This is a genomic window from Enterococcus ureasiticus, from assembly GCF_001730285.1.
In the GTDB taxonomy this organism is placed as follows: Bacteria; Bacillota; Bacilli; order Lactobacillales; family Enterococcaceae; genus Enterococcus_L; species Enterococcus_L ureasiticus.
Map to the genome: position 1 here is coordinate 230,687 of NZ_MIJZ01000001.1, position 461,373 is coordinate 692,059.

The window sequence follows — 461,373 nt, forward strand, 5'->3', positions numbered from 1 at the left end:
ACTCTAGCTACCGGACAACCCCTCGATCAAAGGATTCGAGGATTCCTCTCGGTGTTGCTTGTTTTAAGTTTTTTACTTGATTCTAAAGGTCTTTCAGATGATCGGCTCATTCTAGGTCCTTTTGATAAGAATGGAATTTTGTATCAAGATGTAGAAAAAATGGCTTTATTGATCAAAAAGAAAGAGATTCGTTTAAATTACTTTAAAAATGGTCGGCGTGGTCCAATGATGAAATTTTCCATTCCATTGGAAGAGTTACTAGCATTTCTTTCTGAGCGATTGAATGAGGAAGCAGAAATCAGTATTTTAGTAGATGAAGATAAATAAAGGATAAATTCGGAGAAAATAGAGGTTACTTTCTCCTTTTCTTGAAATCTAAGCGTTAGAAATTCTATTCAATAAGTTTTTTTCAAAAGAATAGTTAATTTTAATAGGTATTTCTTTAACAGTTTGCTATAATGTGCAGAGAAATTCTGAAAGGAAGTATTGTTGTGAATAAGGAAATAGAGCAACGAATTGCTGAATTACGTGAAAAATATAAGGAGCTACCACCAGAAAAAAAAGCTGAATGGGAACGCCATATAAAAAAGAAAAATTTTTTAAACTATAAAAAAATTGAATTAATCAAGTCTGAATTACTTCGTTTAGAAGCACGTCGTGCACAATTAGAATTATGTGACAGAGAAAAAGAACTTGGATTAATAGAGAAAAAAATTACCTGTAAAAAAGAAAAATTATTACGGTATTTAGGAAAACAACTCAATCAATAATTATTAAGGGGGATACGAGATGGAGTTTGTTTATTTAATTATTGTATTTACTTTTGCGATAACTTTCTCAAATGTCTTCAATCGAATCGTTCCGATCATTCCGTTACCCATCGTACAAATAATCGTAGGTGTTTTAATCGGATTGACGGATATTGGTCGTGAAATAGTATTTGAACCAGAAATATTTTTGGTGATGATCATTGCACCTTTGCTGTTTAGAGAAGGGGAACGAAATGATATTTCTGCAACGATGAAAAACTTTAGTGTCATTTTGTTTTTGGCATTTATTGGGGTGTTGATCACACTTGTAAGTGTTGGTTGGGCTTTACATATGGTTATTCCTGCTTTGCCGATCGCAGCGTGTTTTGCTTTAGGTGCAGCACTTGGACCTACAGATGCAGTAGCTGTAGGTTCTTTATCTGGGAAAATTCAAATACCGCCTAAAGCGATGCATATTTTAGAAGGTGAAGGTCTGATTAATGATGCTTCCGGCGTTACCGCTTTTCAATTTGCACTTGCAGCATTGTTGACAGGCAGTTTCTCAGCAATGGATGCAGGAATCACCTTGATCTTCTCGAGTATCGGAGGCGCTATTGTGGGTGCTGTTTTAGTGATGATCAAACGTCAGATTGTCATGATTTTGGAAAAAGCTTCTGCAAGAGACGTAACTGGTTATCTATTATTAGAATTATTATTGCCTTTTTTAGCGTATATGGTTGCTGAACTATTCCATGTTTCAGGGATTATTGCCGCTGTTGTAGCAGGTGTTATGCAAGCTGCTAGCTTCAAAAAGGTTTCACTGTTTGAAGCTGAGCTTTCAAGTGTATCAGAAAGTACGTGGGGAACGATTACGTTTATGCTGAACGCGTTAGTTTTCCTGTTCTTAGGTATTGAGTTGTCTCAAGTTTTTTCACCTATTTGGAATAGTGAGACGTATTCTAACAGTTTCTTGATGGTCGTTATATTGATTTTAAGTGTTACGTTATTTACTGCGCGCTTTTTCTCTATTGTATTGATTTACAGTGTGAAAAATGGTTTCAAAAATATTTGGCAGTCGATGAATGAAATGCTGATTCTAACATTTGGCGGAGTGAAAGGAACAGTCAGTTTAGCAACGATTTTTATTTTACCATTAACTCTAAATGGTCAAGACTTTCCAGAACGTTCATTGCTGTTGTTTATTACGGCTTGTGTGATTTTAGTCACATTGGTAGGTGGTATTCTTGTTCTACCGTTTTTAACTGAATCTGATGAGGTAGAAAGTACTAATATACAAGGGATCACCTTACTTCAAGATATTATTGAACGACTTAAAAAGATAAATCAGAACGATCCTCATGTAGAAATGAACGTTGTGATTGAAAACTATCAAGATCGCGTTAAAGAATTGTACACAGAACAATTACCTTCAGATCAACGGCAAGAGGTTCAGGAGCTAAGAGCACTGATTGTTTCGATCGAGCGTGACGGTCTAGAAGAGAGTTTCCGTCAAAAAGAAATTGGCATAGAAGGATATCGACTTTATGAACGTCTGATTTCAAGAATGGAACGATCTATTGCTAGACAACTATTATCGATTATAGGCTTTTGGTTGCTTTTTGTTCGGCAAATCATTGCATTCTTTGTTCACCCAAATTTGTTATTTGCCAAAAAAGGGGAAGAGAATCGACGAGAATTTCAAAAAGAAGAATTGGAAAATGTTCGGCAAGTCTTTTTGCAAAATACGGAAGTCATTTTGAAGAGTTTGGATAATTTAAAAGGGGTTTATGATGACGAAATTATTCAGTTCTTTATTGAAGGTCGTTTGCAATTAGCGCATAGATTAGAAGACGGCACATTTATTGACTCATTTATCGTTCGTTCTCAATCTAATTATGTCAAGGAACTTTTGATTGGCTATCAAGAAGAGCGCAGAGTGATTGATGAATATGAGCTTGCTGAAAAGATCTCTTCTTTTGAAGCGAATGAATATCGAAAAAATGTTAATCTATTAGAATCTTATTCAATCAATGATATATCAGGCGCTATGCCATTTAGAAAATTGACAAGAGAATTAAAAAAAGAAGCAGACGAAGAAAACTAGCTTCTTTTTTTTACTTTTTTTTGTTACAATAAGCAGGATGAAAAGGGCGTGAGTAGATGAATGAGTTAAAAGTAAATGAATTGACTAAGACATATGGAGAGAAAACATTATTTGACCACATTTCTTTCCATATTCACGATAAAGACCGAATTGGATTGATCGGCACAAACGGAACAGGGAAAACGAGCTTATTAAATATTCTTGCAGGTAAAGATAGTGGGGATGGAGATGTCGGAGCGATTCAACAACCAAATGATTACCAAATTGGTTATCTTTCTCAAGACCAAGAATTTGATCCTGAACTAACTGTTGTAGAAGCAGTCTTTCAAGGGGAAACACCCATTATCCAAGCGGTGAAAAATTATGAATTAGCCTTGCTTGCATTGGCCGATGACGGGCTTAGTGAAACGGCTCAAAAACAATATGCCCAAGCGGAAGAACGAATGAATAAAGAAGACGCCTGGACAGCTGACACTGATGCCAAAATCATTTTACAAAAATTAGGGATTGAAACCCTTCATAAAAAAATGGGCGAATTATCTGGTGGACAAAAGAAACGTGTTAGCCTTGCCCAAGTATTGATTGAATCACCTGATTTGTTGTTACTGGATGAACCTACAAACCACTTAGACTACGAAGCAATTAGCTGGCTGGAAAGCTTTTTAAATGGATATCGTGGTGCTATTCTAATGGTAACACATGATCGATATTTCCTAGATCGAGTAACAAATCGAATCTTTGAGTTATCTTTTGGAAAGCTATATGAGTATAAAGGTAATTATGAAGCATACATCATTGCTAAAGCGGAACGCGAACGTGTTGGTGTAGAGCAAGAAGAAAAAAGAAAGCAGCTATATAAGCAAGAGTTAGAGTGGATGCGTGCTGGTGTAAAAGCACGCGGAACAAAACAACAGGCTCGGCAAGATCGCTTCCATGATCTTAAAGAAAACCTCCATAAAGTTAACCAAAAAGGTCAATTGGAAATTGATGTCGCAACACAAAGGTTAGGGAAAAAAGTTTTGGAGATCAAGGATGGAAATTATCAAATCGAACATAAAACGATTCTAAAAGAATTTGATCTGCTTATTCAAGCAAAGGATCGTATTGGGATTACTGGTAAAAACGGTGCAGGAAAATCAACATTATTAAATATTCTGGCGGGTCGTTTAGATTTGGATAGCGGAATTTACTCAATAGGTGAAACAGTTAACTTAGCTTACTATACGCAACAAAATGAAGCGATGGATCCGAACCAACGAATGATTTCTTATTTGCAAGAAGCAGCAGAGCAAGTAAAACGGACGGATGGAACAAACATTGGTGTTGCTGAATTACTAGAACGTTTTTTATTTCCTCGCTTTATGCATGGGACAGTAATCGGCAAACTATCTGGTGGCGAAAAACGTCGTTTGTATTTATTAAAATTATTGATTGGTCAGCCAAATGTGTTATTATTGGACGAGCCCACAAATGATCTGGATATTGATACGTTAACGATTTTAGAAGATTACATCCAAACGTTTAAAGGCGCTGTGATTGCAGTTTCACATGACCGTTATTTTCTTGACAAAACAATGGATAAATTACTTGTTTTTCAAGGTGTAGGTCAAATCAAAACTTACTATGGTTCAATGAGTGAGTATTTAAATGTGAATAAAGAACAGGCAAAAAAAGTCATCAAGACTGAAATAAAATCTCCAAAGGAAACGGAGAAGAAAGAAAAAACAAAATTGACCTACATGGAACAAAAAGAGTGGGAAACAATCGAAACAGATATCGCACAACTTGAAGAGCGTACAGCACAACTGACTGAAGAGATGAATCATCAAGGAGATGATTTTACAAAACTACAGCAACTTCAAACAGAGCTATCGACAGTGGAACAAAAGCTTGAAACAAAAATGGAACGTTGGGAATATCTAAGTGAATTTGCAGAAAATTAGGAGGCATAAACTATGGAAGAAGCATATTTATCATTAGGCCGTAAAATTTTAGAGGAAGGTCACCTTAAAGAAGATCGCACAGGTACAGGGACCAGAAGTATTTTTGGTCATCAAATGCGTTTCGATTTGTCCGAGGGCTTCCCGTTATTAACAACAAAACGAGTACCGTTCGGCTTAATTAAAAGCGAACTTTTATGGTTTTTAAATGGTGACACGAACATTCGCTATCTCCTGCAACACAACAATCATATTTGGGACGAATGGGCTTTTGAGCGTTACATCAAAAGTGAAGATTACAAGGGGCCTGATATGACTGATTTTGGTCGAAGAGTTCTTACCGATGAAGCTTTTAAGAAAAGTTATGAAAAAGAGCACAAAGAATTCTGTGATACTATTTTATCAGATGCTGATTTTGCGGCTAAATATGGTGAATTAGGCAATATTTATGGTGCTCAGTGGCGTCATTGGGAAACCAAAGATGGTGGTTTTATCGATCAACTGAAAAACGTTATTGAAATGATTAAAAAAACGCCAGACTCCAGACGTTTAATTGTGTCAGCATGGAATCCAGAAGATGTTCCATCAATGGCTTTACCCCCTTGCCATACGATGTTTCAATTTTATGTGAATGATGGAAAATTAAGTTGTCAACTATATCAACGCAGTGGCGATGTTTTCCTTGGCGTTCCGTTTAATATTGCTAGTTATGCATTATTGACTCACTTGATTGCTCATGAAACAGGTTTAGAAGTGGGCGATTTTGTTCATACTTTGGGAGATGCTCATTTATACACTAATCACATTGATCAAATGAATGAACAGCTTGCAAGAGAAATTCGCTCTTTTCCCACATTAAAATTGAATCAAGATAAAAAATCAGTTTTTGATTTTGAAATGGATGATATTGTAATCGAAGGGTACGATCCGCATCCTGCAATCAAAGCACCAATAGCCGTTTAATTCGAAAGGAGTTCTCCAATGTTAGCAGCCATATGGGCACAAGATGAGCAAGGTACGATCGGTAAAGAAAATCGCTTACCTTGGCATTTGCCAAACGATTTGAAATTTTTTAAACAAATGACTGAAGACAACACCATCATTATGGGGCGAAAAACCTTTGAGGGGATGGGCGGTCGGCCGTTACCAAACCGTCAAACGATTGTTCTAACTAGAGACAAAGCGTATCATGCAAATGGGGTCATTGTATTTCATACTGTAGAAGAAGTTCTTGAGTATGCCAAAAATTTCTCCGGCATTACATTTATTGCAGGTGGTTCTGCAGTATACGAAGATTTTTTGCCTTATTGTGATGTATTGTATCGTACAGTTATCCATCATTCATTTGATGGAGATACGAAATTTCCTGCTGTTGTTTGGGATGATTGGACATTGATTAATTTAAGTGTAGGAGAACAAGACGAAAAAAATAGCTATGCATATCAGTTCGAGACGTATCAGCGAAAAGTAGCTGCGGATTAACAAATCTTGTCAAAGTTTAACCCAAAAAATAACAAAAAAACATACTTTTATTAGTATGTTTTTTTGTTATTTAAATATGATTGCGGTAAAGTCCAACAACTTTTCCTAAAATACTTACGTTGTTCAAAATAATTGGGTCTAATGCATCATTTTCCGGTTGTAAACGAATATGATCTGTCTCTTTAAAGAATCGTTTACATGTCGCTTCGTCTTCATCAGTCATCGCGATCACGATATCGCCATTTGATGCAGCACTTTGTTTGCGAACAATAACTTGATCACCGTCTAAAATACCTGCATTGATCATACTTTCACCTCTAATAGTCAGCATGAATAATGCACTTTCTTCTGCTACTAGATCAGGTGGTAGAGGGAAAAAGTCAGAGGCTTCTTCTACAGCTAAGATAGGTTCACCGGCAGTAACAACACCAAGCATCGGGATGACTGTCGGTTTTACACCGATTCTGTCAAGACCATCTGCGGTCAATTCAATTGCTCTTGGCTTTGTAGGATCACGTAAAATGAGTCCTTTTTTCTCTAAACGAGCCAAATGTCCATGAACCGTCGAGGTTGAGGAAAGATCAACCGCTTTTCCAATTTCTCTTACGGTTGGTGGATAGCCTTTAAGTTCAACTTGTTCATATATATATTTCAATACTTCGATTTGTCTTGTGTCTGTACGTTTCACCACAACCCGCACCTTCTTTCGATTTATAATTTTAGTGTACCATAGTTTTATATAGGAATCAAACAAGCGTTCGTGTTTTTTAAAAAAAGTATCTATGCCAAAATTTTTGATAAAAAAAGACAAAAGTAAGAAACTGTATTTTCTTTAAATAAACGTAATCGTTCCATATTTTTATATGAATATAGTTGTATTTTTGGTGCTCATCTTATAAGATAGACATGGAAAGTAAACTTGTTTAGTCGCATGGATTCGCCTTTCGGAAAAAGGGTGAATGGACCTGTTCAGCTTTTAAAATAAGGAGGCAAAAATATATGTTATCGTCAGAAAAAATGGACCGCATCAATGAACTTGCAAAAAAAGCGAAAGAAAATGAATTAACTGAGAAAGAAAAAGAAGAGCAAAAAGTACTTCGCCAAGAATATCTAGCTGCTTTTCGCGGTGGAATGCGTCATCATATCGAAGGGATGAAAGTAGTTGATCCTAAAGGAAATGATGTAACGCCAGAGAAGCTGAAAGAGATTCAAAAGGAAAAAGGATTGCACGATAGAAAATAATTTTAGTTTTTTTTACTAAAAGTAATTGCTTTCATAACCGAAATACGATAAAATGTAGTTAATAAAGGTAAAAAAAACCTAAATAGGAGATGATTTTTTTGTTCGACAACACTGATCAGTTAGGCGTCAATACAGTTCGTACATTGAGTATCGAAGCAGTTCAAAAAGCAAATTCAGGACACCCAGGATTACCAATGGGGGCAGCACCTATGGCCTATGCACTTTGGACAAAACACTTGAAAGTAAACCCAAAAACATCAAGAAATTGGGTAGATAGAGATCGTTTTATTCTTTCTGCTGGTCATGGATCTGCAATGCTTTATAGTTTACTACACTTAGCGGGCTATGATGTAACAATTGATGATCTGAAAAATTTCCGTCAATGGGATAGCAAGACTCCTGGGCATCCAGAAGTACATCATACAGATGGTGTTGAAGCGACAACTGGTCCTTTAGGCCAAGGAATTGCAATGGCTGTTGGTATGGCGATGGCTGAAGCACACACTGCTGCAACCTATAACCGTGATAGTTTCCCCGTTATTGATCATTATACGTATGCATTATGTGGTGATGGTGACTTGATGGAAGGTGTTTCTCAAGAAGCAAGTTCTATGGCTGGCCATATGAAATTAGGTAAGCTGATTGTGTTATACGATTCAAATGATATCTCTTTAGATGGTCCAACATCCAAAGCTTTCACAGAAAATGTTGGTGCTCGCTATGAAGCTTATGGTTGGCAACATATCTTAGTAAAAGATGGTAATGATTTAGAAGCGATTTCTAAAGCGATTGAAGCCGCAAAAACTGAATTAGATAAACCAACACTGATTGAAGTCAAAACGGTCATCGGTTACGGCGCTCCAAAAGAAGGTACATCTTCTGTTCACGGTGCACCGATCGGAGCAGAAGGAATTACGGCTGCTAAGGCTGTTTATGGTTGGGAATATCCTGATTTTACAGTTCCAGATGAAGTCGCTGCTCGCTTTAAAGAAACAATGATCGAAGAAGGCGCAAAAGCTGAAGATAAATGGAACAACATGTTTGCAAACTATACAAAAGAACATCCTGAATTGGCTAGACAATTTAAACAAGCGTTCGCCGATGAACTTCCTGAAAACTGGGATAGTGAATTACCCACATATGACGTTGGATCAAGTGCGGCTAGCCGTGTTACGAGTAAAGAGACAATTCAAGCAATTTCTAAATCTGTACCAGGTTTCTGGGGTGGTTCTGCAGACTTGTCTGCTTCAAATAATACAATGGTTGCATCAGAAAAAGATTTCGAGCCTGGTCAATACGAAGGCCGTAATATTTGGTTTGGTGTTCGTGAGTTTGCCATGGCAGCTGCAATGAATGGGATTCAATTACACGGAGGAAGCCGTATTTATGGTGGAACATTCTTCGTCTTTACTGATTATTTACGTCCTGCAGTACGTTTAGCAGCGATTCAAAATACTCCTGTAACGTATGTATTGACCCATGATTCTGTGGCAGTTGGCGAAGATGGCCCAACCCATGAGCCTGTCGAACAATTAGCAAGTATCCGTTGTATGCCAGGTGTACAAGTAATTCGTCCAGCAGATGGTAACGAAACGGTTGCTGCATGGAAAATCGCAATGACAACAAAAGATGCTCCTACAATCTTAGTTCTAAGTCGTCAAAACTTACCAGTTATTGAAGGCACAAAAGAAAACGCAGGTGAGCTTGTTCAAAAAGGTGCTTATGTAATTTCTAAACAAAAAGGTGAAAAACCAGAAGGAATCTTGATTGCGACAGGTTCAGAAGTGAACTTAGCAATCGAAGCACAAAAAGCATTAGCTGAACAAGGAAAAGATGTTTCGGTTGTTTCGATGCCAAGTTTTGATTTGTTTGAAAAACAAACAGCAGAATACAAAGAATCTGTTTTACCTAAAGATGTGACTAAGCGAATTGCAATCGAGGCTGCTTCACCATTTGGTTGGGAACGTTATGTCGGAACTGCTGGCACAACTGTTACGATAAATCACTTTGGGGCTTCAGCTCCTGGCGATCTAGTATTGAAAGAATTCGGTTTTACAGTTGAAAATGTAGTATCAAAATATAATAATTTATAAAAAAACAAAAAAAGTAGACGTTCACATTTCGTGAATTTCTACTTTTTTACTATAACAAGGCACTCCGACTAAACCAGATCAACAATTTTTCAATTCGACTCGAGCCATTTTGTGATTTTTTCTGTAATATGAAAGTAATAATCGTAATATTATTTTTAATTATTAAAAAAAGTTAATAAACGAAGAACAAAGGTACTTATAGAAAAAATGCACCTGAATAATAGACACTATGTAAAACGGATGGAACAAATATTGAGGCAATCAATAAAACAAAAATTTCAGCTGGATTACACTCACTTTAAATCTTCAAATTTTAGGAGTAAATAATTGTTTATAAAAAAATCCCCGAGTAGAATGATGATATGATGTTCTATTGAGGAGGAACAAGTGAATGAACGAGATCAAAACAAGAAGTAGTAGGCACCAACAAAAAGAGCATAAAATTAACCGCAAACGGGTTGCGTCTGTGGTAGGAACTTCGTTAGTATTTCTTCCAATCGCAGGAAGTTTATTGCCTTTAGGTGCCCAAGCAACAGAAGTTGAAGCACAAGGAGAAGTTTCACAACAAGCATTTATTGATTCTATTGGATATTCAGCAGCTTCTGTAGCTGACGCTAACGATTTGTACGCATCTGTTATGATTGCACAAGCATTATTAGAAAGTAGTTACGGTACTTCAGGTTTAGCCGCAGCTCCGAATTATAATTTATTTGGTGTAAAGGGAAGTTATGGCGGGCAAACAGTTTATATGCCTACTTCAGAATATTTGAATGGCCAATGGGTAACAGTGACTGAACCATTTAGAAGTTATCCATCGTATACTGAGTCGTTTCAAGATCACGCTAATGTTCTTAAAACAACGTTAGCATCTAGTGGAAACTATCATTATTCTGGTGTTTGGAAAAGTAATACGACTAGCTACATGGATGCTACAGCAGCTTTGGCTGGCCGTTATGCCACAGATCCCAATTATGCTGGGAAATTAAATTGGTTGATTTCTGCATATGGTTTAACTACCTATGATAGTGGAAATACAGCTGCAGCTGTAACGAGTGAAAGTTCAGTAACGGATCAATCTGCTATTGGACAAAGTAGTGCAACCACCACAGCTCAAACTTATACTGTAGCTTCTGGAGATACTCTTTGGGGAATTGCCGAAAGATTCGGTATCTCTGTTGACCAACTTATGGCATCAAATGGTATAACTGCTGAGTTGATCACCGTAGGACAAGTGTTACAAGTCGCATAAAGAAAAGCTTCCAACAATCTGTCATGAAAATGACAGATTGTTGGAAGCTTTATTTTTTTATCGTTTGCCTGATCGTAACTCTTGTAAACGTCGCTCGCGATTTTTAGTCAGGTCCTTTATTCTAGGTCTAGGTAAAATCGATTCAGCAGTTATGCACGAACGTTTAATATGTGTTGTAGAATCATTTGTATCAAACTGATTTAAATAGTCAATAACTTCTCTGACAATTTGGGTAGGGGTAGAAGCACCAGCTGTCACGGCTACTTGTTCGACATCAATTAACCACGTAGTATCGATTTGTGAAACGTCAGATATCCGTTGAGCAGGAACACCTGCCTGTTCGATAGAAACTTGAGCTAAGCGATTACTATTATTACTTTTTGGATCACCAACAACAATCGTCAAATCACACCCTTGAGCTTGCTCAACGACCGCTTCTTGACGAACTTGGGTAGCTTTGCAGATGTCTTTATGAATAAGCACGTGAGGATATTTCTCTTGAATCGAATCCATCAAATCACTAACATCCCATTGGCTCATAGTTGTTTGGTTAGTCACAAAAATTTTATCAGCAGCTAACTTTAAAGTAGCAATATCAGCTAGATTGGCAACTAAATGAACATGTTCCGGAGAAACGCCTAGCGCTCCTTCAGGTTCAGGATGATTTTTTTTTCCAATATATATAATCTCATAACCTTCTGACACTTTTTCAGCGATTAGTTCATGTGTAATCATCACGTCAGGACAAGTCGCATCAATAACAGTTAATCCTTTTTCCACCGCTAGTTCTTTTACTTTGGGTGAAGTTCCATGAGCTGTAAAAATAACGGTTCCCTGATCGACTTGAAATAGAATATCTTCTCGGTTATCGCCATCTAAGGTATGGATTCCAATACTTTCAAAAGCATCAGTTACATGTTTATTATGAACGATCATCCCTAAAATATAGATTGGTCGTGGTAAATTTTCATCCAAAGATGCATTTCTGGCAATAACCATTGCGTCAACAACACCATAACAATAGCCTCGTGGACTAATATTTTTAATTTTCATAAATGACGTAACTCCTATTTACTAAATTTAATGTCCTCTTTACTATACAACATTTTTATTAAAAATGTATAAAGAGTTTGTAGCAATTAGGATATAGTAGCAAAATGATAGCCAGATGAAGCGATATGAGCTATTATAAACACAAGAAAGTTTTTGCTTATACGAATACTAAAATGGAGGAATGGATCATGACTCAAATTTTTAATTCTGTTACTGAATTAATAGGTAAGACACCTATAGTAAAATTAGGACGTATTGTCCCGGATGGAGCAGCTGATATTTTTGTGAAACTTGAATTTTTCAATCCTGGGGGAAGCGTAAAAGACCGAATTGCATTAAGTATGATCGAAAAAGCTGAAAAAAACGGACAACTTAAAACAGGTGATACAATCGTAGAACCAACAAGCGGAAACACTGGTATCGGTTTAGCGATGGTCGGTGCTGCAAAGGGGTATAATGTCGTAATTGTTATGCCGGATACAATGAGTATCGAACGCAGAAAATTAATGCAAGCTTATGGGGCTGAGTTATTGTTAACACCTGGTGCTGAAGGGATGAAAGGGGCAATTGCTAAAGCCACAGAACTGTCAGAAAAAGATGGTTACTTTATGCCTATGCAGTTTGATAATCCTGCTAATCCAGAAGCACATGAAAAAACAACTGGAAAAGAAATCCAAGATGTATTTGGGCCAGCTGGTTTGGATGCTTTTGTTGCTGGAATTGGGACGGGTGGAACAATAACCGGAGTTGGGAAAGAATTAAAAAGAGTCTATCCAAAAATTTCAATTGTTGCCGTTGAGCCAACAGAATCACCTGTTCTGGAAGGTGGGGCTCCAGGTCCACATAAAATTCAAGGAATCGGTGCAGGGTTCATTCCTAAAGTTTTAGATACAGAGATATATGGGAAAGTAATTGCAGTACCTAGTGAAGATGCAATGGAAACAGCGCGACAATTAGCAGTTAAAGAAGGATTATTAGTCGGGATATCGGCAGGAGCAGCTGTACATGCTGCAATTCAAGTAGCTAAAGAATTAGGTGCTGGGAAAAAAGTACTGACTGTTATTCCTGATAACGGCGAACGGTATCTTTCAACTGCACTATATAATTTTTCTGAATAGTTTATTTAAAAAAGGAAGCGTAGAGTTACGACTTCCTTTTTTATCGCGCTAAACTAATCCAAAAAGTATGTAATATTTTTCAAATTCACTGAAAACAGCGATAAACATGATATTTCCTATACTATTTATACAATTATTCTTGTCAAGATAGATTAGAAATAGTATCATTTAAGAAAGAAGACTAGGAGGGGAACCAAATGGACAATATATTGGTAAAGAATGCACTTGAAGAATTAAAAGAAGCCAATATTCGTATTACTCCTCAAAGATATGCAATTTTAGAATATCTCATTGAGAATCATAGTCATCCGACAGCAGATGAAATTTATCGTTCACTAGAAGATCGTTTTCCAAATATGAGTGTTGCGACTGTTTATAACAATTTACGTTTGTTTACTGATATTGGTTTTGTTCAAGAAATGAATTATGGTGACGCGTCTAGCCGTTTTGATTTCAGTTCCAAAAAACATTATCATGCGATCTGTCAGAATTGTGGTAAAATCGTCGATTTCCATTATCCAGGCTTGGAAGATGTAGAGATGGCGGCAAGTAAATTGACTGGATTTGAAATTAATGAACATAGATTAGAATTATATGGTCTATGTCCGGACTGTCAAAAAGCAAAAAAAGAATGAAATGAGGGATAAAATGAAATCAATCCAAACAGATAAAGCACCAAAAGCGATCGGACCTTATGTACAAGGAAACATTGTAAATGGCTTATTATTTGCTTCAGGTCAAGTTCCTTTAAGTCCTGAAACCGGGGAAGTTGTTGGTACTACAATAGAAGAACAAGCAGAACAAGTTCTTAAAAATATTGCAGCAATTTTAGAAGAAGTTGGCAGTGATTTTGACCATGTTGTCAAAACAACGTGTTTTTTAAAGAATATGAACGATTTTACAGCTTTTAATGACGTTTACGCAGGAGCATTTACAAACCAATTACCTGCTCGTTCAGCCGTTGAAGTAGCCCGCTTACCAAAAGATGTTCTTATTGAAATAGAAATTATTGCTGCAGTAAATGAATAGCAATTTATTTTCACAAGCTGAGAAATGTTAATTTCTCAGCTTTTTTTATTGTAAAAACAGCATTTTAAATTAGTTTTTAGGTTGTGCAGATGAAAAATAGGTTAAGAAAGAAAGAGTTTGTGAAAAAATAAGTTAGCGTTTCACAAGCAAAGAACTCGAATATGGCTTTCTACTTTGTTATATTTTTAGTATACCAATAGATTCAAACTAGATTTGTTGGTGAAAAATTTAACTTGAAAGAAGGGATTTACAAAATGAAAGTCGTAGTCGTAGGATGTACGCATGCAGGAACAGCTGCAGTCAAAAGTATTTTAACAAATCACCCAAACGCGGAGGTAACCGTTTATGAGCGAAATGATAATGTATCGTTTCTATCATGTGGGATTGCTTTATACGTTGGAGGAGTAGTGAAGGAGGCTAGCAGCTTATTCTATTCAAGTCCTGAAGAACTAGCGTCTCTAGGTGCTACAGTTAAAATGGAACATGAAGTCGAAACAATCGATGTTGATCATAAAACAGTCACTGCAAAAGATTTACACACGGGTATTGAAGAAACTGTTTCGTATGATAAATTAGTTATGACAACAGGTTCATGGCCAATTATTCCGCCAATCAAAGGAATCGAAGCTGAGAATATTTTATTATGTAAAAACTTTAATCAAGCAAATGTGATTATCGAACGTGCAAAAAATGCCAAAAAAGTTGTCGTTGTAGGCGGCGGATATATCGGAATCGAATTGGTGGAAGCATTTGTAGAATCTGGTAAAGAAGTTACTTTGATCGATGGTTTGGATCGTATTTTAAATAAATATTTAGATAAGCCTTTTACAGATGTTTTAGAAAAAGAACTTGTCGATCGCGGTGTAACTTTAGCGCTGGGTGAGAATGTTCAAGAATTTAAAGCTGATGCAAGTGGCCATGTGAATAAAGTAATTACTCCTAGCCAAGAATTCGAAGCGGATATGGTTATTATGTGTGTTGGTTTCAGTCCAAATACAACCTTACTTAAAGATAAAGTCGATATGTTACCTAATGGAGCTATTGTGGTTGATAAGTTTATGAAATCAAGCAATCCTGATATTCTTGCTGCTGGTGATAGTGCAGTTGTACACTATAATCCAAGTAACACGACTAATTATATTCCACTAGCGACAAACGCTGTTCGTCAAGGTATGTTAGTAGGTTACAATTTAACCGAAGAAAAACTAGCTTATCGTGGGACACAAGGAACTTCTGGTCTATATTTATTTGGCTGGAAAATCGGCTCAACAGGAGTTACATTAGAAAGTGCAAAAATGAACAACTTAGATGTAGATGCAACACAATTTGAGGATAACTATCGTCCAGAATTCATGCCGACAACTGAAAATGTCATGATGGAACTAGTTTATGAAAAAGGAACAAATCGTATCGTAGGCGGACAATTAATGTCTAAGTATGACATTACCCAATCAGCTAATACATTATCATTAGCTGTTCAAAATGAAATGACTGTTGAAGATCTTGCGTTATCAGATTTCTTCTTCCAGCCACATTTTGATCGTCCTTGGAACTACTTGAACTTGTTAGCTCAAGCTGCACTAAAAGATATCGCTAAAAATTAATGAAGAAAAATAGAGTTGAGTGTAAATTCAGCTCTATTTTTTTATAAATAAAGCTGAATACTTGGTCTTTTCGCTACTTTTTTGAGATACTTAAAAGGTAAATAGAATTGAGGGGTTAGATGATGAAAGAAAATAGGACTATGAAAGAAATTATACTTCGTTCCATGTATGCTTTAATTGGAGTAGCAATTTTAGCTTTTGGTGCGGCAACTTTACGTGTAGGTCAAGTAGGATTAGATCCATATACTGCAGCAAATATTGGTATTGGTGCTGTTCTTGGGCTCTCATTAGGTGTTTATCAACTGATTGTGAATATCATTATTCTAGGACTTGTTTTTATTTTTGGAAGAAAATACATTGGTATAGGAACCGTGATAAATATGGTCCTTACAGGTTTTTTTATTGATTTTTATACGTGGATCTACACAACGTTTTTTCCAATTAAAATCACTCTACTTTCACAAGGGCTATTACTTGTTTTCGGCGTAGTGATCTTTACTTTTGGCGCATCGTTTTATATGTCGGCAAAACTAGGGAATGCCCCATATGACGCAATTGCTCCAATTATCGTTGATCGTACTAAAGCTCAGTATCGTATAGTGAGAGTTATACAAGATATCTTTTTTGTTATTTTAGCATTTATTTTTGGAGGTCCAGTTGGTATTGGAACAGTAATCAATGCGTTTTTCACAGGACCTTTAATTGATTTCTGGAATAAAAAAGTCAGTGAGCCGATAATCGAAAAAAGTGTAAAAGAAAAAGTGAATAACTAGTTAGCCGAAAATATGAATAGAAAACAAAGTAGTTAAAATACTTTGTTTAGACTGTAGACAAATTACTGAATTTTTAGTATTGTTTGCAGTTTTTTTATACTAATTATATAAACTATTATGAATTTAAAGAAACTAGCCACATGGCTATGGAAAACAGAAAAATCTGTATTTTTTTGTTTTAAATCTATATAAAAAATAATTAAAAGGAGCTGGCCTATCTGCCGACTCCTTTTTGTCTACAGTCTGCAAAGCAGTTAAACTTCTTTTTTACTTTCGAACTTATTTTTATAAGGTAAAAAGTTATCAATAATAACGGTATCGCTTAAAAAAAGGTTTCGATAAAAATATTATATTATATATTTAATATAATATTTATCTATTATATTATTTTAATAAGGAGGATATTAGTATGTACAATATTTCGAAACGCTGTATAAATAGCGTTTTGACGTTTTTTTCCGTTAAAATCATTTTATTATTATTAATTATTTTGTTAAAAATTAGGTATTTTCGATTCGTATCATTTCCAAAAATATTATAAAGGTTATAAAATCCATAGATAGAAGCTTAAATAAATTTTTTATGTTGCTCATGTTTTACGAAGGGAGAGTGTCTATTAATTTTAACAAGCTTCTAGTTGTTCACTATGTGGTATTAGATTAAAAGTAAGAGGAGGATAATTATGAAAGATGATAAGCAGAAAAAGAAGAGCGCTAGCAAGTTGAAAAAACAAAATAAATATCGCGCGTTATCATTAGTGTTAACAAGTAGCTTAGTTATTGCACCATTGACAGTCCCATTGTCATTTTATTTACCGGGAGGAATTACAGCTTCAGCTGCGATTTTAGATGCAGAAATTTTATCTAATATTAATAGTTCAAACAATAGTGGAACAAATACTGGAGCTCGTTGGGCTGCTGATGGCTCTACAAAAAATGTTGATTTTTCAATAACTGGAAGTGAGTTAGTTGGTGGTTCTGTTATTGCTAGTGGAACAAAACAAGCAGTTTTAACTATTCCAAGCGAATTGAATGGACGTGTTTCTACAAACGGAGCAGCACAAATCGATACAAATATTACTTTAACGGTCAGTGATTTAACATTCTTGACAGGAACACTAAATGCAGTTAATCAATTATCTACATTATTAACAGATATTGTTGATGGTACATTGGGAAGTTTAACTGGTGTTACATTAAATTTGACAACAGTTAATCAGAAAATTGACGCTTTAAATAACCTTGAAAATTTTGGTAGTGCACAATTTAATTCTACGGCGACTCTTTCTCCAGATGGCAAATATATTCATGCCAATATCGATGATGGATTAGGTTTAGTCTTAGCACAGAATGTCTCCACTCTTTTACAAGATTTGAAAGCAGCAGTTGATGCCTTACATGCAACTGGTAGTGGAATCGCTAGTAATTTAGTTGCAACAGCAATTAATGCTGCTTTACTTCCAGTAAAAGGAACAGTAGACTCAGCAATTAATTTAGCTCTTCCTTTTGTTGGGTTAGGTGGTGCTGGTGTAAATCAATTGGCAGATGCTTCTGTACTGGGTTCTACAACAATTAATATTCCAACAACAGTGTCTAGTCCAACAAGCTTAGCAAAAAATTTAGATGCTAGATTTGTTGGTACTGTTATAAAAGCAGATGCTATAGATGTTAGTTTGATTAATACTGCTAATGGAGTTTCCGACATCTATTATGCTGGAAATACAGCTGTTGTAGCACCACCGGTTGTGACAAGTACTACTGGAACTTCTGCGACTGGTTATACAGTAACGGGTACAGCTACAGCAGGCGATACAATCACTATTAAAAATGCAGGTGGTACAACAATTGCATCGGGACCGGCAACAGGTGGAAACTTCTCTATCAATATCCCACAAGGCGCCGCAACGGGAAATGAAGACTTAACAGCTACAGCTTCTAATGGTGGCACTGATAGTACACCGACAGCATTTACAACACCAGCAGATGCAGTAGTAGCACCACCAGTCGTAACGAATATAATAGGTACTTCTGCAACTGGCTATTCGGTAACGGGTACAGCTACAGCAGGGAATACAGTTACTATTAAAAATGCAGGTGGCACAACAATTGCTTCAGGACCAGCAACAGGCGGGAACTTCTCAATCACCATTCCACAAGGTTCAGCAACTGAAAATGAAGCTTTGACAGCAATTGCATCTGATGGAAGTAATAATAGTACGCCGACAGCGTTTACAACACCAGCAGATGCAGTAGTAGTAGCATCACCAGTAGTGACAAATACAACAGGGACTTCTGCAACTGGCTATACAGTCACAGGTACTGCAACTGCAGGGAATACAGTTGATATTCGCAATGTAGGTGGGAATGTCATTGGAACGGGCACAGTTGATGGAACTGGAAATTTTACTATCACTATTCCACAAGGTCAGGCAACAGCAAGCGAATCGCTAACTGCGATTGCAAAATCTGGAACAGATGAAAGTACACCAACATCATTTAATACACCTGCTGATCCAATTGTTGTTGCATCGCCAGTCGTGACGAGTACAACTGGGACCTCAGCAATCGGGCATACTATAATTGGAACTGCTACAGCGGGGAATACGGTGGATATCCGTAATGCTGGTGGGACTACAATTGGAAGCGGTATTGCCGATGGTAGTGGTAATTTTACCATTGCGATTTCTCAAGGATTGACAACTGCTAGTGAGTCATTGACTGCAGTAGCTAAAATTGGAATAAATGAAAGTATACCTACTCCATTCACAACGCCTGCCGATCCAGTAATCATTAGTGCGCCAGTGGTTGACAATGTATCCGGTACTTCTACAACTGGCTATACAGTAACAGGTACAGCGACAGCAGGAATTACTATCGACATTAAAAACACAGGTGGAACAGTAATCGGAACAGCTGTTGTGGATCCAAGCGGCAACTACACTGTTATAATTCCGGCGGGATCTGCAACACCAAATCAACAATTGTCTGCAGTAGCGAAAGATGTTGATGGGAATCAGAGTCCAGCAACATCATTCACAACGCCTGCCGATCCAGTGGTTGTCACAGCGCCAACAGTTGATAACGTAACTGGAACAGGAGCAACTGGGTATACAGTAATAGGTACAGCAACAGCTGGGAATACTGTCGAAGTGAAAAATACAGGTGGAACAGTAATTGGAACCGCAATTGCAGATTCAAGTGGGAACTATACAGTTACGATCCCAGTTGGTTTAGCAACGCCAAATCAACAATTATCTGCGATAGCTAAAGATGTAGACGGAAACCAAAGTTCGGCTACGCCATTTACAACGCCAGCAGATCCAATTACAGTTACAGCACCAACGGTTGATAACGTAACCGGTACAGGGGCAACAGGTTATTCGGTAACGGGTAAGGCTACAGCCGGGAATACTGTTGAAGTGAAAAATACAGGTGGTACAATTATTGGAACAACGATTGCGGATCCAAGTGGGAACTATACAGTTGTGATTCCAGCAGGATCTGCAACACCAAATCAACAATTGTCTGCAGTAGCCAAAGACGCGGATGGCAATCAAAGCCCCGCAACACCATTTACCACACCAGCAGATCCAGTAGTAGTTACAGCACCAACAGTAAACAATGTGACTGGTTCATCAGCAACAGGTTATACAGTAACAGGCACAGCAACAGCTGGGAATACTGTTGAAGTAAAAAATACAGGCGGAACAGTAATTGGAACCGCAATTGCAGATTCAAGCGGGAACTATAAAGTTACGATCCCAGTTGGTTTAGCAACGCCAAATCAACAATTATCTGCGATAGCTAAAGATGTAGACGGAAACCAAAGTTCAGCTACGCCATTTACAACGCCAACAGATCCAGTAGTCGTACAAGCACCGACTGTTGATAGTGTAACGGGGAATTCAACGACAGGTTATACAGTAACAGGTACCGCACCAGCAGGAAGTTCTGTTGAAGTCAAGAATACAGGTGGGACAGTGATTGGAACAGGCGTGGCAGATGGCAGTGGTAATTATACTGTTACGATTCCGGTAGGATCAGCTACACCAAATGAACAATTAACTGCAACAGCTAAAGATGCTGATGGCAATACAAGCCCTGGGACAGTCTTTACTACACCAGCTGACCCAGTAGTAGTTACAGCTCCAACGGTTGATAATGTAACAGGAACAGGAGCAACTGGTTATACGGTAACAGGTACCGCACCAGCAGGAAGTTCTATTGAAGTGAAAAATACAGGCGGTACAATTATCGGAACAGCAGTAGTAGATCCAAGCGGTAACTATTCAGTTACTATTCCAGCTGGAGCAGCGACTCCAAGTCAACAATTAACTGCAACAGCCAAAGACGCTGACGGAAATCAAAGTCCAGCTACACCATTTACCACACCAGCAGATCCAGTAGTAATTACAGCACCAATAGTAAACAATGTGACTGGTACATCAGCGACTGGCTACACGGTAACAGGTATGGCGACAGCAGGAAATACTGTTGATATTAAAAATACAGGCGGTACAATTATTGGAACAGCAGTAGTAGATCCAAGTGGTAACTATTCAGTTGTGATTCCAATCGGGTCTGCAACTCCTAGCCAACAATTATCTGCTGTAGCCAAAGACACTGATGGAAACCAAAGTCCATCTACACCGTTTACAACACCAGCAGATCCAGTAGTCGTACAAGCACCAACTGTTGATAATGTAACGGGGAATTCAACGACAGGTTATACAGTAACAGGTACCGCACCAGCAGGAAGTAGTGTTGAAGTCAAGAATACAGGTGGGACAGTGATTGGAACAGGCGTGGCGGATGGTAGTGGTAATTATACTGTTACGATTCCGGTAGGATCAGCTACACCGAATGAACAATTAACTGCAACAGCTAAAGATGCGGATGGAAACACGAGTCCTGGGACAGTCTTTACTACACCAGCTGACTCAGTAGTTGTTACAGCTCCAACAGTTGATAATGTAACAGGAACAGGAGCAACTGGTTATACGGTAACTGGTACAGCTACAGCTGGGAATACTGTTAACATCAAAAATACAGGCGGTACGATTATCGGAACAGCATTAGTAGATCCAAGCGGTAACTATACCATTGTGATTCCAAATGGAGCAGCAACTCCAAGTCAACAATTATCTGCCGTAGCGAAAGACGTGGATGGCAATCAAAGTTCAGCGACACCATTTACTACACCAGTAGATCCAGTAGTAATTACAGCTCCGACAGTCGATAGTGTAACAGGGACTGGAGCAGTTGGATATACAGTAACAGGTACAGCTACAGCTGGAAATATTGTTGACGTCAAAAATACAGGCGGAACAGTGATTGGAACCACAGTAGCAGACCCAAGTGGAAATTACGCAGTAGTAATTCCAGCTGGAGCAGCGACTCCAAATCAACAACTATCCGCAGTAGCCAAAGACACAGACGGCAACCAAAGTCCGGCAACTCCGTTTATAACACCGGCAGATCCAGTAGTAGTTACAGCTCCAACAGTTGATAATGTAACAGGAACAGGAGCAACTGGCTATACGGTAACGGGTACTGCAACAACTGGTGACAGGGTTGATGTGAAAAATACAGGTGGTACAATTATTGGGAGTGCTATTGTAGATGGTAGTGGAAATTACACAATTATAATTCCAGTAGGATCAGCACTGCCGCTTCAACAACTTTCTGCTACAGCTGTGGATGGGGATAATAATCAAAGCTCAGCAACACCATTTACTACTCCGGCAGATCCAGTAATGGTAACAGCTCCAACAGTTGATAGCGTAACGGGAAATTCAACGACAGGTTATACAGTAATAGGTAAAGCGTCAGTAGGAAGTACTGTGGAAATCAAAAATACAGGTGGAGCAGTAATTGGAACAGGCGTAGCAGATGGTAGTGGAAACTATACTATTACAATACCAGCAGGTTCAGCTACACCGAATGAACAATTAACTGCAATAGCTAAAGATACAGATGGAAATACAAGCACTGGAACAGTATTCACAACACCAGCAGATCCAGTCTCAATTCAAGCACCAGTTGTCACTAACGTAACAGGAACTTCTGCTACAGGTCACACTGTAATTGGTACTGCTGTCGCTGGCGATACAGTTTCTATCAAAAAATTAACTGGAACAGTGATTGGTTCAGCTCAAGTAGATGGTAGTGGAAATTACTCAGTAGTGCTTGCATCAGGCTCGGCTAGTCAACTTGAACAATTGAGAGCGATAGATTCTGACGGTGCTGGTAATCAAAGTCCAGCAACAGCTTTTACAACACCAGCAGATCCAGTATTTGTAGCAGCACCGATCATCACAAGCGTGGTAGGTGATTCTCAAACAGGTTACACAGTTCAAGGTACAGCCACTTTGGGTGATTCAGTATCTCTTCGAACACTAAGTGGAACTGAAGTAGGTGTTGGAAATGTGGATGGCAATGGTAAATTCTCAATTGAGTTAGATTCTCAAGATGTAGATCAATTGCAACAACTAAATGCAGTAGCAATTGATGCTGCGCTTAACTCAAGTTTACCAACCCTATTTTCAATCCCAGCAGATCCTTCATCAAGTATTGAAGCACCAATCATTGACAATGTGACCGGAACATCAAAAACGGGTTACATCGTAACTGGTAAAGCAACCGCAGGTAACAAAGTCAAAATACGCAATGCTGCTGGTAGAGTCATCGGTTCAGGCGTTGCTGATTTAAATGGAACGTTTCTAGTTGAAGCTCCATTTGCGTTAGATGGTGAATTCGCTATTGCTTTACCTAAAGGTTCGGCAACTGAAAATGAAGCATTGAACGCAACGGTTGAAAATAACGCTGGTGATGTTAGCAAAGCAACACCATTTATGACGCCGGCTGACCCAACCGTCTTTGTTGCAACGCCAATAGTCGACAATGTAACTGGAAACTCTATGACCGGTTATACGATTAAAGGAATTGCAACACCAGGAAATGATGTAGAACTTCAAAATGCAGTAGGAGAAGTTTTAGGTGCTGGGGCTGCGAGTGAAACTGGTGGATTCGTTATCCAAATCCCAATTGGTTTCGCAGTGCCAAAAGAACTAGTTTCAGCAATTGCAAAAGATGGTGATGGTAATCAAAGTGAACCAGCTAACTTCAAACTTCCAGCTGATCCAGGCGATGGTAACGGAAACGTTGGAAATGGCAATGGAACTGGGAATGGTAGCAACTTAAGTAATAACGGAAGTTCTGGCTTGAAAAACCTAAGCAGTACACAAAAAAATCTTCCTAATAACGGTGAAATTGTTAGTAATTGGGGAATGCTAGGTACGTTACTACTAGGAGCTTTTGCTTTCTTCACTATCAAACGTAATACTAAAAAAGAAGATGAATAAAGTAATGAATTAACAAATTAACTTTCTATAAGGGTAAAACATGAGGTGGGACATGTGTTCTATCTCATGTTTTTTAGGATTGATACTTTTATCAAGTGAATCTTTTGGAAACTTACCGTTTTCTTAGAAAGAATCTTCCTTTCTACACCTTTTTATCGTAAAATGAAATTATACAAAAAGAAAGGGAGGATATACGCATGCCGATTCGTGTTCCAAAAGAACTACCAGCTATTAAAGTACTAGAAAAAGAGAAAATTTTTGTAATGGACGAAGATCGCGCCATGCACCAAGACATTCGCCCTTTGGAAATTTTAATCTTAAATTTAATGCCAAAAAAAGATGAGACCGAAGTTCAACTTTTGAGACTTTTAAGTAACACGCCATTACAAATAAATGTAGAGTTCTTGCATATGAGCAGTCATGAGACAAAAAATACATCCAGTGATCACTTGACACGTTTTTATTATCAGTTTAAAGAAGTCAAAGAAAAATTCTATGATGGTTTGATCATTACAGGAGCACCGATTGAGCGTATTCCTTTTGAAGAAGTTGATTATTGGGAAGAGCTGCAGGAGATTTTTAAATGGAGTACGTCACATGTATTTTCTACGTTTCATATTTGTTGGGGAGCGCAAGCGGGACTTTACCACCATCATAAAATCGATAAGTATTTCTTAGATCAAAAGTTAACGGGTATTTATGCTCATGATGTATTAACGCCAACTTGGAGTATTTTAAAAGGGTTTGACGACGTATTTTTTGCTCCACATTCTAGATATACAGGAGTCAAACGAAGAGATATAGAAGAGTCTGAGGAATTAGAAATTTTGGTTGAATCACAGGAGGCGGGGCTTTTTTTAGTTGGAAATAAAAATAATCGAGCCTTTTATGCAATGGGACATTTAGAGTATGATCGCGAGACATTACAACAAGAATTTGAACGCGATCAACTAAAAGGAATTCATCCAAATCTCCCTACAAATTATTTCCCAAATGACAATACCAGTGAAGTGCCGCAATTACGATGGCATATGGCTGCATCTTTGTTATTTTCTAATTGGGTAAATTATGCTGTTTATCAAAATACACCTTATGATTTATCTACGTTACTTGGTGAAGAAAAATAGTAAATGGACCATAGCGAAAACAAACGTAAATTTTAATTTGTTTTCGCAATTTTTTTACAAACTCGCTGTCCACAAAAGTGCAAGCGTTACCTTTTTTTGATTTATTAGAATAATTTTTGATGCATTCTTGTTCCTTTTTTCGAAATTTAAACGTATTATAGGAAGAAGAAAGGAGATTAGTTACTGTTGAAATATTGAGATAGTCATTCATAGTTTGATATAATTCATAAACAGTACAGTTATTTATTTTGATTTCTATAGCCGATTAAACAACTTGATATCGCTATCGGAAATTCAAAGAAACAAATTCTTGTAGTACATAACCTTCACTCAGTATCATTTTTTCTGATGTTCTAAGGTTACAAAATTTCTAAGTCTATTATAAAAAGCAATTATTGCTTATCGTAAAGATGAGAATGCTTTAATTAGCTATAGTTGGAGGAATAATTATGAAAATACCTAAAAAGTTTTTGAGCGGGTTGCTACTTTCGCTGCTATTTATTTTTTCATTTGTGCCTGCTTTTGCACAAGAGATTGATGCGATTACTGCGCCTACGGGGATAAAAGCTGTGATTGTGATCATCCCATTGATTTTAGTGTTAGTTTTATTATTTATGAAAGTGGATATGATCATCGCTGGATTTGTCGGTGGCGTTTTAGCTATGATCATTGGGGGAATTGGGTTAGAACAAGCGAACACACAATTATTAGAAACAATTCCCATGATGTTAGGGATTACTGTGCCGATTATTAATTCAGCAGTCGCAATGGCTGTATTTAAATCCGGAGGTTATTCTGCGGCCTTGACTCTTGCAAAACGGGGGACAAAAGGTAAAGTAGAATATGTTTCAGCCTTTATCGTTATCCTGCTTGCAGCGGCTACTTATATGTCGGGTATCGGTGGTGGTAGCGCAATGGTGATCGCCCCATTGGCATTTGTTGCGGTTGGAGCTGTTCCCGAGTTGATTGCTGCAATGTCTCTTGCAGCAGCTGTTTCGTTCACGACATCACCAGCTTCATTAGAATCTAGTATTGTTTCAAAATTAGGAGATTTTAGTGTGTCTAAATATGTTTCCGATATGCGTCCGATTTGGTTAGTTTTTTGTGCGTTAGCCATTATTCTAGCTTTTTGGGGAACTAAACGTCGGAATATCGGTTTTAAAGAAAATAGTGATGATGAATATGCGTCAATGAGTAACAAAGCATTATTTAAATTGACTTTACCTGCGATCTTTTTACTGTTCGCTGTAATTTTTGGTCCTGTAGTAAATGACCTTGTCGGGTTCCCATTATTGACCCCATTAGTGTATATGATATTGACACTAGCATTGATTTTTATTTGTTCAGATTTCACATTAAATCAGTCGGTAGAAGCAATGGTAGATGGTTCAACATACATTTTGACTCGACTGTTCCAAGTAGGAATTTTTCTAGCGTTTATAAATATTATTGCTCAAACTGGAACTTTCGCTGTTATTGCAGGGATTGCTAGTTCTGCACCTGCTTTGATCATGGTTCCTGTGGCGATTTTAACTGGAATCTTGATTGGTGTACCGGCGGGTGCTTATGTCGGCTCCGTTTTGACTCTTGTTCTCCCTGTTGCCGTGTCTTTAGGCTTCTCTTCAATTGAACTTGGTTTAGTTGCAGTTGGTGTTGGATTAGGTAGTCAAATGAGTTTTGTTAATATTACGATGCAAGCTTTATCATCTGGATTCCAAATTCCAATTTTAGAGGTTGTAAAGGGAAATGTTAAATGGATCAGCATTGCTTCTGTTATATTGATTGGGATTGGATTCTTTATATAGATCGAATAGAAAGGGTGTTAATAAATGGATATTTTAATTAAGCAAGCAAGATTAAGTGATGAAGAAGCGTTACAAGATGTAGGTATAAAAGATGGTAAAATCGTAGCGATTTCGGAAAATTTAACGGATAACGCGGTAAATGTAATTGAAGCGCAAGGACGTGTTTTGATTCCTGGTTTGGTCGAAAGCCATATCCATCTGGATAAAGCTTTGATAGCTGACAGAAAACCAAACAAATCTGGGACTTTGCAAGAAGCAATCAGTGTTACAGCTGAATTGAAACCAACATTCACGGAAGAAGATATTTATCAACGAGCAAAAAGAGCGTTAGAAATGATTATTTCTCATGGTGTAACTGCTGTTAGAACTCATGCTGAATTTGATCCAGCGCAAGGGTTTTCCGGGTTTAAAACAATTATGAAATTAAAAGACGAATATCAGGATCTGATCGATATGCAAATCGTTGCGTTCCCACAAGAAGGGATTTTTAAAGCGCCTGGTACAGAAAAAATGATGTATGAAGCAATGGAGATGGGTGCAGATGTTGTTGGCGGTATTCCATACAATGATGCTCCAGCAGATAAACATATAGATTTAGTTTTCGAAATTGCTAAAAAATATGATAAAGACATCGATCTTCATCAAGATTTCAGCGATGAAGCAACAGATATTTCAATAGAATATTTATGTAAAAAAACGATTGCCGAAAATTATCACGGCAGAGTGTCTGTGGGGCATTTAACAGCGCTTCACGCATTAGAACCTGAGAGATTAAGTGAAATTATTAAACTAATGTCTGAAGCCCAAATCAGTGTGATGGCCTTACCAGCGACAGATTTACACTTAGGTGCTAGAAATGATGTATACAATGTTAGAAGAGCAGTAACGCCAATCAGAAAGCTTCGGGATGCGGGTGTTAATGTATGTTTAGCGACCAATAACATTCGCAATGCCTTTACTCCTTATGGTAATGGTGATTTAATGCAAATTGCAATGCTAGCGATTCCTGTAGGACATTTAGGGGGAGCGGATGATTTACCGACTGTTCTACCAATGATCACAGAAAATCCTGCAAAAGCATTGGGCTTAAAAAACTATGGCATTCAGGTTGGGAATAATGCTGATTTAGTCTTGCTGGATACGAAAGTAAAAGCAGATGCGATCATTGATATACCTGAGAGAAATTATGTTATTAAGAATGGGAAAATTACGGTCGAAGTAAAAAAAGAAGTAACTATTTTCAAATAAAAATACAAATAGCCAGCTATAGACAGTCTTTATTGTTTATAACTGGCTATTTAATTGGAAAAAACGAAAATAGTTGCTCATAAAAATATTATGTAAACAAAGACCTTCATTAAAGGACAGAATTAGAATAGTCTATGAGAAAACTTGAAGAATATTTCATCTATAGATACATTATGTAAAGATTACAAATGATAATAATGATACTCGGTTCTCAATTATTGTTTGTAATTGAGAATGATAAGCTGAAATACTTGTTATTTCATATGTTTATATGATACTCTTTATTATATAATAAATAATATTGGAGGTACATGAAATGAAAGTTATTGTTTTAGGTTCATCGCACGGAGGATACGAAGCAGTTGAAGAATTATTAAATTTACACCCAGAAGCAGAAATTCAATGGTACGAAAAAGGCGATTTTATTTCTTTTCTATCTTGTGGTATGCAGCTCTATCTAGAAGGAAAAGTAAAAGATGTCAATGCCGTTCGTTATATGACTGGCGAGAAAATGGAAAGCAGAGGAGTCAATGTCTTTTCAAATACAGAAATCACTTCAATCAAACCAGAAGATCATCAAGTAGTGGTCAAAGATTTATTATCGGGAGAGGAACGTGTTGAAGATTACGATAAACTAATCATCAGTCCAGGAGCCGTTCCATTTGAATTAAATGTTCCAGGTAAAGATTTAGAAAATATCTATTTGATGCGCGGCAGAAAATGGGCCATAAAATTAAAAGAAAAAACAATCGATCCAGAAGTAAACAACGTTGTTGTGATTGGTAGTGGCTATATCGGTATTGAAGCCGCAGAATCATTTGCTAAAGCTGGTAAAAAAGTAACGGTTATTGATATTTTAGATCGACCTTTAGGTGTCTATTTAGATAAAGAATTTACTGATGTTTTGACAGAAGAAATGGAAGCAAACAATATAAAAGTAGTGACAAATGAAACGGTTCAAAGCTATAAAGGGGAGGGCCATGTTCAAAAAGTTGTAACTGATAAAGCTGAATATGCTGCTGACCTTGTCGTTGTGGCAGTTGGTGTTCGTCCTAATACAGGTTGGCTGAAAGATACATTAGAATTACATCCTAATGGTTTGATCAAAACAGATGAGTACATGCAAACAAGTGCTGCGGATGTCTTTGCAGTTGGGGATGCTACATTGATCAAATACAATCCAGGTGAAACGGAAGTCAATATTGCTTTAGCAACTAATGCCAGAAAACAAGGTCGTTTTGCAGTGAAAAACTTAGTAAGCCCAGTAAAACCATTTCCTGGTATTCAAGGTTCATCTGGTCTAGCTGTTTTCGATTATAAATTTGCTTCTACAGGTATTAACGAAGAAATGGCAAAGAAATTGAATAAAAAAACAAAATCAGCACTTGTTGTTGAGGATTATTTGATGGACTTCAATCCTGATAAACAAAAAGCTTGGTTCAAACTTGTATACGATCCTGAAACAACACAAATTTTAGGTGCACAATTGATGTCAAAAGCTGATTTAACAGCCAATATCAATGCAATCTCATTAGCAATCAAAGCGAAAATGACAATTGAAGATTTAGCTTATGCCGACTTTTTCTTCCAACCATCATTTGACAAACCATGGAACATTATCAATACAGCTGCTTTAGCGGCAATGAAAAATGAACAATAACCTATTATAGGTTGAAAAGACTACAGAGAAGTAATTTTCTGCAGTCTTTTTTTAATGTAGTAAAAATGGTATGATTTAAGTAAATAACTTGAACTGGTGGGAAAACTGATGACAATTATATTAAAAGAAATGACTGTAACTGATTATAAAAAGTATCTTTCGTTTGCAATCAAAGACTATGCTCAAGATAAAGTTACAGCTGGTACATGGAATGAGGATGAGGCAATTGCTTTAGCAACTAAAAGCTTTAATGAACTTTTACCGGAGGGAAAGGACACTAAAAATGAATATCTTTATTCTATTGTAGATGATTCAACGGAAAAAAAGGTTGGTTTTTTATGGGTACACTTAAATAAAACTCTTTATGATTCAAAATTTTTCATTTATGATTTTATCGTGTTTGAAGACTTTAGGAATTTAGGTTATGGGAGACAAACAATTGCTTGCTTAGACAAAAAAGCTAAAGAAATGAATGTATCACAGATTGACCTACACGTTTTCGCTCACAATAAAGGTGCGATTCATTTATATGAACAAACAGGTTTTATCCCAACAGATATTAGCATGTCAAAGCAAATACATTAAAACGATTAAACAACACTTGAGAAAGAAGGCCCATAATGAGTCAGCATCCAAATAAAAAAATCATGACCGAATTAATCAAAAAGCAATGGTCAGATCATTCTATTTATGCAGCAATTGTAAATGAAAAAATGGAAATTGTTGCTACAGGTAAAACGACGGTTCAAGAAACACTTGATCCCACCGCTCATGCTGAAGTCAATGCTATCAGAACAGCCTGTAAACTTTTAAAGACTGAAATTTTACCGATAAACTATTGGTTGTATTCAACATTTGAACCTTGTCCACTGTGCTCGTCAGCTATCATTTGGAGCGGACTTGATGGAGTTGTTTACGCAAATGATCCAAGATTTAGTGGAGAATTACCAGACTGGTCTTTTATTAAGTGTAGAAATATTCTAGAACACGGTGCCGATATCCACCAAGTGAAATTGATTGAGAATTTTATGTTAGACGAAATAAAAGATTATTTTACTAGGAATTGTGTATGAAATTTTTTTTACGTACTATCATGAAAAGATGATGCGCCTTGAATGAGGAAAAATAAAAAAGAGATTTTAAAGCTATTAACAATAGTCTTTTCAAGCAAAACGAAATAGTAATCCATATTTTCTGAAAAAACTCATATAGTTTTATACAGAAAACAACATTTATCAAAAGACTTTTTTAGAAGATGGGTATTTGACTCATTTTCTGAGAAAGGCTTTTTGATAAATGTTTTTACAATGGTTAAACTGAATCATTTTTTAACCATGCTTATTTGAATTTTAGGGACACCCTTACTTAGTTTTTTAGGAGAATGTGACACTATTTTCGAGCTCCTGCTAAACACTAAAAGTTTACTAAAAAACTCCCCTTTATGCTCGCAAAAAAGGTTTCCACGCTGTATTATGTGTAAATCATATCTTTTTATGAGAATTGAAAGGGGTCGCTTATGAAATCTATTAACTGGCAGGGCTTGACGCTTGAGGAAATAGAAGAACGTCAAAGAAAATTTGGATTAAATCAACTAGAAAAGAAGGAAAAGGAACCATTTTACATGAAGGTTCTCACTATTATTTTAGAACCCATGTTTATGCTGCTGATTGTAGCGGCCCTCATTTATTTTTTTCTAGGTGAGCCATTTGATGGTGGGATTATGCTAACTTTTGTGGTTGCCATTATTGCGATTGAAATTTTCCAAGAATGGAAAACGGACCAGACGTTAAATGCTTTGAAAGACTTATCTGCTCCCAAAATTAATGTTATTAGAAACAATACCACTACAGAAATTTTAAGTGAGCAACTTGTTCCAGGCGACCTTATGCTAATAGAAGAAGGAGTCAAAATCCCAGCTGACGGTTTTGTTATTAAAGCAAATGACCTTAGAATCAATGAATCTTCTTTAACAGGTGAACCAGAAGCTGTTTGGAAAAAAGTTACTAAATCTGAAGTTTTTAAAGAAGAAGGATATTGGCGGGATGATTATGTATATGCTGGAACTCTAGTTACTACTGGTAGCGGGACTATCCTGATTAGTAATACAGGGACAAATACAGAATACGGAAAAATAGGGAAACATCTGGCTACTGCAAAAGAAATACCATCTCCTCTAGATAAACAAATTGGAAAACTAGTTAAGGTATGTACAATCGTTGCAATTATTCTTTTATTACTAGTCGCTGCAGTTACTTTTTTCAATGACAATAATTTAGCGCTGAAAGATCGAATCATCCAAAGTATTTTGTCGGGTATTACAATTGCTATGGCCTTGATTCCAGAAGAATTTCCAGTTGTTTTAACTGTGTTTCTCTCTATGGGAGCTTGGAGATTGGCTAAGAAAAAGTCTTTGATACGAAAACTTTCTGCTGTTGAAACGATGGGGGCTCTATCCGTCTTAGCAGTTGATAAAACAGGGACCATTACTGAAAATCAAATGACCGTCACTAAGATGTGGCCTTTTGATCCTAAAATAGAGGATCGTTTAAATGAAGTAATGGGTTTAGCTAGTGAAATCGATCCATATGATCCTATGGAAATAGCTATTTTAGAATATGATGAAAAGCATAGTTGGAGCAAAGAGAGATTATTCAATAGTCCATTGGTCACGGAGTATCCTTTTACAGATGAGTTGAAGATGATGGGGCATGTGTGGGACAGAAACAATCAGTTAGAAATCACGGCAAAAGGTTCTCCCGAAAGTATACTGGCAATCTCAAATTTAAGCCAAGAAACAAAAGAAGACATTCGTACTAAAATCAATATTTTTGCAAAAGAAGGTCTGAGGGTAATTGCTGTTGGAGAGCAAATTGTTTCTACTAAAAATGATATTCCTGAAACTCTTGAGCAATGTACATTAACATTTCTCGGACTGATTTGTTTGTCTGACCCGCCTAGAAAAGGAATTAAGGCTGATATTGAAGACTGCAGGAAAGCTGGCATCAAAGTAGTTATGATTACTGGCGATAATGGTATAACTGCTAGTTCAATTGCGAAGAAAGTAGGTATTCAAAATGCTGATGATTTTTTAACTGGTCATGAATTAGACCAATTAGATGATAAAGAATTAGCTGAAAAAGTACACGCGATCAATATTTTTTCAAGGGTTACACCTGAACATAAAATGAGAATTGTCAAAGCCTTCAAAGCGAATGGTGATGTTGTGGCCATGACAGGGGATGGTGTGAACGATGCCCCTGCACTTAAATATGCTGATATCGGTATTGCGATGGGAAAACGAGGTTCTGAAGTTTCTAGAGAAGCGGCAGATTTAATTTTACTGGATGATAATTTTTCTACAATTGTTAACACGGTGAGAGATGGCCGAAGAATCTACGATAACATAAAAAAAGCAATTGGTTATATTTTCGTTATTCATATTCCAATCGCATTGACAGCACTTTTAGGTCCTCTTTTAGGAATTCCTCAAGTTGCATTGTTTTTACTGCCTGTACACGTCGTTTTACTTGAGCTGGTGATAGATCCAACTTGTTCAATTGTCTTGGAAAGACAACCAAGTGAACAAGATATAATGACACGGCCGCCTCGAGATCCTAAAGAAAACATACTGACTCGTACACTTTTTATTAAGAGTGTTATTCAAGGGCTAGCTATTTTTATCACTTCTTTTGGCGCTTATTATTTTACACTTCAACAAAATCTCGCAAATGACGAACTAGCTCGGACAATGGGGATGACGGTCTTGATTACAGCAAATTTATTCTTGGTTCAAGTAAATAGTTCAACTAAATTACTTGGAATTCAAACATTTCTTAAGTTAAGACGAGATAAAGTAACTTGGCTTATATTAGGAGGGACATTCTTGAGTTTAGTCGCTCTGATTTATTCTCCCATAAACGGATTTTTGGATTTGGCTCCATTGTCAATTAAACAATTATTTACTTGTGTGTTGTTAGGTATGGTATCGGTATGTTGGTATGATATTGTGAAATTAGTTAAAAGATAGACAGATGGATAGATAAATATTGAAGAAAAGGAGCAGCTGAAGAGTACTGCTCTTTTTTTGTTTCATTTTTTTAATCTGAGACACTAACATTATAATCAAGAGACTACTTTGTATAATGTATATTATGTTAACTAGAATTTGAATATGAAAAATTCGAACTTAGCAATACTTACCTCGTTCGAATTTTAGACTTCTTTTCTATTTATCTTTTAAACTTATAATATCGGTGATAATAATCGAGAAAAGTTCTGTTTAAATCTTAACCAATGTGATTGATCTTGAATAATCTCATCCGTTAATAAAATACTTTTATCCATATCTGCTTCAAATATTTGAGTTAGTTTCCATGCAATTCGTGTATCATAGATAAATGTGCTTACTTCAAAATTCAATGCGTAACTTCTAATATCTTGATTCGTTGTACCGACCATGCAGATTTCATTATCAATGATCATCGTTTTAGCATGTAAAAAACCATTTTGATACATATAGATCTTAACGCCTCGCTTGTGCAAATAGTTCGCGTAATACTGCGTTGCACGATAGATAAATGGATGATCCGGCATGCATGGGATCATAATCCGTACATCGATCCCTGAACGTACAGCAATCAACAACGCATTGATCATACTATCATCGGGAATTAAATAAGGTGTTTGGATCCAGACGGATTTCTCAGCAGATAAAATCATTTTGATAAACCCACTTTTTAGAATTTCTTCTTCAGAATCCGGTCCGTCAGAAACAACTTGTAACGCTAAGTTTCCGAGTTCGCTGTCATCAGCAATTTGGAAATAGTTTTCTAAATAATCCATTTTATGTGAGTCGTGTTGTACAGAAGCGTTCCAGTCCATGATAAAAATCTCTTGTAGTGAGAAAACAGACGTTCCAACTAAACGGATATGCGTATCTCTCCAGTAACCGAATTTCTTACTTTCGCCTAAATACTGATCACCTACGTTAAATCCACCAGTCCACCCTATTTTCCCATCAATCACGACAATTTTACGATGTAAATGATAATTTAAGCGTGTTTTACTGATCATATTTTTAGATGTAATAAATGGCGCTACTTTCCCACCTATGGCGACAAATCGAGCGAAAAACTTTTTGTTTGCTCCTGGAGAACCCCAAGGATCATAAATTAAATGAACAGCTACGCCCTCTTTGACTTTTTCTCCTAATAAATCTAAAAATTGATTCCCTATACGATCGTTAAAAAAAGAATAATATTCGACATGGACTGTTTCTTTGGCCTGACGAATATCTTCGAATAAGGCGTCGAATTTTTCTTTTCCATCCGTATAAATCTTTAGACTATTTCGCTTGCTTAATGGTGAAGAATCCATATTTCTAAAGTATCTGTTTAACACACGTGCATCAGTTAGTAAATTAATATCTAATTTTCCATCTGATTTTAGATTATCTTCATCGACCATTTTTTTGATTTCAGTAATCATTTCTTTGTCATGAGTAGTTAGATTGAAAACTTTTTGACCATTGATTCCTCTACCACAAAAAAGATAAATAATAAAGCCAATTCCTGGTAAGAACAATAACGTCATAATCCAAGCCAAAACACTTGAAATGCTCCGTGGTTTTCTAAAAACGGTAATAAGCGCTGCAGTTGTATTTAATAACAATAACCCCAAAAGTATGATGATAAAAATTCTCATCTGATTTCATTTCTCCCTTAAAAATACGTAGTATAATGATTATAGCAAAAACTACTGATTCATCCAACAAATAACGCTGCACAGAATTGTTATTCGTCAGATTAGATATAAAATCAGAAATTTCATCTATATTTTGACTATCACTATTTTAATTCTCATAATGTTGTACTATAATATGCAGATATGTTTAATTGAAAAGAGGAATTATTAAAAATGGATATCAAAATGCTTGTTACGATCTTTGTGGTCAATTTTTCTTATATCACATTGAATACGATCCGTTTTATGCTAACAATGAAAGGCTATCGTCTGATTGCGCCTTTAGTCAGTATGGCCGAAATAACGATTTACGTATTAGGACTTAGTATGGTTCTAAATCGTTTGGATAACCCAATTAACTTAGTTGTTTATGCTCTTGGCTATGCAGTAGGAATCAGTGTAGGAATCAAAATTGAAGATTATTTGGCACTAGGCTACATTATGGTAACGGCTATTCTCCCCTCTTCGACAGAACAATTGAATCTACCGGAGATATTAAGAGAGCACGGTTACGGTGTGACTCAAAGCTTTGGTGCAGGCCGCGAAGGCGAACGGATGATTTTAGAGATTCTTTCTCCACGTAAAAATGAACGTAGTTTGTATAAACTAATCAATGAAAAAGAACCTAGAGCATTTATTATATCGTATGAACCCAAGTTTATCTCTGGAGGTTTTTGGACGAAAAAAGTCCGCAAAAGAAACAATTAATAAAAACACCGACCTCTTCATTTTTCATTAATTGAGAGGTCGGTGTTTTATTTTAGATATATCAGTTTACATAATATAATTATAGCAACTTAGACTTTGAAATAACTAATGTATTCTCGATCTTTAGGAAGATAATTTATAAATAAGAAACTATATAACTGTTGTTTATAGAATACACGTTGGTTTTTATCTTTGATCTTTTCCCATAATGGCTGTAATTCCGTTTTTAGTTTATCTAAGGTGATCTGAATCTCTTTAGAAAGCTCTTCACTTTCTAGAATTGGAACAGCAAGAAATAATTGATGTTCTTCATTCCTCTTCAGATCTCCTGTCACTAGCAATGCCTCTTGAAAAATATTTTTTTTACTCTCTCTAGACTTATTCCTTTTCACCGATCGTATTACTTTTTGAATTTGAGGAATAAAATAATTGATATCTACATCTCCAATTACATTCTGTAATGACTCAAAGTGTTGAGGCAACTCCTGTCTCTTCGAAAGTAAATTGAAATAATTTGCCAGATCTAAAGGAATCAGGTTATCTGGATAAACAGAAATAAAACGCAGTGTATCATTCCCCTCTTCTTTTCTACGAAAGACTGATAAGCTTTCTGGAGAGGCTTTGACACCGAAAAAATAGTTATCTTGCTCTTCTTCAAAAAACAAAGACCAAAGCCATTCACCAAAAACGAAATAATTAATTGGTATTGAATCTTCTTGCGTAATCGTTCGAAATGATTTTACTATTGAATCTGAGAGTTTTAGAGATTCTCCATGGGTATAAATAGGAAAAGTTAAGGAATATCTTCTGTTTTTACGTTCAAGAAGATTGTATTTGATCAGCTTATCTAAGTATAATTCTAAATTGCTATCTGTTGGAATATCTGCTTTTATTTGGCGTAAAATGACTTCTTGTTCTTTGCGCTCTGAAAGGTAATTCGTTATTTTTGTGAATAATGGATTAGAGACGATTTTATTTAGTTCTTCTTCATTTCTATTTGATGCAAAATAATAGGTTATATTTTCCATGGTTGGATCACTCTTTCTTGTTTAACCTTAATAATAATAAAAACTACAGCTGGCTCTATTGAAACACCACCTGTAGTTTATTAAGTTGCTAAATCAGATGTGTATAGCCTTTAACTGAATGCTTCAGTTAATTGAGGAACAACTTGTTTTTTACGAGAAACAACACCATTTAAGAATGCCCGGTTATTATCGAGTTTCACTTTAAAAGCGGCTTCTACTTTATCTATTGAATCTCCGATTACTACTAACTCAGAGTCGCTGTTTAAAATATTTGTAATGATCAATACGAATAAGTCATAACCGTTTGCAGTGTTTGCGTTATTCATTGCAGCTTCTAGTTCCGCCTGACGGTCTAGTACTTCGTTTAGATCAACTGTATTGACTTGCGCGATTCGAACATTTTTATCCCCCATTGGGAAACTTTTAGCATCTAAATCTAATAATGTTTCTGCAGATTTGTCGCTTAAATTTGTACCGGCTTTTAACATGTCTAAACCATAGCCATCTAAATTGATTTCTGCGATATCTGCAAGCTCGTTTGCTGCATCAATGTCTTCTTGAGTACATGTTGGTGATTTGAATAATAATGTATCTGATATAATTGCTGATACCATCATTCCAGCAATTTGTTTAGGAACTGTGACATTATTTTCTTTGAAGAGTTTTAAAACGATCGTACTTGTACAACCAACAGGCTCCGCACGGTAATACAACGGGTCTGCTGTCTCGAAGTTAGCGATACGATGGTGATCAACAACTGCAAGAATATTTAATTCGGCAATATCAGAGATACTTTGTTGAAATTCATTGTGATCAACTAACATTACTTGGTTTGTTTCTCCTGCTGCACTTTCAACTACTCGTGGTGCATCTACGTTAAAATAATCTAGTGCGTATTGTGTTTCTTCACTGGGTGTTCCTAAAGCAACTGGTTCTGTATCTTTACCTAGCTCTTTTTGTAAGTATGCGAAACTGATTGCTGCTCCAATTGCATCTGTATCGGGATTTTGGTGTCCAAAAACAAGAATTTTTGACATAAAAATAGTTCACTCCTTCTTTTTTCTTCATTATTAATAATAACAAAAAATAGAAAAGAAACAACAATAATTGTCGCTCTTTTCTATTTTTATAGACTATCTTGATGCATAACCTTGATAGTCATTGACGTGAAGTAGTTTTTTAGCATTTGCTACACGATCATCCTTCGGTGGTTCGATCCCTTCAAGCGGATAATCTAACCCTAATTCGTCCCATTTATATTTACCCATTACGTGATACGGTAAAACTTCGACTTTATCGACATTTTTTAATGTTTTAATAAATGTATCTAAGCGAATTAAGTATTCGTCATAATCACTGCGTTCAGGGACTAAAACGTGACGAATCCAAACAGGCTTACCAATTTCTGAAAGGTATTGGGCCATTTCCAGAATATTTTCGTTCCCTAGTGAAGTAAGTAACTTATGTTGTTCATTATCAATGTGTTTAATATCAAATAATAATAAGTCAGTATAGTTCATCAGTTCTTGAAATTGGCTAAAAAATGGTTCTTCTCTCGTAAAGGGTTTGCCACAAGTATCGATTGTTGTATGTATGCCCTTTTCTTTTGCCTTTTTAAATAAGTCTGTTAAAAATTCTAATTGAAGTAATGGCTCCCCGCCACTAACAGTGATTCCGCCTTTTTCACCCCAATAAGAACGATATTTGATTGCTTCATCTAAAACTTCATCTGTTGTAACAACGCGACCGCCTGAACCAATTTTCCAAGTGTCTGGGTTATGACAAAACTGGCAACGCATGCGGCAACCTTGTGTGAATACAATAAATCGAACGCCAGGGCCATCAACGGTCCCAAAATTTTCTGTAGAATGGATTCTACCAGTAACAGGAGTTGTCATTCCTTGTTCCTCATTTCTTAAAAAAAGGGATGACGCGAGGTCACCCCTTCAATTGTTTGTTTTTTACAGTCTATCGTGTGAAGTTCTTGAGATAACATCTGCTTGTTGCTCAGGAGTTAGGTCACGGAATTTCACGGCATATCCAGATACACGAATTGTTAAGTTAGGGTATTTTTCTGGATGAGCTTGGGCATCTAATAATAATTCATTTGTGAACACGTTAACGTTCAAGTGGTAACCACCTTTGTCAAAGTAGCCATCCATTACGTTACGTAAGTTGTCGATTCTTGTATCATCATCTTTACCTAGACCGTTAGGATTGATTGTTTGTGTATTAGAAATTCCATCTAATGCACTAGTATATTCTAATCTAGCAGTTGAGTTAAGTGATGCTAAAAGACCATTTTTCTCACCTAAGAATTTACCATCTTGATAACTTGGGTTAGCACCTGGTGCTAATGGTTTACCTGCACGACGTCCATCTGGTGTATTACCAGTTGCTTTACCATAAACAACATTCGAAGTTATTGTTAATAATGATGTTGTAGGTTTAGCATTACGGTACGTGTGTTGACGTCTGATTTGAGTCATGAAGTACTCAAGAATCCAGTTTGCCATTGCATCTGCTTCTTCATTATCATTACCATAAGTTGGGAACTCATTTTGAGGAACATAATCGATTGCTAAACCATCTTCGTCGCGGATAACTTGTACATTACCGTGTTTAATTGCCATTACTGAGTCAGCAGCATGTGAAATCCCTGCAATACCAGTTGCGAATGTACGTTGTAAGTTGCTTTCCATGAAGGCTAATTGAGCCGCTTCATAAGAATATTTATCATGCATGTAGTGGATAACATTTAGAGTATTTACATACAATTCAGCTAACCAATCCATGATGTCTTTATAACGATCGATAAATTCATTATAGTCTAAAGTATCTCCAGTCATTGGACGGAATTTAGGTGCTACTTGCATTTTAGTTTTTTCGTCTACTCCACCGTTGATAGCATAAAGAACAGCTTTTGCTAAGTTAGCACGAGCACCGAAGAATTGCATATCTTTACCCATAACAGTTGCAGATACACAACATGCAATTGCACAGTCATCTGATCCCCAGTTAGCGCGTAATAAGTCATCATTTTCAAATTGAATAGATGAACTTTGTTTTGCAATTTTAGATGCAAACGTTCTAAATCCAACTGGTAAATGTGAAGAATATAACACAGTTAAGTTTGGTTCAGGAGATGGACCCATGTTCGTTAGTGTGTGTAAGATACGGAAATCACTCTTAGTCACTAATGAACGGCCATCTAAGCCCATTCCAGCAATTGATAATGTTGCCCAGATTGGGTAACCAGAGAATAATTGGTTGTATTCAGGTGTACGAGCAAATTTAACCATACGTAATTTCATGATCAAGTGGTCAATCATTTCTTGTGCTTCAAATTCAGTGATCAAACCTGCTTCTAAATCACGTTGGATATAGATATCCAAGAATGCAGAAATACGTCCGATAGACATAGCCGCTCCATTTTGTGATTTGATAGCACCAAGGTAACCGAAGTATAACCATTGAATTGCTTCTTTTGCATTTTCAGCTGGTTTAGAGATGTCAAACCCGTAAGTTGAAGCCATTTCTTTTAAGTCAGCCATTGCTCTGATTTGTTCAGAAATTTCTTCTCTTAAACGAATAACATCGTCTGTCATTACTTTATTACCAGTGTTACTTAAATCTTTTTTCTTTTCAGCAATCAAGAAATCCATTCCGTATAAAGCAATACGACGGTAGTCACCGATGATACGGCCACGGCCATAAGCATCTGGAAGACCAGTGATAATTTTATTTTTACGTGCTGATCTCATTTCTGGAGTATACGCATCGAAAACACCTTGGTTATGTGTTTTTCTCCACTCTGAAAAGATTTTAGACATTTCAGCATCTACTTCGTAACCATTTGAAGTTAAAGAATTGTTTGCCATATTGATACCGCCAAATGGCATAAATGCTTGTTTCAATGGTACATCTGTCTGTAAACCAACGATAGTTTCTTCTTCTTTAATCAAGTATCCAGGTTCATGAGAAGTAACAGTTGCAGGAATATTTGTGTCCATATCATAAACACCATTTTTTTCATGCTGTACTTCAAATAATTCTTGTAATTTTGTCCATAATTTGTCTGTACTTGGTGCGATTGATTCTAAAAATGAATCATCACCTGTGTACTCAGTGTAGTTTCTTTGAATAAAGTCACGTGTATCTACTGATGTTCTCCATTTGTCGCCTTTAAAGCCTTTCCATTGCTCCATTTTGGGGCCTCCTTAGTATGCTGAAATCAACTGTAACAGCTTTATGTGATTAGTATAACACATGATCATTTTTATGCAAGCCTTTCCTTACTATAATTTGAGCGAATTACCTATATTTTATAAAAAAAAATGAACAAATGCTTTTATATAGGCATTTTCAGTTTGTGATTATATTAACTAACATATTTCGTATGAATTTAAAAAGTAAGAAATCTGTAATAAAAATACCGGAATCTGTACTAGTACAGATTCCGGTATCCTTTAATTCTATAGAACAGTTTAACGATATTACTTAGATTCCTCTTCAGCTTTTGGCACTAATTCTGCCGTATGCATTTCATGGACTTCTAAAATTTCACCATCTTGTTTTTCATCAAGCATAAATGAACCATTAGATGTTCTATCGTTGATTGGATATTTTTCTGAATCAATGGTGTATTGCTTACCATTTTGTGTTGTGACTAATAATTCTAACGAACTACTTTCAGACATAAACGATACGCGGTGAGGATTCTTTTTCAATTCTCTAAGAACCATCAGTCCACGTTTTGCCCGCCCGAGTTGTGGTAGCTCTTGTGCTAACATTCGTTTGATACTTCCTCGTTGTGTTAACATCACAATCGGTGTATCGCCATCTTCGTGAACTAGCAAGCCATTTACCACATAATCTTGCTCTTTTAAGTTCATCGCCTTAACTCCAGCAGCTTTAGCACCAACTACAGGTACTTCTTCTAACGGATAGCGTAATCCAAATCCACGGTGGCTGACTAAAAAGACGTCTAAGATCTTTTGTTCGTTTGTCAAATAAACATTTACGATTTCATCTGTTTCAGACTTCAACTTCATACAGTTTGTCGGACGCGTCTTATACGTTCTCCAAGGTTCAAAATCAGTCATTTTACTTTGTTTGATCATACCTTCTTTTGTCATGAAAACAAATGTCTTCGTTGGAGATAGTTCTTTGTAGGTATAAACAGCAATGATCGATTCATCAACTGAGAGATTTAAAATAGCTTGTGAAATATGTTCACCGATTTCCTTCCATCTCAAATCTGGAAGTTCATGAACAGGTCGATAAATCACATTGGCTTTGTTTGTAATCAGTAAGATATGATCTAGCGTATTGACTTCACCAGTATAAAGCAAAAAGTCTCCGTCTTTCATTCCGACCTCTTCTGGTTTTGAAGCGCTATATGAACGTATGCTACTTCGCTTGATATACCCTTCATGCGTGACTGTAACAACGACATCTTCTTGAGCAATCAAAACTTTTGTATCAATCTTGATTTCTTGAATTTCATCTTCTATTTGAGTTAGACGTGGGTTACCGTATTGTTTTTTGACTTCGCGCAATTCTTTTTTCATTACGTTGAACAATTCTTTTTCATCACTCAAAATTTTTGTCAACTCAGTAACAAGTAGATTTAACTCTTCCGCTTCTTTTTCAAGCTGCGTGATATCTGTATTAGTTAAACGATATAATTGCAACGTAACAATAGCTTCTGCTTGTTCTTCAGTAAAAGCGTAGGCTTTTACTAAATTCATTTTAGCATCTTTCTTATCTTTACTAGCACGAATCGTTTCGATTACTTTGTCTAGAATCGACAGAGCTTTAATTAAGCCAGCTACGATATGTTGGCGTTTTTTTGCCTTGTTCAATTCAAATTGGCTACGATTAGTGATTACTTGTTTACGGTGAGCAATGTAACTATCTAAAATTCGTTTTAAACCAACTTGCTGCGGTGTCATATTATCGATTGCTACCATATTGAAGTTGTAATTGATTTGCAACTCAGTATTTTTGAAAAGATAATTTAAAATACCTTCAGCATTTGTATCTTTTTTCAATTCAATCGCGATTTGTAATCCAGTTCGGTCACTTTCATCACGAACTTCAGCAATACCATCGATTTTTTTATTTAAGCGAACTTCATCCATCTTCTTAACTAATGTTGCTTTGTTGACTTCATAAGGAATTTCCGTGACAACGATTTGTTGTTTGCCGCCTTTTAAAGGTTCGATCCTTGTTTTTGAACGAAGAATCACTTTTCCACGACCTGTTTCATAGGCCTTTTTGATTTCTTCTTTTCCTTGTAAAATCCCACCTGTTGGAAAATCTGGACCTGGAATAAATTCCATTAGTTTATCTAATGTTGCATTCGGGTGGTCAATCAAGTGAATCGTACCGTCGATAATTTCCGCTAAATTGTGAGTAGGAATTTCTGTAGCGTAACCAGCTGAAATCCCAGTTGAGCCATTCACGAGTAAATTGGGATATTTAGCTGGTAAAACAGTTGGTTCTTTTTCCGTATCATCAAAGTTCCAAACAAAATCGACTGTTTCTTTCTCGATATCTTTTAAAAGTTCTCCACTTAATTCAGACAAACGTGCTTCTGTATAACGCATCGCAGCTGGTGGATCACCATCCATACTTCCGTTATTCCCGTGCATTTCGATCAAAACTTCACGAAGTTTCCAGTCTTGACTTAAACGAACCATTGCTTCGTAAATACTGCTGTCGCCGTGGGGATGATAATTCCCCATGATATTCCCAACAGATTTTGCTGATTTTCTAAAACTTTTTTCAAAGGTATTTCCATCTTTGTTCATGGAGTATAATATTCTGCGTTGTACAGGTTTTAACCCATCACGAATATCCGGTAGGGCACGTTCTTGAATGATATATTTGGAATATCTTCCAAAACGATCGCCCATTACTTCTTCAAGCGTTAATTCTTGAATATCCTGGCGTTTTTCCAAATTCGTCACTCCCTACTCTAAATCGAATAAACTGATTTCTTCTGCTGCTTCGGTCTCTGCATTTTTACGTTCAGTTTCTTCTTTTTTTTCTTCATCTAGTACTTCATTTGAAATGGATGGAGAAATCTCTGTCTCGCCATCTTTTCTATCTAAAATACTACCATCTTCTTCTAATGTGAATTGCACATGGCGTTCGATCCATTTTCTTCTTGGTTCAACTTTATCGCCCATGAGCGTCGTTACACGACGTTCTGCTTGTGCAGCATCATCTATTCTAACTCGGATCAATGTACGTGTCTCAGGGTCCATCGTGGTCTCCCACAGCTGATCTGCATTCATTTCCCCTAAACCTTTGTAGCGTTGAAGCATATAACCCTTGCCGACTTGTTCAGTCACGTTAGATAATTCCTCATCTGTCCAGGCATATTCTGTTACTGCTTTTTTACCGATTCCTTTTGATACTTTATAAAGTGGCGGTAACGCAATATAGATTTTCCCTGCTTCGATCAAGGGTTTCATATAACGGTAAAAGAATGTTAATAGCAAGACTTGGATGTGTGCACCATCGGTATCCGCATCGGTCATGATAATGACTTTATCGTAGTTACAGTCTTCAATTGAAAATTCCGGACCAACACCTGCCCCAATTGTATAGATCATCGTGTTGATTTCTTCATTTTTCAAAATATCCTGCATCTTCGCTTTTTCGGTATTTAAAACTTTCCCTCGCAAAGGTAAAATCGCTTGGAATTTCCTATCTCGTCCCTGTTTTGCTGAACCGCCGGCAGAATCTCCTTCGACTAAATATAATTCGTTTCTTTTAGGATTGCGCGATTGTGCCGGTGTTAGTTTACCAGATAAAAGAGATTCCCCTTTTTTCCGCTTTTTCCCATTTCGACTTTCTTCACGCGCTTTACGGGCTGCTTCACGGGCTTCGCGCGCTTTGATTGCCTTACGGATCAATTGTTGGCTCATTTCGCTATTTTCTTGTAGATAAAAGCCCATTTGCTCTCCAACAACGTTATCAACTGCATTGCGAGCCATTGGCGTGCCGAGTTTTTCTTTAGTTTGCCCTTCGAATTGTAATAAGTTTTCCGGAACACGGATCGATAATACTGCTGCTAATCCTTCACGGAAGTCACTACCTTCTAGATTTTTATCTTTTTCTTTTAGCAAACCAACTTTTCTTGCATATTCATTGTATGCTTTCGTCATTGAGGATTTCATTCCCACTTCATGAGTACCGCCATCTTTTGTTCGTACGTTGTTTACGAATGAAAGGACATTTTCTGAATAGCCATCGTTATATTGATAAGAAAGCTCAACTTCTATGCCATCTTTTTCACCTGAAAAATAGACAACAGGTGTTAACGTGTCTTTTTCTTCGTTTAGATAGGCCACAAATTCTTTGATTCCTTCATCATAATGGAAAATTTCTTCTTTTGGTTCTTCTCCTCTAAGATCTGTTAGAGAAATTTTTACACCTTTTAATAGAAACGCAGATTCTCTTAAACGTTCTGCTAAAGTATCGTATGAAAAATGTATGGTAGAAAAAATGGTCTCATCAGGAAGAAAAATCACAGAAGTTCCATTCTTTTTATTCGTTTTTCCAACTTTTTTTAAGGTTCCAACGGGTTTTCCACCGTTTTCAAAACGTTCCATGTATTCAACACCGTCACGAACGATGCGTACTTCTAACCAGCTAGATAATGCATTCACTACGCTGGCACCTACACCATGAAGACCGCCGGAAGTCTTATAACCACCCTGTCCAAATTTACCACCAGCGTGAAGAACAGTGAAGATTACTTCTACTGTGGGAATTCCAGATGCGTGCATTCCAACTGGCATTCCGCGGCCGGAGTCAGTGATTTTGATACTATTGTCTTTTTGGATCGTCACGCTGATCTCATTTCCATAACCGGATAATGCTTCATCAACTGCGTTATCAACGATCTCATAGACTAAATGATGTAATCCGCGGCTATCTGTGGAGCCGATATACATTCCTGGTCTTTTTCGTACAGCTTCCAATCCTTCTAAAACCTGGATGGAGGCGTCATTGTATTCATTGTTTACTTTTTTCGCCAAAGAAAAAACTCCTTATACTTGAATTATAGGGCGCAAGGCCACATCATTACAATAATACTCTAAAAGCTCCCAAAAAAAAAGAGCTTTCCTAAACGGCCACTCTTTCTTAAGATTATTTGCATCTATTTAGGCATTTCAGCTAATTCAATTTTAATGCAACGATTCATTATAATAGCATTTCTTCCTGCTTTTTTCAACATTTCAGCAGCTTCTTCACTTTCCAGACCTAATTGGGCCCAAAAGACTTTTGCATCGGTTTCTATGAAATCTTGCGCAACTTCAGGTAAAAATTCACTTCTGCGAAAAATATCGACGATATCGATTTGGCCGGGTACATCTTGTAATTTTTCATAGACTTTTTCACCAAGAATTTCTTGTCTAGCTAGGATTGGGTTTACAGGAATGATTTCATAGCCATAATTTTGTAGTAATTTGGCAATTTGATAACTCGTGCGGTCTTCTTTTGCGCTTAGCCCAACTACTGCGATTCGTTTGGCTTGTTTTAAGTAATCAAAAATTTGTTTTTGTGATGGGTTTTCTATTGGCATTTTGATCTTCCTTTCTAAATTTCTCTTCCTTTCATTATACAACGAATATTTAATTATTGTTAGCTGTTTCTATTCATGATAAAATAAATGCTAGTTTGAACAGAAAGAGGTTGCTTAATGAAATTCTTCGTGCTATTAATTATTGCTTATCTACTTGGTTCTATACCTTCAGGTGTTTGGGTTGGAAAACTCTTTTTTAAAAAGGATATTCGTCTATTTGGTAGTGGCAATACAGGGACGACAAATACGTTTAGAGTTCTGGGAAAAAAAGCTGGCATAGCTGTTTTGCTAATGGATATTTTAAAAGGAACGCTAGCAACTAGTTTACCTCTGCTATTTGGTTTGAATGTTAATCCTTTAGTTTTTGGTGTTGCAGCGGTTCTCGGTCACACATTTCCGATTTTCGCAAATTTCAAAGGAGGAAAGGCTGTCGCGACAAGTGCAGGAATGATTTTGGCTTACAATCCAGCATTTTTTGTTTATTCTGCTTTAATTTTTATTATTATATTATATATTACCAGCATGGTGAGTTTGACTAGTATGATCAGTGCTGTGCTAATCACGCTTTCAACAGTCATTTTACCATTTGCTATTCCGGCTATCCTGCCTCAATTTGACTGGTTGTTGACATCGATTGCTTTAGCTTTGACGATTTTTATTTTTATCCGTCATAAAGATAATATAAAGCGGATCAAAGACGGGACTGAAAGTCGAGTACCATTTGGTTTAGGTGCTCACAAAAACGATAAAACAAAAGATTAAAAACTAGGACATGAAGTTTGTGAGACTTCGTGTCCTAGTTTTTTGATATCATTCTACTTAGCTGTAAGTGTGTACTGTGTTTTAAAGACATCTGATGCAGTTAATTTGTTGATGCCTTTTTTGTCAACAAGATTTCCTGACGCATTTACCTCGTCTGCTATGCCGCACCACGGTTCGATACAGACGAATGGTGCTTCTTTTTGATAAGGAGACCAAACGCCAACATAAGGCATATCTGTGTAACTCAAACTAATGCTGTGAGACCCTTCATCTGTTTCAATCGTAAAGGTGTTTATTCCTTTGGTTTCAAAAATAATTGCATCATCTTTGAATAACTCTCTGCGGATATCAAGACTAGTATTCGTTTGTCCTAATGTTTTATGCTCAAAATCAGCGAAAGGTCCTACTAAGGGAATCTGAGTGCGAGATTTTTTAGGTGAAAAACTTAGATAATAATCGTCAAATGTCAAATTTTGTTCTAAGGGAACATTAAATGCAGGATGACCGCCAATTGAAAAGTACATATCGCCAGTACCAGTATTTTCAACTTGATAATCAACGACTAAGTTCTCTTCTTTTAGCGCATAAGAGATAATCAATTCAAAATCAAAAGGATACACTTTTTTTGATTCTTTACTACTTTTTAACGATAGTGAAACTAACTCAGATCCATGTTCGATCACTTCAAAAAGACTATCCCTAGCAAATCCATGCTGCCCCATCGGGTATGTTTGATTTTCGTATGTGTATTGATCATCTTTTAAACGCCCGACAACTGGAAATAATACTGGTGCATGGCGACCCCAAAATGTGGGATCTCCTTGCCAGATGTATTCGATATTATTTTTCTTTGATTTCAAGCTGACAAGTTCAGCACCGTCTTCTGCGATAGTTGCAATTAAAAATTCATTTTCAATTTGTACAGTCATGTTCTACGCCCCCTACTTATTATCTTTTTCCAATTCCTTGATAAATTGTTTGTTTAAGACTTTTAAATAAGTCCCCTTCATTCCTAAAGATCTTGATTCAATGATACCCGCAGATTCTAATTTTCTTAAAGCATTTACGATTACAGAGCGAGTAATCCCGATTTCGTCGGCAATGCTAGAAGCAGTCAATCTACCTTCTTCGCCATCTAAGGCTTTAAATATCGCTTGAACCGCTTTTAATTCACTGTAAGATAATGTATTGATTGCCATTTGTACAGCTGTTGCACTACGAACATTAGCTTCGATATTGCGGGATTGTTGATAAAGAATCTGCATACCAACAACTGTGGCGCTATATTCAGCCAAAACCAAATCCTCATCATTGAATGATTGTTCTACTCTAGCTAGTATAATCGTTCCTAAACGTTCACCTGCCCCAAACATTGGCACGATTGTTGTTAATCCAAAAGGATATTTTTCACGTAGTTCAACAGGAAATGCAGTCAAATCACTAGTAATAGAGATATTTGCTTCTGTTTTGGTTAAGTTGTCAGCCGCATCTGTATAGCTTTGCGGGAATCTTTTTTCTTCAAACATGTGCTTTACACGCGCATTATTAACATCTAGTTTTTCGTTATACCCTAACAAAACCCCTTCGTTACTAATAATATATGCATTGCTATCTAAAACATCCCCTAAAATCACGGCCATCTTGTCATACGGTAATTCGGCCTTTTGATCAAAGGTATTTTTCTGTTGTAAAAGTTTATTGATTTGACGGGTTTTTTCTAATAAAGTAGTCATTTTTACTCCTCCTAATTTAAAAGCTGAAAGAGCTCGTTCAGCCTTGAAAGGAAAATAAGAAAAAATGAATGAGATGCTTTTTGTCTCATTTATTTTTTATCTTTTTCCCGAGAGGCTAGCTCTTGAAGCTAGATAATACATGCAACAGTGTTCCGTTGTGTACGTTTATTCATTATGATTCAAAGTTAAAGATGAAAAACTCCTTCAGATATATATCTAAATAATCCTAAAGAATATAGCGGCTTAAATCTTCATTTTGAACAATACTATTTAATTTCTCGTTCACATATGCTTCTGTAATAGTAATCTCACCCATTTGCATATCTGGTGCTTCAAATAATAAATCCTCCAACAAACGTTCCAAAATCGTATGCAAGCGACGTGCGCCAATATTATCAGTATCACGATTAACGTTAAATGCAATATTTGCAATTCGCTCGATAGCTTCTTTCGTAAAAATAACTGTGACATTTTCAGTACCAATTAAAGCAATATATTGTTTGATCAACGCATTATTGGGTTCTGTCAAAATCCGCACAAAGTCTTCTGCTGTTAGATCATCTAACTCGACACGGATCGGGAAACGACCTTGCAATTCAGGAATCAAATCACTTGGTTTAGATAAATGGAATGCACCCGATGCAATAAATAAAATGTGCTCTGTTTGAATCGGACCGTATTTTGTATTGACTTGTGACCCTTCAACAATAGGTAAAATATCTCGCTGTACACCTTCACGGGAAACCTCACCTGAGTTTTGCTGACTTTTTGATGTGATTTTATCAAACTCATCAATGAAAATGATTCCACTACTTTCAGCTAAGCGAATAGCTTCGCTGTGGATGTCTGCATCTTTAACGATTTTGGCAGATTCTTCTTTGACTAATAGCTCTTGTGCTTCTTTGACAGTCACTGTACGTTCTACTTTTTTCTTAGGAGATAACGCACCTAGTGTTTCGTTTAAATCGATACCCATTTGTTCCATACCATTATTCATAGCAGGCATTGTTTTTTTAGGTTCTTCTATTTCAATCGTTACTTCACGATTGTTTAACAAGCCCTTTTCCAGTTGTTCAAGAATTGTTTTTCGATTAACTTTGATTTCCTCAGTTACTTCTTCTTGTGTCTCTTGAGGTTGTTGCCCACTATTGAACATTTGCATCATTTGTTCAAATTGATTATTGGATGTTTGTTTTTGTTCTTTTTTGATACCTGGTACAAGAACTTTCACTAAACGATTATTCGCTTTTTTTAAGGCTTGAGAGTAAACTCTGCTATATTGTTGTTTTTCTACTATTTGAATCGCATTTTCAACTAGATCACGAACCATCGATTCTACATCTCGACCCACGTAACCAACTTCTGTAAATTTGGTCGCTTCTACTTTGATAAAGGGTGCGTTGACGATTTTTGCCAAGCGTCTAGCAATTTCTGTCTTCCCGACACCGGTTGGTCCAATCATCAGCATATTTTTAGGCGTTACGTCTTGCTGCATTTTCTCTTCAAGTTGTAAACGGCGATATCTATTTCTTAAAGCGACTGCCACAGATTTTTTGGCAGTTTCTTGTCCAATAATATATTCATCTAATTCTTTGACGATTTCTCTTGGTGTTTTATTTAATTCATTCATGGTCGTTGTCCCCCATTTATAATTCTTCTACGATAATATTGTGATTTGTAAAGACGCAGATATCAGCTGCGATATTTAATGCATTTTTAGCTATTTCCTTAGCAGACATATCTTTATCTCCATAGTGTTTCATGGCACGAGCTGCAGATAATGCAAAGTTACCGCCTGATCCGATTGCTAAGATGCCGTCATCTGGAGTTATCACTTCACCTGTACCTGAGACAAGCAACATTTCTTTATCGTTCATAACGATCAACATTGCTTCTAATTTTTGCATAGATTGCTGCGTCCGCCATTCTTGTGCTAACTCGACAGCAGCACGAGTTAAATTACCATTGTATTCGTTTAACTTACCTTCAAATTTTTCTTCTAGTGTAAAAGCATCTGCTACACTTCCTGCAAAACCGACAACAACTTCGTCATTATAGATTCTACGAACTTTTTTAGCAGTTCCTTTCATAACAACAGATTCGCCCATTGTTACTTGACCGTCACCAGCCATTGCAAATTTTCCGTCTTTTTCAACAGCACAAATTGTTGTTGAATGAAATTGTGATTCAACCATTTTAGTTCCTCCTAATTTAAAAGCTGTACAGGCTCATTTTTTATCTTTTTCCTAAAAACCTTCATTCCTTAGAGCTTTAGCTCTTAGGAATTGTTGAGATTAGTGCTAACCCGCATATCTAGTCAAAATCCATCCTCTTTATGCACGAGGATGAAATGTTCGATAATTTTTTTGTAGACTTTCTTTTGTTACATGAGCGTAAATCTGAGTCGTGGATAAATCAGAATGTCCCAACAGTTCTTGGACCGTACGCATGTCAGCGCCATTATTCAGTAAGTGCGTCGCGAATGTATGACGCAACATATGAGGGTGAATATCACTATTTAACGTACTTTTTTTGATAAGCTGATTTAAAACATATTCAATACCAGTAGGAGTAATTTGTTCACCGTGATGATTAACAAATACAAACGCATGTTCACGGTGATGTTTTTCCATCAAAACAGCTCGCCCATTTTCCAAATATTCCTTTAATGCATCTTGAGCAAAAGAACCAAAAAGCACATAGCGATCTTTGTTTCCTTTTCCGTGAATCAGTAACACATTCGTAGAAAAGTCGATTGACTGTAAGGTTAGATTAGTGCATTCACTTACACGAATACCAGTACCATAAAGGATTTCTAATAATGCTTGATTTCTTAACTCTAAAGGTTTTGAGCCTTTGGCACTTTCGAATAAAGCATCCATCTCCTTTTCATAAAAAAAACGAGGAAGTCGCAATTGTTTTTTCTTCATGTGTACATACGAGAAAGGATTTTCTTTGATTACTTCATTTTTAAGTAAGAATTGATAGAAAGAGCGTAAACTAGCAATTTTTCGACTAATTGAATTCCGACTATATTCTTTATCATAGAGAAAACTTAGATAGGTACGGATATCCAAATGATCGACACTTAAATAATCAGCCTCGCCAGAATCCTTTAAAAATTCAAAAAAATTGAGCATATCTTCTTCATAAGCAATTTTGGTTTTTTCAGAATAGCCTCGTTCAACGATCAAATAGTTTAAAAATAATTCTGACCAATTTTTCTCTTGCATAGACCTTCCTCCATTAAATTACAAAGTAACTTTAGCATAACCCATTTGAAAAAACAAACGAATTGTCAGAATTTAATCAATATTTTCAAATTTGGTAACAATTTATTCATATTTGCCTTTAAATGCTCATAAATTATAAGCATAATTTAATCTATTGTTCGCTTGTCATGGACAAATCAAAAGACCAAAACAAAAATTTCGATTTGTTTTGGTCTTTTGATTATTTAGTTTGTTCTACAAGATTTAGATTTTCTGTTACTTGTGCCAATGTCGTCAAAGCTCTGTCTGCAATTGCTTCATAGCGTTCTTTTTTATCTCGAATTCTTTCTGGCAATTCAGGGAATAAGCCGAAGTTAGCGTTCATTGGTTGGAAATGTTTGCCTTCTGCATGTGTAATGTAATAGGCCATACTTCCTAAAGTTGTTTCTCTCGGGAAAACTACAGGTTCTTCTCCTTTAGCCAAACGTGCTGCATTCATACCTGCTAGTAAACCGCTAGCTGCACTTTCTACATATCCTTCGACCCCAGTTATTTGACCAGCAAAGAATAAGTTCTCTCTTTTTTGAGATTGATATGTTGGTTTTAATAGCTCTGGCGAGTTCATAAAGCTATTACGGTGCATAACGCCATAACGGACAAACTCAGCATTTTCTAAACCAGGAATCATTTGGAAAACACGCTTTTGTTCGCCCCATTTTAGATGCGTTTGAAAACCTACAAGGTTATATAATGAAGCAGCTGCGTTGTCTTGACGTAATTGAATAACGGCATATGGACGTTTCCCGGTCTTTGGATCCTCTAATCCAACTGGTTTTAAAGGACCAAATAACATCGTTTTGATACCACGTTTGGCCATTACTTCAATTGGCATACAGCCTTCAAAGAATTTCTCTTTTTCAAACGATTTTAAAGGCGCAACTTCTGCAGAAATTAACGCTTCATAAAATGCTTTAAACTCTTCTTCTGTCATTGGACAATTTAAGTAGGCTGCTTCGCCTTTATTGTAGCGAGATTTCAAGTAAACTTTGTCCATATCGATCGTTGCTTTGTCAACGATTGGTGCTGCTGCATCATAGAAGTAAAAACCATCTGATCCGTTAAACTCTTTGATCTGTTCTGCTAATGATTCTGACGTTAACGGCCCTGTTGCAATTATCACGATTCCATCTGGAATTGCTGTGATTTCTTCATTTTTCACTGTGATCAATGGATGATCTTTGATTTTGTCAGTAACTTCTTGTGAAAACGTGTCACGATCAACTGCTAATGCTCCACCTGCTGGCACAGCAGTTTTGTCTGCGCTAGTGATGATGATTGAATCCAAACGGCGCATTTCTTCTTTTAACACGCCAACAGCGTTGGTCAAGTTGTTTCCTCTTAGTGAATTGGAACATACTAATTCAGCAAAATTTTCAGTTTGGTGTGCTGGAGTATTTTTTACTGGACGCATTTCATAAAGTGTTACTGGGACACCTGCCTGAGCAACTTGCCAAGCGGCTTCACTGCCGGCTAAACCTGCGCCGATAACTGTTACAGAAGTAGTCATATATTTCCTCTTTTCTTCAAAAAACCAACGGGATCTTCCGCTGGTTTTTAAATTTCTTATTTTGTGGATATTATTTATTTTTGAATATTTTCTTCATAATCACCATTGATACAGACGACTTGTTTTCCACCTTTGACTTTTTTCTCAACAAGATATTGACCACATTTTGGACACGGACGTCCAATTGGTTTATCCCAAGAAGTAAAGTCACAGTCTGGATAGCGGCTACAACCATAGAATAATCGGTTTTTCTTAGATTTACGTTCAATAACTTGCCCTTCATTACACACTGGACAAGTAACACCGATTTCTTTGACGATTGCTTTAGTATTGCGACATTCCGGGAAGTTGCTACAAGCATAAAACTTACCATAGCGTCCTAGCTTAATCACCATTGGATGTCCACAAAGATCACAATCGAAGCCTGCAGGCTCATCTTTGATTTGGATTTTTTCGATTTTTTCTTCTGCATTTGTCAGCTCTTTTTCAAATGGTCGGTAGAAACGGTCAACGACCTCAACCCATTTTTCCTTACCAACGCCGATCTTATCTAGATCACCTTCCATTGAAGCTGTAAAATGAACATCAACAATTTGCGGGAAGAATTCAACAATCAATGAATTGACGATTTCACCCAATTCAGTTGGTTCAAAACGTTTATTTGTTAATTTAACATAATAACGTCTTTGGATCGTTTCTAAAGTTGGCGCGTAGGTTGATGGACGTCCTACACCATTTTCTTCTAAAGCTCGAATCAAGGTTGCTTCACTAAATCTTGCTGGTGGTTGTGTGAAATGCTGTTTTGGTTCGATATCCAAAGCATTCACTTTGTCACCTTCGGCTAAATCCGGCAAAATATTTTCTTTATCTTCTTTGCCATCATCGCGACCTTCAACATAAACTTGCATGAAACCTTTGAATTTGACTTTAGCTCCATTAGCAACGAAAATTACACCATTTTGTTCTAACGTTACTTTCATTGTATCCAAAACAGCAGGTGTCATTTGACTAGCAACCAAACGTGACCAAATCAATGTATACAGTTTTAATTGATCTTTATCTAAGTATTGTTTGATTTCATTTGGAGCACGCATTACGCTAGAGGGACGGATCGCCTCATGGGCATCTTGAGCTCCTTGAGCATTTTTGACTTTGCGTCCACCATGAGCAGAAAATTCACTACCATACGTTTTTTCAATGTATTCCGCTACTTCTGCTTTAGCTGAATCTGCTATTCTAGTAGAATCTGTACGCATATAGGTGATCAACCCCACTGTACCTTGTTTACCTAAAGCAATTCCCTCATACAATTGTTGCGCAACCATCATGGTTTTTCGTGTTCTGAAATTTAACTTTCTTGCAGCTTCTTGTTGTAAGCTACTGGTTGTAAAAGGTAATGCTGGATTACGTTTGCGTTCTTTTTTCTCAACTTTTGTTACATCGTATTCTTTACCTTTGATTCGGGTCGTAACTTCTTTTACTGCCTCAGCATTTGGTAATTTTTTCTTTTTACCATCTAGACCCCAGAAATTAGCCTTGAATTTTTTCTTTGCTTTCTGAAAATTACCATCAATACTCCAATATTCTTCGGGAATAAATTTACGGATATCATTCTCACGGTCAATGATAATTTTAAGTGCTACCGATTGTACTCGACCAGCACTCAAGCCTTTTTTGACTTTACGCCAAAGGATCGGGCTCAGTGAATAACCAACTAGACGGTCTAAAATACGACGTGCTTGTTGTGCATCAACCAAGTCTAAATTAATTGTTCGTGGTTCTTTAAATGCGGCTTTTACCGCTTCTTTCGTAATTTCATTAAATACAACGCGATTTTTATCATTCAAATCCAAGCCAAGAAGGAAAGACAAATGCCAAGCAATGGCCTCTCCTTCTCGGTCCGGATCGGCTGCGAGATAAACTTTTTCAGCTTTTTTAGCAGCCGATTTTAAGCTTTTAATGACATCACCTTTACCTCGGATAGAGATATAATGCGGTTCATAATTATTTTCAGTATCAACACCCATTTTACTTTTGGGTAAATCTCGAATATGCCCAACACTGGCAACAACCTTATAGTTTTTTCCTAAATATTTTTCAATCGTTTTGGCTTTAGCTGGTGATTCCACAATAACTAGATATTTATACGCCATTCAACGTGTGGCTCCTTTCGTTTTTGTGTTTCTTCTATTATATATATCAAAATGTAGAGAACTCACAAATCGTACTTCATCATATCTATTCATCGCAGGTTTGTCAAGGATTGATACAGTTAAATCGAAAAAAGTTGAATTTCTTCTAGAATATCTTGTGGACAAATTGTACATTTGGCTCCTTCTTGAATGAGACCGTGACAGCCATCAGATTGAGACTCAAATAAATTACCTGGTACTGCAAAAACTTCACGACCATACTCTAATGCAGCTTGAGCTGTAATCAAAGAACCACTTTTTTTTCTTGCCTCAATCACGCAAGTACCTAGACTCATTCCAGCAATAATTCTGTTTCTCATTGGAAAATGATATTTTCTAGGTCCCGTACCGTTAGTATATTCACTGATGACTAGCTGTTCATCCATCATCTTGCGCTGAATATGCGCGGTTTCTTTTGGATAACAAATATCAAGTCCTGTCCCAATGACACCAATCGTATTTCCACCATGTTGCATTGCGACTTGATGACTAACGCTATCGATTCCTTTAGCCAATCCGCTAACAATGATTAAATCATTGCTGATCATTTCAGGAATCAGTTGTCGCACAACATTAATACCATAAACAGAAGCACCCCTTGCGCCAATAAAAGACAGACAATTTTTTTCTAAAAGCTCGATATTTCCCTTATAAAACAGCAACACAGGACAATTATAAATTTGCTTTAAGTAATAAGGATAAATTGGATCTAATATCGTAATAAAGGTGTGTTGATCTTGGTATTCTTTTAATTTTTCTAGGTCGTTTGTCCAATGATCCCATGATTCAGAAAATAATTTTTGATACGTCGTAATTCCAGCGATTTGAATAATTTCTTCTTTCGAAAAGTCTGTACTATTATTATATTTCATTGAAAAGTCTAAAACTTTTAATATTCCTAAATTGCCAATACCGTTACAAACTGCTAATTTAAAAAGTAGATCTCGTTGCTTTTCTTCCATAAAAAAACCTTCCTTCACAAATACTTGTTATAATAAGTATTCGCAAAAAAAGGTATTTTCTATTTTTTTAACACATATCTTTGATTGGAGCAAACGTTTTTCTGTGAATTGTACAAATTCCTTGTTGATCCAAGCCTAGCAAATGTTCTTTTGTACCATACCCAGCATTATTTTCAAATCCATATCCCGGATACATTTTAGCATAGTCTTCCATCAAACGATCACGAATAACTTTAGCAACAATACTTGCTGCAGCAATCGATATCGAACGAGCATCGCCCTTAATAATACTTTCTTGAGGAATTCTAACATCTAGCTTCATTGCATCGATCAACAAATAATCTGGAATAAAGCAAAGATCTTCTAACGCTATCCCCATAGCTAGTTTTGAGGCTTGATAAATATTGATTTCATCGATTTTGTTGTGATCCACCATACCGATTCCGATTGAAATCGCTTGATTTTGAATTTCACCATACAGTTCATCTCTTTTTTTCGCAGATAGCTTTTTAGAATCATTTACCCCAAGAAGTTGAAAATTTTCTGGAAGAATGACAGCTGCCGCAACAACGGGTCCTGCTAACGGTCCACGCCCTACTTCATCGATTCCTACAATCAAACGATGTCCTTTAGCTCGTGCGTTATTTTCAAATTGCTGCATTTCTTCAAACAACGCTAATTCCTTTTCATGACGCTGAATCCTTCTATCCCATTGTGCTAGAGCTTGTTGAACACCGCTACGTTCGTCCGTTTGCCACAACTGGACTCTTTCATCATCTCTTTTATCAATAGTGGCTAAGGTTGCTTTAATTTGCTGAATTGATTCAGTTTTCATCTTTTGTAGCTCCTAATTCTTCCCAACGATCTAAAGTGTACGGTCCCAATTTACTGCTGCGGATTTCTTGAATGATCATTTCACTGGCTCGATCATAATCGTCACGAAATCCACGCTTTTGACTGATTAGCATCAAAAGTTCAGCTCCTGGTAAAAAACTTTCCTCTTGTGTTAGCTTGTAGCGTTCAACCAAACGCTCCGGATAAAAACGTGAAAAAAATGTTAATCCATATATCGCTAAATCATCTAGATGAAGTAATTGATCTTTAATTGCTCCAGTTAATGCTAACTTTTTACCGATTTCTTGATCTTCAAATTTAGGCCATAAGATTCCTGGTGTATCCAATAGCTCTAAATCAGTCCCAGAACGAAGCCATTGCTGACCTTTCGTTACGCCAGGTTTATTCCCTGTTTGTGCGATTTTTTTTCCGACTAAACGATTCATCAGAGTTGACTTACCGACATTTGGAATCCCAATGCACATCGCACGGATGGCCCGTGGTTTCAATCCTTTTGAACGTTCACGATCAAGTTTTTCTTTTAATGCTTTTTTTGCTTCAGGAACGATTTTGTTAACGCCTTTATTTTGTTGTGCATTAATAATCAACGTGTGATAGCCTTTTTCCTGAAAATAATGCTGCCACTTCTGGTTTTGCTCTTTATCAGCTAAATCACCTTTATTAAGCAAAATCAAACGAGGTTTTTGTTGAACTAGTTGATCCATCATTGGATTTCGGGATGAAAGAGGTAGTCTTGCATCGATCAATTCAAAAACAATATCAACATATTTAATTTTTTCTGATACTTCTCTTCTGGCCTTGGCCATGTGTCCTGGAAACCATTGTATTGTCATTTTATCACCTATCTTGGTATGAATTTCATATGTGTTATTGGGTAGTATACAAACTGAGCTTTTCCTAAAAAATATTTACTTTCAACAGCCCCAAAAGATCGACTATCTTTTGACATTCGTCGATTATCCCCCAATACAAAATAACTATCTTTGGGTAAAACATCTTCTGTCGTAAGATCACTCAAATTAAAATTAGTCGTGTAAGGTGCTGTCTCGTGATCTTTTTTTATATTTTTTTCTAAGAACGGTTCTTCAATGGGCTTTTCATTTATATAAAGCTGATCATTCTCATACCGAACAGCCTCTCCAGGTAGTCCAATCACACGTTTAATATAAATTGTTCCATTCGGTAATTTGAAAACTACTACATCAAAACGCTTGATCGAAGAAAACTTTTCCATCACAATCATATCACCTTGACTAAGAGTTTTCTCCATCGAATTTCCATCTACAGGTACTGGAATCAAAATAAAGCCTCTTAGTATAAATAACAGTACTAAGGAAGGAATCAGTAATTTCATGAAAAAAATAAAATAGCCAATATAAGTTTTTCGTTTTTCCACCAATTTTCTCTCCCTTTTTCTTACTGATTCTATTATAAAGGAAAAACACTAGAAAAAGCGACTATTTTAAAGGAAAAATTAAACCAAATCTTAGTAAAACGTGAAATTGGTGGGAAAAGGCCATTTTTTTTACCTATAGCCATTTTTCCACACCAGATTCATTTAGTCTTTTTTATTTTCGTTTTGAATTTCTTTTATACCAGCTTCATAGGCTTGATCATTATCTTTGATTTTTTTCCCAATCTCAACTTCGATCTGCGCAGCCGTTTCATTGTCTACTTCACCTGTAACGGGAAGGTTATTGTCCGATTGTATCGCACTAACAGCCGCTTTTGTTTGCTCTGTAAAATCACTAGTATCAGCATTAACGTCATAACCAAGTGCTTTTAATAAAGCATTGACATTTTTGACAACGGGTGAAGAATCTCCAGTTTTTAAAGTTTTATCTCTAGAAATCGGTGACAAATAAGCAAAGTCAGGATAGTCAGCTTTAATGTTTGGCTCTAACCCTTTTTTGTGAATCCATTCGCCTTTTGGTGTTAACCATTTTAGGACAGTTAATTTAATTTCACTCTTATCGTTCAAATTTTTAACGGTTTGAACTGTTCCTTTACCAAAGGTCTTGGTTCCGATGATTTTTTTATTGCCAGATTCTTTTAAAGCTGCCGCGAAAATTTCAGAAGCACTAGCACTGCCTTCATCAACTAAAACAACCGTTGGCTCGGTTACTTTAAAGCCGCCATCTAAATCACTAGAAGCAACATCTTCACTTGTATTACCGTTTTTGTCCTCAAACTTAACGATTGTTTTACCATCTTCAAGGAACATGCTTGCCATTTTTTCGACTTGATCAAGTAAGCCGCCAGGATTTTGGCGCACATCGATCACAAAAGATTTAGCGCCATCTTTTCTTAAAGATTTGATTGTATCTTGTAATTCCTTATAGGTATTTTCGCCAAAAGAAGTGATTTTGATAGAACCGATTGAAGGGTCTTTTTTATCTAATTCACCTTTAACTGTCTCAATCGGAATCGTATCTCGTATTAGTTTCAATTCAAAAGTTTCTTCGCCTCGTTTAATCGTTAAACGAACTTCGGTTCCTTTTTTTCCACGGATTTTACTGACAACTTGAGAAAGCGTTTTTCCTTTTGTTTCTTCGTCGTCAACTTTTAAAACCGTATCATTGGCTTTGATTCCAGCTTTTGCTGCAGGAGAACCTTCGATCGGCGCCTGCGCTACAGTTGGAAGCTCGTCAGTCATTGTCATTGTTGCACCAATTCCTTCAAAACTCCCTGCAAGACTTTGATCTAATTCGTCTGCTTCTGGCTCATTTAAATAACTTGAATACGGATCATCTAAGGCTTCTGTCATACCTTTTAGTGCTCCATCAATTAATTTTTTTTCATCAACTTTTCCTACATAATTATTGACGATTTCATTATATAGATTATCAACCTTTTTCAACTCACTATTTTGAGCTGGACTACTAGCTAATTGTTTTTTGTATTGGTAGTCAAAATAAATATAGCTGCCGCCACCTGCCAAAAAAGCAACACAAGCAATCGAAATAATGTATTGATGAAAAGGTATTTGTCTTTTATTTTTCATATAGTCATCTCTTTCTGTAAAATTATCATTGCATGTTTTCCAGTTTACCATGAAAAAAAAAGAAGGAAAAGCTTTCTTTGCCTTTCCTTCTTTTTTATTTATTGTTTTCTACATATTTTTCCCATAAGTCATCAAAAATGTGCATATTTGTTAAGTAATCAGCATTCATTTCTAAATAACTCGACAATTCATGATAATCTTCAGATTGTTTAGGAAACTGAATATCTTTGGCAGCATCATTTGCGAATTGGCTCTCTTCTGTTTTCCTAGGGGCTCTTAGTGTCATTAAATAGTGATAAAAGCTTCTTCTCATATAGTCACCAATTCTTTTCTATAAAATTTGCTCGATTTGTATGTGCATCTTCGTAGCGCTCAGGGTCTTTTTGATAAAAGTCTTGGTGATAGTCTTCTGCTGGATAAAAAACTGCAGCAGGTTCGATCGTTGTCACGATAGGCTCATTAAAGCGGCCACTTTCTTGCAACGCTTGACGACTTTTTTCGGCAATTTTTTTCTGTTCCTCACTTGTATAGAAGATCACTGGGCGATAATTATCACCCCGGTCTTCAAACTGACCTAACGCATCAGTTGGATCTGTCTGTTGCCAGTAAATTTCAACTAATTTCTCGTAAGGCATTATTGCTGGATCAAATTGAATCTCAACGGCTTCAGTGTGACCTGTCGTATGACTTAACACTTGTTCATACGTAGGGTCAGCAACATGTCCACCTGTGTAGCCAGAAGTGACTGAGTGGATACCAGGCTGCGTATCAAAGGGTTGGATCATACACCAAAAACAGCCGCCGGCAAAAATTGCTTTTTCGCTCAATTTGACTCCTCCTTTTTGTCTGTCGTTGTGTCATTACTATCTTTTGGCAAGTAAATATTCATACGAATATCATCGTCCACTAAATTGATTTTTTCTGCTCGTATAAACAACCCGTTTTGCATTCTAAACTGATCTAAACGTAGTAAAACAGTGCTATCATCTGGATTTACTTCTACCCAGTTCGGTAATTTGTAATCTCTTTGGACAAATTTTAGGATTTCTTTCATTGGTAAGCCCAAGGTTCCAATAGATAAGCTTTTTGCTTTTAATTGTACATTGCCATTATCCATTACATAAGGATCAAAATAAAGATAAAACTGAATCGGATGTCCAAGGACTTTAAAAGTACCATTTAACATCGCTTCGTTTTCTAGATAGAATTTATAGGTGATGTCTGATCCTTTTTGGAAATCGCTAAGATAAAAATCGATCAATGCATTAATTTGTTTTTTCTTTGATTGTACCGCTATGACAGGTGTTCCGTCTTTTTCCACTAATTCTGGAACAGGTTTATAGTTTGGTTCACGAACTTGAGTGACTCTTACAAATACAAATGCCACACTTCCGATAATTAGTGCAATCAAAACAATGAAAGCTACTTTCCAATGATTGATTGTTTTTTTTGCTTCAGGAGCTTTTTTTCTGCGTTTATTTGTTTTCTTCACTTCTTTTTTTTCTTCAGGTTCATTGATCATTTGTATCACTCACTTCCTTTTTTTAGCCATTTATCTTGCGTTTTTACCATTTCGTCCCGAACGGTGCTTGCCATGATTTGATACCCTAAATTATTGGGATGAAAGTGGTCTTCTTCATACAACGCATTGTTTTTGATATCTTGCTCACTACTTGATGCTGTGCCAGAAGCTATATCTTCACTGCTGACGATCCCTACTTCATCTCCTGCTCCCTTATAAAGCAAGTCATTGATCGGAATAAAATAGGCATTTTTTTCTGCTTTAACAATGTCTTCAGTTCCGTCATTCCAACTATCTACTATCTCCTGCATTTCTGTAATATCAGGAAAATAAAGATAAAATGGATTGTAAATTCCTAGAACATAGATGGGTGCATCTACATTATATTTGCGGATTTCTGCAAGTAGTTTTTCTACTTCTTTTTGATAATTTTTCAGTGGTTTCTCAAATGAATTTTTAGTTAAACGAAATACGTCTCCCTTAATCACCTTCATTAAGTCATTCCCGCCGACCGTCAACGTAATGATATCTGCTGAAGCTAAGCCCTCTTGAATCTCTTTATTTTTTTTGATTCGCTTAAGAATTTGATCACTACGATCACCATTTTTACCAAAGTTATCAGTTTGGACACCATTTAAATGGTACTCCTCCTGCAAATCCTTAGCTACTAAAGGAACGAATCCACCTGAATTCGTTAAATCACCAATTCCTTCTGTCAACGAATCTCCAATTGCGGTGTAGTGAATCACCTCTTTTGTTTCACTTTTCGCTATTTGCGTTGTCCCAGAGCCTAAAATCGGTTTAGCTTTAGGAACAGCCACCATCAATAGTAAAAAAACGCCAATGATTGTGACGAAAAAGAGGGCAAAGCTTGACCAATTTTTTTTGAAAAATAATTTCATTGTATCCCTTCCTTTGCTGTAAATCACGAAGAACTCAATAATTCATTGATCTACAGTATTTGGCTTTTTTATTTCTAATAAAGTAAATTATCTCTATTTTAAGTCCATTTGTACAGTAAAATTTATAAAATTTTTTATTAAAAAAAGCAGATCAGTTTGATCTGCTCAAAACTCAGTCTGTATAGTACATGATAGCAAAAGCACCTTTACCCGTATGCGTTGCGATTACAGGGTTTGTATGCAATACAGGAATTTCCATATCAGGGAATAGTGCTTGTAGACCTTCTTTAAATCCATTCGCTAACTCTAATCCATCTGCATAAGAAATACCGATTTGGCGAACATTTGACAAAGTGCTTAATTCATTTTTTAGTTCATCAAACCATTTATTGAATGTTTTCATTCCTCGACCTTTAGCAACTGGAATCAGTTCTGTATGGTCGAAATCCATGACTACTTTCATATTAAAAATACTGGATAAAAGTCCAGTTGCTCGGCTGATCCGGCCACCTTTAACTAGATTGTCTAGTGTAGATATTCCAATAAATAGCTTCGTATTCTCTTTGACATGATTGATTTCAGCTAAAATTTCAGGAACACTTGCACCATTTTTAGCAAGTTTGGCTGCTTGAATCACTTGAAAGGATAAGCCTTGGTCAGTAAAATCACTATCGATTACAGTAACATTAGCAGAACTTAGATTTCCAGCTTGTCTAGCTGCTTCTACCGTACCACTCAAGCCTTTTGTCATATGAATCGAAATTACTTCACTGCCATCAGCACCTAAGCGGTCATATAGTTCCACAAATTCACCGATTGGCGGTTGGCTCGTCTTAGGTAATGCTTTTGCTGTACTCATCAATTCCATAAATTGTTCGCCTTCTAAATGATCGTCATCAGCGTACACTACGCCGTCGATCATCACAGATAAAGGCATCATTTGAATATCCAAATCATCGCGTACACTTTTCAGCATTGTGCAAGAAGAATCAGTCACAATTTTAACATTTGTCATAATTTTATCACTCTTTCTTTAAAAACAACCTCAATTCGTGGTAAAATACTTTTGAGGCTTAAATGTCTGTTTTTATTATAACAGACAAAGAATTATTTTTCACCAAATTAAAATGAAGGAAGTTGATTTCTTGGAAAAAGTAAAATTCTCCAAAAAATATATGATTTTAAATGAGGTTCTTAATGCAGTGACTCACGGGATTGGGGCTGGATTAAGTATTGCAGGATTAGTGATTCTACTCGTTAAAGGTGCGCGACTTGGTTCAGCTGTTCATGTTGTTTCCTATGCTATTTACGGTTCAACTCTAGTTCTCTTATTTTTAGCTTCGACCTTATTTCACAGTTTGATTTTCACTAGAGCAAAAAAAGTTTTCCAAGTTTTTGATCATAGTTCAATTTTCTTATTGATTGCTGGAAGTTATACTCCATTTTGTTTACTAAGTATCAAAGGCTGGCTTGGCTGGTTATTGTTCGTGCTTATCTGGGTGATGGCAATCAGCGGTGTTGTATATAAATCTTTGACACTACATAAACAAGAAACAGTTAAAAACGTTTCTACTATCATATATATTATTATGGGTTGGCTTTGTATTACTGCTGCAAAACCATTATACGACTCTTTAGGTCCTATAGGTATTGCATTATTAGTTGCAGGAGGCGTTTCCTATACATTAGGTGCTGCGTTTTATAGCTTGAAAAGTGTTCGCTTTATGCATGTGGTTTGGCACTTGTTCGTCATGTTGGGAGCTGGCTTCATGTTCTTTTCAATTTTACTTTATACTTAAAATATTATAAAACCCTTATATATAAAGGTTTTAAGGTACTTTTTTTTTGATTGATCAAAAAGAAGTACCTTTTTTTATATTTATCTCTTTACAAACCGAACAAACATTCGTATAATAACTATACAAACGTTTGTTCGATAAAAATTATGAGGTGATTAAGAATGAAAGCAGTTCGTCGTGGCGGGTTATTATTTGTTGTATTGATTATTGGTATTTTCTTAGGAACATTAGGGTTACAGTCCGCATTACTTATTGTTAGCCCTCTATTTATTATATGGTTCATGCTGTGGGATGAGAAAAGATATTCCCATACAAAAAAGAAAAATGAACATCAACATTATGTATATCGCAAATATCCATAAATCAAAATAGAAATAATTTTTCCGCAAAACAAATAAAAAAAGATCTTTACCCTGGATAAAATCCTGAGTAAAGATCTTTTTTAATATTCCATCAATGTAACGATTTCATATCCAGTAATTTTGTCGCGTCCATGTAAGTCCATCAATTCAATCAGAAATGCACAGCCTACAACAATTCCACCAAGGGATTCAATCAATTCGATAGTAGCCTTGATTGTACCACCTGTTGCTAATAGATCATCACAAATCAATACTCGTTGCCCTGGAATGATCGCATCTTTATGAAGCGTTAATGTATCTGTACCGTATTCTAAATCATAGGTTACTTCGATTGTTTCACGAGGTAACTTCCCTTTTTTACGGACAGGAGCAAAACCAACACCTAACTCATATGCCACAGGACATCCTACGATAAAGCCGCGTGCTTCAGGACCTACGACCATATCGATTCTTTTTTCTTTTGCGTAATCAACGATTTGTTTTGTTGCTTCACGATACGCTTCACCATTTGCCATCAACGGTGAGATATCTCTAAAAATAACGCCTTTTTCTGGATAATCTGGAATACTAGCAATATAATCTTTTAAATCCATTTTTTATACTTCCTCCTCTTGCCACAGCCATTTTTGTAATGTCTCACGATCGCTGTATAGCAAAAACTCTTCTGTTTTGATTCTTTTTAAGCGAGTTTGATAGACCTTACTTTCCGTTAATGGATGATTTTCAGGACTCTCAACTTTTCTTAAAACACCGTTTTCTATTGTAACAAATCCTAGATCAAAAAACACCTGAATCATAAAAATTAATAGCTTTTCTTGTATTTTTAAATGTTGAGCTACAACATTTAGCTTATAACGAACATCTACTTGTTCTTGTTGTCTCACAAATTTGTATAGTTGCGCATATTGTTCTCTTGTTCCTGTTCCATTTAAATAGGCCTCTTCTTGAGATATTCCCATCATGTAAACACGCTCGATTTTTCCAGCTTGTGTGATTTGTTTTAATAAATCAATATCATCAGGACAGTCGACAAAAACAAGTTGCTGGCTATTCGTTGCTTCGATCGTTGCTACGGCTTCAGCAACTGTGGTAAACAAATGCTGATGACTGGTTTGATCATCAATCAATTTTTGGCTATCTGCACTAAAATAAATATATAGCGTATTTGCTGAAGGTATTTCCTTTTGACGAGCATTTTTTCCTCGCAAATCGAATAATTGAACACCATCTACTGAAAAATCACTGACCATCAGTTGCGGTTTTTTATTTCCATTCCATTCATTGATCGACAATTGTCCTGCGATATTCGTTGTTCCTTGCCCAAATTCATCTACTTGATTGCCCATTTGAAAGGCAATCGCATCTAATTTAGTGCCACCTTGACTTATTTGAAATTTCAGATGACTTTTATCTGCTCCGATTTGACGGCTTTGCTCAACTGAGACATCTTCAAATAAGAAATTAGGTACAGGATTATCTGTTCCTAACGGTGCAAGAATTTTTAATTGCTGAATAAATGGAATCGTTGCTTCTTCAACTTTTAATGACTCATCGATCAACAGCTCTTGTCCTTGAGACAAGTCGATTTGGTTTATTTCTAGATAATGGATTAGATGTTGTTTTACTTTAGCGATATTGGCCACGGGCAATGTCATACCGGCAGCCATGTGATGACCTCCAAAGTGAGTAAACTCCTCACGAATTTCACTTAATGCATCAAACAAATTTAACGCTGAGACGCTACGGCCGGATCCTTTAGCTGATTCGTTTTTTTCATCGATTGTAAGGACGATCGTCGGTTTCCCAGTATCTTGCATGATTCTTCCGGCAACAATCCCAAGAACGCCTTCGTGCCAGCCTTGTTTTGCAACGATATGAATTGGATCAGTTGGATCAATAAGTTCAAAAGCTTCTTTAGTGATGTTCGCAACGATTTCTTTGCGTTCATCGTTTTGACTGTTGATATATGTTGCGATTCGCTCTGCTTCTTCTTCATCAAATGTTGTCATTAATTCTACACCAGGAGTCGCATCTCCTAATCTACCTAATGCATTCAATCGAGGTGCTATCGTAAAGCCGATATTTTCTTCACTAATAGCCTCTTTTTTAAGTTCAGCTAGATGGATCATGATATCTAAGCCGATTCTTTCACCAGTTTGAATCATTTCCAGTCCCATTTTGACAAGCACTCTATTTTCATCTGTCAGTGAAACTAAATCGGCAATTGTACCAATTGCAACTAAATCAAGAAATTCAGCAGGTAGTTCTCCTAGTAAAGCTGTTGCAACTTTAAAAGCAACCCCTACCCCAGCTAATTCTCCAAAAGGATAGTGCCCTTGTGGATGCTTTGGATGAATGATTGAAAACGCGTTTGGTAATTCCGGTGGTAGTTCATGGTGATCTGTTACAATAACATCAATACCTTGTTCTGTTGCATAATTGATAGCTTCATGCCCTGCTACACCATTATCCACCGTGATGATCAATTGGACGCCATTTTCGATTTGTTCTTTAAACACAGCTAGATTTGGTCCATAACCTTGAATAAATCGGTTAGGCAAGAAGTACTCTACTTCTCCGCCAATCAGTTCGATTGCTTCTTTCATAACTGTGGTACTTGTAATACCGTCTGCATCATAATCTCCGTAAACCAAGATTTTTTCACCTTGGGATACAGCATTTTGAATCCTTGTGACAGTTTTTTCCATATCATGCATTAAAAAAGGATCATAAAGATTTTCAACGGTAGGACGTAAAAATGTTTCCAACGCCTCTTTGGACTGAATGCCACGATGCCATAAAATTTGGCCTAGTAAAGGATTGATCTGTTCATTTGTTAGTATAGTTGAAAATTCTTCTGGCAATTCTGTTTTTTCCCGTAATTGCCATGTATATTTTGCTTTTTTCACGACGTCACTCCTAACCAAGTAATTATATCAAATACGATGGGAAAACTAAAGAAAGTATCCTAAAAATCAACAAATTAAAAAGCAAAGATAAACTGTTTCTGCTTTATCTTTGCTTTTTCAGCTTTATATTTCTTCTTCACTACTTCTTGGTTTTGTAAAATGATCGACACGACTGCCGACAGGCTCTGTATCGGCAACTGGTGAGATAGGTGCTTGAGCTGCTGCTGCATCGTATTTTGCTTGTAATTCAGCTAACTGATTCTCATATGATCGTTTTACTTTTTCGATTTCTTCTTGCGCTAATTTATCTGCATCGTTTTTATAAACGTCGATATCCTTTTGTAATTCCTTCAATTGTTTTTTCTGTTTCCACATCGTTGTTGTTGACGTTAAAAGACCAATCAATGCACCAACGATTGCCGATCCCAGAATAATAAGGATCAATGGACCAGAGATTTTCGCAAAACCAAAGCTAACAGGGACTGTTTGATTGTTTAACACTGCAAAAATGACAACGATTAGTACTAAAACAAGACCGATAACGACACGCCACTGATTTTTCATGTTTTATTTCCTCCTGATTATAAAAATGTAGTAGGCTCGTTCAGTCTCAACAGAAAAATAGAAAATTATGACTGAGGTGCTTTTTTTCCGATAGACTAGCCCGCACAATTAAATAAATTATTTTTTGTTCAATATACCGCCAGCTAATAGATCTCCTAAATGTGGGAATAACGTATATAATCGATATGCACCTTCCATCATCCGTGGACGATTTATCTCTCGTTTACAAGTTCCCATGGCATTTACAATTTCTTTCGCTAACTTATTAGGCTCCAGAACAAACAAATCTACAGAGGCTAAGTAGTCACCTGACGGATCAGCTTTATCAAAAAACTCTGTTTGAATAGGTCCTGGATTGACCGTTGTAACAGAAATACCTAAGGGTTTTAATTCTAAACGCAACGCATTAGAAAAACCTAAAACTGCAAATTTTGTTGCAGAATAAACAGTTGATTTTGCTGTGGCCATTTTTCCAGCCATAGATGCGATATTAATGATATGTCCAGTCCCTCTTTCGGCCATCTGGATCGCAGCTTTTTGAGTGAAGACCATCATACCTAAAACGTTCACTTCAAACATATTTCTAGCAACAGCTAAATCAATATCTACGAAATTTTCAAAAATACCAAAACCAGCATTATTGACCAACACATCGATTGGCCCAACTTCTGCTTCGATTTTTTCAAAAACAGTCTCTACATTTTCTGGATCTGAAATATCTAATTGGAAAGAAAATGCTGTTTTTCCGCTTAGTTCTTCACACGTTTCCTTTACTTTGCCGATCAGATTGATTCTTCTAGCACAAACAACTACGATTGCCCCTTTTTTTGCGGCTTCATAACAAATTTGTTCGCCTAAACCTGCTGATCCACCAGTTACTACAACTACTTTATCCGTCAAATCTTGTCCTTTATACATCCTAACTCCTCCTTACTCAGCTTTAAATGGAATCTCCACAATTTCCATATCTTTCACGATTTTTGTGTTAGGAAAAATCTCTTTGGCTTCATTTTCTAATTGGATAATATCGCCAGTTAAATAACGAGCACTGATATGTGTCAATATTAGTTTTTCCACTTGGGCTTTCAACGCAACTTGTGCTGCCTGATGACTTGTGGAATGATAATAAGCTTTAGCCATTTTTTCTTCCTCTTTGTTGAATGTACTCTCGTGCACTAAGATATCCGCATTTTCTGCTAACGATACACTATTTGGTGTCTTTCTCGTATCACCAAGAATCGTAACAATTCTGCCTTCTTTTTTTTCACCTACAAAGTCTTTTCCGTTGATTATGCGTCCATCTGGTAATTCTACAGATTCTCCACGCTTGATTTTGCCGTAAATTGGACCTGAGGGAATATTTAAAGCAGCTAATTTATCGACTTGTAATTCGCCTTCATGATCGGCTTCTACAATGCGATAACCAAAGCTCACAATACCATGATCTAATAGCTTACACGTCACGGTGAATTGCTTATCGGAAAATACAACGCCTTCTTTGATTTCAATAAACGTTAAATCATATGAAAGACGCGTCTGCGAAACTTTTAGCGCTGTCCTTACGAAATCCGCAATACCAGCTGGTCCGTAAATTTCTAATTTCTCATTTCCACCTTGGAACGAGCGACTGCTTAATAAACCAGGCAAGCCAAAAATGTGATCGCCATGCAAATGGGTAATAAAAATTTTTTCGATTTTTCTGGGACGAATATTACTTTTTAAAATTTGTAGTTGTGTCCCTTCGCCGCAATCAAATAACCACACTGCATTTCTTTCGTCTAATAATTTTAGAGCAATACTACTTACGTTACGATGTTTTGCTGGAACTCCAGCTCCTGTACCTAAAAATTGTAATTCCATGGTCTACCTAACTTTCCTTAAACTTCTTCTTTATTTTAGAAGAAAGTTGCCGCTTTAGCAAATAATATTTATTTTACAGGAAAACGCAAAATAACAGTGGTTCCTTTTGGCGTGGTATCCGTTAGTTTGATTTCCCCTTGATGTTCATCCACGATCCATTTAGCAATAGCAAGACCAATGCCGTAACCGCCCGTTTTACGATTACGAGATTCTTCTCCACGATAGAAACGTTCAAAGACTGCTGCTTTTTTCTCCTCATCGATACCGATACCTGTATCACTGATTTTAATTAACCATTCATTATTTTTAACACTTGAAAAAACAGTTATTTTCTCGCCAGGTGCGGTATATTTCAGTGCATTATCCAATAAAATGATCATTAATTGGTGAATTCTTTTTTTATCGAAAAATAGTTGCTGATCTTCACCTAAATCGATGACAAATTCTTTTTCTTCAGCTAAAGCTAATTCTTGATAAGGTAAAAGAACTGTATTCAAAAAGGTATTGATTTTAACAGCTTCTTTTTCTAAGGTCAGAGAATTGGAATCTGAACGAGCCAGTAAGAGTAAATCGCTTGTCAATTGGCTTAAACGCTGAACTTCGTCTAGTGAAAGAGCGATCGTTTCGGATTCTTCTAAAATCGTATGGTTTGGTTTAGTAAATAACTTTTCTAGCTTGGCTTGAATGATTGTTAGTGGTGTTCTTAACTCATGAGAAGCATTTTCAACAAATTCTTGTTGTTTTTCCCAAGAAATCAAGATAGGTTTCATAAACCACTTAGAAAGAAAATAACTTAGAGCAATCGATAATAAACCAAAAATAATCATACAGATGATCAGTATTTGCTTAAACCGTTCCACGGTTCCTTTGATTGGATCGGTATTTACTAGCAGTTGGATGTAAGCGACTTGATCTTGATTTTCAATAGGTAGAGTGATCGAGCGGAATTGCAACGAACGATCATTGCTGTCTTTAGTTTGGATACTACTGATTTTACGTAAATTATCAGTTGATAATTTTAAATTTTGAAAATCATAAAAACGAGATCCTAACTCGGCTTCATTCAGTATTTCACCGTCTTTCGACCAAAGAATCACTTGCTGTTGAAAATTATTGGGTGGTGGCGTATCAAATTTACCTAATTGAGGGGAATTCCCCTGTGATCGTTCAGTCTGTATCAGTTGATGTTGTAAAAATTTTTGATCCTCCGCAAGTCGTTGTAAATCATGGTCCACTGTTTGGTAAATGGAGGTTTGTACTAGCTGAAAAACGATCAAACCCAAGATCAGAAAAATACTTGCAAATGAAATTAAGTTTATCAAGAAATAATTAAATCTTTGTTTTTTGCTTAGTTGTTTATTCATGCTCCATCCCCTTCAGGCACTTCAAAAAGATAGCCAACATTACGCAGGGTTTTGATCCAGCGATCAATTCCAAAGGGTTTTAAATTCTTTCTAAGGTTGCTCATATAAACCTCGACCACGGTTAACGTCGTGTCTGATTGAAATCCCCAAATTCGATCGAACAATTGATCTTTGGTGATGATTCGTCCCTGATTTTGCATTAGATAATGTAATAAGTCGAATTCTTTGCCTTGAAGTGTGAGTTCATTTCCTTTAAAACTAGCTTGTCGATTATCAAGATCCAAACACAACTCATTAACAACTAACTCATTTTTACCATTCATCCCTAATGAGCGACGTGCTAGAGCTTGGACACGTAGTAATAATTCTTCTCGATGGAATGGTTTCGTTAGATAATCATCGCCCCCATTTTTAAAGCCATTCACTTTATCTTGTAACGCATCTTTGGCGGTTAAAATCAAAACTGGCGTATAGATATTTTTCTTTCTTAAAGCTGTTAAGACTTGCTCACCAGACATTGAAGGCAACATCAAATCTAGCACGATCAGATCATAAATCCCTCGTTCGCCCTCATATAACGCCTCTGCTCCATCATAAACTTGAACGATTTCACCGATTTCAGATAAAATTTCTAAAATACTGTCTGATAGGATTTCGTCATCTTCTACTAATAGTATTTTCAGCATTTGTTTTCACATCCTTATAATCAAAAAAAGAAGACGAGGAGAAATAATTTCTTTGTCACGTCTTCTAGCTTATTTATTTATTCATTTTACCATTAATTATCGATTAATTTTCGTTTTTTTCATTTGAATCTTGTTTTTTATCTTGCCAAGATTTTTTTGCTGAATCTGTTGTTTCCTTTTCTACATCTTTGGCATCTGTTATTTCTTTTTCCACATCTTCAAAGTCTAAACGAGTGATTTCCCCACCTAATTCGTTCATGATCAATTGGTTTAATGGGCGATTGTCGTCTTCTTCAGCAATCAAGATCAAGCCCGTTTCCCCATCACCGATTTGCTTCGTTACATGTTCAAAGACTGTTTGGGCACCTTGGATTTCTTTGGCATCTTGAGAAGCTCCGAATATGCTTCCTGCAAACCAGCCCAGTAGAATGCCTAAAGGACCACCTAGTATACCGATCAGCATCCCGATCATACTATTCTTTGCTGTATGATTATTGCCTGTAAAATCAAGGAAATCATCAATTTTAAACTGATGAACCCCATCGTTTACATGGGTTACCACTGCCATTTGTTCGCCTTTTATTTTTTTCTCAGCATACAATTTTTTTATTTCTGAAAATGCTTGGTAAGCTTGGCTTTCTACTTCAAAATGCATAATAATAACTCGTTTGGACATACGACCACCTCGTTCTATTTGATATCCTTATTCTATCAATAAACTAGTCATTAAAGCAATGAAAATCAATTATCTAGGTGGTTGACCGCCTGGCCCTTCACCCATTTGATTGCCTGTGACTTCTGTGCCAGATTGATCAACTGATGTTAAGATGTTATTGATTGAAATTTTTGTCAGTTCTGTACCATCTGAATAGCTTCCTTTGCTGTACAAACCATTTTTCGTTGTCCCAGAATCTTTCCCACCTGTTGATAATGTCACTGTTTCACCAACTTTTAGATCTGGTGAACTGATTGCGATATGAGAAAAATCCTTCTCCGGTGCAAATGACATAATCGTATTTCCTGCAGCATTTTTAAGATTGACCAAAGTACCTGCTTTTTGAGTATCATCAAAGTAAAGACTCAGTGCTGCTTGAGAAGAAGCATCGCTAGTGCTCATTGCCATCCCAGAACTACCGCTTGCAGCAAATATTCCGCCATCCATTGTAAAGGTTCCATCGTAATCAAGCGCTCCATTGCCATCATCAGTTGGGCCATTTACGATTAGCGTACCTGCAGTCATCCGAACATCTCCGTTACTGTCGATCCCATCACCATCTGCATTTACATAGGTCGTCCCACCATTTATTTCTATAAATTTAGTACTATCTCCGCCACCACCTGGCTGTCCACCGCCAGGTTCACCAAATGAATCTGCACCGAATTGTCCTTCCTGCTCTTCTTCACCAGAGCTACCGCCAGCTGCATTGATGCCATCATCTGATGCATTTACAGAAATATCGCCGTCGTTGATCGTTACAGTCGCACCTTCCAATCCCTCATAAGAATGACTAACCGTTATCTTCCCTTTATTGATCAGTAAATCTGTATCTGCATGGATACCATCATCACCGCTTGCTAATGTGAAGGTCCCGTTATTAATCGTAACCACCGCATTTGAGTGAATTGCATCATCAGCCGTGTTTAAATCAAAGGTTCCATCATCTACAATGATATTTCCGGAAGCTTTTAATCCTTTGTAACTTGTTGTTGTATCAATTGATTGATCATCGTAACCCTCAGCAGTTTGTATCTTGATATCAGATTTCGCAATTGATAAATTCGTTTCCGCTTGAATTCCATCATTGCCTGATTGAATCGTAAATGTTCCGCCATCTATTGCGATCCAGCCCTTGTCTGCGTCTGTGCTATTATTTGCTTGAATACCGTCGCCTTCTGTGGTCTTTAAAGAGAAGGTTCCATTTGCAATCGATACGGAGTCTTTGCCTTTGATTGCATTATTTTTGGCGGTAACATTCAGGGTGCCATTAGTGATAACTAAATCGTCCTTACTGCGAATACCATTACTATAATTGCCAGTAACTTCTAAAGTTCCAGTACCATTTATCGTTAAGTCGTCTTTACTAAAAAAAGTAGCATCTGGTTCTGTTTCATCTGCTGAAGCAAACGTATAATTGCTGCCGTCTGAAAGACTATTTTTTGTACCTTCTGCTAAAGTTGTGATTACTTTTTTTGCTTGTTCAATATAGATTGCTGAAGATGAATTATTAGTTATTGAAACATTATCCAACACTAAATGAACCGTTTCTTCATTAGCATTGATTTTTATTTGCCCTTTGTAATTTCCTGATAAAATGTACGTCCCACCTGCAGTAATTGAAATGGTATTATCTTTTTCAGAAACACCTGATCCATCTATTTTACTTCCAGAGTCTTTTAATTCAATTTTTGTCGCTGTATTTTCATCGTAACTTTCATCAAAATCTTCTTCGTCATAATCGCCATATCTATTTTCAGATGATTTTTTTGCTTCCTGAACCGTAACAACTTGTTCTTTACTTTTCGAAGTTGCAGTTGTTGTACTCGTTGCTTGTTTTGCACATCCAGTAAATAGAATGAGTAAAATCGTTAAAGCGGCGACACCAAATTTCGTTTTTTTCATTATATCCACCTACAATTCTTCTCTATTTGTTGAAACTTTCCCTGAAACAATTGTTAAGTTGCCATTTCTCACACGCATAGCATCCATTAATTCTTTTTCCATCTGACTATCTTTTAGCGTGATTCGATAACGTAGTTCGTATAAACTGCCCATATTGGTTGTTTTCACTGAATCTAAATTAGCAGAGTATGTGTATTCCTGAAATAAGTCATCAAATAATCCTGGATAATCTAAATCTTCTGGAATCGTGATTTTCACTTCCCGTTCCGCTACTTTTTGCTTTTCACCAAAATGAATCGTATTTAAAAGTAGTAAAAACAGCGCAATAATCATAGAAAATAAAGCAATATAGCCGACATAGCCCATTCCTGTAGCAAGACCAATCCCCATCGACCAAAAGATACTAGTAATTTCTCTAGCACCGCCTGCCACTGAACGAAATCGGATTAAACTAAACGCTCCTAAAACGGCGACCCCTGTACCTAAATTACCATTGACCAACATAATAACCAATTGAACTAAGACAGGTAAAACAGCTAAAGTAATCACAAAGTTTTTACTATAAACATTTCTATACATATGAACACAGGCCACTAAAAGACCTAATAAAACCGACGTAACAATACAAACTAAAAGTTGTTTGAATGACAAATCAACTGAACTTTCTACTAATAAACTAGACAACATACTGAAAATCTCCTTTGCAATATAAGTAACGTTGATATGTTTGAGCATATTTTGAAAATGATGTTGGATAAATGTCAAGCTCTGCTAAAATTTCTGAAAACCAGATTGGATAAGCGCCTAAGGCCTTTACTTCCATTAAAACATCAATCTCTGGTGCTACTCTTTCACCTTGATCATCTAACGTATGGGTTAATTGTTCTTCTCGATAACGGATATTAAAATCAAAAGTAATCCGAAAATCTTCGTTTTCTGAGTCAAATAATGCTCGCCGATCATATGCAATCATCACTTTAGGTTCTAATCTTTTGCGTGCGACTAACCAATCAATTTCCTGTTTGATTTGTTGGTCTTTAGTCGTTTTCAACTTAACGGAATGTGGCTTTTGGATATAACTTTTCGCCGATTGATAAGACAAAGCAACCCTTCTTTTATATACGACACCACTAACTTTCTTTTTTATTTCAAGAAAAACAGTCGACTCTTCTTGGGGAATGCCGTAGCTTCTGATCCTGAATTTTTCTTTGTAGACTGGCTTTCCTATCGATTGTCGAATCATCTCATAATCTTGTGTATCAAAATAAATAGAAATGATTGTATGTAATCCATATTCGTCTTCTTGCATATAGGATTTTAATTTTTCTCTCAATTGATGATACATCGTATTAGTCAATGCATATTTTTTTTCTTTTCTTTGAAAACTATTTTTTAGTTTAACCATTTTATTTCCTCCTTTGACTGAATTTATTATATAAAAGGAAACATAAATGAACCTTAAAGCCAAAAAGAAAAAAACACCTAAATAGTTTTTTATTTTGTTTTTTACTCCAACATTAACTATCACACCATACTTTATACCTATCGATTCCTGTTGAAGTTGTTTCGTTTCCTTTTGATTGCTAAAAATCACTATAAACAAAAAAAGAGCCGATGAATTCATCAGCTCTCTTGTTGCATTTACTCTTTTATTCTACAAATTCAAATTCATATTCTCCGATGCGAACGATGTCTCCATCTTTCGCTCCACGAGCTCGTAATGCTTCATCGATTCCCATACCACGTAATTGACGTGCAAATCGCATAACACTTTCATCGTGTTCAAAGTTAGTCATTTGGAATAATTTTTCCAGCGAATCTCCAGATAGAACCCATGTAGCATCAGGATCACGGTCGATCGTAAATTCTGGTCCTTCAGGTTGGAAACCATAATGAACAGTATCTTCCACGATTTCTTCCTCATATAATGGGAATTCTGGCGTTACATCGATCAAATCAGCTGTTGCGTTAAGCAAAGGTTCGATTCCTTTACGTGAAACACCAGAGATTGGGAAAATCGGCAGATGATCTGCATACTCATCTGTCCGTTCTTTTTCGATTTTTTCTTTGAATTTCTTCAAATTTTCTTCTGCTTCTGGCATATCCATTTTATTTGCTACGATGATTTGTGGACGTTCCATCAAACGCATGTTATGAGACGCTAGCTCTTTATTAATTGCTAGATAATCTTCATAAGGATCGCGTCCTTCCATGCCACTCATATCGATTACATGTAGAATAACTCTAGTCCGCTCGATATGGCGCAAAAACTGTGTTCCAAGGCCAACACCTTGAGATGCCCCTTCAATCAATCCTGGTAAATCTGCTGCAGCAAAGCTTCGTCCATCACTTGTTGACACCATTCCAAGGTTAGGAACTAATGTAGTAAAATGATAAGCACCAATTTTAGGACGAGCGGATGAAATAACTGATAGCAAAGTAGATTTTCCAACAGATGGGAAACCAACTAAACCAACATCAGCTAAAACTTTCAATTCTAATTCGATTTTTCTTTCTTGACCTGGTTCGCCATTTTCAGCGATTTCAGGTGCTGGATTTTTAGCAGAAGCAAAACGAATATTGCCTCGGCCGCCTCGGCCGCCTTTAGCTACAGTCAGTGTTTGACCATTTTCAATCAAATCTCCGATCAACGTACCTGTCTCAGCATCACGAACCGTTGTACCTGGCGGAACTTTTACAAAGGTATTTTCTGAACCACGGCCATGCATCCCTTTACTCATCCCATTTTCACCAGGTTGTGCTTTAAAATGACGATTAAAACGGAAATCCATCAAAGTACGTAATCCTTCTTCTACAACAAGAATCACATCTCCGCCTTGACCTCCATCTCCTCCGGCAGGTCCGCCATCTGGTACATATTTCTCTCTACGAAAGGCAACCATTCCGTCTCCGCCCTTACCGGCTTTGACATCGATTGTTACCTGATCTAAAAACATGGACATATTTTGTCCTCCTATCTTAAAGAAATTGGGATAAAGTGTTTCATATCCGAAAATAAAAGAAACCTATCTCACCATTTCTTCAGGTTTTACATTTTTTACAGTTCTAGTAGTTTGTATGGTTTCGCTTTTCAATAACATTATCTGTTTGAAAGCCTTTCTTATTGTAAAGGTTAAACCTGAATTTGTCTAGCCAAATTCGTTTTTATGAACTAGAATTAGAAGCCGCTACAGAGACAGCGATAGCCGCAGCCGCTGCGCTGGCTTCTTGCGCCATTATCATTGTGATCGTTAATGCAGATATATTCAAATTATCGTTAGACAACAGACTCATTTCTTCATGGATCAATAAGCCTAAAGCCAAAGAATGACGAAAATCCTTATAGAAACGTAAATTTGTTTTTTCTTCAAGAAGTTCTAAGTACTCCCTTAAAACTTGAAAATCCACTTTTTTTAAAGTAGTCAAAAAACCCAGTGTAACGATACTATTGTAAAATTCAGGTCTAAATCGAAGCCCCGATTGTTTCAACTCATCTATGACCTGCTTGATATCTTCGATCAATTCAAGAGAGAACTCGCCAGTTAGCATAGCAGCATTTGCTGCAGCGAATTGAAGTTGATTTGACTTATGAAAACCCTGATCATTTAAAGCTTGATAATAATCTTCCACTAGATCGCCAACCTGTTTTGTCGTCAATGATTCTAATTTTTCTTGCTGAGCCAAAGCGATTGCAATTGTGCCATCCTCGGCACCAGTAAGAAAATAATGATGCGACTTGATTTCTTCAAAAATACTTTGTCCTCTACGTACAATAAATTCTTTCTCAGCTGTTTCAGTAAATTGAAGTAAATATGCCGAAAAATAAGAGTATGAAGATGCCTGAAAACCAACCTCACGTAATCGTTGATAATCTTTGATCAACGTATGAATATCCAACTCTCTTGATTTTCCATTCGCTAATAACATTCCTAATAAGATACCTCTAACTGGTTGAACTAATACATTAAACATCCCTAGTTCACCTTTAAGTATCTCTTCCATGTGACGATAATCAGCATCTGAGAAACGACGTTCTTTGTCTACAAATGATCGAGCAATCGTGTACGCTACTCGTTTATCAAACCATTTGCCTTTACCTTCTTTGATTGCTTGGTAATTCATTTGAAGCGACTCAACAACTTTACTTCTGTTCATTTTTCCCAACTCCTTTTCTTCATTGAAAGACAAGATTTTTGACAAAAATCCGAAATACGTTCATGCTACTAGTATAGCGTAAGTCATCGTTTTTTTAAATACGTGATTATACAACGCTGTTCATTTTAAACGTTGCCTAGCGCTACATTTTTGTCGCTTGAATATATTTTTAGTTGAAGCTCTACCAGCTCATTAAGCATTTGATTTTAAGGAGGAAATTTAATATGACAGTAAAAGTAGGAATTAATGGATTTGGACGGATCGGTCGTCTTGCGTTCCGCCGCATCAAAGAAGTTTCCGATGATATTGAAGTTGTTGCAATCAACGATTTAACTAGTCCGACAATGTTGGCTCAATTGCTACAATTTGATTCGACTCATGGCACTTACCCTGGAAAAGTTACTGCAACTGATGACTCGATCGTAGTGGATGGTGGAAAAACAAAAGTTTATGCGGAAGCTGATGCCAGCAAATTGAAATGGGTAGAAGAAAATGGTGTTGATATCGTTTTAGAATGTACTGGCTTTTATACTTCTAAAGAAAAAGCACAGGCTCATTTGGATGCTGGCGCAAAACGTGTTGTGATTTCAGCACCAGCTGGTGACATGAAGACAATTGTTTATAATGTTAATGATGACACGTTGACTCCAGAAGATAAAATAATCTCTGCTGGGTCTTGTACAACAAACTGCTTAGCCCCTATGGCTTATTTCTTGAATAACGAGTTTGGTATTGAAGTTGGTACGATGACGACTGTTCACGCGTATACCTCTACTCAAATGTTATTAGATGGACCCGTGAAAGGTGGCAACTTAAGAGCTGCTCGTTCTGCCGCTGACAATACGATTCCTCATTCAACAGGTGCCGCTAAAGCTATTGGTTTAGTTATTCCAGAATTAAACGGAAAACTTCAAGGCCATGCGCAACGTGTTCCTGTTGTCGATGGCTCTTTAACAGAATTAGTCTCTATTTTAAAAACAAAAGTAACCGCTGATCAAGTAAATGAAGCAATCAAGAAGCATACGATCGATAACCCATCATTTGGCTATGATGACCGTGAAATCGTTTCTGGGGATGTCATTGGAACAACGGAAGGTTCTATTTTTGATCCAACCCAAACTGAGGTAACAACTTCTGGTGATTTCCAATTGGTTAAAACTGTCGCATGGTATGATAACGAATATGGTTTTACCTGCCAAATGATTCGTTTATTAGAAAAATTTGCTAATCTATAAAAATAACTTTTCTAAATTAAATAAATAAACCTCTTAGAACTGATTCTATCAGTTCTAAGAGGTTTATTTTAATCTATCAATCATGCATGTTCTGCAATATAGTTCACTAATTCCTCTGTCTCATCCCAGCCTATGCATGGATCGGTAATCGACTGTCCAAAAACTTTTCCATCAGCTTCTTGGCGTCCGTTTTCTAGAAAACTTTCAATCATAAAACCGCGAACCCATTTCTTCATATCATCATTCCACGAGCGATTAAACAACGTTTCTTTGACGATTCTGATTTGTTCTTTATATTGTTTTCCAGAATTGTCATGATTCGTATCAATGACAATAAACGGATTTTTGTAGCTGCCAGCTTTATAAAGATTCACCACTTTTAGCAGATCCTCATAGTGATAGTTTGGGATATTCTCACCATATTCATTCAAACCACCTCTTAATACAACATGGGCCAATGGATTAGAGCTGGATTCAACTTCAAGTCCATTAAAAATAAATTCTTGTTTTTGTTGTGCGGCGTACAGTGAATTGAACAACACTTTTAAATTGCCGCTAGTTGGGTTTTTCATGCCTGTTGGCTGATCGATTCCACTTGCAACAAAACGATGCTGCTGATCTTCCACCGAACGCGCACCAACCGCAATATAACTGACTAAATCTTGAACAAATTCAAGATTTTCAGGATACAGCATTTCATCAGCTGTCGTCAAACCAGTTTCACTGATGACACGATTATGCAAACTACGAACAGCAGCAATTCCTTGGATTAAATTACTTTCTCCCTCTGGATTTTGCTGATGTAGTAACCCTTTATAGCCGTCGCCATTCGTCCTAGGTTTATTGGTATAAACGCGAGGTACCATAAAAATTTTATCTTGGACTTTTTCTTGCAGTTTAGCCAAACGATTGACATACTCCATCACAGCCTCTTCATTATGAGCAGAACAAGGACCGACCACTAAAAGAATCTTATCATTTTTCCCTTCAATAATTTCTTTTAATTCTTGATCACGAACTGCTTTTATTTTCTCTTGTGCGGGTGTCAATTTAGATAAAGATTTGACTTGTTCAAAATTAATTGGTTGGCTTAATGATTTAAAACTCATACAATAACTTCCCTTCATTTTTCTTTTAATCAAACAATAAAAAAAAGCCTCGTCCTCTTCATTTCTGAAAAGGACGAGACCGAATGATCCGTGTTACCACCTTTGTTTACAATCAGTTTGCACTCATTGACTTGACAGGTACAAAATTATACCCTGGCACAATAACGGGTGCGCTTGACCGTCACAGCCTACTCAATTCGGTGTGAAGTTCAAAGAGGAATTCAGATACATTAGGTTTGTGCGCCTCTCAACAACCGGCAACTTTCTGTACACCTATATTATCTTACTAATTCTTATCATGACTTTTATTGTTTATTGAAGATATTGTATGAGATTCCTTCAGAATTGTCAATCTTTTTTTTTAAAGAAAAATAATAGAGAGCATTTCTGCCCTCTAAATTCAACTATTCTAGCTAGTTTGAAATGGAAAATCCAGAACCAATCTCTTCTGTTGGTTGATTTTTCTTTTTTTGCTGGCACTCTTGGCAAATACCATGGAATGTTAAGCGATGATCTTTCACCATAAAATGATACCGTTGTTCGATCACTTGTTCTACTTCACCTAATAAATCCTCTTCGACTTCTTCGATATTGCCGCATTCTAAACATAAAAGATGATGATGAAAATGCTTTGCTCCTTCTTTACGTAAGTCATAACGTGCTAAGCCATCATTAAAACTTACCTTGTCAACGACTTTTAAGTCAGTTAAAATTTCTAATGTTCGATAAACAGTTGCTAAACCAATTTCAGGGCTTTTTTGTTTTACTAAAAAGTAAATTTCTTCTGCCGATAAATGGTCTTTTTCATTTTCAAGTAATACCAAAACTGTTGCTTCTCGTTGAGGCGTCAGTTTGAAACCAGATTCATGTAATTGTTGTTTTGTTTTCTTTAAAGCAGCAGTAGAATCCATAAACGCAGCCCCTTATTTATAATAATTTTAATCTAGAACTATAAATTCTAACCTTATATTATAATAAGTATAAAATAACTCTGAAACATTTGCAAGTGATTCTCAATTAGAATGAAAAAACAATTATTTTTCTGGTTGCTCTTCTTTTAAAATCGTAAAGCCTGCTTCTTGGGTGATTCTTCCTTGCTTCATTAAATTACCGATTGCACGCTTGAATTGAGCTTTGCTGATACCGAATGTTTGCTTGATTTCTTCCGGATTTGATTTATCAGTGAAGGGAATTTTATGATCTGCAGCTCTTTCTAAAAAGGTTAAAATCATTGCCGCATCATCACTGATTGCTTCATAACCACGGGGTTTTAAAGAAATATTCAAGGTACCATCTGGGCGCACACCAATCACACGACCATTTACTCTTTCACCCAAACGAGGTTCTTGGTAGCGTTCTGAAGGATGAATAAAGGCAATATAAAAATCATCGGTCAAAACAAATGAACCAATCATTTTCAAACGATAAACGATCCCGCTGATATTTTCATTTTTTAACTCTTCTGTTCCAGGTTTAGCCATGGCTTTAAAGATTTTCTCATCTGCTAATTCGCCCCAGATGCGTTCTTTGTTATCAACTTTTAACGCAACCATTAGCTGATCGCCCTTTTTAGGCCATAATTCACGCATTACAGGTAGTTCATCTAAAGATACGACAACATCCTTATCTTTCAAACCAATGTCCACAAAAGCGCCTAAATCACGTCTTGTGCCTGTTACAGTCCCAAATGCATATTGACCGATTCGAGCTGTTGGAATAATCGTTGTCATCTCAGGTTCTTGTTTTTGATTCATATAGCCAAAGCCTTCTACTGCTTCCCCGATTTCATGCGTACCTTCTTCTTTAGATAAACGCAAAGTAATCCCATTTTTCTGTAAAAAATAGTGACTTTCATTTTCATCGATCACTAACGCTGTAAAAATTTGTGCTAATAATTCGTTCATAATTTTCTCCTTCTGGCACTCAGCCTAAAAAAATACGTAATATTGCAATCGTAATGATTCCTACTACAACTGTTTTCATTAAATCTTTTGTCCGAATAGCAACAAGTAAAGTAGGAATACAGCTTAACGCTTCTAACGTTTTTACTTTAGGAAAGCCTGTTGCCTGAACTTCTAAAATACTCTGAAATAAGAGCGCCGTCAAGATACAAATTGGAATATAAGATAGAAATCGAAGAAACCATTCTGGAAAATCTACTCGCTTTGAAATCAAAAAGGGAAAAATCCGTGGAATCCAAGTGACGATCGAACATCCTAAAATCGTCAGTAAAACATAATTGCTACTCATGATGATTCACCATCCCAACTGTACAGCCTAAAAGTGTAGCGAATAAAACAGAAAGTTCTGGCGAAAAAAAGCCCATAAATAAATACAAAGCCAAGCAAACTGTGCCCAAAACGATCAAGGTCTCTTTTGTGTGTTTTTTTATCGGTCCATCTACTTGTAAAATAAATAATCCTGCAAACATTGCGACCAAAGCAAAATCTAGTCCTAATAGATACGGATCTGGAATCCAGGTACCCAATAAACCGCCTAAAACCGTTGAAAGGATCCAAGTTAAATAGGCTGTTATATTCAACCCGTGAGTCCACGCAGAACTGACTCGATGTTCATTCGTTAGGGCTGTCATAAGCACACCATATGATTCATCCGTTAATAGAGTTCCAATCCCGATACTTGTGATCAGTGGTTCTTTCTTAAAATACGAAGCCACTGACATACTCATCAAAAAATGGCGTAAATTGACTAAAAATGTAGTGAAAATAATTGCTGAAATCGGTGACTGGATCGCCAACATACCGCAAATAATGAATTGTGCACCACCAGCATAAACCAAAATCGACATCAACGCGATCTCAGCAAGTGATAGTCCAACATTTTTACCAACTACTCCTGCAGCAATACCAATTCCCAAGTAACCTAAAATCGTTGGTACACATGCGTTTACCCCTTCTCTAAACGTTAAATATTCTTTTTTTTCCATACCGTTCTCCTTGTACTGAAATCAATCGTCATTGATTTTTTATTTAACGCGAAAGAAAAACGAGGTTGGGACAAAAGAATTTATTCGGATTTAAAGGGTCTGAGATATAACTCGAAGAGTTATGTCTCAGACCCACCCTCATTTTCAGAAAGATTTTCTTTATCTTCCTGCATTTCTTGATGCATTTCCTTTGAACCAACCCGTTTTTGCATTGATTGTTACTAAATACTGGTTGTCTGATCCGTATAAATTATAATACCCCTCACCGTTTATGATTCTTGCTGGTTGTAAAGAATAACCGCCAGCTGTGATATAGCCGCGCTCAATACAGGTTGCAATCACTTTTTCTTGAATACCAGGTGCCCAACTCCATGCAGGATTACTCATATCACTAACATCAGTTGGATTGACTGAGTAAACTGGATCTGTGTAAACACCCTGAGCATTAGGTGCTGAAAAAGTATTTGAATCTGGCTGTACGCCATTCGTTGTTTGTGTATTATTTCCTTGGTAGTCAGTAGCAGGTGTTTGAGTTGTTTGGGTTGGCGTTTGATCTACAATAGCTTGCTGCTGCGAAGCAATTGCCGCTTCGGTATCCGTCAATGATTTATCTGCTTTAACTAATGCGTCATTCAGTGGTTTGCGTAACACATCACTTTTTACTTTATCCACTTCTGTTTTTGCTGCAGTGTAGTTTTCTCTTGTCAAAGCATCTGTCAATTCATTATCTTTATAAAAAACATCCACTGCCGCTTTGGCTTTTTGTAATTGGTCATACTGGTCCACAGCTTGATCTGTGGCTTGATTAAGTAATTTGTCAAAATCATCTTTTTCTTCACGTTTAGCAAGGTCGACTTTTTTGTCAGCTTTAATTGCTACGTCTTTTAATTTACTTCCATCAATGATTGGTTGTGCAAATAATTCGTTTACTTTTGTAATTGCAGCCTGTTTATCCGTGACTTTTTTATAAAGAGACTCTAGATTTTTATAGCTGGAATCTTCTTTTAGTGTGTCTAAATTTTCTTTGATAGTCTTCGAACTAACACTCACCATTTCTGGTTTAAGAAATAGTTGTTTATCATCTGTAAAATAACTATTCAATTCCTTTTCGGTCTGTGTAGCTAGTTTTTCCTGTTTTTGTGTTACCTGACCACTAGTTGCTGATTTCTTTTGTGTCTGACTATAGGCAAACCATGAGCCTCCTGCAAGTACAACGACTGCCGCTAAAATAATCGACATTTTTTTATAGTTTTTACTTGTTGGTGTGTTTGATGACTCTTTTTTTGTTTCTTTTGGTGCAGGTACTTCGTCTGTTGGCTTTTCAAATTGATCTTTAGCTGATTTAGCTTCTTCTGCATCTTTAAAGAAAATAGGAGCCGCATCCATTTCGATTTCTTCAGGTTTTTTACTTTTTGAAGGAATTTCTGATGTATTACTAGGCAAAGCTTTAGGACCAATGGCTTTCGTTTCTGCCACTTTATCTTCTGGTTTTGTAAATTTTGTGATTTCTTCTTTTGGTGTCTTCTTATTTACTTGATCTGCCTCTTTGTCTGTATTTTCTGTTGTTTTTTTATCGGATTCGTTTGATTTCACTTCATCTTGTCCTTTGTTATTTGATTCTGATTCTTCACCAGAATTTACAGATTGATCGTCTCTTTCTGGAGTTTTATCAGTTTCTACCACTACATCTTTTTCAGCAGATACTTCCTCAATTGGATTATCATTTTTATGTTCATTGATATACTGATCCAAAGCAGCTGTATCCGTAATTTCATCTGATTTTTTATCTAAGGAAATGGCCTTTTTTTCAGCTTCTTCCCCTTTTTCTTCTTTAGGATCAACAGATGTTTCAGTTCTTTTTTCTTCTGGTTGTTGCTCATTAAACATCGTCATTACGTGGCCAATACTCATATCTTTTAATTCGGACCACTCGATATTTTCATTTTGCTCTTTATTTAAAAAATTAGAAGTATCCTCTGTTTTATCATTAGAGCTATCATTCTCTGGTACTATTTTTTCTTTTGTCTGATTCTCTGTAAAGGAATAACCGCATTCGGGACAGACTTTTTCTTGGTTGTCTATTTCAGTTCCGCAATTCGGACATTGTTTCGTCATTCATTCCGCCTCACATTCTACACATTCGTAAATCTAATCTACCATAAAATCGCGTTTCTTCCAATATGTACTATCTAACTTTTTTGTTACGATTGTTAAAAACAGCCCTTTCCGAAAGAAATCGAAAAGAGCTGTTCAAATTTTTTAAAGAAAAACTTCTTATTCTAGGAAATCTTTTAGTTGTTTAGAACGAGAAGGATGGCGTAATTTGCGTAGTGCTTTGGCTTCGATTTGACGAATTCGTTCGCGGGTTACACCAAATACTTTCCCCACTTCTTCTAATGTTCTCGTACGTCCATCATCTAAACCAAAACGTAATCGTAAAACATTTTCTTCACGGTCAGTTAACGTATCAAGTACATCTTCTAACTGTTCTTTCAATAACTCATATGCTGCATGCTCAGCAGGGCTTGTTGCATCTTGGTCTTCGATGAAGTCCCCAAGATGAGAATCATCTTCTTCACCAATAGGTGTTTCCAATGAAACTGGCTCTTGCGCAATTTTCAAGATTTCGCGAACTTTTTCAGTTGGCAAGTCCATTTCTGCACCGATTTCCTCAGGCGTTGGTTCCCGACCTAAATCTTGCAGCAATTGACGTTGAATACGGATCAATTTATTGATTGTTTCAACCATATGCACAGGAATCCGAATTGTTCTAGCTTGGTCAGCGATCGCACGAGTGATTGCTTGACGAATCCACCAAGTGGCATAAGTTGAAAATTTAAATCCTTTACGATAATCGAATTTCTCAACAGCTTTCATTAGACCCATATTTCCTTCTTGAATCAAATCAAGGAATTGCATACCGCGTCCTACGTAGCGTTTTGCAATCGAAACAACTAAACGCAAGTTAGCTTCTGCTAAACGTTGTTTTGCTTCTTGATCGCCTTCTTCGATTTTTAGAGCTAATTCTACTTCTTCTGCTGCAGTTAATAACTGAACACGTCCGATTTCTTTTAAATACATACGAACAGGGTCATTGATTTTAACACCAGTCGGGGCAGATAAATCTTCCATTTGGGCTTTTTCAGCAACTTTTGCGTCTTTTTTAAGACTATGTTCACTTGGATCACCATTTTCATCAACGACACTGATTCCAGCATCTTCAACTTTTTGGATCAACTTTTCCATTTCATCGGCATTCAATGTAAACGGCGTTGCTAATTTGTTTGTTAGATCATCATAAAAAACATTGCCTTTAGGCTTGTTTTCTTTGATAAAGGCTGCCAATGCAGCTGCATATTTTTTTTCTGTTTCTTTTTCCATGAAAGAAGGCCCCCTTCATTTTTCCATTCGGTTAAATATATAAATAATAGTCAAATACATCATCTTAAAATATTCTTAGGACGCTGTACGACTTTTTTGCAGTTGTTTTACTAAGCTTATAACTTCAATTGAAAGTTCATCCACAAGCTGCTTGTTTCCAAGACGTTCTGCTTCTTTTTTCTGCAGTTGTTTTTCCTTGATCTGATCTTCCAAGCTGGAATTTCCGATCACTCTTATGACATCTGCAAATTCACGATCAGAACTTTCTTCTGAAATCGTCTGTAAAGAAATGTCGATTGCTAATTTCTTGATTGTTTCTTCTTTTAGATAATCAATAAAATCAGCAAGTAAGAACTCAGAATGAACACTCATATAACTATCTAATAACAAGTAAAGTTCTTGGAATTGGTCATGAGCAAAACTAAATTCTGGTAGCTGGATCAGTTGATTTCTGACGCTTTGTTCATTCATCAGACGATACAACAATGTGCGTTCTGCTTTTTCTACTTGTGTTAAAGGCAGTTTATTTTGCACTGACGGAGTAGCAACAGCCTCTTCAAACATTTCTGGTGGTTCAAGCATGTCATCAATCTCGTAAGATTGATGCGGCGGTGTTGCTTGTTGCTGTCGCTCCCTTCTCTTAGTAGAACGTTGTTGTGTTTCTAGCTGTTTTAACTGTTCTTCTAAAGAATGAAAGGATAGCTGAAATTCTTGCGCTAATTGATTTAAATAGCGATCTCGCTCTAATGGTGACTGCACCAATAGCAATTCTTGCAGCAAATCATTCACATAATCCAGTTGTTCTTTTTCGTTATTCATATTTCTAGTCAAACGATGGTACTGCATCTTAAAACTAAAGACGGTCTCTCGACCATGTAGCGCGAGCTCACGAAATGATTCGTTGCCATACTTCCTTAAATACTCATCTGGATCCAACTTTTCTGGGATACTGACGATACTTAATTGAAAACGACTGTGCTCACTCAATAAGGAAATAGCACGATTTGTCGCTTCTACTCCAGCTGTATCACCATCGTAACAAACTACAAGTTCTTTCGCTACTCGTTCAAGTTTACGAATTTGCTCATTAGTCAAACTCGTTCCCATAGAAGCAACACCACTAGTGATTCCTGCTTGCCAGGCTGCAATAACATCCATAAATCCTTCAAATAAAAACACAGTATTCTCTTTGCGGATCTCTTTACGCGCTTTATCGAAGTTAAACAATGTATCTCTTTTATTAAACAAGACTGTTTCCGGACTATTTAAGTACTTAGGCATATCATCACCCGGAAAATCTTCTGTTTTAAGTAATCTTCCTGAAAAAGCAATCACATTACCACGATCGTCATTAATCGGAAACATGACGCGTTGGTAAAAACGATCCAAAAACTCACCATTGTCTCGTTGAATAAACAATCCAGACTCTTTTGATAACTGTTCAGCTACTTCTTCATTTTGGAATACTTGACTTAAAAAATCACGTTTTTGAGGAGCAAATCCGATTTTAAATGTTTCGATGAGTTCTTTTGTTAAACCGCGTTCTAATAGATAATTCAACGCTGGTTCACCGATTTGCGTATTCATCAAAACATGATGGTATAAATCCGCTGCCTTCTTATGCAGTTCGATCAGTTTTCGATTCTGTAAGTTTTCCGATGAATCAGACTCCATTGTATTAGCCCATTCGATATTAACGGGTATTTGCTCTAATTCGGCAACTCTTCGTACTGACTCTGGAAAATTGATACCTTCTATTTCCTGCAGAAAATTAAAAACAGTTCCACCTTTTCCGCAGCCAAAACAATGAAAGATTTGTTTGTCTTCTGCTACTGAAAATGAAGGGGAACGTTCTTCGTGAAACGGACATAAACCCATATAATTCTTGCCTGATTTTTTCAATTGAACATATTGTCCAACGACATCAACGATATTCGTACGTTGTCTTACTTCCTCGATGACCTCTTGAGGAATTCTTTGTGCCACTGTTCTCACCTCCAAAAAATAGCCAAAAGCTAATTTATGTGATAGTCAGTAAAAAAGCACTGAAATCTTCAGCGCGACTTTCAAAAGACACAATTACACATGTTTCATTGTATCATACTAAACATAATTTTCAAGTAAATTGCACCTTTATTTTCATGAACATTAGGTTTTATTAAGATATGTTTACATAAAATAATTATGGTAACCTAAATAATCTTAAGAAAACAAAAAAACAGATAACGAGCATCTGTTTTTTTGTCAGTTGTTTGGATTACTCCCCAACCTATTTCTGATTAATCTTTTGTATCCTGTGCATTCCATAACTCTTTAACTACTGGAATATTACCTAATTCAGTCATGTTGCTTGGTAGGATAACTGTATTTGTATCGCTTCTAACAACTTGTTTAAATGCTTCTATTCCTAAATAAGCCAAGGCTTGTTCATTTAAATCACTTTCTTTGATTGCTTTATTCAAAGCTAAAATACGTTGTCTCTCTGCTTCTGTAGTTATACGGATTCTTTCCGCTTCAGCATCAGCATCGATTTTTGTTCGTTCTGCTCTGGCCTCTGCATCGATTTTCGTTTGTTTCGCTCTTGCTTCAGCATCTATTTGCATTTGTGATGCATTCGCTTCAGAATCTAAAATGATCGATTGTTTTCTACCCTCTGAAATTGTGATCGTCGATTCTTTATCTCGACTTGCAGTGATTAATTTATTCATTGAATTTACGATTTCATCTGATACAGAAATCTCACCGATATTGATACGGTCAATCGATAATCCGTACCCCGCTGTAATATCTTTTACACTTTCAAATAAGCTTACGTTAATTTCTTCTGTTCCATTAAGTACTTCATTCAAATCCATTTTCCCGATAATTCCACGTAAGTTTGACTGGCAATCTTGAATCATAGACGTGACAGAATCTTCATTATCATAAACAAATGCACGAACATCTGTCACATGATATTTGATCGCTTCATCAACCTCTACGATTACATTATCCCGCGTAATTACACTTTGCGATTCGATTTCCAAAGGAGTTTGTTTTAAAGACACTTTACCTCTGACCTTGTAGAGTACTGGAATTAGAAAATGAAGTCCAGGATCGATCGTTTTAACATATTTACCAAAACTTTCAACGATTTTCACTTCCCCTTGCTGGACGATGATCACCATTTTTGAAATAAGAACCAGAACTAAAACAAGAACAATAATAAAAATTAGAATATTAAGGATTATCAATATAATTCACATCACTTTCGAATAAATAGTTGTTTACAGTTACAAATAATTCGGTACTGGAAAAATCCACGACTTCCAACATCGCCCCCTTTTCAGGGATACCGTTTATTACACGATACATGTATGGGCTGCCGTAAATTCGAATAACACCATTAAAATTATCTGTTTGAGACCGAAAACACTTTCCGATAGTCTTGCGCATTTGATATTCTCCGCTCATAAATACCCCTCCCTATTTTTCATACTTTTTTACTCCATTTTAAAGATCTTTGATTGTTTTACCTGCTCGTTTCATTTGGAAAAGACCGATCATGATTCGAACAATGATATTAATAAGCATCATTACTGCAAAAATCGGTAATGTCTGCTGATTTAAAAATCCTACTTCTAAAATGCTATGGAATAGCATTGCCGCTACATAAATACCACCAACAGTTGTAACAGCTAGGAAAATTCTTAATGGATTAAATGGTAAACACGCACGAACGACCGCCATACAACTGATACCGATCAATAAATAATACATCAAGGTTGTTGTCTCCATTTGCGTAAAGCCTTGGTTTTGTCCCATTAAATAAACCCCAACGATATTTAATACCACTAGAACCGCATTAACAGATGCATTTCTCAATGCTGTCGGTAAGAATTTTCCTCGTATTTTTCGTTTATCGCTTTCGAATGACAAGAAGAATGCTGGATACCCTTCAATTGCTAAATCGATCAATGTGATTTGAATCGGGATGAAAGGAAAGGCAATTGTCGTAAATACGCAAATCATTGATAAAATAAATGAATAAATCGTTTTTATAAAGAAAACACTCGCAACTTTTGTTACATTATTAACAACTCGTCTACCTTCAAGTAATACATCAGGTAATGTTGTGAAATCTGAATCCAATAATACTAAATTAGAAATTTGTCTAGTTGCTCCGTCACCTTCTGCCATCGCAATACTGCAGTCAGCTTCTCTTAAAGCTAAAACATCATTAACACCATCACCTGTCATTGCGACAACATGATCATTATCTTTTAATTCACGAACAATCGTCCGTTTTTGTTGAGGTGTCACACGGCCAAAGACCGTATAGTTATGGACCGCTTTACGCACGTCTTCTTCTGTTTCCATCGTTGACATGTCAATATAGGACTCATAACCAAATAATCCAGCACGACGGGCAATATTAGAAACGGTGACTGGGTTATCTCCAGAAATAACTTTTAAATCGATCCCTTCTTCTCGTAAGTACGCTAACGTTTCGTTGGCATTTTGACGAATTGGATCATCAATTTCTAATACAGCTAATGGTTCTAGATAAGGCATATTCTCTTCATCCAATGGCGTGTTTTCTGCAATTCCAAGCATCAGCACACGGTAACCATTTTCTTGCGCTTCGATCACTTCTTTTGGTAAACGATCAGCTGAGACTAATTTTTCAGGCGCCCCAAGATAAACGGTTCCCAATTCTTTAAACTCAATCGCTCCCCATTTTCTCTCAGAAGAAAACGGTAACGTCTTAACAGCGCCAAAACGGTTGGAAAGTTCAAAGCGATCACGAATTGCTTGCATTGTAATATTATTATCGGTGCTTTCAGCTAGATAACTACCGATGATTTGCGGGAAATTCTCATGATAGCTTGCATGTAAAACTTCAACTTTTTGAACCTTCATTTTCCCTTCAGTGATTGTTCCAGTCTTGTCCAGACAAAGCGTATCAACATGTGCTAATGTTTCTATTGAATACATATCTTGAACAAGAATACGTTTTTTGGCTAATTTTACAACGCCTGTCGTTAGCGTGATACTGATCAAAAGAACCAAACCTTTTGGCAACATTCCAAGTAAAGCTGCTGCCGACGCAACCACTGACGCTTCTATGCCAGAGTCACGAATCATAAAACCTTCTATAAATAAAATGATCCCCAAAGGAATAATCACTAAACTTGTGAATTTAGAGACTTTTCGGATTGAATTGACCAACTCAGATTGGATTGGTTTGTGCACTTTGGCTTCTGCAGTGATCTTCACCGCATAATTATCTGCTCCAACATGAATCACTTTTGCGTATACTTGACCACTAGCTAGAAAACTACCAGATAATAGAATATCTCCTTCAATTTTCTCGATCAAATCCGATTCACCAGTCAACAGTGCTTCATTGGCTTCTGCTTTTCCATCCAATACTTCCATATCAGAAGGAACTTGTTCCCCAGCAGAAATCACAACGATATCATCTATCACTAACTCTTTTGTATCAATTTCTACCTCTTTACCGTCACGAATAACATGAACGCTTTCTTTGGCTACGATCGATAATTTCTGAACTAAGTTTCTCGCATGAATCTCTTGATAGATTCCCATCCCCATATTCACTAAGATAATCGCTAAAAATGCTAAATTGGAATACGCTCCAACAAAAAACAGACAAAGCGCGATTCCAAAGTTTAAAAAGTTAAACAATGTCATTACGTTATCATAAATAATATCCTTTGTTGATTTAGCGACATTTTCTTCATAGTCATTTTGTAATCCTTGCTGCTTTCGTTCTTCTACCTCTAATTGAGTCAATCCTTGTTTTAGGTCAAACTTATTTGTCATGGATTTGGTTCCCTACTTTCTCCTTGTTAAAAATACATCCTCTTTAGTTTACTTGTTAATAGAAAGAACTTCAAGAAAATCCTTAAGAATTCTCGCTATTTAGTAGACGATATTCTTAAGGATCAATATTTTTGGTATTAAAATTATTTTAACCACTTGATAAACTGCTCGTTCATCTTAACTAAATCGGCATAAAACATATTTCCACCATTACTGTATAGAAATCCACCATTATAAACAAGCGCTTGTGGCCGATAATAACGATACGTTTTTTGTTCCGTATTTCCTAGTAAAGGAGATAAAACTTCTTTTGAGTATTCTTCTGCTAGACGAATCGAATTTTTTCCGCCACGCTCTTTTACAAATTGAATATAATCTAAACCAAAATTATACGCTTGAACAGCGGTCCAAATATCACAGCCTGCTTCATTCGCTTGAGCAATCGATTGTGCTAAGAACGCCACTCCTATATCGATGCTTTCTTTAGTCGTCCCAATCATTTGTCGCTCGCCATATGCACTTTCACTACTTTGCATCAAATCTTCTGTACGGCCTTTTGATTCAGTATAAATAATTGCTAAAACTAAATTTTTGTATTCTGGAATATTGTTCTCTTTTGCTGCTTGTTCTACCTCAGCTTCGTACTTCATCACCTGCTGAACATTTTGGCGGATCTTAAACCCAAAATAGCCTAACCCAATAATCAGTAACAGCAACAACAATAGTAATATTCTTTTTATAAGTTTCATCAATTTGCCCATCTTATCATCCAAACTTTTTGTGAGTAGATTTCATCATACTTTATTATTTAAAAAAAATCTAAAAAAAGGCTGATTCTTTATTATTCTTTAATAAAAATTTGAAATTATCTTTGCCCGTTTCAGTTTGAAATCTAAGCAAAAACCGATATACTATGGTAGATAGGTGGTAACGATATGGAAAAACAAAAAAAAGTGCTTTTAACACCGGACAATAGTTTGATTTATTATGAAATATCTGGTAGTGGATTCCCTTTATTTCTTCTTCATGGAAATGGTGGAAGTGGAAAATATTTTGAAAAACAAGTACCTGAATTTAGCCACTACTTCACTGTTTTCACTGTCGACAGCCGCGGACATGCTCGTTCAACGAATGCTAGTGATACACTTACTTTTGATCAGATGGCCGCAGACCTTTACTTGATCATGGAACTAGAACATGTTGCAAAAGCAAATATTATCGGCTTTAGTGACGGCGCTAATTTGGCAATGGTTTTTGCTAAAAAATATCCTGAGAAACTTCATCGTTTAGTATTGAATGCCGGAAATACTGTGGTCAAAGGTGTCAGTTTACCTATAAGAATGGTTACCGCAATACAATATGTATTTCTGAAAATTCTTAGCTTATTTAATAAAAAAGCTAAGAAATACCTACTCACTGTTCGTTTAATGATGCGTGATATTGGTGTTTCTAAATCAGATTTACAAAAGCTATCCGCTAAAACATTAGTTATTGTTGGTAAATATGATATCATCAAACGAGTTCATTCAATCTATCTGGCAAAAGAAATCCCAAATGCATCATTTATTTTAGTTCCAAATCAAGGACATTCTTTTGCGAAAAAAGACCCTGAAACATTCAATCGAGAAATTTTAACATTCTTACAAGAAAAGTAGGTGCTATTAAATGAAAAAAATGCTTCAATGGATCAAAGATCATCTCAGTTACTTTAAAACCATCTTTATATTTTCAGTTGTAATCATTGTTTTTCGAGAATTACTGTCTATTAGTAAAACAATTTCTTTCGAACAGCTCGCAGATATTTTTCAAGATATTGCTATTTGGAAAATCGGTTTAATGTTTTTGATTGGACTAATTGCTGTCTTTCCAATGATTGGGTATGATGTGATTCTCAACAAAATTTTGAAACAAAAACCAAAAAAATCGTTTCTCATTGAAAGCAGCTGGATGATCAATACGATCAATAATATTGCTGGATTTGGCGGTTTAGTCAGTATTGGATTGCGCTCAGAGTTCTATGGAAAAGAAAAAGATGGCAAAATGGTTGTTCGAGCGCTTTCGAAAATTCTGATTTTTCTCATGTCTGGTTTGTCTATCTATAGTCTTATCGCCTTTTTCCTAGTTATGTTTGGCCATACAAATGATTACTTACAACAGTATTGGATTTGGTTGATAGGCGGCGGCTTGTACTTCCCTGTCGTTTTGATCACAAGTTGGATCAAAAAGGATGAATATATCGGAGATATTGATAATCAAACGCGTTTTGGTCTTATTTTAACTTCCTTTTTAGAATGGACAGGCGTTTTGGGCAGCTTTTTACTGATCGGTATGCTAATGGGTGTTGAGATGAATCCAGTGCAAGTCCTTCCTCTTTTCATCGCGGCTTCAGTAATTGGGATCGTTTCTATGATTCCTGGTGAATTGGGTAGTTTTGATATTATGATGATCATCGGTTTATCTGCTTTAGGAATCAATCGAGAAGTTGTCGTAGCATGGATCTTGCTTTATCGTCTATTTTATTACATTGTACCGTTCATTATTGGTGCTGTTTTCTTTGTGAAAAATCTAAGCCACAGTTTAAATTCTCGCTATTCCGGTATTCCAAGAGAATTAACAACAGACCTAGCGCATAAATTCGTTGTTTTCCTTATGTACTTTTCCGGGATTATGATCGTTCTCTCTGCTACGATTCCAGAAGCATTTAGCCAATTTGACTGGTTAAAAAAATTAAACCCGCTTTCGTTTCACATTATCACGCAACTACCTGCTATATTATTAGGCTTTTTATTACTGATAATGGGGCGTGGTGTTGCTGCTAGAGTCAAACGTGCCTATTTACCAACAATTGGTTTGATTCTGATAACTTTAATTTATACATTTATCAAAGATTTCAGCTGGGGTATCATTATTTTTCTTGGTTTTCTACTGATAATTATTGTTTTCTCAAAAAGAGAACTTTTCAGAGAACAATTAGTCTACTCTTGGGAAATGATTACCGTTGACGGGATTATTTTTCTAGCTTTAACTATCTTATATGTTGTGATCGGTGTTTATAATTTACCGACTTTTCCTCACAGAAACCACCACTTTATTTCATTCTTTTTCTTTCCATCAGAGAAAATTTGGTTATCTGGGTTTATGGGTATTTTATTAGTAACACTATTTAGTTATTTGTTCATCCGATATCTCGAAGGCAAACGCTACAAAATGGGGACTAAATTAGATGAAAGTCGTGCCCTTACCCTGTTAAACACTTATGGTGGAAATACAGATAGCCAGCTGATTTTTCTTGAAGATAAAGACATGTTTATCTATACGGATCAAAATGGTGAAGATACAGTATTATTGCAATTTAAAACGCTGAACAATAAGTGTATCGTCATGGGAGATCCTTCTGGAAAAAAAGAAGACTTTTCTGTCGCTATGGAGCAGTTCATTAATGAAGCTGACCGCTGGGGTTATCTTCCTGTTTTCTATGAAGCTTCTGAAGAAATTGTCATGTTTTTACATGAATTTGGGTATGATTTTATCAAAATGGGGGAAGAAGCGCATGTAGACTTGCCAAACTTCACTCTATCTGGAAAGAAAATGAAAAGCCAACGAGCTGTTATGAATCGATTTACAAAAGAAAATTACCGATTTGAAGTGCTTCAGCCCCCTTTTTCAAAAGATTTAATGCAAGAGCTGAGAAAAGTTTCTGATGAATGGTTAGGTAGCCGAAAAGAAAAAGGTTTTTCGTTGGGATTCTTTTCTGAAAGTTATTTGCAACGAGGAAAAATAGCTGTTGCAAAAAATCAAGAGGATCGAATTGTCGCTTTTGCAAATATTATTCCGACCTACACCAAAGAAGAAGGTACGATCGACTTAATGAGATACAGTAAAGAAGCCCCATCTGGTGTGATGGATTACTTGTTTATTTCATTATTCAACTATATGAACGATGAAGGTTTTACTTACTTTAATCTTGGTATGGCCCCATTATCGAATGTTGGGAAGTCTAAAAAAAGTTTCATTCAAGAACGAATTGCTTATCTAGTCTACGAATTCGGTTCACGTTTCTATTCTTTCCAAGGACTGCGTGATTACAAAGATAAATATGCTGCTGAATGGGTATCTAGGTACACCTTATACTCCAGAAATAGTTTTATTGCTTATGTAATGATTGCATTATTGATCATAGATAATGCCCCAGTTGAAAAACAAAAGAAAATGCACGGTGTTCGTCGTATTCTTAGAAATAGATATCAACGATAAGACAATAAAAGGAGAGCTTGATTCACTTCAGCTCTCCTTTTATTTTGTCATTATTTCAAATTCGCCATTAAAACATGCAGTTCCTGAAATACTGACTTGGTGTGATCCTTTGATATCTCTTGTGACATGGACGGAAACTGTTCCTTCACTTTGAACATGTTGACCTTGAGAAACACTGATTTCTTTATCCTCATCCAGCGTATAAATATGATTTAACGAATAAGCGCCCATTACTCCTGAAGCTGTCCCTGTGACTGAGTCTTCTGTCGTTCCAGAAAATGGAGAAGAAAAGTGCCGTGCTATGAAAGTCCCATCTTTTTCAGAGATAAGCGCAAAAGGATGTATGGATGATCTAGGTATCTCTTTTAAAATATCTGGAAAAACCTCTGGATTTGGCTTCATTTTATCTAGAACCGCTGGAGTGACCACTGGTATGAGCAATGTCCATGATCCTGTATTGCCATATTGGATTGGCAAATTTTGATGGAGGTCTTCCATTTGGATTCCCAGACTTTGACAAAGAGCTGCCTTGTCCCCTTTAAATTCGATAAACTTTGGTTCCGCTTGTTTCATGATGATTCTTTGTGTCTTATCTTCATATGTAATTGGCAGAATACCTGCATCCGTTTCAATTTCTAGTTGGCAGTCTCCTTTTCCATTAAACAAAGCAAATATGGCTCCAATGGTTGCATGTCCGCAAAGTGGCGTTTCATGACCAGGTGTAAAATACCTTAATTTAACAGCCGCTGTATCACTTTTACAAACAAAAACAGTCTCATTGAAGCCTACTTTCTTAGCAATTTCTTGCATTTTTTCTGAAGTATATCGATCGCCATCCAACACAACACCTGCTGGATTTCCTTGTCCAAAAATTTGTGTAAAAGCATCTACTCTTAAAACAGTACAGCTCATTTTTCCTACCTCCCACTCTTTTTTTAAAATTATAGCATAGATCAATTATCGGTAGAGTATATTTTCGAAATAAAAAAGAATCTCTGATCAAGATCATCAAAGATTCTTTTTTTGGCTATTTTTCTATTTCAGTAACGATTCCAGATCCAACGGTCCGTCCACCTTCACGAATAGAGAAGGTAGTACCTTGTTCCACTGCGATCGGATGGATCAATTCAACATCGATTGTCACATTGTCTCCCGGCATTACCATTTCAATGCCTTCTGGTAATTCTACTACTCCTGTTACATCCGTTGTTCGGAAATAAAATTGTGGGCGATAATTTGTGAAAAATGGTGTATGTCGTCCACCTTCTTCTTTTGTTAATACATAAACTTCAGCAATAAATTTTGTATGGGGTGTGATTGAACCCGGTTTTGCAATGACTTGTCCGCGTTCAATTTCATCACGAGTAATCCCTCTTAAAAGAACGCCGACATTATCTCCTGCTTCACCATAGTCTAACGTTTTACGGAACATTTCAATTCCTGTTACCACAGCTTTTTGTGTATCAGGTTTAATACCGACAATCTCGATTTCATCACCAACGCTTACTTTCCCACGATCGATACGACCAGATGCAACTGTACCACGACCAGTGATTGAAAAAACATCTTCGACTGGTAATAACAATGGTTTATCTGTATCCCTTTCCGGTGTTGGGATATACTCATCCACCGTATCCATTAATTCCATGATTGCAGCTTCAGCGGCAGGATCACCTTGTAATGCTTTTAAAGCAGAACCTTTAATGATTGGAGTAGTGTCTCCTGGGAAATTATATTCATTTAACAATTCACGAACTTCCATTTCAACAAGATCGATCAATTCTTCATCATCTACTAAATCTATTTTATTAAGAAAAACAATTAAATATTTAACGCCTACTTGACGAGACAATAAGATATGTTCTCTTGTTTGCGGCATAGGTCCGTCTGTTGCTGATACTACTAAGATCGCGCCATCCATTTGTGCTGCACCTGTGATCATGTTTTTAACATAATCTGCGTGTCCTGGTGCATCGATATGAGCATAGTGACGTGCTTCGGTTTCATATTCTACATGTGATGTATTGATTGTAATCCCACGTTCACGTTCTTCTGGTGCTGCATCAATACTAGCATAGTCTTGCGGGTTTGCTAGGCCTTTTTTCCCTAATACTGTTGTGATTGCAGCGGTCAATGTTGTTTTTCCGTGATCGACATGTCCGATTGTGCCGATATTTACATGTGGTTTACTTCTGTCATAATGTTGTTTTGCCATTTTACAAACCTCCTATTTTGTTTAAAGGTTCAGTAAAAAGTCTGGTTTTTATTGACCATCTCTGACCTTTATAGTGTTATTATATACCTTTTATTAATAACTACAACTTTTTTGCTTACTAATTATAAGTAAAAAGAAAACATGGAGAATAAAAAAAGGAAGGACAGATTTCTTCTAGTCCTCCCGAATGTTGCCATTACTATACTTACTCACTTTTTGTAAAACTGATCCATCTTCTGTTCAACAGCTTCCCCGCATTCATTTGCAAATTCCGCTGATAGTCGACGAAGTTCTATTGCATCGTCTAATGAAAGATCTTCTGTTTGAAACTGTTGGATAAGGCCCAACAATCTTTCTGTATTTTCGTTCATACTATTACCACCTTTATTCTCCATCAATCACTTGCTCATATACTTTTTCATCATAAACCGTTAGGATGAATTGTTCCTTATATGACTTTGTTGCTTCCTTTATTGACTCTATCAAATGAGATTCACAATCAATATAAAGAATGACTGCTTCAAATCGATCCTTTGTCTCTTTTAAAAAACGTGTTAAATCGTCAAGTGTTTTGTGTTTTGTCATTGTTTCATAGGTAGGCATTTGTTTTGCTCGAATAAAATTATGTGGAATTTCTCCATGATATCCAACGATTGCAACTTTCTTCCCTGTGTGATCTTTTTTTACTAATTCCCAAACTTTTTCGATTTTTCTTGGATTGTTCCCTTTAATAATAATCATTTAATTCTGCTCCTTCATCTTCATCATATTTACCCAATATGACACAAAGAAACCGTATGATCATCAACTGGCACTTCTTTGTGTCCAGCGTTATTCATGCAAGATAATCTCCTCCTAAATTTAAAAGCTGAAAGAGCTTGTTCGGCCTTTTTTCCGAATCAATAGCCCAAAAAGCTAGATAACATAAAACAATAACAATCTAACCATATCATAGAAAAAAAATATTGCAACCATAGAAAAAAACTATCCGAGAACTTTTCTCAGATAGTTTTTACTTATTTATTTTACAATTACTTTACCAATTGAATCATTAGCAGAAACTGTTTTGTTTGCTTTTGTTAAATCATAGTTTTCAACAATATCTTGATTTGTAAAGACCACAATCAAATCAGATTTTTTACCAGCAGTTTCTAACGCCGCTAAATCGATTGTTGCAACTTTATCACCTTGTTTCAAGACTTGACCTTCTTCAACGTGTAAAGTAAATGGAGCACCTTTTAGCTCAACTGTGTCTAATCCCATGTGCAACAATACTTCAATACCAGAATCTGTTTGGATCCCTAACGCATGTTTTGTTGGGAAAATACTTGTGATTTTACCTGCAACAGGAGTTGATACTTCACCATCTGTTGGGATAACAGCAAAACCATCACCCATCATTTTTGCTGAGAAGACATCATCTTGTACTTCTGAAATTGGAATAACTTTTCCGTTTGCAACAGCGTAGATTTCAGTGTCTTTTGCAGTTGCTTTTGGTGCTTCTGGTTTTACTTCAGGCTTTTTTACAGTTCCCCCTGAAACCGGTGCTGCACCATTACGGATTTTATTCATTTCGTCCGCTACGAATTGAACTTCTGTTCCAACAATAACTTGAATGTTCGTGTCATCGATCACTTTCACACCTGGTACACCGGTTGCTTTGATTTTTGCTTGATCGACTTTGCTTGTATCGTCAACTGTTAAACGTAAACGAGTTGTACAGTTATCGATTGAAGTAACGTTAGCATCTCCGCCAAGCCCTTGATAAATTTTGCTTGCTAAAACTGCAAATCTGTTATCACCAGTCGTATCGATATCTGGTGTTTCTTCGCCTTCGCCCTCTTCACGACCAGGAGTCATCAAATTGAATTTTTTGATTGCGAAATCAAATACGAAGAAGTAAAGAACTGCCATAACTAATCCTTGAACAATCAACATATACGGTTGGTTGGCAATTGGATTACGTAAGCTTAAAACAAAATCGACTAAACCAGCACTGAAAGCGAAACCTGCTGTCCAGTGGAAGAATGCAGAAATAAATAATGAAATTCCTGTCAAAATAGCATGTAAAACATATAAAGGCCATGCAACAAACATAAATGAGAATTCTAATGGCTCAGTAATACCAGTAAAGAATGAAGCAAACGCTGCTGCAATCATCAATGAAGCAGTTGCTTTTTTCTTTTCAGGACGAGCATTACGATAAATTGCATAAGCACCAGCTGGTAAACCAAACATCATCATTGGGAAGAAACCAGCTTGATACATACCAGTGATCCCTTTTTCACCAGTACCAGATAAGAAATTACCAATATCATTGATACCAGCTACGTCAAACCAGAATACTGAGTTTAACGCGTGGTGTAACCCTGTTGGAATCAACAGACGGTTGAAGAATCCGTAAAGCCCAGCACCAACAGCACCTAATTTTGAAATAGACTCACCAAAAGTAACTAATCCAGAGAATACCACTGGCCATACGAAGAATAATACACCAGAAGCCACTAACATTGCTAAAGCAGTCATAATCGGTACTAGACGCTTACCACTAAAGAAGGATAACGCCATTGGTAATTTCACCTGACTAAATCGATTGTACATTGAAGCCGCAATCAATCCAGATAAAATCCCGATAAATGCATTACCGATTTTAGCAAAAGAAGGATCCACTTGATCTACAGGAATACCCTTCATTGCACCTACTGTTGCAGTTGAAAGCAACGTTGTTACTACTAAGAAGGCAACTAAACCACTAAGAGCAGCTGCACCATCTTTATCTTTAGACATACCTAGTGCTAAACCTACTGCAAATAAAACTGGCAAGTTATCAATAATCGCGCCACCTGCTTTAACTAAAAAGACAGATAGAAAATTTGGATCCCCTAAACCAGTCATTACGTTAGGATCAATCCAATACCCAATACCCATTAAAATTGCTGCAGCTGGTAATACCGCTACAGGAAGCATCAATGAGCGTCCCATTCTTTGCATATATGCTTTCATTTTTGTATCTCCCTTGTCTTTTATTTGATCATCTTCAGCCGTTCGATATGAATAGCCAGATAACCTAATTCTTCATTTGGTACTTGGTAGTGAAAATTTCTCATTAACAAAACTTGAACTTTTTTTGATATTTCGTAACTTTCTGCGTATTTCTTACGTACAACATCTAAAATTTCATCATCCAAAACTGCATACTGACTTTGCTGAAAACGGTGAATAAACAAGCGTAGATGATTGACTAGTCGTGAGTAGCTTAAGCTCATCCTTTCATCATGGATATTGATTCCTAATTCTTGCTCGATCAAATGAATAATTTCTGAAACAATAGTGACTTCACGAATACTTTTACTATTATCCGTTCGTCCGCTGCGAGCACTGTGAATATGGATTGCGATGTAACCTGCTTCGTCATAACTAAATGGGATGCCTAACGTTTGCGTCAAATAATCCACTGCCCATTGCGCAATTGAAAACTCTTCAGTATAAAGAATTTCAATTTCATTCAAAAGCTTATTTCGCACAATGATATTATTTTGGATATTCTCTGCAGCAAATGCAATGTGATCACTCAAACCAATATTGATATGTTCATTCAATTTTTCACCCAAGATCGTTTCTGCATGGGTAATGATTTCTTCCGTGACAAAAAAATACTTTTCATCGATTTGTGATAATAAAACTTGGAGTTTTTTCAAGCCTTCAGGTTCCATAACAAACATTCGTTCCACTTGTTGCGGGAATAACAAATCATTTTTCTTTTTGTTAAAGCCCACGCCTTTACCAACTGCCACTTTTTCCTGCCCAGCATCAATGACAAGCACAGCATTTTGATTAAGCACCTTTTTAATTTTCATAAACATTCCTCTTCTGCAGAAGTAGATTGTCCGTTTTCCTGCTATAAGACAACAAAAAAAGCATAGAACAATCCCGTCAAAATATGAGTATATCATATTTTAATGAAATTCTTCCATGCCTAGTATTATCTAGTCACATGAAAACGCTATTCATTTTTGTTAACAGTGACAGTTTACAAAGATATAGACCATTTGTCAATCATTTTGATTGATTTTTTTCTTATTTAAACTAAAATGCTGATGGCTTTCGTTTTAGCAAATAAGAATAGGAGTGTTCTCGCATTGAGAACACTCCTATTCTTAAAGTTTATGCTTCCTCTTCAGGATTCGCATATTCATCTTCATCATCAAAGTCATCATCCACATCATCTTCATCGATGATCGTAAGATCTTCTTCAATTCCCGGTAATACTTCTTCTTCATCATCAGAATCTGCTCCGATTTCTTGAAGATCCGAGTTATACGCTTTGATCTCTTCATCTTCTTCATCGTCATCATCATCATAAAGAATATCGTCGTCATCTTCATCCGTTAATTCAGCATCTTCCGGATCGTCATCGTTGTAGTCGATCACATCTTCATCATTGGCATCAATAATGAAGGCATTGACTTTTTTACGTTTTCTACGGCGTGGTTTGTCTTCTTCATCTTCTTCTAAACCATGTGTTACTTCTTCATCGATAGAATCGATTGGATACCATGAGCGCAAGCCCCAACGGTTATCTCCAAGAGAGATAAAACTGCCATCAATATTTAAGTCAGTATAAAATTGTGCTAAAGAGTCACGAATTTCGCTGTCAGATTTTCCAAGATAATTTTGAATTTGGTTTACTAAATCAGAGAAGTCCATCACATCTTCACGTTGTTCTAAAATTGCGTGCGCAACTTCGATCATGGATAATTCATCTTTGTTCAACCCGTCAAATACATTAATTTCCAAACGGTACACGTCCTTTCACAGTCTACTCCTTATCATACAAAAACATGGAGAAAAAATCAATTGATTATTACATAATTAAGCAGTAAATTCTAGTTCTAAATGATATTCACCGATTTTTTCTGTTTGAGAGAACAAATCGTAATCAATCAAAATGCTTCCTGCAACCGGCTGATCCTTAAGACTGAAGCGTAAATTACGAGTAAATGTCGTAATTTGGAATAAGCCATAAGGCGTTTTATAACTCGTATCTAAACGCTCCTGATAAGCAAACTTCAGACGCATTCTAAGTCCGCCTGCACGAATCAATTGAATTTTCCCATCTGGTTCAACTTTGATTGTTACAGGAACAGGTTCCCCTTCTTCTTGCTCTTCTTTATAGCGAATATATAAAGTATCGCCAATTTTCACGATTTGTCCTTCCAAATCGAAATAAAAGTTTTTCTTTTCACCAGCTTGATCTACTACTGTTTTCAATTGAATAGATACAGGTGTTCCTTGTGATAAATCCATTAAAAGCACTCTCCTTAATTTAAAAGCGTAGCGGACTCATCCAGCCTCGACTGAAAAATAGGAAAAATTGACTGTGACTCTTTTTGTCACTTTCCTTTTTTATCTTTTTTCCGAAAGGCTAGCCTATAAAGTTATACATTACAGATTCTCCCGCTTTAAACCAAAGCTTCCGCAATCAGTTGATCAACAACTAAAATAGTACAACATTTACCAAGTAATAACGGTTTGATACTTTCGACTTTTTCCTCACCGCAGCCAATAACCATTACTTCGGATATGCTCCCTAAATCTTCCACTTTAATCCCTAACATTCGCTTACTTATTTCATTGTTCACTGTTTGACCATTTTTGTCAAATAAGGATGCTACTGCATCTCCTTTGACTCCTGTTTCTTTGATGATTCGCAGTTCATTTGTTTCGATATAACCTAGGCGTTTCCATGTAGAACTTTCATTCGGATTCCCTACGCCAATAATTGCAAAATCAACATTTTTTGCTTGCTCCATCGCTTTCCCGACTAATTGTGACTTGTTTAAGACATCGGCTAATTCGATACTCTCTGCTAGTGCAGGTGCGTAAAAATATTGGCAACGGCTATTTAGTTTCTCTGCTAATCGAAATACCAAATGATTGGTATCAAAATAAAGATGTTCACTGGAAACACCACCAACCAAAGGGCAAACATTGATCGTTGGAAAAGACTGGTAGGGCATCTCGTCGATCATATCAGCTAACGTGGTTCCCCATGACAACCCAACGTTCATTCCAGGCTTTAAACGCTCCTTAAAATAAAACGAGGCTGCTCGGCTCACTTCTTTTTTTACAGTTTCAAGTTGTTTCTGCTCGTTAGTTGGTATTACGATCACGTCATCAAGCTGATACTTTTTTTCTAAACGTAACCCCAATTCGACTGCATACGCCGATTCGTCTTTGATCGAGATTGAAATAATTCCTGACTCTTTGGCCTGTTGTAAAATTTTTGAAATGACCGGTCTTGAAACGCCCATTTTTTTTGAAATTACAGCTTGAGTCATCCCTTGCTCATAGTACATTGTAACGATTTTTAGCATTTTTCTGCGGTCTTCACTTATCTTCATAGTTAAACCTCGATTTCTGACATGATTTGTTTCACTGCTTTAACCAATGAAGTTACTTGAGGTGTCGCATGTGCCTCTAATATTTTTTGTGCGGGCATCGGAACAAACTCTCCACCTAAACGAACAATCGATGCGTGTAGCTTCATCGCAACTTTAGACTCCGCGATGATCGATGTGATTTCTGCACTGAATCCACTATTTTTTACTGCTTCTGTCGCAACAATCACTCGCTTTGTTTTTTCAACAGAAGTCAAAATAGTTCTTTGATCGAGTGGAACCAATGTTCTAGGATCAATAACCTCAACAGAAATATTCTTTTCTTTAAGAATGTCTGCCGCTTCCAAGGCTTTATTGACCATAATTCCTGTGGCGATAATCGTAACATCTGTCCCGTTTCGTTTGATATCAGCAACGCCTATAGGGAGTACATAAGGCTCATCAGGCACATTCCCCGTAGTCTTATATAGTAGTTTATGCTCATAAAACATCACTGGATTATTATCTTTGATTGCTGCGTGGAGTAACCCTTTGGCGTCATACGCATTGCTTGGCTGAATTACTTTTAATCCAGGGATATGAGCCATCCAATTTTCCAAACTCTGTGAATGCTGAGCGGCCGCTCCTGTACCTGAGCCAGACGCGGTTCTCATTACTAAAGGAACCGTAGCTTTGCCACTGTACATATAGTGGATTTTTGCCGCTTGATTGACTAACTGATCCATTGCGACAGTAATAAAATCGGAAAACTGTAATTCCATCACCGGACGCATCCCTGTCATGGCTGCCCCCACCGCAACACCGGCTATTGCACTTTCTGAAATAGGTGTATCACGAACACGCTGTTTCCCATACTTTTCCTGAAGTCCTTGAGTAGCACCAAAACCACCGCCATAAATGCCAATATCTTCTCCTAAAAGAAAAACACGTTCATCTTGAGCTAAAGCTTCATCCAAGGCTTCATTGATTGCTTGTAGATAAGTGATCGTTCTCATACTTCATCCTCCGCATAGACATGAGTCCATAAGTCTTCAATCATTGGCTCACAATCCAGTTTCACAGATGTAACTAAATCAGCCAGCTCTTTTCGAATTGCCATTTCCAACTGTCGAATTTCCTCATCTTTTATCCTCTTGTTTCGAATTAATTCTTTTTCTAGACGTAATATCGGATCATTATTTACTTGCCACTCACGACACTCTTCTTCTGAACGATACATTAGCTTATCCGATTTTGAATGACCTTTTTGACGATACGTTAACGCCTCAATCAACGTCGGACCTCCACCACTTCTAGCCTTGGAAACAGCTTTGGAAACAGTTTCTGCCACTACTGCTAGATCATTGCCATCAATCGTTATACCTTCAATACCATAACTTTTGCTCCGATCAGAAAGCTTTTTGATATTGACCATCTGTTCAATAGAACTGCTCATTCCGTACTGGTTATTTTCAATGAAATAAATAACTGGCAATTGCCAAATAGAAGCCAGATTCAGCGCTTCATGAAAACTCCCTTCGTTCGTAGCTCCGTCTCCAGCATAACATAACACAACTTGATCAGTTCCTTGCATTTGCGCGCTCAAAGCAGCACCAGCTGCAATTGGAAAACCAGCACCGACAATGCCGTTTGACCCTAAATTACCCACGTCTAAATCTGCAATATGCATGCTACCGCCTTTGCCACCATTAGTCCCCGTTTTCTTTCCTAACATCTCAGCAAACATACTTCTAATATCCGTTCCTTTTGCAATACAATGCCCATGATTTCTATGAGTGGAAACGATCCAATCCCTTTGGTCTAAAATACCTGCTCCGCCAACAGCCGTGGCTTCTTGCCCAATACAAAGATGCATCGTACCATACAATTCTCCAGCATCAAATAGCTCTTGAATCATTTCTTCAAAAATACGAATTTTCCACATTTTTTTAAGAGCTTCTAGCTCATCAATCGCTTTAAACGGCCGGTTTTTGATTGCCTTTTGGTTCATTTCCCCACTCCTTTACATTTGTTCTTAAACGAATCATATGTAAATATTCTATAGTTTTCTTTAAGCGATAGCAAGATTTTCTCTTCTTTTTTTTGATTTCCTTAAAATTTATCGATTTCCTTGTTATTTCTATACAGATAAGCATGATTTTTCACTAAAATCGTTTATAATAGAACATGGAGGTGGAAATAAATGTTATTTCACGATGAAGAAGCGATGTTATTTTGCATGCATTGCCAAAAAGAAACACTCCATGGCATTCAATATATGAACGAAATCATTTCCAGCATAGAATGTGCAGAGTGCCATAATCAAATGAGCATTGATATTGATGCAATGAATCAGTTTTATCATTATCTTTATGAACGTTTAGTTTCTAAGCCTGGTCGCCTAACTGAGGAAGCCAGACAAGATTTTAGTAAATTTTTAGCCACTATGCCAATGAGGATTATCAGTAAACCTATGCGTTTTACGAATGAATATAACCAAATGAATAAAGAAGTGAAAGACTACGTTTCCCGCGTAAAACAGGATGAAGACCAAGATGACTAATTTAAATCAATTATTTACAACCGAAACAATCTTTTTATACGATCAACATTGTTTAACCAAAAAAGACTACTTTCTTCCTTTTGCTTTAACGGATACTTTGACTACTTTCTCTGGAATCAATCAGCAGCCGATCATTCATTTCTGGCAGCTTGACCAAGCAATGATTCTTGGTATGAAAGATACACGAGTAACAGATTTAAAAAAAGGACTAGCTTCTTTACAACATGATGGCTACAATATTGTGATACGTAATGCTGGAGGACTTGGCGTGATTGCTGATGCCGGTATTTTAAATGTTTCCTTGATTCTGCCAAATCCGGGCAACAAAAAAATAAGTATTGATGAAGCCTATACTCATATGTGGAATTGGATCAAATGCGCATTTGAAGATACAATGCACGTTATCGAAGCCTTCGAGATTACTGAATCTTATTGTCCAGGTACATTCGATTTAAGTATCAATGGTAGAAAGTTTGCTGGAATTGCGCAACGCCGTGTCAAAGACGGTACAGCTATCATGATTTATTTGAGCGTCAATGGAAATCAACAAAATCGTGGTGAAAGTGTTCGACGTTTTTATGAAGCTAGTTTACAAGAAAATTTTGGCAAAAATGGTTACCCACCTGTTGATCCAGCTGTTATGGCAAATTTAGAAGATTTGCTTCAAATAAAACTAACGGTCGATGAGGTGAAAAAACGGTTAATTAGCGTATTATTAGATAACACCCCCATTACCATCGATCGTCAAATAGTACCTAAATTATTGACTTCAGAGTGGTTTACAACTGAAGTGTATAAGCAAATGAAAAAAATGCAGCAACGAAATCAATTGTTGGATTAATTTTGTTTTAATCTCATAATGCAGTGAAGCGTCTCGATGAGAGAACATCATAGAAGCAAGGAGAAAACATACAATTAATAAAAAGGAGTGAATCAATGTCAATCCCTTATAAATATCAAATTTTACCAATTGAAAAAGTCTTTAGAGATCCTGTCCACAATTATATCCATGTTCAGCATCAAGTGATTTTAGATTTAATCAATTCAGCCGAAGTACAAAGACTTCGCAGAATCAAACAACTAGGTACCTCTTCTTTTACCTTTCATGGCGCAGAACATAGCCGTTTTGCACATTCGTTAGGTGTATATGAAATAACACGGCGTATTTGTGACATTTTTCAACGTAATTATTCCGCTGAATGCTTAGGCGACGAAGGTTGGGATGATAATGAGCGTCTAGTTACACTTTGTGCTGCGTTACTTCACGATGTTGGTCATGGACCTTATTCTCACACATTTGAACATATTTTCAATACAGATCACGAAGCAATCACTGTAGAAATCATCACTTCTCCAGAAACCGAGGTCTTCCAAATATTGAATCGAGTCTCAGCAGATTTTCCAGATAAAGTTGCAAGTGTTATTACTAAAGAATACCCTAACCCACAAGTTGTTCAGATGATTTCCAGTCAAATTGACGCTGATCGGATGGATTATTTATTGCGAGATGCTTATTTTACTGGAACTGAATATGGTACTTTTGATTTAACCAGAATTTTACGTGTGATTCGCCCATATAAAGACGGCTTGGCCTTCGCCATGAACGGAATGCACGCGGTAGAGGATTACATCGTGAGCCGCTATCAAATGTATGTTCAAGTCTATTTCCATCCAGTTTCTCGTGGAATGGAAGTTATTTTAGATCATTTACTACACCGAGCAAAAGAACTATATGAACAACAACCAGAGGACTACCAATTACACTCTCAGCTTTTAGTCCCTTTTTTCAAAGGAAATTTTTCATTACAAGAATACTTAAAATTGGACGATGGCGTGTTAAATACGTATTTTACACAGTGGACCTCTTTACCAGATCCGATTCTAAACGATTTAGCCAATCGCTTTTTAATACGCAGACCCCTTAAATCTGCAACCTTTTCTGGCAATCGAGATTCTCTGACGATCCGCCATCTACAAGCGTTGATCGAAAAAGTTGGTTATAACCCAAAATATTATACTGCCATCAATTCAAGTTACGATTTGCCATATGATTTTTATCGTCCAGAAAAAAATAGTCACCGAACCCAGATTGAAATCATGCAAAAAGACGGAACATTGATCGAGTTATCTAAAATCAGTCATCTCGTTGCAGCACTTGCAGGTCAAACTCAGATCGATGAACGTTTTTATTTTCCAAAAGAAATGGTTGACCCGAAAAGACAGCAGCATTATGATTTATTTGATGACACTTATCGTGAATTTGCCGCCTACATTCATAATGGTGCATTAGTCGAAGAAAAAAATTAAAGAATATTTTTACAGGAGGATATTATGACAGTCAAATTAGTTGCAATCGATATCGACGGAACCTTGCTCGATTCTAATAGAAAGATTAGCTCAAAAGTGAAAGAAACACTGCAAAAAGCCAATGAGAGTGGAATGTATATTGTTTTATGTACAGGTCGGCCTCTACCAGGTGTCAAAGAACAATTGGCAGAATTAAATTTGTACGGTGATAATGATTATGTGATCACATACAATGGTTCCTTAGTACAAGCAACCAAATCGAACAAGGTCATCTCGCAATATACATTGAGCCATGATGACTTTTTAGAAATCGAATCAATGGCTCGTAAAGTTGGCACTCATCTACATACAATAGATGATCAAGCTATTTACACTGCTAACCGAGATATCGGCAAATATACGGTACACGAAGCATCGTTAGTCGATATGCCTCTAAAATACCGTACAGTTGAAGAAATGACTCCTGACATGTCGATTATCAAAATGATGATGATTGATGAGCCTGAAATTTTAGACAAAGCTATCAGCCAACTACCTGAAGAGTTTATCAATAAATTTACGACAGTTAAAAGTACCGAATTTTATTATGAGATTTTAAATAAAAAAGCAAGCAAAGGCAATGCGCTAGCAAAACTCGCAGAACACTTAGGTATTTCTCAGTCTGAGACAATGGCGATTGGAGATAATGAAAATGATTTATCGATGATTGAATATGCTGGTATTGGTGTTGCAATGGGAAATGCAACCGATAGTGTCAAACGTGCCGCCGATATCCAAACGACAAGTAACGATGAAGACGGTGTTGCTGAAGTTTTATTAAAATATATGTAACAAATTCATTTAAAAAAGCAGTTTGCATAGATTTTGCAAACTGCTTTTTCAAGGTTTAGTCTCTAGTGTATATCCATTTGAATAGAGTTTACTTTATTTAAAATTTGTTCTTATAGATTCGATTTCCATTTATGTACTGCCCATTTATGACTGCCACGTTTCAGTAAATCAATTCCCTTATCAACAGGCACCCAACAAATTGCATTTGTTTTTTCTAATGGTTCACATACCTGTATCCAACTATCTGCAACAAAAAAATAACCAGGATTATAATAATCAGTACTCCGATGTCTTGAATGAAAATACTCGTCTGCTTGTCCCAGATACTCACCGATGACCACTTCAATGCCAAGCTCTTCGATCATTTCCCGATGGATCGCAGTTTCTTTCGTCTCCCCTTGCTCAATTTCTCCGCCCGGTAAAAAATATGCTCCATTCGGCGCTTGAATTAATACTATTTCTGTACCATTATTTCTTGATACAATAATATAAGCACCTAGCCTTTTTTTATAAACCAATGTTTCCGATTTTTCACCGAATGACGGTGTTTTCATAAAAACAACTCCCTTTTCTTTTAACCTAATTTTACATGAGAATTTTCTCATGAACAAGTAATATCGTATCATTTCACTCACAATTTCGTTAAAGTCTATGCTACTATGAAATTGTCAGCAGTTTGTTTGATTCAATCTGCGATAATATTCACTTTTGAAAGGAAGATGACTCATATGAAAATGGCTCACACTTGTGTTCGTGTCAAAGATTTAGAAGCGTCGCTGGAATTTTATCAAAAGGCATTCAATTTTGAAGAAAGCCGCCGTCGTGATTTTCCAGAACATAAATTTACTTTAGTTTACCTAACCTTGCCTGGTGATGGTTATGAACTAGAGTTAACGTATAATTACGATCATGAAGCTTACAACCTTGGAGACGGTTATGGTCATATCGCTATTAGCACAGATGAAATCGAGAAATTACATGAGGAACAAAAAAATGCTGGTTTCACTGTTACCGATATGAAAGGCTTGCCTGGAACCCCTCCATCGTATTACTTTATTACTGATCCAGATGGATATAAAATCGAAGTTATCCGTACTCGTTAATATAAAAAACAGTTGCTCACTTTTTAGGTTGCGCCTAAATTCGTGACTAACTGTTTTTTTCACTACTTTTCCTTTTATTTTTCGATTTAAGTATACTTATAATCCATTTATAACCCTATTTCACAAAAAGAGTGATACACTGTTACCCTACATATTAATCAAGGACGTGATCAAATGACAACGATTATCGGCATAGCTGGAAATCAAATTATTCAATCCGTTGATGTTTTCAACGGCAACCATGTTAGTTATACACCACAAGGGTTCGTAACTGCGATTCAAAAAGCAGGTGGATTACCGATTGTTTTACCAATTGGTGAAGAAACATTTGCTGCGGATTATATTTCTCAAATCGACAAACTATTATTAGCTGGAGGCCAAGATATTTCCCCAGATTTTTTTGGAGAAGAACCTCATCCAAAACTTGAAGAAACAAATCGCAACCGTGACATTTTTGAACTGGCTTTAATCCAAGAAGCAATTAAACAAAATAAACCCATTTTTGCGGTTTGCCGTGGAATGCAATTGATAAACGTTGCTTTAGGAGGAACTTTATATCAAGATCTTTCTCTATACCCTGAGTGGAAAGTCAAACATGGACAACAACCTACTCAACCACAATTTGCAACACATGACATTCAAATAGAAACAGACAGTGCTTTGTATCACTTACTTGGAGAAAAATATCGTGTTAATTCTTATCACCATCAAGCAATCCATAAATTAGCGCCTTTATTAAAAGTAACTGCACGATCTTCTGATGGTATTGCAGAAGCTATTGAGTCAATTGACACAAAACAAAGATTGTTAGGTGTTCAATGGCATCCAGAACTTCGTTTTGACGTGGATACAAAAGAATTTCAGTTATTCGATTATTTTGTGAATCAACTATAAAAATAAGGCAGGAGATTGTTTTAACACAATCCCTTGCCTTATTCTTTATGATTTATTTTACTTTAAAAATCAAAATTATCTGGATCTGGACCTAAACGTTCATTAGTGTTTAGTTCGTCGATCCTTTTGATATCTTCATCTGTCAATTCAAAATCAAATACATCAAAGTTTTGCTCGATACGATCTTGATGAACTGATTTTGGAATAACTATGATATCACTTTGTAAATGCCAGCGAATAATCACTTGTGCTGCTGTTTTATCATATTTCTTGCCGATTTCAACTAAAATAGGATTTTCTAGGATCTTACCTTGTCCTAATGGAGACCATGCTTCAACAGCGATTTTGTTATCCGCTAAAAATTTACGTAATGGTTCTTGTGTCAACGTTGGATGGATTTCTATTTGATCAACCATTGGCACGACCTTTGCCTCTTTTAGTAAATCTTCAATATGGTGTTCATGGAAATTAGAAACTCCTATTGCTTTAACGCGTCCACTTTGATAGATTTCTTCCATTGCTCGCCAAGAATCCTTATATTTACCTTCAACTGGCCAATGAATTAAATATAAATCAATATAGTCTAGACCAAGCTTGTTCAAACTCTCATCAAATGCTTTTAGAGTTGAATCATACCCTTGATCAGCGTTCCATAATTTAGTCGTAACAAAAATTTCTTCCCGAGGAACCCCTGACGCACGAATTCCTTCCCCCACACTAACTTCATTTTTATAAGCTGCCGCAGTATCAATCAAGCGATACCCAGCTTCTAGCGCCCACTTCACCGAATCAACAGCCTCTGCTCCATCTTTCACTTGCCATACACCTAAACCTAGACGAGGGATGATCAAACCATTCGCTAACTCTTTTGTTTTTTTTAAAGACATATTTTTTTCATTCCTTTCTTTGAAAAAATCAATACATCCTCAGTATACTCCTTAAAATGCCAGATGGAAAATAACTGGATTATGTTTCTTTTTACTTCTAGTCTAGAAATCTCCCACTTGGTAGCTTATGATAAAGAATGATTCTATTTGGCGTAAAGAAAGGCTGACTGTAATGAAAATTGATTTTAAAGACTATATCGACAACTATCTTGAAGAACGAAAAACCTTCAGTAATATTTCAAAAAAAACTTTAAAAGCATACTATTCTGACTTAATAAATTTAAATCAGTTCTGTTCTGAAAATAATTATCCATATCCTGTTGGCATTACTAAATATATTAGCGAATTCCAGCAAACGTTAAAAGCAACGACATTAAAACGTAAAATCGTAGTTTTCAAAATGTTTTATCGCTATCTGACTAATGAAAATTTAATGGATCTATCCTTGATGCAAAAACCAAATTTCAATTATTATTACATTACTCCAAGAAAATTGCCTAAAATAGTAACACCTGAAGAAATAAATAGGATATTAAAACAAATGTATCTACTACAATCCACTAGCTTGTCTCCTTCAAAAAGACTAAATCTTATTCGGGATATTGCTTTAATTGAGCTATTAATCGCAACAGGTATTCGAATTGGCGAAGCACATGCTTTAAACATCATCGATTATCAACCTAAAAGTCGTTTGTTATTGATCAAAGGAAAAAACCATAAAGAACGACTTATTTACATCTCCCCTGTTGAAACCAATACTGCTTTAACAGAGTACCTTTCTGTAAGAGAAAATTATCAACCTAAATCTAAGGCTATATTTCTAAATAAATACGGCAAACGCCTTTCAATTTATGGGATTGAAAATATCTATTACAAGTATCGAGATTTAGCTAATATTGCCCCTGCCTCTACTCCACAGCATTTGCGGCATACATTTGCTACTGAACTTTTGTCAAATGGTGCGGATATTCGAGAGGTTCAGGAGCTACTCGGACATTCGAGTATTGTGACGACGCAGATTTACACTGCGGTTAGTACTAATCAAAAGATTAAAGTGTTGGATACTTATAATTTAAGGAATAAATTACATCCAAAAACCTCCGAATAACTATAAATTATTTATATATTATTATATCATAATAGTCATCAATACTTCTCTTTAATTAATAAATAGTTTTAATTAAAAAATCAAACTTCAATCTCAAAATAACTTTTTATCAACTTCGAAACCTCTAGAAAATAATAGCTCAATCCATCAACAGCTAACATAATTCGTGACCTTTGCTTCTGTATTTGTTTTTTCTTCATATTTCTATATATTAAGGTTTGCCATTTATTGATTTTTGTAACTTTCTCAGTTTGTTTCTTTGTCTTTCTTTCATTCAATTCGTTCTTTTTTTCCTTTCTATACTCATCATAACGAGTCAACTCATAAACACTAATCAACTGATTCAACTTCTCAGCATATCGACTATCCGTTGCGTACCTTCCAGTTAAAAAAGTTGTTACTTCCCGATAATTTCTTGCCTCACTTTTCCAAGTACCTTTGTAAAATTCAGGATTTTCTACTAATCCATTTTTTAGCAAACTAGCATAGTCTTCTAAAGCTTCCTTATAAGAAGGGTATTTCCGGAATCTTGAATCGATCGTAAATAAATTTCCGATCCCATCATCTTCTTGTGTTTTCATGACGACTGTCACTCCTTTATAATCTCCTTTGATTCCAAATAAATTATAATTTGGTGCAATTGATAAACTGCTACTACCCGAAGCAGATTCTAAAATTGCTTGTGCAATCATCACTGAAGCATATAAATCATATTCAAATGCAATTTTTTCGGCTAACTCTCTAATTACTTCAATAAATTCTTCTGTTATTTGATTTTTTCTAATTACAATTTCTGGCAAATCTGGAGTAGTCTTCTTCGGTTCTTCTTCTAAATTTTCGGATACATCGTTTACAGAATCGGAAGCCGTCTGAAAGTCTTCTTGAATTCTCGATGCATCTTGCTTCTGTTCAATTGCTGAGTCATGTGTCTCTAATCTATCCTCGTTATTAGCAGTATTAGCATCGTTTGATACATTGGTTTGTTCAAAATCTACCCTTTGTAGTTCCAGCTCTACAAGTGGTTCCGTCATTGCAAATACTGGCGAAAAAAATATGCTAAATATCAATCCGATTACTACAGTAAGCGACTTCTTTACTATCATATGAAACCCCTCTCTCTCTTAATTCTTCTTCCTAAAATAGTAATACGCATTTATTTTAGTTTTTTATTAAAAAAGAACGAAATCGCTGTTTTTCCCCAAGATTAAAAGCAAAAAAAGAAAACAACGAAAGTTTTTCGTCATTTCCTTTTCCGAATTCTATACTTTTATATTTCTAATCCAGCCATCTGGTGCGGGCAAATCACCAAATTGAATCCCTGTCAATTCATCATAAAGTTTTTGCGTCACCGGTCCAACTTCTGTTTCACTATAAAACACATGGAAATCATCATAAGTCTGAATACCCCCAATTGGAGAAATCACAGCCGCTGTTCCACAAGCCCCAACCTCTTTAAACTGATCCAGCGAATCAATATAAACATCTTCTTCTACCACTTCCATACCAAGGTTATGCTCAGCCAGATAAAGCAATGAATATTTTGTGATACTTGGCAAAATTGATGGTGATAATGGCGTGATAAAACGATCATCTTTCGTAATCCCAAAGAAATTAGCAGAACCAACCTCTTCAATTTTTGTATGTGTTTTTGGATCGAGATAAATACAATCTGAAAACCTTTTTTCTTTCGCTTCTTCTCCAGGTAAAAAACTAGCCGCATAGTTTCCGCCAACTTTAATAGCACCAGTTCCTTGAGGTGCAGCGCGATCATAATCAGAAAATATAAAGTTTGTCGGCGTCAGCCCGCCTTTAAAATAGGCACCTACTGGCATACAAAAAATCGTAAATAAATATTCAGGAGCTGGTTTTACACCAATTCCTTCACCAACTCCAATCAAAAGCGGGCGAAGATATAATGTAGCACCACTACCATAAGGTGGCACAAAGGCTTCATTGGCCTTTACAACTTCCTCTACTGCACGAATAAATTTATCTTCTGGAACTTCTGCCATCAACAAACGTCTGGCGCTTCGATTCATACGCTTGGAATTTTCGTCCACTCGAAATAAATTAATTGAGTCATCTTTACAGCGGTAGGCCTTCAACCCTTCGAAACATTGCTGACCATAATGCAGCGCTGCTGATCCTTCGTGGATATGCAGCTTATTATCCTCTGTTAATTTGCCATCATCCCATTGACCATCTCTCCAAGTAGAAATGTACCGAAATGGTGTCTTTATATAATCGAAGCCTAAGTTATCCCAATCTAATGTCATACGCTCACTCCTTATTTTCAGAATATTGTAACATATTTCCAATGAATTTGTTAAGCTTTTTACATAAATAATAACATCTTTTTTCAAATTCAAGTATAATAATAAAGTAATCATAGATAAAAAAGAAAGTTGGGCTATCCTTGTTTATTCTTGGACAAAAAATATCAAGCAAAACAGTTGAAAGTACAATGGATTCTACACTCGATATAAAAGCTGTTACTGAAAATAAAGTGAACGCTCTTCAGCGTTTTTGGAATGGAATCAATTGGGATGACATCATCGCTACTTTGATTGAAAAAACGATTTATCTCATATTTCTGATTCTTTTCTTCGTTTTTTTAAATCGGATCGGTAAAAAACTCATTGATAAAACTTATGGTAATTACAGTAAAAAGCAAGCGTTCAGTGAAAGTCGTTTGAAAACACTTCATACCCTAATCAACAACGCCTTTCAATATACACTATTTTTCTTTTTCATATACTCCTTACTAACAGTTGTCGGCGTCCCTGTTGGCTCTCTCCTTGCTGGAGCAGGTATTGCGGGTGTCGCGATTGGGTTAGGCGCTCAGGGTTTCATGAACGATATCATCACTGGATTTTTTATCATCTTAGAACAACAAATGGATGTTGGTGACTATATTCGATTGACTGCTCTTAATATTGAAGGAACCGTTACAGCAGTTGGTCTTAGAACGACACAAATGAAAGCCTTAGATGGAACTGTTCATTTTATTCCGAATAGAAATATAACTACGATAAGTAATCTTTCACGCTCTAATATGCAAGTTTCGATTGATGTTCGCATCATGCCAGATGAAGGATACGATAAAATCACTGCTATCATCGAGAAAGTCAATCTTGAATTGAAAGAAAAGTATTCAGAAAGCATCCAAACAGGACCTACGATTTTCGGGATGGTCGATCTTGGAAATGGAAATTTTGCAGTTCGTACAACGATGTATGTACTAAACGGAAAACAAGCACCGATTAGAGAAGAATTTTTGGCTCAATATGTGAAAAAATTATCTGAAGCTCACTTTACTATTCCGAATACGCCAATTACAATAAAATAAAAAAACGATGCTAACAAAAAAAGTTAGCGTCGTTTTTCTATTTATCTAATGACTTCAAAAAGTTACTAACATGTTCTACAGCAAAAGGAATCGCTTCTTCTCTAGGTTCAAATTTAGCAGAATGCAGACCGTACGCACTATCAACACCTAGCCAAAACATCGTTCCTGGTACTTTAGATAACAAATAGCCAAAGTCCTCACCTGTCATAGCCACTTCTGCCTCTTCAAATAAAACACCTGATTCATGTTCCATAAATGTCATAAATTTTTCTGTCTTTTCCTTATTATTAATGACTGGAACATACCCTTTTTGATCTAAGAATACCTCTACCTTACAATTGAATGACTTCGCAATCCCTTCACCAATTTCCCTGATTCTGATTTGTGTCAATTCATTCATTTCTTCTGTCAAGGTTCGAATCGTACCTGAAATCGTTGCTTCGCCTGCAATCACATTCGTCGCAGTCCCCGCATTGAATGTACCGAAAGTGACTACTGCACCTTCAACGGGGTTCACATTTCGACTTACGATTGTTTGTGCTTGCTGTACAAGACTCATCCCAGCTACGATCATATCATTTGAAGCATGAGGAAATGCTGCATGTCCTCCTTTACCAGTTAGAGTGATTTGAACTTCACATGTTGCGGCGAAAAGTGTACCGACTTTTGTTGTGATTTTGCCAACAGGTAGCTCAGGATTTACATGAAGCCCATAAAATTCATCTGGAAGCCATGAACCAAAAGCCCCCGCTTCATACATCAACATACCGCCAGATTCATTTTCTTCTGCTGGCTGAAAAAGAAACAAATAATTGTTTATCGGCTGTTCTAAAGTCATTTGCTCTAACAATCCTAAGCCAATCGTCATATGAAAATCATGACCACAAGCATGCATATAACCATTATGTGTAGAATGAAAATCAGAAATAACTTCTTCTTTTATCGGCAGACCATCAATATCAGCACGCCAACCAATCGTTTTTTGAGGAGCTTTTCCATGAACAAAAACTAAAATTCCAGTCCGCCAAGTTGTGTATTCTATAAATTCTTTATCAATCGATTTAATAATCTCAAGTAAATATTCCTGGGTTTTCTCTTCTTCTAATCCAATTTCTGGTATTTGGTGCAGCTGTCTACGAATCTCAATTAACTGTTCTTGAATCACTGTTCATCTGCCTCTTTTCTATTTCTCTATATCTTATTGTTGAATAAAAAGAGTCTTCTGTCAATCCTTCGTTTAGAGAAATTTTGCAATATTTAAACAGTTCGAGTATCGGATCGCTTTTATAGATGCTTTAAATAGTTTTCAGCAAATGTACTGATTTTATCCAAATCGATTCCTTTTAGCTTTTTTTCCTCACTTATCGGAACCCAAGAAGGTTTGTAGCCTCCAAAGGAAACAATTTCAAGCGCGTGCTCTCTGATTGCTTCTGGAATACTGGCGATAATCACCTCTTGCGTGGTTTTTGGTTTAGAATTACATAAGAAACACGCTATGGTTTTAGATAGTAGATCCGATTGATTTTTTTCAAAAAATCCCTGATTGGTTTATACATCTTATCATTTCGAACACCGGCACCTACAATAATATGCGTAAATTCATTTAGAGCTGGTTTTTCCTGATCAATATCAATAATGGTAGAATTACTTAATTTTTCTCCTAAAATTTCTGCGCATTCCTTTGATGCCCCAGATTTCGTTCCATACACGATCAATGTTTTCATTCTTTTCAGCCTCAATTCTTTCTTTGCTTTACAGATAACATTAAGCTTGCTATGATATATTTATTCAATTATATTTTGACGAAAAAGAATCTCGTAAAACGAGATATATTAAGCATAAAGTGAGGGAGAGCATTTGTCAAATAATCTAGGTTCAACAACAAACGTACCTATAGATCAACTTACCACCTTATTAAGAGGATTTGGCTCACGTTCTATCTTGCATCAACAAGCAATCGTTCAATCGCTTGGGATCCCAGCAAATGATTATATTTCAATTGACTTGTTGAACGAATTAGGACCACTTACAGCTGGAGAATTAGCAAATAAAACAGGATTGTCTACGGGAACAATCACCGCATTGATCGACCGCTTGGAAAAAATTGGCTATGCCCGTCGTGAAAAAGATCCTAATGATCGTAGGAGAGTAATCATTGTCCCTACCTACGATGATAGAGAGGAAATAAAACAAGCTTATCAGCCGCTTGACAAAGCTATGAAAGAATTAGCACAAGAATACTCAGAAAAAGAATTAGAATTGATCAATCAATTTTTAGCAAAAGCTGTTTCTGTATTGGATGATCAATTACAAACTAAATAGTTTTAAAAAAAAACCAACTAATTTTATCATTAGTCGGTTTTTTCGTATTATTTCATAATATCGATCAAGTCTTTTTTAGATGCTGTTGATGCTGGCATATAGCTAAATACAACGCCTATCAATACTGAAATCCCTACAGCTAAACTGATTGTAAATAAATCTGGTCGCACTGCAAAAGGTAAAAACATAGATGAAACTAATCCCAGTGTCATCCCTAAAAGATAACCAATCAAACCACCAAGCAATGTCAGCGTCAGTCCTTCAGTTAAAAATTGCTTTCTGATGTCTTTTTCTGTAGCTCCTAAAGCACGGCGGATTCCTATTTCTTTTGTCCGTTCTGAAACAGAAATATACATCATATTCATGACACCCACTCCAGCAATAAATAATGAAATACCTGCTACAGCTGAAATAAATAAGGTCAGATTATCCAAAAGGCTACCCATTTGATCGATATCTGATTTTGGATTGTATGTTTCATACTCACCAACATTTCTCAAACTACCATTAAAGTTGAGTTGTTTTAAGACCTCTTTGGTCACACTCTCTTTATTTTCTCCCGCATAAATTTCTAAATTCAAGATGGATTGATTGTCAATTTTTTTGAAATAATGATCATAACTTTTTATCGGAAAATAAGCAAGTGGAGCTTCATTTTCCATTGATAAGGTTCCGCTTCTACTTGCTATAACGCCCACTACTGTGAATAATTCGTTCTTCACTTCGAACCCTCTTCCAACTGCTTTTTCAGGATCACCATATAACTTTTGTGCTAAAACCTCATCTATTACAACTACTTTATTCAAAGTTTCGTTATCTTTAGGCACAATTTGTCTGCCTATTAATAATTTTTCAGACGTTTGTTCAACACGTTCTACTTTTTTATTCAGTTTTTTACCACGAATGTAAAGCTCTACTTGACGTTCACTCAATTTTTGTTTTGGCTTATAAAAATCAACTTTTCTGATGCCTTTTATATTCTTAATCAAATCAAGGTCACTTTGTTTAAATATTTCACTTTCATTAATGCCATTAGCTAAATCATAATAGTTGAACGTAATATTACTAACATTTTCATTCGTATTTGTCATCGACATTTTATCGATCATATCTCTTTTAAAGCCGTTACCGATAGAAACAATCGTAATCACTGATGCAATCCCAATAATGATACCGAACATCGTCAAAAAGCTACGTTTTTTATTTTTTAGAATCGATTTTAAAGCTGTCTTCCAAATGACCAGATTCTTCATTTACTCAACTCCTCTTCAACAATGACGCCATCTTTAACACGTATCAAGCGACCGCAATAAGAGACCATATCTGGATTATGCGTTACTAAAATGATCGTTACGCCTTCTTCTTTATTCAAATCTTGAAATAGTTGCATAATATCATCCGATGTTTTTGAATCCAAAGCTCCAGTCGGCTCATCGGCAATAATAAATCTAGGCGAGTTCACAATCGCTCTTGCAATCGCTATTCGTTGCTGTTGACCACCGGAAAGTTGTTTCGGATACTTATTCCCTTTATCTCCTAAACCAACTTTTTCTAATACTTCTTGCACTCTTGCTTTGGTATCGGTATAAGCCGAACCGTTGTATAATAAAGGGAGTTCGATATTTTCAAAAACAGTGTTATTTTCAATAAGGCTAAAATTTTGAAAAACAAACCCAACGGATTTATTTCTAATAGCAGAGAGTTCTTTGTCAGAAAAATCCGTAATCTCTTTTCCTTCAAACAAGTATTTCCCTTCAAATTTCTTATCAATAAAACCAATCAGATTGATCAACGTCGACTTTCCTGAACCAGATGGCCCCATAACTGCCACAAACTCTTTTTCTTTAATTTCAAAGTTAACGTCCTTCAAAACATGAAGTTTTTCTTCCTCTAATGAATAGAATTTGTTGATTTGTTCAAGTTTAATCATTTTCAGTCACCTGCACTTCTGTATTATCTTGTAATACATCATCAGGGTTTCCAATGATTTTCGTTCCTTTCGACACACCAGACTCTAAGTTTTTAGCACCATTAACATCCGTGACCTTAACATCTGTTTTCACTGCTCGCCCATTTTTATAAACAAAAACGAACGTCTTATTATCTTTGTTTAAAACAGATTTTTCAGGTAATATTAATTGCGGTTGTGGTAGTGAAACTTGTGCAGAAGAGCCATACGCCCATGGAAAATCTCCCTCTACGATAAATTCATATGTTGGAATTTCTGAATCGTTGCCGCTTTTTGATTTGGGCAATTGGTTGATGCTGCTGATTTTCCCTTGGGCTGTCTGATTAGAACCAATTGACGTCACGCTGACTTCTTGCCCTATCTTTAATTTATTGAGATCATACTCTGTGACAATTCCTTTAACCTGCTTCGTCTTACTTAACACTTGAATTAGAGGTTGATCCAAGGATTTCTTTCCAGCTTCATTGACCATTGCTACACCGTCCATCGAAGATTTAATCGATGACGTTACTTTTCCTTGCTCTGATTCCAATGCCGCAGATTCATCATTCACCTCTGTATAAGCTAATTCTGACGCCTGTTGCGCTTGAATAACTTCATTGTTGATGCTAGTCACTTCTGCTTTTTGTTGTTCAGCTTTTCCTTTTAGTTCCTCTTTTTTCTCAGGATCTGACTCTCGGTCATAGTCAGCATTAATCTGATTTAATTTTGCTTGTGCTTCATTATAACGACCTTGTGTGCGACTTAGATTTTGCGCTGCTTGCTGAGCTGATAGACTGCTTTTATTTACAGCTCGTTGTTGCTGATCAGCTCTGTTTTGAGCCTCACTATTTACATAATTGAGAACAATGTCCCCATTTTTCACTTCTTGTTCATTTTTTACTGGAATATCGGCAATTGTTCCCATTGTCTGATCGTAGAAAACATCTTCAGTTTGAGTGGCTTTTACTTCTCCTTTCAAGAGAAGTGGATCTTGCTGGTTTAGAGTAAATACATTGTAACTAAGTTTAACTTCTTTTGAAGGTGATAAAAACAGGAAATAACTTCCAACACAAACTCCGATTAAAATACCACCAATAATTAATTTCTTCTTTTTATTTTTCATAATACTTGTTCCTCCTACTTTATCTTATATAACTGATTATAATCAAAAATCAGCTTACAGAAAATTGAATAGGCGAACATTTATCTTACACATTTGAAAGCTTAATATAACACTAAACAAAAAAAGGACTAAACTAAAGAGCAGTTTTAATCCTTTTTCTAAAATTAATTATCTTGATTTCCCTGATTATAATTTACGCAACTCTTCCATCATGTTTGTTTTACTTTTGGTTTTTGCGTCGATATTTTTTATTTTTTTAGCAGGCACTCCGGCAACCACAGTATAAGGTGCAACATCGTCAACCACGATTGCTCCAGCCGCAACAACAGCACCTTCACCAACCCGAATCCCTTCTAAAACAACAGCATTTGCACCAATCAAAACATTGTCCTCAATCACGACAGGCTCTGCACTAGGTGGCTCGATTACACCAGCTAGAACGGTTCCCGCACCAATATGACAGTTTTTACCAACTGTTGCACGTCCGCCTAAAATTGCACCCATATCGATCATTGTGCCTTCACCGATCACGGCGCCGATATTAATAACGGCTCCCATCATGATCACAGCATTATCGCCAATTTCAACTTGATCTCTAATCGTTGCTCCTGGTTCGATCCGAGCATTGATTTCTTTAATATCCAGCATAGGAATTGCAGAATTACGTGAGTCATTTTCGATTACATAATCAATTATACTATCTTTATTTTGTTCCAAAAATTCTTTGATTACTTTCCATTCACCAAATAAAGTCCCTGTCTTACAATTAGTAAATGCTTGAATACTATCAGGAAAGGTTACTTCTTTTAATTTGCCTTTCAAGGTAACTTTTACTGGTGTCTTTTTCTCAGCATTCCCAATATAATTAATAATTTCATATGCGTCCATCAAAATAACTCCCTTCAAATTAAGAGGTTAACACAAAAATCATTACGTTCTGAAACACCTGGGCTTATTTGAGAAGCCTTCAACTTTTAAAAGTTGGTGAGATCAAAGTCGTTATTATTTTCGAGCTACTATTTATCCTCTTTTCATCGTTTAGCTTATCAAAAAATCAGAAAAAAGTGAACAGTTAAATTTAATTGATCAAATCACTTTCATTTCTATAGATTCACCATCGGATTTTGGCAAAATGACATGCTTCCGTTCTAATTCATGGGCCATGTGATTGATTGCTTTTAACAATTCTTTGCGTGTAATGATCCCTTTAAAACATTGGTTATCATCCACTACAGGAAGAAATGCTGCATCAACCAATAAATGAAGAACATCTTCCAGTTCCCATTGTTCGCCAATCACTGGAACATTGACTTCCATCACGTCTGCTACGGTAAAGTCTTGTAATTTATCAAAATCAACAGAGGTGATATCAAACATTTTATCCACAACATCAGATAAACTGATCAACCCGACAAAACGATCACCTTTATCTAAAACGGGGATTTTTGAATATTTCACTTGGGATAAAACCAATAAAGCATGACTTAGCGGATTCAAACACATTACGTTTGCGACGTTCTCCGCAGGTATTAAAAAGGTTTCTTGTTTTTCTAATAATAATTCTTTTACAGCAGTTCCAATCATTGGAGTGCCTCCATTTCATTTTCTTTGCCACAACTATCATTGTACAGAAAACGGATGCAAATGTCTTTAAATTCAAACTTTTTTCATAACTCTTAAAAAAAATTAAGGTTTGACCTTATTTTCTTCACTTTTATACTCCGATTATTCGAGAGAAAAATAGCTCTTACTATTTCTAGCAAAAGCTATCTAAATTATTTTTTATTAAAGACAAAATGTAATTCTTTATATGGATTGTGATCACGACCATAATACTGAACAACAAATTGATCTGCTGTACTTTCAATGATTGCATATGATTTAAGTTGGATCGGTCCTCTAGGCAGGCTGATACTTCCTGGATTCAAATAAAGTACATTTGCCCGAACCTCACAACCAATTTCATGCGTGTGTCCGAATAACACGATGTTGGCTTTTGCTTCATCCGCTTGAAAAGTAAGAGTTGTCAGACCAGAGCGGACATTTGCTAGATGACCATGAGTCATAAAGATAGTATCCGTTCCATTTTTTTCTACAATTGAGTTGGGAAATTCAGGATCATAGTCACAATTTCCTTTAACAACGATAAAATCATTCCACAATGTATCGTCAGGTTCTAATTCTGAATCCCCGCAATGAAACATTTTATCAACTTTTCCACGATACTCATCTGCTAAGTCAACTAATACATCACGATCACCATGATTATCACTTACTACTAGATATTTCATGTACAACCTCCTAGTTTTTTAACCAATTTTCCCATTGATCTCTTAGTTTTGCAACAGCTCTTCCTCTATGACTGATCTCATTTTTACGTTCGTCTGAAAGTTCAGCTGCCGTTTTTTGTTCTTCTGGTACAAAGAATAATGGATCATAGCCAAAACCGTGATCACCACGGGGAATTGTGCCGATTTCTCCTAGCCAATCTCCTTCAACGACTAAACTTTCTTTATCAGGCGCTGCAAAAACAAGGGTACAATGGAATGTAGCTGTCCGTTTTTCTTTTGGCACTCCTGTTAGTTCATGTAGTAATTTAGCATTATTAGCAGCATTATTGGTTGGTTCACCAGCAAAACGGGCGGAAAAAATTCCTGGTCTGCCATCTAGCACATCAACAATTAGTCCTGAATCGTCCGCTAAAACAGGTTGTTTTAAAATTTCAGCAATCGTTTCAGCTTTTAAACGAGCATTTTCTTCAAATGTTTTCCCCGTTTCCTCAACATCTGGTAGTTCGGGATAATCCAATAATGTTTTCACATGATAGCCTTTTTCAGCAAAAATTTTAGTGAACTCTTTTGCTTTCCCTGGATTTCTCGTAGCAATAACGATTGTTTTAGCTTCTGCTGGAAAAACCTTTTCAGATAATTGGTTCATTAATGCTTCTTTTTGATAAGCTATCAGATGTTCGATACCAGTCTTTCCATAGAATAATAATGAATTTAACTCGTCACCTGAAAAAGTAGCTTCTTCTCCTGTTCCTTGAAGCTCAACAAAATCGCCGGATTCTGTCATTACCAAATTCATATCAACAGCCGCAGCTGAATCTTCCACATAATCCAAATCAAGAACGCACTGACCATCGTTTAAAATTCCAGCACTAACTGCCGCCAGATATTCTTTGATTGGGTTTTCTTGTAAATCACCTTTTTTAAGCATTTTATCAACTGCGATTTTCATAGCAACAAATGCGCCAGTGATACTGGCTGTTCGAGTTCCTCCGTCTGCTTGAACCACATCACAGTCAACGATGATGCTTCTTTCGCCTAATTTTTTCAAATCAATAACTGCTCGTAACGAACGTCCAATCAAACGTTGAATCTCCATTGTTCTGCCACTTAGTTTTCCCTTAGCGCTTTCACGGATATTCCTTGTATTCGTGGCTCTTGGAAGCATACTATATTCTGCAGTCACCCAACCTGTTCCTTCACCCCTTAAAAAGGGTGGAACCTTTTCTTCCACAGTTGCAGAACAAATTACTTTAGTATCACCAAACGAAATCACGACTGACCCTTCGGGATGTTTATAAACATTCGTTTCAATTGTTATTTTTCTTAATTCTTTTGCTTGTCTTCCGTCATGTCTGATCATGTTTGTTCCCTCCAATGATATTCGATAATCGAGTCTGCTCAACTGTGACTGTTCCTAAATCTAACCAATCATTCGCAATTGCTTTAAACATTTTTGCAGAACCCGTGGTGTAAAATTCATTTGCTTCATTTTTATACTCTGGAGTATTAGCTATATCAAAATAATCCAACAGCATACTAACTTCACTCACTGTTTCAGCACCTGAATCAATTAGTTTCACATGATTTCCCATTACATTTTGAATCAAAGGACGCAATAATGGGTAATGAGTACAGCCTAAAATCAAGGTATCTAATTTCTTCAATTGCAGTGGATTTAAGGTTTCTGACACAACTTTTTTTGCTACAGAAGAGTGAAACTCATTACTTTCAACGATTGGAACAAATTTGGGACAAGCTAAACTAGAAACAAACGTATTAGGTGCTTTACTTTTTAACGCTTCTTCATATGCTTTACTTTTGATTGTACCAGCAGTACCGATAACACCGATGCGATTATTTTTGGTTGCCTTTAATGCAGCTCTTGTCCCTGGAAGAATCACGCCTACAACTGGGATATCTAATTTCGCCTTGATTTCTTCTAATGCAACAGCTGTAGCCGTGTTACAGGCGATTACTAACATTTTGATATTTTTTTCTAAAAGAAAATTTGTCATTTCCCAAGTAAATTGAATCACTTGCTCAGCTGGTCTGGGGCCGTATGGACATCGAGCTGTATCTCCAAGATAAATCAAACGTTCGTTAGGTAATTGTCTTAATGCTTCTTTAACTACCGTAAGTCCGCCGACTCCGGAATCTATAAATCCTATTGCTTCATGATTATTCAAGTCACTCAAACCTTTACAGTATTTTTTCAACACTCTTATTCTCTACTTTTTACTACTTTTTTTCAAGTTTTATTATCGTTAGCTTCTATTATATCATGCTTTATACCTCAAATTTTCATTTAGCATATGCTTTTTAACTGTTTTTCTTGTATAAAGCGTTTAAAAAAAACTAGCAATCTCATTTTTCATATGTTATAATTTCTAACATTAACGGATGAATAGATTTATGATGATTTGATTAAATGAAAAGGAAAACTATTTTTATAAAACGAAAATAGATTAACACCACATTTCAAACGATAACTTATAAAACAGTATAATAAGAGCTCATGTAACTCTTTCCATATTCTCAGTTTATTGTCCTGTCAGTTATTTCTTTATTTTTCATTTCTCAGTTCATTCACCCGCTAATCAACAACTATCTAAAATGATGTGATAATTTTATACATAAAGGAGAATGACCATGATTTCGTTGGAACATGTAAATAAGTATTTTGGGGATCACCATGTATTGAAAGATGTTTCGTTAAAAGTCAACGAAGGAGAAAAGATCGTAATTATTGGACCTTCTGGCTCAGGTAAGAGCACTTTGATCCGTTGTATCAATCGTTTAGAAAAAGTTACTGACGGCCACATTTTCGTTGATGGTATCGACATTACTGAACCGAAAGCACCAGTTCAAAAAGTTCGTCAAAAAGTAGCAATGGTGTTTCAAAGTTTTAATTTATATGCTCATAAAACAATCATTCAAAATCTTACTTTAGCCCCTATCAAGGTCAAAGGTGTTAGTAAAGAAGAAGCAACAAAGACTGGAATGGAATATTTAGAAAGAGTCGGCTTGGCTGATAAAGCAAATGCCTACCCTGCTCAACTTTCTGGAGGTCAACAGCAACGTGTTGCAATTGCGAGGGCATTAAATATGCATCCAGAGATCATTCTTTTTGACGAACCAACCTCAGCACTTGATCCAGAAATGATCCAAGAGGTATTGGATGTTATGGTCGATTTATCTAAGCAAAATATTACAATGATTTGTGTGACGCACGAAATGGGCTTTGCTCGTCAAGTTGCGGACAAGGTGATCTTTATGGATGACGGTCAGATCATTGAAACAGGATCGCCCGAACATTTCTTCACCAACACTCAAAATGAACGTGCGAAAGAGTTCTTAAGTAAAATTATTCATAATTAATAAATAAATCAGATACAAGGAGGAATTTCAAATGAAAAAAACGAAAAAATTAGTAGCTGCATTATCCCTAACTCTATTACTTGGTTTAATTGTAGGTTGTGGCGGAGATAATAAAAATTCTGCTGATTCTGGCAATAAAAGTACAACTAACCTTCAGAAAATCAAAGATGCTGGTGTCATTAAAGTCGGTGTCAAAGAAGATGTCCCAAATTTTGGCTATATGAATCCAGATACAAATAAAAATGAAGGAATGGAACCAGACATCGCCCGCCTGATTGCAAAAGAATTGACTGGTAGTGAAGATAACGTCGAGTTTGTAGGCGTATCGGCCAAAACTCGTGGTCCTTTATTGGACAATGGTGAATTGGATATGGTAATTGCAACGTTTACAATTACTGATGAGCGAAAAGAAACGTACAACTTCACAACCCCTTATTATAAAGACGAAGTTGGTTTCTTAGTAAGAAAAGCTGACAAGTTTACTGACACTGCCAGCTTAGATGGAAAAACGATTGGTGTTGTTCAATCAGCGACTACAAAAGAAGCTATCGAAAAGCAAGCTAAAGAACTAGGTGTGTCTTTTAAATACCAAGAACTTGGTTCTTATCCTGAATTAAAAACTGCCCTAACATCAAAAAGAATCGATGCTTTCTCGGTTGATAAATCGATTTTAACAGGTTATGTAGATGATAGCACAGAAATTCTCAAGGATGGTTTCTCACCGCAAGAATATGGAATCGCAACGAAGAAGGCAAACACTGAGCTGAATGATCAGTTGAATAAATCGATTGAAAAATGGGAAAAAGACGGCACTTTAGAAAAAATTTACAAAACGTGGAATCTGGACTAACACTTCCCGATTCTATATACTTTGTTAGAATTTGGGAGGAAATTAGATGTTCATTATAGCGAATGCAGGACCTTTTGCACTCTATCGATGGGAAGCATTATTCAAAGATTGGAGACTTTTTGGAGATGCTTTCCTCTATACTATTTTATTGGCAGTCGGCTCACTAATCGTTGCAATGCTACTAGGTATTTTTTTCGGTAGTCTATCCGCTATGCAAAATAAATTATTAAACTTAATCAGTCGGATTTATGTAGAGTTTTTCCAAAATACACCATTGCTGATCCAATTTATTGTAGTTTATTATGGATTCCCTTTGATTAGTCCCATGTTGACCTTTTCAACAACAACTATCGCCATTATTTGCGTTGGTCTTTATCATGGTGCTTATATTTCTGAAGTTGTCCGCTCTGGAATTGGAGCTGTTCCTAAAGGTCAATTTGAGGCGGCTTATTCGCAAGGTTTTTCTTATGGAAAAACAATGCGCTATGTCGTCTTACCTCAAGCATGGCGAATCATGCTGCCGCCATTAACAAATCAAATCGTCAATTTAATCAAAAATACATCAACGGTTGCGATTATCTCGGGTGCGGATGTGATGTTTACTGCCAACAGTTGGTCTTCAATCAATTTAAATTATATTCCAGCTTTCACTGTAGCAGGATTACTTTACTTTATCCTATGCTTCCCACTAGCTAATTTAGCTAGAAAACTTGAAGAAAATAATAAGAAAGCTTATACCAGATAGGAGGATGCAAACATGTCTTTTTCAGAACAAATGAATCAACTTCTGACCGGCAATAATTTGCGCTTTTTATTCGATGGTTTGAAGCTTACACTTTATATTTCTTTTGTATCAATCGTTTTAAGTACAATTTTTGGAACAATTTTAGCTGTGTTGAGAAACCAAAAAAGCGGTCCTTTAAAATTCTTAGCCAGTTTATATATAGAAATTGTTCGGAATATTCCTAATTTATTGTGGATTTATGTAATCTTCTTGATTTTTAAAATCAAGTCTACTCCGGCTGGTATTGTCAGTTTTACTGTTTTCACAACTGCGGCCCTAGCTGAAATTATCCGTGGTGGTTTAAATGGTGTAGATAAAGGTCAAAAGGAGGCTGCCCATTCACAGGGATTTAGCAATTTTCAGATTCTTTTGTATATCGTTTTACCCCAAGCGATTCGCAATGTATTGCCTGCTATCGTTTCACAGTTTGTGACAGTGATCAAAGATACTAGTTTCTTATATTCAGTTATTGCTTTACAAGAACTGTTTGGCAAATCATATATTTTAATGGGTCGCTATGCACAAACGGAACAAGTCTTTGCTATATACGGACTTGTAGCGTTGATGTATTTCGTGATCAACTTCTCTATTTCCCAATTTTCAAGATGGCTTTCTAGAAACTGGGCATAAAAAAATAAGAGAGTAGCGCAAACTATTTTTAGTTTTTGCTACTCTCTTATTTTTTATCGAATCGTTACCTTAAACTCTTCTATTAAAGCTTTTTCCACTTTTTCCATTGATTGATTGATCTCTTCATCTACCAATGTCGCTTCTGCGTTTACAAATGTTAGGCTATACGCCATTGATTTTTTACCTTCAGCGATATTATCTCCTTGGTAAACATCAAATAAATGAACTGATTGCAGGAATTTTCCAGCATGTTTAGAAATCGTTCTAACTAATTCTTGGCTGGTCACTGATTCATCAACTAGTAACGCAATATCTCTAGAAACAGCTGGGAATTTTGAAATTTGTTGATAAACTAAGGCGTCATTTTCTTCTTCAATAATTGCGTGAAGATTTAATTCAGCAGCATATGTTTCGGGAATTTCATATTCCTTTGCCACTGTCGGATGAACTTGACCAATGAACCCAATGACTGTATCATTCAATTTCACTAAAGCTGTTCTTCCTGGATGTAACTCTTGGTGAGCTTTTGTTGCTTCATACGATATTTTATCTGCAATACCTACAGAGTCAAATAAAACTTCAAGCATTCCTTTGATTGTGTAAAAATCAACTGGAGCTTCTTTTGTCTGCCAATCTTTTACCACTTTATTTCCTGATAAGACAATACCTAAATGATTTTCTTCATGCGGCAATTGTTTTTTAGGATCGTTATCTTGATAAAATACTCGTCCGATTTCATAAAGAGCAACATTGTTATTTTTACGAGCAACATTATATGCTACATCGTCAAGCAAGCCTGAAATCAAGTTCATTCTTAAAACTGAACGTTCTTCACTCATCGGCCATTGTAGACTTGTTGTTAAACTTTCTCTCATCAGAAATTGACGAGATTTTTCTTCTGTTGTCAAAGCGTAGCTGATTGCTTCGCTTGCGCCACAGCCTTCTAATAAACTTTTGATTTTACGAACTAATAATTGTCCACTTGTTAAACTTCCAGCCACAGTTTCGCCTTTTGGTAAGGTTGACGGCAGGTTATCATAGCCATAGATACGTGCGACTTCTTCGATCAAGTCTGCTTCAATCGTAATATCCCAACGTCTAGGTGGAACTGTTACAATGTATTTTTCTTGATCAAGTTCGTAAGCAAATCCTAACGTATCGAAAATTTCACTCACTGTCGCTTGATCCATCTCAGTACCTAAGTACTCATTGATTCGTGAAATCGTTACACTGACAACAACATCTTCAAGTGTTAATTCAGAACCAACTGCTTTTTCTGAAACAACTGTTCCACCAGCTAATTTAGCAATCATTGCTGCCGCTACATCACCGGCTTCGCCAATCGTTGCAGGGTTAATACCTTTTTCAAATCGGCTAGAAGATTCACTGCGTAAATTGAATTCTTTTGATGTTCTACGAACAGATAGAGAATCAAATAACGCAGATTCTAGAGCAACTGTAGTTGTTTCGTCAGTAATCTCTGAATCTGCACCACCCATAACGCCTGCTAAAGCTACTGGAACTTTTCCGTTTGTAATGACAATATTTTCATCCGATACTTTTCTTATTTCACCATCTAAAGTAACAATTTCTTCGCTAGATTTGCCACGTCTCACTAAAATAGTTTGGCTATCTAACTTATCATAATCAAACGCATGCAATGGTTGTCCAAATAATAAAAGAATATAGTTTGTCACATCCACCACGTTATTGATTGGACGAATCCCTTCATTCATTAAACGCGTTTGCAACCACAACGGACTTTCAGCAATTTTTACATCCTTGATGATTCTGATTTGATAAGCTGGTGTATCTTGTTTATCTTCCACTTCAACAGAAATGTAATCTGCAGCTGTTTCGCTTGTATCTTCTTCTAAAATCGCATCATTGAATTTAGGCGTTTGGCGGTAAATTGCCCCTACTTCATAAGCCACACCACGCATACTTAATGCATCAGCACGATTCGGTGTGATAGATAACTCGATAATGTGATCATCCATATCTAAATAAGAGAAGACATCGTCACCATTAACAGCCTCTTCTGGCATATAATAAATGCCGTCAGAATAAGCTTTAGGAATCACGTTATCAGAATAACCTAATTCTTGTAAAGAACAGATCATGCCATTTGAAACTTCGCCACGCATTTTACCTTTTTTAATTTTTTGATTGCCAGTAATGCGAGAACCTGGTAAAGCTACAATTACTTTGATACCGACTTTAACATTCGGCGCACCACAAACGATTTGTGATAATTCTTCTTCACCGATATCCACTTGGCAAATCGATAAATGATCTGAATTCGGATGAGGAATACATTCTTTGACCTCGCCAACCACTATTTTTTTCAAGCCTTCTTCTGGCACCTCAACACCTTCGACTTCGATCCCAGTCAAAGACATTTGGTCAGATAATTCTTTTGCAGAAATTTTCGAAAGATCTAAATACTCACTTAACCATTTATAAGAAACTAACATCGTCGACTACTCCTTTACCTTGAACTGATTTAAGAAACGTAAATCATTTTGATAGAAATTACGAATATCATTAACACCGTAACGCAACATTGCTACACGATCTGGTCCTAAACCAAAAGCAAAACCTGTGTATTCATTTGGATCGATTCCTGACATTGATAAAACATCAGGATGAACCATGCCTGCGCCTAAAATTTCGATCCAACCAGTTTGTTTGCAAACATTACAGCCAGCACCACCACACTTGAAGCAACTAACATCAACTTCAACAGAAGGTTCGGTAAAAGGAAAGTAACTTGGACGTAGACGAATTTTACGGTCTTCACCAAACATTTTTTTCATAACAACTTCCAGCGTTCCTTTAAGGTCGCCCATTGTAATATTTTTATCAATAACCAACCCTTCGATTTGATGGAACTGGTGGCTGTGCGTCGCATCATCAGTGTCTCTGCGGAATACTTTCCCTGGAGAGATCATACGTAATGCACCTTTTGAAAAATCATGTTTTTCCATTGTTCTAGCTTGTACAGGTGATGTGTGTGTACGGATCAAAATATCCTCTGAAATATAAAATGTATCCTGCATATCGCGAGCTGGATGATCTTTCGGTAAATTCATGCGCTCAAAATTGTAATGATCTGACTCGACTTCATACCCTTCAACGACCTGGTACCCCATACCAACAAATATATCTTCGATTTCTTCCATCACTTGAGATAATACATGACGAGTTCCATGAGTCATTTGTTTACCGGGTAAAGTTACATCGATTGTTTCTTGTTCTAAAGCAGCATTTAATGCTGCTGACTCTAGGATTTCTTTACGTGCTTCCACGGCTTCAGTCAGTAAATCTCGAATTTCATTAGCAAAACTTCCAACTACTGGACGTTCTTCGGCGGATAGATCTTTCATCCCTCTCAACACTTCTGTGATAGGACCTTTTTTACCTAATGTTTCTACTCTGATTTGGTTTAGTGCTTTAAGATCAGCAACATTTTGAATATTATTCAAAGTTTCATCTCTTAACGCTTCTAGTTGAGCTTTTAATGTCATTTTTTTATTCCTTTCTTTTGCTTGGTATTAAATAAAAGCCGAACAGGCTCATTCAGCTCTGACAGAAAAATAGGGAAATATGGTTGTGACGCTTTTAGTCACGGACATATTTTGTCTTTTTTCCGAAGGGCTAGCCTGATAAGCTAGAAAATATAAACGCTGAACAGCCTCTTTTAGTCTTGTCTGAAAAATAGGAAAAATTAACTGCGCCGTTTTTTGCCGCTTTTCATTTTTATCTTTTTTCTGGAAGACTAGCCAAAATAAAAAACGATAGCCCGCTCCTATTTAAAGGAACGAGCTATCGTGTTACCATCCTAATTCATGACAAAAAATCATGCACTCAATTCTTATAACGGCTTTCACCGGTCTGCTCTCTTTGGAACAAACAAACTCCGGAAGTGAACTTCATTTTTCGATTACGCAACCTGTTTTCAGTCTAAGACAGGTTTTCCCTTTTCGTATCAGCCAAATTACTCTTTTCCATCAACATTTTTTGTTATTCAATTGATTACAGTTTACAAGAAATTAAGTCTAAGGTCAACCGCATTCTTCAGCGGTAACCCATTTTTCTGCCCAATTCTGAATTTGTTCCATTGCTTGTTGTAAGTCTTTGCCTTTATTTGTGAGGAAATATTCTAGACGACTACTCTCATCACAGCGAACTGCTTTTGAGATGATCCCTTCGCCTTCTAATTCTTTCAAGCGTTCCACTAGCACTCGATCGCTTAGTTCAGGGATTTTTTGTCTTAACTCACCAAATCGTTGAGGACCATTTTCCAACAAGACGTCAATAATCAAACCATTCCATTTCTTCCCTAAAATCGCAAAAGCTTTTTCGAATTTAGGACATAGAGAAAATTCGGTTGTTTTTACTTGCTCCATTTTCCTCACCTCGTGAACTGAGTATAGCACACAACTTACAATTTGTAAGTATATTTGCTTTCATTTTAATTCATTTTTTCAATAATCTCTTCTTTGTCCATATCAATAATGATTCCAGCAGACAATAATACGAGCAATAACTGATTGACTTGTTTCTCTGTAGCCTGAGCTAGCGCTTTTCGGTATAAATTCAATTGACCTCTATAACGCTGAATGATTTTTTTGATTTCATGTGTATTTTCAATGTCTTGAACAAAATCAGTCTTGTAATCATAAAGAATACAGTTTTCATCTTGTTCAACGTATCCATCGATCATTCCGTGGATCAATAAATCGTCTTGTGTCTCTTTGGGATAATCTTTGATTAGTTGTTCCGCCTTCAACAACATCGAAAATGGTTGTTCCCGAACAACTTTTGCTGGATTTTCTAGCAAAAGTTGCCCTAAACTCGTACGATAGAAAGATAGAACTTGATCGATATTGATTTGTTTCGCTACATTTTCTTGTATGATTTTTGTTTGGACTAGTTCTTCAAGCAGTTGAAGAATACTGTCTTTGGTCGGTTCTTCATTCAAGTCTAAAAGCTGCAATAAATAATGTGTTGCTGTTCCGATTTCCACCGCGGATGGTTTCCGAATGGTTTCAATAAATCTGGGTTTCCCTAGCTCCCCTTCACTCATCCGGTGAATGATCATCGGTGTTGGTTGAATTGTATTTTTTTCATTTACTTCGATTTTAGCGATTTCCTTATTGTCTGGGTCTTCGAATACACGCTTGATTTCAGACACTGATTGGTAATTCGTCGTTTTAGTAGAAAGTTGATAGGGATACTCATAATTTAAACGACGCAGACCTTTTTCTATGGATTTTGGATCACTATTTCCAGTATGTTCTTCTTTTATGGAACTTGTATCAACAAATTGAAGTGCTGCAAACTGCTCTTGTATCGCTTTTTCTGTCATAAAAGAAACGGTAAAATCTGCTGAATGTTGCGTGATTCCTGCAATTTTCTCAGTTAAAAATTCAGTTTGAAATTCAGCCATTTTTTGATGACGAACCAAACTCATCCCTACCCAGTTCATCAAGCTACTTTTACCTTGCAGACGATTTTCACTAGGCAAGACTTTTGTCTGAACATCGCCAACCTTTAGCCATTCTTTAAAAGCCGCATCTTGATTGTTGTATGAACCCACTAAATAAAGTTTTTGCTCAGCTCTAGTCAATGCTACATATAATTTACGCATTTCTTCTGAAAGTAATTTTTTTAATTTTGCCTGTTTAATTGCCAAAAATGGTAAAGTTTCATAGAGCATTCGATCTGTTTGATCAAGATAACGAATCCCCACACCTAAGCGATCATCAAAGATATAGCGTTCGTTCAAGTCGCCAAGATTAAACTCTTTGGTCATGTCTAAAATGAAAACTACTGGGAATTCTAAGCCTTTACTAGCATGAATCGTCATAACACGAACTGCATTCTCTTCGCTCAAAATTACTGGTTCAGCTAAATCCTTATCTTTTTCCTGCATTTTTTCAATAAAACGAACAAATTGAAACAACCCTCGGAAGCTTGTTTGTTCATAACTGGCGGCTCGGTCGACCAAAGCATATAGGTTTGCCTGTCTTTGTTTCCCCGCAGGCATTCCTCCTACATAATCTAAATACGCAGTATCTTGATAGATCTGCCAAATGAGTGTCGCTAATTGATTTCTTCTAGCAATTTCTCGCCATTGTTCCAGCCAGTCAGCAAATTTTGTGGTTTTTTCTTTTAATGATTGCTGATCTGAATCGCTAGCTTCATTTTGGTTAAACATTAAAAATGCTTCATAATACGAACTTTTTTTAGCTGCCAAACGGATCGTCACTAATTCATTTTCTTTCAAGCCTACAATCGGTGAACGCAAGACAGCCGCTAGTGGAATATCTTGATAGGGATTGTCGATGATTTGTAAAAGAGCCACCATTGTTTGGACTTCTGTTGCTTGGAAATAATTTTGAGCATCATTCACTTGAATCGGAATTCCAGCTAATTTGAATATTTCTAAAATCGTCAAATTATTTTTCTTAGTTGGCGTCAATAGCACAATATCCTTATAGGTAAGTGGGCGATTTTCTTTCGTTGATTTGTCATAAATCAAAAATTTCTTATCAATCAGCTCTCTAATTTTGAGTGCTGTCATATGCAATTCGCCTTCAGTTTTATCTTCTAAGATCAATTGAGAATCATCTAGGTTAGGCGTTTCTTCCAACTGCTCTGATTTTTTTTCATAAATCAGCAATTCCGTGTCATAATTTTCAGCTTCAGCGAACTGGTCGAATCCATGAACAAGCTGCGCAGCCTCATCGTACGCAATTTGACCGACACGTTCATCCATTAATTGTTCAAAAACTAAATTAGTAAAATCTAAGACATTTTTTCTAGAACGGAAATTTTCAGCTAAAACGATTCGTTTTCCCTCTTTATTTTGACCATATTGATTATATTTTTCAATAAATAATGTTGGATCAGCTAAACGGAAAGAATAAATAGATTGTTTGACATCCCCCACCATAAACAAGTTACCTTCTTCGGCTGTAGGTCTTCTGAGCCAATATAAAATCGTTTCCTGCAATCGATTGATATCTTGATATTCATCGACCAACACTTCATCAAACTTCTCTCGATAATAGTTGGAAGCTTCAGTAGCAAACCAATCCCCAGATTCTTTTTTTGCTAAAATCGCTAAAGTGAAATGTTCTAAATCATTGAAATCAACTAAGCCTTTTCTTAGTTTCTGCTTGCTGTAAGTATCTATGAATGCTTTTCCCACTTTAGCCATCTCTTGAACAAGTGGCTGGGATTGTTCTAAGATTTCCTTCATTTGTTCAGGTGATAAAGTAAAAAGATTACTAAGAATATCGTTTATCGCTTTTTTATTTTGTTCTCGCAAGTTTTTGGCTTGGGCAGAAATCTCTTTCAACTCTTCCGTACGCACGGTAGGATAGCGCTCAAATGTGACTGTTTTAGAAATTTCAAATGCTGATTCTACGTCATCATCAGCTAGTTGACTGGTAAAAGTTTCAACGAATTCTTTTTCATTTCTAGCAAGAGTTGCGATTTTTTCTAACTTTTCTTCCCCTTCTGTCATACGAATCATTTCTTCATAACGATCCACACAGCGCAACAGATTTTCCATAAGCTGAGGTTTCAAATAATCTTGAAATAATGCTGAGTCTCCCAATGGTCCCTCTACACGGTAGCTATCAGCTAAGTGAGCGAGCCATTCTTCTGGATCTGGATTAGCGCGGGCAAATTCGTACAGCGAAAAGACCAATCTAGTCAGACCATCATCACTACGATCATTAGAAAAATTACCTGTCAGTTGGTAAAATGATTCTTCATTTTCAGCATAGAATTTTTCTCTAAGTTCATCCCAAACATCTTCTTTTAAAAGTAGCATCTCTGTTTCATCTGTCAACAAACGAAACACAGGATCCATTTCGATCAAATAATAAAAACGTCGAATTACTGTTAAACAAAAAGCATGCAAAGTACTGATATTCGCAGTAGGAAGCAACGTCAACTGCCTGATAAAATGCTGTTTTTTCTCTTGCTCACTTTCATTTGTGATTGCCTTTTGCAAAGCAATTTGAATTCTTTCCTTCATTTCTTTTGCAGCAGCTTCTGTATATGTCACGATCAACAATCGATCGATATCCACACCACTTTTAAGTTTTTCGATGACTCTACGAACAAGAACTGTGGTTTTCCCAGAACCAGCAGAAGCTGAAACTAAAATATTCTCGTCTCCGTCAAAAACTGCTTGCCACTGATTATCGGTAAATTGTTCATTTTCTGGACGTAAAGGAATTGTCTTACTCATCAATCGTTCCTCCTTCCTGCTCATTTTCGATCAAACGATCCATAACCTCTTTTTTCGATAATGTTTCAATACGATTGTAATTATTTTCTTTTAGCATAACATCAAAGTTACAGACACTTCTAAATGGGCAAAAACGACAAGCGATGCGTTCTTTTCCTTGATAAGCTGGGTTTAAATCGATTTCACCGCTAGTTACCTTATTACCAGCCTCGATAAATTTACTACGGTTATGGGTTAATAAAGCGTCTAACTCAGGTTCTGTCACAAATTTATCTTCTTGACGGCGACCTGGTTTGATAATTTCTTTGGCTGACTCTTCGATTGGGAAAATCAAAGAACTTTGTTTAGCCTGTAAACTTTTATCCAAATTCCCGAGTAAGACTGGATCGTTCAATAACAAACCATCAAATTGGAATTTCTTCAAAAGTTGCTGCTCTTTTTTATCCTCTGTTTCATAGGGAAGAATCGGGTTGTGAACATGCAGATATAATGAGCCAGCAGGTTTGGCTGGCTGCCCCACCAAATTCACAGCATCCATCAATGCGACATCTAAGTAGGTCAGCATCTGCATAGCTAGCCCATAATAAGCTTCTGTAATGTTGAATTTCTTGTGACTCGATTTATAATCAACGACGCCTAAGTATAAAGCATCTGGAGTTACTAGTTGATCCAAACGATCAATTTTCCCTCTAACACTGATGTTACCACCATTTTGAAGTGGCAATTCTAATCCCTTGATCCCTTTTTGACTAGCAATCTGACCAAATAAAACTTCTGTTTGAACAGTCGTCATTCCACTGCGTTCGCTCTGACGTTTCAATGCCCAGCTTACTTTTTTAATTGTCTGACCAAGCTGATAACGGATATAATTCATTCGGCTGGATGTGTCGAGAATCGAAAATTTTATCTCACCGAAGACAGTATTCAATATTTGCTCTGTAAATTCGCTGACTTCTCGATCGGTCAGTTCAGATAATTGTTTCTTTTGCATGATCAATAATTTAAAGAACTGATCTAATGCCTCATGGAAAAAGTCCCCTGTTGCAGCTGGCGATAAACCAAAAACATCTCTTTCTTTTAAGCCTAAGCCAAAGCGTGAGAAATATTGATACTGACAACGATAAAAACTTTCCATTCTTGAGACAGATGTGTAAATATTCTTAGTATATAATTCATCTGCTAGATGTTCTTGTAGGTTTTCTGGTAAGTTTTGATGTCCAAGGCTTTCAAAAACGTGACGAGCAAGTGCTGCTTGAGAATGTTTCATTAATTCACGTTCCAACACCAGCCAAAAAGACAAAATTCCTTCTTGTGTTTCCTTTTTCTGACGTTTTAGATTCGTTAAATCACTGATCAATGTTCTGTAAGTGCCGATATGTTCTAGGCTGACTTGTTCATCATCTAAAATTGTGAGTGCATTTCTTTGCTGCATTGGCAAGCCTAAATCATTTTGAATATTGGTTAAATAAGTAGATACTTTGACATCTTTAGCGGTATCTTTCACACTTGGATAAGAAAAATATAAGCGTTCAGTAGCCGAAGCAAATAGAATATACGCGTTAAATGGTTCCTTCGCGATACTTTTTCTCGTGTCATTCAACAAAAATTGTCCATCATCTAAATGACCATTAACGAATTGTCTTTCCTCATCTGAAAGTAACGTTTTATTATCGAATTTTTGTGGTAAAACTTGATCCGTCAAACCAATTGCAAACACAATTTTAGCTTGTCCAGGGCGAGCTAAATCGATTGAACGAACTTGTACTTGATCAATTGCCGTCGGTACTTTATTGTAACGTAACCCTTCTAAACCACTCGAAAAAATCTCTTCAAATGCAACTAGGTCAAAAGATTCATTCCCGTAAATCGTTACATACTCATCTAACAAAGTCATCAAAGCTTCCCAAGTTTGTTCATGATTACGAGCGTCTTCTAATTGACCGCTCTCAATTGCTTGATTGCGCCACATCATCAATTGCTTTTCGACGCCATTATTCACCAAGAAACGATAAAAATAGTCAGCCGCTTCAATTCCTGTTTGTGCTTTTTGAATTTGTTTAAAAAAGGCTGGTACTGTTTGTTGGATCACATTTCGTACCGCATTCGAATCTTTTTCGATCAACTCAGTGTCATCTTGCTGCTCCGCTTCAAAATCATAACGGATAAAATGCCAATCCTTATTTGTCTCCCAATGATAGCCTTCATATCCGTAAGCCAAAACAACATTTTCCGCTACGTCGATTTTACGACGCCATTCATTTCGTTGAATTTGCCATTCTTCAACTGAGACTTGGTCTTCGATTGGAAAGAATAATTCTGTTCTTAAAAAGCGCAATACATCTCGATAACGATAATGATAGGCATGAATTGCAAATAAAGACTGAATAAACTCAACTAAAGGATGCTGTTCCATCGCCATATCGCGATCCAAGTAGACGGGAATCTCATGCATCGAAAATAACGGTTCGATCATAGTTTCATAACTATCCAGTTCTCGTGTCAGCAATTGAATATCTTTATACCGATAATTTTCTTCTACAACTAGTCTTCTGATTTCTTTTGCAATATGGTTGATTTCTTCCTTAGGATTTTCTGCACACCAAAATTGCAGATGATCCTCCGTGATTCCTTGTTTGCCTTTTTTAGGATGACTTTCTTGCGCCTCAACCCAATATTTTTCAAGAGTTTGGAGACTGTTATTTGCAATCAAGACTTTATTTTTTTCCACGTAGTCAGGTAAAATCGCCACATTAGCATTTCTAGCTAATTGATATAACTTATGATAGGTCGTACCTGTTTCATAAAATAAATTCATCAACGACGGCAGTTCATTCGGATATTTTTTATCCAATACTAATGAAATTTTAATCTCACCACCGCGACGCATCAATGTCTCTATCAATTTCAATTCTCTTGCAGAAAAATTATGATACCCATTGATCACGAATAAAACATTGCTCAGGTCTTTTGTTTCTAAATATTCCGTTAAATAATTAAGGATTTCTGCCGATTTGATTCCATATTGTGTCATCGTTTCTTCAAATTTTGAAAAAACTAATTTGATATCTTGAATTTTTAATTGTAAATCCTGTTCTTTACTATCTGAATTCGGTTCCGATAAGTACCCAAATAACTCGTCTAAATCAACGTTTCCTTCTTTCATTTCCTGATACAGGTCAAATAGCTGCTGGATAAATCCAGATTTATTGACTTCTCCACGAAAGACTTTCAACGATTCTTCATTTTCTGACAAAATTTTTCTAAAAACCATCGCAGCTCCAGCCTCGGAAAGAACCTCTGAACCATAATATTGTGTATGTTGTAAAAAGTACCAAGCCAAACGATAAAAACTAAACACTTGAAAGCGCATTGTTGCAATCGAATCACTATGATTCTCTCGTATATTTTTTATTCGTTTGAGTGCGTTGATCTCTTGCTCAAATTTCATGTGGTTTGGTACTAAATAAAAAACTTCGTGTGAATCATCTTCTGATAACCACTGTACGGAAGCTTGTAAAAGAGCTTCTTCTAAATCCATCTCAGCAGTTCCGCGGATAAATTGTAGACTCATTCTGTCACATCCTTTATAAGTGTTTCATGTCCTTAGTTTATCATAAATGGAGCTTGAATACGGCTTTTACTATCTAACAAAAAAAGCCTCTTAATTAAAAGAGAGCTTTCTTGTATTGTCATTAATGAGACCTACTTTAAATCGTTCCAAAACGATCCAGCGGCCACAAGACAAATTTAACGTCACCTAATATTTTGTCTTTATTGATGAAACCGATCATTCGTCCATCTTTTGAATTCCGACGATTATCACCCATTACAAAATATTCGCCTTCCGGAACTTTCTTCTCACCAGTAACCTCGCTCAACGTGAAATCACTTGTCAAGGGTAAGCCATCCGTAACTTCTCCTTTGAATTCATCAAGATAGGGTTCTTTGACTTCTTTATCATTGATATATAAAACATCATTTTTATATTCAATCGTATCACCCGGCAAACCAATCACTCGCTTGATATAATTCTTCTTGGGTTCATCTGGTGCTGGAAATGTCACAATATCAAAACGCTTGATTTTCGTATTTTTTAATGCAATCACTCGCTCACCATCTGCTAAAGTCGGATCCATCGAATGCCCTTTGACAACAACTGGTGTGAAAACAAATTGTCTTAGCAAAAATAAAAATGCTGCTAAACCAACAAAAAATAATATTGTATGTAATAACTCTTTAGACTTCAAATTCATTCCTCCAAAAAACTTACTTTCTACATTCTACCACAGACAATCAAAATTCTACAGAATTCTTTTCTTTTTAAATAAACTTTTAAGTCATTACTTAATAATTTAAGTATTACCTACCTGTTAAATAACCAAAATTTAAACCTGAGGGAATTTATTTTGATCTTATCATTTTTTTAAAGCGACAAAGTGCTTAAGCCAATCCACTTTTTCTTTCAAATCATTTATCACGTTCAATCTACTTCCTAATTCTCCCTAAAATCCACTTAGGCTTGATAATAACAGAATTTAATTATGAATATACAAGAAAAATAGATGACTGCACACGAAACATTTGATAAACTGAAGAAGATATAGGAATAATAAGGAGGATACCATCATGTTTATCTCATTTGGCATGTTTATTGGTTTAATCATATTAACAATCATCATGATTGCATTGATTATTTATTTAACATTTACAGGCGGTAATCATAAATCGCATCATGATAATACCCAGCAAGTAGAAGCTGCTGCTAAAGAGAGGTTGGCTCAAAATAATTTGGCTATGTCAAATCAGTCAAATGACTTAAATCAAAGCGAATCAACTCATCATGACGATTTTATGCAACAATCTGAAACAGAGAATCATTATTATCAGGAACCAACATCTTCTGAGGAAATTATTGAAGACGATGACTCATTGCAAGTTCTTCCTTATCCCAAAGATGATGACTTCAAATGACCCCAATCAAAAATACCGCTAACAGAAGTCAAAAACTCCTGTTAGCGGTATTTGCATATAAAAATCACTGAAACAAAATTATGTTACAAACGTGCGTTCAATTCTTTCGCTAAGTCTTCAAAACCGGGTTTACCAAGTAATGCAAACATGTTTTTCTTATATGCTTCCACACCCTCTTGGTCAAATGGATTAACACCATTCAAGTAACCTGAAATTCCTACAGCAATTTCAAAAAAGTACATTACATATCCTAATGAATAAGCATCCATCGCTGGAATTTTAACGATCATATTAGGCACTCCACCATCTGTATGAGCTAGTAAAGTTCCTTCAAAGGCTTTTGTATTTACAAAATCAATTTCTTTTCCTTGTAAATAGCCTAATCCATCTAAATCTTCAGCAAGTTCAGGGATAGAAACAACATGACGTGGTGTATCAACTTTAACAACTGTTTCAAATAAGTTGCGCATGCCATCTTGAACATATTGACCCATTGAATGCAAATCAGTAGAGAAGTCTGCTGCTGCTGGGAAAATACCTTTTTGATCTTTACCTTCTGATTCACCGAAAAGTTGTTTCCACCACTCAGAGAAATAATGCATTCCTGGTTCATAATTGATCAACATTTCTGTTGTTTTACCTTTGCGGTATAAGATATTTCTTAACGCAGCATATTGATAAGCTTGATTTTTACTTAGATCAGTAGTTGTAGCATATTCTTTACGCGCATCATTGGCACCTGTCATCAAAGCATCGATATCGCCACCGCTAACTGCGATCGGTAATAAACCAACTGGCGTTAGCACAGTGAAACGTCCACCAACATCATCAGGAATCACAAATGTTTCCCAACCCTCTGCATCTGCTTCCACTTTAACAGCACCTTTAGCGCGGTCAGTTGTTGCATAGATACGTTTGTTTGCTTCATCTTTGCCATATTTTTTGATCAATAATTCTTTAAATACTCTAAATGCGATTGCAGGCTCTGTCGTTGTACCAGATTTAGAAATCACATTTACTGAGAAGTCACGATCACCAATAACATTGATCAAATCAGCTAAGTAAGTTGAGCTGATACTGTTTCCAGCAAAGAAAACCTGTGGTGCTTTTCTTTCGTCTGCTGGTAATAAATTATTAAATGAATGATGTAAAAATTCAATTGCCGCTCTTGCACCTAAGTAAGAACCACCGATACCGATCACAACTAAAACTTCAGAATCAGATTGAATTTTTTCAGCCGCTTTTTTGATGCGGGCAAATTCGTCTTTATCATAATTTTCTGGTAGATCGATCCAACCAGTAAAATCACTCCCAGCTCCAGTTCCTTCTCTTAATGCTTTGTCTACTGCAGTCACTTGTGTCTGCATGTATTCCAATTCATGATCAGCAACAAATGGTGTCAAATTGGAATAATCAAATTGAATGTGTGACATTCCTTCTCCTCCTTGAAATTAAACTTAATACACTAACTACTTTACGTTCTTTTTATGCTTTTTTCAAGCAAATTATGACTGTCTGTACCAATTTTATTTTAAATCAGTTAAAAAGACTTGTTTATTCCACAAATCAAAACATTATTTTAATGTATCTACTCCTCTATAAGATAAAGCATCAGAAAAAAATGAAGAATGAACAGGATAAAACTCATCACTATCATTCTCCATTCTCTCTATTTTTGGACTAGACCAAGCCTTGACTTAACATAGCTCGCGCCACTTTTTCAAAGCCTGCAACATTTGCCCCTAAGACAAAATTATTTGCAGCATCATATTTGTTTGCTGTATCACGACATGTTTCGTAAATATTTTTCATAATATCATCAAGCATACCATCAACTTTTTCAAATGACCAAGATAATCGCTCTGAATTTTGACTCATTTCTAACGCAGAAACCGCTACACCACCAGCATTTGCTGCTTTCCCTGGGCAATACAAAACACCCGCTTTGTCAAGCACTGATACTGCTTCTAAAGTACAAGGCATATTGGCACCTTCAGCTACGACTTTTCCGCCATTTTTTACTAAAAGTTCAGCTTGCGTTTCATTGATCTCATTTTGAGTAGCACATGGTAACGCAATATCATAAGCAACTTCAAAGTCCCAAACGGATTGCCCATCATAATACGTAGCATCTGAATGAGTTTCCACATATTTAGAAATACGCTCACGATTTTTTTCTTTTAATTCTTTAACTAATTCAACATCGATACCATTGGGATCGTAAATAAATCCATTTGAATCAGAACAAGTTAGAACCGTGGCACCTAATTCTTTCGCTTTTTCCATTGCGTAGATTGATACATTTCCGCTCCCAGAAACAACGACTTTTTTCCCTGCAAATGAGTCATTTGAGTCATTCAATAGATGTTTAACGAAGTAAACACAGCCATACCCTGTAGCTTCGGTTCTTGCTTCACTACCCCAGTAGCCTAAAGGTTTACCAGTTAGAACACCTGCATCATAATTTCTCAAACGTTTATACATACCGAATAAGTAACCAATTTCTCTTGCACCAACACCAATATCTCCTGCTGGTACATCTGTGCTTGGCCCAATATGTTTTTGTAATTCCGTCATGAAACTTTGACAAAAACGCATGACTTCAGCATCTGATTTTCCTTTAGGCTCAAAATCACTTCCGCCTTTACCGCCGCCAATAGGTAGACCAGTTAGGCTATTTTTAAAAATTTGTTCAAATGCTAAAAATTTCATCACACTTAAATTCACGCTAGGATGAAAACGTAAGCCGCCTTTATATGGACCAATCGCAGAATTATACTGCACGCGGTACCCACGGTTGACTTGCCAGTTCCCTTGATCATCTTGCCAAGGAACTCTAAATTGTAAAATTCTCTCTGGTTCAATCAAGACACCTAAAATATTGGCTTCAATGAAAGCCGGATTTTCTTTTAAAAAAACCTCAACCGTTGGTAAAAATTCGTCAACTGCTTGCAAGTATTCCACTTGCCCTCGATCGTTTTCATGAATCTTTTTTTGAATCTCTTCCACGTACTGTTTTGCTTCCATTTAATCACCCTCTCATCGTTATAATCCTATTTTAACCTAAATTCTGAAAATTTCCACAATTTTTTACCATGAATTGCAAAAAAAGTAGAAAAAGTTTTGAAAATTGTGTTAAACTACCATTGAATTGGAGGAGAATTTATGAAATCATTCGACGTCATTGTTGTTGGCGCAGGTACTAGCGGCATGATGGCCGCTATCGCAGCAGCTAAAGCCGGTAGTAATACTTTATTAATAGAAAAAAACAAACGTGTAGGTAAAAAACTCTTACTAACTGGTGGTGGTCGCTGTAATGTAACGAACAATCGTCCAGCAGATGAAATTATTGCACATATCCCAGGGAATGGAAAGTTTTTATATAGCGCTTTTTCGCAATTTAACAATTACGATATTATGGAGTTCTTCGAATCAAACGGAACCCATTTAAAAGAGGAAGATCACGGCCGAATGTTTCCTGTTACTGATCGTTCAAAAACAATTGTTGAAACATTATTTAACCAATTAGAGCAACTTGGTGTAACAATCTATACAGAGGCAAAAGTTGAAAAAATCTTGCATAAAGACGATCAAGTCATCGGTGTTGCACTAGAACATGATAAAATTTATGCTCCTTGTGTCATTTTGACAACCGGTGGTCGGACCTATCCTTCTACTGGCTCAACTGGAGATGGTTATAAATTAGCTAAAAGATTAGGTCATACCATCAGTCCTTTGTACGCAACTGAATCTCCAATAATTTCTAACGACGATTTTATTAAAGAAAAAACGTTACAAGGTCTTTCACTTCAGGATGTTTCTCTTTCAGTTTTAAATAGTCAAGGAAAAATAATCGTGGAACATCAGATGGATCTTCTTTTTACTCATTTTGGTTTATCTGGTCCAGCTGCTTTAAGATGTTCAAGCTTTATTAATCAAGAATTAGTTAAAAATGGGCAAAATCCTGTTACTTTACAATTGGATATTTTTCCTCAAAAAACCGCATTGGAACTAAAAAACGAGATACAAAGAAAACTTTTAGATCAACCTGAAAAAACGCTGAAAAACTCTTTGAAAAATCTTGTTCCGGAACGGTTACTTGAATTCATCTTAAACAAAACTACTCTTTCTGAGCACCAATCAAAACAAGTTTCGGACCAACAAATTGATCAGCTCATCGATCAATTAAAGTCTTTTAAATTAACTGCTGAAAAAACATTGCCAATCGAAAAGTCTTTTGTGACAGGCGGTGGTATTTCATTAAAAGAAGTCCAACCAAAAACAATGGAGAGCAAATTGGTCAACGGTCTATTCTTTGCCGGGGAATTGCTTGATGTCAACGGCTATACTGGAGGCTATAACGTTACAGCAGCCTTTGTAACGGGACATGTTGCTGGAACACACGCTGCTAGTGTGGCAGAATATACTTATCTTCCACCATTAGATCAAGATTAAGAGGACTGTTTTGCTATATTAAAGAAGACTCTGCAATAAAATCAAGCGGAGCCTTCTTTAATTTCACCATTTTTCATCGTCTTTCTAAAAAAACTACGACTTTAGAAGGATAAAAAATCTATAATAAATCAGTCTTTTGTTTGATTCTTTAATCTTCTAATTATGTGAAAATATTATTAGGAGGTGTTATGATGAAAATCAATTTAAAAAGACAAACAACATGGGGATGCGTTCGTCATTTCATCATATATAAAAATGGTGTAAAACAGGGAAAATTATTTAATAATATTACAACTGAAATAGACGTAACTGTCGGTGATACGCTTGAATTTAGAGAAGGTCTTTTTCGTTTTTCTCAAAAAATAAAAATAACTTCACAAACCAAAGAAATCGTGATCTCAAATACGCATCAAATCAAACACCTATTTTCATTGTTTATTATTTTGTTCTTAGCAATTTCTTTACTTAGTCTTTCTATTGCTTCTTTAAAAATATTTTTATTTACTGAGATTTCTGCCTTTATCCTTTTAAATCATCTATTTCGTTATCGTTCTTATAATTTTGACATTGAACCTATAGATCCATTATTACATACTATTTCTGGGTTTGAGGTTCACTAAGTATAAGAGCCGTATAAATTCGCAATGAATTTATACGGCTCTTTCTCTTTTACATTATTTTACATACTCATGAGTGTTAGATTCCTTTTTTAGAAAAAGAAGGATCCAGAATATAACCAATCGAACGGACATTCAGTTTTAGTTTTATGGGGCCGGTTCATTATTTGGTCATGTTCTCTTATCCATACCTTTTAATTGCTTTTCATTAACTCCGTAACATAAGCTACTGTATCAGGTTGTTCTGTCTCAATCTTAGTAATAGCTTCAGAAAAGTTTGGTAGATGGTCTTTATGGGCAATCAATAGCTCATCCAATAAGGTTTTAGCCATTACTCCTCCTGGAACTAATGGATTGATTGTGAACGCATGTAACGCCGCGCCATAATCCCCATCAATAGCAGCACGAATAACCGTCTCTTCCATTCCTTTCATCACTTGAATGATTCCACGAGCAGCTGGTGGGAATGCGCCCCAATTGTAAGGTTCATGTCCATGTGCAGTTACAGGACCTGAAACTTCAACAACACAATCATATGGTAAATCAGTGATGGTTCCGTTATTTTCCGTTGAGACAACCATGTCTGTACGTTTATCATTATGAATTGAGGCAATCAATTCACATGCTGCATCACTGTAGTGCGTGCCGCCACGTTGTTCTAGTTCTTTTGGTTTGTAGTCTAAGTTTGGATCCTTGTAAAGTTCAAATAGACGAGCTTCAGTTTCTTTTACCACTTGGGCTCTTGTTTCACCTTTTTCAAACTCTTCAATCGAATGTTTTAGCATTTCATCTTCGATATAATAATAGCGATGATAGCCACATGGCAACATGCCTAGATCTTTAATTTGCTCATAATGGAATGGTGCGTTATGGATATTTTTCAAATGACTTTCAGAATCTTCTTGTGGTCCATAAATCAAGTCAATCAATTCTTGTGTCCGCTCATTCCCTTGTTTATCCCAAACACGGTGCCAATGGAAGTGATTGATTCCAGCAAATTTGAAGAATAAATCATCTTCAGGAATTCCTAGTTTTTCAGCTGCTTGTTTTCTGTGACCGATCGGTACATTACATAAACCAGCTGTTTTCTTCCATCCACCATGCTTGATTGCAGCCTCTGTCACCATTCCAGCAGGATTAGTAAAGTTAACAAGCCACGCATCGGGACATAGTTCTTTCATGTCCTCAATGATTCCAAGAATCACCGGAATCGTACGGAATGCTTTAAACATCCCTCCGGCTCCATTTGTTTCTTGCCCTAAAACACCATGTGATAACGGAATGCGCTCATCTTTGATACGTGCATCAAGAAGCCCTACACGAAATTGTGTTGAGACAAAGTCAGCGTCTTTTAATGCCGCACGACGATCTAATGTTAAATGTACTTCCCAATCTAGTCCAGCTGCTTTGACCATGCGTTTTGCCATTGCCCCAACAGTTTCCAATTTTTCTTTGCCTGCTTCAATATCAACTAACCAAATTTCTTTGATTGGTAGTTCATCTTTTCTTTTAATATATCCCTCGATCAATTCTGGTGTATAACTTGAGCCTCCACCAATTGTTGCGATTTTCAATGCTTCTCTTGTCATGTGTTTCCCTCCTGATTTTTTGTTCAGAATATGTTCTGACATCGTTTACATTGTAATCATAATGTGTGGGAATGTTCCCATGTCAAGGTCTTTTTTTAATTATTTTATGTTATACTTAAAAAGTGAAGTTCTCTTTCTATCCATTCAATTAGTGAGGTGTTGTAATGACAACGATTATTGATGTAGCAAAAAAAGCACAAGTCTCAAAATCAACTGTTTCTAGAGTCATTTCCGGAAATGGTTATGTTAGTCAGGAAAGTCGAAAAAAAGTATTAGAAGCAATGGAAGCGTTATCGTACTCTCCTAATTTGATCGCTCGTAATCTCCAAAGTGGTGAAACCAAAACGATTGGATTTCTTGCACAAGGTTTTATCGATCCGTTAGGTATTTTTCTGGAAAGTTTTATTTCTATTGCGAAATCTTATAATTATTATGTAACTCTTTATTTTACTGATGGAGATAAAAAGAAAGAAATCGATGCCTTAAATCAAATGAAGTATAAGCAGCTAGATGGTGTTTTTATTTTGACCCGAGCCAATAAATGGGAAATAATCGAACCTTATAGTCTCTATGGTCCGATCGCGACCTGGCATCGTATTGATTCTGAACGAATCTACTCTTCTTATATTGATCATTATTCAGGTTATTTACGCTCATTAGATTATCTTTTTCAACGTGGCTATCGTTCGATTGGACATGTTTTGGGCCATTCTGAAAATCTGAATACGAAAGCACGTTTAAGAGCAATTGATGATTTCCATAACGAAAAAAACATCTCAAGCAAAGATGAATGGATTTTCCGTGATGAAAATAGAATTGACAATGGGCGTCGTATTGCACAATTATGGCATAAAATGACAAATAAAACGGATGCAATGGCGTTTTATACTGATTCAGTTGCCGCAGGTTTTATATCGGAGCTTCAAACTTTAGGTTACTCTATTCCAGAGGATGTAGCGGTTATTGGCTTTGATAATAGTGAAATCAGTCGATTGATGCACATTACGACTGTGGACTATTCGATCAAACTACAAGCAGAAAATTCCTTTATTTATATTCATAACCAGCTCAATAAAGAAACCATTCCAGAACAAGAAATGAGTGTTCGCTTGATTGAAAGAATGACTGTTCCTTTGAGAGAACAAAAAAAGAGTACTGAAGATTAAACCCTTCAGTACTTTTTTCTTGCTTATTTAGCTACTTTTTTACGTTCATTTTTTAATATTGAGATCGATTGTTTCAATGATTTAAATACGCCGCCCTCACTATAAACTAATACATTAGATTTGTAAAGTTTCGCTGAAAACATTGTTAATAATACGCCGAAAACAACAAGAATCAAAACAGAAATCATAGCACCTGCCGTAGTTACCGTTTCACTTGCTAAACGAATTGGCATGATGAAGGATGAAATCAATGGAATATAAGAAGATACTTTAATCACAATATTTTGTGGATCTGTTGTTCCTAATGAAATTCCGATAAAATAGCCAATCATTGCGATATAGATAATCGGTTGAACAGCTTTTGCCGTATCCTCTGGTTTTGATACCAACGATCCGCATAATGCTGCTAATACTGAATAGACCAACACACCTAGAACAAAGAATGCTAACGTGAAAAATAGGAAACTACCAAAAATATTAGTAGAAGAAAGTCCTTCTACGAAACCTTTCACAATGTCCATGTCTTTTAATTGTGTATAACCGATTCCAATTGCTGCAGCATAGATCACGATTTGAGTCAGTGCAACCATAATGACTCCAGTTAATTTTCCGTAAAAATGGGTTTGAGCTTTGGTACTGGATAAAATAACTTCCATGATCCGTGTTCCTTTTTCAGAAGCGATTTCTTGTGCAATAATCGATGCGTACGTGATGATAATTACCCAAAGAATGATGGTTATCACAAATGACATCGCTGACTGGATTGCTGTATTATCTTGACCCGTCGTCATTTTTCCATTGTCATCAAAGCTAACTTTAGTCTTTTCAAAATTTGCTGGTTGGCTTAAACTTGTTAATTGTTCTGTGGTTAAATTTAATTTACTTGCATTCAATGATGATTGAAGCCCGTTAAGCATTTGGCCCATCATTAATTCTGTCGTAGTGCCTAAAGAAGATTCTGCATATAACTTCCCTTGAATTTGTTCTGTTTTAGTTTCTAAAACGAGAAAAGCATCCAGGTCATTTACTTGCAATTGTTTTTCAGCATCTTTTTGTGACTTGATCACTTTAAACGTATAGTCATCTGTTTTTGCTTGAGCTAATTGTTCTGCCAATGCTTGATTATCTGAAACAAGCCCAACTTTTGTCTCCTCAGAAAAACCGCCTGCCAGCGAACCTGCGATGTAAATGATTCCCATAACAATAAATGGTACAAGGATCATAATAACAAAGGAAGCTGACTTAACATTCTTTTTATAGACATCACTTGCTATAATCCAAAATTTACTCATTTGGTTCACCTGCTTTCATCTTAAATATTTCTTCTAAGGTCGGCGGTTGCTGATTGAACATCGGAATATAGCCAAATTGTGTAGCGCGTGCAAAGATTTCTTGCCCTGCTTTTGGATCATTCAAAGTTACTTCAACGACACCGTCCCCACGTTTAATTGCTGATTTTACCCCATCGATTGCTAAGACGTCCTCAGGATTTAAGGGTGATTCTAAAAACACTTTTGTACGTCCGAAACTCTCACGGATTTCGTGAACTTTACCATTAAGGACCATCTTACCACTTCTTAACATTACAAGATGATCACAGATTTTTTCGACATTATCCATATTATGACTAGAGAAAATTACACAAGATCCTTTTTCTTTCAATGCGATGATTCCATCTTTTAAAAGCTCGGCATTAACAGGGTCTAATCCACTAAACGGTTCATCTAAAATCACCAATTTTGGTTCATGGATCAGTGTTGCAATCAGTTGAACTTTTTGTTGATTTCCTTTTGAAAGTGATTTTACTTTATCTGTTTTTTTCCCTTTGACTTTGAATTTTTCCATCCATTCGTCAATTTTAGGTTCGATATCTTTTTTAGTTTTTCCTCTTAATTCAGCAAAATAAATCAATTGCTCTTGAATGGACACTTTTGGATATAAGCCGCGTTCTTCTGGCAAATAACCAATATCGTTATAGTCCTTCCCGCTTAACTGATGCCCATTCCAAAGTACGACTCCGCTATCTTGAGTTAAAAAATCCAAAATCAAGCGGAAAGTCGTGGTCTTGCCAGCACCGTTTTGACCGATCAGGCCAAGTATTTTCCCGTCGGGGATTTCAAAAGACATGTTGTCTACGGCTGTATAATCCCCAAATGTTTTAACCAAATTCTTTACTTCTAACATTTTCCATCCTCCTATTTTTAAATTAAAATCAACTCTTTAATAAAAAAGTAAATTATTCATCTCGTTAATCAACTTACTCAGTATCAGTAATTTTAAAAATATTTCTTTTCAATTATCATTCAAAGTAAATTTCCCAAAAATCACTAAATATTCAGACAACTTCACTAACAAAATAAACTTTTTACGCTACACTAACAAGCGATTTCTATATAGCTTATATGATATCGTATCGTGAGTTAAAAGCTCTGTCAAACTATTTCTTGTCGCTTAAAGCTACTTCAAACTATCAAAAGCAGAAAAACTAGTCTCATTAAATAACATTTGTTTTTCTGCTTAACAATAAACTATTAAGGTTTTTGTTCTAAACCCGGTTCTTCTTGATGTAAATGATCATATACATTTTTTGCAACATTTTTCGGCAAGCCAGATGCATTCAGCTCTTCAACTGACGCTGCTGTTATATTTTTTAATGACTTAAATTGCTTCAATAACTCTTTTTTTCGTTTTGGCCCTAATCCCTCTATATCATCTAAACGGGAAGCAAAGCTATTCTTGCTTCTTAATTGCCTATGGAAAGTAATTGCAAAACGATGAACCTCATCTTGAATACGCTGTAATAAAAAGAACTCTTGGGAATTTCTTTCTAAAGGCACAATAGCCAAATTAGGACCAAAAAGAAGTTCACTTGTCTTATGCTTATCATTTTTAGCTAATCCTGCGATCGGAATATCTAAACCTAATTGATTGTCCAAGACTTCTTTAGCAGCATCAATCTGACCTTTCCCTCCATCGATCACGATCAAATCTGGAAATGGTAAGTTTTCCTTTAGAACACGTGAATAGCGACGATAGATTACTTCACGCATCGATGCATAATCATCTGGACCTTTAACTGTCTTTATTTTATATTTACGGTATTCCTTTTTATCAGGTCGTCCATCTATAAAAACGACCATCGCAGAAACTGGGTCTGTCCCCATGATATTCGAGTTATCAAATGCTTCGATTCTTATAGGTGTCGGTATATTCATGGCATTACCTAGCTTTTCAACAGCGCCAATTGTTCGCTCTTGTTTCCGCACGATTAGGTCGAATTTTTCCTGCAAAGCGACGGTAGCATTTTTGCCAGCTAACTTAACTAATTTCTTTTTTTCTCCTCGTTGAGGTTGTAGCACTTTCGTTGAAAGCATCGCTTCTACACTCGCAATATCGATATTATCTGGAATCAAGACTTCTCTTGGAATGAAGTGTTCGTTTTCTTGGTAGAATTGCCCGATAAAGGTTAAGAAATCCTCTTCTTCTTCATTGTAAAAAGGGAAAATTGAAACATCTCTTTCAATCAACTTACCTTGACGGATAAAGAATACCTGAACACACATCCAGCCCTTATCAACTGCATAACCGAAAACATCACGATCAACTAAATCTGCATTTGTCATTTTTTGGCGTGTCATAACAGTTTCGATGGCTTTGATTTGATCGCGGTATTCTGCTGCCTTTTCAAATTCCATATTTTCTGCGGCTTCATTCATTTTTCTTTGTATTTCTTCTTGAATAACCGGATGTCCGCCATTTAAAAAGCTTTTGATTTCTGCAACCATTTTTGTATAAGTTGTTTTTGGAATATCAAAAACGCACGGCGCTAAACATTGACCCATATGATAATACAGGCAAACTTCTTTAGGTAGCACTCGACATTTTCTTAAAGGAAACAGGCGATCTAGCAATCGTTTTGTTTCATTTGCCGCCCCAACATCTGGGTACGGTCCGAAATATAGCGCTTTGTCTTTTGAAACTTTTCTTGTGATCAACAATCGTGGGTAATCTTCATTTGTGATCTTGATAAAAGGATAACTTTTATCATCTTTCAACATGATATTATACTTAGGATCATTTTTATGAATCAAATTGATTTCGAGAAGTAATGCTTCGATGTTTGATTCAGTTACTATATATTCAAAATCTTCTATCTCACTGACAAGCCGTTCTGTTTTCGTATCATGGCTGCCGCTAAAATAAGAGCGTACACGGTTTTTTAACACTTTTGCTTTACCAACATAAATGATTGTTCCGTTTTTGTCTTTCATCAAGTAACAACCTGGTTGGTCAGGAAGCAATGCTAATTTATTTTTGATTCTATCGTTCATAATACTTCCTTTCTTATTTCTTGATACATTATATTATAGCATTTTCTACAAGCTTAGGCATAAAAAATAGGATGAAGAAACTCTCCATCCTAAGATTATGTCTACAGATATTTGTCGATCATTGCACGTAGCTGTTCTTTTGAATGAACACCCACTGCTTTTTCTACAACTTCTCCGTCTTTTTTCAATAATAATGTTGGAATACTCATGATTCCAAATGAAGCTGGCGTTTCTGGATTTTCGTCTACATCCATCTTCGTAATTTTTACTTCACTCTCATCATATTCTTCACTTAATTGTTCTAAAATCGGTGATTGCATGCGACAAGGGCCACACCATGTTGCCCAAAAATCGATCAAAACAAGACCGCTATCTGTTTCAGTTGAAAATTCTTTGTCTGTAATTACTTGTGTCATAGTATAGACCTCCTACTTATTAAAGCTAAACAGGCTCGCCAAACCTTGACAGAAAAATCGAAACAATTAATTAAGATCCCATTTTCCCGGAAGCTTAGCCTGTGAAGCTAGATAATGATTTATAAAGTCATTATATCACTCGTTTGTTCATTCGACTAGTTTTCTGCTTACTAAAGGTAAGCGTCCTATTTAAATTTTACAATCGTCGCTCCATTACCACCTTGGTTGCCTGGAGCAAACTCAAAACTACTCACACTACGATGATTTTTCAGATAATCCGTAATACCTGTACGTAAAGCGCCTGTTCCCTTGCCATGCACGATCGTCACTTGAGGATAGCCTGCTAAAATCGCTGCATCTAGATATTGATCTACTTCAGCTAACGCTTCTTCATATCGCTTCCCACGTAAATCTAGTTGGTTTGCTACATGACTACTCTCACTTGAGCGAATAGCCGTTACTCTTTGCTTTGGTTCCTTTTCAGGTGCAACAGGAGTCATGTCACTTTCATCAACAGTCATCTTTAAAATCCCCAATTGAACTTGCCATTCATTATCGCTGGATTTACGGATCAACGTTCCTCGTTGGCCAAAAGTATTGACGATCACTTCATCACCTGATTTTAGTTTCTTCTGTTCTTTGGCTTTTTTCAGAACTTTATTTTTTTCCAGTTTCGCTTCTTCATGGTGAAGTTTTGAAAGTTGTGATTTTGCATCGATCAATTGGTGTTCTTTGATGCCACCTTGATTCCCACTGCTTAACTGCATTTTACGAATATCTGAAATAATACCTGCAGCCTCTTCCTCAGCTTGTGATACGAGTTCGTTTGCTTTTTGGCGAGCTTTAGCCATTTCCTTCTCTCGCTCATCAAAAAAGTAGCCATAAGCTTCTTTTAATTCATGATGTAATCGCTCAGCTTCATCTACATAATGTCGAACTTCTAAATATTCAGTTTCTGCCATTTTACGTCGATTTTCCAAATCAGCAATCATTTCATTTAAATCTTGGCTTTCACCATCCATAATGTGTTTTGCTTCATCAATGATCGTTGTATCCAGACCAAGACGTTTTGAAATTTCAAACGCATTACTACGCCCTGGAACACCAATCAATAAACGATAAGTTGGACTCAACGTATCCACATCAAATTCCATACTAGCATTAATAGTGCCTGCGCGATTATAACCATATACTTTTAACTCAGGATAATGGGTTGTTGCCATCACATAAGCACTTTTGCTGCCTAATGCATCTAAGATCGAAATCGCTAGTGCGGCTCCTTCTTGAGGATCAGTCCCTGCACCTAACTCATCAAATAATACTAGACTATGACTATCCACTTTTTTTAGCACATCAACGATATTCGTCATATGAGAAGAAAACGTACTTAAACTTTGCTCGATGGATTGTTCATCACCAATATCAGCAAAAACTTCGTCAAAAATGCCCATCCGGCTTTCTTCGCCAGCTGGAATCGGTAAACCAGATTGTCCCATCAATTGAAGTAAGCCTAATGTTTTCAATGTAATCGTCTTACCACCAGTATTTGGTCCTGTGATCACAAGAGCCTGATAATCTTTTCCGATCGTGATGTCATTGGGAACAGCCTTATCTTGATCCAGTAACGGATGTCTCGCTTGTTTGAAGTAAATATGATTCTCTTCACTGATTTGTGGAACTACAGCTTTCAGTTCTTTACCGAAACGAGCTTTAGCATTTACAAAGTCCAATTTCCCAATAACATAGGCATTGTGCATAATATCATTTCGATGGGGAACTAATTCAGCTGATAACTCTGATAAAATCCGTTCGATTTCATTACGCTCAGCGATTTGATGTTGGCGTAAACGATTATTCAGATCAACGATTTGCTTTGGTTCCACAAATAACGTTTGACCTGAGGCACTTTGATCGTGGACGACGCCACCAAAAACACTTTTATATTCTTGTTTAACTGGAATTACATAGCGTTCATTTCTCATCGTTACAATTGCATCGCTTAAATATTTGGCGTTTTTTCCTCTGACGATGCCATCTAATTGTTCACGAATCGTTTGTTCACTTCTACGAATATTATTTCGAATGATTTTTAACTCTGGAGAAGCTTCATCAGTCACTCGGCCGTCTTCGTCGATCGACTCTTTCAATCTACGACTCAGTTCAGGTAAAACGATCAGTTGCTCGATCCAAGCGTAAAGTCTTAGTAATTCAATTTCACTGTCTTGTAAATCATTAAAAAAACGTATAACTTCAGAAGTTGTAGACAAGACCCGTCCAATATGTGCTAATTCGACACCATTTAAATCGGCTCCAATTTCGATTCGTTTCATGTGGGGCCGAATATTCTCTAACTTAGGAATCGGTACTCCACCACGTAAGCGCTGGATTTTCAAACCATCTTCAGTCTCTTTTAGCCAAGCTTGAATACTAGTTGCCTCATTTATAGGAACTAAGTGTTCGATTTCTTCCAAGCCTTGTGCTGTTACAACGTACTGAGAAATTAGTTGTTTGACCTTATCAAACCCTAATGTTTTTAAAATTCGTGTATTCATTTTTTCACCTTCTGTTCTTGTAATACTTGCATTGCTTTATCCTATTTAATCATCTGTTCGATCCACAAATTATAGATTTGCTTAGAAAAAATTGGTGTATCTTTTATAATATATCGTGCTAATCCACTGTTTTTAAATTGATTTTGGACTGAATCAACTGGCAACATCGACACTGTACTTAAAACTAAAAAAACTCCGATATAAACAACGATTAAACTTATTAGTCCGCCAGCTAGCCAATTCGCTTGTTTTAATACTGGTACAAAGACCAATCCATGAGCAAAGATAGCTAAAAATCGCACAACTAACCAACCTACTGCTAAAATAAGTAAAAACGCTACAGCGCCGTAAAAAGCTTGATCTAAATCAAGCGTAAGCTCTTGTTTGAAAAAGACCAATTTAGTATCAGCTGTCGGTGAAGGATATGGGATGAACAATTCCAGATGAGAGGCTAAACTCTTATAATACGTTCTAGCTATAAAATAAGAACAAAGATAGCCAAATGTATATAAAACTTGTAGAATCAGTCCGCGTCTAGCGCCTGTATAAAATCCAATGGCAAAAAGTAATAAAATAAGTAGTGTTAACATCCTGTCATCCTCTCAGATTATTGGTCTTGAGTGCTTTTACTTTGAATCTGTTGCTTTCGGTTTTCATTTAAGATTTGCTGAGCTTCCATATGATTATGTATTTCTACATCTTCCTGTCCGTTCTTTTTCAAAACACCTCTAGCTTCTTCTTCGATTGCTTCGATGCGCTTGATCCGGTTTTCCAGTTCTGCTAATCTAATTGTCCGTTTTTTTAATTCAGCTACTTCTTGTTCTAAGTTAAGCACTTTTTCTTGTTTTTTCAATTGATCAGAAATGGCATTGATAGCCAATAATACTGATGCTTGTTCATCGTTTGTTTGTGGTGAAATATGTTTGATTTCAGCTAATTGTTCATTTACTAGTTTCGTTACTAAATCCATATGTTGTTTGCTTTCTTGTCCGATGATTGTATACGTACGATCGGCAATCACAGCTTTATATCTTGTTTTTTCTTTGACCATGATAGTGTTCCCTCCTGTAGTGATCCATTACATGCTATTGTACCATGAAAGTTATCATTGTGTGTTCTCAAATAAACCCTTTCTTATTATATGCTACTAAATAGAAAAGTTAAAGGTTTAGTGATATTATTACAACTTTTATTAGACTTTTACCTTAAATTTTTTTCTTGTCTCAAACCGGAAACATTTGTATGTCTGTTCAAACAAAATTATAATAGCATTGACTAAACAAATAGAATACATAGACTTTACTCTATGCATTCCATTTGTTTTATAACATATCAAACAATGATAATTGATTTTCATCTGGCAAATCTTTCAACACGCCATTTTCAGTCATATATTCAATCAATGTTTTTGATACTTTCCCTCGACTCGCAAGATCTTCCTTAGATAAGAATGGTTCCTCTCTTGCTTCTACAATTGATTTCGCTACGTTAAGTCCCAAACTAGGCACCGCTCTAAATGGTGCAATCAACGTATCTCCGTCGATCACAAAATTCTCGGCATCTGATTTATATAAATCGATCATACCGAATTTAAAGCCGCGTTCAATCATTTCGTTGGCAAGTTCTAAAACCGTTAATAGATTTTTTTCTTTTGTAGAGGCTTCCAGCCCTTTATCTTGAATCTCTTTCATTCGGGCTTTCACAGCTTCTTTCCCTTGTGACATTGCAACTAAATCAAAATCGTCTGCCCGAACAGAAAAATAGGCACAATAGTATAAAATCGGGAAATATACTTTAAAGTAAGCAACACGCAACGCCATCAAAACGTAGGCTGCAGCATGGGCTTTCGGGAACATATATTTGATTTTCGAACAAGAATCGATATACCAATCTGGTACATTATTTTCCTTCATTGCCGTCAAATATTCTTCTCTTAATTCATCAGGAATTTTATTCCAAAGTCCTTTACGTACCGTCTCCATGATCTTAAAGGCCATACCACTATCTAAACCTGCATGAATCAGATAAACCATGATATCATCCCGACAACCAATAACTTCAGCTAGCGTCGCTTCTCCTCGGCGAATCAATTCTTCAGCATTGCCTAACCAAACATCGGTACCATGAGACAATCCAGATATTTGCAGTAACTCAGCAAAAGTTGAAGGATGTGTCTCTTCCAACATGCCTCGTACGAAACGAGTCCCAAACTCTGGGATTCCCAAAGTACCCGTTTTAGAATAAATTTGCTCAGGTGTCACGCCAAGGACTTCTGGCCCAGCGAAAATTCGCATCATTTCAGGATCATCTGTCGGAATTGTTTTAGGATCGATTCCTGACAAATCTTGCAGCATCCGAATAACAGTAGGATCATCATGTCCAAGAATATCGAGTTTCAAAATATTATCATGGATCGAGTGAAAATCAAAGTGAGTTGTTTTCCATTCAGAATTTTGGTCATCCGCCGGATATTGGATTGGCGTAAAATCATAAACATCCATATAATCCGGGATAACAATAATACCCCCTGGATGCTGTCCAGTCGTTCGTTTAACACCAGTAGAACCTTTCGCTAAGCGATCGACTTCTGCTCCTCTAAAATGAAGATTATGGTCTCGCTCGTAGCCTTTCACAAATCCATAAGCGGTCTTATCTGCAACTGTACCAATTGTTCCCGCACGATACACATATTCCTCACCAAACAAAACTTTTGTATAGTTGTGCGCCTCAGCTTGATAATCTCCTGAGAAGTTCAAATCGATATCGGGTACTTTATCCCCATGGAATCCTAAAAAGGTTTCAAACGGTATATCATGACCATCTTTAAACAATCGTTGACCACAGTTTGGACAATTTTTCTCTGGCATATCAAAACCAGAACCATACGATCCGTCTTCAAAAAACTCAGAGTGTTTACAGTTGACACAATGATAATGCGGCGCCAAAGGATTGACCTCTGTAATCCCTGTCATCGTCGCTACAAAACTTGACCCCACAGATCCACGGGATCCAACTAGATAGCCATCTTCCATACTTTTATGCACTAATTTTTGTGAAATCAAATAGATAACCGAAAACCCATTTCCGATAATACTATCCAATTCTTTTTTCAATCGTTTTTCAACAATATCAGGCAACGGATCACCATAAAGCTCTTTTGCCCGCGTATAACTTAAATTTCTGATTTCATCTTCCGAACCTGGAATTTTTGGTGTATATAAATCATCTTTAACGGGGGTGATTTCATCACACATATCAGCTACAGCATTAGGATTTTCTACAACAATTCGATGTGCAGTTTCTTCGCCTAAAAATTGAAATGCTGTGAGCATTTCATCTGTTGTTCTAAAATGAACAGCAGGTAAACTATGTCGATTCAATGGATTAGCCCCACCCATGGAACCTACTAATATTTTACGATAAATACTATCTTCTTCATTTAGATAATGAACATTTCCAGTTGCAACAACTGGCTTCTCTAATTCATCTCCAATTTTCACCAAATTCGTAATGATCTCTTCTAAATCGGCTTCACTTTTTACTAATTCTTGTTCTAGCAATGGCGCATAGACAGCTTTGGGCATGACTTCGATATAATCATAGAATTTTGCTCGATTTTTAGCTTCTTCTACCCCTTTTTGCATCATAGCTTCAAATATTTCACCATTGGAACAAGCAGAACCAATGATCAAACCTTCCCGTAATTTACTCAACTGAGAGCGAGGAATACGTGGAATTCTGAAAAAATAATTGATATTGGACATCGAAATCAGCTTAAAGAGATTTTTCAAGCCAGATTGAGTCGTTGCCAAAATCGTTGCATGAAACGGTCTGGCACGTTTATAAGAATCGCCTTCTCCAATATGCATATTTAATTCGTCATGATAATTCATATTATGATTTTCTTTGGCATCTTTCAAAAAGATCCAGCATAAATGTCCTGTTGATTCAGAATCGTAGATTGCTCGGTGATGTTGTTCTAAGTTAACGCCAAACTTCTTGGATAATGTGTTTAGACGGTGACTCTTGAATGTAGGATTTAAATAACGAGACAGCTCAAGCGTATCGATAACGGGATTTTCCGCTTCTGGGATATCATATTTTCCGTAACTCGTATTTAAGAAGCCCATATCAAAGGATGCATTGTGGGCAACAAGGATCGTATCTTTTGAAAATTCTCTAAATAAACGAAGCACTTCTTCCTCTGATTTAGAGCCTCGGACCATCTCATCCGTAATCCCAGTTAAATTAATAGTTGTTTGAGATAATGGATGACCTGGATCGATAAATTGTTCAAATGTATCGATAATATTTCCTTTATGCATTTTAACAGCAGCGAGCTCAATGATCGTATCATAAACAGCTGACAATCCAGTTGTTTCCACGTCAAATACAACATAAGTTGCTTCACTTAATTCTATGTGTGCTTCGTTATACGCAATCGGAACACCATCATCTACGACATTAGCTTCAACACCATATAAAATTTTAACGCCAGCTTTTTTTCCAGCACTATGAGCATCTGGAAATCCTTGCGCTCCACCATGATCGGTGATTGCAATCGCCTTGTGTCCCCATTTACCCGCTTGAGCGACATAATCAGCAACGTTGTTTGTTGCATCCATTGTACTCATATTGCTGTGTAAATGAAGCTCGACACGTTTATCTCCTTCTGGTGCATAGTCTTTGCGCGGCGCATGTTTGACTTCCATCAAATCTTGACAGTTCATAACTAGATCTCGCATAAAAGTATCTTCTTGAATGCTTCCACGAACCCGCACCCAACTATGTTTTTGAATCGCATCAAAGATTTGTTCATCTTTTTCACCATTTGAGAATTTTTTAACGATAAATGATGAGGTATAATCAGTAATCTTTAAAATCAAGATTTTCCGTTTAGAACGTAATTCCCGCACTTCTACATCAAAAACAAAGCCTTCGATCGTTACCCGACGTTCTTCTTCTAGAATATTGTCCATCGGCATGATCGGTTCATCATTTGGTATATTTCGACCAAGACGAATCGGTCCTTCAAGTGCTGGACCTTGTTGCTGCTGTTGTTTCTTCTTTTGTTCATGCTTAATAAGCGATTCGGCTGCTTGTTGTTGGAATGCAGCATCTTGCTCTTGCTTGCGCTCTTCAAATAATGCCAGCACACGTTTAGCTTGCTGCTCATCCATTTTAGGTTCGATATGAAACTTTTGAAAACCATAGTTGAAATAAAGCTCTTCAATGATTGGTAAATATTGTTGTTTTAAATAAGGAATAACAGCGTCATTATCAACGGGTAAAATAATTTTTTTATCTTCAATGACTGGAGTTTGTGTTTTGATCACTCGCTGAACTAGAGGCGTATCACATTGGCTATTCAATAATGCTAATTGCCAATAATCCGTCAATTGTTCTTCTGTAAATTCATTTTTATCCGCTGAAATTTTTACAGATACTCCTGCAATTTGCTGAAAAGCAAGTTCTAATTGCTGCATAAACGATTGATACAGCATTACCGGTAATATTTCAGTGAAGCCTAAATGGAATTCCCATAAGCGGCTTTGTTGATGAACGACAACTTTGTCAATTCTCCCTTGTTGAATGAGTGGATGCTGTCGCTCTTGTTCATTTAATTGAATTTGATCAACCAACTTTGCAAATAACTCTTGTGCCTTGTCTGCCACTGATGAACCTCCTTTTAATAAAAGCGGAATGCGCTCTTCCAGTTCTAACTGGACTGTAAATAAGATAAAGGTCTTTTTATTCCCAATTTTTACTCTTTTTCAAAATATAGCAAAAAAACTTACTCTATTTAAAACTCTCAGCTCTTAGCTGGATAACTTGATAAGAAAGAGGCCCTTAGACATTTCTGCCAAGTGCCTCGCCACAGTTAAGTATACTATTTTTTCTATTGAAATACAATGTAAACAAAATCTCGGTTATCTGATTTAAATATATTTTTCACCTAATAGTCCTAAAAAAAACATTTACGGAATCTAATTGAGAATTGATTCCGTAAACATTCTAGATTTATTCTTTATCTGCGTTCAATAAGATAGATAATGTACTTTCAAGTTCTTCTTTACGAACCTCAACCATTTCGCCAGTTCGTTTGATTTTCACTTCGACTACACCATCAACAGCCTTTTTACCAACTGTGATACGGATTGGACAACCAATCAAATCTGCATCTGCAAATTTTACGCCTGCGCGTTCATTACGATCATCAACTAATACTTCATATCCAGCTGCTGACATTACTTCTTCCACTTCTTGAGCAAGTTTTGTTTGATATTCGTCTTTAATATTCATTTGAACAACATGTAAATCAAATGGTGAAATTCCTGTTGGCCAATTAATACCATTTTCATCGATGTTTTGTTCAACGATTGCTGAAAGCAATCGACTGACACCAATTCCGTAACAACCCATAATCACATGTTTTTCTCTGCCATTTTCATCTAAAACCGTTGCGCCCATTGCTTCACTATAACGCGTTCCAAGTTTAAAGATATGACCGATTTCGATGCCTTTAGTAAACTCTAAAACACCATTTCCATCAGGAGAAGGATCGCCCTCTTGAACAAAACGTAAATCTTCATAACTGATTGGTGTAAAATCGCGTCCTGGATTAACATTAGTATAATGGAAATCAGTTTCGTTTGCTCCAGTGATTGCATTCGCTAAGTCTTGGACATGTAAGTCAGCAAACAATTTCACTTCTTCAGCCAATTCAACTGGGCCAACTGATCCAAAATCGGCGCCTAAATATTTACGTGCATCTTCCTCTGTTGCTTCTTCTAAGAAGTCAACAGCTAAGAAGTTTTTCAATTTAACATCATTCACTTCATGATCTCCGCGAACTAAAACTAAAACAGGTTCAGCATCAGCCATAAATAAGACAGACTTGATGATTCGTTGTGGTTCCACGTTGAAAAATGCCGCAACTTGTTCGATCGATCCAACATTCGGAGTTGCTACTTTTTCGAGATCTAATTGTGTTTCATGTGATTTTTTAGGTGTATATAGGCTCGTTGCCATTTCTAAGTTTGCAGCATAATCACCATCAGTAGAGAAACAAATTGTATCTTCACCGATATCTGAAATCGCCATAAACTCTTTAGAATCTTTTCCACCCATAGCACCACCATCACCGATGATTGCTCTAAAATTCAAACCGCAACGTTCAAAAATAGCCGAATACGCTTTTTCGTAATCACGGTATGATTGATCCAAACTTTCTTCATCAGCATGGAAAGAATAGCCATCTTTCATGATAAATTCTCGGCCTCGCAACAAACCAAAACGCGGACGTTTTTCATCACGGTATTTTGTTTGAATTTGATAGAGATTTAACGGTAACCGTTTATATGAATTTACCTCATCACGAATCAATTCTGTAAATGTTTCTTCATGTGTTGGACCAAGAATATAATCACGCTCATTACGATCTTTTAAGCGATAAAGATTTGGACCATACGTTTCATAACGTCCAGATTCTTTCCACAATTCTGCTGGTAATAATGCTGGCATCAACATTTCAATAGCATCGATCTTATCGAATTCTTCGCGCATGATTTTTTTTAATTTCTCAAGTACCCGATTTGCTAATGGTAAATAAGAATAAATCCCTGCTGAGACTTGACGAATATAACCCGCTCTCAATAACATTTGATGGCTTAATACTTCCGCATCATTTGGTACCTCACGTAAAGTTGGGATTAACATTTTTGACTGTTTCATTAGAACTCTCCTTTGTTTAAACGAATTGTTGAATCTCCTCAAGTGATTCGTTATAAAATCCAATTAATTAGTTAAAAGAAAAAACGTTGAATATCGTTCCAAGTTACTAACACCATCAATACCATTATGAAACCAAAACCGATCAGTGTTAGTATTCCTTCTTTTTCCTGGCTTAAAGGTTTTCCTCTAAGTCCTTCAAAAATATTTAAAACGATCTTCCCACCATCTAAAGCTGGTATTGGAAGTAAATTAATGATCCCAAGATTGACTGATAACATAGCCATCAACCAGATTACCGTGTTCAATCCTGCTTTCGATGCTTCTGAAGACATTTGGAACATCATTACCGGACCACCCAATTTATCTAAACTAAATCCAGTAAACAATGATTTCAGTGCTTTGAAAATTTGCATAGAATTATTTACGGTTTCTTTAACTCCGCCAAGCAGTTTATCTGCTAACCCAGTTTTCTTAGGCGGTAAGATGCCAATTACACCAATTTCTTGTTTGCCAGATTTTTGACTTTTAGGTGTTATATCCACCTCTCTTGTTTTCCCACCTGACTCAACCATTAGATTCAATTCTTTATCAGGACTATCTTGAATAATTTTTGTAAAACCATTCCAGTCACTAACAGACTTACCATCGATCGATACGATTCGATCATCCGCTTTTAAGTTAGCTTTTTCAGCTGGACTATCCGGTTGGATGCCACCGATTAGATTTGTATTTGTATACGTTACGCCACCTTGCATAAAGACATAAAGTGTAAATAATACAAAAGCTAAAATAAAATTGTTCATTGGTCCAGCAAAATTGGTCAGCATCCGCTGCCAAAGTTTTGCTGACTGGAACTGTACATCGATAGGTGCAATTCTAACTTCTGTTCCGTCTTGTTCAATAATCGTTGCATCGTGATTCACTTTATACGTGATCTCTTCAGATTCATCACCGTTGACATAGCCTTTGATAAATAGTTCTCTTTCCAAATCTGCTTCCAACATTTCCATCGGAATGCTATTCGTCAATTGAACTTTTTTACTAGTATTGATTTTTACGACTTCTTCCTGTTCATTCAGTTCAACAGAAAGAGTCATTCCGGGGGCTAACTCCGTTTCGTCCTCACCCATGCCAGCCATACGTACATATCCACCAATCGGCAAAATTCGGATCGTATACGCTGTTCCGTCTTTTCCTTGATGTGCAAATATCTTTGGTCCCATGCCAATCGCAAATTCACGTACTAATATACCTGAACGTTTTGCGAAGAAAAAATGCCCAAATTCATGCACTAAGACAAGAATCCCAAAGACAATAATAAATGTAATGATTGTTTTCATAACAGACCTTCTTCCTTTATCCATCTTTCTACGATAGTTCTTGTTTGTTTATCGATTGCGATCACTTCTTCCAAAGTGACGTCGTTCGTTTCTGTATAGTTCCAAACTGCTTTTTTGACAAACTCTTCGATTTGAAGATATGAGATTTTGCCGTCAATAAATGCATTTGCCGCAATTTCGTTGGCAGCATTATAAACTGTTGGATACGCTCCACCTTTTTTTCCGACTAGAAAAGCTAACGCTAGCATTGGAAAACGGTCAAAATCCATTGGCTCAAAATTCAATTGACCAATCTGGCTTAAATCGAATGGTTTTTCATTTTGAATCGGCAAACGAGTTGGATACGTCAATGCATATTGAATCGGCTCACGCATGTCGCTTGGTCCAAGTTGAGCCAAGTATGCACCGTCTTTTAAAACAATCATTGAATGAACAATACTTTCTTTATGTAAAACAACTTTTATTTTATCATAATCTGTACCAAATAACCAATGGGCTTCAATAACTTCTAACCCTTTATTCATCATTGTCGCTGAATCTATCGTAATTTTTTTGCCCATTGACCAGTTTGGATGGTTTAGCGCCTGCTCCAAAGTGACTGATTTAAGTTCTTCTCGCGTCAAATCTCTAAAGCTACCTCCAGAAGCTGTGATCACTAACTCTTTTAGATTGCCCTTTTGTTGACCTTCCAGGCATTGGAAAATAGCTGAGTGTTCACTATCAACTGGTAGAATGCTTACATTATTTTTTCTTGCCGCTTCCATGACCCAATAACCCGCCATAACCAAGGTTTCTTTGTTTGCTAAGGCAATATCTTTCCTTACTTCGATTGCAGCCATTGTAGGTTTCAATCCCACACTTCCTGAAACAGCCGTTAATACGACATCAACTTCTTCAAGCGTTGCAGCCCTTACCATACCTTCTTCTCCTACGCCGAATTCAATTTCTGGGAAACGGTTGTGAAGTTCTGTTTTTATTTTTTCTGAACCCACACCTACATAGCTTGGTTTCAGTAGTTCAATCAAGGCTGCTCCCTTTTCACTATTTGAATGAAACGTTAGTGAAACAATTTGAAACAAATCAGGATAGGCAGTAACAACATCAACTGTACTTGTACCGATAGAACCTGTAGCACCTAATAATGCAATTTTTTTCATAGTAAAAAGAAAAACCCTGAGCATTCAGAGTTTTTTACCTTCCCTTCTTGTTTAGAAATTAAAATAGCCCGAATAAATGCATGATTGGAAAAACAAAAAGTAAGCTGTCAAAACGATCTAATATGCCGCCGTGTCCTGGTAAAATAGTTCCAGAATCCTTTACATCATAGTGTCGTTTGATGGATGATTCAACTAAATCCCCAAATTGACCGACGATCGAAAAAATCACTGTGATGATCAGCATAATCGGTAAATTATAAACAAATAATTCTTTATTAGGTGTCAACATTAGGAATAAAAATGCTACAACAACTGCACATAGAATTCCGCCTAATGAACCTTCAATCGTTTTATTAGGTGAAACTTCCGGCCATAATTTTCTTTTCCCAAATCGTTTTCCAATGAAATAAGCGCCGATATCCGTTGACCATACAACAAATAATGCATAAAGCAAAACAACAAAACCAGTATGTCTAGCACTCACAAAGTTTTGGAACCCAACGCCCACATACAAACTTGTAATAACTGGAAAACCAGCTTGAGAGATGGTATACATATTTTTTGAAGCAACTAAACCGCCTAATAAAATCATGACCGTTAGATAAAATAGAATAAAATTATCTGCTTTCTCTGGCAAAAAGAAAAACCAACGATCTTTTGGTAGAACTAAAAATACTGCTCCTAAAGCCGAAAGCACGCCTTCAAAACTAGCAATTTCTAGTCCTTTCATTCTGAATAATTCATAAACCCCTACAACTGCTAATAACGCTGCTGCAAGTTCAATCACAAAGCCCCCATACCAAATGATCGGTATAAACACTACTAATGCTACGGCCGCTGTAATAACGCGCTGTCTCATTTATCTTCCTCCTCTGTTTCCTTCAAGCCGCCAAAACGGCGATTTCTATTTTGAAACGATGCTAGCGCACTTTCTAATAATTCATCATTAAAATCAGGCCACAAAGCATCTGTAAAAAACAATTCGCTATAAGCAATCTGCCAAAGTAAAAAGTTGCTGATTCTTTCTTCACCACTCGTACGAATCAATAGTTCTGGATCTCTTAAATCATCTGCTAAAAAGCCTGTCATCAAGTGATCCGCAATCGTTGCTTCAGTAATATCCTCTGGCGAAAGTTGACCATTTGCTGTTTTTCCAGCTATTTCTTTTACCGCTGTCAGAATCTCTGCTCTTGATCCATAGTTTAAGGCAAAATTTAAAATCATGCCAGTATTATTTTTAGTTTGTTCAATTGCACGTTCTACCGCATCTTGAGTATGTGCTGGTAAAAATTCTTTGTAGCCCATCACTTGAACCTTAACATTTTCTTTGATTAATTCTGGTACAAAGGTATCGAAAAAATCTACTGGTAACTGCATTAAGAAACTTACTTCATCTGTTGGTCGCTTCCAATTCTCAGTAGAAAATGCATATAAAGTCAGAACCTTGATCCCTAATTTACTTGCATGTTTTGTAACCTTTTTTACAGTATTCATTCCTTCTTTATGCCCAGCAATTCGTGGCAAGCGACGATTTTTAGCCCACCGTCCATTCCCGTCCATAATCACCGCTACGTGTCCTGGAATTGGACCCGCGCTATCAAAAGTAAATGTACTCTCTTTTTGTATGTATTTATTCTTTTGCGGAAAAAAACGTAACATATTTTTCCCTCCATTCCAAAAATCTATCTAGACTATTATAGCAATATCTTTATGAAATGCCTATGCAAATGAAAAAATTTCGACATTATTTAATAAATTTATGGTGGAATTGCCTTAATATAGGCGAAAAACAAGGTTAATAAACTGATTATGACTTACTATTTTCGAAATAGTTTGCTTCAGGTTCAAAAAAAGGAGGCTGGGACATTACTCTACGAGCCACATCCCAGCCTCACTTTCAAAACTAGTTTTTATTCAAATTATCCTTCTTTATCCGAAGATTTATTTTCCTCTGCTTTTAGATTTCCTTTACTAATTCCGATTTGAACAACCGAATTGATCGGGATAAATTCATTATATTGACTCATCTTAACAACAGTACCTTTTGTTACAGTTGAATCGACATAATAAACTTGATACGTGATATTAGCACCTTTAGATTGATATTCATCGTAGAAAATCTTTTGAAGATCTCCTTCTAATGTACTATCACGCAAATCTTTAATATATGGTTTTCCAAATGAATAAACCACTTGAATCACAGGTTTTTCATCTTTTTCCGTATATTTTTTCCCGATTTCTACAGACTGGCTAATAAATCGGCCATAAGGAACCTCATCGTTAAATAGTTGCTTCACTTGAACTTGTAATCCATTTGCTTTTGATTCTGCTTCTTCTGCTGTAAATTGTGAAAAATCTGGCACAATCAATGCTTTACCTGTCGAAACTGTAATCGACATCGATTCTTTTTTTGCAACTTTGGTGTCTTTGCCAATACTCTGTGAAATAACTTTTCCACTCTCAACCTTATCTGAATCAGCTTCATCGACCTTTAGTGTAATTTCATTTTTCTTAGCCCATTCAGTTGCCTCTTCTTTGGGTTTTCCAGTAAAATCAGGCATTGAGATATCTTTTTCAAAAACTTCTTTTCCTTTAGAAAAATAAACCTTCGCTTTGTCTTTACGTTTGTAGTTTTCAGCTTTAACATCTTTATTTGTTATTTCAAATTTTATATAGTCGCCAGCAGCTACTTTGTCACTGTATTCCTCAATGATTGCTAGGTTATCGGCTTTTTGTTCACTGATCCAGTTTTTCGCATCTTTCAATTTCATTGCTTTAAAGTCTGGGAGTGAAACGGCCTCTTCAGGATCCGCTCCAAGGCTAGCATCCACTACTAGCTCTTTGCCTTTTTTGATTTTCTTGTTTTTCACTGTTTGATGAATAATTACATTTGCTTCTTTATCAAAATTATATTTTTGCTCTACTTGAAGTTTCACACCATTTTCTGTTGTCCATTCACGAACTTCAGACAGTTCTTTCCCTTCAAAATCAGGTACTTTTACATGAGTCATTTGATAATAGCCAAAATATAATAATGAAACTGCTGCCAAACTGCCTAAACCGATATATATTTTTTTTCTGATCTGTTTCTTTTTATAGGTCGGATCAGTTTCAATCACTTCTTCAGGATTTTTTGACTCATTTACTGGCGCAACTACAGTTGACTCTTGTTCTTTCATTGGTTCATGTTTAGGTTCATATTTTTTCTTTTTTGATCGTTTTTTAGTATAAATCAGCTCTTCAGGATTCTCTGGTTCAGTTGCTTTGGAAATTGTTTCATTTTGTTTTATAGAATTGGCTGTATTATTTGGACTATTTTGTGGTCCATACGATACTTCAGAATGGTTTTTGTCTTGATCTAAAGTTGTTTTGTCTTTATTTATTGATCTTTTTTCTAATTTTATCTTCTTTGTCGATTCTTGTTTATTCAATTTATCCTTTTGTTCAATTTTTTGCTGGCGGGTTTTCTCATAATTATCTCCGCTAAAATTCGATAGAAAATCACTCATATTTTTTTAACACACCTTTTTTCAGGTAATAGGTTTCATCAGATTGCCCAGCAATATCATTAGAGTGCGTCACAACAATGATACACTTATTATGAACTTTTGCTAGATTTTGAAAAATATCGACAATCTCTTGTTCCATTCCTTCATCTAAATTTCCAGTCGGTTCGTCAGCTAAAATGATATCTACATTCGTAGCTAACGCCCGAGCAATCGCCACACGTTGTTGCTCACCTCCAGAAAGCTGATTCACAAGTCGATCCGCTTTTTCACTTGTGATTCCGATATAATCTAACAGATTATACGCAACTTCTTTTTGATTAGGCGGTAGTTCATTGTCTGTAATCGACATAGCAACTAAAACATTTTCCAACGCTGTCAAGTATGGTACTAAATTATAACTCTGAAAAATAATACTGATATCGTTACGACGATACTTTTCGTATCCAATTGTCTTGATATCTTTTCCGTTCAGTAACACCTGGCCTTCTTTAGGAGTATCCAAAGCACTGATCAGAGAAAGGAATGTTGTTTTTCCTGAACCAGATTGTCCTAAAATGGTATAAAATTTCCCTTGTTCAAAAGCAACATTAGTATTTTTTAAAATAAATCGACGCTGATCGCCATCTTGATAAAAATAACTAAGATTTTTTGTTTCTAAAATTGCCATTTTTCCTTACCTCCTACATCATGATTTTCTTTGGATTCAAACGAACGATGTACAATAATGGTAAAATTGCTGCCAATAGTACTGTACCCAATCCAACAACTATATAAGTAACGATATAACCTAAGGAGAATTTCACTTCATAAGCATTCATGATATCATCCGTTGTCAATTCCGTTGAACTTAATCCGTCTAATCCAATAAGCATATTCGCTGGATCATTTGCATTATTTAATAGATCGCTATTCAACAACGATTCTGAAACCATTCTTCCTAAAAAATTACCTGTAATCAATGACAAAATCAACGCAATTCCACTTATGATCAGCATCTCAATGATGATTTGCCCCATTACATGGCTACGTTTATCCCCTAATGATAGGTAAATCCCTAATTCATGTTTACGATCACGCATAAATAATAAAACGACAAGGGAAATAATCAATAACGTTGCAATAACTGCAATCATAACGACATAACCTGAAATTTGAGACATTTTTTTCATGCTCCCACCAATTTGTTCATATTGATCGGTTGAAGCCTTCACAGTATATAGCTTAGGTAAAAGTGGTTGCGTCTCTTGTTTGAAAGCTTCTACATCATCCGGGCTTTTTAAAACATAGACTGGTGTATAATATTCTTCTTGACTATCTTCTGATAGATATGGACTATTTGGATCAACTTTTTTTAGTTTTTCTGTATAATTTTTGTTGATTTCCAATACTGTTTTATTTGGTAAATAAATTGTGTTTAGCTGCTGCATTGACATAAATTGTTGATTTTGATTTTGTTCCTCATTTTTTTTGTTCTCTTTGTTTTTCATTTCTACTGTTGTAGGTTCAAAGATTCCTACGATTTGGATGGGTACATCTGTCTTAAATATTTCTTTCTCTTCGCCACTTTCAGTATAATCATAGCTTCTAATATCCATGACCATTTGATCGCCGACAGATAATCCATTTTCTTCTGCAACTTTTGAAGAAATCAAGCCAACATTTTTGCCGTTATCAATATCTTCTTGGGTGAATACTTTACCATCCACTAATTTTATATTTTTTTCTTCAACATCTAAAATTTTATGATAGTTTGAGCCTTTTAAAGTGAAGCCTTCCATCATTCCTCCAAATTGTTCCGAGTCTAATGAAACACTTTTCAGCTCTTTTGTCTGTGCCATTGTGACAGCGTTATAATCATAGTATTTTACATAAGGAGACTCGCCTATTTTTTTCATTAAATCTACTTTGAGTTGTTCGATTTTAAAGTCTTCTTTTGTAAACTCTTCCTGATTGTTTTCATAATCAAGTTGAATAGTAGCCATACCACCTAGCTGCTTTTTAACACTTTTTTCAACATTTTGTGTAGACTGCTGAATCGCGATTGATCCTGCAATAACATTACCCAATACAAATATCACTGCAAATAAAATGAGTGATTTTCCTTTTTTTCTAGTAACGCTACATAATGCACGTTTGATAAAATTCACTTTCTCATCCCCCTTAAAAAAATATAGCTACTGTCATTATTCCATAACGTTTAAGGTTTAACAAGATGTTTTTTAGTATACTCTCTTAAACCCAAGCATATATAGATTATAATTTTATAATCGAATCTTTTATGCTATTAAAATAACAAATATATTTAATAAAACAAAAAAACAACAAGAATTTACACTTTTAAATGTAGTTTCTTGTTGTTTTATATTGAAAGTTACTAAACTTCTAGTAGTTCTTTTTCTTTTTCTGAAGTGATAGTATCAATATTTTTCACACTATCATCTGTTAACTTTTGAGCTTCTTTTTCTAAACTACGTAGCTCATCTTCAGTGATATCATTGCTTTTTTGTTGTTTTTTCAATTCATCAATCGCATCACGGCGAATGTTACGAACAGCGATTTTCGCATTTTCAGCTGCTTTTTTTACATCTTTCGCTAATTCTTTACGGCGTTCTTCAGTTAATTGTGGAATTACTAAACGAATCACTGTACCGTCATTAGTTGGGCTGATTCCAATATCACTAGCTTGAATTGCTTTTTCGATATCCTCAAGTGAATTTTTGTCAAATGGTGTAATCATCAAGACACGAGCTTCCGGAATATTGATTCCAGCAAGTTGGTTAACTGGTGTTAGTGCGCCATAATAATCTACTTGGATTCGATCCAAAAGACTTGCGTTAGCACGTCCTGCACGGATTTGGCCAAGTTCACGTTGTAAACTTTGTTCTGCTTTACTCATTTTTTCTTTTGCTGTTGCTAATACAGTTCCACTCATTTTTTATTTCCCCCTTACGGTTGTTCCAATATTTTCACCTAGACATGCACGGCGAATATTGCCTGTTTCGTTTAAATTGAATACCACTAATGGAATATCATTATCCATACTTAGTGAGCTTGCTGTTGAATCCATTACTTGTAATCCTTTTGAAATCACATCTAAATGTGTCAATTCTTCAAATTTAACTGCATTTGCATCCAATTTAGGATCTGCAGAATATACACCATCTACATTGTTCTTAGCCATTAAAATCACATCTGCATCGATTTCTGCCGCACGTAAAGCTGCAGTTGTATCAGTTGAGAAATACGGATTTCCTGTACCACCTGCAAAGATAACGATACGTCCTTTTTCCAGATGGCGTTCTGCACGTCGACGAATATATGGTTCTGCGATCTGACGCATCTCGATAGATGTTTGAACACGTGTTGGAACGCCTAGATTTTCTAATGTATCTTGTAAGGCTAAAGCGTTCATTACCGTCGCTAACATTCCCATGTAATCTGCTTGCGCGCGTTCCATACCCATTTGAGCACCGATTTGTCCACGCCAGATATTTCCGCCGCCAACAACGATTGCCATTTCGATTCCTAATTCATGAACTTCTTTGATTTCTTCTACAATCTCTTTGATTGTTGGAGGTTTAATTCCAAACCCTTCTTCTCCGGCCAAAGCTTCGCCACTTAACTTTAATACAACACGTTGATATTTAGGTTTTACCATTTTTGTTTTCCCTCCACCGTTTGTCTAAGAACATTTTAACATACTCTAAGCATTCTGCCAGTCTATTTCTTTTGATTTGCCTAAAAAAAGGGAGCGCATCTCAATGCGTTCCCAACTGTTACATAGGTAACAGATTTATTTTTTGATTTGGCTCATTACTTCATCTGCAAAGTTATCTTCACGTTTTTCGATTCCTTCGCCAACTTCAAAGCGGATGAATGATTTAACTGTTGCGCCTTTAGAAGCAACATATTTTTCAACTGTCATATCTGGATCTTTAACGAATGGTTGATCCACTAGAGAAATTTCAGCTTTAAATTTATTTAAGCGTCCAGCAACCATTTTATCAACGATATTTGCAGGTTTTCCTTCGTTTAATGCTTGTTCAGAAAGAATCGCTTTTTCGTGTTCTAGTTCTTCTTGAGGAATTTGAGATTCGTTAACATAACGAGGGTTGATAGCAGCTACGTGCATTGCTACATCTTTAGCAACTTCTTCGTCAGTTGTTCCATCTAAAACAGTCAATACTGCAATACGACCGCCCATGTGTAAATAAGCGCCAAATGCTGCATTGTCATCTTTTTCTACTAATTCGAAACGACGGAAGTTGATTTTTTCACCGATAACAGTTGTTGCTTCGATCAATTCAGTTTCCAATGTTCCTTTATCTGTTTTAAGGGCTAAAGCTTCTTCCATAGTTGCTGGTTTGTTTGTAGCGATCTCAGTTGCAATCTTTTTAACTAAGTCTTGGAACATTTCGTTTTTAGAAACGAAGTCAGTTTCAGAGTTTATTTCAACGATTGCTGCAAAGTTACCGTTTGAAGCAACGTTTGCTAAACCTTCAGCTGCTACACGATCATTTTTCTTAGCTGCTTTTGCCATTCCTTTTTCACGTAGGTAATCAACTGCTGCTTCCATATTACCTTCTACTTCTACTAATGCTCTTTTTGCATCCATCATACCGACACCAGTCATGTCGCGTAGTTCTTTAACTAATTTTGCTGAAATATCTGCCATTTTTTTGTTCCTCCTAAGTTTTAAAAGCGTAGTAGGCTCATTTAGCCTTGACAGAAAAATAGGAAAACTGGAGTGTGGTGCTTTTTGCCACAATCACGTTTTATCTTTTTTCCGAAAGGCTAGCCTACGAAGCTAGATAATTTAATTATAAAATTCGTTTTAAAAAAGCTATCTCAAAGGAGAATCAGGCTTTTTTCGCCTAGCCTTCGAGACAGCTCCGTTATTTTAAATTATTCTGCTGAATCGTTGCTGCCTTCAACAACATCAACGATTTCTTCGATAGAAGTTGCTGCTTCTGGTGCTTCTTCAACAAAGATTTCTTCTACAGCTTGATCTTCACCTTGGTTTCCTTCGATGAAAGCGTCAGCCATTTTAGCAGTGATCAATTTAACCGCACGAATTGCATCATCATTTGATGGAATTACTACATCGATTTCATCTGGATCACAGTTTGTATCAACCATCGCAACGATTGGGATGTTCAATTTTTGTGCTTCTTGAACAGCAATACGTTCTTTACGAGGATCAACAATGTACATTACATCTGGAATTCTAGGCATATCAGCGATACCACCTAAGAATTTTTCAAGACGCTCACGTTGTTTGTTTAAACCAACAACTTCTTTTTTAGGAAGAACGTCAAATGTTCCGTCTTCTTCCATTTTATTGATATCTTTCAAACGTTTGATACGTTTTTGGATTGTATCCCAGTTAGTTAATGTTCCACCTAACCAACGGTGGTTTACGAAGTATTGACCTGAGCGAATTGCTTCGTCTTTGATCGCTTCTTGTGCTTGTTTTTTAGTTCCTACGAACAATGCAACGCCGCCATCTTCAGCAACATTTTTCATGTAATCGTAAGCAGCATCTACTAATTTAACTGTTTTTTGTAAGTCAATGATGTAGATTCCGTTTCTTTCTGTGAAGATATATTTCTTCATTTTTGGGTTCCAGCGACGAGTTTGGTGTCCAAAGTGTACGCCGGCTTCTAGTAATTGTTTCATAGAAATTACTGCCATTTTTTGTTTCCTCCAATTTGGTTTTTATTTGTTCCCTCTCCAGTTGTCATTTTTGTAAAGAACTACTAAAAGTAGCACCGCCTTACAAATCAAATCTGGATGTGGATTTAGTGTTTTAACACCGTTGTTTAGTATACATGATTCTTTAAAATATTTCAACATAATAATTATATTTTTTCTGTAATTGTCTCAGTAAAGTATTCGAATTTTGATCATTCATCATGTTCAAGAATCACCCGATCATTTAATGATTGAATATTTCTATTGTTATGCTCATAATATTCTTGAAACATGTTGATTTGTTTTTTTGAGACTTCTACTGGATTTTTCAATATATACCATTCAACGTTTTCAGTTAGTGGGGGAGTTGTTAGCGAGCCTAAATAATGATAATAACTCATATTTTCAGGAAACATTGACTTAATATCTGATATCGCTGTTTTTTTATCATCTGACACATCATCGAGCACTTCTTGAAATCCTTTATTATCAGCGCCTTCTATAAAAAATACACCAATAACAGCTAAACGTCCATCTTGAGATTCATTCACAAAATGTGCTTCTAATGGATAATGTTTTCCGTTTACCGTATGTTCACTTTCAGCGTGAAAATGAAATTGCGTTAAAGCAAATGTTCTTTGGTTGATTGTCGCTTTGCCTGAATCATTGACTTGGATGCTATGCCCATTATTTTCAGCGTTAGTTATTTCACTACTGTAATCTAGTTTGATGGAACCGCCGTCCTCCATCTTTTCCACTGAAGAATCTGGAATATCGATTGGCGATTGCATTTTACCGGATACTTGCTTCCAGCTTTTTTGGTCATCATATTCAAAATGACTTGCTTCTTTTTTGCGCGAACTTTCTTGTGTGTGTGAAGAACTTTCGCCAGTCTTACTCTGTACTTGCTGTGTACAAGCTGTTACCAATAGTAGTGATGAAAACAGCAATGAGATAAGCAATTTTCTTTTCATATTGTATTATCCTTCTTTCAACTCAGGTTTGCTTAAAAAATAATTTAAGTAGTTTAGCAGATAAATTTACATAAGACTAAACAACTTTATTTAATTATCATTTTCCAAATGGTACATTAAAATACCCGCTGCAATCGCTACATTTAACGATTCAGCTGCACCTTTAATCGGAATGTAGATATTTTGATCTGTTTTTTCCAAAAATTCTGTTGAAACCCCTTGCCCTTCATTCCCCATAATCAAAGCATAATTCTCGATCCTTCTTATTTTTTGATAGGAAATTGCATTGGGGTTGAGTTCAGTTCCATAGACGGGTATCTTCATTTTTTTGAATTCATCAATTATTTCAGCTAACGGCTTACGTATTACGGGTAAATGATAATTACTTCCCTGCATTGCCCTTAACACTTTTGTATTGTATATATCAGAACTGCCCTCACCTAAAATCACACCTGAAAGACCAGCTGCATCAGCTGTCCGAATCATCGTTCCAACATTACCTGGGTCTTGGACATTGTCTAAAAGAAGCCAGCCACCTGAAAATTGTATGTCTTTCTCAAATTCAGGCATCCCCACGATCGCGATCATTCCTTGAGGAGTCGGTAAATCTGAAAGAGATTCCAGTACTTCATCAGAAACCTGAATCAATCTTTCTTGCGGCTGATTGTCTAGCCAATCCGACCATTCTGAACGTCCTCTTTGATTAAAGAGGATCCAGCCAATTCGAGCATTTGCCTTATCCGCTTCTTCAATCAAATGAAAACCTTCAATTATATATTGTTGATTCTCTTCCCGATATTTTTTTTTATGTAATTTTTTAAATTCCTTGATCATTGCATTTTTTGTCGATAAAATTTCTTTCATTTCTACACCTCACTTAATCATTATACCATGATTTTTTTTAATCAAACAGTCACTACTTTACTTGCCAGATGATCGAAAAATCGCTATCATTGATTTAATAAAAAGCGAGGTGTACAACGATGAGAAAAGTACGCATGAATGTGCAAGGTAGAGTTCAGGGTGTCGGATTTCGTTACATGACTAAAATGGTAGCTGATGAACTAGGAATTTGCGGTACGGTTCGAAATGAGGATGACGGCTCAGTCTCGATCGAATCTTTAGGCGATGATGAAAAAATGACTCAGTTTATCCAAAAAATCAAAGATTCTCCTAGTCCAGCAGGACGTGTGACATATGTTGATATTCAAGATGATCCTTTAATTGAAGAGTATAATAGCTTCAAAGTAACAAACTAAATTAGTTTGGAAGAATCTTACTCAGTCTTGAGGCGGATTCTTCTAATTTTTATTGAAAAAAAACGCTTTTTCAAGTATAGTTAACCTTGTGCAAATTTTTTAGAAAAGGAAAGAATAAAATGAGAAAATTAAATAAGTGGCTCCTAGGTTCCGGTCTATTCACTTTAGTACTATTTTTATCTGGATGTGTAAAAACAGGATCAGACGGACAGCCGACTGGTGAAGGGATCATCTATAATTTACTAGTAAAACCAATGAGCAGTGCCATTACATACCTTGTTGACAATTTCGATTGGAATTATGGCTGGGCAATCATTTTCATCACGATCATTGTTCGTCTTATCATTATGCCCTTAGGATTGAATCAATCAAAAAAGAGCATGATCCAAACTGAAAAAATGCAAGCGATTAAGCCTCAAATCGATGCTGCTCAAGCAAAAGTAAAAGAGGCAACTACACGTGAAGAGCAAATGCAAGCTCAAGCTGAAATGCAACAAGTTTACAAAGAAAACAACATGAGCATGATGGGCGGTATCGGTTGTCTACCTTTATTGATCCAAATGCCAATCTTCTCTGCCCTATTCTTTGCCGCTCGATATACTAAAGGAATTGGCGACGCTTCATTTTTTGGTGTCAATCTAGGACAACCAAGTATCGTTTTTGTTGTTTTAGCTGGCGTTGCTTATTTACTACAAGGATACCTTTCAACTATCGGTATTCCAGAAGAACAAAAGAAGACAATGAAATCCATGTTGATCGTCTCTCCTTTAATGATCGTATTCATGTCAATCAGCTCTCCAGCTGGTGTAACATTATATTGGGTAGTCGGAGGGATTTTCAGTAGTATCCAAACATTGATCACAAATCAATTCTTAAAACCAAGAATCAAAGCTCAAGTAGCTGAAGAATTAAAACAAAATCCACCAAAACAAGTTATTGTGCCTCGTAAAGATGTCACACCTACAGAAGAAAAAACGTCACAAAAAGCAGTAACTCAAAAAAATACTTCTAAAAACGGTAGAAATGCCGGAAAACAAAATAGAAATTAAAAAACAAGAGCCAACGCAACCTGATGATTGCAGTTGGTTCTTGTTTTATTTTTTATTTGCTGAAATTCCGAAAACAAAAAGATCAACAACTTGAGTAATACTTAATGACGAGCTGTTTTGTTCTGTTTTGATATACGGAGATAACGTGTTAAGAAAATGGGTTGTTGCAACCTCTGGTGACAAACCGATTCGCATAGCAAAATCACTTTCTTCAAAAAGACTCAGCAAAGGGGCTTTATAGGACTGATTCCACAGTATAAATAATTTCAGTTGGGTTTCATTGGTCAACTTCGTCCTAAAATCATGCATCATCAAATCAAAATCAAATGGATGTTTTGTTTTTAGACACTCAGCGAAGTTTTGCAATTTGCTGATAGTATCAAGATTTGGATCTTCAACAATTTTCACTAATTCTTCGTTTACATCACTTAACAAACTTTCAATAACACCCACATAAACTTCTTCTTTATTTTTAAAATGATGATATAAATTTGGTTGTGTCACCTCGGCCAACTGCGCGATTTGCCTTGTAGATGTACTTTGATATCCGTTATCCATAAACAAACGCGTTGCCACTTGAATAATTTTAGCTCGTGTATTTTTCGTTTCTTTTTCCATTACTTAGCCACCTATAGTTGATTTCTTTACTATTTTAACAGAAGCTGATATAGAAACCTAGGTTAGATGACATTCTTTTTTCTTTTAAATAGTAAAATCAATTCGTAAATGCAAACGATAATTAGGATGACTAAGGAGATAATGACAGTCGTGATAATTGCTGGATAGCTCCCGTTCCACCCATCTGCTGCTTGATGTTTGATCAAAATCCCATAATAAGCCCAAACCGTTGCTAAACCGTAAGCAACATCGCGATTACTGATAATCGTAGCACTGATAATAAGCAAGCCGATGATCAATATTACAATCGTCCAAACTACTTGATTATCTTGCAAAAAAGCAATATCTTTGTCAACCAAGAAAGCTGTAATATTGGCAATCGTAGCAATCGTGATCCAACCAAAATAAATACTGAAGGGCAATCTTACAAAGACATAATCCTTTTTGATCATGTTTGTATTAGCTAAAAGTCGATTTATATATATCAATACAATCAGCAAAGCTAACATGATCGCAACAGACAAATCAATTTGAAGATATTGCCATGCTACTAACCAAACGCCATTTAGGACAGAAGAAACTACAAATATACCTCTTAATTTTTTACTAATTTTTTGATCTGCTAGTATCGATTGTGCTTTCGGTTTAAGCCACTGATAAACGACAAATCCTGCTAATAACAAGTAAATCACTGACCAAATTGCAAACGTTAAGCCTGCTGGAGCAAATAAATTAGGATACGTATCTGAAACTTCTTGCGTTGTCATCCCATTTAAAGGCAACAAAACCGCGGCCGCATTTGTGGCGATCATTAGGATATAAATAATCGTTACGAGCAATTTTGCCCCGATAGATTCATTCTTGCTCATTCTAATTCCTCCTTTATAAACTTTTTTTCCCAATGAAAGGGATAAACTTAGGTGTTTTCTTCGCATAAGCAATAAAGTCTGGTCGATCTTTGTATTTTTTTTCAAGTAAAGGAACACCCGATACAAATAAAAGTAACAAGGTAATCGTTATAGGACCAATGATTCCCCAAACATTTCGTGTATCATTCAGACTTACAAGAAAAATTCCCCACCAACCTAGAGCTTCCCCAAAATAATTAGGATGCCTTGTTGTTGCCCACAACCCTGTTGTTAATAGTTTCCCTTGATTGCGGCTATCACGTTTAAATTTAGTCAACTCATAATCGCCAATCGTTTCAAAACCAAAACCTATCAGCCAAATTACAATACCTACTCCATTCCACCAATAAAAATCATTGACTGAACTTGTCATAGCAAAAAGAATCGGCATTGAAACAACTAATAAAAGCACACCTTGCAAAATAAATACATTTAAATAAGCTTTTAATTTCGCCCAATGTTCTCCCCATCGCTTCCTCATGTTCACGTAACGATAATCTTCTGGTTTTCCGATATTCCGTTTAGCTAAATGGAAAAACAAACGCAATCCCCAAATGGTTACTAATAGTAGAATGATCGTGCTGACCGTCGTTTTTTCCGGCATCACTAAATAACCAGTGATAGCCACAATAACAAAACCAATTCCCCAAGCTAAATCAACAATAGAATTATTATGAAGATATTGTGCCAAAAAGAATAATGCAGTAAAATATATAAAAATTACACAACTAATGATCCAGATTGTCATACTAAAGCTCCTCCTTATCCATTTCAACCGCTACAGCTACACTTCCCTGACCTGCACTCATCGCAACAACTGTTGAGATATCCATCACGTAACTTGGCTTTAAACCGAGCTGCTCACTCAATTTATTTTTCCATTGTATTGCTCGTTCTTCTGAATTAGCGTGAATGACAGCATAACGTTTTATTTTGTTTTTTTCATGTAGTTTTTTTAGCTGGTGAATGATTTTTCTTTCATTTCCTTTTAAACTAAATGCAAAATCACTCAATTTCCCTTCCCCTTCCTTGTTTAAGCTGACAATAGGCTTTAAATTAATCTTCTTCGCTATTTTACCAGCGAATTGGGGAATTCTTCCAGAATCTATCATCGGATTTAAATCATCTACACTAACAAGTATTTTAAGCTGTCCACGTTTATTTTTGGTTCGCTCAACGATTTCATCAAAAGACAATCCGGCTTGAATCCACTCGTTTGCGGACATCACCAATAACCCTTGTGCTGCAGAATTTTGTTTGGAATCAATTACTTCAATTTTAGTCGTTGTCGACGTCATATGTTCAGCTGCTTTTTGTACAGTATGGAATGTTCCACTTAAGCTTTCTGCAACTGTAATAACTAAAATCGACTCATATCTAGTTTCTAAAAATGATAATAGATTCTCTACAGATTTTAGCGTTGGTTGGGAGCTGGTCGCTCGTTCATCTTCCGTTTTATTTATGTCAAAAAATTGATTGCTTTGGATCGTTATTTTATCGATATAACTAGTGTTCCCAATCAAGATATTCATTGGCAACACGTGAATTTGGTTGTTCAAAACATAATCAGCCGGTAAATCAGCGATCGAATCTGTCACTAAAGCAATTGGCGCTTTTTTCTGCGTATTTACCTGATATTGTAACAACATATCGTCAGCTTTTTGCTGAATCGGTTGTCCAATCGTACTTAAATAACTTAATACTTGATCTGGTTGATTCGAATGGATATGAATTCTGGCTTTGTTGCGACTCATCGCCACGACCATAGAATCACCAAGAAGCTTTAATTTTTCTTGAATTTCACGTTTAGACTCTGTTACTTGATCTAATAAAATTTCGGTACAATATCTATAAGTTGGTTCTGAGGTGTTCTGATGCAATGATTCAGAAATTTCTATTTTTATTGAATCGTCAAAATCAACAATTTTTGTGACCACTGTTTCTTTATTGATAAAAGCTTGAGTAAACCCCTCTATAAAAACATAAAAACCTTTGGCACCCGCGTCCACGACTTGATTTTTCTGCAATATTTTTAGTTGCTTGGTCGTGTTTTCTAATGCTTCACTAGCCTTAACCAGAGCATTTGGCAACAGTTCTTCTAAACTACCTCTCTGCCCATTCTCATTCAGGGCTTCAGCCCATGATCGCATAACCGTGATGATCGTTCCTTCAACTGGGTTCGCAATAGCTTGGTATGCTTCTCCGATTGCCAACTTGACACTTTTTACAAAACTGCTGACAGAATTTTTTTCTTCCTGAAGCAGTAGATTATTATAGATACCGTTAAAATATTGAGCAAAAATGATACCCGAATTTCCTCTGGCTCCTAATAAAGATGCTTCTGCAATTTTCTCAAACACCTCAACAACAGAGCTTGTTTCACTTTTTGTTTCTTCGAGGATTGTTTGCATTAATGAAGCCAAATTACTTCCTGTATCACCATCCGATACAGGAAAAACATTGATCTGATTCAACTCTTGCTTCTCGTTTATCAGTTGAATCGCCCCTTGCTGAAATGCGAATAACAGCTCTTTATAATCAATAATTCGACTTTCCATCTACTACTTACCTCCAATTAAAATGTTGCGCTACAAAAACGGTGATACCACAAGTCGCCGCAGTAACAAATCCTCCCCAAACTAAATCAATAACTGTTACGAAAAGCGGCCAATCCTTAATTGTTGACAGATTTGTTAAGTCATATGTCCCGTAGCATAATACTCCAAGCAAAGCTCCCGCAGAAATAGCATAAATCAAGCTCTCTTTTTCAATAGCAGGATAAATAACAAAAAATAAAATACCAATGAGATATAAGATATAAAAAACAGCTGCTGGAATTATTTTAGTCGGTCCAAGTAGATATCCTAAATAATCTTGATAGATTTTTTTAGCAATGAAAAGTAACCAGATAAAATCCAGTGCTAAAAATGCAACAGCTGCAACGCTAAATAATTTCACATAATGATTCATTTTCATTTCCTCCTCATATAATAAAAACAGGCACGATCACCTTATCAATCGATAAGTTTATCGTACCACGTTCAATTCGTTTATGAAAAAATTTTGCCTGAATAAAAAAGACGAGAAAACTTTATCCAAGTCCCCTCGCCTTTTTCACTTTTATCCTTATTTCACGATCAGTAAATCAAGACTTGCCAATGATAAAGACATTTTAGCAATTCGATTAAGTTCTTTCAAACGATTTGCTTTCACTTGTTCATCTTCTACCATGACCATTGTTTCTTCAAAATACTGTTCGATCAACGGACGTAAATCAACTAATGCTTGATAATTTTCAGACATTGTATTTTCATTAAATTTTTCTTCAATTTTATTCACTGCTTGATGTAAAGCTTTCTCTGCATCATTTTCAAACAAAGCTGCATCCACTTTACTTTCTTGATTTAATAACTCGCGACCTTTTTTAGCCAAATTGATTACTCGAGTCAAAGCTTCTATCGAAGGTTTAAAATCTTTATCAAGCAGATGATTTTTTAGAATCGTCGCTGATGAAAATAGTTTTGCTAAGTCTTTTTGCTCAGATGAAATCACTGCATCGATCACATCATGACGCACATCTTTCGTTGTCAATAACTGACGCAAACGTGCTTTTACAAAGTCGATCACTTCTTCTTGTCCGCTAGTTAACTGAATACCATATTTTTGGCTGTCTGCGTTGACCGCTGCATCAATCTCCATTTGTAATTGTACAAGAGGGAACTGCCAGCCTTTATTTTCGACAATTCGAATCACGCCATATGTTTGGCGACGCAACGCATACGGATCGTTAGAACCGCTAGGAATCATTCCCACCGCAAAGAATGAAAATACGCTGTCTAGTTTATCAGCGATTGCTAACACGGCTCCAATAGCAGAAACTGGTAATTCTCCATCACTTGATGTTGGTAAATAATGCTCACGAATTGCTTGAGCCACAGCCGGTTTTTCACCTTGAAGCAATGCATATTTTTCTCCCATGATTCCTTGTAATTCTGGGAACTCACCGACCATATTCGTTACTAAATCAAACTTATAAATTTCAGAAGCACGTTTCAAGTCTGTCAATTCAGCTTCCGTTAAGCCCACTTCTTTTCCGATAATCTGTCCAATAATCCCCACACGTTGCATTTTTTCATAAATCGTACCAATTTTTTCATGGAAAGTGACATTTTTTAGTTTATTAACGCATTCTTCGATTGATAATTTTTTATCTTCACTGTAGAAAAATTCTGCATCCTCTAAACGAGCGATCAAAACTTTTTCATTTCCTTTGATCACATTTTCAATATGAACGCTGTCCCCGTTTCTTACGGAAATAAAATGTGGTAATAATAATCCTTGATCATTTCGTACATCAAAATAACGTTGATGCTCTTTCATTGACGTTACTAATACTTCGTCTGGAACAGAAAGATATTTTTCGTCAAAAGCACCAACAAATGCTGTTGGGTATTCAACCAAGTTATTGACTTCTTCCAGTAAATTCTCATCTAGATCCAGCTTCCAACGATTTTTTTCGGCTAATTGGTTTGCTTGATCAACGATCATCGTTTTTCTTTCATTTGGATCAACAATAACAAATTGTTCTTTCATTTTTTCTTCGTACTCGTTTGAATGATTGAACGTCACGTCATCTCCTAAGAAACGATGTCCACGAGAGCTGTTTCCCGTTACCACATCTAGAACAGAAAATGGAATCACTTCATCATCTAATAGAGCAACGATCCAATGAATCGGACGGATATATTCAAAATCATAGTCTGCCCAGTGCATTGTAACTGGAAAAGTTAAACTTGTAATAACGTCTTTCAATCCTGCTAATACATCAATCGTTTTTTGGCCTTGATTATGCTTTGTTACATAAACATATTCTACACCATTCAATTCTTTAAACGTGATTGCATCTGTCGTCAGGCCCTGTCCTCTAACAAACCCTTCAGCGGCCTTGCTCCAATTTCCTTCAGCGTCTTGAGCAATTTTTTTAGCAGGTCCCTTAACTTCTTCCTGCGTATCTTCCTGCTGTTGCGGCAATTGTGTCACACGAACAGCCAAACGACGAGGTGTCGAGAAGCTTTGAACGGTTTCATAAGTTAATTTATTTTCGTCTAAGAATTTTACTATTTTATTTTCTAATTGTAAACGACTTGGGCTGACAATATGAGCTGGCATTTCTTCCAAGCCGATTTCAAGTAATAGGTCTTTTGCCATGTTATTTTGCCTCCTTAGTAGTTTGATCTTCTTTGTTTAAAAGAGGAAATCCTAATTTTTCACGTTCTGCGACAAAGATTTTCGCTACAGATTTAGCCAAGTTTCTGATGCGCGCTAAATATCCAGCTCGTTCCGTTACAGACACAGCACCACGAGCATCCAATAAATTAAATGTATGACTACATTTCAAGATATAATCATAGGCTGGATGTACTAGGCTTTCATCAATACAACGTTTCGCTTCTTTTTCAAATTTATCAAAGTTTTCCAATAACATATCTTGATTGCTGATTTCAAATGAATACTTCGAATGTTCATACTCAGGCTGATTGAAAATTTCTCCGTACTTAACGCCTTCTGTCCATTCTAGATCATAAACACTTTCTACTTCTTGAATATAAGATGCTAGTCGCTCGATCCCGTACGTAATTTCCGAAGTAACTGGATGACAAGCTAATCCGCCTACTTGTTGGAAGTAGGTAAACTGAGTAATCTCCATGCCATCAAGCCAAACTTCCCAACCAAGACCTGCACATCCCATAGAAGGATTTTCCCAGTTATCTTCAACAAAACGAATATCATGAGCTAAAGGATCGATCCCTAATAACTCTAAACTTTCTAAATATAATTCTTGAATATTTTCGGGCGATGGTTTCATGACTACTTGAAATTGATGATGTTGATATAGGCGGTTTGGATTTTCTCCATAACGACCATCTGCCGGTCTCCTTGAAGGTTCTACATAAGCCGCATTCCAAGGTTCAGGGCCGATTGCTCGTAAAAAAGTATAAGGACTCATTGTCCCCGCCCCTTTTTCCGTGTCATATGCTTGCATCAACATACAACCATTTGATGACCAAAATTTTTGTAAAGTTAAAATCATTTCTTGTACAGTAAGTTTCTTTTCCATTGTGATCCTCCTAATTTAAAAGTGTAACAGGCTCTTCCAGCCCTGACAGAAAAATAGGAAAAATTGATTGTGACGCTTTTTGTCACATTCCATTTTTGTCTTTTTTCCGAAGAGCTAGCCCGCGAAGCTAGATAATACAAAAGCTGAAAGAGCTCGGTCAGCCTCAAATGGAAAATAGGAAAAAATGACTGTAACACTTTTTATCACATTCATTTTTTATCTTTTTCCAATCTCATAAAACTAAACTACCTTTTTACAACGCTGTAACAACTGGATAAAACTCCACCACTTCATCTGGAACAACAGAAACTTCAACTTTCATGGTTTCTGTCAATTCCGTATTGATCTTGTATAACTTTTCGCTAGGGTTCGTTTCAAATTCTTCGATTTCTGTACCATCATTTTCCTTTATCTGAACCAACAGTCTAACAAGAGATAAAACTTTTAACTTGTTCTCTGTAAAATCAGCAGGGAAAAACGTTGCATTAAATTGCATGCTGTACCTCCTTTTCGATGATTTTAAAAATAGCAATAAAGTGTTGTTCTCGTTAGCGCATAGGAGACGAGCTTTGCCAATATTATTAAAGTGGTAATACAAAAAGTCCCTATGCCTCCAAGAGACATAGGGACGAATAATCGCGGTTCCACCCTACTTCCGATATCAACTATCGGCAGCTTCGTTTAAACATACTCAAAAGCGCCATTCAAAAGTTGCATGTACCTGGCTTACACTCTCCCAGATTCGCTATGACAGCAGTTCTTTTTACTCTTCTTTTTCAACGTATTTATTTAATTACTCTTTATGATAATCTTTGATTGCTGAGATGTCAAATTATTTTTTAAGATTCAAACAGCATTTGAAAAAATTGTTCTTTTCTTTCAAAAATCATTGCCCAATCTTGATAGATTTTCGTTTCTTCCAATGTACGTTTGATGATTTTACCATCGATAAATTCATAAATTCTAGCGTTTGGAAAAAACAATAATACTGGGGAATGAGTAGCAATCACAAATTGTGAGTCGGCGCTTACTAACTCCTGCATTGAAACCATCAATTGCAATTGAGTGCTGAGAGACAAACCTGTTTCTGGTTCATCTAGTAGATAAAAACCTTGACCAAAAAAACGAGTTGTAACTAACTCATAAAACGATTCCCCTCTTGAATACTTGTGTAGCTCTCTTTCAAAAACACCTTCGCCGTCTTGGTCACGCAAATCAATATCAGTCATTAAATTATAATAGGATTCTGCTCGATAAAAATAACTGTCCCTTGGGTAATAGGGATACTTTATTGGTCGACTCGCTTCAACTAATAAAGATTGTTCTTCATAAGAAACAAATAAATTATTTTTTGAGCCACCTTCAAGATTTAAATCCATTAGTCCAGCTATTGTTTCTATAATAGTTGACTTTCCAGAACCATTCTCACCAATCAAAAAAGTAACTGGAGTCTCAAAAATAAGTTGATCTAAATCAGTTAAAATAGGCAAATTAAAAGGAAATCGCGATGTTGATTTATTTTTATCATATTTTATCCCTTTAAGATACAGTTTTGTCATTATCTTCATCCTTTTTTTCACGCTTAGGCAACTTCAAGGTGTCTTCCCAACTTTTCATTTGATCGATAAATTTCTTACTCTTCAGATGAATCCCTACATACTCATCATATAATTCATCAATAGTTTGTCTTATCGCGGTTTTTGTCTCTGGCTTAACATTGATATCTTGAACCTTATCATAAGAAACAGCAGAAAAAAGACGAATGAAATGGATTGCTCTAGGATCAGCATGATAGCGATGGTTGTCAAGATGCCAATGTTGTTCACAAAGGACTCCACTATATTTTGAAGAATAATCAAACTTCCCTCGCGTTTCTTGGCAAACCGCACAATATCTCCATTCTGGTGTAATACCGAAACGGCTTAATAATTGGATTTCAAAAATATTGGTGATAATCTCCGCATCTTTATTCTCGTTCAACAAGCGAAGTGCTTGCTGAACGAAATGATACAAGTTCGGATCGTATGTTCGATCATCAATTGCCGCGTCAACCAAATTCAAAATATATGTCGCGTAAGCATTAATAAAAATGTCTTCCTGAATCATTCGAAACGGTTGGACATCTTTACTTCCATTTAAAAATGACAATCCATCTTCTCTGTAATCACCGATATATACAGCTTCTGTAAAAGGCAAAATTGCAGGACCGATTGGATTATTTTTACGATGTGCTCCTTTGACAAAAAACATCAATTTACCAAACGATTCCGTAAAAATCTTGACTAGCTTATCTTTTTCTTTGTAGTCCTTGGTAAATAAAATAATTCCTTTTGTTTCCCCTAAGGTCATGTTTTCGCCTCCTATATTTTCTAATCTATTTTAGCAGAGAAAGAAGCAAAAGAACAATCCCGTAATAATACAGAATTGTTCCTTCGTTTCTCATTAATAATCGTCTTTGCGATAACCAAAGTCTTGTAAATGAACTTTTTTATCACGCCAGTCTTTTTGTACTTTTACCCAAAGTTCTAAGTAAACTTTATCATCCAGTAAATGTTCAATATCTTGTCTAGCTTTTGTTCCGATTTGTTTGAGCATCTTGCCGCCCTTACCAATAATGATCCCTTTTTGGCTATCACGTTCCACGATGATTGTTGCTTGAATGCGTACTTTATCATTCTCATCACGTTTCATTGAATCAACTACAACGGCAACTGAATGAGGAATTTCATCTCTTGTAAGCAATAATACTTTTTCACGAACTAATTCAGATACAATAAAATATTCAGGGTGATCCGTTACTTGATCATCTGGAAAATACTGTGGCCCTTCCGGCATTTGATCAACTAAAACATTCATCAAACGATCCACATTATTCCCTTCAGTAGCTGAAATCGGCACAACTTCTGCAAATTCCATTTGGCTTGCATAATCTTCAATGATTCCCAAAAGCTGATCCGGATGAACCGTATCGATTTTATTGATCACGAGATAAACAGGGCTAGTCATTGTTTTAAGACGTTCAATGATGAAATCATCGCCTTTACCTCTTTTTTGATCCGCACTGATCATGAATAGCGTTGCATCCACTTCACGTAATGCGCTATAAGCTGTTTCAACCATAAAATCACCTAAACGATGTTTCGGCTTGTGAATACCAGGTGTATCAATAAAAACGATTTGTGCTTCTGGAACTGTATAAATACCTTGTATCTTATTTCTAGTTGTTTGAGCTTTATCACTCATAATCGCAATTTTTTGTCCGACAATTCGGTTCAGCAATGTAGATTTACCCACATTAGGTCTTCCTACGATCGCTACGAATCCGGATTTGTGTACGTCTGTCATGGTTTCTCTCCTCTATAAAAAATCTTGTAGTATCTGCCAAATTTTTGGGACAAACAACAGCACTCCAACAACCACAGCAAATCCTGTCGTTAAAAGAACTGCGCCTGCAGCCATATCTTTGATTTTCTTACCAATTGGATGGAAATGAAAATCAGTCACCATATCAACCACATTTTCAAACACTGTATTAATAATCTCCATCACTAATACAAGAAAGATTGCAAGTAACAACCACAACCATTCTGAGATCACTAATCGTAAAACAAAGCCAACAATGATCGCCGCAATCCCCATTAGAGTATGTGTCCGCATGTTACGCTCTTCCTTAAATACCGTCTTGATCCCTTGAAGAGCAAATTCCAATGAGGCTATAAAATGTTTATTCTTCGCTGTCCGCTTATCTTTTGAGTCCATAGGCATCTAAGATCTCTTTCTGTAAACCAAACATTTCTTTCTCATCATCAGGTTCCATATGATCGTAACCATTTAAATGTAAAAAACCATGCACAGCCAAAAAACCTAACTCACGTTCAAAAGAATGACCATATTCTGCTGCTTGTTCTGCCGCTCGTTCAGTCGATATCATGATATCTCCAAGGTTCCTAGGAAAAGCGTCTGCTGCATCTTCAAAAATAATCGGCAGTTCATCTTCGCCTTCTTCTTCCAAAGCAAAGCTGATAACGTCTGTGGGTACATCTTTTCCACGGTAGTCTCTATTTATCACCTGAATACCTGCGTTATCCATAAAGGACACGGACATTTCAGTATCTTCAGATATTTTTAGAAAATCAGCTGCAAACTGCAGCAGACTTTCTACTTCTTCCAAATTTTCTTTTGATAAATTACTTGTTTCATCAATGAATGAAATATCCATTAGTCATCTCTCTTTTCTTGTTCGTCTTTCATTTCTTCTGCTTCGGATTTCATTTTTGGATATTTGATTCTAGAATGGAATGTACTACATAACCCATTGACTAGAGACTTCTCGATGATCCGAATTTCTTTCATCGTTAAACCACAATCATCCAGTTGTCCATCTGCAATCCGATCTTGAATAACATTATGAACAAAAGCTTGGATTTTCTCGTTCGTTGGATGATCCATCGCACGAACCGCAGCCTCACATGTATCAGCAATACTAACGATTCCCGCTTCTCTAGTTTGAGGTTTAGGACCTGGATATCTGAAATCCGCTTCAGAAATATCTGGGTTTCGTTCTTTTGCTTTCACAAAGAAAAACTTCATTAAAGTCGTACCATGATGCTGACGACAAATCTCAATCACCATTTCAGGCATATGATAGTCTTCTAATATTTTAGCACCATCAATGACATGTCCAAAAATAATTTGTTTACTGTCTTCTGGCAACAAGAAATTATGCGGATTTTCAGCCCCGGCTGGTAAGTTCTCAACAAAGAAGTTCGCATGTTTGATTTTACCAATATCATGATAATAACAAGCAACTCGTGTTAGTAATGAACGACCTCCGATTTCAGCTACTGCATTTGCACTTAAGCTTGCCACCATCATACTGTGGTGATACGTCCCTGGCGCTTCTTCAAGTAGTTGTTTCAACAAAGGATGATTGGGGTTACTTAGTTCATTTAAAACAATCACACTATCATCCGTTACAAGCAATTCAATATACGGATGAAGTCCCATTGTGGCAAGGAAAGACAATACAGTTCCAGCTAAAGCACAGATCATCATTGTCCATGATTTACCGTCAAAAAAGCTCATCCCTTGATAAACCATCAAAATAAAGTCTACGCAAACAGGGAAAATAATGACCCAAAAAACAGCAACTAATCCTTGTTCACCTATTCGCGTGCGTTTGACTACTGTTGCTAATAGGCCAGAAAACATATAACTCACTAAAATAATCGTTAACGAGTTAGTTCCTATAGAATTATAAAACACAAATAGTGAAAATATTACTTGGAAAACAGCTGCTAAAACCCCAGCTCTTCGACTTACAAAATAATTTAACACAAGAGGTGTAAATGCTGCCGGGAAAAACAATGAAATATACATCATTTGTTCGGTTTGGAAAATTTGGAAGAACTTCATCAATACGACACTTAAAGACATTGCACCTACATAGAACAAAATAAAATGTCTACGTCTACCTTCTTCTGTCACTTGTTTTGTGAAGAATAATAAAACGAATACTTGCAAAACGATTGCTAAAGCTAAGGCCGCCATTGGAAATAACGAAGTGCTTTGATTGGTCATACCTAATATTTCAAGTTTTTCCATCGCTTTACTGTCGATTTGCGTCCCTTCACGAACGATAATTTCCCCTTGATAGATCATAGAAGGCGGAACAGCATCCATTGCATTTTGGCGCATTTCTTTTGTCTTTTTATCGTTGGCAAAATCATTCGCCACGATCCCTTGATTTACAATATAACGAATTTCTTGCTGCATTGTACTAGTAACATCAAGGAATTGGATTTTTTCAATTGCACTTTGACGAATATTATCCAGATCAGCTTCTCGAACATGATCTTTCATTTTTTCATCTACGATTTTTAAGCTTTCAGTTTTTACTTGCTGAATTTGATTGTCATCTAATGAAAATATATTTTGATAAAATACATTTGGAAATTTTTGATAAAAAGCGACTTCGTCTTGATCCAACGATTCAAATTGAGCTTTTAAATTGGCAATTCTTTCTTCTATCGTTGGACTCGGAATCGTCTCATCTTTTTTAGCCTTCGCTTTTTTCTCTTCATAATCTTTTTCTGTCTTTTCATTTGCGTTAACAATCAACTTAAACAGTTTTTCAATTCGTTTATGCTGGATATCCGCTGTTTCTTCCTGATAAATATATTCAGGCGTAACAGCTTCCGCAGCCAATTTTTTCTTTTGCCCTGTTTCGTAGGTATTTTCAACGTTTTTATTCGCTCGAATCGTATTTTCAGCAAGCTGACCTTCTTTTATTTCCACTCTTTTCTGATACACACTACCGAACATAATGATAAATAAAAAACATGAAAAAATTAGTACAAGTATAGGGATATAAGCCTTCCCTAATTTATCGCGTAATTTTAGTAACGAGTATTTCAACGGAATTTTCACTCCTTTCCGCGGGTTTTAAACTATTTTTGGCTTTCTTTTTCATACGCTCGAATAATTTGAGCAACAACGGGATGCCTCACAACATCTCCAGCATCAAAATGAACAAACGCAATTTTATCGATGGACTGTAATGTTTTTTCTGCATGAATCAAGCCGCTAGCAACGCCTTTAGGTAAGTCGATCTGGCTTGTATCGCCATTGACGATCATTCTTGAATTAAAACCTAATCTTGTTAAAAACATCTTCATTTGAGCGACAGTTGTATTTTGTGCTTCATCAAGAATGACGAAAGCATCATCCAATGTCCGACCTCTCATATATGCTAATGGCGCAATTTCGATTACACCACGTTCCATCAAACGGTTCGTATGATCCATACCAAAAACTTGATACAACGCATCATAAACAGGGCGTAGATAAGGATCGACTTTTTCTTTTAAATCACCTGGTAAAAAGCCTAGACTTTCTCCTGCTTCAACAGCTGGACGAGTTAAAATGATTTTTTGGACTTCCCCTTTTTTTAGAGCTGATATAGCCATAACCACAGCTAAAAAAGTTTTTCCCGTTCCAGCTGGACCTATTCCAAAAATAATATCGCGTTTACGTACAGCATCGATATATCGTTTTTGTCCAATATTTTTGATCCGAATCGCTCTACCATGGTGATCTTTTAGGATTTCTTCTTCATACATTGTCACAAAGACATCCAAATCGCCACTTTTTGCCATTTTCAAAGCAGAGACAACATCTGGCGTACTGATTTTGATGCCGCGTTGAATCAGCACTTGTAGCGTGCGCAGAACAGAAGCAATCAATTGGACCTCAGATTCTTCACCAAGCAATTGAATCGTCTCACCCCGTGTGTTGATCGTTACTGCTGCATTTTCTTCTAAATATTTTATATGTTTGTCATGGGTTCCTAAAAGCATACTCACATCATCAGAATCATTTAATTTCAATTCTAAAGATATTGACTGATTTTCTGTCAAAAAATGCCCATCTCCTTTATTTTTTCATTCTTTACAATCATACCATAATATTTATTTATTAAAAAGAGAGTGGACTAAAACTAGAGACTTGTTTTTCTTTCTTCACAGAAAGTTAAATGTCTCTATATATTATCCCCAGTTCTTTATCTGTTTTTTTGGACAAAAAAACCAACGGAAATCCGTTGGTTTTTTCACTTTGACTAATTCTCTTGTAATAATTCTTTTACAATTGTATTGACCTGATTGCCGTCTGCTTTACCTTTTACTTCAGGCATTACAGCACTCATAACTTTACCAAATTCCTTTGGTGAAGACGCTCCGGTCTGATCAATTGCCGTTTGAACAATCTGACGAATTTCTTCATCTGAAAGTTGTTTTGGCATATATTTTTCAACAATTGCGATTTCGATTTTTACTTTGTCAGCAAGATCGTCACGTCCCGCTTTTTCAAACTCTGATAAAGAGTCTCTGCGTTGTTTCATCTCACGAGATAAAACTGTTAACTCTTCTTCTCCGTCCAAATCACGGCCAGTTTTAATCTGCTCATTTTGAATGGCTGCTTTCAGCATACGAAGTACGGATAAAGTATCTTTATCTTTTGACTTCATTGCTGTCTTTATATCGTCATTCAATGTTGTTAGTAATGACATACAACCAACTCCAATTCATCGAAAACTAGAATTTTTTACGTTTTCTAGCTGCTTCAGATTTTTTCTTACGCTTTACACTTGGTTTTTCGTAGAATTCACGTTTACGAGATTCTTGTAAAGTACCCGCTTTTGAAACGGAACGTTTGAAGCGACGAAGAGCATCGTCAAGAGATTCGTTTTTACGAACGACAGTTTTTGACATGTTAATTCCCTCCCTCCGAGCTTAAAAAGTAACCGTTTTTTATATTTATGAGTTATTTAACATAAATAAAATACCGTTCTTAATACATTATATCGAATGGTTATTTTAACGTCAACCATTGTATTGAAAAAATGCATAAAAAAGTACCAAAATGAGTAAAGTTTTACACACATATGTAATATTCATGATTTTTTCTGAAAAAAACGATCATCTGCACTCCTCACATCGACCAAAAATCTCAAATCGGTGTCCTTCAATTTCACATCCACTTAATTGTTCTTTGAAAAAGTCCATCGGGCACATGTGAATTTCTTTTGTTTTTCCGCAAACGGTGCATATAAAATGATGGTGATGTCCTACTTCCTGACAACAATGAAAGCGAAACTTTTTTTCTCCGTTAAAATCAGTTGTTTCTAACAGATCAAAGGTTTCAAAATCATGTAGGTTTCGGTAAATAGTATCGTAGCTCACCCCTTTATATTCTTGATTCATAAATTCATACACTTCTCTTGCAGAAATATAACGATTTCTCCTAATTAGATAGGTGATCATCGCTTCTCTTTTTTTTGTATATTTCAAGCCGTTCTTTTTCATCACCGCTAGGGACTGCTCTACTTTAGAATTTGACTGTGTCATTTGATAACCTCCAGTTCTTAAATCAAAATCATTACGAATAAGATTCATGAAGGTATGGTATAATAAATCTATAAAAAAAGCAAGAAAGGAATCATACTATGACAATGAATGAACAAAAAAAATGTGTGACGATCTTCGTCATTTCTGATTCAGCAGGCGAAACAGCTTCGAAATTAGCAGCAGCTTCTATGGCTCAATACCCTACTATCGACTTTTCGTTATTTAGACGAACATTTGCTAAAGAAGAAGATAAACTTAGAAAAGCACTTGAAGATGCAAAACGTGAAAATGCCATGGTTTTACACACAATCGTAAATGATCGTTTAGTGAAGATTGCGAATGATTTTTTTGAAAAGCATAATTTATATCACTTTGATATTTTAACACCCCCAGTAGCTGAAATTGAGCGACTGACTGGTGTTGCACCTACTAGAGAACCTGGCGCCCTACATCATTTGAATGAGAATTACTTTAAACGAATCGAAGCAATGGAATTCGCCGTAAAATATGACGACGGTAAAGATCCAAGAGGTTTCTTGGAAGCAGATGTACTCTTATTAGGGGTCTCTAGAACATCAAAAACACCCCTTAGTTTATTTTTAGCAAATAAAAATTTGAAAGTGGCAAACTTACCTTTGATTCCAGAAGCTCATTTGCCAAAACAATTATGGGAAACTAATCCTAAAAAAATCGTGGGACTGACAAATGATCCCGATATCTTAAACGGTATCCGTAAAGAACGAATGAGAACTTATGGACTACCAGCTGATACTTCTTATTCAGATATTGAAAAAATCAGAAAAGAATTAACATTTGCAAATGATTTATATGAAAAACTAGGTTGTGTGGTTATCAATGTAGCTTCCTTATCGATTGAAGAAACAGCTTCAATGATTTTGAATGCTTTAAATTTGGAAGATCATAGTTATTATGCAACAGAATCGCCTGAAGCCTAATAGATAAATAAAAAACTAAGAGCATTAGTATGAGGTAAAAAAACAACCTCACTGCTCTTAGTTTTTTTAAAACACTTGGATACCTTCTTTGTCTATCGATAACACATTGATTGTAGCTGATTGAGGCAATTTTTCTAGTTCTTGAACCATTTGGTCTGTTTTTTCCTCAGGAGACAAAATCAATACTGTTGGACCAGCTCCGCTTAAAAATGCGCCATAAGCTCCGATCTTATGACTAAGAGCTCGGATTTCATCTAAATGTGGAACTAGTTTTTTTCGATATGCTTCATGCCAGCGATCTTTCTCCATCATTAAGCCAGCCAAAGGCAAATTACCATTCAAAATTGCAGCAATCATTACGTTTGCGATTGAACTTGCTTGAACAGCTTCTTTATAAGGAATCGAAGTCGGAAGTACACTTCGGCTTTCAGACGTCAATAGATGAACATCTGGAATATAAGCAATCACATCACACATTGGAAAATGATGTTTCACAGAGTGAACTTCACCATCAACATAGCTCGCAACAACAAAATCTCCGCATATAGCTGGAGCAATATTGTCTGGATGTCCTTCAATCTCAGTAGCTATCTGTACTTTATCCTTTTGAGATAAATTCAAATTCCCTAGTCGATTGGCAAGTTCAATGCCACCAACAATTACACTAGAACTACTCCCTAAACCTCTAGCTAAAGGAATATCTGACGTCATTTTCAACACTTTTGGTGAAAGATCAGGAGCTAATTTTAGTGCTGTTTGAATTAATAGATTTGTAGCATCTGTCGGGATGTCACTCCCTAAAGAGTGTATAATTTTCCACTCTTTAGTATTTTCCAAAACTTCGATATTAAGATATTGCGACAAGGCAATACCACATGAGTCAAAACCCGGCCCTAGATTTGCACTGGTTGCGGGAATTCTTATTTTCATAGTTCTGACACTCCATTACGTAAATGCAACCGCATTTCTTCTAAATCACTCATTTTAGAGATTTTTACATCCGTTGCATTGATTGCGGTATCAGGATCTTTCAATCCATTACCAGTGAAAACAGCTACGACCGTTTCACCTGGTTTGATTTTTCCATTTTTCACATGTTGGATTACACCTGCTAAAGAAGCGGCTGAGCCTGGTTCAACAAATACACCATCTTGTGCAGCAACTTTCCGGTAAGCATTCAGAATTTCTTCATCTGTTACTGAATCGATATGCCCCTTCGATTCATCACGGGCAGCTTCGGCTAATGTCCAACTAGCTGGATTTCCAATACGGATCGCTGTCGCAATTGTCTCAGGTTGTTCGATTACTTCACCTTTCACTATTGCTGCAGCTCCTTCTGCTTCAAAACCATGCATTCGTGGTAAAAGTGTTCCTTTTTTATCATGCCATTCTTTAAAGCCTTTCCAGTATGCAGAGATATTCCCAGCATTTCCAACTGGAATTGCTAAAACATCTGGTGCTTGTCCAAGTTGTTCGCAAACTTCAAAAGCTGCTGTCTTTTGACCTTCTAAGCGATATGGATTCACCGAATTAACTAGTGCTACAGCTTCTGTTTCAGCAATATCACGAACAGCTTTCAACGCTTCATCAAAATTACCTGGAATCGAGATGATATCCGCACCATAAATAATTGCTTGTGCGAGTTTGCCCATTGCGATTTTGCCATCAGGAATAACCACATAGGCTTTAACACCTGCTCTTGTAGCATAAGCAGCTGCTGCTGCACTTGTATTTCCTGTTGACGCACAAACAATTGCTTTTGCGCCTTCTTCAACAGCTTTAGCAACAGCCATAACCATTCCGCGGTCTTTGAATGATCCAGTCGGATTCAGGCCTTCATATTTTCCATATAAATTGATGCCTAATTCCTTTGACAAACTGTGCAGTGGAATTAATGGTGTGTTTCCTTCGGCCAATGAAATCATTGGTGTATTATCTGTGATTGGTAAATATTCCTTATATTGTTTTAATAATCCTTCATACATTGATTAATCCTCCAATACTTTAAATGTATTTAATAGTTCGAATCCATCTGTTGATTCGATTTCTTTTGTCACTTGCTTCATTTGTTCTTTGGTAATTGTATGTGTGATTGCCACGATTCTAGCTCGAGTGCCGTCAGATTTCTGCTGAACTAATTGATCAAAACTAACATTTGCTTCAGTCATTATCTGAGTTAACTTCAAAATTTGACCATGTCGATCCGGCACTTCGATTGAGAAATAGTACTTTCCAGAAATTGTTTCATCTGCTGCTAGTTTAGTATCATGTTGATAGGAATTAAACATATGTCCTGTCGTTCCTAAACGGATATTTTTAGCAATTGTGATGATATCACTAACGACACTTGTTGCAGTTGGCTTAGCACCTGCACCTGGCCCATAATACATTGACTCACCAACACCTGCGCTTTCGATAAAAACTGCATTAAATTCATTACGAACCGAAGCGATTGGATGCGATTTAGCCACAAGCATTGGGCCAACTTCAACCGCAATACTGCCCTCTTGATTTTCAGAAGAACCGATCAGCTTCACTTCATAGCCTAATTGAGCAGCCATTTCAACATCATCTAAAGACAGACCACGAATACCTCGCGTATCCACTTGATCCAATCGAATGTTCATCCCAAAAGCAAACTGGCTTAAAATAACCATTTTATAGGCTGCATCAATACCATCCACATCATTCGTTGGATCAGATTCAGCAAATCCTAACTCTTGGGCTTCTTTTAATGCTTGATCATATGACTTTTTCTCAGAAACCATCTGTGTCAGCATATAATTTGTCGTTCCATTGACGATTCCTAACACCTTTTGGATATTGTCAGCAGCTAAACTATTGGCAATTGTGCGTAAAATAGGAATACCACCGGCAACACTTGCTTCATAATATAAATCACAATCATTCTTTTGAGCTAAAGCTACAAGCTCACTGCCATGTTGAGCCAAAAGATCTTTGTTTGCTGTTACAATATGTTTCCCATTTTCTAGCGCTTTGGTAATGAAGGTTTTTGCTGGTTCCACTTTTCCTATTAATTCTACAATAATCTTGATTTCATCATCATTGATAATATCCTCGATCTTTGTTGTGAGCTGAATATCAAATTTCTCAGCCAGACGTCTTTTTTCTTCTTCATCACGTACTAAAGCTTTTGAAATAGTGATTTCCATTCCTGTCACTTGTGAAATTTTCTCTTGATGTTCTTGTAAAATTGTTGGTACACCAGATCCAACTGTACCTAGTCCAAGCAAACCAATTTTCAATTTTTCCTTCATTCTTCTTCCTCCAACTATAAAATTAGAAACATTTCATTTTCTTCTAATAAAACATGTTTCTAGTATACCCAACTGACGTAAAAAAAACTACCCTTTTCTTTGAATTTCCCATGGGAATCCTAGAAAAGGTGAGTTATTGGTGTTTGATATGTTCAAAGGTTTGATTAAGAATATCAATAACATGGTGGTCGTCAAGTGTATAATAAATTGTTTTTCCTTCGCGTCTGGATCTTACTACATGGCTGTCTCGTAATAGTTTTAATTGATGTGAAACAGCTGACTGTTCCATTGAAAGCTGGTCTCCGATTGCTGTTACATTTAGCTCTCCTTTTTTTAACAGAAGTAAAATTCGTAATCTAGTTGGATCACTCAACACTTTGTATAATTGACTTACTTTTTGAATTTCATCTATTTCTTTCATCGCTGAGCTTCCCTTCTTATTTTCCTCTCGCTTATTATAGCAAACTTTTTTCAAAAGAGGATAGAATTTTTCTTTCGTACAGGATTAAAAAAAGACAACTAGGATAAAACAACATCCTACTTGTCTTTCAAAAATTTATTTTTTCTTAGCTGTTCGCTTGTTTAACTGCATCGATCACAGCAAATCTAAATCCATTTTTTTCTAAAGCTGTAACACCTTTAATCGTGCTGCCTCCTGGAGATGTGACACCATCTTTTAGCTCTCCTGGATGTTTTTTAGTCTCAATCGCAAGTTTGGCAGATCCTAACATCATTTGTGCAATGATTTCATATGAAAGAGCACGAGGCATGCCTTCTAACACGGCACCATCCGCTAATGCTTCCATGAATATATCAACAAAGGCTGGGCTGCATCCAGCAACCGTACCAAATGTACCTAGAATATTTTCGCTAACTTCTTCAACTTTCCCCAAAGATTCCAATACACGGGTCGCTTCAGCTTTTGATTCAACTGGCATATCATCTGCAAAAACTGCACCGATCATTCCAGCATTGACACTGACAGGCGTGTTAGGAATAGCATGAACAACATGGATTTCTTTGCCTAAAATAGCTTGGGCTTCTTCTACAGTATGTCCTGTCGCAACCGAAATAAGAATTGTGTCTTTAGTTATATTCGGCGCTGCTTGTTTTAAAATCTCTAAAACGATTTTAGCTCCTGTAGCTATAAAAATCACTTGGCATTCTTTTAAAGCAGCATAGTCTTTGATCAATTTGAATCCAAGTTTCTCTTGCAGTGCTTCAGCGGTACCGCTTGAACCACCTTTGACGAACAAATTCTCTGGTACTACTGTTTTAGCTTTTAACAGGCCTTCAATCATCGCACTGCCCATGTGACCGGCGCCGATAAATCCAATATTCATGTCTACCACTCCTTATAATAGTAAAAATCAAGGGACTGAAATAAAACTTCTCTCCAGTTTTTTCAGTCCCATTCATTTTATTCAGTTAATGCGTTAACTGCTTGCTCAAAATTCTTGATTTTTTGATCAGCTTCTAATTGAGAATCAGCCTTCGTTGCCAAATAAAATTTAATCTTGGGTTCAGTTCCAGATGGACGGATCGCAATCCAGCTACCATCTTCCAAGAAATATTTTAACACATCTGACGGCGGAGTCGTCAACGCTTCAACTTTTCCATCTGCGGATGTTTTTGTTAATTCTTTGAAATCTTCCGTTTGCGTTACGTTGATATTTGCAAATGAAGTAGGTGCTTCTTCACGGAATTTTTTCATTAGCGCTTTAATTTTTTCGCTGCCTTCAATTCCACTCAAGGTTACTGAAATTGTTTTTTCTTCAAAATAACCATACTCTTTGAAAATGTCTTGTAAACCATCATAAAGTGTTTTTCCTTGTTTCTTGTAAAAAGCCGCAACTTCCGCCAATAAAACAAGTGCTTGGATCGCATCTTTATCACGAACGAAGGATTTTACTAAATAACCATAACTCTCTTCAAAGCCAAACATAAAGGTTTGAGAATGATCTTCTTCATATTGTTCGATTTTTTCTGCAATAAACTTAAATCCTGTTAAGACATCCACCATTTTTGTGTTGTATTTCGCTGCGATTGCAGTTGCTAATTCACTGGACACGATAGATTTCAAGACAACAGCATTTTCTGGTAAAGTTCCTGCTTGTTTATGCGCCTCTAGAATATATTGAATCATGATCGATCCTAATTGATTACCTGTTAAAACTTGATAACTACCATCTGGTAAACGAACTGCAGCACCTAAACGGTCAGCATCAGGATCTGTCGCGATCAATAGGTCAGCATCTTCTTTTTCTCCTAGACGGATAGCATATTCAAAAGCCGAGTGCTCTTCTGGATTTGGTGATTTGACCGTTGTAAAATCAGGATCAGCAATCGCCTGTTCTGGAACAAGTACAAATTTTTCAAACCCAGCTTGTTTCAAAGCTTTTTCACCTAGCATTTTCCCAGTGCCATGTAATGGCGTATAAACCAATTTTAATTCTTTACCCATGTCATTGATCAATTCTTGGTTGATCGTAACTTTTTTAACCTCTTTCAAGTACGCAGTATCGACCTCTTCACCAATGATTGTAATCAAATTACTCGTTTTTGCTTGATCATCGGTTAAGACTTCAACCTTTAATGGGTTTTCAATTTCACGAACATATTTAGTCAAAGCATCAGCATCTGCCGGTGGCATTTGTCCACCATCTGCGCCGTAGACTTTATAGCCGTTGTACGCTGCTGGATTATGAGATGCTGTGATCATGATTCCTGAAAATGCATTTAAGTGGCGAACTGCAAAAGACAGCTCAGGCGTTGGGCGTAAACTTTCAAAAACAAAAGCAGGAATATCATGTTGTGCTAATGTTTTTGCCGCTTCCATTGCAAACTCTGGTGACATATGACGAGAGTCGTAAGCAATTGCAACTCCCCGTCGTTTTGCCTCAGGTCCTTCAGCATCCATAAAACGAGCCAATCCTTCAGTTGCTTGACGGATCGTAAAAATATTCATCCGATTGATTCCGGCACCTAAAATACCACGCATACCAGCCGTTCCAAACTCTAAAGGTGCATAAAAAGCATCCTCACATTTTTCAGGATTTCCTTTCAAATCGATCAATTCTTTTTTTAAATTTTCTGGTATATTTTCTTCATTTATCCACTGTTCATAGACTTGTTCCCAAGACATGTTTAGCACCTCTTTTTATCATTTATATTGTTACCCATTAGTAAGTATATCATTCTAGCGCTTTAGAAGAAAGTAATGGACTGCAAAAAAATATCCTCTAAAAACCAATTTCAACTATTACTTAAGTAGATGTTGAAATTTTAACAATTGCTCTGTCAGTATTATTGGTTCTGTTGCAAAATAATCTGAAAATTTTTGACTCCAACGTTTCGTCTCTCTTGCTTCCCCAAATGCTTCCATTGTTTGATTATATTGTTCGATCAATGTATATGCATATGGATGGTAGCGATCATAATGAACAACAGCCGGCTCAGGCAAACGTGGTTTGACTTTCATCTCAACGGTTGGCTTTCCAAAGCTCAACCCGAATAACGGAAACGTATACTCTGGTAGCTCCAATAATTGGCTGATTTCTTTTCCATTTTTACGGATACTTCCAACCACCACTGAGCCTAATCCTAAACTTTCAGTAGCAATCACAGCATTTTCAAGCGCCAAAGCAGCATCAGTCGTAGCTAAAAGAATCGGCTCAATACTTTCATTGATAGGATATACGCTTTCATGAGCTGTGCTGACCATCTTCGTACGGTGAAGATCTCCGATAAATAGTAAAAAGACAGAGCTTTTTAGCATATGGGGGTTACCAGGATTCCACTTGACTAATTGTTCACGAAGCTTCTTTTCCTGAATAACGATAATACTGTAAAATTGGCCATTCATCCAACTTGGGGCTTGCCGAGCCGCATCTAATATCTCCTGCAGGTCCTCTTTGGTTATAACATGATTCTCGTCAAAATCACGATAACTGCGTCGATTTTTCAATATCTCAATTGTTTTATTCATATTGATTCCCTCCATTTATTCTTATTTTATCATAATGATTTGGAATCAAAAGCTATTTTTTTCGTGACTTCCAGCAATTTTTCTTTAAAAATCAGCAAATTTTTCCCATCAACTCTGGTGAAATTAATCCGAATGCTGTCTTGATTTTCACTAAAGAAGAAACTTGGTGCAATCAGTAAGCCTTCTTGTAAAAAGACTGCCCAATCTTTTGGCCGAAGATTTCCATGTGTCCATTTTGCCCATATATAAAAGCCCCCTTTAGGCATACTTACATCCCATTCGTTCGTTTCATCTAACACATCGAAAACGGCTTTACCTCTTTGTTCTACTGTTTGCTTTAGATGAGCTATTTTGTTGGAAAAATCTTTATCTGTTAAGGCTAAATTAGCCAAAAGTTGTGGAAAAATACTTAATGAAAAATCCATCATCTTTCTCGCTTCTGCTAATTGTTGATTCACTGAAGTCGGAGCACTCAACCAGCCTATTTTGGTTGTTGAGCCAAGGATTTTTGATAGAGAACCAATGTACAAAACATTTTCTGGGTCTAATTTTTTTAATGGGGGGATTTGATCTGTAGAGACAAAATTCAGTTTAGCGAAAACATCATCTTCTAAAATTGGAATTTGATAATTTTGACATAGTTCAACCAATGCTTTTCTGCGTTTCATCGACATCGTCTTTCCAGTCGGATTTTGGAATGATGGGTTGACCATGACCATTTTAACCCGATGTTGACGAATCATTTTTTCAAGAGACTCCAAGTTGATTCCGTCTTGATCCATTTTCACACCATAAAGACGGATCCCAGCTGCTTGAAAAATTGGGAGTGCATAAAGAAATGAAGGGTCTTCGATTGCCACACTATCACCTGATTGCAGCAATACTTGTAAAATTAAAAATAAAGCTTGTTGCGCACCAGACGTGATCAAGAGACTTTCTGGCGGAAGAGAAAAACCATATTCTTTTTTAGTCTCACGGCTGATTGATTGCCTTAGGGGCAGATAACCTAGGTCATCTTGCTGTTCTTCTTCCAAAAAGTGTTTCCATGTTAATGGTGGAAATGAGAAACTTGGAATCAAATCCATTGGCAATTCTCCTGTATATAAATCCAAGACGTGCTCATCCGATTGCTTGATCAGCCTTTCGATTTGTTCAGTAAAGGGATCGACTTTAGCAAAGGCATTTTGTTCTAGATAACGACGCCAGTCTGTTCTTGGTGTTGTGCTGATCCCCCACTTCCCTTCGTTGACGATCGTTCCGCTACCTTGTTTTCTGATGATCCAGCCTAAAGAAACAAGTTCATCTAATGCATGTACAACAGTGGAACGATTGACTTGAAAGTAATTAGCTAATTTTCTTTCTGAAGGTAAACGTTCACCTGGTAAAAGATCGCCATTTTTTATATAGTAGAGAATTAGTTCGATGATACTTACGTATATCGGGACGCCTTTTTCTTTTTTTAGTGACCACATTTTTTTTGCCTCCTTATTTATTTTGTTGAAGAGTGTGATTCTTTTGATTTTTATAGGTATTTATTATAGTCTTATCAGGAGTTCTTACTTGCTAATTGGTTAAACTTAATAAAAGATAAGAGCATGTAACAACTCTTCTTTCAGTCGTCTTGTACTGCTCATCATCGGATCACTTTGTTCTCCGTGATTCAAAACTAATGAGCAACTCTCCTTTCAGTCGTCTTGTACTGCTCATCATCGGATCACTTCGTTCTCCGTGATTCGCAGCAATTGGATGACCTGAAAATAACCCAATTGGCTGTTTTTGTCAACTTATGTTTGTTTTACAATACATATATCAAAATATTTCCGAATAGAGGTTGGACAATGATAAAAAAAGTATTAACCGTTGCTGGTTCTGATTCTAGTGGTGGTGCAGGTATTCAAGCGGATTTAAAAACGTTTGAGGAGTATGGAACATTTGGTTTTTCGGCTTTAACTAGTGTTGTGACTATGGACCCAGATGAAGGCTGGAGTCACACTGTTACTCCGATTGAGCCTGTTTTAGTGGAAAAACAATTAAAAACTATTTTTGCAGGTGGCGCTCTTGACGCTATGAAAACAGGAATGCTTGGAACCATCGAAGCAATCGAAATAACTCGAGCTTATATTGATAATTTTGAAATGAACAATATCGTAATTGATCCCGTAATGGCCTGCAAAGGAACAAGTGAATTGTTGCAACCTGAAAATGTAGCAGCAATGACTCGCTTACTGTTACCTAAAGCGACTATAACAACACCAAACTTAGTGGAAGCAGGAATTTTATCTGGAATGGGGGATTTGACTTCTGTTGAGCAAATGAAAGAAGCAGCAAAAAATATCATTGATTTGGGTCCTAAAAACGTTGTGATCAAAGGCGGTCATCGCTTAAAATCGGATAAAGCGATTGATCTCTTTTATGATGGAACTGATTTTACGATCTTTGAAGAGGAACTATTTGCAACTGATTATAACCACGGAGCAGGCTGTACTTTTGCGGCAGCCGTTACTGCAGGTCTTGCAAAAGACTATTCAGTTGTTGATTCTGTGTCGCTAGCAAAAAAATTCGTAGCCGCAGCAATCAAAAACGGTCAAAAAATCAATCCTTTTCTTGGTCATGTGTGGCATGGAGCTTATAATCATGCGCAAGACCGAATGACAGAAAATTAGGGAGTGACAGAATGAATAAAAAAAACTCAACGACATCCATTGTATTAGTTGGATTATTTGCTGCATTGACGGTTCTTGGAACAATGATTAAAATTCCTATGCCCACTGGGGCTTTTGCTCACTTAGGTAATTCAGTTTTACTGCTGGCAGTACTTTTGATTGGCTACAAAAGAGGTGCTCTAGCTGGGGGGCTAGGTTTTGCAATTTTTGATGTTTTAAATGGTTTTGCTGCTGAAGCTCCTTATTTTATTCTAGAAAGCTTTATTGTTGGCGGTGCAGCAGCATTGACGATCTTATTTTTCCATCAAAATATCGATGCTATTTGGAAAATCATTGTAGTTGCTGCTATAACTGGGATTGCCAAAATCATTATGACTCAAATAAAAAATACTGTAATGGGGCTTCTTGCAGGTGCAGACTTTAACGTATCTTTCGCTAGTGCTTTATCGAAATTACCTGCTACTTTCATTAATGTAGCGACAACCATCGTTATTGTGACACTTGTTTATTTCCCTTTAAAAAAAGCAATGAACATCATCTTTACAAGACAATCATTTTAATTATTTGTATAAAAAAGGCGAGGCAAAACGAAATATCCATTTTGCCTCGCTCTCTTTTTTATTCATTTTTACTAAATATACTTTCCAGGATGCCAAAAGCGATCCCAGCTATTGGAAAGATAATCCAATTTGTACCCCAATTTCCCAATAGAAATCCTTGGTATAAGAAAATTGCAACAATAATTGGCCAATAAATTTTTTCAAACAGTTGAAACCAAACTGGTTTTTTACGGTCACGTTCAGCCTTTGCCCTTGGTCCTAATTTTCCTTCATCTGAAATAAAATAAGTTTGTTCAAGCATTTTAGTGAAACTTCCCATGATCACACCACCAAAAATGAAAAAGAAAACGCCGAAAGAAACAAGAACTAATAAACACGCAATACCGAAAAATTCATAAACCTCTGAATTATATATTTCTGAAAGTACCACTAAAGGAATCACAGATAAAATGCATAATGCTACTCCAATAACTATACAAATAATAAATGAACGTTGAAAGGCTTCTTTTCTCTTTTTAACTTCATTTTTCACTTGAATTGAAATAAATCGATCATTCAGTTTTTTATTAAAATTAGCCATACTAGTACCTGCAATAATAAATAAAGGAACACCGATTGCTGCGCCTAACAAAACAAATAATAACCCGAAGCTTTCACCCAAGGACTCACCATATAAAGTCATAAATCCAAATAATGCCGCAACACCCAATAGGATAACCATCACCCCTAAACCAATTAAAGTAGCTCCTCTTCTACGTACTTTAATAAAATCAATGGTTTCCTCCAAAGAGATGCTATCAAGTTCATACCCTTTTGCATTGATAAAATCTTGTTTTATATTCATTTCTTCTACTAATTCATCAATTGATCCAAACTCTGAAATCACACTTCCGATTGCTTCATTTTCAGATTTCCCTTGTTTTTTTAAATCCTCATATCGATCTTCTGCACTTGCTAGTAGATCCTCTTTCAATTGTTTTGTCTGGCTTGTTTCAGCTATTCCTAAAAATAAACTGTCGATATAATCCTGAATAGTTTTCATTATTTTTCCTCCTTGATAAAGCGCTCAACGACTTTTTTTGTTAGTATCCATTCTGCTATTTTTTCTTCTAAATATTTTTTGCCAGTCATTGTGATTTTATAGTAAGTTCTTTTTTTACCATGTGTGATTTGTCCTGGAAAAGATTCAATAAATCCATTCTTTTCCAAACGGTTAAAGGCAGAATACAATGTCGTTTCCTTAATCGAATAATTATTTTCTGAAATTTCCGTGATTCTTTTAGAAATTGCGTAACCATAAGAATCACCTTCCTGCAATACAGATAAAATAAATGTATCATTATACCCTCTGATTGCATCACTGCCAATCATCGAATCACCTCCAATTACTTCATCTGACGTACTACGTCTGTCGTTGTAATAATCATAACACTATTACTACGACAGGTAAAGTAAAAATAATCAAAAATAAAAAAAAGAAGCGTAAAACACGCTCCTTTTCTAGGTTTGATTATATTGTATCGCCATTAAAAATTGAATTTTTCACAATTACATAATCCACTTTACGAATGGCTTCAAGATCACGACCACCCGCATAAGAAATTGAAGATTGTAAATCTTGCTGCATTTCTGTAAGTGTATCAGCTAAACTGCCTTTATGTTGAATCCAGATTTTCTTACCTTCAACATTTTTCTTTTCACCTTTTTGAAATTCAGAAGCACTACCAAAATATTCTTTATAGACAACGCCATTTTCTACTTTTGTTTCACCTGGAGATTCTTCATGACCTGCAAATAGTGAACCGATCATCACCATAGTTGCGCCAAAACGAACTGATTTTGCGACATCGCCCGGTGTACGAATTCCGCCATCTGCAATAATGGGTTTTCTAGCAGCTTTTGCGCACCAACGTAGTGCCGCTAATTGCCAACCACCAGTTCCAAATCCTGTTTTGATTTTCGTGATACAAACTTTACCGGGACCGATTCCGACTTTTGTCGCATCCGCTCCAGCATTTTCTAATTCTCGAACAGCTTCAGGTGTCCCGACATTTCCAGCGATAACAAAAGTATCAGGTAAATGTTTTTTCAAATGTTGGATCATATTGATCACTGCATTGGAATGACCATGTGCAATATCAATCGTTACATAATCAGGTACCAAATTACGTTCTGCTAATTCTTCTACAAAACCATATTCAGCTTCTTTCACACCAACACTAATAGATGTAATCAAACCTTTAGCGTTCATTTTTTCAATAAATGGAATTCGAGCATTTTCATCAAAGCGGTGCATGATATAAAAATAATCATTTTTCGCCAAAAATTCCGCAATTTCTTCATCAATAATCGTCTGCATGTTAGCAGGTACGACTGGCATTTTAAAAGTATGTTTCCCTAATTTCACTACTGTATCACATTCAGAACGACTGTTCACGATACATTTGTTTGGAATCAACTGGACATCTTCGTAATCAAAAACTTTCATACTATACTGCCTCCTAGTAAGTTCTAATAAAACACGCAAAAACACGAACATTAAACAGAATATAGTTCGCATTTTCGAACACCTATGCTAATTTACACTATTTATATGCAAAAGTCAAAGGTAAATAACGAAAAATATACCAATGTGAAGATCATCGTTCGTGTTTTGAGTGAATAGGCATCTTTCTGCTATTTTATACGGCTTTTATTTCCTTTTGTTCAATTATTGGCTCTTCTATTTTTTCGTTAGGCAATAAGCGATTTAAAAGAATTGCGGCAATCGATGCTGTTGCTACAGATGAGCCAAAAAGATATTGTAAAAATTGTGGCAACGATTGAATAAACTCTTTAGGAATCAACGTTAATGCGAGTGTTAAAATCATTGGGATCGCAATCACATACATGTCTTTTTCACTTATTTCAACATCTTTAATCACTTTAATTCCACTAATTGAAATAATGCCACAAACAATGACAAACACACCGCCAATCACAGGAGCAGGAATCGAAGATATCAACGTTGACAATTTACCTGATAAACCAAAAATGACAAACCAAGCCCCAGCTGCTACGAATACTTTTTTGCTAGCAACACCTGTGATCGAAATGATTCCGGCATTTGTTGAATAACCTGTAACAGGCGTTGTCCCTAATAATGACGAAATAAGACAACCAATCCCCTCACCTATAACGCCTCTATTGATATTTTCATCCGTTAACGGTTCTTCACAGACATTACTGACTGCAAACCAGGTACCTGTTGTTTCAGCCATTAGTACAACATAAATAATGACCATTGTTATGATTGATGATAAATCAAACGAAAGATGGAAATTTACGAATGCTAATTGTGGAACACTGATTAATGATGCATTTCCAACTTGAGATAAATCAAGAACACCCATAAAATGAGCCGCTAAACTGCCAATAACTAAGGCTAAAATAACAGAAGAAATTCTGAAAATCCGACCTTTCCCTGGAAAACGAGATCCGATCATCGCAAACAAAACAAGCGACGCTGCTGCTATTACTGCAAGTAAAATGTTTTGACCTAAATCTCCTGAAGCCATAAAAACATTATCATTCAATGCAACAGGCATTAGTGATAAACCCACAATAAAAATAATCGTGCCACCAACGATGGGGGGGACAAAGGCTTTGATCAAACGATTAAAAATCCCTGTTACGCCTAAAATAATAACTAACACAGCCCCAATCAAACTTGCACCTAATACTGCTCCCCAACCATTACCATTTTGACTATTCGCAAAATAAATACCAGCAACCGCCCCGATCGGGATAAACGATGGACCTTGTGCAACAGGTAGTTTCATGCAAAAATACGATTGAATAATTGTAGCAAGCCCAGCCGCTATAAAGGTCGATTGGATCAACGCTGAAGATTCTTTTGTTGTCAAACCAATAAGTGATGCAATGATAAACGGCACCACATACACATCCATCGCTAAAACATGTTGAATTCCTAAAAGAGCTGATTGTCCGATTGATAAATCATCATTCGGTCCTACTGTTAATTTTGACGTTTTCGCTTGCGCTTCTGCCATTTTATGCTTGCACCTCTACTTCTTTCGTATTTTTGTCGTGAACTTTTTCCCCTTGAATCCAAACTTCATCAATGTTTTCTGGGCGAGACAAATAAAGAATTTTTTGGAAAATAGTCATCAACGGTTCATCTTTCGAAAAAATTGGTAACTTTTTACTATCGACAAGTTGAACATCCCAAGCATAGCCAACTTCTAGTTTTCCTATCGGTAAACTCAATGATTCCCCGCCGCCAGCTGTTGCTAGATAAAAAGCTTCGTTTAAAGTAATACTTGCACCCGAAACACCACGTTTTTCGCTACAACAATCTTTATCGACACCGTCTTCCAACATTCGGGATGACATGACTGCTTGTCTAATATTATCAAATAAACTTGGCGAAAAACCACCAGAAATATCGCTGCCTAACCCCGTTTCTACTTGAAAGTCATTTAACAATCTCGCAATCGGTGTTACAGCATTGCCAAAATACGCATTAGAAATCGGGCAATGTGCAACAGCCGTTCCTTTTTTAGCAAATAAATCCATATCTTCATCTGACAGAAAGCCACAGTGTGCCATAACAGCTTTTTCTGTAAGTAAACCAAAATCATTTAACGCAAAAGCATCGTTTTTACCAAAACGCTCTTGAACAAATGAATGGGCCCAATCGCTTTCACTACAATGAGATTGGATATGAACATCATACTTAGCAGCCAACGCGCCTAAACCTTTTAAAGAATTATCAGTACAGCTTGGAATAAAACGAGGCGTTACAACTGGATAGACGCCTTGAGGTGTTCGCTTGTTTAATTCAAGTACCTCTTGAATAAATAATTCTGTTTCAGCTAGTGCTTCATCCGTTGTAGCATCTCGATAATAATCAGGATTTTGTTCTTGGTCGTCCATTACGACTTTACCAACCAAACCTCTTTGGCCTTTTTCACTGCAGATTTCTGCTAATCTCAAACTAGATTTACGATGAACTGTTGCAAAATACAAAGCTGTTGTTGTTCCATTTTTTATTAGTTGTGAAACTAAGTCTGAATACACTCTTTCCGCAAATTGTTCATCGGAAAATTTGGCTTCTAGTGGAAACGTATACGTATTAAGCCACTCATATAACGGAAGATCAAGCGCTGTTCCAGTTTGCGCCCATTGAGGAGCATGGATATGAAGATCAATAAAACCAGGCAGAATATATTGTCCCTGAGCTAATTCTTGAAATTTATTTTTTTCCGAATATTCTTGAATAATGGTTTTATAGTCTTTTTCTTCAGGAGAAATAATAGCGCTGATCATCCCTGTTTCTGAGATACAAAATAGACAATTTTCGAAAACTTTGACATTTTTTGAATCAATACTTGAAAATGCTGTTCCCTTTACGACAAATTTAAACAAAATAAATGCTCCTCTCATAACGATACAAATAACATTATATATAATAATTCGCATTTATTCTATATTTTTTCTTTAAACATCCTTAAAAAGTATTTCGAAACACCCTAAACACGAACGATTATGCATTTAGAACAAAAAAAGTAAAACAAAACGTACAATGTTTTGTTTTACTTTATAAAATTCGATTTATCATTTAGCTTTTTGTTTTCTTCCTCCAGACGATCGATTTTATCATGAAGCCCAGCAATCGCCTTTTGTAGTTCATCATGCATTTTATCGTGTTTTTTGTGCAATGTCGATAAGCTATGATGGATAAGCGTACCGCTTCCTGCTGCCAAGGAAGCGCCTAAAGCACTCAAGACATTCGTATAATTTCCTAGAATCAACTGGACATTAGCGGATGGCTGTACATTTTTCAATAAAGGAATCCACATTGTTAAAACAGCAAAAACAATTAAATAGAAAAAAAGAAATAGATAAATAAAAATCGAAATTTTACTAGACAATAGTGCTGGAATTTGTTCTAAAAACTGATTAACTTTTTTCATTTTTGGTCGACTCCTTTTCTGACTTCTTCTTTTGATATACTACCTTTATTATGATTGATAGTATATCAAAAGTAAATTATCGATACTTTCACTATTAAATCTATATTTTTGACCTGATCGATAACAATCAGATAAAAGAACAGCACTGCCTTTTGATTCTGAGTAAAATTGAGTTATACTTAGAGAAGAATCATACTTACTAGGAGGCAAATGACTATGCTGAAAATCGAACGAATCCAAACCGGCGTTATCCAAGAAAATTGTTACTTAATTTATAATGAAACGAACCTATTAATCATCGATCCGGGAGCTGAATCGGAAAAAATTGCCGCTTTGATTGAAAAAACGGGTAAAAAACCGATTGCTATTTTACTAACACATACACATTATGATCATATCGGTGCTGTTGAAGAACTCCGCCACCAATACAACATTCCTGTTTATGTTAGTCCATTAGAACAAGAATGGTTATCTAACCCTGTTCTTAACTTATCTGGCTTAGGTCGTCATGACGATATTGCTGATATTATCGTTCAACCTGCTGAAGTAGAATTTGAGCTGACCGATTATGATTTGGGCGGAATGACCTTTTCCGTTGTACCAACACCTGGACATTCGATTGGCAGTGTGAGTTTTGTGTTTGATGACTTTGTTGTCACAGGAGATGCTTTATTCAGAGGAAGTATCGGCAGAACTGATTTACACACAGGCGACATGCAGCAATTGCTTCACAGTATCAACACCTATCTTTTCACGTTACCAGATGAATTTCCAGCTTATCCCGGACACGGCGACGCTACTACAATTGAACACGAAAAGAAAACAAACCCGTTTTTTAACTAAAAATGAGAAGTGGTTATTTAGCTATTAAAGGAGGAAATAGGAGATGAACGAACCAACTACGCTATACATCATCCGTCACGGTAAAACGATGTTCAATACAATCGGCAGAACTCAGGGTTGGTCAGACACACCTTTGACTAAAGATGGAGAAAAAACAATTCATTATTTAGGTCTGGGTTTACGAGATACTGATTTCAAAGAGGCCTACTCTAGTGACAGCGGACGTGCAATGCAGACAGCACGCATCATTTTACAAGAACATCAACATGGTGCAGACATTCCTTATGGTACCGATAGCCGCATCCGCGAATGGTGTTTCGGTTCTTTAGATGGCGGTTATGATGGTGAACTTTGGGGTGTTGTCCCTAGGATTTTAGCTTTTAAAAACTATGAAGACATGATGACCAACAGAATCAGTTATAAAGATTTGGCTGCTGCTATCATCGCTGCGGACACGGCAAATTGGGCAGAACCTTATGAAACAATCCGTGAACGAGTTTGGAGCGGTTTTGAAGATATTGCCCACCATCGAGAAAAAAATGGCGGCGGCAATGTAATGATCGTCTCACACGGGTTGACGATTTCATTTTTAATGTCATTGATCGATAATAGTTTACCCATGCAGATAGGTCTTGAAAATGGTAGTGTGACTAAACTGATCTATGAGAATGGTAAATTTACGATCGACACGGTCAATGATACCCACTATATTGATAATGGACGTGACATTGCATCCACTAACTAAACTTTCAAAAATAAGAGTGTGAGAAAAAACAAGTTTTGTTTTCTCTCACACTCTTATTTCTGCTGATTATTTAATAGACACAATCAACAATGAATATACTTTTTTAATTCAAGTCTTGTTTTACTATTTCAACTGCTTCCTTAGAATCTTGTATTCTCTCTAATGTCTCATTATAGTTTTTGGCTGCATAAGCAAAAAATAAAACATCCACTACATAAAGTTGGGCCGTTAATGAAACAGTCGCAGCACTTCTTAATGGTGCTTCTCCTCCAATGGGCGTCAATAACAAAATAGAACTTTTTTGTGACAACGCTGAGTCAGCATCAGCCGTTAATCCAATCACAGACAAGCCTTTTTCAATAGCAAGATCTGCAAGTGCATTCGTTTCCTGATTTGTACCTGAATGTGAAATCCCAATAAAAATTCCTTTTAGTCTGTTTGTACCAATTGCCGATGCAAACAAATGATGATCCATTGTAAAGAACACACTTAACCCTAAACGAGTAAATTTTTGATAAATATCTTGGGCAACTAATGAAGAGGCACCTAAACCGTAAACAAAGATAATTTCCGCACTTTCCAACTCTTCAACAGACTGATCGATTGCTTGATCTTCCAAATTTTCGTTCGTCCGTTCTAAAACATGAATCAGACGGTGCTGCAGTTTTTCTTTGATTGCAGCTGTTGTTTCGCCATTTTCGACCTCTGTGTACATTTGTGTATCGACATTTCCCAGATTAGCCGAAAGCAATAACTTTAAACCTGTAAAACCACTAACCTTGATTGAGCGGCAAAAACGAATGATTGCTGCTGGACTAGAACCAGATTTCTTAGCAAGTTCTTGGGCACTCATATTAATCACTGCACTCGTATTATTCAAAATGTATTCTGCTACTTTTTGTTCAGAACCTGGCAAATGTTTAAGGTGATCTTGAATCGTTAAAATTATATTTTGCTGCATTGACTACACATCCTTTTTTCTGCCGAAATCAAATGTCTTTAACAAATGTTTCAACAGTCTACTAAGTTATTATAGCGAAAATGAGGCAGAAAAGAAATGTATCTGCTAAATAATGAACTCTTTTTCCTCAAAAAAACTGACTTCAATTAGTTTAGCAATCAAATGCTTCCTACTAAGAAATCAGTTCTTTTAATCATTGTTATCTAAAAATTATTTTTCTTGCATATCTTTTGGAATCCCAAAGAAAAAGGTTGCAACAAAACCACCAGCATACGCTGCCACTAAGCCCAAAACATAAGCCAACCATTGATTGTTAGCAATTAAAGGAATCAAGGCCACACCACTTGGTCCAATTGCAATTGAGCCAACATTACCAAAAGCACCAATCACAGCACCACCGATACCGCCACCAATACATGCTGTAACAAAGGGACGTCCAAGTGGTAACGTTACCCCATAAATCAATGGTTCCCCGATACCTAAAATCCCTACAGGTAATGCCCCTTTGATCATTTCAACAAGTTTCGTATCTTTTTTGCAGCGAATCCATAATGCCAATGCAGCACCAACTTGTCCGGCACCAGCCATTGCAAGAATCGGTAATAATAAGGTCATACCTGTTTGAGTAATCATTTCAATATGGATCGGTGTCAATATTTGATGTAACCCAAACATAACCATCGGCAAGAATGTAACACCTAATGTAAAGCCAGCTAACATACCACCTTTTTCTAATACAACATTGATTACGCCAACAAGACTATTAGAAATAAATCCTGCAACAGGCATGATTAAAAATATTGTGACCAATCCAATCACAAGTAAAGAAATGGTCGGTGTTATGATGATATCAATAGAATCAGGAATCACTTTATGCAACTGTTTTTCTATTAAAGAAAGCAACCAAACTGCAAAAATAACCCCAATTATCCCCCCTTGACCGGCTGATAAAGTACCGCCAGTCAAAATGTTCGGAAGTGGCGCCTCTGGGTTCATTCCAGTTAGCATTGTAACCGCCCCAATTACGCCCCCAAGAGCTGGCGTTGCACCAAATTCACTAGCACTATTGATCCCAGTATATAATGCTAGATAAGCAAAAATCCCGTTTTTAATGATATTCAGAACATCAATATATTGCTGCCAAGAATCACCGATCGTTCCAGCAACTAAAAGGTTTGACATGACTGCTGCAATCCCACCAATGATCCCAGCACCAACAAAGGCTGGAATCAACGGAACAAAAATATTAGAAATCGATTTCAAAATTACTTTAAAACCGGAGTTGTTTTTATTTTTTTCCTTTTGAGCCGCTTTGACTTGCGCTGCTTTTTCTTCAACTAATTGCTTCCCTGAAAGCTCACTTTGTTTTTCGTCTGAGCTAGGAAATGCTTCTCCTAGCTTTACACCAGCCATATCAACCATTTCTTGTGCCACTTTATTAACAGTTCCAGGTCCGATCACAACTTGTAAGGTATCGTCTTCTACGACACCCATTACACCATCTATATTTTTTAGACCTTCTAATTTTACTTTATCATAATCACGAATATCCATACGGACACGCGTCATACAATGCCGTAATTTTAAGACATTACTTTGACCGCCTACTTCTTCATAAATCTCTCTAGCTAAACGTTTGATTTTATCTTCTGCCATGATTTTTTCCTCCTTTAAACTTTTTTAAATTGTATTTTTTATAAAATTATTGCCTTGACTTAATTTTTCTACCGCTTCTTCTTTTGAAGCATTTGTCAGCAACATGACAATAGCTAGTTTTACATTTTCATTCGCTTTTATAAAATAAGTTGCTGCCGTTTCATAATCACAGTTTGTAGCTTCCATAATAATTCGTTTTGATCGCTCAACTAGCTTTTCATTCGTAGGTTTTACATCTACCATCAAATTATTGTATACCTTGCCGATTCCAATCATTGAAATTGTCGATAACATGTTTAAAATCAATTTTTGCGCTGTTCCAGACTTCAATCGAGTTGATCCAGTTAAAAATTCTGGTCCTGCATCTACTTCGATTGGCATCTTAGCATATCGACTGATTTCAGCTTCTTTATTACATGAAATTGACGCAGTAACAGCCCCAATTGAATCAGCGTAAACCAATCCACCGATCACGTAAGGTGTTCGACCGCTTGCAGCAATTCCGATCACAACGTCTTTTTTTGTAAGTGCAACATCTATTAAGTCCTGCTGTCCTAACTCTTTGGAATCTTCTGCTCCTTCAACAGCCACAGTCATCGCTTTTTGACCACCAGCAATCAAACCTTGAACCATACTAGAATCAACTCCAAATGTTGGTACACATTCTGCAGCATCCAGCACACCTAAACGTCCACTTGTTCCAGCCCCCATATAAATCAGTCGGCCGCCATTATTAAAGGATTCAATGATTGATTTTATAACTGGTTCAATTTGAGGAAGCGCTTCTTGTACTGCTAAAGCTACTTTCTGATCTTCTTGATTCATTTTATCTAGTGCTTCTTTTATTGTTAGTTCATCCAAATTCATGGTTTCTTGATTTCTACGTTCCGTGGTTAAATTCTCTAAATTCATTTTATAAAGTTCCCTTCTCTATCAAATTAAAGGCTCTACCTGCTTTTATTAACCTAAGCAAGGAGATATCTTCTGGTATGATTTGTGCTACAACATTGATTTTTTCATTTGCTGGTAAATCGTTTTTTGTTATTTGTATTTCGCCCATGTATCTCCCGTAATCAAGATTATCAAGCGTCACACTGCCAGTTTTTCGTTCTCGTAATACTTCTGATTCAACCGTTGATATTTTTTTAAATCTCGCATCTGCACTACGGATGACATCACGAGCTTCGTCTTGACGGTTTTTGTGTTCTCCTAAAATATGTGAATAGTAACGGCTCCCCAGATCAGAAACTTCAAGCTGAAGAACTTGATTACGGTTGTAGGTTTCAAATTGATGTATCGTTCTTTTTGAAATCTCAGGATCCCCCAGATAAACACCATCTACCTGATAATTCTCGTTCAAATCCAATGCCGCTGAAAAGGGATTATCATAACGATGTTTTTCAAGTGTCGGTAGACCTTCTTGTAGCGGTCCTCTTAATCGCTGGTTTCCTGGAACAAAAGCGAATACCTGAAAACCAGATTGTTTCAGCCAACGATTCTTTTCATTAAAAAATTGATTAGATAAACCCGTTTCGGGCCTCGGATAATAATTATGCCAAGCTTCAAATTTTGTAAAATCTGCGTTAAACGACCGTAACTCTTTCACATCATCGGCTGAAATCGTACTAGCATTCAATCCAATCGTCAAATACTGAGAAGCTTCGGCAATTGCTTGATTTGAAATAGCATAGTCCATACGCAAGCCAGTAACTCCTATAGATAAAATTTCATCTAAGCGCTCAAATGAAAAACCTGCTCTTTTTAACGCTTCACCTGAGATATCCACCATTAGTTTCATATTCGCATTTTGAGCAATTTGACCAAGTTCTTTCAATCTTTGCGCATATAATGTCACATCATCTTCTGGAATATGTAAGGAAGTAAATATTCCCTTAAAACCAATTTCACTCATTTTTTTAATATATAAACGTGTTTCATCAGTCATTTCTTCACTCAAAAAAAGCGAAATTCCATACATTTTAGCCACTCCTTTCTAATCGCATTCATTATAATGCATTTGAAATAATATTTCAACCATATGTTTTTATGTAAATTTTTAATGAAATTTATTTTCAAAAAGAAACAAAAAAAGAGCGGAAAAACATTTTAGTGTTTTTCCACTCTTTTTAAGCTAATCAACGAACAGATTACGCCTTAGCAGTACCAACTTCATCGCCTGCATTGACTTGGCCAGTCCGACTAAGATCGAAGCTTTTTACCGCATCCATATTAGTGATCACAACAACCATATCGATTGCTTTTCCAGAAGATTTAATTGCTTCTAAATCAACATTGGCAATCTGTGTTCCTTGAGCTACTTTAGATCCTTCACTGACTTTTATATCAAAAGGTTCGCCATTAAGCTCCACTGTATCGATACCCATATGAAGTAAAATTTCAAGTCCATTTGCCATTTTCATTCCAACAGCATGTTTCGTTTGGAAAACACTTAGGACAACACCTTCAATTGGTGAATAAATCTCTCCTGATTCTGGAATAACTGCAAAACCGTCTCCCATCATCTTTTGTGAAAAAACAGGATCATTGACTTCACTGATTGGGATCAAGTTTCCTGTAGTCACTGCATATAACGTTTCGTTTAATTGAACGGGTTCTTTCTTTTTCAAAAATCCAAACATTTGTCTTCTCCTCCAATTTTCATGAATAGTAACAGTATAGAAAATTCTTAGAATAATTACAACACTGAATAGCCCTGATTTCAAATTTTTTTCACTTATGAAAAGATAGTTGGTTTTTCTGATACTAAAAGGTATACTATTAATGATTTATTATTTTATGCTGGAAAGGATTGAACCTATGCTTTTATCAAATTTATGGAAAGCAATTATTCTAGGTATTATCGAGGGAGTAACTGAATGGCTTCCAATTAGTAGTACCGGACATTTAATCTTAGTCGATGAATTTATTAAAATGAACCTCAGTAAAGACTTTATGGAAATGTTTAATGTCGTGATTCAACTTGGTGCTATTATGGCTGTAGTCGTTCTTTATTTTCATAAGTTAAACCCTTTCTCACCGCAAAAAAATGAGGTTGAGAAAAAAGATACTTGGATTCTCTGGTCGAAAGTTGTTGTTGCCTGTGCACCAGCTGCAATCATCGGAATTCCGTTAGATGACTGGCTAGAAGCGAAATTCCATAACTTCTTTACAGTTGCGTTGATGTTGATTGTATATGGGATTGCTTTTGTGGTTATTGAAAAAAGAAATCGCGATCGAAAACCAAAGTGTACTGATTTAAGAGACTTTACTTATAAAGCTGCCGCAATTGTCGGTTTCTTCCAAGTATTGTCATTAATTCCAGGTACCTCTCGTTCAGGGGCAACAATTCTTGGGGCAATCATTATTGGGGCATCAAGATTTGTCGCAACAGAATTTTCATTTTTCCTTGGTATCCCTGTTATGTTCGGCGCAAGCTTTTTAAAAATCGTAAAGTTTGTTATGAAGGGAAATTCATTTGGGTTTAGTGAAATATTTATTTTACTGACTGGCTCAATTGTAGCTTTTGTTGTTTCAATTATTGTAATCAAGTTCTTATTAAACTATCTGAAACGAAACGATTTTACTGCTTTTGGCTGGTATCGAATCATACTAGGTGTTTTACTTATCAGTTATTGGCTATTTTCATAATCACTATTAGAACCAATTTGATTGGTTCTTTTTTTATTCTAAAATAACCTAAATTTAATTTTTTACTGATAATGATTATCACTGTCAATTAGAATGAATATTGTAACGAAATAAATTGAAACGCTAATTTTAAAGTAAATATTTAATTGATAATTACTATCATTCTCATTTAGATGTTTCTATTATCAATTAGGTTCCTTATGTGCTATTCTCTTTATGAGGAGTGATAACTATGAAATATTCAGAAGAAAAAAAGGCACTACTATCCACTATTCTCTGCTTATTATTTATGATCGTTGGATTTATTTTAGAAAAATCAGGTACAGCATTTTATCAAATCAGTTTTATATTTGCTATCTTTTTTGGTGGATTCAAACAAACTAAAGAAGGTTTACTCGATACGCTCGAGAATAAACATCTGAATGTCGATTTGCTCATGGCTTTGGCCGCAATCGGAGCATGTATTATTGGTAACTGGTTTGAAGGCGCTATGTTGACCTTTATCTTTTGTCTTAGTGGTGCGTTGGAAGAATACACTACAAATAAAAGTAAAAAAGAAATAGCCAGTTTGATGAATCTACAGCCTGAAACAGCTTTTTTACTTAACAATCTTGGCAAAACAACTGAAGTTGCTGTCACGCAATTACAGATTGGCGATTACTTACTAGTTCCTAAGGGTGCACGTATCCCAATCGATGGTATTTTAACTAAAGGATCTTCGACAATTGACGAAGCGGCGATTACCGGAGAATCTGTTCCAGTTGAAAAAGGAATAGAGGATGATTTATTTGGTGGAACAATTAATTTAGGTGATGCAATCACGATGAGGGTTAGCAAAAATAGTGAAGATACATTATTTGCTAAAATTATCCGACTCGTTAATGAAGCGCAAAGTACACCTTCACAGACAGCTAGCTTTATTGAAAAATTAGAAAATAGCTATGTAAAAATCGTCTTAATTGCAATCCCTATGATGATTTTGATTCCGTATTTATTTTTAGGCTGGTCATGGAATGAAAGTTTTTATAGAGGAATGGTCCTATTAGTTGTTGCCTCACCTTGTGCCTTAGTCGCTTCAGCTACACCGGCAACATTAGCTGCTATTTCTAACGGAGCAAGAAATGGCGTGTTGTTTAAAGGTGGCGTGTATTTGGAAAATCTAGCTTCTCTAAAAGCAATCTCTTTTGACAAAACGGGAACTTTGACGCGCGGCATTCCTGTAGTCACAGATGCTATATTTTTAAAAAATAAACAAGAGGGCCTAAATATACTCTTAGCAATGGAAAGAAACTCAACACATCCTTTAGCTCAAGCGCTCATCGCTCGGTTCGACAATGAAAATACAGCTGTCTATGATCAAATCGAAGTGAAAAATATTATCGGTTTTGGAATGGAAACAACGATTGATTCAACAACTTGGAGAGTTGGTAAAAGTACATTCAATGACCAAACAACTATAAAAGAAGAAATACAAAACAACATTGAGCAACTGCAAAATGCTGGAAAAACAGTGATTTGCCTCTTTCAAGATCAAGAAATTATTGCTTATTTTGGGCTTTTAGATGTTCCAAAACCAGAAGCCAAAAAAGTAATCAGCTATTTTAAACAATCTGGTATTCATACTATGATGATTACAGGTGATCATGACAAAACAGCTAGTGCTGTGGCAACTGAGCTTGAAATAGACGAAATTTACGCCAATTGTTTGCCTGAAGACAAAACTATTTTAATTCAGAAACAAAAAGAGACTTATGGTGTAAATGCGATGGTTGGAGATGGTATCAATGACGCGCCTGCCCTAGCTAATGCAGCAATTGGTGTGGCTATGGGGCAAGGAACAGATATTGCGATGGATGTAGCTGATATGGTATTGATGCAAAATGACTTGGAAAAATTGCAAATGAGTCACCTTCTTTCAAAAAAATTAAAACGAATCGTTACTCAAAACATTGCCTTTTCCGCTGGAGTTATCGTGTTGTTGATCTTATCTAATTTTTTTCAGATCATTAATTTACCGCTTGGTGTTATAGGACATGAAGGAAGTACGATCCTCGTCATCTTAAACGGTCTAAGAATGCTAAAGACGATTCCTAACAAAAAAAATTCCCCTCAAAAATACTCCGCACAAAAAACAGAATTTGTTTGAGTAAAAAAGCAAGTGGCTAACTCTAAGAGTCAGTCACTTGCTTTTTTATGCCCATTCTTCCAAAAATTCTGTTAAAAAGGACTCCAAAAATTTTTGACGTTTTTGACCTAACGTTTTGGCATAATCTGTATTTAAGCTGTCATTAAGCAGAAGGATTTTCTCATAAAAATGATTGATGATCGTACTTTCTTCTCGATACTCCGTTTTTGACTGAAGCGTCCTTGGTTTGATTTTAGGATCATATATTTGATTTCCCTTACGTGCACCATAATAAATCGTTCGTGTAATTCCAATTGCTCCCATAGCGTCCAAACGATCAGCATCTTGTACGATTTGGCCTTCGATCGTGAGTTTTTCTGCCGTTCCATTAAGCTCTTGACTAAAAGAAATATTTTTGATTATATGTATTATTTGCTGGATTTGGATATTGGAAATCTTGATTTCCTGTAAAAATTCTTCTAATTGTTGAAATGCTTGGTCCGAATCCGAAACTAGTTTATCATCAACAGTATCATGAAGATATGCTGCAGCCTTTACAATAAAATAATCACAGGCTTCAGTTTCAGCAATCTTATCCGCTAGACGAACAACTCTATTTATATGATCCATGCCGTGACCAGTTTGATCTTTCTCCATTATTGACTGGCTAAAACGTTTGATTGCTGTCATTTTTTGATTATCCATTTAATCCCTCCAACTCATTATATAGTAATAGGTCAAGATAAATGTTAATCTACCTCAACCTATTATCGTTGTTAACTATTTTTTATTACTAGACCACCTATTACATCCACAACTGATTCACTAGCATTTAACATTTCCTCTAATTGATCGTAGACATTTTTCCAGCGAATCACTTCAATCGGATTTTGCTCATTCGTAAATAAATCTTTTAGAGAATCACTATATAATTTATCAGCTTTCCCCTCAATTTCACTTACTTCATCGATCATTGCATGCAATGTTTTTGAATTCTTAAATTTTGCGAACTCTTTCGTTGCAGTTAAAACACCTGCCGTAGCCTCTACACCGTATGTAATAAATACCATGGCATTATCATTCAACTCTTTTACAACTAAACTGCTTAGTAAATAAGCAATACTGTTGATCGTGTCAAGTACGTCATCTAAACACTGCGTAATTTCGACAATATCTTCTCGATCAATAGGGGTGATAAATGAAATATATAATTCACTCATGATTTTTTGAACGATTTGATCCCCTTCACGTTCCAATACATGAATTTTTTCTGCTTCGTTTTCCAATAGTTCTAGTGAATAATCGAGTGCGATCATTTCTAAAAGTTCTGCTGCTTGATGCGCATTTTTTGCTAAATGCTCCAGCTCACCAAAATAGTCAAATTGCTTTTTTCTAGCCATTTTATTCTCTCCTTAAAATAGTGCTATAAATAATTTTGCCATAACAAAGGCAATGATCCCACAACCTGGAAACGTCAAGATCCAAGCAATCAGCATTTCTTTTACAATTCGCCAATCAACACTAGATACACGTTTTGAAGCGCCTACACCCATGATCGCAGTTGTTTTCGTGTGCGTAGTAGAAACCGGAATACCAAAAATAGAAGCCGCAAACAAACAAACCGCTGTACTTAAATCAGCCGCAAAGCCTTGATATCGTTCTAATTTCACCATATCCATCCCAACTGATTTAATAATTCTCATACCACCTACCGATGTACCAAAGCCCATCGTGACGGAACAAAGAACCATGACCCAAATCGGGATAATAAAACCTGAACCAGATTTTTCCGCCAGATTATTATAATAAAGACCTAACATAAACACACCCATGAATTTTTGCCCATCTTGAGCGCCGTGTAAAAAGGCATTTGCAGCAGCACCAAATGCTTGTCCATATGTGAAGACTTTATTTGCTGTTCTTCTAGCTACGTCTTTGAAAAGGATTACAATTAGCTTTGTGACAAGAAAACCACCACCAAAACCCATAACTGTGGAAACCACTAAACCTATGAGCACTTTCGCCCATTCAGAACCATTTACTGCACCAATCCCACCTAAAGCCATTGCTGAACCAGTTAAACCCGCAATCAGCGCATGACTCTCACTCGTTGGAATACCAAAATACCACGCTGCAACAGACCACACGACAATCGAAAATAAAGAGGCTGCTAAAGCGACCTGGGATGCATTTCCTTGTGCATCAAAACTAACAATGTTACTGATCGTTTCAGCTACCTGTGCATTAAAATACGTCATCACCAACGCACCCAAAAAATTCATTACAACAGCCATCCAAATCGCAACATTCGGTTTTAAAACACGAGTCGAGACAGCGGTTGCAATTGCGTTTGGTGCATCTGTCCAACCATTGACAAAAATAACGCCCATCACAAGAGTAACCGTTACAATTAGAGCAATATTCACATTGACACCACCATTTCATTTTTCCCCTGTTATGATAGCATATTTTTTATAAAAAGTATCGATTTTTTCCTAGCAAACTTTAATTCAAAATGATTTTCACATGATGAAATCACTATTTTTACTGTTAAGGAAAAAAACTTGTCATCTTTTATTGCAATGCCTCTTTGGATTAGGTATAATGATTAGTGTTGAATTACATATGGATTTTCCTGTGTAAGACCTTAATTTATCGGAGGTGAAAGAAATGCCAAATATTGAATCTGCAATTAAACGTGTACGTACTAACGCTAATAAGAATGCTCAAAATTCATCTCAAAAAAATGCAATGCGTACAGCTATCAAGAAATTTGAAGATGCTGTAGCTGCTGGCGCTGACAATGTTGATGCGTTATATACAGAAGCTATTAAAGCTGTTGATATGGCTGAAACAAAAGGATTAATCCATAAAAACAAAGCAGGCCGTGATAAATCACGTCTAAGCAAAAAAGTAGCAAAATAATGATTTTGTAGAAGCTAACCTCGTGTTAGCTTCTTTTTTATTATAAAAAATACGGGATAAATCGAACCGATTTCAATCCCGTATCCCATTCAAGTTAGTTGAATCTCAATACCTTTACAATCAATTTGAATCCAATATTCAGCAATCTTACCACTTTCAACTAAATAAACAGCGCTAGCGATTTGGATGATCGTGTTAGCTTCATTTGTCTTTCCAGCCTGTTTAAAACGGACATAGACCTTCTTGTCCTCTACCAACATTTCTTGAATTTCTAATTCAAATTATCCATATAAATCCTGCATTTCTTCCACATCTTCAAAATAATTTTGCGGTGATCCCGCTATTGTATATTCATTTTCAGACTAAGCTTGATGCGCAATCATACTTTTATGCATAAAATCATGCGCCGCCTCAAGTTTTTTCCAGAACGAATGCTATTAAAAAAGCTTCAACTATACTTTTTGGATTATTCACAGGAATTTATCTTAATTTTTATCTATTCACTTGACCAGATAGTTTAAGGATAAACAATTCAAAAAGTAGCTCTTTATCCATCATACCCGTTTTCATTTTAAAATCATTCTCTACTAGTTCATCATAAATTGCTTCCAAGCGGTCCAACTCAAATCGGCGAACTTGCTGCAATGCTAGTTTTACACGATAAGGATGAATTTTCAACGTTTCAGCAATATTCGCTTGTTGATACCCCAATTTTGCTAAGATTTTTGTTTGTAAAAATAAGCGAATTTGATTCAGCAAAATCGCATTCAGTTTAATAGTTTCTTCGCCTTGAAGTAATAGATCTTCATATAACTGAATTGCTTTTTCCCCGTTACCGGATAACACATCATTAGTCAAATCAAATACATTATGTTCTAAGGATTTCGGTACAAGTTCTTTAACCGCATTTAGTGAAATTATTTTGCTATCAGAAGAATATAAAAACAATTTCTGTAGTTCCCCCATTACTTTTGATAAGTTCAAATCCGTTAACTGCAACAATAAATCAAATGCCTCTGGGCGAATCTCATAACCTTCACTTTGGATCGTCTGTTCCACATATTGCCTTACTTCACGTTCTCCCATTGGATTAACATCAATGACTTCAGCTTGTTTTTTTATTGCTTTCGTAACTTTTTTTCGTTCATCTAATTTTTCAACATTTGCACTAAATACTAAAATAGTCGTAGGTGAAGGTTGTTCTAGATAGTTTAGCAAACTATCTATATCATGATCCAATCCATTCGTTTTTCTTTCTGCGGTTAAAAAATAAGGATTTTCGATAAAAACTAATCGATAATCACCAAAAAAAGGTATCGTTTCAGCCTCTTCCAGTGCTACAGAAAGTGGTACTTCTTCCATATCAAATGAAGAATAATTAAATTGGTCGTCTTCCGTTTTGATCAATTGGTTCATCAATTCCGTTTTAAATAATTCACTTAAATACCCTTCTGTTCCCTGAATTAAATAAACAGAAGCAAAATGCTGTTGTCTCACTTGTTTTAATGCCTCTTGTAAGTTCATACATTCCCTCATTTCTCTTTTCCATCCTATCATGGCAGTTCAAGAAATGCTAGTCTTCTTCCATGATTGTTTTAGCTGGGGACATTCTTGTAAATGGTGTCCATTCATAATAGATCATTCCGTTTTTATCTGTATGAAATTGCGTTATCTGCTCTTGATTTAAGGTATCCACGGTTTCTTTATGCGGATGTTTGAATCGATTATTACGCCCGCAAGAAATAATTCCATCTGTAAGTCCAATTGTTTGGATAAACAAAGGATCGGATGATGTTTTACTCCCATGATGTCCTATTTTTAGTACATCAGCTTTCAAAGTTGGGAATTGTTTTATCATTTGTTTCTCCCCTTCTTTTTCTAAATCACCTGTAAATAAGAAGCGTCGGCCAGAAACCTTTGTATAAACTACCATCGAATCTTTATTTTCGCCTGTTCCTGAAACGGTAGGAGCAAGTATTTCTAAAGAAATCGAACGGCTGATAGATGCACCAGCTAAGATTGGATAACATCTTGTCCCCTTACGTTTTAAACGATCCAGCATTTGTCGAAAAACAGGTTTCTCTTCTGTCCCTACAGGGAAATACAATGAACGAATCGGAATCTTTTCATTAATCGTAAGCAAATCACCACAATGATCCATATCTCCATGACTAATCAAAACTTTGTCAAGATACTTTACCCCTTTACTTTTCAAATATGGAATCACCGAGTAATCCGCATTCGCTATTTGTTTCGTTTTAACTGCCCATTTGTCTTTCTCAAAATCAACCTTACCACCCGTATCAATCAAAATATTTTCTTGATGAAACGGTGTTTGAATAAAAATGCTATCTCCTTGTCCAACATCGATAAAAGCAATCGTACCTTTAGGAGAAAAATACTTATTGTTCATCAAAAAAAGTAACCCTGCCCCGATCAGATATGCTTTTTTTGAACGTTTAGACATCGTATGAAGTAATAAGAAAAGTGAGCTACAAGTCAGCAGAAAAAGAACAGGTGAAAAAATGCCCGTAACCAGCGTGAACGTACTATAACGACTTAACCACTCAAAAACTGATTGCTGAATCACAAAATATATTTCTAAAACATCAATCAATAATTTGATTTTACAAGCAAATGAACTTAACAAACTTATGGTTAATATAGGTAAGATTGCTCGCTCAAAAATTGGTAATAACAAAAATGTAAACAGACTACTTGTTAACTGCCATTCAAAAAATGTCAGACCAATCAGAGGAATCATCGTAATATTCAATAAAAGAGAAAAACAATACATCCGAATATAACGATTGTTGATTCTTTCTACAATAGGATGCACATATAAAATGAAAAAAGATAAACCGTAACTTAACTGCCCGCCAGCAGAAAATAACAAATAAGGCTGAAAAATTAAGCCGACTATCAGTGATAAACCCCAACAATCCAAGCCAGATAAACGCCATTTAAATTCTCTATTACTAAGTGAAATAATGCTTTGCATCAATGCACGAACAACACTGATAGAAAAACCCGTTAATCCTGCATAAACAATTGAAAACAACAGTTGCAGCCAAAATAACTTTTCAATTGTGATCCCACATCGTAACAATAAATACCTAAAGCTTCCAATAAAAAATGTCACGTGCATTCCCGATAAACTGAATAAATGAAGAATACCTAAATTGGCCAGTATGCCTTCTTTTTGAGAAAATTCACTTGATTTAAAACCAAAAATCAACGTTTTAAGATGCAATGACGTTTCTTTTAAAAATGTATTGTCACAATAATCAATAGCTCTTTTCCTGTAACTACTTAGCAAGGTCAAAACATCATAAAATTTTGGATTTTCCATTTCGATTTTATGCATATTACTAATCGATAATGTTTGATAGATTCCATTTTCTTTTAAATACTTTCGATAATCAAATCCATTGAGATTCGTTTGTGGTAGTGGTGTTTCAAATTCACCTGAAAGACTGATTCTTATCGGCAGATATTTTTTTTGCCAACTTTGTTTCTCTTGTTCGGAGGTAAATCGGTAAAAAGCTATTACTTTACGTTTGTTTTTTTTAGACTGAGAGAAACTGCCTTCCAACTGAAGACGATCACCATCGATTTTAAACTTATCAGGCAATACAGATAAGTGACCTGTCACTTCAATTGCTTCTGGAAACTTCTTTTGTTGTTCTTTATTTAAGGTCTGCCAGCAAGAAATTGTCAGAATGAGCATGCCTAAAAAACTGACACTAACAATCGTCTTATCTCCTGTGCAAAGGACTCGACTAATAAAATAAAACCAAGCAACACCCGTTAGTGGGCTTGGTTCTAAAATAAAGAAAACTGTTCCTATAGTTAATAATACTGGAAAAATCCAGTAATTATTGATCTGTTTGAGGTGCTTCTTCCACTGAAGCAGTCTCTTCTTCCCCTAGTTGTAATTCAGCAAAGTACTTCTTTGATAGCGTTACTTGATCTACAGTTGCACCAACTTGTTTGATCAATGCCATAGCGTATTCATTATTGCGATAATCTTTTAAATAATGGATTTTTTTGATTCCTGCTTGTAAAATCATCTTCGTGCATTGCAAACAAGGAAAATGAGTTACATAAATTTCAGCACCCTCTGTCGGAATACCAAATTTCGCACACTGTAGGATGGCATTCATTTCAGCATGGATCGTTCGAACACAGTGACCGTCAACCATATAACAGCCGTCATCAATACAATGAACATCTCCGCTAACTGATCCATTATAACCACCAGCGATTATGCGTTTGTCTCTAACTACAGTTGCACCAACTTCTAGACGTGTACAAGTACTTCTTAATGATAGCAATACGCTTTGTGCCATAAAGTATTGATCCCAAGGAATTCGTTCTAGTGTCATATTCTGCTCCTTTTTTGTAAGTATTTATTGTTAAAACTATTTTTGCTGATTTTTAAATTATTAATAGGATATACAAATAGTAAATTATAGAAAAAGTCTCGTCAAGAACCTGCACAAGATATTTGTAAAATAGTTGCATTTCCTTTCACTCAAGTAAAATTTTTACGTAGTGATTGACTCTTTTAATTTCTCAAATGTTTTTTCACCAAATCCAGAAATATTCTTTAAATCTTCAATGGTTTTAAACCCACCGTTTTCTTCCCTATAACGAATGATTTCTTGTGCTTTCTTTTGACCAACACCCGGTAAAGCTTGTAATTCAGTTTCACTAGCTTTATTAAGATTGATTTTGCTTGTGTCTTTACTTTCGCTCTCCAATGACTCGCTACTTTTCTCAGATATTTGGACTTCTTCACCTATTTTTGGTACATAAATAACCATTTGATCTGTAATCCGTTCGGAAAAGTTGACTTGTTTTGTATCTGCAGCATCACTTACTCCTCCAGCAAGCATCACAGCGTCCCAGACACGCATACTTGCAGTTCCCTCATACATTCCCGGTTTTTCCACAGCGCCCTTTATATCTACGTATATTTGCTGAGAAGACGCTTCTGTCTCACTCGATTGGGCTGAACTGACTGAACTCATGACTAACTCGTCATCTGTTAACTTATCAGGCGCAGATTTAACCAAAATAAAGAGAATAACACCAAACACAATTCCAAGCAGCATCATACCTCCGATTATAAAGTGCTTGTATTTCTGTAACAACATGCGACAATCCATGATTTCCCCCCTTCTAAATAAAGATACGCATTCTTTTTATTTTTTCATGATAGAAAATAAAAAAGTTCATCGTGTAATAGGGTAAGAAGGTGATATGAGATGGAGAAGTATAAAATGAAATTCACGCCTACCTCTCAATATATGCGTATACGTTTACTTTGAATCAGAAAATCCTATTTTTACGGAGCTTTTAGGGCAATGAGATGCTGATATTTTAAAACGACAATTATTGGAAATTCCAGCACTGAAAGATATACTTGTTACAAGAAAAGTTTATCGTAAACAAAGATTTGATCGTTTCGTTAATAATCCTGTATTAGCTTATAGGCTTATGTATTATTTACCTCTAGCAGCTGCCTTGGTTTTCTTGATTCTCTTAGCTTTAGGCGGATTCTTCCACATAGGTCCAACAAAATCATTGTTTGATTTTACTACAGAACCTGCTCTACAAATGATTTTCATTTAGCTTTTACACTAAAATGAAAAAAAGACAACGAAATTTTGAATACTTCGTTGTCTTGTTTTTTTATTTTTCTTTTAATGTTTCAAGATAATCCAAAGCGTCCTGCACATTCTTTACAGGTACGATTTTCATTTTTGTTCCAATTTTTTCAGCAGCTGCCTTCGCTTCTTCGTAATTGGTTTTGATTCCTGGTTCAGCTTTTTTCATTTCCTTAGTAATTTCGTCATCTGGAGCAAAGAAAATTTCTGTTTCATTTTGGCTAGCAGTGACAACTTTCTTGTCGATACCACCAATCCGTCCAACGACTCCCTGAGTATTGATAGTTCCTGTCCCAGCGATTTTATGCCCTTTACGAATTCCTTTTTGCGTTAATTGCTCATAGGTCTCTAAGGTGAACATCAGACCGGCTGATGGACCTCCAATATCTCCTGCATCGATTTCAACAGGAACGGAAGACTCGATTTCTGTGTGATCTGTCAGACCAATTCCAATACCTGCCTTTTTATCAGTTGGCAATTCGATCAATTTACCTTCTGCCTCTTTTGACTTACCATCTTGCAAATAACTTACAGTAACTTTTTGTCCGACCTTTTGTTTTTTTACATAGTCCACAAATTCTTCACTACTTTTAAACGTTTTTCCGTCGATTCCTGTAACCGTATCTCCAACAGAAATTTTCCCTTTAAAACTAGACTTATCGTCTATAGCTAAAACGTATACACCTTTAAAATTCATTTTATATAAGACATCAGCGAGCTTTAGTGCCTGCTCAATTGCAGCATTTTTTGAAGAATCCATGTAATATTGCTGAATTCGATCGTATTCACTGCTTGTACTTGATCCCATCAATTCTTTTTTACTAATCAATTCTTGAAAATCCGAAAATTTTGCTTTTAATGCTGAACCTAAGGTTGCTTTACGAACACCGACTGTTGTTAAATAAAACGCACCTGGTTCTGAATCTTTTTTGTTATTCACTGTCACAAAATCTTTTAAATTCTCAGTTGTACCGGGTCCCTCAATATAATAAGGAATGGGGAAAATCATTATAATGATCAACAATATAACTACTGCAAAAGGCAGCATCGACTTGATCGATATTTTTTCTTTATGTTCATTCTTCATTTGGTTTCATCTCACGATTCTTTTGATTTAGTGCTTGATTAACAGATTTTGGCAAATATTTAGAGACATCTCCACCAAATTTCAGTACTTCTTTTATTAAACTTGAACTTACGTGGGCATAGGTTTCGTCTGCCAATAGAAAAACAGTTTCTAATTCAGGTGCTAAATGATGGTTCATCGTAGCAATATCTTTTTCATACTCATAGTCTTTGACATTTCTTATTCCTCGAATTAAAAAGTTAGCACCCAACCGTGCAGCACTATCAACAGTGAGTGTCGTTTCTTGAACGATTACTTCCACATTTTCTAAATGAGCGACAGCTTCTTTAATTAAAACAAGCTTTTCTTCTAAGGTAAAAAGGGCCGTTTTATTTGTGTTCACAAAAACACCCACGATGACCTTATCAAACATCTTTGTACTGCGTTCGATCATATTTAAATGACCATTTGTCAAAGGATCAAAGCTTCCAGGAAAAAGAGCAATTTTAGTCATCACTTACCTCCTGTTTATAAATTGTTATTTGCGTGATACCATAAGTTGTTTCGCGAGTTTTTATACATGTACCAATGGTTTCGGGAAGCTCGACAGATTTATCCGTCTCACAAACAATGATCCCGTTTTCACTTAGTAAATCATAAGCAAGCATTTGCTCTATTTGCTTTTCGATTTCCTGTTTCGCATATGGTGGATCTAGTAAAACCAAATCGATTGTCTTTTTTTCTTCCTTCAAAAACACCAATGCCTTATTGGCATCCATTTTCTTGATGATAAACTTCGCTGGTTCTTTTGTGACTTCAATATTTTCCTTAATGATTTTAATTGCGGAGAAATTTTTTTCAATACAAATCCCTAAATCCATCCCTCTTGATACAGCTTCAATCGCGAGACCACCGCTACCTGCATATAAATCTAACACAGTTCCTCCATCAAAATATGGACCGATCATATTAAAAATCGATTCTTTTACTTTATCCGTTGTAGGACGTGTATTATCGCCATCTAAAGCTTTTAAACGTCGTCCCCCATATTCTCCAGAAATAACCCGCATCTTTTAACGCTCCTTTACATGATCACCTAATGTACTTTAATAGTATATCAAATATACAGAAAAAAGATGAAAAATGTTTGACGTTCTTTCACATTTTTCATCTCAATTTTTACACATTTTCAGCTAAACGAATTTGAGTACTTAACTCTTCGACCTCAAATCCTTCTTCTTTCTCATACTGGTAAGCAGCTTTTGTACCAATTTTTTCAGCAAAATTCATTTCCACATCAGGACGATATGATCGTTCTACTTTACGGACAAAATGCAAACCATTTATCTTAGCTTCAGAGGTTTCAATATCTTCTTCATTCATATAAATAACGACATATTTCATCCGACGAGATACATAGTGGATTAATCCAAAACGTTTCAATGTCTTTAATTGCTTTAAACTATACACAAAAACAACTAAACAGCGTCGTTTTTGGATGGTAAATTCTTTTTCTTCATTAACTTGCATGACAATTACCTCCACAACCTGAGTGTTTTCCTTTTTCAAAGAATGGATTTCCAGCATCTACTTTGATATCCGCTGAAATTGTTTTTGCTACAGCCATACCCACCAAATCTAGAATTGTTTGAACTTCGGTTTCTGAAAAACGAAATTCAGCAACTTCTTCACTCATATCCAGCGCTCTTTTTGCTTGACGAACCGCTCGTTGTTTGGTCCGAAAATCTGGTGCATGATTCCCATAAGCTTCGATTCGCTCAAATGAATCTTTTGCATCCAAAAATGCCTTTTGTTTTTCTCGAACATCTTTTGATGCATACATTGTCTGACGATTTATTTTATAAGATTCAATGCTCTCACTTGCTAAAATAGTTTGAACAAGTTTTTCTGTCTGATCTTCTATTTCAAAAAGTTTTTCTGTCACTATCATACTTATTCACTTTCCTCTGTTTGAGATATTTCTTTTTCTGTCTCTTGTAATAAGACTAACATACTTGCTTTAGAGAAAGCAACGCCAATGTTTTCATTTTCTTGATGAGCAAAACGGGAATGATACAACGAATCCGAAAACCAAGAAAGCACGGTGAATGTTGAATCATAAACCGGTTCGGTATACATGCCAGTTGCTTTTTTCTTATCTAATTGACCTATTTTCAATAATTTTTGGTATTCATCATTTGTCAGTGTAAAAATAGCGGCTGCGCTCATTTCTTCTTTGCTATACTGCCAGATTTCTGTTCGTTCTAGCGAAAGCACACTTTTTTGATTTTTGTTTAAGATATCAAAAAGCTTTTGAGCATTTTTTTGACTTTCAGTATTCACACGATAAGTAGGTAATCCTTCTTTAAGCTTTAACAAGTTGATTGTTCTAATAACTTGATTGCTTTTAATAGCATCAAAACTTGAAGCCTGCTCTGTTACTAAAAAGGGCAAAACTTCACCTTCTACCAATTGATACGGCATCAATGTCAATAATGTTTTTTTATCTAAATAAGTAACTGCAGAAAGCTTTCCTGTACCATGATTGAAAAATAAAATAGCAAACGTTTTATTGTCAAAAGCAATCAGGGGACGATAATTCATATCCTCTTCCATTAACTCCACATTATAGTTATTTTCTTTATATGTAAATGCGAAATTTGAATAAATGGTCATCAGCTCTGAAACATCAGACAACTTCATACCAATCGAAAATGGCGTTGTTTCTTTTGAGTCATTGAATGCTTTGATTGCAGCAATTTTTTCATTTTGGACATTTACTTCTAGATAATCTGAATCTTTCTCTCCATATATCCATAGATCGTAGCCCATCATTGTCTTTTGTTTTTCAAGTGGTTCGCCAAACTCAACTACAAAATCAGCAGTTTTTTTTCCTATGTACGCAGCATAACCCGAAGTTTGAATTTCTTCATAAGGTAAAGCAGTATGGGAGACTACTTGCCTCCCATGGTCTGCTTCTTGCTGCATTTTTTCAGCAGGGAAAAAGACTGGCTGTAAATAGCCACTTATTAGGACTATAAAGAAAACGCCTAAGAATGCTAAAAATCGGTTCATCTTTTCCCCACTTTTCGTTTAATTTTCTTTTACTTCTATTAATAGATCTCCAGAACTAATCGGTTCCTCTTCAAAAACGTAAATATGTTCAACAATCCCATCAAAGCGAGCTTCGATCGTTGTTTCCATCTTCATCGCTTCTGTTACTAACAAAGCATCTCCTTTTTTAACTTTATCTCCTTTATTAACTAAAACCTGGAGAACTGAGCCTGACATTGTTGCGCCAATTTGCTCTTTGTTTGTTGGTTCTGCTTTGCGTTTTGCTTGAACAGAAGATTTGATAGAAGTATCTTTGATCACTATTTCACGGCGTTGACCGTTTAAATTAAAGAACAATACTCTATTTCCTTCAATATCAGGATCACCAATTTCATCTAAGCGGATGATCAATGTCTTGCCTTTTTCAATTTGAACTTCTACAGATTCTCCTTGTCTAATTCCTTGGAAGAAGGTTGGCGTATCTAATAATGTAACATCCCCAAAATTTTGATAAGAAGTACGATAATCTAAGAATACTTGAGGATACATTAAATAACTCAAGATCTCTTCTAGTTTAGGTTCATAGCCGATTTTTTCAGCCAATTCTGCTTTTACTTTATCAAATTTTACAGGTGCTGCTAAACTTCCTGGTCTTTCTGTAAAAGCTGGACGACCTTTCAAAATAATTCTTTGTAAATCTTTAGGAAATCCACCTACTGGTTGACCTAAATCTCCTTGGAAGAACGTAACGACCGACTCAGGAAAACTCAATTCTTCTCCGTTAGCATAGATATCTTCTTCTGTTAAATTATTTTGAACCATAAACAATGCCATATCTCCAACAACTTTTGAAGATGGCGTCACTTTTACGATATCACCAAACATCAAGTTGACAGTGTGATACATTTTTTTGATATCATCCCACTGATGACCTAAACCAACAGCTTTCGCTTGCTGTTGTAAATTAGAATACTGTCCACCTGGCATTTCATGCATGTAGACTTCTGTCTGCGGTGCATTCAAACCATTTTCGAATGGTTGATAATACATGCGGACATCTTCCCAGTAATGGTTGATTTTTTGCGTATTATCAATATTGACATCAGGTGTACGATCACCATTAACTAAAGCATAATACAAACTGCTCATACTAGGTTGACTTGTTGCCCCACTCATTGCACTTGTAGCCACATCTACAATATCAACTCCAGCTTTAGTTGCAGCCGAATAAGTGATAATACCATTGCCGCTCGTGTCATGAGTATGCAAGTGAATCGGTAAATCAGTTGTATCTTTTAATTCACTAATTAAACGATAGGCAGCCTGCGGTTTTAACAAACCAGCCATGTCTTTGATTGCAATAATATGTGCACCCATTTTTTCAAGTTCTTTGGCCATATTTTTATAATACTCAACATTATATTTTGCTCTTGACGGATCATTGATGTCACCAGTGTAGCAAATAGCAGCTTCTGCAATTTTCCCTGTATCTCTAACTGTTTGAATACTTTTTTCCATTTGCGGTAGCCAATTTAAGCTATCAAAAATGCGGAAAACATCAATTCCTTGTCGGGCTGACTCTTGAATAAATTCTTCGATAACATTATCTGGATAATTTTGATAACCAACAGCATTCGATCCTCTAAACAGCATTTGCAACAATGTATTCGGCATTAATTTACGAATTTTGCGCAGTCTTTGCCATGGATCTTCATTCAAGAAACGATAAGCTACATCAAACGTTGCACCGCCCCACATTTCACTAGAAAATAGCTCTGGCAATCCTTCACCTGTTAAACGTGCAATTTCTTTGAAATCCTGTGTTCTTACACGAGTAGCTAATAAACTTTGATGCGCATCACGAAATGTCGTATCAGTCAATAAAACATTGTCTTGTTTTTTGACCCAGTCGATGACACCTTGTGCTCCATCTTTATCTAAAATATTTTTAGCAGTCACATAATCACTGCGTAACTCTAAATCAGTTGGAATACGCGGTGCATCAAAATATTTCTTCGTTGATTTTTCGATACCTGGAAACCCATTGACCGTTACTTCACCAATATATTTCATCGTTTTATTGCCGCGATCTCTTAATTTCGGAAATTCAAATAATTGCGGGGTATTATCGATAAATGTTGTCTTCGCTTCACCTGACTGAAACTCAGGATGACCTATTACTTTGTGTAGGAATGGAATATTCGTCTTAACACCACGAATTCTAAATTCTCTCAAGCTACGTTCCATCTTTTGAATCGCTTTTTCAAACGTAAATCCATGCGTACAAACTTTTACTAACAAAGAATCAAAATAAGGAGTAACGACAGCCCCAGAATATGCATTCCCGACATCTAGACGGACACCAAAACCACCTGGCGAACGATACGTATCAATCTTACCAGTATCTGGCATAAAATGATTCAATGGATCTTCTGTTGTGATTCGGCATTGGATTGCTGCACCATTTAACGTAATATTTTCTTGTTGCGGGATCTTCATATCTTTATGTAGATCGAGACCTTGAGCGATTTGCAATTGGGATACTACAATGTCGATATCTGTGATCATCTCAGTAATTGTGTGCTCTACTTGAACACGAGGATTTACTTCAATAAAATAAAACTGATCCCCTTCAACTAGAAATTCAACAGTTCCAGCATTGATATACTGAACATGCTTCATTAATTGAACTGCAGCATCACAGATTTCTTTCCGTTTTTCTTCACTCATTGAAACACAAGGAGCTACTTCTACGACTTTTTGATGACGACGTTGAACCGAACAATCACGTTCGAATAAATGAATCACATTACCATGATTATCACCTAAAATTTGTACTTCAATATGTTTTGGATTGGAAATATATTTTTCAACATAGACTTCATCAGAACCAAAAGCTGCCTTTGCTTCACTTTTTGCCCGATCATAACCTTCTCTAGCTTCTTTTTCGTCATGAGCAACTCGCATACCGCGGCCGCCGCCGCCAAGTGCCGCTTTGATCATAATTGGAAAACCATGTGTACGACCAAAATCCAAGACGCCCTCTACTGTATCAACCGGTCCATCAGAACCTGGAATTGATGAGATCCCAGCAGCTACAGCGGCTTCTTTCGCTTTGATTTTATCTCCAAAAATATCTAAATGATGCAATGACGGACCAACAAAAATAAGGCCCTCTTCTTTACAGCGACGAGCAAATTCTAAATTCTCAGAAAGAAACCCGTACCCTGGATGTATAGCATCAGCTCCAGATTTTTTAGCGATTCGGATAATGTCCTCCATATCAAGGTAGGCTTCGATCGGTTTTTTCCCTTTACCAACTAAGTACGCTTCATCAGCTTTAAAACGATGAACTGAATATTCATCTTCTGCTGCATAGATTGCCACTGTCCCGATGTGCATCTCTGTACAGGCTCTAAAAATTCGAATTGCGATTTCTCCACGATTTGCTACTAAAACTTTTTTCATTCTTTCACTCCTACCCGTTTATTGACCTTCATTTATTTATTAACTACCAAGTAATTGGTATTCTTGGTCCATCTTCTGTTTTTTCTCATCTGCACTGATATTCAATACGAAAGCAACCGCAATAGAAATGATCAGTACACTGTTTCCTCCTTGACTTAGGAAAGGAAAAGTTACTCCTGTTAGTGGGATTACTCCAGTAATTCCGCCTAGATTGATAAAAACCTGTAATAACAACATTGAACCAATACCAATACACATTAACGAGTTAAATGGTTTTTTAGAGCGTACACCAACTAAAATAATTCGAGCAATCATAAACATCAAAATTGCCAATATAATCAATGATACAAGTAAGCCTAATTCTTCAATTGTAATAGCAAAGATAAAATCTGAATGAGCTTCTGGTAAAAAACCTTTTTTCTGAATACTATTTCCTAGGCCTTTTCCAAACCAGCTGCCATTATTGATAGCATAATAAGAATTTGCCAACTGATGACCGGCATTTCGTTCATCTTTAAAAGGGTTTAAGAAAATAGCGAAGCGCTGATACACGTATTGATAACGTTCAGGAATAAAACTGCCTCCCGTTAAAAGTAACGTTTGGATGACAGCAATACTACCTAAAATCCCAGCTCCACCAACCAGATATGTATACATGTAATTAACACCACTAGCTAGTACCATAATGATCACCAATAAAGTTAAAATTGCTGCATTTCCCAAATCCGGTTGAATCGCAACAAGGAAAATTAAACAGCCGACTAAAAGCATTGGTCTAAATACTGCCTTTTTAAATTCTTTGTCGATATACTTCTGTCTTCGTCCTAAAATATAGGCAAGATACCAGATCACCATTATTTTTAGATACTCAGCTGGCTGCATTGAAAATGTACCAATTTGAATCCAACCTTTAGCACCATTGATCTCTGCCCCTAATGTTGTAAATCGAACTGCCAAAAGTAAAACCGAAATGACTACAATTGCAAACATGATAAAACCTTTGATTTGAAAGACAGTCGTTTTCATCTTATAGATAAAAAACATTGCGACCAAACTTAAAAGCCAAAATTGTAGTTGGGTTATAACCATACCTGTCGGCGGTTCTCCTTTAGATATTAGTAAAGAGGATGTTGAACTGTAAACCATAATCAATCCCACTGCACTAAGGACTAAGTAAGGAATCAAAATACTATAATCTAACAGATGCCTCTTTTTAATCTTGTTTGGCAAAGCTTAAACCTCCTTGCCAATCTCTTTTTTTTCTTGTGTTTCCTCATAAACGTCACTATATAATTGGTTAAGCTCTTTTTCTAAATCACTTAGCAATTGATGTCCTTCTTTTGAACTTAAAATACCTAATCGAATGGCATAAGTCACTTGACGAGAAAAACCATACATTTGTGTATCTACGACTTCCTCAAAAGCCTTACACTGGGAAATACATAGGCTATTTTTTTGATTGCGGATCAACATCATGATCCTTTGTGCATCATCGTTTAACAGCTGAACGGCAAAATCTTTTGAAATGGATTCCATTTGCACTAAACCTCCCATCTTAATTATGTAATTATAGCATAATTTGGCCGTTTATTAACAGAAATTTTCTGAAAATCCCGTGTTTAAAAAATTTTTTTTAATTTTTAGCAAACAGAAATAAATGGAAATCTCATTAATCTTACAGTTTATCTCAGCAATTGCTCATAGCAATGGGTCCTTTTATGATAGTTAAACCAGACTGAGCACATTCTTCTGACGAGTGAGCTTCCAGTTCACGTACTCTTTATATTTTATTCAATTTAAGCCATAAACAATTGCGTAATAAATTACATAAAACCAGCCTAATGCACCATGAAATACTGCCCAAAGGATACTGTGCCAATTCACGTACGAAATAACTAATGCTAATACACAACCAAATGAAACACCTGCTTTTGCACTCTCTTTCATAACTGCTCCTCCTAAATTAGATGACCTTTTTTTATAAAATAAATCGTTTAGATTGAGATGAAAAACGGACCAGTTGCATCGCCCATTTCACTCTCATTGATTATTTTAGCTAATGTATATTGCGTATAAATACTATTATTAATAGTAACAGAATCTATTTTAAGAAGCTATCAAAGTACCTAAAAGAATACTTTATTCAGTTTTTTATTATAAAAAATGACCCTTAAGAGTCAGAATTTTAAATCTTTCTTTAAGGGTCTTTGTTATTCTATTTGTTTTTTAAGTTATAATTGTTTTATTTTTTTAAATCAACAACCATTCTGCCCTTGATTTTTCCTTGTTCCATTTCTTCAAAGATATCATTGACTTCATGTAGGCAACGTGTTTCTACAACCGGTACTACTTTGCCTTCTGCACCAAATTGGAATGCTTCTTCTAAATCTTTACGTGTTCCTACTAATGAACCTACGATTTGAATTCCATCTAATACTGTTTTAACGATTGCTAAATCCATGGTTTCTGGAGGTAGTCCAACTGCAACAACTTTCCCGGCAGCTCTTACAGAATCTACCGCTTGGTTAAAGGCAACTTTTGAAACAGCCGTAACGACTGCCGCATGCGCTCCGCCAACATTCTCTTGAATCCATGCTCCTGCATCGCCATCTGTTAATGGATTACAAACTAAATCAGCACCTAATTCTTTGGCAAATTCTAGCTTATCATCATTGATATCAACGGCAATTACTTTAGCATTGAACACATTTTTAGCATACTGAATCGCTAAGTTGCCTAATCCGCCGATACCATAGATAGCCACCCATTGTCCTGGTTTTACATCAGAAACTTTGATTGCTTTATAACATGTAACACCTGCACATGAAATACTGCTGGCCTGAGCTGGATCCAATCCTTCTGGCACCTTAACAGCGTAATCTGCTTTAACGATACATTGTTCTGCCATCGCACCATCTACTGAAAAACCAGCATTCTTCACTTGACGACAGAATGTTTCACGGCCAGTGATACAATATTCACACGTTCCGCATCCTTCAAAAAACCAAGCGATACTTACACGGTCTCCTACTTTTAAGCTTTCAACACCGGGAGCAATTTCTTTCACGATCCCGATACCTTCATGACCAATCACTCGCCCTGGCACTTCACCAAAATCTCCATGAGCTACATGTAGGTCAGTATGACAAACACCACAATATTCAACATCCACTAAAGCTTCACCAGCTTCAAGCGGTCTGATATCTACTTCCTTGATTTCTACTTTTCCATTATTTTCTTTTGTTACAACAGCTGCTTTCATTTTATCACTCCTATATTTTATATTATATGAAACAATTATATTTTAACATGTATGAAATCGTTTTAAAAGTCTTTATGAGAATAATTTCACAATTAAAGAAAGTTTGTTCAACATACATAAAAAAAGAGCGAGAATGAATCATTTTGCATGATTCATTCTCGCTCTTTTAACAGCTATAATTAAAGTTTTAGATTGCAGTTGTTGCGCCACGGTATACAATACCACGACGAGGATCAACAGTAATCAATTCATCATTAGAAATCAAGTTCGTTGCATCAGTTGCACCAACGATTACTGGAATATCTTTCGCAATTGCAACCACTGCTGCATGTGAAGTTAATCCACCTTCTTCAACCACCAAAGCAATTGCTTTGTCGATTGCAGGCATGTAATCTTTGTCAGTTGTTTTAACAACTAGAATAGAACCTTCTACTGCATTTGCTACTGCTTCTTCAGCAGTATTCGCTACAACTGCTTTAGCAATAACAGAAGCTTCTCCGATTCCTTGACCTTGAACTAATTTTGATCCAATCATTTGGATCTTCATTAAGTTTGTTGTGCCTTTTTCACCTACTGGTACACCAGCTGTGATGATGATCAAATCACCTTCGCTTGCAAATCCTTCTTCTTGAGAAGTGTGTGTTGCTAAGTTGAACATTTCATCAGTGCTTGATGGTTTGTCAGCAACGGTTGCATAAACACCCCAAGATAATGATAAGCTACGAGCTTTTTGTTCTGAGAAAGTGATAGCAACGATATGAGATTTTGGACGGTATTTAGAGATCATGCGAGCTGTGTGTCCTGATTCAGTTGCCGCAACGATAGTTTGGATACCCAAGTTACGTGCAGTATGTCCAACTGATTGACCAATTGCTTCAGCCATATCTGTTTTGCTGTAAAGTTTTAATGCAAATGAATCTTGGTTGATCAACGCTTCTTCAGTGCGTACTGCGATACGAGCCATTGTTTGAACCGCTTCTAATGGGTAATCCCCAGCAGCCGTTTCACCAGAAAGCATTACTGCATCTGTTCCGTCATAGATTGCATTGGCAACGTCATTTGCTTCCGCACGTGTTGGACGTGGGTTGCGTTGCATTGAATCTAGCATTTGAGTTGCTGTAATAACTGGCTTACCTAAAGCGTTACATTTTTTGATTAAGTCTTTTTGTACAACGGGAACATCTTCAGTTGGAATTTCAACACCCATGTCACCACGAGCAACCATCAAACCATCAGAAACTTTTAGGATTTCGTCAATGTTGTCGATTCCTTCTTGGTTTTCGATTTTAGGAATGATTTGGATATGAGTTGCGTTTTCTTCTTCTAAAATTCTAGTAATTTCTAAAACGTCAGTTGCACGACGAACGAAACTTGCCGCGATAAAATCAACGCCTTGTTCGATACCAAAACGGATATCAGCAGCATCTTTATCAGTGATACCAGGAAGGTTTACAGAAACTCCAGGTACGTTAACACCTTTTTTATTTTTTAGAACGCCTTCGTTTTTAACGAGCGTAACGATTTCGTTTGCAGTATGATCGATATCAGTTACTTCTAAATCGATTAATCCATCATCTAAAAGAATATGAGAACCAACATTTACATCGTTGATCAATTCTGGATAAGTAATTGAAAATTTTTCGTTTGTTCCTAAAACTTCTGTCATAGAAAGACGTACTGAATCACCAGTTTTTAAAGTGATTGCGCCATTTTCCATTTCGTTTGTGCGGATTTCAGGACCTTTTGTATCAAGTAAGATTGCTACGCGTTTCCCTGTAATTTTTGCAGCCTCACGAATATTTTTGATGCGGTTGCCATGTTCTTCAAAATCACCATGTGAGAAGTTCAAACGGCAAACATTCATTCCTGCATTCATTAAGTTTACTAGCATATCAACTGTTTCACTAGCTGGTCCGATCGTACATACGATTTTCGTTTTTTTCATTACCAAACGCTCCTATTCCATTTTTGTTTATACGTCTTGAAGATTATCTATTTTCCTCAAGGGATACTTAAGATAGCTCAATTTTTAAGCTTATCCTTAGAAAGAAATCTCTTGATTTAAATCATAAAGTGATAAGTCAGGTTTATGTTTGTGATTTTCCAATGTATCAACGATATCCGCTGAAACAACTTTGTTGTCAAGCATACCGATACATTGTCCGCCAATTCCTGCTTTCAATAATTCAACAGCATATGAGCCAAATTTACTCGCTAACACACGGTCACGAGCACTTGGTGAACCGCCACGAACAACGTGTCCTAAAATAGACACACGCGTATGGAAATCGCCATACTCAGACAATTTATCAGCGAATTCGTTTCCGCCCATAACACCTTCGGCTAAAATGATCAAGCAGTGTTTTTTACCACGATCACGGCCTTCTCTAATACGCTTGGCAACGTTGACCATATCAAAGTCATGTTCTGGAATGATAATTTCATCAGCGCCACCGGCAACACCTGACCAAAGAGCTATATCGCCTGCACCACGTCCCATTACTTCAATAACGAATGTACGTACATGTGAAGTTGCGGTATCACGAATACGGTCAATCGATTCTAAAACTGTATTGATTGCTGTATCAAAACCAATCGTAAAATCAGTCCCTGGAATATCATTATCAATCGTTCCTGGAATACCTACAGCTGGAAAGCCTCGTTTTGTAAGAGCCATTGCGCCATGGTAAGAACCGTCTCCACCGATAACAACTAATCCTTCGATGCCGAATTTTTTCAATTGTTCGATCCCTTTTAATTGACCTTCTTCTGTTGCGAATTCTGGATAACGGGCAGAATATAAGAATGTTCCCCCGCGTTGAATTTTGTCACCAACATCAGCAATATCTAGACGGCGGATATCTCCTGCCACCAAACCTGCAAAACCGTAGTTGATCCCATAAACTTCGATTCCATCAAAAATTCCTTTACGTACTACTGCACGAATTGCAGCGTTCATTCCTGGGGCGTCTCCCCCACTGGTTAAAATACCGATACGTTTCATTCGTTCTTTCACCTCATATAATATACTTTTAAGCTGCAACATGTTTTGTTACAGTTATTCATTACTCAAAAATATTACGTCACTCATTTTACCATTAATAGTGCAAAATGTCTTGATTTAAGAAGAAATAATTGAAAAAAGATGAAAACAATTAGTATATTTTACCGTAAATCATTTGAAAACAACATTTTGACCACCTAAAATCGCCTCTAGTTGTTCTTTTGCATCTACTGTATCCGCTAACCAATTCTCTTCTCCCAAAACTAATTTCTTTCCATTTTTTTCAAAATAAATGATGACTGGCGTGTTGCCTCTATGTTTTTGAATCACTTCGTGAATACTTTGCAGAACCTCTTTTTGATCTTTTGCTTCAATAATTTTTAAATAACAAGTTGTTGCACTAATACTATTTTCAATATCACTGGCTTTTTCAATCTGGTTTACCAATAATTGAAGTTCTTGATTATAATTACTTTTTTCTATTTTTCCTTCCACGAAATAAACTTGGTTCTTTTCAACAGTTTGACGAAGCGTTCTGAAAACCATTGGAAAAAGTGTCAACGATAATGAACCCGTTAAATCATCCCCTTCAACAAAAGCCATCTGTTCCCCTTTTTTCGTGCGAATCACTCGAATATCTTTTACATAAATCAATAAACGAGCTGTTTGATTTTCTACTACATCGCTGACTAACATCACTTGTTTGGCTAAACGCGTTTTTTTGAACTCCTCTGTAGGATGACCTGATAAATAAACGCCTAAATATTGCTCTTCTTGTTCTAATTTTTCTTCTAATGAGTAATCGGCAACTTCTACTTCTTTTAGTTTTAGTGTATCTTCTAAAAGATTCATACTGCCGCCACTATAGATGATATTTTGAATTTCACTATCTAAACTAACTGCTAACTGACGGCGATTCGCTTGCAATTCATCAAAAGCTCCGATCGCAATCAGCGGTTGGATATTTTCAGCTTTCAGCCACTTTCGGTCGATACGTAACAAAAATTGGTCAAAAGATTTAAACGGCCCTCGTTCTTTACGTTCATCTATGATATTTTGAATAAAATCTCTGCGTATCCCTTTCAATGAGCTAAAACCAAACATGATTTGGTCATCATTATTTAAGTAAAAGCTATATTGACTAGAATTGATGGATGGTTGCATGATCACCATTTTATTTTTACGTGCTTCTCCGATGTATTCTTTGATTTTAGTCGGATTATGTCTTACTGAATGAAGAATCGCTGCATAAAAAGCTCCCGGAAAATGAACTTTTAAGTACGCCATTTGAAACCCAATAAAAGAATAAGCAAACGCATGAGATCGGTTAAATCCATAGTTAGCAAAACGCTCGATGTAATCGTAAATCGTCATTGCAACATCCTCGCTATGCCCTTGTTTCATGGCACCTTCAACAAAATGTTTGCGTTCTTCATCCAGTACATCTTTTTTCTTTTTACTAACCGCACGTCGTAAAATATCCGCTTGTCCTAGGCTAAATCCAGCCATTGTAGACGCAACTTGAATGATTTGTTCCTGATACACAATAACACCATACGTATTCTTCAAAATCGGTTCTAAAACAGCATCTGGGTAATCGATCGGTTCTTGGCCTTTTTTTCGGCGAATAAACAAATCAATATTTTGCATTGGTCCTGGACGATACAAGGCATTAACAGCTGCTATATCTTCAATACTTGTTGGCCCGAGTTTCCGTAAAACATTTCGGATACCCGCTGATTCAAATTGGAAAACACCGCTCGTTTCTCCTCGTCTAAATAAAGATAACGTCAACTCATCATCTAAAGGAATTTGATTTAAAATTACTTCTTTTTTGTAGACTCGTTTGATCGACTTGATTGTGTCATCAATGATCGATAGGTTTCTTAACCCTAGGAAATCCATCTTTAGCAAACCAATTTTTTCAACATCATTCATTGTAAATTGCGTCAGGAAAATATCATTTGAACCTGGCTGTAATGGAACGATATCTAAAAGATCCAAATCACTGATCACCACGCCCGCTGCATGGGTTGAAACATGGCGGGGCAATCCTTCTAAACGAACTGCTGTATCATACAACAAGCGATTTGTCTCTGATGAATTTACTAATTCTACAAGATTTTTTGAATCAGCATAAGCTGTTTTCAAGGTCATTTTCAATGCGCTAGGTACAGCATTGGACCAACGATTTGATTCACTTTGAGATAATCCAAAAACTCTAGCAACATCTCTTAAAACCATTTTCGCTGCCATCGTACCAAAAGTAGCAATCTGTGCCATATGGTAATGCCCATATTTTTCACGAACATACTGCAACACTTCTTCACGACGATTATCTGGAATATCTAAATCTATATCAGGCATGGAATGTCTTTCTGGATTTAGGAATCGTTCAAAGAGTAAATCGTATTTGATTGGATCGACATCTGTGATCGATAAAACATATGAAACCAAAGATCCGGCAGCAGAACCACGCCCCGCACCCGTCACGATTTTTCTCTCATGAGCAAAGGCCATCACATCCCAGACAATCAAGAAATAATCATCAAACCCCATTGTATGGATGATATCAAGCTCTTTTGCTAACCGTTCTTCATAAACAGCTGAAACATTTGAGATACGTTCAGGTAACTTCTTCAAGCATAAGTCTTTTAAAAATTCTCCTGCTTGCTTCCCTTCTGGGATCGGATAATGTGGTAGCAAACGTTGATGTAATGGAATCTCCAAAGCACAAGAATCAGCCAGTGTTTCCGCATTGTGAAGGGCATGTTTATTCGCCTTCACAAGTAATTGTTCTGCTGCATCTGTCTGATTTCTTAAATAAAAAGGACCTTCGATTTCTGTTTCCTCAGCGTTCAACGTCATTTGTTGTCCTTCATTGATGTGTGCCAATACTTTCAATGCAAAACCGTCTTCCCGATTTAAATAACGAGTTTCCTGTAAAGCAAGGAGTGGTTGATTTTTTTCTTCGTAAAACTTAAAAAGTGCTGGATCTGTTTCTGGGTTACACGTCAATGAAACTCCTGCAAAAAAAGACGACGGGTCAAATAATTGCACTAACTGCTCTAAACTTTCAGTAGCCTCTACTTCACTTCTTTTTAAAGCAAAAGCCACTTCTCCTTTATCAGACGGCATCACAGCAAACAAATGAGCTAAATGTTCTTTGATTTCATCTAAATAAAAGATTCTTTCACTAGTCATCTTTGCAGTGGAAATTCGCATCAAGTTTTGGTACCCATCCAAATCCTTTGCATACAGTAATAACTGAGCAGTTTGTTCAGATTTTTGCGGCGTATATTCTAATGTTAAACCAATAATCGGTTTTATTGCTTCCCTTTTGCAGGCTTCAAAAAATTCGATTGCCCCATGAAGTACATTGATATCAGTGATTCCTAGGGTCGTATAGCCTAGTTTTTTTGCTTGTTGCACTAATTCTTGAATACGAATAGTACTGGATAGTAATGAATAAGAAGTAATTGTATATAATTGTGGAAAGGGCATAGGACATCTCCTTTTTACATGTGATGGTTTTAAATCAAAAATGTAACTTTCATTTTCTTTACATTTATAAAAATTGTGCTAAACTATAGCTAGAAAAGAGGTGCAATCCATGCGTTACATTCTTGTATTGTTGTGGTCCTTTTTACTAGGACAAGTAGTCGGTTATATCGGCGGTGCCTTAAATGGCGGAACTTACGATTTTATGCTGACAACAATTATGTCATTGACTACCGGCGTGATTATCTTATTGATTGGTCAATTCGCATTACCAAAAAAAGAAACCACTAAAAGTGCTCAATAACTCTGAGGCTGTTGCCTTAAGCTAATTTTTCGAAAATAGCTTTTGACTTGCCGTCTGTTACTTGAAAATCATGATTATAAAAAAACCAGTTACTACAAACATTGTAACTGGTTTTTTTATGTTTTCAACTGTTTAGAGACTTTTATTTAAAATTTTTCGAAAATTGAACAATGATAAGCAAATATTTCCTAGTACAAAACAAGCCGTTACAATAAATACTGCGCTATAGCCCATACCATGAGCCACGGTTGATCCAATCATCGGACCCAAGACTTGCCCGAAATTACTAAACATTTGATTATAGCTGTAAACGCGACTAACACCTTCAGACGGTGTAATTTTGCTGATCAGCGTATTGATTGACGGCATTAAAGCTCCTGTTGAAAATCCTAGGAAGAAACGTAATAATCCTAATTGAAAAGGCGTTTTAACAAAAGCCATAGGGATATAACAAATCATCGATAACATCAAACCAGCTAATAACACCTTGTGATTCCCGATTCTATCCCCTAATTTACCTAAGACTGGTGAAGAAATCACCGCTGACACTCCTGCAACTGAAACAATTAAACCACTAATGAATAAAATATTGCCAGTATCATGGCTCAATGAACGAATGTATAACGTTAAAATCGGGCTAATACTTGTAACCCCAATTTGTAAGATCAACGTTGTAATGAACAATCCAATCAAAATAGAAACGTGGTCCATCTTTGAAAAAATTTCTTTTGTACTTAACAAATCTTTCTTCTCGACTGGCTGGAAATCTTCTTTTACCATAAAAATTGTTAACAGCGTTGTAATCAACAACACAACTCCTGTGATGATAAAAACATTTTCCATCCCAAACCATTGTGCCAACGCACCGCCAATCGATGGTCCAATCAAGTTTCCAGCAATTGCTCCTGTTGAAAGAGTTCCTAATGCCCAACCGCTTTTTTCTTTCGGTGCTTGCGATGCAATCATTGCCGTTGCGTTTGGAATATACCCAGAAAGTATGCCGTTAAAAAAACGCATGATCAAAAGCCAATAAACATTTGGTACAAATGCCAACGAGCCCATTGTGATTGTCATTCCAGCAGCTGCTCGAATCATCATCAGCTTCCTGCCTTTTCTATCCGCTAAATTTCCCCATATCGGAGCTACGATCGCAGCTGCAAATGCTGTAACAGATATGGCAAGTCCAGAAAACAACTCAACCTGATTCTTAGGTGTTCCCAACTGTTCAACATAAACAGGAATAAATGGCATCACTAAACTAATACTTGCGCCAGTAAAAAAACAGCCTAACCAGGCAACCATCAAATTCTTTTTCCACTCAATTTTCATCTTAATGCACACCTCACAAGTTCTTCACTATTAACTATACTCCAAATTTCCCAATCTCTCAAAAAATTTTACATAAGCACACAAAAGAGGCTAATATATAACTCGCGGAGTTATGCACTAGCCTCAAGGAATCAGAATAAACGGTGGGATCAAAAGTAACTCTTTTATCAATCAAGAATGACTTATAAAATAGCCAAAATAACGAAGTTCAAAATAAACAGAGCGTTAACTACCCAAAGAATTGGTGAAATCTCTCTGAATTTCCCTTTTGCGACTTTAACTACTGCATAAAAAATGAATCCTACAGCAATACCATAAGAAATGCTATAGCATAAACCCATAAAAATTGACGCGAAAAATGCTGGAACTGCTTCTTCTAAATTGGTCCATTCAATATCCTTAAAAGAAGCAAGCATCATCACACCTACTAAAATCAATGCTGGAGCAGTTGCTTGTGCAGGAACGATGGCAATCAGAGGTGAAAACAAGCTACTTAAAGCGAACAAGGCAGCTACCACGACTGACGTTAGACCCGTCCGTCCACCAGCACCAATTCCTGCAGCACTTTCCACATAAGTCGTAGTATTAGACGTTCCAAAAACTGCACCGATCGATGTTGCAATTGCATCTGCAAACAATGCTTTATCCATTTTTGTAGAAAATCCTTTACTGTCCTCCAGTGCCAGCTCGTCTTCTTTAGAAAATATTCCTGTACGGCGGCCTGTTCCAATAAAGGTGCCGATCGTATCAAATGTATCTGACAAGCTAAACGCAATAACTGTCATCAACACTTGAGGAATTTTTGATGCATCACTGAATAATGACTGCATACCATCAGCTCCAAATGCCGCACCAAAAGTCGTTCCTAATTCACTAATAGAATTCCCTAAAGAATTTGCTTGCCAATCAATCGCTGACAAATCAACGACACCTAATGGTATTGCAATGAGTGTCGTAGCCACGATACCAATTAAAATAGCCCCTCGAACATTTAACACAACCAAGATCGTGGTTAAAACTAAACCAATAACTGCTAATATAATTTCTGGATTGTTAAAATTTCCCAAGGCAGGAACAATACTATCACCATTAACAACACCCTTAGTAGGTTCTGCTTGAACTGTAAAATCTAATAATTTTGCATTCTTGATTCCCACATAGGCAACAAAAATTCCAATACCGCCGCCAATCGCATGCTGCATGCTTTCAGGTATAGCTTTGATAATCAATTTACGTATTTTTGTGACCGTAATCAAAACATTGATCAATCCACAGATAAATACCATTGCTAATGCTTGCTGCCACGTATAGCCCAAACCAAAAACGACTGTAAAGGTGAAAAAGGCATTCAATCCCATACCTGGAGCTTGAGCATAAGGAACGTTCGCAAACAGTCCCATGATTAAGGTTCCAATGATCGATGCAATGATCGTTGCTAAAAATACTGCCTGAAATGGCATCCCTGTTTGTGATAAGATCGACGGATTCACGAATAAAATATAGCTCATCGCAAAAAATGTCGTTACTCCTGCCACCATTTCGGTTGAAATAGTTGTTTTGTTTTCCTTTAATTTGAAAAACTTTTCCATGAAAGTGTCTCTCTCCCTTTTTACTCAAAAATTTTATCAGGATGATTCAGTTCGCCTGTTAAAATGATTATTTACAGAACCAACTCTTCGTAAATAATAAGTCCATGTTCCTGTTTCCTGATCAATACTTTTAAAGTATAAGGTAGAGTATTCTTCTTTTCAACAAAATATTAACTTTAATCCTATTTTATCTTTTTAACGTTCGTGTTTTAACGCTCGCTTTTTTCAGTTCATTTATTACTTTTTTCCTTTGAAAACTCTGTAAAGTGTTCTTCTGTCATGAAATCGATTTCTTTTAAATGCTGATAAATCGCTTCAATCAATTGTTGTGAAATTCTAGACAACTCTTCGTAATCTTTTATTTCTAGTTCACCTTTTCTTTGTTGCTCGATCAGTTGCTGTTTTGTTTTAAAAACATATGGGTTATCGCTGAAAATAATACTTAATTCTAATACTTTGTAAATACCATGAAGTTCTTTAAAAATATCCAACGGAATAAATTTCAGATAGATAGAATAAAACTCAGTGATTTCCTTCGTGATATATTCCCCTACTTCTGTGGAAAGTTCTAAAGCTGTTACATCTTTTTCTTTAAATTGATCCTCATCAATCATATATTTCTTCGAAGAAATCAACAAGTGTTCCTTGAGTAGATTTTTTTGCCACAGATCAACTGTCAAAATTTTTTTTCTTTCTTGATACAGTAATTCAAAATTTGACTCTACATCCGAAGTAGTGCCCATGAAATTTTCCAATATACCTTGTTTGATTGACCATATTAGTTGTTCTTGTGCTTCTTTTGCAATCGAAAAATAGTCAGAATCCTCTCGTAACTCTTCGCGTATTCTGTCACGTCTGTTTAAAAAACGTTCTAATAAGAAAACTGTTGCATACACCTCAACTGGAACAAAAGCAAGCCCATATAATATATTGACTGTTATATTTTTAGAAGTTTCACCTAAAATAAAGAGTAAAAAATTCGAAACAATAAATAAAAGAACTAGAGATGCAATCAATACAATGTGATACTTATCTTTTTTCATATAATACTCCCCTTTGATTTGTAGCTATTGCTTTACTTTTTATTTGTAATATTAAGTATAATATAGCTTTAAGAGGATTCATATTGATTTGAATCCCCGTCATTATAAAAAAAGCTTTACAGCCGCTGAATGGAAATCACAACTGTAAAAGCTTTTTTATTCTATAGAATTTTTCGTTTCAATAAAACAAGAACACTCGTACTAATTGCCATTGCCCCAAATAAAATTGTAAGTTTAGATTGTTGTTCACCTGTTTTAGGCAATTCTTTTTTAGCCTCTGTTTTAGAAAGCTCTTTGGGATTCGACGTTTCTAAAATCACTTTTTCCTTAGGTAAAATTTCTATTGGAAAAGTAACTTTATTTTTTTCTTCATCCAATACTACTGCAGTCAATTTCTTTTTCCCTTTGAGTTTCAATGAAGTCACATTGATTTTAATACGACCTTCTGAATCAGCCTGTCCAGCTAAATCAGCTTCTGGAAGTTCTGCTGTTCTTGTATTTGATTGAAGAAAGTCTCCAACATAAAGTAAAATTGTCGCATTTTGCAGCGTAACACCTCTCAAGAGTTCGTCGTCTTCATATAAAGGATCAAAAATTGTCGCTTTTTTGATTTTGTCTTCATCCTCTTTTGAATCTGGCACCCCAGGTACTTCGGGATCTACAGGGGTTGTCGAATCGACTAATTTTTTACGATCTTCAATTGACGCTTCGATCAGCTGCCCAGCAGCTTCTTTACTTTCAATATACCCAATAAATGTCTCTGTATCCGGCTTAATCGCATTCACTAAATTAGCACCAGTAAATCCAGAGAAACCATCGCCTCCACCAAATAAAAAGTCATTGATCACAACTAGGTATGTTTGATCTGCCTGAATCGGAGTACCGTCTTTTTTATGCATATCTTGGACTTTGAATGGTTGATTTGGATCTTCAGTTGGCACATACGTATAGGACAAACCAGAAATTTGCAAGAAATAACGTCCTTCTTCATCGTATTGCTCATTCAGGACTTGTTCAACTTGTGCACCGGTCATTTCGACTACTTGCATGATATTTCCAAACGGTTGCACTGCCTGAGCCGCTCCCCATGTAATATCCCGATTTTCTCCAACTGCTAAATCAGCACGAATCCCGCCATTGTTGGTCATAGCAAAATCAGCATCGATTCCCTGTGCCTTAGCCATCGCAACTTGACCATCAGTAATCAAATTACCTAGTGGGGATTCTTTTGACTCATTAATTTCCCGAGTGATTGCACCGTTTTCTTTAGCTGTTCCAATTTTCTTATTCGTTACCTGAGCTACTCGCTTTTCAGCATCTTTTACAGTTGCTTCAACTTTTTCGTCAATCTTAGGCGCGTCTTTTGCGGCTGGATCGACTGGTAAAACTTTTGCTTTAGGAGTATCGACAAAATCTTTGGTCTTAGGATCTAGTGTCCCTTGCAAATCAATATAGCCTTTGCCTTGAGCCGTAGACTGAACAACTCTTGTTTTGTTGACTACACCGTTTGTATATTGATGGTTATGAGCTGCAAAAAATGCATCTACGCTATGTTCAGGATAGATTTTAGCAACTTCATTCATAATATCAGCGGCCTCACCATTTACTTTATCAGCTTTACTAGTAGCCGGAATATGGGCTAACACGACAATTGCATTCACACCTTGATTTTTTAGTTGACTAGAATAGTAAGCGATTGTTTCAGCCTCATCTAAAAAATCATACGCTTCATAATGTTCTTTTAAAACTAAATTAGGAATTTCTGTTGTAACAACGCCGATAAAACCAACTTTTACTTTATTATTTACTGTTCCCACTTCTTTGATTGTGTAAGGTTTCCAACCAAAAGGAATTTCTTCCGTTCCTTTTTTAACGACATTACCGATTACGATCTCAGTTTTTGATGCTTCTCGTGGATAAGTCATTAAAATACCATACGGATCCTCTTTGGGCTGTTCACCGATCATGATTCGATTGAACTCTTGAAGTCCTTCATCAAATTCATGATTCCCTATAGTACCTACAGAAAAATCCATTTGATTCAGTATTTTAATCGTTGGCTCATCTTGAAGCAGACCTGAACTTGCAGGGCTTGCTCCTACCATATCTCCAGCGTGTACACGTAACGTTTGTGCGCCATTATTAGCGGTTTTAAATTGTTCTTGCGCACGATTCAAATAACCCGCTAACAACGAAGCCGTCCCTGCATCTGCAACTTTAGTACCTTCATCATCAAAAAAAGATCCTGTCGTGTTCAAGGCTCCATGAAAATCATTGATTCCTAAAATCTGAAAAGGAATTTTCTCTTCTTGTGATCGTTGTTCCACCGACTGCTTATTATTATCTGTTCCGTTAATCGTTTGTGCATCAGTAGCTATACTAGTCCCCACTACGCTACTGCTGATTCCCCCAATAGTAAATAAAATAGTCAACAAAGAGCTTTGCCACTTTTTCATTTTGATAACTCCTCTTCAATTATTTCCAAAAACACTTAGTTAAAGAGTAACAATTTCCTCACACACTGTCAATACAGCTTTTCATCTTTATCAATCAATTCTAATCCTGTCAAGCCAACGATAGTTGCTAGTAAGATAAGCTGCATTACTGTAAACATAACGACAAATAACCCTTTATCCACTGACCACGTCAAAAAAATAGTCTGAAGCGTCTGAATAGGCCTAGTAAATAAGTGGACACTATGTAAACGATCGAAGCGCCCGACAAAAATAGCTAAACTTGATAATAAATTAACAATCAAAACAAAGAAAATTCCTTGCCATTTCTTATTCAAAATATTTCTTCGAAACGCTTCATTAAGTGTCGTCAATACAGTTGCCATTCCTAAAAAGCCATACACACAAATTCCGATTGTCAACAAGCAAAAAGAAACCCAAGCAGACAACGACTGACCAAATATTTGATTCATTCCTTGATAAATAGATAAACGTTCTAAATGGAAAAAATCTGTGAACAAATAAGGTGCATTTGGATAAAATAATAACCACATCATTCCTAATAAAAGAAACACTTTATTGCTCACTTTCTTAAAATGAAAACTTATTTCAAGCGGAATATAGCCTAACAAGACATTCAACGCCATAAAATGATACATTTTAGCAAAAAATAGCATATATAAACAATAGACGACCGTTGCTATTCGAATTGACCAACGATACATTTGAATCAAACTTTTCACCGCCCTTTTCCATCTAGTGTATCATAAAGAAAATTTTTTCTAAAATTTTCTTGAAAACTTGTTATTCTGTTTTTTTGTGCTAGACTAAGCTTAAGAAAAATTTCCGGGAGGAACGATTTTGAAAAAATTAATTGCAATCGATTTAGATGGTACAACTTTAAATGCACACTCATTGATCAGTGAAACAACGGAACAAGCATTAAAAAAAGCGATGAAGCATGGTCACTATGTCAGCATCGTCACTGGTCGTCCATACCGAATGAGTGGTCAGTTTTATCGCCAATTAGGCTTAGCTACTCCAATGGTCAACTTCAATGGTGCACTTGTTCATATGCCTGAAAAGCAATGGGCGGATGAACAAGAAACGGGAATAAAACGAGACTTGGTTTTCGATATTTTATCTCAAAAGAAAGCCTTAAATCTTGATTTTGTCGCTGCTGAAAATAAAGAGACATTTTACATCGATAGTTTAGATTACTTTGATTCAGCATTTTTTGCCTCAGAAGCTACATCAAGCAATCTTTTGACAGCTAAAAATTTGATTACGGATCCAACTTCAATGATGGTTCGGACTTCAAAAGATCAAGCAGCACTCGTTTCGGACTCTTTAATGAAACAATATGGAGATTATGTAGATGTTAGAACTTGGGGCGGACCTACACCCATTTTAGAAATTGTCTCTAAAGGGATACAAAAAGCCAAAGGTGTGGAGCAAGTTGCTAAGTACTTAGATGTGAAGCGTTCAGATATTATCGCATTCGGTGATGAACATAATGATGAAGAAATGCTAGATTACGTTGGTTGGGGCGTTGCTATGAAAAATGCGACTGACAAAATCAAATCTGTAGCAAATGACGTTACTGAAAAAACCAATGATGAAGATGGCTTAGCGGATTATTTAGAACGGTATTTAGATTTAAACGATCAATAAACTTTAATGACTGGAACAAAGCATAAGGCTTTCGGTTCCAGTCATTTTTTCTACTTTGACAGCTCCAAGCCAATACTAAAAAGATGTGGACAAACTTTCACAAGTTATGTACACATCATCTGATATTCAAATCAATAATTTAGTCTATTCTAAGATGGATTTTTTTCACGATCAGTTTATCTGACAAATGAGATTGGTTGCTCTGTTCCCCAATCACTTCAGCAAAAATATTCGTACGATCCTCTTTTTTCTGTAAATGATAGTCGATTTTTCCAGTTTCATTCAATTCATTCATCATTTCACTATAGTCATCTGTTTCAATTTTTCTAGTTATAAAACCTAATGATACTAAGTGATCATCTAAATTTTTAGTAGATATTAGAGAACCAAATGCAATCTTTTGACGTATCTTCTGATTTAATTGTGTTATTTTTACATCTTGACCTTGCTCAATCGTTTTTTTCTTGATCAACGATTCATATTGTTCAGCAGTCAACATCACGCCAGCGACTTTATTTCTATTGTAAATATATACACCTGCGTTTGCTTCTTTTGCTGCTTCAAAGATTGTCATAGGAGACTGTTTCACATCTGTCACTGAAAATGATACGTCTTTTTTTACTTTATTTCTCATTGGTCAACTCCCCTTCCAAATGATTATATCATACAGATTTTTGGTGTGAAGAGCTTTTTTAAATTGTTCATTTTTATTTACATGAAACCTGATTAGGAAAAAAAGAGGATGAAACAAAACTTAAAAATCGTTTTGCATCATCCTCTATAACCGAACAGATATTGTTGTCTCGGCCTATTTATTTATTTATTTATTTATGCGCGGTAACGTTCTACCCCATCTAAATAAGTTGCGTCTAATTCCATATTTGGATTCAATACGATAAAGTCCGCATCACGTCCATTAGCGATCATTCCGCATTTATCATCGATTCTACAACTAACTGCTGGCACTAATGTTGCCATCATAATTGCTTGTTCTGGTGTCGCAATTTCCCAGTCAACAACATTTTTGATTGCTTCTTTTAATTTCAAGATACTGCCAGCTAAGTTTCCAGACTCTAAACGAGCTGTACCATCTTTAACGACAACTGGAAATTCACCCAGATTGTAATTTCCGTCTGGCATTCCACCAGCCATCATACAGTCAGTGATTAAAGCTACATGATCATGCCCAGCTTTTTCCATTAAAATATCTGCTGCATTTGGATGAACATGGTGTCCGTCACAAATCAATTCAGAAAAAACATGTTTCAATGACATTAACGCACCGACCATTCCTGGTTCACGATGATTCAAGCCACGCATGCCATTATATGCATGTACAAAAACACTAGCGCCAGATTCTACTGCATCCGTTGCTTGTTCTAACGTTGCATCACTATGACCTAAAGCCACAACGACTCCTTCTTCTGTTACAGCTTTAACAAATTCTTTGACGCCTTTACGTTCTGGAGCCAATGCAATTTTTTTAATCAAGCCGCCAGAAGCTTCTTGCCATTCATTAAATGTTGCTAAATCTGGGTCACTAAAATAACTTGGATTTTGAGCGCCTTTATGTTCTTCAGTGAAGAAAGGACCTTCAAAATAGATTCCTTGGACTTTTGCACCAGGAACTTCTTGATACACTTCACCAATCGTTTTAGCTACATCTTTCAAGCGTTCTTTACTTGACGTTAAAGTAGTTGGTAAAAATGACGTAACACCGCAAGATAATAAACCTTCAGACATAACTTTCAAGCCTTCTGCGTCACTATCCATCACATCATGATTCATATAGCCATGAATATGTGTATCCACCAAACCAGGTGCAATCCATTTTCCTTCTTCTTTGATTACTTTTGCATCATTCACAGGTACTTCTTTATAAAAGTCTCCAAATAAACCATCTGTGATTTCTAAATAACCAGGTCCTTTTACATCGCTTTTTAAAAAGAACTTTTCAGCAAAGATAAACGTTCTCATCTTCATCCTTCTTTCTTTAATTTTCTACTTTAAACGTACTCTTAAAATCAGTTAAAGTCAAGAATGGTGTAGACCTTTTCTAAAAAAATTTACTTAACTTTCGTTAGATTTTAATTGTTTCGATACGACGGATTTGTTCAGATAAAACCTGGTATTCATCAGATTTTTCTTGATCTCCTTTTACAACTAACAATTGACTTTTTAATTGAAACAATTCACTTAAATAGTAGTAACTATTTTTGTGCCTTGACCAAACGATTCCCTGATCAATATATATTTGTGCTTCTTCCAGACGCTTTTGATCCGTTAAAAATTTGGAGTAATTATAAAATATCTTTGTTAATTCTGCTGTCACTCGTTCATTTGGTAATTTATGAAAATAATGTATGCTTAATTTCAAGTATCTCTCAGCTTCGTTGATTTTCCCAATACTGCTATACGTACTACCGATACAACTGATCACTTGAATTTCAAAATCAGACAAATTTACTTTATTCGCTTGATAGGTATACGACAATCCTTTTTTCAAATCAAGTATCGCTTGTTCGTAATCGCTACAAAGATAAAATTTACAACTACCTAAATAATAATAATAACGTTGCCAGTCGGTATCTAAATGAAGTCGCTCTTCAATTTGAGTATCTCTCATATACGTCATTATTTTTCCATATTCTTTATGTCTAAAATAATCAGCTATTTTTTCAAATATTTGAGTAATCAACCGAACTTCATCGGATTTAAACTGCATAATTTGATCCATCGTCACACCTAAGCGCTGACAAATTTGCTGCATTACTACTACATTGGGTAATTCTTCATTGTTCTCAATCCTACTTAACACACTTTGTGAACAAATGTCTTCTGACAACATTTTTTGCGTTAGTTTTCTATTTTTACGAATTTCTTTAATAACAGCTCCAAAAGAATCCATGCTTTCACTCCTAACCCAATTTCAAAATAATCTATTACTAGTTAAAAAGTCTTGCTAATCAAAAAAATTCAAAATATGCGAATTCGCATTATGCATTTATTGTACTTTAATGCATAATATACTGCAAGAACATTACCTAACACTAAACCGAGACGATTTAAAATAATTTTGCTTTGCAAATAAGGGGTGTTACTCATGACACAGGAGAAACGAATTAGCTTTAGTTGGGACAAAAGTAGTTATAATGGCTATGTCGAAAAAGAATATGAAAATGCTTATTTGGTTGTTGTTTCGGACCCAAGTCCGGATATGGAAGAAAAATACACAAATCGTATGGTAATTAGTAAAAAAGATTGTCAAACTGCAGAGTAACTAAGGTTTTTATAGTCTCTTTGTACAACACATTCTTAAAATGAGAGTGACTCAAAACTTTTTCAGTTTTGAGTCACTCTTTTTAGTTTCAAAATCAAACGGTTATTTTTGCTTATAGGTACTTAAAAACTCACGCATTTTTTCAGTAGTGAATTTCAGGTCTTCCATCTTCGGTAGATAGACGATTCTAAAATGATCTGGCTGAGTCCAATTGAAGCCTCCACCGTGCACAAGTAAAATATGATGTTCATGAAGAAAATCCAGTACGAACTTTTCATCATCATAAATATTAAAACGAGCAGTGTCGATTTTAGGGAAAATATAAAATGCGGCTTTCGGTTTTACAGCTGAAAGTCCAGGAATATCATTGATCGCGTTGTAAATATATTCCCGCTGCTCATAGATTCTTCCTCCTGGCAATAATAAATCATCCACACTTTGATACCCGCCTAATGCGGTTTGAATAATTTGTTGAGATAATACATTTGAGCACAAACGCATTGAAGCCAACATATTTAAACCTTCGATATAGCCTTTAACGTGTTTTTTATTTCCACTAAGTACCATCCAACCACAACGAAAACCTGCAACTCTATGTGATTTAGAGAGTCCATTTAAGGTAACAACAAACAAATCTGGCGCTAACGTTGCAATTGGAATATGGGTCAATCCATCCATCACCAAACGATCATAGATTTCATCTGAGAAAATGATCAAATCATTTTGTCTTGCTATTTCGACGATCTGTTCAAGGATTTCCTTAGGATATAATGCTCCTGTCGGATTATTCGGATTGATCAAAACAATAGCTTTGGTATTTGTCGTAACCTTAGATTTGATATCATCGATGTCTGGGTACCATTCAGCTTGTTCATCGCAAATATAATGAACAGGATTACCACCAGCTAAAGAGATCGAAGCTGTCCATAACGGGTAATCTGGCATTGGAACTAAAACTTCATCTCCATTATTCAAAAGCCCTTGCATACACATTGAAATCAGTTCGCTGACTCCATTACCTGTATAAATATCATTGATCGTTACATTAGGAAACCCTTTGACTTGGCAATATTGTTCGATTGCTTTGCGTGCTGAAAAGATTCCTTTTGAATCAGAGTATCCTTCTGAATTACGAACATTCATAATCATGTCGCGAACCACTTCATTTGGCGCATCAAAACCAAAAGGGGCGGGATTACCAGTATTAAGTTTCAAAATACGAATGCCTTCTTCATGCATTCTGTCCGCTTCTTCTAAAACCGGACCACGTACATCATAACTTACACCATCAAGTTTGTTAGATTTCTCAAAATTTCTCATACTGTATCCCTCATTTTCAAAATTTATATCTTTAAAGTTACGCCACCTAGAAAAAAAAAGCAATGGAAAATTGAAATTTTTCTAAAAAAAATTCTAGGTGTGGAACAAAAGTAAAAATCACTTTTGTTTCACACCCGGAGTACAAATAACGGTGGGAGCATAAGTTCCCCCTAACCTCAGTCTTTTATTTATGTTTGTAGACTCTAGCTTCATAAGGAGCAAAAATCGTATGCTGATGAATGGTATGATTGTTCAAATTACACAATTGTAAGTCCCACTCTTCTATCTGAACATTTTCTGGTAAATCAGCTGAAGCGAATTCTTTGGACAGATTGACGATAACCACAAATCGCTCGTTACCTAAACGACGCCCATAAACAAACAATTGTGGATGATCAGGTAAATAAAGTTTATAACTACCGTAAATCAATGCTTCATTTTGATTTCTTAACTGGATCACCGCTTTGTAAAAATTTAAAACTGAATTGGGATCTGTTAATTCATCAAGTACATTGATCTCTTGCTTGTTAGGATTGATCACCATCCAAGGTTTTCTTTTTGAAAAACCAGCGTATTCTTCTGCTGTCCATTGCATTGGTGTTCTTGAATTGTCTCGCGCAGTTCTGCGAATCACATTCATTGCCTTTGAAGGCTCAACTCCGGCATGAATCATTTCATGATAAAAGTTTTTAGTATCAACCGCATCAATATCATCGATTGAAGCAAAGGGCATATTTGTCATCCCGATTTCTTGTCCCTGATAAATAAAAGGCGTTCCTTGCAATAATAGAAATGTCAATGCCAAAGCTTTTGCAGATGCTTGCCAGAATACTGTTTCTTCACTCCCAAAACTTGAAACAGAACGAGGAATATCATGATTTTCCATATAAAGGGCATTCCAGCCTTTCCCGTCTGCCAAAGCATCTTGCCAAGCAGTGAGTGCTTTTTTGAAGTGAATAACATCTAACGTTTCTTGTTCTTCTTTATTCCAAAGAGAGATATGATCAAATTCAAACAACATATTGAAATATCCTTCTGTTTCCCCTACCCACTTAGGTGCTTCGGCTGCACTGACTCCATTGGCTTCTCCTACTGTTAGAATATCACGTTTTTTAAAAATATCCCGCAACTCTTCTAAGTGAGTTTCAATTCCGGGAACATTTTTGAATGAATCAAACGGATCATTTGTTGAAGATGTTTCTAGAGGAGCTTTTTTTATATGAGAAATTGCATCAACACGAAAACCATCTATTCCCTTATCTAACCACCAATCGACCATAGAGAACAAGTCTCTTTTCACTCGCGGATTTTCCCAATTTAGATCAGGTTGTTCTTTAGCAAACACATGAAGATAATACTGATTGGTCGTTTCATCATATTCCCACGCTGAGCCACCAAAAATCGAAACCCAATCATTCGGTGGTCCATCGATTGTTCCATCAGCCCAAATGTAATAGTCCCGATAGTCATCTTTTACAGAAGACCTTGATTCTATAAACCATGGATGTTGATTCGATGTATGATTGATGACCAAATCCATAATCACTCTAATCCCATGATCATGCGCTTCCTCTAATAACAAATCAAATTCTTCCATCGTACCAAAAGTTCTAAGAATTTTTTGGTAATCGCTGATGTCATAGCCATTATCAACATTAGGTGATTCATAAATCGGCGTAATCCAGATAAATCCGATTCCTAAATCTTTAAGATAATCCAGTTTTGAACGGATTCCATTTAAATCACCAATACCGTCGTTGTTTGTATCCATAAAACTGGCTGGATAAATCTGATAACCTACTGCTTCTTTCCACCAAGCCCGCTTGATTGCCATCTGCATCACCCCTATGTTGTATTTCTTTTTATTATATAAGATATGTAGGAAAAGTGTATCTGAAATGCACGGAACGTTGCTGGCTTTAGAGAAAATTATCTTTCTATGGTAAAGATAAACAAAAAAAGCAATCTTTTTAGAAAAGAGTGCTTTACTTAAATTACTTTATTTTATGACAAGTTAAAAAGGTTGAAAATTCTTATGCGGCCAAGAAGACTCGAACTTCCACGGGGTTACCCCCACCAGCCCCTCAAGCTGGCGCGTCTGCCATTCCGCCATGACCGCATTTTATAACAAACTATCTGCTAACTATGATAAAATACGCTCAAGTTTTTGTCAATCTTTCAAGAAAGATTAGACATTTTACATTTTCCATAAATCAACAATCATCTTTTTTGCCTGTAATCATATACCTGACACAATTTCTCATACGATTGGCTTACTTGTTCAGGAATTTCAAGCGCGCCAATATAATTTTTCCCCTTTGGTCCATAACCATTTACATCATTTCTAAGCCGCGGTATTTCACCTAGAACTAAAGAAAGAAAATAGTCTTTACTCCATAATCCGTTCAGTCGATCGTCTTCAAAAATAACCTTTTCATCAACTGTCTTTACATAAGGAATGATTGGAACATGATTTGTAAAAACAGCGTTTGTTTCACGCCACTCTTTTTCAAATGTTGCGTTGATTCTTCTTTGTAAAATAGGATCTTCCAATAATAAAACGTTCTTAGGATTTAAGCTTTCAGCTTTTATTGTATTTAATGAAAAGAGCGCATTTTCACCAGAATTAGTTGATGTAGTCTCCGTTAAAAATAGCTGCGCATCTAAGTCGTACCGTTGCTTAAAATAATCCAAATACATTTCAGTTTCACTTGCAGTACTGACCTCAAAACCGATATTTTTAAAATTTTTCTGTAAAAATGGTGTAGCGTGACCAATGCCGCCAACAAGCATAAAATTATCGGCCTTTCCTAGCTTATATAAAGCAATCAACTCATCCGCAAGATATGGCAGACTGTTGCCGGCTAAGATGGCAAGATCATATTTTCCAGTTACTTCTTCTTTTGCAGTTAAATAGTCAATGACTGTATTCCAATGCTGGATCATATCTGTCCTCTTTTCTTTTGGTTATTTCTAACATAATACCGCCTTTTCTAATAAAAGAAAAGACGGTAATGTTTAAATTTATATCTACTTATTCGAGTTCAATTCCACTAGCTTTCCACGACATTTTCCACAAACATAGCGTTGGGTATTGATTCTTCGTTTACGTAAAATCAATGTTTGACATTTTTCACACTGATACTGGTGATAAGACTGAGGTTTTTGGTCCATCAAAGGACGAACATAGCGACTTCCACCTGTTTGCTTCAGCAAGGATTTAAATTCAGCATCTTTATGTTGATATCCTTTATTTTCTAAATGCAGATGATAATGGCACAACTCATGTTTGATCACATTGATCAATTCTGCTTCACCATAACGTTCGAAAACTTTCGGATTAAAATCAATATTATGTGAGCCTAAATGATAGCGACCACCAGTTGTTCTCAAGCGCCGGTTAAAAAAAGCCTTATGTCGAAACTTTTTCCCAAAAGAAGTCATAGAAATTTCTTCTACCATTGCTTGCAATTGATCGTCTGTTAACTTTTGCTTTGTTGGTTTTCCTTCTTTAGAAAAAGGACTCAAGACTATTCTTTCCTTTCAGCTTGCGGCAACATCGTTAAACTGATGCGCCCTTTCTTCGTGTCTACATCTTCCACCCAAACAGTCACAACGTCTCCTACAGCAACGATATCTGTAGGATGTTTAACAAATTTTGTACTAAGTTTTGAAATATGCACTAAGCCATCTTGTTTTACACCGATATCAACAAAAGCACCAAAATCGATAACATTGCGAACTGTCCCTTGTAGCTCCATACCAGATTTAAGATCTTCCATTGATAGGACATCTTTTCTTAAAAGAGGAGCAGGCATTTCATCCCGCATGTCTCTTCCCGGCTGCACTAAAGCTGCTACAATATCTTTTAAGGTTTCACTACCGACAGCTAATTCTGTTTCTAGTTGTTCCAGTGGCAACCCTTTGATCCGTTGAGCGGCTTCCGATGAGCCAAGTTCTGCTAATTTAACATTGACTTTTTCTAGAATTGCTTTGGCAATATCATAGCTTTCTGGATGAATTCCTGTATTATCTAATATATTTTTTCCATTTGGAATTCGTAAGAATCCAATTGCTTGTTCATAAGCTTTTGGTCCTAAGCGAGGGACTTTTTTGACTTGATTGCGAGCAGTAAATGCACCATTTTCATCACGGTAGGCCATCAAGTTTTGAGCAGTTGTTTTATTTAATCCGGAAATATGTTGCAATAGTTGTGGGCTGGCTGTATTGACATTCACCCCAACTTGGTTAACTGCTGTTTCTACAACAAAATCTAATTGTTCTGCTAAACGTTTTTGTGAAACATCATGTTGATATTGACCAACACCGACTGCTTTAGGATCGATTTTTACAAGCTCAGCTAAAGGATCTTGCAGACGTCGAGCGATGCTGACTGCACTTCTTTCTTCTACTTGTAGATCAGGAAATTCAGTTCTCGCCACGTCACTTGCAGAATAGACAGACGCTCCTGCTTCGTTAACGATCACATAGAAAACATCTCGTTTGATTTGTTTTAGCTGTTCAGCAACAAATAGCTCTGACTCACGGCTAGCCGTTCCATTACCGATCGCCACCATTTCAACTTCGTACTTTTCAATCAATTGATTAAAAGCAGGACCTGCTGCTGCACGTTTTTCTCCTGAAGCTGGCTTATGAGGATAAATGACTTGAATCGCTAATACTTTACCAGTTGCATCAACAATCGCCAATTTACAGCCAGTTCGGTAAGCTGGGTCAAATCCTAATACGACTTTGCCTTTCAATGGAGGTTGTAATAATAGATTACGCAAATTCTCACCGAATATATTAATCGCTTGTTCATCTGCTTTTTCAGTTAACTCATTACGGATCTCACGTTCTATCGCTGGACCAATAAATCGTTTGTAGCTATCTAAATAAGCTGTTTCAACATACGTTGCAGTTGGAGACTGTTTATTATTTCCAATCAATTGACGTTCTAAATAAGAATTGATTTTTTCTTCCTCTACCAAAAGAGCCACTTTCAAAATATCTTCTTTTTCACCACGGTTTGTAGCTAAAACTCTGTGAGAAACCATTTTACTAACAGGCTCAGAAAAATCATAGTACATTTCATAAACTGATTTTTCATCTTTTTCTTCGTCTTTCACCGTGCTGACGTATTGACCGTGTTTAAAGGTAAAATCACGAATCCATGAACGGAATTTAGGTTCATCAGATACTCGTTCAGCAATAATCTCATGCGCACCTTGTAATGCTGCTTCTACTGAATCTACTTCTTTTTCAGCATCAATGTACTTTTCAGCCTCTGCCGTTACATCTGCTTGAACTGGAAAGCTCATTAACCAATCTGCTAAAGGTTCTAGACCTTTTTCTTTGGCGATGGTTGCTTTGGTACGACGTTTTTGCTTGTAAGGACGATATAGGTCTTCCACTTGCTGCATTTTTGTTGCTTTTTGAATGGATTTAGCCAACTCATCTGTCAGCTTTCCTTGCTCTTCGATCAAACGAAGAACTTCTTCTTTACGTTTCTCTAAATTACCTAAATAAGTATAGCGTTCTTCGATTTCACGAATTTGAACTTCATCTAAACTGTTCGTCATCTCTTTACGATAGCGGGCGATAAATGGAACAGTGTTTCCTTCACTTAATAAAGTCAGCACTGTTGTTATTTGTTTTGGACGATATTCTGTCAATTCTTTCTGAAGTAAATCAACTACTTCTTGGTTATAAGCTTCTGCCATATTTACATACCTCTCTTCATTAACATACTGTTTCATTTTAGCATATTTTCCTGTTGAAATATAGGACGAGGAAAAAGCTTAAAAAAGACATTACTCGGTTGAAACAGAAACAGTTGTTTAGAAATCAGGCTGCCAAGGGCCAGTTAAATTTTGATATTCAATATCTTGCACGATTCCATTTTTGTCGAAAATCACGCCATGAACAGAACCGCCAAAGACAGCACCCCCATCAATCCCGATTTTATTATCCGATAACCATAAATCAGTTGTCTCCATATCCCCATGAAGCATAGGTGTAATCGTATGACCAAAGACGATTTTTTTCCCTGTATGATTTTTCCCTTGATGAAACGCCTCTCTTATCCAGATAAAATCATGTGGACTTGTTTCATGCCAGTCTTTTTTAGTCAAGTCTACACCAGCATGAACAAATATATACTCTTCCCATTCAAAATAAAGTGGCCGTTCAGTCAAAAATTCAATCAACTCTTTATATCGGCTTCGTATCATCATGCTGATCTCAGTTGGAGAATATTCTTCTGTCGCCCCTTTATGAAGCAAACTTTCCATCGTCTCTTTGCCACCATTTCGAATGTAACTAGTAAACCAGTCTTCTGGGCTTTTTAAAAACTGTAGAAAATACTCTTCATGATTTCCTCTAAGGTAAATTGCTCCATATTTCTCAACCAATTCTTTCCCAAGTAAAAAACTCTCTTTTGTTTTGGGACCACGATCATTTAAGTCACCGATCAATACTAACTGATGCATTGTCGGATCAAAGTATTGGATCAATTCGTTAAACAACTCATATTCGCCGTGAATATCACTGATTGCATAGACAAATTTTTTCATAAATTCAGCTCCTTGTCATCATTCATTTTCTATATTATATCGCAATAAACGACATGAGCATCAAATTATCAATCGAAAAAGTGTAAGAATATTCGTTTATTTAGGAATATTTTAAAAATTGGAATTAATCTTAGACTTTTCATGAAAAAGGGAGTAAACTTATGTAAATGACACTATGTCATAAAATTAGTAGGAAAGAGCTGAAATTTATGAAGAAAAAAACTATTTTCGGTATTCTTGCAGTTTTAGTTGTTGCCCTTGTTATTTTCCTAGTTGTTCAAGGAAATTCAGGTAAATCAAACGCTGTTACTGTTCGAACTGGTGAAGTAAAAAAAGAAACGATTGTTGAAAAACTCTCTACAACGGGTACGTTGATACCAAATCAAACACAAGCACTTATGGGAACTGGCAATGTTGTCGATGTGCTCGTTAAAACGGGTGATCAAGTAGAAAAAGACAAAGTTTTAGCAACATACGATAATGGCTTGCAATTAATCGCTGGCTTCAATGGCACCATCACTCAAGTCAACATCAAAGCCAAACAAGCTGATGCAAATGCCCAGCAAGGAAAACCATCAATTCAGCTAGATGATCTTTCTACCTTAAAAGTTCAACTAGCATTATCTAACTCAGAGGCTTCTGCCGTAGCCGTTGATCAAAAAGCTGAAATCACAAGCGGTAACGAAACATTTGCAGGAAAAGTCGCTGAAAAAGATCCTGCTGCTCAAAGTACTCAATCAGCGACAGGAACAAGTGCAAGTTTAGGTGCCGTTGTAACCTTTGATCAAGCACCTGAAAAACTGTTTGCAGGCTTTGATGTAGATGTCGATATCACAACAAATACCGTTGAAAATGTCCTAGCCTTACCGATCGAAGCTTTAACCTATAATGATAAAAATGAACCGATTGTCTTTGCGATTAAAGATGGCCGTGCCAAAGAAACAAAAATTGAAATCGGCATTCAATCAGATAAATTGATCGAAGTCAAAAGCGGACTAAAAGAAGGAGACACGGTTATTCTTTCTCCAAGTTCTGATATCAAAAACAATACTGAAGTAACCAAAGAATAGAAGGTGAAATGATTGATCGATTTAAAAGATGTAGTAAAAATCTACCGTACCGGCGGAGAAGAACTTGAAGCCTTAAAACGTGTTTCCCTGCATATCGCAGAAGGAGAATTCACTTCTATTATGGGTCCTAGCGGTTCTGGTAAATCAACCATGATGAATATTCTCGGTTTATTGGATCGTTTTGATGAAGGAACCTATCATTTGAACGGACAAGATGTTACCAATTTGACTAGTAATGAGAGTGCACATGTTAGAAATAAAGAAATTGGTTTTGTTTTTCAATCCTTTAATTTGATGCCGCGGATGTCGTTATTGGATAACGTTGCCCTCCCTATGGTTTATTCTGGTATTTCAGCAAAAGAACGAAAAGAGCGTGCGTTAGAAGCTTTGAGAAAAGTTGGTTTGGCTGATCGTGTCGCACATAGGCCAAATGCTATTTCAGGCGGACAAAAACAACGTGTGGCGATAGCACGTGCTATCGTAAATGATCCAGCTGTTTTAATGGCAGATGAACCAACAGGAAATTTAGACTCAAAAACAACACTAGAAATCATGAAAATTTTCCAAGATTTAAACGATGCAGGCACAACTGTTGTCATGGTCACACATGAGCCTGATGTGGCGCAATACACAAAGCGAATTGTGTCCTTTAGAGATGGCGAAATCATTGATGATCAACCAGTATTAGATCGAAAAACACTATAGAAAGGAGCCGTTTTCATGGGAATTATTGAAAGTTTCAAGATGGCGATCGATAGTATTTTAGCCAATAAAATGCGGTCGTTTTTGACTATGCTGGGAATCATTATCGGAATTGCAGCCGTGATCGCGATATTAGCCGTAGGGAATGGTGCAACGAGTCAAATCACAGGCACATTCAGCGACTTAGGCGCTTCTACAATTTCTGTTTCCACAAGTCGAGATGCAACAGATAGTCAAAAAATCACTAGTAAAGATATCAAAGCATTAAAAGACGGCATTCCGCAAATCGATCATCTCTCCCCTGTTGTTTCGATCCAAGCGGTCGGTGCTGCAAACGAAAAAACAAAAGCAACATTGATCATGGCAGGAACGCCTGATTTACAATATACGAATCAAACAATGGATAAAGACATCGTCTACGGTCGTTATTTCAATACAACCGAATACTCAGAAGCTAGTAAAGTAGCTGTGATCAGCGCTGATACGGCTCGCTATTTTTTCAATGGACGGGAAAATGTTATTGGTGAGAAAATCAACTTACGCGGACAAAAAGGGCAAATCAGTGCTCGAATCATCGGTGTGACCAAAAGTACAGTAGAAAAAATGGTCGGTTCTTTTGATGAAAATGAAATGATGGGCTATGTTTCAATACCGCTGACTACAGCAGATAATTTAAATCCGGATGCAACTAAAATCACTAGTTTGACTGTAATTGCTAAATCAAAAGATGATATCGATGCGGTTTCTAAACAAATCGTAAACATCCTATCCGTTCGCCACAATACCGTTGGTGAAAAAGTCTATACTGCAACGAACTTCTTGCAGGCATTAGATCAGGTCAATAATGTTTTAGGCTTGTTTATCAACTTTATTGCAGCGGTTGCGGCGATTGCCCTACTTGTCGGCGGCATTGGTGTGATGAACATCATGCTCGTTTCAGTCACTGAACGAACCAGAGAAATTGGAACAAGAAAGGCTTTAGGTGCAACAGATAGTAACATCTTATTCCAGTTTCTAACAGAATCTGTTATTCTGTGCTTGATTGGTGGACTAATTGGATTAACCCTAGGTGCGATCTTAGCTGTTACTGTTGCTAGTGCCTTAGATATTACTGCACAGTTTACCTTAGGTTCAATTGTCGCTGTACTCGTATTTTCAAGTGCTATCGGCATTTTCTTTGGAGTATATCCTGCAAGAAAAGCAGCGAAACTTGATCCAATCGAAGCATTACGCTACGAATAATTATTCAATATTGAAAAAAATCAGGACGAGAGTCATTTCTCTGTCCTGATTTTTTTAGTTAGACTTCTTTTTTCATTCCAGAAGCAATAAAGCTAAACAACTGCTCAGGAATTTGAAAATGGCCAAATCTCAAACGTGATCGATACTCCTGCCATAATGGCAGCTCAGCAACTGCCTTTAGTGGAACCGATTGAATATTTTTCAAAAAATCAATGTCTTTTCTATCTGGAGTAAAGCCTGGAGCCATTTCAAATGGATAGGCTTCTCCTGGTAAAATCTGTCCTAAAGCAATGAACTCTTGACAAGGTTCTTTGCTTTTTAAACTTTGTTTAGGTGCATAATAAATCAGCCAATCGCCTGCCTTCATTCGATTCAAAGGTGCTGATTTTCCGTGACATAATTGGCAAAAACCTCCCGCTACGCCAAGTTCTACATGATTTTTAGAAGCAACGCCGATCCAATAATTCATAGTAGCCACTCCTTTTCATTTTTATAAATTGATTGTTTCTCTACTATCCATCCCTAAAACCACGATGGCTTCATTGAAATGAATTTCGTATAATTCCAGCATAGCGCCAGCTTGTTTGATGTTTTCTTCATAACTAGGGATCTTTTTAATCCATTTTTCTGCTACATCATAAACGGTTAAATCACTTTTTTTCACTTGAGCATAATGTACTCGAACATGATTGGTGTTTGAGGTTGGAATCGTTGTAAACGCAATATTGGGATTTTTTTGAAACTCGGTAATTTTTTCGTTTCCTTTAAAGGTTGAAAAGAAAAGACATTTTTTATCTTCATCATAAAAAAAGCTGACGATTCTTACATTAGGTATTTCCTCAACGCTTGTTGCTAAAGCGATCTCTGTTTGCTCATTCATTATTTTTTTAAATGCTTCAATTGTTTTCATAAATTGTTTGCTCCCTTATTTTTCATTTGTCTGACTGACAAGTTCATTCTAACAAACAAACCCTGACAACTGATTGTCAGGGTTTGTTAAAAAGTATTTTAAAGAATGCTTAAGTATAAAAAATCTTGCTATTTCGACGATAATTGATGTCCTCTCGTCCTTCACGAAAGTTGATGAATCGGGCTATAGCGTAAAAATAATCAGATAACCGATTTAAAAAAATCAATGCATCACTATTGATTTCTTCCGTTTCTTGCACACGAACTACACATCTTTCTGCCCTTCTAGCGACTGTTCTTGCCATATGAAGTAAACTAGCGATGTGACACCCACCAGGTAAAATAAATTCTGTTAACGTTGGTGGAACATCTGCGTATCGATCAATTCGTTCTTCTAACCAGATCGTCGGTTGATTGCTCGTTCGGTATCCTTTAGTCTCATTCGGTGTAGCAAGGTCTGTGCCGCAATCAAATAAAACTTGCTGAATCTCTTCCAATTCTTTTTTTATTTCACGATAATTTTGCATCTGACTGATAATATAACCAATCATTGAGTTCAATTCATCAATCGTGCCATAAGCTTCTACTCGATCTGATCCTTTGCTTCTTTTTTCTCCACCGATAATACTTGTCTGACCTTTATCTCCTGTTTTCGTATAGATTTTCATTTATCTTGCTCTCCTTTAGACTCTTCTAAGTAAGCTTTTAATTCATCAATCCCTTGATTTTCAACAGCAGAAATCATGAAGAATTTTTTTGCTCCAGCTAATGATAATTGTTTTTTTGTTCTTTCAATATCTTCTTTTTCAGCTAGATCGATTTTAGTGACTATACCAATACAAGGCTTGGCAAACGCTGCTGCAAAAAGAGGTGAAAAGGTTTGCTTTTTTTCAGTCGCACTTGCCATCAATACGATTACTTGTGCCTCTACAGCTGTAGTTAAAAGTGCACTATAGTAATTACGATGCTGTATAAACTCTCCTGGCGTATCAATAATTTGATCATAAAATTCTATTGCTTGGGTTTTATTATAAGAAAGTTCTTCTCCCTTAAGTTTTTGGGAAAGAGTTGTTTTTCCGCATCCAACAGAACCAATAAAGATTGCCTTTTTCATTTATTTCTTCCCTCCAACTGATAGCAATTATTTTCATAGTGGTACATGGTGTACATTCCTTGCCGATAATCGCTTGACCAAAAATCAGTCAAATAGCCATTGAAGTAATGATCCAAAACTCGTAAAACACCAAGATGTCCTACAATCAAAATATCTGCCTCTGGGTTTCCAGCAAGCCTTGCTTCGATTTTAGCTATCCCTTCAAGAACCCTTTGCTTGAATGATTCAAATACTTCTGCCTTGGGAGGTGTTCTATCAAGCGGTGCATCCAACCAAGCTTGCCATTCTTTTGAATAACTGGCTTCAATTTGGTAGGCTGTAAGTCCTTCCCATAATCCAAAAGACTTTTCGTTAAATTCTGGTACAACGCAGTATTTTTTTTTCGCTCTGATTATCTCTGCAGTCTCCAATGTTCGTTGAAGTTGACTCACATATATCGTTGAAAATGGAACATTTTTCAGTTTTTCAGCAATTTGTTGACTTTGATTTATACCTGTTTCATTTAACGAAACATCTAGACTTCCGTAAAACTTTTTTTCCCGATTCAATGATGTTTCGCCATGTCTAATTAAATAAATCATTGATAACACCCCTAATTTCTAAAAAAGATCAGGATAAAAATAATTTGCCCGATACAATGAAATGCACCCAACGTGTCACCATTCATCCCACCGATCTTTTGATAAACCAAGTGGCGATAAGCAATACTTACTAGGATAACTGCTAAATAGCTAAGACAGCCTTTTAATCCTAATAACCAGTATATTAAACTCAATGCCATTAGCTGACAGAGCCAGACCCGCCAAGTTTCAACACCTAAAAATAATTGCCCTAACCCTTTAGTATGCCCCGCATAACGCATCTGTTGAAATAATAAAACAATTCCAGCTTTCCCAACTACTTGCAGTGCAATCATCAAACGAATTAAGAAGACAATATCTACATCCGTGCCTTGAGTCATTATCGGAATAATCAAAAATATATAGTAAAAAATCAACGCAAGAACACCATTACTTCCAACTCGACTATCCTTCATGATTTCCAACATTTCTTCTTTGCTCCTGGAAGAAAAAAGGCCATCACACATATCAGCTAGTCCATCCATATGAAATGCGCCTGTCAACATCACATCAAAAAGTAAAGTGCCTATCCAAGCAAGGATTGAAGATTGTAAAAACCAATAAAGTCCCCAAAGAATGAGGCCATCGACTAAACCTATCACTAATCCTAAAATAGCAAACCAAAGGATTCCTTTTTTAAATCGTTCTTGCCCATGGTCAATTTCGATTGGAAGTGGTATCCGTGTAAAAAATTGAAGATATAAAATTAATAGTTTAATCATTTTATTTTTTGCGGAATCCCACAGACAACAAAATATACCTGCTCCGCTTCCTTCGCTAAATATTGATTCACTTTACCTAGTAAATCTTGAAACCAACGTCCTAAACTAGTCATTGGCACTATACCAGAACCAACCTCATTCGTAACTATAACCGCCTTTGTATCCGTTTCCATTATCGTTTTAGTGATTTTTTCCCACTCACTAAAAATCTGTCCCTCGAATTTTTGACGTTCTTTAGCCGTATAATGATCAAAAACAGTTTCTATTCTTTCTAAATCAGTATCTAGCTCTTTAGAGAGTAGATGAAAAAACAGATTTGTCGTCATGATCGTGACACAATCCAAGAGGTACGCATCATACTTTTGCGATGTTTCTTTAATCCATTCATCAATAGCAAGAAAACGTTCTTCTGTATACCATGCAGCAGGTCTTGCCATTTGATGATGTTGGATCCGCGCATTCATTTCTTCATCAGGATACTCCATGACACTTGTTGCAATATAGCAAACGGATGCTTCATTTTTGAGTAAACTTTCCGAAAACGATGACTTGCCACTTTTGGCGCCACCTGTCACTAATGTATAACTCATCTCGAATTCTCCTCCATGAAATAGCCAATTTTCTTTATAGGAATAGCTTGGTTTGACAATTGAAGCATCTGATTTTCTTCAACAGCCACGAGCAAAACCGTAGCAGGACCTGCAGAACCTGTATCCATAAATTGAGCTTGGTCAAAAACCACCTTCAAGCAACTTGACTGAGCAAGTTGTGTTGCTTCATAACTGATCCCTTTAGAACCAACGGGCAATATTTCTAAAACGTGCGCTTGTTTTTGAATCGCATACAAATCTTGATAAGAAAAAAGCCGATTATCATGTTTTAGTACATCAACGCCTACATAAGGTTCACCTACTTGATACAGCAAACTTCCAGACAACACTTTTCCATATCTTAATTCATTTTTTTGAATTGATCCGATAACGGTCACGCCGAGTGCTGTCATTTCTGTATGCATATTCTCCTCCGTGCTCCCATTGATCAGGACGTTTTCTAAGTCAGCTTTTGCTAATTCAGCAAGAATTCCTTTCAGTACTTTTTGACCTGTCGGTTCCATCTCGCCACCAATCGCATCAATCAGCATAATCGGTTGACCACCAACTGCCAACACCTCTAGTAACGCTACTCTCAAACAAAAAGCCGCTGTGATTTCTGGATCTATCCTTAGTTGATCTGCTTCTTTTAATCCGATTGCAGCACTACTGTCACAAGCTACGACAATACCAATCTCATCCGTAAAAAAAGTAACCGATAAATCACGAATATTTTCTTTCATCTGTTACCCAACTTTCTTTTAGCACTAAGGTCAACAAACGTTTGCTCTAAAAAATAAAGAACAACCTCCGCTAAAATTAAATTCAATAAAGAAGCTACACTTAAAGGAAGGAACAAAACATAAACTATTTTGCCCAACAAAGGGTACAAAAAAAGTAAAGATAACGGTGTGTTGATCAAGTAAGCCAGCATAATCGCTAGAAAACGATTGATTGAATACCTGTTGGTTACCTTGTCTCTAATTGTTCCATAGCAAAATAAACAACATGCCATCAAACCTGCAGTGATCAAATGAACTGGGATCGTTAATGGGAATCCTGCAATCGTTGCGCTTGCCAAATGGCCAAAACTCCCCAAAAGAAACCCTATTCTTGGACCAAGAAATACCGTCCCTACAAAGCCTGGTAGCGAATCTAAAGCAATCGAGCCAGTTATTTTGAACATTGATCCAATTACAGATAATGCTATAAACATTGCTGTTAAAGTCAATTGCTTTGTCATCAGCTTCCTCCTATAGTTTATTTAATGTCCAAGTCACTGTATCGCCGTCTTTTAAAAAGTATTCAACAGCCCCTACTTCTGGTTGCTTGCCATTCACGTCGTATAACCAGTATTTACTTGTTTTGGCATCTTGAGCATGACCATCGATACCGCTGATAAAATCTTTATCCATATCAACTTTATAATTTTTCTCCATGACCGTTTGAAGTGATTCATCTTTTTTAACATCTACTTCTTTTTTATCAAATTCTTTATCATCTTCCTTTAAGATGATTGTTACTTTCATTTTGTCTTCTTTGGCTTGTTTAGTATCGCTTGTTTTCCCACATGCGCTTAATAAAAAGATGACTATTAAAACCATTGCTACTTTTAGAAATTTCTTCATTGTTCATTCCGCCTTTGTTTTTATTATTTTATATCGTATTTCGTTAAAATACGTTGAAGCTTTGTCTGAATTGCTCTAAATAGCAAACAAGAAAAGAAGGCATTCGCAAAACAGTATGACACTGTATAAGGAACAGCTGTAATTAATAGTGCTAGATATCTTTGCCAAGAAAAAGATCGATCAATTGAAAAAACCGTCCATAAATCCATAAAGAAGGAAAAAAACAGGCCTGCAAAAATACCATATAAGGCTAAGAACCAATAGCTTTTCCCAAGAATTTTTTGCATCCAGGGTAACCCTGCCAGACAACCGATCAGCCCCCAAGAAAACATTTGAAAGGGCGTCCACGGTCCTTGACCAAATAACATGTTAGAGGTGATTGCTGACAATGACCCTACTAAAAAACCAACTTCTGAACCTAAGCAAATCCCGCAAATAATAATGATTGCTGTCATGGGTGTAATCGCAGGAATCATATAAAATAAGAATCTTCCTAACACCGCAATCGCCGTTACAACCGCAATCAATACTAACTCTTTGATATTCAGCTGTTTTTTCTCATAGCGATAATAAATTGGGATACATGCTCCTATCACAAGGAGCATCGAGATCACTTGATACTGACTAGCTTGAAAAAGCGTAATTCCTATAAGAAATAACACTACCACTAGTATACTTCTCACCATGATTGGATTCGTCTTCTTATTCATGAGCCCACACCTTTAGCACCAAGATAGGCTTCTATCACTTCATCTGTCGTGACTAAATTTGAAAATAGTTCACGTGAGATACGACTAGCCGCCGTTGTATAAAACGTATGATGACTAAAAAACTGAGTGGGCTTAGCCGTTGTTAATAAATTATTCTGAAAAAATAACCCGCAACGATCAGATAATTCTGCTGCAAAATCTAAATCATGTGTCACTACTAAAATCGTCTTTCCTTGCTTGGACAATTGTTTTAGTATGCGGATCAATTGTTTTTTCCCATAGTTGTCGATTCCTTTGGTTGGCTCATCTAACAACAACACTTTTGGCTCCATCAAAAGAAGTTTGCCGAGGGCTGCTCTCTGGCATTCACCCCCACTTAGATCGAGTGGATGTTGCCTTATTACTTCATTAAGATCAAGCAAGGTCACAACGTTTTCAATTCGATTGCATTTTTCTTGTTCATCCATTTTTTTGCTGTCTAAATAATTGTTGTAATCGTCTGTTACTGAATCGCGGATAAACATCATTTGAGGTTCTTGTGGCAGATAGCCAACGACTTGCTGATTTTGTTTGATTGGTTGTTTGAAAAGCATGATTTTCCCGCGATAGCACTTATGAATGCCAGCAATTATTTTCAATAAGGTCGTTTTTCCTGTGCCGTTTCCCCCAACGAGAGAAAATATTTCTCCTTCAACTAAATCAAGATCAACACCAGCCAGAATATCCCGACTATTTTTCTCATAACGAAACCAACAATTTCTTAATTGAAGCATTGGTTTTTCTTTTATTTTTGTTTGTTTAGCCAAATTTTTCTCTTCTGTAAAAGGTAATTCAGGAAATTGTTGAGCTAAGAACCGTTTCCCTTCAATAACCGTAATTGGACTTTTTCCACTAAGACCACTTGCATGGTAAAGTCGTACCGCACTAGGCAGACTTATCATAAAACGACTAAGGTCATGTCGATTATCCTTAATTTGGCTGGAAATACTTGCTGGCTTATCTGAAAGAATCAACTCTCCTTTATCTAAAAGCACAACGTTATCCGCTAGTGAAAAAACAGACTCCAAAGCATGTTCTGCTAACAAGATTGTCAACCCCATTTCTCTGTTTAAACGAACTAGAATATCAACAAAGTTTTGAGAAGCAATCGGATCGAGCTGTGTAGTGGGTTCATCTAAAATTAAAATATCAGGTCGCATGACTAAAACAGAAGCTAAATTCAATAATTGTTTTTGTCCACCAGATAAATCTTTTGTTTGGTATTCCACCAAATCTTGAATCCCCAAAAAATTGACCATTTCAGCAATTCGACTTTTTATTTCAGATGAATCCAAACCGATATTTTCTAAGCCAAATGCTAATTCGTGCCATGCACTATCTGTTACGATCTGGTTTTCTGGATTTTGCATGACATAACCGATTTTACTTGTTGAAAATACCTCTGGGATCGACGTTATCTCCTCTTTATTTAAATAGATTTCTCCAGTTTGTTCCCCAGCTGGTGTCAATTGAGGTTTTATCATTTTTAATAATGTTGATTTACCACTTCCAGAAGCCCCACATATTAAAACAAAGTCGCCTTTTTTTATAGACATGGTCACGTTTTTTAACACTAATTTTTTGCTACCAGCATAACAAAAGCTTAAATTCTTGATTTCAAGATAGTCCACACGATCACCTCCCTTATTCGATTCAATGTTGGTAACAAGGCTAAAACGAAAATCATTAAATAATCCAACCAACGTTGTTTTAGGAGTAATAATAGATTCTCACTATAGGGATAAAAATTGAATTGATAGTCTCCTTGTGTTCCTGAGATAATGAAAAAACTACCTAAACTGAGTATGACAAACAAAGAAAATAAATCCATATTCTTCCACCGATAGACCGTCCGACTGCTCCTTGCCGTCACACCATACCCTCGCGCTTTCATTGAATCTGCAGTATCCATAGCGTTTTCTAGAGCCCAGGAAAATAAGTTGCCAAACAAATCCAATCCATAGGAAGCCTTTTCCGTAAGTTTTCTTTTCTGCGTTAGCTGAATCGTTTTTTGCACCTGATTCAACTCCTGATAGTAGACTTGAAATAACGGAATAAATCGAAAGATCATTGTTAATATCAATGCAGATTTAGGAAATCGTTTCCCAAAGAGATAAAAAAATTTTTCAGAATCAACTGTAGTTTGAAAATTTTGAAACAAGTAAAGGATGGAAGCAATCATCATCCCCATAAAAAAACCATATACAAATGCTTCAAGTGTAATCGGTTTACTTAAAAAAAAGAATAAAATCGTACCACCTCTATGTACAAATAAGGGGTTTGTGATCGTGATCAAGATCAAAAAAATCAACGGATAGATAATTGAATGCTTTTCCCCTTTTTTTAAGTGCAGTAATTGGAAAGATAAACTACCTAAAAAACAGCAACTAATAATAAGCGGATTGGTGGTACTCATTGCAATCAATAACATCACTACATAATAACAGGACGTGACTAACGGATGTCTTCGTCTAAAAAAATTTGGATTCATTTCTCGCTCCTCTTCTTAGATTGAACAATAAAAAAACAGCAGTCACTTTTGTGTAAGTGTGCTGTCTGAATTGACTACTATAACTGAATGTTATTATGTCAGATCAGCAAACAACTTTTATACAAAAGATGTTGATATAAAAAGTGTAGATATAAACTCATAGATTCATGAATCGTTCAAACACTTTCTATTCTGTATTTTTGCTATATCTTCATTGACATAATCATCCATCGTTTTAAACAACTTCATTGTTGTTCGACCACTTTCATTATATAAATTTCTCCCTTTAAAGTCAATATCCCTTAAACGAATTCCTCTCTTGTAGAAGTCTTTTCTTGATACAAAAAAATAGCTCAAAAAATCAGTTGTCCACTAACTTTAAGAACCATTTTTATTCATTCACTGATTACTTTTGCCAATCTGCTGGATACGTCACATAAATAAAGCGCGCTTTTCCAGAAACCGAAAACTTGATTTGACTCCCTTTAGGAATCAAAATAATTTCTCCTGGACCTGCTGTAATAGTACGCCCATCAATAATAACATCTAAACGGCCTTCAATAATATAATCGACTTCATCATACTCTAACAACCAATCAAATGTTGTATCTTCCATTACCATCAAACCGCATCCAAGACGAGGGCTTTCATCTAATGTAACCAAATCTTTACAGTATACTTTATGCACAGGATTCCCAGTATCTAAACGATCTTCTTCTGACACATTTAATGCTGGTAATTTAATAGACAAGACGCCACTTGGATCGACAGTTTTTGTTCTATTTTCTACTGAACCTAACTGCTCTGTTAATACCTCTCGAACAAGAGCACGAATTGTTTCTTCATTTAGATTACTCATGATTCTCACCTACTTCGCTTCTTTTTTTAGCATCCGATTAGCCATAAACATTGCCACAATGACCGCTGTAATACCTCCAACAAGTTTTCCAACGATCATTGGAAAAATCATCTCTTTGGCAACACCGGCTGTAAATCCTAAGTGATCTCCCATTACAAATGCCGCAGAAACAGCAAATGCAACATTGATTATTTTACCGCGTGGATCCATGTCTTTCATCATTTGAAACATCGGAATGCTATTGGCTAATGTAGCCACCATTCCAGCTGCAGCAACTTCATTCATCCCCAAGACTTTTCCAAGTTTCATTAGAGGTTTATTAAAGAGTTTCGTAATGACAAAAACTAAACAAAAAGCACCAGCTAATGTTAGTGCAATACCACCAACCACTTCAATACCTTCTGCTACAGGTGTAATACCTTCAATAACTGTGACCCCTACTAATAATTGTAAGGCACCTAAAACTAATCCCACAATTGCCACAATCACTACAAACTTTCCGAACACCGTAAAGCCTTTGATCATGGCATCTGGTTTTAACCATAGTCCAATCATGATCAACACCGCAACAAGTAAAATTGGGACAAGATTTTTTAAGATCATCACAACTGGGAATCCCGCGATCACGCCACCTACAAAACAACCAAGAGGGATCGTAATCAAACCAGATAAGACACCTGTAGCTAAATACTGTTGATCTTCTTTTTCAATAATTCCTAAGGCCACTGGAATTGTGAACACAATTGTAGGTCCCATCATCGCTCCAAGAATCGCTCCAGCAAATAAACCTGCTTGAGGATCTTGTGCTAATTGCATCGCTAAAGGAAATCCACCCATATCGTTGGCTAGTAACGTCGTTGCGAACATTGCAGGATCAGCACCTAAAGCTGTATATAATGGCACTACAACAGGTTTCAAAATATTGGCTAAAACAGGTGCTAGCGTAATGATCCCCACCATTGATAGAGCCAAAGAGCCCATCGCCATGATCCCCTCTTCAAATTGTTCACCTAACCCGAATTTATTACCTAAGCATTTATCGATTGCCCCCAAAACCATGAAAAAAGCAATAATATACATGATTATTTCATTAATACTCATTCACTTCACATCCTACTTTTTTATTCATCTATCTCCACTGAATCAATGATACCTACAATCACGGCATCTACTGGAATTTCTGGATTTTCTAATGACATTCTGGCAGCACTGCCTGTTGAAACTAAGACTAAATCATCCAATCCAGCTCCTGTATTATCAGCTGCTACCAAAGAATGCTGAGGGCCATTGTATTCATCTAGTTCAACAACTAAAAATTTTAAACCATTTAGTTTTTCATCTTTTCTGGTTGCCCATAAACTACCTTTTACACGTCCGATGAACATGCGTCTCCTCATTTCTCATTAGTCCAGCTAATGTTGATTTTTTTCTCGCGAATATATTCTTTTGCATAATCTGTAATAATCGTCTGGTCTGAGAGTTCCACTGTATTTTGTAAGCCATTGGTATTGTCAGAAAGATCTTTAACAGTCAAATAGTTTTTATTTTTCAATGCTTCATAAGGAGGTATCTTTTTACTATCAGACACATTTTGTTTTAATTCCGCCAAAGATATAAATATGCCACCATATCGGTAGAGTTGATTTTCAAAATCAAGAATGGTTTTCTTCAATGCATATCTTCCAGCTGTTAATAACGATAGATACGTTCTTCCATCCTTAATAATCACAAATTCTTTGCCCTCTTTAATGGTTTTAACAATTGTTTCTTCCAGGTCGTTTTGTGGGTTGAAATTCAGCGTATTCACTAAATTCTCGAAGGAAATTTCTGTTATAACCACTACGTCAGAAAGCTTATTTCGAGATATTTTATGCAAATAATATATATATTCACACGTTAGCCAATTTTTGTTTGCGCCAAAAAGACAATGTGACCGTGTGCTATTTCGTTCAATTTCGGTTAGTCTTTCCATCACTTTTTCAGTTATTTTTTCGACTAACTTATCAAAATCTGTTGTTTTCATTTTTGATCCCTACTTTACAATATGACCGCGGATTCCTTTTTTAAATGAACAAGCATTCGCTTCATCGTAGTCAATGTGCATTGCTGTCGCAAATTTATCACTGACTCTGATCACAACATCATCAAAAATCAAGGAACGTTGCTCACTATTGATTCTAACTTTTACGATCTCACCTTGGGTCACATTCATTTTTTTTGCATCGTTTGTAGACACATGGACGTGTCGTTTAGCAATAATCAGCCCTTTTTCTAGCGTAACTGTTTTATGCCCATTAACAAGTACGATTCCTGGTGTTCCTTCAATATCTCCACTTTCTTTTACTGGAACTTTGATGCCTAATGCCAAAGCATCCGTTCCGGAAATTTCTACTTGAGAAGCAGCCCGTGCTGGTCCTAAAATTACTACATTGTGCAGCGTACCCTTCGGACCTAAAAGTGTCACACGCTCTTTGGAAGCATATTGTCCTGGTTGAGATAAATAGTTATTGATCGTTAATTGATACCCCTCTCCAAACAAAGCATTGATATGCTCTTGAGATAGATGGACATGACGCCCGCTGGCTTCTACTAAAAAGCTTCGTTCTTCATTGATTTTTGCTACAACTTGATCCACCAAATTATCTATCAGTTGTTCATTCATGCCGCCTTCACCTCTGCTTAAATTTTTACATTCGTTTGTTTAAAACAAAGGAAAAAGCCACTTTAGTATAGGAACAAATTAAGACGAAGGAGACCACCTTTTCTAAAATGCTATCTCATTACTAAGTTTCCTTTTTCCTTTGATTTCTTCTAGCGAAATGATTTAATTTACTGGTGGTAAAATAGCATCAACTTCTGTGTGAGGACGTGGGATCACATGAACTGATAATAGATCACCAACACGCTCAGCAGCAGCAGCACCTGCATCAACAGCAGCTTTTACAGCGCCAACGTCACCGCGAACCATTACCGTTACTAAACCGCCACCAACTTGTTCTTTGCCGATTAATGTTACGTTTGCTGCTTTGACCATAGCATCAGCTGCTTCAATAGCTCCTACTAATCCTTTTGTCTCAATCATTCCTAATGCATTTGCGTTCATAATATAATTCCTCCTAGAGTTTTTTTATTCTTTACTTAATCCATTTTGAATTAAGCCTAAATATTTATTTACATAATATTAAAAAATATTATTGTAACTTGGCTAAAATACGTTCCACTATGGTATCAACTAACTGCTCTTCATTAATAGAAGACGAATTATTCGAAGCGCTAGGCTCTTCTCTTAAATCCTCAAGTTCACGAACACCATACGCGATTCTACGAATATTGAACAAATTTTCTGGACTGATATTATCGGAAGTTGAGCTTCCTCCGACAGCACCACAACCTAAAGTTAAAGCTGGAGCCATATTCGTTGTAGCGCCAATACCACCAAGAGCACCTGGCGTATTCACTAAGACTCTTGAAACTGGTTTTTTCAAACCAAAAGCGCGAATGATAGTATCATTTTGCGAATGGATCATCATTGTATGACCTGCGCCTTCATGATGAAGGATATCCATGGATAACGCACATGCTTCTTCCCAGTTTTCAACTGTATAAAAAGCTAAAATAGGTGCTAGTTTTTCACGTGAGTAAGGTACTTTATGACCGACTTTTGTCTCTTCAGCAATCAATACTCTAGCATTTTTTGGAACAGACAAGCTTGTTAATTGGGCAATTGCTTGAACAGATTTCCCAACGATTTGCGGATTCATGCTCCCATTGGGACGCATAATGTATTTTTCCAACTGTGCTGATTCAGAAGGTGATAAGAAGTAAGCTCCTTGCTTTTTCAATTCTGCGATAACAGCAGCTTTATTGCTTGTTTCAACAATGATTGATTGTTCTGAGGCGCAAATCGTACCATTATCAAACGTTTTTGAATCCATTATGCGTTTGACTGCTAATGGGATATCAGCACTTTTTTCAATATAAGCTGGACCGTTACCTGGACCCACTCCAATGGCAGGTGTTCCAGAAGAATAGGCAGCCTTGACCATTGCAGAACCACCTGTTGCTAGAATCAGCGATGTATAATCGTGTTTCATCAACTCAGCCGTACCTTGCATTGTAGGTTTGACCATACAACTAATGGCGCCCTTTGGACAGCCAGCCTTTTCAGCCGCCTCAGAGATAATCTTGATTGTTTCCAAAATTGCATTCAATGCATTGGGATGAGGAGAAAAGACAATCGCATTGCCCGTTTTAATTGCAATCAACGCTTTATAAATGACAGTTGATGTCGGATTTGTTGATGGGATCAACCCTGCGACAACCCCTACAGGCACTGCAACGTCGATTACTTTTTTCTCACTGTCTTCATTTAAAATGCCAACTGTTTTCATATCTTTGATATAATTCCAGACAAATTTTGACGCAAAACTATTTTTTACAACTTTATCCTGCCAGATACCAAAGCCCGTTTCGTCACTCGCCATTTTTGCTAATTTCTCACGCGCCTCATAAGCTGCTGTCGCCATTGCTTCACAAATTTGATCGATTTGCTCTTGCGACATCTTTGCCAAAATTTGTTGTGCTGACTTTGCAGCACTTAGTAGATCTCTCACTTCTTGGATAGATGCTAAGTCTTTATCAAGAGTTACCATTTGTCAGCCTCCTTTATTTCTTGTCTTTTTTAGCATTCTTTTTATTGGTTGTCTTATTTCCCTTTTTTGCATCTTGCTTTACTTCCTTTGGCATTGAATCTGAAATGATTTCTTCCTCAAAAATTTCTACTTTCAGCTCTTTCACTTGTGAGACAAGTTGTTCTTCAGTGGTTACGCTTTTCGATTGAGTTACTTCTTTTACAACTTCGTTATCAAGTAAAAGTGTTTGCGTTGCAGCATCCATTCGAGCAATCACATGGCTTGCACGTAGACAGCCGAGCTTTTCAGCGACCAGTTTCCCAGCATCAACTGCAGCTGTGATAGCTGCAACATCACCGACCAGCTCCACAGTGGTGATACCACCTTTGACTTTTTCTGATTTTAACAATGTTACATTGGCAGCTTTCAACGCGGCATCTGCTGCACTGATGGCGCCTAAGTAACCAGTTACTTCGATCATTCCTAAAGCTTCTAACATGGTTGATTTTCACATCCTTTAATAAGTAGTTGGATTTTCGGCAACCATTGCAATCGCATCTGCAAATGCATCACACGCAGCTTTACATGCTGATTGACTTCCAGTCAGTAAACCACCACCGAAATTCGTTTCAGAAGGCGGTCCAAAAAAGCTAGCCACTTCAACGTCTGCCGCTTTTAACGCGGCGTCAAGACCGTACATCGCTTCTAGAGGTGGTGCGATTAAGTATGCTAGCGCAGACCCTTCTTGAATCGCTGCTTCTCTCGATAAATACGTTCCTGTTCGTGAGACACAATGTGCAAAATAAGGAATCGAATTATCTTCATTCGCACTATAAAAACTTGACCCATTTTCGATTTCCTGAACCGCAACCGCTAAACCACTTTTAACTTCTGCCGGACTTGGTCCAGCTAATATCCCAATTACTTCTCCAGCTAACTTGGTTGTTGCGTTATCTGCTCCGCCATAAAAGCTTTTTGCGTAAACAACTTCTACAGCAGCTGCCTTTGTCGCTTCATCTAATGCAACATATGTCACATCATCACAAGTTGCAGTAATCAATCCCAAACTACGGTGTTCTGGCCCTAGTCCTAGGGCTTGTGCCATTGAAGGCGCGACATTTGAAATGACTTTAACACTTAGTACACTTGCACCTAAACGCTCATTCTTCATTAGTTGAAAACCTCCTTAATTTACTTCTTTCAAATCGATACCAGATTTTTTATGTTCCAGCATTTTGTGGATCAATTCTGCAATATAAGCTCCCGCTTCAACTGCTGGTGTTCCACCTTTATGGATATTTGAGATTACTGTTCTTCTAGCTTCCGGCATTCCAACGGTCGGTTTATATGCAATATAAGCACTCATCGATTCCGCTGTAACTAGTCCTGGACGCTCACCGATCAAATAGCAGACCACTTCTGCTCCTGTCAACTCAGCGATTTGATCCATCGCAGGAACACGAGCATGCTTGATAAAGACAACAGATTCATCATCAAAATCCAAACCGAACATCTTTAACCCTTGCTTGATAGAAGGTAGAATTTCTTTGATATTGGCTTCGATGGCCGCTGAACTTAATCCATCACCTACAATAATTTGAACCTTTTGATTCGGTTTTACATTTGCCTTGATTTTCGCTGTATTTTCTTCATCAAATTGACGACCTAAGTCTGGACGAGTGACATACTCATCTTTATCTTGGCATTTTGTTGCTACTTCGACAAACTTCATTTCTTTAATCAAAGCATCTGGAACATATGAAAACACAGCATCTTGTGCAGCCGCATGGTCTGCTCTAAACCGTAACATTGATTGTGTTTTATAGCGTGGACCACTTCTCCATAAACCTAAACGAGCTGGCGTTTTAGCTTTCATTTTTAGATAGCCTTCTCGATCAACTGGGTCAGGTACTAGAAATTGTTTACGAATATCCACATCTGTTATATCATCAATCAAACCATCTTCTACTTGTTCCTGGATCGATTCAATCGGGATATGAGGATTTAATTGGTTTGTATTTGTTTCAATGATTGACTTTTTTGTGTCTGTCATTTCTTCTAAAATCGAAACGATCATTGACTTGATTTCATTATTATCCACCATTTATGTTGTCACTCCTTTATTTTTTTAGGAATACAGAAGCATCACCAGCTAAATCGGTCAATTGTCCGTTTGCCATGAAGCCCATTTTTTCCATCCATTCTTCAAATTCTTTGATTGGCCGTTTGTTCAGCATCGCTCGAATCGTCGCTGTTTCATGAAATCCTGTTGTTTGATAATTCAGCATAACATCATCCCCGTGAGGAATTCCCATGACAAAATTCACACCAGCGGTTCCTAGTAACGTTAACAAGTTTTCAGCATCATTTTGATCTGCCTTCATGTGGTTTGTATAACAAACGTCACATCCCATAGAGATACCGGATAGTTTGCCCATGAAGTGATCCTCTAAGCCCGCACGGATAACTTGTTTCGAGTCATATAAATATTCAGGCCCTATAAAACCGACCACTGTATTGACCATAAATGGATCAAAGCGTTTGGCAAACCCATAGCATCTTGCTTCCATTGTTACTTGGTCAACACCGTAATGGGCATCTGAAGACAGTTCAGATCCTTGTCCCGTTTCAAAATACATCACGTTTGGTCCTGCCACTTGTCCTTGTTGCAAAGCAAGATGTTTGGCTTCAGCTATGTCTGTAGCATTAAATCCAAATGCGGTATTCCCCTTTTCAGATCCTGCGATTGATTGAAACACTAGACCTGTTGGAGCCCCTTGTCTCATTGCTTCCATTTGTGTTTTAACATGAGCTAAGACACATGTTTGAGTTGGAATTTCCCACTCACTTCTAAATTCTTCAAATTTCGTTAAAATTCGTTTAACACTTTCAGTGGAATCGTCAACAGGATTCAAGCCAATAACAGCGTCTCCTATTCCATAAGATAAACCTTCCATCACACTAGCCATGATCCCATCGACATCATCTGTTGGATGATTCGGTTGTAAGCGAACCGAAAAACGGCCTGTTTCACCGATTGTTGTGTTTGCTGTTTTAATAATCTTGATTTTTTGAGCTGCATAAATTAGATCTAAGTTTGACATCAACTTAGCAACAGCTGCGACCATTTCAGAAGTCAAGCCACGCGCTACTTGTTTAATATCATAATCCGTTGTCTTAAAATCTAAGATCCACTCTCTTAATTCTTCCACCGTCCAATGTTTGATTCGATTGTAGGCACGCTGGTTCACATCGTCTATGATGATTCTAGTCACTTCATCTTCCTCATATGGGACGGCAGGATTATTAAATAAATCCTCCATTGTTAGCTGTGCTAAGACAACTTTTGCCGCCACTCGTTGTTCAGAGGAAACAGCCGCAACACCCGCCAAGCGGTCTCCTGATTTTTCTTCATTGGCACGAGCCATCACATCCATCACAGATTCAAATTGATAGACTTTACCAAATAATTTTGTTTTTAAAATCATGAAATAATAGCCTCCTTATATAGTTTTATAATTAGAAACGCTGTATTCTATTCAAACACTAACGTTTTTACTACCACGGGTAAGACGCTGCCCTCAATAATGGGCATACCAACATCAACATAATCACCATTTTCAACTTGAATCCCATCAATACAAACAAATGGATAATTAGGTGGTAAATAATTAAACAAGGCTTGTCCTAACGATTTTGCATTATCTTCTTCTAAGATCACAATCAGTGGGAACTTGTTGACGATCTGTTCTTCAAAACCGGATACGATGGACTGAGCTGTATCGATTATTTCCTGAAACGTTGGACTGCTTTTTCCTGATAACCCTAAGGCAACAGCTTGATGCTCATTGTTGACTGAAAACCAATTCAATTTTTCTTTGATGACTGAAACAAATGCCTTTGCTTCACTTTGCTCATCTACTTGAGACATTCTCAGTACAGGAACATTTTTGATAGGCAAACTCTTTTGATCGTAGGTAATCGTACTGCCGCTAACTTTGGTCGTATGAGAACCAGCACCCACAACTGTCGCACGAATCGTTTCAAGTGAGACAATCACTTTTTTCTCCTGAAATAGTCGAGAGTCTAAAATTGCTTGCCCTAGTAACACGCCAATATCTCCATATTGAAATGGATCGGAAGGTTTATGTTGAATGCAATCTGCTACGCCCCCTGAAAAAGATAAACAGTCTATATTAGTATCAAGTTTTAATCCTTTATTGGTTATCAATCGTTCATAATAAGGGTTTAAATCCCCAATCCCTACACTATTTTCAAGAACTGAAACCAATGTTTGGATGATTGGTTGCACTAATTCTGCTGAAGCGGCCATTCCTTCCTTGATCGACCAAGTTTCTTTTTCGATGATTTCTTTCAATTTTGGCGCAATATATTGAATCTTTTTCGTTTGAGGATCTAATCGAATTAATCGTCCACCTATATCAAAACAGGCGGTATCAATTAAATCATCATCTTTAAAAAGAACCAGATTGGTCGTTCCTCCACCAATATCTAGATTAACTACTGATGTATGGTGTTCTTTAGAGTAAACTTGCGCCCCTGCTCCTTTACCAGCAATAATACTTTCCAGATCTGGTCCGGCCGTAGCAACAACAAAATCTCCAGCATAGCCGCTCATTGCTTGTAAAACAGAGCTTGAATTGTCTTTCCTAGCTGTTTCTCCCGTAATGATCACTGCACCGATTTGTATTTCTTCTTTTTTGATACCTGACTTTAAATACTGTTCATCTAAAAATGTCTTGATCGATTCAACATCAATAATTCTGTGTTCTTTTAAAGGCGTGAAGATAATATCACTACGGAAAATCACTTCTTTTTTTGTTATTTCAATTCTTGGAATTGTGAAAGCTGAAGCCATATTATTCATTGTCAATTTAGAAATTACCATTTGAGTGGTAGAGGTTCCTAAATCGATTCCAACACTTAGCATTGATTCAATCATTTTTTCACATCCTTCCTATAAAAAAGACGCTTAAAAAACCTCTAAAAGAGTTTTTTAAGCGTCTTTGCTTGTCTAGATAAACCACCTTGTTTATCTTCTATTTTTATTTTTTAAAATAGAAAAATGTTTTTGTACCCCTTTGATCAGAACGCACTTCTAATTTTCCACGTAACTTCTCTTTTACGTAGCTAGTTACAATTTGTAGACCTAAATTATTTTGTTCCGTATCTTCTTTCTTATAACCAATTCCATCATCTTCGATCGAGATATAAACATATCCATCTTTAGCGTAGACAGTCACGTTGATCGTTCCGTGACTTTGTCCAATAAATGCATGATCATAGCAGTTTTGGATCAACTCATTAACCACTAAAGCAATCGTTACAACAATATCACTTCCCAATATAAGTTGATCATCGATTTCAGCTTTCATCGTAATATGATAAAGTTCTTCATAACAATGATGCATATTTTCTATGACCGAATCCAAAACTGATTTCAATGAGATATTATCTTCCAATTGTTTTGAAAGTAGCTCATGTGTTCTTGCAATAGCCATGATTCGATAAACACTTTCAGTCAAAACCTTTTTAGCTTCATCTGTTGAACAACGCCTTGCCTGAATCCTTAAAATTGAAACCACACTTTGCAAATTATTTTTCACCCGATGATGTATTTCTTTGATTACTACCGCTTTATCACTAATTTCAGCTTCTTTTTTTCTAACCTCAGTTACATCGTGAATAATCACGATCACCGTTCCTTCTGATTCATCAAAAATATATTTCATTTCAAAATATAAATTACCGAATTTGATTTCTTTTTCCATCGAGCCAAGTTTATCGTTACGGGAACGTAAATAGTTCAATTGTTCAAATGTTGACATATCCAATGACAAATTATCATAATGCATGCCCAAAATATCATCCAAATAACCAAAACCATGATAGTAGGATTCTGCAGCTCGGTTCATCTGAACTAAATATCCTTTGCGATTAAAGATCAAGATTCCTTCGTCAATATTATCAGTCACAAATTCTTTAGATGTAATTGATATAGGACTATTCTTATAGCTTTCAGCTTCACTTTGTTCAACTAAAAATTGTTTCATTTTTTCATCTACTGAATCTTCGACAATTACGACACCGATATTCTTTCGCTGATTACGAATCGGATAAACTCGTTGACGTACCATGACATTTTCTTGTGAGCGAGCGAGTAATCCAACTGTATTTAACGATGTTTCAAAGGTTCGATAAACTGCTGCTTCATTTTTACGTTTTGCTTTTTGTCCCACAATATCCTTAGAGTATAGTGAATTTTTGGAAAGTGGCGGGCGCTGGAACACAACAATCGCATCACCTGTTAATTCATTCATTACATCAATAAAAACATCATTGTCAGGATATAAATGCCTTAAAAGAATTTTTTCAGCTTGAGAGATCAATTCTTCAATATCCTCCACAGTTAAGTCCGTATATTTACCGCATAGTTCATCGATCTTTCTCTTGAAATCAGTCATCAGAGACCACAAACATTTCTGCAATTTCTGCAATTGGACATCGTTTATTCATACTCAAATCTCTTAGTAGCTGATATGCTTGATCTTCTGACATATTCTGTTCGATCATAATAATTCCTTTAGCTTTTTCGATCAATTTTCGCTCAGATAATTTTTTCGTTAATTTTTCAAGCGAGACTTCATACTCTCTCGTCTTGGTTCCTGTAGCAATTGCTACTTCAACCATCGGAGTTAATGATTTTTCCATGATCGGTTTGATCAAATAACCACTGATTCCATATTTTTTTGCCTTCTCAATGTTCTCTTTATCACTATAGGCTGTTAATAAAATGATTGCTTTGGCATATTTTTCAGCTAAAATCTTTTTGCTCGCTTTCAAACCGTCTAAAAGAGGCATACTGATATCCATAATAACTAGATCAGGGTGATGTTGTTTACAGACTTCGATTGCTTCTATACCGTCTGCTGCTTCTGCTACTACGTTGTAGTTTTCAGCTTCCAACATTCCCCGGATATCCATTCTTGTAATAGGTTCATCGTCTACAATGACAATTCTTCCGTTCATAATGGTTCATCCTTTTCTTTATGTTTTTGTGATGTGTGTTTCGTTAAACCCTAAAATAGTCCCTAATCCGACTAACACTTCTGATAATGCTGACTCTACCGACGAAACATCTCCTGTGATCACAACAGATCCACTAAACCTGTCGATAAAACCAATTTTTATATCTCCTGCTTTTGTTGCAATATCAACTGCGATTATTGCAGCTTCACTAGGTGTGATCGTTAATATACCGATTGCATTCGTTTCTACATCGATCAACCCTAATTTTTCATAAATTTCTGAATTAGGATTCGCTATAATATGTGCCAATGTAATTTGCTTTCCTGGTACATACTCTTGAATCATCCGCTGCTTTTCAGTCATTAGGCTCACCTCTTTTTTTAATCCATAATATCAAGTTGGGTTTATTGTTACAACTTATGGTTTACTGAAAACAAAGTTATTTAATATTGTTTAATATGTGTTCAATTTCTATTTTCGTAGGAACTCTAGGATTTGTTTTTGTACATCCATCAAGCAAAGCTCCTTCAGCAATTTCTTGTTTGAATTGTTCAAAAATCTCTGAACTTACACCCGCTTGTTTCAGGCTATTAGGCATTGCTAATTGTTTTTTTAACTGCTCAACCGCTCGAATCAAGTACTTAACACCTATTTTTGTCGTTGATTTTTCATAGCCAAGTAATTTAGCTAAATAAGCATACTTTCCAGCAGTTCGTTCATCATAAGAGTGATTGAAATGGCCACATCCTGCATTATATTGGATTACCTCGCTCAATAATATTGTATTCAATCGTCCATGAGGAACATGTAATTTTGCTCCTGCAGCATGTGCGATCCCATGATTGATACCAAGAGAGGTTAAATTAAAAGCCATACCAGCCATACAAGAAGCATAATGCATTTGCTCCCGTGCTTTTACATCTTCACCATTTTTATAGCATCTTACTAAGTTTTCAAATACGAGAACGACGGCTTTCTCACACAAGGCATCAGAAAATACATTTGCTTTAGTTGAGACATAGGCTTCAAGCGCATGTGTTAACACGTCCATACCTGTATCCGCTGTAATATTTCTCGGTGCACTTATCACCAATTCTGATGCTAAGTATGCTTCATTTGGCTGTATATCAGATGTCACTAATGGATATTTCACTCCCTTATCTTGATTCGTGATAACTGAAAAATTAGTCACTTCAGAACCTGTACCACTCGTTGTCGGAATAACAATAAATGTTAAATTAGTGATTTCTCCAAGTTGCTCCGCAAAAAATTTCATCGCTTTTGCAGCATCAATCGGTGAACCACCGCCAACTGCAAGAAGAATCGTTGGAGTAAAGGCTTTCATCGATTCGATGCCACTTATAACATTTTCAATTGGTGGATCTGGAACAACATTGCTAAAAATTTTAAGTTCATTTTTCTTGCTAAGATGTGTTGTGATTCGCTCGATTTTATTGGACTGAACCATAAAAGGATCTGTTACGATAAAAATTCGTTGATTCTCATACGTATTCAATCCTTCCAGAACATGCTCTCCAATATGAAGCTTAGTTGGAAAAATAATAGTTTCCATGTGATTCTCCTTTCATTTCTTCAAAAAAAACCGCAAAAAAGACATCTATCATCTTCTTCGCAGCTTCTTTGCTTGCTAAAAAACACCACTTTGTGTTTTTGCTTTATTCAGATTATCTTGCTTTATGGATTTTTGAACACAAAAAATAGGCTTCAACCGTTGCGCTGTACTTCATCGTACATACTCCACATTTTTGTGTATACCATTCAGAAATAACATATTCTGAAAAGTACATTCAATGCGCCCTATTGCTTTGCCTCGAAACAATAGTACGGGGTACTAAATTAGAAAGACCTGACTTATAGCATTTCTGCTCATTACAGTGGCGGGACCGTATTGGAATCGAACCAAACTTCCATCTAAATCAATACATATTCAATTTCTACATTTGTATTATAGCACATTCAAAAAAAGAAACAAGTTTTTTTCTAGTAAAATCTCTTTTGACTTTTTATACAAAATCTTCTGGTTTTTCGTTATAATAAAAGAACTATGCGAAACAAAAAAAGAGGTGCTTTCATGAAAACAGAACGTTTGCTTGCTATCATCATGATTTTATTAGATAAAAAACAAGTCAGTGCATCCCAACTAGCCGAAACGTTAGAAGTTTCAGTCCGAACCATTTATCGAGATATCAATTCTCTCAGTGAAGCTGGTATACCAGTAACGACATCACCTGGTGTAAAGGGTGGTATCCAAATTATGGACAATTATAAGATAGATAAACATTTTTTTACATCAGCTGATATTACGTCACTATTGATTGCATTGGAGAGTTTATCTACAAATGTTTCACCACTTCAAATAAATCAAACATTCGAAAAAATAAAAACACTTGTTCCATCAGGATTTATGGAAGAAATCGAATTTAAAACGAACCAAATTGCTATTGATCTGACACCTTGGACTAGTAATCACACCTTGCAACCTTTTTTAGAAATCGTCAAATTTGGTATGGACCAACAACGCTTATTATCTTTCGACTACGCAGATAATAAAGGACGGAAAACAACGCGAATCGTCGAGCCTTACCGACTTGTTTTGAAAGAAATAAGTTGGTATTTACAAGCATATTGTGAAGAAAAATCAGATTTCCGAACATTTAAAATTTCCAGAATGCTTAATTTAAGCTTGTCATCCTCAACTTTTGTTCCTCGAGAATTTAAAGCAAAACCATTAGGAAAAGAACCTTTTTACGGTAAAAATTTTACGATCACGACACTTAAAGTGACACATAAGATCAAAGAACAGCTCATCGATAAATTTGGACAATTAAGTTTTTATCCTTCCAATGATTCTGAGAAATTAATCGTTGAATTCCCTTTTATGGAAGATGAATTTGGCTATAATTTACTTTTAGGTTTTGGTAATCAATGTGAATGCCTCGAGCCCCCTCATGTTAGAACTGAATTAAGAAGACGTATCGAAAATTTACTCGAGCTTTATCAAAAATCATAGACAATAAAAAAGCTTCTCAGCGCGTACTGAAATATCGTACAGTCTGAAAAGCTTTTTATTTTATTTCTTCTTCTTACCGCCAAAAGCATCTTTCATCTTATCAAAGAAACCTTCTTCTTGCTGTTCACTTACGGTTTGACCGCCAGCTTTGGCAAATGTGCGTAATGCTTCTTTTTGTTCGTCATTCAAGTTTTTTGGTGTGATGATTTTAACTTTCACGTGCTGATCGCCATTGGCTCCGCCACGTAAGCGTGGTGCGCCTTTGCCGCGTAAACGGAAATTCGTTTCTGTTTGAGTACCAGCAGGAATTTTTAATTTTACATCTCCATGAACAGTCGGCACTTTGACTTCATCACCAAGTGCTGCTTGTACAAAGCTCAATGGTAAATCATAATAAATTTCTGATCCTTCACGGTCAAAAATGTTGCTATCTTCTACGCTGAATACCACGTATAGATCACCATATGGTCCGCCGTTCATGCCAGCTTCTCCTTGATTTGCCAAACGCATTTGTTGTCCGTCTTCTACTCCGGCTGGAACATTGACTTTTACTTTATGCGCTTTTTTCTCATGTCCAGTTCCATGACATGTCGGACAAGGATCTTTGATTTCTTTACCAGTACCGCGACAAACATCACAGGTTTGGCGACTCATTACGCGGCCAAGTGGTGTTTGGCGTTCAACATTGATTGAACCCGATCCGTGACACTTGTGACACGTTTCAGGATGAGTACCTGGTTTGGCACCATTTCCCCCACAGGTTTCACAATTATCTTCACGATTGTATTGGATTTCTTTTTCTACACCAAAAATCGCTTCTTCAAACTTTAGGTTGACTGTATACTGCAAATCAGATCCTTGCCTTGGAGCAGTCGGATCAACACTACGAGAACCGCCGCCAAAGAATGAATCGAAAATATCTTCAAATCCGCCAAAACCACTACTTGAGAATCCTCCTCCACCAAAGCCACCGAAACCACCAGCGCCTCCGCCGTAGTTTGGATCAGTACCTGCATGACCATATTGATCATATGCCGCTTTCTTTTGAGGATCACTCAACACTTCATATGCTTCAGACACTTCTTTAAATTTATCTTCAGCATCTGCTTCTTTATTGATATCTGGGTGATATTGCTTGGAAAGCTTACGGTAAGCTTTTTTTATTTCATCATCTGAAGCGCCTTTTGCTAAACCCAGGACTTCATAATAATCTCTTTTCGTAGCCATTAGTTCCCCTCCAACTATTATTCCATTTATTTAAAAAAGGATCGACGCCAATTTATTTGCATAAAAACATCGTTGTAATCATACCACAAATTAAGCAAAAGCAAAATAGCTTCCCTTAATTTGCTAGTATTTATCTACAAATAAAGATAGGCAAAGACCAAAGCGATGACTTTGGTCTTTGCCAGCTTGTTAACGATTATTTATCGTCGCCTTCTACTTCTTCAAAGTCAGCATCTACAACATCATCTGCTCCACCTTGTGCAGCTTCAGGATTTTCTTGCGCTTGTTGTTGCGCTGCTTGTTCATAAAGTTTTACTGTTAAGTTTTGAACGATTTCGTTTAATGAATCACGTTTTTCTTTCATTTGTTCGATATCATTCGCTTCAACAGCTGCTTTTAACTCATCACGAGCATCTTCTGCTTTTTTAACTTCTTCAGCATCTACTTTGCCTTCTAATTCTTTCAATGTTTTATCAACAGTGAATAACAGAGCATCAACGTCGTTGCGTAAGTCAACTTCTTCTTTACGAGCTTTATCTGCTTCAGCATTTGATTCAGCATCTTTAACCATACGTTCGATTTCATCATCTGATAAACCTGATGAAGATTTGATTGTAATAGTTTGCTCTTTTTGTGTTCCTAAATCTTTAGCACGGACATTTACGATACCATTTTTATCGATATCAAAGCTTACTTCGATTTGAGGCACACCACGAGGAGCGGCTGGAATATCTGTTAATTGGAAACGACCTAATGTTTTATTATCAGCGGCCATTGGACGTTCACCTTGTAATACGTGAATATCTACAGCTGGTTGATTATCAGCAGCTGTTGAGAATGTTTGAGATTTACTTGTTGGAATCGTCGTATTACGATCGATCAATTTAGTAAATACGCCGCCCATTGTTTCAATACCTAATGATAATGGTGTTACGTCTAGCAATACAACGTCTTTCACATCACCAGTGATAACCCCACCTTGGATTGCAGCACCCATTGCAACTACTTCATCAGGGTTAACTGATTTGTTTGGCTCTTTGTTTGTTTCTTTACGAACAGCTTCAACAACAGCTGGAATACGTGTAGATCCACCAACTAAAATCACTTCGTCGATTTCAGAAGGGTTCAAACCAGCATCTTTCAATGCTTGGCGTACAGGAGTTTTCGTACGTTCTACTAAATCGCTTGTTAATTCATCAAATTTCGCACGAGTTAAGTTCATTTCTAAGTGCAATGGACCAGCGTCTCCTGCTGTGATAAATGGTAAGCTGATTTGTGTTGAAGTAACACCTGATAAATCTTTTTTCGCTTTTTCAGCAGCGTCTTTCAAACGTTGAACAGCCATTTTATCTTTAGATAAGTCAACACCGTTTTCTTTTTTGAATTCTGCTACCATGTAATCGATGATTTTGTTATCAAAGTCATCTCCACCTAGTGCATTGTCACCAGCAGTTGATAATACGTCGAATACGCCATCCCCTAATTCAAGGATCGACACGTCAAAAGTACCACCACCAAGGTCAAATACTAACACTTTTTCGTCTTTATCTGTTTTATCTAAACCATATGCTAATGCTGCTGCAGTTGGTTCGTTAACAATACGTTCAACTTCTAAACCAGCGATTTTACCAGCGTCTTTTGTTGCTTGACGTTGTGCATCGTTGAAGTAAGCTGGAACAGTGATAACCGCTTTATCAACTTTTTCACCTAGATAATCTTCTGCGAAACCTTTTAGATATTGTAAGATCATTGCAGAAATTTCTTGTGGTGTATAAGATTTGCCATCTGCTTCTACTTTGTATCCAGCTTCACCCATATGACGTTTGATTGAAGCAATTGTATGTGGATTTGTCACTGCTTGACGTTTTGCAACTTCACCAACTTGGATTTCTCCATTTTTAAATGATACTACTGAAGGCGTCGTACGGTTACCTTCTGGATTCGCAATGATTTTTGCTTCTCCGCCTTCTAATACTGCAACTGCTGAGTTTGTTGTTCCTAAGTCAATACCAATAATTTTACTCATAATTAATAATCTCCTATCTTCTATTTTATTTTTTTCAATTTATATTAGACAAACATTTTTTTGTTGTTACTGTGCAACAACAACCATGCTTGCTCGTAAAACGCGGTCATGTAATTTATAACCTTTTTGTAATACTTCAACGATTGTATCGGCTGGAAATTCATCGTTTGCCGGAATCGTTTGGACTGCTTGATGTAAATTAGGATCGAAAGCTTCGCCCATAGTTGGGATTTCTTCAATGCCTTCATCTTTCAATGCAGCTTGTAAACCTTCAAGAACCATCGAGATGCCTTTTTTCAAGCTTGCGCCTTGTTCATCATCGACTTCTATTGCCATCGCACGTTCTAAATTATCGATCGAAGGCAATAATTTTTTACCTAAATCCTGTGAGCGATAACGAACTAGTAATTCACGCTCATTTTTAAAACGATTGCTCATATTAGCAATTTCAGCTCGTGCTCTTAAAAACTTGTCTTCCATTTCTGATAATTCAGCTTTGGTATTATCAAGTTCTGTCATTTCTGCTTCTACCTCTGATACACCTGAATCGTCGATAGCGTCCATGCGTTCTTCTTGTAATTCTTCATTTGTTTCTTCTTTATTACTCACTCTGGCAACTTCCCTTCTCATTTCCGTAGAATTATTAGAATTCTATATTTTCAACTTTGCACCTATTCATCAAGAAACCGATAATAAGCACCAAGTTTTGAAGCTAATTCATGGCGGAAAACATCCACTAAACCAAACATTTTTGAATATGGCATGCTTGTCGGTCCTAATAAAGCAATTGTTCCTTTACCGTGACCTGTCACTTCATATGTTGCAGTAATCATACTCATATTGTCAAGTAAATCGTTTCCTATTTCTGAACCGATCCGAATCGCTATTTGCGTATCGGTCTTTTCATCTGCCGTCAACAAATGCGTGATCGCATCTGTATTTTGCATAAAGGAATAAACTGATTTTAGTTGCGTGATGTCCTTTTGTACACCAAAGTCTAAAAGATTCATCCGACCACTGACAAAAACTTTTTCTTCAAAAGCATGTCCTAACATTGCGTCAAATAGATTCATCATACCATCCGGTGTTTGGAAATAGCGATGTAAAATCATCGGAATTTCAGTACGTAAACGATGATAAACGGTCAACAGTGGCTGACCCACCAATTTATCATTGATGATTTGGGTCATCTTCTCCAAGTCTTGACTTGAAACAGATGCTGGAATCGCAAATACTTGGCTTTCCACATTACCTTTATCCGTCACGATGATTGCTATGATCTGGCGTTCGTTTAATGGAACAATTCGAAAACCAGTCAATCTTCGTTCTTTCACTTCAGGACCTAACGAAAAAGCAGTATAACTTGTTAAATCAGAAAGGATTTCAGCTGATTGTTCAATAATATCATTGATTTCATGAAACTCTTTCCCAAATGAATGGCGAATTGTTTCTAATTCATCATGTTCGATTTCAGTAGGACTCAATAAATGATCCACATAGTAGCGATAACCATCCATTGAAGGAATTCTACCGGAAGACGAATGTGTCTTTAGTAATAATCCGTGCTCTTCTAAAGCTTTCATATCATTACGAATCGTTGCCGAACTTGACTTAATTCCTTCTTCCATTAATTTCTTTGATCCTACAGGGCTTCCTGTATTTGTGTATTCTTGGATGATAAGTCGCAAAATATTCTTTTGTCTTTCTGTTATCATAGTTACCACCCTTCATTAGCACTCATGCTATTCAAGTGCTAATACAATTATTAATATAGCAAGTTCTTGCTAAATTGTCAAGAGAAAAACATACTTTTTTAGCACTCTTTGTCATCGAGTGCTAAAAAAGTAAAAAAGAACGAAACAAAAGTCTTTTCGACTATCGTTTCGTTCCTAAAAATTATAACTAAGTTGTCAACTTTTAACTCTATTCTTTATCAATCAAAAATGCTTCAAATACATCATTCCCTAGAAAAAGTCCTTGCTCTGTAAGCTGGATATGGCTTTCATTTTCCAATAATAACCCTTTTTGAATTAACTCTGGAATCGTCTCTTTGTATACTTGGTCTAAAGATAAACCAAATTTGTCTTTGAAACGCACTTTGGAAACACCACTCATTTTTCGTAAGCCTAAGAAAAGTTCTTCTTCCATTTGATTGTTTAGCGTCAAAATTTCCGTTTCAACAGTAGGCAGCTGATTTTCTCTTAGTGGTTTTAAATAATGCTGAATCGGACCATGATTACGGTAACGCGTATGTCCTAAATAGCCACTAGCTCCTGCCCCAAAACCATAATAGTGATCATTATTCCAATAAACCAAATTATGCTGGCTTTCTTGCCCTTTTAACGCAAAGTTACTAACCTCATATTGATGACGTCCCGCTTTTTCCATCGCGATGATCGTTTCTTCGAACATTAGTGCTTCAACTTCTTGATCAGGTAACTGCAGGCGACCTTGTCGTACCCAATTCATAAACATCGTTTTATTTTCTAAAATCAGTGAATACAGCGAATAGTGTGGTAAATCAAGTTCAATTGCTCGTTTTAGCGTATCTCTGAAGCCTTCTAAGGTTTGACCAGGTAAGGCGTAGATCAAATCGATGCTCACATTTAAAAAATCTTCTTTTTCTAAAAACTTCATCGTATCATAGACATCTTCTGCTGTATGTTTGCGCCCAATTTTTTTTAACAACTGATTATCAAAGGTCTGAACTCCCATCGATAAGCGATTTACACCATATTCTTTCATGACCTGTAACTTCTCTTGCGTTAAATCTCCAGGATTTGCTTCTACAGTAAATTCATTCTTATCGTCAAACGGCAATAATTCTCGCACACCTTTCAATAAAACAGCTAATTGTTCCGCTGAAAGTGAAGTAGGTGTTCCGCCTCCAATGTAAATTGTTTCAGTATTACGACTTGGGTATTGTTCTTTTGTTAAACGGATTTCTGTTAAAAGACTTTGGATATACTCGTCTACTGGCTGACCTTCTAAAAAAACTTTATTGAAGTCACAGTAGTAACATATATGTTCGCAAAATGGGATATGTATGTAAGCTGAAATACCATTTGTATCTTTTTTCAATTTTTTATTCCTCCAATTTAGAAGTCTTCTGCTTTTTATGTAACTATATAGAAGACGCATCTTATCTTACCATATTCACTCATAAAATGTTCTAATTTGATTCAATAAATTCTTCAGGTTGACGACAAAAAATGACACCTCGGCTCTTGCATAGAATCCAAAGTGTCATAAAAATTTCCGTCTAGAGTAACTCTTGATATTTTCTCATATATATTTTTTTTATCACCGTTACTAAAAGTAAATACGCAATGATTGTTGGAATCAAATAAAAAAAGTAATTTCCTGGTAATGGTGCAAATCCAATACTTGCTCCTAGGTTGGTAAATGGTAAAGTCGTTCCAATTAAAATCCCGATCGATGTAACTAGCGTAAGTATTCCAGATGCTCTACTTTGAAGAAATGGTATCTTCGGTGTTCTCAAGATGTGAAGCACCAACATTTGCGACCATAATGATTCAATAAACCAACCTGCATGGAAAATCGCAATAAACACTAGTTGCTTATCAGCTGTTAACGAGAAGAAACTTCCGCCCAAAATAGCTGGACAAATAATAAAATACATAAATAGATAGGTCACAATATCAAAAATTGAACTTGTCGGTCCAAACCATTTCATAAATGAACCAATCGATTTTGCTTCCCATTTCTTAGGTTTCTCTACATACTCTGCGTCAACATTATCCCATGGAACTGACATACAAGATGTATCATAAATCAAGTTCAAGAAAAGTGACTGAATCGGTGCCACTGGCAAGAAAGGTAAGAAGATACTTGCTGGAATAACAGAAAATACATTACCAAAATTTGAACTTGCCGTCATTTTGATATATTTCATTGTATTACTAAACACTTTACGTCCAGATATGATACCTTGTTCCAGAACCATAAGATCTTTCTGTAGTAAAATGACATCTGCTGATTCTTTTGCAATATCAACTGCCGTGTCTACAGAAATTCCTACATCAGATACTTTCATAGCTCCAGCATCATTTATCCCATCTCCCATAAACCCAACTGTTTTTTCGTTCTTTTTCAAGGCTTTAACGATTTTCGTTTTTTGGTCTGGTGTCACTTTCGTGAAGATGTTGTATTCGTTGACTGTACGTTCTAACTCAGCATCGGATAATTTAGCTATCGTTGAACCATCGATCATTTTTTCGGTTCCAAGGCCAACTTCTCTACAAACAGATCGTGTAACTAACTGATTATCACCCGTTAAAATTTTCACCGAAACGCCATTGTTCTTTAACGCATTGATTGCTGCAGCAGCCGTTTCTTTGGGAGGATCTAAAAATGCCAGATAGCCTTGTAAAACTAATTCTTTCTCATCTTCAACAGAATAATCGTCTAATTGATTGTTGACTTTTTTATCAGCGATCGCTAATACTCGTAAGCCATCTTCGTTTAATTCTTTCACTGTTTTTAAAACTTGTTTTTTAACTTCAGGAGTGAGTGGAATAATGTTTCCATGCTGATGGATATAAGAACAAGCTTGCAGCATTTCTTCAACTGCTCCTTTAGTAATCAAGGAACTTTGATTAGATCTTCTATTTTTAACCACTACACTCATTCTTCTACGATTAAAATCAAAAGGAATTTCGTCGATTTTAAAGTAATCTTCTTCGTCGATGGATAATTCTTTTGATGTCGCTTCAATAATTGCTTTATCGATCAGATTTCGTAGACCCGTTTGAAAATAACTATTTAAAAAAGCAGAATGTAAGACTTCTTGATCTTCTTGACATGAAGTGTTGTAGTGATATTCTAAAATGACTTTATCTTGTGTTAGTGTTCCTGTCTTATCTGTGCATAAAATATCCATCGCACCAAAATTTTGAATGGCATTGACATTTTTCATGATCGTGCCTTCTTTTGCCATATCTCTAGAGCCTTTAACTAAATTAGTTGTAACGATCATCGGCAACATTTCCGGCGTAAGTCCTACAGCTGTCGCAATTGCAAACATCAACGCTTCACTCCAGTTACCTTTCGTGATTCCATTGATCAAAAACACAGCTGGCGTGATGACCATCATAAAACGAATCAACAACCATGTTGTTTTATTGACTCCTAATTCAAAACTTGTTTTTTTCTCATCATCCGCTACATCTTGTGCAATTTTTCCAAATAATGTATGATCGCCAACTCGAACAGCTACACCAACTCCGCTGCCGCTGACTACATTACTACCTAAAAATAATAGATTTTCAAAATCCGTTTGGTTGTTATTTGTAGAAACAAAATTTTTAACTTTTTTTTCAACTGGAAAGCTTTCTCCAGTCATGGCTGATTGTGAAACGAATAAATCCTTAGCATGAATCAAACGTAAATCTGCTGGAATCATGTCGCCAGCCGAAAGTTTAACTAAATCGCCACAAACAACTTCATCCATCGGAATTTCCATTTCTTTATTTTCCCTCGTGACTGTCGCAGTGATTTGGATCATATTTTGTAATTTACTAACTGCATTGCTTGATTTTACTGATTGAACCAGTGTCATCGTGCCACTTAATAAAACCATGACCAGCATAATCAAAACACCAGCAAGATCTTTTTCACTTGGATCAGCGTAGACATATTCGGTGAAAAATGAGATAGTGGCAAGTATCATTAATACAACAGTGAATGGCGTAACATAAGATTTTATCACAGTATAAAAAAATGATTTCTTTTTATCATCCGTGATTTTGTTTACACCAAATTTTTCTTTTGAGCGTTGAACTTCTCTGGCTTTTAATCCATCCCAGGAAGACGAAAAACTCTCTAATACTTTATCGATAGATAAATTAGCTAATTTTTGGTACGCTTTTTCATGGATCATGTTCTTCATTTCTTTTTGCATCTGGATTATCCTCTTTTCTTTTAGTTGATTCGCTTTCTATCGAACTATCTTCCGACACGGGAACCACTTCCTTTCCACACAAAAAGAGCGCACTGAAAACTCAGCCCGCTTTGCCGTGAGTCTTCATAATCGTTGAGTTTTGGCACTATACAACGTAAAAAGCCTAAGCTTTTAGCTACCTTAAGAAAAGCCTTAATTCGACAGTTCCTGTTCTACCCATTGGCGTCTCTCGACATTTTTGGGCAGTAGCCTGTGTTTGTATAGGAGCCTCACCTAACAAGAAGAATTACACTACTATTCTAATGAGTTACGGTCTTTTTTTATAGACTTAAAAACTTATACCGCTATAACTTTTTTCGAATGTTGTTTTATACATCCACTTAAAATCAAAATACTTTTTATTAGTTGTCAACGAATCATTCGTAAAAATGAATACAGCTATGAATAAAAAAAGATGGTTAGATCGAGCATTTTTATTTATGATAGTTTTATAGACGAACATCCCAACTTCGTTTATGCAGAATCCATACTCCTTTTTACAAAGTTAACTCTGATAAATCCCACTTCGTCTTTCCTGCGAAGTGGGATTTGTTCTCTCCAGAATTCCTTATGCACTCTTTACAAAAAAGAATAGTGCTATAAGTAAAATGATATGGTTTAAATTCATCATTAAGCATACAATAAACAAGTAAATAATTTATTTACAATGTATAATTTAAAGTTCATCACTTATTATCAGAAGACAATTTACTGATAAAAGCCTCTTCAATTGGTTTGCTATCACCAATTGAAGAGGCTCTTTTCCTACTTACTTTAAATTTATTCTTTCTCTTATAGAATAGATTGTAATTATTTCCAGTTAATAATATATACTATTTAATTTTTTATATATTTTTGCAAAAAAAGAACTATTTTATCTAAAATTATTTTATCTTGGTTGTAAATAGAATTTTATTTTTCTCAAGTGAAGGAGATGTGAAGATGAAACTAAAGCACTTAGACTATTTTTTAGCGTTATGTAAAAACAAAAGCTTCACTAAGACATCGGAGGAATTAGGGATTTCTCAACCCTATTTGAGCACTCATATTCGCGAATTAGAACTGGAACTAAATGCTCAATTGATAACAAGGGATTATGGTAATAATAAGTTAACACCCGAAGGGCATGTTTTAAAGACAAGAGGAGAAAAGATTTTTCAAGAATTTGAAATGGCTGTTAATGAAATCAACTTGCTCGTTCATACTGGTGAAACTGCTACAATCAAAATCGGTACTAATTTACCCGATATTGATTATCTGATTGCCAAATTATTAACAGAATTTTATAAATACTATCCTTCTGTTTCACTTGAATACAGTTATTACGAAAACTTAGAAGAGGTATTAGAACATAATGACATTGACATCGCTATTGGTATTTTATCTGAAACAAATTCTAAAATAACAAGTGACTTGATTTTCTCTGAATCATATGTTGTCTTCACTAGCACTAAAAATCAGTTAGCCAATTTGAATGAATTATCGGCAGCAGATTTGCTGCAAATACCTCTAATCAATTATTCAAATAAAATTTATGAAAAAAAAATAATCCATTCTTGGATCGAATCAAATCATCCTGAACTTAAGGATAATCGCTATTATGAACTTCCTTCCACAATCTCAATATTAAATCTGGTCGATCAAAATTTTGGCGTGGCATTTCTACCCTATTCGTTGGTAGATTCAATTCCTCATTACTTAAATGTTGTGTCTGTCGAGATGATTGAGGGTCCATTTAGAAATATTTCTATTGGCTATTCTTCAAGCTCTCCGCTCTCAAAAACACATGAGTATCTAATTGAACAGCTTCAATATATCTTTTAATTTTATTTGAAAGGAGTAAATGCTTATGGAACTAACCCATTTAAATTACTTTTTAACATTATGTGAGCAAAAACAATTCACTAGAGCGAGTAACAAACTTGCTATTTCACAGGCTGCACTAAGTAAGCAGATAAAAAACCTTGAAGACGAAATTGGAACAGCCTTATTTTTTAGAAATGGCGGAGACTGTCAACTAACTCCAGCTGGGAAAATATTGGAAAGTCATTGTTGGCGGATCAAACAAGAAATGCTTTATATTTGTGAAGAAATCAATGACCTTTCTACCACAGAAGAACCTGATATGACAACGATCAAAGTTTCTCTTTTTTTAAATGACCTAGAATTTAAATTAAACGATACTCTTTCTGCTTTGTTTCATGAATATAAACATTTAAGAATAAATACGATTATTTCAGACAACATTTTCAAATCGCTTGAAACGTTGGAATCCGATATTGGGATTGGTCCTTCCATCACAAATGTACCTTCCACAATCAATAAAATAGATATTTATTCCAATGAATACAAAATGATCATACGAAAAGAGCATCCAATTTTAAGTAACGCAACAATCACTTTAGACTTATTTAACGACTATCCGTTTATTTTTTTTAATAAAACGTTTCTCGAGACAAAAACAATTTATGATTGGATGGCTATTCATCTTCCTGAAAGGTCTCAGGAGTATGATATTCAAGTCGACACTACTGAATTGATCCTCTATATGGTAAACAACACAGATACTTTTTCAATCGTTCCACAGTATTTAGAATGCCATCTCGATGCTCTAAACATCACCTCGATCAATCACGAAAGCCTTCCTATGAGAGTAATGTCTATTTATTATCTTAAAAATAAATATATGAGAACTCAACTAAAACAAGTATTGTCATCTTTTACCAACGCTTCGTTTTATTGACTCCTAGCAACCAAATTGATGATCAAAAAAAGAGGGAAACAAAACTCACTATAAGTTTTGTTTCCCTCTCAAAATCAGAATAAACTTGATGGATCACTTTTTCTTTTGTGCACTAGATTCTGAAGTTTTTTTATCCGCCTCTTTGGAACCAGATTTTTCATGCTTCTCTTTTTTGCTGGATTCTACAGAACTACTACTTTTCTCAACTTGGGAGGACGAGGACGTTCCGGATTTATCTTTATTCTTTTCCGAATTTTTCCCACATCCTACTAAAGCCACTGAACATAGCAAAACTGTTGCTCCTAAAATGATTTTTTTCATAGTCTTCATCCTCCTAATAATTAATAAGCAACTATTTCTGCTTATCTTCAATTATGACAGAATAAAAAGGATGAACCATCCTAAAATACTTATAGAGCTATTACTTTGTTTACACTAGCCGTTCTGTTAAAAGCTGGATTCATATTTTATTAAAAGGAGTATTAAATGGGATTGTTCAAAAAATAATCGGCAGTGTCTTGTTCATCTTGTTTTAACTGCACTATTAAATTTTCTGCTCCGTCAAACTTGACCTGATCCCGCAAATAATGATTCCAACGTACCGTTACTTGTTCACCGTAAATATCTTGATGGAAATCCAAAATATAAACTTCTACTGTCAACTCACGGCCATCACCAAAGGTATCATTGTGTCCAATCGATCCCATACCAACATGCCATTTGTTTCCAACTTGAATTTTCACAGCGTAAACACCAATTCTAGGCAGACGAACAGTACTTTTCACTTTGATATTAGCCGTTGGAAAGCCTAACAAACGACCTCTAGCATCACCATGCACCACTGTTCCCTCAGTTTCATAAACGTAGCCGAGTAGTTCCGTCACTTCTTCCATTCGACCATGTTCCATCAATTCACGAATTCTTGTTGAACTGATTTTTGCGCCATCTAACTCTTCCTTACTTACCGTAACAACCTCAAATCGATTTTTGGCATAGCCTGGTAAATGAGCAACATCGGCAATATCTTTAGGTCCATAAGTGTAATCAAAACCTGAAACTGCAGCTTTGGCATTTAGTCCGACAATATATTGATCTACAAATTCCTGAGGTGCTAGGCACGCAAACGCCGAAGTAAATTCAATCACATATAAAATATCTACACCTAAATTTTCCATCAATCGTTCTTTTTGCTCTAAGCTATTCAAATATTTCATATTCTCAGGCAATACTTTTTGGAAAACAATAGATGGATGCTGATTAAACGTCATTACTGCTAGTTTCAAGCCGTTTTCTATCGCAATTTTTTTACCTGTTTCAATTACTTTTTGATGTCCACGATGAACACCGTCAAAAAAGCCTAAGACCATAACAACGTCATCAGCTGGAATTTGTTCTGAATTATAAGGATGTCGAATTGGAATGATTTGCATGATAAAACTTCTTTCTATTAATTATTTCTTAGCACTTTGCTAGGTTTCAATACATTGGGTTTAGTTGGATGTGCCATATATAAGCTCACCACTTGATCTTGATAAAATAAAGCGACTAAGTCTTGCGGCATCTCTGTTAAAGTCAATTCAATCGGACTTAATCGAACGCCATTTTTGACTTTCTGATAAAGTTCGTTAGATAAATTGATGCGTGGAAATCGATCAATGGCTGTTTCAATGGGCAATAATGTTTTATGGATTTCATTTTGTTCCATTTTTTCTGCAACTTGTCTTAAAGTTAAACATTGCTCTGCTGTTAAGCCACCACTTGCCGTACGTGTTAAATCAGACATGTGCGCAGGCACTCCTAAGGCAAGGCCTGTGTCTACAGATAAAGTTCTAACATAAGTTCCTTTACCGCAAACAACTTTAAAGCGCCAGCTTTGTGTCCCTTTAACCTCATCAAATTCAGGCTCACTAGTGCGTTCAAAAGAATAAATTGTCGCTTTTCTCACTGGACGCTCCACTTCTTCACCATTTCTGGCATATTCATACAGGCGTTTTCCGTTGACTTTTACTGCTGAAAACATCGGTGGAATTTGTGTGATAACGCCAGTCATCGTCTGCATAGCTGCATCAACTTCTTCGTTTGAAAAAGGTTTAAACAACGCTACTTTCTCAACTACTTCTCCACTAATATCTTCTGTTGTCGTAGAAAAACCAAGCGTAATTTCTCCTTCATATGTCTTACCAGAATCAACCATATATTCAATTACTTTCGTTCCTTTTCCAATACAAATAGGTAAAACCCCAGAGACATCAGGATCTAAAGTACCGCCGTGACCAATTTTTTTTGTATGTAAAATTTTCCTTAGTTTGAAAACACAGTCATGACTTGTCATGCCAGCTTCTTTCCATAAAGGTAAAATACCGTCCATCTAATTGTTCCTCCAAAATTTAAGTATCAACTGATTTATTATAGCATAGAAGAGAAGAGAAATTCATTTTTTTAAAACTCACTTTAATAGATCCTACCTTTGACCGACCCAAAAATAAAAAAAGCGTAAAACAAAACGAGAAAAGAAGTTTTGCTTCACGCTTTTATTTTAATGCAAGAGGCTGAATAAATGGCGGGAGTAGAAGCAACTCCTTCTTATTTTCTCGGAGTTAAACACTTCTGTCACAACCTCATTGTTGTTACGCAGAATGTCCTACAATTACACCACCAGCATAGCCAAATCCAACACGTGTCATGCCAGGATTCAACTCCCAATCTCGGTGACCTGTTCCAGATGGTGATGACATGTTAGTCTCATTATACCATGCCATAATGACAGAATTACCTGGAGCAAACATAAAGGCAATCACTTCATCTCCTCTGTTCCAATGATCGGAAGGCACTTTGTAGTCTTGCATGATCGAAGCACGACTGCTAGCTGCGGCTGCAAGTCCCGCATCCCAACTCACTGGATTCAATCCATGAGCTGCTCTTAAAGAGTTTAGAGCTTGGAATGTTGCATCACCAGAAGTAACAGGTGGCGTAACTGGTTCAGTAGGCTTTTCTGATGGTCCAGTGCTTTCTTGATTGTTTCCGTTGTTCCCTGTATTGGGATTATCCGTCGATTGATTTGTTTCCTCAGTATCAGCTGGTGCGGTTGTGTTCTCCGTAGTACTTTCACTTTGATCAGTAGTTTTTTCTGGTGCTTTCGAGGTATCAACCTTTTTAGCAGTCTCAACTTTTTTTGCTTCTTTGTTTTTCGCTTCTTTATCAAGCTGAGCTTTTAATGCTTCTTGTTGATCTTTTAAAAGTTTACTTTTTGAACTTTCAGCACCTGAAGTTTCAGAGTCTACTTCTGCTTTTAGAACATTCAAATCTGCTTGCTTGGCAACTAGATTTTCTTGTTCTTTTTCAAGCTGAAGCGTTGCTTTTTCTACATTAGCTAGATTCGTTTGAATAGTCGATTTTTTACTTTCAACAAGTGCTTTGTCTTCTTTTTGTTGTTTAACTAAATCGTTATTTGCTGTCATAATTGAAGAAATTGCCTGAACTCGTCCTACAGCATCCGTAATTGATTCTGAATTTAAAATCATATCCAGAATTTGGGTCCCTTGTCCATTCACTTGAACGTTTCTTCCTTGCTTTTGAATTGCTTCTGTTCTTTTATTGATTCGCATATCTAGTGCAGCGATATCTTTTTTTAGTTGTTCAGATTCTTTTGTTAATTCTGTTTTTTGTTTATTAAGCGAAACACCTTCATCAAAAATAGAAGAAATTTCTTCTTCTAATGAGCTAATTTGTGCTGCTACACCTTTTTGTTTTTCTTTTAATGCTGAAATTTCTTTATCTTGTTGTTCTATTTTTTTATCAGTTGTCTCGGCCAACGAACTAATTGGTACTATTGTTCCTCCAACTGTAACCATACTAACTATTAATAATGACAAATTCTTTTTCTTCACTATTAACCCTCCATTTTCTTCAACAGTATCTTTGATAAGACTTGTACTATATATGATAGCACAAATTTTATTTATTTGATCGAAAAAAGTATTACAATTTCTTTCAATACAGTTACAAAAAAATAAGTCTATTACAAAAAATAAGTAAAAAAACCGAAAAGGAATGATCCTCTTCGGCTTTTTAGCGTTCTATTTTTCTATTCACCTTGATTCAATTTGCGAATCAACTCATCAATATGATTACCATACTGAACAGATTCATCTTGTTCAAAAATCAGTTCCGGCGTTTTATACAATGTCAAACGTTGGCCTAATTCTTTTCGGATCAATCCTTTGGCTTTATCTAATCCTTGTTGCGCTTTTTGTTGATCAGAAGCTAGATCAGATAACAAACTGTAATAAATCGTCGCTTGTTGCAGATCTCCAGTTACTCGAACATCTGTAATTGTAATATCTTGCACACGTGGGTCTCTTACGCGCTTTCTCAATATATCATTGATTTCACGCATAATTTCTTGACCTACTCGGCGGTCACGATAATTCGCCATACTGTTTCTCCTTCTTTCTTACTTTAGTTGGTATTATTGTTTGATTTCTTCCATAACAAATCCTTCGATTACATCATCAACTTTAAGGTCATTGAAGTTTTCAACCATCGCACCACATTCAAAGCCAAGTTTAACTTCTTTGGCATCGTCTTTGAAACGTTTCAAACTAGATAGTTTACCTTCAAAGATAACGATTCCGTCACGGATCACACGAACGCCACTATCACGGCGGATAGAACCTTCTGTTACGTAACAGCCAGCGATCGTTCCAACTTTAGATACTTTATAAAGTTCACGAACCGTCATTTGACCAGTAATTTTTTCCTCAAATTCAGGATCAAGCATACCTTTCATCGCTGTTTCGATTTCTTCAATTGCTTTGTAGATGATACGGTGTAGACGGATATCTACTTCTTCTTGATCTGATTGTTGTTTTGCTTGCGGTGTTGGACGAACGTTAAATCCAATGATGATCGCATTACTTGCTGCAGCAAGTGTAACATCACTTTCATTGATTGCACCAACAGCCGAGTGAACGATTTTCACACGAACGCCAGCAACTTCGATTTTTTGTAAGCTAGCTGCAAGAGCTTCAGCTGTACCTTGTACATCTGCTTTGATAATCACGTTAACATCTTTCAATTCGCCTTCTTTTAGACTTTCGAACAAGTTGTCTAATGTTACACGATTGTTTGATGAACGTTGTTCAAGCTGTGCGCGTTTGCCGCGTTCTTCACCAGCTTGACGAGCTGTTTTTTCATCTTCAAAGACTACAAAACGATCGCCTGCTTGCGGCACATCATTCAAACCAGTGATTTCAACTGGTGTTGCTGGACCTACAGCTTTATCGCGACGGCCGATATCATTCGTCATAACACGGACACGCCCAAAGGTATTCCCAACAACGATAGGGTCTCCAACACGTAATGAGCCTTGTTGAACAAGTAATGTAGCAACAGGTCCTTTACCTTTATCTAAACGAGCTTCGATTACTGTGCCGATTGCACGTTGGGTTGGATCAGCTTTCAGGTCTTCTACTTCGGCAATCAAAAGAATATTTTCTAGTAATTCTTCGATGTTTTGATTGAATTTGGCTGAAATATTTACGAAGATCGTATCTCCGCCCCATTCTTCTGGAATTAAACCATGTTCACTTAGTTCTTGCTTAACGTGATCAGGATTAGCACCTGGTTTATCAACTTTATTGACAGCTACGATGATCGGTACTTCAGCCGCTTTTGCATGGTTGATCGCTTCAACCGTTTGCGGCATTACACCATCATCTGCTGCAACGACTAAGATCGTAATATCTGTGATACCTGCTCCACGAGCACGCATGCTTGTAAACGCAGCATGTCCTGGTGTATCTAGGAAAGTAATTGGTTTCCCATCGATATCGATTTGATATGCACCAATATGTTGAGTGATACCACCTGCTTCGCCAGAAGTTACGCGTGAATTACGCAATGTATCTAACAAAGTCGTTTTACCGTGGTCAACGTGTCCCATGATTGTTACAACTGGCGGACGTGTCACAAGATTATCTTCAACTAACGCTTCTGGTTCGAAGAATTTATCGATATCCGCAACATCAACTTGAATTTTTTCTTGTGGCTCCATACCGTAATCTACAGCTAACAATTCAATCGTTTCTTTATCTAATGATTGGTTTTGATTGACCATAACACCCATCATAAATAGTTTTTTGATGATTTCAGCTGGTTCGCGGTGGATTTTCTTCGCGATGTCTGCTACGTTCATTCCTTCTGTATATTCTAATACATCTGGCAATTCACGGAATTTACGTGCTGGCACTGCTGGTTTTGTCGATTCTTGGTATTTACCTTTTTTGCCTTTTTTGTTGAATCTGTTGCGGTTTTGGTTGTTGTAGCCATTACGGTTACGATTTTGACCTCCACCTCCGCCGAAACTATTGCCTCGGTTTCCAGTATTCGTATTGTTACGATTTTGATTTCCTTGTGCGTTATTTCTAGTTTGTCCTTGTTGCGGACGATTTTGTTGTCCTGTTTGTGTAGCTGGACGATTTTGATTTGTGTTTTGTGTGTTGCTTTGTGTATTACGATTTTGGTTGTTACTTGGTGTACTACCTTGTGTGTTACGATTTTGATTATTGTTACGGTTTTGGGTATTTTGTTGTCCTGCTTGTGCTGGACGGTTTTGATTGTTTTGTTGCGGACGATTTTGCTGTCCTTGATTCGAATGGTTTTGAGTCATATTTTGGCTGCTTCCTTGCATGTTTCGATTTTGGTTGTTGCGATTTTGATTATTTTGTTGTCCTTGTTGTGCTGGACGATTTTGGTTTTGGGTATTTTGTTGCGGACGATTTTGTTGTCCATTTTGTTGTGGTCTATTTTGATTTTGGTTTGGTCTATTCCCATTTTGGTTAGCTGGTTTTGGATTTGCTGGTTTTGTTTGCCCTTGACCACTTTGTGTTGCTTGTGGTTTTGCTGCAGGTTTTTGTTGTGTATTTGCAGGTTTATTTCCTCCAAATGAGTTGCGAAGTTTTGATTCGTCCTCAGAAGAAATTGCGCCCATGTGATTTTTCACATCCATACCTAAAGCATGTGCTTTTTCGACAACATCTTTACTTGATTGATTGATCTCTTTTGCTAATTCATAAATTCTTTTTTTCCCCATGCAATCACCTTCCTAACCTTTGATTAGTTCCTTGAACTTCGTCGCAAAGCCCTGATCATTGATTCCGATCACCATACGTGTTCTACCGATCGCGTGACTTAATTCTGAATGTAAAAACGACTGAGTGCAAGGAACATTATAATAAGAACATTTGTCCTTGATTTTTTTTCTTGTATTATCACTAGCGTCAGAGGCAACAAAAACGAATTTCGCTTTATTGCTTCTGATATCACCGATAGTCAATTCTTCACCAGTCACTAGTTTTCCAGCTCTCATAGCCAAACCTAATAAATTCAATATTTTTTCTTTATCCATTGCCGAACAACTCATTCCGTGCTTTTTGGTGTTCAACATAGTCTAATAATTCTTGGTAGAAATCATCTGTCAATGTTGTTTCCAACACACGGTCTAAGATATGCTTGTCCCAAGCATCCTGGACTTCTTTAGGTTCAAGTGAAACATAAGCACCTCGTCCTGGCATTTTCCCTGTAGGATCGATTGCCACTTCGCCTTCTTTAGAACGCGTGATTCGAACTAATTCTTTTTTGGGTTTCATTTCGCCTGAAACAACAGATTTACGCATCGGGACTTTTCTTTTTTTCATTTTATTCCCTCCAAATCGTTAGACTTGTTCTTCATCTTCTGCTGTTTTTTCTTCAAACTCAACGTTTTCGTAATCATCAGCAGTCATATCAGATGCCACAATGGCCTCATCATGTACTTCTTCTTCAGGAGTTTCTTGATTTTCTGCAAGTTCTGCGTAGTAAGCTTCCATTTCAGACTCAGGTTTGATATCAATTTTAAAGCCAGTCAATTTTGCTGCTAAACGAGCATTTTGTCCTCTTTTACCAATAGCAAGTGATAACTGATAATCCGGAACGACTACTGTACAAGCTTTGTTGTTGTTTGGATCGAAAATAACGTCAACTACTTGTGCTGGATTCAACGCGTTGCTGATGAACACTGCTGGATCTTCGCTCCATTCAACGATATCCATATTTTCGCCTTTTAATTCATTAACGATGGCTTGTACTCGTTGCCCTTTTGGTCCTACACAAGTTCCGACAGGATCGATATTCGGATCAGTTGAGCGAACAGAGACTTTTGAACGATCTCCTGCTTCACGAGCAATACTCACGATCTCTACTATTCCATCATACACTTCTGGGATTTCTTGTTCAAATAATCGCTTCAGTAAATCAGGATGACTACGGCTAACAAAAACTTGTGGGCCTTTTGATGTATTTTCAACTCTTGAAACGTACACTTTGATACGATCATGAGGTTGATAAAATTCATTCGGCATTTGATCTTGTTTAGATAACACAGCTTCGATCTTTCCTAAGTTTACATAGATATAACGACGATCTTGTCTTTCAACGATTCCTTGCATGATATCATTTTCATAAGCGCTGAATTCGTTATAAATAATATTTCTTTCTGCCTCACGGACACGTTGTAAAATAACTTGTTTAGCCGTTTGAGCTGCAATTCGGCCAAAATCTTTTGGTGTTACTTCAAAACGGATTTTATCGCCCATTTCATAAGCTTTATTAACTTCCATCGCTTCTTTCAATGATACTTCTAATTGTGAATCAAAGACTTCTTCAGTTACTTCTTTAACAGCATAGACATGAATATTGCCTTTTTTGCCATCGAATTCTACTTCAACATTTTGGGCTTGCCCATAATGTCTTTTATATGCGGAAACTAATGCTGCTTCCAGTGCATCAATCACAATCTCTTTAGAAATACCTTTTTCAGCTTCTAATGCATCTAGTGCGTTTAACATTTCTTTGCTCATTTTTTCTCATTTCCTCCTACTGTCTAAATGAAAGGTGAACGGAGCTGATCGACTTCTTATGGGTCGATTCTTGCATCTCGTGATAAACAAAAACTGAAGCGTTCTGCTTGATGTTTTTACTTATTTAAAACTGAATTGCTAAACGAGCTTTTGCAATATTTTTTCGTTCAAATGTATAATCTTTGACTCTTGTTTTGATTTTGACTGTCAAGGTCAACTGATCTTTATCTACTGTTTTTAAGATACCTTCAAATTGTTTTTCACCATCAATCGTTTGATAAAGTGAAACATGAATGTATTCTCCAACTGCGTTTTCATAGTCGCTTTCTTTCTTCAACGGACGTTCAGCTCCCGGTGAGGACACTTCCAGAAAATATGCTTGGGGAATCGGATCAGGATCCATAGCATCAAGCTTTTCATCTAGCTGTTCACTAACAAGCGCACAGTCTAAGATATCAATACCGCCTTCTTTATCAATAAAGACGCGGAGAAACCAGTCTCTTCCTTCCTTGACAAACTCTACTTCCACAAGTTCAAAATTTTGTTTTTCTAAGATTGGTGTGACTAACTCGGTAACAGTTTCCACAACACTACTCAAAATTTTCGCCTCCTTCGAGATTTATGTAACGTACTAGATTTTTAGAAAAGCGGAGTGAACCAATTAGCACTGACAGAAAAATAGGAATTATTGATTTCGGTGCTTTTTACCGACAGCAATAATTATCATTTTTCCGAAGTGTTGGTTCATGCAGCTCGACAATGAAAAGTGGAATAAATCAACGTCTCATCATGCTTTATTCCTACGTTACTCCATTAAAAAGAGTGAGCAGAAATCCGCTCACTCAAACTAGTATCATTACTTGTAGCTTATTCTACCATAGATAGTCTAAAAACTCAAATGTACGTTATTAGATCGCTATTATCCTCTATTAAATTTAAGCTTTTTCTTAAAGAAACATACTTCACATTTCCATTATTTTGTTTTACTATGGATAAGAAGATTTGAAAGGAGCACCCAATGTCACAAACACAAGTAATCAAAGTAACCAAAGATACAATGAAAAAAATGCATGTATACTATGAAAAAAATCGTTTAAATAAAACGGTACCTTATACAGATTTTGTTGCGAGAGTTGGAGGCACAACGATTACAGCGTATACCTCTGGAAAAGTAGTATTTCAAGGTCCGGATGCAGAAAAAATAGCAGCTAAATGGGGCAATTCACTGCAAAGTAAAGGAGCACGCAGCTCATCTTCAAAAACAGCAACAACATTACCAGCTAATTTCAGTCAGCTTTCCGTTTTAGGTAGCGATGAAGTTGGTAACGGCAGTTATTTTGGTCCCGTCACAGTTTGTGCAGCTTATGTCGATAAAACGATGGTTGCAAAACTAAAAGCGCTTGGTGTACGAGATTCAAAGGAATTGACCGATCCTCAAATTATACAACTTTCAGCAGTTATTAAAGAATTGATTCCTTATAGACTATTAATCGTTGAACCAGAAAAATACAATCAAATCCAACCTAAATACAATGCTGTTCATATGAAAGTTGCCTTACATAATCAGGCAATCCATTTATTATTGAACGATATTGCGCCAACTAAACCAGAAGCAATTTTGATCGATCAATTTACACCGGAAGCAAATTATAAAAAATATGTACGAAGTGAACAAAATCAAGTCAGTGAAAAGTTATTCTTTATTACAAAAGGCGAGCAATATCATGTAGCAGTTGCGGCAGCTTCAATTATTAGCCGAGCAGCTTTTTTGGAAGAATTAGATAAAGAATCAAAAGAATTAGGGATGAAAGTTCCTTCTGGTGCTGGAGCTACTTCAGATAAAGTTGCAGCTAAAGTTTTAGCAAAAGGTGGAATCGAATTACTAAGTAAATACGTTAAACTTCACTTTGCAAATACAGAAAAAGCGAAAAAAATTGCTACAAAATAAAAAAACCTCCAAAAATTAGATTTTTTAAGTCTAACTTTTGGGGGTCGATACATATACATCAGTCTATGTTTTATAACTGAACGGAACTTAAAACCAGTAATCCAACTCTTTATTTAAGTCCCTTAAAACCAATATCTTTACGATAAAAAGTTCCTTTTGTATCAGTATTGTTCAATAGTTTATAAACAACTTCTTGCGCCTCAACTAATGATTCACCACTTGCTTCAACAAGATAAACACGCCCGCCGTTTGAAACTAATTGTCCAGCTACTTCCTTTACTCCTGCGTAATAGACCTGTGCTGTCTCTAAGTCGGAAAAATCTGGAATCGGGTAACCTTTCTCATAATCATCTGGATAACCAGCAGCTGCAACAACAACTCCCAAGCTATACCCCTCTTGCTTCCATTGAATATCGGGTTGTTTACCTTTTAATAGATCATCAATGATTTGAGCAAAATCACTTTCTAACCGTTGCAGGACGACTTGTGTTTCAGGATCACCAAAACGAGCGTTAAATTCAATCACTTTAGGTCCCGTATCTGTAGCAATCAATCCAGTGTACAAAATACCAGTAAACGACCTACCTTCTGCCACCATTCCCTGTGCTGTTGGTTTTACGATTGTTTCAATTGCTTCTTCGACCATTTCATCCGAAATTTGGGGTACTGGGCTATAGGCACCCATTCCTCCAGTATTCGGTCCAAGATCATTATCATAGGCACGCTTATGATCTTGTGCAATCACCATTGGGTAAACTTCATGCTCACGAACGAAAGCTAGTAAAGAAAATTCTTCTCCGATAAGAAATTCTTCAATTACAACTTTAGCGCCACTTGATCCGAATTTATTCTCTTGTAGCATATCTTTCAACGCTTCAATTGCCTCTTCAATGGTCTCTGCCACAACAACACCTTTTCCAGCAGCTAATCCATCCGCTTTAATAACGATTGGTGCTCCATTCTCGATGACATACTCTCGAGCTTTAGCAAAGTCAGAAAAGGTTTGATGGTTCGCAGTCGGTATTTTATATTTCTTCATAATTTTTTTAGCAAAGTCTTTAGACCCTTCAATAAACGCTGCAGCTTCGAGTGGTCCAAAAGCCAGTAAACCTGCGGCAGTAAAATCATCCACGATCCCATTCAATAATGGGATTTCAGGTCCAACAAATGTCCAATCGATTCCGTTCTCTCTCGCAAATTTGATTAATCCAGAATGATCGTCTTCTGCAATATCGACTAATTGTATCCCATCTTTCTTCATGCCAGCATTACCTTTAGCACAATAAACAGACTTTACGTTAGGACTCTGAATCATTTTTTGTGCAATCGCATGTTCTCTTCCGCCGCTTCCAATAACTAAAATCGTTAATCCCATCAACTTCTCCTTTTAATGTCTAAAGTGTCGGATATCCGTAAATACCATGGCGATTCCATACTGATTTGCCATTTCGATCGACTCTTGATCTTTTATACTACCTCCTGGTTGGATGATTGCCTTAATGCCATGTTTTCCAGCATATTCGACACTATCCCCCATTGGGAAAAAAGCATCGCTTGCTAGAACGGCTTCATTAATTTTTGTCCCTGCTTGGTCGATTGCAATTTGTACAGAACCCACACGATTCATTTGACCTGCGCCAATTCCTAATGTTTGGTGATTATTTGCAACAACAATGGCGTTGCTTTTTACATGCTTGACTGTTTTCCATGCAAATTCGAGTGCTTTTAATTCATCCTCAGTCGGTTGTCTTTTAGTGACGACTTGCCAATCTTCTATTTTTTCTTTAATAATGTCTTGATTTTGAACAAGTAATCCGCCTAAAACTGATACTTTTTCGTCTTCTATAGCCTGATCTTTCCTAGAAAAGTCCAAGGTCATCAGACGAAGATTTTTTTTACTACTTAAAATAGCGAATGCTGCTTCTGAAAAGCTTGGGGCAATAATGATTTCAAGAAAGAGTTGATGCATTTTTTCAGCAGTTTGACGATCAACTTCACGATTTAACACGATAATTCCACCAAAAATCGAGATAGGGTCTGCTTCATACGCATATCGATACGCTTCGTTGATTGTTTCACCGATTCCGATTCCACATGGATTCATATGTTTGACTGCAACAACAGCTGGTTGCTCAAATTCTCTAGAAATTCGAATCGCAGCGTCTGCATCTTTGATATTATTGTAAGATAGTTCTTTACCGTGAAGTTGCTTAGCACTGGCAATTGAAAATGAAACAGGCAAGGTATTTTGATAGAATGCAGCCTGTTGATGACTATTTTCCCCGTAACGCAATACTTGTTTTAAATCATATGTCAAAGTCAAGGTTTCTGGATCTTTATCACCTACTGCATCAGTCAAATATTCTGCGATCAATGCGTCATATGCTGCAGTATGTCGAAACACTTTTGCTGCCAATTTTTGCCTTGTGGCTAAAGTTGTTGTGCCTGTTTTTGAAACCTCAGTTAACACTCGCTCATAATCTTTAGGATCGACCACAACCGTCACAAATTGATGATTTTTCGCAGCACTTCTTAACATGCTAGGTCCGCCAATATCAATATTTTCAATTGCTTGCTCTTGTTTTACATCTTCTTTTAGGATCGTTTCCTTAAATGGATACAGGTTCACACAAACAAAATCAATTGGTTGGATATCATAAGTTTCCATTGCAGCCATATGACTAGTCAAATCACGACGCCCCAATAAACCACCATGGATTTTAGGATGTAATGTTTTGACACGACCATCCATCATCTCTGGAAAATCAGTTACCTCTTCTATGGAAATCGTGGTGATTCCTGCTTGCTCAAGTGCTGCTTTCGTTCCACCAGTAGAAATAATTTCGATTCCTTGCTCTACCAAACCTTTCGCAAAAGCGATTACTCCTTTTTTATCTGAAACACTGATCAATGCTCTTTTTTTTGTCATGAACGGGCTCTCTCCTTGTTGCGTTTTTATAAGTTGTCCTAAGACAGTTGGAAACAGTTTATGCTCTATATTATGAATTTTTTCTTCCAGTGAATCAAGTGTGTCACTCGCTTCAATCGCTATTTTTTCTTGGGCAATGATCGGTCCAGTATCGACGCCATCATCCACATAATGAATCGTTACCCCCGTTTCAGACACATTTCCATAAAAGGCATCTCGAATCGCAAACAGTCCAGGAAAATCTGGTAATAAAGATGGGTGGATATTGATTATCCGCATTGGAAAAGCTTCTAACAAAGTCGGTCCAATGATTCTCATATATCCAGCTAAAATCACTAAGTCAATTTGCTCTTCCTCAAGTAAATGAAGGATTTCTGCTTCGTACATCGCTTTTGATTCAAAATCTTTTGGCGAAAATGAAATAACTGGAATCGACATTAATCGCGCTCGTTCTACTACATATGCGTCTTTTCTGTCACAAAACAATAACGTAAGCTCAGCATCGATTGTTCCATCCGCTACAGCTTTGGCAATCGCTTGAAAATTACTGCCATTCCCTGAGGCAAACATCGCTAATTTCATTCTTACACCTCTTTAAAAACAACACTTTGTTTGTCTTTTCCAGTAATATTTCCAATAATATAACTTGGTTCGTCAAGTTCACTTAAAATCGTGCGAACATCGTCAATTTTTTCAGGTGAAACAGCTAAAACCATTCCGATACCCATATTAAAAATCTCATACATTTCCATTGTTGAAATTTGACCATATTTTTGTAAAGTTGTAAAAATCGGCAGTACCGGCCAGCTGCCTAGGTGTATTTCTGCTGACAGATTTTCAGGTAGCATTCTAGGAATGTTCTCCACAAAGCCACCACCAGTAATATGAGCAATACCATTCACTAATTCCTGTTTTATTAGTGGTAGTATCGTCTTTACATAAATTTTTGTTGGGGTCAAAAGTTCATCCCCTAATTGTTTTCCATTCAATTCTGGAATTATGCTATTCCCATTAAATTGATGAGTTTCAAAGAAAACTTTACGAACAAGAGAATAACCATTTGAATGAATTCCGCTAGATGTTAATCCCAGAAGAACGTCTCCTTCTCGGATATCGTAACCTGTGACTAATTGATTTTTTTCAGCGATTCCAACAGCAAATCCAGCTAAATCATAGTCATTATCGTTATACATTCCTGGCATTTCTGCGGTCTCACCGCCAATCAATGCCGCTCCTGCCTGAAGACAGCCTTCAGCTACACCCGCGACTACCTGCTCCAAGCGTTCTGGCCTGTTTTTCCCTGTCGCAATATAATCAAGGAAATAAAGCGGTTCTGCTCCTTGAGCAACGATATCATTCACACACATTGCCACACAATCAATACCAATCGTGTCATGCTTATTTTCTTGGATTGCAATCATTAATTTTGTTCCTACTCCATCTGTTCCCGAAATCAAGACAGGTTCCTTCACTTCCACCGCACTTAAATCAAAACAACCGCCAAAACCACCAAGTGCGCCCATCACTCCGATACGCTCAGTTCGTTTAACATGCTTTTTGATCCTTTCGACCACTTCATAACCTGCTTCAACATCAACGCCCGCTTTTGTATAGGCATTTGCCATTATGATTTCCTCCTAATAATTCATGAACGATATTCTTTTTACGACCTTTAATTTATTGCGGCAAAATTGACTTTATCCTTTAACGTTGCTTGGTAGTTCTCTTCATAATCATATAATGGCGTTGGATAATCACCATTAAAATAGGCCATGCACAGCCCAGAATAAGGTGCATCATAATTCAGCCCAATCGCATTGATCAATCCCTGCTCACTTAAAAAACTTAGCGAGTCCGCTTTGATCAACTGCTCGATTTCAGCTACTGAATGATTGGCGGCAATCAATTCTTTTCTTGTTTGGATATCGATTCCATAAAAACAAGGAAATCGTAGTGGAGGTGATGCAATGCGCACGTGAACCTCTTTGGCACCAGCATCTTTAAGTAATTGTACAATACGACGACTTGTTGTTCCTCGTACAATTGAGTCGTCTACCATAATCACGCGTTTTCCCTCTACTACCCCACGAACAGCAGAAAGTTTCATTCGAACTCCTTGTTCCCGCAATTCTTGGGTGGGTTGGATGAACGTTCGAGCAATATATTGATTTTTTACCAAGCCCATTTCATAAGGAATACCACTGGCTTCAGCATAGCCACTAGCTGCTGAAAGAGAGGAGTTTGGGACGCCAACGACCATATCTGCTTCGATCGGCGCTTCTTTCGCCAATCGTTTTCCCATATTTTTACGTGCTGTATGCACATTGACTCCAGCTATATTGGAATCTGGTCTAGCAAAATAAATATACTCCATTGAGCAAATTGCATATTGTGTTTTTTCGGTATAACGCTCTATTTTATAGCCAGTATCATCAATAATGATCACTTCACCTGGTCCCACATCACGGACAAATATAGCCCCAATGACCTCTAATGCACACGTTTCGCTAGCAATCACATAAGCACCATTTTTCATTTGACCGATAGACAATGGTCGAAATGCATTTGGATCAAGAGCCGCGATCATTGCCGTTTCTGTCATCAAAAGATAAGCAAAACCACCTTTAACTGTCTGTAAACTTTCTTTTAGCTGTTCTATAAATGTCGGTTGCTTACTCCGACGAATCAAATGCATTAAAATTTCAGTGTCTGAGTTCGAGTGAAAAATCGCTCCATCTTGTTCTAGTTCTTTTCGTAAGCTTTTTGCATTCGTTAAATTACCGTTGTGCGCTAAGCCGCAAGCACCATCGTAAAACTTAAATAAAAACGGCTGGATATTATCCACACTCCCATTTCCAGCAGTAGCATAGCGCACATGACCAATCGCAGAATTTCCACTTAGAGAAGCTAAACAACGATCATCTTTAAATACCTCTGAAAGCAACCCTAATCCCCGATAGCCATTTAGTTTGCCATCGTTATTAGAAACAATTCCCGCACCTTCTTGCCCTCTATGTTGCAAACTGTGGAGCCCAAAATAAGTCACACGAGCGGCATCCGGATGTCCCCAAATACCAAAAATACCACATTCTTCATTTAAACTTTTCACTTCATAAGACATGGAATAGCTTCCTCCCACAACGCTTTGGCTGTTTGTGTTGAAACCTCGATTTTTTGATCTTTCGCTTGAATACTGATTATTCCGTTATCTGTTATTTTTCCAATAAACTCTGCGTTCCCATTCATCATTTCTTCAAATATAGTCTGATTTTTTTCCTTGATCGACACGACAAACCTAGACTGTGATTCAGAAAAAAGAAATGAAACCGGCATAGCTAAATCAACTTCTATTCCTAGTTTATTTTTAAAGACCGACTCAGCTAACGCAATCGCTAATCCACCTTCCGAACAATCGTGGGCGCTTTCGATCAATCCTGCCTTGATCGCCGTCAGCACTAATTGTTGGATTTCTTGTTCAACAACTAAGTCAAAATCCATTATTTTCCCTTCGATCAAACCAAGAGCCATTTTTTGTAGCTCGCTGCCATTGAAATCAGCTTTCGTTTCACCAAGAACATAAATCAAATCATCCACTGTTTTAAATTCTTGCGTGGTAATATGTGCTAGGTCTTCTATCAAACCAACCATTCCAATTACTGGTGTAGGATAAATAGCTTGACCATTCGTTTCATTGTATAAAGAAACATTTCCTGAAATCACTGGCGTTTTTAAGACTTCACAGGCTTTTGCAATTCCATCAGCTGAGGTCCAAAGTTCCCAAAATCCTTCTGGTTTATCTGGTGATCCGTAATTTAAACAATCCGTAATCGCTAAGGGCTGACCGCCGCTTGCCACAATATTTCTTGCAGCTTCCGCTACTGCGATTTGACCACCTATTTCTGGATTCAGATAAAGATAACGAGCATTACAATCAGTAGTCATCGCTAAGGCTTTCTTTGTTCCTCGGACGCGTAAAACGGCTGCGTCACTTCCAGGTAGCACAACTGTATTCGTTCGAACCTGAGAATCATATGTTTCATAAATCACCTTTTTAGAGGCAATTGTTGGCTGTTGCAATAAGTTTAAGAACGTTTCTGTTCCACTGATTATATTAGGATGAAAATCTGCTAGTGCTTCAAATTTTTTGATTCGAGCTGGTTCTTTACGCTCCTTATTATAAACAGGAGCATCTTCTGCCAAAGCATCGACAGGCAAGTTCGCTACCTCCACACCTTTATGATTCAAACGATATAAGCCATCATCTGTTACTTTCCCAATCGTTACAGCATCTAATTCATATTTTTGAAAAAGTTCGACAACTTCCGCTTCATGCCCCTTTTTAACACAGATCAACATGCGTTCCTGAGACTCCGACAACATCATTTCATAAGGCGTCATTCCAGTTTCACGCTGAGGTACATCATCTAAATCTAAAATCAAACCAGTTCCTGCTTTGGAAGCCATTTCTGCACTCGAAGAAACTAAGCCTGCAGCCCCCATATCCTGAATTCCCACTAAAATATCAGCGTGCTCTAAAATCAATTCCAAACATGCTTCAAGTAGTAATTTCTCCATAAACGGATCACCCACTTGAACGGCTGATCGCTGTTGTTCTTCGCCTTCAACAAATTCTTCAGAAGCAAATGTTGCGCCATGAATGCCATCGCGTCCTGTTTTCGCCCCGACATACATAATCGCGTTACCTACACCTTTAGCCTGACCTTTTTGAATATTTTTGTGATCGATCAAGCCAACGCACATCGCATTTACTAATGGATTTCCTTCGTAACATGAATCGAAGGCCACTTCACCCCCAACAGTCGGAATCCCAATACAGTTCCCATATCCGCTGATACCCGCTACGACTTCTTCTAAAAGATATTTAGTCCGTTCATTCGTCAATTCACCAAAGCGTAATGAATCCAAGATTGCAATTGGTCTGGCACCCATACTAAAAATATCTCTGATGATTCCACCAACCCCTGTAGCCGCTCCTTCATATGGTTCAACAGCTGATGGATGATTATGGCTTTCTGCTTTAAATACCACTGCCTGGTTATCACCTATATCTACAATGCCAGCTCCTTCACCCGGCCCTTGTAAAACCTGTGGTCCTTCTGTAGGAAATTTTCTTAATACGGGTTTTGAGTTTTTATAGGAGCAGTGTTCACTCCACATCACAGAAAATAGTCCTGTTTCCGTATAATTTGGCATGCGTCCTAAGATATCTTCTTCAATCATTCGATATTCTTCATCTGTTAAGCCCCATTCGGAATAAATACGCTGACTTTTAATTTCTTGAGCTGTAGGTTCTTTGACTTTCATCATACACTTGCCCTGACCTTTCCATAGTTTTTAACAATCGATTTGAAAAAACGCAAACCATCCTCTGAACCTAGCAAACTTTCTACCGCCCGTTCAGGGTGAGGCATCATCCCAAGTACATTGCCCTTTTCATTGATGATTCCTGCGATATTTTCTAGACTGCCATTTGGATTTTTATTGGCATAGGTAAAGACAATTTGCTGATTCGCTTTTAACTGTTCCAACGTTGATTCGTCGCAATAATAATTCCCCTCTCCGTGTGCTACTGGTAACTGGATCACTTCATCTTTTTGATAGTCTGAGGTAAAAGGGGTCTGATTATTCACTACTTTTAAAGATACCGGTTTACAAACAAAATGCAGCGATTCATTCCGCAATAACACCCCCGGTAAAAGACCTGCTTCCGTTAATATTTGAAACCCATTACAAGTTCCAAAAACGGGTTTCCCTTCGTCTGCAAACCGAATCACTTCCTTAATTATTTTTGAAAAACGAGCAATTGCGCCACATCTTAAATAATCCCCGTACGAAAATCCACCTGGAATCAAAACGCCATCGAACCCCGCCAAACTGTCTGCATCGTGACGCACATATTCAGCCTCTTCACCTAAAATATCTTTGACCGCCCATAACAAATCCATATCGCAATTTGAGCCCGGAAAAACAATCACCGCAAACTTCATATCATGCTTCCTCCTCGATCTCGTATCGATACGTTTCCATATTAACGTTAGCAAGCAATTTGTCGCAGATCTCTTCAATCACGGCTTCAATAGGTTGTGCTGCTTCTCTGACTTTGATTTCAAAATACTTTCCTATACGAATTTCATCAATTTCGCTAAACCCAAGACGATGAACTGCTCCTTTAACTGCTTCACCCTGAGGATCTAAAACCGAATCTTTATACGTAACATATACTTTCACATCATACATACTAAACAACTCTCCTTTATTTTTAGTTGAACCTTTGCTCTAAGCGATCTAGGACTTCTTGATATACAGGTACGATATCCCCTATATTTCTGCGATACACATCTTTATCTAAATGATCGTTTGTTTTTTCATCCCATAAACGGCAAGTATCTGGTGTGATTTCATCTGCTAATAAGATAGTTCCGTCTTTTCTGCGGCCAAATTCTATTTTGAAATCGATCAAACGAATATCTATTTTCTTAAACAACTCAATCAGCGTTTGATTTATCTTGTATGCCTCGTGTTTTATCGTTGTGATTTCTTGTTCCGTTGCGATTTTCAGAATCTTGACATGATCATCATTGATGATTGGATCGTCAAGGGTATCATCTTTGTAGTAGAATTCCAAAACTGGAAACTCAAGTGTCTGTCCTTCTGAGATAGCTAATCGTTTTGCAAAACTGCCTGCTGAGACATTTCTCACCACAACTTCTAAAGGAATCATTTCAAGCCTTTCAACCAATTGTTCGTGTTTTGATATTTTTTCAACAAAATGGCTTTGTATTCCTTTTAGCTTGAATTGCTCAAAAACAAGTGCTGTTATTTGATTATTCAATAGTGCCTTTCCAAGCACAATATCTTTACGAACACCATTTAATGCCGTTGCTTGATCTAAATATTTCACTCTTATTATTTGTGGATCATCTGTTTCAAACAATTTCTTTGCTTTTCCCTCGTATAATAATATACTATCTCTCACCAGCCACGACACATCCATTTCCGTATATTTTATTTAAAAACAATATTTATAATTCGTCTTATCATCTGATTACAGTTTAGCAAGTTGTCTATAAACAGTCAAACATTCATTAACAATAAACGTAAAAAACACTTGAAACGTTCGTGTTTATACAAAAACCACATTTCGAACATTAAGAAAACCTTGTAAGCATTTACAACTATTAAGAAAAGTGGTATGCTAATCGAAAGTAAAACTTTAGAAAATTCACTTTTGATTTTTTTATTAGTGATGATTTTTTAGGAGGGAACACAAGGATGACTAGCGATTATGACAGTTTGGCACAGGATTTTTTGACAGGATTAATACCTGAAGAAAGAACAAAATTGTATAATGATTTACTGGCATTAGAGGAAGTCCATAAGTTAAATCAACATAGCTCTTACTACACATTTAAAAATTTAAAACGAGCACTCCACCGACATTCAGAAAGACGTAAACGAACGTTTCGTTATATAAACAGTCTTAACAATGAGTTAGTCATAAATCAAATACATGAACAACACTTTTTTAAAAATAAATATTGTATACATGTTTATTTCAATTCACAAGAATGTAGCTACCTTTTTATTGAGCATCTACTTTCTAAGTTGAAAGCACCAATTTCTTCACCGATTCGTACTTTTCAAGAAATCACGATTTAACACTATAATAATAAAAAGACTAAACCTTTCTAACGTTTTAGTCTTTTTTACTACTAAAAATGAGAGGTCTGTATGGAAATATTAAAGGTAATTGTAACCGTCGATCGGCCAATCGGTTATAAAGACACATTTGGAAATATTTATCCAATCAATTATGGCTATATAGCTGGGGTCATCGGTGGAGACGATGAAGAGCAAGACGCCTATATTTTAAATACTCCTCCCCAAAAAATGAGTCACTTTACGGGAATTGTGAGTGCGATCATTTATAGAAATGATGACAATGAGACAAAGTGGATCGTGATCCCTGAAGGAACAACGATCAGCGAAAAAGAAATTATTGAACAAACATTCTTTATTGAACAGCATTTTGATAGTTATGTGAAAATACTCTGATCGACAAAAAAAAGTAGCAGATTCACCCTATGGTGACTCCGCTACTTTATATTTTTTTATGCCAATCCTACACGTTCAAAAATAATATCAACATTTTTCAAATGATAATTATAATCGAAGGCATCATCTAATTCATCTTTAGATAAAACCGAAGTTATTTTTTCGTCCGCTTCAAGTAATGGTCTAAATGCTGTTTGATGATCCCAAGCGTAAGCCGTTTTTGGTTGCACTAAATCATAAGCTGCTTCCCTTGTCATACCATGATCGATCAACTTCAATAAGACACGTTGACTATAAATCAAACCATACGTTGAGTCCATATTTCGTTTCATATTCTCAGGAAATACCGTTAGATTTTTTACGATATTAGAAAAACGATTTAGCATGTAATCCAATAGAATTGTTGTATCTGGAATAATGATTCGTTCCGCTGAAGAATGGGAAATATCTCGTTCATGCCACAAGGTCACATTTTCATAGGCCGTTACCATATGTCCACGAATAACGCGAGCAAGTCCTGTCATGTTTTCAGAGCCAATTGGATTTCGTTTATGCGGCATCGCAGAAGATCCTTTTTGACCTTTTGCAAAAAACTCTTCTACTTCTCTTGTTTCGGATTTTTGTAACCCACGAATTTCAGTTGCAAATTTTTCAATACTTGTCGCAACTAAAGCCATTGACGATAAATATTCTGCATGTAAATCACGAGGTAAAACTTGAGTAGAAATTTCTTGTGCTCGAATTCCTAAATGTTCACAAACATATTCTTCTACAAAAGGTGAAATATTCGCAAATGTCCCCACTGCACCGCTGATTTTTCCAGCTTCTACACCTTTAGCAGCATGCTCAAAACGTTCAACATTTCTTTTCATTTCTGAGTACCATAACGCCAATTTCAAACCAAATGTCGTTGGTTCAGCATGAACACCATGGGTACGCCCCATCATGACTGTATGTTTATGCTCCTTCGCTTTTTCACCAATAATATCAGTAAATTTCTTTAAGTCTTCCCGTAAAATATCATTCGCCTGTTTCAGTAAATAACCGTAAGCCGTGTCAACTACATCCGTACTTGTTAAACCGTAGTGCACCCATTTACGCTCTTCCCCTAAAGTTTCTGATACTGCACGAGTAAAAGCAACTACATCATGCCTTGTTTCAGCTTCGATTTCTAAAATACGCGCAACATCAAATGATGCATTGTCACGGATTTTTTGTACATCTTCTTTAGGTATATCACCTAATTCAGCCCATGCTTCGTCAGCTAGAATCTCTACTTCCAACCAAGCATTGTAGCGGTTTTCATCTGTCCAAATTGCACCCATTTCAGGTCGTGTATAACGATCGATCATTCGTTTATTTGCTCCTTTTTAATCCCAAATATTGGTTTGATAAATATCTTCTAATGTCTCAAAAATGTCCTCAGTTAAAATAGTGATATGGCCCATTTTTCGATCTTTTTTTGCCTCTGATTTCCCATAGTAATGGAAATGCCAATCCGGTTTTTCAGAAATAACATCCATCGTTTCATAGATTTCATTGCCTAAAATATTGACCATTACAGCTTCTGATAAAAGTTCAACTTCAGGCAGCGGCCAACCACAAATACCGCGAATATGGGCATCAAATTGGCTCATGGTGCAAGCTTCGATCGAATAATGTCCTGAATTATGTGGTCTTGGTGCCAATTCATTTACATAAATACCGCCATCATTTGTCAAGAACATTTCCACAGCTAAAGTCCCTGCTAGATCAACTGCTTCTGCAATAACACGAGCAATCCGTTGTGCCTCTTCAACGACTTCTCCAGCCACTCGAGCAGGCGCAATCGTTTCATGTAAAATATTGTTTCGATGAATATTTTCAACCACAGGAAAAACTGTGAACTCCCCTTGTCCATTCCCACTTACTAATACTGAGATTTCTTTTTCATATGGAATCCACGCTTCTAATACGCAAGTCCCTTCTCTTAGAATATTCATTGAGGGAGCCAAATCAGACGTACTGTATAAAACAAATTGTCCCTTACCATCATAACCACCACGGGTTGTTTTTAAGACGCACGGATAACCAATCCCATCAATAGCATCTTGAATATCAGTTGGACTTACGATAGTAGCAAATGGGGCAATCACAATATTATTTGCTTCCAAAAAAGATTTTTCGAGTAAACGATCTTGTGTAATTGCTAAAAGATCCGTTCCCTGAGGAATACTAACTAAATCTTGAACCTGCATCAAAGCACCAACATCAACATTTTCAAATTCGTAAGTCAAGACTTGCGAGCGTTTCGCTAGTTCTTCTAAAGCTTCTATGTCATCGTAATTAGCTAATAAGTGCCAATCAGCGACTTGAGCAGCAGGACAATCAACCGTTGGATCTAAAACGCCCACACGAAAACCCATCTCTCGTGCGCTAAGCGCCATCATTCTTCCTAGTTGTCCGCCACCAATAATACCGATCATTTGTCCCGGTAATAAAGGTTTATTCAAGTTCATCACTACTTTCCATCACAGTTTCTTCAAGAAATTTACGCTTGGCGTCTAATTTCCCTGCTAACTCTACATCATACATGGAAAGCATCTGAACTGCAAGCAGTCCGGCGTTCTTCGCACCAGATTTTCCAATTGCAGTAGTCGCAACAGGGACACCTCCAGGCATTTGAACGATGGATAACAATGAATCCAGTCCATTCAATGCTTTTGATTGAACTGGAACACCGATTACTGGCAAAGTTGTTTTGGCCGCAATCATCCCAGGCAAATGAGCCGCACCTCCTGCACCAGCAATAATGACTTTAATTCCACGATCACGTGCCTGCTCTGCAAATTCAAACATATAATCCGGTGTACGATGAGCTGATATCACTTTTTTTTCATAAGAAATGTTAAATTCTTCCAAACTATCACAGGCATGTTTCATTGTTTCCCAATCAGATGTACTTCCCATAACCACTGAAACCACGATAGACATAACATTCCCCTTTTCTTTCTCTATTCATTCTATATTTTATCAATGGAAAACTTAGCTGTCAAAATAAAATCGAATATTATAGTTTTTTTTAATATTAATGTTCGTAATAAACTGACAAAAAAAGAAAAACCGGAAAAATGTCCGGTTTTTCTATATCATAATTCTTCTGTCTGCTCTTCACTTTTCAGACCATTAAACAATAAATTCAAAATAATCGCTGTCAAACTACTCATAACGATGCCATTTCCTGTGAACATTCTTAACGTTTCGGGCATTTGTTGGAATAAGGTTGGAAGCATATTGAATCCTAGACCAAAGCCAATTGAAATCGCAATAATCAGTAAGTTTTTATCATTATTATAATCAACTTTCGACAACATACGCATACCTTGTACCGCTACCATACCAAACATTACTAGCATCCCACCGCCTAAAACAGGTTCTGGAATGATTTGAGCAACTGCTCCAACTTTCGGTAGTAATCCTAATGCAATCAAGAAGAATGCTGAATAATAAATCGGTCGTCTTGTTTTGATCCCTGAAAGCTGAACTAACCCAACATTTTGAGAAAAACCAGTATAAGGGAATGTATTAAAAATACCACCTAAAATAACTGCTAATCCTTCTGCCCGGTATCCTTTCTTCAATTCCTTTTCACCAATGTGCTTGCCTGTAATATCCCCTAAAGCAAAATAAACACCTGTTGATTCAACCATACTAACAATCGAAATAATGATCATCAATACAATTGAAGAAATATCAAAGGTTGGCGTACCAAAGTAAAATGGCTGCGGAAAATGAAACCATGTCGCTTCACCAACTGGCGCTAAATTCACTTGACCTAAAAGAGCCGCAAGAATCGTCCCACCAACTAACCCAACTAATACAGCGATTGATTTGATGAACCCTCTACCCCAAACCTGAATCACAATGATCAATCCAATTGTTACAAAAGCTAGAAGTAAATTTGTCCCATCACCAAAATTAGGATCAGTCGCGAGCCCTCCGCCCATTTTTTCGACTGCAACTGGGATCAGTGTTAAACCGATCACGGTGATCACAGTCCCAGTTACTAAAGGTGGAAATAGCTTTTTGATTTTAGAAAAAATACCTGAGACTAACACAACAAAAATACCAGAAGCGATAATTGAGCCATAAATTGCGCCCACACCTTTATCACTACCAATCATGATCAACGGCGCCACCGCTTGAATTGCGCAGCCAAGTACCACCGGTAAGCCAATTCCAAAAAATTTATTAACAGTTAATTGCAGCAAAGTTGCAATTCCACACATAAAAATATCGATAGAAATCAAATAGGTCATCTGTTCTGAATTAAAATTTAAGCCGGTTCCAATCAACAATGGTACAGCCACAGCGCCAGCATACATCGCCAATAAATGCTGTAGACCCAAGACTGCCGCCTTACCGTTTTCTGTCTCAGGTTGCTCGATTGGTTTCTTTAGCTCTGTTTTGCTTTGCAAGTTTATGCATCCCCCTCAAGAAAATCTACTTCGCCATTTTTCAAAGAAGCAATACGAGCCAATGAAACAACACGCATACCCATTTCTTCTAATAAAACTCGGCCATCTTGGAAAGACTTTTCAATAACAATACCGATTCCATCCACGTTAGCTCCTGCTTGTTGGCACAATTCGACTAATCCTTTTGCTGCTTGACCATTTGCTAAAAAATCATCAATAATCAATACTTTATCTTCGCTTGATAGGAATTTTCTTGAAATAGATATTTGACTTGTCACTTGTTTAGTAAACGAATAAACAGATGCTGTCAATAACTCTTCGTCCATAGTTAGACTTTTTGCTTTACGAGCAAAAATCATCGGTACATCTAATTTTTTTGCCGCAAAAAGAGCAGGTGCGATCCCTGAAGCTTCGATCGTGACAACTTTTGTGATACCGGCATCTGCAAATACTTCAGCAAAACGATAGCCGATAGCCTCCATTAAATTAGGATCTACTTGGTGGGTAACAAAGCTGTCTACTTTCAAAACACCCTCACCCAAAACGCGCCCATCCTCTTTGATTCGTTGTACTAATTCTTCCATTTCTTCCGACTCCTTCACCAATTTTTCTATGCGACACTTTTTATAAAAACAAAAAGACCTTTTCTGCGTAAGCAAAAAAGGGTCTGAGACTCTTTTTCACTTATAGACCAACATTTACGGTGTTGGGTAGAGACGATCATCCTTATTATGATCATATATAAGCTTCTTGTTATTAGTATACAATAGTACAAAACTCTGAAAATTTCAATGAAAAAAATTATTTTTTCATTGAAATTTTACAGAGTCACTTATTGATTCTATATATTTTCTATTATAGTTTGTCTATTTTTTGATAAATGCAGGTTTTCCACCAGCTGGTAAAGCTGTGTTTTTAGGCACTAATTTTATTTCAATGGCTTCTAAACGTTTAGCTAACCCTTGTGTTCCAGCAGATTGACCGTTTTTAGTCCATGCTTGCCATCCATAGCTTTGAGAGTGAACGCGGTATTGTACATCATATTTAGTTGCTGCTTCACCACTTAATTTAATTTGGATTCCTTCTAATCTTTTAGCTTGACCTGTTGTTCCACTTAACTCATTATTTGATTTCCATACTTGCCAACCAATACTTTGGATATGGGTCTTATATTGAATACTTCCACTAATTGAAGGATCTAGTTTGATTTGGATTCCTTCCAAACGTTTTGCCTTGCCAATTGATCCGCTTGTTTGACCTGATTGTAAATAACTTCCCCAACCAAAATCTTGGAGATGAGTTCTATAGCTTACTAGTTTTGAATTATTATCATTATTATTTTTAATTACTTTTACCGCAAAACTTGGTTTAAAGTAAGTTATTGAATTGACTTTTACCACTTCATTTTCATTTGGTGCGTGGATATATTGTCCGTTACCAATAGCAACTGCTACATGATATGTATTTCCTTTAGTGCCCCAAAAATACAGATCCCCAGGTTCAGCTTGATCAACACTGATTTGTTCGCCAGCTTTTTCTTGCGGCACAGTGTAATCCCCAATATTTTTTCCAGTTACTTGTAAAAATACATAGCGTGTCAATCCTGAGCAATCAAATACATTAGGTCCTTTTCCACCCCACGCGTAAGGTTTGCCTAAATGTCTTTTAGCTTCAGCAACGACTTGATTTTTTTGAGAAGTCGAAAACGGAACTGCACTTCTAGCTGCTGGTTCTTCTTGGATATTTTCTAAAGAAAAATCAGGCATTTCTTGAATTTGCTGAATTTGTTCAGCTGTAAAACCCGATTCAACTGCTGCTTGATAGCTTTCTTCACTTAAAATTCCGGTCGCTTCAATAGAACTAGCCGACCCGCCAGCCGCAAAAAGAACCATAGCCGCACCAACCACATAACAATAGCTCTTCATAATTTTCCCAACTCCCAACTCATTTTCCCTAATCATAACATAAAATAAATTAATTTTATCTTAGTAAAACAAGTTTATTCTATTTATGATCATTTTGTAATATAATTTTTTTTAAAAAACCTAACAGAATCTATAGACTAAAAAAGATAATCAACAGCTAGATACACTAAAGCATGCCATTGATTATCCTTACTTACAATAAAAATTTGATTTATAGTCTTTAATTGTCATTCTCTTTTTCTATATTTCTATATTTATTCATTTTTTGGCTAAAAAGTTCACCATTGCTTGGCGGTGTATATGTAATTGCATTCGCTCCAGCTTCAATCGTTTCGGTGATTGATTCATCCGTTGGACCACCAGTTGCAATAATCGGTAATTCAGGGTATTTATCTCTGAAAAACTTCACCGTCTTAGCTGTATCTTTACCGGCACTGATGTTGATCATCGTCACACCTGCCTCTATCTTTTCATCAATGGGTGTGTGAATAGACGTTACAGTACTAACTACTGGAATGTCAACAACTTCACAAACCATTTCAACCGTTTCAACTGGAGTTGGACCATTTAACACCACACCAATAGAGCCTTGTGCTTCTGCAAATAAGCTCATGTAAGCCGAGCGTTGCCCTTGAGTCAAACCACCACCAACTCCTGAAAAGACAGGAATGTCTGCTGCTTCTATAATACTTTTAGTAATTGCTGGATGAGGTGTAAAAGGGTAGACAGCAATCACTGCATTTGCATCTGTATTTCTAATAATTGCTATGTCCGTCGTAAAAATAATTGATTTTATTTTTTTCCCAAAAATTCGTATTCCGCTCGCTTGTGCAATCACTTTTGGCACTTGAACAATATCCTGTTTTAAGGGTGTTACAATTTCCGGTACCCACTTTTCACTCATTCAATCTACTCCTTTTTACTCCATTAATTAATGGTCATATTTATTAAGATCATAGCTCTCAATCACATGGATCACCTTATCTGCATAAGTTGGATCAGTTGCATAGCCAGCATCTTGTAAAGCACGTGCGGCTTGTTTATAATTTTTCGCTAGAAGAACATGTTCATACAGGCGCGGATTCCATGTTACACCGTTAACAAATAAACGTGTGTGGTCATCCATCGATTCTTCCCACGTATTATACACTCTGAAATCTCCTTGAATAACGATCCACTCTTCATTGATGTATTCACGAGTCTCAAGGTTGACCTTTTTTTGATCTCCGTAAGCTTTGATCCCAAATAAATTATTATACTTGGATGCAAGAGTACTTTGTCCCCAATTTGATTCTAAAATCGCCTGACCGATAATAATACTAGGCAAAACCCCATAAGATGCTTGTAACTCTTTAGCATGAGGACTGATTCTGTCAATAAACTGTTCTTTTGATACTTGTTCTTTTTGTTGAGTAGAAGCTTCTTCTGTTTTAGAACCGTCTGACAATACATTGATTGAAAAAATAAACGCCACACCAACAATCAGCAACCCTGCAAAAAGCATCGGTAAGTTCGTTTTTCTCATTTTTTTCTTCCTATATCTTGGACTATTCATACATTCCCTACTTTGTTTTGTATTCGTTCCTGTACTAATTTTTTAGTTTAGGACAATGGCTGACTGATTATATCAGTTTTTCCCCAGACAATCAATCAACAGCTGTTGTAGTCGTAGTTGTCGATGTTTTCGTTTGTATTTCAGATGTGGTTGATGATGGAACAATTGTGCTTGTTGTTTTCGTCTCTTCACTGCTCGGTTCATTTTTTTCTTTTGGTGTTGCATGGCCAAAAAAGACGAAAATTACAGCACCTAACACTATGATAACGGATAAAATTCCTAAAATTTGTTTCACAAAAAAACTCCCTACTTACTTATTCACCAACGTAAGTACCCATCAAATTTTCATTTACCCAATCAAGTAATTCTACTTTTGATCCTTCTAATTGTCCTTGTAATGTAGCAGGTAATCGAAATGTGACAATATCATCAAAGCCCCACTCGCCATAAGAAACCGTTACTTTTAAATCAATAAAAGCTTGTTCTTTTTCTTCGCGATTCGCTTTTGACGTTATCAGTTCAGCAATTCCGGCCCCTGACTGCAGCCATTTTTTAGCTATCAATGTTTTTAAACGCTTGTATTCTGAAACAGCAATATTTCTTTTCTCAGGAAATAGAATCGTTTGACGTAATATTTTTTGCGTCAGCATCCATTCATAATCGGAAAACAAGTTTTTTACTTTTTGCATTTCTTCACTCGTTAAATTGATTCTACCTTTTTTCCAATTATCCCAATTTTCTTTTGTGGTTTGGAGATAGTCTGTATAAAAGTGCTCTTCAGTTTCAAACTGTTCTATAATTGCGTCGATAAGAATATCTATATACATTTGGTGCATGACTCTCGCCTCCTTTTCCTATTTTACTGAAAATATCAAAAAAATGCATCACTTTAAATCACTTATTTCTGTATTTTTAAGAAATATTCAGCTTGTTCCCATAATAATAGGACACTTCTGAGCTTCTGTCCAAAATAATCCACCATTTTAAACTTCTCATGTATAATAGAACTGTATAAAGTAAATTAGGGGGATCATTCATGAAAAATTACAATTGGGGCATCATTGGCCTTGGAGAAATTGCAACTAGTTTCGCTGAAAGCTTTCGACAAGAAAATAGCCGAATCGCAGCCGTTGCATCTAGAACGTTGAGTAAAGCTGAAGCATTTGCTAACGAACATGATATTCCAAAGGCATACGGTTCATTCGAAGAGATGTTGACCGATCAAACGATCGACATTGTCTATATTGCTGTTCCTAACCGCCAACACATCGAACATATTTTAAAAGCTTTAGGAGCAGGCAAACATGTTCTTTGTGAAAAAGCGATTACGATGAATAGTGATGAATTAGCCGAAGCAATGAAGTTAGCACAAGAAAAAGGCTTGGTATTAGCTGAAGCAATGACTATTTTCAATATGCCTTTATATCAAGAGCTGCGAAGTCAGATCGATTCTAAACGCTTTGGAAAATTGAAAATGATTCAAGCGCCTTTTGGTAGTTATAAGGAACCTGATCCAACAAACCGATTCTTCAATCCTGACTTAGCCGGTGGTGCTCTTTTGGATATTGGGACTTATGCAGTGTCTTTCGCACGATGGTTCTTCACCTCCCAACCTAAAGTCGTTGCATCTATCATGCAGCCGTTCTCGACTGGTGTAGATGAACAATCAGCAACTATTCTACAAAATGACGCTCAAGAAATGGCAACAGTTTCATTAAGTTTTCAAGCAAAAATGCCAAAAAAAGGAATCGTCGCTTTTGAAGATGCTTATATTGTAATCAACGAGTATCCAAGAGCAGATGAAGCAAAAGTTTTCTTTAATGATGGCACCGTAGAAACGATTGTTTCTGGTGACAGTCACCAAGCATTGAACTATGAAATCACCAATATGGTTAAAATGATCGAAGGAGAAAAAACGAATCGTTCGCTGTTTTTAACAAAAGATGTTATCGATCTTCTAGATCAAATGCAACAAAATTGGACTAAAAAAAACTACCCGTGAAAGCGGGTTTTTTTAATATAAAAAACTGAGACGAAAATGAACTAGCGCCCTTTCGTCTCAGTTAATTTACTTATTACATTTCATTTGGTGCATGTAGACCAAGCAAACGTAGATCTTCTTTAATGATCGTTGCCATCGCATAGACTAATGCTAAACGTGATTCTTTTTGCTCATCTTCAGCCAAAATTTTGACATGAGCATAGTATTTATTGAACGCTTGAGCTACTTGAATCGCATGTTTTGCAATGACTGAAGGTTCATATTTATCCGCTGCTTGCATCACTACTTCTGGGAATTTTTGCAATAACTTAATAACTTCCCAGCTCTCTTTGTCATCCAATGCATACTCTTTCGTCTCATCGATAGTGAAGTCAGCCTTTCTTAAAATACTCATAGCACGTGCATGTGTATATTGCACATAAGGACCTGTTTCACCTTCAAAACGCACAACTTCTTCTAAAACAAAGTCAAAGTTATTCAACCGATCATTTTTTAAATCATGGAAAATAACAGAGCCTATCCCAACTTGTCGAGCAACTTCTTCGCGCTCTGGTAAATCAGGATTTTTCTCCATAATTTGTTTATTTGCTAACTCAACCGCTTCATTCAACACTTCTTCAAGTAAAACGATCTTCCCTTTACGCGTTGATAGTTTTTTACCACCTTGTGTGATCAAACCAAACGGTACGTGGTGCATATCTTTAGACCAATCAAATCCAAGTTCATTTAAAACTGCTTTTAATTGTTTAAAGTGGTTACTTTGTTCATTTCCAACAACATAAAGTGATTTCGCAAAATCATAGTTACGTTTGCGATAAACGGCAGCAGCTAAATCACGTGTGATATAAAGCGTTGCGCCATCTGATTTTTTGATCAACGCTGGATTTAGGTCATACGCAGTTAAATCAACGATTTCAGCACCTTGATTTTCTTGCAGTAGATGTTTTTCTTCCAGCATTGTTACGATTTCGTTCATTTTATCGTTGTAGAAAGCTTCTCCATTGTATGAATCAAACGAAACTTCCAGCATAGAATAAATTTTATCGAATTCTTTTAATGATTCTGTACGGAACCATTGCCATAGTTCTGTTGCTTCTGTATCGCCCTCTTCTAGTTTTTTAAACCAAGCACGAGCTTCTTCCTCTAATTCAGGTTGAGTTTCAGCCTCTTCATGAAACTGTACATACAAACGCAATAGTTCAGTGATTGGTGCAGTTCTGACTGATTCTTCTGAACCCCATTTTTTGTAAGCCACGATCAATTTACCAAACTGTGTGCCCCAATCGCCTAAATGGTTGATGCGAATTGGTGTGTACCCAATTTTTTCAAGGATAAATGCAATAGAATTCCCAATTACCGTTGAGCGTAGATGTCCCATTGAAATTGGTTTCGCGATATTTGGCGAAGACATATCAATTGGCACATTACCTTTACCCCCTATTGAACTATCTCCATAGTGTCCTTTTTCTTTAGCAATTTGGCCAATCACTGCTTGGCTGACCATTTTTTTATTCATAAAAAAGTTTAAGTAAGGTCCAACTACTTCGATTTTTTCAAAGTCTGTTCCAGCGATTTTTTCTGCTAAATCAGCAGCGATTTGCTGCGGGGCTTTGCGGTAGACTTTAGCTAATGAAAAAGCTGGAAAGGCTACGTCTCCGTGATCGACAGATTTAGGATTTTCCAATAATTGTGTAACTGTTTCTAAAGTTAAGTCATCTTTTACCACTTCGTAAATAGCTTTTGCTACGATTTCTTTGTTGTTCATAGATATCCTCCTAATGATTGGGTTTTATTGATTAATAGGAACTTACTCGTTGATGATTTTTAGTTCAGATATTCTTTGTTTTGAGGAACTGCTACTAATGTTTTTCTAGATCATAAGCGCTTGGTGATTCCTAGTATGGTTACTTCTCTCCCTTTGCACGCCTTGTACTGTTTATCATCTGCTCTGACAAAGTCAGTCGCAGTCCTTCAATTCTTAGAGCTTCAGCTCTTAGAAATTGATGAGATCGAAACAAAGTGTAGTGATTCACAGCAAAAAGTCCCTAATGTTAAAAAACACCAGAGACGAGATTTTCCCGCGGTACCACTCTAATTGTTCGTACTTTTATAAAGACGAACCCACTTAATCTATTAACGGTAGATAGCCGTCTGCCTATGCAGATTCTCTAAAGTGCACTTCCTTCATTTGATTATTTTCGGCTTGCACCCTCCCGAAATCGCTTGGATAATAGGTAATGAAGTACTCTCTTTATCGATGAATCAGTATTAAACTGGGTTTATTATAGCAAATATTTTTCTCTATGCCTAGTCTTATCCGTTGATTCTTATTTTTAAATCGTCATAAAAGACAAGCTAGGATCCGCATTTAAGTGATAATCTGCAAAATGACCTTTTTCAGCTTCAACGAATGCCGCAGCCCCGACCATTGCAGCATTATCTCCGCATAATCTAAGCGGTGGAACAATAAACGTGACACCTGGAAGTTTTTTGGATACTTCACTGCCTAAGCGATCACGTAAGCCTTTATTAGCTGCAACACCACCTGCCATCACTAATTGTTTGACTGGATATTCTTTACAAGCACGAATCGTTTTATCGACTAATACTTCAATGACACTGGCTTGAAAACTTGCAGCTAAATCATTCACTATCAACTCTTCAGCACGCTGTTCAGCATTGTGAACGGTATTGATAAACGAACTTTTCAACCCACTAAAACTGAAATCATAATTATCCTCTTTGATCATTGCCCGAGGAAAATGATACGTATCTTGACCAAGATGAGCTAATTCGTCGATTTCTTTACCACTTGGATACGTTAAGCCTAAAACTCTGCCAACTTTATCATATGCTTCGCCAGCTGCGTCATCTCTCGTTTCACCGATGATTTCAAATGAACCTGTTTCTTTCATATAAACTAATTCCGTATGTCCACCACTAACTAATAAGGCCATCAAAGGAAACTGCAGGGGTTCCACAAAGTGAGCAGCATAAATATGTCCAGCCATATGATTGACTGGGATCAATGGCAAATCGTGCGCCCACGCAAATGCTTTAGCAGCAGAGATACCGATCAACAAAGCACCTACTAAACCAGGACCATATGTAACTCCAACGCCACTCAAATCACTTGGTTCTACACCAGCTTCAACTAAAGCATCGTCAATACATAACGTAATTTCTTCCACATGGTGACGACTAGCAACTTCTGGTACAACACCTCCAAAACGTTGATGACTCTTCACTTGGGAAGCCACGATATTAGATATAATTTTAGCACCATCTTCAATAACCGCAACGCTTGTTTCGTCACAACTGCTTTCAATAGCTAGTATTAATTTTCTTTCCTTATTAAAAAAAGTCATTGATTCACTTCCTTAACTTTTAAACACATAACGATCCCGTCTTCTTTAGGATGGCTGTAATAATTTTTTCGACGATTGATTGTTTTAAATCCTTTTTTTTCGTATAATTTTTGTGCATTTAAATTAGATTCACGAACTTCTAAAAAGACCTGACAAACCCCTTGCTCGACTAATCGCTGGACCAAGTGATCGATCAACTGACTACCATATCCTTTTTGTTGAAATTCTTTATGAATCACAACATGGGTAATTTCAGCTTCATCTAAAATTAAATGATAGCTAACAAAACCGATCCAGTGATTTTCTTGAATCAAAACAAGATAGTCACTTGTTTTGAGCATTAAATCAACGCTAAATTGTTTCTCTGACCAAGGTGATCCATGGTTGTAGGAATGTTCACTGACCAACCAAAGTTTTCCAGCAGGCTGTTCGGTTGGTAAATTTTCTTTTGAATAATACATCGCTTCACTCTTCTTTTAAATATAAAATCATTTCTAGTGCATCTTCTTTATTTTCCGTATAATAATCAGGCTTGATCGTATTTGATACGAATCCAAGTTGGCGATAAACACGTTGGGCATTTTTATTGCTCATCCGAACTTCTAAAGAAATCGTCTCACAATCGTTGCTCTTTGCAAACTGTTGAATTTCTCTGATCAAGAAACTACCAATTCCATTTCCTTGATTTTGTGTTGAAACAGCTACATTTGTAATGTGAGCATCTTTACCAAAAATACGGCAACCTATAAAACCAATTGTTTTTCCTTCTTTTTGAATGAGTAAGTACAAATGTGGCTCTGCTGATTGAAGCTCAACCAAAAAAGCTGTTTTCGTCCAAGGTAATTCTCCAGCGTACACTTCTCTTTCGATTGAAAGTAAATCTTTGATATCATCGAGTGTGATTCCACGAACGGAATACTCTTGATTTGAAATTTCTACTGTCTTCTCATCATAGGGACGATTCTTAAAAAAGATTCCCAAAATACTGTGAAAAAGATTAAATTTTTTCAACATAATTTTCTACCTCAGATGTATGATCTTTTAACCAATTCTCTTCTGCTTCTACTCGTTTTAAATAGTTAGGTAAAAAGTGATGGATATCCACTTCAGGCTCGGCTAATCTGCCGAGTTCTGCTAGGGCTGTTCCGTTTGGAATTTGCCATTCGGATATGTCACAAATTTCAGCATTAGGTAAAACTGCTTTGATTTGCGTGCGGAATTTTTCAACATCTTCTCCAACAAAATAAAGAGAATCAAATTCCTTTAAATGCTCCAGCCACTCTTCCATTGCAATATGTCGATCAGCTATAACAGTGGTTAAAACGCCATCAACATATTCATAAGCTCCAGTATAGACATTATTTCTTCTCGCATCAAAAACTGGAATGATTGCTCCTTTTACCATAACACAATTTGCGGCTAAGGCTTTTAAACTTGAAATACCTACTAATTCTTTTTTTAATGTATAAGCAAGTGTTTTTGCCGTTGTTACACCTATTCTTAAGCCTGTATATGAACCTGGTCCTTGCGCCACGACAATGCGATCAAAACCATTGGGTGTCAATCCAACATCTTTCACGAGTTGTGTGATTGCCGGCATCAAGGTTAGGCTATGGTTTCTTTTTACAGTGATTGTATATTGTCCTATTATCTTCTTCTCTTCACAAACAGCAACTGTCAATGTTTGATTTGAAGTATCAATCGCTAAAATCCGCACAAAAAATCCCTTTCTTTCATTATGTAGTTGGTTAATTGTAGCATATTTTTCTTCGTTCGTAAAAAAACGAGTCATAAAAACAAAGAGGGACAAAAACGCTTCTTGCGCTTTGCCCCAGTTTTGATTATTACTTGATATTCGCTTCTAGATAATCGATCAATGATTTGCTGATATTTGTTGCTGTATCATTTTTTCTGGAATCTTCCACCATGATCATGGCGGAAAATTTATTATTACTTCGATCCATTGCTAAAAGGAAACTATTTTCTTTTCCAAGTGTGTCTTGTTTTTCCTTGATTTCAGCAGTTCCTGTTTTTGCTGCTAACGAGAAATCTGGATTGTACATATTGTGGACATAACCTGTTTCATCTTCCACGCTACCAAGCAAATCAGTCACAATTGTATTTGCTGCATTTGAGCTGATAACATTTTCTTTTGTTTTTGTTTCTTTGTTCAATTCGATTTTAGGATAAACGAGTTTGCCTTCATTTTGGAAGACCGTATACATGGCTGCTTGCTGAATTGGTGTCACTAAAAGTTGCCCTTGTCCATAACCTGTATCCGCTAATAAAATTTCTGAGTTGAATTTATCTTCATTGGAAATTTGCGCTGGGTTCATCGGGATCGATAAATCTAATTTTTCACCAAAAATAAATTTGTCTAATCCTTTCCTAAAGGTATCTTCTCCCATGCGCAAAGTTTGTTGCGCAAAATAAATATTGTCAGAATTAACTAATGCTGTTCTTAAGTTTACAGGACTTGCTTCTTTCACACGAGTGACAAAATAATCGCCCCATGAAGCATCTTTTTGCCATTTTAAACCATTGATCGTAATTTCTTCATCAGGTTTCAGGGTGCCAGCATCTAAACCAATTCCACCAGTAATCGTTTTAAAGGTCGAACCTGGCGCGTAGCCTGTCGCAAATCTCGCTGTAAATGGTAGATTCTCATTGTTCGCATAGCCATCATAGTCTGCTTGTGAAATCCCATTTGCCATCTTATTTGGATCAAATGAAGGAGAACTTGCAGCAGCTAATAAATCGCCATGTTGGGGATCCATGACAACTGAACTACCTGGTCGATTATTAAAAATATCATAGGCTTGTGATTGAACATTCTTATCAATCGTCAGTTGAATTTTTTCGCCATCTTTTTTATCTACTTTTTGCAAGACGCTTCTAACATTACCATTTTCGTCGGTAATTGTGATATTCCCACCGTCTTGTCCGCGTAATTGTTTATCGTAAGCTTGTTCTAATCCAACTTTTCCGATTACACCAGTACTGCTTAGCGTTGGATCTTTTTCGATATCTTCTGCTGTGATCGTACCGACATATCCGACTAATTGAGCGGCTGATTCTTTTAAAGGATAATAACGAACAGTCGTATCTTGAGAAGCAGCTCCTGTTGGTAAAGTTGTTACTGGATCAAAAGAGATCGTTATAGGAACAAACGCATCTGGTTTGACCCAATCTTGTTTTAGCTTTTGCTCGATTTCTTCAACTGAAACTTTGAATTGATCACTGAATGCTTTGATATTATCCGTTTTTGCTTGACCTTCACCAAGTTTTCCTGGTACGATTCCAACCTGATCAAAGGCTTGATTAACAGCTAAACCTTCCCCTTTACGATCGACGATTTCACCTCTGTTCGCTGCATCGATACCAATTGAGATTTTATCTTGACCTGACATTTGTGGGAAAATCAGATTAGGAGCCCAGTTGATCTTGTAGTTTTCTCCTACTTTTTTAATCGTTGTTTTATAAGATAAATCTTTTAAATTACCTAAGGGTGTCGTCATTTCCAATTTGTAGGTAAATGTATATTGCCCCTCTTTTTCTTGTTCCACCTTAACATCATTACTTTTAATCCCTTCAGCTTGAATACCGGAAAAAATTGTTTGATATTTTTCTACGACTTTCTTGCTGTCATAGCCACTATCTTTTACCGATATTTCATTTAATAGTTCAGGAAATTGTTCAAACTCTTGTTTTGATAGGTGGCTTAAAAAAGTTTTAGCAGATTTTTCTGCTTGGTTTAATTCTTGCGTTTTTTGCCATGTACTATAAGCGAAATAGCCCCCAACTACAGCTGCAACTATAACCACACCGCTAACTGCTAATATCACTGTTTTATTTGATTTTTTTTTGCTTCTTTTTTCCAATTTCCCATCCCCCAAGTCTTTAATTCAATCTTTTTTATTTATTATACCCTATCAATCAAAGTCTACGATAGAAAAATGAAGAGTTTAATTGAAAATATTAAATTATCGATTAAACTCTTCCGTTTTTGTTCTTCAATTTGATTTTACAATCAGTCTCCAGCGGTATTTATCTGGTACTTACCTGTGGTATACTATTTTTACATACTACTTTTTTATTTAGCTAAGTGGAGACAACTCCACTAAGTTTTCAATTTTAGGAGGGATTCCAGATGGGAATTATTAAAGCAGCAACAAGTACTATCGGCGGAGGTCTAGCTGATCAGTGGATCGAAGTTATTGAACCTGATAATATGAGCGACACAACCGTTATGACAAAAGGTGTTTTTGTTCGTAAAAATGATAAACGTGGCTCAAATCGTAAAGGAACTGAAGATGTTTTGACAGATGGCTCTGTTATTCATGTTTACCCGAATATGATGATGATTTTAGTCGATGGTGGAAAAATAATTGATTATACTGCTGAAGAAGGGTACTACACCGTTAAAAATGATTCGGCTCCTTCTGCATTTAATGGATCCTTGAAAGATGCGATTTCTGAAACGTTCGATCGTTTTAAATTTGGTGGTGTCACACCGCAAAAACAACAAGTTTTTTATATCAACTTGCAAGAAATCAAAGGTATCAAATTTGGGACATCATCACCGATTAATTATTTTGACAATTTTTATAATGCTGAATTATTTTTGCGAGCACATGGGAACTACTCAATCAAAATTACTGATCCTTTGTTATTCTTTTCAAATGCCATTCCTAGAAATAAATCTCAAGTTGATATCAATGATATCAACGAACAATATTTAGCTGAATTTTTAACGGCACTGCAATCTGCCATCAACAAAATGTCTGCAGACGGTGAACGAATTTCTTATGTCCCATCTAAAAGTTTAGAATTAAGTAAATATATGGGACAAGCACTCGATGATCAATGGCGTGAACTTCGCGGGATTGAAATTGTTTCTGTTGCAGTTGCAAGTATTTCTTATACAGATGATTCTACTAAATTGATCAACATGCGAAATCAAGGTGCTATGCTTAGTGATGCCGGTGTGCGTGAAGGCTATGTACAAGGTGCTATGGCTCGTGGGATGGAAGCTGCTGGAAATAATGAAGGCGGTGCAATGAACGGTTTTATGGGCGTTGGCATGGGCATGAATACAAGTGGAAATTATTTTGCTCAAGCTTCTCAAACCAATCAACAACAAATGCAGGAAAAACAAAATCAACAAAATGCACAAGGTTCCGAGGATACTTGGACTTGCCCACAATGTGGGACTGAAAATAACGGCAAATTCTGTTCTAATTGCGGGACACCCAAACCAACAAATAAAAAACCAAAATTAGAAATGAAATGCAGCGAGTGTAGTGAGATCGTTGATCTATCGAATGGTATTCCAAAATTCTGTCCACATTGCGGCAAACCGTTTCAAGGAATTCCTTTATAAGCCAAAGAGATTGGGCTGGGCAACCGTGTCCTGCCCTTTTTCTCTCTAAATTTAAAACACTGAAATAACAAAAGAATCACTCATTTTAATTCGTTACTCAAAGAAAGGAATAATTATGACGGATACATTTACACACAAATGCCCAAACTGCGGCGGCCCTTTATTATTTGATCCTAAAGATCAAAAGTTCCATTGTGAGTACTGTCTAAGTGTCAACACAGAAGCTGAAGTCACGGATTATGAAACCTCACAACGAGCAGCACATTTAGAAGATGACCTGTCTCAAGCCACTGAACCAGAACTAACTTTTACAGCTGAATCACAGGTCGATGACATGACCACCAAAGAAAAAACTGCCTTTAAAGAAGCAACTGGTACTGACAATATGAAGGAAGACACATTAGAAGGTGCAATGGAATTATTTAATTGTCAAAGTTGCGGTGCACAGATCGTCACTGAAGCAACAACTGCTGCTACTTATTGTTATTATTGTCACAACCCAGTTGTTTTATCTGGACGATTGAGCGGTACTTTTCTTCCTGAAAAAGTCTTACCTTTTGCTATTGAGAAAGAAGAAGCTGTTGAAAAGTTTTTAGCTTGGACAAAGAAAAAATGGTTTATTCCCAAAGACTTTTTCAATAAAGAACAAATCGATAAAATGACAGGTGTCTATTTTCCCTACTGGGTAGTAGATGCTGAAATCAACGGTCAGATGAACGGTATGGGCACAACGATCCGTATTTGGCGTATCGGTGATATTGAGTATACAGAAACAAAGCAATTCGATGTGGAGCGAAAAGGAACAATATCATTTAAAGAATTGATTAAAAATGCTCTTTCTAAAAATGTACAGCAAAAGATGGTTGAAGCAGTCCAACCTTTTTTATTAGACAAAGCCGTTTCTTTTAAAAGTCAATATTTGGCGGGATTTCAGGCGGAAAAGCGAGATATTGAATATGAAGCAATCCAAAAATCTATCCAAAGTGAGTTAAAAGACTACTCCGAATCTTTACTAAGAGATACGGCTTCTGGCTATACCACTTTGACAAAATTGCGAACAGATATTTCATTAGACAGTGAAGAGAACCATTATATGCTGCTACCGATTTGGGTTGTGACGTATCGAAGTAATGAGCAGTCAAAAAAAGTTTATTACTACGCTATGAATGGACAAACGGGAAAAGTCAGCGGCATTTTACCTGTCAGCTATAAACGATTAGGATTGTTTACATTTGGTGTTTTTGCTACACTTTTAACGATTTTCCTGATTGGAGGCTGGTTTATATGAGAAAGATCAGTATTACTCTATTCACTGTTATGTTTCTACTATTTGGCTTTTCTGTGAGCGCCCAAGCGGCGGATGATTCAATCAATGACCAAGCTTCCCTTTTTACCTCTGAGGAGATCACTCAATTGAATGAAGCAATCACCCCCATCGAAGCTAAAGCTAAGGCACGAGTTTTTATTGTGACCAATAGCGATAATGATATGGATTCTACTCGATTTGCAGATTATTATATGCTCGACCGGATTGGAAAAAACCAGAATGGCATCACTTTTTATATTGATATGAATCAAGGAAAGTTTATTATTTCTACTTCTGGAAATATGATTGATTACATGACAGATAAACGAATTGATCAAACTTTGGACGATATTGAACCCAGTATGAAAAACGGCAATTACTTTCAAGCAGCGCAAAGCTTTCTAAAAAATACCAGTTACTACTTTGATCAAGGAGTCCCAGGAGGTCATTATCGTGTCGATACTGCAACTGGGAAAGTCACTCGCTATAAATCCTTGACTACCACAGAAATCATCATTGCCTTGGTCGCTTCAGTTGTTTTGAGCGGTATTTTCTTTGTCATTAGTATTTCAAAATACCAACTAAAATTTGGTACCTATAAATACCCATTTAGAGAAAAATCAACCCTGAATTTAACTCGGCGAAACGATGTTTTAATCAATTCATTCGTCACGACTCGACGCATCCCTAAAAATAATTCCAATGGCGGCGGTTCTGGCGGTGGCGGAAGTAGCACCCATTCGACAGGCGGCGGAACATTTGGCGGTGGCGGGCGTAGTTTTTAGAACTAAAATATGTTTCAAAAAAATCCTCATTTGAAAGAGTAGTAATACTTCTCTTTTCGAACGAGGATTTTTTTACGTCAACTCATAATATCTACTAACTGCTGACGAAATTCTGGTCCATAAGTTACGCTTCCTACTGGAATTTCATAACTCAGAGCTTCACAAATTTTTGTCACCTAGGTTGGTCCAAAGCCGCCGCATAACTCAATCATTTGAACGCCACCTTCTTTTAATTGTTTCGCAACTTCAACTCTTCTTTCGCCTTAGAATCAAACCCAACAATAATAAATGTACACATTCCTAACTCATTTCTATTAATAACAGTATTTTGTTCTGGTGAAAAGTCTGGCTAAAAGTAAAAAAATGCTCCTGTGTTTAAATTTTTTATTTTGCTATTCTTCCCAATTTAAAATCTGAACAGGCTCTATTTTTTCCGAAGAGCTAGCTGTCTTAAACATACTGAGCATACAACGAACTTAACATTTCTGTACAAAAAAAGATTTTCCCTCTATCAAAATGAAAAAAATTATAAATAAAAATCATATATTACGCTAATATTGCCCATTTTTTAAATTAATCGCATTCCTAGCAAAAGCCTTCTTGTTATTTGGAGAAATACAAGGTAGTATAGAATCAAATAACCCTATAAATAAATTAATTTTACTTTTATCTTACTAGGGATTTCTGTAACCATTATTTTATAAAGCGAGGATATATGAATGAAAAAATTACTAAGTTTAGGAGTACTAACATTGTGTAGCGTAACGTTGGTTGCTTGCGGAAGCAACAATAAATCTACCGATGAAAAAAAAGCTGAAACGAACTCGACTTCTCAAAAAAAATCAGACGGGGTCTACTTTAAAGACGATACATTAAAAATCGATATGGCTACCCTTAAGCTCTTATCAACTGAAGTTTTACCGGCCGACGAAAATCTACTTAGAGAAAAACCACAATTAGCGATTACTTATGAAGTAACGAATGACAGTAAAGAACCAATTTCAGCTTCTACGGTTTGGATTGCTTGTATGGGACTAACTCAAGAAGGCAAAGATACGATCAATAAGTTAACCGTTGGTATGACGCCACAAGATGAAAAATTTGCGGAATACACAGAACATCAACTTGATGATATAAAACCTGGCGGCACAGCCAAAGCGATCATCTCTTATGATTTAGAGGACACAGAGACACCAGTTGTTTTAAAAGCTAATCAAGGGATGGCAGGGAAAGAACTTGGAGAAAAAACGATCAACTTAAAATAAAAATTTTATTTTGGCGTACTAACTTAAAATCGGATCAGCAGTCTTTGCTGATCCGATTTTTTATATTTTAAAACGTTGATGATTCCTTATCAACCAAAAAAAGTTTCAATAGTTGGACAATTTTTGAAATTTGTTCATTTTTAATCTATTCTCTTTTCTGCCCTTTTTAACTTTTTTACAAAATAAAAAAGGCCTATCAGCCTTGGTAAATCAAACATTTAATCAGACACATGGCGGCACCTACTTAGTGCTGCTTCCTTCCGGATCTGACACGCTTCGTAAGCCCACCATTGTCCTAGCCTTTCGGCAAGATTTAGTATACCGCATTTTTTGATGCTTGGCTAGTCTTTCTGTTGATTTTTTAAAAGTTTCTTTTCTTCCCTTAGTTTTCGAAAGAAATTTGAGAGTAAATCACCGCATTCTTGCTCCAAAATCCCGGCTTCAACATATGCTACATGGTTAAATCGTTCATCTTCCAATAAGTTCATCAAGGTCCCAGCAGTTCCGCCTTTTGGGTCCTTTGCGCCATAATATACTTCGTTGACTCTAGAAAGGAGCATTGCGCCACTACACATCGGGCACGGCTCTAACGTGACAAATAATTGCGCACGTTCTAAACGCCAATTTTCGATTGCTGCACAAGCTTGTTTGATCGCATACATTTCTGCATGAGCTGTAGCATCTTGACTTTCTTCTCTAAGATTATGTCCGCGACCTATGATTACTCCATCTAAAACAATAATTGCGCCAATCGGTACTTCTTTGACAGCTTCTGCTTTTTTAGCTTCTTTAATAGCTTCTAACATAAATCCTTCTTTTTCTTCTATTGTTAGACAGCTTCTCTTTTCATTCAAGCGATTTCCTCCTCTCGTTCTTTATACTTTTATCTTATTCATGGTACAATAAATCTGTGAGGTGTGTCTATGACTATTGAAGAATTAATTGAATTATATCCTGCTGGTAAGATCCAGCAAACAAAAGCACCAAGTGAAGCTCTATCATTACCGATTGATGGGAACTATTTTGTTCTGGCTAAAGAAACGTTACGGGAAACAGAAATTCGATTACTAGAAACATTGTTTCCTGCAAAAGAATATTTTGTTGACAAAAAAAACCATCCTTGGTTTGGCTATCTATTTAATCAAACAACACTTGATGTTGAAGGAACTTTTCGTATTATACAATTTCAACTCAAAAAGCCGAAAGCCTTTTTACAAGCTGAATGGGAAAATAGCATTATAGAAATCTTTCCAAATCTTGATGATTTCTTTTTTATCCGTGAAAATGATGGCGCTTTAATTGAAAAATATGAAAAAAATCACTATAACCTAGAAGAATTACAAAGTATATTTTTAACTCTAGACGCTGATTTTGATTCTTCTACAACTGTTTTTGTTGGTAATTATTTTCCAGCAAATGAACATTTACCCGCATTATTTAAAGAAGAGCAACAGATTTTTAAAACAGAGGCAGAAAATCTCCGTGGGAAATCAACCTTCTCTTTACCAGATGTAGTTTTACATTATTTTACTAAAGAGGCAATGAATCAAAGCAAGATCGTTCAGACATTTGCCGAACAATTGGTTTTGACAAGTGAAATCCAGCAGATCATCCTTGCCCTTTGGCGTAATCAAGGAAATATTAGTTCGGCTGCGAAGGATTTGTATATGCATCGTAATACTCTTCATTATCGTTTAGAAAAATTCTATGAGCAAACTGGTCTGTCTTTGAAGAAGATGGATGATCTTGTATTTTGTTATTTGTTGATTACAAAATAAAAAGAGGATGATCTAAGACTAAAAAAGTCTTGATCATCCTCTAAAATCTAATTTACATCATTTCTTCAACAAAACTGACTAAACGATCTTTCAAGTTTTCAGTATTGTCTTTTAAAGATTCTCCGTAAGAAGAGATTTTTTTTCTGCCATCTTTGACTTTGCCTAAAACGTTCATCATAGAATCAAGCTCATCATCAGATAAATCATCTACAATTCCTAGCAATTTTTCATTGCCGCCAAATTTATCGTTCACGAATTTTTTCGCTTTAAAACGATTTGATACGTGGTAAACTTTCTTAACGATTTTCTCAGACGCAATCACCGCTACTGATACACCTGCAACTGCAGCAATACTTAAACCAATACTAATTTTTGTTGATGTTTTCATTCTTTTCAGCTCCTTCTTACTATCTAATCTTATGATACCACACTCTTAAAATTTGAGGTAATAAAACAAAATCTCCTGCATTTTTTAATTTCTGCGATTGTTTCCGCCAAATAAAATAATTAAACGAAGTAATTGTAAAAACGTAGCTAAAGCTGCTGCAACATAGGTCAACGCGGCTGCAAATAAAACCTTTCTTGCCATCGGTACTTCCTCTTCTGTTAAGATGTTCCCATCTGACAAAATTTTCAATGCTCTACGGGAAGCATTAAATTCCACTGGTAATGTAACTAATTGGAAAAGCAACGCCAATGAAAAAGCCAGTATTCCAATATTAATCAATGTTTGGTTCCAGCTAAATAGCACACCAACCAAAATGATCGGAAATGAGAGTGCTGAGCCAAAGTTTGCTATAGGAACGATTGCCGCACGAATCTTCAACGGACTATATCCAGTATGATCTTGCACCGCATGCCCACATTCATGAGCTGCAACACCAATTGCCGCAACTGACGTTGACTGAGCAGTTGCTTCTGACAAACTGAGTACCTTATTTCCAGAATTGTAATTATCAGTCAAATCTCCTGCAATTTGTTGAACACCAACATCGTTTATATGCTCTTTTTGCAAAATATACTGGGCTGCTTTTGTGCCTGTTATATTGTTTCGACTTTGTATTTTATCGTATTTTTTAAATGTACTATTTACATAAGCTGATGCAGCCATTGAAATCAGCAACCCCGCAATCACTAAAATATATGTTGGATCAAATATTCCATAAAAAGGCATCATTTTTCATTCCCCCTATTCTTTTTTACATTGTATCATGAGTTTCTAAAAAAAGTGTAACTATACCTTGACGAATTTATGAACTCTAAAAAATGAATGCTCTAACAAAATTGTCACATTATATTAAGTCAATCCAATGGCATCTTTCCTCAAAAAAAGGCATACTACATTTAAGAGGTGACGACATTGAAAAAAACTTTACTTTTTATCTTACCATTCGTTCTTTTAACAGCAGGTGTTTGGTTTGGATACAATTATTATTTTGGCGGTAAGGATTATTACACTCGTGTTGGAGAACCAGTTGAGATAAAAACTGGAAAATTCTCGAACGGTGAAAAATATACAGAATATAGTTATACACATACCGCATTTAATAAGCAAGGTGAAAAAACAACTCAAAAAACATACGAAATTAGAGAAAAACCGTTGCGAATCAATGCTTATTTAAAATTAAAAGTTAATCCTAGAAAAGGTGTTCTTAGCTGGGAAGAAGTCCCGGAAAAAGAAGTGCCCAAAAAAGCATTTGAGAAATTAACCGAGTAATATTACACCATTTAAAAAGACCTTCATCGAATTCGATGAAGGCCTTTTTGATTACAGTTGATTACTGATTTTTTCAATATTTTTCAAAACGATCGATACTGTGCCATCTGGGTTGTTGACAAATTCAATCAAATCTCCGTTTCGATAAACTTCTATCGGAACAATCAATTCAATACCGTTACTCATTTTTAATTTTTGCTTACCAAATTTTTTCTCTGAAATTTCTCTGGCTTCACGAACTGGCGGCGTTTTATCAACAAATTTTGATTCATTGACTTCATCTTGATAAGCCATCCGAGCTGAAATATTTTCTTTAAAAACCAACTCAGCAACTTGTTCGTTGTCGATCGTTCCAGTTTCTTCAATACTTTCATAAACAGCTTCTTTCACAGAGGCAATCAATTCAAATTCATCTTCATTAAACTTCTTACCGATTCGTTTTACTGCTTTTTTGATTTCTTTCATATTTTCTTCTATTGAAGGTGCAGGTTGTGACTCGATCACTTTTTCTGAAAAGTACCAAACTTTTTCGCCTGAAAACTCATAGCGTTTTTCTAAAAGCTCATATGCCAAGGTATCCAAGTTAACAGTCATTCCTTCATCAGGTTTTTGTGATTTCGAAGGTAAAATTGCTCGGTTGATGATCAATTTATTATAAACAGCTTCGTCTTCATAATCCACGTAATGCGTATAACTTTCTTTGTAATTTAATTTGATCATCGCTAAATGCATCACCGTGTCTAATTCGTATAAAATGAAAAGAACATCCGCACTCGGCGCGTCTTCACTACCTGAATAAATATCGTACCAATGCTGAGTCAACTGTTGGCTTTTTTGAATAAAATCATTCGGAATTCCCCGCATTTTATCAACAAACGAACTTTCTTCTGCTAAAATACCAGTTTTGGTTTGAGCAGTTGATAGCTTTGTAATCTTGCTCGTTAGATAAACACGAATATATTCTGTCGTTAAATCTAACTCCTTCGCTGAAAATACCGGAGTCCCGGTTTCACGATCAATAATGTGTAAAATTGCACTTTTTAAATAAATATCCATCTGTCATTCTCCCTTTTCTTAAGCACTATTTAGTCTACCTGAAAGAAGAAAAAAAGCCAACTGTTTTTATTAGAAAAGTGGAATGAGCTCGTTCAGCTCTGACAGAAAAATAGGGAATCTTGATTCTAAAGAACTACCAAGTGAAAAACATGCAACCACTTCATCTATAAAAACAACAAAAAAAAGCAAGGCATTTACTTCTTACCTTGCTTTTCATAAAAATATATTTTATTTTTTTGTAATTCCGCTATTAATTTTCTTCCACAAACAATTTCCCAGTCGCTTCATCAACAGGATCTAGTTTATTGAAAATACCTTTTGTTCTGAAAATGTAAGTCAAAATAAATGGAACGATCACTGCAATCAACATTGCACCGAAAAATGGTAGATAGTATTGAGGAACGATAGACAAAATACCTGGCAAGCCGCCAACACCTATACTAATTGCTTTAACATCAAACAAAGTTGAGAATAATCCAGCACATGCAGAACCAATCATTCCCGCAACAAATGGATAAATGTATTTCAGATTAATCCCAAACATCGCTGGCTCTGTAACTCCCAGGTAACAAGAAATCATTGCTGGAATCGAAACTTGCTCTTCCTCTTTATTTCCTCTATGCATAAAGACAACTGCTAAAACAGCTGATCCCTGAGCGATATTTGATAATGCGATCATCGGCCATAAATTTGTTGATTGAAAATCGGCAATCAATTGCAAATCAATGGCATTGGTCATATGATGCAGTCCTGTAATAACAAGTGGCGCATACATAAAACCGAATACAGCTCCAAACAACCAGTTAAGTGATGATGTTAATCCAGCATTCACGATATCTGAAATCCAACTTCCAATCGTCCAGCCAACAGGACCTAAGATTACATGGGCAGCTATAACAGTTGGTACTAAAGCAAATAGTGGAACAAAAATCATCGAAACCGCTTGCGGTATAACTTTTCTGAAGAAGATTTCTAAATAAGCAAGTAAAAATCCTGCTAGCATCGCTGGTATAACTTGAGCTTGATACCCAATCATATTTACTTGAGCGAAGCCAAAATCCCAAAAAGGAATGTCAGCAGCTGCTGTACTTGCAACCGAATAAGCATTTAATAATTGCGGAGACACTAATGTAATCCCTAAAACAATCCCAAGAATTTGAGTTGTTCCCATTTTTTTAGTAATACTCCAAGTGATTCCTACTGGTAAGAATTGAAAAATTGCTTCACCAATGAGCCATAAAAATGAGTTCACACCACTCCAAAATTGGGATACTTCAACGATTTTCTGTCCATCTAAAAATCCAAATGGAATCCCTTCCAATACATTACGAAAACCTAGAATCAGCCCACCAATAACTAAAGCCGGAATCAACGGTGTAAATATCTCTGCTAAAACCGAAATTGCTCGTTGGATTGGGTTAAGATTTTGTTTTGCTGCTGCTTTCCCTTGTTCCTTGGAAACGCCTTCAAGTCCTGAAATAGCAGAAAACTCATTATAAAATTGCGGTACCTCGTTCCCAATGATAACTTGAAATTGCCCAGCATTTGTAAATGTTCCTTTGACAGACGAAATCTTCTCAATCGCTGCAGTATCGGCTTTACTTGGATCATTTAAAACAAATCGCATCCGTGTCGCACAGTGTGAAACAGCAGCAATATTCTCTTTTCCCCCTACATCCTCTAGCAGTTTTTTTGCATCTTCTTGAAACTTACCCATTTCCTTTGCTCCTCTCTTTAACTTGTATATACAATTTAGCTGTATTTGTATAATACTTTATTATTTGATTTTTTACAAGCGTTTTCTTTTTAAAACAAAAACTTTTTTCTGTTTTAATCCTTACAACCAAATCGGCTCCTTAAATAGTTGAACAAATACCATGATTCTATTTTTCAAATCACTGGAAATTATTCCGTAAAATGGTAAACTTGGATTTATCAAATAAAAATAAAATGCACTTTTTTTACAGAGTGTTTATGACCGAGGAAAAGATGAAAAAAAATAAGATTGCTACAAAAATAAAGAAACGTTTGTCAGCTGTTCAAGTTTTGGCTTTAGGATTTATTGTATTGATTTTTATTGGTGGGACACTTTTGACTTTACCTATATTCTCACGCAGTGGTAATGCAACACCGTTTATCGATGCCTTGTTCACTGCCGTGTCAGCGGTTTGTGTGACTGGTTTAACAACACTTAACACCGCCTTACATTGGAACGCCTACGGACAATTGATCATTATGATTCTTATTGAAATTGGCGGCTTAGGTTTTATGACGATGCCAGTACTTTTGTATTTTGTCTTACGAAAAAAAATTACGTTAAGTACACGGATGTTATTACGGGAAGCACTTAACTTAGATGATATGTCAGGAGCATTTCGTTTGATGATCTATGTCGTTAAATTGGCGGCCGTGATTCAACTAGCTGGAGCTGCATTGCTTTCAATTGAATTTGTTCCTGAGTTTGGTTGGAAAAAAGGACTTTTCTTCGGTCTCTTCCACTCCATCTCTAGTTTTTGTAATGCTGGTTTTGATTTATTAGGCGATAGTTTAACTCCTTATCAAACGAAACCGTTTGTTCTGCTCGTGATTGCGGCTTTGATTATTTCTGGCGGTCTCGGCTTTATTGTTTGGCAAGATTTGTTACGTTTTAAAAAGAAAAGGAAGTTTTCTTTACACACAAAGATTGCTTTGATCACAACTGGTTCGTTACTGATTGGCGCTTTTATTCTTTTTTTCATCACAGAACACAATGCAGCCAATTTAACGACTGGAACAAACTTTTTTGACCGCTTAGCAAATACGTTCTTTATGTCTGTAACACCAAGAACCGCAGGCTATTATTCAATTGATTATTTGCAGATGACGAATGCTGGACTGATTACAACTATCTTTTTAATGTATGTGGGTGGAACATCTGGGTCTACTGCTGGTGGATTAAAAACGACAACATTTGCTGTATTAGTTATTCAAATCGTTTCAATTTTTAAGGGACGAACACGAGCCGAATTTCAAGGGCGTACAATTCGAAACAGTACGGTATTTCGCGCCTTAACCTTATTTTTTATCACCTTAACATTATGTGTACTTTCGATCATGCTTTTGACGATCACTGAAAACATACCAGAATCTTCTGGTATAGAGTATGTGGCTTTTGAAGTATTTTCTGCATTCGGTACAGTTGGATTGACAATGGGACTGACCCCCGATCTGACTGTTGCAGGAAAAGTCATCATTATGCTGTTGATGTACATTGGACGAGTCGGAATCTATACTGTTGGTTTTTCACTTCTCACAAGAGGCCAAAAACAGCAAGCTAAATTTAAATATCCAGATGAAAGTGTTATGATTGGATAAAATAAAAAAGAAACGTAGAGAAGAGTTTTCTTTATGTTTCTTTTTTTATAATTATACTTTTTTATTTATCTGTGTTTATTGATAAATAAAAAAATCCCACCCTCTAAAGAAGGTGGGAAAAGGAGTTTTACTCTAAAGAGTAAAATGAAAAAATAAAAAGGGTTGTTGTTGGTATGAATTTATAATACTATTTTTTAAAATTAATATCAACTAATAACCCTCATCCATCCTTAAATAATTTTAAAAAAACAAATTAAAACGTTCTCTTTATTTATAAATAAAAAATATTTCAACTTATCTTTTGGAAATAGGTTGATACATATACAGTTATCTATTCAAAAATATGCTAATAAAAAAATCCCACCTTTGTTAAAAGATGGGAAAAGGAGTTTTACTCTAGAAGAGTAAAATGAAAAAATAAAAAGGGTTGTTGTTGGTATAGTTGTATAGTACTAGCTATTAAATATTTTTGCAAATAATATACTCATTTAAAAATTGGATTTATTTATCATTACTACACTTACTTGCTCTCCGCATTCTATGAAAATAGATAAAAAAAACGATCCAATAATATTATTGGATCGTTCTGAAAGTTTTAAATTAGTTTTTTACGATGTTAGTTGCTTGTGGTCCACGTTGACCTTCTTCGATATCGAATGATACGCTTTGACCTTCGTCTAGAGATTTGAATCCGTCACCTTGGATTGCTGAAAAGTGTGCGAACAAATCTGTTCCGTTATCTTGAGTAATAAAACCAAAACCTTTATCTGCGTTAAACCATTTCACTGTACCTGTATTCATAAATGTGTTCCTCCTAGTGCTTTTAGCACGATTAATTTTTGCAATACCTTTGTGATAAAAAAAAGAGGAATTAAAACACCCTTACGAATGAAATGACCTATTAATTTAAATTACAATTATACTACGTTTCCTAGTATACGACCTTATTGAATGAAAGTATACATTTATATTCAATTATGAGAAAATACTCATTTAACTCATTACTTTTTAGCCTTATTTACCTTAAATATTAAAATCCCACCTCGAATGAGATGGGATAAGGATAGTTATTTGTTAAGGTATTGATTTTTCAGACTTACTTAGTTTACTACATAATGCACATTCATGCAATCACATATTATCACATTGCAGAATAAAAATGCTTCAAAGCAATTTGAGTTAGTAAAAGTTCACTTTGAATATTCGTAATCAGTGAGCTTGTCACTCTATCATCCTAATTTATTATAAGTATCAATTAACGCTGAATATTTACTTTGTATATTTTCCACAGCGTCAATCACGGCTTCCTCATCCTCTCCAAAACTACCATAGAGTGCATTTGATGCAGTTTTAAATTCTGATGCTTTACTTACAAAACTCTCGATAATATTACTTGCAGTTGGTGAAGAAAAACCTTCTTTTTCTATCGCTTTTGAATCTTTAGATACTGCTTTTAGTTCATCTAACGATTTAGACACTTTAGTGTTTACTTCCGCATATTTCTCAGTAGTTAAATTTATCGTACCATTTTCTGCTATGCTATCATTAACAAGATTTCTAGCTTCTTTTGCAGCATCAATAAATTGCATCATTCCTAATGTAATTTTGTTGTCTTCCTTTTCATGTACTTTACGATCATCCTTCTCCGTTTCGTCCATCAAAATCCGCATCTTATCACAGAATATTTTAATCGGTTCATCGGTCTCTTTATATACCGATAAAAGCTTGGCATTTAACTCTTTTCCTTTTTCATCATGATCATTCAAGAAATCTTTTTCCTCGTAATAATTCTCAATTTCTTCTAAAATCGATATTTCTTTTTTCAGAAAGTCTAGCATGACTGCTACATCTTTATCTATATCCATTTTTGGTTTGGTTGAGAGTCCTTTATCAGCTTTTTCAATCGCTGGTTGAACTAAGCTTGTTGCTCCTGTAAATGCTTGTGCATATTTATCGCCTGTTGGTATAAAGTTACCCGCTTCATCCATATGCTTCTCAGTATAAGAATTTTTAATCGTTGATAATTCACCTGTTAAAACATTGAATAAGTCAACATATGCATTGTACTTGTCTACTTCATTCATTTTAGTCGAATCAGAATCATACTTCTTGATACTCTCTTTGGCCGTATCTAACTTACCACAACTAACCATAAGAGCTAAAAGACTGAATGCCAAAATAAACGTGAACATTTTACCCTTATTTCTCATCAGTTATACTTCCCTTATTTTATTGTTCAGTAAAAAATTCACCTTTAACTGACTATCGCTTCGTATAATAGATACGATCCAAAGCAATGGTTGTTAGTAAAAAAGCTTTTTGATCATGAGCGTCATCAATCTCAATGTGATATTCATCACCGCCTAAGGTCAGTTTTCTTTTATCAATATCACAAATAATGTTATCTTGCATCGTAAACTGATGACTACCCGTCATGCCATAACCTAATTTTACATCTCCAATAGGTGAATCAATAGTAAATTTGTAACTGAAAATATTTAACGAACGCGCCATTGATAGAATCTTTTGATCATCTATTAAAATATGGTACTTTTTAAAATTGTATCTTAAAAACGAACCAATAATACTTAAAAAGTTGACATCCGTCCTGCATTTTGCCAATGTTTGACCATCTAAATCAGTAATTTCAAATTTTTCTCTTCCTAAAAAACTTCCTTTTACTTTATATAATGGATTTCCTGCTCCATCTAAAATTTCATAGGTTGGTTTTAAGGCAACTAATTTTTGTTTGATAACATATTTCATAATAAAACTCCTTTTTATTTTTCACTCTTTTATTTCAGTACATTATTCTGACACCTTTTCTATTTCTTCGCTGGTACCGCTATTTCCAATGTGTTGAGTAAGTTATATTCATCGTCATATACTGCCAAATGGATTGGTGTCTCTTCATTTAGAAGCTTAAACGTTTCGTAATATAGCATCTCTCCATCTGGTTCCAAAGGATCTCTATTGAGTGCTTTTGGATTAAGTCTATCCAGGTCACCTAAAATCGTGTTTTTTAGATATTCGTTTTTTTGACTGAAGAAAAAATAAGTTCTAAGCGGTGGTATGGACGCAGACTCTTTTTTATTTTTGAAGTTGTAGTAAATTACCAGACTAGATTCGCCAAAAGCGTCCAACAGTGTATCAGTCTCCGTGATTTCTACTCTATATTGATCGGTTTCAATTGTGCTACTTTTTGGTACATCTGTATTTTTAGGTGTTAATGTCTTAATTTTTTTTGCTTTGATGTCCAATAGGTCGACTCGTTCGTTTTTATAACTCGTGTAAAGATAACCAATTGTCGTTCCTGTAATGCGTAGTATGTCGCCATTTTTCGGCCACGTTTCTTTCTTGATATCAGATAAGTTTAAATAAATAGGTGTCGCGCGATTTCGCATCAAGAAGATTGATATATACCACTGACCATTTAACGTTTCATCCTTTGATTCAATTTGCTTAGGTTCACCTTCCACTTTTGCAACAAAACTAATATCTTGATTAAATTGTTTAGAATGTTCAATTATTTTTGGGGAATTAGCATTTCTTGACAACTCATTGTATCGTTCTTCCTTTTCTTTTGCTGAAGCCATAGACGAACTCGATTCTACAGTTTTATCCGAGTTAACTGTCTCGAATTCAGATTTAGTCTTATTAAACATTGAACAAGCACTTGTACTTACAATCCCAATCAGAAAAAAAAACCATAACAACCCCTTTCTCTTCACTGGATCTCTCCTTTTCTTTTTTATTTTGATATAGATAAATTAACAATTGGAATTGATTGAAAGGCCTTTTCCTTCTATACCTACATCTTGTAGTTATATTATCATGCACTTTTCTATTTTGTCAATAGTCGTGTTATAATTGAATTGTTCGCAATAAAAAGTTACTTTTATCACAGATTTTAAAAAAAGGAGGACCTCTATGACACTGAAAATATCTGATTCAGAATTAGAAATATTACGAATAATCTGGGCGCATAACGGACGTATGATGTTTTCTGAGATTGTTGAAGAGTTACATGCAAAAAATTTTGAATGGAAAAATAATACTATTTTGACCTTCCTAGCCCGTTTAACTGAAAAAAAAGTGTTAGAAGTTCAAAAAAAAGGCAGACGAAATGAATATATTGCACTTTTAACAGAAAAAGACTACGTGGAGCAAGAAACAAAAGAATTTGTAGGAAAAGTATATGAGGGAGAAGTCAAAGGGTTGATTGCTACATTGGTTGAAAATGAATTGATATCAAACAAAGAAATAGAAGAATTAAAAGAATATTGGGAAAAAAATAAAGAATGATGAGTGAAAAACTATTGAACTTGCTTGTTTCCCTCAGTATTTCGGGTTCAATTTTATTTGGAATTTGGATTATTGCTAGTGTATTCTTGAAGAAAAAAATTTCAAGATGTTCTCAATATTATTTATTATTGATTGTTCTTTTGCGATTTGTTTTGCCTTTTTCTCCAAGCCAGAGTCTTGTTGGTACGCTTTTTTCTTCAATCGAAACATCTCCTTTCTATGAAATGCTTTATGGCTCTGCAGTGAAGAGGAATTCTTCCGTTTTTATTGGAGATAATGTCATTTTTAAAGATAATATTATTATGGGCAGTAAAGAACAACCTTTTGCACCTTATATTTTATATATTTGGCTAGCTATCGCCTTTTGTTTACTGATACACAAAATCACAAAATATCAAAGCTTTGCTAAATATATCAAAACGGACTGGCAACCCGTGGATAATCCAGAAATTCTTGATGTTTTAAGTGAGATTTGCGAAGATAAAAATATCACAACACCCATTGATATTTACACGACACCGTTAGTCTCCTCTCCATTACTCTTAGGTATTAAAAAAAATTATATTGTGCTACCTCATGAAAATTTGACTAAAGAACAGCTTCATAGTATCTTGTCTCATGAGATCACTCATTATAAGAGTAAGGACATCTATTACAAATGGTTTATGCAACTCATTATTTGTATCCATTGGTTTAATCCAGTTGTATATTATATTGGAAAAGTCATGAATCAAGAATGCGAATATGCCTGTGACGAAGCCACAACTCGTCATTTTACAAAAGAAGAATATTATCGCTATGGTGCCACACTGATAGAAATGGCTAAACATCCTGGAAATTACAACGAAAAATTAGGATCAGTAACACTTTATGAAAATACTAATGAAATCAAAAAACGCTTAGACTCGATGTTACTTGCTAAAAAAAGAAAACAGCCCCGACGATCAATTGCTTTTTTGTTAGTTGCTGGATTGCTTGTTGTTGCCTTTAGTTTAGGTGTCTATACGACAAGATCTACACCTGTCGAAAATAAACTAGATGAACAAACAACTGATACTAATTCTAATGAAAAAGGTACGACTAATAGTAAACCACTAGGTAGACATTTCTCTTAAAACAATTTTTAATCTGATGTTTAAATCTAATGAAATCAAAAAAATTGCCAACTATCATCCCATTACGGAGATAGTTGGCAATTTTTACTACTACGTGTTAAAAAATAACCCTAAGCAAATTCAGTGCAATTATATCTAGACTAGCTTGCAGTCAAACGATTCATCTCTGGTTATTTCTTCGGTTCGTCCTCGTCCATTTTCAGAACAGCCATGAAGGCTTCTTGCGGAACTTCCACAGAACCAACTTGTTTCATCCGCTTTTTACCATCTTTTTGTTTCTCTAACAACTTACGTTTACGTGAAATATCCCCACCATAACATTTGGCCAAAACATTTTTGCGTAGCGCTTTGATCGTTGAGCGCGCAGTGATTTTTTGACCAATTGCGGCTTGAATCGGTACTTCAAATTGTTGTCTTGGAATTAGTTTCTTCAGTTTCTCGACAATGACTTTCCCACGCTCAAAAGCAAAATCTTTATGCACAATAAAGCTAAGCGCATCGACTTTTTCTGAGTTTAATAAGATATCCATCTTAGATAGATTGCTCTTACGGTACCCGATCATTTCATAATCTAATGAAGCATATCCTTTTGTTCCTGATTTTAAGCGGTCAAAGAAATCATACACGATCTCTGATAACGGCATATCATAAATGACATTTACTCGGTATTCATCCAAGTAATCCATTGTGACAAACTCACCACGTTTACGTTGTGAAATTTCCATAACAGCCCCAACATATTCATTTGGCACCATAATTGTCGCTTTAACGTATGGTTCTTCCACAAAGTCAACAGAGCTTTGGTCTGGAAATTCTGCTGGATTATCTACCACGATTTTCGTACCATCTGTCTTTGTTACATGATAAATTACGGAAGGAGCTGTCGTAATCAAATCAAGATTAAATTCTCGTTCCAAGCGTTCTTGAATCACATCCATATGCAACAAACCTAAAAATCCACAACGATAACCAAACCCTAATGCTTGAGACGATTCGGCTTCAAATTGTAAGGCAGCATCATTTAGCTGTAATTTTTCTAAGGCTTCACGCAACTCAACATAACGTGAATTGTCGATTGGATAAAGTCCGCAATAAACCATCGGATTCATTTTACGATAACCAGCTAAAGCTTCTTTCGCAGGATTATTCGCTAACGTTACGGTATCCCCCACTTGCGTGTCACGAACAGTTTTGATTGCAGCTGTAATATAACCAACATCGCCAACCATTAAGAAGTCACGACTGATTGGTTTTGGTGAAAAAATCCCAACATCTGTCACTTCAAAGGTTTTATTATTATTCATCATCATGATCTTATCACCAGGTTTTACAACCCCGTCCATGATCCGCACATTTAAAATAACCCCACGATAACTGTCATAGACTGAATCAAAAATCAACGCTTTTAATGGCGCTTCAAGATCTCCTGTCGGAGCGGGAACCAAATCAACGATTTGTTCTAGAATGTCTTCAATCCCGATCCCTGCTTTGGCACTTGCTAAAACAGCGTCACTAGCATCAATTCCGATTACATCTTCTATTTCTGTACGAACTCGTTCTGGATCTGCCGCCGGTAAATCGATTTTATTGATCACTGGAATAATTTCCAAATCATTATCTAAAGCTAAATAAACGTTCGCTAATGTTTGTGCTTCGATTCCTTGCGCCGCATCCACAACTAAAATTGCACCCTCACAGGCTGCCAAACTTCTTGATACTTCATAAGTGAAATCGACATGTCCTGGCGTGTCGATCAAATGAAAGATATAATCTTCGCCATCTTTTGCTGTATATGTTAATTCAACAGCATTCAGTTTGATCGTAATCCCGCGCTCACGTTCTAAATCCATCGCATCGAGTAATTGATCTTGCATTTCACGATCTGACACAGTTTCCGTTTTTTGTAGAATCCGGTCAGCAAGTGTTGATTTCCCATGGTCAATATGAGCAATAATGGAAAAGTTACGAATTTTTTCTTGTCTTTGCTTCATTTCATTTATATTCATTAATAGTCCTCATTTCTTTTATGAAAAGCTGAATGAGCTTGTGATTTCGTTGAATCAAATCGTACTGGCTCATCGCTCCGATCATTTTCAATCAGCACTTTCCATTATAGCAAGATTTCCATCAGAATTAAAGAACTTTCCCATGTTTCACTATTCCTATTACGCTTTTCAAAAAGGTAACACACTATTTTGCAACTAAAAATCCGTCTTTACCATTTCTTAGTAAGTAATACTCTATTTATTCCCGTTTTTTTGATATACTGGAGGTAGAAAAACAATTGGAGATGGAAAAATGGACCAAAAAGAGTTCAGAGATAATTTAGAATTAAAATCAGTAGATGAAAAATATGTGGATCAGTTCAATGAACTATTGAGCTATGTCTTCCAGTTTACGGAAGCGGATTTAGAAGAAAGCGGCTATGAAAGCAAAAAAGAGTTGATCAAATCAAAACAGCCGATTTTAGAGCAATCAAAAGTTTTTGGCTGGTTCCATGAGGATCAATTGATTTCCCAAATTGCGATTTATCCGTGTGAAGTAAATATTCACGGGACCCTTTTCAAAATGGGCGGTATCACAGGTGTTGGAACCTATCCTGAATATGCCAATCATGGTTTGATGCAAGATTTGATCCACCTAGCCCTTAAAAATATGCGGGAAGATCAACAATGGATTTCGTACCTTTATCCTTACAGTATTCCTTATTATCGCCGAAAAGGCTGGGAGATCATGTCGGATAAGTTGTCTTTCAAAATTCGTGATACTCAACTACCTAAGCAAGTCTCGGTTCCCGGAATGGTCGAACGTGTGAGTGTAGATCATGAAGATGTCTTTACTGTTTACGCAAAATTTGCTCGTCAAAATCATGGTGCTTTGATTCGTAGCGAATTTAACTGGGAAGAATATTGGCGTTTTGAAAATGAAGATGAACGGACAGCGGCGATTTATTATGGAGCGAACCAAGAACCTTTAGGTGTATTATTTTACTGGGTAGCTGAAGACGTGTTTCATATCAAAGAAATGTTTTATATCAATCAGGAAGCACGCAATGCGTTGTGGAATTTTATTTCAGCTCATTTTTCAATGATTGATTGGGCTGAAGGGGATATTTATAAAAATGAGCCACTCGCCTTTTTATTAGATGACAGCCAAATCAAAGAAACGATCGAGCCTTATTACATGGCTAGAATCGTCGATGTCAAAGAAATGCTGCTGGCTTATCCATATGCCAGCACCGCAAAACCATTTCATTTTGTAGTGAGCGATCCAGTTGCTGAATGGAATAATGGTGTGTTTAGTTTACTATGGGATGAAGATGACCAAGTTTCTGTAACAGATGAACCGTTAGGACAACCGGTGCATATCGACATTCAAACCTTGACTTGTTTATTGATGAATTATCGCCGTCCGACTTACCTGCATCGAATCGAACGTTTGGATACGGATAAGGAAACCTTGAATTCATTAGAACGGATTTTACCGGATCAAGAAGCTTACTTTAGCGATTATTTTTGATTATAATACGAATGATTACTTAATAAAGGATGATTTCTATGAATGACTTTCTTGTTATTCCAACCTTACTAGCCAAAAGACCAAACATGCAATTATCATTTGCAGAAATAGAAGCACAAATGTCCCATAATCATGTGCTACCTGAACTGGCTAAAACTTATAGTGCCTGGTGGACTAAAAAAGAGCATTCTTTTTCAAGTGCTTGGGCTGCTTATGGTTATCAAGTGGATAAAGTTGATTTAGTTAATCAATTCGTCTTTTTCCAAAAAAAATAAAAACACAAACTTAACGTAGAGGTGAAAGAATGAAAATTTATTTTGCAGGACCAATGTTTGCCAAAGCAGACTTACTTTATAATGAATATTTAGTGAAAAAAATCCGTGAACTTGATGATTCAATTGAGGTTTATTTACCGCAAGAAAATGGAGCAATCAATGATAAAACAGCCTACGCTGATAGTAAAATGATTGCTTTAGCTGACACTGAAAAAGTTCTTGAAAGTGATTTTCTTGTAGCCGTTTTAGATGGTATTACGATCGATGCTGGTGTGGCTTCTGAAATTGGTGTGGCTTACGCTAAGAATATTCCAATGCTTGGTTTATACACCGATACACGCCAACAAGGAGCGGATAATCAAAAAAAATTAGCAGCGTTAGGTGATACTGCTGAAAACCAATTCCATTATCTAAACTTGTATACCGTTGGCTTGGTAAAACTAAATGGATCAATCGTCAGTGAGGAGCAAGCATTTTTAGATTTAATCAAAGAAAAATCAAACAAATAAACATATTGGAGGCTTTTATATGAAGTTAGAATTTGAGGATAAACAAGAAAAAAGTGCCTTTCATTTTTTACTTGCGTTTGGTGTTATCACCTTGATCGTCAATATCGTTAAAACATTTGTAGTCCAACCAACTGAACAATATGTATTATTGACGTTTGAAATGATTGCAGGAATTGCTGTGATCTTCGTACCATTTATTTTCACAAAATTTACAGGGTTGGTTTTCCCAAAAATGGTTCGGCTTTATTATTGGTTTTTCATTTGGATCGCTGTTTTTCTTGGAACGGGTTTACGCTTGATCATTATTGTCCCGTTTTGGGATAAAATTCTTCATGCTGTCAGTCCAATTTTATTAGTCGCTGTGGGATACGCAATTATTGGCTATTGTTTACGTGAGTCGGATTTTTCTAAAATCAGTCCTTGGTTATTTATTATTATGGGATTTGCGTTTGCTGGCTTATGTGGTGTTTTATGGGAGTTCTGGGAATTTCTTTGTGACTCACTCGGTAATATGAATTTGCAACGTTATATGACGGAAGCAGGACAACCTTATATTGGCCGTGAAGCATTGATGGATACAATGGGTGATTTGTTTACAAATACGATTGGTGCGTTGATTTTAACAGTTTATAGTTTTACACAACGACATAAGCCAGAGTATTTTAAAGCGTATGCGTTCAGAAAAGTGAATAAATAAAAAAATGGCAACTTTAGAACATCTAAAGTTGCCATTTTTTATGCTATTCTACTTCTAACTCAACTGAAATATTTCCTCTTGTTGCTTTTGAATAAGGACATACTTCATGAGCTGCTTTCACTAGTTCTTCTGCTGTTTCACGATCAACATCATCGATTTTAACAGATAGAACAACCCCAACTTGAAAACCAGATTGTTCATCGCTAAATAATGAAACTGTTGCTTTTACTGTGCTTTTTGATGTGATTTTTTGTTTTGCCATTACAAGCTCTAATGCACTGTTGAAACATGAGCTATAAGCTGCCGCAAATAGTTGTTCTGGATTTGTTTTATTCTCTTGATGAGGACCAGGAGACGTTACTTGATAACTAAATGATTTGTCTGGTGAAAAAACTTCACCTTCTCTTCCACCAGTATTGATGATTGTTGTTGAATAGATTTTTTTCATGATTCATTCCTCCACTTCTTATTATCACAGCTATATCGTACAATTAAATTGTACACAATATTTATTCGAATGTACAATAGTATGCTTCATAAATTTTATAAAAAAAGACTTCAAAAATTGGTATCATTTTCAAAGTCTGGTTGCTACATATTAATTGTCGATTCCACTAATTTGTTTACTTAATGAATTGATTTGTTCAATCAATGAAAAATAGTCTTTTTCATTAAAATCTAGCTGAGTCAAACACCCTTCTACTTGATCATAAATTTCAGTTTCTAGCCGAATCGCTTTTTCTGAAAGTGAAATGATCACGATTCGCTCATCTTCTGGTAATCTATTTCGATTGACATAGCCATTTTTTTCCATTCTCTTTAACATAGGTGTCAATGTTCCAGTATCTAATGCAAGCTTTTCTCCAATATCAGAGATTCGTTGATCCGAGTATTCCCATAATACAAGCAAAACCAAGTACTGAGGATAGGTTAAATGAAATGGTTTTAGTGCCTTAGCGTACATTCTGTTAAATTGCTTTGAAGCTGTTTGTAAAGAAAAACACAATTGTTCTTCTAATCGTCTGCTTTTATTATTCACTGGATCCCTCTTTTAAAATGTTAGTTTAATAGTTAGATTCTACACAATATCGATTTTAAAATCAATTTTTAATGCTTATAAAAAAATGAGATAGTCTGCTGAAACAGACTACCTCATTTGTATCTTATTCGTCTATCGGTTCATTTTCAAAAACTAACTGTTCATCTAATAAACTGATCGTTACTTTTGTTTTCGGCAATACTTTACCTGATACAATTTCTTTTGCCAATGGTGTTTCCACTTCTTTTGTAATAAAACGTTTCAATGGACGTGCACCATAAGCTGGATCATACCCACTTTCAGCAATCCACGTTTTGGCTTCGTCAGAAATCACCAATTCGATTTCTTGATGTTCTAATCGTTTTGCTAATTGAGACGTCATTTTTCCGATAATGCCTTTGACATTATCTAAGCTCAATGGCGTGAACAAAATTGTATCGTCGATTCTATTTAAGAATTCTGGTTTGAAATTGCCTCGTAATATCGTCATAACTTGTTCTTCTACTTCTTCTGGAATCGTGCCTTCAGCTGTTACACCTTCAAGCAATAATTGAGAACCAATATTACTTGTCATGATCAACACAGTATTTTTGAAATCAACGACTCGTCCTTTAGAGTCAGTTAAGCGACCATCATCTAATACTTGGAGTAAAATGTTGAACACATCTGGATGTGCTTTTTCAATTTCATCTAATAAAACGATCGTATATGGGTTACGGCGGACAGCTTCTGTTAATTGGCCACCTTCCTCGTAACCAATGTAGCCTGGAGGTGCTCCAACTAAACGAGAGACGCTATGTTTTTCCATATATTCACTCATATCGATTCGAACCATATGATCTTCTGAATCGAATAGGTCTTCCGCTAATGCTTTAGCAAGTTCCGTCTTACCAACACCCGTGGGTCCTAAGAATAAGAATGAACCTAATGGACGGTTTGGATCTTGCAACCCAGCACGTGAACGAATCACTGCATCGCTTACAGCATCTACCGCTTCATCTTGACCAATGACACGTTTATGAAGAGTTTCGTTCAATTTCATTAATTTTTCCCGTTCCCCTTCAACGAGTTTCGTTACTGGAATCCCAGTTAAGCGTCCAACAACTTGAGCAATTTCGTTTTCTGTCACTGCTTCTTGGACCATGCGTATATTATCTTTGGCATTTTTTGCTTCGAGTTCTCTTAATTCTTCTTCTAATTGCGGAATCGTACCATGGCGAAGAACAGCTGCTCTTTCTAAATCATAATTGTTTTCAGCATCTTCTAATTCATGTTTCGCTTTATCGATTTCTCCACGTTTATTGCTGACCGCATTGACTTCTTCTTTTTCCGTCTCCCATTGCATCTTCATTGCATTAGCTTCTTCACGAAGATCTGCTAATTCTTCTTGTAGTGCATTTAGACGTTTTTTACTTGCATCATCTGACTCTTTTTTCAGTGCTGCTTCTTCAATCTCTAGTTGCATCAATCGACGTATTACTTGGTCAAGTTCTGTTGGCATTGAATTCATTTCAACACGAATCGTCGCACTCGCTTCGTCGACTAAATCGATCGCTTTATCTGGTAAGAAACGATCTGTGATGTAACGATCTGATAGAGTTGCAGCAGCGACTAATGCATTATCATGGATATTAACGCTATGATGAATTTCAAAACGTTCTTTTAGTCCACGTAAAATACTGATCGTATCTTCAACAGTTGGTTCTTTTACCAAAACTTTTTGGAAACGACGTTCTAGTGCCTTGTCTTTTTCCATATATTGGCGATATTCATCTAGTGTTGTTGCACCGATCAAATGTAGTTCACCACGAGCCAGCATTGGTTTTAACAAGTTTCCGGCATCCATACTACCTTCTGTTTTTCCTGCGCCAACGATATTGTGAATTTCATCAATGAATAAAATGATACGTCCTTCACTTTTCTTCACTTCTTTTAAGACAGCTTTTAGACGTTCTTCAAATTCACCACGGAATTTAGCTCCAGCGATCAATGCACCCATATCTAATGAGAAAATAGTTTTGTCTTTTAAATTCTCCGGTACATCTTTACGGACGATTCGTTGCGCTAAACCTTCAACGATTGCGGTTTTACCAACACCTGGTTCACCGATCAAAACGGGATTATTTTTTGTTTTACGAGATAGAATCCGAATCACGTCACGGATTTCTTCATCACGACCAATAATAGGATCTTGATTACCGCTTTTCACTTGCTGTACTAAATCTACCCCATATTTTTCTAATGCTTTGTATTGTTCTTCTTGATTTTGAGAAGTCACACGATCTCCCCCTCTCATGTTTTCAATATTTTTACGTAGTTCTTTTTCTGTGATTCCTTGACTTGTTAAATACTTGGTTAAACGATAATTTTTCAATTTCATCAACGCTAAAATCACAATTTCAGTTGCTAGAAACTCATCTTGAAATGATTCTCTAAGTTTGTCTGCTTCACCTAATAAGTTAAACAGATTCTGGCTCATACTTTGCCCATATTGAATATTGCTTCCTTGAATACTTGGATATTCGTCGATTGCTTTATCAATTTCACGTTCAAAAGCTTCAACATCAACGCCTGCATCTGTATAAAAATTACGTCCAAAATGATTCGGCTGCAAAAAAATCTTCCATAGGTGAGCAATATCGATTTCCTGATGATGACGAGTAACAGCTACCTTTTGTGCCTCTGCAATTGCCTCTTGTAATGTCGTTGTCATTTTCTCGATGTTCATATAATTACCTCCTAATTTTAAAAGCGTAGTGGGCTCGTCCAGCTTCGACTGAAAAATAGGAAATTATGATTGAGGTGCTTTTTGCCTCAGTCATCATTTATCTTTTTTCCGAGAAGCTAGCCCGCGTAGCTAGATAATCTTAAAAGCGTAGCAGGCTTGTTCAGCTTTGACTGAAAAATAGGAAAAATTGACTGTAACGCTTTGGTAACAGTCAGATTTTCTTTTTTCCAAAGCCTCATCCCATAAATCACTACTATCTAAATAGTATCGCTAATTTATCAAAAAGACATTAGGTCTTTTGTACTATTTTTTCAAGGTCTAAAGTCTGATCAATTTTGACCTTACAAATCAATTATACTCAATTAGTCAGTAAAGGTCAAATAAAAACTATCTTTTTTTGACTATTTTTTTACCTACTTTTATGATAACGCAACTTACTATTTTAGCAAAAGATATGCGGTCATTCAGACAAAAAAAAGACTGAAGTTTACTATTAAATAAACTTCAATCTTTTAATCAATATTATAGTAATTCTCCAAAGCGTTTCACATAGAATTTTTTTACAATCATCACTAAGAACAAGTATGCAAAGATTGTCAAACCTAACCAAGCAAAATAATTTAATGGCAGTTCAGCTAATCCTAAACTTTGTCCAAAACTTGTAAATGGCAAGATCGTTCCAACAGCAATTCCCAAAGAAGTAATAGTCGTCAAAATAAATGATGCTCGACTTTGTATAAATGGAATTTTAGGTGTCCGTAAGGTATGAATCACCAATGTTTGTGACCAAAGAGATTCTATAAACCAACCTGCATGGAAAATCGCAATAAAAGTCGCTTGTTGTGCCAGATCTAAATCGTGATAGTTTCCTCCTACTAATTGAGGGCAGATAACAAAATACATTAACAAGTAAGTCGTAATATCAAAAACTGAACTAGTAGGTCCTAACCATTTCATAAACGAGCCGATTTTTGAAGCGTCCCATTTCTTTGGTTGTTCCAAATAGTCATCGTCTACATGATCCCAAGGAATCGACATACATGAAATATCATAAATCAAATTTAAGAAGAGTAATTGCAATGGCAACATTGGTAAGAACGGTAAAAAGATACTGGCAACAACAACTGAAAACATATTACCAAAATTAGAACTAGCGGTCATTTTGACATACTTCATGATATTTCCAAAGGTCGTTCTACCTGCTAATAAACCACGTTCTAGAACCATCAAGTCTTTTTCTAGCAAGATGACATCTGCCGATTCTTTTGCAATATCAACTGCCGTATCTACAGAGATACCAACGTCTGCTTCTTTCATCGCAGGAGCATCATTGATGCCATCACCCATAAAGCCAACAGTATGGCCAGCTTCTCTTAAAACCTGAACGATCCGTGTTTTTTGTTGAGGTGTTAATTTTACGAAGATATTATATTTTTCTGCAATCGTTTTTAACTCAAAATCATTCATTCTAGCGATTTCATTACCTGTAATCAGTTCTTCATTGGCTAATCCGACTTGTTTACAAACTGATTTTGTTACTAAAGCATTATCACCCGTCAATACTTTGACACCGACACCATGTTTTTTTAATGCTTCTAAAGCAGCCTTTGTCGTTTCTTTTGGCGGATCAAGAAATGCAAGATATCCTATCAAGACCATTTCATTTTCATCTGAAACCGAGAACTCATCAATAGTCGCTGGATTTGTTTTTTGAGAAACAGCCAGTACGCGTAGTCCATCTTCGTTCAACTCTTCAACAGTTTTCAAGATTTCTGTTTTAAGGGTTTCAGTTAAAGGAGTAACCGTTCCTTTATAGTCAACAAAGCTTGAGATTTCCAACATTTCTTCGACGGCACCTTTTGTGATCATTTGCGTTTTGCCAGATGTATCTTCGATCACAACACTCATACGACGGCGCTTAAAATCAAAAGGAATTTCATCTACTTTTTTGTACTTAGAAGAATCAATTGATAATTCCTCTTTTGCCGCATCAATGATTGCGACATCCATTAAATTTTTCAAGCCTGTTTGATAATAGCTATTAAAAAATGCATGACGCAACACTCGGCTATCTTCTTTTCCATCACAATCTAAATGATATTCCAAAATAATCTTGTCTTGGGTCAATGTTCCTGTCTTATCCGTACATAAAACATCGATTGCGCCAAAATTTTGTATCGCATTTAAGTTTTTGATAATTGTACCTTTTTTTGCCATGCTTGAAGCACCTTTGACGAGATTTGTCGTCACGATCATCGGCAACATTTCAGGCGTTAGCCCCACTGCTACAGACAAACCAAACAGAAACGCTTCAAACCAATCTCCTTTTGTTAATCCGTTGATCAAAAATACTGCTGGCGCCATTACTAACATAAATCGAATCAACAACCACGACGTTTTGCTAATGCCAACTTCAAAATTTGTTTGAGGATTTTTGTCAGAAACATCTTGTGCTACTTTTCCAAAAAGTGTGTCATCTCCAACTGAAACAACGATTCCTTCTGCACTACCACTGATCACATTACTGCCCATAAAGACAATATTTTCATATTCTGTTTCGACACTGTTCACTTTCAACTTGTAATCTGCTCTTTTTTCTACAGGATAACTTTCACCTGTCATTGCGGATTGAGAAACAAATAGGTCTTTTGTTTTTGTTAAACGGATATCTGCAGGAATCATATCTCCGGCAGATAATTTTATGATATCACCACAAACAATTTCTTCAATTGGAAGTTCTACTTGTTTTTTTCTACGAACAACGGTTGCCGTAATTTTGACCATGTTATTCAATTTTTCTGCTGCTTGATTTGATTTTACCGATTGAATCAGCGTCATAGTCCCACTGATCAAAACCATTGCTAGAATAATGAGTACACCAACAAGATCACGATCAGCTGGGGGTGCAATCACATAATCTGTTATAAACGAAATAATAGCTAGCGTGATCAAAACGATCGTAAAAGGGGTAAAATACGCTTTGATTATTTCAATGAATAGCGGCGTTTTTTTGCCATGTGTAATGACATTTTCTCCAAATTCCTCTCTTGATAACACAGCTTGCTGATGTGTTAGGCCCATTTTTGAAGACTTGAAAAATGTTAAGATATTTTCTGCGGAGTTTCTTGCAAAATATTCATATGATTGGTTGTTCTTTCTATTTAATACTGCTCTTTTATCCATGTATTTCTCCTTCTTTCTAAAACTCTGATCAATGAAATGACAACTGGTTTTATAAGAACCATCTATAATTTCATCATTTTGTCTCTATTTTAGGAATCGGACTGATGGAAAAAGAGGGTCTGTTATCGGAGAAACTTGCTTGTTTGCCCTAGAAACAAATAGACAATAATAGGCGCATCTCCATCAACAGATTTCTTTATCCATAAGTCCTTGATCATCTGACTACTGTCATCCATTTGTTTCCATCTCCTTCAGCGTTATGTGTTTGATAATTCCAAGCATTCGTGCGTTCTTTTTGGTGCAAATACTTTTCTCGAATTTTTTTAAGATTACCTCTCCATCTAAGTATGCACAACTTGTACTTTGATACCCAAAATGATCATAGAATCCCCAAGCTTGCTTACGACCAGTTAAAAATATAGTTTGAAAATCCATCAGATCTGCCATTTTTTCTGCAAATTCAAGCAATTGTTTTCCTATCCCAAAACCTTGATATTGATCATCGATTGCAACTTGTTTGATTTGAGCTACCGTTCGGCTTCTTTTTGAAAGAAGTAAAGTCCCCACAACTTTTCCCTCAACCATCGCAGCTATATGAATATCATGTTTTTCATTGACTGGTAATTCTTTGATCCATTCTTTTCCAGCACTGGTTTTGAGTAGCTTGTTTCTCAAAAAAATGCCTCTCCAATATTCTTCACTGTTCCAATTAATAATTTTGACCATCACTGTTTTACCATTTTGATTCCTCCATTCTTTTAGTTACTCATTTGATTGATTTCAATGACTTCCGACAGTTGAGATAATTCTGAAACAATCGTATTGACTGCTAGTGTGCCATTTCTTGTCGCTTCGATTTCTAAAAATAGTCTTACCTTTTTTCCTGCCAAATCAGTACAGGAGAATTTAGTGAACGTTAAACAATATTTGTCTAGCAATTGAATAATTTCTGTTCTAAGCATGACTTCACTTGTATTGCTACTAATAACCGATAGGTAATGAATCGATTCTGTTTGTTCCTCTTCTCTTTGAACGGTCAAATCATCCATTTTAAAAGATAAATTTCGCAACAAAATATTGACTAACATTAAAGCCACCGCACAAATCATTCCTTCGATCACAAATCCTGCTCCGATCAAACTTCCAACAGCAGCTGAACACCATAAAGTTGCTGCAGTGTTGATACCTGTCACGCTGAACCCTTCTCGTAAAATTACGCCACCAGCAAGGAAACCAATCCCACTAACTACTTGGGCGGCAATTCGTGTAGGGCTACTGTCGTCTTGGATCAACGTGGATAATGAAACGAACTGACACGAACCAAAAGTCACTAATGTCATGGTTCTCATTCCAGCTAATTTTTTTCGCCATTGCCGTTCTGCCCCAATAATCATTCCTGCAAAAATACTAGCGATAATGTTGATTAAAAATTCATAAGCTTGCTCCTTCCTTAGATTTGTTGTTACTTTTTGATGTGATTCGCTAGTACGGTCAATTCACCCTTTTTTTGCCAAGTATTGTTCATTAGTTACTCTGTAATGAGACGAACTTTTGATAAAAAACAAATGACCTTCCGCCAAAACTCAGCGGAAGGTCATAAATAAGCGCACAAAAAAAAGCCTGCATGATCTAGTCGTTGAGTTTTGGCACTATACAACGTAAAAAGCAGAGCTTTTAGCTACCTTATGAAAAGCCTTGTAATCGACAATCCCTGTTCTACCCATTGGCATCTCTCGATGTTTTTGGGCAGTAGCCTGTGTTTGTATAGGAGCCTCACCTAACAAATCTATTTAGTTATCTTACATGTGAAACTATACCACCGTTGTAAAACAAATGTCAATGTTTTCTGTTTATTTTTTTTAATATTTATTAATTTTTTTCAACTTTAACAACTGAATTTCCAGCTACTTGGGGTGGAATCGACATCGTCATCGCAGGTAAACCTACTAAAGTAAATTGAATCTTATCTCCTGTTTTCAAGTCATTTTCTGTGATTCCATCTGCTAATTGATCTTTTGATACATTCAAAATAACCCCATCATTTTTCATCATACCAACAATTTCCTCTGGATCTTCAACTGCTTCGACTTCTTTTAAAACTAGCCGTGTTGATTTATCCACTGTGTCATTGGTTTTAGCATCTTCAACTAAAACTGCTGTGAATACAGATTGAGATTTTTCTTGGTCTTTAGTGTCTGATGTTTCATCGGTCGTTTGATCTTTTTTACTGCTCATTGAAGTTTCTTCACTTCCTTTTGACGAACTTTTTTTATTTTGTGTGCATGCTCCCAAAGAAATCAATGTAAATACTGTTAAAATTGTTATTGCGATTTTTTTCATAGATATGCCCTCCAATACTGTTACTTTATTATAAGCTATAGAATCAATCGTAGTCCATTACTACAAATCATTATTAAAGAAAATAAAAAAAGTGACTGAGGTATAACTCAATCACTTGCAATCTAGATAAAAGTCGTCTTTAGCCATTTCTCCGATCATTACCAGACATCGTAATCTCTTGTGCTAAATAACGAATACGTTCCATGATTCGACGGGCTTTCAACGGCTCTTGTTCCCCTCGTTGAGTCACAGATAAATGTTTTTCTAAGTCTTTTAAGTCAAGGTTTGATGAAAAGAACGTTACTAATTGTTCCTGCATACGATATTGCAGAATAACGCTTAAGACATCATCTCGAATCCAAGACGTCATTGATTCTGCTCCCAGATCATCAATCATTAAAACGGGTGATTTCTTAACAGCATCAAGCTTTGGACCTACCATATCTTTACCGATTGCTTGTTTCATTTCAACTGTAAAAGTTGGAAAATGGACGATTGTTGTAACAAAACCGCGTTCAGCCAAACTATTAGCAATCGCACCTAACAGAAAAGATTTACCAACACCAAATGTTCCTTGAAGATATAGTCCTTTATGAAATTCTTTAGGTTTTGAGGTATACTCATTTAAAAATTTCATGGTTTCAGCCATTGCTTGGGCACGGCCTTGTGATGCCGTATCAAATCTACTTAAACTAGCTTCTCTTACATCTTTAGGCATATCCATTGCTCGAACTCGTTTACGGATCTCGTCTTCTTTTTGCTTAGCGATCAAGGCTTCAGTTGGTACATAAGTAACATCAATGTAATGAAAATTCAAGGTTAATTGAGGTTCATATCCAGGAGCAATCATTGTTGGATCATTCAATTGATACTTACGTTTTTCTTGGACAAACTCATACAGCTTCGAATAGCTTTTTCGAATATCATCGTCCGTTAAACGTTCCCGATTTTCTTCGATAAATCGTTGTACATCTTTATCTTTCAGTACAACTTCAACAAGTTCATTATATCGTTCACTCATATCTCTACTTTGAATGATTTTTGACATTTCTTTTCCTACATCTTCCATTAATTGCCGCCTCCTTTACTCAAGAAATCTTGAATTTCTTTGTCTAATCGCGCTTGCTCTTCTTTTGATAGTTTCTGCTCTTCGACTGGATTATCCACCCAATCTGGTAATGTCTCTTGACGGATCGGTCGATTATTTTGTCCGTATCTCTGCCTTGTTTGTTTTTGTTCTTTACCCTTTTTGGCTAGCTCACGGACATGATCAATGGCTTTCTCTGGTGAAAAAATGCCACTTTGCGCCCATTCATTGGCGATTCGATTCACATAATCAGCCTTTAATGTGGGTTGTTTTTGTATATTATAAACATAATTGATCAACACATTGATCACACTGTTTGGTAGTCCAGATTTACTCACTAAATACTTGACTAACGAACGCTCTTGCGGGGTTGTATAACCACCACGCTCATTTTTTAATGCTTCCAAATAATTTAATGGAAAATTTTTCTCACTATCCATGATCATCTGAATATCTTGCGTTGAAAAACCATTCATTTTCAATGAATTATAACGGTATGTTTGCTGATCCTCTGCCGATAACTCCACTGAATCATTTTTTTGAAACTCACTTGATTTTTGCTTTTTGTCAGGATCATAGGTTCTATAAACTGCCCGCTCAAAGTCCTTCACATCAATCTTACTTGTATAATAGTCAAAAGATTTAGAACAAAAATCAATCATATCCAATTCTGTAATCCCAAATAAATTATGGAAGATAAACACTTCTTCTTTGAATCCAGCACTATTATCGGGCAACTTGATCCCAAGTTTTTCTATTCCTTGAACAAAATAAGTCCAATCAAAGCTTTCATTGACTGCACTTGGTTTTTGCGCAGGTCTTGGATCATTAAACGATTGTTCCATTTGCATCAACTGCTTACTTTGAGAAATCATTTGTTCTTCTTTGAATAAATAGACATCCTTAAATCCTGCTGAAATCTCTTCATAGCCAGTTAAATTAACAAATTTTGGCTTAAAACGTTCAAATAATTTATCGAGTTTTCTTTGTCCTACACTGTTCAATAATGTTAGCGACAATACTTCATCTTTAAAAAAACGTTCAGCTGTTTCAGGATGATTTAAGCGATATAAAAAATGCATTCCTAGTTCAGAATCATTTTTAACAAACGTTCCTAATAAACCAATTCCTTCTAATTTCTTTCTAGCCGCTTGGATTTGTTTGATACTCATGTCCATCATCGTAACCAAATCTGCATGAAAAAGTGACTCACTAACGCCTGTCTCTTCAACTTCTGATAAAAGTGTCAAGTATAAGCTAAAAGCTTCAGCACCAATAATCGGCTGATATAAAAACGTCAGTATCGCTTGTTCTTGATTGGATAAAGGATGAGATAGTGCTGCTTGAAAAATACTTTTAGGGTGGACTTCTTTCCAATTGTCTTTCAAGGAAAGACCTCCTTATTCATTTGTTGTATCTGAATTTGAAGATTTTGCTTTATCTACGATTCCTTGTAGTTCTTTTAAGAACACACTCATATCTTTAAATTGACGGTAGACACTGGCAAATCGAATATAGGCGATTTCATCCAAATTAACTAAATCTTCCATTACATATTCTCCGACCAAAGTAGTCGAAATCTCATTTTCTCCTAAGCTACGGACACGGTTTTCAACATTATCAACGATTTGTTCCATTTGTTCCATGGCAACTGGACGTTTTTCAGCCGAACGGATCAACCCACGTAAAATTTTCTCTCTATTAAATTCTTCCCGGTCACCATTTTTCTTGATGACTAACAATGGAGCTGCTTCAATTCGTTCGAATGTAGTAAAACGGTAATTGCAATTTTCACATTCTCTCCGACGACGAATCGCACGACCATCATCCGCTTGGCGACTATCGATTACACGGGAGTTATTATGATGACATCTTGGACAACGCATAGTGTTCACCTCATTTTATCTAATAATATCTATTTTTAAAGTTTCATTTTAGTTTACTTTCTATATTATAACATGAAATGCTTGAGAAACCAGTCATTAACGATTACTTCTTAAGCATTTTTTTCTTATTGTTACGCTCTTATTTAATAACATTTTTCTCTTGTTTCAAAAAAAATAATCGAGTAAGCCGACGTTTTGAACGTTCAAACTTACCCAATCATTATCGTATTACAGTTCTATTTTGTCTCGCGTTCCCCATCCTGTATTCCGATGGGTAATATATCCCCAAATTCGAACAGGCGACAATACGAAAATTGCCCATAGTACAGTAAATGGAAAAGCTAAAAAAACGATCCATTTATCCCGATTTGCCAAATCATTCCTAGGAATTGAAAGATATGCCAGGGAATAAACGGCACTAAATGCTAAAGGAGCTACTAAAATTAATGGAAAATCAGTCATTACAAAAAACAGCCAATAAATCAATTGATACTTAATAACGTTCATAGCCGCAAACATAGCCCAGCCAAATGCCTGTCTAAAGAAAACAAAACTACTAACAGGGAACAGTGCTAACCGCCAAAAGCCTCTAATAAAACTGCCTCTATTCCAACGTAGATGTTGCCGTACATGATGACTCAGTTTATTCGGCAAATCTGTATAAGAAACTGCTGTCATTTGAGCAACAGTCCGTCCTAAAAGCATCGCTGTTAATGTTAAGAAACTATCATCCGAGAATTCTACTCTAACACGACCAAACTTTTCATTTTCATACCCTAATTTTTGAGCTAAGTTTAAAACTTCAGCCCGATAAAATGCAATTGGACCGCTATTAACAGCTACACTGCCAAACATAGAGTTCATTGATCGTTCTATAAGCACCATGTGTCCGATCACTAATAAATCTGTGATCACAGTCAAAAGATTATCTGTAACATTTCTTGTCACAATCACGCCTGCAACAGAATAAACACGTTCGTCTTCAAACGGGACGATCCCTTGTTCTATCGCATGTTCTTCAAAAACAGTATCACTGTCGATTGTTAAGATGATCTCATTATGAAAATCAGAAATTTCTAAATGGTTATACGCATTTAACTGTGCTGCGCGTTTCCCACTATTTTTCTGCTTGATAAACTGAAAAGAAATACCTTTTTCAGCAAAAATCCCTTGGTATTCCTCTGCAAGTTTTGAATAATCGACAAGCGAGCTACCGTCATCAACAGCAACTAATTCAGCTGGCGGAAGTGTTTGATTTAGAATAGATTGAAATGTATTTTTAATGTTTTCAATTGGTTCATTATACATAGGCATCAATATGTATACATTTCGTTTGCTGACCTTTTCAGAGACGTATGGTGTATATAAAGTACTTAAAATAAGAGTAGCTAATGCCATTCCACCACTCATTGTAAAAAAAGGAGCAATCCCACTCAAAGAATGACGATAACCACTAGGCAACCTAAATTGAAACCATACAATTGCTAAAGAAAGAATCGAAACAAGCGTAAATACTAACAAAAAACCATTTTTATTATACAGTGTATGCTTACTACTCTGACTTCGAATATTTGCCCAAAAACCTATTTTATAGCGCCTAATTTTCGGTTTTACTCCTAATTTACGTAATATTTTTTTCTGTTGAGGTTTGAACGTAAAATGAATGATGACTTCCAGCATAAAAATAATCAGCATGACTAGTAGTGGGAGTTTTCCAGATAAAATAAAGCTTTCGATTGAGGGGTGAAAAAAATGAATCAACTCATATATTGCAATATACAATATAGAAGCGATTGGAATCAAATACATGAAAATTATACCAAAGAATTCTAATAAAAAGAAAAATCCTTTTTTCATCAAAACATCCTTTCAAAAAACAGTTGCACATCGAATCTAATATATTTTGTCTAATAATGATAACTCCTTAACAACGTTACTTCTTTGAATTCAAGCTCTAGTCCTTTGGGAAGGTCTATTTCTACATTGCCCAAATCAATGTTTCGTTTCTCACCACTAATCAAGACTTTTCGACTTAGGTTTCGTTTGATTAAGCTTACCATCAGTATGGTCTGCTTTTGCTCTTTTTTTAAGGTATCATCGTAGCGAAAAATTTTCTCTTCACGGACTTTTGTCAACTGATTTAATTTCAATTTATTTTGAGATTGAGGAAATTTAATGTCTTTTTTTATATTAATCTCAGTCAATTCTTTATTTGAAATAGCCGCCACTAACTCTTCCCACGTATAAATATCGACATATTTCTTTTCCTTGATGACCAATAAATCTTCTTGTTTTTTTGATAGATGAAGTAAATAAGGATCATCTGATTTATTTCTTCCGTAGATTAGGAAAATCAACGCAAGGAGAAAGAACAATGGTAATAATACTATTTTTAATAGCTGAGTTGAGCGTTTTTTTGCAGCGTATTGTTTTTCTTTGCGTTTGTTTTTTCTTGAACTATCATTCATTATTTTTTCACCTCCTATTTGAACAATCCTTAATCAAAGTGGGGGCATTATACTGTCGTTAAATCATAAAACAATCGGCTCTTATCCATAATAAGTTTTTTCTTCTCTTCATACACATCATGATCCACAGCATATATTACTAGATCATATTGCATCAGTTGCTGATAGTCTTGATCCAAATTGATAACTGTTTCATTTATTGATGTACTGTAAGGGTGCATCACATCATCATATGCAACAATCGATATATTTTTCTCTTTTAATTTTTTTATTAATGAGATAACTGATGACATTCTGACATCTGCAACATTTTTTTTATATGTCACACCTAAAACAGCGATATTCATCTCTGTAAAATCTTTTTTGCTCGCTGTTGTAAGATCTTTGATTTTCTCTAAGTAATAATCAAGCATTGAATCATTGATTTTTCCTGCTATATCGATCAATGGTGTTTCTACTCCTCGGTCTGCCATCAACCATGTGAGATAATAAGGATCTACAGGAATACAGTGTCCTCCAATACCTAAATTTGGTGTAAACTTCATAAATCCAAAAGGTTTTGTTGCTGCTGCTTCCAACACCTCACCTACGTCAATATCTAAATTATCCGAAATTTTTTGAAGTTCATCCGCTAACGCGATATTGACCAGCCGAAAAGTATTTTCATATATTTTAGCTAATTCAGCTGTTTTCAAATTAGGAACGGAAGAAACATGGCTTCCAAAAAAATCTTTCACTTGTGATAAGCATTTGTCTGTATATCCTGCAACGATTCTTGGGATTTTGACACTCTGAGATTGTGTATTGCCTGGATCGATTCTTTCCGGGGAATAAGCGATGAAAAGATCGATTCCGATATGATAGCCAAGCTTAGAAAACTCAGCTACAAGGTATTCTTCAGTTGTTCCGGGATACGTTGTACTTTCTAAAATGATCAATGAACCTCTTTTCACTTTATTTTTGATCAAATCAACAGCCGATTTGATATAGCTTAGATCAGGAATTTTATTTTTATCGATTGGCGTCGGCACATCAATAATGTAAATATCTTTTTCTTTAATTAGTTGCTCATCATAGGTAAATAAAGTGCCTTTTTCTTTTAGCATTTGAACGGTTTCATCCGATACAGTGTCAAGATGACTTACCCCTTTATTTAGTATGTCAACTTTTCGTTTATCAATATCAAACCCAATTACCTTATGAGCATTTTTCACATGATTTATTACACTTGGCAGCCCAACATATCCTAAACCGATTACCACTACTTCTTTTTTCATCTCACTCTTCACTATCTCCCTTTTTTTCGCAATCCTTTTGCTCACAAAAAAGATAACACAGGTTTGACAGAATTGTCTATGCTCTCCGCAATAAACACGTTATTCTAAAGCATATGTATAAATGAGTTTATCACAGCTCTATATTTAATTTAAAATAAAAAAAACACGTACAAACAATGTTTAATACGTGTTTCACTATATTCATTTTCACTATTTTTAAATTATCAACAAAAAACGAAAACTAAAAATCTCGTTATTTTATTCAAAAATATTTTTAGATACCCATTTTTTCACTTTTTTTTCTGTCTCTTCAATACTTTTTTGATTATCAAACACGATATCTGCCTTTTCTTTTTTCTTCTCAATGGACAATTGACTTTTGATCCGTTGTTGCGCTTCGGCTTGCGTCAAGTTATCTCGTTTCATCAAACGGGCTAGTTGCGTTTCTTCTGGAATATAAACAACTGCAACTTTGTCAACAAACTTATCATAACCTCCTTCAAATAATAGAGGGATATCAACAATAACCAACGGGGCCTGATTTTTTTTATCAGCAATCTGAGTTAAAATCGCTTTTTTCAAAAAGGGAGAGAGTATTTCATTCAGTTTTTTTCTTTTTTTCTCATCAGAAAAAATAATTTCACCTAGTTTTTTTCGGTCTAATGAACCATCTTTGCTTACTATTTCAGAACCAAAAACAGCTACTACTTTCTCCAATGCTGGCGTCCCTACTTCAACGATTTCTCGAGCAATTACATCCGCATCGACGATAGGAAAATTCAGACTCTTGAATACAGTAACAACTGTACTTTTCCCTGTTGCAATACCGCCTGTCAGCCCTAATATCATACCCATTGGTCAATTCCTCACTTTCAAGGTTTGACACTTGGGACAAAAATGTGTGCCGCGTTGTGCTACTTTTATTTTTTTGATTGGCGTTGCACACCTTGGACAAGGTTTCTCAGTCTGACCATAGACATTTAGTGAAATTTGAAATGTTCCCGCTTCTCCTAGCGCATTTAGATAACTACGTATCGTAGTTCCGCCTGCTTCAACAGCACAGCCAAGAACATCAATAATTGCATAATATAGCTGTTCCACTTCCTTTGGCTTTAACGTGTCTGCTGGTTGTTCAGGATGGATCTTCGCTTCCCATAACGCTTCATCCACATAGATATTGCCTAAGCCTGTCACTAAACGCTGATCTAATAATAAGGGTTTAATTGCTTTATGATGTTTTTTTAACCCTGTACGAAATTCAGGCAGCTTGAATTCAGACGGAATCGGCTCAGGGCCTAAAGCTAAAATCCCTTTGTAATTTTCCCCTTGATTCTTAGGTACCAAAACCATACGGCCAAATTTCCGAACATCAAGATAACGTAATTCAGTTCCGTCAGTAAAGGTAAAAATCACATGCGTGTGCTTAGTCCGCTCCTCTTCTGGTTCATGGGTTTCATATTTTCCTTCCATTCGTAAATGGGAAATCATATCATAATTCGTTAATCTAAAAATCAAAAACTTGCCGCGACGTTCCATTTTTTCAATCGTTTGACCAATCAACTGTTGTGCAAAAATTTCTGATTCCGGTGACTCAATGATTCTCGGCCATAATATCGTAACTTCTTCGATCGTCTTTCCAACCACTAATTTTTCTAACCCTTTTCTGACTGTTTCAACTTCCGGTAATTCAGGCAAATTCCATCTCTCCTTAGAAGAAAAGACCGAAACCAACGCGTCAAAGTTTTCAAAACTTTTTTCGTTTGGTCAGTCTTTTCTTAAATTATTTTAGTTTACTATTTTGCTTCGTACCATGTTTTCCCCCAACTGCTGTCAGTCAATAACGGTACATGCAAAGTAACAGCGTTTTCCATTACATCTTTCACTAATGCATCTAGTTTTTCTAATTCAGATTCAGGTACTTCAAAGACAAGTTCATCATGCACTTGTAGTAACATCGTCGCTTGCATATTTTCTTCTTTTAGTCGATCTTGCATGTTGATCATCGCAATTTTCAAAATATCAGCAGCACTTCCTTGGATCGGTGTATTGATCGCAGTCCGTTCTGCAAAAGAACGCAAATTAAAATTACGTGAATTGATATCTGGTAAATAACGGCGACGGTTATACAATGTTTCTACAAATCCTTTATCCTTTGCGTCTCGAACGATATCTTCCATATATTTTTTAACGCCTGGGTATTTTTCAAAATAGGTATCGATATATTCTTGCGCTTGTTTTCTAGTAATACCCAGATTTTGTGACAAACCATAATCACTGATTCCATAGACAATCCCAAAGTTTACCGCTTTCGCTTGACGACGCATATTTGGCGTCACATCCTCTGGTTTTTCAATACCAAATACACGCATTGCTGTACTTGAGTGAATATCTTGCCCTTCAATAAACGCTTCTTTCAAATGTTGATCATCTGAAATATGAGCTAAAACACGTAATTCGATTTGAGAATAATCAGATGAAAAAATCAACCAGTCTTTCTCTCTTGGTACAAATGCCTCACGAATTTTCCGTCCTTCTTCTAAACGGATCGGAATATTTTGCAAGTTAGGATCCACTGAGCTTAAACGTCCAGTTTGAGTTAATGTTTGAACGTAGCGTGTATGAATTTTGTCATCCGGCTGAATCACTTTTAGTAGTCCTTCAACATAAGTCGATTGAATTTTGGCAATCTGACGGTAAACTAAAATGTCTTCTACGATCGGTGCTTGTTCTTTTAATTGTTCTAATACGTCCACTGCAGTTGAATATCCAGTTTTTGTTTTTTTAATGACTGGCAAACCCATTTTTTCAAATAAAATTACCCCTAATTGTTTAGGTGAATTCAAGTTGAATTCTTCGCCTGCTTCTGCATATATTTTTTGTTCGATTTCACGTAGTCGATCTGAAAATTCGATACGCATTTCTTTCAATCGATTAGCATCCACACGAATTCCTGTGATCTCCATATCGCCTAAAATTTTCGAGAGTGGTAATTCCATTTTATAGAATAGATCTGCTTGATTTTTCTCCACTAATTCTGCAGCAAGCTTTTCAGAAAGAAAATGGATTGCATTGACTTTTCTCGCAAGATGACTGAAGAATGCCTCATCATCTTCCGGCAAGCCTTTTTTCGCACCCTTTCCGTAAACTGATTCATCAGAATGAATATCCGTATAGCCGTAATGCTGCGCTACGCCTTCAATATCCGCACTATTATCATTTGTATCTAATAAGTATGCTGCTAATAATACATCAAACGTAATCCCTTGAGGCTTACCAACATAACGGTTAAGCGAGACATACGTCCGTTTTGCATCATAAACTATTTTTTTATATTTTTCTGACAACAACCAATCAATAAATGGTTTGCTTTCAAATAGTTCCAAGCTATTCGTCGTATATACTTTGTTCTTCGTTCCCCAAGCAACACCTACGATCGGTGAAGTGTGATAGTTATCTTCAAGCATTTCAATATATAATGCCATATCATCAGTAAACATTTCTTCTGTAAATGTATCTACCACATCAAAATGCACATCTCCTAGCTCAACGATTTCTTCTTCAACATTTAATTTGCTTAGCATTTGCTTGAATTCCATTTCTTTATAAAATGGAATCAATTTTTCTAAGTCTTTTCCTTCATATTTAAGTTCATCGATATTTATTTCAACTGGAGAATCTACATTAATCGTGGCCAAGCGTTTAGACATAAAGGCTTGTTCTTTATCGTTGATCAGATTCTCTTTCATTTTGCTTTGCTTCAAGCTATCGATGTTTTCGTAAACACCTTCGACTGAACCAAATTCTTTCAATAATTTAATAGCGGTCTTCTCACCGATTTTCGTCACCCCAGGAATATTATCTGAAGTATCTCCGGCTAAACCTTTCATATCGATGATTTGATTGGGTGTTAAACCATCATATTTTTCAGCTACATGTTCTGGTGTATAAGTCTCTAAATCGCTAACACCTTTGATCGTAATATCAACCTTCACTGAGTCTGTCGCTAGTTGCGTTAAATCTCGATCTCCAGACAACACAACAACATCAAATTCGTCTTTCGGTACTTTAGTAGCAAGCGTTCCGATGATGTCATCTGCTTCATAATTGTCTAACTCATAATATTTCACACCTAAACCAGTCAACAATTCGCGAATATAAGGCATTTGTTCTTTAAATTCTCCTGGTGTTTTCGAACGACCTGCTTTATATTCTGGATAAAATTCGGTTCTAAAGGTTGTTTTTCCTGCATCAAATGCAACTAAAACATGGGTCGGATTTTCTTTTGTCATGACGTTTTCAAACATATTATTAAACGCATATACAGCATTTGTATGTAACCCATTTTTATTTTTAAAACGTTCTAGGGAATTGTGCAAAGCAAAAAACGCTCGAAAAGCTACACTGTTTCCATCAACTAATAATAACTTATTTTTTGTCATCTTTTTTCTCCTCATCTTCAGCAAACTGGTTTCCTTCTTATTCTAACAAAAATCCGTCAACTTTGCAGTAGGAAGGAACTAAAGTTCGTAAAGCTCATTGAATTGAAAACAAAATAAGACCCGCTCTGCACACTCAGAGCGGGTCAATTAGGAGTTCACACAAATGAAATTGATTACTTGTAATTATTGTCTTTCTTCTATGTCCTTATAATACAAGCAATTTGTGAATATTATATGAACGAACGGTTGCCAAAATGTAATTTTTTTAGGTTGGAAATAGTCTTTTGGTTTGTAGCTCACCTTTTCCTAAAACTACTTTGAAGTATAAACAAAATTACTGAGTTAGCGTAATTAATACAAGCTCACAATTATCTTCAATTTACACAAAAACGCCCATTCTGCACACTCAGATAGGACGTTTTTTTTATCATTACACACAAATGAAGTTCATTTCCACTACTTCATCTTACAAGTAATTTTTGAATATTATGTGAATGAAACAATTCAAATTTGTAAATTAAGGTAGAATATTCCCAGCTGCACGATAAATTTCATACCATTCTTCTCTACTTATTATAATATCGGCTGCTTTAGCAATCTCTTTGATTCGTTCTTTATTCATGCTTCCTGCTATGACTTGCATTTTTGCAGGATGTCTTAAAATCCATGCTGTAGCTAGACCTGTTGAAGTACAATTGTGACGTTCAGCAATTTGATCTAACGTCGCATTTAGTTCTGAAAATTTCTCATTACCAATAAAAACACCTTCAAAGAAACCATATTGATAAGGAGACCACGCTTGGATAGTCATCTCATTCAAACGAGAATAATCTAAAATGCTGCCATCTCTATCAATACTTGCATCATCAGTCATGTTCACATGAATACCTTGGTCGATCATATCTGTATGTTTGATCCCAAACTGCAACTGATTTGCTAAAAGTGGTTGTTTCACAGTTTTTTTCAATAAATCGATTTGCATTGGTTTTTGGTTACTAACACCAAAATATTTTACTTTTCCTTGTGATTCCAGTTGATCAAAAGCTGCTGCTACTTCTTCTGGCTCAACAAGTGTATCCGGCCGATGAAGCAATAATGCATCTACATAATCAACGCCTAGACGTTTTAAACTGCCTTCAACAGAAGAAACGATATGTTCTTTTGAGAAATCAAACATTCCTTTACGAATACCGCATTTTGTCTGGATGATGATATCTTCTCTTTTGATTGATGTTTCTTTCAACGCTTTACCAAAAATCGTTTCACATTCCCCACCGCCATAAATATCTGCATGATCAAAAAAATCAATGCCATGATCATAGGCTGTTTCAATAATTTCTGCGGGATTTTCGGCTCCATTCATTCTCATACACCCAAGAATAACTGATGCCACTTGTAAATCACTTGTCCCAAATTGAATTTTTTTCACTGAAAAACCTCCTAAAATTATATTCACAAATATATTTTAACACACATTAGTGAAAGGGCTTCATTTTCTGACTTTTTTTAATAATTTTTCAATTTGAAAAAAAACTTCTTCTGAAAAATTCGGTTCAACGAGCAAGACTGGCTGGGTGTATTTTTGATTTAAAGCTTGGTAGACAACGGTTGTCAAAACAATGTCAGCATATGAAATGGCTTTTGAAGTTCTAGCATAGACCACAACTAAATTAAACTTGTTTCTGAAAAAATCGTTGATCCTTTGTCCTAGCTCTGTTTCTTTTTCAAGCGATAAATCAGTCATCAAACAGATAAATATTCTTTTTTCACTATATACTGGTGAAATCAGTGAACTTAAAATCATAAAATAACGATAACATAATGCATCAATTGGTATCCGTTGATAAATTGAGTTTTCTTTGATCAATTCACATAACCCCACATTGAGTTTCTCCATGAAATCTGGATAATTTTCTTGAAGGATTACTTCTGATTGATTTTTTTCGAATAAAAAACCTGAAACCAACTCATAATATAAATGGAAACCTAAAAAAGCTACAACACTTGCTTTTGAATGATCAAATCTGGTATCCCAAAAAGCTTGCTTCAATTTATTTGTAGCAACTAATGTATTTGAAAAGGATGTTGTCTTCTTTAGATAATGCTCTTCAATGATATATGCTTGTATACTTGAACCAAAGTATGGTAAAAAATGGGCCTGAATAATTAAATAGAGATAGCATAATTCTTCAAAATCCCAGTTTATAGTATCTTCATCGATCTTCATAGCTTTTACAAATTTAGAAAAAATTGAACTGTTTTCAATATATTGCTTCCACTCCTCTTTTATCCAAACCTTTTTTCCTTTTTGATAACGCCAAGCTGCGATTTGGATGATTCGAAAAAGTGATTCCTTCTGTAAATCGTTGATTTGCATCTTAAAAAAATGAACGAGCTGATTCATTAACTGCTGGCAATTTGTTTTTTTTAGTAGTAAAAATTTAGTTTCTGTCCCTTGATAAACAAACCAGTAGAAATGTAAAATAAATGCTCGTATTTGCTCCTCCTCCCCCACAAGTCTATAGGTACCGCGTTTTAAATAGATATCATATTTTTTTAGCCATTCGTTGATTTTTTTCACCCGTCTTCTCATACTTGATTCACTGATCAACAAATTTTCAGCTAGCTGTTTCGCTTGAGTATCTTCCTCCTCAATAATCGCTTTTAAAAAAGTAATCTCTGGTAAATCGCTTAAATACTGAACTAAAAAAAATTCCACATATATTTCATTGTCCCTTCTTAAATAGAAATGATTCTTTGATCGACTGCAAATCGCTAAATGCTCATCCAACTGATAACGTTTAAATAGCTTATTTAATTTTTTCATAGATCTAACTATTGTTTTTGCATTGATTCCTAATTCATTTGAAAGGCTCTCTAATGAACCGCTATTGTCAGTTGACTTTAATAAATTAAAAAGCCTAAGTAATTTGCTTGATTCAAAATCAAGAATCTCTTTATATTCCATCTCAAACCTCCACACTAAAAATAAACACTCATTCTATCAATCGTATTCAAAAAAAGTAATGAATAATGCATATAAAATATACGCATTATTCATTACTTTTCATTTTTTTAATTGTGGATACCTAATGTCATAGCATTCGCAGCAACAATTACGGTGCTTAGAGACATCAAAATTGCTCCAACGGCCGGGTTCAATAAGATTCCCCACGGGGCTAGAATCCCGGCTGCGAGTGGGATTGCAATAATATTATAGCCAGCTCCCCACCAAAGATTTTGAATCATTTTACGTCTTGTTTGCTTAGCTAAATCCAAAAAACGAAGAATATCTTTTGGGTCACTATCAGTCAAAACTACATCAGCTGAATCAATTGCAACATCTGTCCCAGCTCCTATAGCAACACCGATTGTCGCTCTAACTAAACTTGGCGCATCATTGATCCCATCACCAACCATCATGACTTTTTTCCCTTCACTAACATAGGTTTGAATGATTTTCTCTTTATCTTCTGGCAATAACTCTCCATGAAATTCATCAATTCCTAAGTAATGGGCAACTGACTCGGCAGCTACTTTATTATCACCTGTCAACATCACAGGAATGATTTCTTGCGCTTTTAAATCAGCGATGAATTCTTTTGCTTCTGGTTTTACTACATCTCCCAGTGCAATCATCGCTACTAATTGCTCATCGATAATTAAGTAGCTTAACGTATTTCCCTGTTCTTGGTAGCTCTGTTTCAATGAAAGATCAAAAGAAATTTTCAAGCGATCTACTTCTTTTTCATTAACAATTTTAGTTGCGTGTCCATTCACATTACCGATTAGTCCTATGCCAGAAATATTTTGGAGATTTTCTGCTTTGTAAGGAGAAATAGCTTTTTCTTTTAGATAATTCATGATACCGATTGCTAAAGGGTGATTGGCATTGTTTTCTAAAGCACCGATCACTTTTAAAGCTTCTTTTTGCGTGATTTTATCAGTGAACATTTCAATTCCTGTTACTGTGAATTTACCTTGGGTCAAAGTACCCGTTTTATCTAACATAACATACTGCATATCGTTCGCTTGTTCCAGAGCATTTCGATTTTTTAATAACAAACCATGTTTTGCTGCAATTGAAGTAGAACGGGCCACAACTAAAGGAATTGCTAAACCTAATGCATGAGGACAGGCAATAATAAAAACTGTTACCATTCGTTCAAATGCAATGCTTAAATCTTTATCGATAATCAGCCAGACGATAAATGCTAATAGACCTGTTCCAAGTGCTATATAGAATAACCATTTAGCAACTCGATCTGACAGAGATTCTAATTTTGATTTTTCAGTCTGAGCCTTTTTGACCATATCCATCACTTTTGAAAGGTAGCCTGTCTCACCTGTACCCGTTACGCTTATTTCGATGGTTCCGCTACCGTTGACAGAGCCTCCAATTACTTTATCTTTTTCATTTTTTGTGACTGTTTTTGATTCACCTGTGACCATCGATTCATCAACTGAAGTATTCCCTTTAATGATTATGCCGTCTGCAGGTATTTTATCTCCTGACCGAACGACCAAGTGATCATTTTCTTTGACCTCCTGCAAAGATACTTCTTCTTCACTACCGTCTTTATTCAATCGCTTGACTTTATCTGGCAAAAGTTCAGCCATTTTCTGTAAAGCATCACTAGCATTTGAAATAGCATTCATTTCGATCCAATGTCCTAGTAGCATGATAACGATCAAGGTTGCTAGTTCCCAGAAAAAATCCATCACATGATTGTGCGGCATCAATTTATTCATAACAAATGCATAAATGCTATAAAAATAAGAGACTGAAATTCCCATGGCAATCAGCGTCATCATCGCTGGACTTTTTTGTTTCAGCTCCATTTTGGCTCCACTCAAAAATGGTTCTCCACCATAAAAAAATAAAATAGAAGCCAGAATCAGGACCAACCAATCCGAGCCTGGAAAAGTAAATTGAAAAGGTAAATCAACACCCATCATTGGTGAAAGAAAAATAATTGGGATTGCAAGAACCAGTGAAAGCCAAAATTTTTGTTTAAAATTTCCCATATGCATGGAATGATCCATACCAGACATCTGGTCATGATTATGAGGCGTCATTGAGCTATGATCCATATTTTCTATTTTATGAGGGTGTTCATCTGCATGTTTTTCTTCATTGCCATTCATTAAAAATCCTTCTTTCTCTGTTTAAGATTTGTTTGTATAGTAACCTCACTTTTGAACAATTCTTTGTGGAAAAAAGTAATATCCTCGTTTAAAGCATAGCACAACAAATCTTTTGGGAAAAATAAAGTCTCTTAATTCATAGAAACATGATTTCTTTGCGTATATTAACTTTAAGACATTTAATTTAATGCCAAGTATAACTCTTTAGCAGCCAAAGCGCATAAGCTTTTTTCTCTTTGATCCTATTGCGTTTTCTATTGTATGAATCCTTGATATATCTATATACACTTTTCTTTGACTCCTGTTTTATTTCAATGTACATTTGTTTGATTGCTTTTCGATTCGCTTTGTATTTTTTCCGATTTCCTCCAGTAAATCCATAAAATATATCGATTCCTTCTGACTCTTTAGTGATCGGGGAATGTAGGAATAATTCATTTTGAGCTTTCTTTAATTTTTTTAGTAACGCTTCTGTTACTTGTTTATCAAAGTTTTGTTTTATGATTACCTTACATAGTCGTGTATATTCGATTTTAGCAACATGATTGTAAACTTGACTTGCGTAATCTAACCCTTTATATAAGATATTTGCACTAAAAGACATATTTACTAATAGCTTATACTGATGTACACAATGTTCCTCTATTTTTTGATTGTTATCTTGATGAGGAATTTCTTTGTTCAGTTTTTCTAAAAATTGATATAAAAGATGATTTTTTTGCTCCTCAACTCTAGTTATTTTTTTCATTTACACTTATCCTCCTTTAAAATGAATGATTTTCGGCATTTTTATTTTGTGACTATATCAAAAAAATGTGTATTGTATCTAGTAGATATTTTTCAGATGTTAAATATATAAAATCGTACTCAAAATATCATGATCAACTAAATACAAGTACATTTAGATTGAAAAATGACGATTGAAAAATGACGAATAAATAAAACTAACAAATTGAATACATTTCGGTACAAAAACTATATCATGTTGCAAAGGACATTACAAGAACAAAATGAAAAAAAAACGGTACACCTCTTCTGGAAACAATGATATAGTAGAAGAAATAATCTTTAGCTCATTGTACTTTTTATTATCCAGTTTCATGAGCTAAACGCTAGGAAAAAAGATGAAATCCACCTGTGACCAAAAGCATCACAAGTGTATTTCCCTATTTTTCTACGGGTTTTGACGAGCCCATTTTACTTTTAATTTAAGGAGGTATTATTTTGGAAATAGATTTAAAAGAAGCAGGAAATAGAATCAAAGAAATTAGACGCCAGCATAAATATTCAATGGCCCTTTTTTCAAATCTGGTTGGAAATTCTAGTGCCAGTACAGTAAATAATTGGGAAAAGGGGAACAACCTGCCTAAACAAGATAGATTAGAAAAAATAGCTATACTTGGTAATACAACAGCTGATTGGATTCGTTATGGAGAATTCACAGAGTATGTAAAAAAATTACTAACTGAAGCCAGTTTGCGGAAAAACCTTGCTGATGATCAGCTTGAAGAATTAATTCATGTATTAAAAAAATATAAGATCACTTATTCTCAAGATTTAAAGATTCTAACTACAGCGAATGAATTGTTTCCAGATTTATTTGAAACGAGGTATCAATTAGAACTTTCAGAACAAAAAACGTCATTGATTGCTGAAGATTTTACAACGTACAGGATTGAACAAAATGATCGTTATAGATCTGACTTTCTACCAATGATGGAGGAATTATTACATGATTCCAATCAAAAAGAAATCAATGCTTCTGTTTTATTTCTGGTATTCGACCTGTTAAAACGCACTGAAACAAGTAAAAATTTTCTATCAATCTCTCAAATTTTTACTATGCTAGCTGAAATTCTCACTAATGATATAGCCTATAAGAATAAACTCTCATCAAAAGTAGTTGATTATGCGGATTTAACGAAAACACGGAGTAAAGGGAAACCCTTATCTGAGAAAACTGTGAAGAAAAAATACGAACAAACTAAAAAAGATTTAGTCGATTTACTTGATAAATTTTATTCAGATTACAATGAAAAATAGCGTTTCTTCACTATTAGAATATTGTTCTAGGAACTGTTACAAATATTCTTTCTTATTAATAGTAAGTTTCATATATTACAATTAGATGATACCTTTGTTGCCAGATTTTAAATTTCACCATTTTCTATTAATCTTATTATTTAAGCATGACTATTACTCATAGATTATGGTATACTTTATCTTGTGTTATTGAAGAGTAATAACAATGACTTTGTTAAAAAGGCATTCGTTTAAAATGATTAATATAAAGCGAGGAACATAACTTGAGGAAAAAATTACTGGTTACAATTTCATTTATGTTATTAGTAAACACTGCACCGATGAGTGTATTAGCTGATGAAATCGATCAAAAAATTGAAAATCAAACAAAGAAAATCGAAGATATCGTAAAAAATGAAAAAGATGCCAAAGATTACTTAGCTACTTTAGAAACTGAGATCACAACGATCGAAACAGAATATAACGCAGTCCTCTCTGAAAAACAAAAACATGAAAAAGAAATGAACAAACTGAATACAGATATAACTAATTTAGAAACTAAAATAAAAAAAAGAAATGAACAGTTACGTGCTCAAGCGAGAACGACTCAAACAAATCACGAGCAAGAATCCATGCTGACTGTTTTGTTAAGTGCTGAATCGATTTCTGATGCAATTACAAAAGCTATAGCTGTTAATACATTAGTAACTGCAAATAATGATATTTTGACTGCTCAAAAAGATGATAAAAAAGAGCTTGATACATTAAAAGTATCATTAACAGAAACATTAAAAACACTCGAGAAAAAGACCGAAGAGCTTGAAGAAAAAGAAGCTACTTTAGCAGAAGCAAAACTTGAGCAGAATGTAAAAATCAATGAGATTGCTGCAAGTCTTGCAAACGAAACTGCTGAAAAAGATAAATTTGTTAAACAAAAAGAAGAAGCTGTAAAAAGAAAAGAAGCCCAATTAAAGGCAATTGCCGAAGAAAAGAAAAAAGAAGCGCAAGCTAAAGCAACTGCTGAAAAACAGGCAAAACAAGCAGCACTTGCTCCTACTCAAACAACTGAAAAAGAAGAACCTGTAAGTGTACCTGATACAAATAATGATACTAGCAATAACGATGTCGCTGATGACAATCAACAAGCACCTACTCCACCAGTATCTTCTGGCGGTTGGTCTGCTCCAGTAGCAAATTTAACCATCACTAGTGGATTTGGTGGTCGTGAAGATCCTACTGGAATATCAGGAAGCTTCCATGATGGAATTGATTTTGGTGGAGCAAGTGGTACACCGATCATGGCTGCTGGATCAGGTGAAGTCGTTAGTGCTAATTACAGTGGTATGGCTGGAAATCATGTTGTGATTAAGCATAGTAATGGTTACTACTCATACTACTTACACATGAGTAGCTTAAGCGTTTCTGCTGGACAAAGTGTTAGCGCAGGGCAAAATTTAGGCGGCATGGGAACTACTGGAAATTCTACTGGTGTTCATTTACATTTTAGTATTTCAACAGGATTATGGAGTGGATTTGTTAATCCCGCACCATTCCTTGGTTTATAATAATCAATCGATGATAAGAAACCAGACTAGTTCTGGTTTCTTATCATTTTTTTATTGGATGATAGGTTATTTTTTATCTTTTCATCGATTCGTTTAACCTCTGCTAACGAACGTGATATAATGAAGATAGATAAAGAAAGGTGCTGATTAAAATGATCAATAACTACTCAAACATCTTAGTTGCTGTTGATGGATCAAAAAATGCTGAGTTAGCCCTACAGCATGGTGTTGCTATCGCAAAAGAAAAAGATGCTACTTTATATTTATTATCTGTTGTTGATGAAAATGCAATCAGTCATAGCTCTTATGCCTATTCAAAAGTGCTTGCTGAAGAAAAGGAAGCTATTGAAAAAGAACTGTTAAAAAATATTTATTATGCTACTGAACAAGGTTTAGATAATGTGGTACCTATTGTTGAAATTGGCAACCCTAAAGAAATGATTTCTTCGGTTGTCCCTACAAACCAAGCAATCGACTTGATTATTATCGGGGCTACGGGTAAAGGAATGATTCAATCCAATCAACTTGGTACTACAACGAGTTATGTTGTACAGTATGCGCCTTGTAATGTCCTTGTCGTAAAATAATTACTTTGTTTTTGCATAGTTAAAGAGCGTACAGTCAGCGTTTAAATCGTTGACTGTACGCTCTTTTCTATGTTAATTCATTACTTTCCCTATAACAATAAAGCGATGCTGCCTGTTATAGATGAAGCCTTTATTCAATAATTCTTTTTGAATTTCAATCAACTGATTAAAATGAGTTTCTACAGTAAATTCAGGATATTCCCACGGAATTCTTTGTACATAATAAATCAATCCTTCCATATCATAGAAGTATTGATATGGAAAATATTCTTTGGCAAACATAATATCGAAATTTTCTTCCACTAATTCTTTCTGTACTATTTCTAACGACCAATCCTTTATTTTTGGTTGAAGATTCGTACACAATTTTTCTGAAAGAATTTGCCCATTTTGATCACCAACTTGTTGTGTAATAAACACCCCACCTGGTTTTAATACCCTACGAACTTCTTTTGGATCATATGACGCATGACTATTTAAAACAATATCAAAAGAATCATTTGGAAACTCCAATTGATCCCTTTCGTCAACAAAAGCTATTGTTACACCTTTTGGCTGAAGTTGCTTTTGTAATAACTGATAATTTGGCAGCCAACCTTCTGTTACCGAAGTCTTAGAGTACGGATGATTGAATGTCAGCAGTAATTCTCCTCCACCCGTTCCCATATCTAATAAATTCATTTCACTAGATAAATACTCACGAACAAGATTGGAATAACTCCAAGGTAAGCCTTCTTGTTCCCAGCGATTTTTCATGTATGAAAAATCCCAGCCTCTAAACTCTATTTGTTCAATAGTTTGCCAATACTTTTTTAACTCTATTTTTCTCATAACTATCCTTCCTTACACTTTATTTTAGCGTTATTGTAAGTTAGATACAGTTATGCTTTGTTCTGATAGAAATGATTGTACTTGATACAGCCTCTATCAGCGCTATAACTGTATCAAGAAGTTACTTCGTAGCATCACTTTTCGTTTCATTTCAATCAACTCCTATATTTTTTGATAAATTTTAATCCAATATTAACCCATAAAAACCCCATGATCACACAAAATAGTAATGCACATAATAGAAATACAGCACCACTATAAAATTTTTGGGATACTATATTCTCAGATAAAGGAATAACAAAAATAAATAATAAAATTGCAAATAAAACACCCGTAAGATAAATAAGCCCGGTTGAATAATAATAACTGGATGTTCCTGATAAATCTCTATCTGTCGGCAATACATTTTTACCTTGACCATTAGAATATCGAGTTTGATTCGTATTCATTGCATCAAATGTGCTCTTGTTGATAGTCGATCGTTCAGAAAATTTTCTTTGCTGTTCTCGTTCATTCATTTTTGTCACTCCATTTTTATTGACTGCTTACTTTCTTTTCTTCATTATACCATCAATCCGCCACTTTGATTTTTAAATAATCTAAAAGTAATGTACAGAACATCATATTCGCCCATGAAAACCATTCACGAGTGTACTGCGCTGAATCGTTTACATTGATTCCTTCATGCATATGATTTGTACCGGCATCTGTTTGAACAAGTGTATTTAAAAGTTCAGCTTTTTCTGATTGCTCATCTGTCGTTAACCCTTCTATACATAATGCAATCGGCCAAACATACTCTTTGGGCGTGTGCTCACTTCCCACACCTTTCAGCTCAGTTCCTTCATAGTAATAGGGATTCTCAGCAGATAAAATCAGCGCTCGGGTATTTTGATAAACAGTATCATCGATTGCACAATAGACTAAATAGGGTGCTGCTAACAAACTAGGTACATTCGCATCATCCATCAAGAGATAGTTTCCTAGTCCATCTACTTCATAAGCATAAACTTTTTTCCCCAGGTGCTCAACGATTCCCCATTTAGTAATTCCTTGATTAATTTCTTTTTTCAGCTGATTGGCCTTTTCTGCAAGTTGCTTGTCATCGTAAATCTCTTTAGAAATTTCTTCTAAATAGGTTAAAACAACAACAGCAAACATATTTGCCGGAATCAGATAATTGTATGTACAGCGGTCATCACTTGGACGAAATCCGGACCAAGTCATACCTGTATATCCACATGGTTCACCTAACCCATTATTCGAAAGCGTATCTTCTGGTCTTTCATCAAAACGCTCAAAACGATAAGGCGAATTTTCATGGTATTGTTCCGTTTTAAAAACACCAATAATCGTTTCTATCGCACGCTTAAATTCGTTGGTGAAATGGGTTGTTTCTCCAGTTTTTTTCCATAATAAATACGCTAATTCGATTGGGTAACACAAAGAATCGACTTCATATTTCCGTTCCCAGATCCAGCCATTCATTTCTGTAATATCCTGATGGTAGCAATGTCCATTTTCAGTTTCATTAAAAGCATTGGCATATGGATCGATCAAAATGCATTTCACTTGGCGATCCACCAATCCACGGATCAATTGTTTAATTTTTTCATCTTCATTTGCCACGGTTAAATAAGGTTTCATTTGAGCTGATGAGTCCCGTAGCCACATTGCTGGAATATCACCAGTAATCACAAATGTATCATCTGCTGTTGTTCTTACCGTTGTTTCTAATGTATTATCAAAACAATTTGAGAATACTTCACTCCATCTAGGATTGCTAGATTGTTCAGCTACTTCTTTTTTTATATTTTCAATCACTGATTTTGAATAATTTATACTCATAATGATTCCCCTTTTTACTTTCCTTTTAAGATCACTTCTGATTTTATCCAAGACTTGATTGTGTCTTCATGATACATTGCTAAAATTTCTGTATATAAAATGTCGATCACAGTAAGCACTGGAATTTGAGGTGATATTCCGCCCATATCTTTTTTCCCCATAGAGCTTGTTAAACAAAAAGCATCAGAAAAGTCTTGATACGGACTTTTTTCGTTGGCTGTGATTACGATCACTTTAGCATTTTTTTCGGAGACAATTTTCACTGCTTCTTGAACCGCTTCATTGTCACCAGAAATCGAGGATACAACGACAAGATCACCTTGTTGAACGCCATGAGCCATCATCGCAATCGAATGCTCGTCTTTGATCACGTTGACAATTTTGCCAAGTCGGGAGAATTTAAATTGAAAGTCTTCTCCGCAAAAAGCATTATATCCTGTTCCCCAATAATGAATGATTCGCCCAGCATCGATCATTAGTGCCGCTTTTTTGACTTCATCTTTGTCAAGTTTCTCGATGATATCATTAAGCAACAAAGAATAATTCAAATTTACATAGCTAATACTTGAATCGGTTTGTTTTTTTGCGCCTTTACTAGAATATTTATATAAGTAAATCAGTTCTTTATAATTAGCTAAACCAATTTTTTTACAAAAACGGGTGATCGATGAATTGGACACACTAAGTTTTTTAGCCAACTCTTGAATTCCAAGCTCCTTATTCCCATCAAGAAAATACTGTGCAATCACACGTTCTACATCAGTAAACTTCTTTTGGTTTGCCTGAATGATTAGTTCGATGTAACTTTCCATGTTTAGATCACGCCTTTCTTTATAGTAAAAAACAAGAGGTGACTGGGACATGACTCTGTAAGTCACAATCCAGTCACATGAAGTCTGGATAAACGGTGGGAGCAAAAGCAGCTCCTGTCTCAGCCTCTTCTCTCTTATTCTCTATGAATCCTTACTAATCTTGTGCATTAAGTAATTGGCTTTCATCAAATTTCATATTCATACGTACAAACGGTGCATAAATGAAGACATCCAAAACAACTAATACAGCTGTTAAGATCACTGGACTCAGATGGAACGCTCCTAAAATCCAAGTACTTATGAAAATTGGTTCATTTCCCGAATTTAGCACAACCAGTGGAACGACCCAACCGATTTTAGTCACGATATACGCAACGATTGCATTAAATACTGGTACAAATACAAACGGGATGAACATCAATGGATTGAGTACGATCGGGAACCCAAAAATAATCGGCTCATTGATCCCGAATAATCCAGGAATAAAGGAAAGTTTTGCTACTTCACGACCACTGTATGTTTTAGGTGTAAAAATCAAGATTGCTAAAATCAATCCGAACGTCGCACCTGAACCACCGATCATCGCGTATACATTTGTCATCGTATTTGGTGCTACAGAAATATCAGCGAAACTTTTTGTTTCAGCAAATTTCGCAACGTTTTCTAAGAAAATTGGCAACCATAACGCTGAAACAACACCCCAAACAATATTAAATCCATGTAATCCTAAAAACCACAAGATTTGTTCTAATAAAATAACGACGATAATTGCAGGTAGGCCCGTTCCAACAGAAGTTAAAGGTTGGACAAATAGTTGACTGACCATATCCATAAAGGAATTAAAATCAAAAGCTTCGATTACTACTTTCATCACAGAACAAACTAATAATACAATAGAAATTGGAATCAATGCGAAGAAGGAATCAAATACATTAGGTGGAACATTCCCCGGTAGTTTGATAGCAATTTTACGTTTTGCCAAAACTGAATAAAGAAATACTGCCAATAATCCGACGATCAACGCAGTAAACATTCCTTCATAACTGAAGAAATTATTTGCGTAACCTTGAACGACTTCAGCAGAACTATCCGCAAAATTCACATTGTTGGGTACCATAACAAAGTAAGCAGCAAAGGCTAATAACGTCGCCAACAGTGGATTAATATTGGCTTCAGGATGCTTTTTCATCAATTCTTTTGCATAATTATAAGCTGTAGAAAAAACAATCAGTAAGGCTACGATCCCAAGTGTTCCTAGATAAACATTGCCAAAAATCGCAGAAGCTGTTTGACCGATTGCTGTTTCTCCAAAAAATGCATCGATCTGCATCTTGATCAAATTAGAAAATGATCCAACTACCGTAAAAGGGATACTGCTGATAAACGCATTTTTGATTGCTTGTAGTACACTGTTATTGTCTACTTTATTGGCGATTTTTAATAATGGCTCTTGAATTTTCTCAATATTTATTTTCATCTTAACTCGACCTTTCCCATGTTATCTTTCTATTGAAATTGTTTTGATTTCTCCTGGTTTAAATGTGCCTAATGAAACTTCCTTTAACTTACCTAAAGATTCAAGAAAATCGCCATTTAAATCAACCAAACAAACATTAGACTCAGTTGCTAAAGTTATTTTTTCATTTGCGACTTCTTCTACCAAGGATGGATTGTACAAACGTATATTGACCCTATGACCATCACGACTTAATTCCAATGCACTAAATACCAAATTTGAGTTGTTTAAATCAACAAATTTCTTTAAGGGATGCAATTGGTCTACTTTATTACTTTGGAAATATTGAATTGGATTAGTAAAGCGATTCAATGTTTGAACTTGATAATATGGACTCAAAACAGAATAGGTTTGGTATTCTTTTTGGATCATTACAGGATCAAAATCATCCGTTATTATCAAGGACAACTCCATTTCTAAATCCCTTAATAATTGACTATCTGGTGTAGGGATATAACGATACTGATTCCCTGAGGCATCTCCAGGTCTTCTTAATAACTCTGGTCTACCTAAGAATCCTACGCCTCTAAATAATGTAATATACATACTGCTATCAATCACTTGATATTCCTTGATTCCTTTACTCATTATCGACCAGCTAGTAGTTTCATCATGAATGTTTGAATAGTGGATCATTGGATAGATTTCTGTTGGTTCTTCTTTCCAACCAAGTGTTTTCCAATCATGAATATGAGGATCTTGATTATTTCTTTCCACAGTCCCAAATAATGTATCCGCATAACTGACGTGACTTTCAACTGGCGTTTTTACAACTAGGCGCATACGATGATCCATGGCTTGGTTGTTAAGTTTAACTTTCATATCGATCCGCTTAGAATCTTTACTTAATGACAAGGTAAAGGTATAGTCGATCTTAGTATTTAATTCCCCTATTTTTCTAGCCTCTAGATCTTTTGGTACTGACCATTCTCCGTGTAAGGTCATCGTAGAAAGAAAAGGTCCGGTTTGAAATGTAACATCTGTCGTATCAAAGAGTAACTGATGGATTTTATCATGATAAGCAGGTGAATAATCATACGTATCCCCTTCGTCTCCTGATTCTTCCATGTATAAACAGTTTTCGTATTTTTTACCTTGGTTCTTCGCTAAAATAGAGAACTGGCCTTTTGAAAATGAGATTTTGTATGCTTCATTTTCAATAATTGCATTTTCTGCATTAGAGGGTATAGCGCTCTCGTTTGATCCAGTTTGTTCTTTCACTGTCACGATCGTATAGCTAAGCGACTTTGTTTCTTTGGTGAAGCTTACTTTGTGGATATAGTAATATTTTGCTTCGTCATAATCACTTTCTGAACGTCTGACTTCACCAGCATAGACTTTTTCTGTAGACAAGATTTGGCTATCTAACTCATTGCCATTTTCGTCAAACAGCTTGATGTCTGCATGTTTTGTACTTACTTCTACCACATATGGGTCCGTTCTTGTGTAAGGCAATGTGTTAAATAAAATCAAATCATTTTTTTTGATTCCTTCTATTGACTCAGAAATTTTTCTTACTAGATAGTCGATCGTTGAATACGATAATTGATCTGCTTCTTTATATCTAGCTAAAATCATTTCATTGGTTTTATCTGTATTACACCCGCCGATACTATCATGTGCATGGTTTTTTAATAGTAACTTCCAAATATAGTCAAGCAGTTCTCGTTTAAAAGGAATTCCTAGGTCATCTGCCATCAACATCAGTGGTTCTAACTGAAAGATCATGCGATTTTCGATTGTGTCATTTAATTTTTTTAAATCATATCTTGACGAATAAATTGAACGGTGGATTTTTGAAACACTGCCACTCATAAACTCACCTTGAACGGTTGGTAATTCAGTTGTTTTTTCTCTTAATAAATTAAAAATATGAGGATAATTGCTTTCTTCGATTTTGTATTCGGTACCAAATTGTTCGTTCACTTCTTGAATAATTGCTTTTAAATCTCGATCAACTGCGCGCTGATCTCCACCAACCGGTAATGTTACGACTTCTGTTGCACTATCCTCAGACACAAGATCTAGCATCGCTTTTTTCTGATAGAGTTCTCCTTCAACAAGAGCCACTCCTGCATAATAACCATTTCGAATATTGATCGTTAATACTTTTGAACCATCTTCAGCAGTCCAGTAAAACTCACGACTTTTTGTAACTTCATTAGGCATCCCCCGCCAAAAAACTGCATCTGTGATGCCAAAACCATTATAAATTTTCGGCATATCTTTGCCTTGTCCAAACGAATCTGGTAGATAGCCCAATAAAGTATGACCACCTAAACGTTTCGACATATCGATCCCGATTTGTAAATTCTTGACGACTGATTCACCCGCCACCACAAATTCATCCATTTGTGTATACCAAGGACCAATAAATAGTTGATTGGCTTCAACTAACTCTTTAATTTTTGTTTCTTTTTCTGGATAAACTTTTAAGTAATCATCGATAATACTTAACTGACCATCCAAGTAATAGTAATCTAGTTCGTTATTTTCTAATGCATAAATCACCTCGTCCATATGATAAGAAAATTGGATAAACGCTTCATTATCACTGAAATACCACTCACGGTCCCAATGGGTGTGTGCGACGATATGGATCTTCTTCATTTTATATTCTCCTTCCTCACTGTTCTTCTTTAATATACGCTGTATCATTTGAAAAGAGAACGATTTCGGTAATATTTTCAACTATTTTCTTTTTAAGATTGTTTTAATGAAAATATTTTCTTTGTTTGGTCAAAAAATAAGTACCTAATATGACTGGAAAATAAGTTTTTTATTAGGTACTTACTCTATTTATCTATTTTTTATCAATAACAATTTGTAAAAATATTTTCATTATTAATAATCTCAGCTATTCATAGTCATACGATGCTGTTTCAGTCATCAATTGATCGATTTTGTACATCGCTTTTCGTCGACTTTCAAACAATGAATCCGCATAGGTATCTAAGGTCATTTTTGCTGAGTTATGTCCTAATAGTTTACTAAGACTTGATATGTCTACTCGATTTTCTAAACATCTCGTTGCAAAAGTATGGCGCAAAGAATGGAAATGAATATTTCTTATTCCAGCTTCTTCTACAACTTTTTTAAAACGATATCGAATCACTCTAGGCTCGGTCATTTTATTTTTACATGAGATGACATGATTAGAGCATGATATCGCTTTTTTAGTAAGTAAGTATTGTTTCAAATTTTCTGCTAGTGGGACAACTCTGTAGGATTGATCCGTTTTAGGGTTGCCAATCAACACCTCTGTTTTATTCCCTTCGTTCGTCTGACTATTTACTCTAAAAATCGTTCGGCTAACACAAATAGTGTTATTTTCAAAATCGACATCAGACCATTTTAATCCACTTATTTCTCCAATTCGAAGACCTGAGTACAAGGCTAAAATAATTGCAGAGCACCCTTTTTCCTTGAAAGCAACATGCTCTAATTTTTTTTGCTCGCTCATCGTTAAAGCAACTGGTGGCCTTTTCTTACTTTTTTTTCTGGACAACTGAATAGATCTACAAGGATTAGATGATATTATTTGTTGATTTTCGGCTTCTTCAAACAACGTTTTCAATAAAATAAAGACATTGCTGGTTGTCCCATGTGACAATTCCAATTTTTCTAAATCTTCCTTATACATTCTAATATCGTCACTTGTTAGTTTGGATAATTTTTTCTCTCCAATATAAGGAAGAATGTACTTTTTTATGAGCCACTCATAATTAAAAAAAGTAGACTGCTTCACGGTATGTTTCTTATAATGATACAACCAATAGATTGTCCATGTTTCAAGATTACCACAAAAAGTATTGAGGAAATTTGATTCTACATGTTGTGCTTTTAAAATAATTAGCTTTGATTTCACATCTAAATAACGTTTGCCATAAGTATAACCATAAATTATTCTGCCCTGACTATCCCTGTTTTTAATATACCGTCCTTCCCATCTTCCATCTTTTCTCTTATAAATATTTTCTCCTTTTTTCGTCATCCTATACTCCTCTTCCGCTACTCCTCATCCACAACAAAGGTATTTTAACTACATTGAAATGAAACAATATAGACCATAATAAATATACCTTATATCATTTCTTATGAGTACTACTTATCAATATTTTTCGTGCCACTCAATCGCACAGACTTATTACTATGTATCTAAAATCTAAGATTTAATACAAGAACTCGCTTAAATTTTTGGGACAAAAAAACATCAAGTCAAAAGATTCAAAAACCTTTTGGCTTGATGCTATATATAATTATCGTCTTAATAGAAGTCGCTCATTTTACTTCACTATTTTATTTTACTTTACAACCACAGAATTTATAAACATGTAAATAATTTCCAGTTTCATTCCCTTTAGAGTCATACTCGGGTGTAGAAGAAATTAATTTTGAACAACAATCATAGTATCTTTTACCGTTTTGTACCACATAAATTCTTGCATATTTCGTAGTATTTTCATTTTTTGTTGTAACTGTTACTTCACCTTTTAATAGATGCTTCGTTTCTTTAGTTACTGAAGTTACACTTGCCTCATTTTCAAAATACGTTGTTTTAGCTGTAGCCTCCGCACTTTGACCTCCGAATCCCAACATAATGAATAACCCCATAGCTAATGAAACCATAACGACTAATTTTTTTTTCATATACAACATCTCCCTATACTTTATTTTGAGCGACTAGCTAAAAAGACAAAATTATCAAGTTAATTCAACGAAACCTAGGATTTTCGTTTTTAAGCTTTACGAATTCCCTCTGTTCTGTCTTTATAAATATGTGGCTATCTTTGTGATAAAAATAGTCCAACATATGTAATGACTTCTGATTTGTTTTGTAGCTTCTATGTCTTTTACAGAAAAAATTTGGTTATCGTAAATTGATTATCGATTTAATTTTTCTATCAAGTGTATGGGCAGTACTCTGAATTCAACGACTCCAACGATATCCTTTTCAGAAACGAAACCATAATAGCGACTATCTGTCGAATAAGGTCTATTGTCACCTAGTACCATGTAAGAGCCTTTTGGAATTATTTGACTACCGTTTTTTATATTTTCTGTATTAAAGTTTTCAGTAAAAAGAGCGTCCATTTTCTGCGCTTTTACTGTTTCTTCCTTATCAATAAAGGTTTCTTCAACTTCTTCATTGTTTACATATAACTGATCTGATTTATATTCTATCGATTCACCTGGCAATCCAATTACACGGCGGATTGCTTTTTCATGTTGATCAGGTGTTTCAAAATAGACTAAGCTAAAGCGCTTGATTCTTGCCTGTTTGTTGATGTAAACAAACTCATTTTCTGCTAGCGTCGGCAGCATACTATAGCCCTCAACTTTAGAGAAAGTAAACAAAAATAGGGAAAGGATCCAGATTAGAACACATGTCATAAATAACGAACTACCAAATTCTAAATAGAGCTGCGTTATTTTTTTCTTTTTTCTTTTTTTTGAAGAAGCTTTTTTTCTACATTCTTTTTTTGACCTGACTTTGTTTTTTTTTTAACCGTTCTTTGTTTACGTTTATTTTGGCTTTTTCCGACATCTTTTCTTGAAGATTCTTGTTTTCTTTTACGTTTATTTGAGTGATGTGTTTGGTTATCCATAAACATTCAGCTCCGCTTTATTGTTGTCATTTTTTTTCTGCCAGTGATTTTTCATTGATCTTAAATTGCTTGATAACAGCTTGTTCATTTTTCTTAACTCTTTCAATATCTCCTCTAAAAGATTCTAATAAAGAGGCATCTTTATAAAATCCTTTTGATTGCGACGACAAATTGATTCCTAGCTCCTTCATTGAAGAATAATAACGATTGATGCGAATTTGACCTTCACCGTTGATACGATAGTCCGCTTTATTTAATGCAAATGCAGCTAATCGTAGAGATAGATTATCTAAATTTTGTTCAGCTCGATCTCCTTCACCTGATTCAGCCAATTGCAATTGTTCCTCAATATCACGAAGATTGTAGTATCCTGAAACAATCACCTTTTTATCTTCTTGACTTAGATTCGTTGATTGATAATATATAGCGTACATTGAAGTCGTAGCGCCTAAAACCGTCACAAGTAAGCATAAGAAGCTTCCAATTATTCTCTTGTTTTTTTTCTTTTTTAACTGCCTCTTTTTCCTAGCAATTACTTTTCGCTTACGCTTATTTCTTGTTCGGATCAAACGTAATTTTCTTTGCTCTTTATTGGCCTTTATAATTCCTACCATGAGCAAGAAAATAAAAAGGAGAAAGATAATCGCTATCGCTAAACTTATGACTGCAATCCAATCTAATAGTGTCATTTTATTCCTTCCAACTTCCCGTCCTATCTTTTTTTAGACATACGTTTTTTCTTTTTACTTTTTTTATTTGTTACGAAACGAATAATCAAGAACATAATCAAGAAAAATCCGATGACACCTCCGACAATCATACCGACTAATTTAAAATCAATTCCTCGTTCTTGATCCATGCCGATGTCTTCTCGATTAAATTTGTCCGCTTCTTCTTTGGTAATGGTAAACATCTCTGTCCATTCCCATTTCTTATCGCCAGAATTTGCTGTGACATGGGCTCTATATTGCCCAGGAACCATTGGTTGACCTTCCATGGTGACTGGATAATTTAAAACACTGTTTGGTGCCATTCTCATTTTTGTTTTTTTAGATTCGTAAAGAACTTCATCTTTTTTTTCAGGCATGATTTGAACCTCTACTGTGAGGTCTTCTAATAAATCAGTTGCTTGATTCGCTAAATCAACGGTAATTGTATTTCGACCATTTGGCTGTGTACCATACGTTTTGAGATACCCCATTTTGGGTTCGACTTTTGTATCGTTTTCTTTTAGTAACATTGCTATAGTATAAGCATATTCATTGATGATTGTTGTTCCTGTATTTTCTTTCTTTTCCTCTTCATCAGATACTTTTTGTAATTGTATCCCGCCTAAAATAATACCGTCATAACTAGTTTCAGGCATATTTATTTCTAATTCTAGGTCTTTATCTGATTCAGGAGGTAATGTAATTTCTTTCGGTCCTTTTACAATATCGGTGAAATCAAATTTCATTGATGCATCTTTGTCTAACTTTGTTTTTCCATATTCTAAAACACCATTTGAATTCGTTCTAGCACCGTTTAAATTCACCTCAACTGTTACTTCTTTTTTACCTAGATTGGTTAGTGTGATTGACACTTTTTGCTTTTGACCAGGTGTCATTTTTAAATTAAAGTACCCAGAATCATCAATCTGATTTTCTGGATGATTGGTTTTGTATAAAAAGCCAACAGCTCCTGAAGGATCAGATGTAGCATTGCTTACTTGTGTTTGAACAAAAAAAATGGACAGTATTAAAAAAAATGTAATAAATGACTGTTGAAAAAATTTTTTCATAAGCGTAAAATAAATCCTCCCATTCAAAAACACGCTCACTAATCACTTAAAATTAGTGAGCTTGTCTTATAAAATATTCTCGTATTAATTAATCATTGATTTTAAAGTACTTCTGCTAATTCCCATAAAACGATAGCGGTATGCGCTTCTTTTGTTTTCACTGTTTTACCTGGAACAAATAGTGAAACGGACCCATTTTCAATTTTGTTTGCATCTGTTTTATTTGGTACACCAGTCGAATCTGCTGCTGTTCCTTTTCCTGAAGCAGTGTTATATGCTACTGTGTTACCAAAGGCAACTGTGTACGTACCAAAACCATCTGCAGCATTTTTCGTTTCAAGTACATCTACTACATTTTCAGTTTGATCTAATGTAAATGCTGAACCAGTTGCGGCTAACGTTGCATGAGCACTAGTTGTTGCATCCGTTGCGGTTTCTACGATTGGATTTTTAAAACTAATTGTTGCATTATCTAAAACATTTCCAGAAGTCGCTTTAAATTGTTGTGTCATTTTTGCTCTTAAAGCCCATTTCGAACGTTTGTTAATGCGTTTATCCGTTAGCTGTAAATAAACCCCTCTTTTTTCTTTTGTTCCATCATTTTGAGTAATCTCTACTTGTTCAGCAAAATAATTTTCATCTGTTAAAACCGCTTTTTGTTGTTTGAAATTCATTGCTGAAACACCATCAATTTTTAATGGACCGTTATCTGGGTTCGGCGTATACGGTGGGTCAACTGGTTTTTCTGGATCTTCTGGATCGACGTCTGGGTTTTTACCAGAATCTTCTACATAATCAATTGTTCCAGATCCATTTGCTTGAGTCGCTTTTCCATTATCCGCGCTCGCTGCGGCTGGTAATAATACGTTAGCTCCTAATACTGTTAGTAATGCGATAGAACATAATGTTCTTTTTTTCATTTGTGTTTCCTCCTAGATAGTCTTTTGATATTTATGGTAACTCAGATAAAATCCAAGTTAGCACCGTTTGGTATTTTCCAGGTTCTCTGTCAGATGATCCTGGAATAAAAAATGTTACTGCGTTATTTTCATAAGCCTGTTTATTTTCAAAGTTTGGATCAAGGACTGGTTGACCTGTATCATCAACCAGCGGTGTTAGAGTTGAATCTAAGCCATTCTCATTTTCATCAGAAGCACCAAATTCTACACTCCAGATTCCTTGTCCTTTTCCTTTATCAGCTTTTGCTAGATCGTACGTTGTTTGTATTTTATCGATTTTAATGACGTCATTTACCAATGATGGTGCGTACTTTTTGTCCATTGAAGAATTTGTCCACGATTTATCTAATGAAATATAGGAACCCTTCAGTTGAGAAGCGTCATTCTTTGGAATCATAAAGTTCGTTTCTTGCCGAACTTGTAACGTCCAACCAGCTCCGCTAGAACGGCTATCTGTTATTTGAACAAAATTTCCTCTTGGACCAGTATCATCGTGAAACAATTGCGCTCGCGCCTGATAGAAATGATCATTTTTTGATAATTTATGCCGACCAAAGTCTAGTCTAGGAACAAAATCAATTCTAAGAAATCCTTCTGTTGATGGACTTGGACCTGGATCAATTGGCTTTATAGGCTTTTCTGGATCTACTACCTGTGGCGGGATAAGTGATGCATCAAAACTAATCGTCCCTTCTTGGGTAATTGAATTTGCCTTGACCTTTGTGACCGGTGTAGTCAAAAGAAGCACAGAGAAACAAAATGTAAATATTAAAGTCTTTTTCACGGTTTGTTCTCTCCTTTACGCTCTTTTCTTTGTTTTTTCAAGTACACATATACTATTGAGAAAGCAAGAATCACACCGCTGAGTGTCAAAGATTTTTTCACGATTTCTCCTGTTTGTGGATAGCGTCCAACAGGCTTTTTGACTGTTGTATCCTCTGCATCATTAACTGGATTCGATGTGCTACTTGGCGTTTTTTCTTTTTCATCCGGCTCATCACGATAAAACTCAATTACAGCCTCATGTCCAACTTGACCGCCTTCAGCTGCAAAATGCTTTATCGGATTAAAAAAACTTGCAAGACCTAAGACAGAGATAGTCAGAATACAAACGAATCGTTTATTTTTTTTCATACATTTCTCCCCTCTAAGGTCCTTCAAATAATTCCCATTCAATAATCCCAGTATAAACACCGGATTCTTTGACCGCACCAACCTCAGTTTTTAGTTTAAAACCGTCCCCTTTTGCTGACCATTTATCACTAATTTTATTAGGTGAGCCATCTGAATTCTTTCCTACAGCAACATCTTGCATTCCCGAATTCAACTTAATTTCATTTCCGCTATAAATATAGCGGATAGCACCCGTTACAACTTCACTATTACTATTTGTTAATTCTTGTTTCATACGTGCTTTGAGTTTCCATGTTTTTTTAGTAGCCCGACTATCTTGAATTTCCAAAGCGCCATCGATTCTAACGGGTTCTTCAATCACAGTTTCTTGCGCTTTAATAATTTGGGTACCAAAGTCGATTTCTTTTGGTGCAGATAATACGATTCGACCTTTAAATTTATAAGTCACTGTTCGACCCTCTTCAACGATTTCAATTGCATTTTCGGGTATTGGTTTATCAGTGATTTCATATTTCTTTTCTAGTTGCTCGTTTATGGCTTTCACCACAGCTTTTTCTTTGGTCAAATCAATCAGGCTACCTACTTTTCCAGATATCTTAATATCTGGGTGGATTATATTATTTTCTTCATCGACAAATTTGACTATCAGATCTGCAACGCCAGCTTTGATTGTTAAATTCAGAATTTTTTCTTCCGAGGTATGTCCTTCACTATCAACCGCGTATACTTTGATCACTTTTTTCCCGAGCGTTAACACAGAACTAGGTAATGTAAATTGCCAGTCTATTTTTTTACCTGGGTTAGCCATATCGTTTTCGACTTTTTCACCAAAATGAACAGCTGGACCATCATCGACCGTATAATATAAATCTACAGAAGGACTCTCAGAATCTCTCCATTGACCCGTGACATCAAATGCATTTCCTAAAAGCACGTCTTGGTCATTTTGATCAATGAAAACTTCTGGCGGATTCCCTGGAAGCCCGATCGTTACATCATAGGTCATTTTTGTCCCTTCATTAGCTTCAAGAGAAATTGGCTGATTTTTCATGAAGATTGCTGTATCCATCTTATTGATATCAGAAGTCATATATACTAATTGATCAGCAGGATAATTTTGAGCCTCGTATCCCAATGAATTTAAAGCTGAGAAGCCTGAATCATCATAATTAAAGAAATAATTCAGAAAATGGTCTCTGGAAAATTCTGTTGTTCCTTGAATCCAGTGTCTTCCTGTCCAGTTTTGGACATGATCAGGTCCTGTAAAGAGATATTGAAGCTTATACTTATTTATCTTATCTTTAGTATTTTCAATATAGACACCTTTGTTGTCGCCAATCGCATAAATCGGTACTTGGTCATCCTCATTTAATTCAGTATCGATCATCGAACCGATAACAAAATCTGTTTCTTTACCTGTCCCCGTATTGGTTACAGTATATTCAACGTTTACTGTACCAGTTGTCTTACCCGTCATCACGATCTCAACATGGAATTTTTTTGAATCAAACGCTGTGTTATAGGTCAATTTATAAACAGTCATTCCATTTGGTAAAATACGTTTGTAATATTTATAGCCTTCACTTGTGATATGACTTCCTGTATTAAATATAGTTGGCTTTGTATTATTTCCGTATGCATAAATCAATCCGTAGCTAGTCCATAAAGATTGTCCCGCTTCTTCCGGCTTACTTAAACGACTTGGCTTATGATAAATATGCTGAACTCGGTTCCCCTCATTCATAAAAGTTACATTTGGAATTGCAAATTGTTTTTGTCTATTTCCAGAAATATTGGTGGTCCCTAATGCCTCTGTAGGTCCAAAGCCATAACGCAGTTCTTTTCCAACACCTGCTGAGATTGACGCTTCTTCGGATTTCGTTATCTCCGTCCATTCATCAGAGTATGGCGTAGAAATATCAGTACGAGCCTGTTGTTGTTCCTCTGACTGAACTGTTGACGCTTCAGTAGATGTAGCAACATTCTTTTCAATCAACAACTGATTGGACTGGTCCTGATCTGAAGACGCTTGAATTGAAAGTACTTCTTTAGAATCACTTGTCCCTTTGAAATATAGCGTTGTTTCTTGAGCCTCTTTTTTTAGGGTTAGCTTCATTTGCGTTTTATCATTGTCAACTTGAATAAAGGACATTTTTTCTTTGTTCAGCTCAAGTATTTTGTCTTTATCAAAAGAAACACCTTTAGAATAATCTAATACAATTGGTTGATCTTTATCAGAGTCTTTTACATTTAATGTAAAATATAATTCATTTTCTGAAGATGCTTGAATTTGATTTGTTGTTTGTTCTAATACCATCTTATTGGTTTCAGTATCAGAAGCTTTGATTGAAGAGCTTTTCATATAGAATAAACTTCCAAGCAATAACACTAGTCCAGCCATTCCCAAAGAATAAGATTTTTTCCTATTTTTCATTTTTTCAACTCCTTTCTAAACCTAATTTCCTTGCTCACGGTCCTCAACGCAAGCAAGTGGCTACTTGTGCTTTGTCAAAAATTAACAGGTTAGACGATACCCAATAGAACGAACTGTTTTTATGAGGTTGCCATTGTCTGAGGTCGCTTTTAGTTTTCTTCTTATATGAAAGATTATGTTTGCAACTCGATATTGCTGATTGTCAATAGATGATTTCCAGACAAAATCATAGATTTCTTCATATGAAACAACTTTATTTCTTTTTTGGTATAACATTTCAAAAGTTCGATACTCAAGACGTGTTAAATTAACTTCTTTTTCCCCATCTAAAACAATGCTTAGATTACTCGGATAAAGTTCGACTTTATGGACATCATTCGTTTTGTCTGCAAATTCCATATATGGATCTGAATGATCATCTATTTTTTTTTGATTATAAATTGTTTTATTGAAATCATTTTGCTGACGATACAAAGCATTTTTCATTACTAATGTAAATTCTTCTGGAAAATTGTTTGCCGGTATAACGCCATCCACACCTAATTTTAAAAAAATTATATTTTTTACACTATTTTTGTCGTGTGTTAAGACCCAAATTAATTTATTTGTTCTCTCTTTTATTTCCATAATTGTATTTAATGTTCGAGTCATCGCATTATCATCGTCACTGTTATCCGGAACGATAATACAATCGACTTCTTGAATTGTTAGCTGAATATTTTCTTGATTGATTAGTTTTGTATGGCCAATTTCACTGATTTTTTTCAAATACTCTTTGGAAAGTGTTCCTGAAAATGAAGTAACTCCTATGTTATACATTGACTGTCCTTCCTTTTTACATCTATTTTGTTGATAGATATTTATTTTTTTAAACGATTCTATTATTTTTTTTAAACTTCTTACTATGTTATACTCAATTAAATTGATGGGTATTAATAAGATAAAAAGTTTCCTCATTGTTGTACAAAGAAGAAAAAAAGTGTTAAACACCATTCTTATTGACATTAAAATGTTTTTTGACGGTTCAATGACGGCTTATAATAATTTTAAAGAACATTTATATACAAAAAAGAGGGTAAAACAACACTCAATAAGCGTTGTTTTACCCTCTAAAAGAAGAAGCAACAAAATGTAAAATTTAAGGATTTAAGGTTCATATAAACTATTATTTCTTAAACTGTTGCTCTTATTATTAGCTTGCTGACGAATTTTCGTGTTTATTGATCATTAGTTGATCCAATTTTTGAACAATACTTTTACGGCTTTCCAGCATAGAATCCGTGTAAATATCTAGTGTCATTTTAACAGATGTATGCCCTAATAATTTACTTAGGCTAGTGATATCCGTTCCCATTTCAATACATCTAGTTGCGAAAGTATGACGTAGAATATGAAAATGCGTATCTGAAATCCCAGCTTTTTTAACTGAACTTTTAAATCGATAGCGAATAACTCTAGGTTCAGCTAAATTATTTTTACACGTAACAACATAGTCACTTTGGCTATGTTTTTTTTTATCTAATAAGTAATAGACTATTTTTTTTGATAATGGTACTAGTCTATAGGACTGTTCAGTTTTTGGTGAACTTATAATTATATTTGTTTTATTTTCTGTTTTAAATGATGTTTTTACTCGTGAAACAGTTCGCTGTATATAAACGACTTCATTGTTAAAATCAATATCTGACCACTTTAATCCACTAATTTCGCCAATCCGTAATCCTAAATACAGAGATAAAATAATTGGTGAACACCCAGTTTCATTTAAAGCGACTGCCTCTAATCGTCGCTGATCCCCTCTAGATAAAGCAGCGATTGTTTTCTTTTGTTTGTGCGGTAAGCGAATTTGTTTATAAGGACTTCCAAATAGCAGTTGCTGTTTTTTTGCGGAAATCAACATCTTTTTCAGTAGCGTAAAAATATTTCGTATAGTTCCAGAAGCCAAATCTTGTTTCTCTAATGTGATAATAAATTTTTGAATATCCTCAGTTGCCAGATTATGTAGGTAGCAATTTTTAAAATATGGAACTATGTAAGTACTGCATAACCAATGATATTGGGCATATGTAGAACTTTTGACTACTGGTTTCACTTCACTTTCCAGCCAAAAATCGCACCACTCTTTCACTAATTCTTCTTTCACTTCTTTGTCTCCTCTTTCAATTAGTCCTGCTTTTACAACAATTAACTTTGTTTTCACTTCTTTATATTTTTTAGCATATACATAACCATATTTTATCGAACCCGTTTTGTTTCTTCCTTTGATATAACGTCCCTCCCATCTGCCATCTTTTCTTTTATAAATATTTTCTCCTTTTTTAGCCATTGTAATTCATTCCTTTGTTCATTTTTATTTGACCATTTTTTTGACGGCTAATAAAAAACCTCATTAAAAATAGATTTCGCTGTGAAAACTGCTAGATTCATCTCATAATCATTCGTTTTCCAAATAAATTCTCATTTTTTTCCATTGTTTTTAAAAAAAATGAGGAAAATCAAAATAAAATCCTGTTGACTTCTTATATTTTTACAATTAAACTAATAGTTAGTTAAGTAAAACAACTAATCTTCTTCTTTGTACAACAATGAGGAAATAATTTACGGATTTTCAAATTATATAAATACTAAAAAAGTTTCTGCTGGATCAATTCCGGCAGAAACTTTTTTTATTTATGTCAATACTTCATATTCAGCTATTGTACTAGAAATAATACCTGGACGCTTGTTTTGATTCTTTTCATCGTCTTGTTTCGGTTCTTTTCTTTGATGCATTTTTTTGAACGCTTGGCTTTTCACCCAATTTTTTTGATGTTCTTTTGACGTCCAGCGACTTAAAACAACTAATTCAGTAACTTCTGGATTGTCAGGCAAGGTACGATGCATTAATTGAAAATTTAAGAAACCTTCCACCGTTTCCATACTTTCTTTGGTATGCCCAGCTGTGAATTGTTGAATGATTTTTTGAGAGTGGGCTGTTTCTGTTTGGATCGTATTCGTTACAATATACATATCTTTGCCTCCATTATTCTTTTGTAGTTGGTTCAATAAAGTAATCTTCAATAATAGTTCCCTTTTCGAAATGAAGAACTCGCTGACAGGTTTGGCTGAGAAACTCTTTGTCATGCGTAATCACTAAAACTAAAATATTTTCTTGGTGTAGCCAGCGTATCGTGTTGCTGACTTCTTTCATATGCATCAAATCCAAACCACTTGTCGGCTCGTCAAAAATGATGATTTTTTTCCCTGATAATAACGCACTTGCAATTGCAACACGCTGTTTTTCACCGCCCGATAAAGTTTGGGGATGACGTAATAAAAGTGGCTCTAAATTCAGCATAGCAACAATTTTATCAAATTCATTGGTATTTTTTGCATTCAAGCTTATTTCTTTTTCAACTGTTTCAAAAAATAATTGTAAGTTAACATCCTGCATCACGACAAAACTTTCTTTAATCAACTCTTTTGGACGCATGACTTGTTGGTTTAGCTTAATGAGGCCTTCTTTTGGCTTGCTTAATCCTGATAAAAGTTTTGAAAACGTTGATTTTCCTGCACCATTCCGGCCAATGATTCCGGTGATGTAAGAGCTTGTCAAGGTTAGTGAGGGAATTTTCAACACTGATGGTTGTTTGCGATAATGAAAGTCTAGTCCCTCACATGCTAAGCTTAATTTTTCTTCCGTTTTAACTGGTTCTTCGATTTTCTTAAAGGAAGTTTGCTGAAGAGATCGTAATCCCATTGCCTGAATCTCTGAAGAAGATTTTGCTCTCATTTCATGACTTGTATAGCTTTCAACGATATGCCCTTTGTCCATGACCAAATATCTATCCGCCAGATCTGTCAAATAATACAAGCGATGCTCAGACACAATAATCGTCATCCCTTGATTTTTTAAGACCTGTAAATAGTTTTTCAATTGTTCGATCGTTGCTTCATCCAAATTACTTGAAGGTTCATCTAATAAAAACAAACGGTGTTTCAACATACTGGCCGATGCAAAAGCAATCAATTGTTTTTGTCCACCAGATAAATGGAACATACTCCGCTCTAAAAATTCTTCTAATGAGAACAAGCTGGTTATTTCATCGATTCGATCAATCATTTCTTCTCTTGGTACGCCATAATTTTCCATCGCAAATGCCAATTCCGAATAAACATCGCTAGTAAAAAATTGCGTCTTGGGGTTTTGAAAAACAACCCCAATATCACGGACATACGCATTAAATTCTTTTGTTAACAATTCTTGGTCTAAAACAGAACCTGCTCCCGTTAATTCTCCAGTATATAATTCAGGGATCAACCCATTTAAGATTCTTAACAGAGTGGATTTGCCGCAGCCGCTTTTACCACATAGAACGATAAACTCACCAGCTTTGACTTGTAAGTCTACTTGTTGGATGATCGTTTCCTGATCTTCATAAGCAAATGTCACGTCATGTAAATCAATCATTAAATCAACCTCCCAACGATACCACTAAGAATCAAAATACCAATCAATAAATAATCTTGCACCTTTAAACGAATCTCGTAAACACTGGTATGTAATTTGGGATTTCCTAAACCACGAACCAATGCGGCCGATGATAAATCTAACGACGTATTTTCTGCCGACATTAAGATCGGTACAATAATATACTCCATCGTTTGAAATGGATGAAGGAACAAATCAATCGTTGAAAGAGCGATTCCACGATATTTCATCGCATTGCGAATGCTTCTAAAATCTTGAAAAAGTGTAGGAAAAAATCGAAACAGCACCGTTAAGGGGATAATCAAACCAAAAGGCACGTGACACTTCTTTAAAGCTGCGATCCACTCACTGATTTTTGTCCGGTTCATGGCAAAAGCTGCTGCCATAATTGTTGGCAACATCCGACGATTCCCTACAAATAGAAAATCGAAGAACGCTGCAAAACTATTATCGATATAAGGAAACAATAAATAATCTCCTAAAACAAGTAACCAAAAAATACCATAAAAAATCGTACCTTTTTTTAGGCTGCCATTTAAAATAAATAATCCATACAATAGCGTAACAAATAAAATTTCTGCCTTAAATGGTAAAGGAAACATCAACAAAAAACTAGCAAATAAAATCGTACAAAGTTTACTTCTGGGATCAAACGCTACGTATGTTTTTTCCATAATTTTTTCCTTTAGCTTTATCAAAATGTTTCTCATAAATTTTTTGTCCTATAATTATACCTAAAATACTGCAGATAATCACAGCTACAACGCAGACATAAAAGGTCGTCGTCGTGATTGGTGCAAATACTTTATCAATATAAACTGCATCTTTGCCACGTGCTACCAACGAATCAATATAAGCATTTTTCATAAACCACAACGGCAATACTGGTCCCATCAAACCAAAACTAAACACAGTATAACTAGTCATTATTCGTAATTTTTCAGATAATGCTGTACGATACTGAATCAAATCCGCTGCTAGCGCACAAAGAATATTCGGCAAAAATGATAACGGAAAATGACCAGAGACTAAAAAGAAAAGTCCCATCACACTACCCATGATCGTGATTGCCCCAAAACGAGGAATACGGTGGATCACCAACAAATAAACAATCCCTGCAAAAAGTGCTGTAGCACTAGGAATAAGAATTGAGTTAAAGGCTGGAACAGTAAAACGTAAAATAACCATCGCAATCGTTACAACTAAAAAATAAATGGCTGTATAAATACCAATTGAAATAAAATCTTGAATTTTTAACTTTTTCATTCTTGTTATTACCCTTCTTGTTTTATTGTAAATAGAAATAATAGCTGACCATATACATCACTCGTAATTTTTAACTGATAACGACCTAGCTTTTCAAATTGCGCACTTGGTATCAATAGTTGATCTTCCAACAATTCATAGTCTAATGAATAACCGTTTTCTGAGGTCTTTTTGGTTTTGAATAACTCAAATTCAGCCGTTTTTTTCTCTAACTCTTTGACTAACCCTGGATCAATTGAAAGACAAATCATCTCGCCTAGTGTGTACTCCGATTGGGATAGTTTCGGTGGGACATTCATTGGTTTCTTTAAGGTCGTTTCAAACCGAACATCTTCAAAACCATCAGCCAAAATCTCAATTATTATTGGCTCATCTAATTCCCATTGATCAAATAGTTGATACCTCGGTTGTTCCGTATTTGCTAAAAGACCGAACTCTAAATGATTTTCTGGCTTGTGATATAAGTAATCCGGCCATAAAAGTGGAATTGTTTTCCCCTTTTTAGTAACTGTAAAACTATAGACAAACTTTCCATAGGCTTCATGAAACTCATCATAGGTCGTAATGTTGTATTCAGGTAAAAATTGAACCATCGCCGCATAACTATAATGTGCAAAATAATACATCTCGTTCACATATTCTAATTTTTCTTGAATGGTTTGAACATTTTGTTCCTGATTTTTTTCAAGTAATTCCCTAGAACCGTATGTACCATCTAAAAATAGACGTTTTCTTTTATAGCCAAAAACTGATTCTGCCTCATCTTCATTAATAGGAGTCAATGACTCGATCGTTGCTAGTTTTTCTCTAAACATTGCATATGCTTCTGGCTTACTTTCAGCTAAAATATAGTCTTTTACTGTGATGTAAACAGGTACTTGTTTAATACTATAGCTGTCACTCTCATTTAATGCAATTTTTTTTTGATTAGTATGAGGAAATCTGCCGATAATTTGCTGAAATTTTTCTGATAAGTGATAGTCAGTTTCTTGAAAATCTGAGTTATCTGCATAGTAAAAATCAAAAAATGTCATTGTTGTTTCACCAATAAAATAACGGGGTAGCTTCTTGTTCTCGATATATAGTTGTTCATCAAGCATTATAGGACAGTGCTCTGTTTGCATAGTATCATAGCTGATTGAAAATCCATTTAATTGTACTTCTTTCATTGAATCACGCCTTTCCTTATTGGTTTAGTATATCATAACGGAATGATAATGAGAATCATTATCAGTAGATTGCACTTTTTATCATCCATTGTATTTAATAGCCGAAATAGAAGAGTTTTAGACAATAGGAATTCTTTTGTCCAAAACTCTTCCGTTTTTAATAAATACTTATTCTAATGTGTCGTTCCTGTATTTTCTTCAATATCCACTTCTGTAGTCACAGCTGCTTCAATTGCATAGATCAGTGAATCAGCAATTGTTTGGATCGGCATTGAAGGTGTTCCTACTGGACGATCAATGACTTGAGTTGGTTCAAAAGGTACGTGGATGAAACCACCTTTCACGCCTGAAAATTCTTTATCGATCATATATAACAAGCGATACATGATATCATTGCAGACAAAAGTACCCGCTGTATAAGAGATATAGGCTGGTAAACCATGCTCCTGCACATTTTTCATCATTGCTTTGATTGGCAATGTTGTAAAATAAGCTGTTTCCCCATCCTCTTCCAATTTTGATCCAATCGGCTGGTTTCCTTTATTATCAGGAATTCTTGCTTCCGCTAAATTGATTGCTACTCGTTCAAATGAAACGGCACTTCTTCCACCTGCTTGTCCCACACAAATCACGATATCAGGGTTGTATTCTTTGATTGCAGCTTCTAAAACTTCGCCGCTTTCTTTAAAAACTGTTGGTATTTCTAATTTGATTACTTTGGCTCCTGCCACTTCATCTGGAATCATTTTAACTGCTTCATATGCTGGATTAACAGAATCTCCACCAAATGGATCAAAACCTGTGACTAAAACTTTCATTGTAAATCTCCTCTCAAATATATAATGGTAATAATGTTTCGCTTTACTTCATCTTCTACTTTTCAACTTCAAGTAACTGAATTGCCTTTCAGTCCCCTTAAAACAATCAACACCAACTCCTAATGTCATTGTGTTTCTTGGCATGTTTCAAAGCAGCTGAATCACTATTTAAATAAAATCATATAAACGACTTGGAACACAAACATAAAGATCGCGATAAACCATTGATTTTTAATAACACCATATTTATCTTTCATCTCTAACATTGCGACTGGAACGACATTAAAGTTCGCAGCCATCGGTGTCAATAACGTGCCGCAATACCCGCAAGTCAACGCCAACATACCGATCAATGCTGGATTTGCACCATAAGCTAAAACAAATGGAGCTCCGATTCCCACCGTCATTACAGTAATCGCTGCAAAAGCATTTCCCATAATAATCGTAAATAACATCATCCCGAAAGCATAGATGATAATACCGAGTGCAACATTTCCTTGCGGTACGATCGTTCCAACTGCCGACGAAATCACCGTCCCAACACCAGCACTAGTGAAGACCGCTCCTAATGAAGCTAAAAGCATCGGTAACATACTCAAAGGTCCAACCGTTCCAAGCATATCCGCTGCATCATCTAAAAATGTGGTTGGTTTATTATTTTTAGAATAAAACATCAAAATCAAAATTGCTACTAAAACGCCGACTCCAACACCAACTAACGCACCAAGTTTTGTAAATAAAGCAAAGATAATAGCAAATACACCAATACTTAATGCTGGGACAAATATTTTCATCCCTAACTTATCTGACATTTTTTGCATATACTCTTTAGAGGGTAACTTACTTTTGCCTTTACTGACTTTTTTCAAGATTGCTGGAATCGTCATAGAAAAAATCAAGATCCCACTAATCATTGCTGGAATAAAACGGCCACCGGCAATCACGATCCCTAATGCACACCAAAAGTAACTTGTTCCGTAACGATGGGGATTACTTTTATCAAATAAATTCTTAATACCAGTATAAATCAAAATCAAGCCCATCAGGATATATAAAACTTCTAATAATTTCTCACCAAGCAGTACTTCTGAATTCATAAAATAGCTCATGCTTGTTCTCCTTTCTTCTCGATGTCACCGTAATATTTTTTCATCAAACGACGGTCTTTCGTATAAAAATAAATGCTCGCTGTAACTAATGCCACAAGTGCCACAGGAATTTCAACAGCAGCCAATTGCACTAACGTCACTTCATACCCTAATTCTTTTAAGGTTGATTGAACTAGCAAGCCCCCTGAACCGCCGATAAATAATACTTGTCCAAAGAACCAACAAATATTTTCCATTGCCGAAGCCATTCCTTTGAGCTCTTCTTCGTAATCTTTGTTTAACTCTAAATTTTGAGATTCAACAGCTCCGATCGACATTGGTAAAATAATTGGACGGACAAATCCTGCAACGCCACCGAAACTGACATTGAATGCAGCAAAAATCATCCGAAAAACGCCATAAATATCGATGATCAACCCGGCGGAAACTTTTTTAAAGCGGCGAATCAATGATGCTGCTGATTCTTTTAAACCATTTCTTTCTAAAGTTCCTGTAGCCAACATAATAATAATGAAAATGGCCATTCCTCGATTGCTGACAAAACTTGTACCTAGGATTTCGAACATTCCTTCTAAACCAATTCCTCCGACGAGTGCCGTCACAACTAAGGCAATCATTACAATCAAAATCGAATCTAGTTTCATTGCAAAACCGACAATGACGATCAAAACGCCTAATAAACTAAGAATATTTTCCACTGTTCACACTTCTTTCTTTTTTTACTTTAATTAAATTTTGAAAATCAATAACCTCTTTATTATACACAAAATTTGTTTTATTTTTAATTTTTTCGATAAAAATCATTTTAAAAAAACATCTACTTTAACTCAGAAAAAAAGTTACAACTGAAATTTAAACTTTTCAATCGTAACTTTTTTATGTTCTCTTTAGTAAACAATCAATAAACACCAATTTTTTCTTCTTCGGCATTATCATAAATCGCTTTTTTCTTCGTATCGTCGATCGTTTCCCATTCATCTCCATAAATATGCTCTAAACGGCCATACTCATCGTAAGATAAAATAAACCGATGTTCATCATTTTTATCGTTGATGATTGTGTATAGTTTATCCTCTTCATCTTGACTGATTTGCCAAGTACCGGCTTCAAACTCTTTGGCTATCGGCATCGAACGATTCTTCTCTAATAATTTTTTTACATTTTCTGTTGCATATTCTGGATTGTCCTTTAAATTCTCATTGCGTTCATCCGATAATAAATAATACACAACAAAGAATTTTTGCGACATCATTGGTCGAACTTGAATATCAGCCCATAATGCTTCGAATTTATCTTTAGCTAATACTTCCCAGCCATCTCCAAAAATAGCAGAGATTCTTTCTTCTTTGTCTTCTTGGAGGATAATGAACGGCTTCTCTTCGTCTAAAAGAGTAAGTGCGGTCACAGGACCATAGCCGGCAACATTATCTGGTGAAGCATAAAAATCATATCTAGAATCGATCATTATTTCAGGTAATTCAGAAACTGTCATGCTTTGAGCCATTTCTTTCGCTTGACCGACTGTGTTTGCTTCGATAAAACTTGCTCGATCTTCATCTTCTCGGTCAATGTAAAAATAATAGATAAACTGCTCATAAAGATTTTCACTTTCTTTCAATTCCAAAAGATCAGCTGTAACATTATTGGTCTCCAAATTATTTTCTTCTTTAAATGAGCTTTGGATATCAGATAGTGAGGAATACGAATTCCGTTCGTTATTTCTTGAAACAATTCCACTTATTTTAGAAAGAGCGATAAGTAATAAGAAAACAGCCCCTACATAACGCCACATACTCTTTTGATTTTTTTGTGGAACATGCTTTACATCTATCGGTTGCAGCATAGCTAATTCTTGTGGTCTAAACAATGTCGGGTTCTTTTTGCTTAATTCTTCCCAGCATTCCTTTACATGAGAGTAACGTCTTAGTTTGAAATACACATATCCCATTAGTAAATTAACCGTTGTTGTAGGTATTGTCAACTCACTTTTATCATATATCAACACGTCATTAGTGGAGCCCTTTTGTTTGACCCATGCATAATAGGCACTAAAAAAGGCACTTGTTTTATTTCTTTTTAAAGCAATGGCCTCACTAAGTAGTCCTTTAAATTCAATGACTGTTTGATCCTGTTCCATTCTAAAATCATTTAGTAATAGATAGGAAATTTGTAAAGTGATCACGTCATAATCTTTTGTAGTGAGTGTCCTACACATATGCAATCGGTCAGACCAAGAGCTCTGATTTGGAACAGCACCCTCCACTATTTGAAATAATTCATAGCGATTAGTAAAATACTCGATCCGTTCTTCTTTGGAAATATCTTGATAAATATCAAATGAAAACGGCGGCACATGTTTGATTTGTGTCCAAATATAACGAAAATCATTATCAGTTTTATGTTCTTTAGCTAAAGAATCAACGTCACAAAAAGTGTCTAAATAATCAATGATCTGTCCTGATAGTACACGATAGTTTAATCGTAAAAACGTTTGTATTATTTCGGCTATCTCATCGTACTCAGCATTTGTCCATTCCAACTCATTTGAAAATAACGGTGTCCATTTTTCTACGTCTGAAAAAAAATCCATTTTTTCGTAAACTGTTGCTAATTCTTGCTTAAAAACAATGACATTATTTTCTTGTTTTGGCTTTTCATTTTCAGATGGAACCTCTTGTGATTCTTCTACTGGCCACCCTTTAGTATTTGATTCGACAGCTGTATCCGTTTCAATTGAAGGTTTACTAAATTCCACTGGTCGATTGCTTTCAATAAGCGTTCCTGATAAGAAAATCGCTGAATCAAAGGCTTCTTTTAATTTTTGAAACGCGAGTGGTTCTTCCTCCACATTGATCATCTTTAGCTTTGCTTCATATGCTTGTTCGACTTTCTTTTTATCTGAAGTTGGTTCTAACTCCAAAATTTCCCAACAATTCATAACCCCAACTCACTTTCTCAGTTCTCCCTAATCATTTAGTTATCTATCTTCTACTATTATTATGGCAAAGATAACTAGGAATAACAATACTAGAAAATACTTTAAACCTAAGCAAAATAATAAAGCACAAATCTATTGTTTTTAAAACAACGATTTGTACTCTATTATTTGTTATTCATTCATAAATTTTTTCAAGTCTTCTGCAATCGTTTTAGATTGGTTATGGTGAAGATAATGCGTTCCAGTAAGCTCGACAGCTTCTCCTTTAGTAACAGTAGCCGCTTGTTCTTCATGAAGTTCGAACCAATTTTCTAAAGCACCATTATTTTCTTTGGCTACAAATAAAAGTAATGGCATATTTTTTGGAAAAGCTAGTTTTTTTGATTCTTTAAACGATTCATCTAACGCTTTTCCTTCTTTTCGGACATTGTTGTTACTCAGATTTTTCAGATTCAGCATACGCAATTGCTCATATGTTTCATCATCCATTCCTTTAACTTTGAAACTTTCTGGACTTAATTTAATGAATACTCTCATTAATCCAGATTTTTGAATAAAATTAGATAAGCTATCATCAAACCCAGGCCATGGCTGATTCGGTAGACTAGAGTCGATTCCTACAAATGCTTTGACGTTTTCAGGATACGTATTCACATAATTCAATCCATAGATTCCAGCAATCGAATGTCCCATTAATATAAAAGAATCGATATCTAATTTTTCTAAAACGGTATGGATCTCTTCAATCATATTTTTAGCACTTCGTTCTCGTTTCGTTTGGCTACTTAATCCATATCCAAATGGTTCAATCGTAACGACTCGATAGTCATTTTTTAATTCACTAATCAATGGTTTAAAATCCAATCCAGGACTAGCTGTTCCATAACCCGGAAGCAACACGATCGTTTCTTTTCCCCGCCCCTCATCAAGCACATTTATTGTGCCATCAAAAATGCTTATTTTTTCACCATAATCCTTGATTCGACTCGCTTCATTTCGCAGACTGACTTGATTTACAATATAAATTCCCGCCATCGTTACAACAAACAACCCTAAAATGGTTAATAGAACATTCTTTAAAATATTCAGAACACGTCTGATTCCGTGCTTTTTGTTTTTTTTCATTTTAAACCTCTTTCTCCTTTATCCCAATTATAATTTTCTCCATTATTTCATCACTTAACAAGTTAAGCTTAATTCCCTCTAGTACATATTTGGTTGCATAAAGTTTATCCCAAAATGTTTCGATCGTATTTGAAATAGCGCGACGATAAACCAAGTTCCTAAAAGCAAAACAATGATTTCTGAAACTTGTTTTGGGTATTCCACATTCAAAGACCCATCCTTATTTCCTTCATTGATGTAGCGTTCAATTTGAGGAGATAAGACATCATTATTATTCATAATATACATCATAAAAAACTTTGGATTATAAAATAAAGAATACGCTAACTGAAATGACGCCCCAACTTCTTTATTAAATAAGGTCTCCAATAATAGATGCTACATCTTAAGGTCTGTACGTTCACTGATTACATCAAAATACGCTGCATTGTGGATAAGCCTTCTCACTACGCCAACGAAAATGATGATAAATCGCACCACGAGATAAACCATCTAATTCATTAACAATGTCTTAAATCGTTTTTTCATAGTCTTTTTGTACAAACAGACGCGTTGTGACAGCTAAAATATCTGGAACTATTGCTTCGGTATCGTATCTTTTTGCCATTTTTTAGTCTCTTTCTAAAAAACATACCGAATGAATGTTCTTTTATAGAATATACTTTATTATTGATCTTGTCAATAAAATAAATGACTAAAAACCTGTCAAACACCCCCTTTAGTATGAAGTCTTTGACAGGTTAGATTTAGTTATTTTTAGTTAAAGTAATCACTTGTGTCGCGACTTTTTCCAAGAAAGATTGATCATGTTCTACAATCAGCATTGTCGGTTTTACCGATAAAATCAGCTTTTCCAATTGTTCCTGATTGAAAACATCTAAATAATTTAATGGCTCATCCCAAATATACAATTCCGCTGGTTGCGCTAATGATTTTGCCAACTCGACTTTTTTGCGCTGCCCCATGCTCATTTGTTCAATGCGATTTTGAAAGACTTCTCTTTCCATGCCTAGTTTGTGCAGGTTATTGAGAAACGCTTGGTGGTCAAGTCCTTGTTCTTCTGAAAACGCCAGTAATGTCCCATGATTATCTTCATAATTTTGACGAACATAACTAATTTTTAGTTTATCTGGACGAAGGATCACGCCTTGACTTTCACCATCAAAATGACCTAGTAAAAACTTGATAATCGATGATTTTCCAGAACCATTTTGCCCGGCTAAAGCAATCCGTTGTCCTTGGTTTAACTCAAAAGATATTTTGTTAAACAAGTCTTGCTCCTGATAACCCAACGTTAGATTTTCGACTGTTAGTAATCGTTTATGATGCCCTGGCTGATAATTTATCGTCAGCGGATCAATGTACTCGATATCTTTTAATAAACTTGCTTTTTCTGACAGTTGTGTTTCCATTCGATGTTCGATCGTCTTTGCACGTTTCATTGTACGAGCTGCTCTTGCACCGATAAAACCAGTATCATAGATTGCTCCACTGCCTTTTTCAGAAGCTTTTCCATATTTATCTTGCTCCTTGGAACGAGACCACTCTGCTTTTTCAGCAGCTGTTCTTTTCAAACGACTGACTTCTTTTTTTAATTTTTCATTTTGTGCAAATTCAAATTCATCTTTGATTTTCTTTTGTTCTTCATAAACAGAAAAATTTCCTTGATAAAGCTCTAACTGGCTTTTTTCAATAGATAATACGTGGTCGACCACTTCATCTACAAACGAACGGTCATGACTGACTACAATAAAGCCCTGGCGTTTCTTTTTCAAATAATCCGCTACTTGCTTGCGTCCGACAATATCCAAATGATTGGTTGGTTCATCGATCAAAGGAAAATGATGATCGTCAATAAACAGCAGCGCTAATAAGACTTTGGTCTGTTCACCACCTGAAAGTGTTTCAAAATCACGCCATAGAATTTCTGGATCAACTTGTAGAAGATTTAACTCCCGCTCAATTTCCCATTGTTCAAAATCACTGATTTCTTCTAACACATAATAGGTCAGTTGCTGCTTATTTTTAATTGGTTGTGGGAAATAGAGAAAGTCTAATTGATGAATAATTTGACCGCTATAAGCTAGCTGATTCTGTAAAATTTTAAGTAATGTCGTTTTCCCACGACCATTTCTGCCGATCAGTCCTAATTTCCATTGTGTATCAAAGTTTAGATTTGCTTGCTCAAATAGTAAAGTTCCTTGAGTATCGTACCCGAAGGTTATATTTTTAATTTCGATTTTTGACATAGTCTCACCTCATTAAGAAAAGCGGAAGGAAGTTGTTTTTATTCCTTCTGTTCTTTTCAGAACCGGCAACAGGTTTACGAGTACACAAAAAGACCCATACGCTAAAAAATAATGCCAATCCTGAAAATCTGCACACTGCTCCCCTGAGATTTCTCAAGTTACAGTCTGAATGCAGCTTCAACAAATTGACTTAATTTTTCAACGCACGGATCCCTCACTTCGTTTTTTATTGAGTTTACTATAGCATGGTGATTTACTAATTGTCAAGAATCGAATGTCCGTCTTTTAAAAATCATGGACATAGAACTAAAAAAACGAATATCAGTGAAAATAATTTTTCACATTCATAAAATTTTTTGCCTCATTTTTGATAATTTTCTATCAAAATCAGCTATTTAGCTCTATAAGAGCTCACTTTGACTTATACTATAGTCATAAACAATATCTTATCTATCCACATTCATTCTAATATAGAAATACAGTCAAAACAGTTGTTTCCTGTATTTCAAAGTAAAGGAGATTATACAATGAAAATTGAACATATCGGTTTATGGGTCAAAGATTTGGAAAATATGCGGAACTTTTATGAAACGTATTTCAACGCCCAAGCTTCTGAACTTTACCACAATACAAAGACAAGTTTCCATTCTTATTTTTTAACTTTTTCTGACGGTGCTAGACTTGAGATCATGCAACGAAACGATGTTATTGACCGCAACTCAGGAGATGAAATACTGGGTTTTGCTCATTTAGCGATTTCTTTAGGAAGCAAAGAGAATGTTGATAACCTCACGAATATATTGGTCATGGAAGGTTATACATTATTAAGTCCAACTCGTACAACAGGTGATGGTTATTATGAATCTGTGATTGCGGATCCAGAGGGAAACCGTTTAGAATTAACTATTTAAAATTTTGGATTAACGGAGGAAATGAAATGGATGTAAAAGCAATTGTTTTAGATATTGACGGAACACTTTTAAATGATGAAAAAAAACTGACCACTCAAACAAAAGAGGCATTGATTACTGCTCAAAAAGAGGGCATCAAAGTAATTTTAGCATCTGGCAGACCGACTCCTGGTATGTTGAAATATGTGGAGGAACTTCAAATGGATCAGCACAATGGGCTGATCGTTTCGTATAACGGCGCACATGTTCTTGATGTCCGCACACAAAAAGAATTATTCAGTCAGCCTCTTTCAATTGAAAACAGCAAAAATATTTTAGAACATCTCAAACAATTCGACGTCAAACCAATGATTGCAAAAGACGAGTATATGTATGTCAACAATGTATTTGATGGGATGTTGGATCTGGACTTCTCCGATGGATTATTCAATATTATTGAATACGAATCACGTGGCGGAAACTTCCAATTATGTGAAAAAGAAGATTTAGCTGCTTTTGTTGATTTTCCATTGCATAAAATTCTTGTCGCAGCTCAACCTGAGTATTTACAAGAAAACTGGCAGAAAATTTATGCTCCTTTTGAACAATCTGTTAGTGGTGTGTTCTCGGCACCGATGTATTTTGAATTTACGGATCAAGGAATCGATAAAGCAAACGCTTTGGAACAAACACTCAAACCTTTAGGCATCCATCAAGAACATATTATTTCTTTTGGTGATGGCCACAATGATTTATCCTTGATCAATTATGCTGGAATGGGCGTTGCGATGGGAAATGCTGTTGAAGAGTTAAAAAGTGCTGCAGATAAAATCACTTTATCAAACAATGAAGATGGGATTGCCAAAGCGTTATCTGAATTATTGTAATAAAAATAGAGTGGGGATAAAAAATCCTACTCTATTTTTTTCCTCACATAATACGTGATAATCAGTTATAATTCATTTATACGAAACAGACTGAAAGGTGTTTTCTGCGATGAATTTAATGCTCAAATTAAAAAACTTAGATAAACTTACAACAAGTGAAGAAGCACTCGTTACTTATATTCTTGATTTTCCAGAAAAAGTTATTCGCTTTTCTCCCAAAGAACTTGCCGATCATTCTTATGTATCAATGTCAACGATTTATCGTTTGATCAATAAATTGGACCTAGATGGCTTAAATGATCTTAAATTCGCCTTGGTTAGCTATTTAAACGAACATACAAGTGAACACATCATCGACATCGATTACCCTATTTCGGCTGAAGATAATCATTACGCCATGACTAAAAAGTTAAAAACGGTTTATGACCAAACGGTTCAATCAACCATCGATACAAATAATTTTGATTCAATGGCTTTAAATGATGAGCTACTTAAAAACGCTGAATTTGTCGATGTTTATGCCACATCTGCCAATATTTATTTTGCCCAAAACTTCCAGTTTCAAATGCAGGAAATAGGTAAGCAAATCAATGTACCGATCGATGATTATATGCAAAATCTATCTGCCGCAAATAGTACACCCACTCATCTAGCAATCGTTGTTTCTTATGGTGGCCGCAGTTCTAGTGTCAAAAAAATTCTGGAAATTTTAAAGCAAAATAATAGTAAAATCTTGTTGATTACTTCAAAAAATAGTCCTTTACTAAATGAAAAAGTGGATGGTGTTTTTCTCTTCTCTTCACTGGAAAATCATTATAACAAGATCTCATCCTTCTCAACACGGATGTCGTTGATGTATATTTTTGATAGTTTATATCTTAGTTTTTTCAATCAAGATTATGATCGGAATTTGGCTTATAAATTGGATAATTATCAAAAAATGAATCCAAAACTGATTTGACTCCTTAGTTAACAAAAAACTGTTTAGCATTAATTAATGCTAAACAGTTTTTTCTCATTACTCTTTCAACAATCCTAAATCACTTTTCATCTTTAACACACGATAAACCGATTGATTCAACGCTTCTTCTGAATAAGTCCCTTGCTCGATTCCTTGTAAAACATAAGGAATCTGCTCTTGAAATGAAGAGGATAAAATCAGATCATTTCCAGCTTTCAATGCAGCGAGTCCTGCCTCTTCTTGAGAGATAAAATCAGCTAATCCTGCCATATCCATATCATCAGTCATGATCACGCCTTGAAAGCCTAACTCGTTTCGCAATAAATCATGCACAGGTTGAGAAATAGATGCTGGCATCGTATCATCAATACTGGTCACAATATTATGGGAAACCATGATGCTGTCTGTACCCGCTGTAATTCCAGCTTTAAACGGTAGAAAATCATTACTGCGTAACGTCTCAAGGTCCCTCGTATCATAGACGATTTCGACATGGGAATCACGATTATCCCCATATCCTGGAAAATGTTTTAATGTTGAAGCGATCCTTTGTTTCTTTAATTCCTCTACACTGGTCTTGACATATTCACTCGTTTTTTCAGCGTCTAATCCTAGTGTCCGATCGTAGATAAACGCTTCTGGGTCAGTCGCAACGTCAGCGTCTGGAAATAAGCCGCCGTGAATGCCATATGAGCGAAGCACTTCTGATTTTTTTTGAATATCAGAACGAATCCCTGTCAATCCAGCTTCTTGATAAATTTCCATAGGTGATTTAAATGGTTCTGATACTAAACCATTTCCACCACCTAAACGTGAAACCGTTCCGCCCTCTTCATCTGAAGCAATAAAAAGTGGAATCTTGCTTACTTTTTGATAAGAGGAAATTTTTTCCTTCAATGAATCTGGTGTTGCAGTTTCGATATCACGCCCAAATAACAGATAACCGCCTAAGTGATACTCCTGAATGCTCTCTTGCTGCGCTTCAATAGGTACTCGTGCTAGAAAGAGCTGTCCAACTTTTTCTTCCAAACTCATTGATGCAATTAAGTCTTTGATTTTCTTTTCTTGACCCTTTAAAGAAGTGTCCTGATTGCTTTGTGCGGTCTGACTTTCCTCTGCCACTTCTGTACTTGATTGTTTCGTTTCTTCCGTTCTTTTTGTTTGTGCAGTATCATTGTTTTTGTTCACGAACCACATAATGCTAAAACTAATACCAAAAATCAGCAGTAAAATTGCAACTGCACTTGTTATCATCGTCTTGTTATTAATTGTACTTCCTCCTTGCCTCACTTCGCTGATCTTTATCAGTGTGATTATATTATAATGAGGTTCTATTGCAACAGTCAATTTTTTCACCTGATTGCGTCTTATATCTTTGACAAAAAAACGTGCGCATGAGATGCTCTAAGCGTAATAAATACAAAAAAAGAGAGAAGGTTGGATTTTTATGTCAACAATGGTTTTTGTAAATTTCCCAGTTACTGATGTAAAGCGTTCTACTGAGTTTTATGAAAAGTTAGGTTTTAAGCAAAACGTGGATTTTTCTAATGAAGAAACAAGTTCAATGGTTTGGGATGATAATTTTTGGATCATGTTATTAAATCATAACTTCTATAGTAAATTTATTAAAGATAAAAAAATTGCAGATGCGAAAACAACTAGCGGTGTTTTGGTTGCATTTAGTATGGAAAGTGCTGATGCTGTGAAGAAATTTGGCGAGACAGCCAAAGCAAATGGCGGCGATTTTTATAAAGTGGATATGGGGATTCCTGAGGATATGATGTTTGGACTTGAAGTGCAAGATCCAGATGGTAATACTTTGGAACCAAATTGGATGAAGATGTAAATTAAAGATTATTAGTTGAAAACCATCAGTTAAATTAGCTGGTGGTCTTTCTTTGTAAAAAAGCGGAAAGTGATTTTTATGGCACATGCTTTTCCACCATATTTTGTTCTTCTTATGTTGGGGTAGATTAAAAAATAAAACTTTATAAACTAGTAAAACTTCGTAAACTTGTAACTCATAAAAAAACCAACCACTAAATTTAGTGATTGATTCTGCTATTGTTTATTCAACTACTATTTTTGTTAAGAGTAAAACACCTTTTTTATTTCCTCAGAACATGACTCAATTAAATCATCTTGGTATCTCTTTCAGTTTTAATATGCCAGCTATTATTTACTACTACACATAATAATGTTTGCAAAATCAAATCAGATTTCAAAAAACTATTTATTCGGCTGAAGAATCGTAACAATTTCTTCTTTATATTCTTCCTTATCATCTGATTTTTGAAGTGAATTAGATACCTGCCATAAAATAATAGTATCACCATCCCAATACATATCATGACTTACCGTATACCCGCCATAATTCACTACCAAATGATTCCCCTCAATTTCATAGGTCCAAGTCACCCAGTCTTCTTCCCCATCAATCCGTTCTTTCATAAGAAATCCATCAAACATTAGCGTACTATTTTGACGATTGCCCTTGATCGACGATGTCCAAGAAGCATATTTGGTTAATTCTGGATCGATAGCTGGTTTAAGATTTTTGATTTTTTCTTCTGAATATGGAAAAATTTCTTCATTATGTGGTTCTAAAATAAGACGTTTATCCTCAGCAAGTTTGGGTTCTAATACTAAGTTACTGCCATTTTTCTTTACTTGATAAGAATGAATTTCTTCTATTGGAACATCGGCTTCATTAAAGCTATCATATATAATATCCAATTGATCCCCCTTAAAGGTATAGTTCGTCGTGAAAAGTGAAAAATAATGTTCTATTATTCGCACCTTGTCATTGCTAAAACTATAATAATTCTCTTCATTTTGAACTTTCCAGTATTTAGTTGACTGTAAAATATTCGCTGGCGTTTCTTTTTTTCTTTCAGTTGCAGTAGAGGCTGAAGTGCTTGGTTTATTGTTAGTTTCTTTCGCTTTCGTCCACATTACGGTGCCAACGAAAATAAAAGCAATGATCACTATACTAGATAAAATGATTTCTCCCGATTTATAGCGAAAGTTACGGACTCTATTTTTTCTTTGACCAGATCCTATCCCTAATGCTGTAAGTGCTTCTTCTTCCGGTACTTCGATTTGTTTCATTGCTTTTTGTAAAATTTTTTTCTCGTTATCAGACATAATAATCCTCCCCTAAGTTTTTTTTTAGTGCGTCACGTCCTCGTTTTAAATTCGTTTTAACTGTTCCTTCCGGCATGTTTAAGAGTTCGCTGATTTCCTTAACTGAAAAATCTTGGTAATAAAATAATTGCAAAATCAAGCGGTATTTATCTTCTAATGATGTTACAGCTTCTAGTACATCAATGGCTTGATTCTTGTTTTTAGATAAATCGGTTGGTTCTTCAAATTCTGGATTGTTCTGCAACTCACGGATTTTGATCTTTTGATTGATCACTTTACTTGCTAGTCTTGCCATAATCGTACAAAACCAAGTTAAAAAATAGCTAGGTTCTTTCAGTGTATGAATCGATTTCATAGCTTGAATCGTTGCTTCTTGCATAATATCCAGAGCATCTTCTTTATTGCCTATATAGATGTAGGCCATTTTATACATGTACTCATGATTTTTATGTAAAATTTTCCCTAATGCATTTGTGTCTCCTTTGATTGCTTTTTTGATCAATGAACGCTCTGAATAGCTAAACTTCCCCATTTCCTCACCTCTTCACCCTAATAGTGTAAAAAAATTACCTGTGGGTTTCAACAAAATATTTTTTTATTCGTAAAACAAAAAAAAGGCTAAAACGTGTATGTTTTAGCCCTTAACTATTTCTACATCAGAATTGTATTATTCAACACCGTTATCCTGTTGGCTCATTCGTGACATGTTAGTAGGAATAAATAAAGTTGGATTGATTTTAAGGAGTAACAACAACACAACAGAGGTTGCTATTGCTGTAGCGATCCCACTCAAGCCATTCATCACAAAGGAGAATAGCCAAGGATTCATGCCCCAAAGCGCAAAGCTTCCCCAAAACACAACACCCGCAATAAAATGCCAAAAATAACGCATAAGCGTGCCGAAAAAAGAAGCATAAATAATAATCCGACTACTCTTCATATACTCTTTATTTTTGATAGCCTGTTGCAGTTTACCACTATAAACTCCTGCAAAACCTGCAAAGCCAAAAGCTAAAATATATTCAATAATCACTTGAACAGGCATCAAATAATACACTTGCGCCGTTGGAAAATGCAACAATCCCCAGATAAATGCAGAAAAGAATCCTGCTTTGGCCCCTCTTCGTAAAGCGAAAAGAGTGACTGGAATCATCCCCAGTGAAATTGAAAAACTACTCCCAATGTTTGTCGGAATAAAGGATAAGACCATTGCAATGGCCGCAACGATCGTCCCTTCGATCCAAATACGTAACTCTGATGTTCTTTGCATAAAAAAACTCCTCCTTTTAGAACGACCAATTCACAAAGGAGGAGTAAACGTATTTATTTACTCCATCACAATTCCTACGCTCGTACTAACGAACAGGTTCAAGGGTTTAGAGTTGTTACTCATTCTCAGCCATGGCTCCCCTTTGTGATGGGTTCTATTTAATTTTTAGGCGTTACCTACTTCTATGATAACAATTATAGACTACCATTGTGTCCTTAAAAAGTAAAGAAACAAGTGCCTCTCTTCCATCCAAAATAACTAGACGTAACCTGCAAGAATTCATTCCTCTTATTGCAGAAGATAAGAGTACACTTTTTTTGAAAAAGGTGGTACATTGATACTATCTATCACTTAAATTTATCGATTGGGAGGTCATCCATTTGGAAGAAGATATTTTTGATTTACTAGAAGATCAAAATAAGATCATGTTGAAATTATTGGAAATCATTTCTGAAAGTCATCGATGGTATAGCGTCAATGAATTAAGTTTGCGTTTAAATGTCGTAGAGCGGACGATCCAACGTTATATTCACCAATTGGAAGATACGGTTGCTGAGTACAATGAGGTAAAAGATAGTTATATTCAATTAAACTATGAAAAATATAATGGAGTCCAGTTAGAAACAGAATCAGGCAGTAATTATATAGAGTTTAAGACATATATTTTGGAAACAGATGAAACCATACAGATTTTGAAAAAGATTATGTTTGAAGAATTCTACTCTGTAAAAAAATACGCTATGACTTACTTTGTTAGCGAAAATGCTGTTCGAAAGAGCTTAAAAAAAATAAATGTATTTTTTGATTTATATAGTTTATCCTTGTCTCGTAGTTCTTTCCAAGTTATGGGAGAAGAAAAAAACATTCGAATTATTGCTTATATTATTGGTTGGGTAGCGTTTAAAGGTGTTATTTGGCCATTTGATTCCATCGATCAACGAAAGGCCTATCAAACTGTTGACAATTTTTCTGAGGCCTTCAAATTAAAGTTTTCAAATATTCAAAGAAAACAAATGGCCTATATGTTAGCAATCAACTTAATCCGTTTTAGAAAAAATCATGTGATTGAATTGGATCCTGAATGGAAAAATTATGTTAATCTTCCAGCATTAATGCAAACATTGCCTGTGATGACTGATTTAGTAGAAATGTATCATATTCATGTTGAATCGGAAATGTGCTTTTATGTGCTACTGTTGCAAATGAAAATCAAAGTATTTGAATCTGAGGAATTGAAACAACGCGTTTTTGATTATCATGAAAAATGCCAATCAGATATTTTTCAAGCAACCCACTTATTTGTTAAACGATTCCATGAGAAATTGATGCCCATTCCAGAAGAGTTGCGTGAGCGATTTTTCTTAACTAGTTTTTGCGCTCATCTTTTCTGTAAAGTGTTTAATCAGCTTCAAGTTGATATCGATGGGCATCAAATTATGCATGAAGCTGATTATGACTATCCTGCATTGAAAGAAAAACTCAATTCTTTTATTAATGAATTGCATGAAGAAACTGGTATTACACTCTTTTTATCACATGAATTTCTAGCCCAAAAATACATTCTCTTGTTCTCTTCGATTTCACCACTAAATTATTATGAACCGCCGATCAGAATTTTTCTAGACAGTGATCTGCCTTTCTTTGTGAAACAAACGATCATAACTAAAATAAGTGATCGGTTCAAACATGATTTTAATATTATATTTTTAAAGGATCAACAATTACAACAATCAGATATCGTACTCACAAATATTCCTAATACCATTGAAGAAGAGCAGCGATTTACTTATAAAGTTCATCTGTTTGATTTTCCAATCAAGTTAAGAGACTTTATCGAAATTGAAAGAAAACTCAAGCTTGTTGCGCAATTAAAAAGCCAAGTTTCATAGTATAAAAATAGAAGCAGAAAAGGGAAATGTAGTTTTTACTGTTCTCTTTTCTGCTTCTATTTATTATTTAGGTGTTATATAAACCAATTGAGCTGCGGTTTCAGAATCAATGGTTCGTGTCGAAACGATCCCAACACCAACTGCATTCATTTCTGAGATTTCAATTACACCATCTTCTCCCACATTTTCCACAAAAGCAACATGTCCATATGTCCCATCAGCTCCTGCTATCCCTGGTTGAAAAGAGACAGCTGTTCCAGCTTTGGGTATATTTGACACTTCATATCCTTGTACAATACCTGCGCTTCCCCAATCCATACCATTTCCCATTGTTAAACCGATAGTCCCACCTAATTGAGTGATCCGATTATAAACATATTGTGTACAATTACCTGCTGCATAACTATTTGCGCTATCATAATTCACATGATTATATGGCTCAAATTCTCCACCAAAATAAGGCGTTAACGCGCCCTCTTGATCGTACTTTGTTAGATCATAAATATGAATCACTTCGTCAAGTTTTTGATTATACGCGCTATCGGTGGCATAGGTTCCTGTGAGTGCTAAAGTCACTTGGTGATGGCTCTCTGTCGAACTTTTTAGTGTGTCCGTAAAAATAGGATTTTCACCACTTAAAAGTTCTGCATAATCTTCAAATGATTCTTTATAACTAGGATATTGTTTAAAGGCTGCTTCAATTTGATACATTTGACCTGTTCCGTTATCTTCAATTGTTTGAAAAGAAACACTTTGATCTTCGTATGCTCCTTTAATTCCGAATAAATTAAAATAGGGCATCTGACTTAGTTCACTGCGTCCTGAATCAGATTCCAAAATGGCTTGAGCTATCATGACTGAAGCATATAGATCATGCTCTTTTGCTATCATTTTAGCTTGTTCACCAATGTTTAAAATAAAATCCTCCGTTGCTTTTTCGACTTGGATATGTTGCTCTTCCATCAGTAAAAGCGATTGTATTTCTTGTTTCTCTGGAACTTCATTTGATTCTGTTTCCTCTGTATATTCATTGGCAAATGTCGAAACTGGTACTGACAATGATAATTGTGTTGCTAAAATTGTAGCAAAAATAACTGTTGAAACCTTTTTCAATACGATTCACTCCTATTTTTTATTTTGCTGAATTAATCATCAAGTGTAGAGAAAAAATCTCTTTTACTCTACACTCAAAATTCAAATTACTACTGAGATAAACACTTGTTATTTGCCTAAAGCCAAGAGCTGAAATTTCGATGGACGATTGATTACTCACTTACATTTAGAACCTGTGTTAGGTATCCTTGGACGATCTGATTCGACTCTTCCTCATTGTATTGATCATAATAATTAATTTCATGCAAAATACGTTTTACTTCATAAATTGCTTTTTTTTCTTCAAACCACAACTTCATACTTTGTCTTTTGCTTGTTGCTTCATTTGCTTTTAAATAGGCTAACTCCAGATCTAACATTTCTAAGGTTTTGGCAATAAGTTCAATAACTTCATCGTTTGTCATACTCTTTGTGCTCCCTTCAAGCGGTTATATTAGTGGGTAAATCCTTGTACATGTGCCTCTGTTTTTTCATGATATAAAATTCTAGCACTATTTAAATCTTCCACACATTGCTCAAAATCTCTAATCAAAGCGTTTGCCATGTTTTGTCCTAAATCGGCGCGGCAGACAAATCGTTGAATCACTTGATTATCTAAATCTTTCGGTAAAGGATATGCTGGAACCTGCCATCCTTTCATTTGTAGACGGTCGGCTAGATCATACAGTGTCCATTCTACATCTGCATTTTCTTTCAATGTATAGCAGACGATCGGCAAGTTTTCACCGTCGTTATAAATATCAAACAGACCTGTTGCTTCCACTGCATTTGCAATACTTACAGCAGCTTCTTTGGTACGCGTGTGAAGTTCTTTGTATCCATCAAATCCATAACGGTAGAAATTGTAATACTGTCCAATAATTTGGCTGGCACTTCTAGAAAAGTTGATAGCCATTGTCGGCATATGTCCGCCTAAGTAGCTAACATCGAAAACCAATTCTTCGGGTAAATATTCTTTATCACGCCACAGGACCCAGCCAACACCTGGATACACTAAACCATACTTATGACCAGATGTGTTGATAGAGACAACATTTTTCAAACGGAAATCCCATTCTAATTCTGGGTCTACAAATGGTACAAACATTGCGCCACTGGCACCATCGATGTGGATTACAAGTTCATGTTCATGTGTTTTATTATAGCTTTCTGCTAAAGCATCTAATGCCTTGATATCGTCAAATTTACCAGTGTATGTAATGCCTAAAATCCCGACGATTCCAATTGTATAATCATCTACATAATCCAACACTTTATCGATATTCATGCTTAATTGTCCATTATCCATCGGTACTTCACGCATTTCGATATCCCAATAGACACAGAATTTTTCCCAACAGACTTGGTAACCTGACGAAATGACTAAGTTTGGTTTTTGTGCGTTGATATCTAATCCACGTTTGATTGCTTGGTTGCGCCAGCGGAATTTCATCGCCATACCGCCTAGCATGCAAGCTTCACTTGAGCCAACTGTAGAAGTCCCCATGATTCGCTTCATATCTGGTGCATGCCACAAATCAGCTAGCACATTGACACAACTAGTTTCTAATTCTGCTGTTTGCGGATATTCGGATTTATCGATCGCATTTTTTTCCATTGTTTCAGCCATTAACTGTGTTACTTCTGGATCCATGTAGGTCTGGCAAAAAGTTGCTAAGTTTTGACGAGCATTTCCTTCATCAATCAACTGATCTTTGATCAAACGATAAGCAACTTCTGGTGCTACCGGATTTTTATGTAAACTTGTCATGACCACGGCTTCGCTTGATGCTTCTGTTCCGAAAATTGGGGTTGTTTCATTATTTTGATTACTCATTGTTTGTTTCCTCCATTATCATTTTTATGTTTTTGCTATGTGCTGTTTTTTTGATTGTTTCTATGTCTGAATGATGAAACTTAAAGGAAACAAGAACGCTTCTTTGTCTCCTTTAAAGTTTCATTTTTTAACTTGCTTAAGATCAATTTAAGGTTTTGAAAGTTTCAATTTTATCTGCCATAAAAGTGATTGGTTTATCTACTTCAAGCAAGTCATCTGTGATCGTTACTTTAGCGATTTGGCTATTATCGTAACTATTAAAGTAGTAAGAACGGCTTTCGTTACACATTGTTCCTACATATTGAGAGTAATCTTGAGCCCCTTCTGAGGTTACAACAATTCCTTTAGGGATTCGAACCGTTGCTAAAATATGGTAGGCGTTGGTTACACCAGTTGCTTCATCTTGTGCTTGGTCGATATGTTCTTTAAAGAACGCTGCTCGAACAAAACGTTCAGGCGGTGTATAGCCACCAGGTAAGCCCATTGTGCCCGTTCCTTGTGAGAATGGTAAAGCAACATAATCACCGAAACTTGCTGGCTCATATTGAGCTGGTCGTACATGTAAATAGTTACGTAAATTATTAATATGCCATTCGAAACAAGGTGTATTTGTCATCGTTCCTACTGGATTTTCTTTGATTTTTAGTTCTTTTTCAGTTGGTTCAATAATCACACAACGACCAGATTCATCTGTAATAATCCAATGAAGTGGTGTAATGATATTCAACATTGGTGCCTTAAGCCCAACTAGGTTGATTTCTTTGATATGCTCTGCCACTTCTTCAACCGTCGCACAATTTCCTAAAATCCATAAAATTAATTCATGAGGCGCAAAGTTTTTTTTGCCTTGCTCCGCTTCTGTTTGATAAGTTGCTTCTCCTGGTAAATATAATTCTGCGATAGAGAGTCCTTTTTCGTTGACTCCATCCGCTACGAAGTATGAACTCCCTAACAATCGTCCAGCTCCTACAAAGCCAAGTGAATTCGTAAATGATTGCTCATTGACTTCTGAAACCCATGTATAGTTTCTGGGCATATAGGTTGGGCTAGGATCCAACGGGAATGAAAAATCCATTGTTCTTGATAGTAGATGTTTGTTGTCTTTCGTTTTTGTAAAAATACTTGTGCACATAATGTCACGTCCTTTTCTTATTTTTGTCTTATTGACAATTCCTATTTTACAAGGATATTTGGTGTTTTATTTTTGTTATTCTGTCCGTTCTTTCGACACAATTTTACTGATGATTTTAATACGTTTGACTGAATTACTTTTTACTATTCATTTTCAAGTGCTAATAGTTTTTGATTGTCATCTAGTTCAGACTTTCCTTCCAAATGTTTCTTTTGCAGCCAGTTCATAGAGATACCTAGTAGGATCACGAAAGCAATGAAAACCACGCTTAAAATGATGACACTTTTATCAAACATTGGTGCACCGATTCCGCCGGAAATTGCTTCACGGAAGCCATAAATCGAGTAAGACATTGGTAAATATGGATGAATCGCATTGAAGAAGCCGTTCGTCAATGGCATTGGGAAGGTGCCACCTGCCCCGCCTAGTTGTAAAACAAGTAAGATCATTGCTATGAATCGTCCAGGATTATCGAAGGTCATCGCCAAGAACATGACTAAGAACATATAGGCCCAAGCACTGATAAAGGACATCAAGTAAAATTGTCCAATGTTGTCAACATGTAAGCCGATAGCTAACATTAATGAAGCTTCAATAACTGCCATCGCTGTTGAAACGGCAAAACCAATAGAGACTTTACTTAACCACCAGTTGCGAGCAGATTGTCCAGCCAATGATACTCTGCGAATTGGGAAAACAAAGTTAAACACAAGACAACCAACAAATAACGCAAGTGACATGATATATGGAGATAATGCTTCACCATAATTTGCTACATGGCTGTATTCATCTAGCTCTAAATCTGCTGGTGCAGCGAACATTTCAATATTCTTTTCTCCTAAATTCGCTTTTCCAGCCATCCCTGCTGCTTCACCTAGAGCTGATGCTAGTTGAGATGAGCCGCCTTCTAATTGATCTACCCCACTCATTAATTGTGGTGAGTTGTCGGTCAATTCAGCTAAACCACTATTTAATTGCATAGCACCACTATTTAGTTGGGTTACGCCAGCTGAAAGAGTTGGCATTTGTGCTGACATTTGATCTAATCCATTTGATAATTGATTTCCGCCTGTCGCTAATTGATTAACATCTGATAAGGCAGTTGGTAAATCATTACTTAAAAGGGTTAAATCAGTCGAGGCTTGATCCAAATCGCTTACCAAGGTAGATGCTTTCATTGATAATGGTGGTAAGTCAACGACTGCTAATAGACCATTTGTTCCAATTTCAATCTCATTGATCCCATTTTTCAGATTATTTGTATTAGCCGAGATTCCTGCTGCTAGTTCACTTAAAGCTCTAGCTTGAACTGCTAGTTTTTCAGCTGAAGTTGTTGCTTGTTGGATATTTGCTGACAATAAAGCTGTTTCTGATTGAATCTTAGCGTTTTGAGCTGATTCAAAGGCAGCAATTTGGCCATTGATATCGGCAATCAATTGACTTTTTGTGGCAGCTTCAATACCTTCGTGTTGATTGATACTTGCTGTAATTTGGCTTTGAAGACTACTTGAATCAATTGCTAACTTCGTATTTAATTCGTTTAATTGTGCACTGACTTGTTGTAAATCGGTTGAAATTTGACCAGATTCAATCGCAGTGTTTTCCAATACTTTTGAATCTGTCATCACTTTATCTAAATCTGCTTTCGCTTGATCTAAATTATGTTGAATCGTTTCTTTTGAGGTAGCATCTAAGCTGTTTTCGACATTTTGCAATGCTTGTTCTAATTCTTTGCTCCCTCTGGAAAGTTCATTTAAACCTGCGCTTAATGCAGTAACTTTCGTATTTAAAGGTTGTGCTTTACCGTTGACTGTGTTGAGAGCTGAACTTAATTCTGAAGCCCCAGCATCTAATTGATCAACGCCAGAACTTAATGGACCAATGTTTCCAGCTAATTGATTGGTACCAGATGCTAGTTGAGTTGAACCGTTGGCAGCTTGTGAAACACCTGCCGTATATTGGCCTAATCCACTTTCTAATTGTGTCGTACCTGTCGCTAACTGATTAGCGCCATCTGCGGCTTGATCAATTCCTCCAGCAGCTACTTTCACAACATCATTGACAGCCGTCAAGTATGATGCAGTAACATTTTCCCGGACTTGTGCTTCTAACGTGGTTGCTCCTATTTGGGATATTTCTTCCCCAATATAGTTGAGTGAACCATTCGTCGTATAAGTGATCTCCATTTTTTTTGGATCTTTATCTAAAAGTGTTGTGGCATCTTTTGAGAAGTCTTTAGGAATCGTGACGATCATATAATAATATAAATCCTCCATCCCTTTTTTTGCTTCATCGGCCGAGACAAACTCCCATTTTAAATCATGGTTTCCTTTAAGATTCTCTACAACTTGCTCCCCAACGTTGACCTTTTGGCCCATCATTTCTGTTGGTTTGTCTTCATTGACAACTGCTACAGGTAAATCTTTTGTTCGACCGTAAGGATCCCATACCGATTTTGAAAAGAAACCAGCATAAAGAATTGGGATAAATGTGATTGCGATAACAGATATCAATAAAATCTTATTTTTAAAAATATTAACAAACTCTTGCTTAATCATTTTCATGCTTTTTACTCCCTTGTGTTTGAATGCTTGGTGTTACTTTGTGATGGCGACTATAAAAATGATAAAATACGAACGGAATCGCTAATGTCACAAGATAGCTAATCCCTAAAGTAATGAGGTAAGTATGAATTTCATTTCCTTTTAACTCACTTGGCGCAATCATTGATGAACCGATCGCAAGAAGAGACAATAGTAATCCTGCTCCGCCGATCAACGCTTTACCAATTTTTCCACCTGGCACATGATAAGTTCTTTCCAGTCCTTGATTTGAACGTTTAAATATTAAAACAAAGTAAGCAACAAAGAAAAGAACATAGGCACTTAAGTAAATGATAACGGTCAATGAGATGGCCGTTAAAAAGGATACATTGCTGCCACCTCCGCCAAGAGTTAGCACTGCTGCCCAAATCGTGACGATAATTCCTTGAAGAATCAATAATGGAACTGGCACTTTGTTCTCATTCACTTTTTTAAACCTAGCTGGAATCAACCCTTTTTGTGCGACAGTACGTAAACCTTCAGTCGGTCCAACGATCCATGAACAGACTTGGGCTAACACACCAAAGGCGACTAAGACTGCAATCATTTTTACAACCCACGTTAATTGACCATTCTCCGCTAAAATCAAGGTTTGGAATGTTTGAACAACTCCAGAATTCAATGACAATTTATCGGCTGGAACGACCATTGAAACGGCACTTCCGCCAATCGTACTTAAGATAATACCGACGATGACCAAGATAAACATCACAAGCGGATAATTTTTCTTAGGATTTTCTAACTCATTGATATGAGGGGCAGATGCCTCAACACCCATGTAAGCGAGCATAAATGACGCAAGTGCTGCGAAATCTTTTCCTTTTGGCAAAAATCCCTTTTCAGTAAATGATGGTGCAACTGGATGTCCACCGATCATGATATATTTGATCGTTAAAATCAACATCAGTCCGACAGGGACAATAATCCCGATCACAAATCCCGCTTTAGCAACTTTTGCCGTTGTTTCTGTCCCTTTGAATTGAAGCAATGTAGCAATCCAAAAGATCAATACCACACTGGCAAATTTCAATAGAGGGTTACTGTTTAAAGCAGGTATTCCTACTGCATAAGATAAGGAACCGATAATAAAATAAATCATCGTCACAAAGCCAACGGTTATTTGAAACCACTGGAAGAATATAGCCGCAAATCCAAATTTTTCACCTAAGGTTTTGCCAACCCAGCCAAAGATCCCTCCTTCCTGATAGTCTTTAATAGTGGCCATTTCAGCGGAACATAATGCAACTGGTAAGAACCAGAATAGTCCACAGACAAGTAAGAAAAAGATAAGTGTCATTCCCGACATAGCGAAAGTTGGGTATTCATAGACTGTTATAAATAGTGACGCTGTCATAGCGAAAAAGCTGAACAACGATAATTTTCTTTTAGTTTCTGACATTTTTTTATTCCTCTCATTGTTTATTTATAAGAACAAGATATTACTTATCTCTTAATTTAATAAGCTCCTGTTTCAATAATGACTATCTTGTTACTCATTTAAATGCTGTTCTTATATTGAAAATTCCTACGACTAAAAAGGTCAAGCTAATAAAAAAAACAAGTGTCAAGGCTGCGATCATCGGATGAAAAAATAATAGGATGCATGTTATTACGCCTAAAGCATTTACCGTTAATAAAAACCAGTAAGAGACACTGCTGACTTCTTTGGTAGCTAATACACTTAAGAACCGCGATATTGCATTGTACACAAACCAGAAAACGAAGACAAATGGCAAAAGAATCTTTCCTATACTTAAATGAAAAATGAAAAAGCTACCGATCAAAAGATCAACGATGCCGATCCACGCAATTAATGTAGAATAAAGTCCGACCCAGTTTTTCATCGCTTGATCTGTATAAAGTTCGAATATTCCTTTGGCAATCGTTACTGTTGAAAAAAGCACAACCAGAAGGTGCAGATCTGTCACTGGATGTTCAAAGGTTACTATCGACACCGCAATGAAAATTATCCCAAGAATAAAAGAGCCTACCTTATAGCTTGTACCTCTTGTCATAACACATGCATTCCTCCAATCATTTTTTGATATGTATCAACTTTATATTCGTAGTATAGTGGATAAAAGGCCTATTATTTTTCTACATCCTGTCGCATGATGCGAAATAAAATAAAAAAATAAAAAGAATAAAATAGACCGAATAACATAAAAAAGGTGACTAGAACTATCTTTTCATGATAGTTCTAGTCACCTTTTAAATTAGGGTTGAATCATACTGGTTTTCGTTCATTCATATACACGTCCTTCGATTTTTTCGATCTATTTTCGATCGTGTGACACACGAATGATCCTCACTTTACATTGGTGTAAAGAATGAGAAAATCTATATAGTATTTAAATTTCTCGTAGATTTATCTAGAATTAAAGGAGCATTTTTGGCATGGTATAATTCTTTCACACAGAAAAAACACTCCATGCTTAAAACAGGAGTGTTTGGGTATCTATTAAATAATACAGTGTCCCAATTATGGATCAACTCATTTTTATCCTCTAATATTGACCTTTGATTACAAAGAAAGAACCACGAATTGTCCCGGCAAGTTTCGATTTTTGACGCGCAAATTTAAACTTCCCTTCAAATTCTGCTGGAATTTCCATACCATCAGATAACTTAAACCCAACTGCACGTTTGCCACCTTCTTCAAGTGTATACATCACATTAACAGCTAATCCATTTTCATAAAAGACATAGGCCATTTTGATCCCATCTACTTCAAAGCTTGATACTTCTAATGGTTTATACGGAAAGTTCATATCACGTTCAGCTAAAATTTTTTCGACCCAAGCTAACGTTTCAGGAGCTTCACTTGCTGGTACTGTTACAAATTCATGTTTGTATTTATTCCAATAATAGCGTGCTTCATTTGCGCGTAAGCCTGCTAACGTTTCCGCTACTGGAGAAGTTTCAAAACCAACAGTTGAGACATTTTTAAAATCCACTTTATAAGACATTTTTGCGCCTCTTTTCTTTTTATATAGGAATAGTATAGGCGAATAGGATAGTAGTGACAAATAATAAAGACTAAATGATCTTTTTCACAAAACACTTGGAAATTTGTTTTTCATCAATTATAGTTAAGGTGTAAGATTATACGATCTAGCTCTTTCAGCTTTTAACTTTTTAGGAGGAACCGACATGAATATCTTTTATATATCAATATCTGGTAATACCCGCTCATTTGTAAAACGTCTGTCTGCTTATGCTTTTGATAACTATAATACCCAAATAGAACTAAAAGAGATTCACGAAAACTCGACCTTTGAAGATGAAACAGAGCCTTTTTTTACTTTTGTACCAACTTATTTAGATGGCGGTAATGGGGTCGATAATGGGGATACAGAGATTTTAACAGAAACGATGCGCGAATACTTAGATTATCATAGCAACTATCGTTATTGTTTAGGTGTCATTGGTAGTGGAAATAAAAATTTTAATCATCAATATTGTTTAACCGCGAAGCAATATGCAGAGAGATTTGATTTTCCATTTTTAGCAGACTATGAACTTCGGGGAACGCAAGAAGATTTGGAACGAGTTTATACAGTTTTAGTGGAAACAGTAGCTAAGAAGAATGGTTAAAAAATAAAATATCTAAATTCCTAATTCTCATTAATCAAAGAATAAAGGATTTGGATTTTTTTTTTTGAATCTAAAATATATTTGTTCTAGCTATTTTGAAACTAGTAATTGTTATCCACTTTTTTATATAAATTAACTATTTTGTCATTTTATTCAGATAAATTAATTCATAATTTTTGCACTTTCAAAAAAACTGTTTTATTATTAATTTATTCTGAATAAAGGAGGTAACACATATGAAAGCTTTAGATTCAGTTGCGTTAGCATTGTTGATCGTCGGTGGTTTAAACTGGCTACTTGTCGGACTATTTGAATTTGATTTAGTTGCGACGATTGCTGGCGGTTCAACAACTATTTTCGCTAAAATCATCTATGTGATTGTTGGATTATGCGCCATTTATTGTCTAAAATTTTTCCCGCTTATCTCTAGAAGAGATCAAGCGTAGAATTGATCAAGACCTGATTTCAGGTCTTGTTTTCGTCTATTTTCAGTTTCATCATCCTTATTAGTGCTAGAAAAAAAGTGTGTGAGACAAAAGTAAAAAACACTTTTGTTTCACACACTACCTACGAATAAACGATAGAATTAAAGGCAACTCCTTCTGAAAAAGGTTAAATTCATAAATACCAATCAACATGCCCTCGCATCTACTAATGAACAGATTATACACGGTTATCACAAGCAAATTGCAAGTTGCTCTCTTAATATGAATGGGCGAGATATACGGGACGAGAGGTTTTAATAGTTTATTTTATTGGAATATAAATATATATTTCTGACTCATTATTGTTTTCACCTTTAAAATGATCTGTATATAATTCAAAATCATTTCGTTCATCTAATTCATATTGACTCTCAACAAGCCATACTCCCCATATATATTGATAGGATAGCAAGATATCAATAACTAGACCTTTATGTGTGAACTTAGCATATTTGCCACCTTTAATCTGCTTAGTTTGATAACTTTCAAGTAGCGATGGACTGTCTAAACATTCTACTCCAATAAATAGACTTGAAGAATTATCTAAATTAAACGTAGCCTGTTCACATAACCTACTTAGTTCAAATACTCCATAGCGTTTTTTAATTGAGGAATCTTGTAAAAATTCTTCTTTAAATGAGTGCCATGCAGAAGTATAACCATCTTCCATATTTCCTGAGCTGAACCTTTTTCCTGTTATTTTAATCGGTGATATATAGACAACTTCAGGTGATAATCCACTAGTAATATCTAAAGACTTAAGGGTTACTGGCGGCCTATTGCCAATTAAAATATCAACTCCTTGTCTTCGATAAGCTGATGGTGTCATTGAATATCTTTTTTTAAATGCTCTCGTAAAACTTTCTGGAGTTTCAAATCCCAACGACAAACTTATATCAAGTATTTTTTTTTGAGAATGATTTAAGTCAAAGGCGGCTTGTGTTAATCGCCTACTTCTAATATAATTTCCAATAGTTTCATTCATAACTAAGTGGAAAAACCGATGAAAATGATAATAGGAAAAAGAGACTGCCTCGGCAACATCTGCAACAGTAATAGACTCATATAGATTATTCTCTATGAATTCAATCGCTTGATCAATAGCTTTCAAATTTTTCAAAGTCCAGTCTCCTATTTTTAAGTTTAAATGGTTCTGTAAAACTCTCTTGGAGCCTTCTTGTCTAGCAAACTTACTTTTATACTGCGTTCTTTCAATGGCTCTACCTTGAAGGTATGCCACTTATTTACATCCGGCGCACCGAAAGCTACTTGAACTGACTCTTTTGTCGTATTAAATATTGCCCCCCTCAGAGTTCCAAAAAAATCTTTATAGTAATGACAACATAATCCATCAGGATATGGAGTTGAAAGAAGTTCTTTGATTTTATTTTCTGAGATAATTTGCTCGTTAGAAAATGTTTGAATAATATGATTATTACGAATAACCGAATTCTCTATTAGTATTTTTTCGTACGGTTTGATTTTTTCAAGCAGTGCATGATTAGTGCAACTTAGAAAACCTTCTTCAATATTTTCATCAGCTATTTTATACTCTTTATGTCCATCTATACATTGCATTATAGCTATTTTACCACTTTTGTCAGCCAACATTAAACTTAAATTATAAGCTATAGGCATTTGCATTACCAATTCAATAGCTTCTTCAATATTTTTACAATTTTCCAGAATACTTCGAACTACGATCCAGAAGCTAAATCCAGTTACCCCAGCTTTTTGACCACCCTCAAAATTTCCTACTGGCAAGCCGTTACTAGCCTTACAAACAGATAAACCACACTCATTCATACCATCGCTTCGACCAAATAAGTTAAGAGTAGAGCCAATGTAGTTATACTTACCTTTAATATCCGTATAAGCAAAACACATTTCTTCCATTTCATCGCTAAAATCATAATTTCTAGCCAGTAAAGTGTGTCCATCTTCTGTTTTACTTGGTAGTAAAGCCATTAAACTACAGCCTCTTTCTAGATATGTCATAGCATAAAAAAGAACTTGGTGAGGTTCAATAGTTAATGTATCTGAAAATCCTTTAATCTCATCATTGATACCGGGGCAAAATTCTTCAAGAAGTGTTTTAATCTTTTGATATTTATCTTTTGGATAAGAATCAGGTGGAAGTAATACTTGTTTGATTAATTTAGAGTCTGATTTAACCCATTCACCAATTTTTTGACCAATTTCATAATTTGTACCAACAAAATTTTTTAAGTATTGTTTTGTTTCCCGCATTGTAATCATCCTTTCTTTTTGATGATTATAGCTTAGTAATTTATTGAAATCTTGATATTTTCTGCTATTTCGAAATGTTGATAAAATCTTTTTAAGGACTTTGTTTATAATCTGAAAAAAACACTTATGCCTCAACATAAATGTTCTAATTTATCAAATTTTAAACTGGGGTTGAAATACATTTTATATCGATATACTATGAATACAGACACCGGTGTACTAAAAATTAATACAAGGAGAAATTAATGAATATTAAACAAATTCCTGAAACAAAAATAATATACATGAGAAGAACAGGTGTGTATGGAATTGAAAATAAAAACTTGATGGAAAACTTCAAGAAGTGGCTAAAAGATAACAATTTATTTAATAGTGATTCTGTTATTTTAGCTATTCCTAGAGATAATCCTCAAACTACCGACCCGAAAAATTGTCGGTATGACGTGGCTTTGGTCGTTAATTCTTTTAATGATATAGAACAACTTGATATCAATAACGACGTTTTAGAGTCTGGAAAATATGCAATCTTTACGGTTGAACATACTGAAGAAGCTATAATAAAGGCTATGGGGAATATGTTCTCTGAAATAGATAGTGAAGGTCACTCGCTTAACGCTCGGCAGCCAATTATTGAACGCTATGCAGTCAAAATGGTAGAAAATAATAAATGCGAGATTTGTGTTCCGCTATCGTAAATAGCTACCTTCATAAAAGAAACCCGCTCATATAACTATACTAAGAAAAGGACAATGTATCCCAGAGTCAAGGAATCCAAATAAACGGAGGAAGCAGAAGCAACTCTCTTTTTTTCTCTTAGTTAAACATTTCCGTCCATCCTTTTTTACTTATAGTAAAAACGAGTCCAATTTTGATATTGCTAATCAAAATCGGACTCGTTTTCGTTTTGAGAATGGACTATTATTCCACCCTCAAAACCTCAATTTAATAGGTTATAAATACCTAGCTTTTCGGAGCTAAATACTTCTGACCCGCCTCCCGTTACACTTATTAAGTTTTACAATAACTCTTTTCTCAATTCCTCATCTGTCCGATCAGACAAATATTTAGGTGGAATATCCAAAACAGTATATGCACCAAATTGTTTTTCCTTAGCCAAACGAACACAAGCTCTCGCATACGCAACTAAAACACTTGCCGTAAATTCCGGGTTACTTTCAAGTTGTAGATTATATTCAATCACTTGTTTTGTATTTTCATGCGTTGTTCCAATATGAAGAACCGTCCCACCATGAGGCATCTTTTTGTGATTTTGATCAAGTTCAGCTTGAGAAATAAAATGAACTTCTGTATCATAATCGGCAAAATAATTGGGCATTGAAACAATTTCTTCCTGAATATTTTCTGCGTTTGCACCCTCTTCAAGCACAACAAAGCATTCTCTAAAATGTTTATCTCGCGTACTCAAATTCAACTGTTCGCCTGCTTTAAGTTTTTCAATCACTTCGCTGTTTGGAATCGTATATTGTACTGCATCTGTCACGCCATCGATTCGTCTTAATGCATCTGAATGTCCCTGACTGACGCCTTTCCCCCAAAAGGTATTTGTCTCTCCAACTGGTAAAATACTTTGTGCATATAATCGATTTAAACTAAACAAACCTGGATCCCATCCCGTTGAGATAATTGAGGTTGTTTGATTTTCTTTTGCCACTTGGTCCACTTTAGCAAAATGCTCTGGAATTTTAGCATGAGTGTCAAAACTGTCGATGGTATTAAATAAATGCGTCCATTCTGGCGTTTGTGTTGGTAAATCAGTTGCTGATCCTCCACATAAAATACAAACATCGATCTCATTTTTTTTATGTTTAAGCTGATCCATCGTGAAGGCATTCGCGCCTTCCGTCTGGACTGT

General features: G+C 36.1%; 419 protein-coding genes, 1 tRNA gene, 1 other RNA gene, 5 pseudogenes, 5 riboswitches and 3 other annotated features (2 of these 434 only partly in view). Of the genes and pseudogenes, 93 read left to right on the plus strand and 333 right to left on the minus strand.

Annotated features, from left to right (window positions below):
* From BCR21_RS01160 to BCR21_RS01185, 6 genes are all read left to right on the plus strand, one after another.
* Window positions 1-327, plus strand: the 3' portion of a protein-coding gene (locus BCR21_RS01160) for a hypothetical protein (protein ID WP_084013186.1). Its footprint begins 156 nt before the window's first position; the window shows 327 of its 483 coding nt (coding positions 157-483); its start codon lies beyond the left edge, outside the window; it ends in the stop codon at window positions 325-327.
* A 131-nt stretch (window positions 328-458) separates the two neighbouring features.
* Complete coding sequence (locus tag BCR21_RS01165; protein WP_420809817.1) at window positions 459-770, plus strand: hypothetical protein; 312 nt, start codon at window positions 459-461, stop codon at window positions 768-770.
* 19 nt (window positions 771-789) lie between these two features.
* Entirely contained in the window at window positions 790-2,853 is a 2,064-nt protein-coding gene (locus tag BCR21_RS01170) for a cation:proton antiporter (protein WP_069644691.1), read from the plus strand.
* Between the two features lie 56 nt (window positions 2,854-2,909).
* The gene (locus tag BCR21_RS01175; protein WP_069644692.1) at window positions 2,910-4,796 is read left to right on the plus strand and encodes an ABC-F family ATP-binding cassette domain-containing protein; all 1,887 of its coding nucleotides are present in this window, start codon (window positions 2,910-2,912) and stop codon (window positions 4,794-4,796) included.
* Between the two features lie 12 nt (window positions 4,797-4,808).
* Entirely contained in the window at window positions 4,809-5,756 is a 948-nt protein-coding gene (locus BCR21_RS01180) for a thymidylate synthase (protein WP_069644693.1), read from the plus strand.
* Window positions 5,757-5,774: 18 nt separating this feature from the next.
* Window positions 5,775-6,275 carry a dihydrofolate reductase gene (locus BCR21_RS01185; RefSeq protein ID WP_069644694.1) on the plus strand — a complete coding sequence of 167 codons (501 nt, stop codon included), beginning with the start codon at window positions 5,775-5,777 and terminating at the stop codon, window positions 6,273-6,275.
* A gap of 70 nt (window positions 6,276-6,345) precedes the next feature.
* Here the strand turns inward: BCR21_RS01185 and lexA are convergent, their stop codons facing one another.
* Window positions 6,346-6,966, minus strand: coding sequence for a transcriptional repressor LexA (gene lexA, locus BCR21_RS01190; protein WP_069644695.1), 621 nt, complete (start codon window positions 6,964-6,966; stop codon window positions 6,346-6,348).
* A 308-nt stretch (window positions 6,967-7,274) separates the two neighbouring features.
* On the opposite strand from lexA, the gene BCR21_RS01195 reads away from it, so the two are divergent.
* The 3 genes from BCR21_RS01195 (at window position 7,275) to BCR21_RS01205 (ending at window position 10,859) form a co-directional block, all read left to right on the plus strand.
* Window positions 7,275-7,517: a DUF896 family protein gene (locus BCR21_RS01195; protein WP_069644696.1), complete on the plus strand. Its 243-nt coding sequence runs from the start codon at window positions 7,275-7,277 to the stop codon at window positions 7,515-7,517.
* A gap of 98 nt (window positions 7,518-7,615) precedes the next feature.
* Window positions 7,616-9,610 (plus strand): transketolase, encoded by a 1,995-nt coding sequence (gene tkt / locus BCR21_RS01200; protein ID WP_069644697.1) that lies wholly within the window; start codon window positions 7,616-7,618, stop codon window positions 9,608-9,610.
* Window positions 9,611-10,001: 391 nt separating this feature from the next.
* On the plus strand, window positions 10,002-10,859 hold the full coding sequence (locus BCR21_RS01205; RefSeq protein WP_069644698.1) for a glucosaminidase domain-containing protein: 858 nt from the start codon (window positions 10,002-10,004) through the stop codon (window positions 10,857-10,859).
* A gap of 57 nt (window positions 10,860-10,916) precedes the next feature.
* On the opposite strand, the gene BCR21_RS01210 is transcribed toward BCR21_RS01205, so the two are convergent.
* Window positions 10,917-11,912, minus strand: coding sequence for a 4-hydroxy-3-methylbut-2-enyl diphosphate reductase (locus BCR21_RS01210; RefSeq protein ID WP_069644699.1), 996 nt, complete (start codon window positions 11,910-11,912; stop codon window positions 10,917-10,919).
* Between the two features lie 188 nt (window positions 11,913-12,100).
* On the opposite strand from BCR21_RS01210, the gene cysK reads away from it, so the two are divergent.
* The 7 genes from cysK (at window position 12,101) to metA (ending at window position 24,926) form a co-directional block, all read left to right on the plus strand.
* Complete coding sequence (cysK, locus tag BCR21_RS01215; protein WP_069644700.1) at window positions 12,101-13,030, plus strand: cysteine synthase A; 930 nt, start codon at window positions 12,101-12,103, stop codon at window positions 13,028-13,030.
* A gap of 197 nt (window positions 13,031-13,227) precedes the next feature.
* Entirely contained in the window at window positions 13,228-13,665 is a 438-nt protein-coding gene (gene perR, locus BCR21_RS01220; protein WP_069644701.1) for a peroxide-responsive transcriptional repressor PerR, read from the plus strand.
* A 13-nt stretch (window positions 13,666-13,678) separates the two neighbouring features.
* Window positions 13,679-14,059: a RidA family protein gene (locus BCR21_RS01225; RefSeq protein WP_069644702.1), complete on the plus strand. Its 381-nt coding sequence runs from the start codon at window positions 13,679-13,681 to the stop codon at window positions 14,057-14,059.
* Between the two features lie 254 nt (window positions 14,060-14,313).
* Entirely contained in the window at window positions 14,314-15,663 is a 1,350-nt protein-coding gene (locus tag BCR21_RS01230; protein ID WP_069644703.1) for an NADH oxidase, read from the plus strand.
* 119 nt (window positions 15,664-15,782) lie between these two features.
* Window positions 15,783-16,436 (plus strand): YczE/YyaS/YitT family protein, encoded by a 654-nt coding sequence (locus tag BCR21_RS01235; protein ID WP_240488051.1) that lies wholly within the window; start codon window positions 15,783-15,785, stop codon window positions 16,434-16,436.
* A gap of 682 nt (window positions 16,437-17,118) precedes the next feature.
* Window positions 17,119-23,799 carry an Ig-like domain-containing protein gene (locus BCR21_RS01240; RefSeq protein ID WP_069644705.1) on the plus strand — a complete coding sequence of 2,227 codons (6,681 nt, stop codon included), beginning with the start codon at window positions 17,119-17,121 and terminating at the stop codon, window positions 23,797-23,799.
* A 197-nt stretch (window positions 23,800-23,996) separates the two neighbouring features.
* Complete coding sequence (metA, locus tag BCR21_RS01245; protein ID WP_069644706.1) at window positions 23,997-24,926, plus strand: homoserine O-acetyltransferase MetA; 930 nt, start codon at window positions 23,997-23,999, stop codon at window positions 24,924-24,926.
* A gap of 421 nt (window positions 24,927-25,347) precedes the next feature.
* Here the strand turns inward: metA and BCR21_RS17305 are convergent, their stop codons facing one another.
* Window positions 25,348-25,650 carry a nucleotide-sugar transporter family protein gene (locus tag BCR21_RS17305; RefSeq protein WP_139125566.1) on the minus strand — a complete coding sequence of 101 codons (303 nt, stop codon included), beginning with the start codon at window positions 25,648-25,650 and terminating at the stop codon, window positions 25,348-25,350.
* On the opposite strand from BCR21_RS17305, the gene BCR21_RS01250 reads away from it, so the two are divergent.
* The 6 genes from BCR21_RS01250 (at window position 25,541) to BCR21_RS01275 (ending at window position 33,666) form a co-directional block, all read left to right on the plus strand.
* Entirely contained in the window at window positions 25,541-26,731 is a 1,191-nt protein-coding gene (locus BCR21_RS01250; RefSeq protein ID WP_420809818.1) for a citrate transporter, read from the plus strand. The two genes, BCR21_RS17305 and BCR21_RS01250, sit on opposite strands and share 110 nt — an antisense overlap.
* 24 nt (window positions 26,732-26,755) lie before the next feature.
* Entirely contained in the window at window positions 26,756-27,979 is a 1,224-nt protein-coding gene (locus BCR21_RS01255; protein ID WP_069644708.1) for an amidohydrolase family protein, read from the plus strand.
* Between the two features lie 316 nt (window positions 27,980-28,295).
* Window positions 28,296-29,639 (plus strand): FAD-dependent oxidoreductase, encoded by a 1,344-nt coding sequence (locus tag BCR21_RS01260; RefSeq protein ID WP_069644709.1) that lies wholly within the window; start codon window positions 28,296-28,298, stop codon window positions 29,637-29,639.
* Between the two features lie 108 nt (window positions 29,640-29,747).
* Window positions 29,748-30,224, plus strand: coding sequence for a GNAT family N-acetyltransferase (locus BCR21_RS01265; protein ID WP_084013187.1), 477 nt, complete (start codon window positions 29,748-29,750; stop codon window positions 30,222-30,224).
* A gap of 35 nt (window positions 30,225-30,259) precedes the next feature.
* Window positions 30,260-30,712, plus strand: a complete 453-nt coding sequence (locus BCR21_RS01270; RefSeq protein ID WP_069644710.1) for a nucleoside deaminase — start codon at window positions 30,260-30,262, stop codon at window positions 30,710-30,712.
* 443 nt (window positions 30,713-31,155) lie between these two features.
* Entirely contained in the window at window positions 31,156-33,666 is a 2,511-nt protein-coding gene (locus tag BCR21_RS01275) for a cation-translocating P-type ATPase (RefSeq protein WP_069644711.1), read from the plus strand.
* 215 nt (window positions 33,667-33,881) lie between these two features.
* Here the strand turns inward: BCR21_RS01275 and cls are convergent, their stop codons facing one another.
* Window positions 33,882-35,342 (minus strand): cardiolipin synthase, encoded by a 1,461-nt coding sequence (cls, locus tag BCR21_RS01280; RefSeq protein WP_069644712.1) that lies wholly within the window; start codon window positions 35,340-35,342, stop codon window positions 33,882-33,884.
* A gap of 213 nt (window positions 35,343-35,555) precedes the next feature.
* Between cls and BCR21_RS01285 the strand changes: the two genes are divergently transcribed.
* Window positions 35,556-36,089, plus strand: coding sequence for a DUF2179 domain-containing protein (locus tag BCR21_RS01285; protein WP_069644713.1), 534 nt, complete (start codon window positions 35,556-35,558; stop codon window positions 36,087-36,089).
* Between the two features lie 89 nt (window positions 36,090-36,178).
* On the opposite strand, the gene BCR21_RS01290 is transcribed toward BCR21_RS01285, so the two are convergent.
* The 7 genes from BCR21_RS01290 to BCR21_RS01320 form a co-directional block, all read right to left on the minus strand.
* On the minus strand, window positions 36,179-37,117 hold the full coding sequence (locus BCR21_RS01290) for a DUF1803 domain-containing protein (protein ID WP_069644714.1): 939 nt from the start codon (window positions 37,115-37,117) through the stop codon (window positions 36,179-36,181).
* Window positions 37,118-37,227: 110 nt separating this feature from the next.
* A complete protein-coding gene (locus tag BCR21_RS01295) occupies window positions 37,228-38,154 on the minus strand; it encodes a manganese-dependent inorganic pyrophosphatase (RefSeq protein WP_069644715.1) in 927 nt (308 codons plus the stop codon).
* Window positions 38,155-38,250: 96 nt separating this feature from the next.
* The gene (gene pflA, locus BCR21_RS01300) at window positions 38,251-39,015 is read right to left on the minus strand and encodes a pyruvate formate-lyase-activating protein (protein ID WP_069644716.1); all 765 of its coding nucleotides are present in this window, start codon (window positions 39,013-39,015) and stop codon (window positions 38,251-38,253) included.
* A gap of 63 nt (window positions 39,016-39,078) precedes the next feature.
* Window positions 39,079-41,325 (minus strand): formate C-acetyltransferase, encoded by a 2,247-nt coding sequence (gene pflB, locus BCR21_RS01305; protein WP_069644717.1) that lies wholly within the window; start codon window positions 41,323-41,325, stop codon window positions 39,079-39,081.
* Window positions 41,326-41,613: 288 nt separating this feature from the next.
* A complete protein-coding gene (gene parC / locus BCR21_RS01310; RefSeq protein ID WP_069644718.1) occupies window positions 41,614-44,085 on the minus strand; it encodes a DNA topoisomerase IV subunit A in 2,472 nt (823 codons plus the stop codon).
* Between the two features lie 12 nt (window positions 44,086-44,097).
* Window positions 44,098-46,176 (minus strand): DNA topoisomerase IV subunit B, encoded by a 2,079-nt coding sequence (gene parE, locus BCR21_RS01315; RefSeq protein WP_069644719.1) that lies wholly within the window; start codon window positions 46,174-46,176, stop codon window positions 44,098-44,100.
* Window positions 46,177-46,298: 122 nt separating this feature from the next.
* A complete protein-coding gene (locus BCR21_RS01320) occupies window positions 46,299-46,724 on the minus strand; it encodes a CoA-binding protein (protein WP_069644720.1) in 426 nt (141 codons plus the stop codon).
* Window positions 46,725-46,841: 117 nt separating this feature from the next.
* Here BCR21_RS01320 and plsY point away from each other — a divergent pair, with 117 nt between their 5' ends.
* Window positions 46,842-47,486: a glycerol-3-phosphate 1-O-acyltransferase PlsY gene (gene plsY, locus BCR21_RS01325; RefSeq protein ID WP_069644721.1), complete on the plus strand. Its 645-nt coding sequence runs from the start codon at window positions 46,842-46,844 to the stop codon at window positions 47,484-47,486.
* 53 nt (window positions 47,487-47,539) lie between these two features.
* On the opposite strand, the gene BCR21_RS01330 is transcribed toward plsY, so the two are convergent.
* The 17 genes from BCR21_RS01330 to BCR21_RS01410 all read right to left on the minus strand — a co-directional run bounded on the left by BCR21_RS01330 (window position 47,540) and on the right by BCR21_RS01410 (window position 64,450).
* Window positions 47,540-48,415, minus strand: a complete 876-nt coding sequence (locus tag BCR21_RS01330) for an aldose 1-epimerase family protein (RefSeq protein WP_069644722.1) — start codon at window positions 48,413-48,415, stop codon at window positions 47,540-47,542.
* Window positions 48,416-48,427: 12 nt separating this feature from the next.
* Window positions 48,428-49,219 (minus strand): GTP-sensing pleiotropic transcriptional regulator CodY, encoded by a 792-nt coding sequence (codY, locus tag BCR21_RS01335; protein WP_069644723.1) that lies wholly within the window; start codon window positions 49,217-49,219, stop codon window positions 48,428-48,430.
* A 226-nt stretch (window positions 49,220-49,445) separates the two neighbouring features.
* Window positions 49,446-50,849: an ATP-dependent protease ATPase subunit HslU gene (gene hslU, locus BCR21_RS01340; RefSeq protein ID WP_069644724.1), complete on the minus strand. Its 1,404-nt coding sequence runs from the start codon at window positions 50,847-50,849 to the stop codon at window positions 49,446-49,448.
* 16 nt (window positions 50,850-50,865) lie between these two features.
* A complete protein-coding gene (gene hslV, locus BCR21_RS01345) occupies window positions 50,866-51,414 on the minus strand; it encodes an HslVU peptidase proteolytic subunit (protein WP_069644725.1) in 549 nt (182 codons plus the stop codon).
* A gap of 138 nt (window positions 51,415-51,552) precedes the next feature.
* The gene (gene xerC, locus BCR21_RS01350; protein ID WP_069644726.1) at window positions 51,553-52,452 is read right to left on the minus strand and encodes a tyrosine recombinase XerC; all 900 of its coding nucleotides are present in this window, start codon (window positions 52,450-52,452) and stop codon (window positions 51,553-51,555) included.
* A 220-nt stretch (window positions 52,453-52,672) separates the two neighbouring features.
* Window positions 52,673-53,998, minus strand: a complete 1,326-nt coding sequence (gene trmFO / locus BCR21_RS01355; protein WP_069644727.1) for an FADH(2)-oxidizing methylenetetrahydrofolate--tRNA-(uracil(54)-C(5))-methyltransferase TrmFO — start codon at window positions 53,996-53,998, stop codon at window positions 52,673-52,675.
* A 74-nt stretch (window positions 53,999-54,072) separates the two neighbouring features.
* A complete protein-coding gene (gene topA / locus BCR21_RS01360; protein ID WP_069644728.1) occupies window positions 54,073-56,151 on the minus strand; it encodes a type I DNA topoisomerase in 2,079 nt (692 codons plus the stop codon).
* 119 nt (window positions 56,152-56,270) lie between these two features.
* Window positions 56,271-57,152: a DNA-processing protein DprA gene (gene dprA, locus BCR21_RS01365; RefSeq protein ID WP_069644729.1), complete on the minus strand. Its 882-nt coding sequence runs from the start codon at window positions 57,150-57,152 to the stop codon at window positions 56,271-56,273.
* Window positions 57,153-57,219: 67 nt separating this feature from the next.
* Complete coding sequence (locus BCR21_RS01370; protein ID WP_069644730.1) at window positions 57,220-57,987, minus strand: ribonuclease HII; 768 nt, start codon at window positions 57,985-57,987, stop codon at window positions 57,220-57,222.
* Window positions 57,977-58,840, minus strand: coding sequence for a ribosome biogenesis GTPase YlqF (gene ylqF / locus BCR21_RS01375; protein ID WP_069644731.1), 864 nt, complete (start codon window positions 58,838-58,840; stop codon window positions 57,977-57,979). The genes BCR21_RS01370 and ylqF overlap by 11 nt, the downstream gene beginning before the upstream one ends.
* Before the next feature lie 8 nt (window positions 58,841-58,848).
* Entirely contained in the window at window positions 58,849-59,403 is a 555-nt protein-coding gene (gene lepB / locus BCR21_RS01380) for a signal peptidase I (protein ID WP_069644732.1), read from the minus strand.
* Window positions 59,404-59,565: 162 nt separating this feature from the next.
* Window positions 59,566-61,011 carry a S41 family peptidase gene (locus tag BCR21_RS01385; RefSeq protein ID WP_069644733.1) on the minus strand — a complete coding sequence of 482 codons (1,446 nt, stop codon included), beginning with the start codon at window positions 61,009-61,011 and terminating at the stop codon, window positions 59,566-59,568.
* Between the two features lie 94 nt (window positions 61,012-61,105).
* The gene (locus BCR21_RS01390; protein WP_010761347.1) at window positions 61,106-61,324 is read right to left on the minus strand and encodes a YozE family protein; all 219 of its coding nucleotides are present in this window, start codon (window positions 61,322-61,324) and stop codon (window positions 61,106-61,108) included.
* A 4-nt stretch (window positions 61,325-61,328) separates the two neighbouring features.
* Window positions 61,329-61,838 (minus strand): peptide-methionine (S)-S-oxide reductase MsrA, encoded by a 510-nt coding sequence (gene msrA / locus BCR21_RS01395; protein ID WP_084013188.1) that lies wholly within the window; start codon window positions 61,836-61,838, stop codon window positions 61,329-61,331.
* Window positions 61,835-62,533, minus strand: coding sequence for a YpmS family protein (locus tag BCR21_RS01400; RefSeq protein ID WP_139125568.1), 699 nt, complete (start codon window positions 62,531-62,533; stop codon window positions 61,835-61,837). The genes msrA and BCR21_RS01400 overlap by 4 nt, the downstream gene beginning before the upstream one ends.
* Window positions 62,534-62,538: 5 nt before the next feature.
* A complete protein-coding gene (locus BCR21_RS01405) occupies window positions 62,539-63,435 on the minus strand; it encodes an SGNH/GDSL hydrolase family protein (RefSeq protein ID WP_069644734.1) in 897 nt (298 codons plus the stop codon).
* A gap of 172 nt (window positions 63,436-63,607) precedes the next feature.
* Window positions 63,608-64,450 carry a DegV family protein gene (locus BCR21_RS01410; protein WP_069644735.1) on the minus strand — a complete coding sequence of 281 codons (843 nt, stop codon included), beginning with the start codon at window positions 64,448-64,450 and terminating at the stop codon, window positions 63,608-63,610.
* Between the two features lie 130 nt (window positions 64,451-64,580).
* Here BCR21_RS01410 and trhA point away from each other — a divergent pair, with 130 nt between their 5' ends.
* Complete coding sequence (gene trhA, locus BCR21_RS01415; RefSeq protein WP_069644736.1) at window positions 64,581-65,234, plus strand: PAQR family membrane homeostasis protein TrhA; 654 nt, start codon at window positions 64,581-64,583, stop codon at window positions 65,232-65,234.
* 161 nt (window positions 65,235-65,395) lie between these two features.
* The gene (locus BCR21_RS01420; protein WP_069644737.1) at window positions 65,396-65,596 is read left to right on the plus strand and encodes a hypothetical protein; all 201 of its coding nucleotides are present in this window, start codon (window positions 65,396-65,398) and stop codon (window positions 65,594-65,596) included.
* 80 nt (window positions 65,597-65,676) lie between these two features.
* Here the strand turns inward: BCR21_RS01420 and BCR21_RS01425 are convergent, their stop codons facing one another.
* The 13 genes from BCR21_RS01425 to BCR21_RS01485 form a co-directional block, all read right to left on the minus strand.
* Window positions 65,677-66,189, minus strand: a complete 513-nt coding sequence (locus BCR21_RS01425) for an adenine phosphoribosyltransferase (protein WP_069644738.1) — start codon at window positions 66,187-66,189, stop codon at window positions 65,677-65,679.
* A 3-nt stretch (window positions 66,190-66,192) separates the two neighbouring features.
* Window positions 66,193-68,505: a single-stranded-DNA-specific exonuclease RecJ gene (gene recJ, locus BCR21_RS01430; RefSeq protein ID WP_069644739.1), complete on the minus strand. Its 2,313-nt coding sequence runs from the start codon at window positions 68,503-68,505 to the stop codon at window positions 66,193-66,195.
* 123 nt (window positions 68,506-68,628) lie between these two features.
* On the minus strand, window positions 68,629-69,069 hold the full coding sequence (locus BCR21_RS01435; protein ID WP_069644740.1) for a LapA family protein: 441 nt from the start codon (window positions 69,067-69,069) through the stop codon (window positions 68,629-68,631).
* Between the two features lie 117 nt (window positions 69,070-69,186).
* The gene (locus tag BCR21_RS01440; RefSeq protein WP_069644741.1) at window positions 69,187-69,987 is read right to left on the minus strand and encodes an SDR family NAD(P)-dependent oxidoreductase; all 801 of its coding nucleotides are present in this window, start codon (window positions 69,985-69,987) and stop codon (window positions 69,187-69,189) included.
* A 12-nt stretch (window positions 69,988-69,999) separates the two neighbouring features.
* Complete coding sequence (gene rnz / locus BCR21_RS01445; RefSeq protein ID WP_069644742.1) at window positions 70,000-70,929, minus strand: ribonuclease Z; 930 nt, start codon at window positions 70,927-70,929, stop codon at window positions 70,000-70,002.
* Between the two features lie 68 nt (window positions 70,930-70,997).
* The gene (locus tag BCR21_RS01450; RefSeq protein ID WP_069644743.1) at window positions 70,998-72,293 is read right to left on the minus strand and encodes a sensor histidine kinase; all 1,296 of its coding nucleotides are present in this window, start codon (window positions 72,291-72,293) and stop codon (window positions 70,998-71,000) included.
* The gene (locus BCR21_RS01455; RefSeq protein WP_069644744.1) at window positions 72,290-72,979 is read right to left on the minus strand and encodes a response regulator transcription factor; all 690 of its coding nucleotides are present in this window, start codon (window positions 72,977-72,979) and stop codon (window positions 72,290-72,292) included. Before BCR21_RS01455 ends, BCR21_RS01450 begins: the two co-directional genes overlap by 4 nt.
* 103 nt (window positions 72,980-73,082) lie before the next feature.
* A complete protein-coding gene (locus BCR21_RS01460; protein WP_069644745.1) occupies window positions 73,083-73,655 on the minus strand; it encodes a DUF1269 domain-containing protein in 573 nt (190 codons plus the stop codon).
* A 69-nt stretch (window positions 73,656-73,724) separates the two neighbouring features.
* Window positions 73,725-75,599, minus strand: coding sequence for a carbohydrate-binding domain-containing protein (locus BCR21_RS01465; protein ID WP_069644746.1), 1,875 nt, complete (start codon window positions 75,597-75,599; stop codon window positions 73,725-73,727).
* A gap of 9 nt (window positions 75,600-75,608) precedes the next feature.
* The gene (locus BCR21_RS01470; protein WP_069644747.1) at window positions 75,609-76,286 is read right to left on the minus strand and encodes a DUF4956 domain-containing protein; all 678 of its coding nucleotides are present in this window, start codon (window positions 76,284-76,286) and stop codon (window positions 75,609-75,611) included.
* Window positions 76,276-77,004 carry a polyphosphate polymerase domain-containing protein gene (locus BCR21_RS01475; protein WP_069644748.1) on the minus strand — a complete coding sequence of 243 codons (729 nt, stop codon included), beginning with the start codon at window positions 77,002-77,004 and terminating at the stop codon, window positions 76,276-76,278. The genes BCR21_RS01470 and BCR21_RS01475 overlap by 11 nt, the downstream gene beginning before the upstream one ends.
* 244 nt (window positions 77,005-77,248) lie before the next feature.
* The gene (gene obgE, locus BCR21_RS01480) at window positions 77,249-78,562 is read right to left on the minus strand and encodes a GTPase ObgE (protein WP_069644749.1); all 1,314 of its coding nucleotides are present in this window, start codon (window positions 78,560-78,562) and stop codon (window positions 77,249-77,251) included.
* A gap of 202 nt (window positions 78,563-78,764) precedes the next feature.
* Complete coding sequence (locus tag BCR21_RS01485; protein ID WP_069644750.1) at window positions 78,765-79,754, minus strand: DUF4003 family protein; 990 nt, start codon at window positions 79,752-79,754, stop codon at window positions 78,765-78,767.
* 224 nt (window positions 79,755-79,978) lie between these two features.
* On the opposite strand from BCR21_RS01485, the gene gap reads away from it, so the two are divergent.
* Complete coding sequence (gene gap, locus BCR21_RS01490) at window positions 79,979-80,989, plus strand: type I glyceraldehyde-3-phosphate dehydrogenase (protein ID WP_069644751.1); 1,011 nt, start codon at window positions 79,979-79,981, stop codon at window positions 80,987-80,989.
* A gap of 80 nt (window positions 80,990-81,069) precedes the next feature.
* Here the strand turns inward: gap and BCR21_RS01495 are convergent, their stop codons facing one another.
* From BCR21_RS01495 to BCR21_RS01550, 12 genes are all read right to left on the minus strand, one after another.
* Complete coding sequence (locus tag BCR21_RS01495) at window positions 81,070-82,098, minus strand: 3-deoxy-7-phosphoheptulonate synthase (protein WP_069644752.1); 1,029 nt, start codon at window positions 82,096-82,098, stop codon at window positions 81,070-81,072.
* Between the two features lie 66 nt (window positions 82,099-82,164).
* Window positions 82,165-82,407: a binding site (T-box leader), on the minus strand.
* Window positions 82,408-82,511: 104 nt separating this feature from the next.
* Window positions 82,512-83,009, minus strand: a complete 498-nt coding sequence (gene fur / locus BCR21_RS01500) for a ferric iron uptake transcriptional regulator (protein WP_069644753.1) — start codon at window positions 83,007-83,009, stop codon at window positions 82,512-82,514.
* A gap of 123 nt (window positions 83,010-83,132) precedes the next feature.
* Entirely contained in the window at window positions 83,133-84,002 is an 870-nt protein-coding gene (locus tag BCR21_RS01505; RefSeq protein WP_069644754.1) for a CvfB family protein, read from the minus strand.
* Window positions 84,003-84,021: 19 nt separating this feature from the next.
* The gene (locus BCR21_RS01510; RefSeq protein ID WP_069644755.1) at window positions 84,022-84,348 is read right to left on the minus strand and encodes an AzlD domain-containing protein; all 327 of its coding nucleotides are present in this window, start codon (window positions 84,346-84,348) and stop codon (window positions 84,022-84,024) included.
* Window positions 84,341-85,045, minus strand: coding sequence for an AzlC family ABC transporter permease (locus BCR21_RS01515; protein ID WP_069644756.1), 705 nt, complete (start codon window positions 85,043-85,045; stop codon window positions 84,341-84,343). The genes BCR21_RS01510 and BCR21_RS01515 overlap by 8 nt, the downstream gene beginning before the upstream one ends.
* Before the next feature lie 159 nt (window positions 85,046-85,204).
* Complete coding sequence (locus tag BCR21_RS01520) at window positions 85,205-87,160, minus strand: cell division site-positioning protein MapZ family protein (RefSeq protein ID WP_069644757.1); 1,956 nt, start codon at window positions 87,158-87,160, stop codon at window positions 85,205-85,207.
* A gap of 159 nt (window positions 87,161-87,319) precedes the next feature.
* Window positions 87,320-88,426 carry an RNA polymerase sigma factor RpoD gene (gene rpoD, locus BCR21_RS01525; RefSeq protein WP_069644758.1) on the minus strand — a complete coding sequence of 369 codons (1,107 nt, stop codon included), beginning with the start codon at window positions 88,424-88,426 and terminating at the stop codon, window positions 87,320-87,322.
* Window positions 88,427-88,501: 75 nt separating this feature from the next.
* Complete coding sequence (gene dnaG, locus BCR21_RS01530) at window positions 88,502-90,412, minus strand: DNA primase (RefSeq protein ID WP_069644759.1); 1,911 nt, start codon at window positions 90,410-90,412, stop codon at window positions 88,502-88,504.
* Between the two features lie 293 nt (window positions 90,413-90,705).
* The gene (locus tag BCR21_RS01535; protein WP_420809819.1) at window positions 90,706-91,593 is read right to left on the minus strand and encodes an SPFH domain-containing protein; all 888 of its coding nucleotides are present in this window, start codon (window positions 91,591-91,593) and stop codon (window positions 90,706-90,708) included.
* Between the two features lie 52 nt (window positions 91,594-91,645).
* On the minus strand, window positions 91,646-91,879 hold the full coding sequence (locus tag BCR21_RS01540; RefSeq protein WP_084013189.1) for a hypothetical protein: 234 nt from the start codon (window positions 91,877-91,879) through the stop codon (window positions 91,646-91,648).
* A 39-nt stretch (window positions 91,880-91,918) separates the two neighbouring features.
* A complete protein-coding gene (locus tag BCR21_RS01545) occupies window positions 91,919-94,255 on the minus strand; it encodes a cation-translocating P-type ATPase (RefSeq protein ID WP_069644761.1) in 2,337 nt (778 codons plus the stop codon).
* A 143-nt stretch (window positions 94,256-94,398) separates the two neighbouring features.
* Window positions 94,399-95,016: a lysozyme family protein gene (locus BCR21_RS01550; RefSeq protein WP_069644762.1), complete on the minus strand. Its 618-nt coding sequence runs from the start codon at window positions 95,014-95,016 to the stop codon at window positions 94,399-94,401.
* Window positions 95,017-95,190: 174 nt separating this feature from the next.
* Between BCR21_RS01550 and BCR21_RS01555 the strand changes: the two genes are divergently transcribed.
* Window positions 95,191-95,910, plus strand: a complete 720-nt coding sequence (locus BCR21_RS01555; protein WP_069644763.1) for an alpha/beta fold hydrolase — start codon at window positions 95,191-95,193, stop codon at window positions 95,908-95,910.
* Window positions 95,911-95,920: 10 nt separating this feature from the next.
* On the plus strand, window positions 95,921-98,509 hold the full coding sequence (mprF, locus tag BCR21_RS01560) for a bifunctional lysylphosphatidylglycerol flippase/synthetase MprF (protein WP_069644764.1): 2,589 nt from the start codon (window positions 95,921-95,923) through the stop codon (window positions 98,507-98,509).
* A gap of 39 nt (window positions 98,510-98,548) precedes the next feature.
* Here mprF and BCR21_RS01565 read toward each other — a convergent pair whose 3' ends face one another.
* The 11 genes from BCR21_RS01565 to BCR21_RS01615 all read right to left on the minus strand — a co-directional run bounded on the left by BCR21_RS01565 (window position 98,549) and on the right by BCR21_RS01615 (window position 109,115).
* Window positions 98,549-99,421, minus strand: coding sequence for a PhzF family phenazine biosynthesis protein (locus tag BCR21_RS01565; RefSeq protein WP_069644765.1), 873 nt, complete (start codon window positions 99,419-99,421; stop codon window positions 98,549-98,551).
* A 115-nt stretch (window positions 99,422-99,536) separates the two neighbouring features.
* A complete protein-coding gene (tuf, locus tag BCR21_RS01570; RefSeq protein ID WP_069644766.1) occupies window positions 99,537-100,724 on the minus strand; it encodes an elongation factor Tu in 1,188 nt (395 codons plus the stop codon).
* Window positions 100,725-100,933: 209 nt separating this feature from the next.
* A complete protein-coding gene (locus BCR21_RS16940) occupies window positions 100,934-101,095 on the minus strand; it encodes a hypothetical protein (protein WP_167351757.1) in 162 nt (53 codons plus the stop codon).
* A gap of 13 nt (window positions 101,096-101,108) precedes the next feature.
* Complete coding sequence (locus tag BCR21_RS01580; RefSeq protein WP_069644768.1) at window positions 101,109-101,465, minus strand: hypothetical protein; 357 nt, start codon at window positions 101,463-101,465, stop codon at window positions 101,109-101,111.
* Between the two features lie 279 nt (window positions 101,466-101,744).
* Window positions 101,745-103,727: an N-acetylglucosamine-specific PTS transporter subunit IIBC gene (nagE, locus tag BCR21_RS01585; protein ID WP_069644769.1), complete on the minus strand. Its 1,983-nt coding sequence runs from the start codon at window positions 103,725-103,727 to the stop codon at window positions 101,745-101,747.
* Window positions 103,728-103,747: 20 nt separating this feature from the next.
* A complete protein-coding gene (locus BCR21_RS01590; protein ID WP_069644770.1) occupies window positions 103,748-104,581 on the minus strand; it encodes a PRD domain-containing protein in 834 nt (277 codons plus the stop codon).
* A 307-nt stretch (window positions 104,582-104,888) separates the two neighbouring features.
* A complete protein-coding gene (gene rpoE / locus BCR21_RS01595; protein ID WP_069644771.1) occupies window positions 104,889-105,521 on the minus strand; it encodes a DNA-directed RNA polymerase subunit delta in 633 nt (210 codons plus the stop codon).
* A gap of 75 nt (window positions 105,522-105,596) precedes the next feature.
* Entirely contained in the window at window positions 105,597-106,031 is a 435-nt protein-coding gene (locus tag BCR21_RS01600) for a YwiB family protein (RefSeq protein WP_069644772.1), read from the minus strand.
* Between the two features lie 155 nt (window positions 106,032-106,186).
* Window positions 106,187-107,128, minus strand: a complete 942-nt coding sequence (locus tag BCR21_RS01605; protein WP_069644773.1) for a sugar-binding transcriptional regulator — start codon at window positions 107,126-107,128, stop codon at window positions 106,187-106,189.
* 2 nt (window positions 107,129-107,130) lie between these two features.
* On the minus strand, window positions 107,131-108,120 hold the full coding sequence (locus BCR21_RS01610) for an alpha-ketoacid dehydrogenase subunit beta (RefSeq protein WP_069644774.1): 990 nt from the start codon (window positions 108,118-108,120) through the stop codon (window positions 107,131-107,133).
* The gene (locus BCR21_RS01615) at window positions 108,117-109,115 is read right to left on the minus strand and encodes a thiamine pyrophosphate-dependent dehydrogenase E1 component subunit alpha (RefSeq protein WP_069644775.1); all 999 of its coding nucleotides are present in this window, start codon (window positions 109,113-109,115) and stop codon (window positions 108,117-108,119) included. The genes BCR21_RS01610 and BCR21_RS01615 overlap by 4 nt, the downstream gene beginning before the upstream one ends.
* A 192-nt stretch (window positions 109,116-109,307) precedes the next feature.
* Between BCR21_RS01615 and BCR21_RS01620 the strand changes: the two genes are divergently transcribed.
* The 4 genes from BCR21_RS01620 (at window position 109,308) to yidA (ending at window position 112,805) form a co-directional block, all read left to right on the plus strand.
* Window positions 109,308-109,667 carry a hypothetical protein gene (locus BCR21_RS01620; RefSeq protein ID WP_069644776.1) on the plus strand — a complete coding sequence of 120 codons (360 nt, stop codon included), beginning with the start codon at window positions 109,308-109,310 and terminating at the stop codon, window positions 109,665-109,667.
* Complete coding sequence (locus BCR21_RS01625) at window positions 109,660-110,508, plus strand: lipoate--protein ligase family protein (RefSeq protein ID WP_069644777.1); 849 nt, start codon at window positions 109,660-109,662, stop codon at window positions 110,506-110,508. Before BCR21_RS01620 ends, BCR21_RS01625 begins: the two co-directional genes overlap by 8 nt.
* A 95-nt stretch (window positions 110,509-110,603) precedes the next feature.
* Window positions 110,604-111,974 (plus strand): HD domain-containing protein, encoded by a 1,371-nt coding sequence (locus BCR21_RS01630; RefSeq protein WP_069644778.1) that lies wholly within the window; start codon window positions 110,604-110,606, stop codon window positions 111,972-111,974.
* Window positions 111,975-111,998: 24 nt separating this feature from the next.
* Window positions 111,999-112,805, plus strand: coding sequence for a sugar-phosphatase (yidA, locus tag BCR21_RS01635; RefSeq protein WP_069644779.1), 807 nt, complete (start codon window positions 111,999-112,001; stop codon window positions 112,803-112,805).
* 110 nt (window positions 112,806-112,915) lie between these two features.
* On the opposite strand, the gene BCR21_RS01640 is transcribed toward yidA, so the two are convergent.
* Window positions 112,916-113,359, minus strand: coding sequence for an NUDIX hydrolase (locus BCR21_RS01640; protein WP_069644780.1), 444 nt, complete (start codon window positions 113,357-113,359; stop codon window positions 112,916-112,918).
* A gap of 174 nt (window positions 113,360-113,533) precedes the next feature.
* Here BCR21_RS01640 and gloA point away from each other — a divergent pair, with 174 nt between their 5' ends.
* Window positions 113,534-113,908, plus strand: a complete 375-nt coding sequence (gene gloA, locus BCR21_RS01645) for a lactoylglutathione lyase (RefSeq protein WP_069644781.1) — start codon at window positions 113,534-113,536, stop codon at window positions 113,906-113,908.
* Between the two features lie 174 nt (window positions 113,909-114,082).
* Window positions 114,083-114,802, plus strand: coding sequence for a gamma-glutamyl-gamma-aminobutyrate hydrolase family protein (locus BCR21_RS01650; RefSeq protein WP_069644782.1), 720 nt, complete (start codon window positions 114,083-114,085; stop codon window positions 114,800-114,802).
* 62 nt (window positions 114,803-114,864) lie between these two features.
* Here BCR21_RS01650 and BCR21_RS01655 read toward each other — a convergent pair whose 3' ends face one another.
* On the minus strand, window positions 114,865-115,689 hold the full coding sequence (locus BCR21_RS01655; RefSeq protein WP_069644783.1) for an aldo/keto reductase: 825 nt from the start codon (window positions 115,687-115,689) through the stop codon (window positions 114,865-114,867).
* A 172-nt stretch (window positions 115,690-115,861) separates the two neighbouring features.
* On the opposite strand from BCR21_RS01655, the gene BCR21_RS01660 reads away from it, so the two are divergent.
* A complete protein-coding gene (locus BCR21_RS01660) occupies window positions 115,862-116,797 on the plus strand; it encodes a tyrosine-type recombinase/integrase (protein ID WP_069644784.1) in 936 nt (311 codons plus the stop codon).
* Between the two features lie 80 nt (window positions 116,798-116,877).
* On the opposite strand, the gene BCR21_RS17310 is transcribed toward BCR21_RS01660, so the two are convergent.
* Both BCR21_RS17310 and BCR21_RS01670 read right to left on the minus strand, forming a co-directional pair.
* Window positions 116,878-117,900 (minus strand): glucosaminidase domain-containing protein, encoded by a 1,023-nt coding sequence (locus BCR21_RS17310; protein WP_069644785.1) that lies wholly within the window; start codon window positions 117,898-117,900, stop codon window positions 116,878-116,880.
* Window positions 117,901-118,056: 156 nt separating this feature from the next.
* Window positions 118,057-119,073, minus strand: a complete 1,017-nt coding sequence (locus tag BCR21_RS01670) for a branched-chain amino acid aminotransferase (protein ID WP_069644786.1) — start codon at window positions 119,071-119,073, stop codon at window positions 118,057-118,059.
* Between the two features lie 140 nt (window positions 119,074-119,213).
* Here BCR21_RS01670 and BCR21_RS01675 point away from each other — a divergent pair, with 140 nt between their 5' ends.
* On the plus strand, window positions 119,214-120,146 hold the full coding sequence (locus BCR21_RS01675) for a mechanosensitive ion channel family protein (protein ID WP_069644787.1): 933 nt from the start codon (window positions 119,214-119,216) through the stop codon (window positions 120,144-120,146).
* Window positions 120,147-120,183: 37 nt separating this feature from the next.
* Here the strand turns inward: BCR21_RS01675 and BCR21_RS01680 are convergent, their stop codons facing one another.
* The 3 genes from BCR21_RS01680 to BCR21_RS17140 form a co-directional block, all read right to left on the minus strand.
* A complete protein-coding gene (locus BCR21_RS01680; RefSeq protein WP_069644788.1) occupies window positions 120,184-121,311 on the minus strand; it encodes an N-acetyldiaminopimelate deacetylase in 1,128 nt (375 codons plus the stop codon).
* Window positions 121,312-121,430: 119 nt separating this feature from the next.
* A complete protein-coding gene (locus BCR21_RS17135; protein WP_240488052.1) occupies window positions 121,431-121,598 on the minus strand; it encodes a hypothetical protein in 168 nt (55 codons plus the stop codon).
* 41 nt (window positions 121,599-121,639) lie between these two features.
* Complete coding sequence (locus BCR21_RS17140; protein WP_240488053.1) at window positions 121,640-121,870, minus strand: flavodoxin domain-containing protein; 231 nt, start codon at window positions 121,868-121,870, stop codon at window positions 121,640-121,642.
* A 133-nt stretch (window positions 121,871-122,003) separates the two neighbouring features.
* Between BCR21_RS17140 and BCR21_RS01690 the strand changes: the two genes are divergently transcribed.
* A complete protein-coding gene (locus BCR21_RS01690; protein ID WP_084013191.1) occupies window positions 122,004-122,468 on the plus strand; it encodes a MarR family winged helix-turn-helix transcriptional regulator in 465 nt (154 codons plus the stop codon).
* Window positions 122,469-122,515: 47 nt separating this feature from the next.
* Here the strand turns inward: BCR21_RS01690 and BCR21_RS01695 are convergent, their stop codons facing one another.
* The 8 genes from BCR21_RS01695 to racE all read right to left on the minus strand — a co-directional run bounded on the left by BCR21_RS01695 (window position 122,516) and on the right by racE (window position 130,019).
* Window positions 122,516-123,721, minus strand: coding sequence for an ABC transporter permease (locus BCR21_RS01695; protein WP_069644789.1), 1,206 nt, complete (start codon window positions 123,719-123,721; stop codon window positions 122,516-122,518).
* The gene (locus tag BCR21_RS01700) at window positions 123,718-124,398 is read right to left on the minus strand and encodes an ABC transporter ATP-binding protein (protein ID WP_069644790.1); all 681 of its coding nucleotides are present in this window, start codon (window positions 124,396-124,398) and stop codon (window positions 123,718-123,720) included. The genes BCR21_RS01695 and BCR21_RS01700 overlap by 4 nt, the downstream gene beginning before the upstream one ends.
* Entirely contained in the window at window positions 124,391-125,542 is a 1,152-nt protein-coding gene (locus BCR21_RS01705) for an efflux RND transporter periplasmic adaptor subunit (protein ID WP_069644791.1), read from the minus strand. Before BCR21_RS01705 ends, BCR21_RS01700 begins: the two co-directional genes overlap by 8 nt.
* A gap of 186 nt (window positions 125,543-125,728) precedes the next feature.
* A complete protein-coding gene (gene dapD, locus BCR21_RS01710) occupies window positions 125,729-126,430 on the minus strand; it encodes a 2,3,4,5-tetrahydropyridine-2,6-dicarboxylate N-acetyltransferase (protein WP_069644792.1) in 702 nt (233 codons plus the stop codon).
* Between the two features lie 198 nt (window positions 126,431-126,628).
* Window positions 126,629-127,126 (minus strand): cyclic-di-AMP-binding protein CbpB, encoded by a 498-nt coding sequence (gene cbpB, locus BCR21_RS01715; RefSeq protein ID WP_069644793.1) that lies wholly within the window; start codon window positions 127,124-127,126, stop codon window positions 126,629-126,631.
* A 191-nt stretch (window positions 127,127-127,317) separates the two neighbouring features.
* On the minus strand, window positions 127,318-127,833 hold the full coding sequence (locus tag BCR21_RS01720; protein ID WP_069644794.1) for a metallophosphoesterase: 516 nt from the start codon (window positions 127,831-127,833) through the stop codon (window positions 127,318-127,320).
* A 10-nt stretch (window positions 127,834-127,843) separates the two neighbouring features.
* Window positions 127,844-129,193 (minus strand): ribonuclease PH, encoded by a 1,350-nt coding sequence (gene rph, locus BCR21_RS01725; protein WP_069644795.1) that lies wholly within the window; start codon window positions 129,191-129,193, stop codon window positions 127,844-127,846.
* On the minus strand, window positions 129,180-130,019 hold the full coding sequence (racE, locus tag BCR21_RS01730) for a glutamate racemase (protein WP_069645538.1): 840 nt from the start codon (window positions 130,017-130,019) through the stop codon (window positions 129,180-129,182). The genes rph and racE overlap by 14 nt, the downstream gene beginning before the upstream one ends.
* A gap of 463 nt (window positions 130,020-130,482) precedes the next feature.
* On the opposite strand from racE, the gene BCR21_RS01735 reads away from it, so the two are divergent.
* The 4 genes from BCR21_RS01735 to BCR21_RS01750 are packed head-to-tail and all read left to right on the plus strand — an operon-like array spanning window position 130,483 to window position 133,475.
* Window positions 130,483-131,211, plus strand: a complete 729-nt coding sequence (locus BCR21_RS01735; RefSeq protein ID WP_069644796.1) for an amino acid ABC transporter ATP-binding protein — start codon at window positions 130,483-130,485, stop codon at window positions 131,209-131,211.
* A gap of 31 nt (window positions 131,212-131,242) precedes the next feature.
* On the plus strand, window positions 131,243-132,061 hold the full coding sequence (locus BCR21_RS01740; RefSeq protein ID WP_069644797.1) for a transporter substrate-binding domain-containing protein: 819 nt from the start codon (window positions 131,243-131,245) through the stop codon (window positions 132,059-132,061).
* A gap of 46 nt (window positions 132,062-132,107) precedes the next feature.
* The gene (locus BCR21_RS01745) at window positions 132,108-132,806 is read left to right on the plus strand and encodes an amino acid ABC transporter permease (RefSeq protein WP_069644798.1); all 699 of its coding nucleotides are present in this window, start codon (window positions 132,108-132,110) and stop codon (window positions 132,804-132,806) included.
* Window positions 132,807-132,836: 30 nt separating this feature from the next.
* Window positions 132,837-133,475, plus strand: coding sequence for an amino acid ABC transporter permease (locus BCR21_RS01750; RefSeq protein ID WP_069645539.1), 639 nt, complete (start codon window positions 132,837-132,839; stop codon window positions 133,473-133,475).
* 53 nt (window positions 133,476-133,528) lie between these two features.
* Here BCR21_RS01750 and pheT read toward each other — a convergent pair whose 3' ends face one another.
* The 6 genes from pheT to lepB (BCR21_RS01780) all read right to left on the minus strand — a co-directional run bounded on the left by pheT (window position 133,529) and on the right by lepB (BCR21_RS01780) (window position 146,003).
* Window positions 133,529-135,952 (minus strand): phenylalanine--tRNA ligase subunit beta, encoded by a 2,424-nt coding sequence (gene pheT / locus BCR21_RS01755; RefSeq protein WP_069644799.1) that lies wholly within the window; start codon window positions 135,950-135,952, stop codon window positions 133,529-133,531.
* A gap of 6 nt (window positions 135,953-135,958) precedes the next feature.
* Entirely contained in the window at window positions 135,959-137,005 is a 1,047-nt protein-coding gene (gene pheS / locus BCR21_RS01760) for a phenylalanine--tRNA ligase subunit alpha (RefSeq protein ID WP_069644800.1), read from the minus strand.
* A 286-nt stretch (window positions 137,006-137,291) separates the two neighbouring features.
* Window positions 137,292-137,501 (minus strand) — a binding site (T-box leader).
* A 41-nt stretch (window positions 137,502-137,542) separates the two neighbouring features.
* Window positions 137,543-137,887 (minus strand): winged helix-turn-helix transcriptional regulator, encoded by a 345-nt coding sequence (locus BCR21_RS01765; protein ID WP_069644801.1) that lies wholly within the window; start codon window positions 137,885-137,887, stop codon window positions 137,543-137,545.
* A 65-nt stretch (window positions 137,888-137,952) separates the two neighbouring features.
* On the minus strand, window positions 137,953-141,750 hold the full coding sequence (addA, locus tag BCR21_RS01770) for a helicase-exonuclease AddAB subunit AddA (protein ID WP_069644802.1): 3,798 nt from the start codon (window positions 141,748-141,750) through the stop codon (window positions 137,953-137,955).
* Entirely contained in the window at window positions 141,743-145,321 is a 3,579-nt protein-coding gene (locus BCR21_RS01775; RefSeq protein WP_069644803.1) for a PD-(D/E)XK nuclease family protein, read from the minus strand. The genes addA and BCR21_RS01775 overlap by 8 nt, the downstream gene beginning before the upstream one ends.
* 136 nt (window positions 145,322-145,457) lie before the next feature.
* Window positions 145,458-146,003: a signal peptidase I gene (lepB, locus tag BCR21_RS01780; RefSeq protein ID WP_069644804.1), complete on the minus strand. Its 546-nt coding sequence runs from the start codon at window positions 146,001-146,003 to the stop codon at window positions 145,458-145,460.
* Window positions 146,004-146,376: 373 nt separating this feature from the next.
* Here lepB (BCR21_RS01780) and BCR21_RS01785 point away from each other — a divergent pair, with 373 nt between their 5' ends.
* Window positions 146,377-146,721, plus strand: coding sequence for a hypothetical protein (locus tag BCR21_RS01785; RefSeq protein WP_069644805.1), 345 nt, complete (start codon window positions 146,377-146,379; stop codon window positions 146,719-146,721).
* Window positions 146,722-146,804: 83 nt separating this feature from the next.
* Here the strand turns inward: BCR21_RS01785 and BCR21_RS01790 are convergent, their stop codons facing one another.
* The gene (locus BCR21_RS01790; protein WP_069644806.1) at window positions 146,805-148,154 is read right to left on the minus strand and encodes a glucose-6-phosphate isomerase; all 1,350 of its coding nucleotides are present in this window, start codon (window positions 148,152-148,154) and stop codon (window positions 146,805-146,807) included.
* A gap of 247 nt (window positions 148,155-148,401) precedes the next feature.
* Complete coding sequence (gene gdhA, locus BCR21_RS01795) at window positions 148,402-149,748, minus strand: NADP-specific glutamate dehydrogenase (RefSeq protein ID WP_069644807.1); 1,347 nt, start codon at window positions 149,746-149,748, stop codon at window positions 148,402-148,404.
* Between the two features lie 138 nt (window positions 149,749-149,886).
* On the opposite strand from gdhA, the gene BCR21_RS01800 reads away from it, so the two are divergent.
* Window positions 149,887-151,176, plus strand: a complete 1,290-nt coding sequence (locus tag BCR21_RS01800) for a BaiN/RdsA family NAD(P)/FAD-dependent oxidoreductase (RefSeq protein ID WP_069644808.1) — start codon at window positions 149,887-149,889, stop codon at window positions 151,174-151,176.
* A gap of 191 nt (window positions 151,177-151,367) precedes the next feature.
* Window positions 151,368-151,796 (plus strand): hypothetical protein, encoded by a 429-nt coding sequence (locus tag BCR21_RS01805; protein ID WP_069644809.1) that lies wholly within the window; start codon window positions 151,368-151,370, stop codon window positions 151,794-151,796.
* A gap of 191 nt (window positions 151,797-151,987) precedes the next feature.
* On the opposite strand, the gene BCR21_RS01810 is transcribed toward BCR21_RS01805, so the two are convergent.
* Window positions 151,988-153,382, minus strand: coding sequence for a 6-phospho-beta-glucosidase (locus BCR21_RS01810; RefSeq protein ID WP_069644810.1), 1,395 nt, complete (start codon window positions 153,380-153,382; stop codon window positions 151,988-151,990).
* A gap of 164 nt (window positions 153,383-153,546) precedes the next feature.
* Here BCR21_RS01810 and BCR21_RS01815 point away from each other — a divergent pair, with 164 nt between their 5' ends.
* Window positions 153,547-154,548 (plus strand): LacI family DNA-binding transcriptional regulator, encoded by a 1,002-nt coding sequence (locus BCR21_RS01815; RefSeq protein WP_069644811.1) that lies wholly within the window; start codon window positions 153,547-153,549, stop codon window positions 154,546-154,548.
* 23 nt (window positions 154,549-154,571) lie between these two features.
* Here BCR21_RS01815 and BCR21_RS01820 read toward each other — a convergent pair whose 3' ends face one another.
* The 22 genes from BCR21_RS01820 to BCR21_RS01925 all read right to left on the minus strand — a co-directional run bounded on the left by BCR21_RS01820 (window position 154,572) and on the right by BCR21_RS01925 (window position 183,119).
* Window positions 154,572-155,840, minus strand: coding sequence for an ABC transporter permease (locus BCR21_RS01820; protein WP_069644812.1), 1,269 nt, complete (start codon window positions 155,838-155,840; stop codon window positions 154,572-154,574).
* Window positions 155,833-156,732: an ABC transporter ATP-binding protein gene (locus tag BCR21_RS01825; protein WP_069644813.1), complete on the minus strand. Its 900-nt coding sequence runs from the start codon at window positions 156,730-156,732 to the stop codon at window positions 155,833-155,835. The genes BCR21_RS01820 and BCR21_RS01825 overlap by 8 nt, the downstream gene beginning before the upstream one ends.
* Window positions 156,733-157,079: 347 nt before the next feature.
* Entirely contained in the window at window positions 157,080-158,879 is a 1,800-nt protein-coding gene (uvrC, locus tag BCR21_RS01830; protein WP_069644814.1) for an excinuclease ABC subunit UvrC, read from the minus strand.
* Between the two features lie 101 nt (window positions 158,880-158,980).
* Window positions 158,981-159,295, minus strand: coding sequence for a thioredoxin (gene trxA, locus BCR21_RS01835; protein WP_069644815.1), 315 nt, complete (start codon window positions 159,293-159,295; stop codon window positions 158,981-158,983).
* Between the two features lie 185 nt (window positions 159,296-159,480).
* Complete coding sequence (locus BCR21_RS01840) at window positions 159,481-161,847, minus strand: endonuclease MutS2 (protein ID WP_069644816.1); 2,367 nt, start codon at window positions 161,845-161,847, stop codon at window positions 159,481-159,483.
* Window positions 161,848-161,888: 41 nt separating this feature from the next.
* Entirely contained in the window at window positions 161,889-162,437 is a 549-nt protein-coding gene (locus tag BCR21_RS01845) for a CvpA family protein (RefSeq protein ID WP_069644817.1), read from the minus strand.
* A gap of 17 nt (window positions 162,438-162,454) precedes the next feature.
* Window positions 162,455-162,898, minus strand: coding sequence for a cell division protein ZapA (locus BCR21_RS01850; protein ID WP_069644818.1), 444 nt, complete (start codon window positions 162,896-162,898; stop codon window positions 162,455-162,457).
* Window positions 162,899-163,169: 271 nt separating this feature from the next.
* A complete protein-coding gene (locus BCR21_RS01855; RefSeq protein WP_069644819.1) occupies window positions 163,170-167,522 on the minus strand; it encodes a PolC-type DNA polymerase III in 4,353 nt (1,450 codons plus the stop codon).
* Between the two features lie 346 nt (window positions 167,523-167,868).
* Window positions 167,869-169,581, minus strand: a complete 1,713-nt coding sequence (locus tag BCR21_RS01860; RefSeq protein ID WP_069644820.1) for a proline--tRNA ligase — start codon at window positions 169,579-169,581, stop codon at window positions 167,869-167,871.
* A 71-nt stretch (window positions 169,582-169,652) separates the two neighbouring features.
* Window positions 169,653-170,921: an RIP metalloprotease RseP gene (gene rseP, locus BCR21_RS01865; RefSeq protein ID WP_069644821.1), complete on the minus strand. Its 1,269-nt coding sequence runs from the start codon at window positions 170,919-170,921 to the stop codon at window positions 169,653-169,655.
* Window positions 170,918-172,078, minus strand: a complete 1,161-nt coding sequence (locus tag BCR21_RS01870) for a 1-deoxy-D-xylulose-5-phosphate reductoisomerase (RefSeq protein ID WP_069644822.1) — start codon at window positions 172,076-172,078, stop codon at window positions 170,918-170,920. The genes rseP and BCR21_RS01870 overlap by 4 nt, the downstream gene beginning before the upstream one ends.
* 58 nt (window positions 172,079-172,136) lie before the next feature.
* On the minus strand, window positions 172,137-172,937 hold the full coding sequence (locus BCR21_RS01875; RefSeq protein ID WP_069644823.1) for a phosphatidate cytidylyltransferase: 801 nt from the start codon (window positions 172,935-172,937) through the stop codon (window positions 172,137-172,139).
* The gene (locus tag BCR21_RS01880) at window positions 172,934-173,737 is read right to left on the minus strand and encodes an isoprenyl transferase (protein WP_069644824.1); all 804 of its coding nucleotides are present in this window, start codon (window positions 173,735-173,737) and stop codon (window positions 172,934-172,936) included. Before BCR21_RS01880 ends, BCR21_RS01875 begins: the two co-directional genes overlap by 4 nt.
* 260 nt (window positions 173,738-173,997) lie before the next feature.
* On the minus strand, window positions 173,998-175,587 hold the full coding sequence (locus BCR21_RS01885) for a PASTA domain-containing protein (RefSeq protein WP_069644825.1): 1,590 nt from the start codon (window positions 175,585-175,587) through the stop codon (window positions 173,998-174,000).
* Window positions 175,580-176,254 (minus strand): ABC transporter ATP-binding protein, encoded by a 675-nt coding sequence (locus tag BCR21_RS01890; protein ID WP_069644826.1) that lies wholly within the window; start codon window positions 176,252-176,254, stop codon window positions 175,580-175,582. Before BCR21_RS01890 ends, BCR21_RS01885 begins: the two co-directional genes overlap by 8 nt.
* 13 nt (window positions 176,255-176,267) lie before the next feature.
* The gene (locus BCR21_RS01895; RefSeq protein WP_069644827.1) at window positions 176,268-177,734 is read right to left on the minus strand and encodes an ABC transporter permease; all 1,467 of its coding nucleotides are present in this window, start codon (window positions 177,732-177,734) and stop codon (window positions 176,268-176,270) included.
* A gap of 227 nt (window positions 177,735-177,961) precedes the next feature.
* A complete protein-coding gene (frr, locus tag BCR21_RS01900; RefSeq protein ID WP_069644828.1) occupies window positions 177,962-178,519 on the minus strand; it encodes a ribosome recycling factor in 558 nt (185 codons plus the stop codon).
* Between the two features lie 3 nt (window positions 178,520-178,522).
* A complete protein-coding gene (pyrH, locus tag BCR21_RS01905; protein ID WP_010761216.1) occupies window positions 178,523-179,245 on the minus strand; it encodes a UMP kinase in 723 nt (240 codons plus the stop codon).
* 135 nt (window positions 179,246-179,380) lie between these two features.
* On the minus strand, window positions 179,381-180,262 hold the full coding sequence (gene tsf, locus BCR21_RS01910; protein WP_069644829.1) for a translation elongation factor Ts: 882 nt from the start codon (window positions 180,260-180,262) through the stop codon (window positions 179,381-179,383).
* 230 nt (window positions 180,263-180,492) lie between these two features.
* Entirely contained in the window at window positions 180,493-181,281 is a 789-nt protein-coding gene (gene rpsB, locus BCR21_RS01915; RefSeq protein ID WP_069644830.1) for a 30S ribosomal protein S2, read from the minus strand.
* 212 nt (window positions 181,282-181,493) lie between these two features.
* Window positions 181,494-182,255, minus strand: a complete 762-nt coding sequence (locus BCR21_RS01920) for a carbonic anhydrase (protein WP_069644831.1) — start codon at window positions 182,253-182,255, stop codon at window positions 181,494-181,496.
* 90 nt (window positions 182,256-182,345) lie between these two features.
* Window positions 182,346-183,119 carry a TrmH family RNA methyltransferase gene (locus BCR21_RS01925; RefSeq protein ID WP_069644832.1) on the minus strand — a complete coding sequence of 258 codons (774 nt, stop codon included), beginning with the start codon at window positions 183,117-183,119 and terminating at the stop codon, window positions 182,346-182,348.
* 119 nt (window positions 183,120-183,238) lie between these two features.
* On the opposite strand from BCR21_RS01925, the gene BCR21_RS01930 reads away from it, so the two are divergent.
* The gene (locus BCR21_RS01930) at window positions 183,239-183,514 is read left to right on the plus strand and encodes an acylphosphatase (protein ID WP_069644833.1); all 276 of its coding nucleotides are present in this window, start codon (window positions 183,239-183,241) and stop codon (window positions 183,512-183,514) included.
* A 119-nt stretch (window positions 183,515-183,633) separates the two neighbouring features.
* Window positions 183,634-184,563: a membrane protein insertase YidC gene (gene yidC, locus BCR21_RS01935; RefSeq protein WP_069644834.1), complete on the plus strand. Its 930-nt coding sequence runs from the start codon at window positions 183,634-183,636 to the stop codon at window positions 184,561-184,563.
* A gap of 45 nt (window positions 184,564-184,608) precedes the next feature.
* Here yidC and BCR21_RS01940 read toward each other — a convergent pair whose 3' ends face one another.
* From BCR21_RS01940 to BCR21_RS02025, 18 genes are all read right to left on the minus strand, one after another.
* Entirely contained in the window at window positions 184,609-185,181 is a 573-nt protein-coding gene (locus BCR21_RS01940; protein ID WP_069644835.1) for a TetR/AcrR family transcriptional regulator, read from the minus strand.
* Window positions 185,182-185,243: 62 nt separating this feature from the next.
* Window positions 185,244-186,050 carry a tryptophan-rich sensory protein gene (locus tag BCR21_RS01945; protein WP_069644836.1) on the minus strand — a complete coding sequence of 269 codons (807 nt, stop codon included), beginning with the start codon at window positions 186,048-186,050 and terminating at the stop codon, window positions 185,244-185,246.
* A gap of 13 nt (window positions 186,051-186,063) precedes the next feature.
* Entirely contained in the window at window positions 186,064-186,837 is a 774-nt protein-coding gene (locus tag BCR21_RS01950; RefSeq protein WP_069644837.1) for a DUF1295 domain-containing protein, read from the minus strand.
* Window position 186,838: 1 nt separating this feature from the next.
* On the minus strand, window positions 186,839-188,647 hold the full coding sequence (locus tag BCR21_RS01955; protein ID WP_069644838.1) for a DAK2 domain-containing protein: 1,809 nt from the start codon (window positions 188,645-188,647) through the stop codon (window positions 186,839-186,841).
* A gap of 7 nt (window positions 188,648-188,654) precedes the next feature.
* Window positions 188,655-189,059 carry a DUF2177 family protein gene (locus BCR21_RS01960; protein WP_069644839.1) on the minus strand — a complete coding sequence of 135 codons (405 nt, stop codon included), beginning with the start codon at window positions 189,057-189,059 and terminating at the stop codon, window positions 188,655-188,657.
* Window positions 189,060-189,215: 156 nt separating this feature from the next.
* The gene (glyS, locus tag BCR21_RS01965; RefSeq protein ID WP_069644840.1) at window positions 189,216-191,297 is read right to left on the minus strand and encodes a glycine--tRNA ligase subunit beta; all 2,082 of its coding nucleotides are present in this window, start codon (window positions 191,295-191,297) and stop codon (window positions 189,216-189,218) included.
* A 1-nt stretch (window position 191,298) separates the two neighbouring features.
* Window positions 191,299-192,207 (minus strand): glycine--tRNA ligase subunit alpha, encoded by a 909-nt coding sequence (gene glyQ / locus BCR21_RS01970; RefSeq protein WP_069644841.1) that lies wholly within the window; start codon window positions 192,205-192,207, stop codon window positions 191,299-191,301.
* Between the two features lie 253 nt (window positions 192,208-192,460).
* Complete coding sequence (locus tag BCR21_RS01975) at window positions 192,461-192,703, minus strand: hypothetical protein (RefSeq protein ID WP_069644842.1); 243 nt, start codon at window positions 192,701-192,703, stop codon at window positions 192,461-192,463.
* A gap of 343 nt (window positions 192,704-193,046) precedes the next feature.
* Window positions 193,047-193,766, minus strand: a complete 720-nt coding sequence (locus BCR21_RS01980; RefSeq protein WP_084013194.1) for an AAA family ATPase — start codon at window positions 193,764-193,766, stop codon at window positions 193,047-193,049.
* Window positions 193,747-194,556 (minus strand): DNA repair protein RecO, encoded by an 810-nt coding sequence (recO, locus tag BCR21_RS01985; protein WP_069644844.1) that lies wholly within the window; start codon window positions 194,554-194,556, stop codon window positions 193,747-193,749. The genes BCR21_RS01980 and recO overlap by 20 nt, the downstream gene beginning before the upstream one ends.
* Window positions 194,557-194,649: 93 nt before the next feature.
* Complete coding sequence (gene era / locus BCR21_RS01990) at window positions 194,650-195,552, minus strand: GTPase Era (RefSeq protein WP_069644845.1); 903 nt, start codon at window positions 195,550-195,552, stop codon at window positions 194,650-194,652.
* 12 nt (window positions 195,553-195,564) lie between these two features.
* Window positions 195,565-195,972 carry a diacylglycerol kinase family protein gene (locus BCR21_RS01995; protein WP_069644846.1) on the minus strand — a complete coding sequence of 136 codons (408 nt, stop codon included), beginning with the start codon at window positions 195,970-195,972 and terminating at the stop codon, window positions 195,565-195,567.
* Window positions 195,950-196,426 (minus strand): rRNA maturation RNase YbeY, encoded by a 477-nt coding sequence (ybeY, locus tag BCR21_RS02000; RefSeq protein WP_069644847.1) that lies wholly within the window; start codon window positions 196,424-196,426, stop codon window positions 195,950-195,952. Before ybeY ends, BCR21_RS01995 begins: the two co-directional genes overlap by 23 nt.
* Window positions 196,426-198,624 carry an HD family phosphohydrolase gene (locus BCR21_RS02005; protein WP_069644848.1) on the minus strand — a complete coding sequence of 733 codons (2,199 nt, stop codon included), beginning with the start codon at window positions 198,622-198,624 and terminating at the stop codon, window positions 196,426-196,428. Before BCR21_RS02005 ends, ybeY begins: the two co-directional genes overlap by 1 nt.
* A 32-nt stretch (window positions 198,625-198,656) precedes the next feature.
* Window positions 198,657-199,625, minus strand: a complete 969-nt coding sequence (locus BCR21_RS02010; RefSeq protein ID WP_069644849.1) for a PhoH family protein — start codon at window positions 199,623-199,625, stop codon at window positions 198,657-198,659.
* A gap of 200 nt (window positions 199,626-199,825) precedes the next feature.
* Window positions 199,826-200,275 (minus strand): GatB/YqeY domain-containing protein, encoded by a 450-nt coding sequence (locus tag BCR21_RS02015; RefSeq protein ID WP_069644850.1) that lies wholly within the window; start codon window positions 200,273-200,275, stop codon window positions 199,826-199,828.
* A gap of 25 nt (window positions 200,276-200,300) precedes the next feature.
* The gene (rpsU, locus tag BCR21_RS02020) at window positions 200,301-200,477 is read right to left on the minus strand and encodes a 30S ribosomal protein S21 (protein WP_002356740.1); all 177 of its coding nucleotides are present in this window, start codon (window positions 200,475-200,477) and stop codon (window positions 200,301-200,303) included.
* Window positions 200,478-200,684: 207 nt separating this feature from the next.
* Window positions 200,685-201,113, minus strand: coding sequence for a Fur family transcriptional regulator (locus BCR21_RS02025; protein ID WP_069644851.1), 429 nt, complete (start codon window positions 201,111-201,113; stop codon window positions 200,685-200,687).
* A gap of 98 nt (window positions 201,114-201,211) precedes the next feature.
* Between BCR21_RS02025 and BCR21_RS02030 the strand changes: the two genes are divergently transcribed.
* Window positions 201,212-202,069 (plus strand): pyruvate, water dikinase regulatory protein, encoded by an 858-nt coding sequence (locus tag BCR21_RS02030; protein WP_069644852.1) that lies wholly within the window; start codon window positions 201,212-201,214, stop codon window positions 202,067-202,069.
* A gap of 66 nt (window positions 202,070-202,135) precedes the next feature.
* Here the strand turns inward: BCR21_RS02030 and thrB are convergent, their stop codons facing one another.
* The 8 genes from thrB to BCR21_RS02070 all read right to left on the minus strand — a co-directional run bounded on the left by thrB (window position 202,136) and on the right by BCR21_RS02070 (window position 210,807).
* The gene (thrB, locus tag BCR21_RS02035; RefSeq protein WP_069644853.1) at window positions 202,136-202,999 is read right to left on the minus strand and encodes a homoserine kinase; all 864 of its coding nucleotides are present in this window, start codon (window positions 202,997-202,999) and stop codon (window positions 202,136-202,138) included.
* On the minus strand, window positions 202,996-204,054 hold the full coding sequence (thrC, locus tag BCR21_RS02040) for a threonine synthase (protein WP_069644854.1): 1,059 nt from the start codon (window positions 204,052-204,054) through the stop codon (window positions 202,996-202,998). The genes thrB and thrC overlap by 4 nt, the downstream gene beginning before the upstream one ends.
* A gap of 3 nt (window positions 204,055-204,057) precedes the next feature.
* Window positions 204,058-205,347, minus strand: a complete 1,290-nt coding sequence (locus BCR21_RS02045; protein ID WP_069644855.1) for a homoserine dehydrogenase — start codon at window positions 205,345-205,347, stop codon at window positions 204,058-204,060.
* 133 nt (window positions 205,348-205,480) lie between these two features.
* The gene (locus tag BCR21_RS02050) at window positions 205,481-205,768 is read right to left on the minus strand and encodes an ArsR/SmtB family transcription factor (RefSeq protein WP_069644856.1); all 288 of its coding nucleotides are present in this window, start codon (window positions 205,766-205,768) and stop codon (window positions 205,481-205,483) included.
* Window positions 205,769-205,913: 145 nt separating this feature from the next.
* Window positions 205,914-206,690: a pyrroline-5-carboxylate reductase gene (gene proC / locus BCR21_RS02055; protein ID WP_069644857.1), complete on the minus strand. Its 777-nt coding sequence runs from the start codon at window positions 206,688-206,690 to the stop codon at window positions 205,914-205,916.
* A 77-nt stretch (window positions 206,691-206,767) separates the two neighbouring features.
* The gene (locus BCR21_RS02060; protein WP_069644858.1) at window positions 206,768-208,492 is read right to left on the minus strand and encodes a phospho-sugar mutase; all 1,725 of its coding nucleotides are present in this window, start codon (window positions 208,490-208,492) and stop codon (window positions 206,768-206,770) included.
* Window positions 208,493-208,609: 117 nt separating this feature from the next.
* Entirely contained in the window at window positions 208,610-209,335 is a 726-nt protein-coding gene (locus tag BCR21_RS02065) for a nitroreductase family protein (RefSeq protein ID WP_069644859.1), read from the minus strand.
* A 29-nt stretch (window positions 209,336-209,364) separates the two neighbouring features.
* Complete coding sequence (locus BCR21_RS02070) at window positions 209,365-210,807, minus strand: aminotransferase-like domain-containing protein (RefSeq protein WP_069644860.1); 1,443 nt, start codon at window positions 210,805-210,807, stop codon at window positions 209,365-209,367.
* 366 nt (window positions 210,808-211,173) lie between these two features.
* Here BCR21_RS02070 and thiD point away from each other — a divergent pair, with 366 nt between their 5' ends.
* Window positions 211,174-211,998, plus strand: a complete 825-nt coding sequence (gene thiD, locus BCR21_RS02075; protein WP_069644861.1) for a bifunctional hydroxymethylpyrimidine kinase/phosphomethylpyrimidine kinase — start codon at window positions 211,174-211,176, stop codon at window positions 211,996-211,998.
* Window positions 211,999-212,009: 11 nt separating this feature from the next.
* Window positions 212,010-212,558, plus strand: a complete 549-nt coding sequence (locus tag BCR21_RS02080) for an ECF transporter S component (RefSeq protein WP_069644862.1) — start codon at window positions 212,010-212,012, stop codon at window positions 212,556-212,558.
* A 58-nt stretch (window positions 212,559-212,616) separates the two neighbouring features.
* Here BCR21_RS02080 and BCR21_RS02085 read toward each other — a convergent pair whose 3' ends face one another.
* From BCR21_RS02085 to BCR21_RS02110, 6 genes are all read right to left on the minus strand, one after another.
* Complete coding sequence (locus BCR21_RS02085) at window positions 212,617-213,600, minus strand: permease prefix domain 1-containing protein (protein WP_069644863.1); 984 nt, start codon at window positions 213,598-213,600, stop codon at window positions 212,617-212,619.
* The gene (locus BCR21_RS02090; protein WP_069644864.1) at window positions 213,600-213,929 is read right to left on the minus strand and encodes a PadR family transcriptional regulator; all 330 of its coding nucleotides are present in this window, start codon (window positions 213,927-213,929) and stop codon (window positions 213,600-213,602) included. The genes BCR21_RS02085 and BCR21_RS02090 overlap by 1 nt, the downstream gene beginning before the upstream one ends.
* Before the next feature lie 139 nt (window positions 213,930-214,068).
* The gene (gene guaC, locus BCR21_RS02095; protein ID WP_069644865.1) at window positions 214,069-215,046 is read right to left on the minus strand and encodes a GMP reductase; all 978 of its coding nucleotides are present in this window, start codon (window positions 215,044-215,046) and stop codon (window positions 214,069-214,071) included.
* A 193-nt stretch (window positions 215,047-215,239) separates the two neighbouring features.
* Complete coding sequence (locus BCR21_RS02100) at window positions 215,240-216,610, minus strand: uracil-xanthine permease family protein (protein ID WP_069644866.1); 1,371 nt, start codon at window positions 216,608-216,610, stop codon at window positions 215,240-215,242.
* Window position 216,611: 1 nt separating this feature from the next.
* Window positions 216,612-217,988, minus strand: coding sequence for a guanine deaminase (gene guaD, locus BCR21_RS02105; protein ID WP_069644867.1), 1,377 nt, complete (start codon window positions 217,986-217,988; stop codon window positions 216,612-216,614).
* A gap of 167 nt (window positions 217,989-218,155) precedes the next feature.
* Entirely contained in the window at window positions 218,156-218,536 is a 381-nt protein-coding gene (locus BCR21_RS02110; RefSeq protein WP_069644868.1) for a hypothetical protein, read from the minus strand.
* A gap of 216 nt (window positions 218,537-218,752) precedes the next feature.
* On the opposite strand from BCR21_RS02110, the gene BCR21_RS02115 reads away from it, so the two are divergent.
* Both BCR21_RS02115 and BCR21_RS02120 read left to right on the plus strand, forming a co-directional pair.
* Window positions 218,753-219,379 (plus strand): MBL fold metallo-hydrolase, encoded by a 627-nt coding sequence (locus BCR21_RS02115; RefSeq protein WP_069644869.1) that lies wholly within the window; start codon window positions 218,753-218,755, stop codon window positions 219,377-219,379.
* 43 nt (window positions 219,380-219,422) lie between these two features.
* Window positions 219,423-220,124, plus strand: coding sequence for a histidine phosphatase family protein (locus BCR21_RS02120; protein ID WP_069644870.1), 702 nt, complete (start codon window positions 219,423-219,425; stop codon window positions 220,122-220,124).
* 103 nt (window positions 220,125-220,227) lie between these two features.
* Here BCR21_RS02120 and BCR21_RS02125 read toward each other — a convergent pair whose 3' ends face one another.
* The 5 genes from BCR21_RS02125 to BCR21_RS02145 all read right to left on the minus strand — a co-directional run bounded on the left by BCR21_RS02125 (window position 220,228) and on the right by BCR21_RS02145 (window position 225,380).
* The gene (locus BCR21_RS02125; RefSeq protein WP_069644871.1) at window positions 220,228-221,085 is read right to left on the minus strand and encodes a MurR/RpiR family transcriptional regulator; all 858 of its coding nucleotides are present in this window, start codon (window positions 221,083-221,085) and stop codon (window positions 220,228-220,230) included.
* A 210-nt stretch (window positions 221,086-221,295) separates the two neighbouring features.
* Entirely contained in the window at window positions 221,296-222,741 is a 1,446-nt protein-coding gene (locus BCR21_RS02130; protein ID WP_069644872.1) for a PTS transporter subunit EIIC, read from the minus strand.
* Window positions 222,742-222,765: 24 nt separating this feature from the next.
* Window positions 222,766-223,653, minus strand: a complete 888-nt coding sequence (gene murQ / locus BCR21_RS02135) for an N-acetylmuramic acid 6-phosphate etherase (RefSeq protein ID WP_069644873.1) — start codon at window positions 223,651-223,653, stop codon at window positions 222,766-222,768.
* A 1-nt stretch (window position 223,654) separates the two neighbouring features.
* Complete coding sequence (locus BCR21_RS02140; protein ID WP_069644874.1) at window positions 223,655-224,719, minus strand: DUF871 domain-containing protein; 1,065 nt, start codon at window positions 224,717-224,719, stop codon at window positions 223,655-223,657.
* 169 nt (window positions 224,720-224,888) lie between these two features.
* Window positions 224,889-225,380 carry a PTS sugar transporter subunit IIA gene (locus BCR21_RS02145; protein ID WP_069644875.1) on the minus strand — a complete coding sequence of 164 codons (492 nt, stop codon included), beginning with the start codon at window positions 225,378-225,380 and terminating at the stop codon, window positions 224,889-224,891.
* Between the two features lie 178 nt (window positions 225,381-225,558).
* Here BCR21_RS02145 and BCR21_RS02150 point away from each other — a divergent pair, with 178 nt between their 5' ends.
* The gene (locus BCR21_RS02150; protein WP_069645540.1) at window positions 225,559-226,389 is read left to right on the plus strand and encodes an undecaprenyl-diphosphate phosphatase; all 831 of its coding nucleotides are present in this window, start codon (window positions 225,559-225,561) and stop codon (window positions 226,387-226,389) included.
* A gap of 232 nt (window positions 226,390-226,621) precedes the next feature.
* On the plus strand, window positions 226,622-228,535 hold the full coding sequence (locus BCR21_RS02155) for a heavy metal translocating P-type ATPase (protein ID WP_069644876.1): 1,914 nt from the start codon (window positions 226,622-226,624) through the stop codon (window positions 228,533-228,535).
* Between the two features lie 45 nt (window positions 228,536-228,580).
* Here the strand turns inward: BCR21_RS02155 and BCR21_RS02160 are convergent, their stop codons facing one another.
* The 3 genes from BCR21_RS02160 to BCR21_RS02170 all read right to left on the minus strand — a co-directional run bounded on the left by BCR21_RS02160 (window position 228,581) and on the right by BCR21_RS02170 (window position 230,904).
* The gene (locus BCR21_RS02160; protein ID WP_069644877.1) at window positions 228,581-229,219 is read right to left on the minus strand and encodes an HD domain-containing protein; all 639 of its coding nucleotides are present in this window, start codon (window positions 229,217-229,219) and stop codon (window positions 228,581-228,583) included.
* Between the two features lie 71 nt (window positions 229,220-229,290).
* Window positions 229,291-229,914 carry a DUF47 domain-containing protein gene (locus tag BCR21_RS02165; RefSeq protein WP_069644878.1) on the minus strand — a complete coding sequence of 208 codons (624 nt, stop codon included), beginning with the start codon at window positions 229,912-229,914 and terminating at the stop codon, window positions 229,291-229,293.
* A gap of 12 nt (window positions 229,915-229,926) precedes the next feature.
* Window positions 229,927-230,904 carry an inorganic phosphate transporter gene (locus BCR21_RS02170; protein WP_139125598.1) on the minus strand — a complete coding sequence of 326 codons (978 nt, stop codon included), beginning with the start codon at window positions 230,902-230,904 and terminating at the stop codon, window positions 229,927-229,929.
* Between the two features lie 280 nt (window positions 230,905-231,184).
* On the opposite strand from BCR21_RS02170, the gene rpsT reads away from it, so the two are divergent.
* Window positions 231,185-231,439: a 30S ribosomal protein S20 gene (gene rpsT, locus BCR21_RS02175; protein WP_025868771.1), complete on the plus strand. Its 255-nt coding sequence runs from the start codon at window positions 231,185-231,187 to the stop codon at window positions 231,437-231,439.
* 89 nt (window positions 231,440-231,528) lie between these two features.
* On the opposite strand, the gene BCR21_RS17060 is transcribed toward rpsT, so the two are convergent.
* The 19 genes from BCR21_RS17060 to dnaE all read right to left on the minus strand — a co-directional run bounded on the left by BCR21_RS17060 (window position 231,529) and on the right by dnaE (window position 254,472).
* Complete coding sequence (locus BCR21_RS17060) at window positions 231,529-231,699, minus strand: nuclear transport factor 2 family protein (RefSeq protein WP_205684819.1); 171 nt, start codon at window positions 231,697-231,699, stop codon at window positions 231,529-231,531.
* A gap of 232 nt (window positions 231,700-231,931) precedes the next feature.
* A complete protein-coding gene (holA, locus tag BCR21_RS02185) occupies window positions 231,932-232,963 on the minus strand; it encodes a DNA polymerase III subunit delta (protein ID WP_069644880.1) in 1,032 nt (343 codons plus the stop codon).
* 49 nt (window positions 232,964-233,012) lie between these two features.
* Window positions 233,013-235,355, minus strand: a complete 2,343-nt coding sequence (locus BCR21_RS02190) for a DNA internalization-related competence protein ComEC/Rec2 (RefSeq protein ID WP_069644881.1) — start codon at window positions 235,353-235,355, stop codon at window positions 233,013-233,015.
* Window positions 235,318-235,827 carry a ComE operon protein 2 gene (locus BCR21_RS02195; protein WP_010761160.1) on the minus strand — a complete coding sequence of 170 codons (510 nt, stop codon included), beginning with the start codon at window positions 235,825-235,827 and terminating at the stop codon, window positions 235,318-235,320. Before BCR21_RS02195 ends, BCR21_RS02190 begins: the two co-directional genes overlap by 38 nt.
* 162 nt (window positions 235,828-235,989) lie before the next feature.
* Window positions 235,990-236,613 (minus strand): helix-hairpin-helix domain-containing protein, encoded by a 624-nt coding sequence (locus BCR21_RS02200; protein ID WP_069644882.1) that lies wholly within the window; start codon window positions 236,611-236,613, stop codon window positions 235,990-235,992.
* 526 nt (window positions 236,614-237,139) lie between these two features.
* The gene (locus BCR21_RS02210; protein ID WP_069644884.1) at window positions 237,140-238,201 is read right to left on the minus strand and encodes a SepM family pheromone-processing serine protease; all 1,062 of its coding nucleotides are present in this window, start codon (window positions 238,199-238,201) and stop codon (window positions 237,140-237,142) included.
* On the minus strand, window positions 238,191-238,694 hold the full coding sequence (gene coaD, locus BCR21_RS02215; RefSeq protein WP_069644885.1) for a pantetheine-phosphate adenylyltransferase: 504 nt from the start codon (window positions 238,692-238,694) through the stop codon (window positions 238,191-238,193). The genes BCR21_RS02210 and coaD overlap by 11 nt, the downstream gene beginning before the upstream one ends.
* Window positions 238,687-239,250: a 16S rRNA (guanine(966)-N(2))-methyltransferase RsmD gene (rsmD, locus tag BCR21_RS02220; protein WP_069644886.1), complete on the minus strand. Its 564-nt coding sequence runs from the start codon at window positions 239,248-239,250 to the stop codon at window positions 238,687-238,689. The genes coaD and rsmD overlap by 8 nt, the downstream gene beginning before the upstream one ends.
* Window positions 239,251-239,359: 109 nt before the next feature.
* Window positions 239,360-239,710 carry a YlbG family protein gene (locus BCR21_RS02225; protein ID WP_069644887.1) on the minus strand — a complete coding sequence of 117 codons (351 nt, stop codon included), beginning with the start codon at window positions 239,708-239,710 and terminating at the stop codon, window positions 239,360-239,362.
* Window positions 239,700-240,131, minus strand: a complete 432-nt coding sequence (locus BCR21_RS02230) for a YlbF family regulator (RefSeq protein WP_069644888.1) — start codon at window positions 240,129-240,131, stop codon at window positions 239,700-239,702. Before BCR21_RS02230 ends, BCR21_RS02225 begins: the two co-directional genes overlap by 11 nt.
* Before the next feature lie 2 nt (window positions 240,132-240,133).
* The gene (locus tag BCR21_RS02235) at window positions 240,134-241,255 is read right to left on the minus strand and encodes a CAP-associated domain-containing protein (RefSeq protein ID WP_069644889.1); all 1,122 of its coding nucleotides are present in this window, start codon (window positions 241,253-241,255) and stop codon (window positions 240,134-240,136) included.
* Window positions 241,256-241,273: 18 nt separating this feature from the next.
* Window positions 241,274-244,702: a pyruvate carboxylase gene (locus BCR21_RS02240; RefSeq protein ID WP_069644890.1), complete on the minus strand. Its 3,429-nt coding sequence runs from the start codon at window positions 244,700-244,702 to the stop codon at window positions 241,274-241,276.
* Between the two features lie 39 nt (window positions 244,703-244,741).
* Window positions 244,742-245,932 (minus strand): FtsW/RodA/SpoVE family cell cycle protein, encoded by a 1,191-nt coding sequence (locus BCR21_RS02245; RefSeq protein ID WP_069644891.1) that lies wholly within the window; start codon window positions 245,930-245,932, stop codon window positions 244,742-244,744.
* 3 nt (window positions 245,933-245,935) lie between these two features.
* Window positions 245,936-246,238, minus strand: a complete 303-nt coding sequence (locus BCR21_RS02250; RefSeq protein WP_069644892.1) for an Fpa/YlaN family protein — start codon at window positions 246,236-246,238, stop codon at window positions 245,936-245,938.
* Between the two features lie 255 nt (window positions 246,239-246,493).
* Window positions 246,494-246,649, minus strand: coding sequence for a hypothetical protein (locus tag BCR21_RS16945; RefSeq protein WP_167351758.1), 156 nt, complete (start codon window positions 246,647-246,649; stop codon window positions 246,494-246,496).
* 295 nt (window positions 246,650-246,944) lie between these two features.
* Window positions 246,945-247,964, minus strand: coding sequence for an alcohol dehydrogenase AdhP (adhP, locus tag BCR21_RS02255; RefSeq protein ID WP_069644893.1), 1,020 nt, complete (start codon window positions 247,962-247,964; stop codon window positions 246,945-246,947).
* Between the two features lie 187 nt (window positions 247,965-248,151).
* On the minus strand, window positions 248,152-249,909 hold the full coding sequence (pyk, locus tag BCR21_RS02260) for a pyruvate kinase (RefSeq protein WP_069644894.1): 1,758 nt from the start codon (window positions 249,907-249,909) through the stop codon (window positions 248,152-248,154).
* Window positions 249,910-250,005: 96 nt separating this feature from the next.
* Window positions 250,006-250,968 (minus strand): 6-phosphofructokinase, encoded by a 963-nt coding sequence (gene pfkA, locus BCR21_RS02265; RefSeq protein ID WP_069644895.1) that lies wholly within the window; start codon window positions 250,966-250,968, stop codon window positions 250,006-250,008.
* Window positions 250,969-251,139: 171 nt separating this feature from the next.
* Window positions 251,140-254,472, minus strand: coding sequence for a DNA polymerase III subunit alpha (gene dnaE / locus BCR21_RS02270; RefSeq protein ID WP_069644896.1), 3,333 nt, complete (start codon window positions 254,470-254,472; stop codon window positions 251,140-251,142).
* Between the two features lie 109 nt (window positions 254,473-254,581).
* Between dnaE and BCR21_RS02275 the strand changes: the two genes are divergently transcribed.
* Entirely contained in the window at window positions 254,582-254,773 is a 192-nt protein-coding gene (locus BCR21_RS02275; protein ID WP_010761142.1) for a YjzD family protein, read from the plus strand.
* A gap of 132 nt (window positions 254,774-254,905) precedes the next feature.
* Here BCR21_RS02275 and BCR21_RS02280 read toward each other — a convergent pair whose 3' ends face one another.
* The 5 genes from BCR21_RS02280 to BCR21_RS02300 all read right to left on the minus strand — a co-directional run bounded on the left by BCR21_RS02280 (window position 254,906) and on the right by BCR21_RS02300 (window position 261,930).
* A complete protein-coding gene (locus BCR21_RS02280) occupies window positions 254,906-256,102 on the minus strand; it encodes a multidrug efflux MFS transporter (protein WP_069644897.1) in 1,197 nt (398 codons plus the stop codon).
* Window positions 256,103-256,284: 182 nt separating this feature from the next.
* On the minus strand, window positions 256,285-257,691 hold the full coding sequence (locus BCR21_RS02285) for an NCS2 family permease (RefSeq protein WP_069644898.1): 1,407 nt from the start codon (window positions 257,689-257,691) through the stop codon (window positions 256,285-256,287).
* A gap of 230 nt (window positions 257,692-257,921) precedes the next feature.
* Window positions 257,922-258,734 carry a hypothetical protein gene (locus BCR21_RS02290; RefSeq protein ID WP_069644899.1) on the minus strand — a complete coding sequence of 271 codons (813 nt, stop codon included), beginning with the start codon at window positions 258,732-258,734 and terminating at the stop codon, window positions 257,922-257,924.
* A 161-nt stretch (window positions 258,735-258,895) separates the two neighbouring features.
* Window positions 258,896-261,190, minus strand: a complete 2,295-nt coding sequence (locus BCR21_RS02295) for a 5'-nucleotidase C-terminal domain-containing protein (protein WP_069644900.1) — start codon at window positions 261,188-261,190, stop codon at window positions 258,896-258,898.
* Window positions 261,191-261,258: 68 nt separating this feature from the next.
* Complete coding sequence (locus tag BCR21_RS02300; RefSeq protein WP_420809820.1) at window positions 261,259-261,930, minus strand: DUF1361 domain-containing protein; 672 nt, start codon at window positions 261,928-261,930, stop codon at window positions 261,259-261,261.
* 118 nt (window positions 261,931-262,048) lie between these two features.
* On the opposite strand from BCR21_RS02300, the gene BCR21_RS02305 reads away from it, so the two are divergent.
* The gene (locus tag BCR21_RS02305) at window positions 262,049-262,861 is read left to right on the plus strand and encodes a Cof-type HAD-IIB family hydrolase (RefSeq protein ID WP_069644901.1); all 813 of its coding nucleotides are present in this window, start codon (window positions 262,049-262,051) and stop codon (window positions 262,859-262,861) included.
* 139 nt (window positions 262,862-263,000) lie between these two features.
* Here BCR21_RS02305 and BCR21_RS02310 read toward each other — a convergent pair whose 3' ends face one another.
* The 3 genes from BCR21_RS02310 to BCR21_RS02320 all read right to left on the minus strand — a co-directional run bounded on the left by BCR21_RS02310 (window position 263,001) and on the right by BCR21_RS02320 (window position 265,769).
* The gene (locus BCR21_RS02310; protein ID WP_069644902.1) at window positions 263,001-263,495 is read right to left on the minus strand and encodes a type II toxin-antitoxin system Phd/YefM family antitoxin; all 495 of its coding nucleotides are present in this window, start codon (window positions 263,493-263,495) and stop codon (window positions 263,001-263,003) included.
* Window positions 263,496-263,689: 194 nt separating this feature from the next.
* Window positions 263,690-264,838 (minus strand): N-acetylglucosamine-6-phosphate deacetylase, encoded by a 1,149-nt coding sequence (gene nagA, locus BCR21_RS02315; RefSeq protein WP_069644903.1) that lies wholly within the window; start codon window positions 264,836-264,838, stop codon window positions 263,690-263,692.
* A 103-nt stretch (window positions 264,839-264,941) separates the two neighbouring features.
* The gene (locus BCR21_RS02320) at window positions 264,942-265,769 is read right to left on the minus strand and encodes a helix-turn-helix domain-containing protein (RefSeq protein WP_069644904.1); all 828 of its coding nucleotides are present in this window, start codon (window positions 265,767-265,769) and stop codon (window positions 264,942-264,944) included.
* Between the two features lie 195 nt (window positions 265,770-265,964).
* Here BCR21_RS02320 and BCR21_RS16950 point away from each other — a divergent pair, with 195 nt between their 5' ends.
* On the plus strand, window positions 265,965-266,141 hold the full coding sequence (locus tag BCR21_RS16950) for a hypothetical protein (protein WP_167351759.1): 177 nt from the start codon (window positions 265,965-265,967) through the stop codon (window positions 266,139-266,141).
* 102 nt (window positions 266,142-266,243) lie between these two features.
* Here BCR21_RS16950 and BCR21_RS02325 read toward each other — a convergent pair whose 3' ends face one another.
* From BCR21_RS02325 to BCR21_RS02355, 7 genes are all read right to left on the minus strand, one after another.
* On the minus strand, window positions 266,244-267,461 hold the full coding sequence (locus tag BCR21_RS02325; RefSeq protein ID WP_069644905.1) for a pyridoxal phosphate-dependent aminotransferase: 1,218 nt from the start codon (window positions 267,459-267,461) through the stop codon (window positions 266,244-266,246).
* A gap of 184 nt (window positions 267,462-267,645) precedes the next feature.
* Window positions 267,646-269,295 carry a glycoside hydrolase family 13 protein gene (locus tag BCR21_RS02330; RefSeq protein WP_069644906.1) on the minus strand — a complete coding sequence of 550 codons (1,650 nt, stop codon included), beginning with the start codon at window positions 269,293-269,295 and terminating at the stop codon, window positions 267,646-267,648.
* 202 nt (window positions 269,296-269,497) lie between these two features.
* Window positions 269,498-269,580, minus strand: a tRNA-Leu gene (locus BCR21_RS02335).
* Window positions 269,581-269,681: 101 nt separating this feature from the next.
* Window positions 269,682-270,407 (minus strand): YdcF family protein, encoded by a 726-nt coding sequence (locus tag BCR21_RS02340; protein ID WP_069644907.1) that lies wholly within the window; start codon window positions 270,405-270,407, stop codon window positions 269,682-269,684.
* An 84-nt stretch (window positions 270,408-270,491) separates the two neighbouring features.
* Entirely contained in the window at window positions 270,492-270,989 is a 498-nt protein-coding gene (locus BCR21_RS02345) for a SprT family protein (protein WP_084013196.1), read from the minus strand.
* A 2-nt stretch (window positions 270,990-270,991) separates the two neighbouring features.
* Window positions 270,992-273,184 carry a Tex family protein gene (locus tag BCR21_RS02350; RefSeq protein WP_069644908.1) on the minus strand — a complete coding sequence of 731 codons (2,193 nt, stop codon included), beginning with the start codon at window positions 273,182-273,184 and terminating at the stop codon, window positions 270,992-270,994.
* A 117-nt stretch (window positions 273,185-273,301) separates the two neighbouring features.
* On the minus strand, window positions 273,302-274,036 hold the full coding sequence (locus BCR21_RS02355; protein WP_069644909.1) for a metallophosphoesterase: 735 nt from the start codon (window positions 274,034-274,036) through the stop codon (window positions 273,302-273,304).
* A 209-nt stretch (window positions 274,037-274,245) separates the two neighbouring features.
* Here BCR21_RS02355 and BCR21_RS02360 point away from each other — a divergent pair, with 209 nt between their 5' ends.
* From BCR21_RS02360 to BCR21_RS02370, 3 genes are read left to right on the plus strand one after another with little or no spacing between them, the layout of a single operon-like run.
* The gene (locus BCR21_RS02360; RefSeq protein ID WP_069644910.1) at window positions 274,246-275,106 is read left to right on the plus strand and encodes an efflux RND transporter periplasmic adaptor subunit; all 861 of its coding nucleotides are present in this window, start codon (window positions 274,246-274,248) and stop codon (window positions 275,104-275,106) included.
* Between the two features lie 12 nt (window positions 275,107-275,118).
* Window positions 275,119-275,811, plus strand: a complete 693-nt coding sequence (locus tag BCR21_RS02365; RefSeq protein WP_069644911.1) for an ABC transporter ATP-binding protein — start codon at window positions 275,119-275,121, stop codon at window positions 275,809-275,811.
* 15 nt (window positions 275,812-275,826) lie between these two features.
* Window positions 275,827-277,050, plus strand: a complete 1,224-nt coding sequence (locus tag BCR21_RS02370) for an ABC transporter permease (protein ID WP_069644912.1) — start codon at window positions 275,827-275,829, stop codon at window positions 277,048-277,050.
* A gap of 58 nt (window positions 277,051-277,108) precedes the next feature.
* On the opposite strand, the gene BCR21_RS02375 is transcribed toward BCR21_RS02370, so the two are convergent.
* The 30 genes and pseudogenes from BCR21_RS02375 to BCR21_RS02515 form a co-directional block, all read right to left on the minus strand.
* Window positions 277,109-277,519 carry an EVE domain-containing protein gene (locus BCR21_RS02375; RefSeq protein ID WP_069644913.1) on the minus strand — a complete coding sequence of 137 codons (411 nt, stop codon included), beginning with the start codon at window positions 277,517-277,519 and terminating at the stop codon, window positions 277,109-277,111.
* Between the two features lie 21 nt (window positions 277,520-277,540).
* On the minus strand, window positions 277,541-277,960 hold the full coding sequence (locus tag BCR21_RS02380; RefSeq protein ID WP_069644914.1) for a pyridoxamine 5'-phosphate oxidase family protein: 420 nt from the start codon (window positions 277,958-277,960) through the stop codon (window positions 277,541-277,543).
* Between the two features lie 109 nt (window positions 277,961-278,069).
* Window positions 278,070-278,627 (minus strand): cob(I)yrinic acid a,c-diamide adenosyltransferase, encoded by a 558-nt coding sequence (locus BCR21_RS02385; RefSeq protein WP_069644915.1) that lies wholly within the window; start codon window positions 278,625-278,627, stop codon window positions 278,070-278,072.
* The gene (locus tag BCR21_RS02390; RefSeq protein ID WP_069644916.1) at window positions 278,624-279,073 is read right to left on the minus strand and encodes a EutP/PduV family microcompartment system protein; all 450 of its coding nucleotides are present in this window, start codon (window positions 279,071-279,073) and stop codon (window positions 278,624-278,626) included. Before BCR21_RS02390 ends, BCR21_RS02385 begins: the two co-directional genes overlap by 4 nt.
* On the minus strand, window positions 279,070-279,654 hold the full coding sequence (locus BCR21_RS02395; RefSeq protein WP_069644917.1) for a histidine phosphatase family protein: 585 nt from the start codon (window positions 279,652-279,654) through the stop codon (window positions 279,070-279,072). Before BCR21_RS02395 ends, BCR21_RS02390 begins: the two co-directional genes overlap by 4 nt.
* Window positions 279,655-279,665: 11 nt before the next feature.
* Window positions 279,666-280,415: an adenosylcobinamide-GDP ribazoletransferase gene (cobS, locus tag BCR21_RS02400; RefSeq protein WP_069644918.1), complete on the minus strand. Its 750-nt coding sequence runs from the start codon at window positions 280,413-280,415 to the stop codon at window positions 279,666-279,668.
* The gene (gene cobU / locus BCR21_RS02405; RefSeq protein ID WP_069644919.1) at window positions 280,412-281,005 is read right to left on the minus strand and encodes a bifunctional adenosylcobinamide kinase/adenosylcobinamide-phosphate guanylyltransferase; all 594 of its coding nucleotides are present in this window, start codon (window positions 281,003-281,005) and stop codon (window positions 280,412-280,414) included. Before cobU ends, cobS begins: the two co-directional genes overlap by 4 nt.
* Window positions 281,002-281,748 (minus strand): AIR synthase related protein, encoded by a 747-nt coding sequence (locus BCR21_RS02410; protein WP_069644920.1) that lies wholly within the window; start codon window positions 281,746-281,748, stop codon window positions 281,002-281,004. The genes cobU and BCR21_RS02410 overlap by 4 nt, the downstream gene beginning before the upstream one ends.
* The gene (locus BCR21_RS02415; RefSeq protein ID WP_069644921.1) at window positions 281,745-282,248 is read right to left on the minus strand and encodes an ECF transporter S component; all 504 of its coding nucleotides are present in this window, start codon (window positions 282,246-282,248) and stop codon (window positions 281,745-281,747) included. The genes BCR21_RS02410 and BCR21_RS02415 overlap by 4 nt, the downstream gene beginning before the upstream one ends.
* Before the next feature lie 10 nt (window positions 282,249-282,258).
* Entirely contained in the window at window positions 282,259-282,633 is a 375-nt protein-coding gene (locus tag BCR21_RS02420; RefSeq protein ID WP_069644922.1) for a DUF4430 domain-containing protein, read from the minus strand.
* A 23-nt stretch (window positions 282,634-282,656) separates the two neighbouring features.
* On the minus strand, window positions 282,657-283,343 hold the full coding sequence (locus tag BCR21_RS02425) for an ECF transporter S component (RefSeq protein WP_084013197.1): 687 nt from the start codon (window positions 283,341-283,343) through the stop codon (window positions 282,657-282,659).
* A complete protein-coding gene (locus tag BCR21_RS17315; RefSeq protein ID WP_420809822.1) occupies window positions 283,340-284,284 on the minus strand; it encodes an ABC transporter ATP-binding protein in 945 nt (314 codons plus the stop codon). Before BCR21_RS17315 ends, BCR21_RS02425 begins: the two co-directional genes overlap by 4 nt.
* Before the next feature lie 27 nt (window positions 284,285-284,311).
* A pseudogene (locus BCR21_RS17320) lies at window positions 284,312-285,013 on the minus strand (energy-coupling factor ABC transporter ATP-binding protein); the annotation flags it as partial.
* Window positions 284,986-285,873, minus strand: a complete 888-nt coding sequence (locus tag BCR21_RS02435; protein WP_069644924.1) for an energy-coupling factor transporter transmembrane component T — start codon at window positions 285,871-285,873, stop codon at window positions 284,986-284,988. The pseudogene BCR21_RS17320 and the gene BCR21_RS02435, both read right to left, overlap by 28 nt.
* A 406-nt stretch (window positions 285,874-286,279) precedes the next feature.
* Window positions 286,280-286,732: a cupin domain-containing protein gene (locus BCR21_RS02440; RefSeq protein WP_069644925.1), complete on the minus strand. Its 453-nt coding sequence runs from the start codon at window positions 286,730-286,732 to the stop codon at window positions 286,280-286,282.
* 9 nt (window positions 286,733-286,741) lie between these two features.
* Window positions 286,742-287,833 (minus strand): ethanolamine utilization protein EutH, encoded by a 1,092-nt coding sequence (eutH, locus tag BCR21_RS02445; RefSeq protein ID WP_069644926.1) that lies wholly within the window; start codon window positions 287,831-287,833, stop codon window positions 286,742-286,744.
* A gap of 20 nt (window positions 287,834-287,853) precedes the next feature.
* A complete protein-coding gene (locus BCR21_RS02450) occupies window positions 287,854-288,117 on the minus strand; it encodes a EutN/CcmL family microcompartment protein (RefSeq protein ID WP_069644927.1) in 264 nt (87 codons plus the stop codon).
* Between the two features lie 8 nt (window positions 288,118-288,125).
* Window positions 288,126-288,755: a hypothetical protein gene (locus BCR21_RS02455; protein ID WP_069644928.1), complete on the minus strand. Its 630-nt coding sequence runs from the start codon at window positions 288,753-288,755 to the stop codon at window positions 288,126-288,128.
* Window positions 288,756-288,764: 9 nt separating this feature from the next.
* Complete coding sequence (eutD, locus tag BCR21_RS02460) at window positions 288,765-289,394, minus strand: ethanolamine utilization phosphate acetyltransferase EutD (protein ID WP_069644929.1); 630 nt, start codon at window positions 289,392-289,394, stop codon at window positions 288,765-288,767.
* A 162-nt stretch (window positions 289,395-289,556) separates the two neighbouring features.
* Window positions 289,557-289,835 carry a BMC domain-containing protein gene (locus BCR21_RS02465; RefSeq protein ID WP_240488055.1) on the minus strand — a complete coding sequence of 93 codons (279 nt, stop codon included), beginning with the start codon at window positions 289,833-289,835 and terminating at the stop codon, window positions 289,557-289,559.
* Window positions 289,836-289,923: 88 nt separating this feature from the next.
* Window positions 289,924-291,384 (minus strand): acetaldehyde dehydrogenase (acetylating), encoded by a 1,461-nt coding sequence (locus tag BCR21_RS02470; protein WP_069644931.1) that lies wholly within the window; start codon window positions 291,382-291,384, stop codon window positions 289,924-289,926.
* Window positions 291,385-291,397: 13 nt separating this feature from the next.
* On the minus strand, window positions 291,398-291,862 hold the full coding sequence (locus BCR21_RS17240; RefSeq protein ID WP_069644932.1) for a BMC domain-containing protein: 465 nt from the start codon (window positions 291,860-291,862) through the stop codon (window positions 291,398-291,400).
* Window positions 291,863-291,880: 18 nt separating this feature from the next.
* The gene (eutL, locus tag BCR21_RS02480; RefSeq protein ID WP_069644933.1) at window positions 291,881-292,534 is read right to left on the minus strand and encodes an ethanolamine utilization microcompartment protein EutL; all 654 of its coding nucleotides are present in this window, start codon (window positions 292,532-292,534) and stop codon (window positions 291,881-291,883) included.
* A 15-nt stretch (window positions 292,535-292,549) separates the two neighbouring features.
* Window positions 292,550-293,464, minus strand: coding sequence for an ethanolamine ammonia-lyase subunit EutC (eutC, locus tag BCR21_RS02485; protein WP_069645544.1), 915 nt, complete (start codon window positions 293,462-293,464; stop codon window positions 292,550-292,552).
* Window positions 293,465-293,483: 19 nt separating this feature from the next.
* Window positions 293,484-294,851, minus strand: coding sequence for an ethanolamine ammonia-lyase subunit EutB (locus BCR21_RS02490; protein ID WP_069644934.1), 1,368 nt, complete (start codon window positions 294,849-294,851; stop codon window positions 293,484-293,486).
* Between the two features lie 47 nt (window positions 294,852-294,898).
* On the minus strand, window positions 294,899-296,326 hold the full coding sequence (gene eutA / locus BCR21_RS02495) for an ethanolamine ammonia-lyase reactivating factor EutA (RefSeq protein ID WP_069644935.1): 1,428 nt from the start codon (window positions 296,324-296,326) through the stop codon (window positions 294,899-294,901).
* Window positions 296,327-296,429: 103 nt separating this feature from the next.
* Window positions 296,430-297,848: a sensor histidine kinase gene (locus BCR21_RS02500; RefSeq protein WP_069644936.1), complete on the minus strand. Its 1,419-nt coding sequence runs from the start codon at window positions 297,846-297,848 to the stop codon at window positions 296,430-296,432.
* Entirely contained in the window at window positions 297,841-298,413 is a 573-nt protein-coding gene (locus BCR21_RS02505; protein ID WP_069644937.1) for an ANTAR domain-containing response regulator, read from the minus strand. The genes BCR21_RS02500 and BCR21_RS02505 overlap by 8 nt, the downstream gene beginning before the upstream one ends.
* A gap of 18 nt (window positions 298,414-298,431) precedes the next feature.
* Entirely contained in the window at window positions 298,432-298,776 is a 345-nt protein-coding gene (eutS, locus tag BCR21_RS02510; RefSeq protein WP_069644938.1) for an ethanolamine utilization microcompartment protein EutS, read from the minus strand.
* A 76-nt stretch (window positions 298,777-298,852) separates the two neighbouring features.
* On the minus strand, window positions 298,853-299,986 hold the full coding sequence (locus BCR21_RS02515; protein ID WP_069644939.1) for a 1-propanol dehydrogenase PduQ: 1,134 nt from the start codon (window positions 299,984-299,986) through the stop codon (window positions 298,853-298,855).
* A gap of 238 nt (window positions 299,987-300,224) precedes the next feature.
* Window positions 300,225-300,367: riboswitch (adenosylcobalamin (AdoCbl) riboswitch) on the minus strand.
* Window positions 300,368-300,505: 138 nt separating this feature from the next.
* On the opposite strand from BCR21_RS02515, the gene BCR21_RS02520 reads away from it, so the two are divergent.
* Complete coding sequence (locus tag BCR21_RS02520; protein ID WP_069644940.1) at window positions 300,506-301,444, plus strand: helix-turn-helix transcriptional regulator; 939 nt, start codon at window positions 300,506-300,508, stop codon at window positions 301,442-301,444.
* Between the two features lie 60 nt (window positions 301,445-301,504).
* On the opposite strand, the gene dnaJ is transcribed toward BCR21_RS02520, so the two are convergent.
* The 6 genes and pseudogenes from dnaJ to mgtA (BCR21_RS02550) form a co-directional block, all read right to left on the minus strand.
* A complete protein-coding gene (gene dnaJ, locus BCR21_RS02525) occupies window positions 301,505-302,671 on the minus strand; it encodes a molecular chaperone DnaJ (protein WP_069644941.1) in 1,167 nt (388 codons plus the stop codon).
* 196 nt (window positions 302,672-302,867) lie between these two features.
* Window positions 302,868-304,697, minus strand: coding sequence for a molecular chaperone DnaK (gene dnaK / locus BCR21_RS02530; protein ID WP_069644942.1), 1,830 nt, complete (start codon window positions 304,695-304,697; stop codon window positions 302,868-302,870).
* 66 nt (window positions 304,698-304,763) lie between these two features.
* The gene (gene grpE / locus BCR21_RS02535) at window positions 304,764-305,327 is read right to left on the minus strand and encodes a nucleotide exchange factor GrpE (RefSeq protein WP_069644943.1); all 564 of its coding nucleotides are present in this window, start codon (window positions 305,325-305,327) and stop codon (window positions 304,764-304,766) included.
* Window positions 305,328-305,368: 41 nt separating this feature from the next.
* Window positions 305,369-306,412, minus strand: coding sequence for a heat-inducible transcriptional repressor HrcA (gene hrcA, locus BCR21_RS02540; RefSeq protein WP_069644944.1), 1,044 nt, complete (start codon window positions 306,410-306,412; stop codon window positions 305,369-305,371).
* A 208-nt stretch (window positions 306,413-306,620) separates the two neighbouring features.
* Entirely contained in the window at window positions 306,621-307,778 is a 1,158-nt protein-coding gene (gene hemW / locus BCR21_RS02545; protein ID WP_084013198.1) for a radical SAM family heme chaperone HemW, read from the minus strand.
* Between the two features lie 181 nt (window positions 307,779-307,959).
* Window positions 307,960-310,650, minus strand: a pseudogene (gene mgtA, locus BCR21_RS02550) (magnesium-translocating P-type ATPase); the annotation flags it as partial.
* Window positions 310,651-310,737: 87 nt separating this feature from the next.
* A riboswitch (M-box (ykoK) riboswitch) is annotated at window positions 310,738-310,908 on the minus strand.
* A gap of 693 nt (window positions 310,909-311,601) precedes the next feature.
* On the opposite strand from mgtA (BCR21_RS02550), the gene BCR21_RS02555 reads away from it, so the two are divergent.
* Together BCR21_RS02555 and BCR21_RS02560 are read left to right on the plus strand one after the other, a co-directional pair.
* Complete coding sequence (locus BCR21_RS02555) at window positions 311,602-312,483, plus strand: LysR family transcriptional regulator (protein ID WP_069644947.1); 882 nt, start codon at window positions 311,602-311,604, stop codon at window positions 312,481-312,483.
* Window positions 312,484-312,508: 25 nt separating this feature from the next.
* On the plus strand, window positions 312,509-313,402 hold the full coding sequence (locus BCR21_RS02560) for a LysR family transcriptional regulator (RefSeq protein WP_069644948.1): 894 nt from the start codon (window positions 312,509-312,511) through the stop codon (window positions 313,400-313,402).
* A gap of 93 nt (window positions 313,403-313,495) precedes the next feature.
* On the opposite strand, the gene BCR21_RS02565 is transcribed toward BCR21_RS02560, so the two are convergent.
* From BCR21_RS02565 to rimP, 10 genes are all read right to left on the minus strand, one after another.
* Window positions 313,496-313,723 (minus strand): hypothetical protein, encoded by a 228-nt coding sequence (locus BCR21_RS02565; RefSeq protein WP_069644949.1) that lies wholly within the window; start codon window positions 313,721-313,723, stop codon window positions 313,496-313,498.
* A 161-nt stretch (window positions 313,724-313,884) separates the two neighbouring features.
* Entirely contained in the window at window positions 313,885-314,832 is a 948-nt protein-coding gene (gene ribF / locus BCR21_RS02570) for a riboflavin biosynthesis protein RibF (protein ID WP_069644950.1), read from the minus strand.
* A 17-nt stretch (window positions 314,833-314,849) separates the two neighbouring features.
* Window positions 314,850-315,770 carry a tRNA pseudouridine(55) synthase TruB gene (gene truB, locus BCR21_RS02575; RefSeq protein ID WP_069644951.1) on the minus strand — a complete coding sequence of 307 codons (921 nt, stop codon included), beginning with the start codon at window positions 315,768-315,770 and terminating at the stop codon, window positions 314,850-314,852.
* A gap of 259 nt (window positions 315,771-316,029) precedes the next feature.
* Window positions 316,030-317,289 carry a PcsB-like coiled-coil domain-containing protein gene (locus BCR21_RS02580; protein ID WP_069644952.1) on the minus strand — a complete coding sequence of 420 codons (1,260 nt, stop codon included), beginning with the start codon at window positions 317,287-317,289 and terminating at the stop codon, window positions 316,030-316,032.
* 197 nt (window positions 317,290-317,486) lie between these two features.
* Complete coding sequence (rbfA, locus tag BCR21_RS02585; protein WP_069644953.1) at window positions 317,487-317,837, minus strand: 30S ribosome-binding factor RbfA; 351 nt, start codon at window positions 317,835-317,837, stop codon at window positions 317,487-317,489.
* Window positions 317,838-317,870: 33 nt separating this feature from the next.
* A complete protein-coding gene (infB, locus tag BCR21_RS02590) occupies window positions 317,871-320,495 on the minus strand; it encodes a translation initiation factor IF-2 (protein ID WP_069644954.1) in 2,625 nt (874 codons plus the stop codon).
* A 12-nt stretch (window positions 320,496-320,507) separates the two neighbouring features.
* The gene (locus BCR21_RS02595) at window positions 320,508-320,810 is read right to left on the minus strand and encodes a YlxQ-related RNA-binding protein (protein ID WP_069644955.1); all 303 of its coding nucleotides are present in this window, start codon (window positions 320,808-320,810) and stop codon (window positions 320,508-320,510) included.
* Entirely contained in the window at window positions 320,803-321,099 is a 297-nt protein-coding gene (gene rnpM, locus BCR21_RS02600; RefSeq protein ID WP_069644956.1) for an RNase P modulator RnpM, read from the minus strand. Before rnpM ends, BCR21_RS02595 begins: the two co-directional genes overlap by 8 nt.
* Before the next feature lie 18 nt (window positions 321,100-321,117).
* The gene (gene nusA, locus BCR21_RS02605; protein ID WP_069644957.1) at window positions 321,118-322,299 is read right to left on the minus strand and encodes a transcription termination factor NusA; all 1,182 of its coding nucleotides are present in this window, start codon (window positions 322,297-322,299) and stop codon (window positions 321,118-321,120) included.
* A 124-nt stretch (window positions 322,300-322,423) separates the two neighbouring features.
* A complete protein-coding gene (gene rimP / locus BCR21_RS02610; RefSeq protein WP_010760992.1) occupies window positions 322,424-322,897 on the minus strand; it encodes a ribosome maturation factor RimP in 474 nt (157 codons plus the stop codon).
* 420 nt (window positions 322,898-323,317) lie between these two features.
* Between rimP and rnhC the strand changes: the two genes are divergently transcribed.
* The gene (gene rnhC / locus BCR21_RS02615; RefSeq protein WP_069644958.1) at window positions 323,318-324,247 is read left to right on the plus strand and encodes a ribonuclease HIII; all 930 of its coding nucleotides are present in this window, start codon (window positions 323,318-323,320) and stop codon (window positions 324,245-324,247) included.
* Between the two features lie 109 nt (window positions 324,248-324,356).
* Here the strand turns inward: rnhC and purD are convergent, their stop codons facing one another.
* The 9 genes and pseudogenes from purD to purC all read right to left on the minus strand — a co-directional run bounded on the left by purD (window position 324,357) and on the right by purC (window position 334,191).
* On the minus strand, window positions 324,357-325,622 hold the full coding sequence (purD, locus tag BCR21_RS02620) for a phosphoribosylamine--glycine ligase (protein WP_069644959.1): 1,266 nt from the start codon (window positions 325,620-325,622) through the stop codon (window positions 324,357-324,359).
* Window positions 325,623-325,634: 12 nt separating this feature from the next.
* The gene (gene purH / locus BCR21_RS02625) at window positions 325,635-327,176 is read right to left on the minus strand and encodes a bifunctional phosphoribosylaminoimidazolecarboxamide formyltransferase/IMP cyclohydrolase (RefSeq protein WP_069645545.1); all 1,542 of its coding nucleotides are present in this window, start codon (window positions 327,174-327,176) and stop codon (window positions 325,635-325,637) included.
* A gap of 30 nt (window positions 327,177-327,206) precedes the next feature.
* A pseudogene (purN, locus tag BCR21_RS17150) lies at window positions 327,207-327,758 on the minus strand (phosphoribosylglycinamide formyltransferase); the annotation flags it as partial.
* Between the two features lie 2 nt (window positions 327,759-327,760).
* Window positions 327,761-328,801, minus strand: a complete 1,041-nt coding sequence (purM, locus tag BCR21_RS02630) for a phosphoribosylformylglycinamidine cyclo-ligase (protein WP_069644960.1) — start codon at window positions 328,799-328,801, stop codon at window positions 327,761-327,763.
* 47 nt (window positions 328,802-328,848) lie between these two features.
* Complete coding sequence (purF, locus tag BCR21_RS02635) at window positions 328,849-330,297, minus strand: amidophosphoribosyltransferase (protein WP_069644961.1); 1,449 nt, start codon at window positions 330,295-330,297, stop codon at window positions 328,849-328,851.
* Complete coding sequence (gene purL, locus BCR21_RS02640; protein ID WP_069644962.1) at window positions 330,282-332,504, minus strand: phosphoribosylformylglycinamidine synthase subunit PurL; 2,223 nt, start codon at window positions 332,502-332,504, stop codon at window positions 330,282-330,284. The genes purF and purL overlap by 16 nt, the downstream gene beginning before the upstream one ends.
* Entirely contained in the window at window positions 332,501-333,184 is a 684-nt protein-coding gene (gene purQ, locus BCR21_RS02645) for a phosphoribosylformylglycinamidine synthase subunit PurQ (protein WP_069644963.1), read from the minus strand. The genes purL and purQ overlap by 4 nt, the downstream gene beginning before the upstream one ends.
* Before the next feature lies 1 nt (window position 333,185).
* Entirely contained in the window at window positions 333,186-333,434 is a 249-nt protein-coding gene (purS, locus tag BCR21_RS02650) for a phosphoribosylformylglycinamidine synthase subunit PurS (protein ID WP_069644964.1), read from the minus strand.
* Window positions 333,435-333,456: 22 nt separating this feature from the next.
* Window positions 333,457-334,191, minus strand: coding sequence for a phosphoribosylaminoimidazolesuccinocarboxamide synthase (purC, locus tag BCR21_RS02655; RefSeq protein ID WP_069644965.1), 735 nt, complete (start codon window positions 334,189-334,191; stop codon window positions 333,457-333,459).
* 278 nt (window positions 334,192-334,469) lie between these two features.
* Here purC and BCR21_RS02660 point away from each other — a divergent pair, with 278 nt between their 5' ends.
* On the plus strand, window positions 334,470-334,856 hold the full coding sequence (locus BCR21_RS02660) for a hypothetical protein (RefSeq protein WP_069644966.1): 387 nt from the start codon (window positions 334,470-334,472) through the stop codon (window positions 334,854-334,856).
* Between the two features lie 72 nt (window positions 334,857-334,928).
* A complete protein-coding gene (locus BCR21_RS02665) occupies window positions 334,929-335,252 on the plus strand; it encodes an inorganic pyrophosphatase (protein ID WP_069644967.1) in 324 nt (107 codons plus the stop codon).
* 56 nt (window positions 335,253-335,308) lie between these two features.
* Here the strand turns inward: BCR21_RS02665 and purB are convergent, their stop codons facing one another.
* The 11 genes and pseudogenes from purB to BCR21_RS02715 all read right to left on the minus strand — a co-directional run bounded on the left by purB (window position 335,309) and on the right by BCR21_RS02715 (window position 344,025).
* Window positions 335,309-336,604 (minus strand): adenylosuccinate lyase, encoded by a 1,296-nt coding sequence (purB, locus tag BCR21_RS02670; protein ID WP_069644968.1) that lies wholly within the window; start codon window positions 336,602-336,604, stop codon window positions 335,309-335,311.
* An 18-nt stretch (window positions 336,605-336,622) separates the two neighbouring features.
* Window positions 336,623-337,744 carry a 5-(carboxyamino)imidazole ribonucleotide synthase gene (gene purK / locus BCR21_RS02675; protein WP_205684829.1) on the minus strand — a complete coding sequence of 374 codons (1,122 nt, stop codon included), beginning with the start codon at window positions 337,742-337,744 and terminating at the stop codon, window positions 336,623-336,625.
* A complete protein-coding gene (purE, locus tag BCR21_RS02680; RefSeq protein WP_069644970.1) occupies window positions 337,737-338,225 on the minus strand; it encodes a 5-(carboxyamino)imidazole ribonucleotide mutase in 489 nt (162 codons plus the stop codon). Before purE ends, purK begins: the two co-directional genes overlap by 8 nt.
* 155 nt (window positions 338,226-338,380) lie before the next feature.
* On the minus strand, window positions 338,381-339,709 hold the full coding sequence (locus tag BCR21_RS02685; protein ID WP_069644971.1) for a nucleobase:cation symporter-2 family protein: 1,329 nt from the start codon (window positions 339,707-339,709) through the stop codon (window positions 338,381-338,383).
* Between the two features lie 2 nt (window positions 339,710-339,711).
* On the minus strand, window positions 339,712-340,293 hold the full coding sequence (locus tag BCR21_RS02690) for a xanthine phosphoribosyltransferase (RefSeq protein ID WP_069644972.1): 582 nt from the start codon (window positions 340,291-340,293) through the stop codon (window positions 339,712-339,714).
* Window positions 340,294-340,376: 83 nt separating this feature from the next.
* A riboswitch (purine riboswitch) is annotated at window positions 340,377-340,474 on the minus strand.
* A 101-nt stretch (window positions 340,475-340,575) separates the two neighbouring features.
* Window positions 340,576-341,055, minus strand: a complete 480-nt coding sequence (locus tag BCR21_RS17155) for a hypothetical protein (RefSeq protein ID WP_276204487.1) — start codon at window positions 341,053-341,055, stop codon at window positions 340,576-340,578.
* Window positions 341,056-341,391: pseudogene (locus BCR21_RS17160) on the minus strand (C40 family peptidase); the annotation flags it as partial.
* A 463-nt stretch (window positions 341,392-341,854) separates the two neighbouring features.
* Complete coding sequence (locus BCR21_RS02700; RefSeq protein ID WP_069644974.1) at window positions 341,855-342,538, minus strand: beta/alpha barrel domain-containing protein; 684 nt, start codon at window positions 342,536-342,538, stop codon at window positions 341,855-341,857.
* 27 nt (window positions 342,539-342,565) lie between these two features.
* Complete coding sequence (locus BCR21_RS02705) at window positions 342,566-343,189, minus strand: glycoside hydrolase family 73 protein (RefSeq protein WP_069644975.1); 624 nt, start codon at window positions 343,187-343,189, stop codon at window positions 342,566-342,568.
* A gap of 91 nt (window positions 343,190-343,280) precedes the next feature.
* Complete coding sequence (locus tag BCR21_RS02710) at window positions 343,281-343,484, minus strand: hypothetical protein (protein ID WP_069644976.1); 204 nt, start codon at window positions 343,482-343,484, stop codon at window positions 343,281-343,283.
* Between the two features lie 19 nt (window positions 343,485-343,503).
* Entirely contained in the window at window positions 343,504-344,025 is a 522-nt protein-coding gene (locus BCR21_RS02715) for a hypothetical protein (protein ID WP_069644977.1), read from the minus strand.
* Between the two features lie 200 nt (window positions 344,026-344,225).
* Here BCR21_RS02715 and BCR21_RS02720 point away from each other — a divergent pair, with 200 nt between their 5' ends.
* Window positions 344,226-345,191, plus strand: coding sequence for a Gfo/Idh/MocA family protein (locus tag BCR21_RS02720; protein WP_069644978.1), 966 nt, complete (start codon window positions 344,226-344,228; stop codon window positions 345,189-345,191).
* A 73-nt stretch (window positions 345,192-345,264) separates the two neighbouring features.
* On the opposite strand, the gene argS is transcribed toward BCR21_RS02720, so the two are convergent.
* The 6 genes from argS to pbp4 all read right to left on the minus strand — a co-directional run bounded on the left by argS (window position 345,265) and on the right by pbp4 (window position 352,440).
* On the minus strand, window positions 345,265-346,956 hold the full coding sequence (gene argS / locus BCR21_RS02725) for an arginine--tRNA ligase (RefSeq protein WP_069644979.1): 1,692 nt from the start codon (window positions 346,954-346,956) through the stop codon (window positions 345,265-345,267).
* 295 nt (window positions 346,957-347,251) lie between these two features.
* Window positions 347,252-347,458: a binding site (T-box leader), on the minus strand.
* Window positions 347,459-347,524: 66 nt separating this feature from the next.
* Window positions 347,525-348,559 carry a tRNA (adenosine(37)-N6)-threonylcarbamoyltransferase complex transferase subunit TsaD gene (gene tsaD, locus BCR21_RS02735; RefSeq protein ID WP_069644981.1) on the minus strand — a complete coding sequence of 345 codons (1,035 nt, stop codon included), beginning with the start codon at window positions 348,557-348,559 and terminating at the stop codon, window positions 347,525-347,527.
* Window positions 348,556-349,020, minus strand: a complete 465-nt coding sequence (gene rimI / locus BCR21_RS02740; RefSeq protein ID WP_069644982.1) for a ribosomal protein S18-alanine N-acetyltransferase — start codon at window positions 349,018-349,020, stop codon at window positions 348,556-348,558. The genes tsaD and rimI (BCR21_RS02740) overlap by 4 nt, the downstream gene beginning before the upstream one ends.
* Window positions 349,021-349,024: 4 nt before the next feature.
* On the minus strand, window positions 349,025-349,573 hold the full coding sequence (rimI, locus tag BCR21_RS02745; RefSeq protein ID WP_069644983.1) for a ribosomal protein S18-alanine N-acetyltransferase: 549 nt from the start codon (window positions 349,571-349,573) through the stop codon (window positions 349,025-349,027).
* Window positions 349,557-350,276 carry a tRNA (adenosine(37)-N6)-threonylcarbamoyltransferase complex dimerization subunit type 1 TsaB gene (gene tsaB, locus BCR21_RS02750; protein ID WP_069645546.1) on the minus strand — a complete coding sequence of 240 codons (720 nt, stop codon included), beginning with the start codon at window positions 350,274-350,276 and terminating at the stop codon, window positions 349,557-349,559. The genes rimI (BCR21_RS02745) and tsaB overlap by 17 nt, the downstream gene beginning before the upstream one ends.
* A 127-nt stretch (window positions 350,277-350,403) precedes the next feature.
* Window positions 350,404-352,440, minus strand: coding sequence for a penicillin-binding protein PBP4(5) (gene pbp4, locus BCR21_RS02755; protein ID WP_069644984.1), 2,037 nt, complete (start codon window positions 352,438-352,440; stop codon window positions 350,404-350,406).
* 269 nt (window positions 352,441-352,709) lie between these two features.
* Between pbp4 and BCR21_RS02760 the strand changes: the two genes are divergently transcribed.
* The 3 genes from BCR21_RS02760 (at window position 352,710) to BCR21_RS02770 (ending at window position 356,033) form a co-directional block, all read left to right on the plus strand.
* A complete protein-coding gene (locus BCR21_RS02760; protein WP_069644985.1) occupies window positions 352,710-353,942 on the plus strand; it encodes an SPFH domain-containing protein in 1,233 nt (410 codons plus the stop codon).
* Between the two features lie 115 nt (window positions 353,943-354,057).
* Window positions 354,058-355,230, plus strand: a complete 1,173-nt coding sequence (locus BCR21_RS02765; protein WP_069644986.1) for a TFIIB-type zinc ribbon-containing protein — start codon at window positions 354,058-354,060, stop codon at window positions 355,228-355,230.
* Window positions 355,227-356,033, plus strand: a complete 807-nt coding sequence (locus tag BCR21_RS02770; RefSeq protein WP_069644987.1) for a TPM domain-containing protein — start codon at window positions 355,227-355,229, stop codon at window positions 356,031-356,033. Before BCR21_RS02765 ends, BCR21_RS02770 begins: the two co-directional genes overlap by 4 nt.
* A gap of 176 nt (window positions 356,034-356,209) precedes the next feature.
* Here the strand turns inward: BCR21_RS02770 and BCR21_RS17325 are convergent.
* A pseudogene (locus BCR21_RS17325) lies at window positions 356,210-356,254 on the minus strand (hypothetical protein); the annotation flags it as partial.
* A 498-nt stretch (window positions 356,255-356,752) separates the two neighbouring features.
* On the opposite strand from BCR21_RS17325, the gene BCR21_RS02775 reads away from it, so the two are divergent.
* Window positions 356,753-357,298 (plus strand): DUF5067 domain-containing protein, encoded by a 546-nt coding sequence (locus BCR21_RS02775; protein ID WP_069644988.1) that lies wholly within the window; start codon window positions 356,753-356,755, stop codon window positions 357,296-357,298.
* Between the two features lie 206 nt (window positions 357,299-357,504).
* Here BCR21_RS02775 and ffs read toward each other — a convergent pair.
* An RNA gene (gene ffs / locus BCR21_RS02780) (signal recognition particle sRNA small type) lies at window positions 357,505-357,605 on the minus strand.
* A gap of 34 nt (window positions 357,606-357,639) precedes the next feature.
* Window positions 357,640-358,152 (minus strand): tRNA adenosine(34) deaminase TadA, encoded by a 513-nt coding sequence (gene tadA / locus BCR21_RS02785; RefSeq protein ID WP_084013201.1) that lies wholly within the window; start codon window positions 358,150-358,152, stop codon window positions 357,640-357,642.
* Between the two features lie 69 nt (window positions 358,153-358,221).
* On the opposite strand from tadA, the gene BCR21_RS02790 reads away from it, so the two are divergent.
* Window positions 358,222-359,076 (plus strand): helix-turn-helix domain-containing protein, encoded by an 855-nt coding sequence (locus BCR21_RS02790; protein WP_069644989.1) that lies wholly within the window; start codon window positions 358,222-358,224, stop codon window positions 359,074-359,076.
* Between the two features lie 52 nt (window positions 359,077-359,128).
* On the opposite strand, the gene BCR21_RS02795 is transcribed toward BCR21_RS02790, so the two are convergent.
* Together BCR21_RS02795 and BCR21_RS02800 are read right to left on the minus strand one after the other, a co-directional pair.
* Window positions 359,129-359,464, minus strand: coding sequence for a hypothetical protein (locus tag BCR21_RS02795; protein ID WP_010761101.1), 336 nt, complete (start codon window positions 359,462-359,464; stop codon window positions 359,129-359,131).
* A gap of 84 nt (window positions 359,465-359,548) precedes the next feature.
* On the minus strand, window positions 359,549-360,253 hold the full coding sequence (locus BCR21_RS02800) for a zinc metallopeptidase (protein WP_069644990.1): 705 nt from the start codon (window positions 360,251-360,253) through the stop codon (window positions 359,549-359,551).
* Window positions 360,254-360,436: 183 nt separating this feature from the next.
* On the opposite strand from BCR21_RS02800, the gene BCR21_RS02805 reads away from it, so the two are divergent.
* On the plus strand, window positions 360,437-360,793 hold the full coding sequence (locus BCR21_RS02805; protein WP_069644991.1) for a YxeA family protein: 357 nt from the start codon (window positions 360,437-360,439) through the stop codon (window positions 360,791-360,793).
* A 51-nt stretch (window positions 360,794-360,844) separates the two neighbouring features.
* Here BCR21_RS02805 and BCR21_RS02810 read toward each other — a convergent pair whose 3' ends face one another.
* Window positions 360,845-361,849 carry a nucleoid-associated protein gene (locus BCR21_RS02810; RefSeq protein ID WP_069644992.1) on the minus strand — a complete coding sequence of 335 codons (1,005 nt, stop codon included), beginning with the start codon at window positions 361,847-361,849 and terminating at the stop codon, window positions 360,845-360,847.
* Window positions 361,850-362,099: 250 nt separating this feature from the next.
* Complete coding sequence (gene treP / locus BCR21_RS02815; protein ID WP_069644993.1) at window positions 362,100-363,566, minus strand: PTS system trehalose-specific EIIBC component; 1,467 nt, start codon at window positions 363,564-363,566, stop codon at window positions 362,100-362,102.
* 272 nt (window positions 363,567-363,838) lie between these two features.
* On the opposite strand from treP, the gene BCR21_RS02820 reads away from it, so the two are divergent.
* Complete coding sequence (locus tag BCR21_RS02820) at window positions 363,839-365,203, plus strand: TrkH family potassium uptake protein (protein WP_069645548.1); 1,365 nt, start codon at window positions 363,839-363,841, stop codon at window positions 365,201-365,203.
* A gap of 600 nt (window positions 365,204-365,803) precedes the next feature.
* Here BCR21_RS02820 and BCR21_RS02825 read toward each other — a convergent pair.
* From BCR21_RS02825 to BCR21_RS02840, 4 genes are all read right to left on the minus strand, one after another.
* The gene (locus BCR21_RS02825) at window positions 365,804-366,004 is read right to left on the minus strand and encodes a cold-shock protein (protein ID WP_010772775.1); all 201 of its coding nucleotides are present in this window, start codon (window positions 366,002-366,004) and stop codon (window positions 365,804-365,806) included.
* A gap of 428 nt (window positions 366,005-366,432) precedes the next feature.
* A complete protein-coding gene (locus BCR21_RS02830; protein WP_069644994.1) occupies window positions 366,433-367,413 on the minus strand; it encodes a DUF3829 domain-containing protein in 981 nt (326 codons plus the stop codon).
* A gap of 52 nt (window positions 367,414-367,465) precedes the next feature.
* A complete protein-coding gene (locus BCR21_RS02835; protein WP_069644995.1) occupies window positions 367,466-367,969 on the minus strand; it encodes an LURP-one-related/scramblase family protein in 504 nt (167 codons plus the stop codon).
* Window positions 367,970-368,028: 59 nt separating this feature from the next.
* Window positions 368,029-368,934: a DUF5067 domain-containing protein gene (locus tag BCR21_RS02840; RefSeq protein WP_069644996.1), complete on the minus strand. Its 906-nt coding sequence runs from the start codon at window positions 368,932-368,934 to the stop codon at window positions 368,029-368,031.
* A gap of 199 nt (window positions 368,935-369,133) precedes the next feature.
* Here BCR21_RS02840 and BCR21_RS02845 point away from each other — a divergent pair, with 199 nt between their 5' ends.
* Window positions 369,134-369,508: a BlaI/MecI/CopY family transcriptional regulator gene (locus tag BCR21_RS02845; protein ID WP_069644997.1), complete on the plus strand. Its 375-nt coding sequence runs from the start codon at window positions 369,134-369,136 to the stop codon at window positions 369,506-369,508.
* A complete protein-coding gene (locus tag BCR21_RS02850) occupies window positions 369,505-370,623 on the plus strand; it encodes a M56 family metallopeptidase (RefSeq protein WP_069644998.1) in 1,119 nt (372 codons plus the stop codon). The genes BCR21_RS02845 and BCR21_RS02850 overlap by 4 nt, the downstream gene beginning before the upstream one ends.
* Before the next feature lie 170 nt (window positions 370,624-370,793).
* On the opposite strand, the gene lepA is transcribed toward BCR21_RS02850, so the two are convergent.
* Complete coding sequence (gene lepA, locus BCR21_RS02855) at window positions 370,794-372,629, minus strand: translation elongation factor 4 (RefSeq protein ID WP_010761081.1); 1,836 nt, start codon at window positions 372,627-372,629, stop codon at window positions 370,794-370,796.
* A 292-nt stretch (window positions 372,630-372,921) separates the two neighbouring features.
* On the opposite strand from lepA, the gene BCR21_RS02860 reads away from it, so the two are divergent.
* The 4 genes from BCR21_RS02860 to BCR21_RS02875 are packed head-to-tail and all read left to right on the plus strand — an operon-like array spanning window position 372,922 to window position 375,623.
* Complete coding sequence (locus tag BCR21_RS02860) at window positions 372,922-374,142, plus strand: GNAT family N-acetyltransferase (RefSeq protein WP_069644999.1); 1,221 nt, start codon at window positions 372,922-372,924, stop codon at window positions 374,140-374,142.
* 38 nt (window positions 374,143-374,180) lie between these two features.
* Window positions 374,181-374,417 (plus strand): DUF7662 domain-containing protein, encoded by a 237-nt coding sequence (locus BCR21_RS02865; protein ID WP_069645000.1) that lies wholly within the window; start codon window positions 374,181-374,183, stop codon window positions 374,415-374,417.
* 29 nt (window positions 374,418-374,446) lie between these two features.
* Window positions 374,447-374,926, plus strand: coding sequence for a nucleoside 2-deoxyribosyltransferase (locus BCR21_RS02870; RefSeq protein ID WP_069645001.1), 480 nt, complete (start codon window positions 374,447-374,449; stop codon window positions 374,924-374,926).
* Between the two features lie 19 nt (window positions 374,927-374,945).
* Window positions 374,946-375,623, plus strand: coding sequence for a DUF2238 domain-containing protein (locus BCR21_RS02875; protein ID WP_069645002.1), 678 nt, complete (start codon window positions 374,946-374,948; stop codon window positions 375,621-375,623).
* A gap of 43 nt (window positions 375,624-375,666) precedes the next feature.
* Here BCR21_RS02875 and BCR21_RS02880 read toward each other — a convergent pair whose 3' ends face one another.
* The 20 genes from BCR21_RS02880 to BCR21_RS02975 all read right to left on the minus strand — a co-directional run bounded on the left by BCR21_RS02880 (window position 375,667) and on the right by BCR21_RS02975 (window position 401,966).
* A complete protein-coding gene (locus tag BCR21_RS02880; RefSeq protein ID WP_069645003.1) occupies window positions 375,667-376,071 on the minus strand; it encodes an organic hydroperoxide resistance protein in 405 nt (134 codons plus the stop codon).
* A gap of 150 nt (window positions 376,072-376,221) precedes the next feature.
* Window positions 376,222-376,662 carry a MarR family winged helix-turn-helix transcriptional regulator gene (locus tag BCR21_RS02885; protein ID WP_069645004.1) on the minus strand — a complete coding sequence of 147 codons (441 nt, stop codon included), beginning with the start codon at window positions 376,660-376,662 and terminating at the stop codon, window positions 376,222-376,224.
* 124 nt (window positions 376,663-376,786) lie between these two features.
* Window positions 376,787-379,390 carry an ATP-dependent chaperone ClpB gene (gene clpB, locus BCR21_RS02890; protein ID WP_069645005.1) on the minus strand — a complete coding sequence of 868 codons (2,604 nt, stop codon included), beginning with the start codon at window positions 379,388-379,390 and terminating at the stop codon, window positions 376,787-376,789.
* Window positions 379,391-379,912: 522 nt separating this feature from the next.
* Window positions 379,913-382,573 carry a magnesium-translocating P-type ATPase gene (gene mgtA / locus BCR21_RS02895; protein ID WP_069645006.1) on the minus strand — a complete coding sequence of 887 codons (2,661 nt, stop codon included), beginning with the start codon at window positions 382,571-382,573 and terminating at the stop codon, window positions 379,913-379,915.
* A 228-nt stretch (window positions 382,574-382,801) separates the two neighbouring features.
* Window positions 382,802-383,248 (minus strand): GNAT family N-acetyltransferase, encoded by a 447-nt coding sequence (locus tag BCR21_RS02900; protein ID WP_240488057.1) that lies wholly within the window; start codon window positions 383,246-383,248, stop codon window positions 382,802-382,804.
* A gap of 83 nt (window positions 383,249-383,331) precedes the next feature.
* Window positions 383,332-383,997 (minus strand): MgtC/SapB family protein, encoded by a 666-nt coding sequence (locus BCR21_RS02905; RefSeq protein ID WP_084013202.1) that lies wholly within the window; start codon window positions 383,995-383,997, stop codon window positions 383,332-383,334.
* A gap of 197 nt (window positions 383,998-384,194) precedes the next feature.
* Window positions 384,195-384,365, minus strand: a riboswitch (M-box (ykoK) riboswitch).
* 77 nt (window positions 384,366-384,442) lie between these two features.
* Window positions 384,443-384,913: a hypothetical protein gene (locus BCR21_RS02910; RefSeq protein WP_084013203.1), complete on the minus strand. Its 471-nt coding sequence runs from the start codon at window positions 384,911-384,913 to the stop codon at window positions 384,443-384,445.
* Window positions 384,914-385,052: 139 nt separating this feature from the next.
* The gene (gene dnaI, locus BCR21_RS02915; protein ID WP_069645009.1) at window positions 385,053-385,982 is read right to left on the minus strand and encodes a primosomal protein DnaI; all 930 of its coding nucleotides are present in this window, start codon (window positions 385,980-385,982) and stop codon (window positions 385,053-385,055) included.
* On the minus strand, window positions 385,982-387,388 hold the full coding sequence (locus BCR21_RS02920; protein ID WP_069645010.1) for a replication initiation and membrane attachment family protein: 1,407 nt from the start codon (window positions 387,386-387,388) through the stop codon (window positions 385,982-385,984). Before BCR21_RS02920 ends, dnaI begins: the two co-directional genes overlap by 1 nt.
* 12 nt (window positions 387,389-387,400) lie before the next feature.
* Window positions 387,401-387,886: a transcriptional regulator NrdR gene (gene nrdR, locus BCR21_RS02925; RefSeq protein WP_010761066.1), complete on the minus strand. Its 486-nt coding sequence runs from the start codon at window positions 387,884-387,886 to the stop codon at window positions 387,401-387,403.
* A 228-nt stretch (window positions 387,887-388,114) separates the two neighbouring features.
* The gene (locus BCR21_RS02930) at window positions 388,115-389,743 is read right to left on the minus strand and encodes a glycosyltransferase (RefSeq protein ID WP_069645011.1); all 1,629 of its coding nucleotides are present in this window, start codon (window positions 389,741-389,743) and stop codon (window positions 388,115-388,117) included.
* Between the two features lie 50 nt (window positions 389,744-389,793).
* Window positions 389,794-390,354, minus strand: coding sequence for a pectate lyase-like adhesive domain-containing protein (locus BCR21_RS02935; RefSeq protein ID WP_069645012.1), 561 nt, complete (start codon window positions 390,352-390,354; stop codon window positions 389,794-389,796).
* A 47-nt stretch (window positions 390,355-390,401) separates the two neighbouring features.
* Complete coding sequence (locus BCR21_RS02940) at window positions 390,402-391,631, minus strand: nucleotide sugar dehydrogenase (protein WP_069645013.1); 1,230 nt, start codon at window positions 391,629-391,631, stop codon at window positions 390,402-390,404.
* A gap of 258 nt (window positions 391,632-391,889) precedes the next feature.
* The gene (coaE, locus tag BCR21_RS02945; RefSeq protein ID WP_069645014.1) at window positions 391,890-392,486 is read right to left on the minus strand and encodes a dephospho-CoA kinase; all 597 of its coding nucleotides are present in this window, start codon (window positions 392,484-392,486) and stop codon (window positions 391,890-391,892) included.
* Window positions 392,487-392,489: 3 nt separating this feature from the next.
* A complete protein-coding gene (gene mutM / locus BCR21_RS02950) occupies window positions 392,490-393,326 on the minus strand; it encodes a DNA-formamidopyrimidine glycosylase (protein ID WP_069645015.1) in 837 nt (278 codons plus the stop codon).
* Window positions 393,327-393,424: 98 nt separating this feature from the next.
* Window positions 393,425-396,070: a DNA polymerase I gene (polA, locus tag BCR21_RS02955; RefSeq protein WP_069645016.1), complete on the minus strand. Its 2,646-nt coding sequence runs from the start codon at window positions 396,068-396,070 to the stop codon at window positions 393,425-393,427.
* A 517-nt stretch (window positions 396,071-396,587) separates the two neighbouring features.
* The gene (locus tag BCR21_RS02960) at window positions 396,588-397,499 is read right to left on the minus strand and encodes an aldo/keto reductase (protein WP_069645017.1); all 912 of its coding nucleotides are present in this window, start codon (window positions 397,497-397,499) and stop codon (window positions 396,588-396,590) included.
* Between the two features lie 60 nt (window positions 397,500-397,559).
* Window positions 397,560-399,038 carry an AcpB/EbpR/MafR family transcriptional regulator gene (locus BCR21_RS02965; protein WP_069645018.1) on the minus strand — a complete coding sequence of 493 codons (1,479 nt, stop codon included), beginning with the start codon at window positions 399,036-399,038 and terminating at the stop codon, window positions 397,560-397,562.
* 107 nt (window positions 399,039-399,145) lie between these two features.
* Window positions 399,146-401,218: a heavy metal translocating P-type ATPase gene (locus tag BCR21_RS02970; RefSeq protein ID WP_069645019.1), complete on the minus strand. Its 2,073-nt coding sequence runs from the start codon at window positions 401,216-401,218 to the stop codon at window positions 399,146-399,148.
* 184 nt (window positions 401,219-401,402) lie between these two features.
* Entirely contained in the window at window positions 401,403-401,966 is a 564-nt protein-coding gene (locus BCR21_RS02975) for a hypothetical protein (RefSeq protein WP_069645020.1), read from the minus strand.
* Between the two features lie 476 nt (window positions 401,967-402,442).
* Here BCR21_RS02975 and BCR21_RS02980 point away from each other — a divergent pair, with 476 nt between their 5' ends.
* From BCR21_RS02980 to BCR21_RS02990, 3 genes are all read left to right on the plus strand, one after another.
* Window positions 402,443-403,261: a helix-turn-helix domain-containing protein gene (locus tag BCR21_RS02980; protein WP_069645021.1), complete on the plus strand. Its 819-nt coding sequence runs from the start codon at window positions 402,443-402,445 to the stop codon at window positions 403,259-403,261.
* 263 nt (window positions 403,262-403,524) lie between these two features.
* Window positions 403,525-404,805, plus strand: a complete 1,281-nt coding sequence (locus BCR21_RS02985) for a murein hydrolase activator EnvC family protein (protein WP_084013204.1) — start codon at window positions 403,525-403,527, stop codon at window positions 404,803-404,805.
* 152 nt (window positions 404,806-404,957) lie between these two features.
* A complete protein-coding gene (locus BCR21_RS02990; protein ID WP_069645023.1) occupies window positions 404,958-405,392 on the plus strand; it encodes a universal stress protein in 435 nt (144 codons plus the stop codon).
* Between the two features lie 72 nt (window positions 405,393-405,464).
* Here the strand turns inward: BCR21_RS02990 and BCR21_RS02995 are convergent, their stop codons facing one another.
* From BCR21_RS02995 to BCR21_RS03140, 30 genes are all read right to left on the minus strand, one after another.
* Window positions 405,465-406,223, minus strand: a complete 759-nt coding sequence (locus BCR21_RS02995) for a class I SAM-dependent methyltransferase (RefSeq protein WP_069645024.1) — start codon at window positions 406,221-406,223, stop codon at window positions 405,465-405,467.
* Window positions 406,224-406,378: 155 nt separating this feature from the next.
* A complete protein-coding gene (locus BCR21_RS03000) occupies window positions 406,379-406,741 on the minus strand; it encodes a hypothetical protein (RefSeq protein ID WP_069645025.1) in 363 nt (120 codons plus the stop codon).
* A 52-nt stretch (window positions 406,742-406,793) separates the two neighbouring features.
* Window positions 406,794-408,071: a glycoside hydrolase family 125 protein gene (locus BCR21_RS03005; RefSeq protein ID WP_069645026.1), complete on the minus strand. Its 1,278-nt coding sequence runs from the start codon at window positions 408,069-408,071 to the stop codon at window positions 406,794-406,796.
* Window positions 408,072-408,085: 14 nt separating this feature from the next.
* Window positions 408,086-408,883, minus strand: coding sequence for a MurR/RpiR family transcriptional regulator (locus BCR21_RS03010; protein WP_069645027.1), 798 nt, complete (start codon window positions 408,881-408,883; stop codon window positions 408,086-408,088).
* Window positions 408,884-409,037: 154 nt separating this feature from the next.
* Window positions 409,038-410,360 carry a PTS sugar transporter subunit IIC gene (locus BCR21_RS03015; protein ID WP_069645028.1) on the minus strand — a complete coding sequence of 441 codons (1,323 nt, stop codon included), beginning with the start codon at window positions 410,358-410,360 and terminating at the stop codon, window positions 409,038-409,040.
* A 21-nt stretch (window positions 410,361-410,381) separates the two neighbouring features.
* Window positions 410,382-413,009 (minus strand): glycoside hydrolase family 38 N-terminal domain-containing protein, encoded by a 2,628-nt coding sequence (locus BCR21_RS03020; protein ID WP_069645029.1) that lies wholly within the window; start codon window positions 413,007-413,009, stop codon window positions 410,382-410,384.
* A gap of 247 nt (window positions 413,010-413,256) precedes the next feature.
* Window positions 413,257-414,393, minus strand: a complete 1,137-nt coding sequence (locus BCR21_RS03025) for a tyrosine-type recombinase/integrase (protein WP_069645030.1) — start codon at window positions 414,391-414,393, stop codon at window positions 413,257-413,259.
* A gap of 305 nt (window positions 414,394-414,698) precedes the next feature.
* The gene (locus tag BCR21_RS03030) at window positions 414,699-415,049 is read right to left on the minus strand and encodes a hypothetical protein (protein ID WP_069645031.1); all 351 of its coding nucleotides are present in this window, start codon (window positions 415,047-415,049) and stop codon (window positions 414,699-414,701) included.
* 234 nt (window positions 415,050-415,283) lie between these two features.
* Window positions 415,284-415,832: a signal peptidase I gene (lepB, locus tag BCR21_RS03035; RefSeq protein ID WP_139125576.1), complete on the minus strand. Its 549-nt coding sequence runs from the start codon at window positions 415,830-415,832 to the stop codon at window positions 415,284-415,286.
* Complete coding sequence (locus tag BCR21_RS03040) at window positions 415,829-416,008, minus strand: hypothetical protein (protein WP_069645033.1); 180 nt, start codon at window positions 416,006-416,008, stop codon at window positions 415,829-415,831. The genes lepB (BCR21_RS03035) and BCR21_RS03040 overlap by 4 nt, the downstream gene beginning before the upstream one ends.
* 26 nt (window positions 416,009-416,034) lie before the next feature.
* The gene (locus BCR21_RS03045; protein ID WP_069645034.1) at window positions 416,035-416,697 is read right to left on the minus strand and encodes a hypothetical protein; all 663 of its coding nucleotides are present in this window, start codon (window positions 416,695-416,697) and stop codon (window positions 416,035-416,037) included.
* A gap of 23 nt (window positions 416,698-416,720) precedes the next feature.
* Window positions 416,721-417,788 (minus strand): WxLIP family cell surface protein, encoded by a 1,068-nt coding sequence (locus BCR21_RS03050; RefSeq protein WP_069645035.1) that lies wholly within the window; start codon window positions 417,786-417,788, stop codon window positions 416,721-416,723.
* A gap of 101 nt (window positions 417,789-417,889) precedes the next feature.
* The gene (locus BCR21_RS03055) at window positions 417,890-418,708 is read right to left on the minus strand and encodes a WxL domain-containing protein (RefSeq protein WP_069645036.1); all 819 of its coding nucleotides are present in this window, start codon (window positions 418,706-418,708) and stop codon (window positions 417,890-417,892) included.
* Between the two features lie 31 nt (window positions 418,709-418,739).
* Window positions 418,740-419,531, minus strand: coding sequence for a WxL domain-containing protein (locus tag BCR21_RS03060; RefSeq protein ID WP_069645037.1), 792 nt, complete (start codon window positions 419,529-419,531; stop codon window positions 418,740-418,742).
* Window positions 419,528-419,881, minus strand: coding sequence for an LPXTG cell wall anchor domain-containing protein (locus BCR21_RS03065; protein WP_069645038.1), 354 nt, complete (start codon window positions 419,879-419,881; stop codon window positions 419,528-419,530). The genes BCR21_RS03060 and BCR21_RS03065 overlap by 4 nt, the downstream gene beginning before the upstream one ends.
* Before the next feature lie 13 nt (window positions 419,882-419,894).
* Complete coding sequence (locus BCR21_RS03070; RefSeq protein ID WP_069645039.1) at window positions 419,895-422,315, minus strand: MucBP domain-containing protein; 2,421 nt, start codon at window positions 422,313-422,315, stop codon at window positions 419,895-419,897.
* Window positions 422,316-422,396: 81 nt separating this feature from the next.
* The gene (locus BCR21_RS03075; RefSeq protein WP_069645040.1) at window positions 422,397-423,134 is read right to left on the minus strand and encodes a winged helix-turn-helix domain-containing protein; all 738 of its coding nucleotides are present in this window, start codon (window positions 423,132-423,134) and stop codon (window positions 422,397-422,399) included.
* A gap of 373 nt (window positions 423,135-423,507) precedes the next feature.
* Window positions 423,508-424,641, minus strand: a complete 1,134-nt coding sequence (locus BCR21_RS03080; RefSeq protein WP_069645041.1) for a tyrosine-type recombinase/integrase — start codon at window positions 424,639-424,641, stop codon at window positions 423,508-423,510.
* Window positions 424,642-424,985: 344 nt separating this feature from the next.
* Window positions 424,986-425,324, minus strand: coding sequence for an antibiotic biosynthesis monooxygenase (locus BCR21_RS03085; RefSeq protein WP_069645042.1), 339 nt, complete (start codon window positions 425,322-425,324; stop codon window positions 424,986-424,988).
* Between the two features lie 13 nt (window positions 425,325-425,337).
* Window positions 425,338-426,765 carry an ABC transporter ATP-binding protein gene (locus BCR21_RS03090; protein WP_069645043.1) on the minus strand — a complete coding sequence of 476 codons (1,428 nt, stop codon included), beginning with the start codon at window positions 426,763-426,765 and terminating at the stop codon, window positions 425,338-425,340.
* Window positions 426,765-427,460, minus strand: coding sequence for an energy-coupling factor transporter transmembrane component T (locus BCR21_RS03095; RefSeq protein ID WP_069645044.1), 696 nt, complete (start codon window positions 427,458-427,460; stop codon window positions 426,765-426,767). Before BCR21_RS03095 ends, BCR21_RS03090 begins: the two co-directional genes overlap by 1 nt.
* Entirely contained in the window at window positions 427,435-428,052 is a 618-nt protein-coding gene (locus tag BCR21_RS03100; RefSeq protein WP_069645045.1) for an MptD family putative ECF transporter S component, read from the minus strand. The genes BCR21_RS03095 and BCR21_RS03100 overlap by 26 nt, the downstream gene beginning before the upstream one ends.
* 8 nt (window positions 428,053-428,060) lie before the next feature.
* Window positions 428,061-429,221: a hypothetical protein gene (locus tag BCR21_RS03105; protein WP_069645046.1), complete on the minus strand. Its 1,161-nt coding sequence runs from the start codon at window positions 429,219-429,221 to the stop codon at window positions 428,061-428,063.
* 173 nt (window positions 429,222-429,394) lie between these two features.
* A complete protein-coding gene (pcp, locus tag BCR21_RS03110; RefSeq protein WP_069645047.1) occupies window positions 429,395-430,039 on the minus strand; it encodes a pyroglutamyl-peptidase I in 645 nt (214 codons plus the stop codon).
* A 164-nt stretch (window positions 430,040-430,203) separates the two neighbouring features.
* Window positions 430,204-431,148, minus strand: a complete 945-nt coding sequence (locus tag BCR21_RS03115) for a DUF979 domain-containing protein (RefSeq protein WP_069645048.1) — start codon at window positions 431,146-431,148, stop codon at window positions 430,204-430,206.
* Complete coding sequence (locus BCR21_RS03120) at window positions 431,145-431,846, minus strand: DUF969 domain-containing protein (RefSeq protein ID WP_069645049.1); 702 nt, start codon at window positions 431,844-431,846, stop codon at window positions 431,145-431,147. The genes BCR21_RS03115 and BCR21_RS03120 overlap by 4 nt, the downstream gene beginning before the upstream one ends.
* Before the next feature lie 200 nt (window positions 431,847-432,046).
* Window positions 432,047-434,086: a hypothetical protein gene (locus BCR21_RS03125; protein WP_069645050.1), complete on the minus strand. Its 2,040-nt coding sequence runs from the start codon at window positions 434,084-434,086 to the stop codon at window positions 432,047-432,049.
* A 171-nt stretch (window positions 434,087-434,257) separates the two neighbouring features.
* A complete protein-coding gene (locus BCR21_RS03130) occupies window positions 434,258-435,211 on the minus strand; it encodes an alpha/beta fold hydrolase (RefSeq protein ID WP_069645051.1) in 954 nt (317 codons plus the stop codon).
* A gap of 78 nt (window positions 435,212-435,289) precedes the next feature.
* Window positions 435,290-435,490 carry a hypothetical protein gene (locus BCR21_RS17165; RefSeq protein ID WP_139125577.1) on the minus strand — a complete coding sequence of 67 codons (201 nt, stop codon included), beginning with the start codon at window positions 435,488-435,490 and terminating at the stop codon, window positions 435,290-435,292.
* Window positions 435,491-435,957: 467 nt separating this feature from the next.
* A complete protein-coding gene (locus tag BCR21_RS03140) occupies window positions 435,958-437,460 on the minus strand; it encodes an Lsa family ABC-F type ribosomal protection protein (protein ID WP_069645052.1) in 1,503 nt (500 codons plus the stop codon).
* A 527-nt stretch (window positions 437,461-437,987) separates the two neighbouring features.
* Between BCR21_RS03140 and BCR21_RS03145 the strand changes: the two genes are divergently transcribed.
* The 3 genes from BCR21_RS03145 (at window position 437,988) to BCR21_RS03155 (ending at window position 440,198) form a co-directional block, all read left to right on the plus strand.
* Window positions 437,988-438,371, plus strand: a complete 384-nt coding sequence (locus tag BCR21_RS03145; protein ID WP_069645053.1) for a VOC family protein — start codon at window positions 437,988-437,990, stop codon at window positions 438,369-438,371.
* A gap of 26 nt (window positions 438,372-438,397) precedes the next feature.
* Window positions 438,398-439,237, plus strand: coding sequence for a Cof-type HAD-IIB family hydrolase (locus tag BCR21_RS03150; protein ID WP_069645054.1), 840 nt, complete (start codon window positions 438,398-438,400; stop codon window positions 439,235-439,237).
* 109 nt (window positions 439,238-439,346) lie between these two features.
* Window positions 439,347-440,198: a MurR/RpiR family transcriptional regulator gene (locus BCR21_RS03155; RefSeq protein ID WP_069645055.1), complete on the plus strand. Its 852-nt coding sequence runs from the start codon at window positions 439,347-439,349 to the stop codon at window positions 440,196-440,198.
* 57 nt (window positions 440,199-440,255) lie between these two features.
* Here BCR21_RS03155 and BCR21_RS03160 read toward each other — a convergent pair whose 3' ends face one another.
* Window positions 440,256-441,452, minus strand: a complete 1,197-nt coding sequence (locus BCR21_RS03160) for a glycoside hydrolase family 3 protein (protein ID WP_069645056.1) — start codon at window positions 441,450-441,452, stop codon at window positions 440,256-440,258.
* Between the two features lie 193 nt (window positions 441,453-441,645).
* Between BCR21_RS03160 and BCR21_RS03165 the strand changes: the two genes are divergently transcribed.
* Window positions 441,646-442,044: a VOC family protein gene (locus BCR21_RS03165; RefSeq protein WP_069645057.1), complete on the plus strand. Its 399-nt coding sequence runs from the start codon at window positions 441,646-441,648 to the stop codon at window positions 442,042-442,044.
* A gap of 383 nt (window positions 442,045-442,427) precedes the next feature.
* Here the strand turns inward: BCR21_RS03165 and BCR21_RS03170 are convergent, their stop codons facing one another.
* The 3 genes from BCR21_RS03170 to thiT form a co-directional block, all read right to left on the minus strand.
* Complete coding sequence (locus BCR21_RS03170; RefSeq protein WP_069645058.1) at window positions 442,428-443,345, minus strand: hypothetical protein; 918 nt, start codon at window positions 443,343-443,345, stop codon at window positions 442,428-442,430.
* Window positions 443,338-443,877 (minus strand): sigma-70 family RNA polymerase sigma factor, encoded by a 540-nt coding sequence (locus BCR21_RS03175; RefSeq protein ID WP_069645059.1) that lies wholly within the window; start codon window positions 443,875-443,877, stop codon window positions 443,338-443,340. Before BCR21_RS03175 ends, BCR21_RS03170 begins: the two co-directional genes overlap by 8 nt.
* Before the next feature lie 135 nt (window positions 443,878-444,012).
* Window positions 444,013-444,615, minus strand: a complete 603-nt coding sequence (gene thiT / locus BCR21_RS03180) for an energy-coupled thiamine transporter ThiT (RefSeq protein ID WP_069645060.1) — start codon at window positions 444,613-444,615, stop codon at window positions 444,013-444,015.
* Between the two features lie 54 nt (window positions 444,616-444,669).
* Window positions 444,670-444,767: riboswitch (TPP riboswitch) on the minus strand.
* Window positions 444,768-444,995: 228 nt separating this feature from the next.
* On the opposite strand from thiT, the gene BCR21_RS03185 reads away from it, so the two are divergent.
* Window positions 444,996-446,504 (plus strand): AcpB/EbpR/MafR family transcriptional regulator, encoded by a 1,509-nt coding sequence (locus tag BCR21_RS03185; protein WP_069645061.1) that lies wholly within the window; start codon window positions 444,996-444,998, stop codon window positions 446,502-446,504.
* A 63-nt stretch (window positions 446,505-446,567) separates the two neighbouring features.
* Here BCR21_RS03185 and BCR21_RS03190 read toward each other — a convergent pair whose 3' ends face one another.
* From BCR21_RS03190 to BCR21_RS03225, 8 genes are all read right to left on the minus strand, one after another.
* Window positions 446,568-447,617, minus strand: coding sequence for a glucosaminidase domain-containing protein (locus BCR21_RS03190; RefSeq protein ID WP_240488058.1), 1,050 nt, complete (start codon window positions 447,615-447,617; stop codon window positions 446,568-446,570).
* A 152-nt stretch (window positions 447,618-447,769) separates the two neighbouring features.
* Window positions 447,770-448,021, minus strand: a complete 252-nt coding sequence (locus BCR21_RS03195) for a hypothetical protein (protein WP_069645062.1) — start codon at window positions 448,019-448,021, stop codon at window positions 447,770-447,772.
* Window positions 448,022-448,050: 29 nt separating this feature from the next.
* On the minus strand, window positions 448,051-449,433 hold the full coding sequence (gene gad / locus BCR21_RS03200) for a glutamate decarboxylase (protein WP_069645063.1): 1,383 nt from the start codon (window positions 449,431-449,433) through the stop codon (window positions 448,051-448,053).
* A 142-nt stretch (window positions 449,434-449,575) separates the two neighbouring features.
* Window positions 449,576-450,565: a choloylglycine hydrolase family protein gene (locus BCR21_RS03205; protein WP_069645064.1), complete on the minus strand. Its 990-nt coding sequence runs from the start codon at window positions 450,563-450,565 to the stop codon at window positions 449,576-449,578.
* Window positions 450,566-450,708: 143 nt separating this feature from the next.
* The gene (locus BCR21_RS03210; protein WP_069645065.1) at window positions 450,709-453,129 is read right to left on the minus strand and encodes a YhgE/Pip domain-containing protein; all 2,421 of its coding nucleotides are present in this window, start codon (window positions 453,127-453,129) and stop codon (window positions 450,709-450,711) included.
* Entirely contained in the window at window positions 453,116-454,567 is a 1,452-nt protein-coding gene (locus BCR21_RS03215) for an amino acid permease (RefSeq protein ID WP_069645066.1), read from the minus strand. Before BCR21_RS03215 ends, BCR21_RS03210 begins: the two co-directional genes overlap by 14 nt.
* Before the next feature lie 94 nt (window positions 454,568-454,661).
* The gene (locus BCR21_RS03220; protein WP_069645067.1) at window positions 454,662-455,183 is read right to left on the minus strand and encodes an HdeD family acid-resistance protein; all 522 of its coding nucleotides are present in this window, start codon (window positions 455,181-455,183) and stop codon (window positions 454,662-454,664) included.
* 492 nt (window positions 455,184-455,675) lie between these two features.
* Window positions 455,676-456,137 (minus strand): phage tail protein, encoded by a 462-nt coding sequence (locus BCR21_RS03225; RefSeq protein ID WP_069645068.1) that lies wholly within the window; start codon window positions 456,135-456,137, stop codon window positions 455,676-455,678.
* A gap of 184 nt (window positions 456,138-456,321) precedes the next feature.
* Between BCR21_RS03225 and nrdI the strand changes: the two genes are divergently transcribed.
* On the plus strand, window positions 456,322-456,765 hold the full coding sequence (nrdI, locus tag BCR21_RS03230) for a class Ib ribonucleoside-diphosphate reductase assembly flavoprotein NrdI (RefSeq protein WP_069645069.1): 444 nt from the start codon (window positions 456,322-456,324) through the stop codon (window positions 456,763-456,765).
* A gap of 236 nt (window positions 456,766-457,001) precedes the next feature.
* Window positions 457,002-457,211, plus strand: a complete 210-nt coding sequence (locus BCR21_RS03235; RefSeq protein ID WP_069645070.1) for a DUF378 domain-containing protein — start codon at window positions 457,002-457,004, stop codon at window positions 457,209-457,211.
* A gap of 301 nt (window positions 457,212-457,512) precedes the next feature.
* Here BCR21_RS03235 and BCR21_RS03240 read toward each other — a convergent pair whose 3' ends face one another.
* Both BCR21_RS03240 and BCR21_RS03245 read right to left on the minus strand, forming a co-directional pair.
* Window positions 457,513-458,370 carry a helix-turn-helix domain-containing protein gene (locus tag BCR21_RS03240; RefSeq protein WP_069645071.1) on the minus strand — a complete coding sequence of 286 codons (858 nt, stop codon included), beginning with the start codon at window positions 458,368-458,370 and terminating at the stop codon, window positions 457,513-457,515.
* A 23-nt stretch (window positions 458,371-458,393) separates the two neighbouring features.
* Window positions 458,394-459,500, minus strand: coding sequence for a C45 family autoproteolytic acyltransferase/hydrolase (locus tag BCR21_RS03245; protein WP_069645072.1), 1,107 nt, complete (start codon window positions 459,498-459,500; stop codon window positions 458,394-458,396).
* 245 nt (window positions 459,501-459,745) lie between these two features.
* Here BCR21_RS03245 and BCR21_RS03250 point away from each other — a divergent pair, with 245 nt between their 5' ends.
* On the plus strand, window positions 459,746-460,195 hold the full coding sequence (locus BCR21_RS03250) for an AraC family transcriptional regulator (RefSeq protein ID WP_069645073.1): 450 nt from the start codon (window positions 459,746-459,748) through the stop codon (window positions 460,193-460,195).
* Between the two features lie 320 nt (window positions 460,196-460,515).
* On the opposite strand, the gene BCR21_RS03255 is transcribed toward BCR21_RS03250, so the two are convergent.
* On the minus strand, window positions 460,516-461,373 hold the 3' portion of the coding sequence (locus tag BCR21_RS03255; protein ID WP_069645074.1) for a diaminopimelate dehydrogenase. The gene runs 114 nt beyond the window's last position; only the last 858 of its 972 coding nucleotides appear in the window; the start codon falls outside the window, past its right edge — the gene reads right to left on this strand; it ends in the stop codon at window positions 460,516-460,518.

Bases quoted from the DNA above. Each gene is read 5' to 3' on its own strand.
- BCR21_RS01165 (WP_420809817.1), top strand. From the start codon at position 459: ATGTGCAGAGAAATTCTGAAAGGAAGTATTGTTGTGAATAAGGAAATA.
- BCR21_RS01170 (WP_069644691.1), top strand. From the start codon at position 790: ATGGAGTTTGTTTATTTAATTATTGTATTTACTTTTGCGATAACTTTC.
- BCR21_RS01175 (WP_069644692.1), top strand. From the start codon at position 2,910: ATGAATGAGTTAAAAGTAAATGAATTGACTAAGACATATGGAGAGAAA.
- BCR21_RS01180 (WP_069644693.1), top strand. From the start codon at position 4,809: ATGGAAGAAGCATATTTATCATTAGGCCGTAAAATTTTAGAGGAAGGT.
- BCR21_RS01185 (WP_069644694.1), top strand. From the start codon at position 5,775: ATGTTAGCAGCCATATGGGCACAAGATGAGCAAGGTACGATCGGTAAA.
- BCR21_RS01195 (WP_069644696.1), top strand. From the start codon at position 7,275: ATGTTATCGTCAGAAAAAATGGACCGCATCAATGAACTTGCAAAAAAA.
- BCR21_RS01205 (WP_069644698.1), top strand. From the start codon at position 10,002: ATGAACGAGATCAAAACAAGAAGTAGTAGGCACCAACAAAAAGAGCAT.
- BCR21_RS01210 (WP_069644699.1), bottom strand. From the start codon at position 11,912: ATGAAAATTAAAAATATTAGTCCACGAGGCTATTGTTATGGTGTTGTT.
- cysK (WP_069644700.1), top strand. From the start codon at position 12,101: ATGACTCAAATTTTTAATTCTGTTACTGAATTAATAGGTAAGACACCT.
- perR (WP_069644701.1), top strand. From the start codon at position 13,228: ATGGACAATATATTGGTAAAGAATGCACTTGAAGAATTAAAAGAAGCC.
- BCR21_RS01225 (WP_069644702.1), top strand. From the start codon at position 13,679: ATGAAATCAATCCAAACAGATAAAGCACCAAAAGCGATCGGACCTTAT.
- BCR21_RS01230 (WP_069644703.1), top strand. From the start codon at position 14,314: ATGAAAGTCGTAGTCGTAGGATGTACGCATGCAGGAACAGCTGCAGTC.
- BCR21_RS01235 (WP_240488051.1), top strand. From the start codon at position 15,783: ATGATGAAAGAAAATAGGACTATGAAAGAAATTATACTTCGTTCCATG.
- BCR21_RS01240 (WP_069644705.1), top strand. From the start codon at position 17,119: ATGAAAGATGATAAGCAGAAAAAGAAGAGCGCTAGCAAGTTGAAAAAA.
- metA (WP_069644706.1), top strand. From the start codon at position 23,997: ATGCCGATTCGTGTTCCAAAAGAACTACCAGCTATTAAAGTACTAGAA.
- BCR21_RS01250 (WP_420809818.1), top strand. From the start codon at position 25,541: ATGAAAGTGGATATGATCATCGCTGGATTTGTCGGTGGCGTTTTAGCT.
- BCR21_RS17305 (WP_139125566.1), bottom strand. From the start codon at position 25,650: ATGGGAATTGTTTCTAATAATTGTGTGTTCGCTTGTTCTAACCCAATT.
- BCR21_RS01255 (WP_069644708.1), top strand. From the start codon at position 26,756: ATGGATATTTTAATTAAGCAAGCAAGATTAAGTGATGAAGAAGCGTTA.
- BCR21_RS01260 (WP_069644709.1), top strand. From the start codon at position 28,296: ATGAAAGTTATTGTTTTAGGTTCATCGCACGGAGGATACGAAGCAGTT.
- BCR21_RS01265 (WP_084013187.1), top strand. From the start codon at position 29,748: ATGACAATTATATTAAAAGAAATGACTGTAACTGATTATAAAAAGTAT.
- BCR21_RS01270 (WP_069644710.1), top strand. From the start codon at position 30,260: ATGAGTCAGCATCCAAATAAAAAAATCATGACCGAATTAATCAAAAAG.
- BCR21_RS01275 (WP_069644711.1), top strand. From the start codon at position 31,156: ATGAAATCTATTAACTGGCAGGGCTTGACGCTTGAGGAAATAGAAGAA.
- cls (WP_069644712.1), bottom strand. From the start codon at position 35,342: ATGAGAATTTTTATCATCATACTTTTGGGGTTATTGTTATTAAATACA.
- BCR21_RS01285 (WP_069644713.1), top strand. From the start codon at position 35,556: ATGGATATCAAAATGCTTGTTACGATCTTTGTGGTCAATTTTTCTTAT.
- BCR21_RS01290 (WP_069644714.1), bottom strand. From the start codon at position 37,117: ATGGAAAATATAACCTATTATTTTGCATCAAATAGAAATGAAGAAGAA.
- BCR21_RS01295 (WP_069644715.1), bottom strand. From the start codon at position 38,154: ATGTCAAAAATTCTTGTTTTTGGACACCAAAATCCCGATACAGATGCA.
- pflA (WP_069644716.1), bottom strand. From the start codon at position 39,015: ATGACAACTCCTGTTACTGGTAGAATCCATTCTACAGAAAATTTTGGG.
- pflB (WP_069644717.1), bottom strand. From the start codon at position 41,325: ATGGAGCAATGGAAAGGCTTTAAAGGCGACAAATGGAGAACATCAGTA.
- BCR21_RS01320 (WP_069644720.1), bottom strand. From the start codon at position 46,724: ATGCCAATAGAAAACCCATCACAAAAACAAATTTTTGATTACTTAAAA.
- plsY (WP_069644721.1), top strand. From the start codon at position 46,842: ATGAAATTCTTCGTGCTATTAATTATTGCTTATCTACTTGGTTCTATA.
- BCR21_RS01330 (WP_069644722.1), bottom strand. From the start codon at position 48,415: ATGACTGTACAAATTGAAAATGAATTTTTAATTGCAACTATCGCAGAA.
- codY (WP_069644723.1), bottom strand. From the start codon at position 49,219: ATGACTACTTTATTAGAAAAAACCCGTCAAATCAATAAACTTTTACAA.
- hslU (WP_069644724.1), bottom strand. From the start codon at position 50,849: ATGAATGAATTAAATAAAACACCAAGAGAAATCGTCAAAGAATTAGAT.
- hslV (WP_069644725.1), bottom strand. From the start codon at position 51,414: ATGGTTGAATCACAATTTCATTCAACAACAATTTGTGCTGTTGAAAAA.
- xerC (WP_069644726.1), bottom strand. From the start codon at position 52,452: ATGCAAGAGAAAAATTGGTCAGAATTATTTTTAAACTATTTGATCGTT.
- trmFO (WP_069644727.1), bottom strand. From the start codon at position 53,998: ATGACTACTTCTGTAACAGTTATCGGCGCAGGTTTAGCCGGCAGTGAA.
- topA (WP_069644728.1), bottom strand. From the start codon at position 56,151: ATGGCGTATAAATATCTAGTTATTGTGGAATCACCAGCTAAAGCCAAA.
- dprA (WP_069644729.1), bottom strand. From the start codon at position 57,152: ATGGAAGAAAAGCAACGAGATCTACTTTTTAAATTAGCAGTTTGTAAC.
- BCR21_RS01370 (WP_069644730.1), bottom strand. From the start codon at position 57,987: ATGAAAACTGAATCAATTCAGCAAATTAAAGCAACCTTAGCCACTATT.
- ylqF (WP_069644731.1), bottom strand. From the start codon at position 58,840: ATGACAATACAATGGTTTCCAGGACACATGGCCAAGGCCAGAAGAGAA.
- BCR21_RS01385 (WP_069644733.1), bottom strand. From the start codon at position 61,011: ATGAAAAATAAAAGACAAATACCTTTTCATCAATACATTATTTCGATT.
- BCR21_RS01390 (WP_010761347.1), bottom strand. From the start codon at position 61,324: ATGAGAAGAAGCTTTTATCACTATTTAATGACACTAAGAGCCCCTAGG.
- BCR21_RS01400 (WP_139125568.1), bottom strand. From the start codon at position 62,533: ATGATCAATGAACCTGAAGAAAAAAAAGAAGTGAAGAAAACAAATAAA.
- BCR21_RS01405 (WP_069644734.1), bottom strand. From the start codon at position 63,435: ATGAAATTATTTTTCAAAAAAAATTGGTCAAGCTTTGCCCTCTTTTTC.
- BCR21_RS01410 (WP_069644735.1), bottom strand. From the start codon at position 64,450: ATGACAAATGTTAAAATTGTGACTGATTCTTCTTGCACAATGCTGAAA.
- BCR21_RS01420 (WP_069644737.1), top strand. From the start codon at position 65,396: ATGAAAGCAGTTCGTCGTGGCGGGTTATTATTTGTTGTATTGATTATT.
- BCR21_RS01425 (WP_069644738.1), bottom strand. From the start codon at position 66,189: ATGGATTTAAAAGATTATATTGCTAGTATTCCAGATTATCCAGAAAAA.
- BCR21_RS01435 (WP_069644740.1), bottom strand. From the start codon at position 69,069: ATGAAAAATCAGTGGCGTGTCGTTATCGGTCTTGTTTTAGTACTAATC.
- BCR21_RS01440 (WP_069644741.1), bottom strand. From the start codon at position 69,987: ATGTATAAAGGACAAGATTTGACGGATAAAGTAGTTGTAGTAACTGGT.
- rnz (WP_069644742.1), bottom strand. From the start codon at position 70,929: ATGGAATTACAATTTTTAGGTACAGGAGCTGGAGTTCCAGCAAAACAT.
- BCR21_RS01450 (WP_069644743.1), bottom strand. From the start codon at position 72,293: ATGAATAAACAACTAAGCAAAAAACAAAGATTTAATTATTTCTTGATA.
- BCR21_RS01455 (WP_069644744.1), bottom strand. From the start codon at position 72,979: ATGCTGAAAATACTATTAGTAGAAGATGACGAAATCCTATCAGACAGT.
- BCR21_RS01460 (WP_069644745.1), bottom strand. From the start codon at position 73,655: ATGTCCAAACGAGTTATTATTATGCATTTTGAAGTAGAAAGCCAAGCT.
- BCR21_RS01465 (WP_069644746.1), bottom strand. From the start codon at position 75,599: ATGAAAAAAACGAAATTTGGTGTCGCCGCTTTAACGATTTTACTCATT.
- BCR21_RS01470 (WP_069644747.1), bottom strand. From the start codon at position 76,286: ATGTTGTCTAGTTTATTAGTAGAAAGTTCAGTTGATTTGTCATTCAAA.
- BCR21_RS01475 (WP_069644748.1), bottom strand. From the start codon at position 77,004: ATGGTTAAACTAAAAAATAGTTTTCAAAGAAAAGAAAAAAAATATGCA.
- obgE (WP_069644749.1), bottom strand. From the start codon at position 78,562: ATGTCCATGTTTTTAGATCAGGTAACAATCGATGTCAAAGCCGGTAAG.
- BCR21_RS01485 (WP_069644750.1), bottom strand. From the start codon at position 79,754: ATGAACAGAAGTAAAGTTGTTGAGTCGCTTCAAATGAATTACCAAGCA.
- gap (WP_069644751.1), top strand. From the start codon at position 79,979: ATGACAGTAAAAGTAGGAATTAATGGATTTGGACGGATCGGTCGTCTT.
- BCR21_RS01495 (WP_069644752.1), bottom strand. From the start codon at position 82,098: ATGAGTTTTAAATCATTAAGCCAACCAATTAATTTTGAACAAGTCAAA.
- fur (WP_069644753.1), bottom strand. From the start codon at position 83,009: ATGGATTCTACTGCTGCTTTAAAGAAAACAAAACAACAATTACATGAA.
- BCR21_RS01505 (WP_069644754.1), bottom strand. From the start codon at position 84,002: ATGAACGAATTATTAGCACAAATTTTTACAGCGTTAGTGATCGATGAA.
- BCR21_RS01510 (WP_069644755.1), bottom strand. From the start codon at position 84,348: ATGAGTAGCAATTATGTTTTACTGACGATTTTAGGATGTTCGATCGTC.
- BCR21_RS01515 (WP_069644756.1), bottom strand. From the start codon at position 85,045: ATGGAAAAAAAAGAATATTTAACGTTTAGAGAAGGGGTAAACGCATGT.
- BCR21_RS01520 (WP_069644757.1), bottom strand. From the start codon at position 87,160: ATGACGAAACAATGTCCGAATTGCGGAACTGAAATAGACAACCAAGAA.
- rpoD (WP_069644758.1), bottom strand. From the start codon at position 88,426: ATGGAAAAAGAAACAGAAAAAAAATATGCAGCTGCATTGGCAGCCTTT.
- BCR21_RS01535 (WP_420809819.1), bottom strand. From the start codon at position 91,593: ATGGTGATCATCGTCCAGCAAGGGGAAGTGAAAATCGTTGAAAGTTTT.
- BCR21_RS01540 (WP_084013189.1), bottom strand. From the start codon at position 91,879: ATGAGCGGAGAATATCAAATGCGCAAGACTATCGGAAAGTGTTTTCGG.
- BCR21_RS01545 (WP_069644761.1), bottom strand. From the start codon at position 94,255: ATGACAAATAAGTTTGACCTAAAACAAGGATTGACTCAATTAGAGGTA.
- BCR21_RS01550 (WP_069644762.1), bottom strand. From the start codon at position 95,016: ATGGGCAAATTGATGAAACTTATAAAAAGAATATTACTATTGTTGTTG.
- BCR21_RS01555 (WP_069644763.1), top strand. From the start codon at position 95,191: ATGGAAAAACAAAAAAAAGTGCTTTTAACACCGGACAATAGTTTGATT.
- mprF (WP_069644764.1), top strand. From the start codon at position 95,921: ATGAAAAAAATGCTTCAATGGATCAAAGATCATCTCAGTTACTTTAAA.
- BCR21_RS01565 (WP_069644765.1), bottom strand. From the start codon at position 99,421: ATGAGCTGTACTGTTTTAAGAGTAGATGCTTTTACACAAATTTTTGGA.
- tuf (WP_069644766.1), bottom strand. From the start codon at position 100,724: ATGGCAAAACAACATTATGACAGAAGTAAACCACATGTAAATATCGGC.
- BCR21_RS16940 (WP_167351757.1), bottom strand. From the start codon at position 101,095: ATGAACGAAAATACAGAAAGATTGTTGGGCCTTATCCAACAGTTTCAA.
- BCR21_RS01580 (WP_069644768.1), bottom strand. From the start codon at position 101,465: ATGATTATTATTAAAGGGAACAATCCAAGAAAAATCGAAAAAGTTTGG.
- nagE (WP_069644769.1), bottom strand. From the start codon at position 103,727: ATGAAAGCATATATGCAAAGAATGGGACGCTCATTGATGCTTCCTGTA.
- BCR21_RS01590 (WP_069644770.1), bottom strand. From the start codon at position 104,581: ATGAAAATTAAAAAGGTGCTTAATCAAAATGCTGTGCTTGTCATTGAT.
- BCR21_RS01600 (WP_069644772.1), bottom strand. From the start codon at position 106,031: ATGGATTTATCACAAGGAACACCTGTATCTATTCAATTGAAAACAGTA.
- BCR21_RS01605 (WP_069644773.1), bottom strand. From the start codon at position 107,128: ATGAAGATAAGTGAAGACCGCAGAAAAATGCTAAAAATCGTTACAATG.
- BCR21_RS01610 (WP_069644774.1), bottom strand. From the start codon at position 108,120: ATGAGAACGATCACTTATCTACAAGCAATCAATGAAGCCTTGGATGAA.
- BCR21_RS01615 (WP_069644775.1), bottom strand. From the start codon at position 109,115: ATGAACCAAAAGGCAATCAAAAACCGGCCGTTTAAAGCGATTGATGAG.
- BCR21_RS01620 (WP_069644776.1), top strand. From the start codon at position 109,308: ATGTTATTTCACGATGAAGAAGCGATGTTATTTTGCATGCATTGCCAA.
- BCR21_RS01625 (WP_069644777.1), top strand. From the start codon at position 109,660: ATGACTAATTTAAATCAATTATTTACAACCGAAACAATCTTTTTATAC.
- BCR21_RS01630 (WP_069644778.1), top strand. From the start codon at position 110,604: ATGTCAATCCCTTATAAATATCAAATTTTACCAATTGAAAAAGTCTTT.
- yidA (WP_069644779.1), top strand. From the start codon at position 111,999: ATGACAGTCAAATTAGTTGCAATCGATATCGACGGAACCTTGCTCGAT.
- BCR21_RS01640 (WP_069644780.1), bottom strand. From the start codon at position 113,359: ATGAAAACACCGTCATTCGGTGAAAAATCGGAAACATTGGTTTATAAA.
- gloA (WP_069644781.1), top strand. From the start codon at position 113,534: ATGAAAATGGCTCACACTTGTGTTCGTGTCAAAGATTTAGAAGCGTCG.
- BCR21_RS01650 (WP_069644782.1), top strand. From the start codon at position 114,083: ATGACAACGATTATCGGCATAGCTGGAAATCAAATTATTCAATCCGTT.
- BCR21_RS01655 (WP_069644783.1), bottom strand. From the start codon at position 115,689: ATGTCTTTAAAAAAAACAAAAGAGTTAGCGAATGGTTTGATCATCCCT.
- BCR21_RS01660 (WP_069644784.1), top strand. From the start codon at position 115,862: ATGAAAATTGATTTTAAAGACTATATCGACAACTATCTTGAAGAACGA.
- BCR21_RS17310 (WP_069644785.1), bottom strand. From the start codon at position 117,900: ATGATAGTAAAGAAGTCGCTTACTGTAGTAATCGGATTGATATTTAGC.
- BCR21_RS01670 (WP_069644786.1), bottom strand. From the start codon at position 119,073: ATGACATTAGATTGGGATAACTTAGGCTTCGATTATATAAAGACACCA.
- BCR21_RS17140 (WP_240488053.1), bottom strand. From the start codon at position 121,870: ATGAAAACATTGATCGTGTATGGAACGAAATCTGGGGCATCAAAGGAA.
- BCR21_RS01695 (WP_069644789.1), bottom strand. From the start codon at position 123,721: ATGAAGAATCTGGTCATTTGGAAGACAGCTTTAAAATCGATTCTAAAA.
- BCR21_RS01700 (WP_069644790.1), bottom strand. From the start codon at position 124,398: ATGATTAAACTTGAACAAATCAACAAATTCTATTCATTAGAGGAAGAA.
- BCR21_RS01705 (WP_069644791.1), bottom strand. From the start codon at position 125,542: ATGAAAAATAAAAAGAAGAAATTAATTATTGGTGGTATTTTAATCGGA.
- dapD (WP_069644792.1), bottom strand. From the start codon at position 126,430: ATGGACGCATATGAAATTATTAATTATATTGGGAATGCTGAGAAAAAG.
- cbpB (WP_069644793.1), bottom strand. From the start codon at position 127,126: ATGATTGGAACTGCTGTAAAAGAATTATTATTAGAAAAACAAGAAACC.
- BCR21_RS01720 (WP_069644794.1), bottom strand. From the start codon at position 127,833: ATGAAATATCTAGTAGTAAGTGATAATCATGGTGATCGTGATGTATTA.
- rph (WP_069644795.1), bottom strand. From the start codon at position 129,193: ATGATCAGACATGACGGAAGACAAGCAAAAGAATTAAGAAAAATAACA.
- BCR21_RS01735 (WP_069644796.1), top strand. From the start codon at position 130,483: ATGATTTCGTTGGAACATGTAAATAAGTATTTTGGGGATCACCATGTA.
- BCR21_RS01740 (WP_069644797.1), top strand. From the start codon at position 131,243: ATGAAAAAAACGAAAAAATTAGTAGCTGCATTATCCCTAACTCTATTA.
- BCR21_RS01745 (WP_069644798.1), top strand. From the start codon at position 132,108: ATGTTCATTATAGCGAATGCAGGACCTTTTGCACTCTATCGATGGGAA.
- BCR21_RS01750 (WP_069645539.1), top strand. From the start codon at position 132,837: ATGAATCAACTTCTGACCGGCAATAATTTGCGCTTTTTATTCGATGGT.
- pheT (WP_069644799.1), bottom strand. From the start codon at position 135,952: ATGTTAGTTTCTTATAAATGGTTAAGTGAGTATTTAGATCTTTCGAAA.
- pheS (WP_069644800.1), bottom strand. From the start codon at position 137,005: ATGACATTAAAAGCTCAACTAGAAGCGTTAAGAGATGAAACTTTGAAT.
- BCR21_RS01765 (WP_069644801.1), bottom strand. From the start codon at position 137,887: ATGGAGCAAGTAAAAACAACCGAATTTTCTCTATGTCCTAAATTCGAA.
- addA (WP_069644802.1), bottom strand. From the start codon at position 141,750: ATGAGTAAGACAATTCCTTTACGTCCAGAAAATGAACAATTTACCGAT.
- BCR21_RS01775 (WP_069644803.1), bottom strand. From the start codon at position 145,321: ATGAGTCTACAATTTATCCGCGGAACTGCTGAGATGGATTTAGAAGAA.
- lepB (WP_069644804.1), bottom strand. From the start codon at position 146,003: ATGAATTTGAAGTCTAAAGAGTTATTACATACAATATTATTTTTTGTT.
- BCR21_RS01785 (WP_069644805.1), top strand. From the start codon at position 146,377: ATGTTTATCTCATTTGGCATGTTTATTGGTTTAATCATATTAACAATC.
- BCR21_RS01790 (WP_069644806.1), bottom strand. From the start codon at position 148,154: ATGTCACACATTCAATTTGATTATTCCAATTTGACACCATTTGTTGCT.
- gdhA (WP_069644807.1), bottom strand. From the start codon at position 149,748: ATGGAAGCAAAACAGTACGTGGAAGAGATTCAAAAAAAGATTCATGAA.
- BCR21_RS01800 (WP_069644808.1), top strand. From the start codon at position 149,887: ATGAAATCATTCGACGTCATTGTTGTTGGCGCAGGTACTAGCGGCATG.
- BCR21_RS01805 (WP_069644809.1), top strand. From the start codon at position 151,368: ATGAAAATCAATTTAAAAAGACAAACAACATGGGGATGCGTTCGTCAT.
- BCR21_RS01810 (WP_069644810.1), bottom strand. From the start codon at position 153,382: ATGACAAGAGAAGCATTGAAAATCGCAACAATTGGTGGAGGCTCAAGT.
- BCR21_RS01815 (WP_069644811.1), top strand. From the start codon at position 153,547: ATGACAACGATTATTGATGTAGCAAAAAAAGCACAAGTCTCAAAATCA.
- BCR21_RS01820 (WP_069644812.1), bottom strand. From the start codon at position 155,840: ATGAGTAAATTTTGGATTATAGCAAGTGATGTCTATAAAAAGAATGTT.
- BCR21_RS01825 (WP_069644813.1), bottom strand. From the start codon at position 156,732: ATGTTAGAAGTAAAGAATTTGGTTAAAACATTTGGGGATTATACAGCC.
- uvrC (WP_069644814.1), bottom strand. From the start codon at position 158,879: ATGAACGATAGAATCAAAAATAAATTAGCATTGCTTCCTGACCAACCA.
- trxA (WP_069644815.1), bottom strand. From the start codon at position 159,295: ATGACACAAGTAATTACAGACAAAGAATTTTCAACTGAAACAGATAGC.
- BCR21_RS01840 (WP_069644816.1), bottom strand. From the start codon at position 161,847: ATGAATACACGAATTTTAAAAACATTAGGGTTTGATAAGGTCAAACAA.
- BCR21_RS01845 (WP_069644817.1), bottom strand. From the start codon at position 162,437: ATGTTAACACTACTTATTTTATTACTTTTTGCCATTGGATTTTATACA.
- BCR21_RS01850 (WP_069644818.1), bottom strand. From the start codon at position 162,898: ATGGTCAAAGAAAAAACAAGATATAAAGCTGTGATTGCCGATCGTACG.
- BCR21_RS01860 (WP_069644820.1), bottom strand. From the start codon at position 169,581: ATGAAACAGTCAAAAATGTTAATCCCAACTTTACGTGAGGTACCAAAT.
- rseP (WP_069644821.1), bottom strand. From the start codon at position 170,921: ATGAAAACAATCATTACATTTATTATTGTCTTTGGGATTCTTGTCTTA.
- BCR21_RS01870 (WP_069644822.1), bottom strand. From the start codon at position 172,078: ATGAAAAAAATTGCATTATTAGGTGCTACAGGTTCTATCGGTACAAGT.
- BCR21_RS01875 (WP_069644823.1), bottom strand. From the start codon at position 172,937: ATGAGACAGCGCGTTATTACAGCGGCCGTAGCATTAGTAGTGTTTATA.
- BCR21_RS01880 (WP_069644824.1), bottom strand. From the start codon at position 173,737: ATGTTACGTTTTTTTCCGCAAAAGAATAAATACATACAAAAAGAGAGT.
- BCR21_RS01885 (WP_069644825.1), bottom strand. From the start codon at position 175,587: ATGAGTGATTTTCTATCGAATTTTAGCGGAGATAATTATGAGAAAACC.
- BCR21_RS01890 (WP_069644826.1), bottom strand. From the start codon at position 176,254: ATGGCAATTTTAGAAACAAAAAATCTTAGTTATTTTTATCAAGATGGC.
- frr (WP_069644828.1), bottom strand. From the start codon at position 178,519: ATGAGTGGAACTGTATTAGCAACAGCAAAAGAAAAAATGAGTAAAGCA.
- pyrH (WP_010761216.1), bottom strand. From the start codon at position 179,245: ATGGTAAAACCTAAATATCAACGTGTTGTATTAAAGTTAAGTGGCGAA.
- tsf (WP_069644829.1), bottom strand. From the start codon at position 180,262: ATGGCAGATATTTCAGCAAAATTAGTTAAAGAACTACGCGACATGACT.
- rpsB (WP_069644830.1), bottom strand. From the start codon at position 181,281: ATGGCAGTAATTTCTATGAAACAATTACTAGAAGCCGGCGTACACTTT.
- BCR21_RS01920 (WP_069644831.1), bottom strand. From the start codon at position 182,255: ATGAAAAGAAAATTGCTTATCTCATTGCTGTTTTCATCACTACTATTG.
- BCR21_RS01925 (WP_069644832.1), bottom strand. From the start codon at position 183,119: ATGAAAGAAATTTTATCGACAAAAAATGCAATGATCAAGGAATTTAAA.
- BCR21_RS01930 (WP_069644833.1), top strand. From the start codon at position 183,239: ATGAGAAAAGTACGCATGAATGTGCAAGGTAGAGTTCAGGGTGTCGGA.
- yidC (WP_069644834.1), top strand. From the start codon at position 183,634: ATGAGAAAATTAAATAAGTGGCTCCTAGGTTCCGGTCTATTCACTTTA.
- BCR21_RS01940 (WP_069644835.1), bottom strand. From the start codon at position 185,181: ATGGAAAAAGAAACGAAAAATACACGAGCTAAAATTATTCAAGTGGCA.
- BCR21_RS01945 (WP_069644836.1), bottom strand. From the start codon at position 186,050: ATGAGCAAGAATGAATCTATCGGGGCAAAATTGCTCGTAACGATTATT.
- BCR21_RS01950 (WP_069644837.1), bottom strand. From the start codon at position 186,837: ATGACAATCTGGATCATTAGTTGTGTAATTTTTATATATTTTACTGCA.
- BCR21_RS01955 (WP_069644838.1), bottom strand. From the start codon at position 188,647: ATGGAAAGTCGAATTATTGATTATAAAGAGCTGTTATTCGCATTTCAG.
- BCR21_RS01960 (WP_069644839.1), bottom strand. From the start codon at position 189,059: ATGAATCATTATGTGAAATTATTTAGCGTTGCAGCTGTTGCATTTTTA.
- glyS (WP_069644840.1), bottom strand. From the start codon at position 191,297: ATGGCAAAAGACCTATTACTTGAAATCGGCTTGGAAGAAATGCCAGCT.
- glyQ (WP_069644841.1), bottom strand. From the start codon at position 192,207: ATGGAAAAGAAACTTACTGTACAAGAAATGATTTTAACTTTACAAAAA.
- BCR21_RS01975 (WP_069644842.1), bottom strand. From the start codon at position 192,703: ATGCAATTTAATGCAACGTTTTTCCCTGCTGATTTTACAGAGAACAAG.
- BCR21_RS01980 (WP_084013194.1), bottom strand. From the start codon at position 193,766: ATGACAAAACTGTATCTTAAAGGGATAAAATATGATAAAAATAAATCA.
- recO (WP_069644844.1), bottom strand. From the start codon at position 194,556: ATGACCTTAGGGGAAACAAAAGGAATTATTTTATTTACCAAGGACTAC.
- era (WP_069644845.1), bottom strand. From the start codon at position 195,552: ATGACAGACGTACACAAATCCGGATTCGTAGCGATCGTAGGAAGACCT.
- BCR21_RS01995 (WP_069644846.1), bottom strand. From the start codon at position 195,972: ATGCCTATGGACTCAAAAGATAAGCGGACAGCGAAGAATAAACATTTT.
- ybeY (WP_069644847.1), bottom strand. From the start codon at position 196,426: ATGGATATTTCATTCATTGATGAAACAAGTAATTTATCAAAAGAAAAT.
- BCR21_RS02015 (WP_069644850.1), bottom strand. From the start codon at position 200,275: ATGTCATTACTAACAACATTGAATGACGATATAAAGACAGCAATGAAG.
- rpsU (WP_002356740.1), bottom strand. From the start codon at position 200,477: ATGTCAAAAACTGTCGTTCGTAAAAACGAATCTCTTGACGATGCTCTT.
- BCR21_RS02025 (WP_069644851.1), bottom strand. From the start codon at position 201,113: ATGACACAGTCAAATTCTAAAGTAGAGCAGTCCCTAGCGGTGATGAAA.
- BCR21_RS02030 (WP_069644852.1), top strand. From the start codon at position 201,212: ATGACAATGAATGAACAAAAAAAATGTGTGACGATCTTCGTCATTTCT.
- thrB (WP_069644853.1), bottom strand. From the start codon at position 202,999: ATGAAAATAAGAATTCCCGCAACCAGTGCAAATCTAGGGCCGGGTTTT.
- thrC (WP_069644854.1), bottom strand. From the start codon at position 204,054: ATGTATGAAGGATTATTAAAACAATATAAGGAATATTTACCAATCACA.
- BCR21_RS02045 (WP_069644855.1), bottom strand. From the start codon at position 205,347: ATGAAGGAAAAATTGAAAATTGGTTTGCTTGGACTAGGTACAGTTGGA.
- BCR21_RS02050 (WP_069644856.1), bottom strand. From the start codon at position 205,768: ATGAAAGAAATAGATGAAATTCAAAAAGTAAGTCAATTATACAAAGTG.
- proC (WP_069644857.1), bottom strand. From the start codon at position 206,690: ATGAATATTGGATTTATCGGCGCCGGTCACATGGGCAGTGCGATGATT.
- BCR21_RS02060 (WP_069644858.1), bottom strand. From the start codon at position 208,492: ATGTCTTGGGAACAAGTCTATGAACAGTGGATAAATGAAGAAAATATA.
- BCR21_RS02065 (WP_069644859.1), bottom strand. From the start codon at position 209,335: ATGAATAAAACAATTGAGATATTGAAAAATCGACGCAGTTATCGTGAT.
- BCR21_RS02070 (WP_069644860.1), bottom strand. From the start codon at position 210,807: ATGTGGTCACTAAAAAAAGAAAAAGGCGTCCCGATATACGTAAGTATC.
- thiD (WP_069644861.1), top strand. From the start codon at position 211,174: ATGATAAAAAAAGTATTAACCGTTGCTGGTTCTGATTCTAGTGGTGGT.
- BCR21_RS02080 (WP_069644862.1), top strand. From the start codon at position 212,010: ATGAATAAAAAAAACTCAACGACATCCATTGTATTAGTTGGATTATTT.
- BCR21_RS02085 (WP_069644863.1), bottom strand. From the start codon at position 213,600: ATGAAAACTATTCAGGATTATATCGACAGTTTATTTTTAGGAATAGCT.
- BCR21_RS02090 (WP_069644864.1), bottom strand. From the start codon at position 213,929: ATGATTGGCAGTGATGCAATCAGAGGGTATAATGATACATTTATTTTA.
- guaC (WP_069644865.1), bottom strand. From the start codon at position 215,046: ATGAAAGTTTTTGATTACGAAGATGTCCAGTTGATTCCAAACAAATGT.
- BCR21_RS02100 (WP_069644866.1), bottom strand. From the start codon at position 216,610: ATGGCAGAAGCGCAAGCGAAAACGTCAAAATTAACAGTAGGACCGAAT.
- BCR21_RS02110 (WP_069644868.1), bottom strand. From the start codon at position 218,536: ATGAAAAAAGTTAATCAGTTTTTAGAACAAATTCCAGCACTATTGTCT.
- BCR21_RS02115 (WP_069644869.1), top strand. From the start codon at position 218,753: ATGCTGAAAATCGAACGAATCCAAACCGGCGTTATCCAAGAAAATTGT.
- BCR21_RS02120 (WP_069644870.1), top strand. From the start codon at position 219,423: ATGAACGAACCAACTACGCTATACATCATCCGTCACGGTAAAACGATG.
- BCR21_RS02125 (WP_069644871.1), bottom strand. From the start codon at position 221,085: ATGCAGCAAAATATAATTTTAACGATTCAAGATCACCTTAAACATTTG.
- BCR21_RS02130 (WP_069644872.1), bottom strand. From the start codon at position 222,741: ATGGCAGAAGATAAAATCAAACGTTTAGCTAGAGAGATTTATGAAGAA.
- murQ (WP_069644873.1), bottom strand. From the start codon at position 223,653: ATGAATTTAGAGAATTTAACCACGGAACGTAGAAATCAAGAAACCATG.
- BCR21_RS02140 (WP_069644874.1), bottom strand. From the start codon at position 224,719: ATGTATGGAATTTCGCTTTTTTTGAGTGAAGAAATGACTGATGAAACA.
- BCR21_RS02145 (WP_069644875.1), bottom strand. From the start codon at position 225,380: ATGTTTGGATTTTTGAAAAAGAAAGAACCCGTTCAATTAAACGAAACG.
- BCR21_RS02150 (WP_069645540.1), top strand. From the start codon at position 225,559: ATGCTTTTATCAAATTTATGGAAAGCAATTATTCTAGGTATTATCGAG.
- BCR21_RS02155 (WP_069644876.1), top strand. From the start codon at position 226,622: ATGAAATATTCAGAAGAAAAAAAGGCACTACTATCCACTATTCTCTGC.
- BCR21_RS02160 (WP_069644877.1), bottom strand. From the start codon at position 229,219: ATGGATAATCAAAAAATGACAGCAATCAAACGTTTTAGCCAGTCAATA.
- BCR21_RS02165 (WP_069644878.1), bottom strand. From the start codon at position 229,914: ATGGCTAGAAAAAAGCAATTTGACTATTTTGGTGAGCTGGAGCATTTA.
- BCR21_RS02170 (WP_139125598.1), bottom strand. From the start codon at position 230,904: ATGGGCGTTATTTTTGTCAATGGTTGGACAGATGCACCAAACGCAATT.
- rpsT (WP_025868771.1), top strand. From the start codon at position 231,185: ATGCCAAATATTGAATCTGCAATTAAACGTGTACGTACTAACGCTAAT.
- BCR21_RS17060 (WP_205684819.1), bottom strand. From the start codon at position 231,699: ATGTTGGTAGAGGACAAGAAGGTCTATGTCCGTTTTAAACAGGCTGGA.
- holA (WP_069644880.1), bottom strand. From the start codon at position 232,963: ATGAACTTACAAGAGGCATTAAAACAAGTGAGACAACAGCATTTTGCT.
- BCR21_RS02195 (WP_010761160.1), bottom strand. From the start codon at position 235,827: ATGACACTAGAACGAATTCCTTGGGATCAATACTTTATGGCACAAAGC.
- BCR21_RS02200 (WP_069644882.1), bottom strand. From the start codon at position 236,613: ATGGATTGTCGCATGTTGTTACAGAAATACAAGCACTTTATAATCGGA.
- BCR21_RS02210 (WP_069644884.1), bottom strand. From the start codon at position 238,201: ATGAAGAATGAACATAAAGAAAAAATATCGATCAAGTCGATGCTGCCT.
- coaD (WP_069644885.1), bottom strand. From the start codon at position 238,694: ATGACTAAAATTGCTCTTTTTCCTGGAAGCTTTGATCCTTTGACAAAT.
- rsmD (WP_069644886.1), bottom strand. From the start codon at position 239,250: ATGCGGGTTATTTCTGGAGAATATGGGGGACGACGTTTAAAAGCTTTA.
- BCR21_RS02225 (WP_069644887.1), bottom strand. From the start codon at position 239,710: ATGCAAGTTAATGAAGAAAAAGAATTTACCATCCAAAAACGACGCTGT.
- BCR21_RS02230 (WP_069644888.1), bottom strand. From the start codon at position 240,131: ATGATAGTGACAGAAAAACTTTTTGAAATAGAAGATCAGACAGAAAAA.
- BCR21_RS02235 (WP_069644889.1), bottom strand. From the start codon at position 241,255: ATGAACCGATTTTTAGCATTCTTAGGCGTTTTCTTTATAGTCCTAATA.
- BCR21_RS02240 (WP_069644890.1), bottom strand. From the start codon at position 244,702: ATGAAAAAAGTTTTAGTAGCAAATCGTGGAGAAATCGCAATTCGAATT.
- BCR21_RS02250 (WP_069644892.1), bottom strand. From the start codon at position 246,238: ATGGAATCCATTTCAAAAGATTTTGCCGTTCAGCTGTTAAACGATGAT.
- BCR21_RS16945 (WP_167351758.1), bottom strand. From the start codon at position 246,649: ATGAAAGAGAGTGCAAAAGCAGGTGTTTCATTTGGTTGTGTATTAGCA.
- adhP (WP_069644893.1), bottom strand. From the start codon at position 247,964: ATGAAAGCAGCTGTTGTAACAAAAGAAAATAATGGAAAAGTAGAAATC.
- pyk (WP_069644894.1), bottom strand. From the start codon at position 249,909: ATGAAAAAAACGAAAATCGTATGTACGATCGGACCAGCTAGTGAAACA.
- pfkA (WP_069644895.1), bottom strand. From the start codon at position 250,968: ATGAAACGTATCGGTATTTTAACCAGTGGGGGAGACGCCCCAGGAATG.
- dnaE (WP_069644896.1), bottom strand. From the start codon at position 254,472: ATGCCCTTTCCACAATTATATACAATTACTTCTTATTCATTACTATCC.
- BCR21_RS02275 (WP_010761142.1), top strand. From the start codon at position 254,582: ATGCGTTACATTCTTGTATTGTTGTGGTCCTTTTTACTAGGACAAGTA.
- BCR21_RS02280 (WP_069644897.1), bottom strand. From the start codon at position 256,102: ATGAAAATTGAGTGGAAAAAGAATTTGATGGTTGCCTGGTTAGGCTGT.
- BCR21_RS02285 (WP_069644898.1), bottom strand. From the start codon at position 257,691: ATGGAAAAGTTTTTCAAATTAAAGGAAAACAAAACAACTATTTCAACC.
- BCR21_RS02290 (WP_069644899.1), bottom strand. From the start codon at position 258,734: ATGAAAAAAGATAAGTATCACATTGTATTGATTGCATCTCTAGTTCTT.
- BCR21_RS02295 (WP_069644900.1), bottom strand. From the start codon at position 261,190: ATGAAAAAGTGGCAAAGCTCTTTGTTGACTATTTTATTTACTATTGGG.
- BCR21_RS02310 (WP_069644902.1), bottom strand. From the start codon at position 263,495: ATGAGAAATAAAGTAAAAAAAGACGTATCATTTTCAGTGACAGATGTG.
- nagA (WP_069644903.1), bottom strand. From the start codon at position 264,838: ATGAGAACGTTTATCTTTGCTGAAAAGTTCTTTTTAAAAAGCGATGTA.
- BCR21_RS02320 (WP_069644904.1), bottom strand. From the start codon at position 265,769: ATGGATTCTTTTGGAGCTGTTATTAAAGAAATTCGTAAAAATAGAAAA.
- BCR21_RS16950 (WP_167351759.1), top strand. From the start codon at position 265,965: ATGACACAGGAGAAACGAATTAGCTTTAGTTGGGACAAAAGTAGTTAT.
- BCR21_RS02325 (WP_069644905.1), bottom strand. From the start codon at position 267,461: ATGAGAAATTTTGAGAAATCTAACAAACTTGATGGTGTAAGTTATGAT.
- BCR21_RS02330 (WP_069644906.1), bottom strand. From the start codon at position 269,295: ATGGCAATCAAGCGGGCTTGGTGGAAAGAAGCAGTAGGTTATCAGATT.
- BCR21_RS02340 (WP_069644907.1), bottom strand. From the start codon at position 270,407: ATGATCCAGCATTGGAATACAGTCATTGACTATTTAACTGCAAAAGAA.
- BCR21_RS02350 (WP_069644908.1), bottom strand. From the start codon at position 273,184: ATGGCAGAAGCTTATAACCAAGAAGTAGTTGATTTACTTCAGAAAGAA.
- BCR21_RS02355 (WP_069644909.1), bottom strand. From the start codon at position 274,036: ATGAAAAAATTTGTCTATGCAATCAGTGATATTCACGGCGAATATGAG.
- BCR21_RS02360 (WP_069644910.1), top strand. From the start codon at position 274,246: ATGAAGAAAAAAACTATTTTCGGTATTCTTGCAGTTTTAGTTGTTGCC.
- BCR21_RS02370 (WP_069644912.1), top strand. From the start codon at position 275,827: ATGGGAATTATTGAAAGTTTCAAGATGGCGATCGATAGTATTTTAGCC.
- BCR21_RS02375 (WP_069644913.1), bottom strand. From the start codon at position 277,519: ATGAATTATTGGATCGGCGTTGCTTCTAAAAATCATGTAGAACTTGGC.
- BCR21_RS02380 (WP_069644914.1), bottom strand. From the start codon at position 277,960: ATGAAAACAATTGAAGCATTTAAAAAAATAATGAATGAGCAAACAGAG.
- BCR21_RS02385 (WP_069644915.1), bottom strand. From the start codon at position 278,627: ATGAAAATCTATACGAAAACAGGAGATAAAGGTCAGACAAGTATTATC.
- BCR21_RS02390 (WP_069644916.1), bottom strand. From the start codon at position 279,073: ATGAAAAAGGCAATCTTTATTGGTTCTGTTGGATGCGGAAAAACAACT.
- BCR21_RS02395 (WP_069644917.1), bottom strand. From the start codon at position 279,654: ATGATTTATTTAATTAGACATGGCGAAACATCATTGAATCGGGAAAAA.
- cobS (WP_069644918.1), bottom strand. From the start codon at position 280,415: ATGATTAAACTATTAATTTTATATCTTCAATTTTTTACACGGATACCA.
- cobU (WP_069644919.1), bottom strand. From the start codon at position 281,005: ATGAGTTATACATTAGTGACAGGTGGCGCCAAAAGTGGCAAGTCATCG.
- BCR21_RS02410 (WP_069644920.1), bottom strand. From the start codon at position 281,748: ATGAAAGAAAATATTCGTGATTTATCGGTTACTTTTTTTACGGATGAG.
- BCR21_RS02415 (WP_069644921.1), bottom strand. From the start codon at position 282,248: ATGACAAAGCAATTGACTTTAACAGCAATGTTTATAGCATTATCTGTA.
- BCR21_RS02420 (WP_069644922.1), bottom strand. From the start codon at position 282,633: ATGAAGAAATTTCTAAAAGTAGCAATGGTTTTAATAGTCATCTTTTTA.
- BCR21_RS02425 (WP_084013197.1), bottom strand. From the start codon at position 283,343: ATGAATAAGAAGACGAATCCAATCATGGTGAGAAGTATACTAGTGGTA.
- BCR21_RS17315 (WP_420809822.1), bottom strand. From the start codon at position 284,284: ATGATAAGTCTGCCTAGTGCGGTACGACTTTACCATGCAAGTGGTCTT.
- BCR21_RS02435 (WP_069644924.1), bottom strand. From the start codon at position 285,873: ATGAATCCAAATTTTTTTAGACGAAGACATCCGTTAGTCACGTCCTGT.
- BCR21_RS02440 (WP_069644925.1), bottom strand. From the start codon at position 286,732: ATGAGTAATCTAAATGAAGAAACAATTCGTGCTCTTGTTCGAGAGGTA.
- eutH (WP_069644926.1), bottom strand. From the start codon at position 287,833: ATGAGTATTAATGAAATAATCATGTATATTATTGCTTTTTTCATGGTT.
- BCR21_RS02450 (WP_069644927.1), bottom strand. From the start codon at position 288,117: ATGTTCATCGGACGTGTAAAAGGTAGTTTATGGGCAACCAGAAAAGAT.
- BCR21_RS02455 (WP_069644928.1), bottom strand. From the start codon at position 288,755: ATGAAAACAACAGATTTTGATAAGTTAGTCGAAAAAATAACTGAAAAA.
- eutD (WP_069644929.1), bottom strand. From the start codon at position 289,394: ATGAATGAACAACTGATAGATAATTTGGTGGATCAAGTTGTAGCAAAA.
- BCR21_RS02465 (WP_240488055.1), bottom strand. From the start codon at position 289,835: ATGAACGCAAATGCATTAGGAATGATTGAGACAAAAGGATTAGTAGGA.
- BCR21_RS02470 (WP_069644931.1), bottom strand. From the start codon at position 291,384: ATGGTAACTCTTGATAAAGACTTAGCATCTATCCAAGAAGTGAGAGAT.
- BCR21_RS17240 (WP_069644932.1), bottom strand. From the start codon at position 291,862: ATGTTAGAAGCTTTAGGAATGATCGAAGTAACTGGTTACTTAGGCGCC.
- eutL (WP_069644933.1), bottom strand. From the start codon at position 292,534: ATGAAGAATGAGCGTTTAGGTGCAAGTGTACTAAGTGTTAAAGTCATT.
- BCR21_RS02490 (WP_069644934.1), bottom strand. From the start codon at position 294,851: ATGATTTTAAAAACAAAATTATTTGGTAAAGTCTATCAATTTGAATCT.
- eutA (WP_069644935.1), bottom strand. From the start codon at position 296,326: ATGATTGAATCAATGCTAAGTGTTGGAATCGATTTAGGAACCTCTACC.
- BCR21_RS02500 (WP_069644936.1), bottom strand. From the start codon at position 297,848: ATGACTGATTTCAAGAGAAAGATCGATGAACTATGCGGTAAATATACG.
- BCR21_RS02505 (WP_069644937.1), bottom strand. From the start codon at position 298,413: ATGAACGGAAGAATTGTCATTGTAGACGATGAACCTATTACAAGAATG.
- eutS (WP_069644938.1), bottom strand. From the start codon at position 298,776: ATGACTGAAAAGCAGCGGATGATTCAAGAGTATGTACCAGGAAAGCAA.
- BCR21_RS02515 (WP_069644939.1), bottom strand. From the start codon at position 299,986: ATGGAAACTATTATTTTTCCAACTAAGCTTCATATTGGAGAGCATGTT.
- BCR21_RS02520 (WP_069644940.1), top strand. From the start codon at position 300,506: ATGAAAACAGAACGTTTGCTTGCTATCATCATGATTTTATTAGATAAA.
- dnaJ (WP_069644941.1), bottom strand. From the start codon at position 302,671: ATGGCTACGAAAAGAGATTATTATGAAGTCCTGGGTTTAGCAAAAGGC.
- dnaK (WP_069644942.1), bottom strand. From the start codon at position 304,697: ATGAGTAAAATTATTGGTATTGACTTAGGAACAACAAACTCAGCAGTT.
- grpE (WP_069644943.1), bottom strand. From the start codon at position 305,327: ATGAGAAGGGAAGTTGCCAGAGTGAGTAATAAAGAAGAAACAAATGAA.
- hrcA (WP_069644944.1), bottom strand. From the start codon at position 306,412: ATGATAACAGAAAGACAAAAGAATATTTTGCGACTTATCATCCAAGAA.
- BCR21_RS02555 (WP_069644947.1), top strand. From the start codon at position 311,602: ATGAAACTAAAGCACTTAGACTATTTTTTAGCGTTATGTAAAAACAAA.
- BCR21_RS02560 (WP_069644948.1), top strand. From the start codon at position 312,509: ATGGAACTAACCCATTTAAATTACTTTTTAACATTATGTGAGCAAAAA.
- BCR21_RS02565 (WP_069644949.1), bottom strand. From the start codon at position 313,723: ATGAAAAAAATCATTTTAGGAGCAACAGTTTTGCTATGTTCAGTGGCT.
- ribF (WP_069644950.1), bottom strand. From the start codon at position 314,832: ATGCAAATCATTCCAATTCGACATCCTTATAATTCAGAACAAATTCCA.
- truB (WP_069644951.1), bottom strand. From the start codon at position 315,770: ATGGACGGTATTTTACCTTTATGGAAAGAAGCTGGCATGACAAGTCAT.
- rbfA (WP_069644953.1), bottom strand. From the start codon at position 317,837: ATGGCGAATTATCGTGACCGCCGAGTAGGTCAAGAAATTATGCGTGAA.
- infB (WP_069644954.1), bottom strand. From the start codon at position 320,495: ATGGGGAAAAAAAGAATTTATGAATTAGCAAAAGAGATCAATCAATCA.
- BCR21_RS02595 (WP_069644955.1), bottom strand. From the start codon at position 320,810: ATGGATAAAGAAAAAATATTGAATTTATTAGGTTTGGCTATGAGAGCT.
- rnpM (WP_069644956.1), bottom strand. From the start codon at position 321,099: ATGAAAAAAAGAAAAGTCCCGATGCGTAAATCTGTTGTTTCAGGCGAA.
- nusA (WP_069644957.1), bottom strand. From the start codon at position 322,299: ATGAGCAAAGAAATGTTAAACGCACTAGATGCATTAGAAGCTGAAAAA.
- rnhC (WP_069644958.1), top strand. From the start codon at position 323,318: ATGTCACAAACACAAGTAATCAAAGTAACCAAAGATACAATGAAAAAA.
- purD (WP_069644959.1), bottom strand. From the start codon at position 325,622: ATGGGATTAACGATTTTAGTTATTGGAAGCGGCGGAAGAGAACATGCG.
- purH (WP_069645545.1), bottom strand. From the start codon at position 327,176: ATGACAAAAAAAAGAGCATTGATCAGTGTTTCAGATAAAAAAGGAGTA.
- purM (WP_069644960.1), bottom strand. From the start codon at position 328,801: ATGGCAAATGCCTATACAAAAGCGGGCGTTGATGTTGAAGCAGGTTAT.
- purF (WP_069644961.1), bottom strand. From the start codon at position 330,297: ATGTCTTATGAAGTGAAAAGTTTAAATGAAGAATGTGGTATTTTTGGT.
- purL (WP_069644962.1), bottom strand. From the start codon at position 332,504: ATGATGAAAGTCAAAGAACCTACAGCTCAAGAAATTAAAAGTCAGCGT.
- purQ (WP_069644963.1), bottom strand. From the start codon at position 333,184: ATGAAGTTTGCGGTGATTGTTTTTCCGGGCTCAAATTGCGATATGGAT.
- purS (WP_069644964.1), bottom strand. From the start codon at position 333,434: ATGTATGATGTGAAAGTATATGTTACGTATAAAGATTCGGTTTTAGAT.
- purC (WP_069644965.1), bottom strand. From the start codon at position 334,191: ATGGATGTGTCGTGGCTGGTGAGAGATAGTATATTATTATACGAGGGA.
- BCR21_RS02660 (WP_069644966.1), top strand. From the start codon at position 334,470: ATGACTAGCGATTATGACAGTTTGGCACAGGATTTTTTGACAGGATTA.
- BCR21_RS02665 (WP_069644967.1), top strand. From the start codon at position 334,929: ATGGAAATATTAAAGGTAATTGTAACCGTCGATCGGCCAATCGGTTAT.
- purB (WP_069644968.1), bottom strand. From the start codon at position 336,604: ATGATCGATCGTTATACACGACCTGAAATGGGTGCAATTTGGACAGAT.
- purE (WP_069644970.1), bottom strand. From the start codon at position 338,225: ATGTCTATCGTGGTTTCAGTGGTTATGGGAAGTACATCTGATTGGGAA.
- BCR21_RS02690 (WP_069644972.1), bottom strand. From the start codon at position 340,293: ATGGAAGAATTAGTACAACGAATCAAAGAGGATGGGCGCGTTTTGGGT.
- BCR21_RS02700 (WP_069644974.1), bottom strand. From the start codon at position 342,538: ATGAGTGAAAAGTGGGTACCGGAAATTGTAACACCCTTAAAACAGGAT.
- BCR21_RS02705 (WP_069644975.1), bottom strand. From the start codon at position 343,189: ATGAATAGTCCAAGATATAGGAAGAAAAAAATGAGAAAAACGAACTTA.
- BCR21_RS02715 (WP_069644977.1), bottom strand. From the start codon at position 344,025: ATGCACCAAATGTATATAGATATTCTTATCGACGCAATTATAGAACAG.
- BCR21_RS02720 (WP_069644978.1), top strand. From the start codon at position 344,226: ATGAAAAATTACAATTGGGGCATCATTGGCCTTGGAGAAATTGCAACT.
- argS (WP_069644979.1), bottom strand. From the start codon at position 346,956: ATGAACAACAAAGAAATCGTAGCAAAAGCTATTTACGAAGTGGTAAAA.
- tsaD (WP_069644981.1), bottom strand. From the start codon at position 348,559: ATGACTTTTTTTAATAAGGAAAGAAAATTAATACTAGCTATTGAAAGC.
- rimI (WP_069644982.1), bottom strand. From the start codon at position 349,020: ATGTATTATTCAAAAGAAAATTTACCAACCGAACAGCCTGCTGGAAAA.
- rimI (WP_069644983.1), bottom strand. From the start codon at position 349,573: ATGTTGAAAAAATTTAATCTTTTTCACAGTATTTTGGGAATCTTTTTT.
- BCR21_RS02760 (WP_069644985.1), top strand. From the start codon at position 352,710: ATGGGAATTATTAAAGCAGCAACAAGTACTATCGGCGGAGGTCTAGCT.
- BCR21_RS02765 (WP_069644986.1), top strand. From the start codon at position 354,058: ATGACGGATACATTTACACACAAATGCCCAAACTGCGGCGGCCCTTTA.
- BCR21_RS02770 (WP_069644987.1), top strand. From the start codon at position 355,227: ATGAGAAAGATCAGTATTACTCTATTCACTGTTATGTTTCTACTATTT.
- BCR21_RS02775 (WP_069644988.1), top strand. From the start codon at position 356,753: ATGAAAAAATTACTAAGTTTAGGAGTACTAACATTGTGTAGCGTAACG.
- BCR21_RS02790 (WP_069644989.1), top strand. From the start codon at position 358,222: ATGACTATTGAAGAATTAATTGAATTATATCCTGCTGGTAAGATCCAG.
- BCR21_RS02795 (WP_010761101.1), bottom strand. From the start codon at position 359,464: ATGAAAACATCAACAAAAATTAGTATTGGTTTAAGTATTGCTGCAGTT.
- BCR21_RS02800 (WP_069644990.1), bottom strand. From the start codon at position 360,253: ATGATGCCTTTTTATGGAATATTTGATCCAACATATATTTTAGTGATT.
- BCR21_RS02810 (WP_069644992.1), bottom strand. From the start codon at position 361,849: ATGGATATTTATTTAAAAAGTGCAATTTTACACATTATTGATCGTGAA.
- treP (WP_069644993.1), bottom strand. From the start codon at position 363,566: ATGGGTAAGTTTCAAGAAGATGCAAAAAAACTGCTAGAGGATGTAGGG.
- BCR21_RS02820 (WP_069645548.1), top strand. From the start codon at position 363,839: ATGAAAAAAAATAAGATTGCTACAAAAATAAAGAAACGTTTGTCAGCT.
- BCR21_RS02825 (WP_010772775.1), bottom strand. From the start codon at position 366,004: ATGAATACAGGTACAGTGAAATGGTTTAACGCAGATAAAGGTTTTGGT.
- BCR21_RS02830 (WP_069644994.1), bottom strand. From the start codon at position 367,413: ATGAGAAATAAGGGTAAAATGTTCACGTTTATTTTGGCATTCAGTCTT.
- BCR21_RS02835 (WP_069644995.1), bottom strand. From the start codon at position 367,969: ATGAAATATGTTATCAAACAAAAATTAGTTGCCTTAAAACCAACCTAT.
- BCR21_RS02845 (WP_069644997.1), top strand. From the start codon at position 369,134: ATGACACTGAAAATATCTGATTCAGAATTAGAAATATTACGAATAATC.
- BCR21_RS02850 (WP_069644998.1), top strand. From the start codon at position 369,505: ATGATGAGTGAAAAACTATTGAACTTGCTTGTTTCCCTCAGTATTTCG.
- lepA (WP_010761081.1), bottom strand. From the start codon at position 372,629: ATGAATATAAATGAAATGAAGCAAAGACAAGAAAAAATTCGTAACTTT.
- BCR21_RS02860 (WP_069644999.1), top strand. From the start codon at position 372,922: ATGGACCAAAAAGAGTTCAGAGATAATTTAGAATTAAAATCAGTAGAT.
- BCR21_RS02865 (WP_069645000.1), top strand. From the start codon at position 374,181: ATGAATGACTTTCTTGTTATTCCAACCTTACTAGCCAAAAGACCAAAC.
- BCR21_RS02870 (WP_069645001.1), top strand. From the start codon at position 374,447: ATGAAAATTTATTTTGCAGGACCAATGTTTGCCAAAGCAGACTTACTT.
- BCR21_RS02875 (WP_069645002.1), top strand. From the start codon at position 374,946: ATGAAGTTAGAATTTGAGGATAAACAAGAAAAAAGTGCCTTTCATTTT.
- BCR21_RS02880 (WP_069645003.1), bottom strand. From the start codon at position 376,071: ATGAAAAAAATCTATTCAACAACAATCATCAATACTGGTGGAAGAGAA.
- clpB (WP_069645005.1), bottom strand. From the start codon at position 379,390: ATGAACATCGAGAAAATGACAACGACATTACAAGAGGCAATTGCAGAG.
- mgtA (WP_069645006.1), bottom strand. From the start codon at position 382,573: ATGGATAAAAGAGCAGTATTAAATAGAAAGAACAACCAATCATATGAA.
- BCR21_RS02910 (WP_084013203.1), bottom strand. From the start codon at position 384,913: ATGAAAAAAATCGCAATAACAATTTTAACAGTATTTACATTGATTTCT.
- dnaI (WP_069645009.1), bottom strand. From the start codon at position 385,982: ATGGAAGATGTAGGAAAAGAAATGTCAAAAATCATTCAAAGTAGAGAT.
- nrdR (WP_010761066.1), bottom strand. From the start codon at position 387,886: ATGCGTTGTCCAAGATGTCATCATAATAACTCCCGTGTAATCGATAGT.
- BCR21_RS02930 (WP_069645011.1), bottom strand. From the start codon at position 389,743: ATGAAAAAAGGATTTTTCTTTTTATTAGAATTCTTTGGTATAATTTTC.
- BCR21_RS02935 (WP_069645012.1), bottom strand. From the start codon at position 390,354: ATGAATGATAGTTCAAGAAAAAACAAACGCAAAGAAAAACAATACGCT.
- BCR21_RS02940 (WP_069645013.1), bottom strand. From the start codon at position 391,631: ATGAAAAAAGAAGTAGTGGTAATCGGTTTAGGATATGTTGGGCTGCCA.
- coaE (WP_069645014.1), bottom strand. From the start codon at position 392,486: ATGGGTATGATATTAGGGCTGACAGGCGGTATTGCAACAGGGAAAAGT.
- polA (WP_069645016.1), bottom strand. From the start codon at position 396,070: ATGACAAAAAATAAGTTATTATTAGTTGATGGAAACAGTGTAGCTTTT.
- BCR21_RS02965 (WP_069645018.1), bottom strand. From the start codon at position 399,038: ATGGAATATAAAGAGATTCTTGATTTTGAATCAAGCAAATTACTTAGG.
- BCR21_RS02970 (WP_069645019.1), bottom strand. From the start codon at position 401,218: ATGAATGGCAATGAAGAAAAACATGCAGATGAACACCCTCATAAAATA.
- BCR21_RS02975 (WP_069645020.1), bottom strand. From the start codon at position 401,966: ATGAAAAAAATAACTAGAGTTGAGGAGCAAAAAAATCATCTTTTATAT.
- BCR21_RS02990 (WP_069645023.1), top strand. From the start codon at position 404,958: ATGATCAATAACTACTCAAACATCTTAGTTGCTGTTGATGGATCAAAA.
- BCR21_RS02995 (WP_069645024.1), bottom strand. From the start codon at position 406,223: ATGAGAAAAATAGAGTTAAAAAAGTATTGGCAAACTATTGAACAAATA.
- BCR21_RS03000 (WP_069645025.1), bottom strand. From the start codon at position 406,741: ATGAATGAACGAGAACAGCAAAGAAAATTTTCTGAACGATCGACTATC.
- BCR21_RS03005 (WP_069645026.1), bottom strand. From the start codon at position 408,071: ATGAGTATAAATTATTCAAAATCAGTGATTGAAAATATAAAAAAAGAA.
- BCR21_RS03010 (WP_069645027.1), bottom strand. From the start codon at position 408,883: ATGGAAAGTTACATCGAACTAATCATTCAGGCAAACCAAAAGAAGTTT.
- BCR21_RS03015 (WP_069645028.1), bottom strand. From the start codon at position 410,360: ATGAAAATAAATATTGAGAAAATTCAAGAGCCATTATTAAAAATCGCC.
- BCR21_RS03020 (WP_069645029.1), bottom strand. From the start codon at position 413,009: ATGAAGAAGATCCATATCGTCGCACACACCCATTGGGACCGTGAGTGG.
- BCR21_RS03025 (WP_069645030.1), bottom strand. From the start codon at position 414,393: ATGACGAAAAAAGGAGAAAATATTTATAAGAGAAAAGATGGAAGATGG.
- BCR21_RS03030 (WP_069645031.1), bottom strand. From the start codon at position 415,049: ATGAAAAAAAAATTAGTCGTTATGGTTTCATTAGCTATGGGGTTATTC.
- BCR21_RS03040 (WP_069645033.1), bottom strand. From the start codon at position 416,008: ATGGATAACCAAACACATCACTCAAATAAACGTAAAAGAAAACAAGAA.
- BCR21_RS03045 (WP_069645034.1), bottom strand. From the start codon at position 416,697: ATGACACTATTAGATTGGATTGCAGTCATAAGTTTAGCGATAGCGATT.
- BCR21_RS03050 (WP_069645035.1), bottom strand. From the start codon at position 417,788: ATGAAAAAATTTTTTCAACAGTCATTTATTACATTTTTTTTAATACTG.
- BCR21_RS03055 (WP_069645036.1), bottom strand. From the start codon at position 418,708: ATGAAAAAAAGAACATTATGTTCTATCGCATTACTAACAGTATTAGGA.
- BCR21_RS03065 (WP_069645038.1), bottom strand. From the start codon at position 419,881: ATGAAAAAAAATAAACGATTCGTTTGTATTCTGACTATCTCTGTCTTA.
- BCR21_RS03070 (WP_069645039.1), bottom strand. From the start codon at position 422,315: ATGAAAAATAGGAAAAAATCTTATTCTTTGGGAATGGCTGGACTAGTG.
- BCR21_RS03075 (WP_069645040.1), bottom strand. From the start codon at position 423,134: ATGTATAACATAGGAGTTACTTCATTTTCAGGAACACTTTCCAAAGAG.
- BCR21_RS03080 (WP_069645041.1), bottom strand. From the start codon at position 424,641: ATGGCTAAAAAAGGAGAAAATATTTATAAAAGAAAAGATGGCAGATGG.
- BCR21_RS03085 (WP_069645042.1), bottom strand. From the start codon at position 425,324: ATGTATATTGTAACGAATACGATCCAAACAGAAACAGCCCACTCTCAA.
- BCR21_RS03090 (WP_069645043.1), bottom strand. From the start codon at position 426,765: ATGATTGATTTACATGACGTGACATTTGCTTATGAAGATCAGGAAACG.
- BCR21_RS03095 (WP_069645044.1), bottom strand. From the start codon at position 427,460: ATGGAAAAAACATACGTAGCGTTTGATCCCAGAAGTAAACTTTGTACG.
- BCR21_RS03100 (WP_069645045.1), bottom strand. From the start codon at position 428,052: ATGAAAAAGTTAAAAATTCAAGATTTTATTTCAATTGGTATTTATACA.
- BCR21_RS03105 (WP_069645046.1), bottom strand. From the start codon at position 429,221: ATGAAAGAAGTACAATTAAATGGATTTTCAATCAGCTATGATACTATG.
- pcp (WP_069645047.1), bottom strand. From the start codon at position 430,039: ATGAAAGTTTTAGTCACAGGTTTTGATCCATTTGGTGGAGATTCTGTT.
- BCR21_RS03115 (WP_069645048.1), bottom strand. From the start codon at position 431,148: ATGAGCTATTTTATGAATTCAGAAGTACTGCTTGGTGAGAAATTATTA.
- BCR21_RS03125 (WP_069645050.1), bottom strand. From the start codon at position 434,086: ATGAATTGTTGGGAAATTTTGGAGTTAGAACCAACTTCAGATAAAAAG.
- BCR21_RS03130 (WP_069645051.1), bottom strand. From the start codon at position 435,211: ATGAAAAAAAACAAAAAGCACGGAATCAGACGTGTTCTGAATATTTTA.
- BCR21_RS17165 (WP_139125577.1), bottom strand. From the start codon at position 435,490: ATGAATAATAATGATGTCTTATCTCCTCAAATTGAACGCTACATCAAT.
- BCR21_RS03140 (WP_069645052.1), bottom strand. From the start codon at position 437,460: ATGTCAAAAATCGAAATTAAAAATATAACCTTCGGGTACGATACTCAA.
- BCR21_RS03145 (WP_069645053.1), top strand. From the start codon at position 437,988: ATGAAAATTGAACATATCGGTTTATGGGTCAAAGATTTGGAAAATATG.
- BCR21_RS03150 (WP_069645054.1), top strand. From the start codon at position 438,398: ATGGATGTAAAAGCAATTGTTTTAGATATTGACGGAACACTTTTAAAT.
- BCR21_RS03155 (WP_069645055.1), top strand. From the start codon at position 439,347: ATGAATTTAATGCTCAAATTAAAAAACTTAGATAAACTTACAACAAGT.
- BCR21_RS03160 (WP_069645056.1), bottom strand. From the start codon at position 441,452: ATGATAACAAGTGCAGTTGCAATTTTACTGCTGATTTTTGGTATTAGT.
- BCR21_RS03165 (WP_069645057.1), top strand. From the start codon at position 441,646: ATGTCAACAATGGTTTTTGTAAATTTCCCAGTTACTGATGTAAAGCGT.
- BCR21_RS03170 (WP_069645058.1), bottom strand. From the start codon at position 443,345: ATGTCTGATAACGAGAAAAAAATTTTACAAAAAGCAATGAAACAAATC.
- BCR21_RS03175 (WP_069645059.1), bottom strand. From the start codon at position 443,877: ATGGGGAAGTTTAGCTATTCAGAGCGTTCATTGATCAAAAAAGCAATC.
- thiT (WP_069645060.1), bottom strand. From the start codon at position 444,615: ATGCAAAGAACATCAGAGTTACGTATTTGGATCGAAGGGACGATCGTT.
- BCR21_RS03195 (WP_069645062.1), bottom strand. From the start codon at position 448,021: ATGACAAACGATGAAGTTATTGAACTTATTGCCAAAACCTTAGAAATG.
- gad (WP_069645063.1), bottom strand. From the start codon at position 449,433: ATGAGTAATCAAAATAATGAAACAACCCCAATTTTCGGAACAGAAGCA.
- BCR21_RS03205 (WP_069645064.1), bottom strand. From the start codon at position 450,565: ATGTGCACAAGTATTTTTACAAAAACGAAAGACAACAAACATCTACTA.
- BCR21_RS03210 (WP_069645065.1), bottom strand. From the start codon at position 453,129: ATGAAAATGATTAAGCAAGAGTTTGTTAATATTTTTAAAAATAAGATT.
- BCR21_RS03215 (WP_069645066.1), bottom strand. From the start codon at position 454,567: ATGTCAGAAACTAAAAGAAAATTATCGTTGTTCAGCTTTTTCGCTATG.
- BCR21_RS03220 (WP_069645067.1), bottom strand. From the start codon at position 455,183: ATGACAAGAGGTACAAGCTATAAGGTAGGCTCTTTTATTCTTGGGATA.
- BCR21_RS03225 (WP_069645068.1), bottom strand. From the start codon at position 456,137: ATGTCTTATAAAGTGGATTTTAAAAATGTCTCAACTGTTGGTTTTGAA.
- nrdI (WP_069645069.1), top strand. From the start codon at position 456,322: ATGAATATCTTTTATATATCAATATCTGGTAATACCCGCTCATTTGTA.
- BCR21_RS03235 (WP_069645070.1), top strand. From the start codon at position 457,002: ATGAAAGCTTTAGATTCAGTTGCGTTAGCATTGTTGATCGTCGGTGGT.
- BCR21_RS03245 (WP_069645072.1), bottom strand. From the start codon at position 459,500: ATGCGGGAAACAAAACAATACTTAAAAAATTTTGTTGGTACAAATTAT.
- BCR21_RS03250 (WP_069645073.1), top strand. From the start codon at position 459,746: ATGAATATTAAACAAATTCCTGAAACAAAAATAATATACATGAGAAGA.